The sequence below is a fragment of the Nocardioides sp. AN3 genome (assembly GCF_054653495.1).
In genome coordinates this window covers 1-456,395 of record NZ_BAAIGC010000001.1, presented here as the reverse complement: position 1 = coordinate 456,395, position 456,395 = coordinate 1, and the positions used below count along the sequence as shown (strand labels likewise).

At 70.5% G+C, this 456,395-nt stretch carries 411 protein-coding genes, 3 tRNA genes, 4 pseudogenes and 1 riboswitch (1 of these 419 running past the window's edge); of the genes and pseudogenes, 160 read left to right on the top strand and 258 right to left on the bottom strand.

The window, feature by feature from the left end; translation table 11 throughout:
- On the top strand, positions 1-719 hold the 3' portion of the coding sequence (locus tag ACYQ1K_RS02095) for a carbohydrate ABC transporter permease (protein WP_459980941.1). It extends 196 nt beyond the left edge of the window; 719 of the gene's 915 nt are visible here — the last part of the coding sequence; its start codon lies beyond the left edge, outside the window; the stop codon is at positions 717-719.
- A 99-nt stretch (positions 720-818) separates the two neighbouring features.
- Here ACYQ1K_RS02095 and ACYQ1K_RS02090 read toward each other — a convergent pair whose 3' ends face one another.
- Entirely contained in the window at positions 819-2,177 is a 1,359-nt protein-coding gene (locus tag ACYQ1K_RS02090) for a GH1 family beta-glucosidase (protein ID WP_459980939.1), read from the bottom strand.
- 56 nt (positions 2,178-2,233) lie between these two features.
- Between ACYQ1K_RS02090 and ACYQ1K_RS02085 the strand changes: the two genes are divergently transcribed.
- Positions 2,234-3,241 carry a LacI family DNA-binding transcriptional regulator gene (locus ACYQ1K_RS02085; protein WP_459980937.1) on the top strand — a complete coding sequence of 336 codons (1,008 nt, stop codon included), beginning with the start codon at positions 2,234-2,236 and terminating at the stop codon, positions 3,239-3,241.
- On the opposite strand, the gene ACYQ1K_RS02080 is transcribed toward ACYQ1K_RS02085, so the two are convergent.
- Positions 3,198-4,490: an MFS transporter gene (locus ACYQ1K_RS02080; protein WP_459980935.1), complete on the bottom strand. Its 1,293-nt coding sequence runs from the start codon at positions 4,488-4,490 to the stop codon at positions 3,198-3,200. The two genes, ACYQ1K_RS02085 and ACYQ1K_RS02080, sit on opposite strands and share 44 nt — an antisense overlap.
- A gap of 141 nt (positions 4,491-4,631) precedes the next feature.
- On the opposite strand from ACYQ1K_RS02080, the gene ACYQ1K_RS02075 reads away from it, so the two are divergent.
- Positions 4,632-5,471 carry a glycoside hydrolase family 16 protein gene (locus tag ACYQ1K_RS02075; RefSeq protein WP_459980933.1) on the top strand — a complete coding sequence of 280 codons (840 nt, stop codon included), beginning with the start codon at positions 4,632-4,634 and terminating at the stop codon, positions 5,469-5,471.
- 40 nt (positions 5,472-5,511) lie between these two features.
- The gene (locus tag ACYQ1K_RS02070; protein ID WP_459980931.1) at positions 5,512-6,447 is read left to right on the top strand and encodes a hypothetical protein; all 936 of its coding nucleotides are present in this window, start codon (positions 5,512-5,514) and stop codon (positions 6,445-6,447) included.
- A 22-nt stretch (positions 6,448-6,469) separates the two neighbouring features.
- Here ACYQ1K_RS02070 and trmB read toward each other — a convergent pair whose 3' ends face one another.
- From trmB to ACYQ1K_RS02035, 7 genes are all read right to left on the bottom strand, one after another.
- Positions 6,470-7,231, bottom strand: a complete 762-nt coding sequence (gene trmB, locus ACYQ1K_RS02065; RefSeq protein ID WP_459980929.1) for a tRNA (guanine(46)-N(7))-methyltransferase TrmB — start codon at positions 7,229-7,231, stop codon at positions 6,470-6,472.
- Positions 7,232-7,488: 257 nt separating this feature from the next.
- Entirely contained in the window at positions 7,489-8,682 is a 1,194-nt protein-coding gene (gene tuf / locus ACYQ1K_RS02060) for an elongation factor Tu (RefSeq protein ID WP_459980927.1), read from the bottom strand.
- 71 nt (positions 8,683-8,753) lie between these two features.
- Complete coding sequence (gene fusA, locus ACYQ1K_RS02055; protein WP_459980925.1) at positions 8,754-10,868, bottom strand: elongation factor G; 2,115 nt, start codon at positions 10,866-10,868, stop codon at positions 8,754-8,756.
- An 80-nt stretch (positions 10,869-10,948) separates the two neighbouring features.
- Complete coding sequence (gene rpsG / locus ACYQ1K_RS02050; protein WP_459980924.1) at positions 10,949-11,419, bottom strand: 30S ribosomal protein S7; 471 nt, start codon at positions 11,417-11,419, stop codon at positions 10,949-10,951.
- A 1-nt stretch (position 11,420) separates the two neighbouring features.
- Positions 11,421-11,792 carry a 30S ribosomal protein S12 gene (rpsL, locus tag ACYQ1K_RS02045; RefSeq protein ID WP_091125843.1) on the bottom strand — a complete coding sequence of 124 codons (372 nt, stop codon included), beginning with the start codon at positions 11,790-11,792 and terminating at the stop codon, positions 11,421-11,423.
- A 162-nt stretch (positions 11,793-11,954) separates the two neighbouring features.
- A complete protein-coding gene (locus ACYQ1K_RS02040) occupies positions 11,955-13,259 on the bottom strand; it encodes an MFS transporter (protein ID WP_459980921.1) in 1,305 nt (434 codons plus the stop codon).
- On the bottom strand, positions 13,256-13,699 hold the full coding sequence (locus ACYQ1K_RS02035) for a MarR family winged helix-turn-helix transcriptional regulator (RefSeq protein WP_459980919.1): 444 nt from the start codon (positions 13,697-13,699) through the stop codon (positions 13,256-13,258). The genes ACYQ1K_RS02040 and ACYQ1K_RS02035 overlap by 4 nt, the downstream gene beginning before the upstream one ends.
- Before the next feature lie 121 nt (positions 13,700-13,820).
- Between ACYQ1K_RS02035 and ACYQ1K_RS02030 the strand changes: the two genes are divergently transcribed.
- Entirely contained in the window at positions 13,821-14,090 is a 270-nt protein-coding gene (locus ACYQ1K_RS02030) for a DUF2530 domain-containing protein (protein ID WP_459980916.1), read from the top strand.
- Between the two features lie 36 nt (positions 14,091-14,126).
- On the opposite strand, the gene ACYQ1K_RS02025 is transcribed toward ACYQ1K_RS02030, so the two are convergent.
- Positions 14,127-14,924, bottom strand: coding sequence for a DUF3027 domain-containing protein (locus tag ACYQ1K_RS02025; protein ID WP_459981173.1), 798 nt, complete (start codon positions 14,922-14,924; stop codon positions 14,127-14,129).
- A 60-nt stretch (positions 14,925-14,984) separates the two neighbouring features.
- On the opposite strand from ACYQ1K_RS02025, the gene ACYQ1K_RS02020 reads away from it, so the two are divergent.
- Positions 14,985-16,394: an MFS transporter gene (locus tag ACYQ1K_RS02020; protein ID WP_459980914.1), complete on the top strand. Its 1,410-nt coding sequence runs from the start codon at positions 14,985-14,987 to the stop codon at positions 16,392-16,394.
- A gap of 239 nt (positions 16,395-16,633) precedes the next feature.
- On the opposite strand, the gene ACYQ1K_RS02015 is transcribed toward ACYQ1K_RS02020, so the two are convergent.
- Positions 16,634-17,032, bottom strand: a complete 399-nt coding sequence (locus tag ACYQ1K_RS02015; protein WP_459980912.1) for a cold-shock protein — start codon at positions 17,030-17,032, stop codon at positions 16,634-16,636.
- 74 nt (positions 17,033-17,106) lie between these two features.
- Positions 17,107-17,757, bottom strand: coding sequence for an HAD family hydrolase (locus ACYQ1K_RS02010; RefSeq protein WP_459980911.1), 651 nt, complete (start codon positions 17,755-17,757; stop codon positions 17,107-17,109).
- Between the two features lie 112 nt (positions 17,758-17,869).
- On the opposite strand from ACYQ1K_RS02010, the gene lepB (ACYQ1K_RS02005) reads away from it, so the two are divergent.
- Positions 17,870-18,604, top strand: a complete 735-nt coding sequence (gene lepB / locus ACYQ1K_RS02005) for a signal peptidase I (RefSeq protein ID WP_459980910.1) — start codon at positions 17,870-17,872, stop codon at positions 18,602-18,604.
- A gap of 28 nt (positions 18,605-18,632) precedes the next feature.
- On the opposite strand, the gene ACYQ1K_RS02000 is transcribed toward lepB (ACYQ1K_RS02005), so the two are convergent.
- Together ACYQ1K_RS02000 and ACYQ1K_RS01995 are read right to left on the bottom strand one after the other, a co-directional pair.
- Entirely contained in the window at positions 18,633-19,592 is a 960-nt protein-coding gene (locus tag ACYQ1K_RS02000; RefSeq protein WP_459980908.1) for a DUF559 domain-containing protein, read from the bottom strand.
- A gap of 207 nt (positions 19,593-19,799) precedes the next feature.
- A complete protein-coding gene (locus tag ACYQ1K_RS01995; RefSeq protein WP_459980907.1) occupies positions 19,800-21,020 on the bottom strand; it encodes an FHA domain-containing protein in 1,221 nt (406 codons plus the stop codon).
- Positions 21,021-21,062: 42 nt separating this feature from the next.
- Here ACYQ1K_RS01995 and ACYQ1K_RS01990 point away from each other — a divergent pair, with 42 nt between their 5' ends.
- From ACYQ1K_RS01990 to ACYQ1K_RS01970, 5 genes are all read left to right on the top strand, one after another.
- Positions 21,063-23,312, top strand: coding sequence for a helicase-associated domain-containing protein (locus ACYQ1K_RS01990; RefSeq protein WP_459980905.1), 2,250 nt, complete (start codon positions 21,063-21,065; stop codon positions 23,310-23,312).
- 37 nt (positions 23,313-23,349) lie between these two features.
- On the top strand, positions 23,350-24,150 hold the full coding sequence (locus ACYQ1K_RS01985) for a crotonase/enoyl-CoA hydratase family protein (protein WP_459980903.1): 801 nt from the start codon (positions 23,350-23,352) through the stop codon (positions 24,148-24,150).
- 25 nt (positions 24,151-24,175) lie between these two features.
- Positions 24,176-25,828: a DNA repair helicase XPB gene (locus ACYQ1K_RS01980; protein ID WP_459980901.1), complete on the top strand. Its 1,653-nt coding sequence runs from the start codon at positions 24,176-24,178 to the stop codon at positions 25,826-25,828.
- 195 nt (positions 25,829-26,023) lie between these two features.
- Positions 26,024-26,320 carry a DUF1905 domain-containing protein gene (locus ACYQ1K_RS01975; protein ID WP_459980900.1) on the top strand — a complete coding sequence of 99 codons (297 nt, stop codon included), beginning with the start codon at positions 26,024-26,026 and terminating at the stop codon, positions 26,318-26,320.
- Positions 26,321-26,423: 103 nt separating this feature from the next.
- Complete coding sequence (locus ACYQ1K_RS01970; RefSeq protein ID WP_459980898.1) at positions 26,424-27,962, top strand: esterase/lipase family protein; 1,539 nt, start codon at positions 26,424-26,426, stop codon at positions 27,960-27,962.
- A 178-nt stretch (positions 27,963-28,140) separates the two neighbouring features.
- Here the strand turns inward: ACYQ1K_RS01970 and ACYQ1K_RS01965 are convergent, their stop codons facing one another.
- Complete coding sequence (locus tag ACYQ1K_RS01965; protein WP_459980895.1) at positions 28,141-29,226, bottom strand: hypothetical protein; 1,086 nt, start codon at positions 29,224-29,226, stop codon at positions 28,141-28,143.
- A gap of 146 nt (positions 29,227-29,372) precedes the next feature.
- Between ACYQ1K_RS01965 and ACYQ1K_RS01960 the strand changes: the two genes are divergently transcribed.
- Positions 29,373-30,542, top strand: coding sequence for an RtcB family protein (locus ACYQ1K_RS01960; protein WP_459980893.1), 1,170 nt, complete (start codon positions 29,373-29,375; stop codon positions 30,540-30,542).
- A 75-nt stretch (positions 30,543-30,617) separates the two neighbouring features.
- Here the strand turns inward: ACYQ1K_RS01960 and ACYQ1K_RS01955 are convergent, their stop codons facing one another.
- Complete coding sequence (locus tag ACYQ1K_RS01955) at positions 30,618-32,963, bottom strand: ATP-binding cassette domain-containing protein (RefSeq protein ID WP_459981171.1); 2,346 nt, start codon at positions 32,961-32,963, stop codon at positions 30,618-30,620.
- Between the two features lie 138 nt (positions 32,964-33,101).
- Between ACYQ1K_RS01955 and serA the strand changes: the two genes are divergently transcribed.
- From serA to ACYQ1K_RS01940, 3 genes are read left to right on the top strand one after another with little or no spacing between them, the layout of a single operon-like run.
- Entirely contained in the window at positions 33,102-34,304 is a 1,203-nt protein-coding gene (serA, locus tag ACYQ1K_RS01950) for a phosphoglycerate dehydrogenase (protein ID WP_459980891.1), read from the top strand.
- 53 nt (positions 34,305-34,357) lie between these two features.
- Positions 34,358-34,966, top strand: coding sequence for an HD domain-containing protein (locus ACYQ1K_RS01945; protein WP_459980890.1), 609 nt, complete (start codon positions 34,358-34,360; stop codon positions 34,964-34,966).
- 55 nt (positions 34,967-35,021) lie between these two features.
- Positions 35,022-36,266, top strand: coding sequence for an MFS transporter (locus tag ACYQ1K_RS01940; protein ID WP_459980888.1), 1,245 nt, complete (start codon positions 35,022-35,024; stop codon positions 36,264-36,266).
- 63 nt (positions 36,267-36,329) lie between these two features.
- Here the strand turns inward: ACYQ1K_RS01940 and ACYQ1K_RS01935 are convergent, their stop codons facing one another.
- Entirely contained in the window at positions 36,330-36,593 is a 264-nt protein-coding gene (locus ACYQ1K_RS01935) for a DUF4031 domain-containing protein (RefSeq protein ID WP_459980886.1), read from the bottom strand.
- A gap of 37 nt (positions 36,594-36,630) precedes the next feature.
- Here ACYQ1K_RS01935 and ACYQ1K_RS01930 point away from each other — a divergent pair, with 37 nt between their 5' ends.
- A complete protein-coding gene (locus tag ACYQ1K_RS01930) occupies positions 36,631-36,984 on the top strand; it encodes a hypothetical protein (RefSeq protein WP_459980884.1) in 354 nt (117 codons plus the stop codon).
- Here ACYQ1K_RS01930 and ACYQ1K_RS01925 read toward each other — a convergent pair whose 3' ends face one another.
- Positions 36,985-37,704: a GntR family transcriptional regulator gene (locus ACYQ1K_RS01925; RefSeq protein WP_459980881.1), complete on the bottom strand. Its 720-nt coding sequence runs from the start codon at positions 37,702-37,704 to the stop codon at positions 36,985-36,987.
- Positions 37,705-37,801: 97 nt separating this feature from the next.
- Here ACYQ1K_RS01925 and ACYQ1K_RS01920 point away from each other — a divergent pair, with 97 nt between their 5' ends.
- Complete coding sequence (locus ACYQ1K_RS01920) at positions 37,802-38,410, top strand: alpha-ketoglutarate-dependent dioxygenase AlkB (RefSeq protein WP_459980879.1); 609 nt, start codon at positions 37,802-37,804, stop codon at positions 38,408-38,410.
- Here the strand turns inward: ACYQ1K_RS01920 and ACYQ1K_RS01915 are convergent.
- Complete coding sequence (locus ACYQ1K_RS01915) at positions 38,397-39,494, bottom strand: DUF2207 family protein (protein WP_459980877.1); 1,098 nt, start codon at positions 39,492-39,494, stop codon at positions 38,397-38,399. The two genes, ACYQ1K_RS01920 and ACYQ1K_RS01915, sit on opposite strands and share 14 nt — an antisense overlap.
- A gap of 124 nt (positions 39,495-39,618) precedes the next feature.
- Between ACYQ1K_RS01915 and ACYQ1K_RS01910 the strand changes: the two genes are divergently transcribed.
- Positions 39,619-40,875 (top strand): MFS transporter, encoded by a 1,257-nt coding sequence (locus ACYQ1K_RS01910; RefSeq protein WP_459981169.1) that lies wholly within the window; start codon positions 39,619-39,621, stop codon positions 40,873-40,875.
- A 65-nt stretch (positions 40,876-40,940) separates the two neighbouring features.
- Here ACYQ1K_RS01910 and ACYQ1K_RS01905 read toward each other — a convergent pair whose 3' ends face one another.
- From ACYQ1K_RS01905 to groL, 12 genes are all read right to left on the bottom strand, one after another.
- On the bottom strand, positions 40,941-41,756 hold the full coding sequence (locus ACYQ1K_RS01905) for an SRPBCC family protein (RefSeq protein WP_459980875.1): 816 nt from the start codon (positions 41,754-41,756) through the stop codon (positions 40,941-40,943).
- Positions 41,757-41,813: 57 nt separating this feature from the next.
- Positions 41,814-42,680: an FAD binding domain-containing protein gene (locus ACYQ1K_RS01900; RefSeq protein ID WP_459980873.1), complete on the bottom strand. Its 867-nt coding sequence runs from the start codon at positions 42,678-42,680 to the stop codon at positions 41,814-41,816.
- A complete protein-coding gene (locus ACYQ1K_RS01895; protein WP_459980871.1) occupies positions 42,677-45,154 on the bottom strand; it encodes a xanthine dehydrogenase family protein molybdopterin-binding subunit in 2,478 nt (825 codons plus the stop codon). Before ACYQ1K_RS01895 ends, ACYQ1K_RS01900 begins: the two co-directional genes overlap by 4 nt.
- Complete coding sequence (locus ACYQ1K_RS01890) at positions 45,151-45,660, bottom strand: (2Fe-2S)-binding protein (RefSeq protein WP_459980869.1); 510 nt, start codon at positions 45,658-45,660, stop codon at positions 45,151-45,153. Before ACYQ1K_RS01890 ends, ACYQ1K_RS01895 begins: the two co-directional genes overlap by 4 nt.
- A 192-nt stretch (positions 45,661-45,852) precedes the next feature.
- Entirely contained in the window at positions 45,853-47,076 is a 1,224-nt protein-coding gene (locus ACYQ1K_RS01885) for a winged helix-turn-helix domain-containing protein (RefSeq protein WP_459980867.1), read from the bottom strand.
- Between the two features lie 207 nt (positions 47,077-47,283).
- Complete coding sequence (locus ACYQ1K_RS01880; RefSeq protein ID WP_459980865.1) at positions 47,284-48,426, bottom strand: XdhC family protein; 1,143 nt, start codon at positions 48,424-48,426, stop codon at positions 47,284-47,286.
- On the bottom strand, positions 48,419-49,600 hold the full coding sequence (locus ACYQ1K_RS01875; protein ID WP_459980863.1) for a vWA domain-containing protein: 1,182 nt from the start codon (positions 49,598-49,600) through the stop codon (positions 48,419-48,421). The genes ACYQ1K_RS01880 and ACYQ1K_RS01875 overlap by 8 nt, the downstream gene beginning before the upstream one ends.
- Positions 49,597-50,481, bottom strand: coding sequence for an AAA family ATPase (locus ACYQ1K_RS01870; protein WP_459980861.1), 885 nt, complete (start codon positions 50,479-50,481; stop codon positions 49,597-49,599). Before ACYQ1K_RS01870 ends, ACYQ1K_RS01875 begins: the two co-directional genes overlap by 4 nt.
- A gap of 75 nt (positions 50,482-50,556) precedes the next feature.
- Positions 50,557-51,123, bottom strand: coding sequence for a nucleotidyltransferase family protein (locus tag ACYQ1K_RS01865; RefSeq protein ID WP_459980860.1), 567 nt, complete (start codon positions 51,121-51,123; stop codon positions 50,557-50,559).
- Positions 51,120-51,773, bottom strand: a complete 654-nt coding sequence (locus ACYQ1K_RS01860) for a hypothetical protein (RefSeq protein WP_459980858.1) — start codon at positions 51,771-51,773, stop codon at positions 51,120-51,122. The genes ACYQ1K_RS01865 and ACYQ1K_RS01860 overlap by 4 nt, the downstream gene beginning before the upstream one ends.
- The gene (locus tag ACYQ1K_RS01855) at positions 51,770-52,279 is read right to left on the bottom strand and encodes an RNA polymerase sigma factor (RefSeq protein ID WP_459980856.1); all 510 of its coding nucleotides are present in this window, start codon (positions 52,277-52,279) and stop codon (positions 51,770-51,772) included. The genes ACYQ1K_RS01860 and ACYQ1K_RS01855 overlap by 4 nt, the downstream gene beginning before the upstream one ends.
- A gap of 241 nt (positions 52,280-52,520) precedes the next feature.
- Positions 52,521-54,149: a chaperonin GroEL gene (groL, locus tag ACYQ1K_RS01850; protein WP_459980853.1), complete on the bottom strand. Its 1,629-nt coding sequence runs from the start codon at positions 54,147-54,149 to the stop codon at positions 52,521-52,523.
- A 338-nt stretch (positions 54,150-54,487) separates the two neighbouring features.
- Here groL and ACYQ1K_RS01845 point away from each other — a divergent pair, with 338 nt between their 5' ends.
- Both ACYQ1K_RS01845 and ACYQ1K_RS01840 read left to right on the top strand, forming a co-directional pair.
- Complete coding sequence (locus ACYQ1K_RS01845) at positions 54,488-54,850, top strand: YciI family protein (RefSeq protein ID WP_459980852.1); 363 nt, start codon at positions 54,488-54,490, stop codon at positions 54,848-54,850.
- Between the two features lie 300 nt (positions 54,851-55,150).
- Positions 55,151-56,185, top strand: coding sequence for an RNA polymerase sigma factor (locus ACYQ1K_RS01840; RefSeq protein WP_459980849.1), 1,035 nt, complete (start codon positions 55,151-55,153; stop codon positions 56,183-56,185).
- A gap of 44 nt (positions 56,186-56,229) precedes the next feature.
- On the opposite strand, the gene ACYQ1K_RS01835 is transcribed toward ACYQ1K_RS01840, so the two are convergent.
- From ACYQ1K_RS01835 to napA, 9 genes and pseudogenes are all read right to left on the bottom strand, one after another.
- Positions 56,230-56,766: a GNAT family N-acetyltransferase gene (locus ACYQ1K_RS01835; RefSeq protein ID WP_459980847.1), complete on the bottom strand. Its 537-nt coding sequence runs from the start codon at positions 56,764-56,766 to the stop codon at positions 56,230-56,232.
- Between the two features lie 81 nt (positions 56,767-56,847).
- Positions 56,848-57,849 carry a LacI family DNA-binding transcriptional regulator gene (locus ACYQ1K_RS01830; protein ID WP_459980845.1) on the bottom strand — a complete coding sequence of 334 codons (1,002 nt, stop codon included), beginning with the start codon at positions 57,847-57,849 and terminating at the stop codon, positions 56,848-56,850.
- Positions 57,850-57,854: 5 nt separating this feature from the next.
- A complete protein-coding gene (locus ACYQ1K_RS01825) occupies positions 57,855-58,739 on the bottom strand; it encodes an SGNH/GDSL hydrolase family protein (protein ID WP_459980843.1) in 885 nt (294 codons plus the stop codon).
- A 131-nt stretch (positions 58,740-58,870) separates the two neighbouring features.
- Positions 58,871-60,136 (bottom strand): threonine synthase, encoded by a 1,266-nt coding sequence (gene thrC / locus ACYQ1K_RS01820; RefSeq protein WP_459980841.1) that lies wholly within the window; start codon positions 60,134-60,136, stop codon positions 58,871-58,873.
- Positions 60,137-60,145: 9 nt separating this feature from the next.
- Positions 60,146-60,285, bottom strand: a riboswitch (SAM riboswitch).
- A gap of 92 nt (positions 60,286-60,377) precedes the next feature.
- Positions 60,378-62,720 (bottom strand): endopeptidase La, encoded by a 2,343-nt coding sequence (lon, locus tag ACYQ1K_RS01815; protein WP_459980839.1) that lies wholly within the window; start codon positions 62,718-62,720, stop codon positions 60,378-60,380.
- 198 nt (positions 62,721-62,918) lie between these two features.
- Positions 62,919-63,755: a trehalose-phosphatase gene (gene otsB / locus ACYQ1K_RS01810; RefSeq protein WP_459980837.1), complete on the bottom strand. Its 837-nt coding sequence runs from the start codon at positions 63,753-63,755 to the stop codon at positions 62,919-62,921.
- 54 nt (positions 63,756-63,809) lie between these two features.
- Positions 63,810-65,834: an acyltransferase family protein gene (locus tag ACYQ1K_RS01805; protein WP_459980836.1), complete on the bottom strand. Its 2,025-nt coding sequence runs from the start codon at positions 65,832-65,834 to the stop codon at positions 63,810-63,812.
- Positions 65,835-65,858: 24 nt separating this feature from the next.
- Positions 65,859-66,356 (bottom strand): LytR C-terminal domain-containing protein, encoded by a 498-nt coding sequence (locus ACYQ1K_RS01800; RefSeq protein ID WP_459980834.1) that lies wholly within the window; start codon positions 66,354-66,356, stop codon positions 65,859-65,861.
- Between the two features lies 1 nt (position 66,357).
- Positions 66,358-66,687, bottom strand: a pseudogene (napA, locus tag ACYQ1K_RS01795) (nucleoid-associated protein NapA); the annotation flags it as partial.
- Between the two features lie 113 nt (positions 66,688-66,800).
- Between napA and ACYQ1K_RS01790 the strand changes: the two are divergent.
- Positions 66,801-67,826, top strand: coding sequence for a Gfo/Idh/MocA family protein (locus ACYQ1K_RS01790; RefSeq protein ID WP_459980828.1), 1,026 nt, complete (start codon positions 66,801-66,803; stop codon positions 67,824-67,826).
- Positions 67,827-67,880: 54 nt separating this feature from the next.
- Entirely contained in the window at positions 67,881-69,308 is a 1,428-nt protein-coding gene (locus ACYQ1K_RS01785) for an alpha,alpha-trehalose-phosphate synthase (UDP-forming) (RefSeq protein WP_459980825.1), read from the top strand.
- A gap of 126 nt (positions 69,309-69,434) precedes the next feature.
- On the opposite strand, the gene ACYQ1K_RS01780 is transcribed toward ACYQ1K_RS01785, so the two are convergent.
- Positions 69,435-70,430 (bottom strand): LLM class F420-dependent oxidoreductase, encoded by a 996-nt coding sequence (locus ACYQ1K_RS01780; RefSeq protein WP_459980823.1) that lies wholly within the window; start codon positions 70,428-70,430, stop codon positions 69,435-69,437.
- 278 nt (positions 70,431-70,708) lie between these two features.
- On the opposite strand from ACYQ1K_RS01780, the gene ACYQ1K_RS01775 reads away from it, so the two are divergent.
- Positions 70,709-71,392 carry a uracil-DNA glycosylase gene (locus ACYQ1K_RS01775; RefSeq protein ID WP_459980821.1) on the top strand — a complete coding sequence of 228 codons (684 nt, stop codon included), beginning with the start codon at positions 70,709-70,711 and terminating at the stop codon, positions 71,390-71,392.
- Positions 71,393-71,543: 151 nt separating this feature from the next.
- Here the strand turns inward: ACYQ1K_RS01775 and ACYQ1K_RS01770 are convergent, their stop codons facing one another.
- On the bottom strand, positions 71,544-72,494 hold the full coding sequence (locus tag ACYQ1K_RS01770) for an aldo/keto reductase (protein ID WP_459981167.1): 951 nt from the start codon (positions 72,492-72,494) through the stop codon (positions 71,544-71,546).
- 67 nt (positions 72,495-72,561) lie between these two features.
- Here ACYQ1K_RS01770 and pdxY point away from each other — a divergent pair, with 67 nt between their 5' ends.
- Positions 72,562-73,413 carry a pyridoxal kinase PdxY gene (pdxY, locus tag ACYQ1K_RS01765; RefSeq protein WP_459980819.1) on the top strand — a complete coding sequence of 284 codons (852 nt, stop codon included), beginning with the start codon at positions 72,562-72,564 and terminating at the stop codon, positions 73,411-73,413.
- Positions 73,414-73,481: 68 nt separating this feature from the next.
- On the opposite strand, the gene ACYQ1K_RS01760 is transcribed toward pdxY, so the two are convergent.
- The 3 genes from ACYQ1K_RS01760 to ACYQ1K_RS01750 all read right to left on the bottom strand — a co-directional run bounded on the left by ACYQ1K_RS01760 (position 73,482) and on the right by ACYQ1K_RS01750 (position 74,602).
- Positions 73,482-74,045, bottom strand: a complete 564-nt coding sequence (locus tag ACYQ1K_RS01760; RefSeq protein WP_459980817.1) for a dienelactone hydrolase family protein — start codon at positions 74,043-74,045, stop codon at positions 73,482-73,484.
- A gap of 45 nt (positions 74,046-74,090) precedes the next feature.
- On the bottom strand, positions 74,091-74,495 hold the full coding sequence (locus ACYQ1K_RS01755; protein ID WP_459980815.1) for an HNH endonuclease signature motif containing protein: 405 nt from the start codon (positions 74,493-74,495) through the stop codon (positions 74,091-74,093).
- 34 nt (positions 74,496-74,529) lie between these two features.
- Positions 74,530-74,602 (bottom strand) — tRNA-Thr (locus tag ACYQ1K_RS01750).
- A 41-nt stretch (positions 74,603-74,643) separates the two neighbouring features.
- Between ACYQ1K_RS01750 and ACYQ1K_RS01745 the strand changes: the two genes are divergently transcribed.
- Positions 74,644-76,509, top strand: a complete 1,866-nt coding sequence (locus tag ACYQ1K_RS01745; RefSeq protein WP_459980813.1) for a glycoside hydrolase family 13 protein — start codon at positions 74,644-74,646, stop codon at positions 76,507-76,509.
- 27 nt (positions 76,510-76,536) lie between these two features.
- Positions 76,537-77,748, top strand: coding sequence for a DUF4032 domain-containing protein (locus tag ACYQ1K_RS01740; RefSeq protein ID WP_459980812.1), 1,212 nt, complete (start codon positions 76,537-76,539; stop codon positions 77,746-77,748).
- Between the two features lie 140 nt (positions 77,749-77,888).
- Here the strand turns inward: ACYQ1K_RS01740 and rlmB are convergent, their stop codons facing one another.
- From rlmB to ACYQ1K_RS01725, 3 genes are all read right to left on the bottom strand, one after another.
- On the bottom strand, positions 77,889-78,845 hold the full coding sequence (rlmB, locus tag ACYQ1K_RS01735) for a 23S rRNA (guanosine(2251)-2'-O)-methyltransferase RlmB (protein ID WP_459980811.1): 957 nt from the start codon (positions 78,843-78,845) through the stop codon (positions 77,889-77,891).
- A 162-nt stretch (positions 78,846-79,007) separates the two neighbouring features.
- Positions 79,008-80,432: a cysteine--tRNA ligase gene (cysS, locus tag ACYQ1K_RS01730; protein WP_459980809.1), complete on the bottom strand. Its 1,425-nt coding sequence runs from the start codon at positions 80,430-80,432 to the stop codon at positions 79,008-79,010.
- A 30-nt stretch (positions 80,433-80,462) separates the two neighbouring features.
- A complete protein-coding gene (locus ACYQ1K_RS01725) occupies positions 80,463-81,986 on the bottom strand; it encodes a molybdopterin-dependent oxidoreductase (protein WP_459980807.1) in 1,524 nt (507 codons plus the stop codon).
- 70 nt (positions 81,987-82,056) lie between these two features.
- Between ACYQ1K_RS01725 and ispF the strand changes: the two genes are divergently transcribed.
- Complete coding sequence (ispF, locus tag ACYQ1K_RS01720; RefSeq protein ID WP_459980805.1) at positions 82,057-82,593, top strand: 2-C-methyl-D-erythritol 2,4-cyclodiphosphate synthase; 537 nt, start codon at positions 82,057-82,059, stop codon at positions 82,591-82,593.
- Here ispF and nirD read toward each other — a convergent pair.
- Positions 82,559-82,912 (bottom strand): nitrite reductase small subunit NirD, encoded by a 354-nt coding sequence (gene nirD, locus ACYQ1K_RS01715; protein WP_459980803.1) that lies wholly within the window; start codon positions 82,910-82,912, stop codon positions 82,559-82,561. The genes ispF and nirD overlap by 35 nt on opposite strands.
- Positions 82,913-83,008: 96 nt before the next feature.
- Here nirD and ACYQ1K_RS01710 point away from each other — a divergent pair, with 96 nt between their 5' ends.
- A complete protein-coding gene (locus ACYQ1K_RS01710) occupies positions 83,009-83,686 on the top strand; it encodes an IspD/TarI family cytidylyltransferase (protein WP_459980802.1) in 678 nt (225 codons plus the stop codon).
- A 9-nt stretch (positions 83,687-83,695) separates the two neighbouring features.
- Here the strand turns inward: ACYQ1K_RS01710 and ACYQ1K_RS01705 are convergent, their stop codons facing one another.
- The gene (locus ACYQ1K_RS01705) at positions 83,696-84,268 is read right to left on the bottom strand and encodes a 2-C-methyl-D-erythritol 4-phosphate cytidylyltransferase (RefSeq protein WP_459980801.1); all 573 of its coding nucleotides are present in this window, start codon (positions 84,266-84,268) and stop codon (positions 83,696-83,698) included.
- Between the two features lie 74 nt (positions 84,269-84,342).
- Positions 84,343-84,828: a CarD family transcriptional regulator gene (locus ACYQ1K_RS01700; RefSeq protein WP_091120062.1), complete on the bottom strand. Its 486-nt coding sequence runs from the start codon at positions 84,826-84,828 to the stop codon at positions 84,343-84,345.
- Positions 84,829-85,061: 233 nt separating this feature from the next.
- On the opposite strand from ACYQ1K_RS01700, the gene ACYQ1K_RS01695 reads away from it, so the two are divergent.
- Genes ACYQ1K_RS01695 through ACYQ1K_RS01685 form a run of 3 tightly spaced genes read left to right on the top strand, consistent with a single transcriptional unit; the run spans position 85,062 to position 87,343 of the window.
- The gene (locus tag ACYQ1K_RS01695; RefSeq protein ID WP_459980798.1) at positions 85,062-85,856 is read left to right on the top strand and encodes a UbiA family prenyltransferase; all 795 of its coding nucleotides are present in this window, start codon (positions 85,062-85,064) and stop codon (positions 85,854-85,856) included.
- 54 nt (positions 85,857-85,910) lie between these two features.
- Positions 85,911-86,597, top strand: a complete 687-nt coding sequence (locus ACYQ1K_RS01690; protein WP_459980797.1) for a copper chaperone PCu(A)C — start codon at positions 85,911-85,913, stop codon at positions 86,595-86,597.
- On the top strand, positions 86,597-87,343 hold the full coding sequence (locus ACYQ1K_RS01685) for a phosphoglyceromutase (protein ID WP_459981164.1): 747 nt from the start codon (positions 86,597-86,599) through the stop codon (positions 87,341-87,343). Before ACYQ1K_RS01690 ends, ACYQ1K_RS01685 begins: the two co-directional genes overlap by 1 nt.
- A gap of 29 nt (positions 87,344-87,372) precedes the next feature.
- Here ACYQ1K_RS01685 and phoU read toward each other — a convergent pair whose 3' ends face one another.
- Positions 87,373-88,017, bottom strand: coding sequence for a phosphate signaling complex protein PhoU (gene phoU, locus ACYQ1K_RS01680; RefSeq protein WP_459980795.1), 645 nt, complete (start codon positions 88,015-88,017; stop codon positions 87,373-87,375).
- A gap of 123 nt (positions 88,018-88,140) precedes the next feature.
- On the opposite strand from phoU, the gene ACYQ1K_RS01675 reads away from it, so the two are divergent.
- The 3 genes from ACYQ1K_RS01675 to ACYQ1K_RS01665 all read left to right on the top strand — a co-directional run bounded on the left by ACYQ1K_RS01675 (position 88,141) and on the right by ACYQ1K_RS01665 (position 91,018).
- A complete protein-coding gene (locus ACYQ1K_RS01675) occupies positions 88,141-89,352 on the top strand; it encodes a sensor histidine kinase (protein ID WP_459980793.1) in 1,212 nt (403 codons plus the stop codon).
- On the top strand, positions 89,349-90,026 hold the full coding sequence (locus ACYQ1K_RS01670; RefSeq protein ID WP_459980789.1) for a response regulator: 678 nt from the start codon (positions 89,349-89,351) through the stop codon (positions 90,024-90,026). Before ACYQ1K_RS01675 ends, ACYQ1K_RS01670 begins: the two co-directional genes overlap by 4 nt.
- Before the next feature lie 77 nt (positions 90,027-90,103).
- Positions 90,104-91,018 carry a DMT family transporter gene (locus ACYQ1K_RS01665; protein ID WP_459980788.1) on the top strand — a complete coding sequence of 305 codons (915 nt, stop codon included), beginning with the start codon at positions 90,104-90,106 and terminating at the stop codon, positions 91,016-91,018.
- Positions 91,019-91,028: 10 nt separating this feature from the next.
- On the opposite strand, the gene ACYQ1K_RS01660 is transcribed toward ACYQ1K_RS01665, so the two are convergent.
- The 3 genes from ACYQ1K_RS01660 to ACYQ1K_RS01650 form a co-directional block, all read right to left on the bottom strand.
- Positions 91,029-91,544, bottom strand: a complete 516-nt coding sequence (locus ACYQ1K_RS01660; protein WP_459980786.1) for a type III secretion system chaperone family protein — start codon at positions 91,542-91,544, stop codon at positions 91,029-91,031.
- On the bottom strand, positions 91,541-92,800 hold the full coding sequence (gene mshA / locus ACYQ1K_RS01655) for a D-inositol-3-phosphate glycosyltransferase (protein WP_459980785.1): 1,260 nt from the start codon (positions 92,798-92,800) through the stop codon (positions 91,541-91,543). The genes ACYQ1K_RS01660 and mshA overlap by 4 nt, the downstream gene beginning before the upstream one ends.
- Positions 92,801-92,983: 183 nt before the next feature.
- Positions 92,984-94,228, bottom strand: a complete 1,245-nt coding sequence (locus ACYQ1K_RS01650) for an NHL repeat-containing protein (protein WP_459980783.1) — start codon at positions 94,226-94,228, stop codon at positions 92,984-92,986.
- Positions 94,229-94,325: 97 nt separating this feature from the next.
- Here ACYQ1K_RS01650 and ACYQ1K_RS01645 point away from each other — a divergent pair, with 97 nt between their 5' ends.
- Together ACYQ1K_RS01645 and ACYQ1K_RS01640 are read left to right on the top strand one after the other, a co-directional pair.
- Positions 94,326-95,066 carry an SDR family NAD(P)-dependent oxidoreductase gene (locus ACYQ1K_RS01645; RefSeq protein WP_459980781.1) on the top strand — a complete coding sequence of 247 codons (741 nt, stop codon included), beginning with the start codon at positions 94,326-94,328 and terminating at the stop codon, positions 95,064-95,066.
- 54 nt (positions 95,067-95,120) lie between these two features.
- Positions 95,121-95,810, top strand: a complete 690-nt coding sequence (locus tag ACYQ1K_RS01640) for an aspartate/glutamate racemase family protein (protein WP_459980779.1) — start codon at positions 95,121-95,123, stop codon at positions 95,808-95,810.
- 152 nt (positions 95,811-95,962) lie between these two features.
- On the opposite strand, the gene ACYQ1K_RS01635 is transcribed toward ACYQ1K_RS01640, so the two are convergent.
- The gene (locus tag ACYQ1K_RS01635) at positions 95,963-97,405 is read right to left on the bottom strand and encodes a protealysin inhibitor emfourin (protein WP_459980777.1); all 1,443 of its coding nucleotides are present in this window, start codon (positions 97,403-97,405) and stop codon (positions 95,963-95,965) included.
- Between the two features lie 119 nt (positions 97,406-97,524).
- Complete coding sequence (locus ACYQ1K_RS01630) at positions 97,525-97,989, bottom strand: PPOX class F420-dependent oxidoreductase (protein WP_459980776.1); 465 nt, start codon at positions 97,987-97,989, stop codon at positions 97,525-97,527.
- A gap of 216 nt (positions 97,990-98,205) precedes the next feature.
- On the opposite strand from ACYQ1K_RS01630, the gene typA reads away from it, so the two are divergent.
- Both typA and ACYQ1K_RS01620 read left to right on the top strand, forming a co-directional pair.
- Complete coding sequence (gene typA / locus ACYQ1K_RS01625; protein WP_459980774.1) at positions 98,206-100,095, top strand: translational GTPase TypA; 1,890 nt, start codon at positions 98,206-98,208, stop codon at positions 100,093-100,095.
- 107 nt (positions 100,096-100,202) lie between these two features.
- On the top strand, positions 100,203-101,129 hold the full coding sequence (locus ACYQ1K_RS01620) for a hypothetical protein (protein WP_459980772.1): 927 nt from the start codon (positions 100,203-100,205) through the stop codon (positions 101,127-101,129).
- A 57-nt stretch (positions 101,130-101,186) separates the two neighbouring features.
- Here the strand turns inward: ACYQ1K_RS01620 and ACYQ1K_RS01615 are convergent, their stop codons facing one another.
- Positions 101,187-101,960: an enoyl-CoA hydratase/isomerase family protein gene (locus ACYQ1K_RS01615; RefSeq protein ID WP_459980770.1), complete on the bottom strand. Its 774-nt coding sequence runs from the start codon at positions 101,958-101,960 to the stop codon at positions 101,187-101,189.
- Entirely contained in the window at positions 101,957-102,967 is a 1,011-nt protein-coding gene (gene fgd / locus ACYQ1K_RS01610) for a glucose-6-phosphate dehydrogenase (coenzyme-F420) (RefSeq protein ID WP_459980768.1), read from the bottom strand. The genes ACYQ1K_RS01615 and fgd (ACYQ1K_RS01610) overlap by 4 nt, the downstream gene beginning before the upstream one ends.
- 196 nt (positions 102,968-103,163) lie before the next feature.
- On the opposite strand from fgd (ACYQ1K_RS01610), the gene ACYQ1K_RS01605 reads away from it, so the two are divergent.
- Positions 103,164-104,744, top strand: a complete 1,581-nt coding sequence (locus ACYQ1K_RS01605) for a fatty acyl-CoA synthetase (RefSeq protein WP_459980767.1) — start codon at positions 103,164-103,166, stop codon at positions 104,742-104,744.
- A gap of 25 nt (positions 104,745-104,769) precedes the next feature.
- Here ACYQ1K_RS01605 and ACYQ1K_RS01600 read toward each other — a convergent pair whose 3' ends face one another.
- From ACYQ1K_RS01600 to ACYQ1K_RS01590, 3 genes are all read right to left on the bottom strand, one after another.
- Entirely contained in the window at positions 104,770-105,039 is a 270-nt protein-coding gene (locus ACYQ1K_RS01600) for a hypothetical protein (protein ID WP_459980765.1), read from the bottom strand.
- 164 nt (positions 105,040-105,203) lie between these two features.
- Entirely contained in the window at positions 105,204-105,914 is a 711-nt protein-coding gene (locus ACYQ1K_RS01595) for an anti-sigma factor family protein (protein ID WP_459980763.1), read from the bottom strand.
- Positions 105,911-106,408 (bottom strand): sigma-70 family RNA polymerase sigma factor, encoded by a 498-nt coding sequence (locus ACYQ1K_RS01590; protein WP_459980761.1) that lies wholly within the window; start codon positions 106,406-106,408, stop codon positions 105,911-105,913. Before ACYQ1K_RS01590 ends, ACYQ1K_RS01595 begins: the two co-directional genes overlap by 4 nt.
- 138 nt (positions 106,409-106,546) lie before the next feature.
- On the opposite strand from ACYQ1K_RS01590, the gene ACYQ1K_RS01585 reads away from it, so the two are divergent.
- The 4 genes from ACYQ1K_RS01585 to ACYQ1K_RS01570 all read left to right on the top strand — a co-directional run bounded on the left by ACYQ1K_RS01585 (position 106,547) and on the right by ACYQ1K_RS01570 (position 112,015).
- Positions 106,547-107,278 carry an SDR family NAD(P)-dependent oxidoreductase gene (locus tag ACYQ1K_RS01585; protein ID WP_459980759.1) on the top strand — a complete coding sequence of 244 codons (732 nt, stop codon included), beginning with the start codon at positions 106,547-106,549 and terminating at the stop codon, positions 107,276-107,278.
- 19 nt (positions 107,279-107,297) lie between these two features.
- Positions 107,298-107,798, top strand: coding sequence for a MarR family winged helix-turn-helix transcriptional regulator (locus ACYQ1K_RS01580; protein WP_459980757.1), 501 nt, complete (start codon positions 107,298-107,300; stop codon positions 107,796-107,798).
- A 106-nt stretch (positions 107,799-107,904) separates the two neighbouring features.
- Complete coding sequence (icmF, locus tag ACYQ1K_RS01575) at positions 107,905-111,156, top strand: fused isobutyryl-CoA mutase/GTPase IcmF (RefSeq protein ID WP_459980755.1); 3,252 nt, start codon at positions 107,905-107,907, stop codon at positions 111,154-111,156.
- A gap of 55 nt (positions 111,157-111,211) precedes the next feature.
- A complete protein-coding gene (locus tag ACYQ1K_RS01570; RefSeq protein ID WP_459980753.1) occupies positions 111,212-112,015 on the top strand; it encodes a helical backbone metal receptor in 804 nt (267 codons plus the stop codon).
- 139 nt (positions 112,016-112,154) lie between these two features.
- Here the strand turns inward: ACYQ1K_RS01570 and ACYQ1K_RS01565 are convergent, their stop codons facing one another.
- Genes ACYQ1K_RS01565 through ACYQ1K_RS01555 form a run of 3 tightly spaced genes read right to left on the bottom strand, consistent with a single transcriptional unit; the run spans position 112,155 to position 114,692 of the window.
- On the bottom strand, positions 112,155-112,925 hold the full coding sequence (locus ACYQ1K_RS01565; protein ID WP_459980752.1) for an enoyl-CoA hydratase-related protein: 771 nt from the start codon (positions 112,923-112,925) through the stop codon (positions 112,155-112,157).
- Positions 112,926-112,959: 34 nt separating this feature from the next.
- Positions 112,960-113,718: a dihydrofolate reductase family protein gene (locus ACYQ1K_RS01560; RefSeq protein WP_459980750.1), complete on the bottom strand. Its 759-nt coding sequence runs from the start codon at positions 113,716-113,718 to the stop codon at positions 112,960-112,962.
- Positions 113,719-113,765: 47 nt separating this feature from the next.
- A complete protein-coding gene (locus ACYQ1K_RS01555; protein ID WP_459980749.1) occupies positions 113,766-114,692 on the bottom strand; it encodes an N-acetylmuramoyl-L-alanine amidase in 927 nt (308 codons plus the stop codon).
- A 54-nt stretch (positions 114,693-114,746) separates the two neighbouring features.
- On the opposite strand from ACYQ1K_RS01555, the gene galE reads away from it, so the two are divergent.
- Positions 114,747-115,724 (top strand): UDP-glucose 4-epimerase GalE, encoded by a 978-nt coding sequence (gene galE / locus ACYQ1K_RS01550; RefSeq protein ID WP_459980747.1) that lies wholly within the window; start codon positions 114,747-114,749, stop codon positions 115,722-115,724.
- Between the two features lie 148 nt (positions 115,725-115,872).
- The gene (locus ACYQ1K_RS01545; RefSeq protein WP_459980746.1) at positions 115,873-117,330 is read left to right on the top strand and encodes a sugar transferase; all 1,458 of its coding nucleotides are present in this window, start codon (positions 115,873-115,875) and stop codon (positions 117,328-117,330) included.
- Positions 117,331-117,452: 122 nt separating this feature from the next.
- On the opposite strand, the gene rfbA is transcribed toward ACYQ1K_RS01545, so the two are convergent.
- Complete coding sequence (rfbA, locus tag ACYQ1K_RS01540; RefSeq protein WP_459980744.1) at positions 117,453-118,343, bottom strand: glucose-1-phosphate thymidylyltransferase RfbA; 891 nt, start codon at positions 118,341-118,343, stop codon at positions 117,453-117,455.
- Positions 118,344-118,402: 59 nt separating this feature from the next.
- On the opposite strand from rfbA, the gene rfbB reads away from it, so the two are divergent.
- Entirely contained in the window at positions 118,403-119,401 is a 999-nt protein-coding gene (gene rfbB / locus ACYQ1K_RS01535) for a dTDP-glucose 4,6-dehydratase (protein ID WP_459980742.1), read from the top strand.
- A gap of 46 nt (positions 119,402-119,447) precedes the next feature.
- Positions 119,448-120,848: a sugar nucleotide-binding protein gene (locus ACYQ1K_RS01530; RefSeq protein ID WP_459980740.1), complete on the top strand. Its 1,401-nt coding sequence runs from the start codon at positions 119,448-119,450 to the stop codon at positions 120,846-120,848.
- 32 nt (positions 120,849-120,880) lie between these two features.
- Here the strand turns inward: ACYQ1K_RS01530 and ACYQ1K_RS01525 are convergent, their stop codons facing one another.
- Positions 120,881-121,171: a PqqD family protein gene (locus ACYQ1K_RS01525; protein ID WP_459980738.1), complete on the bottom strand. Its 291-nt coding sequence runs from the start codon at positions 121,169-121,171 to the stop codon at positions 120,881-120,883.
- Positions 121,168-122,583: a tyrosine-protein kinase domain-containing protein gene (locus tag ACYQ1K_RS01520; protein ID WP_459980735.1), complete on the bottom strand. Its 1,416-nt coding sequence runs from the start codon at positions 122,581-122,583 to the stop codon at positions 121,168-121,170. Before ACYQ1K_RS01520 ends, ACYQ1K_RS01525 begins: the two co-directional genes overlap by 4 nt.
- Before the next feature lie 86 nt (positions 122,584-122,669).
- On the opposite strand from ACYQ1K_RS01520, the gene ACYQ1K_RS01515 reads away from it, so the two are divergent.
- The 4 genes from ACYQ1K_RS01515 to ACYQ1K_RS01500 all read left to right on the top strand — a co-directional run bounded on the left by ACYQ1K_RS01515 (position 122,670) and on the right by ACYQ1K_RS01500 (position 125,656).
- Entirely contained in the window at positions 122,670-123,497 is an 828-nt protein-coding gene (locus tag ACYQ1K_RS01515) for a hypothetical protein (protein ID WP_459980732.1), read from the top strand.
- The gene (locus ACYQ1K_RS01510; protein ID WP_459980730.1) at positions 123,494-123,754 is read left to right on the top strand and encodes a hypothetical protein; all 261 of its coding nucleotides are present in this window, start codon (positions 123,494-123,496) and stop codon (positions 123,752-123,754) included. The genes ACYQ1K_RS01515 and ACYQ1K_RS01510 overlap by 4 nt, the downstream gene beginning before the upstream one ends.
- 149 nt (positions 123,755-123,903) lie before the next feature.
- The gene (locus ACYQ1K_RS01505; RefSeq protein ID WP_459980728.1) at positions 123,904-124,698 is read left to right on the top strand and encodes a hypothetical protein; all 795 of its coding nucleotides are present in this window, start codon (positions 123,904-123,906) and stop codon (positions 124,696-124,698) included.
- 55 nt (positions 124,699-124,753) lie between these two features.
- Positions 124,754-125,656 carry a hypothetical protein gene (locus ACYQ1K_RS01500; protein ID WP_459980727.1) on the top strand — a complete coding sequence of 301 codons (903 nt, stop codon included), beginning with the start codon at positions 124,754-124,756 and terminating at the stop codon, positions 125,654-125,656.
- Positions 125,657-125,663: 7 nt separating this feature from the next.
- Here the strand turns inward: ACYQ1K_RS01500 and ACYQ1K_RS01495 are convergent, their stop codons facing one another.
- The 6 genes from ACYQ1K_RS01495 to ACYQ1K_RS01470 form a co-directional block, all read right to left on the bottom strand.
- A complete protein-coding gene (locus tag ACYQ1K_RS01495; RefSeq protein WP_459980725.1) occupies positions 125,664-126,017 on the bottom strand; it encodes a phosphomannose isomerase type II C-terminal cupin domain in 354 nt (117 codons plus the stop codon).
- Between the two features lie 48 nt (positions 126,018-126,065).
- Positions 126,066-126,353, bottom strand: a complete 288-nt coding sequence (locus tag ACYQ1K_RS01490) for a DUF2516 family protein (RefSeq protein WP_459980724.1) — start codon at positions 126,351-126,353, stop codon at positions 126,066-126,068.
- A gap of 201 nt (positions 126,354-126,554) precedes the next feature.
- A complete protein-coding gene (locus ACYQ1K_RS01485; RefSeq protein ID WP_459980722.1) occupies positions 126,555-127,430 on the bottom strand; it encodes a hypothetical protein in 876 nt (291 codons plus the stop codon).
- A gap of 25 nt (positions 127,431-127,455) precedes the next feature.
- On the bottom strand, positions 127,456-127,851 hold the full coding sequence (locus ACYQ1K_RS01480) for a helix-turn-helix domain-containing protein (protein WP_459980720.1): 396 nt from the start codon (positions 127,849-127,851) through the stop codon (positions 127,456-127,458).
- A 56-nt stretch (positions 127,852-127,907) separates the two neighbouring features.
- A complete protein-coding gene (locus tag ACYQ1K_RS01475) occupies positions 127,908-128,186 on the bottom strand; it encodes a hypothetical protein (protein WP_459980718.1) in 279 nt (92 codons plus the stop codon).
- Entirely contained in the window at positions 128,186-129,118 is a 933-nt protein-coding gene (locus tag ACYQ1K_RS01470; protein WP_459980715.1) for an asparaginase, read from the bottom strand. The genes ACYQ1K_RS01475 and ACYQ1K_RS01470 overlap by 1 nt, the downstream gene beginning before the upstream one ends.
- A 128-nt stretch (positions 129,119-129,246) precedes the next feature.
- On the opposite strand from ACYQ1K_RS01470, the gene cysC reads away from it, so the two are divergent.
- A complete protein-coding gene (gene cysC / locus ACYQ1K_RS01465) occupies positions 129,247-130,974 on the top strand; it encodes an adenylyl-sulfate kinase (RefSeq protein WP_459980713.1) in 1,728 nt (575 codons plus the stop codon).
- A 204-nt stretch (positions 130,975-131,178) separates the two neighbouring features.
- Here the strand turns inward: cysC and ACYQ1K_RS01460 are convergent, their stop codons facing one another.
- On the bottom strand, positions 131,179-131,364 hold the full coding sequence (locus ACYQ1K_RS01460) for a hypothetical protein (RefSeq protein WP_459980711.1): 186 nt from the start codon (positions 131,362-131,364) through the stop codon (positions 131,179-131,181).
- A gap of 116 nt (positions 131,365-131,480) precedes the next feature.
- Here ACYQ1K_RS01460 and ACYQ1K_RS01455 point away from each other — a divergent pair, with 116 nt between their 5' ends.
- Both ACYQ1K_RS01455 and ACYQ1K_RS01450 read left to right on the top strand, forming a co-directional pair.
- A complete protein-coding gene (locus ACYQ1K_RS01455; RefSeq protein WP_459980708.1) occupies positions 131,481-132,452 on the top strand; it encodes a sulfite exporter TauE/SafE family protein in 972 nt (323 codons plus the stop codon).
- Between the two features lie 97 nt (positions 132,453-132,549).
- The gene (locus tag ACYQ1K_RS01450; RefSeq protein ID WP_459980706.1) at positions 132,550-132,768 is read left to right on the top strand and encodes a hypothetical protein; all 219 of its coding nucleotides are present in this window, start codon (positions 132,550-132,552) and stop codon (positions 132,766-132,768) included.
- A gap of 155 nt (positions 132,769-132,923) precedes the next feature.
- Here the strand turns inward: ACYQ1K_RS01450 and ACYQ1K_RS01445 are convergent, their stop codons facing one another.
- Positions 132,924-133,697, bottom strand: a complete 774-nt coding sequence (locus ACYQ1K_RS01445) for a 3'(2'),5'-bisphosphate nucleotidase CysQ (protein WP_459980705.1) — start codon at positions 133,695-133,697, stop codon at positions 132,924-132,926.
- 182 nt (positions 133,698-133,879) lie between these two features.
- Between ACYQ1K_RS01445 and ACYQ1K_RS01440 the strand changes: the two genes are divergently transcribed.
- Positions 133,880-135,433 carry a M4 family metallopeptidase gene (locus tag ACYQ1K_RS01440; protein ID WP_459980703.1) on the top strand — a complete coding sequence of 518 codons (1,554 nt, stop codon included), beginning with the start codon at positions 133,880-133,882 and terminating at the stop codon, positions 135,431-135,433.
- Here ACYQ1K_RS01440 and ACYQ1K_RS01435 read toward each other — a convergent pair.
- Positions 135,430-136,596: a nucleotide sugar dehydrogenase gene (locus ACYQ1K_RS01435; RefSeq protein WP_459980702.1), complete on the bottom strand. Its 1,167-nt coding sequence runs from the start codon at positions 136,594-136,596 to the stop codon at positions 135,430-135,432. The two genes, ACYQ1K_RS01440 and ACYQ1K_RS01435, sit on opposite strands and share 4 nt — an antisense overlap.
- A 153-nt stretch (positions 136,597-136,749) precedes the next feature.
- Between ACYQ1K_RS01435 and cysD the strand changes: the two genes are divergently transcribed.
- The 3 genes from cysD to ACYQ1K_RS01420 all read left to right on the top strand — a co-directional run bounded on the left by cysD (position 136,750) and on the right by ACYQ1K_RS01420 (position 140,400).
- The gene (cysD, locus tag ACYQ1K_RS01430) at positions 136,750-137,664 is read left to right on the top strand and encodes a sulfate adenylyltransferase subunit CysD (RefSeq protein ID WP_459980700.1); all 915 of its coding nucleotides are present in this window, start codon (positions 136,750-136,752) and stop codon (positions 137,662-137,664) included.
- Complete coding sequence (locus tag ACYQ1K_RS01425; protein ID WP_459980698.1) at positions 137,664-138,926, top strand: sulfate adenylyltransferase subunit 1; 1,263 nt, start codon at positions 137,664-137,666, stop codon at positions 138,924-138,926. Before cysD ends, ACYQ1K_RS01425 begins: the two co-directional genes overlap by 1 nt.
- Before the next feature lie 385 nt (positions 138,927-139,311).
- Positions 139,312-140,400 (top strand): hypothetical protein, encoded by a 1,089-nt coding sequence (locus tag ACYQ1K_RS01420; protein WP_459980696.1) that lies wholly within the window; start codon positions 139,312-139,314, stop codon positions 140,398-140,400.
- A gap of 30 nt (positions 140,401-140,430) precedes the next feature.
- Here the strand turns inward: ACYQ1K_RS01420 and ACYQ1K_RS01415 are convergent, their stop codons facing one another.
- Positions 140,431-140,712, bottom strand: a complete 282-nt coding sequence (locus ACYQ1K_RS01415; RefSeq protein ID WP_459980695.1) for a hypothetical protein — start codon at positions 140,710-140,712, stop codon at positions 140,431-140,433.
- 217 nt (positions 140,713-140,929) lie between these two features.
- Here ACYQ1K_RS01415 and ACYQ1K_RS01410 point away from each other — a divergent pair, with 217 nt between their 5' ends.
- The 3 genes from ACYQ1K_RS01410 (at position 140,930) to ACYQ1K_RS01400 (ending at position 144,106) form a co-directional block, all read left to right on the top strand.
- The gene (locus ACYQ1K_RS01410) at positions 140,930-142,174 is read left to right on the top strand and encodes an MFS transporter (RefSeq protein WP_459980694.1); all 1,245 of its coding nucleotides are present in this window, start codon (positions 140,930-140,932) and stop codon (positions 142,172-142,174) included.
- A complete protein-coding gene (locus ACYQ1K_RS01405; protein ID WP_459980693.1) occupies positions 142,171-143,145 on the top strand; it encodes a TolB-like translocation protein in 975 nt (324 codons plus the stop codon). Before ACYQ1K_RS01410 ends, ACYQ1K_RS01405 begins: the two co-directional genes overlap by 4 nt.
- 100 nt (positions 143,146-143,245) lie before the next feature.
- A complete protein-coding gene (locus ACYQ1K_RS01400; RefSeq protein ID WP_459980691.1) occupies positions 143,246-144,106 on the top strand; it encodes an alkaline phosphatase family protein in 861 nt (286 codons plus the stop codon).
- Between the two features lie 617 nt (positions 144,107-144,723).
- Here ACYQ1K_RS01400 and ACYQ1K_RS01395 read toward each other — a convergent pair.
- Positions 144,724-145,812: an acyltransferase family protein gene (locus tag ACYQ1K_RS01395; RefSeq protein ID WP_459980689.1), complete on the bottom strand. Its 1,089-nt coding sequence runs from the start codon at positions 145,810-145,812 to the stop codon at positions 144,724-144,726.
- Between the two features lie 728 nt (positions 145,813-146,540).
- Here ACYQ1K_RS01395 and ACYQ1K_RS01390 point away from each other — a divergent pair.
- Together ACYQ1K_RS01390 and ACYQ1K_RS01385 are read left to right on the top strand one after the other, a co-directional pair.
- On the top strand, positions 146,541-147,638 hold the full coding sequence (locus ACYQ1K_RS01390) for a glycosyltransferase (protein WP_459980688.1): 1,098 nt from the start codon (positions 146,541-146,543) through the stop codon (positions 147,636-147,638).
- A 351-nt stretch (positions 147,639-147,989) separates the two neighbouring features.
- Complete coding sequence (locus tag ACYQ1K_RS01385) at positions 147,990-148,142, top strand: hypothetical protein (protein ID WP_459980685.1); 153 nt, start codon at positions 147,990-147,992, stop codon at positions 148,140-148,142.
- 140 nt (positions 148,143-148,282) lie between these two features.
- Here the strand turns inward: ACYQ1K_RS01385 and ACYQ1K_RS01380 are convergent, their stop codons facing one another.
- The 14 genes and pseudogenes from ACYQ1K_RS01380 to ACYQ1K_RS01315 form a co-directional block, all read right to left on the bottom strand.
- The gene (locus ACYQ1K_RS01380) at positions 148,283-148,561 is read right to left on the bottom strand and encodes a hypothetical protein (RefSeq protein WP_459980683.1); all 279 of its coding nucleotides are present in this window, start codon (positions 148,559-148,561) and stop codon (positions 148,283-148,285) included.
- 37 nt (positions 148,562-148,598) lie between these two features.
- Positions 148,599-149,031, bottom strand: a pseudogene (locus ACYQ1K_RS01375) (transposase); the annotation flags it as partial.
- A 375-nt stretch (positions 149,032-149,406) separates the two neighbouring features.
- Positions 149,407-150,540, bottom strand: a complete 1,134-nt coding sequence (locus ACYQ1K_RS01370) for a glycosyltransferase (protein ID WP_459980680.1) — start codon at positions 150,538-150,540, stop codon at positions 149,407-149,409.
- Positions 150,541-150,550: 10 nt separating this feature from the next.
- Positions 150,551-151,840, bottom strand: a complete 1,290-nt coding sequence (locus ACYQ1K_RS01365) for a lipopolysaccharide biosynthesis protein (protein ID WP_459980678.1) — start codon at positions 151,838-151,840, stop codon at positions 150,551-150,553.
- Positions 151,830-153,116 (bottom strand): O-antigen ligase family protein, encoded by a 1,287-nt coding sequence (locus ACYQ1K_RS01360; RefSeq protein WP_459980677.1) that lies wholly within the window; start codon positions 153,114-153,116, stop codon positions 151,830-151,832. The genes ACYQ1K_RS01365 and ACYQ1K_RS01360 overlap by 11 nt, the downstream gene beginning before the upstream one ends.
- 179 nt (positions 153,117-153,295) lie before the next feature.
- On the bottom strand, positions 153,296-154,681 hold the full coding sequence (locus ACYQ1K_RS01355) for a tyrosine-protein kinase domain-containing protein (protein WP_459980675.1): 1,386 nt from the start codon (positions 154,679-154,681) through the stop codon (positions 153,296-153,298).
- Positions 154,672-154,863, bottom strand: coding sequence for a hypothetical protein (locus ACYQ1K_RS01350; RefSeq protein ID WP_459980673.1), 192 nt, complete (start codon positions 154,861-154,863; stop codon positions 154,672-154,674). Before ACYQ1K_RS01350 ends, ACYQ1K_RS01355 begins: the two co-directional genes overlap by 10 nt.
- On the bottom strand, positions 154,857-156,605 hold the full coding sequence (locus ACYQ1K_RS01345) for a DUF4012 domain-containing protein (protein ID WP_459980671.1): 1,749 nt from the start codon (positions 156,603-156,605) through the stop codon (positions 154,857-154,859). The genes ACYQ1K_RS01350 and ACYQ1K_RS01345 overlap by 7 nt, the downstream gene beginning before the upstream one ends.
- Before the next feature lie 107 nt (positions 156,606-156,712).
- Complete coding sequence (locus tag ACYQ1K_RS01340; RefSeq protein ID WP_459980669.1) at positions 156,713-157,105, bottom strand: putative periplasmic lipoprotein; 393 nt, start codon at positions 157,103-157,105, stop codon at positions 156,713-156,715.
- A gap of 276 nt (positions 157,106-157,381) precedes the next feature.
- Positions 157,382-157,678, bottom strand: a complete 297-nt coding sequence (locus ACYQ1K_RS01335; RefSeq protein ID WP_459980667.1) for a DUF1416 domain-containing protein — start codon at positions 157,676-157,678, stop codon at positions 157,382-157,384.
- Positions 157,678-158,526 (bottom strand): sulfurtransferase, encoded by an 849-nt coding sequence (locus tag ACYQ1K_RS01330; protein WP_459980665.1) that lies wholly within the window; start codon positions 158,524-158,526, stop codon positions 157,678-157,680. Before ACYQ1K_RS01330 ends, ACYQ1K_RS01335 begins: the two co-directional genes overlap by 1 nt.
- 39 nt (positions 158,527-158,565) lie before the next feature.
- Complete coding sequence (locus tag ACYQ1K_RS01325; RefSeq protein ID WP_459980663.1) at positions 158,566-159,054, bottom strand: DUF4395 domain-containing protein; 489 nt, start codon at positions 159,052-159,054, stop codon at positions 158,566-158,568.
- A gap of 213 nt (positions 159,055-159,267) precedes the next feature.
- The gene (locus ACYQ1K_RS01320; protein WP_459980660.1) at positions 159,268-159,897 is read right to left on the bottom strand and encodes a thioredoxin family protein; all 630 of its coding nucleotides are present in this window, start codon (positions 159,895-159,897) and stop codon (positions 159,268-159,270) included.
- Between the two features lie 128 nt (positions 159,898-160,025).
- Complete coding sequence (locus ACYQ1K_RS01315; RefSeq protein ID WP_459980657.1) at positions 160,026-160,292, bottom strand: MoaD/ThiS family protein; 267 nt, start codon at positions 160,290-160,292, stop codon at positions 160,026-160,028.
- Between the two features lie 131 nt (positions 160,293-160,423).
- Between ACYQ1K_RS01315 and ACYQ1K_RS01310 the strand changes: the two genes are divergently transcribed.
- The 4 genes from ACYQ1K_RS01310 (at position 160,424) to ACYQ1K_RS01295 (ending at position 163,375) form a co-directional block, all read left to right on the top strand.
- A complete protein-coding gene (locus tag ACYQ1K_RS01310) occupies positions 160,424-161,158 on the top strand; it encodes a response regulator transcription factor (RefSeq protein WP_459980654.1) in 735 nt (244 codons plus the stop codon).
- Between the two features lie 75 nt (positions 161,159-161,233).
- Positions 161,234-162,043 carry a mycothiol synthase gene (gene mshD / locus ACYQ1K_RS01305; protein ID WP_459980652.1) on the top strand — a complete coding sequence of 270 codons (810 nt, stop codon included), beginning with the start codon at positions 161,234-161,236 and terminating at the stop codon, positions 162,041-162,043.
- Entirely contained in the window at positions 162,040-162,342 is a 303-nt protein-coding gene (locus ACYQ1K_RS01300) for a hypothetical protein (protein WP_459980651.1), read from the top strand. The genes mshD and ACYQ1K_RS01300 overlap by 4 nt, the downstream gene beginning before the upstream one ends.
- Before the next feature lie 319 nt (positions 162,343-162,661).
- Complete coding sequence (locus ACYQ1K_RS01295) at positions 162,662-163,375, top strand: hypothetical protein (RefSeq protein WP_459980648.1); 714 nt, start codon at positions 162,662-162,664, stop codon at positions 163,373-163,375.
- Here ACYQ1K_RS01295 and ygfZ read toward each other — a convergent pair.
- The 3 genes from ygfZ to ACYQ1K_RS01280 are packed head-to-tail and all read right to left on the bottom strand — an operon-like array spanning position 163,329 to position 165,248.
- Positions 163,329-164,279 (bottom strand): CAF17-like 4Fe-4S cluster assembly/insertion protein YgfZ, encoded by a 951-nt coding sequence (ygfZ, locus tag ACYQ1K_RS01290; protein ID WP_459980646.1) that lies wholly within the window; start codon positions 164,277-164,279, stop codon positions 163,329-163,331. The two genes, ACYQ1K_RS01295 and ygfZ, sit on opposite strands and share 47 nt — an antisense overlap.
- Positions 164,263-164,733 carry a Fur family transcriptional regulator gene (locus tag ACYQ1K_RS01285; protein ID WP_459980644.1) on the bottom strand — a complete coding sequence of 157 codons (471 nt, stop codon included), beginning with the start codon at positions 164,731-164,733 and terminating at the stop codon, positions 164,263-164,265. The genes ygfZ and ACYQ1K_RS01285 overlap by 17 nt, the downstream gene beginning before the upstream one ends.
- Before the next feature lie 5 nt (positions 164,734-164,738).
- Entirely contained in the window at positions 164,739-165,248 is a 510-nt protein-coding gene (locus ACYQ1K_RS01280) for a heme-binding beta-barrel domain-containing protein (RefSeq protein ID WP_459980641.1), read from the bottom strand.
- Positions 165,249-165,274: 26 nt separating this feature from the next.
- On the opposite strand from ACYQ1K_RS01280, the gene ACYQ1K_RS01275 reads away from it, so the two are divergent.
- The 3 genes from ACYQ1K_RS01275 to ACYQ1K_RS01265 all read left to right on the top strand — a co-directional run bounded on the left by ACYQ1K_RS01275 (position 165,275) and on the right by ACYQ1K_RS01265 (position 171,766).
- Positions 165,275-165,631: a DsrE family protein gene (locus ACYQ1K_RS01275; protein ID WP_459980639.1), complete on the top strand. Its 357-nt coding sequence runs from the start codon at positions 165,275-165,277 to the stop codon at positions 165,629-165,631.
- Positions 165,632-165,708: 77 nt separating this feature from the next.
- A complete protein-coding gene (locus ACYQ1K_RS01270; RefSeq protein ID WP_459980638.1) occupies positions 165,709-169,554 on the top strand; it encodes a coiled-coil domain-containing protein in 3,846 nt (1,281 codons plus the stop codon).
- A gap of 61 nt (positions 169,555-169,615) precedes the next feature.
- Complete coding sequence (locus ACYQ1K_RS01265) at positions 169,616-171,766, top strand: RNA degradosome polyphosphate kinase (protein WP_459980636.1); 2,151 nt, start codon at positions 169,616-169,618, stop codon at positions 171,764-171,766.
- Positions 171,767-171,784: 18 nt separating this feature from the next.
- Here the strand turns inward: ACYQ1K_RS01265 and ACYQ1K_RS01260 are convergent, their stop codons facing one another.
- The 7 genes from ACYQ1K_RS01260 to ACYQ1K_RS01230 all read right to left on the bottom strand — a co-directional run bounded on the left by ACYQ1K_RS01260 (position 171,785) and on the right by ACYQ1K_RS01230 (position 178,777).
- Complete coding sequence (locus tag ACYQ1K_RS01260) at positions 171,785-172,798, bottom strand: inorganic phosphate transporter (protein WP_459980635.1); 1,014 nt, start codon at positions 172,796-172,798, stop codon at positions 171,785-171,787.
- A gap of 8 nt (positions 172,799-172,806) precedes the next feature.
- On the bottom strand, positions 172,807-173,424 hold the full coding sequence (locus ACYQ1K_RS01255; protein WP_459980633.1) for a DUF47 domain-containing protein: 618 nt from the start codon (positions 173,422-173,424) through the stop codon (positions 172,807-172,809).
- A gap of 160 nt (positions 173,425-173,584) precedes the next feature.
- A complete protein-coding gene (gene pstB / locus ACYQ1K_RS01250; RefSeq protein WP_459980631.1) occupies positions 173,585-174,364 on the bottom strand; it encodes a phosphate ABC transporter ATP-binding protein PstB in 780 nt (259 codons plus the stop codon).
- A 35-nt stretch (positions 174,365-174,399) separates the two neighbouring features.
- Positions 174,400-175,473 carry a phosphate ABC transporter permease PstA gene (gene pstA / locus ACYQ1K_RS01245; protein ID WP_459980629.1) on the bottom strand — a complete coding sequence of 358 codons (1,074 nt, stop codon included), beginning with the start codon at positions 175,471-175,473 and terminating at the stop codon, positions 174,400-174,402.
- Positions 175,470-176,438 carry a phosphate ABC transporter permease subunit PstC gene (gene pstC / locus ACYQ1K_RS01240; RefSeq protein ID WP_459980627.1) on the bottom strand — a complete coding sequence of 323 codons (969 nt, stop codon included), beginning with the start codon at positions 176,436-176,438 and terminating at the stop codon, positions 175,470-175,472. The genes pstA and pstC overlap by 4 nt, the downstream gene beginning before the upstream one ends.
- A gap of 102 nt (positions 176,439-176,540) precedes the next feature.
- Entirely contained in the window at positions 176,541-177,659 is a 1,119-nt protein-coding gene (gene pstS, locus ACYQ1K_RS01235) for a phosphate ABC transporter substrate-binding protein PstS (protein ID WP_459980625.1), read from the bottom strand.
- A gap of 236 nt (positions 177,660-177,895) precedes the next feature.
- Positions 177,896-178,777 carry an NUDIX hydrolase gene (locus tag ACYQ1K_RS01230; RefSeq protein WP_459980624.1) on the bottom strand — a complete coding sequence of 294 codons (882 nt, stop codon included), beginning with the start codon at positions 178,775-178,777 and terminating at the stop codon, positions 177,896-177,898.
- A gap of 20 nt (positions 178,778-178,797) precedes the next feature.
- On the opposite strand from ACYQ1K_RS01230, the gene ACYQ1K_RS01225 reads away from it, so the two are divergent.
- Complete coding sequence (locus ACYQ1K_RS01225) at positions 178,798-179,835, top strand: hypothetical protein (protein ID WP_459980622.1); 1,038 nt, start codon at positions 178,798-178,800, stop codon at positions 179,833-179,835.
- 33 nt (positions 179,836-179,868) lie between these two features.
- Here the strand turns inward: ACYQ1K_RS01225 and ACYQ1K_RS01220 are convergent, their stop codons facing one another.
- Together ACYQ1K_RS01220 and ACYQ1K_RS01215 are read right to left on the bottom strand one after the other, a co-directional pair.
- Entirely contained in the window at positions 179,869-180,039 is a 171-nt protein-coding gene (locus ACYQ1K_RS01220) for a hypothetical protein (protein WP_459980621.1), read from the bottom strand.
- Between the two features lie 225 nt (positions 180,040-180,264).
- Positions 180,265-180,468 (bottom strand): cold-shock protein, encoded by a 204-nt coding sequence (locus tag ACYQ1K_RS01215; protein ID WP_114776160.1) that lies wholly within the window; start codon positions 180,466-180,468, stop codon positions 180,265-180,267.
- Positions 180,469-181,562: 1,094 nt separating this feature from the next.
- Here ACYQ1K_RS01215 and ACYQ1K_RS01210 point away from each other — a divergent pair.
- On the top strand, positions 181,563-182,885 hold the full coding sequence (locus tag ACYQ1K_RS01210; RefSeq protein WP_459980619.1) for a hypothetical protein: 1,323 nt from the start codon (positions 181,563-181,565) through the stop codon (positions 182,883-182,885).
- A 3-nt stretch (positions 182,886-182,888) separates the two neighbouring features.
- Here the strand turns inward: ACYQ1K_RS01210 and ACYQ1K_RS01205 are convergent, their stop codons facing one another.
- The 3 genes from ACYQ1K_RS01205 to purF all read right to left on the bottom strand — a co-directional run bounded on the left by ACYQ1K_RS01205 (position 182,889) and on the right by purF (position 185,814).
- Positions 182,889-183,065, bottom strand: coding sequence for a DUF3073 domain-containing protein (locus ACYQ1K_RS01205; RefSeq protein WP_344041462.1), 177 nt, complete (start codon positions 183,063-183,065; stop codon positions 182,889-182,891).
- A gap of 173 nt (positions 183,066-183,238) precedes the next feature.
- Complete coding sequence (purM, locus tag ACYQ1K_RS01200) at positions 183,239-184,300, bottom strand: phosphoribosylformylglycinamidine cyclo-ligase (RefSeq protein WP_459980617.1); 1,062 nt, start codon at positions 184,298-184,300, stop codon at positions 183,239-183,241.
- A gap of 53 nt (positions 184,301-184,353) precedes the next feature.
- Complete coding sequence (purF, locus tag ACYQ1K_RS01195; protein ID WP_459980616.1) at positions 184,354-185,814, bottom strand: amidophosphoribosyltransferase; 1,461 nt, start codon at positions 185,812-185,814, stop codon at positions 184,354-184,356.
- A 334-nt stretch (positions 185,815-186,148) separates the two neighbouring features.
- On the opposite strand from purF, the gene ACYQ1K_RS01190 reads away from it, so the two are divergent.
- Positions 186,149-187,933, top strand: coding sequence for a sensor histidine kinase (locus tag ACYQ1K_RS01190; RefSeq protein ID WP_459980614.1), 1,785 nt, complete (start codon positions 186,149-186,151; stop codon positions 187,931-187,933).
- A 245-nt stretch (positions 187,934-188,178) separates the two neighbouring features.
- Here the strand turns inward: ACYQ1K_RS01190 and ACYQ1K_RS01185 are convergent, their stop codons facing one another.
- Positions 188,179-189,528 carry a dipeptidase gene (locus ACYQ1K_RS01185; RefSeq protein WP_459980613.1) on the bottom strand — a complete coding sequence of 450 codons (1,350 nt, stop codon included), beginning with the start codon at positions 189,526-189,528 and terminating at the stop codon, positions 188,179-188,181.
- A 36-nt stretch (positions 189,529-189,564) separates the two neighbouring features.
- Between ACYQ1K_RS01185 and ACYQ1K_RS01180 the strand changes: the two genes are divergently transcribed.
- Positions 189,565-190,677: an acetate/propionate family kinase gene (locus tag ACYQ1K_RS01180; RefSeq protein ID WP_459980612.1), complete on the top strand. Its 1,113-nt coding sequence runs from the start codon at positions 189,565-189,567 to the stop codon at positions 190,675-190,677.
- Positions 190,678-190,897: 220 nt separating this feature from the next.
- Here the strand turns inward: ACYQ1K_RS01180 and ACYQ1K_RS01175 are convergent, their stop codons facing one another.
- The 3 genes from ACYQ1K_RS01175 to ACYQ1K_RS01165 all read right to left on the bottom strand — a co-directional run bounded on the left by ACYQ1K_RS01175 (position 190,898) and on the right by ACYQ1K_RS01165 (position 194,310).
- A complete protein-coding gene (locus tag ACYQ1K_RS01175) occupies positions 190,898-193,309 on the bottom strand; it encodes a phosphoketolase family protein (protein ID WP_459980610.1) in 2,412 nt (803 codons plus the stop codon).
- Positions 193,310-193,371: 62 nt separating this feature from the next.
- On the bottom strand, positions 193,372-193,728 hold the full coding sequence (locus ACYQ1K_RS01170) for a sterol carrier family protein (protein ID WP_459980608.1): 357 nt from the start codon (positions 193,726-193,728) through the stop codon (positions 193,372-193,374).
- A gap of 9 nt (positions 193,729-193,737) precedes the next feature.
- Positions 193,738-194,310 (bottom strand): helix-turn-helix domain-containing protein, encoded by a 573-nt coding sequence (locus tag ACYQ1K_RS01165; protein WP_459980606.1) that lies wholly within the window; start codon positions 194,308-194,310, stop codon positions 193,738-193,740.
- 82 nt (positions 194,311-194,392) lie between these two features.
- On the opposite strand from ACYQ1K_RS01165, the gene ACYQ1K_RS01160 reads away from it, so the two are divergent.
- Entirely contained in the window at positions 194,393-195,652 is a 1,260-nt protein-coding gene (locus tag ACYQ1K_RS01160; RefSeq protein WP_459980605.1) for an MFS transporter, read from the top strand.
- A gap of 243 nt (positions 195,653-195,895) precedes the next feature.
- Here ACYQ1K_RS01160 and purL read toward each other — a convergent pair whose 3' ends face one another.
- Positions 195,896-198,187, bottom strand: a complete 2,292-nt coding sequence (purL, locus tag ACYQ1K_RS01155) for a phosphoribosylformylglycinamidine synthase subunit PurL (RefSeq protein WP_459980603.1) — start codon at positions 198,185-198,187, stop codon at positions 195,896-195,898.
- A gap of 123 nt (positions 198,188-198,310) precedes the next feature.
- Positions 198,311-198,859, bottom strand: coding sequence for a TetR/AcrR family transcriptional regulator (locus ACYQ1K_RS01150; protein ID WP_459980602.1), 549 nt, complete (start codon positions 198,857-198,859; stop codon positions 198,311-198,313).
- Positions 198,860-199,053: 194 nt separating this feature from the next.
- Between ACYQ1K_RS01150 and ACYQ1K_RS01145 the strand changes: the two genes are divergently transcribed.
- Both ACYQ1K_RS01145 and ACYQ1K_RS01140 read left to right on the top strand, forming a co-directional pair.
- Complete coding sequence (locus ACYQ1K_RS01145) at positions 199,054-200,517, top strand: MFS transporter (RefSeq protein ID WP_459980600.1); 1,464 nt, start codon at positions 199,054-199,056, stop codon at positions 200,515-200,517.
- A gap of 190 nt (positions 200,518-200,707) precedes the next feature.
- A complete protein-coding gene (locus ACYQ1K_RS01140) occupies positions 200,708-202,171 on the top strand; it encodes a glycoside hydrolase domain-containing protein (protein ID WP_459980599.1) in 1,464 nt (487 codons plus the stop codon).
- Between the two features lie 58 nt (positions 202,172-202,229).
- Here ACYQ1K_RS01140 and purQ read toward each other — a convergent pair whose 3' ends face one another.
- Entirely contained in the window at positions 202,230-202,898 is a 669-nt protein-coding gene (gene purQ, locus ACYQ1K_RS01135; RefSeq protein WP_459980597.1) for a phosphoribosylformylglycinamidine synthase subunit PurQ, read from the bottom strand.
- A complete protein-coding gene (gene purS, locus ACYQ1K_RS01130) occupies positions 202,895-203,137 on the bottom strand; it encodes a phosphoribosylformylglycinamidine synthase subunit PurS (RefSeq protein WP_459980595.1) in 243 nt (80 codons plus the stop codon). The genes purQ and purS overlap by 4 nt, the downstream gene beginning before the upstream one ends.
- 95 nt (positions 203,138-203,232) lie before the next feature.
- On the opposite strand from purS, the gene ACYQ1K_RS01125 reads away from it, so the two are divergent.
- Positions 203,233-203,742: a YflT domain-containing protein gene (locus ACYQ1K_RS01125; RefSeq protein WP_459980593.1), complete on the top strand. Its 510-nt coding sequence runs from the start codon at positions 203,233-203,235 to the stop codon at positions 203,740-203,742.
- 9 nt (positions 203,743-203,751) lie between these two features.
- Here ACYQ1K_RS01125 and ACYQ1K_RS01120 read toward each other — a convergent pair whose 3' ends face one another.
- Together ACYQ1K_RS01120 and ACYQ1K_RS01115 are read right to left on the bottom strand one after the other, a co-directional pair.
- Positions 203,752-205,335, bottom strand: coding sequence for a long-chain-fatty-acid--CoA ligase (locus tag ACYQ1K_RS01120; RefSeq protein ID WP_459980591.1), 1,584 nt, complete (start codon positions 205,333-205,335; stop codon positions 203,752-203,754).
- Positions 205,336-205,442: 107 nt separating this feature from the next.
- A complete protein-coding gene (locus ACYQ1K_RS01115) occupies positions 205,443-206,363 on the bottom strand; it encodes a phosphoribosylaminoimidazolesuccinocarboxamide synthase (protein WP_459980589.1) in 921 nt (306 codons plus the stop codon).
- Positions 206,364-206,455: 92 nt separating this feature from the next.
- Between ACYQ1K_RS01115 and ACYQ1K_RS01110 the strand changes: the two genes are divergently transcribed.
- The gene (locus ACYQ1K_RS01110; RefSeq protein WP_459980587.1) at positions 206,456-207,427 is read left to right on the top strand and encodes a sulfotransferase family protein; all 972 of its coding nucleotides are present in this window, start codon (positions 206,456-206,458) and stop codon (positions 207,425-207,427) included.
- Here the strand turns inward: ACYQ1K_RS01110 and ACYQ1K_RS01105 are convergent.
- Positions 207,411-208,298, bottom strand: a complete 888-nt coding sequence (locus tag ACYQ1K_RS01105) for a hypothetical protein (RefSeq protein ID WP_459980586.1) — start codon at positions 208,296-208,298, stop codon at positions 207,411-207,413. The genes ACYQ1K_RS01110 and ACYQ1K_RS01105 overlap by 17 nt on opposite strands.
- A 66-nt stretch (positions 208,299-208,364) precedes the next feature.
- Here ACYQ1K_RS01105 and ACYQ1K_RS01100 point away from each other — a divergent pair, with 66 nt between their 5' ends.
- From ACYQ1K_RS01100 to ACYQ1K_RS01090, 3 genes are read left to right on the top strand one after another with little or no spacing between them, the layout of a single operon-like run.
- Positions 208,365-208,919: a DUF421 domain-containing protein gene (locus ACYQ1K_RS01100; RefSeq protein ID WP_459980585.1), complete on the top strand. Its 555-nt coding sequence runs from the start codon at positions 208,365-208,367 to the stop codon at positions 208,917-208,919.
- A 43-nt stretch (positions 208,920-208,962) separates the two neighbouring features.
- On the top strand, positions 208,963-210,408 hold the full coding sequence (locus ACYQ1K_RS01095; protein ID WP_459980583.1) for an MFS transporter: 1,446 nt from the start codon (positions 208,963-208,965) through the stop codon (positions 210,406-210,408).
- Positions 210,409-210,413: 5 nt separating this feature from the next.
- Positions 210,414-210,731 carry an antibiotic biosynthesis monooxygenase family protein gene (locus tag ACYQ1K_RS01090; RefSeq protein WP_459980582.1) on the top strand — a complete coding sequence of 106 codons (318 nt, stop codon included), beginning with the start codon at positions 210,414-210,416 and terminating at the stop codon, positions 210,729-210,731.
- A 142-nt stretch (positions 210,732-210,873) separates the two neighbouring features.
- Here ACYQ1K_RS01090 and purB read toward each other — a convergent pair whose 3' ends face one another.
- The 6 genes from purB to ACYQ1K_RS01060 form a co-directional block, all read right to left on the bottom strand.
- The gene (gene purB, locus ACYQ1K_RS01085) at positions 210,874-212,304 is read right to left on the bottom strand and encodes an adenylosuccinate lyase (RefSeq protein ID WP_459980580.1); all 1,431 of its coding nucleotides are present in this window, start codon (positions 212,302-212,304) and stop codon (positions 210,874-210,876) included.
- Positions 212,305-212,327: 23 nt separating this feature from the next.
- Positions 212,328-212,993, bottom strand: a complete 666-nt coding sequence (locus ACYQ1K_RS01080) for a Uma2 family endonuclease (protein WP_459980578.1) — start codon at positions 212,991-212,993, stop codon at positions 212,328-212,330.
- Positions 212,994-213,064: 71 nt separating this feature from the next.
- The gene (gene purD, locus ACYQ1K_RS01075; RefSeq protein ID WP_459980576.1) at positions 213,065-214,369 is read right to left on the bottom strand and encodes a phosphoribosylamine--glycine ligase; all 1,305 of its coding nucleotides are present in this window, start codon (positions 214,367-214,369) and stop codon (positions 213,065-213,067) included.
- Between the two features lie 170 nt (positions 214,370-214,539).
- Positions 214,540-216,405, bottom strand: coding sequence for a PAS domain S-box protein (locus ACYQ1K_RS01070; RefSeq protein WP_459980574.1), 1,866 nt, complete (start codon positions 216,403-216,405; stop codon positions 214,540-214,542).
- A 42-nt stretch (positions 216,406-216,447) separates the two neighbouring features.
- Complete coding sequence (locus tag ACYQ1K_RS01065; RefSeq protein WP_459980573.1) at positions 216,448-217,746, bottom strand: adenylosuccinate synthase; 1,299 nt, start codon at positions 217,744-217,746, stop codon at positions 216,448-216,450.
- A 182-nt stretch (positions 217,747-217,928) separates the two neighbouring features.
- Complete coding sequence (locus ACYQ1K_RS01060) at positions 217,929-218,909, bottom strand: LuxR C-terminal-related transcriptional regulator (protein WP_459980571.1); 981 nt, start codon at positions 218,907-218,909, stop codon at positions 217,929-217,931.
- 105 nt (positions 218,910-219,014) lie between these two features.
- On the opposite strand from ACYQ1K_RS01060, the gene lysS reads away from it, so the two are divergent.
- On the top strand, positions 219,015-220,709 hold the full coding sequence (gene lysS / locus ACYQ1K_RS01055; protein WP_459980569.1) for a lysine--tRNA ligase: 1,695 nt from the start codon (positions 219,015-219,017) through the stop codon (positions 220,707-220,709).
- Between the two features lie 116 nt (positions 220,710-220,825).
- On the opposite strand, the gene ACYQ1K_RS01050 is transcribed toward lysS, so the two are convergent.
- Positions 220,826-221,242 (bottom strand): DUF3151 domain-containing protein, encoded by a 417-nt coding sequence (locus ACYQ1K_RS01050; protein WP_459980567.1) that lies wholly within the window; start codon positions 221,240-221,242, stop codon positions 220,826-220,828.
- A gap of 36 nt (positions 221,243-221,278) precedes the next feature.
- On the opposite strand from ACYQ1K_RS01050, the gene ACYQ1K_RS01045 reads away from it, so the two are divergent.
- Positions 221,279-222,871, top strand: a complete 1,593-nt coding sequence (locus ACYQ1K_RS01045) for a DHA2 family efflux MFS transporter permease subunit (protein WP_459980566.1) — start codon at positions 221,279-221,281, stop codon at positions 222,869-222,871.
- Positions 222,872-222,952: 81 nt separating this feature from the next.
- Here the strand turns inward: ACYQ1K_RS01045 and fbaA are convergent, their stop codons facing one another.
- Positions 222,953-223,984 (bottom strand): class II fructose-bisphosphate aldolase, encoded by a 1,032-nt coding sequence (gene fbaA / locus ACYQ1K_RS01040; RefSeq protein WP_459980564.1) that lies wholly within the window; start codon positions 223,982-223,984, stop codon positions 222,953-222,955.
- A 178-nt stretch (positions 223,985-224,162) separates the two neighbouring features.
- Between fbaA and ACYQ1K_RS01035 the strand changes: the two genes are divergently transcribed.
- Positions 224,163-225,032, top strand: a complete 870-nt coding sequence (locus ACYQ1K_RS01035) for a diacylglycerol/lipid kinase family protein (protein WP_459980562.1) — start codon at positions 224,163-224,165, stop codon at positions 225,030-225,032.
- Positions 225,033-225,238: 206 nt separating this feature from the next.
- On the opposite strand, the gene ACYQ1K_RS01030 is transcribed toward ACYQ1K_RS01035, so the two are convergent.
- Positions 225,239-225,931 carry a TrmH family RNA methyltransferase gene (locus ACYQ1K_RS01030; protein ID WP_459980561.1) on the bottom strand — a complete coding sequence of 231 codons (693 nt, stop codon included), beginning with the start codon at positions 225,929-225,931 and terminating at the stop codon, positions 225,239-225,241.
- Between the two features lie 54 nt (positions 225,932-225,985).
- Between ACYQ1K_RS01030 and ACYQ1K_RS01025 the strand changes: the two genes are divergently transcribed.
- Both ACYQ1K_RS01025 and ACYQ1K_RS01020 read left to right on the top strand, forming a co-directional pair.
- Positions 225,986-226,708 carry a DedA family protein gene (locus ACYQ1K_RS01025; RefSeq protein WP_459980559.1) on the top strand — a complete coding sequence of 241 codons (723 nt, stop codon included), beginning with the start codon at positions 225,986-225,988 and terminating at the stop codon, positions 226,706-226,708.
- Between the two features lie 114 nt (positions 226,709-226,822).
- Entirely contained in the window at positions 226,823-228,367 is a 1,545-nt protein-coding gene (locus ACYQ1K_RS01020; RefSeq protein WP_459980558.1) for a S53 family peptidase, read from the top strand.
- Between the two features lie 77 nt (positions 228,368-228,444).
- On the opposite strand, the gene pyrE is transcribed toward ACYQ1K_RS01020, so the two are convergent.
- The gene (gene pyrE / locus ACYQ1K_RS01015) at positions 228,445-228,987 is read right to left on the bottom strand and encodes an orotate phosphoribosyltransferase (RefSeq protein WP_459980556.1); all 543 of its coding nucleotides are present in this window, start codon (positions 228,985-228,987) and stop codon (positions 228,445-228,447) included.
- A 70-nt stretch (positions 228,988-229,057) separates the two neighbouring features.
- Between pyrE and ACYQ1K_RS01010 the strand changes: the two genes are divergently transcribed.
- Genes ACYQ1K_RS01010 through ACYQ1K_RS00985 form a run of 6 tightly spaced genes read left to right on the top strand, consistent with a single transcriptional unit; the run spans position 229,058 to position 237,568 of the window.
- Entirely contained in the window at positions 229,058-230,374 is a 1,317-nt protein-coding gene (locus tag ACYQ1K_RS01010; protein ID WP_459980554.1) for an SWIM zinc finger family protein, read from the top strand.
- Positions 230,374-231,873, top strand: a complete 1,500-nt coding sequence (locus tag ACYQ1K_RS01005; RefSeq protein ID WP_459980552.1) for a DUF5691 domain-containing protein — start codon at positions 230,374-230,376, stop codon at positions 231,871-231,873. The genes ACYQ1K_RS01010 and ACYQ1K_RS01005 overlap by 1 nt, the downstream gene beginning before the upstream one ends.
- Positions 231,870-232,955, top strand: a complete 1,086-nt coding sequence (locus ACYQ1K_RS01000) for an ATP-binding protein (protein ID WP_459980550.1) — start codon at positions 231,870-231,872, stop codon at positions 232,953-232,955. Before ACYQ1K_RS01005 ends, ACYQ1K_RS01000 begins: the two co-directional genes overlap by 4 nt.
- A 3-nt stretch (positions 232,956-232,958) precedes the next feature.
- On the top strand, positions 232,959-235,157 hold the full coding sequence (locus ACYQ1K_RS00995) for a DUF5682 family protein (RefSeq protein WP_459980549.1): 2,199 nt from the start codon (positions 232,959-232,961) through the stop codon (positions 235,155-235,157).
- Positions 235,154-236,365 carry a VWA domain-containing protein gene (locus ACYQ1K_RS00990; RefSeq protein WP_459980547.1) on the top strand — a complete coding sequence of 404 codons (1,212 nt, stop codon included), beginning with the start codon at positions 235,154-235,156 and terminating at the stop codon, positions 236,363-236,365. The genes ACYQ1K_RS00995 and ACYQ1K_RS00990 overlap by 4 nt, the downstream gene beginning before the upstream one ends.
- Positions 236,366-236,395: 30 nt before the next feature.
- Positions 236,396-237,568 (top strand): pyridoxal phosphate-dependent aminotransferase, encoded by a 1,173-nt coding sequence (locus ACYQ1K_RS00985; protein ID WP_459980545.1) that lies wholly within the window; start codon positions 236,396-236,398, stop codon positions 237,566-237,568.
- Here ACYQ1K_RS00985 and ACYQ1K_RS00980 read toward each other — a convergent pair.
- The 10 genes from ACYQ1K_RS00980 to dnaK form a co-directional block, all read right to left on the bottom strand.
- Entirely contained in the window at positions 237,534-238,934 is a 1,401-nt protein-coding gene (locus tag ACYQ1K_RS00980; protein WP_459980543.1) for a hypothetical protein, read from the bottom strand. The two genes, ACYQ1K_RS00985 and ACYQ1K_RS00980, sit on opposite strands and share 35 nt — an antisense overlap.
- Positions 238,935-239,269: 335 nt before the next feature.
- On the bottom strand, positions 239,270-240,106 hold the full coding sequence (locus tag ACYQ1K_RS00975) for an aldo/keto reductase (protein WP_459980541.1): 837 nt from the start codon (positions 240,104-240,106) through the stop codon (positions 239,270-239,272).
- A 105-nt stretch (positions 240,107-240,211) separates the two neighbouring features.
- Complete coding sequence (gene clpB, locus ACYQ1K_RS00970; protein WP_459980539.1) at positions 240,212-242,836, bottom strand: ATP-dependent chaperone ClpB; 2,625 nt, start codon at positions 242,834-242,836, stop codon at positions 240,212-240,214.
- Between the two features lie 117 nt (positions 242,837-242,953).
- Entirely contained in the window at positions 242,954-243,856 is a 903-nt protein-coding gene (locus ACYQ1K_RS00965; protein ID WP_459980538.1) for an Abi-alpha family protein, read from the bottom strand.
- On the bottom strand, positions 243,853-245,166 hold the full coding sequence (locus ACYQ1K_RS00960; RefSeq protein ID WP_459980536.1) for a DUF445 domain-containing protein: 1,314 nt from the start codon (positions 245,164-245,166) through the stop codon (positions 243,853-243,855). Before ACYQ1K_RS00960 ends, ACYQ1K_RS00965 begins: the two co-directional genes overlap by 4 nt.
- A gap of 113 nt (positions 245,167-245,279) precedes the next feature.
- A complete protein-coding gene (gene lepB / locus ACYQ1K_RS00955; RefSeq protein WP_459980534.1) occupies positions 245,280-245,924 on the bottom strand; it encodes a signal peptidase I in 645 nt (214 codons plus the stop codon).
- Between the two features lie 124 nt (positions 245,925-246,048).
- The gene (locus tag ACYQ1K_RS00950) at positions 246,049-246,480 is read right to left on the bottom strand and encodes a heat shock protein transcriptional repressor HspR (protein WP_459980533.1); all 432 of its coding nucleotides are present in this window, start codon (positions 246,478-246,480) and stop codon (positions 246,049-246,051) included.
- 2 nt (positions 246,481-246,482) lie between these two features.
- Positions 246,483-247,676, bottom strand: a complete 1,194-nt coding sequence (dnaJ, locus tag ACYQ1K_RS00945) for a molecular chaperone DnaJ (protein ID WP_459980531.1) — start codon at positions 247,674-247,676, stop codon at positions 246,483-246,485.
- Between the two features lie 134 nt (positions 247,677-247,810).
- On the bottom strand, positions 247,811-248,446 hold the full coding sequence (gene grpE, locus ACYQ1K_RS00940; protein ID WP_459980530.1) for a nucleotide exchange factor GrpE: 636 nt from the start codon (positions 248,444-248,446) through the stop codon (positions 247,811-247,813).
- Positions 248,443-250,305, bottom strand: coding sequence for a molecular chaperone DnaK (dnaK, locus tag ACYQ1K_RS00935; RefSeq protein ID WP_459980529.1), 1,863 nt, complete (start codon positions 250,303-250,305; stop codon positions 248,443-248,445). Before dnaK ends, grpE begins: the two co-directional genes overlap by 4 nt.
- 261 nt (positions 250,306-250,566) lie before the next feature.
- Between dnaK and ACYQ1K_RS00930 the strand changes: the two genes are divergently transcribed.
- Positions 250,567-251,418: an aldo/keto reductase gene (locus ACYQ1K_RS00930; protein ID WP_459980527.1), complete on the top strand. Its 852-nt coding sequence runs from the start codon at positions 250,567-250,569 to the stop codon at positions 251,416-251,418.
- Between the two features lie 460 nt (positions 251,419-251,878).
- Here ACYQ1K_RS00930 and ACYQ1K_RS00925 read toward each other — a convergent pair whose 3' ends face one another.
- Positions 251,879-252,421 carry a hypothetical protein gene (locus ACYQ1K_RS00925; protein ID WP_459980525.1) on the bottom strand — a complete coding sequence of 181 codons (543 nt, stop codon included), beginning with the start codon at positions 252,419-252,421 and terminating at the stop codon, positions 251,879-251,881.
- A 112-nt stretch (positions 252,422-252,533) separates the two neighbouring features.
- Here ACYQ1K_RS00925 and ACYQ1K_RS00920 point away from each other — a divergent pair, with 112 nt between their 5' ends.
- Positions 252,534-253,172, top strand: a complete 639-nt coding sequence (locus ACYQ1K_RS00920) for a LysE family translocator (protein WP_459980523.1) — start codon at positions 252,534-252,536, stop codon at positions 253,170-253,172.
- A 146-nt stretch (positions 253,173-253,318) separates the two neighbouring features.
- On the opposite strand, the gene ACYQ1K_RS00915 is transcribed toward ACYQ1K_RS00920, so the two are convergent.
- Both ACYQ1K_RS00915 and ACYQ1K_RS00910 read right to left on the bottom strand, forming a co-directional pair.
- Positions 253,319-256,246, bottom strand: a complete 2,928-nt coding sequence (locus ACYQ1K_RS00915; RefSeq protein ID WP_459980521.1) for a helix-turn-helix transcriptional regulator — start codon at positions 256,244-256,246, stop codon at positions 253,319-253,321.
- Between the two features lie 20 nt (positions 256,247-256,266).
- The gene (locus ACYQ1K_RS00910) at positions 256,267-256,413 is read right to left on the bottom strand and encodes a hypothetical protein (protein ID WP_459980520.1); all 147 of its coding nucleotides are present in this window, start codon (positions 256,411-256,413) and stop codon (positions 256,267-256,269) included.
- A 172-nt stretch (positions 256,414-256,585) separates the two neighbouring features.
- Between ACYQ1K_RS00910 and ACYQ1K_RS00905 the strand changes: the two genes are divergently transcribed.
- Positions 256,586-257,191, top strand: coding sequence for a nitroreductase family protein (locus tag ACYQ1K_RS00905; RefSeq protein ID WP_459980518.1), 606 nt, complete (start codon positions 256,586-256,588; stop codon positions 257,189-257,191).
- Between the two features lie 19 nt (positions 257,192-257,210).
- Here ACYQ1K_RS00905 and ACYQ1K_RS00900 read toward each other — a convergent pair whose 3' ends face one another.
- Positions 257,211-257,876, bottom strand: coding sequence for a dihydrofolate reductase family protein (locus ACYQ1K_RS00900; protein WP_459980516.1), 666 nt, complete (start codon positions 257,874-257,876; stop codon positions 257,211-257,213).
- Positions 257,877-257,958: 82 nt separating this feature from the next.
- Here ACYQ1K_RS00900 and ACYQ1K_RS00895 point away from each other — a divergent pair, with 82 nt between their 5' ends.
- The 4 genes from ACYQ1K_RS00895 to ACYQ1K_RS00880 all read left to right on the top strand — a co-directional run bounded on the left by ACYQ1K_RS00895 (position 257,959) and on the right by ACYQ1K_RS00880 (position 261,949).
- Entirely contained in the window at positions 257,959-259,311 is a 1,353-nt protein-coding gene (locus tag ACYQ1K_RS00895; RefSeq protein WP_459980514.1) for a M20/M25/M40 family metallo-hydrolase, read from the top strand.
- Between the two features lie 105 nt (positions 259,312-259,416).
- Positions 259,417-259,938 (top strand): DnaJ family domain-containing protein, encoded by a 522-nt coding sequence (locus ACYQ1K_RS00890; RefSeq protein ID WP_459980512.1) that lies wholly within the window; start codon positions 259,417-259,419, stop codon positions 259,936-259,938.
- Positions 259,939-260,015: 77 nt separating this feature from the next.
- Positions 260,016-261,080: an HpcH/HpaI aldolase/citrate lyase family protein gene (locus ACYQ1K_RS00885; RefSeq protein ID WP_459980511.1), complete on the top strand. Its 1,065-nt coding sequence runs from the start codon at positions 260,016-260,018 to the stop codon at positions 261,078-261,080.
- On the top strand, positions 261,077-261,949 hold the full coding sequence (locus ACYQ1K_RS00880; protein ID WP_459980509.1) for an HpcH/HpaI aldolase/citrate lyase family protein: 873 nt from the start codon (positions 261,077-261,079) through the stop codon (positions 261,947-261,949). Before ACYQ1K_RS00885 ends, ACYQ1K_RS00880 begins: the two co-directional genes overlap by 4 nt.
- A 45-nt stretch (positions 261,950-261,994) precedes the next feature.
- Here the strand turns inward: ACYQ1K_RS00880 and ACYQ1K_RS00875 are convergent, their stop codons facing one another.
- Positions 261,995-263,008 carry a M48 family metallopeptidase gene (locus tag ACYQ1K_RS00875; RefSeq protein ID WP_459980508.1) on the bottom strand — a complete coding sequence of 338 codons (1,014 nt, stop codon included), beginning with the start codon at positions 263,006-263,008 and terminating at the stop codon, positions 261,995-261,997.
- A 102-nt stretch (positions 263,009-263,110) separates the two neighbouring features.
- On the opposite strand from ACYQ1K_RS00875, the gene ACYQ1K_RS00870 reads away from it, so the two are divergent.
- From ACYQ1K_RS00870 to ACYQ1K_RS00855, 4 genes are all read left to right on the top strand, one after another.
- Positions 263,111-263,722: an Ig-like domain-containing protein gene (locus tag ACYQ1K_RS00870; RefSeq protein WP_459980506.1), complete on the top strand. Its 612-nt coding sequence runs from the start codon at positions 263,111-263,113 to the stop codon at positions 263,720-263,722.
- A gap of 64 nt (positions 263,723-263,786) precedes the next feature.
- Complete coding sequence (locus tag ACYQ1K_RS00865) at positions 263,787-264,992, top strand: MFS transporter (RefSeq protein ID WP_459980504.1); 1,206 nt, start codon at positions 263,787-263,789, stop codon at positions 264,990-264,992.
- Positions 264,993-265,029: 37 nt separating this feature from the next.
- Positions 265,030-265,242: a hypothetical protein gene (locus ACYQ1K_RS00860; protein ID WP_459980502.1), complete on the top strand. Its 213-nt coding sequence runs from the start codon at positions 265,030-265,032 to the stop codon at positions 265,240-265,242.
- Between the two features lie 90 nt (positions 265,243-265,332).
- Entirely contained in the window at positions 265,333-265,815 is a 483-nt protein-coding gene (locus ACYQ1K_RS00855; RefSeq protein ID WP_459980500.1) for a hypothetical protein, read from the top strand.
- Positions 265,816-266,255: 440 nt separating this feature from the next.
- Here ACYQ1K_RS00855 and ACYQ1K_RS00850 read toward each other — a convergent pair whose 3' ends face one another.
- From ACYQ1K_RS00850 to ACYQ1K_RS00840, 3 genes are all read right to left on the bottom strand, one after another.
- Complete coding sequence (locus ACYQ1K_RS00850) at positions 266,256-267,602, bottom strand: NAD-dependent succinate-semialdehyde dehydrogenase (protein ID WP_459980498.1); 1,347 nt, start codon at positions 267,600-267,602, stop codon at positions 266,256-266,258.
- A complete protein-coding gene (speB, locus tag ACYQ1K_RS00845; protein WP_459980496.1) occupies positions 267,599-268,597 on the bottom strand; it encodes an agmatinase in 999 nt (332 codons plus the stop codon). Before speB ends, ACYQ1K_RS00850 begins: the two co-directional genes overlap by 4 nt.
- Positions 268,598-268,943: 346 nt before the next feature.
- A complete protein-coding gene (locus ACYQ1K_RS00840) occupies positions 268,944-269,369 on the bottom strand; it encodes a YybH family protein (protein WP_459980494.1) in 426 nt (141 codons plus the stop codon).
- A gap of 225 nt (positions 269,370-269,594) precedes the next feature.
- Between ACYQ1K_RS00840 and ACYQ1K_RS00835 the strand changes: the two genes are divergently transcribed.
- From ACYQ1K_RS00835 to ACYQ1K_RS00825, 3 genes are all read left to right on the top strand, one after another.
- Positions 269,595-270,500, top strand: a complete 906-nt coding sequence (locus ACYQ1K_RS00835) for an Lrp/AsnC family transcriptional regulator (RefSeq protein WP_459980493.1) — start codon at positions 269,595-269,597, stop codon at positions 270,498-270,500.
- Between the two features lie 155 nt (positions 270,501-270,655).
- The gene (locus ACYQ1K_RS00830) at positions 270,656-274,393 is read left to right on the top strand and encodes a (Fe-S)-binding protein (RefSeq protein ID WP_459980491.1); all 3,738 of its coding nucleotides are present in this window, start codon (positions 270,656-270,658) and stop codon (positions 274,391-274,393) included.
- Positions 274,394-274,604: 211 nt separating this feature from the next.
- Positions 274,605-275,585: a hypothetical protein gene (locus tag ACYQ1K_RS00825; RefSeq protein WP_459980490.1), complete on the top strand. Its 981-nt coding sequence runs from the start codon at positions 274,605-274,607 to the stop codon at positions 275,583-275,585.
- A 235-nt stretch (positions 275,586-275,820) separates the two neighbouring features.
- Here ACYQ1K_RS00825 and ACYQ1K_RS00820 read toward each other — a convergent pair whose 3' ends face one another.
- The 3 genes from ACYQ1K_RS00820 to ACYQ1K_RS00810 form a co-directional block, all read right to left on the bottom strand.
- A complete protein-coding gene (locus ACYQ1K_RS00820; RefSeq protein ID WP_459980488.1) occupies positions 275,821-276,015 on the bottom strand; it encodes a hypothetical protein in 195 nt (64 codons plus the stop codon).
- A 94-nt stretch (positions 276,016-276,109) separates the two neighbouring features.
- Entirely contained in the window at positions 276,110-276,403 is a 294-nt protein-coding gene (locus ACYQ1K_RS00815; RefSeq protein ID WP_459980487.1) for a hypothetical protein, read from the bottom strand.
- Positions 276,404-276,415: 12 nt separating this feature from the next.
- On the bottom strand, positions 276,416-278,170 hold the full coding sequence (locus tag ACYQ1K_RS00810) for a sodium:solute symporter family protein (protein WP_459980485.1): 1,755 nt from the start codon (positions 278,168-278,170) through the stop codon (positions 276,416-276,418).
- 165 nt (positions 278,171-278,335) lie between these two features.
- Here ACYQ1K_RS00810 and ACYQ1K_RS00805 point away from each other — a divergent pair, with 165 nt between their 5' ends.
- From ACYQ1K_RS00805 to ACYQ1K_RS00790, 4 genes are read left to right on the top strand one after another with little or no spacing between them, the layout of a single operon-like run.
- Positions 278,336-278,860, top strand: a complete 525-nt coding sequence (locus tag ACYQ1K_RS00805; RefSeq protein ID WP_459980484.1) for a toxin-antitoxin system HicB family antitoxin — start codon at positions 278,336-278,338, stop codon at positions 278,858-278,860.
- Positions 278,861-278,880: 20 nt separating this feature from the next.
- On the top strand, positions 278,881-279,696 hold the full coding sequence (locus tag ACYQ1K_RS00800; RefSeq protein WP_459980483.1) for a DUF4097 family beta strand repeat-containing protein: 816 nt from the start codon (positions 278,881-278,883) through the stop codon (positions 279,694-279,696).
- Positions 279,693-279,872 carry a hypothetical protein gene (locus ACYQ1K_RS00795; protein WP_459980482.1) on the top strand — a complete coding sequence of 60 codons (180 nt, stop codon included), beginning with the start codon at positions 279,693-279,695 and terminating at the stop codon, positions 279,870-279,872. Before ACYQ1K_RS00800 ends, ACYQ1K_RS00795 begins: the two co-directional genes overlap by 4 nt.
- A 47-nt stretch (positions 279,873-279,919) precedes the next feature.
- Complete coding sequence (locus ACYQ1K_RS00790) at positions 279,920-280,741, top strand: phosphatase PAP2 family protein (protein WP_459980481.1); 822 nt, start codon at positions 279,920-279,922, stop codon at positions 280,739-280,741.
- Here ACYQ1K_RS00790 and dcd read toward each other — a convergent pair.
- Entirely contained in the window at positions 280,703-281,278 is a 576-nt protein-coding gene (gene dcd / locus ACYQ1K_RS00785; RefSeq protein ID WP_459980479.1) for a dCTP deaminase, read from the bottom strand. The genes ACYQ1K_RS00790 and dcd overlap by 39 nt on opposite strands.
- Before the next feature lie 136 nt (positions 281,279-281,414).
- Between dcd and ACYQ1K_RS00780 the strand changes: the two genes are divergently transcribed.
- From ACYQ1K_RS00780 to ACYQ1K_RS00765, 4 genes are all read left to right on the top strand, one after another.
- Positions 281,415-282,248, top strand: coding sequence for an SGNH/GDSL hydrolase family protein (locus ACYQ1K_RS00780; RefSeq protein ID WP_459980477.1), 834 nt, complete (start codon positions 281,415-281,417; stop codon positions 282,246-282,248).
- A gap of 28 nt (positions 282,249-282,276) precedes the next feature.
- Positions 282,277-282,349, top strand: a tRNA-Gly gene (locus ACYQ1K_RS00775).
- A 139-nt stretch (positions 282,350-282,488) separates the two neighbouring features.
- Positions 282,489-282,635: a hypothetical protein gene (locus ACYQ1K_RS00770; RefSeq protein WP_459980475.1), complete on the top strand. Its 147-nt coding sequence runs from the start codon at positions 282,489-282,491 to the stop codon at positions 282,633-282,635.
- A gap of 100 nt (positions 282,636-282,735) precedes the next feature.
- Positions 282,736-283,374, top strand: a complete 639-nt coding sequence (locus ACYQ1K_RS00765) for a DUF2461 domain-containing protein (RefSeq protein ID WP_459980473.1) — start codon at positions 282,736-282,738, stop codon at positions 283,372-283,374.
- Positions 283,375-283,387: 13 nt separating this feature from the next.
- Here the strand turns inward: ACYQ1K_RS00765 and ACYQ1K_RS00760 are convergent, their stop codons facing one another.
- On the bottom strand, positions 283,388-284,911 hold the full coding sequence (locus ACYQ1K_RS00760; protein ID WP_459980472.1) for a hypothetical protein: 1,524 nt from the start codon (positions 284,909-284,911) through the stop codon (positions 283,388-283,390).
- Positions 284,912-285,058: 147 nt separating this feature from the next.
- Here ACYQ1K_RS00760 and ACYQ1K_RS00755 point away from each other — a divergent pair, with 147 nt between their 5' ends.
- From ACYQ1K_RS00755 to ACYQ1K_RS00735, 5 genes are all read left to right on the top strand, one after another.
- Positions 285,059-286,942: an acyl-CoA dehydrogenase gene (locus ACYQ1K_RS00755; RefSeq protein ID WP_459980471.1), complete on the top strand. Its 1,884-nt coding sequence runs from the start codon at positions 285,059-285,061 to the stop codon at positions 286,940-286,942.
- Positions 286,943-287,059: 117 nt separating this feature from the next.
- Positions 287,060-288,145, top strand: a complete 1,086-nt coding sequence (locus ACYQ1K_RS00750; RefSeq protein WP_459980469.1) for a family 43 glycosylhydrolase — start codon at positions 287,060-287,062, stop codon at positions 288,143-288,145.
- A gap of 106 nt (positions 288,146-288,251) precedes the next feature.
- The gene (locus ACYQ1K_RS00745; RefSeq protein WP_459980467.1) at positions 288,252-289,976 is read left to right on the top strand and encodes a PP2C family protein-serine/threonine phosphatase; all 1,725 of its coding nucleotides are present in this window, start codon (positions 288,252-288,254) and stop codon (positions 289,974-289,976) included.
- Positions 289,977-289,986: 10 nt separating this feature from the next.
- The gene (locus tag ACYQ1K_RS00740) at positions 289,987-291,069 is read left to right on the top strand and encodes a cobalamin B12-binding domain-containing protein (RefSeq protein WP_459980465.1); all 1,083 of its coding nucleotides are present in this window, start codon (positions 289,987-289,989) and stop codon (positions 291,067-291,069) included.
- A 95-nt stretch (positions 291,070-291,164) separates the two neighbouring features.
- Positions 291,165-292,094, top strand: coding sequence for an oxidoreductase (locus ACYQ1K_RS00735; RefSeq protein ID WP_459980463.1), 930 nt, complete (start codon positions 291,165-291,167; stop codon positions 292,092-292,094).
- Positions 292,095-292,130: 36 nt separating this feature from the next.
- Here the strand turns inward: ACYQ1K_RS00735 and ACYQ1K_RS00730 are convergent, their stop codons facing one another.
- Positions 292,131-292,925 (bottom strand): crotonase/enoyl-CoA hydratase family protein, encoded by a 795-nt coding sequence (locus ACYQ1K_RS00730; RefSeq protein ID WP_459980462.1) that lies wholly within the window; start codon positions 292,923-292,925, stop codon positions 292,131-292,133.
- 130 nt (positions 292,926-293,055) lie between these two features.
- On the opposite strand from ACYQ1K_RS00730, the gene pgm reads away from it, so the two are divergent.
- A complete protein-coding gene (pgm, locus tag ACYQ1K_RS00725) occupies positions 293,056-294,708 on the top strand; it encodes a phosphoglucomutase (alpha-D-glucose-1,6-bisphosphate-dependent) (RefSeq protein ID WP_459980461.1) in 1,653 nt (550 codons plus the stop codon).
- 175 nt (positions 294,709-294,883) lie between these two features.
- Here pgm and ACYQ1K_RS00720 read toward each other — a convergent pair whose 3' ends face one another.
- From ACYQ1K_RS00720 to ACYQ1K_RS00710, 3 genes are all read right to left on the bottom strand, one after another.
- A complete protein-coding gene (locus ACYQ1K_RS00720; protein ID WP_459980460.1) occupies positions 294,884-295,153 on the bottom strand; it encodes a GlsB/YeaQ/YmgE family stress response membrane protein in 270 nt (89 codons plus the stop codon).
- A gap of 160 nt (positions 295,154-295,313) precedes the next feature.
- The gene (locus tag ACYQ1K_RS00715; RefSeq protein WP_459980459.1) at positions 295,314-296,546 is read right to left on the bottom strand and encodes a fatty acid desaturase family protein; all 1,233 of its coding nucleotides are present in this window, start codon (positions 296,544-296,546) and stop codon (positions 295,314-295,316) included.
- 27 nt (positions 296,547-296,573) lie between these two features.
- Positions 296,574-297,725, bottom strand: coding sequence for a ferredoxin reductase (locus ACYQ1K_RS00710; protein WP_459980458.1), 1,152 nt, complete (start codon positions 297,723-297,725; stop codon positions 296,574-296,576).
- Between the two features lie 87 nt (positions 297,726-297,812).
- On the opposite strand from ACYQ1K_RS00710, the gene ACYQ1K_RS00705 reads away from it, so the two are divergent.
- Entirely contained in the window at positions 297,813-298,976 is a 1,164-nt protein-coding gene (locus ACYQ1K_RS00705; RefSeq protein WP_459980457.1) for a PucR family transcriptional regulator, read from the top strand.
- Between the two features lie 109 nt (positions 298,977-299,085).
- Here ACYQ1K_RS00705 and ACYQ1K_RS00700 read toward each other — a convergent pair whose 3' ends face one another.
- Both ACYQ1K_RS00700 and ACYQ1K_RS00695 read right to left on the bottom strand, forming a co-directional pair.
- Positions 299,086-300,519, bottom strand: coding sequence for a DHA2 family efflux MFS transporter permease subunit (locus ACYQ1K_RS00700; protein ID WP_459980456.1), 1,434 nt, complete (start codon positions 300,517-300,519; stop codon positions 299,086-299,088).
- A 91-nt stretch (positions 300,520-300,610) separates the two neighbouring features.
- Positions 300,611-301,573 carry a cation diffusion facilitator family transporter gene (locus ACYQ1K_RS00695; RefSeq protein WP_459980455.1) on the bottom strand — a complete coding sequence of 321 codons (963 nt, stop codon included), beginning with the start codon at positions 301,571-301,573 and terminating at the stop codon, positions 300,611-300,613.
- A gap of 52 nt (positions 301,574-301,625) precedes the next feature.
- Between ACYQ1K_RS00695 and ACYQ1K_RS00690 the strand changes: the two genes are divergently transcribed.
- The gene (locus ACYQ1K_RS00690) at positions 301,626-302,582 is read left to right on the top strand and encodes an SGNH/GDSL hydrolase family protein (RefSeq protein ID WP_459980454.1); all 957 of its coding nucleotides are present in this window, start codon (positions 301,626-301,628) and stop codon (positions 302,580-302,582) included.
- 143 nt (positions 302,583-302,725) lie between these two features.
- Here ACYQ1K_RS00690 and ACYQ1K_RS00685 read toward each other — a convergent pair whose 3' ends face one another.
- Positions 302,726-303,928 carry an amidohydrolase family protein gene (locus ACYQ1K_RS00685; protein ID WP_459980453.1) on the bottom strand — a complete coding sequence of 401 codons (1,203 nt, stop codon included), beginning with the start codon at positions 303,926-303,928 and terminating at the stop codon, positions 302,726-302,728.
- A 47-nt stretch (positions 303,929-303,975) separates the two neighbouring features.
- Entirely contained in the window at positions 303,976-305,637 is a 1,662-nt protein-coding gene (locus tag ACYQ1K_RS00680; RefSeq protein WP_459980452.1) for an ABC-F family ATP-binding cassette domain-containing protein, read from the bottom strand.
- A gap of 106 nt (positions 305,638-305,743) precedes the next feature.
- On the opposite strand from ACYQ1K_RS00680, the gene ACYQ1K_RS00675 reads away from it, so the two are divergent.
- Positions 305,744-307,195, top strand: a complete 1,452-nt coding sequence (locus tag ACYQ1K_RS00675; RefSeq protein WP_459980451.1) for a M1 family metallopeptidase — start codon at positions 305,744-305,746, stop codon at positions 307,193-307,195.
- Positions 307,196-307,309: 114 nt separating this feature from the next.
- Here ACYQ1K_RS00675 and ACYQ1K_RS00670 read toward each other — a convergent pair whose 3' ends face one another.
- Genes ACYQ1K_RS00670 through ACYQ1K_RS00630 form a run of 9 tightly spaced genes read right to left on the bottom strand, consistent with a single transcriptional unit; the run spans position 307,310 to position 316,592 of the window.
- On the bottom strand, positions 307,310-307,843 hold the full coding sequence (locus tag ACYQ1K_RS00670) for a flavin reductase family protein (RefSeq protein WP_459980449.1): 534 nt from the start codon (positions 307,841-307,843) through the stop codon (positions 307,310-307,312).
- Positions 307,837-308,652, bottom strand: a complete 816-nt coding sequence (locus ACYQ1K_RS00665; protein ID WP_459980448.1) for an alpha/beta hydrolase — start codon at positions 308,650-308,652, stop codon at positions 307,837-307,839. The genes ACYQ1K_RS00670 and ACYQ1K_RS00665 overlap by 7 nt, the downstream gene beginning before the upstream one ends.
- A 1-nt stretch (position 308,653) precedes the next feature.
- Positions 308,654-309,997: an NtaA/DmoA family FMN-dependent monooxygenase gene (locus tag ACYQ1K_RS00660; RefSeq protein WP_459980447.1), complete on the bottom strand. Its 1,344-nt coding sequence runs from the start codon at positions 309,995-309,997 to the stop codon at positions 308,654-308,656.
- Positions 309,998-310,023: 26 nt separating this feature from the next.
- Positions 310,024-310,851: an ABC transporter ATP-binding protein gene (locus ACYQ1K_RS00655; RefSeq protein ID WP_459980446.1), complete on the bottom strand. Its 828-nt coding sequence runs from the start codon at positions 310,849-310,851 to the stop codon at positions 310,024-310,026.
- A complete protein-coding gene (locus ACYQ1K_RS00650; RefSeq protein WP_459980445.1) occupies positions 310,844-311,707 on the bottom strand; it encodes an ABC transporter ATP-binding protein in 864 nt (287 codons plus the stop codon). Before ACYQ1K_RS00650 ends, ACYQ1K_RS00655 begins: the two co-directional genes overlap by 8 nt.
- Entirely contained in the window at positions 311,704-312,576 is an 873-nt protein-coding gene (locus ACYQ1K_RS00645) for an ABC transporter permease (RefSeq protein WP_459980443.1), read from the bottom strand. Before ACYQ1K_RS00645 ends, ACYQ1K_RS00650 begins: the two co-directional genes overlap by 4 nt.
- A gap of 15 nt (positions 312,577-312,591) precedes the next feature.
- Positions 312,592-313,578 (bottom strand): ABC transporter permease, encoded by a 987-nt coding sequence (locus ACYQ1K_RS00640; protein ID WP_459980441.1) that lies wholly within the window; start codon positions 313,576-313,578, stop codon positions 312,592-312,594.
- The gene (locus ACYQ1K_RS00635) at positions 313,575-315,116 is read right to left on the bottom strand and encodes an ABC transporter substrate-binding protein (RefSeq protein WP_459980440.1); all 1,542 of its coding nucleotides are present in this window, start codon (positions 315,114-315,116) and stop codon (positions 313,575-313,577) included. The genes ACYQ1K_RS00640 and ACYQ1K_RS00635 overlap by 4 nt, the downstream gene beginning before the upstream one ends.
- A gap of 51 nt (positions 315,117-315,167) precedes the next feature.
- Entirely contained in the window at positions 315,168-316,592 is a 1,425-nt protein-coding gene (locus ACYQ1K_RS00630) for an NtaA/DmoA family FMN-dependent monooxygenase (protein WP_459980439.1), read from the bottom strand.
- A gap of 98 nt (positions 316,593-316,690) precedes the next feature.
- On the opposite strand from ACYQ1K_RS00630, the gene ACYQ1K_RS00625 reads away from it, so the two are divergent.
- Genes ACYQ1K_RS00625 through ACYQ1K_RS00615 form a run of 3 tightly spaced genes read left to right on the top strand, consistent with a single transcriptional unit; the run spans position 316,691 to position 319,668 of the window.
- Positions 316,691-317,575 (top strand): LysR family transcriptional regulator, encoded by an 885-nt coding sequence (locus tag ACYQ1K_RS00625; RefSeq protein WP_459980437.1) that lies wholly within the window; start codon positions 316,691-316,693, stop codon positions 317,573-317,575.
- Position 317,576: 1 nt separating this feature from the next.
- Positions 317,577-318,113 carry a cupin domain-containing protein gene (locus ACYQ1K_RS00620; RefSeq protein WP_459980435.1) on the top strand — a complete coding sequence of 179 codons (537 nt, stop codon included), beginning with the start codon at positions 317,577-317,579 and terminating at the stop codon, positions 318,111-318,113.
- Between the two features lie 25 nt (positions 318,114-318,138).
- Positions 318,139-319,668, top strand: coding sequence for a carboxyl transferase domain-containing protein (locus ACYQ1K_RS00615; RefSeq protein ID WP_459980433.1), 1,530 nt, complete (start codon positions 318,139-318,141; stop codon positions 319,666-319,668).
- A 179-nt stretch (positions 319,669-319,847) separates the two neighbouring features.
- On the opposite strand, the gene ACYQ1K_RS00610 is transcribed toward ACYQ1K_RS00615, so the two are convergent.
- The 4 genes from ACYQ1K_RS00610 to ACYQ1K_RS00595 form a co-directional block, all read right to left on the bottom strand.
- Entirely contained in the window at positions 319,848-321,176 is a 1,329-nt protein-coding gene (locus ACYQ1K_RS00610) for a dihydrolipoamide acetyltransferase family protein (protein WP_459981161.1), read from the bottom strand.
- A complete protein-coding gene (locus tag ACYQ1K_RS00605) occupies positions 321,173-322,156 on the bottom strand; it encodes an alpha-ketoacid dehydrogenase subunit beta (RefSeq protein WP_459980432.1) in 984 nt (327 codons plus the stop codon). Before ACYQ1K_RS00605 ends, ACYQ1K_RS00610 begins: the two co-directional genes overlap by 4 nt.
- Positions 322,153-323,262: a pyruvate dehydrogenase (acetyl-transferring) E1 component subunit alpha gene (gene pdhA / locus ACYQ1K_RS00600; protein WP_459980431.1), complete on the bottom strand. Its 1,110-nt coding sequence runs from the start codon at positions 323,260-323,262 to the stop codon at positions 322,153-322,155. The genes ACYQ1K_RS00605 and pdhA overlap by 4 nt, the downstream gene beginning before the upstream one ends.
- 191 nt (positions 323,263-323,453) lie before the next feature.
- Positions 323,454-324,416, bottom strand: coding sequence for a glutathione S-transferase family protein (locus ACYQ1K_RS00595; protein ID WP_459980430.1), 963 nt, complete (start codon positions 324,414-324,416; stop codon positions 323,454-323,456).
- A 56-nt stretch (positions 324,417-324,472) separates the two neighbouring features.
- Here ACYQ1K_RS00595 and ACYQ1K_RS00590 point away from each other — a divergent pair, with 56 nt between their 5' ends.
- The 9 genes from ACYQ1K_RS00590 to ACYQ1K_RS00550 all read left to right on the top strand — a co-directional run bounded on the left by ACYQ1K_RS00590 (position 324,473) and on the right by ACYQ1K_RS00550 (position 332,260).
- Positions 324,473-325,030 (top strand): VanZ family protein, encoded by a 558-nt coding sequence (locus tag ACYQ1K_RS00590; protein ID WP_459980429.1) that lies wholly within the window; start codon positions 324,473-324,475, stop codon positions 325,028-325,030.
- 27 nt (positions 325,031-325,057) lie between these two features.
- Positions 325,058-326,125, top strand: coding sequence for a histidinol-phosphate transaminase (hisC, locus tag ACYQ1K_RS00585; RefSeq protein WP_459980428.1), 1,068 nt, complete (start codon positions 325,058-325,060; stop codon positions 326,123-326,125).
- Between the two features lie 645 nt (positions 326,126-326,770).
- Complete coding sequence (locus ACYQ1K_RS00580; RefSeq protein ID WP_459980427.1) at positions 326,771-327,631, top strand: hypothetical protein; 861 nt, start codon at positions 326,771-326,773, stop codon at positions 327,629-327,631.
- A 508-nt stretch (positions 327,632-328,139) separates the two neighbouring features.
- On the top strand, positions 328,140-328,523 hold the full coding sequence (locus ACYQ1K_RS00575) for a phage holin family protein (protein WP_459980426.1): 384 nt from the start codon (positions 328,140-328,142) through the stop codon (positions 328,521-328,523).
- On the top strand, positions 328,520-329,110 hold the full coding sequence (locus ACYQ1K_RS00570; RefSeq protein ID WP_459980425.1) for a low molecular weight protein-tyrosine-phosphatase: 591 nt from the start codon (positions 328,520-328,522) through the stop codon (positions 329,108-329,110). The genes ACYQ1K_RS00575 and ACYQ1K_RS00570 overlap by 4 nt, the downstream gene beginning before the upstream one ends.
- Entirely contained in the window at positions 329,107-329,964 is an 858-nt protein-coding gene (locus ACYQ1K_RS00565; RefSeq protein WP_459980424.1) for a fructosamine kinase family protein, read from the top strand. Before ACYQ1K_RS00570 ends, ACYQ1K_RS00565 begins: the two co-directional genes overlap by 4 nt.
- 79 nt (positions 329,965-330,043) lie before the next feature.
- Positions 330,044-330,259, top strand: a complete 216-nt coding sequence (locus tag ACYQ1K_RS00560; RefSeq protein ID WP_459980423.1) for a hypothetical protein — start codon at positions 330,044-330,046, stop codon at positions 330,257-330,259.
- Entirely contained in the window at positions 330,222-330,668 is a 447-nt protein-coding gene (locus tag ACYQ1K_RS00555; protein WP_459980422.1) for an SRPBCC family protein, read from the top strand. Before ACYQ1K_RS00560 ends, ACYQ1K_RS00555 begins: the two co-directional genes overlap by 38 nt.
- Positions 330,665-332,260, top strand: a complete 1,596-nt coding sequence (locus tag ACYQ1K_RS00550) for a phytoene desaturase family protein (RefSeq protein WP_459980421.1) — start codon at positions 330,665-330,667, stop codon at positions 332,258-332,260. The genes ACYQ1K_RS00555 and ACYQ1K_RS00550 overlap by 4 nt, the downstream gene beginning before the upstream one ends.
- Positions 332,261-332,266: 6 nt before the next feature.
- On the opposite strand, the gene ACYQ1K_RS00545 is transcribed toward ACYQ1K_RS00550, so the two are convergent.
- On the bottom strand, positions 332,267-333,691 hold the full coding sequence (locus ACYQ1K_RS00545) for a putative bifunctional diguanylate cyclase/phosphodiesterase (protein WP_459980420.1): 1,425 nt from the start codon (positions 333,689-333,691) through the stop codon (positions 332,267-332,269).
- Between the two features lie 250 nt (positions 333,692-333,941).
- Between ACYQ1K_RS00545 and ACYQ1K_RS00540 the strand changes: the two genes are divergently transcribed.
- Complete coding sequence (locus ACYQ1K_RS00540) at positions 333,942-334,277, top strand: TraR/DksA family transcriptional regulator (protein WP_459980419.1); 336 nt, start codon at positions 333,942-333,944, stop codon at positions 334,275-334,277.
- A 72-nt stretch (positions 334,278-334,349) separates the two neighbouring features.
- Here ACYQ1K_RS00540 and ACYQ1K_RS00535 read toward each other — a convergent pair whose 3' ends face one another.
- The gene (locus ACYQ1K_RS00535; protein WP_459980418.1) at positions 334,350-338,228 is read right to left on the bottom strand and encodes a beta-glucosidase; all 3,879 of its coding nucleotides are present in this window, start codon (positions 338,226-338,228) and stop codon (positions 334,350-334,352) included.
- Between the two features lie 215 nt (positions 338,229-338,443).
- Between ACYQ1K_RS00535 and ACYQ1K_RS00530 the strand changes: the two genes are divergently transcribed.
- On the top strand, positions 338,444-339,595 hold the full coding sequence (locus ACYQ1K_RS00530; RefSeq protein WP_459980417.1) for an ROK family transcriptional regulator: 1,152 nt from the start codon (positions 338,444-338,446) through the stop codon (positions 339,593-339,595).
- 68 nt (positions 339,596-339,663) lie between these two features.
- On the opposite strand, the gene ACYQ1K_RS00525 is transcribed toward ACYQ1K_RS00530, so the two are convergent.
- The 6 genes from ACYQ1K_RS00525 to ACYQ1K_RS00500 form a co-directional block, all read right to left on the bottom strand.
- Entirely contained in the window at positions 339,664-339,828 is a 165-nt protein-coding gene (locus tag ACYQ1K_RS00525; RefSeq protein ID WP_459980416.1) for a hypothetical protein, read from the bottom strand.
- A gap of 595 nt (positions 339,829-340,423) precedes the next feature.
- Positions 340,424-341,329 (bottom strand): PaaX family transcriptional regulator, encoded by a 906-nt coding sequence (locus tag ACYQ1K_RS00520; RefSeq protein ID WP_459980415.1) that lies wholly within the window; start codon positions 341,327-341,329, stop codon positions 340,424-340,426.
- Between the two features lie 35 nt (positions 341,330-341,364).
- Entirely contained in the window at positions 341,365-343,764 is a 2,400-nt protein-coding gene (locus tag ACYQ1K_RS00515; protein WP_459980414.1) for a bifunctional salicylyl-CoA 5-hydroxylase/oxidoreductase, read from the bottom strand.
- Positions 343,761-344,693: an acyl-CoA thioesterase gene (locus ACYQ1K_RS00510; RefSeq protein WP_459980413.1), complete on the bottom strand. Its 933-nt coding sequence runs from the start codon at positions 344,691-344,693 to the stop codon at positions 343,761-343,763. The genes ACYQ1K_RS00515 and ACYQ1K_RS00510 overlap by 4 nt, the downstream gene beginning before the upstream one ends.
- Positions 344,690-345,178 carry a cupin domain-containing protein gene (locus ACYQ1K_RS00505; RefSeq protein ID WP_459980412.1) on the bottom strand — a complete coding sequence of 163 codons (489 nt, stop codon included), beginning with the start codon at positions 345,176-345,178 and terminating at the stop codon, positions 344,690-344,692. The genes ACYQ1K_RS00510 and ACYQ1K_RS00505 overlap by 4 nt, the downstream gene beginning before the upstream one ends.
- Entirely contained in the window at positions 345,175-346,014 is an 840-nt protein-coding gene (locus ACYQ1K_RS00500) for a fumarylacetoacetate hydrolase family protein (protein ID WP_459980411.1), read from the bottom strand. The genes ACYQ1K_RS00505 and ACYQ1K_RS00500 overlap by 4 nt, the downstream gene beginning before the upstream one ends.
- A 135-nt stretch (positions 346,015-346,149) precedes the next feature.
- On the opposite strand from ACYQ1K_RS00500, the gene ACYQ1K_RS00495 reads away from it, so the two are divergent.
- From ACYQ1K_RS00495 to ACYQ1K_RS00470, 6 genes are read left to right on the top strand one after another with little or no spacing between them, the layout of a single operon-like run.
- Positions 346,150-346,581 (top strand): RidA family protein, encoded by a 432-nt coding sequence (locus ACYQ1K_RS00495; protein WP_459980410.1) that lies wholly within the window; start codon positions 346,150-346,152, stop codon positions 346,579-346,581.
- A 21-nt stretch (positions 346,582-346,602) separates the two neighbouring features.
- The gene (locus ACYQ1K_RS00490) at positions 346,603-347,730 is read left to right on the top strand and encodes an aminotransferase class V-fold PLP-dependent enzyme (protein ID WP_459980409.1); all 1,128 of its coding nucleotides are present in this window, start codon (positions 346,603-346,605) and stop codon (positions 347,728-347,730) included.
- 15 nt (positions 347,731-347,745) lie between these two features.
- Complete coding sequence (locus ACYQ1K_RS00485; RefSeq protein ID WP_459980408.1) at positions 347,746-349,203, top strand: amino acid permease; 1,458 nt, start codon at positions 347,746-347,748, stop codon at positions 349,201-349,203.
- 2 nt (positions 349,204-349,205) lie between these two features.
- Positions 349,206-349,976 (top strand): cyclase family protein, encoded by a 771-nt coding sequence (locus tag ACYQ1K_RS00480; protein WP_459980407.1) that lies wholly within the window; start codon positions 349,206-349,208, stop codon positions 349,974-349,976.
- A 23-nt stretch (positions 349,977-349,999) separates the two neighbouring features.
- On the top strand, positions 350,000-352,168 hold the full coding sequence (locus ACYQ1K_RS00475; RefSeq protein ID WP_459980406.1) for a thiamine pyrophosphate-dependent enzyme: 2,169 nt from the start codon (positions 350,000-350,002) through the stop codon (positions 352,166-352,168).
- Positions 352,168-353,802: an indolepyruvate oxidoreductase subunit beta family protein gene (locus ACYQ1K_RS00470; protein ID WP_459980405.1), complete on the top strand. Its 1,635-nt coding sequence runs from the start codon at positions 352,168-352,170 to the stop codon at positions 353,800-353,802. Before ACYQ1K_RS00475 ends, ACYQ1K_RS00470 begins: the two co-directional genes overlap by 1 nt.
- A 403-nt stretch (positions 353,803-354,205) precedes the next feature.
- Here the strand turns inward: ACYQ1K_RS00470 and ACYQ1K_RS00465 are convergent, their stop codons facing one another.
- The 7 genes and pseudogenes from ACYQ1K_RS00465 to ACYQ1K_RS00435 form a co-directional block, all read right to left on the bottom strand.
- Entirely contained in the window at positions 354,206-354,853 is a 648-nt protein-coding gene (locus ACYQ1K_RS00465; protein WP_459980404.1) for a PIN domain-containing protein, read from the bottom strand.
- Positions 354,850-355,716 (bottom strand): ImmA/IrrE family metallo-endopeptidase, encoded by an 867-nt coding sequence (locus ACYQ1K_RS00460; RefSeq protein WP_459980403.1) that lies wholly within the window; start codon positions 355,714-355,716, stop codon positions 354,850-354,852. The genes ACYQ1K_RS00465 and ACYQ1K_RS00460 overlap by 4 nt, the downstream gene beginning before the upstream one ends.
- The gene (locus tag ACYQ1K_RS00455) at positions 355,713-356,051 is read right to left on the bottom strand and encodes a helix-turn-helix domain-containing protein (protein ID WP_459980402.1); all 339 of its coding nucleotides are present in this window, start codon (positions 356,049-356,051) and stop codon (positions 355,713-355,715) included. Before ACYQ1K_RS00455 ends, ACYQ1K_RS00460 begins: the two co-directional genes overlap by 4 nt.
- A 287-nt stretch (positions 356,052-356,338) precedes the next feature.
- Positions 356,339-356,428, bottom strand: a tRNA-Ser gene (locus ACYQ1K_RS00450).
- 43 nt (positions 356,429-356,471) lie between these two features.
- A complete protein-coding gene (locus ACYQ1K_RS00445; protein WP_459980401.1) occupies positions 356,472-357,098 on the bottom strand; it encodes a LutC/YkgG family protein in 627 nt (208 codons plus the stop codon).
- On the bottom strand, positions 357,095-358,585 hold the full coding sequence (locus ACYQ1K_RS00440; RefSeq protein ID WP_459980400.1) for a lactate utilization protein B: 1,491 nt from the start codon (positions 358,583-358,585) through the stop codon (positions 357,095-357,097). Before ACYQ1K_RS00440 ends, ACYQ1K_RS00445 begins: the two co-directional genes overlap by 4 nt.
- A 128-nt stretch (positions 358,586-358,713) precedes the next feature.
- A pseudogene (locus ACYQ1K_RS00435) lies at positions 358,714-359,475 on the bottom strand ((Fe-S)-binding protein); the annotation flags it as partial.
- Between the two features lie 141 nt (positions 359,476-359,616).
- On the opposite strand from ACYQ1K_RS00435, the gene ACYQ1K_RS00430 reads away from it, so the two are divergent.
- Positions 359,617-360,348, top strand: a complete 732-nt coding sequence (locus ACYQ1K_RS00430; protein ID WP_459980399.1) for a FadR/GntR family transcriptional regulator — start codon at positions 359,617-359,619, stop codon at positions 360,346-360,348.
- Between the two features lie 138 nt (positions 360,349-360,486).
- On the opposite strand, the gene ACYQ1K_RS00425 is transcribed toward ACYQ1K_RS00430, so the two are convergent.
- Both ACYQ1K_RS00425 and ACYQ1K_RS00420 read right to left on the bottom strand, forming a co-directional pair.
- Positions 360,487-360,918 (bottom strand): nucleoside deaminase, encoded by a 432-nt coding sequence (locus ACYQ1K_RS00425; protein WP_459981159.1) that lies wholly within the window; start codon positions 360,916-360,918, stop codon positions 360,487-360,489.
- Between the two features lie 58 nt (positions 360,919-360,976).
- Entirely contained in the window at positions 360,977-361,462 is a 486-nt protein-coding gene (locus tag ACYQ1K_RS00420) for a tRNA adenosine deaminase-associated protein (RefSeq protein WP_459980398.1), read from the bottom strand.
- Positions 361,463-361,537: 75 nt separating this feature from the next.
- Here ACYQ1K_RS00420 and upp point away from each other — a divergent pair, with 75 nt between their 5' ends.
- Positions 361,538-362,179 carry a uracil phosphoribosyltransferase gene (upp, locus tag ACYQ1K_RS00415; RefSeq protein WP_459980397.1) on the top strand — a complete coding sequence of 214 codons (642 nt, stop codon included), beginning with the start codon at positions 361,538-361,540 and terminating at the stop codon, positions 362,177-362,179.
- Between the two features lie 255 nt (positions 362,180-362,434).
- Here the strand turns inward: upp and thpR are convergent, their stop codons facing one another.
- The 4 genes from thpR to ACYQ1K_RS00395 all read right to left on the bottom strand — a co-directional run bounded on the left by thpR (position 362,435) and on the right by ACYQ1K_RS00395 (position 366,475).
- A complete protein-coding gene (thpR, locus tag ACYQ1K_RS00410) occupies positions 362,435-363,004 on the bottom strand; it encodes an RNA 2',3'-cyclic phosphodiesterase (protein WP_459980396.1) in 570 nt (189 codons plus the stop codon).
- Complete coding sequence (locus tag ACYQ1K_RS00405) at positions 363,004-363,723, bottom strand: VIT1/CCC1 transporter family protein (protein WP_459980395.1); 720 nt, start codon at positions 363,721-363,723, stop codon at positions 363,004-363,006. Before ACYQ1K_RS00405 ends, thpR begins: the two co-directional genes overlap by 1 nt.
- A gap of 107 nt (positions 363,724-363,830) precedes the next feature.
- Positions 363,831-364,976 (bottom strand): acyl-CoA dehydrogenase family protein, encoded by a 1,146-nt coding sequence (locus tag ACYQ1K_RS00400; protein ID WP_459980394.1) that lies wholly within the window; start codon positions 364,974-364,976, stop codon positions 363,831-363,833.
- 23 nt (positions 364,977-364,999) lie between these two features.
- A complete protein-coding gene (locus tag ACYQ1K_RS00395; protein WP_459980393.1) occupies positions 365,000-366,475 on the bottom strand; it encodes an MDR family MFS transporter in 1,476 nt (491 codons plus the stop codon).
- Positions 366,476-366,532: 57 nt separating this feature from the next.
- Between ACYQ1K_RS00395 and glgX the strand changes: the two genes are divergently transcribed.
- The 3 genes from glgX to treZ are packed head-to-tail and all read left to right on the top strand — an operon-like array spanning position 366,533 to position 372,920.
- Entirely contained in the window at positions 366,533-368,785 is a 2,253-nt protein-coding gene (gene glgX, locus ACYQ1K_RS00390) for a glycogen debranching protein GlgX (RefSeq protein ID WP_459980392.1), read from the top strand.
- Positions 368,785-371,157 (top strand): malto-oligosyltrehalose synthase, encoded by a 2,373-nt coding sequence (gene treY, locus ACYQ1K_RS00385; protein ID WP_459980391.1) that lies wholly within the window; start codon positions 368,785-368,787, stop codon positions 371,155-371,157. Before glgX ends, treY begins: the two co-directional genes overlap by 1 nt.
- A complete protein-coding gene (gene treZ / locus ACYQ1K_RS00380) occupies positions 371,154-372,920 on the top strand; it encodes a malto-oligosyltrehalose trehalohydrolase (protein WP_459980390.1) in 1,767 nt (588 codons plus the stop codon). The genes treY and treZ overlap by 4 nt, the downstream gene beginning before the upstream one ends.
- Positions 372,921-373,046: 126 nt before the next feature.
- On the opposite strand, the gene ACYQ1K_RS00375 is transcribed toward treZ, so the two are convergent.
- From ACYQ1K_RS00375 to ACYQ1K_RS00365, 3 genes are read right to left on the bottom strand one after another with little or no spacing between them, the layout of a single operon-like run.
- Complete coding sequence (locus ACYQ1K_RS00375; protein ID WP_459980389.1) at positions 373,047-373,733, bottom strand: NAD-dependent deacylase; 687 nt, start codon at positions 373,731-373,733, stop codon at positions 373,047-373,049.
- Positions 373,734-373,790: 57 nt separating this feature from the next.
- Positions 373,791-374,240 (bottom strand): acyl-CoA thioesterase, encoded by a 450-nt coding sequence (locus ACYQ1K_RS00370; RefSeq protein WP_459980388.1) that lies wholly within the window; start codon positions 374,238-374,240, stop codon positions 373,791-373,793.
- Positions 374,237-375,598, bottom strand: coding sequence for a hydroxyacid-oxoacid transhydrogenase (locus ACYQ1K_RS00365; RefSeq protein WP_459980387.1), 1,362 nt, complete (start codon positions 375,596-375,598; stop codon positions 374,237-374,239). The genes ACYQ1K_RS00370 and ACYQ1K_RS00365 overlap by 4 nt, the downstream gene beginning before the upstream one ends.
- Positions 375,599-375,667: 69 nt before the next feature.
- On the opposite strand from ACYQ1K_RS00365, the gene ACYQ1K_RS00360 reads away from it, so the two are divergent.
- Positions 375,668-376,570 (top strand): ATP-binding protein, encoded by a 903-nt coding sequence (locus ACYQ1K_RS00360; protein WP_459980386.1) that lies wholly within the window; start codon positions 375,668-375,670, stop codon positions 376,568-376,570.
- A 10-nt stretch (positions 376,571-376,580) separates the two neighbouring features.
- On the opposite strand, the gene ACYQ1K_RS00355 is transcribed toward ACYQ1K_RS00360, so the two are convergent.
- From ACYQ1K_RS00355 to ACYQ1K_RS00140, 44 genes are all read right to left on the bottom strand, one after another.
- A complete protein-coding gene (locus ACYQ1K_RS00355; protein ID WP_459980385.1) occupies positions 376,581-377,660 on the bottom strand; it encodes a phosphotransferase family protein in 1,080 nt (359 codons plus the stop codon).
- 5 nt (positions 377,661-377,665) lie between these two features.
- A complete protein-coding gene (locus ACYQ1K_RS00350; RefSeq protein ID WP_459980384.1) occupies positions 377,666-378,835 on the bottom strand; it encodes an acyl-CoA dehydrogenase family protein in 1,170 nt (389 codons plus the stop codon).
- Positions 378,836-378,923: 88 nt separating this feature from the next.
- The gene (locus tag ACYQ1K_RS00345) at positions 378,924-379,535 is read right to left on the bottom strand and encodes a TetR/AcrR family transcriptional regulator (RefSeq protein WP_459980383.1); all 612 of its coding nucleotides are present in this window, start codon (positions 379,533-379,535) and stop codon (positions 378,924-378,926) included.
- 173 nt (positions 379,536-379,708) lie between these two features.
- Positions 379,709-380,980 carry an ATP-binding protein gene (locus ACYQ1K_RS00340; RefSeq protein ID WP_459980382.1) on the bottom strand — a complete coding sequence of 424 codons (1,272 nt, stop codon included), beginning with the start codon at positions 380,978-380,980 and terminating at the stop codon, positions 379,709-379,711.
- Positions 380,981-381,096: 116 nt separating this feature from the next.
- Positions 381,097-382,722, bottom strand: coding sequence for an ABC transporter permease (locus tag ACYQ1K_RS00335; protein ID WP_459980381.1), 1,626 nt, complete (start codon positions 382,720-382,722; stop codon positions 381,097-381,099).
- A complete protein-coding gene (locus tag ACYQ1K_RS00330; RefSeq protein ID WP_459980380.1) occupies positions 382,719-383,651 on the bottom strand; it encodes an ABC transporter ATP-binding protein in 933 nt (310 codons plus the stop codon). Before ACYQ1K_RS00330 ends, ACYQ1K_RS00335 begins: the two co-directional genes overlap by 4 nt.
- 213 nt (positions 383,652-383,864) lie before the next feature.
- Complete coding sequence (locus tag ACYQ1K_RS00325) at positions 383,865-384,557, bottom strand: SRPBCC family protein (protein WP_459980379.1); 693 nt, start codon at positions 384,555-384,557, stop codon at positions 383,865-383,867.
- Positions 384,558-384,582: 25 nt separating this feature from the next.
- Positions 384,583-386,961: a xanthine dehydrogenase family protein molybdopterin-binding subunit gene (locus ACYQ1K_RS00320; protein WP_459980378.1), complete on the bottom strand. Its 2,379-nt coding sequence runs from the start codon at positions 386,959-386,961 to the stop codon at positions 384,583-384,585.
- Positions 386,958-387,440, bottom strand: a complete 483-nt coding sequence (locus ACYQ1K_RS00315) for a (2Fe-2S)-binding protein (RefSeq protein WP_459980376.1) — start codon at positions 387,438-387,440, stop codon at positions 386,958-386,960. The genes ACYQ1K_RS00320 and ACYQ1K_RS00315 overlap by 4 nt, the downstream gene beginning before the upstream one ends.
- Entirely contained in the window at positions 387,437-388,294 is an 858-nt protein-coding gene (locus tag ACYQ1K_RS00310) for an FAD binding domain-containing protein (RefSeq protein WP_459980375.1), read from the bottom strand. The genes ACYQ1K_RS00315 and ACYQ1K_RS00310 overlap by 4 nt, the downstream gene beginning before the upstream one ends.
- 124 nt (positions 388,295-388,418) lie before the next feature.
- Positions 388,419-389,213 (bottom strand): SDR family NAD(P)-dependent oxidoreductase, encoded by a 795-nt coding sequence (locus ACYQ1K_RS00305; RefSeq protein WP_459980374.1) that lies wholly within the window; start codon positions 389,211-389,213, stop codon positions 388,419-388,421.
- An 11-nt stretch (positions 389,214-389,224) separates the two neighbouring features.
- Positions 389,225-389,644, bottom strand: coding sequence for a hypothetical protein (locus ACYQ1K_RS00300; protein WP_459980373.1), 420 nt, complete (start codon positions 389,642-389,644; stop codon positions 389,225-389,227).
- Positions 389,645-389,647: 3 nt separating this feature from the next.
- On the bottom strand, positions 389,648-390,427 hold the full coding sequence (locus tag ACYQ1K_RS00295) for a maleate cis-trans isomerase family protein (protein WP_459980372.1): 780 nt from the start codon (positions 390,425-390,427) through the stop codon (positions 389,648-389,650).
- Positions 390,428-390,454: 27 nt separating this feature from the next.
- Positions 390,455-391,273 carry a GntR family transcriptional regulator gene (locus tag ACYQ1K_RS00290; RefSeq protein ID WP_459980371.1) on the bottom strand — a complete coding sequence of 273 codons (819 nt, stop codon included), beginning with the start codon at positions 391,271-391,273 and terminating at the stop codon, positions 390,455-390,457.
- Positions 391,270-391,560, bottom strand: a complete 291-nt coding sequence (locus tag ACYQ1K_RS00285; RefSeq protein ID WP_459980370.1) for a hypothetical protein — start codon at positions 391,558-391,560, stop codon at positions 391,270-391,272. The genes ACYQ1K_RS00290 and ACYQ1K_RS00285 overlap by 4 nt, the downstream gene beginning before the upstream one ends.
- Entirely contained in the window at positions 391,553-392,434 is an 882-nt protein-coding gene (locus ACYQ1K_RS00280) for a nitrilase-related carbon-nitrogen hydrolase (protein ID WP_459980369.1), read from the bottom strand. Before ACYQ1K_RS00280 ends, ACYQ1K_RS00285 begins: the two co-directional genes overlap by 8 nt.
- Before the next feature lie 3 nt (positions 392,435-392,437).
- A complete protein-coding gene (locus ACYQ1K_RS00275; protein ID WP_459980368.1) occupies positions 392,438-393,574 on the bottom strand; it encodes a DODA-type extradiol aromatic ring-opening family dioxygenase in 1,137 nt (378 codons plus the stop codon).
- Between the two features lie 4 nt (positions 393,575-393,578).
- Positions 393,579-394,589, bottom strand: coding sequence for a 2,5-dihydroxypyridine 5,6-dioxygenase NicX family protein (locus tag ACYQ1K_RS00270; RefSeq protein WP_459980367.1), 1,011 nt, complete (start codon positions 394,587-394,589; stop codon positions 393,579-393,581).
- 25 nt (positions 394,590-394,614) lie between these two features.
- Entirely contained in the window at positions 394,615-395,385 is a 771-nt protein-coding gene (locus ACYQ1K_RS00265) for an SDR family oxidoreductase (RefSeq protein WP_459980366.1), read from the bottom strand.
- Positions 395,386-395,435: 50 nt separating this feature from the next.
- Positions 395,436-395,630, bottom strand: a complete 195-nt coding sequence (locus ACYQ1K_RS00260; protein WP_459980365.1) for a ferredoxin — start codon at positions 395,628-395,630, stop codon at positions 395,436-395,438.
- Positions 395,630-396,898, bottom strand: coding sequence for an NADH-ubiquinone oxidoreductase-F iron-sulfur binding region domain-containing protein (locus tag ACYQ1K_RS00255; protein ID WP_459980364.1), 1,269 nt, complete (start codon positions 396,896-396,898; stop codon positions 395,630-395,632). The genes ACYQ1K_RS00260 and ACYQ1K_RS00255 overlap by 1 nt, the downstream gene beginning before the upstream one ends.
- Entirely contained in the window at positions 396,895-397,539 is a 645-nt protein-coding gene (locus ACYQ1K_RS00250) for an isochorismatase family protein (RefSeq protein WP_459980363.1), read from the bottom strand. The genes ACYQ1K_RS00255 and ACYQ1K_RS00250 overlap by 4 nt, the downstream gene beginning before the upstream one ends.
- Positions 397,536-398,936: an aromatic ring-hydroxylating oxygenase subunit alpha gene (locus ACYQ1K_RS00245; RefSeq protein WP_459980362.1), complete on the bottom strand. Its 1,401-nt coding sequence runs from the start codon at positions 398,934-398,936 to the stop codon at positions 397,536-397,538. Before ACYQ1K_RS00245 ends, ACYQ1K_RS00250 begins: the two co-directional genes overlap by 4 nt.
- Positions 398,937-398,956: 20 nt before the next feature.
- Complete coding sequence (locus ACYQ1K_RS00240) at positions 398,957-399,496, bottom strand: aromatic-ring-hydroxylating dioxygenase subunit beta (RefSeq protein WP_459980361.1); 540 nt, start codon at positions 399,494-399,496, stop codon at positions 398,957-398,959.
- Positions 399,497-399,541: 45 nt separating this feature from the next.
- Positions 399,542-401,119 (bottom strand): purine-cytosine permease family protein, encoded by a 1,578-nt coding sequence (locus tag ACYQ1K_RS00235; protein WP_459980360.1) that lies wholly within the window; start codon positions 401,117-401,119, stop codon positions 399,542-399,544.
- Positions 401,120-401,227: 108 nt separating this feature from the next.
- Positions 401,228-401,740, bottom strand: a complete 513-nt coding sequence (locus ACYQ1K_RS00230; protein WP_459980359.1) for a nucleoside deaminase — start codon at positions 401,738-401,740, stop codon at positions 401,228-401,230.
- Positions 401,741-401,754: 14 nt separating this feature from the next.
- On the bottom strand, positions 401,755-402,576 hold the full coding sequence (locus ACYQ1K_RS00225; protein WP_459980358.1) for a bifunctional allantoicase/(S)-ureidoglycine aminohydrolase: 822 nt from the start codon (positions 402,574-402,576) through the stop codon (positions 401,755-401,757).
- Positions 402,573-403,910 carry an allantoinase AllB gene (allB, locus tag ACYQ1K_RS00220; RefSeq protein WP_459980357.1) on the bottom strand — a complete coding sequence of 446 codons (1,338 nt, stop codon included), beginning with the start codon at positions 403,908-403,910 and terminating at the stop codon, positions 402,573-402,575. The genes ACYQ1K_RS00225 and allB overlap by 4 nt, the downstream gene beginning before the upstream one ends.
- Positions 403,900-404,211: a hydroxyisourate hydrolase gene (gene uraH, locus ACYQ1K_RS00215; RefSeq protein WP_459980356.1), complete on the bottom strand. Its 312-nt coding sequence runs from the start codon at positions 404,209-404,211 to the stop codon at positions 403,900-403,902. Before uraH ends, allB begins: the two co-directional genes overlap by 11 nt.
- Complete coding sequence (uraD, locus tag ACYQ1K_RS00210) at positions 404,208-404,657, bottom strand: 2-oxo-4-hydroxy-4-carboxy-5-ureidoimidazoline decarboxylase (protein ID WP_459980355.1); 450 nt, start codon at positions 404,655-404,657, stop codon at positions 404,208-404,210. Before uraD ends, uraH begins: the two co-directional genes overlap by 4 nt.
- 62 nt (positions 404,658-404,719) lie before the next feature.
- On the bottom strand, positions 404,720-405,607 hold the full coding sequence (pucL, locus tag ACYQ1K_RS00205; RefSeq protein WP_459980354.1) for a factor-independent urate hydroxylase: 888 nt from the start codon (positions 405,605-405,607) through the stop codon (positions 404,720-404,722).
- The gene (locus ACYQ1K_RS00200) at positions 405,604-407,145 is read right to left on the bottom strand and encodes a DUF6986 family protein (RefSeq protein WP_459980353.1); all 1,542 of its coding nucleotides are present in this window, start codon (positions 407,143-407,145) and stop codon (positions 405,604-405,606) included. The genes pucL and ACYQ1K_RS00200 overlap by 4 nt, the downstream gene beginning before the upstream one ends.
- Before the next feature lie 10 nt (positions 407,146-407,155).
- Complete coding sequence (locus ACYQ1K_RS00195) at positions 407,156-409,342, bottom strand: malate synthase G (protein WP_459980352.1); 2,187 nt, start codon at positions 409,340-409,342, stop codon at positions 407,156-407,158.
- Position 409,343: 1 nt separating this feature from the next.
- A complete protein-coding gene (gene xdhC, locus ACYQ1K_RS00190) occupies positions 409,344-410,165 on the bottom strand; it encodes a xanthine dehydrogenase accessory protein XdhC (RefSeq protein WP_459980351.1) in 822 nt (273 codons plus the stop codon).
- Positions 410,162-412,567, bottom strand: a complete 2,406-nt coding sequence (gene xdhB / locus ACYQ1K_RS00185) for a xanthine dehydrogenase molybdopterin binding subunit (RefSeq protein ID WP_459980350.1) — start codon at positions 412,565-412,567, stop codon at positions 410,162-410,164. Before xdhB ends, xdhC begins: the two co-directional genes overlap by 4 nt.
- The gene (locus tag ACYQ1K_RS00180) at positions 412,564-414,108 is read right to left on the bottom strand and encodes a xanthine dehydrogenase small subunit (RefSeq protein ID WP_459980349.1); all 1,545 of its coding nucleotides are present in this window, start codon (positions 414,106-414,108) and stop codon (positions 412,564-412,566) included. The genes xdhB and ACYQ1K_RS00180 overlap by 4 nt, the downstream gene beginning before the upstream one ends.
- Positions 414,109-414,481: 373 nt before the next feature.
- Positions 414,482-415,465, bottom strand: a complete 984-nt coding sequence (locus ACYQ1K_RS00175; RefSeq protein WP_459980348.1) for an ERCC4 domain-containing protein — start codon at positions 415,463-415,465, stop codon at positions 414,482-414,484.
- A gap of 219 nt (positions 415,466-415,684) precedes the next feature.
- A complete protein-coding gene (locus tag ACYQ1K_RS00170) occupies positions 415,685-415,837 on the bottom strand; it encodes a PIN domain-containing protein (protein WP_459980347.1) in 153 nt (50 codons plus the stop codon).
- A 228-nt stretch (positions 415,838-416,065) separates the two neighbouring features.
- Positions 416,066-417,511, bottom strand: a complete 1,446-nt coding sequence (locus ACYQ1K_RS00165) for a glycoside hydrolase family 32 protein (protein ID WP_459980346.1) — start codon at positions 417,509-417,511, stop codon at positions 416,066-416,068.
- A complete protein-coding gene (locus ACYQ1K_RS00160; RefSeq protein WP_459980345.1) occupies positions 417,508-418,560 on the bottom strand; it encodes a LacI family DNA-binding transcriptional regulator in 1,053 nt (350 codons plus the stop codon). The genes ACYQ1K_RS00165 and ACYQ1K_RS00160 overlap by 4 nt, the downstream gene beginning before the upstream one ends.
- On the bottom strand, positions 418,557-419,456 hold the full coding sequence (locus ACYQ1K_RS00155) for a carbohydrate ABC transporter permease (protein ID WP_459980344.1): 900 nt from the start codon (positions 419,454-419,456) through the stop codon (positions 418,557-418,559). Before ACYQ1K_RS00155 ends, ACYQ1K_RS00160 begins: the two co-directional genes overlap by 4 nt.
- The gene (locus ACYQ1K_RS00150) at positions 419,453-420,328 is read right to left on the bottom strand and encodes a carbohydrate ABC transporter permease (RefSeq protein ID WP_459980343.1); all 876 of its coding nucleotides are present in this window, start codon (positions 420,326-420,328) and stop codon (positions 419,453-419,455) included. The genes ACYQ1K_RS00155 and ACYQ1K_RS00150 overlap by 4 nt, the downstream gene beginning before the upstream one ends.
- A 61-nt stretch (positions 420,329-420,389) precedes the next feature.
- Positions 420,390-421,730 carry an ABC transporter substrate-binding protein gene (locus tag ACYQ1K_RS00145; protein WP_459980342.1) on the bottom strand — a complete coding sequence of 447 codons (1,341 nt, stop codon included), beginning with the start codon at positions 421,728-421,730 and terminating at the stop codon, positions 420,390-420,392.
- Positions 421,731-421,777: 47 nt separating this feature from the next.
- Entirely contained in the window at positions 421,778-423,205 is a 1,428-nt protein-coding gene (locus tag ACYQ1K_RS00140) for a glycoside hydrolase family protein (protein ID WP_459980341.1), read from the bottom strand.
- Positions 423,206-423,482: 277 nt separating this feature from the next.
- On the opposite strand from ACYQ1K_RS00140, the gene ACYQ1K_RS00135 reads away from it, so the two are divergent.
- On the top strand, positions 423,483-426,647 hold the full coding sequence (locus ACYQ1K_RS00135; RefSeq protein ID WP_459980340.1) for a M36 family metallopeptidase: 3,165 nt from the start codon (positions 423,483-423,485) through the stop codon (positions 426,645-426,647).
- Between the two features lie 667 nt (positions 426,648-427,314).
- On the opposite strand, the gene ACYQ1K_RS00130 is transcribed toward ACYQ1K_RS00135, so the two are convergent.
- Together ACYQ1K_RS00130 and ACYQ1K_RS00120 are read right to left on the bottom strand one after the other, a co-directional pair.
- A complete protein-coding gene (locus ACYQ1K_RS00130; RefSeq protein ID WP_459980339.1) occupies positions 427,315-427,878 on the bottom strand; it encodes a hypothetical protein in 564 nt (187 codons plus the stop codon).
- 241 nt (positions 427,879-428,119) lie between these two features.
- Entirely contained in the window at positions 428,120-428,872 is a 753-nt protein-coding gene (locus ACYQ1K_RS00120) for a DeoR/GlpR family DNA-binding transcription regulator (RefSeq protein ID WP_459980337.1), read from the bottom strand.
- Positions 428,873-429,038: 166 nt separating this feature from the next.
- Here ACYQ1K_RS00120 and glpX point away from each other — a divergent pair, with 166 nt between their 5' ends.
- From glpX to cofC, 8 genes are all read left to right on the top strand, one after another.
- A complete protein-coding gene (gene glpX / locus ACYQ1K_RS00115) occupies positions 429,039-430,079 on the top strand; it encodes a class II fructose-bisphosphatase (protein ID WP_459980336.1) in 1,041 nt (346 codons plus the stop codon).
- A 70-nt stretch (positions 430,080-430,149) separates the two neighbouring features.
- Entirely contained in the window at positions 430,150-431,082 is a 933-nt protein-coding gene (gene gnd / locus ACYQ1K_RS00110) for a phosphogluconate dehydrogenase (NAD(+)-dependent, decarboxylating) (RefSeq protein WP_459981156.1), read from the top strand.
- A gap of 38 nt (positions 431,083-431,120) precedes the next feature.
- Positions 431,121-432,245 carry a transaldolase gene (gene tal, locus ACYQ1K_RS00105; protein WP_459980335.1) on the top strand — a complete coding sequence of 375 codons (1,125 nt, stop codon included), beginning with the start codon at positions 431,121-431,123 and terminating at the stop codon, positions 432,243-432,245.
- Positions 432,242-433,900, top strand: a complete 1,659-nt coding sequence (gene pgi / locus ACYQ1K_RS00100) for a glucose-6-phosphate isomerase (RefSeq protein ID WP_459980333.1) — start codon at positions 432,242-432,244, stop codon at positions 433,898-433,900. Before tal ends, pgi begins: the two co-directional genes overlap by 4 nt.
- Positions 433,897-435,987, top strand: coding sequence for a transketolase (tkt, locus tag ACYQ1K_RS00095; RefSeq protein ID WP_459980332.1), 2,091 nt, complete (start codon positions 433,897-433,899; stop codon positions 435,985-435,987). The genes pgi and tkt overlap by 4 nt, the downstream gene beginning before the upstream one ends.
- A 513-nt stretch (positions 435,988-436,500) precedes the next feature.
- The gene (gene fgd, locus ACYQ1K_RS00090) at positions 436,501-437,508 is read left to right on the top strand and encodes a glucose-6-phosphate dehydrogenase (coenzyme-F420) (RefSeq protein ID WP_459980331.1); all 1,008 of its coding nucleotides are present in this window, start codon (positions 436,501-436,503) and stop codon (positions 437,506-437,508) included.
- Positions 437,509-437,511: 3 nt separating this feature from the next.
- Complete coding sequence (gene pgl, locus ACYQ1K_RS00085) at positions 437,512-438,276, top strand: 6-phosphogluconolactonase (RefSeq protein ID WP_459980330.1); 765 nt, start codon at positions 437,512-437,514, stop codon at positions 438,274-438,276.
- Positions 438,273-438,974: a 2-phospho-L-lactate guanylyltransferase gene (gene cofC / locus ACYQ1K_RS00080; protein ID WP_459980329.1), complete on the top strand. Its 702-nt coding sequence runs from the start codon at positions 438,273-438,275 to the stop codon at positions 438,972-438,974. The genes pgl and cofC overlap by 4 nt, the downstream gene beginning before the upstream one ends.
- A gap of 34 nt (positions 438,975-439,008) precedes the next feature.
- Here cofC and ACYQ1K_RS00075 read toward each other — a convergent pair.
- The 15 genes and pseudogenes from ACYQ1K_RS00075 to ACYQ1K_RS00005 form a co-directional block, all read right to left on the bottom strand.
- Positions 439,009-439,353 (bottom strand): annotated as a pseudogene (locus ACYQ1K_RS00075) (flavin reductase family protein); the annotation flags it as partial.
- 405 nt (positions 439,354-439,758) lie between these two features.
- Positions 439,759-441,261 (bottom strand): aldehyde dehydrogenase family protein, encoded by a 1,503-nt coding sequence (locus ACYQ1K_RS00070; protein WP_459981155.1) that lies wholly within the window; start codon positions 441,259-441,261, stop codon positions 439,759-439,761.
- A gap of 17 nt (positions 441,262-441,278) precedes the next feature.
- Entirely contained in the window at positions 441,279-442,634 is a 1,356-nt protein-coding gene (locus tag ACYQ1K_RS00065) for an FAD-binding oxidoreductase (RefSeq protein WP_459980328.1), read from the bottom strand.
- Between the two features lie 5 nt (positions 442,635-442,639).
- Complete coding sequence (locus tag ACYQ1K_RS00060; RefSeq protein WP_459980327.1) at positions 442,640-442,966, bottom strand: flavodoxin family protein; 327 nt, start codon at positions 442,964-442,966, stop codon at positions 442,640-442,642.
- Complete coding sequence (locus ACYQ1K_RS00055; protein WP_459980326.1) at positions 442,963-443,481, bottom strand: flavin reductase family protein; 519 nt, start codon at positions 443,479-443,481, stop codon at positions 442,963-442,965. The genes ACYQ1K_RS00060 and ACYQ1K_RS00055 overlap by 4 nt, the downstream gene beginning before the upstream one ends.
- 102 nt (positions 443,482-443,583) lie before the next feature.
- Positions 443,584-445,887 carry an ATP-binding protein gene (locus ACYQ1K_RS00050; protein WP_488199512.1) on the bottom strand — a complete coding sequence of 768 codons (2,304 nt, stop codon included), beginning with the start codon at positions 445,885-445,887 and terminating at the stop codon, positions 443,584-443,586.
- A 335-nt stretch (positions 445,888-446,222) separates the two neighbouring features.
- Positions 446,223-447,464, bottom strand: a complete 1,242-nt coding sequence (locus ACYQ1K_RS00045; protein ID WP_459980324.1) for an LLM class flavin-dependent oxidoreductase — start codon at positions 447,462-447,464, stop codon at positions 446,223-446,225.
- The gene (fgd, locus tag ACYQ1K_RS00040; RefSeq protein WP_459981153.1) at positions 447,461-448,498 is read right to left on the bottom strand and encodes a glucose-6-phosphate dehydrogenase (coenzyme-F420); all 1,038 of its coding nucleotides are present in this window, start codon (positions 448,496-448,498) and stop codon (positions 447,461-447,463) included. The genes ACYQ1K_RS00045 and fgd (ACYQ1K_RS00040) overlap by 4 nt, the downstream gene beginning before the upstream one ends.
- A 188-nt stretch (positions 448,499-448,686) precedes the next feature.
- Entirely contained in the window at positions 448,687-450,225 is a 1,539-nt protein-coding gene (locus ACYQ1K_RS00035; protein ID WP_459980323.1) for a GMC family oxidoreductase, read from the bottom strand.
- Positions 450,222-451,211 carry an LLM class flavin-dependent oxidoreductase gene (locus ACYQ1K_RS00030; protein ID WP_459980322.1) on the bottom strand — a complete coding sequence of 330 codons (990 nt, stop codon included), beginning with the start codon at positions 451,209-451,211 and terminating at the stop codon, positions 450,222-450,224. The genes ACYQ1K_RS00035 and ACYQ1K_RS00030 overlap by 4 nt, the downstream gene beginning before the upstream one ends.
- The gene (locus ACYQ1K_RS00025; protein WP_459980321.1) at positions 451,211-452,701 is read right to left on the bottom strand and encodes a class I adenylate-forming enzyme family protein; all 1,491 of its coding nucleotides are present in this window, start codon (positions 452,699-452,701) and stop codon (positions 451,211-451,213) included. The genes ACYQ1K_RS00030 and ACYQ1K_RS00025 overlap by 1 nt, the downstream gene beginning before the upstream one ends.
- Positions 452,698-453,165, bottom strand: a complete 468-nt coding sequence (locus ACYQ1K_RS00020) for a VOC family protein (protein ID WP_459980320.1) — start codon at positions 453,163-453,165, stop codon at positions 452,698-452,700. The genes ACYQ1K_RS00025 and ACYQ1K_RS00020 overlap by 4 nt, the downstream gene beginning before the upstream one ends.
- On the bottom strand, positions 453,162-454,325 hold the full coding sequence (locus ACYQ1K_RS00015) for an LLM class flavin-dependent oxidoreductase (RefSeq protein ID WP_459980319.1): 1,164 nt from the start codon (positions 454,323-454,325) through the stop codon (positions 453,162-453,164). Before ACYQ1K_RS00015 ends, ACYQ1K_RS00020 begins: the two co-directional genes overlap by 4 nt.
- Positions 454,318-454,740 (bottom strand): Zn-ribbon domain-containing OB-fold protein, encoded by a 423-nt coding sequence (locus ACYQ1K_RS00010; RefSeq protein ID WP_459980318.1) that lies wholly within the window; start codon positions 454,738-454,740, stop codon positions 454,318-454,320. The genes ACYQ1K_RS00015 and ACYQ1K_RS00010 overlap by 8 nt, the downstream gene beginning before the upstream one ends.
- A 7-nt stretch (positions 454,741-454,747) precedes the next feature.
- Positions 454,748-455,992 carry a thiolase C-terminal domain-containing protein gene (locus ACYQ1K_RS00005; RefSeq protein ID WP_459980317.1) on the bottom strand — a complete coding sequence of 415 codons (1,245 nt, stop codon included), beginning with the start codon at positions 455,990-455,992 and terminating at the stop codon, positions 454,748-454,750.
- Positions 455,993-456,395 lie beyond the last annotated feature (403 nt).

Here is a 456,395-nt window from a genome sequence, read left to right as displayed (position 1 = left end):
CCAACCCGTCCTTCACGCTGGACAACTACAAGGCGGTCCTGAGCGGGGGCTCGGAGTACAGCCTGACCGACTTCTTCGTGAACTCGATCGTCATCACCATCCCCGCGGTCGTCATCCCGATCAGCATCGCGACGATGGCGGCGTACGCCTTCGCCTGGATGCGGTTCCCGCTGAAGAACACGATCTTCATCCTGATCTTCGCCCTGCAGATCGTGCCGATCCAGGTGACGATGATCCCGCTGCTGCGGCTCTACGTGAAGCTGGGGCTGGCCGGCAACGACGCGCCCGGTGGCGGGTTCTACACGATCTGGCTCTCGCACGCCGCGTTCGCCCTGCCGCTCGCGATCTACCTGCTGCACAACTTCATGCTCGAGATCCCGGGTGAGCTGGTGGAGTCCGCCAAGGTCGACGGCGCCGGGCACGTCCAGATCTTCACCCGGTTGATCCTGCCGCTGATGATGCCGGCCATCGCGGCGTTCGCCATTCTCCAGTTCCTCTGGGTGTGGAACGACCTGCTGGTCGCGCTCGTCTTCGGCGGTGGCAGCCTGGACATCTCGCCTCTCACCGTCGCGCTGGCCAACCTGTCCGGCACCCGCGGCGCCGACTGGTATCTGCTCTCCGCGGGTGCGTTCGTCTCTCTGGTGATCCCGCTCATCGTCTTCTTGTCGCTGCAGCGGTTCTTCGTCCGCGGTCTGCTGGCCGGGTCCGTGAAGGGCTGAGCCACGTCCGGCTCGGAGCGGCATGACAGCGGCCCCCGGCGCTCGCCAGCGGCGAGCCCCGGGGGCCGTGTCACGGATGCCGTGAGACGACGGGACCTCTCAGGCGCGGAGCCGCCGCTGGAGCCACCGGTAGGACGCCTTCGGCGTGCGGTCCTGTGTCTCCGGGGCGACGTGGACGATGCCGAAGCGCTTCGTGTAGCCCTCCGCCCACTCGAAGTTGTCCAGCAGCGTCCACACGAAGTAGCCCCGGATGTCCGCACCGGCCTCCCGCGCGCGCTCAGTGGCCGCGATGTGTCCCTCGAGGTAGCCGATGCGGTCCTGGTCGTCCACCGCTCCGTCGACCACGCGCTCGTCGGCGTACGCCGCGCCGTTCTCGGTCACCATGAGAGGCAGGCCGGTGCGCTTGTGCGTGTCGAGCAGCAGCTCCTCGAGCCCGGCCGGCTCGACCTCCCAGCCGATGTGGGTGCGAGGGTCTCGGACGTGGAAGGTGACGGCGGGGACGCCGGGGTAGGCGTCCGTCTCCGGGTGACGCTCCTGCCCCTCCTCCGTCGGCTCGACCGGCCCCGGCCGGACCGGGGTGTAGTAGTTGAGGCCGAGCCAGTCGGCGCTGCCGCGCACCAGCTCGAGGTCGCCCTCGCGGACCAGCGCGGGGTCGGCGAGCTCCGGGGCGATGCGCAGCAGGCCCTCGTCGTACATGCCGTCGACGAGCGGCCCGAGCCAGACGCGGTTGCGGACGGCGTCGATCCCGTCGGCTCGGGCCTCGTCGGTGCCTGGCTCGGGCCAGATCGGAGCCAGGTTGAGCACCACGCCGACGTCCTGGCTGCCGGCCGCGTGCAGGGCACGCGCCGCCAGTCCGTGGGCGAGCATGAGGTGGTGAGCAGCGCGATGGGCCACACCGCCCTCGCGCCGCCCCGGCGCGTGCACGCCCGCGGCATAGCCGAGGTACGCCGAGCACCACGGCTCGTTGAGTGTGGCCCAGACCTTGACCCGGTCGCCCAGGCGCTCGTGCACGATCGCGGCGTAGTCGGCGAAGGCGTACGCCGTCTCGCGCGACAGCCAGCCGCCGGCGTCCTCGAGCGCCTGCGGCAGGTCCCAGTGGTAGAACGTGCCGGTCGGGGTGACCCCCCGCTCCAGGAGGGCGTCGACCAGGCGGTCGTAGTAGTCGAGCCCGCGCGTCTCGACGGCGCCGGTGCCCGCCGGGAGGATGCGCGGCCAGGCCACCGAGAAGCGATACCAGCCGACACCGAGGTCGGCGAGGAGCGCCGCGTCCTGCGCGTAGCGGTGGTAGGAGTCGCAGGCGACGGTCCCGTCCTTCCCGTCGCGGGTGGCGCCCGGCGTCGCGGCGAAGGTGTCCCAGATGGACACGCCCCGTCCGTCCTCGCGCGTGGCTCCCTCGATCTGGTACGACGCTGTGGCGGCCCCGAACGCCAGCGGACCTTGCGGAAGGTGCAGTGTCATGGGTCGCACTCTAGCGGGAGAATGGGAGCGCTCCCAATAGGGGGAGGAGCACGAGGATGACGAGCATCAAGGACGTGGCCCGCGACGTGTCGCTCTCGACGGCGACCGTGTCGCGAGCGCTGCGCGGACTCCGCGGCGTCTCGGAGGCCAACCGCTCGAGGATCAGCGAGGCCGCTCAGCGGCTGGGCTACGTCCCCTCCCCCAGCGCCGTCGGTCTGGCCAGCGGCCAGACCCGCACGGTCGCCGTCATCGTCCCCCACGTCGCCCGGTGGTTCTTCGGCGAGGTGGTGCAGGGTGCGGAGGAGGTCCTGCGCGCGGCTGACTACGACCTGCTGCTCTACAACCTCGCCGGCGAGCCGGCTGCGCGCCATCGCGTGTTCCAGACGGGCCTGCTCTCCAAGCGGGTCGACGCCGTCCTCGTCCTGGGGCTGCGTCCCACCCCGCAGGAGCAGGCGAGGCTCGCGACGCTCGGCCGGCCGGTCGCCATCGTCGGCGCCGCCGCTCCCGGGCTGTTCAGCGTGAGCATCGACGACGAGACCGCCGCACGGCTCGCGACGTCGCATCTCGTGGACCTCGGCCACCGCCGGATCGGCTACATCGGCGGGTCGCTGGACACCCTCGACTTCGTGGCCCCCTCGGCGCGGCTCGCCGGCTATCGGGCCGTCCTGCGCGAGCACGGCCTGCAACACGATCGCGTGCTCGAGGAGGTCAGCGACTTCAGCGTGACCGGAGGCGGCGCCGCGGCGCAGCGGCTCCTGACCCTCCCGGACAGGCCGACCGCCATCTTCGCCGCCTCCGACGAGATGGCGCTCGGCGTGCTGCGCACAGCGCGCAAGCTGGGCCTCTCCGTCCCCGGCGACGTCTCGGTGGTCGGCATCGACGACTACGAGCTGGCCGACTTCTTCGACCTCACCACCGTCGCTCAGCCCGTGCGCGAGCAGGGGCGACGCGGTGCCGAGCGTGTGCTCGCCGAGCTGACCGGCGCGCCCCCTCCGGAGTCCGAGGTGCTCCCGGTCGAGCTCATCGTGCGCTCGTCGACGGGAGCGCCCGGCGCGGGATCATGAGGCACAGGCCAGCCGCGACGACACACAGGACGCCGGCGGTGATCCAGGCGAGGAGGTAGTCGCCGGTGGACTGCCGGATCCATCCGGCATAGCTCGCCGCGACGCCGGCACCGACCATGTGAGCGGCGAAGACCCAACCGAACACGACGCCCGAGCGCTCGATTCCGAAGTGCTGGCGGCACAGCGCCACGGTCGGCGGCACGGTCGCCACCCAGTCGAGGCCGTAGAAGAGCACGAAGAGAAACAGGCTCGGATGCAGGGAGGGCCCGAGCAGCATGTCGACCCACAGCAGGGAGAGACCGCGCAGGAAGTAGTAGCCGAACAGGAGCTTGCGCGGGTCGACCCGGTCGGTGAGCCAGCCACTCGCGATCGTGCCGACGATGTCGAAGATGCCGATCAGCGCAAGCAGCGAGGCGCTGGTCGTCTCGGGCATCCCGTGGTCGTGCGCGGCGGGGATGAAGTGGGTGCCGATCAGTCCGTTGGTCGACCAGCCGCAGATCCAGAAGGTCACGAACAGGGCCCAGAAGGTGCCCGAGCGGGCGCTCGAGCGCAGCGTCACCAGGGCGAGCCGGGCGGCGCCGAGGTGGTGTGCCGGCGCCGGCGGTGGGGTCCAGTCGGCGGGGGCGCCGTACGGCGTCGTGCCGATCTCTTGTGGCGAATCCCGCAGGACACACCAGACCAGGGGGACCAGCAGGAGCGCGAAGAGCGCCACGAGGCCGGCCGCCCAACGCCAGCCCGGCCCGTCGGCGAGGTGGGCGATCAGGGGCAGGAAGATCAGCTGGCCGGTCGAGGAGGCTGCCGAGAAGACGCCGACGACCACCCCGCGGTGCGCGACGAACCACCGGTTGGCGACGATCGCGCCGAAGACGAGGGCGAGCGCGCCGGTGCCGATGCCGACGGCGAAGCCCCAGAGCAGCCACAGCTGCCACGCCTGCGTCATGACGAGCGTCAGTCCGGAGCCGACGGCGACGAGCGTCAGGGACGCGGCGACCACACGGCGTACGCCGAAGCGCTCCATGAGCGCCGCCGCGAAGGGGGCCGTGAGCCCGTAGACGATCAGGTTGAGCGACACCGCCCCGGACGTCGTCGCGCGGGACCAGCCGAAGTCCTGCTCGAGCGGCTCGAGCAGCGCCCCTGTGGAGGACCGGAAGCCGGCGGCGGCGATCAGGGACGCCATCGTGACAGCCGCGATCGGCCACGCGCGGTGCAGGCCGACCCGCTGGCGGGTCGGGGTCTCCACGCGCGTCACAGGCCCTACGGTCTCATAGCCGCGCGATGGGCTTGAGCGCCGATCCTGCCCCTCGCCGACGATATTCGGCCTGCCGCCGGCGCGCCGACGTGACGGCCTCGCCGAATCGGTCCCCTGCGACGATCGGGTTAGGGTCTCCGGATGTTGTCCAAGCACCTGGTCATTCCTGTGACCGCTCTCGGGGTCGCGCTGGGCCTCTTCGCGGTCCTCTTCACGCCGACACTGCCGCGCGCCGAGGCCTATCCCTGTGGGCGTCCGAGCGGCTGCACCTCGTTCGAGCTCGTCCACGCCGGCGCCAGCTACGGGTGGTATCCCGCGGCCCAGCGCTACGAGTTCAAGGGCGGCCGCAAGGCGCCGAGCGCCTGGCACAAGGCGGGCCCCGGCAAGCTCTACCAGACCAACGGCATGCTGACCCTCGTCGCTCCGAAGGGGCAGACGAGCGGCGTCCGCACCGTGTGGACCGGCGTGGGCTACCGCGAGGGCCGCTGGGAGGTGCGGATGCGCACCGACCGCGAGACCCGTGGGAACGCCGACTACCGCGTCGTCCTCTCGCTCGTGCCCGTGAGCAAGCGAGAGCGTCACTGCGGCGCGCAGGACATCGACTTCCTCGACTACTCGCCCGCCAAGGCGCACACCGCGGCGTTCAACATCCACACGCTGCCCGACCTGCGCTTCGCCGCCAAGCAGTCGCTGGGCCGCAAGGTCGGATCCGACCAGTGGCACGAGTTCGCCGTCGAGGTGACCAAGTCGCACATCTCGTGGTTCATCGACGCGCATGTCGTGCGCACCGAGCGCCGTCCGGCGGCTCTGTCCGGTCGGGCGTACACGATGCAGGCCGCGCTGGTGCCCCAGCAGGGCCGCGCGATGAACAAGACGCGGCTCCAGCTCGACTGGGCCCGCTACTGGACCATGAAGAAGAAGAGCAAGAAGTCGATCAAGGCACCGTCCACGACCCAGAAGCGGTACGCCGGAGCCTGCTGAAACGTCTGACACGACCAGATCTCTCGCCTAAGGTGGCGCGGTGCCCCCGCGCCGCCTTTCGCTTCTCTCGGACCTTCTCTCGCGCCGTGTCCCGGCCCGTGTCGCCGTCGGCCTGCTCGCGTCCGCGCTCGTCCTGCCGCTCGCGGGAAGCGTGGAGCCGGCGTCCGCGTCGTGCGGTCGGGCGTCCGGCTGCAACCGCTACGAGCTGATCCACGCAGGGTCGACCTACGGGTGGTATCCGGCGGCGATCCGACACGAGTTCATCACGGCGGACGGCTCCCGGCCGCCGGCGGCGTGGTCCTACTCGGGCACGCCGACGGCCTGGTCGGACCGGTATGGCACGCTCCAGGTCGACCAGAGCGCCGGCGACCTCGTCACCGACTGGAACCAGTCGCGGCGGACCGGCCGCTGGGAGGTCCGCTTCCGCAGCAAGTCGGGCAAGGCGCGCACGCCCAGCGGCCTGACGCCCTACCAGGTGAAGATCGAGCTCGTGCCCTCCGGCACGTCGCCGAGCCGCTGCGCCGCGGAGTCGGTCCTGATGGCGGGCTACGACCCCGCGACCGCCGGTCGGACTGCGACGGTCGGCGTGACGCGGCCCGGCTTCGACGCCATGGCGCCCGCGACTCCCGTAGGCCCGCTCTTCGACGTCAACACGTGGAATCCGACGCAGGACGAGCACGTCGGCGCCTGGCGGGTGTGGGCCGTCGAGGTGGGCAGGGACCACATCTCGTGGTTCCTCGACGGCAAGGTCATCAGGCGCGAGTCGCGGCCAGCGGCTCTCATCGGCAAGCCGCTGCACCTGCGCCTGTCGCTGCTTTCGACGCCCGGCCAGGAGATGGCTCCGGCCACCACGCAGCTCGACTGGGCCCGCTACTGGAGCCTCAAGCGCACGACCAAGGCGAAGCGAAAGCTCCGTGCGCTGCGTCATGCGCCGGGTCTCACGGCGGTCAGCCAGAGCCCGGCCCCGGGCTGCTGAGTGGTCTCGAGACCGACCCGCGTCAGATGCGGCGGTAGGCGAAGTCGGCGATCTCGCGGCCCTCGGCGATGCCGCGGCGCTCGAACTTCGTGAGGGGCCGATCCGCCCAGCGCTCGACGCGGCCGCCCTCCAGGGTCGGCTCGGTCGCCATGGCCTCGTCGATGTGGTCGGCGTAGTCCGCCCAGTCGGTGGCGAGCCGCCAGGTGCCGCCCTCGAGGAGGCGCGACGCCGCGGTCGAGATGAAGGGCTGGCTCACGAGGCGACGCTTGTGGTGGCGCTTCTTGTGCCAGGGGTCCGGGAAGAGCGTCCACAGCTCGGTGATCGAGCCGGGGGCGAAGAGCTCGGTCAGCGACCAGGCGGCGTCGACGGTGCAGAGCCGGGCGTTGGTGGCGCCGGCCGCCTCGAGCCGCGCCAACGTGTCAGCGGCTCCAGGGAGCCAGACCTCGAAGGCGAGCACGTTGACGTCCGGGTGGGCGGCGGCATACGACGCGGTCGTCTCCCCCACACCCGAGCCGATCTCGACGTACAGCGGCGCCTCGCGGCCGAACCACGTCGTCACGTCGAGCGGTCCGGTCAGACCCTCGACGGCGTCCGCGCCGAAGACCCAGTCACCGGCGAGGCGCTCCCAGGCTCCGGCCTGTCTCGCGGTGAAGCGGCTGCCCCTGCGGGAGTAGGACAGCACCTCGCGCACCGGCCGGCCGTCCTCGGTGAGCCGGACATGGGGTCGGCTCTCGGGGCTCGCGTTGCGCGAGCGGGCCAGCTTGCCGTGCTTGTCGTCGGACATGGGGGACACACCTTCCGGCAGCGTGAGCGGACGCAGATGTTCACGGCTCGTGTGGCCAACTGCGCCTGCTCGCGGCCTTTGCCGTGAACATCTGCGTCCGCTCACCACCATGTACACCTGACAAGGCAGAGTCCCCCGGTGCCGATCGGCACCGGGGGACTCCGTGGAGTGTCGTTAGGTCACTTGGTGATCTTGGTGACCCGGCCGGCATTGATGGAGTCGGCCACCCTGAGGTGGCCGGCTCCGCCGGCGCTCGATCACTTGGTGATCTTGGTGACCCGGCCGGCGCCGACGGTGCGGCCACCCTCACGGATCGCGAACCGCAGGCCCTCGTCCATCGCGATGGGCTGGATGAGCTCGACCGACATCTCGGTGTTGTCACCCGGCATGACCATCTCGGTGCCCTCGGGGAGGGTCACGACGCCGGTCACGTCCGTCGTGCGGAAGTAGAACTGCGGACGGTAGTTGTTGAAGAACGGCGTGTGACGGCCGCCCTCCTCCTTCGAGAGGATGTAGACGTTCGCCTCGAAGTTGGTGTGCGGGGTCGTGGTGCCCGGCTTGATGACGACCATGCCGCGCTCGACGTCCTCGCGCTTGGTGCCACGGAGGAGCAGACCGACGTTCTCACCAGCCTGGCCCTCGTCGAGGAGCTTGCGGAACATCTCGACACCGGTGACGGTGGTCTTCTGCGACGTCTCGCGGATGCCGACGATCTCGACCTCCTCGCCGACCTTGACGATGCCGCGCTCGATACGACCGGTGATGACGGTGCCACGACCGGTGATCGTGAAGACGTCCTCGACGGGCATGAGGAACGGCTTGTCCGTCTCACGCTCGGGGGTCGGGATGGCCTCGTCGACCGCGTTCATGAGCTCGAGGATCGACTCGCCCCACTTGGCGTCGCCCTGCAGCGCCGGGAAGGCGGCCACGCGCACGACCGGGATGTCGTCGCCCGGGAACTCGTACTCGTTGAGGAGCTCGCGCACCTCCATCTCGACGAGCTCGATGAGCTCCTCGTCGTCGACCATGTCGCACTTGTTGAGCGCGACGACCAGGGCCGGCACGCCGACCTGGCGGGCGAGCAGGACGTGCTCACGCGTCTGCGGCATCGGGCCGTCGGTGGCGGCGACCACGAGGATCGCGCCGTCCATCTGGGCCGCACCGGTGATCATGTTCTTGATGTAGTCCGCGTGACCAGGGCAGTCGACGTGCGCGTAGTGGCGCGCCTCGGTCTGGTACTCGACGTGCGCGATCGAGATCGTGATACCGCGCTGGCGCTCCTCGGGAGCCTTGTCGATCTCGTCGAACGCCGAAGCGGCGTTCAGGTCCGGGTACTTGTCGTGCAGGACCTTGGTGATCGCCGCGGTCAGCGTGGTCTTGCCGTGGTCGATGTGACCGATCGTACCGATGTTGACGTGCGGCTTGGTCCGCTCGAACTTCGCCTTAGCCACTGTGGGCTCCTCCTGGTGTGTTTGTTACGTGACTCGTACTGAACTGGGTGATGCCGAGGGCCGAACGGCGATTACTCGCCGCGAGCCTTCTTGATGATCTCGTCGGCGATGTTCGTGGGAACCTCGGCGTACGAGTCGAACTCCATCGAGTACGAAGCCTGGCCGGAGGTCTTGGACCTCAGGTCGCCAACGTACCCGAACATCTCGGACAGGGGCACGAGGGCCTGGACGACGATGTCGCCGAACCGCTCCTCCTGCGCCCGGATCTGGCCACGGCGGGAGTTGATGTCGCCGATGACGGTGCCCAGGAAGGTCTCCGGGGTCGTCACCTCCACGGCGAACACGGGCTCCAGCAGGACCGGCTTGGCCTGGCGTGCGGCCTCCTTGAAGGCCTGGATGCCGGCGATCTTGAACGCGAGCTCCGAGGAGTCGACGTCGTGGTAGGCGCCGTCCTCGAGGGCGACCTTGACGTCGACCATCGGGTAGCCGGCGAGGACGCCGAACTCCATGGCCTCCTGGGCGCCCTGGTCGACCGACGGGATGTACTCACGCGGCACGCGACCACCGGTCACGTTGTTCGCGAACTCGTAGCCGGCACCCGTGCCGGTCTCGGGGTCGATGTTCGGCTCGATCGAGATGACGACCTTCGCGAACTGACCCGAGCCACCGGTCTGCTTCTTGTGGGTGTAGCTGTGGTTCGCGACCTTCTGGCGGATGGTCTCGCGGTAGGCCACCTGCGGCTTGCCGACGGTGGCCTCGACCTTGAACTCGCGCTTCATGCGGTCGACGAGGATCTCCAGGTGGAGCTCGCCCATGCCCGCGATGATCGTCTGGCCGGTCTCCTCGTCGGTCTTTACGACGAAGGTCGGGTCCTCCTCGGCGAGACGCTGGATCGCCACGCCGAGCTTCTCCTGGTCGCTCTTCGTCTTCGGCTCGATGGCGACCTCGATCACCGGGGCCGGGAAGGTCATCGACTCGAGGACCACGGGGTTGGCGGGGTCGCTCAGCGTGTGACCCGTCTTGGTGTCCTTCAGACCCATGACGGCGACGATCTGGCCGGCGCCGACCGACGCGATCTCCTCACGCTTGTTGGCGTGCATCTGGTAGACCTTGCCGATCCGCTCCTTCTTGCCGTTGACCGAGTTGACCACGGTCGCGCCGGCCGCGAGCTTCCCGGAGTAGACGCGGACGTAGATCAGCTTGCCCAGGTGGGGGTCGGAGGCGATCTTGAAGGCCAGACCGGAGAAGGGCTCGTCGTCGCTCGGCTTGCGCGTGATCTCGACGGACTCGTCGTTGGGCTTGTGACCGACGATGGCCTCGACGTCGACCGGCGAGGGGAGGTAGTCGTTGACCGCGTCGAGCAGCGGCTGGACGCCCTTGTTCTTGAACGCGGTGCCGGTGAGCACGGGGTTGACCTTGTCGGCGAGGGTCGCGCGACGGATGGCGGCCTTGAGGGTGGGCACGTCGAAGACGTCACCGTCCTCGAGGTAGACCTCCATGATGTCGTCATCGGCCTCGGCGAGCGTCTCGACCAGCTTCTCGCGGTACTCGGCGGCCTTGTCGGCGAGGTCGGCCGGGATCTCCTCGACCGTGTAGTCCTCACCCATCTGGGTCTCGCCGCGCCAGACCTTCGCGTGCATCTCGACCAGGTCGACGACGCCGATGAAGTCGGCCTCGGCGCCGATCGGGATCTGCAGCACCAGCGGGGTGGAGTTGAGGCGCTCGACGATCGAGTCGACGACGCGGTAGAAGTCCGCGCCGGTGCGGTCGAGCTTGTTGACGAAGCACATGCGCGGGACCGAGTACTTGTTCGCCTGGCGCCACACCGTCTGCGACTGCGGCTCGACACCGGCGACACCGTCGAAGACGGCGACAGCGCCGTCGAGGACGCGCAGCGCGCGCTCGACCTCGACCGTGAAGTCGACGTGGCCGGGGGTGTCGATGATGTTGATCTGGTGGTTCTTCCACCAGCAGGTCGTCGCGGCCGACGTGATGGTGATGCCGCGCTCCTGCTCCTGCTCCATCCAGTCCATCGTGGCCGCGCCCTCGTGGACCTCACCGATCTTGTAGGTGATGCCGGTGTAGAACAGGATGCGCTCGGTCGTGGTGGTCTTGCCGGCGTCGATGTGCGCCATGATGCCGATGTTGCGGACGTTCTTCAGGTCCGTGGTGATGTCGACAGCCACTGTCTGCGTGTTCCTTAGGAAGTAGGAGTAGGTGCGGTGCCGGGCGGCGCGCCGAGGTCGTCGGCACGCCGCCCGTCAGCTCACCAGCGGTAGTGCGCGAAGGCCTTGTTCGACTCGGCCATCTTGTGGGTGTCCTCGCGCTTCTTCACAGCAGCGCCCAGGCCGTTGCTCGCGTCGAGGATCTCGTTCTGGAGGCGCTCGGCCATGGTCTTCTCGCGGCGGTCCTGCGAGTAGCCGACGAGCCAGCGCAGCGCGAGCGTGGTGCCGCGGTTGCCCTTGACCTCGATCGGGACCTGGTAGGTCGCACCGCCGACGCGGCGCGACTTGACCTCGATGGCCGGCTTGACGTTGTCCATGGCGCGCTTGAGCGTCAGGACCGGGTCGGTGCCGGTCTTCTCACGGCAGCCCTCGAGCGCGGTGTAGACGATGCGCTGGGCGACCTGCTTCTTGCCGTCCTTCAGGACCTTCGACACGAGCTGGGTGACCAGCTGCGAGCCGTAGACCGGGTCGACGTCGATCGGGCGCTTGGGAGCGGGACCCTTGCGAGGCATCTCACTTCTCCTTCTTGGCGCCGTAGCGGCTCCGGGCCTGCTTGCGGTTCTTCACGCCCTGGGTGTCGAGCGTGCCGCGGATGATCTTGTAGCGGACACCGGGCAGGTCCTTCACACGACCGCCGCGGACGAGCACGATCGAGTGCTCCTGGAGGTTGTGGCCGACGCCGGGGATGTAAGCGGTGACCTCGACGCCCGAGCTCAGGCGCACACGGGCGACCTTGCGCAGAGCGGAGTTCGGCTTCTTCGGCGTGGTGGTGTAGACGCGGGTGCAGACGCCACGGCGCTGCGGAGATCCCTTGAGGGCAGGCGTCTTGTTCTTCGACACCTTGTCCTCGCGGCCCTTGCGGACCAGCTGGTTGATGGTGGGCACCTGGTGGTTCCCCTTCTGTTCGACTCTCTCTCCGCAGCGCCCTGCCGCGGAGGGTGGTGTTGCCGTGTCCGAGTGGTGCGATACCGTCCGTGACCGCCACCCCCGAGGTCGGGCGTGTCGCCCTGCTCATGGGCGTGCCAGCGCCCTCACCAGTTCTGAGGACTACCTGCGGGCACGCGCGACGGCCTGGTCGTCCCAGACACGAGGAAAAAGATTACCGGGCGCCCGAAAGGGGGTCAAAACGCTGGACAGGCCGCCTTGGAGCCGTCCGTACAGCATGATCGCGAGCACGGCGCCCAGCATCGTGAGCCCGCCGCCGAGCCACAGCGTCCAGCGGGCACCGAACGCCTCGCCGATCCAGCCGATGATCGGCGCTCCGATGGGGGTCCCACCCTGCACGACGGTCATGTAGAGCGCCATGACTCGCCCCCGCATCAGCGGGTCGGACTCGAGCTGCATGGTCGCGTTGGCCGAGTTGAGCAGGGTCAGGGTGCAGAAGCCGATGACCGGGCTGAACACGGCGAAGAGGACGTACGACGGCAGCGCGCCCGCCACCATCTCGGCGAGGCTGAAGCCGACCGCAGCGACCGCCAGCAGCCGCAGCCTGATCCGGGTCCGGCGAGCAGCCATCAGTGCACCGGTGAGGGACCCGATCGCGACGGTCGAGCCGAGGATGCCGTACTCCCCCGCGCCCTTGCCGAAGACCTCCGTCGCCATCAACGCGCTCGTGATCTGGAAGTTCATGCCGAACGTGCCCGCGAAGAACACCAGGACGAGCACGAACAGCATCTTGGGCTGCCCGCGGAGGTAGGCCACGCCCTCGCGCAGCGCGCCGGGCCCCCGGCCGCGCACCTTCCCGATGTGCAGCAGGGCGGGGTTCATCCGGCGCAGCTGCGCGATGACGGCGAGGTAGGACACGGCGTTGACTCCGAAGACCCAGCCGGTCGCCTGCTGGCCCGACCCGAGCGCGCCGATCATCAGGCCGGCGATCGCGGGGCCCATGATGCGGGCGGCGTTGAAGCTGGCGGAGTTCAGGCCGACGGCGTTGGTGAGGTGCTCCGTGCCGACCATCTCGCTGACGAAGGACTGCCGCGCCGGCGCGTCGAACGCCGCGCCCACGCCGAGGGCCAGGGCGCAGAGGTAGACGAACCACAGCTGGCTGTGGCCGGAGATGGCGACGACCGCCCCGAGCAGCGACACCAGCCCCATGGCCGCTTGCGTGATCTGCAGCAGCCGGCGCTTCGGCATCCGGTCGGCCACCACTCCGGCGTACGGCGTCAGGAGGAGGACCGGGAGGAACTGGAGGCCCGTCGTGATGCCGACGGCCGCGCCGCCGCCGTCCAGCGGTCTGAGCACCAGCCAGTCCTGGGCGACGCGCATCATCCACGTGCCGGTGTTGGAGACGACACTGCCGGCCAGATACAGCCGGTAGTTCGGGTTGCTCAGGGCTCGGAACGTGGGGCTCAACTGTGTGCGATCTTCTCCAGGATCGGGGCCGCCTGGTGCAGGACGGCGCGTTCATCGGGTGTCAGGGCGGCGAGCTGCTGGGCGAGCCAGTGGTCGCGGCGGGCGCGGTCGGCCTTGACGGTCGCGCGACCCTTCTCGGTGATGGCGACGAGGACCTGGCGTCGGTCGGTCTCGCCCGAGCGACGCTCGGCGTAGCCACCGTCGACCAGGCACCCGATCGTGCGCGTCATGCTGGGCGGCTGGACGCGCTCGCGCGCGGCCAGCTCACCGACGGTCAGCTCGTCGGAGACGCTGAGCGCTCCGAGGACCGCCATCGCCCCCATCGAGAGGTCGTTGCTCGGATCGCGCTCGTTGGCGAGCCGGCGACGTAGCCGCATCACGGAGAGACGCAGGACCGACGCCAGTCCGGCGTCGGTGCCGCTCACACTCGTGCTCGTCATGTCGTTAGCATAACTCATTACCTTCGCTAAGCATTCCTGGGACGGCGGAGACGACCGGAGGCTGAGGCACGACGAGGAGCCGCGCCGGCGAGCGTGCTGCGCTCGCTTGTAGGTTGGGTGCGTGGAGGAGCACGACGAGCCGCTGGCCCATCGGATCGGGAAGAGGACCTACCTGGTCGCCGACGTCGCGCCGCTCGACGTGGACGGCGTGCGCACCCTCATGGTCGGCACCGCCCTCTGGGCGCTGGCCTTCCTCGGCCTGCTCCCCTTCTACGGGCATCTCGCCGACGCGGGCAACACCTGGTGGCTGTGGACCTGCATGGCCGGCTTCGGACTGGGGCTCATCGGCATCGAGGTCTGCCGGCGCCGCGCGCACCGCGACGGACGCTGAGCACCTGACGGTGCGCCGTCCGGGCGCAGGGCCAGCTCAGAACGTCTCGAGCAGATCCAGGGTCAGCTCGTCGACGACCGGCTCGGGCAGCGGCTGGGGCTCGTGCCGCTTCGCGAGCCGGACCTCGGAGTGGGCACCACAGCCGTGGTCCATGCTGACGATGCGGCCGTCGTCGTTGGCGTCGCCGTTGGCGCAGACGCCGAAGCTGGCGCTGAGCGAGCCGGCGATGCGCAGCAGGAACCCACACGAGTGGCAGTGGTGCGGAGCCGCCTGCGCGATGGGGGCGGCCGGCCCTGCCTGCCCGACATACCACCGCTGAGCCGCGGCATCGAGGCCCTCGACCGACAGCGTGCGCACGCGGCCGAGGCCGAGCTCGGCTGCGACCTGCCGCACCTGGGCCTTGGCGTCGGGGTCGAGGGGGTCGTCCCCGAAGGCGTACGTCGGCACGAGCCGCGGGTCGTCGTCGGAGACCGGCAGCAGGTCGCCCGGGGAGAGGTCGCCGGGCTCGATGCGGTCGCGGTAGGGCACCCACGCCGGGGCGACGATCGCCTCGTCGCCCGGCAGGAGCACCAGCTCGTCGATCGTGGCCGGCTCGCCGGGCAGCTGGACGACGGTGACGGACCAGTTCCAGCCGACGTACCCGCTGCGCCGGCAGGCGAAGAAGTGCGTGACGACGGCGCCAGCCGGGTCGGCACCGGACTCGACGACGTGGCCGAGGTGAGCGCCGACGTCGGCACTGCCGACCTCGGCGACGAGGGCGGTCCGCGCGGCGTCGACCGCGCCGACGGCGATCGGCTCGTCGATCTGGCTCACCTCACTGCTCACGTGCGACATCTTCACCCATGTTGCTCCTCTCCTGCCAGTTCGGGGGGTGGGAGCAGGCAGGATGGAGACGTGACGGCTCAGCACGACGAACAGCAGGGCGAGGGTCAGCGGTGGCGCGACCCCCATCCCGCCGCGGGTCCGGAGCCGTCACGATCGGCGGGCCGCACCTTCGCGCACGGCGTGGGAGCCACGGCCCGAGGGATGGGACGCTTCGGTCGGTTCGCGTTCCGGCAGGCCCGTCGGGCGGCCGACGCCCAAGGTGCGGCCGACTCCGGGCTCAACCGCCTGATCGAGCTGCATGCCGTCAACACCGCGGGCGACGCAGCGGTCGCGATCTCGTTGGCGGGGTCGTTGTTCTTCCAGGGCGTCCCGGGGAGCGGCGGCTCGTCCCGGGAGAGCGTGGCGCTCTTCCTCGGCCTGACGATGCTGCCCTTCGCGATCGTCGCGCCGCTGATCGGCCCGTTCCTCGACCGGTTCGCCCACGGTCGCCGCTGGGCGATCGGGGCGACGATGGCGATCCGGGCGTTCCTGTGCTGGGTGCTCGCCGGCGCGCTGCCCGACCAGTCGCCGGCGATGTTCCCCGCCGCGCTCGGCGTGCTGGTGGCCTCGAAGGCGTACGGCGTGACCCGGGCCGCCGCAGTCCCCCGGCTGCTCCCCCGCGACTTCACGCTGGTCAAGGCCAACGGGCGCGTCTCGATGGCCGGCATCGTCGGCGTGGCCATCTCCGCGCCCCTGGCCGGGCTCGCCTCGCTGCTCGGGCCGGAATGGGTGCTGCGCTACGCCTTCGTCCTCTTCGTGGCCGCGACGATCGCCGCGATCCGGCTGCCGGCCAAGGTCGACTCCAGCGTGGGCGAGGGCCGACTCAGCTTCCGCGAGGACGGCGAGACCCCGAGCGGTCGCCTGCGGATGCGGATGCCGGCGAGCGTCGCCTACGCACTGCGCGCCAACTGTGCGCCGAAGTGGCTCTACGGCTTCCTGCTGATGTTCATGGCGTTCCTGCTGCAGGAGCACCCGATCGACGGATGGTCGGCGACGGTGCTGCTCGCGATCGTCGCGGGTGGCGCCGGGGTCGGCAACTTCCTCGGCGTGGTCGCGGCCTCCATGGTGCGCCGGATCAGACCCGCGGTCACCGTCTCCACCGTGATGGTCGCCGACGCGGCGGTGGCCCTGGCCGCCGCGCTGCTCTACTCGGTGCCGATGCTCGCAGTCCTCGGCCTGGTGGCCGGCCTCGGTCAGGCGCTGGCGAAGTTCTCCCTGGACTCCTCGATCCAGGCCCACATCCCGGGGTCGGTCCAGGCCTCGGCGTTCGCTCGGTCCGACACCACGCTGCAGCTCGCGTGGGTCATCGGCGGGTTCGTGGGCATCGCGCTCCCCTTGCACGCCCACCTCGGACTCGGCGTCGCCTGTGCGGTGCTCACCGCGTGGACGGCGTACGTGCTGGCCTCGCGCCCGCGCCCTTCGGTGAACAGTCGCAGATGACCGCGGCCGGCGTGCGTGCCGGAGAGGGCGGCGTCCGGGGCGTGCGATGGCAAGGCGCCGCCGCGAAGGCGACCTTGGAGCGGAGCGGGTCGTCGAGCGGCGGCAACGCGGCCAGCGTGCGTGCCGGAGAGGGCGGCGTCCGGGGCGTGCGATGGCAAGGCGCCGCCGCGAAGGCGACCTTGGAGCGGAGCGGGTCGTCGAGCGGCGGCAACGCGGCCAGCGTGCGTGCCGGGCGTCGGCTAGAGCTCGAACTCGTCGGCGAGGACGCGCAGGGCGGGGCTCACCTTCTTGGCGAGCTCGCGCGTCGGGGGGCGACCGTGCTCGTAGCCCTCGCGGATGTCCTCGAGGAGCTTGATGACGTTCTCGACGATGAGCGTCATCTCCTCAGGCTTGCGACGCTTGGCCGCGGCCTGGTTGCGCGAGACCGACGCGGGGGCGTCCACGATGCGCACCTGGAGCGCCTGCTCACCGCGGCGGCCCTGGGCGATGCCGAACTCGACGCGGGTGCCGGCCTTGAGGGTCTTGGCGGCGCCGGCCGGGAGAGCGTCGGCGTGGACGTAGACGTCGGGGCCGTTCTCCTGGGACAGGAAGCCGAAACCCTTCTCCGCGTCGAACCACTTCACCTTGCCAGTGGGCACCGGACTGACCTCTTCATTGCTCGCGTGTCGTCGACAGATCTGCGCCCCGTGCATCTCCACCGGGCCGACAGAGCCTATCCGAGCGGCGGTGGCGCCTGTGCAGCGCTTTCGGCGACGTGGGCGTCGAGCCAGGCGGGGAACTGGGAGAGGTCGTCGAGGATGACGTGGGTTCCGGCCGCCTCGACCTCCTCCCGCGTGCAGCCTCCCGTGAGCACCGACACGCTGATCGCGCCCGCCGCCAGGGCGCCCTCGACGTCGTGCACATGGTCGCCGACGTAGATGCTCGCCCCCTCGCGCAGCAGCACCTCCGCCTTGCCGACGCCCCACACCCAGCCCTCGAGATGGTCGATCTCGAAGCCGATGTGGTCGACGTGGAGCTGTGCGTTGGCGGCGTACTTCCCTGTCACGACGACGACCCGGCCCCCGTGCCTGCGCACCGCGGCGAGCGCCTCGTGCGCGCCTGAGAACGCGTGCACGTTCGCGATCGCATGGGCGGGGTAGAGCGCGCGGAAGCGGTCGCCGGCGGCGTCGATCTCGTCGGCGGGCAGGTACGGCGCCAGCAGGATCTCGAGCGGCGGTCCGAGCTTGGCCGTCATCTCCTCGACCGGGAACTCGACGCCGAGCTCCTCACCCAGGACGACCAGGACGTCCCGGAAGCCGGGGACGGTGTCGATGAGGGTCATATCGAGGTCGAACCCCACCACCAGCTGCCCCGACTCGCTCACGGCCTCGATGCTAGACGCCCGGGTCGCGGCCCCATGGTCGACGCATCGCAGGCCGGGTCGCCGGGCGCCGGTTCGCGTCCCGCCGCTTTGGCGCATCCTCTAGTGTCCCGCTGTGACCACTGACGAGCGCGCCAAGGCGTCCAGCAGCTCCGGGAAGGTCCTTCGGGAGACGGTGATCCTGCTGGTGGTCGCCATCGGGCTCGCGGTGATCGTGAAGACGTTCTTCGTGCAGGCCTTCTACATCCCGTCGGGCTCGATGGAGCCGGGGCTGCAGATCAACGACCGCATCCTGGTGGAGAAGCCGTCGTACTGGCACGGCACCCCGCAACGGGGCGACATCATCGTCTTCAAGGACCCCGGCGACTGGCTCAACGAGGGCGAGAACGGCGGTCCGAGCGGCCCGCTGGCGGGGACGCTCGCGAAGATCGGCCTCTACCCCTCCGGCGGCCATCTGGTGAAGCGGGTGATCGGCATCGCCGGGGACAAGGTCGTCTGCTGCGACAAGAAGGGCCGCATCTCGGTCAACGGCACCCCGCTCGCCGAGGACTCCTTCATCGACCCGCAGCAGGACTGCGACGGCCCGATGGCCGGCTGCTCCGGCTGGTCGGCGACGGTGCCCCCGGGGAAGCTCTTCGTGATGGGCGACAATCGGGACGAGTCGGCCGACAGCTCGTTCCACCTGTGCACCGCCGACGACGGCCCCAACTGCGACAAGAACGACGCCTACGTGTCGACCGACCTCGTCGTCGGCAAGGTCGTCGCCCTGGTGTGGCCCCTCAGTCGCGCGCACATCATCCATCGGCCCCAGGTCTTCGACGACATCGCTGAGCCGGCGAAGAAGGACTGAGTCCGCGCCGGACGGTCCGCGCCGGACGTCATGCGGACGGAGCAACCGCTTCCACGGTTCGCATGACGTCCCGACGGCTCAGCGCCTGGGCGATCTGGGCGAAGAACTCCTCCGGCGCGAGCCGTAGGCCGAGGAGCGGGAGCCGCAGCACGGTGTCGCCCGTCAGCGAGAGCGAGTTCTGGCGCAGCGCGTCGCCGACGACGTTCTCGGCCCAGGCGTGATGGATGCCGTCGATCTCGACGACGAGGTGGTGGTCCGGCCAGTACAGGTCCAGGTAGTAGCGCCCGCGGCCGTCCTGACGCAGCACCTGCTGCGCGGGAAGGGGCAGCCCTCGGCGGCGCAGCTCGCGGACGACGTCCAGCTCGCCCAGCGCGCGGGCGCCGTCGATCAGATCGTTGACCAGCTCATGCAGGAGCTGCCGCCGTCGATGCCTCTTGACGGCCAACAGCGCCAGTCCGATCTGCTCAGGGCTGGCCAGCCCCTGTTGGACGGTGAGGGTGACGACGTACGCCGCCTGCTTGTCTGTCTTCGCCCACAGGGCTGCCCGCACGGCCGCCACCGGCGGACGTGTGCGAGGGATGCCCGTCGCGGCGCGGTCGTCCCTGGTGAGCCGGCGGGTCTGCCGGATGTCGTAGAGCGGCGTCCGCCGCACGCGCGCACCCCGTGGCACCGACACCCGATGGCGGTCGACGTCGAACCGGGTGAGCCCACCGGCGACGAGGGCCGACGCTCCGTCCAGGCAGGCGCTCGGGCCGCCCTGGAACACCGCTGCCCACTGATGGCCCATGTCGGTGATCGGCCCGTTGTGGAGACACACCGACTGGTCGCCAATGAGCTGCCACCGTCGCGCCCTCAGCTGACCCCGGATCTCCCACCGGGTGACCTTCGAGGCGTAGAGCTGCCTGCGCGAGACGACCATCCCCTGGGTGAGCGCGAGCTCGTATGCGGCTCGGAGGCGCTTGTCGCCCGGTGGCGGAGTCTTCGGCATGGGGCCACGCTGCCCGGGGTCCGCCCGCGGCGGCGCCCCACCGATGGCTCCGCTGTGGACGACGCCCCCTCGACACGGGGCAGTGGAGACGACGCGGCCGCTGGCAGCGACAACGGGACCCGGGACGTCATGCGGACGGTGCAACCGCTTCCACGGTTCGCATGACGTCCGCCGCCGGGTCGCGGCCGGGTCGCGGACGCCGAGCCCCTACGCGTCGACGACGCGAATGGTCAGTCCGTCCCCGAGGTCGATGAGGGCACCGACCTGGAGGACGACGGGTACGCCGGGCCGCAGCTCCTCCGGCCGCTGCCCGGGCTGGACGAGCAGCGTGCCGTTGGTCGACCCCAGGTCAGTGACGACGGCACGGCCATGGTCGTCGCCGGTGCCGGGACGGACCTCCACGTGCGTCGAGGAGATCTCCGAGTGCGGACTCGGGACCGCCACCAGCATGGGCTGCTCGTCGGCCGGGAAGCGACCGGCGTCGGGCGCCCGGCCGATGACGACGAGGCCGTCGACGTCGACCTCCGCCCCGCTCGAGAAGGACAGGTGGGCGACCGGGCCGGGCCGCTCCCAGGAGGGCTCGGCGTCGTGCTCCGGCTCGACCGGCGTGGCCGGGAACTGCTCGGTCAGCTCGTCGCTCCAGGCCGGCGGGGCGGCTGACGGCGGCGCGGGCTCAGCGGCGGGCTCGATGGGCGGCTCGAAAGGCGGCTCGGCGACCGGCTCCAGCTCCGGCTCCAGGGGGACGCTCGGGAACGGCGGAGGCGGTGGGAGCGTCGGGACCGGCGGCGCGGGCGGCGGCGGAAGCGGGGTCGGCGGCGTCCACGACGGCGGCTCGCCTAGCACGTCGTCGCCGGTCGGGGCCTCATCCTCGGGAGCGGGCAGCTCGATCTCGTCGGTGAGCGGGTCGGGCACGAGCTCGAGCCGAGGCGCGGGCGGCACGGGTGCCCGAGGCGGCGGGGGCGGGGGCAGTGTGGGCGGCGCAGGGGCGAGGGCCGGAGCGGGTGTCTCGAGCCCGGCGAGCCTGACGAGCCCGCCGACCACCGTGAGCCGCGGTCCGGTCGGGAGCTCGCCCGGCAGGGTCACCACCAGGTGGCTGACGTCGTGCAGGACGCGCTCGACCCACATCGACGTGCTGGAGCCCTCGACGTGGACCGCTCCCTCAGCAGCGTCGAACCTGGCCGTCGCATCGCCGCGGATGACGACGCGCATGGTGTCGCCGTCACTCGCCAGCAGCACGAAGCCCGGCAGCGACGTCAGGCCGTCGGCGACGAGGGCGTCGAGGACGGCGTCGAAGCCCGCACCGTCGTCCACGAGCACCCACAGTGCACCGGCGCGGGCCTTCTCGGTGCCCGGCAGGAGGACGGTGGCGTGGTCACCCACGATGCCGAACCAGCCGCCCGGCTGGTAGGAGAAGGTCCGATCACTCACAGGGCACATCCCACCACATCCGCAGCCCGTAGCCTGGGAAGGATGAGCACGAGCAGCGGATTCCGTTCGCTCGCCGACCAGTTGCGCGCCTGGCCGGTCGAGCGTCTCTCCGGGCTGCTGCTCGCCCGGCCGGACCTCGCGACGCCCGCCCCGCAGGACTCGAGCCAGCTGGCCTCGCGTGCGGCGACGAGGGCCTCGTTGCAGCGCGCGCTGGACCTGCTGAGCCGCCCTGAGCTGGTCGTCCTGGACGCGGTCGTGGTCCTCCAGCAGGCGTCGGCCGACCGGGTCGCCGACGCGGTCCATGCGGATCCCGACGCGGTGCACGCGGCGCTGCGACGGCTGGTCGATCTCGCCCTCGTCTGGGAGTCGCGTGGCGGGTTGCGCGCGCTCACCGGGGTCGCCGAGGCGCTCGGACCGCTCAGTGGCGTGCGACCGGTGTCGTCACCGGCGCGGTCCCCAGGCGACGTACGTGCCGTGGTCGCGGCCGTATCCCCGGCGGCGCGGGCCATGCTCGTCCATGTCGTCGACTCCGGCGGCGAGGCCGTCAGCAGCGCGCGCACCACGGTCTCGGTGGCCGACGCCGCGACGCCTGCCGAGGAGCTGATCGCGCGCGGGCTGCTGGTGCCGCGGACCGATGCTCCGATGGTGGTCCCCGGGGAGGTCGCGATCGCGGTCCGGGGCCACACGACCGCCGAGCGTGTCGACGTGCCTCCCGAGATCCCCACCTCGCCCCGCGGACGGTCGCTCGTGGACAAGGTGGCCGCGGGCGCGGCCTTCGAGGCGGTACGCCGCACCGAGCTCCTCGTCGACGGGTGGGGTGCGGCTCCGCCCGCGTCGCTGCGGTCCGGCGGTCTGGGCGTCCGCGACCTGCGCGCCACCGCCGCGCGGCTCCACGTGGACGAGGCCACGGCGGCCCTGCTCGTCGAGGTGGCACACGCTGCGGGTCTGGTCACCACCGCGGCGGCCCCCGACGGCAGCCCGGCGTGGCTGCCGACGGACCAGTTCGACACCTGGACCGCACAGCCGGTCGCCGAGCGGTGGGTCGTGCTCGTCCGTGCCTGGCTGGCGAGCGACCGGACGCCGAGCCTGGTCGGCGAGCGTGACACCGCCGGCAAGGTGTGGAACGCCCTGGTGCAGGAGCTGGTCAGCCCCCTGGCGCGCGAGACCCGCCGCATGACCTTGGCGGAGCTCGCACTGCTCCCCGACGACGAGGTGCTGGCCTCCGGGACCGGCGTCCCGGGCCTGGTCGCGCGGCTCTCCTGGCTGCGGCCCCGGCGACCGAGGCAGCGAGCGGAGCAGGTCGTCCACACGCTGCAGGAGGCCGCGGCGCTCGGCGTGACCGGACTGGACGGGCTGGCGACGTACGCCCGGGCACTCGTCACCGGCGACGACCCGGCTCCCGCGCTCACCGGGCTGCTGCCCGACCCGGTCGACCACGTGCTCCTGCAGGCGGACCTCACGGCGGTCGCCCCCGGCCCCCTCGAACCGTCGCTCGCCCGCCACCTGCAGCTGCTCGCCGACGTCGAGTCGCGCGGCGGCGCGACCGTCTACCGGTTCACGCCGGCCAGTGTCCGACGGGCGCTCGAAGCCGGATGGAGCGCCGGCGAGGTGCACGCGTTCCTGGCGTCGGTCTCGCGCACCGCCGTCCCGCAGCCGCTGTCCTACCTGGTCGACGACGCGGCGCGCACGTTCGGCTCCATCCGGGTGGGCTACGCCGAGGCGTTCCTGCGCTCCGACGACGAGACCGCGTTGGCCGAGCTGCTCCACCATCCGCAGGCGCCCTCGCTCGGGCTGCGCCGGATCGCGCCGACCGTGCTCATCTCCTCGACCCCGATCGACGTGCTTCTCCCCCGGCTCCGAGAGCTCGGCGCCTCGCCGGTCGCCGAGGCGTCGGACGGCACCGTCCACGTGGCTCGCCCCGACCAGCTCCGCGCACGCACGCCGAAGTCGCGGCGCTCGGGTGCCGAGGGCGCCGCGGCGGAGGAGGCGCGCGACTCGGCTCGGGTCGCCGCCGTCGTGAGGGCCGTGCGTGCGGGCGACGAGGCGGCGGCGTCCGGACGCTCGTCGGCCCAGCTCACGCCCGCCGACGCGCTCGCGGCGCTCCGAGAGGCGGTCGAGACGTCGACACCGGTGGTCATCACCTACGTCGACAACCACGGCACCCTCGCGGACCGGGTGGTCTCGCCCGTGCGCGTCGAGGGCGGCCAGCTGGTCGCGGTCGACAACCGGGTCGACGACACCCGCTCCTTCGCGGTGCACCGGATCCGCGACGTACGACCGGTCGAGAGGTGACGGTCGGCCATCCGCCGCCTGGGCTAGCGTCGGCACCATGGCCGAGCCACTGCTGACCCGCCGCGACGGGCACGTCGAGACCTGGACGCTCAACCTGCCGGAGCGGCGCAACCCGATCTCGGACCTGCCCATGGTGGAGGCTCTCGAGGCAGCGGCGGCCCGCGTCACCGGCGACGTGGAGGTGCGGGCGGTGATCCTCACCGGGGCGGGCCCGGCGTTCTCCTCGGGTGGCGACGTCAAGGCCATGGCCGAGCGCAGCGGGATGTTCGGCGGGACGCCCGACCAGATCGCCGACGGCTACCGGCAGGGCATCCAGCGCATCCCGCGTGCGCTCTTCCACTGCCCCGTGCCGTTGATCGCCGCTGTCAACGGCCCCGCGGTCGGAGCCGGCTGTGACCTCACGCTCATGTGCGACCTGCGGATCGCCTCGACCGATGCGTTCTTCGCCGAGTCGTTCGTCAAGGTGGGGCTCATCCCGGGTGACGGCGGGGCGTTCCTGCTGCCCCGAGTCGTCGGCCATGCCCGCGCCGCCGAGATGGCGCTGACCGGTGACCGGATCTCGGCGGAGACGGCGCTGGAGTGGGGCCTCGTCTCGCGAGTCGTCGCACCCGAGGAGCTGCTCCCCACCGCCCGAGAGATCGCCGAGCGGATCGCCGCGAACCCGCCCGTCGCCGTGCGTGCCGGCAAGCAGCTGCTGCGCGAGACCGCCGGCCTGACCCTCGAGCAGGTGCTCGAGACCTCCGCCGACGTCCAGGCGATGATGCACCAGACGGCCGACCACGCCGAGGCGGTCGCTGCGTTCGTGGAGAAGCGGGAGCCGCGGTTCACCGGGGAGTAGCACCGGTCCGTAGGCTGGCGGCACCATGGATGGCCCCCTCATCGTCCAGTCGGACAAGACGCTGCTGCTCGAGGTCGACCACCCGCGGGCCGGTGATGCCCGCAAGGCGATCGCCCCGTTCGCCGAGCTCGAGCGGTCGCCGGAGCACATCCACACCTACCGGCTGACGCCGCTCGGACTCTGGAACGCGCGCGCGGCCGGGCACGACGCCGAGCAGGTCGTCGACGCGCTGCTGGAGTTCTCGCGGTACGCCGTCCCTCACGCACTCCTCGTCGACATCGCCGAGACGATGGCCCGCTACGGGCGTCTGCGTCTCGAGAAGCACCCCACCCACGGCCTCGTGCTGGCGTCGAACGACCTGCCCGTCTTCGAGGAGGTGCTGCGCGCCAAGAAGGTGCAGGGCATGCTCGGCTCCCGCGTAGACCCGGTGCCCGACAGCGTCGCGACGGTCGCCGTGCACCCGAGCGAGCGGGGCAACCTGAAGCAGGCGCTGCTCAAGCTCGGCTGGCCGGCGGAGGACTACGCGGGCTACGTCGACGGTGAGGCGCACGCCATCGACCTCGACGAGAGCGAGTGGCAGCTGCGGCCCTACCAGCGAGAGGCGGCCGAGTCGTTCTGGCATGGCGGCTCCGGCGTCGTCGTACTCCCCTGCGGCGCCGGCAAGACGCTCGTCGGCGCGGCCGCGATGGCCCACGCTCAGGCGACGACCCTCATCCTCGTGACCAACACGGTCTCGGCCCGCCAGTGGAAGGACGAGCTCGTCCGGCGCACGTCGCTGACGGCGGAGGAGATCGGGGAGTACTCCGGCTCGACCAAGGAGATCCGACCGGTCACCATCGCGACGTACCAGGTCCTCACCACCAAGCGGAAGGGCGTCTACCCCCACCTCGAGCTGCTCGACGCCCGCGACTGGGGCCTCATCGTCTACGACGAGGTGCACCTGCTGCCCGCACCGATCTTCCGGATGACCGCCGACCTGCAGGCCCGTCGCCGGATCGGGCTGACCGCGACCCTGGTGCGCGAGGACGGCCGGGAGGGGGACGTCTTCTCGCTCATCGGCCCGAAGCGGTACGACGCCCCCTGGAAGGACATCGAGGCCCAGGGCTGGATCGCGCCGGCGGACTGTGTGGAGGTCCGCGTGACGCTGCCGTCGGCCGACCGGCTGACCTACGCCACCGCCGAGCCCGAGGAGCGGTATCGACTCGCCGCCTGCGCGCGGGAGAAGGTCGGCGTCGTTCGGTCGCTGCTGCAGCGCCACGCCGGGCAGCCGACGCTGGTGATCGGGCAGTATCTCAACCAGCTCCACGAGCTCGCCGACGCCCTCGACGCCCCGGTCATCTCCGGGGAGACGCCGGTCAAGGAGCGGCAGCGCCTCTTCGACGCGTTCCGGTCCGGTGAGCTGGACCTGCTCGTGGTCTCGAAGGTCGCGAACTTCTCGATCGACCTGCCCTCCGCCGAGATCGCCATCCAGGTGTCAGGGTCGTTCGGCTCCCGCCAGGAGGAGGCGCAGCGCCTCGGCCGGCTGCTGCGGCCCGGAGCGCCGGGGAAGGTCGCCCACTTCTACACGGTCGTCGCCCGCGACACCGTCGACGCCGACTTCGCCGCCAACCGCCAGCGGTTCCTCGCCGAGCAGGGCTACGCCTACCGCATCGTTGATGCGGAGGACGTCGGCGCCTGAGGCGACGTCGCGAGCGGCGTCGAGTGCGTGCGGTGGCAAGGCGGAGGAGGGAGCCGTGGCGGAGCCACGGCGACTGACGACAACGCAGCCAGCGTGCGTGGTCGGCGCCGCGCAGCAGGCGCGTCAGGCGTCGACGTCCTCCACGGACGTCGGCGCCTGAGGCGCCCTGCCGGTGGTGAGCGGCAGGATGGAGACATGACCTGGACGTTCGAGGCCGAGCTGTGGCTCTCCGGTGACGGGGCGGAGGGGGCGTGGGTCTTCCTCACCCTTCCCGAGGACGTCGGCGACGAGATCCGCGACCTCGCGGGCCCGCGCCGCGGCTTCGGATCGGTGCGGGTCGAGGCGACGCTCGGCCCGTCGACGTGGCGGACGTCGGTCTTCCCGGGCAGGTCCGGCTGGGTGCTTCCGGTCAAGAAGGCGGTCCGAGGTGCGGCGCGGGTCGACACCGGCGACACCGTGCGCGTCGACCTGCGCGTCACCGACTCCGGATAGACCATGTGGGGGTGTCCGTCGCCTTCCGCGTCCGCCACTCTCCCAAGGGACATAGCGACGGGCACCGACACTCATGGCCGGACCCGCTGAGAGAGGCACCGCCATGGCAACACTTCCGCCGGATGGCCGACTCGCGCTCCCGGGTGTGGTGCTCACCTCGACGGGCGTCGGCGCCGAGGCCCACTCCGAGATGCTCGTCCTCGACGGCACTCGCGCTCCGCAGGACCTCGCGAGCGCCCTGGTCTCCGCGAGCATGCCGGTCGAGGGCGCCTCCCAGCTCGTCGTCGCGCTGGCCGTTGCCGAGACCAGGCCGGTGCTGGCCGTGTCGCTGACCGAGCTGACGACGCCGGCGACGGTCACCGGCGACGGGGACGTGCCGGCGGTCGAGCTCCGGGTCGAGGCGCCGCCGCCCGACCAGTGCCAGGTCCTGCTCGAGGTCGACGGGACGGGGGTTGCGAGCTGGCACCTCCCGCTCCCCGTCGGCGACGCCGCCGCGACCGACCGGGCCGGTGGCGGCGTTGTCAGCGACGTCGGTGATGTTCTCGGAGGGACCGGCCAAGACGTGTTTCGGGTCCCGGTCGTGCAGGCGCCGCTGCCCGGACCCGCGGCGCCCGGCGACGGCGACCGCGCGCTGCGGGGCATCGGTCTGAGCAAGCTCCTGCACGTGCTCCGCTACCCGCTCGAGCAGGGCGCGGGCGGCGCGGCCGAGTTCCTGATGTCGCACTGGGAGCGGACTCATCGGCCCTATGGGCTGCGGCGCTACGACGACGGGGGTCTTGCCGGGCCGGCCGGCTTCCGCCTCGCCGCCGACCAACTGAGCGAGCTCGCCGGCAAGCCGACGCTGCTGTTGGTGCACGGCACGTTCGCCACCTCCGCGGGCGCGTTCGGCGACCTCGGCTCCACGCTCCTCCCCGCGCTGCAGGAGACGTACGCCGGCCGCGTCCTTCTCTTCGACCACCCCTCCGTCTCCGTGAGCCCGATCGACAACGTCCGCTGGCTGCTGGACCACACCGGGGACACCGACCTGGTGCTCGACGTCGTCGGGCACTCGCGCGGCGGACTGGTCGGCCGGGCACTCATCGCCACGCCGACGTATGCCGGACCCCTGCTGCGACCCCCCGTGGTGCGCCGCCTGGTCCATGTCGCGACCCCGAACAACGGGACGCCGCTGGCGTCGCCGGCGAAGTGGACGAGGCTTCTCGACGCGGCCACGAACCTCGCGGTCCTCTTCCCGGGCGCCGGCGGGGATGCCCTGGCGGCGGTGATCGCGACGGTGAAGCAGCTCGGCACCGGTGTGCTCGACGGCCTCCACGGGCTCGAGTCGATGGATCCGCAGGGAGCGTTCCTGACGGCGCTGACCGAGGCGCGCGGGACGTCGACGCCCCTGACGTTCACGGTCGCGAGCAACCACGAGCCCCACCCCGGCACCGTTGCTCAGCGCGCGCTGGACGTCGCCGCGGACGACTTCTTCTCCGGATTCCTCGATGGTCGCAACGACCTCGTCGTGCCGACCGAAGGGGTGGCCGAGCACCAGCCCGTCGCCGACGCGTTCGCCGTGCCCGACGCGCTGTCGGTCACGCACAACGGCTACTTCGCGCAGCAGGTCGTGCGGGATCGGCTCGCCCTCTGGCTGCCCGGATGAGGCGGCTCCGGGGATGCGGCTCGGGAGGCGGCTCCGGGGATGCGGCTCAGGACGTCATGCGGATGGAGCAACCGCTTGCACCATCCGCATGACGTCCCGACGCATGACATCCCGACGCATGACATCCCGCCGCATGACATCTCGCCGGCATGACGCCGTCTGACTCTCGAGTATCCGGTCAGCGCAGCCGGCGGCGCCCCGACGCGCGCCACGACCTGACCCACGACCCTCGCCACTGGGCGACGGCGACCGCCATGGACGCTCGGGCCTCGACGGCGGCGCGACGCCACGGCGCGGACCACGTGGCAGCACGCTCAAGGGCACGCGCGGCTGCACCGCCGACAGCACCGCCGACACCACCCGCTACGCGTCGGACGCCTCGGATGCCGCGGGCCGACACGCGCAGCGCCGGCCCGACCGTGAGACGCCCGACATGTGCGACGGCGCGAGCCGTCCAGCACAGGGCCCGCCAGGAGCGCGACGCAGCCCACTGGAAGGCCGCTCCCACGACCCGGCCGGCCACGCGGCACAGACGCCACATTGCGGCGGCCGGGACCGCGAGACGGCGACCGATCCAGCGGCCGGCGGCAACCAGCACGCGGGCGACGAAGCGACCGACGGCGACCAACGCCTGGGTGACGAAGCGCGCAGCGGCGACGAAGCCAAGCCAGAGCGCGTGGACGACCCAGCCGACGCCAGAGACGACCGCGGAGGTGACCACCCGGATCGTCGTACCCAGGAACCGCACGACGTCCGCGATCGCTCTGACGACCACCAGGAGAGCTCGAGCCAGCCACGCCGCGTAGGGCCGCGCCCAGCGGGCGATCGCCGCGGCCATCCGCCCGAGGATGCGCCACAGCGGTGCGCTCACCCGGGTCATCGCGACGAGCGCCCGGCCGGTGCCTCGGAGGAGCCGCACGAGGAGCCGCACGAGGCGCCGACCGGCCTGACCGACCGGCGTTGCGAATGTCCGCACCATCCACCGGGCCGCACGGAGGACCCCACGAGAGGCGATGCCGCACGCGTGAGCGAGCCCGCGGGCTGACGCGCCGACGACTCGGCCGAGCGAACGCAGCGTGCGGCGCACAGCGAGGCGAGCGGCGAGGCGGGCGGCGAGGCGGGCGGCGGTCAACACACGGAAGAGCGCTGACAGGGCCACGGCCGCGATCTGGAGGGGCGTGACAACACAGAGCGCCAGGACGCGGAGGATCCACACCAGCCAGCGAGGCGCGGCCTCGTCCGGCGGGTCCGTGTACGACGTCATCGCTCCCCTTCCGCAGGCACAGGCTAGGGCAACGGCACACCGGAAATGCGTCGTACAACTGATTTCGCGCCCCCTAGCCTCCTGTGTCGGCCCGCCGTCCGGAGGGCACCGACCACACGAGAAGGGCTATGACGCAGGAAGCGACGATGAAGCAGATCACCCCGAAGCTCCTCAGCTGGGCTTCGATCCTCGAGAACAGCACCCGCGAGCAGGCGGTGACGACGGCGAGGATGCCGTTCATCCACCCGCACCTCGCCCTGATGCCTGACGCCCACCTGGGCCTGGGCGCGACGGTGGGCTCGGTCATCCCGACCCTCGGCGCGATCATCCCGGCCGCGGTCGGCGTCGACATCGGGTGCGGCATGATCGCGGTGCGGACCCAGCTCACCCGCGCGGAGCTGCCGACCGACCGGCGACCGCTGCGCGAGGCGATCGAGCGGGCGATCCCCGTGAACGCCGGGGCCGCCAACCGCAAGGTCAGTCGCGAGCACACCGAGCGCCGGCTCGAGCTCCTCACGAAGGAGGCGCAGGACGCCGGCTTCGAGCCCGGCTCCTACGCCCGCCAGTGGGAGCTGCAGCTCGGCACACTGGGGTCCGGCAACCACTTCATCGAGGTGACCGTCGACGAGGAGGACCGGGTCTGGCTGTTCCTGCACTCGGGCTCGCGAGGAGTGGGCAACAAGATCGCGCAGCACCACATCAAGGTCGCCGCACAGCTGTGCCGGAAGTGGCATATCGCGCTTCCGCACCGCGACCTCGCCTACCTGGTCGAGGAGACCGATGAGTTCGACTCCTACATCTCCCAGATGCGGTGGGCGCAGCACTACGCGCTGCTCAACCGCGAGGAGATGATGGACCGGGTCGCCCGGCAGTTCGCCGAGTGGACGGGTGCGCCGGTGGTGCGGATGGAGGAGATCAACTGCCATCACAACTACACCGAGCAGGAGACCCACTTCGGCAAGCGGGTCTGGCTCTCCCGCAAGGGCGCGATCAACGCCGAGGCGGGGCGGCCGGGGCTGATCCCGGGCAGCATGGGCACGGCGTCGTACGTCGTCACCGGCCTGGGCAACAGGGTGGCGCTCAACTCGGCGCCGCATGGCGCCGGGCGGTCGTTCTCGCGGTCGGCGGCCCGCCGGCAGTTCACGCGCGAGGACCTGCAGGCGGCGATGGCCGGCATCGAGTACCGCGACACCGACGCCTTCATCGACGAGATTCCGGCGGCGTACAAGGACATCGACCAGGTGATGGCGGACGCCGCCGACCTGGTGGAGATCCGCCACACGCTGCGGCAGATCGTCAACGTGAAGGGCGACTGACCCGGGTCAGGACGTCATGCGGACGGAGCAAGCACCTGCTCCGTCCGCATGACGTCCGGCAGGGAGACGTTCGACTCAGGCGCCGACGTACGCCGCCAGGTGCTCCCCGGTCAGGGTGGAGCGAGCCGCCACCAGGTCGGCCGGCGTGCCCTCGAAGACGACACGCCCGCCGTCGTGGCCCGCGCCGGGGCCGAGGTCGATGAGCCAGTCGGCGTGGGCCATGACGGCCTGGTGGTGCTCGATCACGATGACGGACTTGCCGGAGTCGACGAGGCGGTCGAGCAGGCCGAGGAGGTTGTCGACGTCGGCGAGGTGGAGCCCGCTGGTGGGCTCGTCGAGCACGTAGATGCCGCCCTTCTCCGCCATGTGGGTGGCCAGCTTGATGCGCTGACGCTCACCGCCCGACAGCGTCGTGAGCGGCTGGCCGAGCTTGAGGTAGCCGAGCCCGACGTCCTCCAGTCGAGCGAGGATCGTCGCCGCGGCCGGGGTCTTCGCCTCCCCTGCTGCGAAGAATGCGCGCGCCTCGGCGACCGGCAGGTCGAGCACCTCGGCGATGTTGAGGCCGCCGAAGCGCAGCTCGAGCACAGCGGCCCCGAACCGCTTGCCGCCGCAGTCCTCGCACGGGCTCGCGACCGTCTCCATGAACCCCAGCTCGGTGTAGATCATCCCGTTGCCCTTGCACGTCGGGCAGGCGCCCTCGGAGTTGGCCGAGAAGAGCGCCGGCTTGACGCCGTTGGCCTTGGCGAAGGCCTTGCGGATCGGCTCGAGGAGTCCCGTGTACGTCGCCGGGTTGCTGCGTCGCGAGCCCCTGATCGCGCCCTGGTCGACCACGACGACATCGTCGCGGCCGCCGATCGAGCCATGGATCAGCGAGGACTTGCCGGAGCCCGCGACTCCGGTGACGACGCAGAGCACCCCGAGGGGGACGTCGACGTCGACGTCCTGGAGGTTGTGCGTGGTCGCCCCCCGGATCTCGAGCTGCTCGGAGGCGGTGCGCACCGACTTCTTCAGCTCCGCCCGATGGTCGAGATGCCGCCCGGTGAGGGTGCCGCTCGCCCGCAGGCCTTCGACGGTCCCCTCGAAGCAGATGCTGCCCCCGCCCGTGCCGGCGCCCGGTCCGAGGTCGACCACGTGGTCGGCGATGGCGATCGTCTCGGGCTTGTGCTCCACGACGAGGACGGTGTTGCCCTTGTCGCGCAGCTCGAGGAGAAGCTTGTTCATCCGCTCGATGTCGTGCGGGTGGAGGCCCACCGTGGGCTCGTCGAAGACGTAGGTGACGTCGGTCAGGGCCGAGCCGAGGTGGCGCACCATCTTGGTGCGCTGCGCCTCGCCTCCGGACAACGTGCCCGAGGGCCGGTCCAGGGAGAGGTAGCCCAGCCCGATCTCCACGAAGGAGTCGAAGAGGTGGAGGAGGCCGGCCACCAGGGGCGCCACACCGCGGTCCTCGATCCCGCGCAGCCACGCGGCCGCATCGGTCACCTGCATGCCGCACACGTCCGCGATGCTCAGGCCGTTGATCTTCGAGGACCTCGCCGAGTCGTTGAGGCGGGTGCCGTCGCAGGCGGGGCAGGTCTTGAAGACCGCGGCCCGCTCCACGAAGGCACGGATGTGCGGCTGCAGCGAGTCGACGTCCTTGCTGAACATCGACTTGCGCAGCTTCGGGATCAGACCGTCATAGCTGACGTTGATGCCCTTGGCCTTGATCTTGGTCGTCTGCTTGTAGAGCAGGTCGTGCCGCTCCTTCTCGGAGTAGTCCTTGATCGGCTTGTGCGGGTCGAAGAACCCCGACTCGATGAAGGTGGCCACCATCCACCCGTCGGCGGTGTAGCCCGGCACGAGGATCGCCCCCTCGGCCAGCGACTTCGACTCGTCGAGGATCACCGACAGGTCGAGGTCGGACACGGTGCCTCGACCCTCGCACTCCGCGCACATCCCGCCGAGGTAGACGGCGTCCTTGACGATCTTCTTCTCGCCGTTCGGGCCGGTCATCACCCCGCTGGCTCTCGTGGTGGGGATGTTGAACGAGAAGGCGGTCGGTCCGCCGATGAAGGGCTCTCCGAGGCGGCTGAACAGGCTGCGCAGCATCGCGTGGGCGTCGGTGACGGTCCCGAGCGTCGAGCGCGGGTTCGCTCCGAGTCGCTCCTGGTCCACCAGGATGGCCGTCGTCAGGCCCTCGAGGAGGTCCACCTCGGGCCGCGGCAGACTCGGCATGAAGCCCTGCACGAAGGTCGAGTAGGTCTCATCGATGAGGCGACGCGACTCCGCCGCGATCGTGCCGAAGACCAGCGAGCTCTTGCCCGAGCCCGAGACGCCCGTGAAGACGGTCAGCCGACGCTTGGGGAGCTCGAGGCTGACGCCCTTGAGGTTGTTCTCGCGCGCGCCCTCGACGCGGATCAGGTCGTGGGTGTCGGCAACGGGCATGGTCATCGGGTCCCCCCTCGATTCGGGTTGTCGTCAGCGCGCGGGCCGCTGGCTCGATCCAACCATGCGGCCGCCCGCGGCCGTCTCGCTGCGCAGCACGATTCCGGCCCTGTCGGCGCGGCGTCCTAGGCTGGAGGCATGGCCAAAGCCCTGCTGCTCGAGAACATCCACCCGGTCGCCGTCGAGAACCTCGAGGCCGCCGGATTCGAGGTGGAGCTGCGCACGGCGAGCATGTCCGAGGACGAGCTCGTCGCGACGCTCCCCGGCGTCACGCTGCTCGGCATCAGGTCCAACACCCACATCACCTCGCGCGTCCTCGACCACGCGCCGGACCTCACGGCGATCGGGTGCTTCTGCATCGGCACCAACCAGGTCGACCTCGGCGCCGCCGCCCAGCACGGGATCGCGGTGTTCAACGCGCCCTACTCCAACACCCGCAGCGTCGTCGAGCTGGTCATCGCCGAGATCATCAGCCTCGCGCGTCGGCTTCCGGAGAAGACCCAGAAGATGCACGCAGGGGTCTGGGACAAGAGCGCCAAGGGGTCGCACGAGGTGCGCGGGCGCACGCTCGGCATCGTCGGCTACGGCAACATCGGCACCCAGCTGTCCAACCTCGCCGAGGCGATGGGGATGTATGTCATCTACTTCGACATCGCCGACCGCCTCGCACACGGCAACGCCCGGCGCATGCCGACGATGGCGGCTCTGCTCGCCGAGGCCGACGTCGTCAGCCTCCACGTCGACGGCCGGCCCGGCAACGCGGGCATCTTCGGCGACGAGCAGTTCCGGCAGATGAAGCCGCGCAGCCTCTTCATCAACGCCGCCCGCGGCATGGTGGTCGACACCGAGGCGCTGCGCGAGCACATCCTCTCGGGTCACATCGCCGGTGCCGCCCTCGACGTCTTTCCCATCGAGCCGAAGGCCCAGGGCGACGAGTTCGAGTCGCCGCTGCGCGGGCTCGACAACGTCATCCTGACGCCGCATGTGGGCGGCTCGACGCAGGAGGCGCAGGAGGACATCGGCTACTTCGTCTCCAGCAAGCTGAAGAACTTCCAGCTGCAGGGCTCGACGGAGCTCTCGGTGAACCTGCCTGCCGTCCAGCCGCCGGCGCTGACGGAGGGCGCCCGCGTCGGGTTCCTGCACGTCAACGTCCCCGGTGTCCTCGCCGAGGTCAACAACATCCTCGCCAGCGAGGGCGTCAACGTGAGTGGGCAGTATCTGGCGACCCGCGGTGAGCAGGGGTATGTCGTCACCGATGTGGCCGGGCACGTCTCGGAGGGCGCGCTCGCCAAGCTCCAGGCGTCGCCGCACACGCAGTGGCTGCGCAGCTGGGACGCCTGAGGTTCGGAGACCCCGACTGGCGCTCGCCACGCGACGGCAGTCAAGATGGGCTCGTGGAGCTGCCTCAACATTGGCCCCTTCCTGACGCGACCGACCTGCGCGACGAGCTGCAGGCGGCGTACGACGACCCCGGTCGCCGCTACCACAGCACCCGTCACCTCGGCGAGGTGCTCGCGCGCCTCGAGGAGCTGCGGGAGGCGGGGACGGCGTACGACGACCTGCCCGTGACGCTGGCCGCGTGGTTCCATGACAGCGTCTACGACGGCGAGCGTGATGCGGAGGAGCGCTCGGCCGTCTGGGCCGAGGACGGGCTGCGCGGACGCGTCGAGGCGGCTGTCGTCGACGAGGTGGCCCGCCTGGTGCGACTCACCGAGACGCACCGGCCGGACGACGCCGACATCAACGGCTGCGCCCTGTCGGACGCCGACCTCGCGATCCTGGCGGCGGCGCCGGAGCGGTACGCGGAGTACCGCGCGGCGATCCGCGCGGAGTACGGCCATCTCGACGACGAGGAGTTCCGGAAGGGCCGCGCCCACGTGCTGAGCCAGCTCCTCGAGAAGGACACGCTCTTCCACACCGCCTTCGCCCGCGACGCGTGGGAGGCCGTCGCCCGTGCGAACCTGCAGGCAGAGCTCCTCGAGCTCGCCGAGGGCCTGCCATGACTCCCACCGAATAACAATTCGGCACACCCCCGGCTCGGGAGGGAGAATCCTCCGCGTGGGATTCGCGACGTACGCCGAGGTGCTGAAGAACCCGGTGGTGCGCCGGATCCTGCTGCTGGGCATGCTGATCCGCGTCCCGCTCTGGGCCGCGAACGTCGTCATCACCCTGCACGTGGTCAGCCAGCTGCACCGCTCCTACACCGAGGCCGGCATCGTCTCCACCGTCGTTGCCATCGGCCTCTCGGTGAGCAGCCCGTGGCGGGGACGGCGGCTCGACCGGGTCGGGCTCCGAGCGACGGTTCTCCCGTCGATCGTGGTCGGCGGCATCGCCTGGAGCATCGCGCCGTGGGTCGGCTACTGGCCCCTGGTCGTCATCGCCGGCGTCGCGAGTGTCTTCGCCGTCCCGAGCTTCTCGATCGTCCGACAGGTGCTCATCAGCCACGTCCCCGACCACCAGCGCACCACGGTGCTGTCGGTGGACTCGGTGGCGACCGAGCTCACCTTCCTGGTCGGACCCGTCCTGGGCGTCCTCGCGGCGACGTACCTCCCCACGCCCGTGGCTCTGCTGATCTGCCAGCTCTCGGTCATCCTCGGTGCGGTCGCGCTGTGGATCGCGAACCCCCCGCTCGTGAGTGCGCATTCGGACCTGTCGGCCGGCAAGGTGGCCGTGCGCTCGTGGATGCGGCCCGCCGTGGTCGTCATCCTCACGATCGCCGCGACCAGCACGATCATCCTCACCGGCGAGGACCTCTCCACCGTGGCCGCCCTGCGGGCCTGGGACCACGCCACCTCCATCGGATGGATGCTCGGCCTGTGGGGCATGGGCTCGGCGGTGGGCGGGCTCGTGTACGGCGCCCTGCGCCGTCACCCGCCGGCCGCACTCCTCCTGGTCGGCCTCGCCGGCACGACCGCCCTCGTGGCGTTCGCCCCCGACGAGAACGTGCTGGTCTTCGCCTTGCTGCTGACGATCTCGGGTCTCTTCTGCGCCCCGACGATCACCGCCACGGTCGACGAGCTCTCACGCAACGTGCCGGCGAGCGTCCGCGGTGAGGCGATGGGCTGGCACGGGTCGGCGCTGACGCTCGGCAGCGCGATCGGCGCGCCGATCATCGGTCTGGGTCTCGACCGCGGCGGCTGGTCGTGGGGCTTCGCGCTGGCTGGCATCGTCGGCCTGCTCATCGCGGTGCCCGGTCTCTTCCTCACGCGGCGCGGACGGTCGGTGGCGGAGTCGCCCACCGTCGCCGAGGTCACGGCCCTCGGCGACGCCCAGCAGGCCACCGACGCGCCGCTCGGGATCTGACACCTGCCTCGCCGTCTGTTCGTCAGGCGGCAGGCGGCAGGCGGCAGGCGGCAGGACGGAGCGTCAGCGGGCGGACGTCTTCCGCCGTCGCAGGCCGGACGCATGCAGACGCGCGACGAGCTCGCGGCTGCTGACGACGGTGGCACCGGCAGCGACGACGTCGTCGTAGCGCTCCGAGGGGACGTCGTAGTGGTCCCGGTCGAACCCGCGTGCCGGGATGCCGATGCCCGCGGCGAACGCATGCAGCTCGTCGTAGGACTCGTCGCTGACCAGATGCGACCAGAGTCGGCCGTAGGCGGCCACCAGAGGGGGGTCGATGAGGATCACGCCTCCCAGTTTGACGGCTCGGGGAGGATGGGACGCGATGGATGCCGCACTGCTGCTGGAGGCCCGCGCCCTCGTCCTCGCCGACCTGCAAGCCCGAGGGCAGGCGGGCCCCGAGGCTGTGAACGCGCTCGAGGACGCCGTCTCGGAGCGCGGCTGGTGGGCGGACCAGTGGCCCGAGGGCGTGCAGTACGTCGCCGGGCTGGTCGCCCAGGACGTCCAGGACGCTCTCTTCGAGGCCGGCGTCAGGTGGCCCCTGTGCCATACCTGTGCCCGAGAGGCAACGGAGCACTCGGTCTACATCTCCCCGGATCTCGGCGGGCCGGACCCGGTCTGGGTCTGCGAGGTGAGCGGCGACGTCGTCGCGCCGCTCGGCCGACTCGAGATGCCCTAGCTAGTCGCTGCCGCCGAGCGTGAGCCGCAGGACGTATCGGTCGGCGCGGTAGGCAGCGCGCGACACCTCGACGATCCTCTCCGCGGCCATCCCGCGGCGCTGCTTGCGCACGACGGGGGCCCCAGGTGTCAGATCGAGCAGCTGCGCCTCGTCGGCGGCCGCCACGTCGGCGCTCACCCCGTCCTCGACCCACGTCGGGCGCATGCCGCGGGCGCCCAGCTCCTCGTAGAGGCTGACCGGCGCGGGGTCGCGGACGAAGCGAGGCAGCAGCGCCTCGTTCAGGTAGGCGTCCTCGACGCACATCGGCGCGCCGTCGGCGTGCCGGAGCCGACGCCAGTGGATGACCGTCCCGCCCTCCGCGAGTCCCAGCGCACGGGCCACGCCGACGCCGGCCTGCTCGAGGCGGAAGGTCAGCGTCTGCGACTCGGCGACCATCCCCCGCCGGGCCATCTCCTCGGTGAACGACAGGACGGGCGTGGACCCCCGCCGCGGACGCGCCACGAACGTTCCACGGCCCGGCTTGCGCTCGAGCAGCCCCTCGGCCACGAGTGCGTCCAGCGCCTGCCGCACTGTCATCCGGGCGACTCCGAAGCGACTGACCAGCTCGCGCTCCGACGGGGCCGGGGCGCCCGGCTGCTCGCCGGCGACCAGCTGACGGACGTACTCACGGATCGCTTCGTGCTTCAGCGTTCGTCCCCCGGGCGAAAGCACGTTCTCCACGGGGCCCAAGCGTAGGTAAACGGCAGGCGTCCTGTCCTCGGATCGCCGGTACTCGCCGCTTCGATCATGTGTTCGAACGAAGGCGTAGAGTGTGTCCATGGAGTTCCAGGACACGCTCTTCGAGGCTCCGGCGGGCATCGGATTCGACCGGGTGGAGCGCAGGCCCCTGTCCCGCGGGGCCTGGGTCGATGTCAACCGCGACTGGCTGCCCCGGGCCGACGAGATCTTCGCCACACTGGTCGAGCAGGTGCCGTGGCGCGCCGAGCGCCGGGAGATGTATGACCGCGTGGTCGACGTCCCGCGCCTGGTGTGCACCTACCTCGCCGGGGAGACGCTGCCGCATCCCGTGCTCGACGACGCGCGCGACGCGCTGAGCGGGCACTATCTGCCCGAGCTCGGCGAGCCGTTCGTGACGGCGGGGTGCTGCTATTACCGCGACGGTCGCGACTCGGTGGCCTGGCACGGTGACACGATCGGCCGCGGGCGCTCGCAGGACACGATGGTCGCGATCGTGTCCCTCGGGGACCCCCGCCGGCTGTGCCTACGACCTCGGGGCGGTGGCGACTCCATCGCCGTCGAGATGGGGCACGGGGACCTGGTGGTGATGGGCGGCTCCTGCCAGCGGACCTGGGAGCACGCCGTGCCCAAGGTCGCCCACGCCGGCCCGCGGATCTCCGTGCAGTTCCGACCGCTCAACGTCTTCTAGGCCGAGCCTGTGCCGACTGGTTGTCCTGCCACGTCGAGATCGCCCCGTCGACGGCGCTCTGCAGGCTGGAGACCATCGCGTCGACGTGGTCGGCGGTGTGCGGGCCGTCGTACGGCTCGAGGAAGGCGGGGACCGGCGGCTCGGTGCCCACCTCGTTCCGGTACTTCTGCGCCCACTCCTTCGAGCACCCGAAGGCGACGGCCCAGGGGACGTACGCCGTGTAGAGCTCCTCGCGTCCGGAGAACCCGAAGCGCAGCCGGCTCGACGGAGCCTGCAGGAGGCGCTTGAAGCCCCCGACGCGCGCCCACAGCTGCCTCCCGCGGCGTGTGTGCCGCGTGCCCGCTCCGGCGGCGGCAGCGGAGCACGCTCCGACCAGCAGCATCCCGGGAAGCAGGCCGAGCATGGACATGCCGAACGGCGTCAGCACCACGCATGCCGCGACGAGCAGCACCGAGAGGCCGAGCAGGGCGGCGCAGCCCCCGGCGACGCCCGTACGGCTCATCGCGCCGGACTGCACGCCCCACGCCCGCGCCTCGCGACGCACGCCGGTGAGCGCTGCGTGCAGCACCCGTCCCGCCGCGACACTCGTGGGTGAGACGCGGAAGGGGCTCGCCGTCTCGAGGAGGCGACCGTAGGCGCGCTCGGTGACGACGTCGACCGGCCCCTCCGGCTGCGGCAGTCGGCTCAGCACCCACCCGTCGTCATCGCGACGGAGCGCGATCGTGCCGACGCTCGCGGCGTGCAGAAGGGTGCCGACGTAGGCCTGCTCGGTGATCGGCTCACCGAGGACGTGGACCGCCTGAGCCGGCCCGAGACCCTCCGGTGGCGCATCGACGACGACGTTCGACGGCTGCCGCTCCCCCGCCAGCGCACCGAGCCGACCGGCGAGGACCGCGCCGACGAGGCCGACCAGCAGCACGCCGACGAGGAGCACCGAGCTCGTGCCGAGCACGTCGTCCCAGCGCCCCGACCACGGAGGGCCCGCCTCTCCCGTGACCGAGGAGGTGTCCGCCCACAGCGCTGGCAGGCACAGCACGCCGGCGACGGCGAGGATCCCGGCGAGGTACGAGGCGATCCGGGTCACGCAACCGGACTCTAGGACCCCGAGGGTCCCAACCGCATGACGCGTCAGGGCCATGTCGGGCATAGGTCGCGAAAACGAGTCGAACCCCAGATGTGCCCGGTGCTTCCATGGGGTCGTGTCGACGATGACCGCCCGCCCGAGCCTCGCGTCGTTCTGGCACGACCTGCCTCGGGACGGCAAGCTGCTGCTCTCCCTCGTCGTCATCGACTTCCTCGGCCGCGGTCTCACGCTGCCGTTCGCCGTGGTCTATCTCCACGAGGTCCGTCACTTCTCGCTCAGCACCACGGGCGTGCTCATCGGCCTGGGGTCCCTGGTGGGCTTCGCCGCCGTCGGGCCCGGCGGGACGCTCATCGACCGGGTCGGCGCCCGCCGCGTCATGCAGGGCGTGCAGGTGCTGATGGTCACCGGCAGCGTCCTGCTCGCCTTCGCCTCGAGCGTCCCGGTCGCCGGGCTGGCGCTCGTCCTGCAGGGGCTGGCCCTCGGCGTCATCTGGCCCGCATCGCAGAGCCTGATCGCCACGATCGTCCCCACGCGGCTGCGCCAGCGCTACTTCGGCGTGAACTTCACGCTGCTCAACCTCGGGATCGGCCTGGGCGGCATCATCAGCGGCCTGCTCGTCGACGTGGACCATCCGGTCACGTTCCAGGCCATCTACCTCGCTGACGCCGCGACCTTCCTCCCGAGCATGGTCGTGCTCGCCTGGCCCCTGCGGCACGCGGGCAACCGACCGACGTCTCACGAGGAGGATCACGCAGACCGGCCGAGCTACCTCGTCCTGCTGCGCAGTCCCGCCGTCCGCATGCTGCTGCTCGTCAGCGTGGTCGCGTCGTTCGTCGGCTACGCGCAGCTGAACGCAGGCATGACAGCGTTCGCGACGGTCGTCGGCGGAATCTCACCCAAGGCGCTGGGCTTCGCGTTCGCGGCGAACACCGCCGTGATCGTCATCCTGCAGCTCGTCGTCCTCCAACGCATCGAGGGACGCCGGCGCACCCGCGTCCTCGGCGTCATGGGCGTCGTGTGGGCGGTCGCGTGGCTGTGCCTCGGCTGGGCCGGGCTGGTGCCCGGCACCACGGCCGCGGCGCTGCTGGTCTGCGCGTGCACCGCCATTTTCGCCTTCGGGGAGACGCTGCTGCAGCCGAGCATCCCCGCGATCGTCAACGACCTCGCCGCCGACCGCAGCCGCGGCCGCGCGAACGCGCTCAACTCCTTCGGCTTCCAGTTGCCGCAGGTCATCGCGCCGCCGATCGCCGGCCTCCTCATCCAGGCCGACCTGTCGTGGCTCTACATCGCCTCGTTGGTCGTCGGCTCGCTCCTCATCGGCGTCCTGGCCATCGGGCGGCTGGAGCCGCTGCTGAGCCCCGCCGAGAACGGCCTGCGCTGACGGCCGGGAACGGCCTGCACTGACCGCCGAGACCGGCCGGCGATGATCGGCGGGGCACGGCCGGGTCAGAGCAGCCGCCGGACCAGCCAGACCAGCAGGGCGACGACGGCCAAGCCACCGAGCGCCTGCTTCCAGTAGCTCCGGGCGAGCACCGGAAGGAGCGTCGCGCCCAGGTCCAGGGCGTCGTCGGCCGGCAGTGAGCCGGCAGCGCCCGGGGACGTGCCGCCGGTCGACTGCACACCGCCCGCCGTCGCGGGCGGTGAGTAGGAGACGTTCCCGGACGCGGCACCGGCTGCCTGCCCACCGCTCACGGTCTCCGGAGCCGGCGCCGAGGCAGGACCCGCGTCCTGGTCCTCCCCCGGCGCCGCCGACGCTGCCGCACCTGTCGGCACCGACGCAGGTCCGGCGTCTGAGTCGCCGGAGTCCCCTTCCGGCACGCCGGACCGCTGCTCGAGACAGGCCACGAACTGCCCGAGCAGCTTGTCGGAGACGTCCTGCATCACCCCGCGGCCGAACTGCGCCGGCTTGCCGGTGATCGACAGGTCGGTCTTCACCTCCACACTGGTCGAGTCGCCGGCCTCCGCCATCGCGACCGTGACGTTCGCGCCCGCCGTGCCGTTGCCGCGCTTGTCCCGGCCCTTCGCCTCGACGGCGAAGGTGTGCGCGTCCTCGTCCTTCGAGACGAACGTCCCCGAGCCGGAGTAGACCAATGCGATCGGCCCCAGCTTGACCTTGACGGTCCCCTCGAAGGTGTCGCCGGAGACGGAGGTGACCTGCGCTCCGGGGAAGCACTCCGCAAGGGAGGCGATGTCGCCGAACCGCTCCCAGGTCTGGTCGACCGGACCGGGGACGGTGAAGGTGTGGGTGAGCTCCATGCCCATGGGTGTCTCTCCTTACTTCTCGCCGCAGCGAGGTCGGTGGGGGGACCTACCCAAGTCCTACACCCCCGCCGCTGTGAGGACCGCCCTGCGGGTCAGCACGCCCACCAGGTGGCGCCGGTAGTCGGCGTCGCCGTTGAGGTCGCTCGGCGGACTCGCCCCGTCGGCCGCGTGCGCGGCCGCCGCCCGGACGGCCTCGTCCGTGGCCGGCTGCCCGACCAGCGCCTCCTCGACCGCACGGGCGCGCAGGGGCGTCGACCCCATGTTCGTGAGCCCGACGCGTGCCTCCTCGATCCTCTCCTCACCGGGCGCGCCGGAGGCGCGCACCGTCGCAGCGACCGCGCAGATCGGCCACTGGTGGGCGACCCGCACGAACTTCTCGTAGTGCGCGCCCCAGCCGGTGTGCTTCGGGATCCGCACCTCGGTGAGGAGCTCGCCGTCGCCGATCGCGGTCTCGAAGAGGTCGACGAAGAAGTCGTCGGCCGCCACCGTGCGGGTGCCGCTCGGCCCCTGGATGACGAAGGTCGCGCCGAGCGCCAACGTCGGGGCGCCCAGGTCACCGGCCGGGTCCGCGTGGGCGAGCGCGCCGCCGAAGGTGCCGCGATGCCGCACCTGCGGATCGGCCACCTCCCGCACCGCGGCGCGGATGATCGCCGCGTGCTCGGCGACGAGCGGATCGCCCGCCACGTCGACGTGGCGCGTCATCGCGCCGATGACGATGGCGTCGCCGTCGTCGCGGACGCCGCGCAGGGCGTCGATGCGACCCAGGTCGATGACGACCTCCGGCGCGTTGAGACGCATCCGGAGCACGGGCAGCAGCGACTGGCCGCCGGCGAGGACCTTGGCGTCGTCGCCGTGCTGCTGCAGCGCGGCCAGCGCCTCCTCGACGGTGGTCGGGGCGACGTAGTCGAACGGTGCGGGGATCATGCCTCGTTCCCTCCGGTGGTGCGGTCGACGTTGCCGGACATGCCCGTCGACGGATCGAAGTGCGGAGCCGCAGCACCGACGGTGTCGCCGCCGGCCCCGGCCCCCTGGATCGCCTTCCAGACCCGCTCCGGCGTGCACGGCATCTGGATGTCGTTCACCCCGAGGTGCCGGATCGCGTCGATGACGGCGTTGACGACCGCCGGGGTCGAGGCGATCGTGCCGGCCTCGCCGACGCCCTTGGTGCCCAGGCTGTTCGTCGTGGCCGGCGAGGTGGTGTGGTCGATGTCGAAGCTGATCGTGTCGGCGGCCGTGGGCAGCAGGTAGTCGGTGAACGTGCCGCTCACCAGCGTCCCCGAGTCGTCGTAGACCGCCTCCTCCCACAGCGCCTGCGAGATCCCCTGGACGAGGCCGCCGTGCACCTGCCCGCTGACGATCAGCGGGTTGATGATGACGCCGATGTCGTCGACGCAGGTGTACTTCCGCATCCGCGTCGCACCGGTCTCCGTGTCGACCTCCATCGCACACAGGTGGGTGCCGTGCGGGAAGCTGAAGGCGATGGGGTCGTACGTCGCCTCCGCGTCGATCCCTGGCTCCATCCCGTCCGGCAGGTTGTGTGCGGCGAAGCTCGCCAGCGCGACCTCGGTGATCCCGATGCCCTGGTCGGTGCCGCGGACCCCGAACCGGCCATCCGCGAACTCCAGGTCGTCGACGCTCGCCTCGAGCAGGTGGGCTGCGAGGGGCTTGGCCTTCTCGATCACCTTGTCGGCCGCGAGGACGAGCGCCTCCCCTCCGACGACGAGGCTGCGGGACCCGTAGGTGTCCATGCCGCGGGGCACGATCTGGGTGTCGCCGTGCAGGACCTCGACGTCCTCGAACGGCACCCCGAGCCGGTCGGCGACGATCTGCGACCAGGCCGTCTCATGGCCCTGGCCGTGTGGCGACGTGCCGGTCAGCACCTCGACCTTGCCGGTCGGCAGCATCCGGATCGTGGCGTGCTCCCACCCGCCGGCGCCGTAGTTGAGCTGGCCGAGGACACGACTGGGCGCGAGACCGCACATCTCGGTGAACGTGGACACGCCGATGCCGAGCTGGACCGGGTCGCCCGAGTCACGGCGCCTCTTCTGCTCGGCCCGCAGCTCGTCGTACCCGAAGAGCTGCTTGGCCCGCTCGGTCGCGGCCTCGTAGTTCCCGGAGTCGTAGGTCATGCCCGCGACGGTGGTGAAGGGGAACTCCTCGTGCTTGATCCAGTTCTTCTCGCGCACCTCGAGGGGGTCCATGCCGAGCTCGGCGGCGAGCTCGTCCATGAGGCGCTCGATCGCGTAGGTGGCCTCGGGTCGACCGGCTCCGCGGTAGGCGTCCACCCACGCCTTGTTCGTGATCACGTTGGTGGTCTTGAACTGGTAGGCGTCCCACTTGTAGATCGAGTTGTACATCCAGGCGCCGAGCACCGGAACACCGCCGCCGACGAGCCCGATGTAGGCGCCCATGTCGGCCAGCAGGTCCACCTTCAGACCGGTCAGTCGGCCGTCCTTCGTGGCGGCGAGGGTGAGCCGCTGCCACTGGTCACGACCGTGGTGGGCGGCCATGAGGGACTCCGAGCGCGTCTCGGTGTACTTCACCGGCTTGCCGAGCCGCTTGGCGGCCAGGAAAACGAGCCACTCCTCGGGGACCGTCTGCAGCTTGCCGCCGAAGCCACCGCCGACGTCGGGCGCGATCACCCGGATCTTCGACTCGGGGGTGCCGGTCGTCGCTGCCAGGAGGAACCGCGTGATGTGCGGGATCTGACTGGAGGTCCACATGGTGATCTGCTCACCGGTGGGGTCCACCGCGATCGAACGCGGCTCCATGAACGAGGGGATCAGCCGCTGCTGGCGATACTCCCGCTCGATCACGATCCCGTTCTCCCGAGCCTCGGCGATGGCCTCGTCGACGTTGCCGCCGGTGCCGGCATCGCCCGAGTCGAGCACCCACACCGCGGAGATGTTCGTGCCGAGGTCGGGGTGCGCGAGCACGGTGTCGGCGGCCGCCTCCTTCAGGTCGAGCGCGGGGGGCAGCTCCTCGTAGTCGACCTCCACCAGCTCGGCGGCGTCTCGGGCCTCGGCGGCACTGCGCGCGACGACCAGGGCGACGATCTCGCCGGCGAACGCGACATGCTCCACGGCCATCGGCAGATGGGTCGGAGACTTCTGCTCGTCCGAGAGGGGCCAGGCCGTGGCCATGACCCCCTGGTCGGCCGCGACGTCGGCCCCGGTGAGCACCGTGATCACGTTCGGCGCGGCCTTGGCGGCGGCGGTGTCGATGCCGCTGATCCTGGCGTGGGCGAAGGGACTGCGCACCATCGCGATGTGCAGCATGCCGGTCAGCGCGATGTTGTCGGTCCAGCGGGTGCGCCCGGTGATCAGCCGGGCGTCCTCCTTGCGACGGCGGTCGCGACCGATCTCCTTGGTCTCGGGCTGGGTCTCGAGGGTGGTCATGCCGGAGTCACCTCCTCCGTGGCGCCCTTGGCCTGGACGCCGGCGGCCAGCTGGCCGGATGCGTACTGCACGGCGCGCACGATGTTGTGGTAGCCCGTGCAGCGGCACAGGTTGCCCTCGAGCCCCTCGCGGATCTCGTGCTCGGAGGGCGAGGGGTTGTGGTTGAGCAGGTCGATGCTCTGCATGATCATCCCGGGCGTGCAGTAGCCGCACTGCAGCCCATGACACTCGCGGAAGGCCTCCTGGACCGGGTGCAGCTCGCCGTTCTTGGCGAGCCCCTCGATCGTGGTGACCTCATGTCCGTCGGCTTGCACCGCGAGGACGTTGCAGGACTTCACGCTCTCGCCGTCCAGGTGGACGGTGCACGCGCCGCAGTTGCTGGTGTCGCACCCGACGACGGTGCCGGTCTTGCCGAGCTTCTCTCGGAGATACTGCACGAGCAGCATCCGGGGCTCGACGTCGTCACTCACCGTCATGCCGTCCACAGTGAGATTGATCCGGGTCATGGGACCTCCAGGTGATCACGCCGATGTGGTCCCGCTCACCGTAGGAGCGGGAAGGTTGCTGGATGGTTGGCGGCTGGTGGGTCCGCCAGGCTCCTTCGCTCCGGCGAGCGGACGCAGATGTCCGCAGCTGCGTCGAAACTGAGTCCGCTCGCCCTCCATCCCGCGGACATCTGCGTCCGCTCGCCGCGAATGTCAGCCGCGCCCCACCGCCAGCCGGCCCTTGAGCAGCGGCACCGCCGGGTGCTGCGGCTCGAGGCGCGCGAGACAGGTCTCGAGGACCTCGGTGTCGTAGGGGGCCAGCTCGCTGTAGCGCATCACCGCGTCCGGCTCCGGCTTGCCCAGGAGAGCCTCGCGGACGGCCACGGCGACGTACTCGGCCAGCTCGGCCAGCGCCGGGCTGTTGGTGCCGGGCAGCAGGTCTCCGCCGTAGGCGTCGACGGCGGCGGCCACCCGCCCCCGGCGCAGCAGCGCGAGGACCTGCTCGACGTCGGTGGTGATCGGCATCAGCAGCCGGTAGGGCCGCGACGCCAGCTGCCCGCCGATGGCGTGCCGCAGGTGGGACACCTCGGCCTTGAGCGTCGAGAAGGTCACGGCCTGGTCCCCGTACACCGCCGCGTGCAGCTGCTCGAGCGAGAGGCCCTCGGGGTGCAGCGCGAGCAGCGCGAGGATCTCGGTCTGGCGCCGGTTGAGCAACAGCCGCTGGCCGTCGAGCCACGTCTCGGCCGTGCCGAGCAGGGTCATCACGAGGCCCGGCGTGGTCTGTTCGTCGGTCGCACTCGCGACGGCTCCCGACGGGAGCGCGGTCTCGATGAGGCGGGCCATGACACGGGCGGTGGCAAGGCCGATCGGGTGGGTGCGGTCCCAGGTGGTGGAGAGGTCGACGACGCCGAGGCGCGCACCGGTGACGGGGTCGTGCACCGGCGCTGCCCAGCAGACCCAGTTGTGGACGACCTCGGCGTAGTGCTCGGCCGAGAACACCATCGACGGCACGTCGTCGCGGTTGGCCAGGTCGAGGGCGTTGGTGCCCACCGACTGGTCGTCCCAGCGACCGCCGGGCACGAAGTTCACCGTCTCCGCGCGGCGCCGCATCACACGTCCGCCGTAGGTCCACAGGATGCGGGTGTCGGGGTCGGTGATCGCGATGACGAGGTCCCCGTCCTCCGCGGTGCGGCGCAGCTCGTCCTCGACCCGCTCCACGGCGACCTGCAACGGCGAGTGCCGCCAGTAGTCGGCGGTGTCGGCCTCGTCCGCGAGCGGCGCCTGCGTGACGTCGGGGGTGATGGAGCTGCCCGACCTCGCCCAGCTCCGGAGGATCTCGGGCCTGACCCGGTCCTCGACGTCGTCGCCGTTCTCGACGAAGGACGTCCAGGCCCGCACGGCCTCGACGCGGCGGGTGTGGAGCTCGGCGCGAACCATCGGACCTCCTGGACACGGGCTCCGTCGCCGCCAACCTAGCACCGCCGTGACCGCCGCCACAGGGTCCCGGGCGCCACCCTCGTAGACGGGTACACCGAAGTCTCCTCGCGGGTGCCGGCCCGAGCGTAGCGCGGTCGCATGGACGTGACTTCGGTGTACCCGTGTACGCGTCGGGACTCAGGACAGTCGGACTCCGGCCCGTCGGCCTCAGGGCAGGGCGTGCTCCCGGTGGATGCGACCGCCCAGCTGTGCGAGCCGGTTGCCGCTGCCACCCCAGCGCCCGGCGATGATCTCCGCTGCGATCGAGATGGCGGTCTCCTCCGGGGTGCGCGCACCGAGGTCGAGGCCGATCGGGCTGGAGAGCCGGGCGATCTCATCAGCGGTCAGGCCGGCCTCCTTGAGCCGCTGCTCCCGGTCGTCGTGGGTTCGTCGCGAGCCCATCGCCCCGACATAGCCCACCTGCGGCAGTCGCAGCGCCACCTCCAGCAGGGGGACATCGAACTTCGGGTCGTGCGTGAGCACCGCGATGACCGTGCGTGCATCGACGCGGCCCGCCTCCGCCTCGGCGGCGAGGTAGCGGTGCGGCCAGTCGACGACGACCTCGTCGGCCTCCGGGAAGCGACTGTGCGTGGCGAAGACGGGCCGGGCGTCGCAGACGGTCACGTGGTAGCCCAGGAACGCCCCCACCCGCGCCACCGCGGCGGCGAAGTCGATGGCCCCGAACACCAGCATGCGCGGCTTCGGCGCGAACGCCCACACGAAGACGCGCATGCCCTCGCCGCGGCGCTCGCCGTCGGGACCGTAGGTCAGCGTCGCGTTCTGCCCCTGCGCGAGCAGGCCGAGAGCGTCGTCGCTGACCGCGTCGTCCATCCGCGGCGACCCGAGCGAGCCCGCCACCCGCGTCGTCTCACCGTCGGGCCGGATGATCAGGCGCCGGCCCAGCACCGCGGGGTCGGGATGCTCGATCACCGTCGCCAGGGCCACCGGCCGCCCGGCGCGGACGTCGGCGGCGACCTCGCCGAGCTCGGGGAAGGTGGTGCGGTCGACCTTCTCGACATAGATGTCCAGGATCCCCCCGCAGGTCAGACCGACCGCGAAGGCGTCGTCGTCGGAGACGCCGTACCGCTGCAGCACCGGCTCACCCGAGGAGGCCACCTCGTGGGCGAGGTCATAGACCGCACCCTCGACGCAGCCGCCGGAGACCGAGCCGACCGCGGAGTCGTCCGGGCCCACGAGCATCGAGGCACCGGGCGGCCGCGGTGCGCTCTGGAACGTCGCGACGACGGTGCCCACCCCGACCGTCTCGCCGCTCTCCCACCACCGCATCAGGTCCTCGAGCACGTCACGCATCAGCGATCACCTCCAAGAGATGCTCATACGTCGCGAGCGAGTGCCCTGCGACGAAGTCGTCCACCGAGGGCAGCACCGCACGCACGCCGGCCTGGACCGGCTCGTAGCCGTCCTTGCCGCGGTGCGGGTTGACCCACACGAGCCGGTGGGACACGCGGGCGAGCTGGCGGGCCTGCGCGGCCAGCAGCGAGACGTCGCCGCGCTCCCATCCGTCGCTGAAGACGACGACCACCGCGCCGCGGGCCATCCCCCTCCGACCCCAGCGGTCGGCGAAGACCTGGAGCGTCTCCCCCAGCCGCGTGCCGCCGGACCAGTCCGGGACGGTGTCGCCGGCCGCGACCAGCGCGCGCTCGCTGTCGCGCAGGCGTAGCGCCTGGGTCAGGCGGGTCAGCCTCGTGCCGACGGTGAACGTCTCGACGGTCCCCGGCATCGCGTGGCTGATCCGGTGGGCCAGCCGCAGCAGCGTGTCGGCGTACCCGCTCATCGAGCCGGAGACGTCGATCAGCAGCACCACCCGGCGCGGCCGCGTCGCGCGGCGACGCCAGGCGATCTCAGCCGGCTCGCCCATGCGCCGCAGGCTGGTCCGGAGGGTGCGCGCGGCGTCGACGCTCCCGCGGTGCCACGGGCGGTGGCGAGCGGTCCGGCGCAGCGGCGGACGTGGGTCGAGCGTCGCGAACATCGCGGCGAGGCGTCGCCTCTCCGCCGCGCTGAGCCGGGCGACGTCACGGTGCCGCAGCACCTCGACCTCGCTCGCCATGGCCCGGGTGATCTCGTCGGACCGCTGGCCGGCCTCGTCGCCGTCCACGAGCGGGAGGTCGCCGACCGTCGGAGTCACCGACGTGGCCGGGCGTGGCATCGGCAGCCCGTCGCGCGCCCCGAAGTAGGCCTCGAAGACCTGGTCGTAGCGGGCGAGGTCGTCCGGCCCCGCGCACAGCGTGGCCCGTCCGGCGGTGTACGTCGCCCGGCGGTCCTCCAGACCGACGAGCGCGACCGCCTCGAGGTAGCTCTGCGACCGGTCCGGCGTCACCGGCACCCCCGCCGCACGCAACGCGTGGGTGAAGCCGAGCAGCACGCGGTCGGCGGGCGGAGTCCCCGGTTCACCGGGGACTCCGGAACTTCCCAGGCTCCATGGCCCCTGAGAAGTTCCGGAGTTCCCTGGGTGGAGCGTGCTCATGACAGCAGCCGGTCGAGCGCGTCGCGCACGCGGTCGGCGTCCTCGCGGTACTTGACCAGCGCCCCGAGGGTCGCGCTGGCGGTGGCCAGGTCGATCTCCTCGCTGCCGAGGTAGGTGAGCGCACGGGCCCAGTCCAGCGTCTCGGCGACGCCAGGCGGCTTGAGGAGGCCGCTGTCGGAGCGCAGCTGCTGGACGATCGTCACCACCTGACGTGCCAGGGCGTCAGCGACCTCGGGCGCGCGGGTGCGCACGATCTCGACCTCGCGGTCCAGACCCGGGTGGTCGATCCAGTGGTAGAGGCACCGCCGCTTCAGGGCGTCGTGGAGCTCGCGGGTGCGGTTCGACGTGAGGACGACGACCGGCGGCGTCGCCGCGGCGACCGTGCCGAGCTCGGGGATCGAGACCTGGTAGGTCGAGAGCACCTCCAGCAGGAACGCCTCGAACTCGTCATCGGCGCGATCGACCTCGTCGACGAGGAGCACCGCCGGACTCTGCTGGAGGGCGGCCAGCACGGGGCGGGCGAGGAGGAAGCGCTCGTCGTACAGGCTCTTCTCCGCCTCCTCGACGCTCCGGTCCCCACGGGGCGCGCCACCGGCGGCCTCGAGGGCACGCAGATGCAGGATCTGGCGGGGGAAGTCCCAGTCGTAGAGCGCCTGCGTCGCATCGATCCCCTCGTAGCACTGCAGCCGGATCAGCGGCAGCTCGAGCGACTCGGCGATCGCCTCCGCCAGCGCGGTCTTCCCGGTGCCGGGCTCCCCCTCGAGGAGGAGCGGACGCTGCATCCGCAACGCCAGATAGGTGACGGTCGCAAGAGCCTCGTCGCACAGGTAGCCCGTCTGGCCCAGCCGGGCGCTCAGCTCCTGAGCGGACAGGGTCTCCATGTGTTCCAGGCTACTCGGCGATCCGTTGGCGATCCGTTGGTGGCCGGTTGCCCACCTCGGGGCGCCCGCACGGGCTCACCCGACGGAGTCGACGTCGCGCCCGGAGGCCAGATCACCGCAGTCGACCAGCACGGTGCTGTGTGCCCGCAGGTAGTCGCGCGCCCCCCGGTCGCCCGCGAGGCTCGCGATGATGGGCGCCCAGTGCCGGCGCCCGATGAGGACGGGATGCCCGGGCACGCCGTCGTACGACGCCCGCGTCAGCGACCCTCCCGCCGCGATCACCCGACTGATCACCGCGGGGCCGACATCGGGCAGGTCGACCAGGTGCACGAGCGCCGAGCTGGCGTCCACGTCGGCGAGAGCCTGCAGGCCGGTGCGCAAGGAGGCGCTCATGCCGCGATCCCAGTCCTCGGCGACGACGACGTCGACGAAGGTGTCGGGTCCGGTCGCGAGCCCGTCGAGCAGATGCGCCGCCTCGGACGCGGCCGCCCCCAGCACGACGGTGACGGCGGCGCAGCCACCGTCGAGGAGCGCCCGGACGCCCCGCGGCAGCCAGGGACCGTCGTCGTCCACGACGAGGGCCTTGGGCGTGCCCATGCGCCGTCCTGCTCCGCCCGCAAGCAGCAGGCCGTGGACCGTCACCGACCGAACGCCTGGGCGTAGAGGCGGGTCAGCTCGGGCGACGCCGGCCCGCTCATGCCGCACCCGAGCACCATCGAGCGGCCGTCCGCCGCCACCAGGTAGTCCTGGCCCGCCACGAATGCCGGGTCACCCTCCCGACCGCCTTCGGTCTCAGGAGCGACGGCACCGCTCACCGTCACCTGGTCGGCGACCTGTCCCGCGTAGACCGTCGTCGGCCGGATCGTGGCGATCCCGTCGGCCACCCCGAGCACCGTGCCCTTGAAGGCGATGGGCGTCGCGGCGAGCGCCTCGGACGTCGGCACGACGCAACGGCCGGCGGCGGGACTCACGGTGAGCTCGCTGACGGCCCCTGGTCCGTGCGTCGCGCTCGTCGGCGACGGACCGGTGACGAGGACTCCGCCGCTCCTCGGCCTGTCGGACTGGCTCAGCCACAGCGCCGACCCTCCGGCTGCGATCACGATCGCGGCGGCGGCCGCCACGAGCCACGTCAGCCGGTTGCGCTTGCGGGTGCCGGTCTCGCGCAGGTCGACGTCGATGACGCGCTGCAGCACGCGGTCGACCTCCGCGGGGTCGGCGGGGGGCAGCTCGGACGCGGGGTCCGCAGCGCGCAGACGTGCGAGGAGCTCAGCATCGGTCGGGTCGGGGCTCATGCCTTCTCATGTCCGGCAAGGTCGCTGCTCTTTCGCGCCGCCAGCAGCTCGCGTAGCCGCTGGCGCGCACGGGTGAGCCGGATGCTGACCGCATTGGGCGTCAGCCCGAGGACCGTGCCGATCTCGGCCGGCGTGAGCCGTTCCCACGCCCACAGCCGCACCAGCTCGCGCTGATCGTCCCCCAGCTGCTCGAGTGCCTCGAGGAGCTCGTCGGGCATGGCGGGCTCGGCGTCGTCAGCCGGCTGCTCGGCCAGTCTCGCGGCCAGGCGGGCTCGGCGCCGTACCCCGCGCTCCGCATTGGCCAGGCAGTTGCGGGCGACGCCGTAGAGCCACGGCAGCGGCTCACCATCCGGTACGTCGTCGAACCGGCGCCACGCCACGAGGAGCGTGTCCCCCAGGACGTCGGCCGCGGTCTCGGCGTCGGTGCGGCGCGCCAGATACCGCCGCAGCGGCTCGAGACACTCGCGTGCCAGCGCGTCGAATCGATCGGACCTGGTGGTCTCCACGCCTCCAGCCTCCCATCAACTCACGCCACATGTCTTTCCGAGTCAGTCTCGCTCGTTCCCCAGATGAGGCACGGCCACACGCGCCGGACGCGCCACACGGCAGCAGGGCCCCCACCCGGAGGTGGAGGCCCTGCCTGTTGTCCTGCGGAACGTCATACGCTCCGGCCGCTGAGGCGATCAGCTCGCATGACGTCCGAGAGGCGTGGACTCAGCTGTGCCGGTCGCTTCTTCGCCTAGCGGCTCAGAAGTCCATGCCGCCCATGCCGCCGGTCGGGTCGCCACCCATGGGGGCGGCCTTCTCCGGCTTGTCGGCCACGACGACCTCGGTGGTGAGGAACAGCGCGGCGATCGACGCGGCGTTCTGCAGCGCCGAGCGGGTGACCTTGGCCGGGTCGATGATGCCGGCGGCGAGCAGGTCGACGTACTCGCCGGTCGCGGCGTTGAGGCCGTGGCCCGCGGGCAGGTTGGCGACCTTCTCCGCCACGACGCCGCCCTCGAGACCGGCGTTGATGGCGATCTGCTTCAGCGGAGCCGAGATGGCGACCTTGACGATGTTGGCGCCGGTGGCCTCGTCACCGTCGAGCTCGAGCTTCTCGAACGCCTTGGCGCCGGCCTGGACGAGCGCGACGCCACCACCGGCGACGATGCCCTCCTCGACGGCGGCCTTCGCGTTGCGAACGGCGTCCTCGATGCGGTGCTTGCGCTCCTTGAGCTCCACCTCGGTGGCCGCGCCGACCTTGATGACGGCCACGCCGCCGGCCAGCTTGGCGAGGCGCTCCTGCAGCTTCTCGCGGTCGTAGTCGGAGTCCGACTTCTCGATCTCGGCACGGATCTGGTTGACGCGGCCCTCGATCTGGGCAGCGTCGCCGGCACCGTCGACGATCGTGGTCTCGTCCTTGGTGATGACGACCTTGCGGGCCTGGCCGAGCAGCTCGAGGCCGGTGTTCTCCAGCTTGAGGCCGACCTCCTCGGAGATGACCTGGCCACCGGTCAGGATCGCGATGTCCTGCAGCATGGCCTTGCGGCGGTCGCCGAAGCCGGGGGCCTTGACGGCGACCGACTTGAAGGTGCCACGGATCTTGTTCACGACGAGCGTGGACAGGGCCTCGCCGTCGACGTCCTCGGCGATGATGACGAGCGGCTTGCCGGACTGGATGACCTTCTCCAGCAGCGGCAGCAGGTCCTTGACGTTGGAGATCTTCTGGTTGGCGATGAGGACGTAGGCGTCCTCGAAGACCGTCTCCATGCGCTCGGGGTCGGTGACGAAGTAGGCCGAGATGTAGCCCTTGTCGAACCGCATGCCCTCGGTGAGCTCGAGGTCGAGGCCGAACGTGTTCGACTCCTCGACCGTGATGACGCCCTCCTTGCCGACCTTGTCCATCGCCTCGGCGATGATGTCGCCGACGGTGGTGTCAGCGGCGGAGATCGAGGCGGTGGAGGCGATCTCCTCCTTGGTCTCGATGTCCTTGGCGAGCGCGAGGAGCTGCTCGGACACGGCGGAGACAGCAGCCTCGATGCCGCGCTTGAGGCCCATCGGGTTGGCGCCGGCGGCGACGTTGCGCAGACCCTCGCGGACGAGCGCCTGAGCGAGCACGGTGGCGGTGGTGGTGCCGTCACCCGCGACGTCGTCGGTCTTCTTGGCGACCTCCTTGACGAGCTCCGCGCCGATCTTCTCGTACGGGTCCTCGAGCTCGATCTCCTTGGCGATCGAGACGCCGTCGTTGGTGATCGTGGGGGCGCCCCACTTCTTCTCGAGAACGACGTTGCGGCCCTTCGGGCCGAGGGTGACCTTGACGGCGTCGGCGAGGGTGTTCATGCCCCGCTCGAGACCGCGCCGGGCCTCCTCGTTGAAAGCAATCAGCTTCGGCATTGCCTGGCGATCCTTCACTGGAAGTGCGTGTCCCGGCCGGTGGGCTGCCCGCGACGGCACGATCGTCCTGCGGTGGCGATCCCTTCACGCCACCCACGGAGCGACCCAACGTCACCGGTCCGGAGGTGGCACTCTCATGGCGAGAGTGCCAACGTCATGTTTAGCACTCGACCTTGCCGAGTGCAAGGAGAAAGACGGCGCCCTCGCCCGCGGGCAGCAGCTGGTAGGTCGCGAGAAGGATCCGGGGCACGGACGAGAAACCTCGTCGTCCCTGTCGATCGACCTCTGTCTCGCCCGTCATCTCGATGACAGACTCACCACCACCGAAAGGATCCGAGATGAGCACCTACGCCGTTCTGCTTCCCGGCGACGAGAGCACCTGGGAGAGCGCGACCCCGGAGCAGCGCGCCGCCATGTACGAGACCCACGGCCGCTTCGCCGCGCTGCTCGAGGAGCGCGGGCACAAGATCGCCGGCGGCGCCGAGCTGACCCACTCCCGCACCACCAAGCAAGTCCGCCGCGACGCCGGCGGCAATGTGGTCGTCTCCGACGGCCCGTTCGCCGAGACCGTCGAGCAGCTGACCGGCTTCTACCTGGTCGAGAGCGACGACCTCGACGACCTGCTGCAGATCTGCGGCCTGCTCGCGACGGGCGGTGCCCCCGTCGAGGTCCGCGCCACTGTCGACCACGGAGGTGAGTGAGGTGCAGTTCCTCCTGCCCGACCTCGTGTCGGTCGAGGTGCGGCCGGCCCGCGGCGTGGAGATCCGCTGACCGAGCTGGAGCGCCTGCTGCGCGACGAGTGGGGCCGCCTGCTGGCCCTGCTCGTCGCGCAGTATCGCCGTCTCGACCTCGCCGAGGACGGGCTCGCCGACGCGTTCGAGGCGGCGGCACGCACGTGGCCGACGGACGGTACGCCGGGCAACGGCCCGGCCTGGCTGCTCACCAGCGCACGGAGGCGCATCGTCGACCGGCTGCGCTCCGAGACCGTCCTCGCGCGGCGGATGCCCCTGCTCGAGGTCGAGGCGTCCCTGACCCAGGAGGCCGCACACGTGATGGCCGACGGAGGAGACCTGGTCACCGACGAGCGGCTTCGACTCGTGCTCCTCTGCGCGCATCCCTCCCTCTCCCCGGAGGCGGCGGCCGCTCTCACCCTTCGGCTGGTGCTGGGCGTCTCGACCGAGGACGTCGCTCGACTCTTCCTGCAGTCGACGCCGACGATGGCGGCGCGCCTGACGCGGGCGCGCAAGCGGCTCGCGGGCGCGCGCTTCGAGGTCCCCGCCGACCCCACCGCCCTCGCAGCGCGGGTCTCGGCGGTCGCCGACGTCGCCTACCTGGCGTTCACGGCCGGGTATGCGCCGGGCAGCGGTCCCGACGTCGTCCGGACGGAGCTGGCCGGCGAGGCGGTCCGGCTCGTCCGCGTGCTCCGTGACCTGCTGCCCTCACCGGACCCGGAGGTCGACGCGCTGCTCGCTCTCATGCTGGTGCAGCACTCGCGGCGCGACGCGCGCGTGAGAGACGGGACTCTGGTCCTGTTGGCCGACCAGGACCGGGGCCTCTGGCACCGCGACGAGATCGCCGAGGGTCTCGACCTCCTGGCCCCGCTCGTGCACGAGCCGCCTGCGCCGTACCTCCTCCAGGCGTTGATCGCCGCCGAGCACGCCATCGCCCCGTCCGCGGAGGCGACCGCGTGGGACCGGATCGTCGCCCGCTACGACGAGCTGCTGACCCTGCTCGACACGCCGGTCGTCCGGCTCAACCGCGCCGTCGCCCTCGCGGAGGCGCAGGGCCCCGAGGCCGGACTGGCCGCGCTCTCGTCGGTCGCCCTCGCCGGGCATCGACTCCCCGCCACCCGCGCCGAGCTGCTCGTGCGGGCCGGTCGTCCCGACGAGGCGAGGAGCTCCTTCGCCGCCGCGATCGCGCTGTGTGGCAACGAGGCGGAGCGGGCGCATCTGTCGGGGCGGATGGCCTCGCTGGCGGTTCGTCGAGGTATGCAGACGAAGGGGCACTCCCCTGGCGGAACTCCGCACGGGAAGTGACGACTCGTCTGCATACCTCGACGAACAGGCGGCGCACGCCAGGATCAGCCGAGTGTCTTGACGAGCCTCTCGAAGGCCAGGTCCTCCCGCTGGGGCAGCCCGAACCGCTCGTCGCCGTACGGGAACGGCGACAGCTCGCCGGTCCTCCTGTAGCCACGCCGCTCATAGAACGCGATGAGCTCGTCGCGGACGGAGATCACCGTCATCTCCATGCTCCTCGCGCCCCACTCCTCGCGCGCGATCCGCTCGGCCTCGGCCATCACCACCTTGCCGAGCCCGCCGCCCTGCGAGCCGGGACGCACTGCGAACATGCCGAAGTAGCACACCGCGCCCCGGTGCTCGAGCTGACAGCACGCGACCAGGTCGCCGTCGCGCTCGGCCAGCAGCATCCGGCTTCCGGAGCGCACGATGACGTCGCGCACGCCCTCCGGGTCGGTCCGCTGACCTTCCAGGATGTCGGCCTCGGTGGTCCACCCCGCGCGGCTGGCGTCCCCTCGGTAGGCCGACTCGACGAGCGCGACGACCTCGGCCACGTCGGCGGCGGTGGCGTCGCGGAACGTCAGCATCGGGCTGGTGCGCACGGCGCCCAACCTACCGTCGCTTCCCACCTGGCCCGCCCACCCGGGCCGCCCACCAGGCAGGCCGCGCGCCGGCCGCGCTCGTCAGGAGCTGGCCCGCTCGACGAGGTACGTCGGCAGCATCCGAGCCCCCGGCACCTCGGTCGGATCGGAGATCGTGTCGAGGAGCACCTCGACCATCGCCCTCCCCATGGCGTCTGCGGACTGGTGCACGCTGGTCAGGCCCAGTGAGACCGCGACCGGGGAGTCGTCGAAGCCGACCACGGCGACGTCGCCGGGCACCGCACGACCGCTCTCGCGCAGCGCACTCATCGCGCCGGCCGCCATCAGGTCGTTGGCCGCGAACACCGCGTCGAGGTCGGGATGCCGCTCGAGCAGCGCGCGCATCGCCGCCTCACCGCTGTGCTGGCCGAAGTCGCCGTGCTCCACGGTGAGGGGCGCCAGCCCCGCCTCATCGAGCTGCGCGAGGTAGCCGGCGAGCCGATGGTGGCCGACGGCCATGTCCGCCGGACCGGCGATGGTCGCGATCCGCGTGCGGCCGCGTCCCAGCAGGTGGGCGACGGCCAGTCGGGCGCCCTCGGCGTTGTCGTTGTCGACGTACCCCACGCCCGGCCCCGGCGGCGGACCACCGCCGAGGACGACGGGGATGCCGCGGTCCCGGATGCGGCCGGGCAGCGTGTCGTCGTCGTGCAGGGACAGGAGCAGGACACCGTCGACGCGCTGGCGGGTGAGGTAGTCCTCGATGTGGCCGGCACGCTCGGCCGGCGCCAGCATGAGGACGAGCTGCTTGTCGGCCTCCGAAAGAGCACCGGCGATGCCTCGGACCACGCCTGCGAAGAACGGCTCGCCGAAGAACCGTTCCTCCGACTCCGCGATCACCAGGGCGATGGCGTCGGTCCGGTTGGTCACCAGCGAGCGGGCCGCGTGGTTCGGGACGTATCCGAGCTCCTCGATCGCGGCGTGCACGGCGTCCCGGGCACGGGACGACACCCGCGATGCGCCGTTGATGACGCGCGAGGCCGTGCCCCTGCCGACCCCTGCTCGGGCCGCCACGTCCTCCAGCGTCGGACGGCGCGCCTGTGACATGCGGTTCAGGATAGGGGCCGCGCGTCGTCGCCCGCGCCCCCGGCGGGGCGGCCCGGCACCGCGTGGCCGAACGGCACGGTGTCGGAGACGCCCAGGGCGACGAGCACCGAGGGCAGCAGCGCCTCCGCCGTACGCCGGTAGCCGAGCTCGCTCGGATGGAAGCGGTCGAGGCTGAACATCTCGTCCGGGTTGGTGATGAAGAACGGCCCGACCACCTTCGCGAGGCTGACGACATACGCGCCGGCGCTCAGCGCCGCCTCCGCCTGCGCCGCTGCGAGCTGGCGAGAGACCCGCGAGCCGAGTGCGCGCAGCGGGTTGGGGACGGCCCGCAGCGCGCCGAGGTCCGGGCAGGTCCCCACGACCACCGGCGTGCCGCCCTCACGGAGGCGGTCGACCACCTCCGTCAGGTGCTTGACGGACTCGGCGACGGGCACGCGGTGGATGACGTCGTTGCCGCCGACGATGAGGATGGCGACGTCGGCGCGGTACGTCGCCGGCAGCCGCTCGATCTGCGCCATCACCTGTGACGTCTCACTGCCGACGATCGCGCCGGTCGTCAGGTCGACGGACCGGTGCGTCTGCTTGGCGACCTTCTTCGCCAGCCGTGCGCCGAGCGTGCCGCTGCCGTTCTCCGCCCCGAGTCCCGCGGCGATCGAGTCACCGAGGACGAGCAGGCGGATCGGGTCGCCGTACCGCTTCTTGTAGCGCTTGTCCGCCCGCGGCGCCACGTCGCCGAGCGGCTTGCCGATGAGGGCCCGCGCTGTCGCCGCCTGCCGCTTGAGCAGATGCCGGGCGCCGACGCCGGCGGCCGCGCCGAGCGCACCGACCGCTCCGGCGACCCCGGCCGTCACGGCCATCGCCCCCAGCAGCCTCGGGTTCACTCGCTCCATGGAGCGAGTGAACCCGGGGCTCGTGAACCCCCGGTGAACCTCCGGTGTGCTGAACGGTCGCAGATGACCGCGGGACGAGCGCCGAGTTGCGGCGCTCGTCCCGCGGTCATCTGCACCGTTCACCCGGAGGGTCAGGCCAGGCCGGCGGCCTCGAAGGCGTCGTAGGACGGCGAGATGGTGGCGCGCGGGCCGACCTGGCCGGAGACGGCGTCGAGGGTCTTGAGGCCGTGGCCGGTGTTGATGATGACCGTCTCGAGCGAGGTGTCGAGCTGGCCGCTCTCGACGAGCTTCTTGAGCACCGCGGTGGTCGTGCCGCCGGCGGTCTCGGTGAAGACGCCCTCGGTGCGGGCGAGCAGCACGATGCCCTCGCGGATCTCGTCGTCGGTGACCTCCTCGACGGCGCCACCGGTGGAGCGCGTGACGTCGAGGACGTAGATGCCGTCCGCGGGATTGCCGATGGCGAGCGACTTGGCGATCGTGTCGGGCTTGACGGGGCGGATCGCGTCGACGCCGGCCTTGTAGGCGGTGGCGACCGGGTTGCACCCGACGGCCTGAGCGCCGAAGACGCGGTAGGGCTTCTCCTCGACGAGGCCGAGCTTGATGAGCTCACCGAATGCCTTGTGCACCTTGGTCAGCTGCGAGCCGGACGCGACGGGGATGACGATCTGGTCGGGCAGGCGCCAGCCGAGCTGCTCGGCGATCTCGTAGCCCAGCGTCTTGGACCCCTCGGCATAGAACGGCCGGACGTTGACGTTGACGAACGCCCAGCCGTCCTCCTCGGCCGCGATCTCCTGGGCGAGCTTGTTGACGTCGTCGTAGTTGCCGTCGACCGCGATCAGGTTGTCGGTGAAGACAGCCGAGTTGATCTGCTTGGGCTGCTCGAGGTTGCTGGGGATGAAGACGACGGTGCGGATGCCGGCCCGTGCTCCGGCGGCGGCCACGGCGTTGGCCAGGTTGCCGGTGGAAGGGCAGGCGAAGACCTTGGCATGGAACTCGCGGGCGGCGCTCAGCGCGCACGCGACGACGCGGTCCTTGAAGGAGTTGGTCGGGTTGGTGCTGTCGTCCTTGACCCAGAGCTTGGCGAGGCCGAGCTCGCGCGCCAGGTTGTCGGCACGGAGCAGCCGGGTGAACCCGGGCTCGGTGTTGGGGCTGGCCTCGATGTCGTCCGGCACGGGGAGCAGCGCCTTGTAGCGCCAGATGTTCGCGGGGCCCGCCGCGATCTCCTCCCGGGTCACGGCCGGGAAGTCGTAGGCCACCTCGAGGGGGCCGAAGCACTCCGGACAGGCGTACGACGGGCCGAGCTCGACCTCCGTCCCGCACTCGCGGCACGACAGCGCGCGAGCGTTGCCGAAGGCGCCTTCACGGACCTGCTGGGTCTCCGGGGCAACGGTGCTCATGAGTCCTCCTCCTCATCTTCCCCGCACGCGGATCTCGCGCCGGGCCGGAATTAGCACCTCTTCCACGAACCGGCCCGCAGGGGCGGCGGAGGCTCGTGGCGGTTGCCGGGACTTCAACGGGCCGTTCCCTCAGTCCCTCTCGATGAGCAGGCCCAACTGTAGAGGCGACGACGCCGCACGCAGAAACCGGGGTCCAGATGCTGGGCAGAAATCCCAACATCCGGACCCCGGTGAGGCGTCCTCAGGCCGCGTCGGACGCGGTCACCCGCGCCGTTCCACCCTCGGCCACCGGCTCGAGCGCACCGCGCACCACGTCGCGGACGTCACCGACCACGTGGACCGTGAGGGCCTCGAGCACCTCCGCCGGCACGTCGTCCAGATCCGGCTCGTTGCGCAGCGGCACGAACACCTCGGTCAGCCCGGCCCGCTGGGCGGCGAGCAGCTTCTGCTTGAGGCCACCGATCGGCAGGACCCGGCCGTTCAGCGTGACCTCGCCCGTCATGCCGACCTCGGCACGCACCGGGCGACCGGTGGCGAGCGACATCAGCGCCGTGACCATGGTGATCCCGGCGCTCGGGCCGTCCTTCGGCACCGCACCCGCCGGCACGTGGACGTGGATCTGACGGTCGAGCACCGACGCGTCCACACCCAGCTCGGCGGCGTGCGACTGCACGTAGGACAGCGCGATCCGCGCCGACTCCTTCATGACGTCGCCCAGCTGCCCGGTGAGCGTCAGGCCCGGCTGGCCGTCCGAGGCCGAGGCTTCGATGAAGAGCACGTCGCCGCCGAGTCCCGTCACCGCGAGACCGGTCGCGACGCCCGGGACCGCCGTACGCTCCGCCGACTCCGGCGTGAACCTGGGGCGCCCCACCAGAGGCTTGAGGCCCGGCTCGTCGATCGACACATGCGTCTCGCCGGTGGCGAGGCGCGTGGCCGCCTTCCGCAGCGCCTTGGCGAGCAGCCGCTCGAGCTGACGTACGCCGGCCTCGCGGGTGTAGTTCGCCGCCAGCTCGCGCAGCGCCTCGTCCGTCACCGACACCTCGTCCGCCGTGAGCGCCGCCCGCTCCAGCTGGCGCGGCAGCAGGAAGTCGCGGGCGATCGCGACCTTGTCGTCCTCGGTGTAGCCGTCGATCGTCACCAGCTCCATGCGGTCCAGCAGGGCCGACGGGATGGACTCGACCACGTTGGCGGTCGCGATGAAGACGACGTCCGAGAGGTCGAGATCGAGCTCCAGGTAATGGTCGCGGAAGGTGTGGTTCTGCGCCGGGTCGAGCACCTCGAGCAGGGCCGCAGCGGGGTCGCCTCGGTAGTCCGCACCCACCTTGTCGACCTCGTCGAGCAGCACGACAGGGTTCATCGAGCCGGCCTCCTTGATGGCCCGCACGACCCGGCCGGGCAGCGCGCCGACGTACGTGCGCCGGTGCCCGCGGATCTCCGCCTCGTCGCGCACGCCGCCGAGCGCGACACGGACGAACTTCCGTCCTAGCGCGCGGGCGACCGACTCGCCGAGCGAGGTCTTGCCGACGCCAGGAGGACCTGCGAGCAGGATGACGGCGCCCGACCCACGGCCGCCGACGACCTGGAGCCCGCGCTCGGCCCGGCGGGCGCGGACGGCGAGGTACTCCACGATCCGGTCCTTGACCTCCTCGAGGCCGTGGTGGTCGGCGTCGAGCACGCGCCGGGCCTCGAGGACATCGGTCGAGTCCTCGGTCGTCACGTTCCACGGCAGGTCGAGCACCGTGTCGAGCCACGTGCGGATCCACGAGGCCTCCGGGTTCTGCTCGCTGGCGCGCTCCAGCTTGTCGACCTCGCGCAGCGCCGCCTCGCGGACGTGCTCAGGCAGGTCGGCGGCCTCGACGCGCGTGCGGTAGTCGTCGGCGCCCTCCGGCTCGCCCTCGCCGAGCTCCTTGCGGATGGCGGCGAGCTGCTGACGCAGCAGGAACTCGCGCTGGGACTTCTCCATCCCCTCTCGGACGTCCTCGCTGATCTTGTCGGTCAGCTCGGCCTCGGCGAGGTGGTCGCGGGTCCAGCCGATGACCTTCTCCAGCCGCTCCTCGACGTCGGGCGTCTCGAGCAGCTCCCGCTTGCGGTCGTCGGAGAGGTACGGCGCGTAGCCGGCCGTGTCGGCGATCTGACCGGGTTCGGTCAGCCGGCTGACCTGGTCGATGACCTGCCAGGCCTCGCGACGCTGGAGCACGGCGACGACGAGCCGCTTGTACTCCTCAGCCAGCTCCCGGGCGTGGTCGGTGACGGTCTCGGTGACGGGTTCGACCTCGACCCAGAGCGCGGCACCGGGACCGGTGACGCCGGATCCGATGCGGGCACGGGACTCGGCGCGCAGGACCGCGGCGGGGCCGCCGCTCCCGCCGTTGAACGACTGGGTCCGGCCGACGCGGTCGATGACGGCGATGGCGCCGTACGACGCGTAGCGGTCCTCGAGCCGCGGCGCGACGAGGACATGACCGTCGCTGCTCGCGCGGGCGGCGTCGACGGCGGCCTGGGCCGCCTCGTCGAGCGCGATCGGCACCACCATGCCCGGCAGGACCACGAGGTCCGAGACGAAGAGAACGGGAAGACGATCCATGAGACTCTCCTGGACTTGAGTTGTGTCGACTCAACTTCCACGGGGTCACGTTTGATCCTCTGTTCGCCGTGGGCGGACAGGGCCCGGATGTGGGTCTCGATACGCTCGCTGGCGCTCGCTACTCGACCAACGAAGCGCGCCCGCTGGTCGAGTAGCCCGAGCCGCTGGGCGAGGGCGTATCGAGACCCCGCCCCCGACTCAGCCCGAGATGTCCTCGGTGAGCCGCCGCAGGAGCTCGAGGACGCCATCGGGCCCGTCGACGACGACGTCGGCGAGGGGGACGAGGGCCGGCTGCTCCTCGGAGGCGGAGCAGACCAGCAGGGTCGGCAGACCCTCCTCGCCGTAGGCGCCGACGGTCTCGAACGCCTCGACGTCGCCGAGGTCGTCGCCGGCGAAGAGGAACCCCTTGGCGTCGAGCTGCGTGATGAGCCGGTCGACGACGAGACCCTTGTCCATGCCGTCGGAGCGGACCTCGATGACATTGCGGCCGGGCTCGATGATGAGGTCGTGCGTCTCCGCCTGCTCACGCAGGACGGGCAGGAGCCGCTCGAAGGCCGCGTCGGGATCCGGCAGCCGCCGCGTGTGGACGGCGATCGCGAGGCCCTTCTCCTCGACGTAGGCGTCGGCGGCGTCGGCGGCGCGCAGCGTGCGGGGCAGGTCTCGTAGGAACGTTGCGAGGCCTTGGGGCGGCCGGGGTCCGATGATCGTGCGGTGGGAGGCGCTCCACCGCTCGTTGCCGTACTGCCCGAAGACGTAGAGCTCCTTGCCGGCGGCTGCGAACGCGTCCCCGACCTGCTCCAGTCCTCCGAGGTCGAGCACCTGCCGGGCCGGGCGTCCGGTCACGACGGCGACCGCGAGCACCTTCTCGGCGAGCGCGACGAGGACGTCACCGGCGTCGGGATGGATGTGGGCCTCGCCGGGGTCGTCCACGATCGGCGACAGCGTGCCGTCGAAGTCGAGCGCGACGACCACGCCGGGCGCGGCGGCCACCAGCGCGTCGTACCTGTGCTCTCCCTCGGTGGAGGCGAACTGCATGACGTCAAGCCAACCATGCCTGCCCGGGCTATGGGGAACCGCCCGGGACGAACGTCACACAGCGGGGGCGGATCCGTTCAATGGACCCGTGAGCTGCTCGAGCGCGGGAGCGACGAGGCGCGACCACGAGGCCGTGATGTGGTCGTCGTCGTAGAAGACCACGTGGTCGCCGACGACCAGCGGGCACGTGCCGTCGGAGCAGATGAGGGCACGCGGATCGACGAACCTCACGCCGGTGCCGGCCAGGCCCCGGACGGTGAAGCCGTTCGACAGCACCCCGTCGCCGGCGACCGGCGCCAGGCAGGTGGCCTGGTCGGCGCCGGGCGTGGTGAGGCAGTCGGATGCGGGGAGGGCCCGCTGCGGGATGTCGCCGAGGACGAGGACGTCCGGAGCGAGGGCCCTCAGCGCACGCGCGGTCGACGCCACGCCCTGCTGCCAGGTGCGGCCGCGCGTCAAGCCGGGCCGGGCGCGCGTCTGGTAGAGCCCGCGGTAGGCGACCACGACGGTCGTCGGCCGGAGTCGGGCGATCTGGGCGAGCGCCCAGCTGTGGAAGCCCCGGCAGGCGACATAGTCGCGATGACCCAGGCTCTGCGGCACGTCGAACGGCATGCACGACGACTTCACGAGCGGTACGACGCGGAAGTGCTCGGTCTGCCCGATCGCGTCCAGCGCCGGCAGCCACATCCCGGCGTGGGAGTCGCCGTACACCACGACAAGCGGCGACGCCGCCCGGTCGCCGTAGGTGCAGAGCCGGGACGTGGTCGCGTCGAAGTCGGCGTAGCACGGAAAGTCGGTCCGCCAGATGTCGCTCTGGTGCTCGGCGAGGTCGACGGGGGGCAGCGGCGCCCCGTTGCGGGCGAGGCCGACCGCCTCGGCGATCGAGTCCGGGATGCTGGTCTGCGCAGTCGGCACGGCGACGTCGGGGTGGGCAGCGAACCACACCTCGGAGTCGGCCCGATCCCGGGCGAGCACCGCCTCGGCGTGCGACGTGGCGGCCAGCGAGGACCCGACCACCAGACCGAGCGTGGCCGGCCACAGGACCAGCCCTCGGTGACCCCGCAGCGACGGGAGCCGACGCTGGAAGGGCCGCTCCACCAGGAGGTAGGTGAGGGCCGAGGCGGCCAGGGTCAGCGCGAGGAGCACGCCGACGCGCGCGGCGTGGCTCCATTCTTGAGGCAGGTGCGACTCGCCCAGCACGAGGAAGGGCCAGTGCCACAGGTAGACCGAGAACGAGATGTCCCCCAGCCAGCGCAGCGGTGGCACGGAGAGCACTGTCGCGACCGGCCCACGGCGGGCCGCCAGCAGCGCCGTCGTCGCGGCCACCGGGACGCCCGCATGCCAACCGGGGAACGCCGTGCTGGCGTCCATCGTCGTCGCCGCCCAGCCGAGGACGACGGCGCCGGTGATGCCGAGCAGCCACTGCGCCCGCCGCGGCACCCGCGGCGCGAGCACCGCGAGCAAGGCGCCGGCCGCGAGCTCGTAGCCACGGGCGAAGGAGGAGAAGTAGGCACCCGTCGGGTCGAGCTCGGTCGTGTGCAGCGACCAGGCCAGCGAGGCCAGCGCGACCGTCCCGGTGATGGCCGCGACCATCCCCCGCCGGGCCCGGTTCCACACCAGGAGTGCGACGACGACGGGCCACACCAGGTAGAACTGCTCCTCGACCGCCAGCGACCAGTAGTGCTGGAACGCCGAGGGCAGGTCGGTGTTGAAGTAGTCGGCTCCGGTGCGCGCGAAGTGCACGTTGGCCAGGAACCCGGCCGACCAGAGCGCGTCCGTGCGGGTCTGCTCGGTCCTGGTCAACGACCCGGCCCACGCGGTGAACGCCAGCGTCACGACCAGCACCAGTGTCGCTGCGGGGAGGATCCGCCGGGCCCGGCGCGCATAGAAGTCGCGCAGGCCGATCCGGTCGGTGCGACGCCCTTCGCTGAGCAGCAGGCCGGTGATGAGGAAGCCCGAGATGACGAAGAAGACGTCGACGCCGATGAAGCCGCCCTGCACCCCGGGGACGCCTGCGTGTGCCACGACGACCAGTCCGACTGCGATCGCGCGCAGCCCCTGGATGTCCCGGCGGCGATTCACTGAGGTCCTTTGTCGGCGACGGCCTCAGTGCAGAGGACCGGTCAGGATGATCGTGAGCCGGTCGAGCTTCATCGGGTCGATGGCCTTCGCGGTGCGCTTGATCCCGAGGTCGAGCGCGAGCTGCTTGCCCTCCCGCTTGAGCTTCGCCGGGTAGTAGACCGTGGTGGCCGGAATGCTGCCGTACCAGTTGTCCGCGCCGACCACCTGCCACCCGATGGTGGACGCCTTCTGGCTCACCACGCCGGCCAGGCCCTTGGTCGGGGTGTTGTTGAAGACCTCGACCATGACCTTCTTGCGGACGACGGGCTTGGGCGGGTGCGTCGGGGTGGGCTTCGCGGTCGGCGTCGGGGTGGAGGTCTGCGACGTGCGCGGCTCCGACACCGCCACGATCTCGCGCTCGGCGGGCTCGTGCCCGCGGGTGATGACGAACGTGACGGCCGCCATCAGCACGGCGACGATGCTCAGCATCATCACCGGCGACGGCAGCACGACGCCGCGCTGGTCCCTGCGCCTGGTGCTCATGTCAGATCTCGAAGCCGAGGCGGCGGGCGGAGCGCTGGCGCTGGCGGGCGGCCCGCAGCCGACGCAGCCGTCGCACCAGGAGCGGGTCGGCCTCGAGCGCTTCGGGGCGGTCGATGAGGGCGTTGAGCACCTGGTAGTAGCGGGTCGCCGACATGTCGAACTTCTCGCGGACGGCGGTCTCCTTCGCCCCGGCGTACTTCCACCACTGACGCTCGAAGTCGAGAATGTCGCGATCGCGCTCGCTGAGCGCGGGGCTCTGGGCCTCGCTCGGTGAGGCGGCGCTCTCCGCAGCCATCGGACTCCCCCGTCCTTGGTGTTGCCGGTCCGTACGTCGCGCCCCACTCTAGACGAGGAATCACAGCGATGTAGTTCTCTGGCGACGGCGTGCCGAGCGCAGGGTCGGTGCACGGTCGGTCGCCGGGTCGGTGCCGATAGCGTGGCGACGTGACCGCCGACACTCCCGTGCGCTGGGGCATCCTCGCCACCGGCAAGATCGCCCACGCCTTCGCACGCGACCTCCATGCCACGCCGGGCGCCGAGCTCGTCGCCGTCGGCTCCCGCCGCCTCGGCTCTGCCCAGGCGTTCGCCGCCCAGCACGGCGGCCGGGCCTACGGCTCGTATGAGGAGCTGGTCGCCGACCCCGACGTCGAGGTGGTGTACGTTGCCACCCCGCACGCCTTCCACCTCGCCAACGCCCGCCTGGCCTTCGAGGCGGGCAAGCACGTGCTCTGCGAGAAGCCGCTGACGCTCGCGACGGCCGACGCCGAGGAGATGGTCGCGCTCGCGCGGCAGCACGACCGCTTCCTCATGGAGGCGATGTGGACCGCCTGTCACCCGACCATCGCGGCCCTGCGACGGCGGCTCGCGGACGGCGACTTCGGGACGCCGCGGCACTTCCACGCCGAGCTGGGCTTCCTCGTCACCGCGGGGGCGAGCGACCGCATGCTCGACCCGAGCCTGGGAGCCTCGGCCCTGCTCGACATGGGCATCTACCCCCTCACCGTCGCGCACCTGCTCTTCGGCGAGCCCGAGTCCCTCCAGGCGGTCGGCGACACGCGGACGGCGGCCGGCGGCACCTTCGACCTCGACGTCGCGATCGCCGGGCGCTACCCGGGCGGCGTGCTCGCCACGATGACCGCGTCGATCACGTCGTGGTCGTCCCGAGCCGCTGCGATCGCCACCGACCGCGGCCGCATCGACCTCGACGACTTCCACCATCCGACACGTGCGGTCTTCACCCCGACGGCGCCGATCACAGACTGGACCGCCGAGGAGGCCCCGGCCGAGCCGGTGGCCATCGAGCCGGACGGCCCGGTCATCGGGTCCGGCTACGGCAACGAGATCGCCGAAGTCGGCCGCTGCGTGCGCGCCGGACTCCGAGAGTCCCCGCTGGTGCCCCACGCACAGACCCTCTCGCTGCTGCGGCAGATGGACGAGGTGCGGCGCCAGGTCGGCGTGACGTTCGACTGACGGCGCGTGCGGGCGGTGCGCATCGGGTAAATGGACGTCGATATGGTCAACAGCATGCAGGCCGATCTCGTGGTGGTCGCCAACCGCCTCCCCGTGGACATGGTGACCAATCCCGACGGCTCGAAGGGGTGGCGCACCTCTCCCGGGGGCCTGGTGACCGCGATCGAGCCGGTGCTGCGGGCCAACGACGGCGTCTGGATCGGCTGGCCGGGTGGGACCGATTCCGACCTGGAGCCCTTCACCGACGACGGGCTGCGGCTGGTCCCGCTCTCGATGTCGGCCGAGGAGATCGAGGAGCACTACGAGGGCTTCGCCAACGGGACCCTGTGGCCGCTCTACCACGACCTGGCGGCGCGGCCTGAGTTCCACCGCGAGTGGTGGGACACCTATCAGCGGGTCAACCGGCGGTTCGCCGAGAAGGCCGCCGAGGTGGCCGCCGAGGGTGCGACCGTCTGGGTGCAGGACTACCAGCTGCAGCTCGTGCCCTCGATGCTGCGCGGCCTCAGACCGGACCTCACGATCGGCTTCTACCTGCACATCCCCTTCCCGCCCGCCGAGCTCTTCTCCCAGCTGCCGTGGCGCCGTCAGATCCTCGAGGGCCTCCTCGGCGCGGACCTCGTCGGCTTCCAGCTCGCCGGGGCGGCGCAGAACTTCATCCGGCTGGTGCGCCAGCGGGTCGGCCACAAGACCCATCGCGACCTCGTCTACCTGCCCGACGGCCGCACCGTCCGCGCCGCGGCGTTCCCGATCTCCATCGACGCTGAAGGGCTGGAGGAGCTCGCCCAGACCGAGGCGGTCATCGAGCGCTGCAAGGAGATCCGTGAGGCGCTGGGCAATCCGCGCAAGGTCTTCCTCGGCGTCGACCGGCTCGACTACACCAAGGGCATCTTCGCGCGCCTGCGCGCCTTTGCCGAGGTCATCGCCGACGGCCACATCGACGTCGAGGACGCCGTCTTCGTGCAGGTGGCGGTGCCCAGCCGCGAGCAGGTCGAGCAGTACAAGGTGCTCCGCGACGAGATCGAGCGTCTCGTCGGCCGCATCAACGGCGACTACGGCCGGCTCGGCCGCCCGGCGATCCACTACCTGCACTCGTCCTACCCCCGCGAGGAGATGGCGGCGCTCTACCGCATGGCCGACATCATGGTCGTCACCCCCTACCGCGACGGCATGAACCTCGTCGCCAAGGAGTACGTCGCCTGCCGCGCCGCCGACGACGGAGCCCTCGTCCTATCGGAGTTCGCCGGCGCCGCGGACGAGCTGCGACAGGCATGGCTGGTCAACCCCTACGACCTCAACGGCATGAAGCAGGCGCTGCTCGACGCCTACCGGGCCGAGGACCGCGAGCGCGCCCGCCGCATGCGCGCGATGCGCCGGACCGTGCGCCAGCACGACGTCGCCGCCTGGGCCGACTCCTTCATGACCTCGCTCGCCGACGTGCCCGGCAACCACGCCAAGACGCTGCGACCGGCCCGGAGGTCCTGAGCCGGCCGTCTCGCCGGTCGAGTAGCGAGCGCCAGCGAGCGTATCGAGACCCGGCCGTCTCGCTGGTCGAGTAGCGAGCGCCAGCGCGCGTATCGAGACCCGCATCGACCGCCGGCCGACGCTGCGTCACGCCAGCGCCGGGATGACCTCACGCTCGAAGAGCTCCACGCCGGAGGTGTCGTAGGTGAGCTCCGGGAAGTAGCCGATGTAGTAGGCCAGGCCCAGGTCGCGCACCTTCGAGAGCCGCTCGACGACCTGCTCGGGCGTGCCGGCCAGCGCGCCCGACAGCATCTGCCGCGCGTACGCCCCGCCTCGGCTCTGGCCGAGCGCCTGGGTGAAGTGGTCGGTGAAGCGGGCCTTGCGGTCCTCCACCTCCGCCTCGGTCGACCCGATGAAGGTGTTGTAGTTGGCCGAGCGGGTGATCTCGTCGACGTCGCGGCCCACCGCGCGGCAGTGCTCCGCCAGCAGCGCCGACTTGTGCGCGAACACGTCGGGTGAGCCGTCGAAGTTGGTGTAGTCGGCGTACTCCGCAGCGATCCGCAAGGTGACCTTCTCGCCGCCGCCGGCGACCCAGATGGGAATGCCGCTGCGACCCTGCTGCACCGGCAGCGGCCGGCAGATCGCCCCGTCGACCTGGTAGTAGTCGCCGTTCAGCGTCGCAGCCCCCTTCGTCCACGCCTGGCGGAAGATCTCGACGCCCTCGCGGAGCCGGCCGAGCCGCTCCTTCGGGGCCGGGAAGCCGTAGCCGTAGGCGCGCCACTCGTGCTCGTACCAGCCGCCTCCGATGCCCATCTCGAGGCGTCCGTAGGAGACATGGTCGACGGTGGCCGCGACCTTCGCGAGGTACGCCGGGTTGCGGTAGCTCATGCACGTGCACATCTGGCCGAGCCGGATGCGGGAGGTGTCGGCGGCGAACGCGGCCATCAGGGTCCACGCCTCGTGCGTGGCCTCCTCCGACGGCTCCGGCGTGGTGTGGAAGTGGTCGTAGACCCACAGCGACTCCCAGGCGTCGACGCCGTCGAAGCGACGCGCCAGGCCCCGCATCGTGGTCCAGTGCTCGGCAGGGTCGATGCCGACGAGGTCGTAGCGCCAGCCCTGCGGGATGAAGACTCCGAATCTCATGTCCGTGACGGTACCCAGGTCGGCGTCGAGCAGCGGGGCCGGGCGCGGGCGCCGGCCGCCGAGCCCGCCGCTGGGCGACCCCTCCAGGGGCGGCGCTCGGCCGACCGCGTCTGTACGGTGTCGTGCGTGCCCGACCGCCCGGACCCGCGTCAATCAGCTCTTCGCCGCCGGGAGCGTGCGCTCCGACGGCGACCGCATCGGCAGTGGACACGCTTGCGTGGAGCGCGCCAGTGCGTCCGCTCGGCGTCGACCCGCCTGATCCTCCGCGGTCGGCTGCGGTGAGCGCTCTCGCGGGCCTCGTCTCCAAGGGGCTCATCGCTCAGGACTGGTCACAGGCGCTCGCACCGGTCGACGAGCAGGTCGCCGCGATGGGCCGCTTCCTCCGCGACGAGCTCGCCCTCGGCCGTCCCTACCTTCCCGCCGGAGACCGCATCTTCCGCGCGTTCCAGCGACCGCTCGCCTCGGTGCGCGTCCTGGTCGTCGGGCAGGATCCCTACCCGACGCCCGGCCACCCGATCGGACTGTCGTTCGCGGTCGAGGCCGACGTGCGACCGCTGCCGGCGTCGCTGCAGAACATCTACCGCGAGCTCGCCTCCGACCTCGGCATCACGCCGCCGGCGCATGGCGACCTCTCGGCATGGGCCGACCGCGGCGTGATGCTGCTCAACAGGGCGCTCACCGTGCGCCCCGGTGCCTCGGCCTCCCACGCCGGCAAAGGCTGGGAGGCGATCACCTCGCGTGCGATCGAGGCCCTCGCCGCGCGCGGCGGCCCCCTCGCCGCGATCCTCTGGGGCCGTCAGGCGCAGTCGCTCAAGCCATTGATGGGCGACGTGCCGTGCGTGGAGTCGGTGCATCCGTCGCCCCTGTCGGCGCATCGCGGGTTCTTCGGCTCCCGGCCGTTCTCACGCGTCAACGAGCTCCTCGTCGAACAGGGCGGGGAACCCATGGACTGGACTCTGTGATTTTGCGAGTGAACCGCCAGCCCCAGCCCGCCGCGGCGCCGGTCTTGCCTGGACGCAGCGCAGCGAGGGAGCGCCAGCGAGCGAGCGGAGCGGAGGAAGGCAAGACCTGGCGGGCGCCGCGGCACGCGCCGAAGCGAAGCGGAGGCGCAATTCAGCGCTGCGTGAGCTCGTCCAGCTCCACCAGGTCCGCCTCGCTGGGCTCCCAACGCAGCGCGGCGGCGTTGGCCCGCACCTGGTCGCCGGAGGTCGCACCGGAGATGACCGACGAGACGCCGGGCTGAGCGGCGAGGCCGGCGATGGCGACGTCGAGGGGCGACAGGCCGCGGGCGGCGGCGTACTTCTCGAAGGCCTCGATGGTGTCCCAGTCGGCGTTCTCGAGCCAGGGCCGTCGGCCCGCTTCGAGCGCCAGACGGGAGCCGGCGGGCGGGGCCTCGCCGCGCTTGTACTTGCCCGTGAGCAGTCCGGCTTCAAGCGGGAAGAACGGCAGGACGCCGAGCCCGAATCGCTCGGCCGCGGGGATCACCTCGTCCTCGATGTCGCGGGTGAGGAGGGAGTACTGGTTCTGCACCGAGACGAACGACTCCAGACCGGCACTCTGCGCCGTCCATGCGGCGTCGGCGACCTGCCAGCCGGCGAAGTTGGAGCAGCCGAGATAGAGCACCTTGCCTTCGCGGACGAGGTCGGTCAGGGCGCTCAGCGTCTCCTCGATCGGCGTGAGCGGGTCGGGCTCGTGCAGCTGGTAGAGGTCGATGTGATCCGTGCGCAGCCGCCGCAGTGACGCCTCGACGGCGCGACGGATGTAGCGACGCGACCCGCGGGCGCCGAAGTCCTCGCCGTTGGCGCCGCCCATGTCCATCCCGAACTTGGTGGCGAGCACGAACTCGTCGCGTTGCCCCGCCAGCGCCTCGCCGAGCAGCTCCTCGGACCCGCCGTGCGGGTTGCCGTAGATGTCTGCGGTGTCGAGCAGCGTGACCCCGGTGTCACGGGCCGCGGCGAGGATCCCCTTGACGCCGTCGAGGTCGACGCGGCGGCTGAACGCGTTGCAGCCGATGCCGACGGCGCTGACGATGAGGCCGGAGTCGCCCAGGCGGCGGTAGGTCATGTCGGTCACGGCGTCGACCGTACTCGCGCGGTTGGAGCGCGTTGGCGCGGGGCGCCAGGATGGGCAAGTGCAGATCCTGTCGATCCAGTCCCACGTCGCGTTCGGGTATGTCGGCAACTCCGCCGCCGTGTTTCCCCTGCAGCGGCTCGGCCACGAGGTGTGGCCGGTCCTGACGGTGAACTTCTCCAACCACACGGGGTACGGCGAGTGGCGCGGACCGCTCATCGCGCCGGACGACGTGGCGGCGGTCATCGACGGGATCGCGGAGCGCTCCGCCTTGGGCGAGATCGACGCGGTGCTGTCGGGCTACCAGGGCGACCCCGCGGTCGGGGCGGTCATCCTCGACGCCGTCGCACGGGTGAAGGAGGCGAACCCTGACGCTGTCTACTGCTGTGACCCGGTGATGGGCGACGTCGGCCGAGGGTTCTTCGTGCGGCCTGGCATCCCCGACTTCATGCGGGACAAGGTGGTGCCGGCGGCCGACATCATCACGCCCAACCACTTCGAGCTGGACTTCCTCTCGGGGCGCACCACCACGACCCTCGACGAGGTCGTCGATGCGGTCGACGTCGTGCGCGAGACCGGCCCGCGGGACGTCCTCGTCACCTCGGTGGTCCACGGTGCCCTGGGATCGGAGGAGCTGGACCTCGTCGCCGTCTCGGACGCCGGCGCCTGGGCCGTCACGACCCCGCTGCTGCCGATCACCCCGAACGGCGGCGGCGACGTGACGGCGGCCGTCTACCTCGCCCACCTGCGCACGACGGGCTCCCCTGCCACCGCCCTCGGGCTGACCGCGAACACGCTCTTCGCCATCCTCGAGACGACGCTGGCGTCCGGTCGCCGCGAGCTCGAGCTGGTCGCGGCGCAGGACGCGATCGCTGCGCCGCCGTCCCGCTTCGAGGTGCGCCAGCTTCGCTGACACGCGATCTCGCTGGTCGAGTAGCGAGCGCCAGCGAGCGTATCGAGACCCGTATCGAGACCCGACCCTCAGCCGAGCGCGCCGAGGAAGGCCAAGATCCGCTCCATCGCCAGCGCGGCGGCCGTCGCGTCGAAGTCGTCGCTGCTCGGGTCGGCGAACAGGTGACCCTTGCCGTCGTAGACGTTGATCTCGGCGTGCGGGATCTGCTCGACGAGCGCCTCGGGCGCCCCCTCGTCGACCCATGGATCGCCCTTCATCCAGTGGTACTGCGCTGGCACCCCCTCCGGCCACGGACCGGCGACGTTCTGCGGAGGGACCGGGGAGAACAAGCCGACGAACCCACGCGCGCCGGGTCGCAGCACCGCCAGCCGCGTGCCGTAGACGACGCCGAGGGACATGCCGACGTAGACGAGCTCGGCCGGCAGGCCCTCCGCCGCCGCCTCGGTCCGCTCGATCATGCCCTCCCAGCCGATCGACTCCTCGAAGGCGGCGCCCTCCTCGACGGTGGCGAACGTCTGCCCGAAGAGGTCCGGCGTGTGGACGGTGTGCCCGGCATCGCGCAGCGCGCCACCGAACTCGTGGACGCCCGTGGTGAGTCCGAGCGCGTGGTGGAGCAACAGGATCTCGGCCATGCCCCGACCCTACGGACCCGCACCGACATCCGCCGAGAGGTGCTCCTAGTACGACTTGCCGTCGGCGTACCGCTGCTTGCGCCAGGCCCGCCCCCGGCCGCGGTTCCTGCTCTTGTACGTCGGCAGCTGGCTGTCACAGTTCGGACAGATCAGGCGGAGGTTCTCGCGCTTGTTGTTCGAGGCGTCGCCGTCGATGTGGTCGAGCACGAACCGGAGCTCCGCCTCCATCCACAGCGCCGGGCAGGCACAGATCGCACAGAGCCCGCTTTGCTGCTCGAATACGTACAGCCGAATGTAATGTCGATGATTTCCGGCTGGCTCGCCGACGCCCGTCGCCAGCCACTGGGCGACGTTCCGCGCACGCTCGTGTGCTCGCTGGCACGCGTTGCTGCAGTAGGAGAACTGGCTGCGCTTGGTCATCTCAGCGCCGCAGGAAAGACATGTCTTCATGTCGGGCACAATAGATTCTGCCTCCGACAATTTGAGCCGGTGACAGGACTCGAACCTGCGCTCTTGGTCTTACAAGGACCCTGCTGTACCAACTCAGCTACACCGGCGTGGCCGCGAGCGGCCGGACGCCATCCTAGACAATGACGGCATGCTCGACCTCCTCGGCCGGCCACACCACGACGGCTCCCCGCTCTACCTCTCCGACGAGGCACCTGCGCTCGGCAGCACGGTGAGCGTCCGCGTCTGCGCGAGCACCGAGGACCCGATCGTGTGCATGTGGGTCCGGACGACGTACGACGCGGAGCCGACGTACCACGTAATGACCCGCGAGACGACCCGCGAGACGACCCACGAGACGACCCACGAGACGACCCACGAGACGACCCACGAGACGACACAAGCCGGCGCGGCCTGGTGGTGCGGCGAACTCCCGATCCGCAACCCGGTCACGCACTACCGCTTCCTCTTGGAGCGCGCCGACGGGACCCAGACGTGGCTGACCGCGGCGGGCGAGGTGGCCTACGACGGCAGCGACACGTTCGACTTCAAGGTCACCACCTACGACCCGGCGCCGGACTGGGCGCGCGACGGGGTGGTCTACCAGGTCTTCCCCGACCGCTTCGCCAGGAGCAAGCGGGCCGACGAGCGCCCCACACCGACCTGGGCGGTCCCCGCCGGCTGGGACGACACCGTCGTCTTCGAGAGCTCTGACCCGCGCACGCCACTGCAGCTCTTCGGTGGCGACCTCGACGGGATCGTCGACCACCTCGACCACCTGGAGGAGACGGGCGCGGACATCGTCTACACGACACCCGTCTTCCCTGCCGAGAGCAACCACCGCTACAACGCGAGCACGTTCGGCCACGTCGACCCGCTGCTCGGCGGCGACGAGGCTTACCAGCGGCTCAGCGGGGCGGTCCACGAGCGCGGCTGGCGCCTCCTCGGCGACCTGACCTCCAACCACACCGGCGACACCCACGAGTGGTTCCGCCAGGCGCAGCAGGGCGGCACGACGCGGGACTGGTACTACTTCCTCGGCGAGGGCTACGAGACCTGGATGGGCCACCACACCCTCCCGAAGCTCAACCACGCCAACGACGAGCTGCGCCGGGTCATGATCGAGGGGCCCGACTCGGTGGTGGGACGGTGGCTGCGGCCGCCGTACGACGTCGACGGCTGGCGCATCGATGTCGCCAACATGACAGGCCGGCTCGGGGACATCGACGTCAACCACGACGTCGCCCGCATCATCCGAGCCACCGCCGCGCAGCAGCGCGAGGAGACGTTCGTCATCGGCGAGCACAACCACGACGCCTCCTCCGACATCGACGGCGACGGCTGGCACGGGACCATGAACTACTCGGGCTTCTCGTGGCCGGTCTGGTCGTGGCTGCGGGCGGAGACGACCGATGCGCGCCCGTTCGGGCGACCGGTCCCGGTCCCACGCCGGCCGGGATCGCTCGTGCGCCGCAGCCTCGACGAATGGCGGGCGCGCTACGGCTGGCGGGCGACCACCCAGTCGTGGAACATCCTCAGCAGCCACGACAGCGCCCGGATCAGGACGCTGGTCAAGGACCCCGACGTGCATCGCGTCGCGGCTGGGCTGCAGTTCACGCTCCCGGGCGTGCCGATGCTGTTCGCAGGCGACGAGCTCGGCCTCGAGGGCGTCAACGGCGAGGACGGCCGTCGCCCGATGCCGTGGGACCGCCGGGAGGAGTGGGACACCGCGACGTTGGCGACGTACGGCGCCCTCGCCGACCTGCGTCGCCGGCACGTCGCGCTGCGTCGCGGCGGCCTGCGGTGGGCGTACGTCGACGACAACTCCCTCGTCTACGTGCGCGAGCACCCCGACGAGACGATCCTCGTGGCCGCCCGCAGGTCTCCCGGCCCCGAGATCGCCGTCGATCTGCCGGCCGGCGACCTCCTCCTGAGCACGACGGGCGACGAGCGCACGTTCGCGGGGACCGTCCCGGCCGCCGAGCGCGCCACCGTCTCGCTCTGGCGGCTCACGTGACCCCGCACCGGTGACACACTGAGGGCCGTGGCACTTCGCATCGTCGCCAACCGCCCGGACCCGGCGATCCTGACGCTCCCTTGGGACACCCCGCTCGAGGAGTGGACCGAGCAGGTCGTGCCGCTCCCCCGCGGTCTGTCGCGACACGTGGTGCGGATCGTGAGGCTGGGGACCCGCGTCTATGCGGTGAAGGAGACCCAGGAGGACATCGCCTTCCGGGAGTATCGCCTCCTGCGCGATCTGCAGCGGATGCAGCTGCCGGCCGTCGTGCCGCAGGCGGTCGTCGCCGGCCGGCCCGACCACGACGGGCAGCCCCTCCCCGCCGCCCTGGTCACCCAGCACCTGGCCTTCTCGCTGCCCTATCGCAGCCTGTTCGAGCACGGCCTCGCGCCCGAGCAGGTCCACGGCATCATCGACGCGCTCGTCGTGCTGCTCGTCCGTCTGCACCTGGCCGACTTCTACTGGGGGGACGTGAGCCTGTCCAACGTGCTGTTCCGGCGCGACGCCGGCGGCTTCGCCGCCTACCTGGTCGACGCTGAGACCGGGGAGCTCAAGCAGTCGCTGTCGCCGCACATGCGGGAGTACGACGTCACGGTCGGCACCGAGAACGTCTACGCCGAGCTGCTCGACGTGATGGCCAGCGGCGTCGGCAACGCGGCCGACATCGAGCCCGAGGCCGTCATCGACCGGCTGCGAACGCGCTATGACCAGCTCTGGGAGGAGCTGACGTCCGCGGAGACCTTCTCGGCTGAGGAGAGCTGGCGCATCGAACAGCGCATCGAGCGCCTCAACGACCTGGGCTTCGACGTGGAGGAGATCGACATCGTCACCGACATCGACGGCGACGAGATCCGCCTGCAGCCCCGCGTCGTCGAGCTCGGCCACCACGCCCGTGAGCTGCAGAACCTCACCGGCATCGTCGCCGAGGACGCCCAGGCACGCCGGCTCCTCAACGACATCGCCGCCTACACGAGCTCGCGCGGCCTGGGGCGCCTGCCCCGGGAGGTCGTGGCCCAGCGGTGGCTGCGCGAGGTGTGGGAGCCGCTGCAGGCACTCGTGCCGCTCGAGCTGCGCGGCAAGCTGGAGCCCGCGGAGATCTTCCACGAGGTCCTCGTGCACCGGTGGTTTCTGTCCGAGCAGGCCGGACGCAGCATCCCCCTCCTCCATGCCGCCCGCAGCTACGTCGACACCGTGCTCACCCAGAAGCCCGAGGAGGCGCTCGCCGCCGAGCCGGAGTGAGCCAATGCCGGCGCGGACGTCATGCGAGCCGGCTGCTCTGACAACCACTCCGTATGACGTCCCGGGCGAGCGTCGGCGCGGACGTCATGCGAGCCGGCTGCTCTGACAACCACTCCGTATGACGTCCGGGGCGGCGCAGCTCAGGCCCGCGCCTGCGACACGGCGTACAGCACCACCGAGGCGGCGACGGACGCGTTGAGCGACTCGACCGCGTTGACCATCGGGATGGACACGATCTGGTCGCAGGTCTCGGAGACGAGGCGGCTGAGGCCGGAGCCCTCCGCGCCGACGACGACCACGAGCGGGCCGTCGCCGAGGTCGAAGTCCGGCAGCGACACGTCGGACTCCATGTCGAGGCCGACGACCATGCAGCCGGCGTCCTGGTAGGACTTCAGCTGCCGGGTCAGGTTGACGGCCTGCGCGACGGGGATGCGTGCGGCCGCGCCCGCCGACGTCTTCCAGGCCGCGGCGGTCATGCCGACGGAGCGGTCCGTCTGGACGACGACGCCGTGCGCCCCGAACGCCGCCGCCGACCGGACGATCGCACCGAGGTTGCGCGGGTCGGTGACGTGGTCGAGCGCGACGATGAGCGGCGGCTGACCGGCGTCTGCTGCGCGGTCGAGCAGGTCGTCGGGGTGGGCATACTCGTACGCCGGGATGCGCGCCGCAAGACCCTGGTGGCCGTTGAAGCCGGTGAGCCGGTCGAGCTCGGTCTTCGTGACCTCGAGCAGGCCGATGCCGTGCTCGGAGGCCAGCTGGAACGCCTCACGCAGCCGGGCGTCGCGATCGGCGCCCTCCGCGACGTACACCGCGTTGGCCGGCACGCCCTCCCGGAGCGCCTCGACGACCGGGTTGCGGCCGATGATCCACTCGGCGTCGGAACTGGTCCGCCTGCGGGGGCCGCCGGCGCGCTTCGCCTCGGAGCGCCCGGCGAGCTCGGCCGCCTTGTGCGCCTTGTGGTAGGGCCGGTCCTTCGCCTTCGGCGTCGGGCCCTTGCCCTCGAGGCCGCGGCGGCGCTGCCCACCGGACCCGACCGTCGCGCCCTTCTTCTTGCCCGGCTTCACGATCGCGCCCTTGCGCTGGCTGTTGCCTGCCACGTCAGTGTCCTTCTCGGTGGTCGACTGGGCGAGTGCCAGCGACGTCGGTGGTCTCGATGCGCCCTCGCCCAGAGGCTCGGGCCACTCGACCAGCGCAGCTTTCGAAGGTCGAGTAGCGAGCGCTAGCGAGCGTATCGAGACCGTCTGTCCAAACCTCTGCCGTCACGAGACGCTCCACTTCGGCCCCTCGGGGGTGTCGGTGATGTCCACGCCGGCGGCCTTGAGCTGGTCGCGCACGGCGTCGGCCGAGGCCCAGTCCTTGGCCTCACGCGCGGCGGCCCGCTGGTCCAGCAGACCACGGACGAGCGCGTCGACGACGGTGGTCAGCTGCTCGTCGGCGCCAGTGGCCGGGCCCCAGACCGGGTCGGCGGGGTTGAGGCCGAGCACGTCGAGCATGAGGAGCACCGAGCCGAGGACCGACTGCACGCCGTCGACGTCACGGTCGGCGATCAGCCGGTTCCCCTCACGCACGGTGTCGTGCAGCACGGCGATCGCGGCCGGTGTCCCGAGGTCGTCGTCCATCGCGGCGACGAACGCCTCCGGCAGCTCCGAGCCCAGCCCGGCGTCCTCGGGTCCGACGACCTCGAGGGCCCGCTCGAGGAACGACTCGAGGCGGCGGAACGCCGACGCCGCCTCCTCGAGTGCCTCGAAGGAGAACTCCACGTGGGAGCGGTAATGGGCGGAGACGAGGTAGTAGCGCAGCTCGATCCCCCGGAACCGCTCGAGCACCGCCGGGATCGTCAACGAGTTGCCGAGCGACTTCGACATCTTCTCGCCGGCGGTGGTGATCCACGCGTTGTGCATCCAGTACGTCGCGAAGGGGCGCCCAGCGGCGCGCGACTGCGCCAGCTCGTTCTCGTGGTGCGGGAAGCGCAGGTCGAGACCGCCGCCGTGGATGTCGAAGGCGGGTCCGAGGTACTTCCCGGCCATCGCGGAGCACTCGATGTGCCAGCCCGGACGGCCTCGACCCCAGGGGCTCGGCCACGACGCGGTCTCCGGCTCGGACTCCTTGCGGCCCTTCCAGAGCGCGAAGTCGCGCGGGTCGCGCTTCCGCTCGGCCGTCTCCTGGGGAGTCGCGTCGGTCGCAGCCTCCATGTCGTCGACACGCTGGTGGGTGAGCTCGCCGTACGCCGGCCACGACCGCACGTCGAAGTAGACGTCACCCGAGCCGTCGGCTGCGGCGTACGCGTGCCCCTTCTCGATGAGCGCCTCGATCAGCTCGACCATCTCCGGCACATGGCCGGTCGCGAGCGGCTCGTAGGTCGGCGCGGCGACGTTCAGCGACTCATAGGCCTTGCTGAGCGACCGCTGCATGTCGTAGGCGAGGTTGTACCAAGGGCGGCCCTGGTCGGCGGACTTCGCGAGGATCTTGTCGTCGATGTCGGTGACGTTGCGGATGAACGTCACCTCGAAGCCGCGGTGGCGCAGCCAGCGCTGAAGCACGTCGAAGTTGACGCCGCTGCGCACGTGGCCGACGTGCGGCTCGGACTGCACGGTCAGGCCGCAGACGTAGAGCGACGCCTTCCCCTCCTGGAGGGGGACGAAGTCGCGGACCGCAGCCGTCGCGGTGTCGTAGAGCCTGATCACCCGGCAAGTCTAGAGAACACGGCTGCCGGGTCAGGAAACGCGGAACTCCACGGTGTGCCAGCCGGTGGCGCCGTTGGGCGCCGGCGCGGCACGGACACCGGTCTGCACCTGCCCGGCGGCGCTCGTCGCCCGCACGCGGACCTGATGACGACCGGCGTGCAGGGTGACGCTCGTGCGCCACTGCACCCACGTGTCGACGCCCGGTGCGCGGGCCAGCTCCGCCTGCTGCCAGGCGCCGCCGTCGACCGAGATCTCGACGGCACGCACGCCGGTGTGCTGCTGCCAGGCGGTCCCGGCGACCGTCACCGCACCGCGGGCCACGGTGTCCCCGGACCGGGGCACGTCGACGCGGGAGGCGACCTTCACCGGGCCGCGCGCGCTCCAGCCCTTGTCGGTCCAGTAGCCCTGCGCCTGGTCGAAGCGGGTCACCTCGAGGTCGACGACCCACTTGGTGGCGCTGACATAGCCGTAGAGGCCCGGCACGATCATCCGGACAGGAAAGCCGTGCTCGACCGCGAGCGGCTCACCGTTCTGGGCGAGGGCGAGCATCGCGTTGCGGTCGTCGGTGAGGGCCTCGAGGGGCGTCAGGCAGGTCCATCCGTCCGCAGAGGTCTGGAGCACGCCGTCCGCATCCGGGTGCACACCGGCCGCGGCCAGGAGCGGCGCGATCCTCACCCCGCTCCACCAGGCGTTGCCGATGAGGTCGCCTCCGACCTCGTTCGAGACGCAGTTGAGCGTCATCCAGCCCTCGGTGACCTGCTTGGCCATCAGGTCCTCGAAGGTCAGCTCCACGGGGTGGTCGACCATGCCGTGGATCCGCAGCCGCCAGTCGGCCGGCGCGACGGCCGGCGGCACGATGGCGGTGTCGATGCGGTAGAAGTCGCCGACCGGGGTCAGCCACGGCGGCTGGTGCGGGACGTCGAGGTCGTAGGAACGCGCCACCACCGGCTGCGTGACGCCTTCCAGCCGCAGCGCCCGACGGGCCGCCTCCACCTCGCGGCGGTGCCGGCCGACCAGGCGGCCGCCGTACGTCGCGACGACCGCGCCGGCGGCGACCAGACCGGCGCGAAGGAGGAACTGCCGTCGCGACACCTCGTCGACCGGCTCGTTCGGCGATCGGGTCAGCGGACGGGTCAGGAGCGAGAAGACGAGCAGCCAGGCGACGTATCCGGCGACGACGCCGACCACGCCCGGCAGGTGGGGTGCCGGCTGGGCGAGGACGGCAGCGAGACCGACGGCCGCCAGCACGCCGTACGCCGCCGCGGGCAGCCAGAGACCGACGGAGCTGCGTCGTGCGGCGGCTCCGATCAGCGCGCTCAGGAGCGTGACCACCACGACGACGCCGACGACCAGGAGCGGCTTGTCGGCGTGTCCGACCGACCGGATCGCCCGCTCGGCCACCGCGCCGGGCGTGAGCCGGATGATGCGCTCGGCGACCGCCGTCACCGGGGTCTCGTCGCCGCCCATGACGTTGGTGACCAGGGTGCTGACGGCCAGCCCTGCCAACGCCGACAGCGCTCCGGACAGCGCCCAGGCGCTACGCCGCTGTGTCACGGCCCCATCGTGGCACCCCGGCCCGCACGGTGTCTCGGGGCCGCTCGGTGTCTCCGGCATGATCTGACCCGTGATCCCCCGCATCGGCATCGGCACCGACGTGCACCGGCTGGCGGCCGGTGTCCCTCTCCATCTCGCCGGGCTGTCCTGGCCGGACTCCGAGGTCGGGCTGGAGGGCCACTCGGACGGCGACGTCGCCGCCCACGCCGCCTGCGACGCCCTCCTGTCGGCCGCGGGCCTCGGCGATCTCGGGTCCCACTTCGGCACCGACCGCCCCGAGCTGGCCGGCGCCTCCGGGGCACGGCTCCTCGGCGAGACGGCCGCGCTCGTCCGGGCGGCGGGCTATGAGATCGGCAACGTCGCCATCCAGGTGATCGGCAACCGTCCGAAGGTCGGCCCACGGCGCGCCGAGGCGCAGGCAGCCCTCGCGGCGGCCGTCGGCGCCGTCGTGTCGATCTCGGCGACGACCACGGACGGGCTTGGGCTGACCGGCCGCGGGGAGGGCGTCGCGGCGATCGCGACCGCACTGGTGTGGGCCGACGGCGCTGGCCCGACAGGCAGTGCAGACCCGGCTAGGCCACCGGCTGCACCTTCCGATGACCGATGAGGACCACTCCGTCGACCACCTTCACCTCATAGACCGGCACGCCGACGTGGGCGTCCTCGAGGCATCGACCTGTGCGCAGGTCGAACGCGTGCCGATGCACCGGCGAGGCGACGAACGGCACCCCGCCCCGCAGGCCGACGATCCCCTTGGCCATGACGGAGGCCTTCGCGAAGGGGTCATGGTTGCCGAGCGCGTAGACGTGGTCGCCGGCGATCCGGAAGATCGCCACCGCCTGGCCGTGGACGAGGGCGGTGACGCCGCGGTCGAGCTCGAGGTCGCCGACGTCACAGACCGGCTGCCACTCGTCCGCGCCCGTCACGACCTCGAACGTAGGCGCGGCATGTTCTGGGCCTGTTTCGCCATGTAACAGCCAGGAAAACGATCGGTCACAGCGCGGCCGCTAACCTCCCGTGTCATGTCCAGCGCGCTCGTCGTCCTCGCCGCCGGCAGCGGGTCCCGGGTCGGCGCCGGCGTCAACAAGGTGCTGCTCCCGCTCGGCGACACGACCGTGCTCGGCCTGTCGCTGCGCTCGGCCCTGGCGGTGGAGGACGTCCGCCGCATCGTGCTGGTCGTCAGGCCCGGCGAGCAGGAGGCCGTCGCCGAGACGGTCGTCCCGGTGCTCGGCACAGGCGAGGTGCTCATCGTCGAGGGCGGCGAGACCCGGCATGCCTCGGAGTGGGCCGCGCTCGGCGCGCTCCGCGCGGACATCGAGGAGGGGGAGATCGACGTCGTGGCCATCCACGACGGCGCCAGACCGCTCGCCTCGCCGGAGCTGTTCACCGCGACCATCAGCGTCGCCCGCGAGGTCGGCGGCGCCATCCCCGTCGTCGCGATGGCGGGCGTCGCGGATCGCGCCGGGCTCCGTCCGCACCCGGGCGTCGTCGGGGTCCAGACCCCGCAGGCCTTCCGAGCGGCCGAGCTCCTGCGGGCCCACACGGCGGCGAACGCCGACGGGTTCGAAGCCACCGACACGGCGGCCTGCCTGGCGGCGTACAGCGACGTCCGGGTCGCCGCTGTGCCCAGCTCGCCCCTCAACCTCAAGGTCACCTTCGTCGAGGACCTCACGACGGTGGCGGCCCTCCTGGAGCGCTGAGGGCCGGCCTCAGACCGGGCGGGTGAGCGCCTCGAGCAGGCGCACGTCGTCGAGCGAGCCCACCCGCCGCCCCTCGGGCGGCGCCTCGAGCGTGACGACCGGGAAGCGCGCGGCGAGCATGCCGGCGAGGGTCGCGAAGTCGTAAGACGCCAGGCCCTCCAGCGACGCGACCACCTCGGCGGGCAGGACGATCGGCGAGGTGACGACGACGAGTCCGTCGCGATCGATCGTGGCGCCGACGTACCCGTCCTCGATCTGCTTGACCGTGTCGGTGACGGGCCGCACGCCGACGACGACCGCCGAGCGTGCCTCGCTGACCCGGACGCACTCGACGAGGAACGAGGCGGGCGTCATCGGGCAGAGGGCGTCGTGCAGGACGACCGGCTCGTCCGCCTCGACCAGCGCGGCCCAGGCGGTGCCGTGGTCGACGAGGGTGACCCCCGCATCTCCGAGCGCCCACGCGGCGCAGCCGACGAGAGCCTCGCCGTGGATCAGCGCGAAGGGCAGCGAGCCCCGCTCGCCCTCGATGACGGTGCCGAGGGTCGGGGAGATCGGGTCGACGTCATACTGATCGGTGGTCATGGCGGCCCCACCGTATGACGTCCGGAGACGGCAACGGACCCCAGGGCATTCGCCCCAGGGTCCGTCTCACCGGTTCAGCTGGCGAGGACCTCGTCGAGGAGAGCCTCCGCCTTGTCCTCGTTGGTGCGCTCGCAGAGGGCGAGCTCGGAGACCAGGATCTGCCGCGCCTTGGCGAGCATCCGCTTCTCGCCGGCCGACAGGCCGCGGTCGCGCTCGCGGCGCCACAGGTCGCGCACGACCTCGGCCACCTTCATGACGTCGCCGCTGTGCAGCTTCTCCAGGTTGGCCTTGTAGCGGCGCGACCAGTTGGTCGGCTCCTCGACGTGCGCGGCGCGCAGGATCTCGAAGACGCGGTCGAGACCGTCCTTGTCGACGACGTCGCGGACGCCGACCAGATCCAGATTGTTGGCAGGAACCCGGACGACCAGGTCCTGTTGTGCGATGATCCGAAGGACGAGGTACTGACGCTCCTCCCCCTTGATGGTGCGCATCTCGATGTCCTCGATGATCGCGGCCCCGTGGTTCGGATAGACGACTGTCTCGCCGACGGTGAAAGTCATATGTCAGGTACCCCTTCCTAGACAGCCAAGTCTACCACGAGACTTCGGTTAAGCCATTTCCGTTTCCGCAGGTCAGAGGCGCAATGGCCCGGTGGCCAGGGCTTGACAGAACGAGGGTCGGTGTGGTGGCGCCGGATGGAGCCCGTTCGGTGTGACGCCCGTCGCACCGAAGGATTTCCGCCCGTGCGGGGCCGGGGCGACCAGGGATGACAGCGATGTCCGATACTCGGGCCATGTCCGAGGAGGCCCCGCGGCCCGCGTCGACGCCGGCGGCGACCGCGACCGAGTCCGCGACGCAGCCGCGTCGGCGTCTCCTGCTCGACGCCACGCCGGTCCTCCTCGCTCGGGCGGCCCACCCGCGGCAGGCGCTGATCACGGCCGCGGCGATGGCCGTCGTCGCCGCCCTCGACGCGCGACCGGGCCGGGAGGTCGCGCTCGTCGCAGCGACCGTCCTCGTCGGCCAGACGCTGCTCGGCTGGCACAACGACCTCGTCGACCGGGCACGCGACACCGCCCACGGGCGGGCCGGCAAGCCCCTCGCCAGCGGTCACCTCGACCCGGGCACGGCTTGGTTCGCCTGGTGCTGCGGCGTGCTGCTGCTCGTGCCGCTCTCGGTCAGCAGCGGGGTGCTCGCCGGCTGCTGCTATCTCGCCTCCGTTGCTGTCGGCCTGCTCGGCAACCTCGACAACCGACTGGTCCGGCGCGGCCTGCTGTCCTGGCTGCCCTGGGCGGTCGCCTTCGGCCTCTACCCCGCCTACCTCTCCTACGGCGGGTGGGGCGGACAGGCCGCCGGAGACCCGCCGCAGCCGGCGCTCATCGGGCTGACCGCGCTCCTCGGCATCGGCGTGCACGTCCTGACGGCGCTGTGGGGCCTGGTCGCCGACGACGAGGACGGCTGGACCTACCTCCCGCTCCGGCTCGGGCGACGCCTGGGCGCCACCCGCCTGCTGGTCGTGACACTGGCCTACCTCACCCTCGTCACAATCTCTCTGGCCGTGACGGCCCACCAGCTCGGTCTGTCGCGCTGACCTGGACCCCGACCACCTGATACGCGGCCGATCGGCAACGGTAGGGTGGCCGCCGTGATGACGACCCTCCGCCGCCTTCGCACCCAGCGCGCTCTCGCCGTGGCCGGCCTGGTCGCCGTGGCGGCGCCGCTGCTCAGCTCCTGCGGCTTCGACTACGCCACCGACCGGCCGAACGTGATCGCCAACGGCGGCTACTACATCTACGGGGACGTGCAGGTGCTCGGTGCGCGGATCATCGCACCGTCCGAGGGCACGGGCACCTTCGTCGCGACCATCTCCGTCGACCCGCAGGGCGAGAACACCAAGCTGACCGGCGTCAGCGGCGACGGCATCACGGCCGGGCAGTTCCAGCCGATCGAGATCAAGGCCAACAGCTCGGTCAACCTCTACACCGAGGGCGGCGTCCCGGTCACCGGCAGCTTCGCCGCCGGCGACAGCGTGCCGCTGAAGCTGACCTTCGACAACGGCGACACGATCGACCTCAACGCCGTGGTGGTCAAGCAGTGCCACGAGTATGCCGACGTCAAGACCGCCAGCTCCGGCCGGCAGGGTCGCCAGTCCTCGTCTTCGGCATCCTCGTCGGCCTCCGCTTCGGCGTCGTCCTCCGCCTCGCCGTCGGCCTCCTCGTCGGCTTCGTCGTCAGCGTCCGCCTCGGCGTCGGAGTCGCCGTCTGCCTCGTCGTCAGGCGAGCCCTACACGTGCGAATACCCGTCCGTTCCTGCGCTGACGCCGGCCGAGTGATGTCGTACACCCTGGTCCTGCTCCGCCACGGCGAGAGCGAGTGGAACGCACTGAACCTCTTCACCGGCTGGGTCGACGTCGCGCTCACCGACAAGGGCCGCGGCGAAGCCGTGCGCGCGGGCACGATGATCAAGGAGGCCGGCGTCCTGCCCGACGTCGTGCACACCTCGCTCCTGCGCCGCGCGATCAACACCGCCTCGGCCGCCCTCGACACCGCCGACCGGCATTGGATCCCCGTCCGCCGCACGTGGCGCCTCAACGAGCGCCACTACGGCGCGCTGCAGGGCAAGGACAAGAAGCAGACCCTCGAGGCGTACGGCGAGGAGCAGTTCATGCTCTGGCGCCGCTCGTTCGACGTGCCGCCGCCCGTGCTCCCTGACGACGACGAGTTCTCACAGGTCGGCCTGCCGCAGTACGCCGACATCCCGGACGCCGAGATGCCGCGCACCGAGTGCCTCAAGGACGTCATCGAGCGGATGCTGCCCTACTGGGAGGACTCGATCGTCCCCGACCTGCGCGACGGCAAGGTCGTGCTGATCGCCGCGCACGGCAACAGCCTCCGCGCGATCGTCAAGCATCTCGACGGCATCAGCGACGAGGCGATCGCCGGTCTGAACATCCCCACGGGTCAGCCGCTGGTCTACCGGCTCGACGAGTCCCTCCAGCCGCTCGTCCCCGGCGGTGAGTACCTCGACCCCGAGGCCGCCGCCGAGGCCGCCGCGGCCGTCGCCAACCAAGGTCGCTGACTCACCCGACCCCGCGCCGAGCCCCGGGGTCAGGCTGGATTCTCGCCCGTCACCACAAAGATGACCCGGTTGGAGACCGACACGGCGTGGTCGGCGATGCGCTCGTAGTAGCGACCGAGCAGGGCGAGGTCGACGGCGGCCTCGACGCCGTACTGCCAGTCCTGCGCGAGCAGGTCGGCGAAGGTCTTGCGGCGCAGCTTGTCCATCTCGTCGTCGTCGGCCCGGAGCATGTCGGCGGCGTCGATGTCCCGGGTGCGGATGATCTCGGCGGTGCGGCGCACCATGTCCTCGGCCACCTCGGCCATCCGGCAGATCGTCGGGCTGGCCACGTCGGGCACCGCCTTGTTGGGCATCCGCAGGCGGGCGATCTTGGCGACGTGCACGGACAGGTCGCCCATCCGCTCGAGGTCGCTCACCATCCGCAGGGCCGCGACGACGACGCGCAGGTCCCCGGCGACCGGCGCCTGGAGGGAGAGGAGCGCGAAGGCGCTGTCCTCGACCTTCTCCCGCGCGTCGTCGATGGCACGGTCCTGGCTGATGACGTCCTCTGCGAGCCCGGCGTCTGCCGAGAGGAGCGCCTCCGTGGCCCGGGCGACGGCGACCTCGACCTGTCCGCAGATGGACGCGAGGTCGTCGAAGATGCCGTCGAGCTGGTCATGAAAGGCGTTACGCACGAAAGCAAGGGTAGGCAGCGTAGATGACCAGCCGGGGCCGATGGGTGAACTGAGGGTGAACGTTGCGGATGTGAGCGTCCGCGCGGCGAAACAGGGGTGAAGCGGGGGCCTAGTCTTGTCGGTGTGAACCCGACGACGCAGGCGTTCCTCGCCGCGCTGCTCGGAGCCGTCGTCGCCGGATCGGCCATGCTCGCGTGGCACATCAGCGACCGCCAGCAGCACCGGGTGCCGCTCAGCACGGCCCCGACAGTCCCGCCCGAGGTGGCGACGGTCCTCTCCGTGCTGCGCAGCAGTGCGGTCATCGTCGACGACGACGACGTCGTCGTGAAGGCCAGCGCGCCGGCGTACGCTCTGGGGCTCGTGCGAGGAAGCTCGCTGCTGTCCGCCGAGCTGGCCGACCTGGTCCGGCAGGTGCGTCGCGACGGCCAGATCCGCGAGACCGAGCTGGTCATGAGGCGATCGGCCGGCACCGCCCGCCATGTCACGGCCCGCGTCGCGCCGCTCGGCTCCCGGCTGGTGCTGGCGCTGGTGGAGGACCGCACGCGTGAGCGGCGCGTCGAGGCGGTCCGGCGCGACTTCGTCGCCAACGTCAGCCATGAGCTGAAGACGCCCGTGGGCGCCATCCGAGTGCTGGCCGACGCCGTGGCGGAGGCCTCCGAGGACCCTGAGGCGGTCAAGCGGTTCGCCGGGCGCATGCTGATCGAGAGCGACCGGCTCACCCAGCTGGTCCAGCAGATCATCGAGCTCTCCCGCCTTCAGGGCGACGAGCCCCTCGAGGAGCCGGTCGCCGTGGATGTCGACGAGGTCGTCTCGGCGGCGGTGGACACGGTCACCGTCGACGCCGCGGGCAAGCGCATCTCGGTCGTCACGGGCGGCACCAAGGGGCTGTTCGTGTTCGGCAACGAGGAGCAGGTCGCCGCCGCGGTCACGAACCTCGTCGCGAACGCGGTCGCCTACTCCGACCCCGGCTCGAGCGTCTCGGTGACCGCCAAGGCCGACGGCGGTGCCGTCGAGATCTCGGTCGTCGACCAGGGCATCGGCATCCCGCAGGACGAGCTCGACCGGATCTTCGAGCGGTTCTATCGTGTCGACCCGGCCCGCCACCGGTCCACCGGAGGCACCGGTCTCGGCCTCTCCATCGTGAAGCACGTCGCCGCCACCCACGGCGGCGAGGTGAGGGTCTGGTCCGTCGAGGGCCAGGGCTCGACCTTCACCCTGACCCTTCCGCAACACCTCTCGCCGGGTCCGGAGCTGCTCGTGCCCGCCCAGGCGCCGACCTCACCGTCGTGGCACAACGCTGCCTCGTTCGCGAACAACAAGGAGGACCGCCCGTGACTCGGGTACTCGTCGTCGAGGATGAGGAGAGCTACAGCGAGGCGCTCTCCTACATGCTCCGCAAGGAGGGCTTCGAGGTCGCCATCGCCGAGAACGGCGACGACGCCCTCAAGGAGTTCGACCGCAATGGGGCCGACATCGTGCTGCTCGACCTCATGCTGCCGGGGATCCCGGGCACCGAGGTGTGCCGGCAGATCCGCACCACCTCCACGGTTCCGGTCATCATGGTGAGCGCGAAGGACGACGAGGTCGACAAGGTGGTCGGCCTCGAGCTCGGCGCCGACGACTACGTCACCAAGCCGTACTCCCCCCGTGAGCTCGTCGCCCGCATCCGGGCGGTCCTGCGCCGTGGCGTCGAGCCGGATCTCGTGCCCGCCGCGCTGGAGGCCGGCCCGGTCCGCATGGACGTCGAGCGGCACGTCGTGACCGTCGACGGCAACGAGCAGCGGCTCCCGCTCAAGGAGTTCGAGCTCCTCGAGATGTTCTTGCGCAACCCGGGCCGGGTCCTCACCCGCGGCCAGCTCATCGACCGCGTCTGGGGCAGCGACTACGTCGGCGACACCAAGACGCTCGACGTGCACGTGAAGCGGCTGCGCGCGAAGCTCGAGCCCGACCCGAGCGAGCCGAAGTACCTCGTCACCGTCCGCGGACTGGGCTACAAGCTCGACCTCTGAGGCCGGTGGCGGCATCTGGTGCTGCCATGGCCGAAACCCGCGCGACGGGGCTCCTGCCGCCTGCCTAGGCTTCGGTGGTGACGAGCACGACGACACCCGCCGAACCCCGCACGAAGGCCTGGCTTCCCGTCGCGGCGGTCGCGGTGACACTGGTCTTCTGGGCCTCGGCGTTCGTCGCCATCCGGCATCTGGCCGGCGCCTTCCATCCCGGTGCGCTGGCACTTGGCCGGCTCGGCGTCGGCGCCCTCTGCCTCACCGTCGTGGCGCTCCGGCGCCGGCCGCTGCCGCGTCCGACCGCAGCCGACTGGCGGGTCATCGTGGTGATCGGCGTGCTCTGGTACGCCGTCTACATGCTCACGCTCAACGCGGGTGAGCGCTCGGTCGACGCCGGCACCGCCTCGATGATCCTGCAGCTCTCCCCGATCGTGATCGCCGTGCTGGCCGCCCTGTTCCTGGGCGAGCGGTTCACGCCCCAGCTGGGCGCCGGCCTCGCGCTGGCCTTCGCCGGGGTCGCGGTGATCGGCTTCGCCTCAGGCGATGCGGCCGGTCAGGGCCGCTCGGCGACCGGGGTGCTGCTCTGCCTGATCCCCGTGGCGGCGTACTCGACCTCGCTCGTCCTGCAGAAGCCGCTGGCGTCGCGCTACGCGGCGGTCCACCTCACCTGGCTGGCCTGCACCATCGGCGCGATCGTGACGCTGCCGTGGATCGGCCAGCTCCTCGGCGACCTCCGGGAGGCGTCGGCCGCCGACGTGGGATGGCTCGTCTACCTGGGCGTCTTCCCGACGGCCATCGCGTTCACGACCTACGGCTACGCGCTCCAGCACATCTCCGCGACGAGGCTCGGCATCTCGACGTACGTCGTCCCGATCATCTCGATCGCACTGGCGTGGACCCTGCTCGACGAGACACCGCCGGCGTTGGCCTACGTGGGCGGCGCCGTCGCCCTGCTGGGCGTCGCCCTCGCGCGTCGTCGGCCGCGACGGCGCGCCTGAGCAGGTCGGATCAGCTCGGCTCACGCTCGAGCCAGCCGCGGAACGCCTCGAGGTTCTTCGTCGACTCGCCCCGCAGGTTGCGCCACGCCCACTCCTTGCGGATCGAGGTGGCGAAGCCGAGCTCGAGGATCGTGTTGAACGACTCGTCGGCGTAGGTCAGCACCGAGCCGAGGAGCCGGTCGAGCTCGTCGGGGGTGACGACGGAGAGCGGCAGCCGGCCGTCGAGGTAGATGTCGCCGTGGTGGTCGAGCGCGAACGCCACGCCGAAGAGGCGGAGGTTGCGTTCGAGCAGCCAGCGGTAGACCTCCTCGAAGCGCTCATCGGGGCGCCGGCAGACGAACGCGTGGACGCCCAGCGCGTGACGCCCGACGTCGAGACGCACCGGCGTCTGCAGCTTGCGCTCGCCGGGGAGGGAGAAGGAGAACGTCGTCTCACCGGTCTCGGCGACGACCTCGTCGAAGTCGATCTCGTTCGCTCTCAGATGAGCGCGGACCACGTCTGCGGGAGAGTCCTCGGCGGCGCTCATGCGACGCCCTCCCGCATCATCGAGCGTGCGGTCTCGTAGATCTCGAGGGTCCTCGTTGCCGTCATCTCCCACGAGAACGCGCGGGCCTGCTCGAGCGCACCCGCCTCGAGGTCGACCCGCAGCTCCTCGTCGAGCACCACGCGGCCGAGCGCCTCGGCCCAGTTCTCGGCGTCGTGCCCGTCGACCAGGAGGCCGCTGCGGCCGTGGCGCACGGCTGTCGTGAGGCCACCGACGGCCGCGGCGACGACCGGTGTGCCGGTGGCCTGCGCCTCGATCGCGACCAGACCGAAGGACTCGTTGTACGACGGCACCGCGACGAGCGTCGCCGCGGCGTACCACTGCGCCAGCCGGTCCTGGGAGACCGGCGGCACGAACCGCACCACGTCGGAGATGCCCAGCTCGCCGGCGAGCGCGGCCAGCGACTCCGGCTTGTCCAGGCCCGAGCCCGACGGACCGCCGACGATCGGCACGATCAGCCGGTGCCGCAGAGCCGGCAGCCGGCGCAGCAGCACGGCGACCGCCCGCAGCAGCACGTCCGGCGCCTTCAGCGGCTGGATGCGCCCGGCGAAGAGCAGGACGACAGCGTCGGTCGGCAGGCCCAGCGCCCTGCGCGCGGTGGCGGTGTCGAGCGGACGGAAGCGGCCGAGGTCCACGCCCGGGTGGACCACCTCGACCCGGGAGGGGGAGGCGTCGTAGAGGTCGACGAGCTGGCGAGCCTCGAGGTCGGTGTTCGCGATGAGCACGTCCGCCGCCTCGACGACCTGCTGCTCCCCGATCACCCGCGCCGCGGGCTCCGGCGTGTCGCCCTCGGCGAGGGCGTCGTTCTTCACCTTCGCCATCGTGTGCATCGAGTGCACCAGCGGGACGCCCCAGCGGTCGCGGGCCAGGGCTCCGACCTGGCCCGAGAGCCAGTAGTGGCTGTGCACGACGTCGTAGTAGCCCAGCGGATGGGCCGCCTCCGCGCGCAGCACCTCACGGGCGAACGTGCACAGCTGGCCCGGCAGCTCGCCCTTGGTCAGGCCCTCGAACGGGCCGGCGTGCACGTGGTGGACGCGTACGCCGTCCTCGGCATCGACCACGTGCGGCAGCCGTGAGGAGGTCGCCCGCGTGAACACGTCGACCTCCACACCCTGGCCGACCAGCTGCTTGGCGAGCTCGAGGACGTAGACGTTCATGCCGCCGGCGTCGCCAGTGCCGGGCTGGTCGAGCGGGGAGGTGTGCAGGCTGATCATCGCCAGACGCCTGATCGACTCCACGCGTGACCTCCCTCGGCTCGGACCACTCCGGCAGCGACAACCACGCTGGCACCCGATGCATTCCCGGACGCTCCCGGGTCTCGATACGCCTCCGCCCAGCGATCGACCGTTGGTCGAGTATCGAGACCCCCTTCGTTGGTCGAGTAGCCGAGCGCCAGCGAGGCGTATCGAGACCCCCTCGTCCTACTTCTTGATCCGGAACGCCCGAGCGGCGTAGGCGCTGCCGCCCTTGGCGTTCACCGCACGGACGAGCGCGGTGTAGCGGCCCTGCCTGAGCCTCTTCGTCACGAGGACGTAGGACCGGTGCGACGGGCTGAGCCGCAGGGTGCGGACGACTGCGCGACCGCGCTTGACCACGAGGTCGTAGCGCGTCAGGGCGCTGCCGCCGGTGCTTGCGGGCGCGGCCCAGCTGATCGTGCGGCGCTTCGCCTTGACGCCGCCTCCGACGGCCAGCGAGCGCACGGACGACGGTGCCGTCACCGGCGGCACCAAGGGTGCGTAGGTGTTGATGGCGTTGCCGAAGTAGTTCGTCACGCTGACGCGGTGGTCGCTGCCCACCCAGAGCCCGTAGACCGAGCCCATCTGGCTGCTGCCGCCCTGGAGCACGCGGCGCGGGATCGCATTGCCGGTGGCGCCCGGGGAGAACACGACGACCTTCTGCTTGTTGAACGAGCCGGCGTAGAGGTTGCCGTCATTGTCGAGCGCCAGCCCGTAGGTCCCGCTGAGGTCCGAGGCCAGACCTCCGATGGTCCGCGTCGGCGCGACGTTGCCGTTCGCCATGTGCGCGTAGACCGTGACGCTCTGGGAGTTGCCGACGTAGACCGCCCCGGAGCCGCTGACGGTGATCCCGACGGGGCTGCTGAGTCCCGTCGCCCCGCCCGCGAGGGTCATGACCGGCGCAGCGCCGAAGCTCGCGGTCGGCGCGAACTCGAGGACCGAGTTGCCGGAGTAGTTGGTGACGAGGATGCTGCCGTCGTGCAGTACCGCGAGACCCGCGGGACCGGCCAGACCGGTGCTGCCACCCTGGAGATACTTCGCCGGCGCGACGTTGCCCGACGCGCCGGGAGCGAAGACCCGGACCGAGCTGTTGCCCTCGTTGGCGACGTAGAGGTAGCCGCTCTGGTCCAGCGCCATCCCGCGCGGGAAGGACAGACCGGTGGCGGCGCCTGAGATGGTGCGGAGCGGGGTCGCGTTCCCTGTGGCCGAGCTCGCATAGACCGTGATCGAGTTGCCGCCGCCGTTGGCGACGTACCACTCGCCGTTCGGTCCCCGGACGACGCTCGAGGCCCCATTGATGCCCGTCGCTCCGCCGGCCAGCACCTTGGTCGGGGCCGGCCCGACGACGTCGGCGTCGGCACTGCCGGCGACGACGGGGAGGGCGAGGGCGAGGGCGGCCCCCACGGCCGCCAGTCGGGTGGATGTGCGCATGTCCCTGCTCCTGTCTGCGGGCGGTGTTGCCCGCACTGCCGGTGAGGAGCAGGGGCGCCGCACGGAGATACCGGTCCCGGAGTGAAGAATGTGGTCCATGAGGACTGCGGTGGTGACAGGAGCGAGCAGCGGCATCGGCGAGGCGACGGCGCGGCGGCTCGCCGACGCGGGGTTCCATGTCTTTCTGGCGGCGCGCCGCGCCGATCGGATCGAGGCCCTGGCCGCCGAGATCGGAGGAACCGCAGTCGTCACAGACGTCACCTCAGAGGAGTCCGTCGCTGCGCTGGCCGACGCCGTCGGTCCGCGGCTCGACGTCCTGATCAACAACGCGGGAGGGGCGTTCGGCTCGACGCCTGTCGCGGAGGCGGTGAGCGAGGACTGGCGGCGGATGTATGAGGTCAACGTCATCGGCCTCATGCAGGTGACGCGCGCGCTCCTGCCGGCCCTGATCGCGTCGGGTGCCGGTGCGATCCTCAACCTGGGGTCGACCGCCGGGCGGATCGCCTATGAGGGCGGTGCCGGCTACACCGCCGCGAAGCACGGGACGCAGGTCGTCACCGAGACGCTCCGTCTGGAGCTGTGGGACCAGCCGGTCCGGGTCATGGAGATCGCGCCAGGGATGGTGAGGACCGACGAGTTCGCCCTGGTCCGCTTCGACGGCGACGCTGAGAAGGCCGCGGCCGTCTATGCAGGCGTGGAGGAACCGTTGGTGGCCGACGACATCGCCGATGCCATCACGTGGATGGTGACGCGGCCCCCGCACGTCAACATCGACTCGCTGGTCATCAAGCCCCGGGCCCAGGCCTCCCAGCACAAGGTGCACCGCACCGGCGGCTGACCAGCGCCCGCGAGGATTCCTCCGGGCGCCTCGTCCGGTGCCAGACTTCCGGGCATGCAGACGATCGGACTCGTGGGCGGCCTGAGCTGGGAGAGCAGCGCCGCCTACTACGAAGGTCTCAACAAGGGCGTCAACGAGCGGCTCGGCGGGCTCCACTCGGCGAAGATCGTCATGGCCTCGGTCGACCTGGCCGAGCTGACCGGCCTCCGCGAGAAGGGCGACTGGGACACCGTCGCGGCCATCCTGAGCGAGGCCGCCCGCGGGGTCGCGGCAGCCGGGGCGGACTTCATCCTGCTCTGCAGCTCGACGTTCCACTTCGTCTACGACCAGGTCGCCGCGGCAGTCGACGTGCCCGTCCTTCACCTCGCCGACGTGCTGGCCGACAAGTGCCGCACGATGGGCGTCGAGACGGTCGGCTTCATCGGCACGAAGGCCACGATGGAGAACTCGTTCTTCGCCGAGCGGATCGCCGAGCACGGTCTCGACGTCAATCTGCCGGACCCGCTCCACATCGAGACGCTGGAATCGATCATCTACGACGAGCTGGTCTTCCGGAAGGTCAACCCGAGCTCGCGCAAGCGGCTCCTGACCATCATCGACGAGCTGTGGGACAGCGGCGTCAACGCCGTGTTCCTCGGCGCCTCGGAGCTCTCTTTGCTGGTCCGCCCGCAGGACGTCGAGGTTCCGGTGCTCGACGTCATCACCGTGCACGTCGAGGCGGCGCTCGACCGGGCGCTGGGCTGACCTCCGCCGGCTGAGCCTCGCCGCCTCCTCCCCGCGGCACCTCGCTGGAGCACGAGCTCGTCACGCTGCGCGGCACCTCACCGCAGCACGAGCTCGTCGAGGTTGCGCCCGACCGGGAGTTGGGTGACTCCGCACCCCAAGCTCCGCGGCCATCACCGCAGCACGAGCTCGACGATCCGGCGCAGGTCGGGCGTGAGGTGGTGCTCGGGCACCTGGCACCGGTCTCCGCACAGGTCGAAGTCGTAGAGGAACCGATCCGCCCCGCCCGACGTGCCGGGGTCACCCGGGCCGCCGGGAACGCTGGCGATGTCGACGCGGCCCACGAGGGACCGCAGCTCCTCTGCCCGGTCGTCGTCCGCGTCGAGGTCGACCGATCCCTCGCTCGCGATCCCGGCGAAGCCCCCGCTGCGCCGGACGGCCACTGTCGAGCTGCTTCCACCGCTCGGCTGGCCCGACTGACCCGACTGACCCGACTGGCCCGACTGGCCCGACTGGCCCGACTGACCCGACTGACCCGACTGGCCCGACTGGCCCGACTGGCCCGACTGGCCCGACTGGCCCGACTGGCCCGACTGGCCGGGTTGGCTCGGAGCCGATGAGACGCTGCTCTGACCGACGCCGACCGACTTCCAGGCCGCGGACACGGCATCGGCATGCTCGCCGGCCGCCGCGATCGTCGCCGCGGCGAACCCGGCGAAGTCGGTGTCGGGACCGACCTGGCGACTGGTGAGTGCCGCGTACCAGATCCGGCCGGCGCCGTCCCAGGACGTGCCTCGGATGGCGGTCGCCGCCAGTTGGAACGCACGGTTGGGGATGCCCGAGTTGGTGTGCACGCCGCCGTTGTCGTCGCTGGTGTCCACGTAGTCGTCCATGTGTCCGACCTGCGGGTCCTGGCCGAGCCGCGGGTCGTCATACGCCGTCCCGGGATGTGCCATGTCGCGCAGCGCCCGCGCCTGCACGCCCGGCAGGAACAGCCCCTGACCGATGAGCCAGTCCGCCTCGTCGACGCCCTGCCCCAGGAGCCGCTGCTTGAGGCAGGAGCCGAAGACGTCTGAGAGCGACTCGTTGAGCGCGCCCGACTGGCCCTGGTAGGTGAGACCTGCGGTCCGCTCCGTCACGGCGTGGGTGAACTCGTGGCCGAGGACGTCGACCGGTGTCGTGAACCGCCCGAAGATCTCCCCGTCTCCGTCACCGAAGACCAGCTGGGTGCCGTCCCAGTAGGCGTTGTCGTAGCCCTGCTCGTAGTGCACGCTCAGGCTCACGCTGGCGCCCCTGCCGTCGTAGGAGCTGCGCCCGTAGACCTCGGAGTAGAGCGCCAAGGACCCCGTGATGCCGGAGGCCGCCTCGTCCACGGCCGCGTCGCCGGACGCGGGATCGCCGGCCGAGCGAACGACGTCACCCGGCAGGTCGGCGGTGTTGTGGCTGGTGTGCACGACCCACGGCTTGGCCCCGACAGCCTGCTGCGGGACGGGTCGCGGGCCCTCCGCGCGCGCCGCTCGCAGCGCGAGGTCGCGTGCCACGAGCTCCGGTGGCTGCAGCCGACGGATCAGGTAGGGCGGGATGAACTGGCAGTGGTGGATGGCCCGAGTGGTCATGCCGCAAGGATGCACCGATCCGCCGACATCGTGGGGCGCTCGAGGGGTCACCTGTGGATAACTGGCGTTCCTGAGGATTCAGCAGTCAGGAGAGCCGGATGACTCGGTGCGTGACAGCGTCAGTCGGGCACACGGTCGGCCGGGAAGCCGCCCGTGGCGAGGGGGCCCCAGCGCTCGATCGTGATCCGGATCAGCGACTTGCCCTGGAGGCGCATCGCTGAGCGGTACTCCTCCCAGTCGGGGTGCTCCCCCGAGATGCAGCGGTAGTAGTCCACCAGCGCGTCCTCGGCCTCCGGCATGTCGAGCACCTCGGCGCTGCCGTCGACCTGGACCCACGGGTCGGAGAGACCATCCGAGGCGACCAGGACCGTCGCGGCCGGGTTGCGGCGCAGGTTCACCGCCTTGGCCCGGTCGGGGTAGGTGGAGACCACCAGCCGGCCGAGCTCGTCCACGCCGCCGGTCACCGGCGAGAGCTGGGGGCGTCCGTCGGCCCGGCTCGTCATGAGCACCCAGCCGTGGCGGGGGCGGACGAAGTCGAGCAGCTCTTCTCTGGTGACGCGGGTCGTGGTGGCGATCCTGGGCATGTCGCCACCCTAGGCGCCGCTCCCAGGGTCTTCCGCCCGCGTCGCAGGGCCAGCGCGGCGCACCGGCCCACCGCTCCGGCCTGCTCCACTCCGGCTCCGCTCCGGCTCCGCTCCGGCTCCACTCCGGCTCCGCTCCGGCTCCGCGGATGAGGGCCGCCCGGTGCGCCGCCGATAGGATCTGGTGGTATCCCCGATCGAGAGACGAGTGGCTTCCGCATGTCCGAGACCCAGCAGGCCAACCTGCGCAACGTCGCCATCGTGGCGCACGTCGACCACGGCAAGACCACGCTGGTCGACGCGATGCTGCGGCAGGGCGGTGCCTTCAGCGAGCACCAGGCCGAGTCGGTGGCCGACCGCGTCATGGACTCCGGTGACCTGGAGCGCGAGAAGGGCATCACGATCCTCGCGAAGAACACTGCCATCCACTACAGCGGCCCCAGCGCGCCGAAGGGGATGACGATCAACATCATCGACACCCCCGGCCACGCCGACTTCGGCGGCGAGGTCGAGCGCGGTCTGTCGATGGTCGACGGCATCGTCCTCCTCGTCGACGCGTCGGAGGGCCCGCTCCCCCAGACCCGGTTCGTCCTGCGCAAGGCGCTCAACGCCGACCTGCCGGTCGTGCTCGTCCTCAACAAGGTCGACCGCAGCGATGCCCGCATCGACGAGGTCGTCGACGAGACCTACGAGCTCTTCATGGACCTGCTCGACGAGCACCACTCGCACGATGCGCTCGACTTCCCGGTCGTCTACGCGTCGGGCAAGGCCGGCATCGCGTCGCTGACCAAGCCCGAGAACGGCACGCTGCCCGACGGCGACAGCCTCGAGCCGCTCTTCAAGACGATCCTCGAGACGATCCCCGCTCCGACCTACACCGAGGGCGCGCCGCTGCAGGCCCACGTCACCAACCTCGACGCCTCGCCGTTCCTCGGCCGTCTCGCGCTGCTCCGCATCCACCAGGGGGAGCTGCGCAAGGGCCAGACCGTGGCGTGGATGAAGGCCGACGGAACCGTCAAAAACGTCAAGATCACCGAGCTGCTCATCACCGAGGGTCTCGAGCGGGTGCCGGGTGAGTACGCCGGCCCCGGCGACATCGTCGCCATCGCCGGCATCCCCGACATCATGATCGGCGAGACCATCGCCGACGCCGAGAACCCGGTCGCGCTGCCGCTGATCACCGTCGACGAGCCCGCGATCTCGATGACCATCGGCACCAACACCTCGCCGCTCGTGGGCAAGGTCAAGGGCTCGAAGGTGACCGCGCGGATGGTCAAGGACCGGCTCGACACCGAGCTCATCGGCAACGTGTCGCTGCGGGTTCTGCCGACCGACCGCCCCGACGCCTGGGAGGTCCAGGGCCGCGGTGAGCTGGCGCTGGCCATCCTCGTCGAGCAGATGCGACGCGAGGGCTACGAGCTGACCGTCGGCAAGCCGCAGGTCGTCACCCGCCAGATCGACGGCAAGGTGCACGAGCCGGTCGAGCGGCTCACGATCGACGCACCCGAGGAGTTCCTCGGCGCGCTGACCGAGCTCCTCGCGACCCGCAAGGGCCGCATGGAGAACATGACCAACCACGGCACCGGCTGGGTGCGGATGGAGTTCGTCGTCCCGGCGCGCGGCCTGATCGGCTTCCGCACCGACTTCCTCACGATGACGCGCGGCACGGGCATGTCGTCGTCGATCTCCGACGGCTACATGCCATGGGCGGGCGAGATCCGCGCCCGCAACAACGGCTCGCTCGTGGCCGACCGGGCCGGCGCGGCGACCGCCTACGCGATGACGTCGATCCAGGAGCGCGGCGTCCTGTTCGTCGAGCCCTCGACCGAGGTCTACGAGGGCATGATCGTCGGCGAGAACTCTCGCGCCGATGACATGGACGTCAACATCACCCGCGAGAAGCAGCAGACGAACATCCGCTCTGCGACGTCGGACAACTTCGAGAAGCTGATCCCGCCGAGGAAGCTCTCGCTCGAGCAGTGCCTGGAGTTCTGCCGCGACGACGAGTGCGTCGAGGTGACTCCCGAGATGGTCCGCATCCGCAAGGTGATCCTCGACGCCAACGAGCGCGCCAAGATCGCTGCGCGGCACCGCAAGGCCAACAAGTAGCCGCCTTGTGAGTGCAGGAGTGACCCCTGGATCACTCTTGCACTCACACCACCGCCCCTGTGGAGGGCGAGTCGCACCCATCTCCCTGACGCGCCAACCTGTGGGGCGTGGGCGACGACACGGAGAAGACGAGCTGGCGGGAGGCGGCTGCCGCACAGGCAGGTCTGCTCACACGCGCCCAGCTCGCCGCTGCCGGCGTCGACCGCTGGGCGGTGGCGCACCGGGTGGCCACGGAGCGCTGGCAGGTCCTGACCGGCACCGTCGTCAGCACCACCACCGGGCCGCTCTCACGTGAGCAGTCGAGCTGGCTCGGCGTCCTCCAGGCAGGGCCCGGAGCGATCCTGGGAGGCCTCACCGCTGCGGAGGCGGCGGGCCTGCAGAACTGGCAACGCGACACCATCACGGTGCTGGTGCCCTATGCCAACGACGTCCCGGCGCCGCGACCGGGCTACACCTTCGTCCGGAGTCGACGCGCTCTCAACGAGATGCGTCAGCCGGACAGCTCACCGCCGCGTTGTCGGCTCGAGCCGGCGATCCTGCTCTTCGCGGCGACCGACCGGTCCAAGCGGACCGCGCAGGGCGTCCTCGCTGCCGCGGTGCAGCAGCGCCTCACGTCGGCGGCGGCGCTCCTGAAGTGGATCGAGGACCTCAAGCCCCTGCGCAAGGCGCCGCTGATGCGCCAGGCCCTGCACGACATGGCTGGCGGCGCCCAGTCGCTCGCGGAGATCGACGTGACTCGGATGTGCCGGGCTCACCGGTTGCACCCGCCCGCGCGGCAGGTGCGACGCCGGGACGCCACGGGCCGCACGCGCTACACCGACTGCGAATGGCGGCTGCCCGGCGGGCGCACGCTGGTGCTGGAAGTCGACGGCGCCTTCCACATGGACGCCGCGCAGTGGGAGGACGACATCGCGCGTCAGCGGGCGTTGACGAGTCCCGACCGCCTGATCATCCACTGCACGGCGCGCGAGATCCGCGACGAGCCGGAGCGCGTCGCCAGAGATCTCCGCTCGCTGGGTGTTCCGTCAGCCTGACGACGCTTGTGAGTGCGACAGTGACCCTGAGCTCACTGTCGCACTCACAAGAGGAAGTCAGGCGTTGAAGTGGGGGGCGCGCTTCTCGAGGAAGGCTGCGACGCCCTCGCGACCGTCGGGGCGGGCGGCGTTGCTGCGAATGGCGAGCGTCTCGCGGCGCAGCGCGCTCTCGGGCGATGCCTCGGCGGCCTCGCGCATCAGGCGCTTGACGTCGGCCTGCGCGCCCGCCGGGCCGGCCAGCAGCCCGGCGACGACCTCGTCGGTGACGGTCTCCAGGGAGTCGTCGGGGACGACACGCGCGACCAGGCCGGCGGCCTGGGCCTCGGCGGCACTGAGCATGTCGTTGAGCAGCGCGAGCCGCAGCGCACGATGCAGCCCCAGGGTGTGCACGAGCTGCGAGCTGCCGCCGTCGACGGACAGGCCGATGCGCGTGTAGCCCAGCGTGAACCGGGCCGACTCCGCCGCGAGCACGATGTCGGCGGCCGCAGCCAGAGGGAAGCCGGCACCCGCCGCGATCGCGTGCACGGCCGAGACCACCACCGCCTCGGATCGGACGAGCTCGCTGATGATGCGGTGCAGCAGCTCGGCCAGGTCGTCGAGCCCGTCGACGACGTTGTCCATCGCGGCGAACCCGCCGATGTCCCCGCCGGCCGAGAAGAAGCGCCCGCTGGCGCGCAGCACGATGACGCGGGCATGGTCGTCGCGCGCACGACGCACCGCGGCCAGCAGCTGCGTCCCAGACGCGATCGTCAGGGTGTTGCCGCGGTCACCCGCCGTCAGCGTGATCCACGCCGCGCCGTCGCGCAGCTCGTAGTCGACCACGTCACTCATGCGCCGATCTCCTTCAGGCCGGGGAGGACCTCGTCGGCGAAGATCTTCAGGAACGCGGCTTGGTCGTGGCCCGGCGGGTGGAAGACCAGATGGTCGAACCCGGCGTCCACATAGGCCCTCACGTCCTCGATGACCTCCTCGGGCCTCGTGGCGACGATCCACCGCTTCGCGACCTGCTCGATCGGCAGCTCATCGGCGAGCCGGGCCATCTCAGCAGGGTCCTCGACCCCGTGCTTCTGCTCGGGCGTCAACGACAACGGCGCCCAGAACCGGGTGTTCTCCAGCGCCTCCTCCTCGGTGTGCGCGTAGGACAGCTTGATCTCGATCATCCGCTCGCCTGCGGCGACCGGCTTCCCGGCCGCCTCCTCACCCGCCGCGACCGCGGGCAGCAGCTGCTCGGTGTACAGATCCATCCCCTTCCCTGATGTGCAGATGAAGCCGTCGCCGGCGCGGCCGGCGTACTTGGCCACCGTCGGCCCACCCGCCGCCACATAGATCGGCACCCCGCCCTCGGGGTGGTCGTAGACGGTGGCGTCCTTGGTCCGGTAGTAGTCGCCCTCGAAGGTGACGCGCTCCTCGGTCCACAGCTGGCGGATCAGCCGCACCGCCTCCCGCAGCCGGGCGAACCGCTCCTTGAACTCCGGCCAGGCGAACTCACCCGCGACCGCCATCTCGTTGAGCGCCTCGCCGGTGCCCACGCCGAGCACGACCCGGCCCGGATACAGCGAGCCCAGCGTGCCGAAGGCCTGCGCCATCATCGCCGGGGAGTTGCGGTACGTCGGGGTCAGCACACTCGTGCCCAGCGTGATCCTCTCCGTCCGCTCGCCGACCGCGGCCATCCATGCCAGCGAGTACGGCGCATGTCCACCGACGTGACGCCACGGCTGGAAGTGGTCGCTGACCCAGACCGAGTCCAGGCCCACGTGTTCGGCGAGCACGGAGAACTCCACCAGGTCACGCGGGCCGAACTGCTCAGCCGACGCCTTGTAGCCGATCTTCAACGCCACTCCTCACGGGTCGGGCATCCGGACCAGAGCATCCGGACGCCGGGAAGGGACCGTCGGCCAGCCTAGTCGTCGCGCCAGCCGCCTCCAGACGTCGGTGTCGGCGCTCGGCCCTAGCATGGCTGTGACCCGGCGCACACCGCTAGAGCGCGGCATCCGAGCACCGCATCCGAGCACGAGCACACCCGCAGGAGGACCGATGGCCGTCGACGTCGACACCGCGCGCCAGCACTCGCTCGGGGACCTGCCCCGCCGGACGGCGCAGCGGGTGCCGGACAAGCTGGCGATCGTCGACGGGTCGACGAGGCTCACCTTCGCGCAGCTCGAGGCGGTCGTCGACGGCGCTGCGGCAGCGATCGTCGAGGCCGGCCTCGTCAAGGGCGACCGGCTGGCGCTGCTGTGCCACAACTGCTGGCAGTTCGCCGTCCTCGACTTCGCCGCCGCCCGCGTCGGCGTCGTGCTGGTGCCCATCAACTTCATGCTCGGCCCCGACGAGGTGGCGTTCATCCTCGATCACTCCTCGGCGAAGGCGTTCGTCGTCGAGGATGCGCTTGTTCCGGTCGCCGAGAAGGCCTTGGCCGCCTCGGCCGGCACGGTGGCGACGAAAGTGGTCGTCCGGCTGACCCGCGCCCCGACCCCGAGCGGCTGGTTCGACGCGCAGACGTGGTTCGACCACGCCGGCCCGGCGCCGTACGTGCCCATGGCCGACGACGACCCGATCCGGATGATGTTCACCTCGGGGACGGAGTCGCGGCCCAAGGGGGCGCTGCTGACCAGCAGGGCGCTGATGTGGCAGTACGTCTCCTGCATCGTCGACGGCAACATGACCGCCGACGACGTCGAGCTCCACACACTGCCGCTCTATCACTGTGCCCAGCTCGACTGCTTCCTCGGCGTGGACGTCTACCTGGGCGCCACCAGCGTGATCCTGCGCGGACCGGAGCCGACCGCGGTGCTGCGCGCGATCGGCGAGCACGGCATCACGAAGTTCTTCGCGCCGCCGACCGTCTGGATCGGCCTGCTGCGCTCGCCCGACTTCGACGCCGCGGACCTCTCGACGTTGCGGAAGGGCTACTACGGGGCGTCGCCGATGCCGGTGGCCGTGCTGCAGGAGATGCGCACGCGGTTGCCCGATGTCGCCCTGTGGAACTTCTACGGCCAGACCGAGATGGCGCCGCTGGCGACGATCCTCGGCCCCGACGAGCAGCTCTCGCATGCCGGCTCGGCGGGCCGCGCCGCGATCAACGTCGAGACGCTGATCGTGGACGACGAGGACCGGCCCGTCGCACCCGGCGTCGTCGGCGAGATCGTGCACCGCTCGCCCCACGCCACCTTGGGCTACCACGACCAGCCGGACAAGACCGCGGAGGCGTTCCGCCACGGCTGGTTCCACTCCGGAGACCTCGGCTACCTCACCGACGACGGCCACCTCTATGTGGTGGACCGCAAGAAGGACATGATCAAGACCGGCGGCGAGAACGTCGCCTCCCGCGAGGTCGAGGAGGCGATCTTCCGTCTCGACGGCGTCGCCGAGGTCGCGGTCTTCGGCGTCAGCCACCCGCTCTGGGTCGAGGCCGTCGCGGCGGTCGTCGTGCCGAAGCCGGGGGCGTCGCTCACCTCCGAGGCGGTGCTGGCGCATGCGCGCGAGACGCTCGCCGGCTACAAGGCCCCGAAGTTCGTCGTCATCGCCGACGCGCTGCCGAAGAACCCGTCGGGCAAGATCCTCAAGCGGCAGCTGCGCGAGGAGCACGCCGGCCTGGCCGACTCCGACGCTCCCTGACGACCGCGCCCGTCGTTCCGCCGGATCACCGATGCCCGTCCGGAGCGACCCCGCCCGGAGCGACACGGTCGCGAGCGATCGAGTCGGGATAGATGCTGCGGGGCTCGGTGCGGCGCTCCTTGCGTTGGCGCCGGTCGCGCCGCAGAGGGGGCAGCAGCCGGAGGATCGCCAGAGCGGCGTACCCCACGCCGTTGGCGCTCACGAAGGCGAGCAGCACCCGGAATGCCATGGAGCGCAGGAGGGCCTCCGGCAGGGGCTGTACGCCGAGCACGAGCGGCGCGAGATCGGCTGTCACGCCCGCATGACGCGCTCAAGCGGCTCCTTCTCACGCGAGTTGCCGACGGGGTGTTGATGCATCGAGGTATGCAGCTGAGCATCCACTTCCCGTGTCGAACTCCGCACGGGAAGTGACGACTCGTCTGCCTACCTCGACGAACAGTCAGCGACGGCGCAAGACCCTCAGACGTCCGCCGAGAGGAGCACCGTCTTCCCGTCGGCGGCTCGAATCTCGACGGCGCGCAGATCCTCGATCGAGAGATCCGTCGAGCCGGTGGTCCGCGCCTCCTCGCCCGGACCGGCCCACCAGGAGGACACCTCGTGGGCGTGCCCTTGGTGGTCGATGACGTAGAGGCCGTAGTCGCGGCTCGGCTCGCTGCCCTTGCCGCCCGCGTAGAGGCAGGTCATGTCGATGCGGGTGCCCCAGTCCTTCCTGGTCAGCGCGACGGTCGCCGAGAGCGGGCTGGGGACGACCTGGCGCAGGGCGATGCTGGCCGCGGGCGCGGGCGTCGACTCGTCCCGCAGGGCGACCGGGACGACGACTGCGGCCGCGACCGCGGCGGCTGCGGCGAGACCGACGGCGACCCGCGTGCGGGTCCGCCTCCACCAGGTGAGCGACACCGGCGCGGACGACTCCGCTCGCGCGGCGTCCAGCAGCCGTCGCTCGAGGTCTGCGGGCGGCGAAGCCGGAGCGGTGCCGGCGAGCAGTGCATCGCGATCGGCCTGCTCGACACGGCCGAGCAGTCCGGGCAGCGGCAGCAGCTCAGCCAGCTGGCGCGCGCACTTCGGGCAGACGGCGAGATGCCGCTCATACTCCTGGTGCTCGGCGGGGGTGAGCGCGCCGACGACATAGGCACCGTCCCAGTCGGCGTACCGCTCGTGCTCGTTGGTCATCGGGTCACTCCCCTCTCCTCCAGGGCGAGCCTGAGGGCTCGCAGTCCGTAGTGCAGCCGCGACTTCACGGTGCCCGGCGGGATGCCGAGCTCTGCGGCGATCTCCGCCGTGGTCAGCCGCCCGAAGTAGGCCTTCACCACGACCGCGCGATGCTCCTCCCCGATCGAGCGGAGGGCGTCGGTGACGACGAGCGAGTCGAAGAGCCGGTCGATGCGGTCGGCATCGGGCCGCTCCGGCACCTCGTCGGTCGCGGTCTCGTGCCGATGCCGGGCGCTGCGGACGTCGTCCACCACGAGGTTGCGCGCCACCGTGAACAGCCAGGCCCGCGCCGACCCTTCCCCGTCGTCGGTCACGTCGTGGCGCCACGCGCGCAGGAGCGTCTCCTGCACCACGTCCTCGGCCTGCGCGCGGTCGCCCGTCAGCCGCAGGACATAGCCCCACAGCGCGGCAGCATGCGCCTGGTGCAGCTGCTGGATCGCTTCGGGGTCGGCCATGGGCACCTCTCTGACACGAGACAGCATGACCGAAGGTTCACCGGCGCCGCATGTGGCGCAGGACGCCCCCGGCGACCGCGAGAAGCAGCCGTTGAGACGGCGCCGGCCAATGTCGAGCGTGGTGGTCTACTTGAGCCCATGGACCTCGGACTCTCCGGTCAGGCAGCGCTCGTCACGGGCGGCAGCAGGGGTCTCGGCAAGGCGACGGCGCGGGCTCTGATCGCGGAGGGCGCCCGCGTCGCCATCCTGGCCCGCGACGCGGAGCGGGTGCGGGCCACCGCGGAGGAGGTCGGTGCGTACGCCGTCACGGCGGACACCCGCGACGACGACGCCGTACGACGCGCTGTCGACGAGGTGGCGGCCCACTTCGGCCGGCTCGACGCGGTCATCAACGCCGCGGCGCAGCCGGCGTCGAGCGTGACCGGGCCCGCGGACGACCCGGCGAACATCCTCGAGCAGGTCGACACGAAGGCGCTCGGGTATCTCCGCGTGGCGCGAGCCGCCGTCCCGCACCTGCGTGCCGCCGGCGGCGGGCGCATCGTCAACATCGCCGGGATGAACGCCCGCGCGACTGGCACCGTGATGGGCTCGATCCGCAACATCGCCGTCGTCGCGCTCGCCAAGAACCTCGCCGACGAGCTCGGCCGCGACAACATCGCGGTGACCGTCGTTCACCCCGGCCTGACCGGCACCGAACGCGACTTCACCGACGCCCAGCGCGCCGCGTCGCAGGCCAATGCGCTCGGCCGCACGATCGACGCGGACGAGGTCGCCGCGATCGTCGCGTTCCTCGCCTCTCCGCGAGGCATGGTGGCGAACGGTGCCGTCGTCACCGCCGACGGTGGACGGGTCGGCTCGATCTGGGGCTGATCCCAATAGGCTCTGGCGCATGCCCGAGCTCGATCCGATCCGCGAGGCGCGCCGTCAGTGGGTCGCCCACGGCTGGGAGGACGCCGCACCCGGGATGGCCATGGTCACTTCGATCGTGCGCGTCCACCAGCTGCTCATGGAGCGGATCGACGCGGTCCTGCGGCCCCAGGAGCTGACCTTCGCGCGCTACGAGATCCTGCGTCTGCTGGCCTTCACGCGCGCCGGAGCGCTGCCGATGACACGACTGGGCTCCCTGCTCCAGGTGCACCCGACCTCGGTGACGTCGGCGGTGGACCGGCTCGAGAAGCAGGGCTTCGTCCGCCGCTCCCGCGGCGAGGCGGACAAGCGCGTCGTCCTGTGCGCGATCACGGTCGCCGGTCGCGATGTCGTCGAGCGTGCCACCGGCCAACTCAACGACGCGATCTTCGCCAAGCCCGGCGTCGACGACGGCGACCTCGCCGCCCTCACCGCCCTGCTCGGGCAGTTGCGCGCCGGCCACGGCGACCGCGTCGTCGACTGACAGGCGCGTCTCCTGCCCGGGTGCGACGTAGCCCACCTGGCACGAAACACCTGGACGTCCTACTATTGAATTACTTGGACTTCCAACCTTTCGTCGGAGTGTGATCGTGCCCGAGCTTCACCACCCCCAGCACCCGGTCCGCCTGGTCACCGCCAGCAGCCTGTTCGACGGCCACGACGCGTCGATCAACATCATGCGGCGCATCTTCCAGTCCCAGGGCTGCGAGGTGATCCACCTCGGCCACAACCGCTCGGTCTCCGAGGTCGTCGAGGCGGCGATCGAGGAGGACGTCAACGGCATCGCGGTGTCGTCCTACCAGGGCGGGCACGTCGAGTACTTCGAATACCTCGTCCAGCTGCTGCGCGAGCGCGGCGCCGGGCACATCCAGGTGGTCGGCGGTGGCGGCGGCGTGATCGTGCCCGAGGAGATCGCGCGGCTGCGCGCCAGCGGCGTGACGATCTTCTCCCCCGAGGACGGCCAGCGCATGGGCCTGCCCGGGATGATCAACTCGGTCGTCAAGGCGGCCGACAACGACCTATGGGCCCAGGGTCCCGTGACCGCCGACGACGTGCTGGCCGGCGACCGGTCGGCGCTGGCGCGCGCGATCACGGGCGCCGAGCTCGGCACGCTCGACGAGGCGACCCTCACCAGGCTGCGCGAGGCCGCGGCCGCCCGCACCGCGCCGGTCCTCGGCATCACCGGCACCGGCGGCTCGGGCAAGTCCAGCCTCACCGACGAGCTCGTCCGGCGCCTGCGCGTCGACCAGCAGGACAAGCTCCGTGTGGCGGTCATCGCCGTCGACCCCACCCGGCGCAAGGGCGGCGGCGCGCTGCTGGGCGATCGGATCCGGATGAACAGCCTCGACCTGACCGGGCCGGGCCTCGACCGTGACCGGGTCTACTTCCGCAGCCTCGCCACCCGTGGCGCGCACGAGCTGCCCGACCACCTCGCCGACGTCATCACGGTCGCGAAGGCGGCTGGCTTCGACCTGGTCATCATCGAGACGCCGGGCATCGGCCAGGGCGACGCGGCGGTCGTGCCGTTCGTCGACGTCAGCCTCTACGTCATGACGCCGGAGTTCGGCGCCGCCAGCCAGCTCGAGAAGATCGACATGCTGGACTTCGCAGATGCGGTCGCGATCAACAAGTTCGAGCGGCGCGGCGCCGAGGACGCAATGCGCGACGTGGGCCGCCAGCTGGTCCGCAACCGGGAGGCGTTCGGCTCCCAGCCCAGCGACATGCCGGTCTTCGGCACCTCCGCGGCCACCTTCGACGACGACGGCGTCACCGCGCTCTACCAGCACCTGCGCGGCCTGCTGTCGGAGCACGGCCTCGCGACCGGCGACGGCGCCCTGGCCCCGGTCGACACCAAGCGCTCCACCCGGATCCGCGAGGTGCTGCCGGGTGACCGGGTGCGCTACCTCGCCGAGATCTCCGACACCGTCCGCGGCTATCACGCGAAGACCGAGGAGCTGGTCGCCGCGGCTCGGCGTACCGACCGCCTCGAGCAGGTCCTCGCCGAGCTGGCCGAGGCGGGCCAGGACGCGGCGGCGGTCGAGGCGCTGCTCGACGACGCCCGCACCGAACTGCCCCGCGAGCTCGCCGAGCAGATCGAGGCCTGGCCGGCGGTCGTGGAGTCCTACTCCGGCGACGAGCAGGTCGTGAGGATCCGGGACAAGGAGATCGTCACCAAGCTCACCAAGGAGTCACTCTCGGGCAGCAAGATCCCGCGGGTCGCGCTGCCGACCTACGACGAGGTCGGCGAGCTCGTGCGTTTCTGGCGCAAGGAGAACCTCCCCGGCCTCTACCCCTTCACCGCCGGCGTGTTCCCGTTCAAGCGCGACAACGAGGACCCCGCGCGCATGTTCGCCGGCGAGGGCGACCCGTTCCGCACCAACCGCCGCTTCAAGCTGCTCTCCGAGGGCCAGCCGGCGACCCGCCTCTCGACCGCGTTCGACTCCGTGACGCTCTACGGGCGCGACCCCGACGAGCGGCCCGACATCTACGGCAAGGTCGGCACCTCCGGCGTCAGCGTCGCGACGCTCGACGACATGAAGGAGCTCTACTCCGGCTTCGACCTGACCGCTCCGTCGACGAGCGTCTCGATGACGATCAACGGCCCCGCGCCGACGGTGCTGGCGTTCTTCCTCAACACGGTCATCGACCAGGAGGTCGACAAGTTCCGCGAGAAGGAGGGCCGCGAGCCCTCGGAGGCCGAGCGGGCCGAGATCGCGGCGTACGCCGTCTCCACCGTCCGTGGCACCGTCCAGGCCGACATCCTCAAGGAGGACCAGGGCCAGAACACCTGCCTGTTCTCCACCGAGTTCTCACTGCGCTGCATGGGCGACATCCAGCAGTGGTTCATCGACCACGCCGTGCGCAACTTCTACTCGGTCTCGATCTCCGGCTACCACATCGCCGAGGCCGGAGCGAACCCCATCAGCCAGCTCGCCTTCACCCTGGCCAACGGGTTCACCTACGTCGAGTCCTACCTCGCCCGCGGCATGGACATCGACGAGTTCGCGCCCAACCTGTCGTTCTTCTTCTCCAACGGCATGGACCCGGAATACTCCGTCATCGGCCGCGTCGCCCGCCGCATCTGGGCGGTCGCGATGAAGGAGAAGTACGGCGCCTCCGAGCGCTCGCAGAAGCTCAAGTACCACGTCCAGACGTCCGGCCGCTCCCTGCACGCGCAGGAGATGGACTTCAACGACATCCGGACCACGCTGCAGGCGCTCATCGCCATCTACGACAACGCCAACAGCCTCCACACCAACGCCTACGACGAGGCCGTCACCACGCCGTCGACCGAGTCGGTGCGGCGTGCACTCGCCATCCAGCTCATCATCAACCGCGAGTGGGGCCTGGCGATGAACGAGAACCCGCTCCAGGGCTCCTTCATCATCGACCAGCTCACCGACCTCGTCGAGGAGGCCGTCCTTCTGGAGTTCGAGCGGATCTCGGAGCGTGGTGGCGTGCTCGGCGCGATGGAGACCGGCTACCAGCGCGGCCGCATCCAGGACGAGTCGATGCTCTATGAGCACCGCAAGCACGACGGCTCGCTGCCGATCATCGGCGTCAACACCTTCCGCCGGCCCACCTCCGAGGGCGAGGAGGCGCACACCGTCGAGCTGGCCCGGGCGACCGAGGACGAGAAGCAGTCGCAGCTTCGCCGGCTCCGCGACTTCCAGGCGGCGCACCGCGACGAGGCGGCCGAGGCGATCGCCCGACTCAAGGAGGCCGCGACGTCCGGCGAGAACGTCTTCGCCGTCCTCATGGACGCCGCCCGAGTCTGCACCCTCGGCCAGGTCACCGAGGCGTTCTTCGAGGTCGGCGGTCAGTACCGCCGCAACGTCTGAGTTGCCTCGTGGGTCGGGGTAGTTCGGGACGTTCCCCACTGTCTACTGTCGAGTAATGGTCGGAAACGTCCCGAACTACCCCGCCAGCCCGCCGGCAGAAACGCCCACCGACGACCTCGGGACGGCGTACGACGGACCGCGGCCGGCCGCCCGGGTCGTCTCGCTCGTCCCGTCGCTGACCGAGGCGCTGGCGTCGGTCTCGCGTAGCGCGCTCGTCGGCGCGACCGACTGGTGCACGCACCCCGCCGACCTCGAGGTGGCGCGGGTCCGCGGCACGAAGAACCCGCACCTGGCGGCCATCCGTGACCTCTCCCCCGACGTGGTGGTCGCCAACAAGGAGGAGAACCGGGAGCTCGACGTACGCCGCCTCCGCGACTCCGGCGTCCGCGTCTGGGTGACCGACATCCGCACGGTGCCGGACGCGGTCACGTCGATGGAGCGGCTCCTGGACGGTCTCGGCTGGGACCGGCCGGCGTGGCTGGCCGAGGCACGAGACCGGTGGTGCGGCGCGGTGCCGCCCGTGAGTCGCCGCGTCGCCGTGCCGATCTGGCGCGACCCGTGGATGGTCGTCGGCAGCGACACGTTCACCGGCGACCTGCTGCGACGGCTCGGCTGGGAGAACGTCTTCGATGGCTCACCCGAGCGCTACCCCCACGTGCGCGTCGAGGCGATCGAGGCGGCCCGGCCCGACGTCGTCCTGCTGCCCGACGAGCCCTACGTCTTCACCGACACCGACGGCCCGGAGGCGTTCGGCGTCCCCACGGAGCTGATCAGCGGCCGGCTGATCACCTGGTATGGCCCCAGCCTCCTCGAGGCCATCGAGCCTCGGGTTGTGGTCCCCCGAACCCCGGGTTGCTGACGGACACGCGAGAACTATCCGGGGCTCGGCGGACCACAACCCGAGGTTGGGCAGACAACAACCCGAGGTTGGGCGGACAACAACCCGAGGCTCGACAGACAACAACCCGAGGCTCGGCGGACGACAACCCGGGGGTCGGTCAGCTCCCGAAGGCGGGCTTCTCCTTCGCCAGGAACGCCCGGACTCCCTCGGCGAAGTCGGGGCCGGTGTAGACCTCGCGCAGCAGCTCCTCGTCCCCGTCCGGCGACGCCTCCAGCAACGAGGCGCGTGCCAGGAGCTGCGACTTCGTGGCCCGCAGCGTCACTGACGAGAGCGCCAGGATCGACGGGACGAGTGCGTCCAGCTCGTCGTCGAGGGAGGGGACGACGGCGGTCACCGCCCCGACCGCGTGGGCGCGCGAGGCGTCGACCAGCCGCGCGGCGAGCAACATCTCGCGCGTCAGCGACTCGCCGAACACCGAGGCGCAGCGGTAGACGATCGACGCGGCCAGCGCGTTGCCGAGCGTCTTCGCGATCGGGTAGCCGAACCGCGAGTGGGTCGTCGCGACGCGCAGATCGCAGTGCGTCGCCACGGCCAGCCCGCCTCCGACGCACACACCGTCGACGGCGGCGATCGTCACCTGCGGCAGCGCGAAGAGCTTGAGCAGCAGCGCACGGATCCAGTCCTCGTAGGCCACCGCGTCCTGCGACAGGAAGTCGGAGATCTCATTGCCGGCGGCGAAGGCCCGGCCGCCCGCCCCGCGCAACACGAGGACCTTCACCGACGTGTCGTCGACGAGCGCGTCACACAGGTCGTGGAGCTCGGCATACATCGCCTGCGTGAAGGCGTTGTGCCGCTCCGGCCGGTCGAAGGTCACCTCGACCCAGTGCCCGTCGCCGGCGGTCCGTCGTTCGATGCGCACGTCGCTCACGCCGCGAGGATAGGAGCAGCCGAGTGCCCGCGGGTCAGTCCGCGAGATGTCTCACAACCCGCCAGCGCGCCAGCAGCGTCCCATCGACCTCCAGGAGGGCGGACAACGACAGGGGTACGTCGACCGCCGGTCCGCCCACGATGCGCATGCTGCTGCCGCCGACGATGCGCGGCGTGACCGTGCAGCACACCTCGTCGACGAGGCCGGCACGCAGCAGCCCCCCGAGCAGGGACGGGCCGCCTTCGCAGAGGATCCGGCGCAGACCCTCAGCGCGAAGCCCGTCGATCAGTCCTCGCAGCGACTCGGCGTCCCCGCCCGCGGACAGCCGCGTGTCAGGGTCGTCGACGAGCTTCGCCGGCAGCGCCGAGCCGACCACGACCAGCGGCCTGCCGGCCGGCCCGTAGCCCTCCGCCCGTGCGGTCCCCGCCCCGACGACGATCACATCGGCGCCGGCTCGCAGCTCATCGAAGACCACCTTGTCGGCTGCGTTGTTGATCGACCCGCTCCGACCGTCGGCCCCTTGGGCGGCGCCGTCGACCGTCGAGACCATGTTGGCCCGCAGCCACGGCTCGTCCGGCCAGGCGTAGAGCTCGGCGACCGAGGCGGCCCCCTCACGGGACCCGCCCTCGCCGACACCGCCCCCGCCGACACCGCCCCCGCTGACACCGCCCCCGCCGACACCGCCCTCCCCAGCAGCTCTCAGACCGGCAGCCCTGTCGCCGGCCACGCCCTCACCGGGACCGGACAGGTCGAGGACCCGCCACGTGGAGGCACGCAGAGTCTCGCCGGACATGGACTCGACCCTAGCGATCGACTCCGGCAGCCCGGCGGGTGTGACCGCTAGGGGGACCGGAGAAACCTCGTGATCCCGGCCACGAGCGCACGCGCGTAGCGCGCGCGTCCTGCGGTCGACCGCATGCGGCGTGCCTCGGTGGCGTTGCGCATGTTGCCCAGCTCCACCATCGCGACGGGCACGTCGGACAGGTTCAGCGTGCCGAGGTCGGAGCGCACGTCGAGGCCGTCGCCGCCGGCGATGTAGTTGGCGCGCGGGAAGCGGGCTCGCCCGAGGGCTGCCCGAAGGTCGAGCGCCAGGCTCATCGACGGGGCGGCGATGTCATCGGTCCAGCCCTTCAAGGACGCCGGGGCGATCACATGGAAGCCTCGGGCGCCGCGGACGTAGCTCCCGTCGGCGTGGATCGAGAGCGTCAGGTCGGCGTGTGCCCGAGCGCCGGCCCGGCCCCGCGCGTCGACGCACGGACCCCACGCCGCCCGCGAGTTGGACGAGCGGGTGAGCACGACCCGCGCCCCGGCCCGCTGCAGGGACCGCTTCACGACCTGCGCGACCTGCCAGGTGAAGGTCGCCTCCGGGTAGCCGCTGTTCGTCGACGTCCCCGTCGTGTTGCACGGCTTCCGCATCGGTCCCGCCGTCACGAGGCGGTTGATCTCACGCAGGTGCTCCGCGTTGCCCAGCTGGTGGCCCGGGTCGAGCACGATCGTCCGCCCGGCGAGGGGACGGGTCTCGATACGGGTCTCGATACGCTCGCTGGCGCTCGCTACTCGACCTCCGAGATCGCTGGCGCTCGCTACTCGACCTCCGAGATCGCTGGCGCTCGCAACTCGACCGACGTCGCTGGCCGAGTAGCCCGAGCCGCTAGGCGAGGGCGTATCGAGACCACCGCCGGGGGCGTCAGGGGTCATGGCGTCCGCCGCCGCCGGGAACAGGAGCAGGACGGCAGCGACACCCAGGGTGAGCAGGCGCGCAGACATCCGTCGATGCTACGGCCCGTATCCTGGGCCGTCCCAAACGCGACAGGAGCACTGATGAGCTGGTTGGTCACTGGTGGAGCGGGCTACATCGGCGCGCATGTCGTGCTTGCGCTGCAGTCCGACGGCCTTCAGCCCGTCGTGGTCGACGACCTCTCGAGCGGCTTCGCCCGGTTCGTGCCGGATGACGTGCCGTTCGTGGAGGCGACGATCCTCGACCGAGCGGCGCTGGAGAGGGCGATCACCGACCACGAGGTCGAGGGCGTGATCCACTTGGCCGGCTTCAAGTATGCGGGCGTCAGCGTGCAGCGCCCCCTGCACACCTACGCGCAGAACGTGCAGGGCACCGCCACGCTGCTCGAGGCGATGCTCGCGACCGGCGTCGGCACCATCGTCTTCTCCTCCAGCGCCGCGGCATTCGGCACCCCCGACGTGGACCTCGTCACCGAGACGACTCCCACCCACCCGGAGAGCCCGTACGGCGAGAGCAAGCTGATCGGCGAGTGGCTGCTGCGCGACGTGGAGATCGCCCACGGCCTGCGGCACACCAGCCTGCGCTACTTCAACGTCGTCGGCTCCGGCAGCATCGACCTCTTCGACACGAGCCCGCACAACCTCTTCCCGCTGGTCTTCGACGCGCTGGCCAAGGGCAAGACGCCGCACATCAACGGCGACGACTACCCGACTCCCGATGGCACCTGTGTGCGCGACTACGTCCACGTGAGCGATCTGGCCCACGCCCACGTCGTCGCGGCCCGCAAGCTGGCGAAGGGCGAGCGGCTCGAGCCGGTCTACAACCTGGGCAGCGGCGACGGTGCCAGCGTGCGCCAGATCATGGACACGGTCCGCGACGTGACGGGCATCGACTTCACCCCCGAGGTCCGCCCACGCCGACCCGGCGACCCGGCTCGCATCGTCGCGACCGGGGAGCTCGCCGGCCGCGACCTGGACTGGGCGATGCGCCACGACCTGCGCCAGATGGTGGCCAGCGCGTGGGAGGCCCGGCAGGCGGCTGGGACCGCATACCCAGCGTGAGCGTCAAGGCAATGTGATCCAGCGAACATTTCCCCAAAAACGGGTACGGCGCCCGCTCCACGTCCCTAGGTTCTGAGCTGCCGCGCGGGCGTCCCCCCTCCCCCAGCCCGCGTGGCTCCCCCACCCCGCTGAGCTACGGGAGCACAGGATGCCGATCCTTGTGGACCAGAGGCGGCTGCCCGCCGTCGCGCACCCGAGTCGAGCCCTGCACTATCTGCCCGTCACCGCGTTCGCCCTCGACCTGGTCTCGATCGTGGTCGCCTGTGTGGCCGCCGTCACCGGCCGCAACCGCCTCGGCATCTTCGACGACCCGGCCAACATCGCCTCGAGCGTGATCACAGTCGCGCCGTTCCTGGCAGTGGGTTGGCTGGTGATGGCGGCACTGCTCGGCGCCTACCGCACCGAGGTCTTCGGCGACGGGACCGACGAGTTCAAGCGGGTCTTCAACGCGACTGCCTCGGCCGCCGCACTGGTGGGCGTCACCTGCTACCTCCTGAAGTTCCAGTTGTCGCGCGGGTTCTTCGTCCTCGTCTTCTGCATCGGCGTCACGCTGCTGCTGGCCGGCCGGTTCGCGCTGCGCCGTGCCCTCCACTCAGCCCGGACCCGCGGAGTTCTTCAGCACCATGTCGTGATCGCCGGCGGCGAGGCCCAGGTGGACGACATCGCGGGCGTGCTGCGGCGTGAGAAGTGGCTCGGCTATCAGCTGGTCGGCGCGCTCCTGCCCGGCGGCGTCGCCGGCGAGGAGACCGAATCAGGCATCCCGGTCCTCGGCAATGCGGAGAGTGTCGAGGACATCACGTCGCTTGACGGCGTCGACGTGATCTTCTTCACCGGTGGCACGACCCGCTCGGCCGTCGACCTGCGCAAGATCGTGTGGCAGCTCGAGGAGCGGTCGGTCCAGCTCGTCATGGCACCCGCGATGACGGACTTCTCGGCCGAGCGCGTCCGGACCCGGCCGGTCGGCGGACTGCCGCTCATCCACATGGAGGCCCCGCGCTGGGCGCATGCGTCGCGGTGGGCCAAACGCAGCTTCGACATCCTCGTCACCACGACGCTGCTCCTGCTGCTCTCACCGGTGTTCGCGTTCATCGCCTTGCGCGTCAAGCTCCATGACGGCGGTCCCGTCCTCTTCCGCCAGGTCCGCACCGGTCGCCGGGGACTGGAGTTCCGGTGCCTGAAGTTCCGGACGATGGTCGTCGACGCCGAGGCACGCCTCGCCCAGCTGCGGGCTCAGATCGGGCACGTCGAGGGAATGTTCAAGATGCAGGACGACCCCCGCATCACCCGCCCGGGCAAGTGGCTGCGCCGCCTCTCCCTCGATGAGCTTCCGCAGCTCTTCAACGTGCTGCGGGGCGACATGAGCCTCGTCGGACCGCGGCCACCACTCCCCTCCGAGGTCGCGCAGTACGACGAGTTCACGGTCCGCCGCCTCAACGTGCGGCCCGGCCTCACTGGGCTCTGGCAGGTCTCCGGCCGATCGGACCTGAGCTGGGAGGAGGCGGTCCGACTCGACCTCTACTACGTCGACAACTGGTCGATGATGCAGGACCTCAGCATCCTGTCGAGGACCGTCGGCGCCGTCCTCAGCAGCCGCGGCGCCTACTGACCACACGTCGAACCCCGGGTTGTTGTCCGTCGACCCCGGGTTCTTGACGAGACCGCGCGGCGATGTGGCGCGCAGTCTCGTGAAGAACCCGGGGTTCGAGGGACAACAACCCGGGGTTCGAACTACCTCTCGTCGAGCAGGCGCAGCAGGTAGGCGCCGTACCCGGACTTGACCAGCGGCTGAGCCAGCTTCTCGAGCTGCTCGTCGGTGAGCCAGCCCATCCGCCACGCCACCTCTTCGGGGGCGCCGATCTTGGTGCCCTGCCGGTGCTCGATGGCGCGGATGTAGTTCGCGGCCTCGTTGAGGTCCTCGACGGTGCCGGTGTCCAGCCATGCCGAGCCGCGCGGGAGCACCTCGACCTGGAGCGTGCCGGCCTCGAGGTAGATCCGGTTGAGGTCGGTGATCTCGAGCTCGCCGCGGGCGCTGGGCTTCAGGTTGCGGGCGTGGTCGACGACGGTGCTGTCGTAGAAGTAGAGGCCCGGCACGGCGTACGGGCTCTTGGGCTGGGCCGGCTTCTCCTCGAGGGAGACGGCGCGACGGTGGCCGTCGGTGTCGGGCTCGCCGAACTCCACGACGCCGTACGCCGTCGGGTCACTCACCTTGTAGCCGAAGACCGCCGCTCCCTCGAGGTCCTCGAAGCGACGCAGCTGGGTGCCCAGGCCTGCGCCGTAGAACACGTTGTCGCCGAGGACCAGGCCGACGCGGTCCGAGCCCTTGAGGTGGCCGACGTCCGCGCCGATCGTGAAGGCCTGGGCCAGCCCGTCGGGCGAGGGCTGCTGGGCGTAGGTGATGTCGATGCCGAACTGCGAGCCGTCGCCGAGCAACCGCTCGAACGCCTCTGCGTCGTGCGGGGTGGTGATGACCAGGACGTCGCGGATGCCCGCCAGCATCAGCGTCGAGAGCGGGTAGTAGATCATCGGCTTGTCGTAGACCGGCATCAGCTGCTTGCTCACCGCCAGCGTGATGGGGTGCAAGCGCGAGCCGGTTCCACCGGCCAGGATGATTCCTCTCACAGGCCGCCATTGTACGTAAGGCAGTTCTCCCCGTGTGCAACCCCGTAGAATCGCGCCCCGTGCAGCGCATCCTCGTGACCGGCGGCGCCGGGTTCATCGGCTCGAACTTCGTCCACCATGTCGTGGGAACGACCGACGCCCACGTGACCGTGCTGGACAAGCTCACCTACGCCTCGACCGAGGAGTCCCTGGCGGGCCTTCCGGAGGACCGGGTGCGGCTGGTCGTCGGCGACATCGCCGACGCGCAGGTCGTCGACCCCCTCGTGGAGGAGGCCGACGCAGTCGTGCACTACGCCGCGGAGTCGCACAACGACAACTCCCTCTCCGACCCGGCGCCGTTCATCCAGACCAACATCCTGGGCACCTTCCAGCTCCTCGAGGCCGCGCGCCGCTACGACAAGCGGTTCCACCATGTCTCGACCGACGAGGTGTACGGCGACCTCGAGCTCGACGACCCGAAGCGGTTCACCGAGCAGACGCCCTACAACCCGTCCTCGCCCTACTCGGCGTCCAAGGCGGGCTCCGACCACCTCGTGCGCGCATGGGTGCGCTCGTTCGGCGTCCGCGCGACGATCTCGAACTGCTCGAACAACTACGGGCCGTGGCAGCACATCGAGAAGTTCATCCCGCGGCAGATCACCGAGGTCCTCGACGGTCGTCGTCCGCGGGTCTACGGCGACGGGCTCAACGTGCGCGACTGGATCCACACCTCCGACCACTCCTCCGCCGTGCTGGCGATCCTCGAGAAGGGCCGGATCGGGGAGACCTACCTCATCGGGGCAGACGGTGAGAAGTCGAACGTCGAGGTCGTCCGCGCGATCCTGCGCCACTTCGGCCGCAGCGAGGACGAGATCGAGTGGGTGACCGACCGCGCGGGCCATGACCGCCGCTACGCCATCGAGTCGGGCAAGCTGCGCAGCGAGCTCGGCTGGACGCCGCAGTTCGGTGACTTCGAGGCGGGCCTGGCCGACACGATCGAGTGGTATCAGGCGAACGAGGGCTGGTGGCGTCCCGCCAAGGCGGCGACCGAGGCCGCCTACGCGGCCAAGGGCCACTGACCGCGCCGCCGGTCGAGTAGCGAGCGAAGCGGAGCGTATCGAGACCATGACGGAGCTCTCGGTCGAGAAGACCCCGATCCCCGGCCTTCTCGTCGTCCACCTGCCCCTCCACGGCGACGCACGCGGCTGGTTCAAGGAGAACTGGCAGCGCGCCAAGATGACCGCGCTTGGCCTGCCCGACTTCGGCCCGGTGCAGAACAACATGTCGCTCAACGCGTCGCGGGGCGCGACCCGCGGCATCCACACGGAGCCGTGGGACAAGTTCGTCTCGGTCGCGACGGGCCGCGTCTTCGCGGCGTGGGTCGACATGCGGGAGGGCGATTGCTTCGGCGCGACCTTCTGGACCGAGATCGGTCCCGACGTCGCGGTGTTCGTCCCGCGTGGGGTCGGCAACTCCTACCAGGCGCTCGAGGACGGCACCGTCTACTCCTACCTGGTCAACGACCATTGGCAGCCAGGGCCGGCCTACCCCGCGCTTCACCTCGGCGACCGGGACGCCGCCATCCCGTGGCCGATCCCCCTCGCCGAGGCGGAGATCTCCGAGAAGGACCAGCGCAACCCCCACCTTGCCGACGTCAGCCCGATGAAGCCGCGCAAGACGCTGGTCGTGGGTGGCGGCGGCCAGCTCGGCCGCGCTCTGGCAGCTGCCTTCCCGGCCGCCGAGGTCGTCACCCGCGGAGAGCTCGACGTCACCGACCCGGCCGCCGTCGCTGCGTGGCCGTGGAGCGACTACGGCGTCGTGCTCAACGCGGCCGCCTACACGGCGGTCGACCTGGCCGAGACCGCGGAGGGGCGTCGTGCGGCCTGGGCGGCGAACGCGGCCGCGCCGGCCCTGCTCGCCCGCGCCGCCACCGAGCACCGGCTGACACTGGTGCACGTGTCGAGCGACTACGTCTTCGACGGCACCGAGGACGTCCACCTCGAGGACGAGCCGTTCTCCCCGCTCGGCGTCTACGGCCAGTCCAAGGCAGCAGGCGACATCGCCGTGGCCGCCACCCCGCGGCACTACATCGTGCGCACCTCCTGGGTCGTCGGCGACGGCGGCAACTTCGTCCGCACCATGGCGCGTCTCGCCGACGCCGGCGTGTCGCCGTCGGTGGTCGCCGACCAGGTCGGACGGCTCACGTTCACCGACACGCTCGCCTCAGCCATTGCTCATCTGGTCGGGACGGAGGCACCGTTCGGGACCTACAACGTGACCAACGGTGGCGAGCCGATGTCCTGGCACCGGGTGGCGGCCACCGTCTTCGAGCTCACCGGGCGGTCGGGGGACGACGTGTCGCCGACGACCACGGAGGAGTACTTCGCCTCCGCGATCGCCGCCGGCAAGCCCGTCAGCCCGCGTCCGCTGGGCTCGGTGCTGTCACTCGACAAGCTGGTCGCGACCGGCTTCACCTCGGAGGACCAGCTGGCGGCGCTGCGCCGCTACCTCGGCCGCGCCTTGTGAAGTCCAGAGTGACCCCTGGGTCACTCTGGACCTCACACGACATGCTGGGTGACGAGGCCGCGCGCGGCCAGGTCCGCCAGGAAGGCGCGCACGTCGTGATCGACCGCACCATCCTCGAGGCCGTGCTCGGCGGCGACCGTCGAGACGATCTCCGAGGCGCTGCGAGTTCCGTCGACGGCGGCCCAGATGGCGGTCCCGGCACCGGTCAGCACGAACGGAGGCCGCTCAGGCGCGCTCAGGTCGAGGATCACCGTCCGCTGGTCACCCTCGACGACCGCCAGGCCATCGGGACGCCGCCAGACGGCCGCGTCGGGGACGTTCATGCGCTCGCTGGCGTGTCGACCGTCGGACGCTCCACGGCCCGTTCCCCGCGATAGCTGTAGTAGCCGGCCGGGTTGTGTCGCAGCGCGACCCGGTTGAGCACGACGCCGAGCACCCGGCCGTTGACCGCCGCGATCGACTCCAGACAGCTGCTGAGCTCAGCGTCGACGGTGCGTCCGGACGAGATCACCAGCATGACGCCGTCCGCAGCGGTGCTGAGGAGCGCGGCGTCGGTGACCGGGAGCAGGGGCGGCGCGTCGAGGATCACCGTGTAGTCGAGCGCCAGCCTCTCGACCAGCGTCCGCATCGCGCGCGAGCCCAGCAGCTCGCTCGGGTTCGGGGGCGTCGGACCCGCACTCAGCACACGCAGGTCGGTGAAGCCGTCGGGCGTCTGCAGCGCCTCGTGGACGCCGACCTGCCCGCTGAGCACGCTGGTGAGGCCGATCGCACCGTCGACCGCGAACGCCGTCGCCACGGTCGGCCGTCGCAGGTCCGCATCGATGAGGACGACCGGCTGTCCGTTCGAGGCCAGGGCCGCCGCCACGTTCGCGGCGACGGTCGACTTCCCGTCACCGGGCCGCGGGCTGCTCACCACCAGCCGGCGCGGCGGGTTGTCGACGTCCATGAAGAGGAGGTTGGTCCGCAGCTTTCGGAAGGCCTCCGCAGCGGCGACGCCGGCGAGGTCGCTGTCCTCCGTGCGCGCCAAGGCCACCGGACGACCGGGCTGCGTGCGGATGGACTGCGCCGTCGGGATGGTGGCGACCACGGGAAGGCTGAACCGGGTCCGCACGTCGTCCGGGGTGCGCAGGCGCCGATCGAGGGTGTTGCGCAGCACGGCGTAGCCCAGCGCGAGGAGAGCCCCGAGCGCCACGGCGATCGCGAGGTTGCGCTCGGGTCGCGGCGAGGAGGGAGCGCCGGGCAACGCGGCCGACTCGAGCGGCACGATTCGCGGCGTCCCGTCCTTGGGCTTGCCGCCGGGCGACTCGATCGCCTGCACCTGGCCGGCGAGGGCGGCGACCCAGGCATCCGCCAAACGCTGCGCCTGCTCGGGGCTGGTGGACCTGGCCACGATCTTGAGCAGGACGGTGTCGGTCGGCTGGGTGACCGAGATGTGCCCGACGAGCTCGGCGGGCGTCGTGTTCAGGCCAAGGCTGTCGATGACGGCCTGGGCGGTCGCGCGACTCTGCGCCACGTCCACATACGAGGTGGCGCGCGACTTGGCGAGCTGGTCGGTGATGGAGCCCAGCGCCGCATTGTCGGAGTCCCCGGTCCCGACGAAGCCGGTCGCGTTGGCGGCGTAGACCGGCGTCTGCATCGCCGTGAAGAGCACGCCGATGCCGCACGTCGCGACCACGATGAGCACGACGCCGACCCAGTGGTTGCGCACGGCGCGCCAATAATCCTGCAGTTCCAAGGCTGGGGACTCCCGTGTGAGGTGAAGGGGGGCACGGAGTTCCGAGTTCCGCCGTGGCCGACGCGGTGGATCCTTACACTCCGGGCATGCCGCGCACCTGGACTCCACCGGACTGGGCGTCAACCGACGTCAACCTGTGGACACTCGGTGTATCGGTAACAGTTCGCTGCTGGGCCGAGGGGCCGGAGAGCAGGGCTGAGCTGGCAGCCGACGTACACCGCGCCTGGTCCGCCGCCCTGAGCGAGGCCGTCGCTCCGGGCGTCATCCTCGATGTGGTCGTCACCGCGGACGACGCGCTTCGCTCGGCTGCCTCGCTGGCCGGGTGCATCGCCGCCGCGACGACCCCGGATGCCCTGCACCATCTCTCCACCCGCGTCACGCTGGCGGCCATCGAGCGACAGGCCGGCCGGCTCTGGATGCTCCATGGCGCCGCGCTCGCTGACCCCTCCTCCGGGGCGACCGTCGCACTCGTCGCACCCTCGGGCACCGGCAAGTCAACGGCCTCGCGGACACTCGGCACTCGGTTCGGCTACGTCAGCGACGAGACGGTCGCGGTCGCGCCCGACCTGCGCATCCACCCGCACCCGAAACCCCTGTCCCTCGTGCGGCCCGGCACCGAGATCAAGGAGCAGATCGGCCCAGCCGAGGTGGGTCTCGTTGCCGCGCCGGACTCGCCGACGCTCGCCGCCGTGATGGTGCTGCGTCGAGACGGCACGCGCCAGGTGGGCCTCGACCGCCTGCGGACGTCGATGGCTCTCGCCGCCCTCGCACCGGAGACCTCCTACCTCGGCCGCCTGCCCCGGCCGCTGTCGTTCATGGCCGAGATCGTCGAACAGACCGGCGGCGTGTTCGAGGTGCGCTACGAGGAGTCGGCCGACCTGGAGCCGGTCGTCGCCGAGCTGGTGAGCCGGTGAGGATCCGACGCCAGCCCGTCGCCGACGAGCTGATGCTCGACGGCGAACTGGTGCTGCTCCTCAACGGGACCGTGATGGTCCTGAGCGAGGTGGCGTCTGCAGCTGTCAACCGGTTGTCAACAGAGGTCTGGACCAGTGTCGAGGTGCTCGTCGACGTCCTGGCCTCCTCCGTCGGACTGCCAGCAGAGGGCGAGGGGGCGGTGTTCTCCCTGGTGAGGAGCCTGGCCGACGCAGGCGTCGTCGTCGCGGAAGCCTGAGCGCTGGCCGGCCTCAACGCAACGATCTGCCCACAGAACGGAAAATCTCCTCAGTCCGAAGCAGTCCCAATCTCAGGATTCATCCCCGAGACGGGGTACGTCGACCCCGCGCGGATGCGGTCGTGCTCGGGACCGCCAAGGAGAGTCCCATGTCGTTGACGCCCCTCGAGGCGCCGAAGCAGCACCGGTCCCGTCGCGCCATCCTGAAGGTCGGCGCGCACGCCGCATGGGCGGTGCCCGCGGTCCAGGTGGTCTCCGCCGTCACGGAGTACGCCGCAGCCTCCGGGGTGCCCGTCGCCCCCACGGCCGCACGGCTAACCGTCAACGTGGTGACGCAGTCCCAGTCGGGCGCAACCCTGACCCTTTCCGTGCAGGTCACCTCCAGCAACGCCGCCGCAACGGGCGTGGTCCTGACGGCGAGCGGGAGCGGCACGGCGGCGCCTGTCACCTTCGGAGACGTGCCCCTCGGTGGCGCCGGTGTGACGAAGACCGTCGTCGTGACGCTCAGCGGGACCGGCAACGGGGTCGTGGCTCTGGCCGCAGCCGGCCAGACCGCCGGGGCGCCGCGTCCGCTGGCGACCACCGGCGGCGCGGGGACCGTCTACGCGAAGGCGACCGTCGCGGTCAGCGGGACGCCGACCTCGACCTGGGTCAAGAAGACGAAGGCGGGAACAGTGACGTTCGCCGTTTCCAGCAAGTACGCCGACGCCGACGTCGCGTGGAAGCTCACCGTCAGCCCCGCGCCCGCGAACGGCGTCGCCACGGCGACCGGCACGGTGAGGACGTCCGCCGGGACCGCGACCGTGACGACTCCGTCGTTCGTCTGGCACGACGCTAGCGGCAACCGGACCTTCTCCTTGCAGCTGACGTCCGCCACGATGAGCAACGGCGGCGGCTCGGCCACCGTGGGGTCGCCCAGCACGGCCACGGGCGCCATCGGCTGACGCGGCGTCGGTGACCGACAGCATTGGCACCGGCTCGCCAGCCGGGGAGTGACGGGTGACGTCCCACGTCGCGCTCGAGCTCGCTGAGGGCATCGAGCTCGGCTACGCGCTGGTGGCTCGGGTCGCCGAGGATGTCGGCGCTCGGCTGCTGGCGATCAAGGGGCGGGTGAACGAGGCACACGGCCTGCGCTCCCCACGTGACTCCGTCGACGTCGACGTCCTCGTCGAACCGGCGCGCCATGCGGACCTGGTGGCGGCCCTGCTCGAGCTGGGGTGGCGCGAGCCACCGAAGCCGCCGGTGCCACCTCCCTTCGGCTCACACTCGGTGACGATCCAGCACCCGAGCTGGCCCTGCGAGATCGACATCCACGACCGGTTCCCCGGCTTCCTCGCGGACCCGGCGGACGTCTTCGAGGAGCTGTGGGCCGGTCGCACGGCCATCGAGGCCGCCGGCGTCACGGTGCCGGCCACCGGCCTCCTCGGGTCCGCGCTGGTCATGGCGCTGCATGCCCTGCGTGCGCCGCACGACCCGCGCAACGCCCGGGAGCTCGCCGTCCTCGTCCACCGCCTCGCGGCGCGGACGGTCGACAAGGCCGGACTCCGGGCCCTCGCCGCCGACACCGGATGCTTGAGCACGGCACGGCCGTTCCTCCGTGCGCTGGGGATCGACGGCGCCGATGCGGCCATGGACGATCCGCGCCTCGCGCAGTGGAGCCTGCGGCAGTCCAGCGCGCATCACCGCAACCTCGGATGGTTGGTCGCGCTGCGACGCACTGCTCCCTGGCGATGGCCGGTCCTCGCGATGACGGTGTTCTTCTCGAACGAACCACACCTGCGGCGGTACTTCCCTCAGACGCCACCGGGTCGGCGCGGTCTCTGGCTAGCGCGCTGGTGGCGGTTGCGGGCCGCCCTCAGGGATCTTCCGCGGGCGTGGCGCACCGCGCGCCGGATCAACTGAGCAGCGCTCAGACGGAGGCGCGCCCGAAGTCGTCCTCGAGCCGGACGATGTCGTCCTCGCCGAGGTAGGCCCCCCGCATGACCTCGATGATGACGAGCTCGGTGTCGTCGGCATTGCCGATCCGGTGGGCCACGCCGATCTGGACGTCGATGCATTGGCCTACGTCGGCGACCATCGTCTCCCCGTCGATGACGCAGGTGGCGCGACCCTTCGCCACGACCCAGTGTTCAGCACGGTGCTCGTGCGTCTGGTAGGACAGCCGGGCGCCGGGCTTCACGGTGATGCGCTTGACCTTGAAGCCGTCGCCCTCGTCCAGCACCTGCCAGCTGCCCCACGGGCGCGTGTCCATCTCACCGACCACGCAACCACCCTAGGCGAGCGGGGCCAGTTAGGGTCACCACCGGGGCGATCAGCGGCGACGCAGCCCGGTGAGCGCCGGGCGCACGTCTGCCAGGTAGACGAACGCGGCGATCGTGAGGGCCAGGTTGATGATGGTGAGTGACATGAGACTGGGGATCGCCTGCAGCAGGAGAGCGACCCCGAGGAGGATGACCCAGCCCTGCTTCGTCCACTTGCCCGCCGCGCGGTAGTGCTCGGTCGAGAACGTCAGCGCGCTGATGAAGGCGAACAGCTTGACCGCCAGCAGCACGAAGTAGACGACGAGCATCACGTTGCCAGGAATGCTCAGGAGGGACATGCCTTGATCCTACGTGAGATCGGCGATCCGCTCGTCTGACCGCCCGCCCCCCGATCGCAGGGCATTGGCGTGAAACAGGTTGAAGAGGCGCTGCCACTTCGCGAACGGATTCACGAAGTGGCAGCGCCTCTTCAGTCGGCCAGGATCAGCCGGCCAGGACCAGCCGGCCCAGGATCAGCCGGGTGGATCGTTGCAGCTCGATCAGAACTGGTCGGGCGCGCTGTCGGAGGAGGCGCCTGCGGACGGCGTGTCCGTGAAGAGCGCGTCCGCGGGAGGCACCTCGCTGACGGCCGGAGTGGCCGGAGCCGCCGGCGTCACGTCACTCGCCGCCTTCTCCACGGGCGCCTTCTCGGCCGGGGCTGTCGCGGCAGCTGCCTTGGCGGTGGTGGTCTTCTTGGTGGTCGCCTTCTTGGCGGGGGCCTTCTTGGCGGTCGTCTTCTTCGCCGCGGGCGCCTTCTTGGCGGTGGCGGACTTCTTCGCAGCCGGCTCGTCGACCTCCACGGTCACGACCACCTCGTCCGGGATCTCGCGGCGCAGGCGCGCGACGATGACCTCACCACGCTTGGCGAAGCCGTCGTACGCCCCGCGTGCCTCGGAGCTGGTCTCCTTGTAGAACGACGTCACCAGAGCCGGGAACGCCTTCGCGTCGGCCTGGAGGCCACCCACGCGCGACTCGAGCGCGGTGCGGCGCGCCTTGGCCTCGGCGGTGAGGGACTCGACGCGCGCCGTCGTCCGGCTCTGCAGCGCGTCGGCGAACGCCTTGGGCTCGAAGCCGACGACCTGCTTCTGGTAGCCGGCGACACGCGACGTGACGCCGACGCCGTAGCCGGTGACCCGCTTGGAGACGGTGTCGACGTACTCCTTCAGAGCCTCGACGGCGACGACCGCAGCGCCGGCACCGGCGTAGACCGGCTTCGGCACGTCGACCTTGCGCGGATCGATGCGGTGGAGATCGACCTTGCGCGGGTCGATGCGGTGGAGATCGACCTTGCGCGGGTCGATGCGGTGCAGGTCGACCTTGCGCGGGTCGATGCGATGCAGGTCTACCTTGACCTTGGGCAGCTCGAACTTCGGCATGGAGTTCTCCAATCGGGGAGGAGGCTCAGGACTCGTCCGGGTCGGGCGTGTCCTGCTGGCGGGCATTGAGGGCGAGGAAGGACTGGTACACGTCCAGGAGCGACTGCTTCTGCCGCTCCGTCAGCGACGTGTCGCCCAGGACGGCGAGCTCGACCGAGCCACCCACGCCGTCGTCCGGGTTCAGGATCCCGGCTTTGACGTAGAGCTGCTCTGCCGAGATCCGCAGGGCCTTGGCGATCTGCTGGAGCACCTCGGCCGACGGCCTGCGCAGCCCCCGCTCGATCTGGCTCAGGTAGGGGTTGGAGACCCCTGCCTGGTCGGCGAGCTGCCGCAACGACAACCGCGCCGAGATCCGTTGCTCCTTGAGGTAGTCACCGAGGACACGCGCCCTCTGCGTGACCTTGCCCAGGCTTTCAACCATGCTTCCATCCTGCTAGCAAGTGCTAACTTTTGCAAGCAAAATCCTGGAGGCGCCCGTCACAGACGGCCACGTGCCAGCAACAGACCACCGATCGCCAGCCCGGCCACGCCGGCGAGATCGCCGGCGGTGAGGCCGTGATGAGGCATGACGACGACGAGCACGCCTCCCTCGAAGCGCTTGTTGCACAGGAGCCACAGCCCCGAGAGGAGGCCGAGAAGCACCCCACCTCTGCGCCCGTGACGCGGAGCGAATGCCGCTGCGACGACGAGAGCCGCCAGCACCAGACCCGGCCAGGCCGCCGGGAACACGTCGTGGACAAGCAGAGGCGCCACCATCAGAAGCAGGCCCTCACCACGCCGACAGGGACACCGCCGCCATACAGCATGTGCGTGCCGACGGCGTCGACCTCGGCCGACTGCACGCCCAGGCGGCGCAGCGCCTCGGCCATCACGACCGGGCGCGCGCGGTCGCCACCGTCGTCGACCTTCAGCGCGACGGTGCGGCCGTCGGCCAGCGCCACGGCGTACACCGCCTCCGCACCCAGCTTGCCGATCGCGCCGGGAAGCGCCCGGAGGAGGCGCAGCTCGTCGCGGTTGTTGCCCGAGACATACTCCGGACAGTCCCGGATCGCGTCCGCCACGCGGCGCTCGGGACCCTCCGTGGCGAGGGCGAGGGTGCGGAACGCCCGGGCGAGTCCGGTGAGCGATGCCGAGAGGAGCGGCGCGCCGCACCCGTCGACCGCGACGACCGCCGCTTCGCCGGTCAGCTGCTCGAACCGGCGCTGGATGAGCAGCTGCAGCGGGTGATCTGGCTCGAAGTAGCCGGAGAGCTGCCAGTCGCGCAGGACGCAGGTCGCCAGCATGGCGGCGTGCTTGCCGGAGCAGTTCTGGGCGATCTTGCTCGGCTCGCGCCCCGCCCGCAGCCACTCGTCGCGGACGGCGGGGTCCAGTGGCAGGTCGCGGATGTTGCCCAGCGCCTGCTCGGCCAGCCCGGCGCTGCCGAGGATCTCCCGCACGCCGGCGAGATGCATCTCCTCCCCCGAGTGCGAGGCGGCCGCGAGGGCCAGGAGATGCGGCGGAAGGTCCAGCCCGAGACCGACCATCCCGACAGCCTGCAACGGCTTGTTCGTCGAACGAGGCAGGATCTGCGACGTCACGTCCCCCACCGACCACGCGACGCTCCCGTCGGCCGCCAGTGCCACCACGGACCCGTGATGGTGCCCCTCGACGAAGCCCGACCGGACGATCTCGGCGACAGGGACGGACATGCGGGCAAGGGTACGGGCGGGGGGTCGTGGCCGGCCCTCGGCGGGGTAGTTCGGGACGTTCCCGACCATTACTGACGAGTAGACCGCGGGAAGCGTCCCGAACTACCCCGGCAATCCGGCATGGAAGGATGTCCGCCGTGCCAGCGCCGCAGTTCCACCCGACGCCCCTCGAGCTCGACGACCTGGAGCTGGTCGTCTCGGGCGCACTCCCAGGACCGCTGGATCTGCGGCTGCCGTCAGACGTCGAGGCAGCGGCGCGTGAGGCCGGTGCGGTCGTGCTCGTCGACCCGGAGGGGCTTCCGCTGGCCGAGGTGGCCTGGCCGACCCGGGACGTCACCCCACTCACGCGGCCGGCGTACGGGCCCTTCCGGCGCCTGTATCTCACGCCCACGGAGGCGCGCGAGCGCCACCCGGACGGCTTCACCGCCGTGCTCGTCGGCGGCATCGCGGACCGCCCGGCGGTGCTCCGCGCGGCGCTCGCCGAGCACAGCGACGTCGTCGCCATCCCGGTGGCACCGAACGACCCGCGGGTGCCGCACGTGCTGGCGGCGTACGGCGACCCGGCCGTCGCCCCTCCCGTCGCGCTCGAGGGGTCGGCGCCGTCGCAGCAGGGGCTTGTCGTCTTCTTCACCGGCCTCTCCGGCAGCGGCAAGTCCACGCTCGCCCGCGCACTCGTTGACCTCATCCACGAGCAGGGTGAGCGGACGGTGACGTCCCTCGACGGTGACGTCGTGCGACGCAACCTGTCGGCCGGCCTGAGCTTCTCCAAGGAGGACCGCGAGACCAACATCCGCCGGATCGGCTGGGTCGCCGCGGAGATCGCGCGCCACGGCGGAGTCGCCGTGTGCAGCCCGATCGCGCCGTTCGACGCGACGCGTCAGGACGTGCGGGGATATGTCGCGGACGCGGGCGGGGCGTTCTTCCTCGTCCACGTGGCCACACCGCTGGAGGAGTGCGAGCGCCGCGACCGCAAGGGGCTCTACGCCCAGGCGCGCGCCGGCAAGATCCCGGAGTTCACCGGCATCTCGTCGCCCTACGAGGTGCCGCAGGATGCCGATGTGGTCGTCGACACCACCGGCCGGAGCGTCGAGGACGCGCTCGAGGACGTGCTGCGCGGGCTGCGGGCGAAGGGCTACGTCGACGTGGAACTCGGTCGTGGACCAGCGAGCGCCAGCGATCCCGGCGGTCGAGTAGCGAGCGCCAGCGATCCCGGCGGTCGAGTAGCGAGCGCCAGCGATCCCGGCGGTCGAGTAGCGAGCGCCAGCGAGCGTATCGAGACCCGCGTCGACACCCCCCGCCCCCTCAGGGTGCTCTACGTCTGCACCGCCAACATCTGCCGCTCGCCGTACATGGAGCTGACCTCGCGGCGGTTGGTCCCGGACGAGAGCGACATCGTCTTCGCGAGCGCGGGCACCCGCGGCTTCGACGCGGCCGAGATGGACGAGGAGATGGCGGCGCTCCTCGCCGGCGACGCCGCGCGGCTCGCCAAGGCGTTCCGGAGCCGGCCGCTGACGCGCGAGCTCCTCCAGGAGGCCGACCTGGTCCTGACCGCCGAAGCGAGTCATCGGGCCTTCATCCTCGACGACCAGCCCGGCCTGTTCCGGAAGGTCTTCACCCTCGGCCAGGCCGCCGCTGCGATCGAGAGGCTCGGCACAGGGCTCGCCCGTCACGACCTCCTCGAGAGGCTGGGACAGTCCCGCGGGAGCGCGGAGACCTCCCTCGACGTCGGCGACCCCTACCGCCGGGGCCCCGAGGCTGCGGCACGGGCCGCCGCGAGCATCGAGCATCTCCTGAGCGTCATCCTCCCGGCCCTGACTCAGACTCAGCCCGCAGCCGACGTGCCGTCGGGCCGCTAGCTGTTGGCGGCCCCGGATGTCTCCCGGGTCCGCTTGCCATGCGACTCGATATGGGGGCAGCGGTCACCGTACTTCCGGCGACACACCACGCTTCGTCTCCACCGTCTCCACCACTGCACGCGCCGACGGTAAAGGGCTGGTCCGTCCGGGCACGGTCGTACTCATGGATTGTCAACGAGCGTTTAACGCGAAGGAGACGACCATTTACCGAAAGGATGCGGTGTTCACACGCACGTGGCCGAGGTGAGCCCGCCGCGACATCCGCGGCATCCCGTCGATGGTGCCACCCCGACGCTCACCGGCGATAGCGCGCCCGATGACGACCCCGGCGACGAGCGCTGCGGCGCACCACGCGAGGACGACCGCGAGCACGGTGAGGGCGACTGTCATGACGACTCCTTCGAGGGCTCCGAGACCGACACGCAGGTTTCTCCCTTGTAACCTACTGGTGACCAACGACCGAGACCGCGAAACGTTCCGGGACCGTCCTGGCAGGATTGCGGCCCATGCACGAGCTCTTCACCACCGACGCCTTGTCGGTGCTCATCGTCAGCTTCGGCGTGGGCATCGTCGTCGGCCTGACGGGCATGGGCGGCGGAGCGCTCATGACGCCCGCGCTGATCTTCCTCGGCGTCAACCCGACGGCGGCCGTCGCCAACGACCTGGTCGCGGCGTCGGTCAACAAGACGGTCGGCGCCGCAGTGCACTGGCGCCAGGGCTCCCCCAACCTGCGGCTCGCCCTCTTCCTCGTGATCGGGTCGGTGCCGTTCGCGTTCGCGGGCGGGTTCATCGTGCAGCACATCGGCGGCGACAACACCGAGAAGTTCCTGACGAACGCCATCGGCGTCGCGCTACTGCTCGCGGCAGCGTCGTACACGTTGCGGATGTATCTCCAGCTGCGCACCATCGCCAGCGGGCGCAGGACCACGTCGTCCATCGAGGTGCGGCCGGTCCCGACCTTGCTCGTCGGCGCCCTGGGAGGCCTCCTCGTCGGCATCACGTCCGTCGGCTCCGGCTCCCTCATCATGGTGGCGCTCCTCCTGCTCTATCCGACGCTCTCCGCGGTGAAGCTCGTCGGCACCGACCTCATGCAAGCGGTCCCCCTCGTCCTCGCCGCCGCGATCGGCCACGTGGTCACGACCGGAGTCGACGTCGGTGTCCTCGTGCCGCTGATCATCGGCGGCACGCCGGGCACCTTCCTCGGAGCGCGCATCGCCGCGCGGATCGGCCAGTCGGTGATCCGTCGTGGCATCGTCATCGTGCTGTCGCTGACCGGACTCAAGATGCTGGGCGTCTCGCCGACCTGGGTCGGGATCATCGGCGCCGGGATGCTCCTGCTGGGGCCGTTGGTGTGGGGCCTGGTCCGTCAGACGGCGGGCGTCCCCGCGTTCGACCGCAACTCGGGCGCCTGGCAGGTCGACGAGACCGAGCTGCGCCCGCCCCGCGAGCCGAGCCTGGACGCGGGACAGGCGGGCTAGACCGCTCGGTCACACGACGGGAACGGTCTCCCCCAGATTGGGTAAGGATCGACCTGTTCGACCATTGATCGGCCGTCGAACGCAGTGATATAGCCACATGCACGACGACGTCCCCGATCTGAGCCCCTGCCTCGAGTGTGGCCACCCGGTCTACCCGCTCCTGGTGGCTCCGATCTTCCACGCCCAGCACTCGTGCCGCGCCGTCGTCGACGGCCAGAGCACCGACGAGCGCTGCGGGTGCACCGACGCCGTGCATCGCCTCCCCACGATCCGCCCGCGGCATCGGCTGCTGGAGCCTGTGGGGGCCGCGAGCTGAGGGGGACGACCCGCAGTCCGGGGAGGGGGACAGCGGGTGCCGGTTGGGGGACCGGCTTCTGGGGGGAGGTAATTCGGGACGTTTCCGACCATTACCGGTCAGTAGACCGTGGGAAACGTCCCGAACTACCCCGGAAGGACCCCCGGAGGAACACGTCAGTCCGTCCCGTGGCGAGCGATGAACGCCAGGATCGGCTCGGCGAGGGCGGGTCGGCAGACGACGACGTCCGGGAGGTAGGGGTCGGGGCGGTTGTAGACGAGCGGGGAGCCGTCGACGCGGGAGGTGTGCAGCCCGGCCGCGGCGGCCACGGCGACCGGGGCCGCGGAGTCCCACTCATACTGGCCGCCGGCGTGCACGTAGGCGTCGGCGATGCCGCGGACCACGCTCATCATCTTGACCCCCGCTGATCCCATCGGCACCAGCTCGGCGCCGAGCTCGTCGGCCAGCGCGGAGACGAAGGCGGGCGGCCGGGAGCGCGAGACCGCGATGCGGGGACGGTCGGCTGTGGAGGGCGGCACGACGGGCGGTACGCCGGTGTGGAACGTCTCCCCCAGCGCCGGCTGCGCCACGGCGCCGGCCACGAGCTCTCCCCGGGACCAGAGGGCGACGTGCACCGCCCAGTCGTCGCGGGGCGGCTCGGAGAACTCCCGCGTGCCGTCGAGCGGGTCGATGATCCAGACACGCTCGGCGGCGAGCCGTCCGGCGTCGGCGTGCGTCTCGACGGCCTCCTCGGACAGCACGGCGTCGTGCGGCCGGTAGGCGGCCAGGAGGTCGGCCAGCAGGGCCTGGGCGGCGGCGTCGCCGGCGTCCTTGAGCTCCCTGCCCTCGAGGCCCGAGCCCGCGCGCACCTCCAGGAGCCGCGCACCGGCCTGCTCGGCCAGCCGGACAGCGAGCTCATGGTCGGTGGCAGTCGCGGGGTCCCAGGTCACGGCCCGCACCCTACCCAGGCCCGCACCCTCCCCAGGATGGGGCAGCCGCCCGCGTTCTGCAGACTCGTGCACTGCACTTGTGCGAGGCTCGCGAAGCGTTGACCGGCCCCGCGGCCACCACGTTCGATGACTGTCACAGACCGCACATCGGCCTCGGCCGACCCTCACGGGAGAACACGCCAGTGAACCGACGCATCATCGGCGGCGTTGCCGCAGCCCTCACCACCGTCACCGTGCTCGCTGCGTCACCCGATGGGGGCCACGCCGCCTCCCCGCAGCCGAGCCCGACGGAGCTCGCTGAGCGTGGCGCGGCACGGTTCGTCGCCGCTCGGCCCGCCCACCTCAAGCTGGGCCCGAACGACGAGGTGGTCGCCGGAAGCGTCGTCTCGTCGCATGGCCTGCAGTACGTCCCCTACGAGCGCAGCCACCGCGGGCTCCCGGTGGTCGGCGGCGACTTCGTAGTCACCACGGACTCGGACGGGAAGGTGCTGGACAGCTCCGTCGCGCAGACCCGGCCCGTGCTGCTCGCGTCCACGCACCCGAGCATCTCCGCGACGGGCGCCCAGACCGCGGCCGCCCGTCTCGTCGATGACGCCCAGGTCGAGGGCAGCCGTCTGGTCGTCCTCCAGGACGAGGCCTCGCGCCTGGCGTGGGAGACCACCGTCGACGGCACGCGCCAGGGACGCGCCTCGCGCCTGAGCGTCTACGTCGACGCGACGAGCGGCAAGGTCCTGAGCACGACCGAGCACGTCCTGTACGGCGACGGCCAGGCCGCCTGGAGCGGGCCTGACCCCGTCCACCTCGACACCACGAAGTCGAGCTCGCCGAGGTCCGGCACGACGTACTCCCTGGTCACGCCCGGCGCGACGAGCCTGCAGTGCCAGAGCTACACCGGCGGCAAGGTCTTCACCGGCTCCGACGACCTCTGGGGCAACGGTGACCCGACCAACCGTGAGACCGGCTGCGTCGACGCGCTCTACTCCGCGCAGCGCGAGAGGGCGATGCTCTCGACCTGGCTGGGCCGCAACGGCATGGACGGCTCCGGCGGCTGGGTGCCGATCCGCGTCGGCCTCAACGACGTCAACGCCTACTACGACGGCCGCAAGGTCGCAGTCGGCCACACCTCGACCGGCGGCAAGTGGATCGGCTCTATCGACGTGGTCGCCCACGAGTTCGGCCACGGCGTCGACGACCACACACCGGGCGGCATCTCCGGCGGCGGGACCCAGGAGTTCGTCGCCGACACCTTCGGAGCGGCGACCGAGTGGTTCGACAACCAGGCGGCGCCGTACGACGTCCCTGACTTCACTGTCGGCGAGCAGGTGAACCTGGTCGGCACGGGTCCGATCCGCTACATGTACAACCCGTCGCTCGCCGGCGACGACAACTGCTACTCCGCAGCGACCGCGACGGAGGAGGTCCACGCCGCGGCCGGACCGGGCAACCACTGGTTCTACCTGCTCGCGGAGGGCACGAACCCGACCAACGGCCAGCCGACCAGCCCGACCTGCAACGGCTCGAGCGTGACCGGCGTCGGGGTCCAGAAGGCGATCACGATCATGTACAACGCGATGCTGCAGAAGACGACGGGCGCGTCCTACCTGAAGTATCGCGTGTGGACGCTCACGGCGGCGAAGAACCTCTACCCCGGCTCGTGCACCGAGTTCAACGCGGTGAAGGCAGCCTGGAACGCCGTCTCGGTGCCCGCCCAGTCCGGGGAGCCGACCTGCCCCTAGTCGCGGCCGTAGATGTCCCTCGTGTAGACCTTCGAGGCGACGTCCTCGAGCACCTCGGTGCGCCGGTTGGCCACGATGACGTCCGAGATCGCCTTGAACTCGTCCAGGTCTCGGATGACGCGGGAGTTGAAGAACGTGTCCTCGGTCAGCGACGGCTCGTAGACCACGACCTCGACGCCCTTGGCCTTGATGCGCTTCATCACGCCCTGGATGGACGACATCCGGAAGTTGTCGGACCCGGCCTTCATGATCAGCCGGTAGATGCCGACCACACGCGGACCGCGCCGCAGGATGTCGGTGGCGATGAAGTCCTTGCGCGTGGTGTTGGCCTCCACGATGGCGCTGATGAGGTTCTGCGGGACGTCGCGGTAGTTGGCCTGGAGCTGCTTGGTGTCCTTGGGCAGGCAGTAGCCGCCATAGCCGAAGGACGGGTTGTTGTAGTGCGACCCGATCCGGGGGTCGAGGCCGACGCCCTCGATGATCTGGGCGCTGTCGAGGCCGTGCATCGCGGCATAGGTGTCGAGCTCGTTGAAGTAGGCCACCCGCAGCGCGAGGTAGGTGTTGGCGAAGAGCTTGATCGCCTCGGCCTCGGTCGAGTCGGTGAAGAGCACCGGCGCGTCCTTGTCGATCGCGCCCTCCACGAGCAGCTCGGCGAAGACCTTGCCGCGCTCGGTGCGGTCACCGACGATGATGCGCGAAGGGTGCAGGTTGTCGTAGAGCGCGCGCCCCTCCCGCAGGAACTCAGGGCTGAACATGATCGATGCGCCCGGGTGCTCCTCCTGCATCCGCCCGGTGAAGCCGACGGGCACTGTCGACTTGATCACCATGGTCGCGGTCGGGTTCACGGCGAGCACCTCGGCGATGACGCTCTCGACGGAGCGGGTGTTGAAGTAGTTGGTGCGCTCGTCGTAGTCGGTGGGGGTGGCGATGACGACGAAGTCGGCGCCGTCGTACGCCGCCTGCTTGTCCAGCGTCGCGGTGAGCTGGAGCGGCCGGTGGGCGAGGTAGTCCTCGATCTCGGCGTCCTCGATCGGCGAGATGCCCGCGTTGACCTTGTCGACCTTGGCGGCGTCGAGGTCCAGCGCCCACACCTCGTGGTGCTGCGAGAGGATGACGGCGTTGGAGAGACCGACGTAGCCGGTGCCGACGATGGCGATCTTCATGGCCCCCAGCCTATGGGAGCATGACCCCGACGTGGGCTGTAACCCTGCCCACGCTGTGGCGCGCGTTCGGCGGCGGCTGCGCGCCCGTCTACGATGATGGCTGCCCTTGCGGGCTGGACCCACCTGTGCTGTGTCCAATTGTGAAGGGAAGCCATGACCCAGACCCACCCCGACTATCGGCTGAGCCAGCTGGACCAGCTGGAGGCGGAGTCGATCCACATCTTCCGTGAGGTCGCCGCCGAGTTCGAGAAGCCGGTGCTGATGTTCTCCGGCGGCAAGGACAGCATCGTGATGATGCGCCTGGCCGAGAAGGCGTTCTACCCCGCGAAGATCCCGTTCCCGGTGCTGCAGGTCGACACCGGCTACGACTTCCCCGAGGTCATCGACACGCGTGACAACTGGGTCAACCGGCTGGGCGTGCGCCTCATCGTCGCCAGCGTGGAGCAGGCGATCAAGGACGGCATCGTCGTCGACGACGGCAAGACCTCGCGCAACCGGCTGCAGATCGGCACGCTGCTCAACGCGCTCGAGGAGGGCGGCTTCACGGCCGCCTTCGGGGGTGGTCGTCGTGACGAGGAGAAGGCCCGCGCCAAGGAGCGCGTCTACTCCCACCGCGACGAGTTCGGCCAGTGGGATCCGAAGAACCAGCGCCCGGAGCTGTGGTCGCTCTACAACGGCCGCCTGCACGAGGGCGAGCACATGCGCATCTTCCCGATCTCCAACTGGACCGAGCTGGACATCTGGGACTACATCGGCCGGGAGGGCATCGAGATCCCGTCGATCTACTTCAGCCACCAGCGCCGCGTCTTCCAGCGCGACGGGATGCTGCTGACGGAGTCGGAGTTCAACCCGTGCCGGCCCGGCGAGGTCGCCGAGGAGCGCACGGTCCGGTTCCGCACCGTGGGCGACCTCACGCTGACCGGATGCGTGGAGTCCACCGCCAGCACCGTGCAGGAGATCATCGATGAGGTGGCCGTCGCTCGGGTGACCGAGCGCGGCGCCACCCGTGGCGACGACCGCTTCAGCGAGGCGGCCATGGAGGACCGGAAGAAGGAGGGCTACTTCTGATGGCCACGAAGATGGACCTGCTGCGCTTCGCCACCGCCGGCTCGGTCGACGACGGCAAGTCGACCCTCATCGGGCGCCTGCTGCTGGACTCGAAGGCGATCTTCGAGGACCAGCTCGCCGCCGTGGAGGCCACGAGCGAGGCGAAGGGCCACGACTACACCGACCTCTCCCTGCTGACGGACGGCCTGCGCAGCGAGCGCGAGCAAGGCATCACGATCGACGTCGCCTACCGCTACTTCGCGACGCCGAAGCGCAAGTTCATCATCGCCGACACCCCGGGCCACGTGCAGTACACCCGCAACATGGTCACCGGCGCCTCGACCGCCGACCTCGGCCTGGTGCTGGTCGACGCCCGCAACGGCCTGACCGAGCAGTCGCGCCGCCACGCGGTGCTGCTCTCGCTGCTCCGCGTGCCGCACCTGGTGCTGTGCATCAACAAGATGGACCTCGTGGACTTCAGCCAGGAGGTCTACGACCAGATCTCGGCCGACTTCACTCAGTTCGCGACCAAGCTGAACGTGCCGGACCTCGAGATCATCCCGATCTCGGCGCTCCAGGGCGACAACGTCGTCGACCGGTCGACGAACATGCCGTGGTATTCCGGGCCAACGCTCATGCACCACCTTGAGAACGTCCACGTCGCCTCCGACCGCGACCTGGTCGATGTGCGCTTCCCGGTGCAGTACGTCATCCGGCCCAAGTCCGACGAGCACCACGACTATCGGGGGTACGCCGGCCAGGTGGCCGGTGGCGTCCTCAAGCCCGGCGACGAGGTCGTCGTGCTCCCCTCGGGGATGACATCGAAGATCGCCGGCATCGACCTGTTCGACCGTGAGATCACCGAGGCTTTCCCGCCGATGTCGGTCACGGTCCGCCTGGAGGATGACGTCGACGTCTCGCGCGGCGACATGCTCGCCCGGGTCAACAACGCGCCGAAGCCGAGCCAGGACATCGACGCGATGGTCTGCTGGATGACCACCACTCCCCTGCGGCCGCGGCAGAAGCTCGCCATCAAGCACACCACCCGCTCAGCACGGGCGCTGGTCAAGGATGTGCAATACCGGCTCGACGTCAACACGCTCCACCGCGACAACGAGACCAAGGAGCTCGGGCTCAACGAGATCGGCCGCATCCAGCTGCGCACGACGGTGCCGCTGCTGGTCGACTCGTATTCGAAGAACCGCACCACCGGCTCGTTCGTCCTCATCGACGAGGCGACCGGTGTGACCGTCGGCGCGGGGATGATCAACTCCGCCGGCTGACACCGCCCCCAGCACCGAGCCCCGCTTGACCGAAAGGTCAGCGGGGCTTGGTGCTTTCGGGCCAGCTGTCCGTCCTGCCGGCCAGCCGGCGGTGGATGTTTTGCCCAATTGAGGTCATTCGCGAGCACCAGGGTGAATTCGACCCTGAAGCATGCGGATTCGACCCGCCCTGTGCTCGGTCGTGATGCTTGCTGCCCTGCCGTTTTCCCTGGTCAGCGCGACGGGAGGCGGCGGTGCCACCCTCACTGCACGACCTGTCGGGGCGGTCCGTCCAGCACCCCCGTCGGCAACCCTTCCGGCCCCAGGGCCCGCTGTGATGCGGCCGGTTGACGAGCCGCCTGCGATCGCCATGGCGGAGCGCCCGTCCTCACCGACGATGCGCAGGATGACCGGCCGGCAAGTGACTTCCGCGGTGCGTCGTCTGTTCCGCCAGCCATATCGCGCCTTCTCCCGCCAACGCGGCAAGCGCCCCTGGTGGAACCGCCGCAGCGGCATCGCCGGAGCAGACTGGGTCTACCCCTACTTCCCCGCCGCCTGCTACCAGACGGACGCAGCCGCTGGCGGCACGTCCGCCTCGGCCTGGCAGGTGCTGTGGGTCTATCCCGACAACCAGTCCCCCACAGCGAGGGCGAACGTGCGCGACATCCGCCTCATGGTGCGCGGCACGCAGTCCCTCTTCGCCGCCTCGGCGCGGCGCTACCTCCGCAACCAGCGCCAGCTGTTCGCGCGCTCGCTGGCCCCGCGGTTCGTCACCACGGCCGGCTGCCAGGCAGACGTGCGGCCCGTTCGGGTGCCGAGCAGCGTCTACAACACCGGCAACGTCTGGGACCCCGGATCGTCAGCTACGCCGTTCGGCGCGGGCACGCTCACCGAATGGCTGCTGACGCACGGCTTCAACGCGCCGAACCGCAAGTATCTGGTGTTCCTGCAGTCCTCGCCGGCGTACGCCCACACGTGGACGGGGATCAGCGAGGACCCAGCGAACTCGACGGGCACCGGTTCGGACGAGACGCCGACGCGGGACAACCCCGCGAACTACACGTCGTTCTCCTACGTCGACCTCTCCTCGTCCCTTAGCGGTGGCCCTGGTCTCGGCGATCTCACCTATCCCACCCAGGTGATGGCTCACGAGATGACGCACGCGCTCGGGGCGATGACGGCGTCCGCGCCACATGAGAACAAGGCGAACCCGCTGCACCCCACGGACTGCTGGGATCTGCTCTGCTACAACCCGCCGACCAAGGGGCAGTCCTACGCCAACGGGTGCGGCGGTGCCTCGGGCTGGATGCAAGCGAGGCTCGCTCGCGGCTACCTGCGCCTCGACTGCAACCGCGACGACTACTGGGCGCCAGCGACCGACTCAGGGCTCCCGGCGGCCGCCTGGACGGCCCGACGCTGGGCCGTCTCGTCGAGCAGCTTCCTCTACGGCAACGCGCAGCCAACGCCGTCGCAGCTGCGAGCCCACCAGCGCTGAAACCAGGCTCCTGGCAGACCAGCTTGGAGCTCAGGACTGCAGAGGGGGAAGCTCCGGCATCCCCGACAACCCATCGCCTCCTTGGGGCTCGAGATCAAAGAGGCACTCGTCCGTGTTGGCGAAGACCTCAACCCCGAAACCGTTATCCGTCTGGGCTAGCCAGTCGAAGCGCACCGGCTCCTGCTCGTGAAGGCCCATCGCCTTCGCCTGCTCAGCCAACCGATAGAGGTCGCCCCAGACCGCCGCTTCGTCGAGAGTGAAGCTGAGATCCGCCTGGGGCAGCGATTCCGTCGTGACAAGGTGAAGATGCATGGATCGACCGTAGTCCGTCTCGCCCGCAACCTGCTGAAGTTATCCACAGGGGCACGTGTACGCTGCAAAGGCCGCCGCGTCCGCCCAGGAAACAGCGTTGGGGAGCCCTGCAGCCGCAGAGAACGGGACCCTCTGCTGACGAACCTTCGTCCGGCGTTCATGCGGCGGCTGCGCGCTGGCTGCCGTGGCCTGTGTCCGCGGCCGATAGAAGAGCCGGGTGTATCTCGCGACCGTTCGCAAGACGTCCACGACCGCACCGAGGGTCCCCGTGCGTCGGGTGCTGGTCGGCAATGTGCTTGCCCTCGGCGTCGTCAGCCTGGTGACCGATGTCTCGAGCGAGATGGTCACGTCGGTTCTGGGCGCCTACGCGTTCGTGCAGCTCGGCCTGGGGGTGGTCGGCGTCGGCCTGCTCGACGGCTTCTACCAGGGCGCGACCGCGCTCTCGCGGCTTGCCGGCGGCTACGTCGCCGACCGGCTCGGCGCCCTCAAGGCGGTGGCCGGCACCGGCTATGGACTGGGCGCGCTGGCAAAGCTGGTGCTCCTCGCCGTGCCGAGCGCCGCCGGGGTCGTCGGCGCGATCGGCATCGACCGGGTCGGCAAGGGCATCCGGACCGCCCCTCGTGACGCCATGATCTCGCTTGTCGTCGAGCCTGAGGCACTCGGCCGCGCCTTCGGCGTCCACCGCGCGATGGACAGTGCCGGCGCCTTCCTCGGACCGCTGGTGGCGACCGGCGTGCTGCTCGCGGCGGGCGCGAGCACGGAATACGACGCCGTGTTCCTCGTCAGTCTCTGCGTCGCCGTGCTCGGGGTGCTGGTGCTCGTCCTGTTCGCACGCGAGCCCCGGCGCACCGCCGCCTCGAACGCCGCCGGCCGGCCGGACCTCCGCGTGGTGCTCCGGCTTCTCCGCGACCCCGCCATCGCGCGGATGCAGGTCGCCGCCGTCCTGCTCGGCCTGGTCACCGTCGGGGACACCCTCGTCTACCTCCGGCTGTTCCTGCGCCAGGAGCTGAGCACGACGTGGTATCCGCTGCTGGCCGTCGCCACCAGCGTGGCCTTCCTCCTCCTCGCCGTGCCGCTGGGGGTGTTGGCCGACCGGGTCGGGCGCTGGTGGGTGGTCGTGGGTGGGCACGTCGCACTGGCCGCGGTCTACGTGCTGCTGTCGAGCTCGCGAGGCGGATGGCTGACCATCGGCGCGACGCTCGCGCTCTACGGCGCCTTCTACGCCGCCACCGAAGGCGTGCTCGTCGCCGCAGCGAGCGCCGTGCTGCCCGTCGAGCTGCGCACGAGCGGGATCGCCTTGCTGCAGACAGGACAGGCGCTCGCCTACCTCGTCTCGTCGGTGCTCTTCGCGGTCGTCTGGCAGTGGTGGGGCGCCGGACCTGCCTGGCTCATCGCCGGCCTCGCCGTGATCCTGCTGCTGCCCGTGATCATCCGCCTTCTGCGTCCAGGACGCACGGCGTGAGCACGCGCCTGCGCGCCGCGGTCCTCGGCATCTGCGTGGCCGTGCTGGTCGCCGCCTGCCTCGGGTTCGTCGCGACGCGCCGGGCTGCCAACCAGGCGGCGGCCGACGACAGGTCCGTTGACCTGACCCGGAGCAACACACTCGTCGTGCGCGACCTGCGCGGCGGCGCCTCCTACAGTCACCTGGCGCAGCTCGACCCGGCCCACCCTGAGGACCGCACCGACTCGGCCGATGTCTGCGTCCGCGTGTACGCCGTTCGCGGCCACGGCGTGTGCCTGCGTCCGAGCGCTGAGGCGGCAGGCACCTTCGACGTCGCCTTCCTCGACGAGCACACCCACCCGACGTCGTCGTTCCCGCTGGTGGGCGTGCCGAGCCGGACTCGGATCTCACCGGACGGCCGGCTCTTCTCGTGGACCGTGTTCGTGCAGGGCGACTCCTACAACGGCGGCCGGTTCAGCACCCGCAGCGGCACCTACGACGCCCGCCACGACGACCTGGTCGGCACCCTCGAGGACTGGCACATCACCGTCGAGGGAAAGCCTTACCACGCCGCCGACCTCAACTTCTGGGGCGTCACCTTCGCGGCCGACGACCGCACCTTCTACGCCACGATGTCGACCGCCGGCGAGCGCTATCTGGTCCGCGGCAACCTCGCGGCGCACACGCTCGCCACAGTGCACCGCAACGTCGAATGCCCCTCGCTCTCGCCCGACGGGTCCCGCATCGCGTTCAAGAAGCAGATCGGCCGCGGCTGGCACTTCGCCGTGCTCGACCTGACCACGGGTGAGGAGACGCTGCTCGCTGAGCAGCGCAGCATCGACGACCAGCTCGCCTGGCTCGACGACGAGACGGTGTTGTACGGCGTACGCCGTGATGCTCGGCACGCCGATGTGTGGTCCGTGCCCGCCGACGGATCGGGCACGCCGACGCTCGTCGTACCTGACGCCGACTCACCGGCGTCGATTCGATGAACCCTCGCTAACCCGGCCTCCGAGGCCTGACGCGAGGGTGCCCGGAGCCGATAGACATGGCGCGCTTGCGTCACATCCCCCACTCATTCTGGAGATCCTGATGCGCCTCACCTTCCGCCATCTCACTGCTGCCGCCGGCCTGGTCGCCGCCGCGGGGGCGGCCCTCGTCGCCGTCACCACCCAAGGGCCCACCGCGTCGGCCGCGGTGACCGTCCCGCGCTACGACCACATCGTCGTCGCCGTCTTCGAGAACCACTCGGTCTCGCAGATCACCTCAGGTGCGCCGTACTTCAAGTCGCTCGCCGACCAGGGCGCCGAGATGACCAAGTCGTTCGGCGTCACCCACCCCAGCGAGCCGAACTACCTCGCCCTGTTCTCCGGCTCCACCCAGGGCCGGACGGACGACTCCTGCCCGCACACCTACTCCACCGGCAACCTCGGCCAGCAGCTGATCTCGGCCGGCTTCACCTTCAAGGCCTACTCCGAGGGCCTGCCCTCTGCCGGCTCCACTGTCTGCACCTCCAGCGCCGGCAAGTACGCCCGCAAGCACGCGCCGTGGGTCGACTTCTCGAACCTCGCGGCCAACCTGCACCGGCCCTACAGCGACTTCCCCACCGACTTCACGACGCTGCCGACCGTCTCGTTCGTGGTCCCGAACCTGTGCAACGACATGCATGACTGCTCGGTCTCCACCGGCAACGCGTGGGCGCAGAGCCACCTCGACGCCTACGCCCAGTGGGCGAAGACCCACAACAGCCTGCTGATCACGACCTTCGACGAGGACAACAACACCTCCGTCAACCAGATCTACACCTCGCTGGTCGGCGCACACGTCACCGTCGGCGACTACTCCCAGAGCATCGACCACTACAACGTCCTGCGCACCATCGAGGACGCCTACGGCCTCGCCCCACTCGGCAACGCCGCCAGCAAGTCGGCCATCACCGGCATCTGGAACTGACCCTCATCGCAACAGCGGGTGCGCGTCCACTTGGACGCGCACCCGCTGTTCACGAGCAGCGCTGGTCGCGTTGCGGCCTCCCGGTCTTTGCCAGTGGGAATCAGGGCCCCAGAAGGGGGCATTGGCGGAATGCCATCAAGCGGGCCGACCGATTCGGGACATCGCCGTCGATCGTGATCTCGGTCTGACTGTCACGTTGCGAGCCCGCCCACATGAATCAAAGGGGCTCCTCCTCGCCGTGGACTAGCTACTTCTACGCGGCCAGCAGCCACGTCACGCTCACGGGTCTTAATCGCTCCTGTGCGTGAAGCATGCCCCCGTTGCCCGCCCGTTCATGCGGTATCTCCTCAACCGAGGCTGGAACGTGACGGCGATCGACTCCGAGACTCGTTCCATACTGCAGTGCGCGGCTCCGAGCGGCCCGTCGCAGGCGCATACGCCCACCTACACCACTCCAGGACGGGCCGGGCTTCATTTCCGCGCCAGGGCGACCGACCCGATGGATGGTCTCTGCTCCCCACCTGACCGGATTCGCCGAGCGGTTCGCCGAGCAGCTCGCGACGGAGCATGAGCGACTCAAGGGCGTCTAATCAGCGCGAGCACTCGGCGCGACACGCTCAGACGTGCAGCGGCTCCGCCTCGCGTCGGCGAGGGCGCTGCAGCCGGTCCTTGTATCGGAGCGCCCACTCCTCGACGAACGCCCGCGAGGACCAGGCGATAAGCAAGGTGCCCGGCATGCCGACCGCCATCGCGACCAGCGGATTGGAGGAAACGGTAGCCATCACGACCTCGCGCACGAGGAAGTTCCACAGGTAGAGGCTGTAGGAAATCCAGCCCAGCCAGACCAGCGGCGACCACGTGAGTAGCCGAGATAGCGGCAAATCGGCGGCGTCGACGGCTGTCCAGACGAGCGCGCCCATGGCCACGGTCATGATCGGCAGCAGGGCGGTGTAGCCGATGCCGGAGGACTTGAGCTCGGGCGCGGCCGCGCAGGCTGCGACGACCACCCAGCAAGCCACCTGCACCCATGTCCGGCTCAGCGCCTCACGGACCCGCCGCCCGCCGCCTTGGTGGCGCACGATGGCAATCAGGGCCCCGAGGACGAGCGGGTCGATCCAGGTGGTCGGCAAGAAGTAGATCCTGCCGCCGAGCAACGCCCACATAAACGGGCGGACGACCCAGGTCGCGACGATCACAAACCCGAGACCCAACGTGAGCCGATGGCCGCAGCCCCGTGCGAGCACGAAGATCAGCGCGACCGGCCAAAGGAAGTAGAACTGCTCCTCGACGCTGAGCGTCCACAGCGGGCCGAGCTCGACAGGTGCCCACCCAGCGGACGCGCCGAAGTTGAAGACGTAACCGATCGACAGGGCAGCGCCGGCCGCCGCCTTCCCGAGACTGGTGCCGAGGGCGTCCCCAAGGCCGAACCCCACTGCGACGAGGTACGCAGCGAGCATCGCGTAAAGGGCGGGGAGCAGTCGCACCGCTCGGCGGATGTAGAAGTTCGCGATGCTGATCTGTCCGGTGCGTTGGCGCTCACCAAGGAGCAGGCCGGTGATCAGGAACCCGGACAGCACGAAGAAGATCTGAACGCCGACGACGCCCGCGTTCGGGAGCAGGGGCGGGACGAAGTGGCGCAGGACGACGAGCCCGACTGCGATACCGCGAAGCCCATCGAGCGCGGTGATCCGAGATGGCGAAGACACGTGCGACAACGCTACCGGTCAGTGGCGGCCGATGTGGCGGCAACGGCCAAGGGCGGTGCTTCTGCCTGCACCGCCCCATTGCCACCTGCGAATTATCTTCATCCCGCGAGTGTGACGCGATCTGGCGCGCTGCGCTGCGACGGTCGCCACAGGTCTAGACATCCGAGTAACCGGGATCATCATGGTCGCTCGGCAGGGTCGTCGCATCGTGACCAGGGCGAGCGCCCCGTCGCCCGCGGCGCGTCCGAGCCGGTGCCAGCGAACGACGTAATCAAGTTCGCTCGAACCTGCCGCGCTCCATCAGGAGCCGTCGTGGCGCCGGACCGTAGCGCCGAAGGTTCAGCCGCCCACGGTCTAGTGGCGGTGGAACGCGTCGCTGCAGCCGCAACGGACCTCGTCAGCATCGTAGAGAACCTGCAGCCGCTCATTGCACCCAGACGGGCGGAAGAACGATCGGCGACCAAGAGCATGAGTGCAACGGGGGCACGCCCGCACGGGCTCGGAAAAGACACGGGCGGCTCGATGTGGACGCACCAATGCGGCGATGGAGACCAGGGACACGGCGATTCCTCCTCTGTCCTGACAAGGAAACGCCAATGCCGCCTACGTCACATCCCCAGTTCCGGGTATGCCCAGCGCGGGAGCACCCCCACGCCTAGACTAGGGCAGGGCTTTCCAGCGTCGTGGGGCCTGAAGACCTCAGGCGCGCACGAGCAGCAGGAGAGACGTTGAGCAAGTCCGTCGCGATCATTGGCACGCGTGGCTTTCCCAGCTACTACGGCGGCTTCGAGACCGCAGTGCGCGAACTGGCGCCGTATCTCGTCGACCACGGCTGGGACGTCACGGTCTACGGCCGGAAGAAGGCCATCAAGCCGAACGATCCCCTCTGCGCAGGCGGCGTCGTGAGCAAGACGACGCCTGGCCTCGAGTACAAGTCCTTGAGCACCCTGACCTACGGCCTGACGGCAAGCGTGCACGCCACCCTGAAGCGCCCTGACGTCGCACTCGTCATGAACGTGGCCAATGGCTACTTCCTGCCCCTTCTCAAGCGGGCAGGAATTCCCACCCTCGTCAATGTCGACGGCATCGAGTGGGACCGGGACAAGTGGGGCAATCTCGCACGCAAGGTGTTCTACCGGGGTGCAGAGATGACCGCCAAGTACGCCAACAACCTCGTCTTCGACGCGCACGCGATCGGCGACTACTGGAAGCGCGAGTTCAATCGCGACGGTATCTACATCCCGTACGGCGGACGCTTCCGCGAGGAACTCCCCGTGGAGCCGGGACTGACGCACCGGGGATACGTCCTCGTCGTCGCGCGCTTCGTGCCGGAGAACACCATCCCCGAGTTCCTAACCGCTGCCGAGAAGCTCAGCACCGAATGGCCGGTCGTGATTGTCGGCTCAAGCGGGTACGGCGGAGAGCTTGACCAGCAGGCCGAGTCGCTCGCCGCTCGAAACCCGAACGTGCGTTGGCTCGGGCATGTCGCGAACGACGACCGGCTGCACTCGCTCTGGCAACATGCTGGTGCCTATTTCCACGGGCACAGCGTCGGGGGCACCAACCCTGCTCTGGTTCAGGCGATGGCCCTTGGTGCACCGACCGTCGCGCGGGACACTATCTACAACCGCGAAGTCCTCGGTCACGATGGCGTGTATCTCGATCCGTCGCCGGAATGCATTGCCGAGGGCATTCAGAGCGTGCTGAGCAATGAAGCCCTTCAGGACAGATTGTCCTCGTCAGCCGAGTCGCGCGCACGGGACACCTTTACCTGGACCCTGGTGTGCAACCGTTACGAGGATGCCCTGGTCAACCTCTTGCGATAAAAGACACCCACCAGGGACCGCGGTGTGTCTGAGTAAATGCACCAGTTGGCGGTTGTAATACCCGGCCAGGAGGCGGTGCTCATGAGTGATCTTGGCGGAGGTCGCGTCGGGTAGCAAGTCTGACGCGGCGCGCGTGAGGAGTTCCGCCTCCCCGCCGCGTGCGACGAGCGTTGTCGAGGCCGGCTCGGCGGGCCTCGCTGATGGCTCCTCCGCGGCCGTTGTGCTCGTCGTCGGGAGTGACGTAGCCGATGCCCTCGTGGAGCCGGATCGTGTTGTGGTGGCTCCGGAGGCGGTCGAGCTCGGCCTCGGGTCGCCGGGGTCGACGATCTTGTCCAGGTGGGGCATTCGCCCTTGAGGTGGCCGAAGAACGACTCGACCCAGGCCTGGTCGTTCGCGGTCGAGGGACGGCCGAAGTGCTGGGCGATCCGGGCCCCGGCCATGAACACCGCGGTCGCGGTCGAGGTCATCTGCGGGCCGTTGTCAGAGACCGCGAGCAGCACCTGACATGGTCGATGCCCAGCACCGCCGCGGTCCGCCGCAGCGACCAGCCGCCCTGCTCGGGGCCATCGCCGGTGGCGTGGTCGACCAGGGCGAGCAGACCGGCCTTGACGTCTGCGTCCACCCCCGTCGGGACGGGCCGGCGGTCAGTCCCAACGCGATCTTCCCTTGTGCAGACGCAACTCCACGGCCTGCTCGGCGATGGTGGCCCGCAACCGCTCGATCTCGGCCCGGGCATCATCGAGCTCGACCTGCTCCACGGACTTGCCGCGGCCGCCGGGTCTTCCCGGGACCGAGGACGCCAACGCCTCCAGCGCGCCCTGCTTCGCGGTCATGCACACGTGCACCACCGCGGACCGGTCCACGCCGAACTTCTCAGCAGCCTCCCGTTGGGTCGCCTGCTGGGTCAGCACCTGCACGAACAACTCGCACTTCTCCGGGGGGGTGTCCCTATGGGGTTCGTCAAGCCGCGGTGGGGGTTGATCGGTCTTCGTAGAGGTTGCCGTTGCGGAGCATGGCGTGGAGGACGTCGACGCGTCGTCGGGCGAGGCAGATGAGGGCGGCGTTATGCTTCTTCTTCTCGGCGCGTTTGCGGTCGTAGTAGGCCCGGCTGGCCGGGTCGGACAGGGCTGCGAAGGCGGCGAGGAAGAAGGCTCGTTTGAGGTTCTTGTTCCCGCCGCGGCTGGGGTGTTCGCCCCGGATGCTGGACCCTGAGCGACGGGTGACGGGTGCGAGGCCGGCGTAGGCGGCGAGGTGGCCGGCGGTGGGGAAGGAGGACCCGTCGCCGACTTCGAGGAGGATGCGGGCTCCGGTCCTGACGCCGATGCCGGGCGTCGAGGTCAGGACTCGGGAAAGAGGGGTGTGCATCGAACATCTCCTCGATCTGCTTGGCCAGGCGAAGAGCGCCGGCATCCACGTTACGAAGAGACCAACCATTCGGCGGCCCTGTCCCTATCAGCGGTCATCCTCCGCCACCAGCCCCGGCGGCAACACCCCCGAATCATGCGTACGACAGGGGCAGAGAGCCACACCGGGCCTGGTGACCAGAACCCCTTGGCTTGGGGTCAGGAAGAAGGTAACGGGGGGCAAACCGCTTCCTCGGCTTCCCCCTCGAGAGCTAATGCCCGGGCATACGCATAGGCTCTGTCATCTACTCCAACCTTTCGAAACGGACGAAACGTAGCCGTCTCCTGGTTGGGTATTTCAACCGGCCTCTGGTGCATTAACTCTGACGCGGAACGGGGACGGCCGCAACCGCCGCCATATCATCTCAGATGGACACCCCGGTAGTGCGCAGTATTTCTGCGGCTTTCGAGCGCCAGGTGACATCCGGAGGAAATTGCTCTGACACGCGCCGAGGGCGGCCAGAACCGAGCGCCTCCATGAGCCAATCGCCATGCTGCGAACCGGGCAGGACGGTGACAACGGAGAATCCGCGGTCGCTGATGCCGGCGATCGGCGTGCTCAGGACCGGCAGGCCAGCGGCGCGATATTCGTAGGTCTTAATGACGTCACCGCCGACCTCACCCTCACCGACCCGGTGTGGGACCCAACCAATATCGAAGCGGCGAAGGAGTTCGGGAACGTCCTCGTAATGAACGTCCCCGAGCCACTCAATGTTCGAGTGGGCCCGATGAAACGCCTTGAACCCGCCATCAAGCACAGGTCCAGCAAATACAAATTGGACGCTCGGGTTACGCGTCACGGCATTGGCGATCAATTCCAAGTCAAGCCGTTCGCCGATTTTGCCGACGTACCCTACTGTCATCGCGCCGTTCGCCTTGCTCTGAAGATCAAACCGATCGGGGTCGACCCCGTTGGTGAGCAATCGCGTGTCCGACCTGCCAAAGCGATGCGCGAGCGCCAAGGTTCCCTCGGAATTCGCGGTGACAGTAGCGGCCGCGTTGAACATCCGACGGTACGACTGCTCGACCTCCGCCCGAAGATTCCGAAAAGCATAGTGCACCGTCCAGTCGTCGAGAAGATCGAGATGAACGTGTGCGGCGGTCTCACATAGGTTCGGCCACCACTCGGCCCGGCCCAGCATAGGATTCCACACCACGGCAACGCGGCCGGTCGCGTCGTGAGACCGTGACGGAAAAAACCTGAGCGAGTCGTCCCACCATCGGAACCTGTCTTTAAGCGCAGGGAGACGGAGTGTTAGTGGGTCGATGTAGTCGACACCTTCGAGATCGTTGTCGCGAGGCCTCGCCCGGAACCGATCAGTAATCACCTTCGCGACCGGTTCGGGACGACTGATGACCTCGATTCCGGTCTGGGTGGATCGCAACAGATTGCTCATCCACTCGATGATGTGCCCATCACGGGTGCGGTATCCCTCACATCGAAGCTTTCGGTGTCCGTGGATCGGGAATGCCATCACACCATTGATCTCTGTTCGCATGGTCCGCTCCTTAAGCATCCGCGGGAAGGCCACGGACGTAGACACGAGCGGCCATGGTCAGATCGCTCATCTTCGGAACAAAACTGGCACCGCGAGAAGGCAAGCCGCGTAGCGAAACCACCGCCGTCACGGCTCGGGCGACAAGGACTGCTGACGCGCCCCACACAGCCCCGGCCCATCCAGCGCCGCCGATGAACATGGCGACCCCCACGACGAGCCCACCGACTTGCGCCATGGTCATCGTCCAACCGCGCCCTTGGGCGGCAAGTAACTGTGAGGTCGCGAAGTTCAGCACGTATAGGACGGAACCACCAACCGCGACGACGGCCGGGGCCGCCGCGGGTCGGTACTCCTGCCCGAACAGGAACGAGATGAGCAGGGGAGTCAGCGCCGCCATCACAGCGGCAAACACGCCAGCGGAGACCAAGGAAATCCGGACTATTAGTGCGCAGAACTCCGCCAACTCGGCGCCGGTCCGCCGTGCCGCATCTCGATAACCGAGGATGCCCAAGGTGTTGGCAAGCACCGCTGCGAGCGAAGCGATTGTCATTGCAACCGACAAGTAACCACTTTCTTCACCGCCGATGACAAGGAGCGCGAGCAGTGGGATCAGCGTATTGCTCCCTGTCTCCGCGATTTGGCTTCCCGCGTAAGAAATACTCTCGATCATCAGCGGATAGGACTTCACCAGGGACCCCCGCAACGGAACTCGGGCCGTTGCCGTAGCCGCCAAGACCGTCGCAATAATGCTCGCCACGAAGACCAAGAGCAGCGAGGCGACTGTCATCCGGTCGGTTAGCCACAGCGCAGCGGCGCCGAAGGACATCGTGAGCGACTGCGCGATCTGCACAACGGCGATCGAGGCGTATCGATGAGCGACAACGAGCTTTCCTTGGAGACATAGGCCGAAGGTTTGGATGACTGCCGATCCGGAGGCGGCGGCAAATGCCGTAACTCCGATCTCCGTTAGGCCTGGCAGCAAATAGTGCGCAACGAGCAGGCCAACGCCGACCGCTGGCAGGAGCATTACGACGCAGATCCACAGGGCGGTACGGGTTGCCGCATCCCCCATACCGTGCGCTTCCGCTCGACGCACTGCAAGCGGGAGACCCATGCCGAACAGAACGGGCGCGAGCGTCAAACCCGCAATTGCGGACCCGTATAGTCCGCGCTCAGTCGGGCCGAGATCGCGTGCAATAAGCGGAGCAACGACGAACGGTAGAACCATGCTCGCGAGTTTCGATATCGGCAGAATGGAAGGTGATGACAGCAGCCTTCGGGCGCCTCGATCAGGAGACAACGGACCGTCTTCCTCCCACCGGACGGCCCGACACGACCGGTCCCAAGGAGGCCGGACGGCGCGCAGATCCCGGATCTGTTAGCGAATCGCGTCTACCGATCTCTGTTGAGCCAGCGCCGACCCCGGGACTCGCCTGCCGTTGCCCGGGGAGCGCCAGTCCGACGAGCACGAACACCAGGTAGGAAACCGGAAGTGCCTCGACTGATGAAACGGTCAGTCCCAGGCCGAGCAATCCCACGAAAGCAAGGAGTGCGCTCATCCCAGTCGGCGTCGACGGATCAATAGCCCGAATGAGTGATATAGATAGGAGCGCAACGAGCAACACGGCAATAAGGCCGCCCTCGACAGCGTACTTCAAGAGTAGATTATGCGCATTGATATGCCGATGCAAACCGATGAAATACTCGCCCATGACGTCACCAGCCGCACCGGGCCCCCATCCGATAATCGGTGATTGAGAAAACATTGCGAGACCCTCAATCCATCCTGGGACGCGGTTGAGAAAGCGGTCATCGGACGCGGCACCGCTAATCGATTCGACCGTCGACAACGCGGCGGGTCGTGTAATTGCCACAGCTACGACACCAATCACGGCCGCCGAGACGCTCATCATTAGGCGGCGCATAAAGCTTCCGACTGAAGGGGAAACCAATATCAGAGCACCCACCATTAGGCCGATTGCGACATAGGCGGTCCTCACGAGGGTGAGGTAAGTTCCAACCAGACCCATAGCGACCACGAGCACGGCGAGCCATTTCTTACTTCCCCAGATGGCGACCCCCGCGCCTATTAGAACAATACCCGCGAGAGCAGCATGAAACGGGCCCGCGAAGATGCCATGCATGCGGATCTCACCGTCAATCAATCCGGTGTAGACGTTGGCCTTTTCACTTCCGGCGATGTTCTGCGCCAGCGCTGGGGCGAGAAGAAAAAGCGCGACCGAGGCAGCGACGGCAACCCATAGAGATGCCACCGTCCATCGCCACGCGGCGGCGACTCGAGAGCCAGACACCGACGCACCGAGAACGAGACCCCAGAGGGCCCATGTCGACTTGCGAACCCCCAAGATGCCGACATGAAGGCTTGGCACGTTGGGGTGCGCCAGCAAAACGAGAAAGTAGCTAGTAGCAACTATGACGAGGCCGACCTGGAAGCGCCCGCGCCGACCGTCGGGATTGGCTAACCACCCAACCAACGCCCCAAGGAGTGCGAGCGTTTGCACGGGCGCAGCTAGCGGATTCGGAAGTAGAGAGGTACATGTGAGGAGAAGAACCATCGCGACAAATGGTCGGGGTGCGCTCGCAGCAGTGCGCGGCAGGATCGCCCACAGCCCGGCGCACGCAAGCGCGGCCGCAGCGAGAAGCATCCGGTCCATATGAAGACGTCCTTGCGATTCGTTCCTGAATGGAGCTAGCGGCCCGGGGCCAACCAACCCCTTGCGGTGACGGGATATGTCTACTTGGCCGCTCGATCGCCCTGAGGTCCGTAGCCGTAGCCGTAGCCGTAGCCGTAGCCGTAGCCGCGGCCCTTCGTCGGCAGCATGTTCATCACGACTCCGACCAGCGTGGCATCGACCTGCGCGAGACGGTCCATCGAGAGTTTGATTTGGTCTCGCGTGATCTTCCCGTGCTTGATCACCAAGATCGCTCCGTCCGCCTGACGTGCGAGGACCGCGGCGTCGGTGACTGGAAGCAGTGGCGGTGCGTCGATAAGTACGACGTCGTATGACTCACGAGCGGTGGCGACCAAGTCGCGCATGGCGTTCGACTGCAGCAACTCGGCAGGGTTTGGGGGAACTGGGCCAGAGGCCAGGAAGTCTAGGCCCGTGCTGTCCTCGTGTTGGAGAGCGTCCTCGAACTTCACCTTCCCAACTAGGACGCTTGTCACCCCAACGGCACCGTCGAGTTCGAGCCGTTGAGCTGCACGTGGGCGTCGGAGGTCACCCTCGATCAGGAGTGTGCGCACACCAGCTTGGGCAAGACTGATTGCCAAGCTGAGTGCCGTCGAGGTCTTCCCTTCGCCGGGGACCGCAGAGGTAAGCACGAAGACTTTGTTCTGACTGTCTACGTCGATGAACTGCAGGTTTGTTCGGAGCACACGAAACGCCTCTGCCCGCGGCGAGTGGGACGGCAGGTCACTGACAAGCGGCAGGTCCTTAGCCGCGGCATCGAACGCGATCGCGCCGAGCACGGGCTTGTCAGTCAGTTCAACTGCTTCCTCGACGGAGTGAACACGCGTGTCGAGCGTCTGGCGCAGCACCGCCACGCCGAATCCGAGCAACAGGCCAAGCACCACGCCAAGCCCGATGTTGCGTACCGGCTTCGGCGAGACCGGCTCGTCTGAGTACGAGGCGTTGTCAACAACGGTCGCCTTGATGGGGGCCGTGGACTCCCCCGGCGGTGTCTCGAGCCGGCGGACAAGGTCCGTGAGCGACTCGGCGTACGCCTGAGCGATGCTCTGTGCCTGGTGGGGATCCGTGTCCTTCACCGTGAGAGTCAGGTTGACGGTATTCGTTGTCACCTCGGAAGAGACTTGTTTGGAAAGCTCTAACGGCGTTGTGTCGAGGTTCAACTTTTGGATCACCGTGGACGCAAGCTCGCGGCTCGATGCAAGCCCTGCGTATGACTGCACCCGCGCCTGGGAGAACAATCCGCCGGCGTTGATGTTGTTGGCGTTGTCAGCATCGGCGACCGTGGTGGACACGAAGAGCTGCACGCTCGAGGAGTACTGCTTCGTCTGGGTCAGCGTCAGGCCAAGCGCAGCAAGGGCGCACAGCACCGTGATGATCGCGATCGAGAGCCACCGACGCCGCACGATCCGCAGGTAGTCGCTCAGTTCCATGTGATGCTCCAGTTCTTGTCCTCACCGGTCGGCAAGGGCTTCCCGAGGGGGTTGGTCTGGGTGGGACCAAGAGTGGGGGTCTCGATACGCTCGCTGGCGCTCGCTACTCGACCAGCGGGCGTTGGAATGGTCTCGATACGCTCGCTGGCGCTCGCTACTCGACCAGCGGTCGCCGTCAGCATGCTGAGCTCACCGTCATCGACTTGGAGCCGGCCTCGACGGATGGGGTGACCGCAAGGTCGGTCGCACCGGACTGGCCGGCGCCCGATGTCATCGTCCAACTGACGTCACTCGTCTGACCGGGGGCGAGGTAGAGCCAGACCTGGCGCACCGGCCGACCGCCGATCGTGCTCTGCTGTTGGGCCGCGTCCGTCTCACCATTGGTCTGGATCTCGCCGACGACGCCACCGACCGGCCCGTAGATCTGCACATTGACGATCTGGTTGCCGGGATCGACGCCGTAGGCGCCACCGCCGGTGATGTACGCAGGCAGACTGGCCGCGTTCTTCGGGGCGGTCGACCTGACCGTCACTCTGCCCGAGAAGGTCTGCACGCCGGCTCTGCACGACGTCGCCCTCAGCTGGGCGTCGTAGCGGAGGTAGTACGACATCTTGGCGCCAGTGGAGTCGTTGAAGTAGACGCCGACCTGCGGGTTCGTGCTGGCGCCCGACGGGGTGAGCTCACCGGCCACCGCCGTGCCGGCCAAGACCTTCTGGTCCGCGCTGCTGAAGTCGTGCACGAGGATGCGGTGCTCGGCCGCCCCCTGTCGCAGCGCCGAGACCAAGGCCGACCGGTTCCCCGCGCCCGAGGTGAGTTTGCCGAACACCTCCAGAGCGACCTGGCGGAAGAAGATGTCCTGCTTCGGCGGCTCAGGGATCCGGACGTAGACCTGATGAAGAAGCTGGTCGACCGCGTTATCCGCAGTAAGTGTGACGCCGGCGGCCTGGACCGGACCGGTGGCGCGGAGCAGATAGGAGAGCGCGACCGGGTCAATCGAGACGACGCCATCGATCTTGCCGCCCTCCACCTGCTCCCAGCGGGCCTTCATGAGCTCGGCCGTGCGCGGGAAGTCCGGAGTGAAGTTGGCGTCGACGAAGTAGGTGCCCAGCTGCGCGCCGTAGAGCGCCGTCTCTTCCTTGGACAATGGAAGCACGGGCTTGGACGCCTGGCCGAAGGCATTGCCGGCGACCTGCTTGTCCATCGTGAGCTTGCCGTGGTCGGCCGTCACGAGCGAGACCGCCCCCGGCAGGCCGCCGGTCGCCCGGATCTCGGCGTTGTTCTGCATCACCAGCAGGTAGTGGCGCTGGCCCTCGCCACCGAGCATGGCGGGCAGCACCTGCATCGCCTTGTTGGCGACGCCGAGAGCGCTCGCCGCGTCGTGGATCTCTCGTGAGAGGTCGCGATACTTCAGCTTCAGCGGCTCCACGTAGCCCGACGGGTCCTCAGCCGATAGCTGCTCGTCAGCGCGGGTCAGTGCTGCGTAACCCGTGGCCACCGGCTGCTGCAGCCGCTCGACCAGCGGAAGGTCGACACCACCCTTCGCCGGGAGCAGCGCGTGGAGATCACCGGCCTGGTGGGCCAGGTCCTTCAGTCCGCCAGTCGTGATATCGGAGGCGGACTGGCTGACCACGCGCACGCCGCGCGCGTCGTCACCGAAGCCGGGCAGATAGGTCAGCAGCGACCACACCGGGGAGTCGGTGCGACGCTTGGCGGTGTCGGCGGTGTCGGCCAATCTCGCGAACGCGGCGTCGATGGCGTGATCATCGCCCGCCACGATCGCGGTCTTGAGGGAGCGCGCATCGTCGGATGCCGATGTCAGGCTCTTGGCGGTGCTCCACACGAGCCAGCCGGCGTAGGCGCCGAGGACGAGGAGCACCAGGACGATGGCAGCCGAGATGAGGCGCCACGAGGGCTGAAGACGCAAGTGATCGAACCTTCGGGTGTCGGCGGGAGCTCAGCCAGGCGCGGCGACGGGGTCCCACGAGTCGCGGGACCCCGTCGTCATGCAGCCGTGCAGCCGGGCTCAGTCGGTCACTTGACGCGGATGACCTTGACCGGCGAGGACGACGCCTTGAAGGGCGTGTTCGCGGCCGGCTTGAAGACGGCCGAGATCTTGTAGGTGCCCTTCTTGGTGGGCTTGAAGGTGATCGTGGCGCCCGGGGCCACGGTGATGCGCTTGATGACGCGGCCGTTCAGGCGGATCGTCACGGTGACGGTGCCCTTGGCGTGGTTGGTGACGACCGGCTGAACCTTGACGCGCTTGCCCTTGCGCGCGCGGCTCGGGCCGACGACCTTGGTGGCGGTGTTGACAGTGTTCGGGTAGACGGTGCTGACGGCGGCGTTTGCGGAGGTCGCGCCCGACATCGTCACCAGTCCGGCACCGATCAGGGTGGCCGCGAACACGCTGGCGATGAGCTTCTTCATGTGGAAAATTCCCCTTATTTGGTCTTGTCCCCCGGGACGCCCGAGATGTAGACGCGCCGGTCCGAGTCGTTAGGCAACCATGACCAAGCACCGCTGCGCAGGCAAATCTCGAAAATGTCCCGAAGTGAAACATGGATTTCATGTACGAGGAGGGAAACTTCGCGCTACTGTGTCGCGGCTCACATCCCAGGCGGTTGAACAGCCGGGTTAAGGGCGGCCCTCCCAGACGCGACGAAGCCCGCCCCAGGGGACCTGGGACGGGCTTCGTCGGCGGTGTCAGAGGGTGATCTGCACCTCGGCGACGCTGCCGACCGACGCCTGGACCTGGCGGTCGACGGGCTCGCTGCGCGGAGCCAGCGTGCGCAGCGTCCACTGGCCGTCGCCGGCGAAGAACCGGAAGTGGCCGGAGGCGCTGGTGGGCACCTCGGCGGTGAACTCCCCCGTGCGGTCGAGCAGGCGCACGTACGCGCCGCCCACGGGCTCGCCGTCGCGGATGACCTGGCCCTGGATCACGGCCTCCTTGGCAACGTCCACGCCAGCCAGGCTCAGGCCGCCCTCAGTCGCGCCGCACATCAGGCCTCGCCCCTCTCGTCACCCAGGACGACCGGAACGCCCACGAGCGAGCCATACTCGGTCCACGAGCCGTCGTAGTTCTTGACGTTCTCCTGGCCGAGCAGCTCCTTGAGCACGAACCACGTGTGCGAGCTGCGCTCGCCGATGCGGCAGTAGGCGATGGTGTCCTTGCTCCAGTCGACGCCGGCCTCGGAGTAGATCGTCTTCAGCTCGTCGTCGGACTTGAAGGTGCCGTCGTCGTTGGCCGCCTTGCTCCACGGGACGCTGACCGCGGTCGGGATGTGCCCCGCACGCTGGGCCTGCTCCTGCGGCAGGTGGGCCGGAGCGAGCAGCCGGCCGGCGTACTCGTCGGGGCTGCGGACGTCGACCAGGTTCTGCGCGCCGATGGCGGCGACGACCTCGTCGCGGAAGGCGCGGATGCTGCCGTCCTGCTCCTGCGCGGTGTAGCTGGTCTCCGCGCGGTTGGGGGCCTCGTCGGTGAGTTCGCGGCTGTCGAGCTCCCACTTCTTGCGGCCGCCGTCGAGGAGCTTGACGTCCTGGTGGCCGTAGAGCTTGAAGTACCAGTACGCATACGCCGCGAACCAGTTGTTGTTGCCGCCGTAGAGCACGACGGTGTCGTCGTTGCTCACGCCGCGGCTCGAGAGCAGGGCTTCGAACTGCTGCTTGTTGACGAAGTCACGACGGACCTGGTCCTGCAGGTCGGTGGTCCAGTCGAGCTTGATGGCGCCCTTGATGTGTCCCTTGTCGTAGGCGGAGGTGTCCTCGTCGACCTCGACCAGGACGACCTTGGGGTCATCCAGGTGCTCCTCCACCCACTGGGCGGAGACGAGAGTGTTCTCGCGGCTCATATCTGTTCCCTTTCTAATGCGCCTGTGGCGCGTGATCCTTCAGTGGGTGAAGCGCTTGACGTGCAGGTAGAGCTCGCAGCCCAGGCAGAACCGGAAGACCGCGTTGAGCGTGGCCGCCACCAGCGCGAACGCGATCGCGATCACACCGACGACCGTGGACCCGAGCAGGAAGGCGACGAGGGCAACGCCCGTGAAGACGGCGCCGACTCCTTGCGCGAACCGCGGCGGCGCCGGGTCCTCAAGGTGGTCCGGGCTGGCGAGCCGAGGCCGGATGAGCGCCTTGAAGACCTTCGCGTGCGGCGTCCTCGTGACGCCGGCGGTAGCGCCCCAGACGAACAGCGCCGCCTGGACGGCCGTGAGCACGGTCGCGATAACCAATCCGGCCGTGGCGAGGATGACGACCAGCACGACAACCGTCACCGCAGCGTTGAACTGCGGTCCGCGAGGGTCGATGCCGGCCGGGTCGAGACGGATCTCGACCTGGTCGCTGGCGCTCGCGACTCGACCAGCGCGCTGCTGGGTGGACATGTCTCTCCTGTGGCCGCGCGTCAGCGGCCGGTTCGTCGGCTGGGATGGTGGCTCAGGCCGACATTCGACACAGCGACGAGCGCACGCGGCAGTGGTCCACTGCGCGGCGCTTGGTCAGCATGGTCGACGACATGGCAGCAACCCTAGGACCATGCCGCCACGCCCCCAACTTGCCGTCTCGCATCTTGGACTTCTGTCCCGTGTTTTGAGATGTCACGACGGGAGTGCCTGGAGCACCTGCTCCTTGCGCGGGGCGCCCGCGGCCCGCGCCACCTCATGCCCGTCGGCGTCGAGGATGAGCGTCGTCGGCGTGCGCAGGATCCCCAGGCGCCTAACCGCGTCGAGATGGTGCTCGGCGTCGATCTCGACGTGGACGACACCCGGCACGACGTCCGACACCTCCGCGAGCACACGGCGTGTGACGCGGCACGGTGCGCAGAACGCGCTCGAGAACTGGACCAGCGTCGCGCGCTGTCCTGGCTGAGTCGTGCCGACCACGTCGGCCAGCTGGGTCCAGGTGGTCTCGACTGGGGTCTCGGGTGGGGTCTCGGGTGGGGTCTCGGGTGGGGTCTCGGGTGGGGTCTCGGGTGGGGTCTCGATACGCTCGCTGGGGCTCGCTACTCGACCATCGGTAGGGCCCGCGCTCGCTACTCGACCATCGGTAGGGCCCGCGCTCGCTGCTCGGCCATCGTCAGGGTCAGCGCCCGCCGCTTCACCGACGGCCGGGTGCTCGATGCCGCGCACCGCGTGGGTTCCTTTGAAGCGGCCGTCCGTCGCGGCGCGGAAGGTGCCGAACACCAGGGCCACTGCGATCGCCGCGCAGGCGATCCACAGTCCGGTCATGCGGGTCTCAACGCCGTGACACGCCCGCCGCATTCCGTCTGTCGATCTATGCCGCGGATCCGAGTCAGTCACGTGCTCGGATCCGCGGCACAGATGGCTTCGATCCGAGACGGTTCAGCCGGCCTCGGTCAGCCGCCCGCGAACGGTGGCAGGAACTCCACGGACTGACCCGGCGCGACGAGCACGGTCGCGGGATCGAGGCGCTTGACCGGGCGATCGTCGACGAGGGCCGAGCAGACCTGGAGCACGTCGGAGAGCCGGCTGTCCGGGTGGAGCTCGACGGCGCGGCGTACGACCTCCGAGAGAGGCAGCGCCGACTCGACCTCCAGGTCGTCCTGGGCGACGCCGGCAGCGGCCTTGGCGGCCGCCCAGTAGCGGATCCTGATATGGCCCATCTCACTCCGTTCAGATGCTCGACATGTGTCGTGCCGATTTCGGTAGTATGCGCGGACGATCAACTCACCGGGACTCAACGTTGCGTCTTGGTGCTCCTCGAACCGCTCCTGAAACTTCCCGGAGGTCGGCCATGAGCACCCTTCTTCTGCTGACCAGCGCCCTGCAGCCCTCGGTCGAGGTGCTTCCCGGCCTGTCGCTGCTCGGTCACTCCGTGAAGATCATGCCCGCCGAGGGCAGCGCGCTCCTCGAGGCACCGGACTCGGACCTCCTGCTGGTCGACGGTCGTCAGGAGCTGGCGCAGGCGCGTGACCTGTGCCGTCTCATCCGCACGACGGGGACCGACGTGCCCGTGCTCCTCATCGTCACCGAGGGTGGCCTCGCGGTCGTCTCCCACGACTGGGGCATGGACGACGTCGTGCTCCACACCTGCGGACCGGCGGAGCTCGAGGCGCGCATCAAGCTCGCGATCGGCCGCCTCGGGGCGCAGCGCGACGCCGCCGACCCCGAGGCTCACGTGATCCGCTCCGGCGAGGTCGTCGTCGATGACGCCACCTACACGGCGAAGATCGGCGGCCGGCCTCTCGACCTGACGTTCAAGGAGTTCGAGCTCCTCAAGTTCCTCGCCCAGCACCCCGGCCGGGTCTTCTCCCGCCAGCAGCTGCTGCAGGAGGTGTGGGGCTACGACTACTTCGGCGGCACGCGGACCGTCGACGTCCACGTCCGCCGGCTGCGCGCCAAGCTCGGCCCGGAGCACGAGACGCTCATCGGCACCGTCCGCAACGTGGGCTACCGGTTCGTCCTGCCGAGCAAGTCAGCCGAGTCGGACGCGCGGCTCGTGACTCCCCGCGTCGAGGCTGACGCCTGACGTCGTACGTCGATCCCGGAGGCGTCTCCGCCGGGCTGGCGCCCGAGGCCGGGCGCCCGTCCCTAGGCTGAGCGCGTGGAGGACGTGCTCGCCATCGCCCATGAGGCCGAGGCCGTCGACGGCGTCGCGCCGCTCGATGAGGCCACCCTGCTGACGGTCCGGCACCGCCCGGACCGGGTGCGGGCGTGGACCGAGCCCGACGGGTTCGCGCTGCTGATCGGCGATGAGGTCTCGGTCGTCGTGCGCCCCGGGGCCCGCGGGCGCGGGATCGGCAGTCGGCTGCTCACCTCGCTGCTCGAGGAAGAGCACGCAGGCCAGGCGCTGGTCGCCTGGTCACACGGCGGCTCGCCGGCGGCCGAGTCGCTCGCCGCCTCCCACGGCTTCCGGCCCGCTCGCGAGCTGTGGGTCATGCGCCGCCCGGCTGGCGACCTCCCGCCGATGCCGACGCCTCCGGACGGCGTCGAGCTGCGGGGGTTCCGGCCCGGTGATGAGGAGGAGGTGCTGCGCGTCAACGCCGCCGCCTTCGCCCACCACCCCGAGCAGGGCGATCTGTCACTGGACGGGCTGCGCGAGCGGATGGCGGAGCCGTGGTTCGAGGCCGACGGCCTGATCGAGGCCTGGTCGGGGTCGACGTTGCTGGGCTTCCACTGGACGAAGCGTCACTCGAGTGAGCTGGGCGAGGTCTACGTCGTCGGCATCGACCCGTCCACCCAGGGCCGGGGCCTCGGCCGGCTGCTGACGCTCGCAGGCCTGCACCACCTCGCCGACGTCGCCCAGGTGCATCTCTACGTCGAGGCCGACAACGTGGCGGCCGTGCGGCTCTACTCCGGGCTGGGGTTCACGCATGCCGCCAGTGACACGCACGTGCAGTACGCGCGGCCGTGAGTCTCCAGGTTCCTCTGCCGCGATCAGTGCTCGGTGGCGGCGCCGGGGACAGCGCCCGGTTCATCGTCCATGAAGGAGAGGTCAAGGTGGTCAGCGCTACGGCTCTGATTGATGCGGTGTGGGCCATCAACGCCCGCGGGGACGCCCGCGGCGGCGTGCAGGACGTGCATTCCGCGCGCGACCGGGACCACGACCTGGTCACAGCCAAGTGGAGCCGGGCCGAGGAGGCATGGAACCGCGTCGACCGCTCGGAGGATGAGATCGCGGCTGATCTCCTGGAGCAGTTGGAGTTGGCCTGACGGCGTCGGGCGCTGTGGGCGTGTCCACCGCCGGCCAGCCTCACCGCATCAGACGCCGGTCAGAGCACTGAAGAGGTGCTGCCACTTCGTGAATGGATTCACAAAGTGGCAGCGCCTCTTCAGTGCTCTTGAGCGACCCACCTGGTACGGCCAGGCGAGCGTCGTTCGCGGCCCGATCTGATGGCCGAGCCGATGCGTGGGTGACAATGGCGGAGCTCGCCGGCCATTGACCATCCCCATGGTCGACGAGGCGGGTCGAATGCACAGCTCCCGCCCACCATCGAGCAGTGGGCCAGCCCCGGCTCGTAGCGTCCGCCACATGGAGATCACCGGCCGCGAGGCGGCGCGCCGCATCAGCGAGCGACACCTGCTGAGCCGCCGCGAGAGCCAGCGGGTCGTCAGTGCCGGCCTGGTCGGGCCGGGGCGTCGGCTCGGCAGTGCCCTCCTCTACGACGCGGACGCCGTCGATGAGCTCGTCAGCCGTCCGATGTGCGCCACCCAAGTCCTCGACCGATGGATGCCCTTTGTCGGACGCCTCTGTCGGTGGCGTCGAGTCGACGTTTGCCGGACCTGGCAGGAACAGTCCGAGACCGCCCGCGGTGGGTGGTATCTGACGACCTTCACGTTGATGCAGGCGCGGAACGGCTACACGCCGGGACGATGCGCGTTCGTCGGGACGATCGGGGGCTTCGCTGCTTTCGCGGCCGACATCGTCGGTGTTCGCCAGCACCACGGCCCTTTCAGCCTGACGCCCGGACGGCCGCGCCCGCCCTGCGACTTCGACCTCGAGCCGCCGGGCGACTGGTGGGACGAGATGCAGGCCAGCTGGATCCCCATGAAGAACGGCGCGACGTCGTGCATGTGGGGACAGCCGACCTCCTCCCCGCTCACGCTCGGCGGGCGCCCCATCGACTGGTTGCGCGCCGACGCACTCGATCGCGCGCGTCAAGCTGAGGAAGCCGAGCGGACCAGCTCGACCTGGGCCCTCAGAGACGCGGCCGCACGTGCAGGCCGACCTCGGGATCCACGATGACCTCCTGCGCGGCGGGCATGCCGTCCACGACGAGGTCGGCGTTCAGCGGGACGTTGCGCTTCAGCAGCCCTAGGGCGATCGGCCCGAGCTCATGGTGACGAGCCGACGAGCCGACGAAGCCGACCTCGCGGTCCCCGAGGAGCACCGGCGAGCCGGCGGCAGGAAGCCGGTTCTCCGACCCGTCGAGATGCAGCAGCGTCAGGCGGCGCGGCGGCCTGCCGAGCGTGTGGACGCGCGCGACGGTCTCCTGGCCGCGGTAGCAGCCCTTGTCCAGGTGCACGGCCGGCAGGAAGCCTTGGTCGCCGGGGAGCCACCCGACCTCGTTCGGGATCGTGCGGTGATCGGTGTCGACGCCGAAGCGAGGCTCTCCGCGCGCGATGCGCAGCGCGTCGAAAGCCCACAGCCCGGCGGCCGGGCCGGCCGCCTCCGCGAAGGACATCAACTGGTCACGCGGCACGAACATGTAGCCCGACGGCCGCCAGACGACCGCGACGTCGTCCGGCATCGAGATCGTGACGTCGGACCAGAACTTCATCTTCTCCAGATAGCCCGCGAGCGGCTCGCCCTGCCCCGGCTCGGTCCACGCGGTGAAGGCCGTCCCGTCGTCGACACCGGCGAAGTGATGCTCGACGTGCCCCTGCGGCGACAGCACGAGCGCGGCGGTCCACTGCCCCGGAGCCAGACCTTCGAACGCCTGGGAGGTCAGCGAGTGGAGCCACGTCAGCCGGTCGGGTCCGGCGATCACGACGACGTCGCGGTGGGAGAGATCCACGAAGCCCTCTCCCGAGGCCAACGTGCGCTGCTCGCCGTTGAAGGAGCCGTAGTGCGCAGCGACAGCGGCGTCGACGCCGTCCGCCGCAACCGCTCCGGGCAGTGCCATCAGCGGGCTAGTGCTGGTGCTCATGGTGGCCTCCTTCGGCTCCTTCGGTCGGCGCAGGGCACTGCGGTGTGTGCTGGCCGAAGATCGTGAGATGGGCGATATCGAGCAGGAACCCGTGATCGCCCCGCAGCCGTTCGACGAACTCCTGCGCCTCCACCTCGTCAACCGAGATCACCTCTCCGCAATTCCGGCACGTGAGGTGGAAGTGGGTGGGGCCACCGGTGACGGAGTGGTACGTCGGAGCGCGGTCGCTCAGATGCAGATGCCGGACCAGGCCGAGCTCCTCGAGGACCTCGAGGGTGCGGTAGACGGTCGAGATGTTGATGGCCGTCGACTGGGTCGAGACCTCGGCGAAGATCTCATCGGGCGTCGCGTGCTGCAGGCGCTCGACGGCGGCGAGGATGAGCTCACGCTGCGGAGTGAGACGGTATCCCTGCGCTCGGAGCCGTTCCCTCCAGTCGCCCTCCTCGGCCGCCATCGTGGTCACGCTCGCTGCAGCCGCGCCCACAGGTGCGGCTGGAGCGCCTGACCCATGGCGGCCATGTCGAACGCGTAGAGAAGGTCGCCCTCGACGTTGCCGTAGAGGCGCTTGCCGCCGGCGTACTCCTTCGCGGTCTCGGTGCGGGCGACCGCGTCGGTTGCGATCTCGAGCTTGCCGCCGGAGGCGTCGCCGTACCAGATCTCGGCGAACCCCGTGGGGTGGGCGAGCACGAGCTCGACCTTCGCCTCACGGGCGCTCTCACTCGGCCTGCACCGCAGGAAGCCCGTCTCGAGGGCGGCGTTGCGCACGAACTGCCCGTCCTCGTCGACGATCCACGCCCGCGAGAAGTAGTGGAAGAACGGCCGCCCGTCGTGGGTGAAGATCAGCTCCTGACCGAACTGGAAGCCGTCGATCGTCGGGTAGTCGCCGTGCCCGTTGCCCCGCCACGTCCCCAGCAACCACGCCACGGGACCGCAGTCGGGGTGCAGGTTGTCGGGAATCTCGAAAGCCACGGTGCGCCAGTCTAGTGTCAGGCCCCGTGAGGACCCTCGTCGTGAAGTGCACCGCCGGGGCCGAGGAGGCCGAGCGCGCCAACCAGGCCTTCACCGTGGCCGCCGCAGCAGCCGCCGCGGGGGCGACCGTCAGTCTGTGGCTCACCGGGGACGCTGCCTGGTTCGCCGTGCCCGGCAAGGCCGCACTCGACCTCGAGCACGCCACTCCGCTCGCCGACCTGCTCGACCTCGTGCTGACGTCGGGCAGCGTCACGGTGTGCAGCCAGTGCGCCGTGCGCCGGGGGCTGACCGAGCCCGACCTGGTGGACGGCGTCGTCATCAAGGGAGCGGCCGTCTTCGCCGAGGAGATCCTCGGTGACGACGTCCAGGCGATCGTCTACTGACCCCGGTCTGGATGCCGGTCTGGATGCTGGCCGCATCGGCGCTGACGCGGGCGGTCGGCCGATAGGATCAGCCGGAAATGGACCAGCCCCAGAACCCGTCCGACCGCCGGTGGTTCCGCCGCTCGGGCAGTGAGTCGACCGCACCGGCGCCGCAGTCCCCGACGCCGCCTGCCGGTCGGCCCCCCACGCGACCGCAGCGTGGACAGGCCACCGCGCAACAGGAGGCTGCGCAGTCGGCGAGCGCGCTGGCGGACCTCGAGGCTCGTGCGCGGGCGCAGACAGCGGCCGCCGACGCCGCAGCGCGGCTGCGTGCCCTGGCCGAGCAGGCGGCCGCCGCGCAGGCAGCCGAGCGGATCGCCGCGGACGAGGCGGCTGCGGAGGCCCGGCGGATCGCCGAGCAGTCCGACCGGGCGGCCCACGAGCACGCGACGGCGGCCGCCGCGGCACACGAGGCTCGCGCCGCAGCCGAGGCTGCTCTGGAGGAGGCGGCCCGCCGGCACGCCGAGGCACAGGCGTCAGCCGCGGCAGCCCAGACAGCCCGCCAGGAGGCCGAGGAGCGGGCAGCGGCTCAGGCAGCGGCGACGGAGGAGGCCGTACGCCGGCACGCCGACGCCGTCGAGATCGCGGACCGTCGGGAGGCGGAGCTGCGGACCCAGCTCGAGGAGCTGACGGCTGCGCGGAGCAAGGCCGAGGAGGCCGCCCGCGCCCTGGCCGGCGTCGCAGCCGCGAGCCAACAGGCCCGCAACGACGCCGAGGCGGCGGCAGCCGAGCGAGCCGTCGAGGCCGCCGGCGCCTACGAGGCCCGGCAGCGGGCCGAGGAGTCCCTGACCGCGGCCCACGCAGACACGGAGCAATGGCTCCGTCAGCAGGCGGAGGAGGCCGAGCAGCGTCTGCGTGAGCAGGCGGAGGCCGCAGCCGCGGCCCACGAGGCGCGGGTGGCCGCGGAGCAGGCGGCGGCCGAGCGCGCCGCGGAGGCGGCCTCGGCGCAGGAGGCGCGGACGGCGGCTGAGCGCGCGCTGGCCGAGGCGCGTGAGAAGGCGGACGCCGAGCTGGCCGAGGCGCGTCGGGAGGCTGAGGCAGCGGTCGCGGCCGCGCACGAGCGGGCCCGCAACCTCGTCGACGCCGCCCGGCAGCAGACCGAGCAGACCGTCGCGGCCGCTCGCCGCGAGGCCGAGGACGCGGTCGCCGCGGCTCGCCAGCAGACCGAAGAGACCCTCGCAACGGCGCGCGCCGAGGCCGAGGCGACGGTCGCGGCCACCCGGGAGCAGTCTGAGGCGGCGATCGCCGCCGTACGCGACCAGGCCGTGCAGGCGGTCGAGCTGGCCAAGACCGAGGCGGATGCCGCCGTCGCTGCCGCCCGCACCGAGGCGGAGCAGACCATGGCGGTCGCTCGGACGCAGGCCGAGGACGGTCTCAACCAGGCGCGCCGGATCGCTGAGGCAGCGTCGGCGAGCTCGTCAGCCGCCCACGCCGACGCGGACCGGCGGGTCGCCGAGCACACCCAGATCCGCGCCCACCTCGAGCAGCTGGCCGCCCAGCACCTCGAGGCCGCGACGACCGCGCACGAGGCGCGCAGCGATGCCGAGGCCGCCGCACGGACGAGGGCGGAGGAGGCGACGACGGCGTACGACGCCAGGATCGCCGCTGAGCAGGCGCTCGCCGCGACGCAGGTCCGGGTGGCCGCGCAGCTGGAGGCGCAGGCCGCGGAGACCGAGAGGCTGCTGGGCGAGCAGGCGGACGCGGCGTCGGCCGCGCACCGGGCGCGGGTCGCCGCCGAGGACTCTGCCGCCGCTCTCGCCGCCGCGGCTGCCGCCGCGAACGAGGCGCGCGCCGAGGCCGAGTCCAGCGCTGCGGCGGCCGCCGCCCGCCGGGAAGAGGAAGTCGCCCGCGCCACCGCCGAGCGTGAGGAGGCCGTCGCCCGAGCCACCGCCGAACGTGAGGAGGCGATGGCCGAGGCTCATCGCATCCGCGAGGAGTCGATGGCCGAGGCCCACCGCGTCCGCGAGGAGGCTCTGGGCGCTTCGGCGGCGGCACGCGAGGAGGCTGACCGGCTCGTCGCCGAGCATGCCAACGCCCGGGCGGAGCTCGAAGAGGCCAGCGCCGCCCGGCTCACCGAGGTGCTGGGCGCGCACGAAGCCCGGCTGGCGGCCGAACAGGCGGCAGCGACACGGGCCGACGAGGCGACGGGGGCTCACGAGGCCCGCCTGCGCGCCGAGGAGGGTGCTCAGCGGCATGCCGACCTCGCGGCACAGGCACATGCCGATCGCGAGGCCGCCGAGCAGGCGGCCCGCGAGCGCGCCGAGGAAGCCCGTCGCGCCCAGGAGCAGCGCCAGGCGGCCGAGCAGGCAGCCGCCGAGGCGCATGCCGCGCGCATCGCCGCGGAGCAGAGCGCGAACGAGCATGCCGCCGCACGCCAGGCGGCCGAGGAGGAGGCCCGCCGGCAGGCGAACGACGCGCAAGCGGCGCACGAGCTGCGCACGCGCGCCGAGACGATGGCGCAGACGGCGGCTGCGGCGGCCGAGTCGGCGCATGCCCTGCGGGGTGAGGCCGAGTCGGCGGCTCACCAGCAGGCGGTCTTCGCGCAGCAGTCGTCCGAGGCGGCGCAGGCAGCGCTGCAGAAGGTCGAGGAGCAGGCCGAGGTCGCCCGGATCGCCCATGAGACGGCCGAACAGGCCCACCAGGCTCGTGCCGCGGCGCTGGCCGACGCGCACAAGGCGGCCGGGAAGGTCATGGAGGCGTTCAACGCGCGTCTCGAGGCCGAGGAGGCGGCGATCCTCGCTCAGGCCGCTCGGGACGCAGCCGAGCAGGCGGCGACCGCGCAGGCAGAGCGGACCCGGGAGTCCCAGCGCCTGCTGGAGGAGGCCGAGGCGCGCACCCGCGAGGTGCTCGCCGAGCTGGACGCGGCCCGGGCCGAGACCGCCGAGGCACACCGCCTGCGCGCGGAGGCAGAGGAGGCGGCCGCCCAGCGGGCCATCGACCGGCAGGCGGTCGAGTCGTCGATCCGGCACAACACCGAGCTCGTCGAGACCGCACTCCAGGAGCGGCTCGTCGCCGAGCGCCGGCTCGCCGACATCGCCGCCGAGCTGGTGACGCTGCGCGGCGCCGTCGTGAACGCGCTGCGCGAGAAGGGCTCGCGCCGCACCCTCGCGGCACTCCAGGACGCCGCCCAGGCGGTGGCCGCGCGAGAGCCCGAGGGCGCCCGCGCCCCGGACCAGATCGGCTCCCTCCCAGTCGCGCCGTCGGCGTTCGAGCCGACCCGGGTGGACGAAGACGCGCCGCCGCCCGGCATCGGCGAGGCGCAGCATGCGTGGATCCGCAGCGAGTGGGCCCGGGCGGATGCTCGCCGCGAGGAGGCAACCGAGGCGGCAACCGACAGCGAGGCGACGAGCGCCGGCCGACACAGCACCAGCACACAGGGCACCAGCACACAGGGCACCGGCACACAGGGCACCGGCACACAGGGCACCGGCACACAGGGCACCGGCACACAGGGCACCGGCACACAGGGCACCGGCACACAGGGCACCGGCACACAGGGCTCCGGCACACAGGGCTCCGGCACACAGGGCTCCGGCCCTCAGGGCTCCCCCACCACTCCACGGGAGCCCGCACCAGCGACCCAGGCGAGCCCGCAACCGGCTCGCGAGGTCGTCGTACGCTCCTTCGCCGCCGTCGGGGCCGAGCAGGTGACCGTCACCGAGGACGGAGTCCTCGGGGTGACCCGCGGCGGGCGCTCGCACTCGTTCGACCTCTACGACCGAGCCACCGACCTCCGGATCATCGGCAAGCCCGGCCAGCGGCGGTGGCGGGTGGAGCTCTCGCGTCCGGGGACCCCGGCCGTCGTCCTCGACGGCAAGCAGGTCGACGCCGAGGCGCTCACGCGCGAGCTGGCCCGCTGGCGGCCCGACATCGCGCGCCGCTGAGCGGTCGTCGCCGACCCGAGGAGACACCCTCCGTTCACTCGCGAGTGGGACAATCGAGCGCATGACGCTCGAGCCTGCGACCGACCCCGACCTCGGAACGGTGGAGACGTTCGACGTCGACCCGCCCTACGTCCCCGATCACGAGGCGCTGGCGGCCGTGGAGAAGTTCGACGACCGGTTCCTCGACCGGGAGCTGTCGTGGCTCCACTTCAACCAGCGGGTCCTGGAGCTGGCCGAGGACCCGACGCTCCCCCTGCTGGAGCGAGTGCGGTTCCTCGCGATCTTCACCTCCAACCTCGACGAGTTCTTCATGGTCCGCGTCGCCGGCCTCAAGCGCCGGATCGCCGCCGGGCTCGCCGTACGCGCTGCCTCCGGGCTCATGCCGCGCGAGGTCCTGGAGCTGATCTGGCGCACCACGCGCGAGCTGTCCGAGCGCCACGCGAGGACGTTCTCCGACCAGGTCGTGCCGGCCCTGTGGAAGGAGGGCATCGAGCTGGTCCGCTGGGACGACCTCACCGCCCCCGAGCAGAAGACCTGCAAGAAGCTGTTCAAGGAGCGGGTCTTCCCCATCCTCACGCCGCTCGCCGTCGACCCGGCGCACCCGTTCCCCTACATCTCCGGGCTCTCGCTCAACCTCGCCGTGCTCATCCGCGACCCGAAGACGGGCAAGGAGCACTTCGCCAGGGTCAAGGTCCCGTCCAACCTGACCCGCTTCGTGGCCGTCGGCAACGACCGGTTCGTGCCGCTCGAGGACATCATCCGCGAGCACCTGAAGAAGCTCTTCTCGGGCATGGAGATCCTCGAGGTGCACACGTTCCGGGTCACCCGCAACGAGGACGTCGAGGTCGAGGAGGACGACGCCGAGAACCTCCTGGCCGCGCTGGAGAAGGAGCTGCTGCGGCGACGCTTCGGCCCGCCGGTGCGCCTCGAGGTCGAGGAGTCCATCTCCGACTCCGTGCTCGAGCTGCTCGTCTCGGAGCTCGACGTCTCCCCCTCGGAGGTCTTCCGCCTGCCCGGCCCGCTCGACCTGCGCGGCCTGCACGCGATCGCCGACATCGACCGGGAGGAGCTGAAGTATCCGGCCTTCCTGCCGACCACCCACCACCGGCTCGCGGAGTTCGAGTCGGCGGCGCCCGTCGACGTCTTCAAGGCTGCCCGGCGGCGCGACCTGCTGCTGCACCACCCCTACGACTCGTTTGCGACCTCGGTCCAGCGGTTCATCGAGCAGGCGGCGGCCGACCCCCACGTGCTGGCGATCAAGCAGACGCTCTACCGCACGTCGGGCGACTCCCCCATCATCGACGCCCTGATCGACGCCGCCGAGTCGGGCAAGCAGGTGCTCGTGCTGGTCGAGATCAAGGCGCGCTTCGACGAGCAGGCCAACATCCGCTGGGCCCGCAAGCTCGAGCAGGCCGGCTGCCACGTCGTCTACGGCCTGGTCGGTCTGAAGACCCACTGCAAGCTCGCGATGGTCGTGCGCGACGAGGGCGCGTACGGCGGCGGCATCCGCCGCTACACCCACATCGGCACCGGAAACTACAACCCCAAGACGTCGCGACTCTACGAGGACTACGGGCTCATCACGACGGATGAGGCGATCGGCGAGGACGTCGCGCACCTGTTCAACAACCTGTCAGGGTGGTCGCGCGACGCGACGTACGACCAGCTGCTGGTCGCCCCGGACACCGTCCGCACCGGCCTGGTCGAGAACATCCACGCCGAGATCGCGCACCACCAGGCGGGTCGCCCCGCCCGGATCCGGATCAAGGCGAACTCGATCGTCGACGAGGCGGTCATCGACGCGCTCTACCTGGCCGCCCAGGCGGGAGTGCCGGTGGATCTGCTGGTCCGCGGCATCTGCGCGCTGCGCCCGGGCGTCCCCGGGCTGTCCGAGACGATCACGGTGCGCTCGGTGCTCGGCCGCTTCCTCGAGCACTCGCGGCTCTTCTGGTTCGCCAACGGCGGCGCACCGACCGCCTGGATCGGCTCGGCGGACCTCATGCACCGCAACCTCGACCGTCGTGTCGAGGTGCTCGTGCGGCTTCCCCTCGAGGACCACGTGCGCGGGATCGGCGAGCTCTTCGACCTGGCCTTCGAGCCGACCACCAACGCCTGGATCCTCGACGCCGAGGGCTCCTGGACGCGCAACGACGGCCCCGTGGACCTGCAGGAGACGCTCATCGAACAGCAGCGCCGGCGGCGGCCGGCCTGAGCAGGCCTTTCGGCGACGTCAGAGCGAGAAGAGCGCCTTCAGGATCTCGTACGCCGCAGCGGCAGCCAGGCCCGCCGCCGGGAAGGTCAGCACCCAGGCGGTCACGATGTTGCCCGCGACCCCCCAGCGGACGGCGGAGAAGCGCTTGGTGGCGCCGGCACCCATGATCGCGCTGGTGATGGTGTGGGTCGTGGAGATGGGGGCCTGCCAGACGTACGCCGTCGTGTAGAGCACCGCCGCGCCCACCGACTCGGCCGCGAAGCCTCGCGCCGGGTCGACGTGGATGATCTTGCGGCCGAGCGTGCGCATGATCCGCCAGCCGCCGGAGTAGGTGCCCAGCGAGATGGCACCCGCCGAGCAGACGATGACCCAGATGGGGAGCGAGTCGGTCGACTCGGCGTACCCGGAGGCGACGAGCGCGAGGAAGATGACACCCATCGTCTTCTGCGCATCCTGGAGACCGTGTCCCAGCGCCAGCGCGGAGGCCGAGAGCGTCTGCGAGGCGCGGAAGCCTCGGAAGACCTTGGCGGCGGGTCGACGGCGGAAGATCCACATGATGGCGAGCATCACCAGGAACGCCAGGGAGAAGCCGACGATCGGCGAGGCGATCATCGGGATGATCACCTTGTCGAGGATGGTCTGCCAGTGCACCGTGGCGAGGTCAGGCCCGGCGGCGATGGCCGCCCCCACCAGTGCCCCGATGAGGGCGTGGGAGGAGGAGGACGGCAGGCCGAAATACCAGGTGATGAGGTTCCACGCGATCGCGCCGAACAGGGCGGCGAGCACGATGATCAGCTGATCCTGCGTGTCGTCGCCGGCGATGGAGAGGGTGTCGGCGACCGTGTGGGCGACCTTCTGCCCGAGCAGCGCGCCGACGAAGTTCATCACGGCGGCCAGGGTGAGCGCGATGCGCGGCGTCAGCGCCCGGGTGGAGACCGAGGTGGCGATCGCGTTGGCGGCATCGTGGAAGCCGTTGGTGTAGTCGAAGGCGAGCGCCACGACCACCACCGTGATGAGGATGGCGAGATCCATGGTGGTGCTCAGGACTCCTTGAGGGCGATCTGCTCGATGGTGTTCGCGACCCTCTCGAAGCCGTCGATCGCGGCCTCGAGGGCCTCGACGATGTCCTTGAGCTTGAGCACCTCGACCGCTTTGAACTCGCCCGAGAAGATCGTCGCCAGGATGCGACGATGGTTGCGGTCGCCCGCGTTCTCGAGCCGGTTCACCTCGATCCAGTATTCCTCCAGCGACTTCATCGACTGCAGGTTGGGCATCGCCGCCGCCGTGAGGTCGGCACAGCGCTGCAGCACCTGCACCTGGTCGGACAGCTCCGGCGGGAGGACCTTGACCTCGTAGACGCTGATCATGTCCACGACCTCGTCCATCAGGTCCATGATGTCGTCGAGCCCGGAGCCGAGGGAGTAGATGTCCTCGCGGTCGAACGGCGTCACGAACACCGAGTTGACCCGCCGCACGATCGCGTGGGTGGTCTCGTCGGCGGCATGCTCGGCCTCCCGCATGCGGCGCGCGACGTCGGCGTGGTCGGCGCCATCGGCCAGCATCTCCGCCAGCAGCGCGGCCCCTGTGACGAGGTGGAGCGCCGACTCGGTGAAGAGGTCGTAGAAGGTCGTGTCGACCGGGCGGATGCGCAAACGCACGAAGAGCTCCTGGGCAGGCGGAGACGAACGGGCTCCAATCTAGGGGAGCCTATCCACGCCGACACAACCGGCAGGCGCGCGGGGGTAGTTCGGGACGTTTCCCGCGGTCTACTCGTCGGTAACAGTCGGAAACGTCCCGAACCACCCCAGTGGCGCCGGTCTAGCCGAAGCGGCCGGAAATGTAGGCCTCGGTCGACTCGCTGTCGGGGTTGGTGAACATCTTCTTGGTCGGGTTGAACTCGACGAGGTGACCGGGCTGGCCGGCGGCCTTGAGGTTGAAGAAGCCGGTGTCGTCGGAGACGCGCGCCGCCTGCTGCATGTTGTGGGTCACGATGACGATCGTGTAGCGGTCCTTGAGCTCGTGGATGAGGTCCTCGATGGCCGCGGTCGAGATCGGGTCGAGGGCCGAGCACGGCTCGTCCATGAGGAGGATCTGAGGCTCGACGGCGATCGCGCGGGCGATGCAGAGCCGCTGCTGCTGACCGCCGGAGAGGCCCATGCCGGGCTTGTTGAGGCGGTCTTTGACCTCGTTCCACAGGTTGGCGCCACGCAGCGACTTCTCGACGATGGCGTCGGACTCGGCCCGCTTGAGCTTCTTGGAGTTGAGGCGGTTCCCGGCGAGGACGTTGTCGTAGATCGACATGGTCGGGAACGGATTGGGCCGCTGGAAGACCATGCCGACCATGCGCCGCACCTCGACCGGGTCGACGGCGGGGTCGTAGAGGTCCTGGCCGGCGACGGCGATCTTGCCCTCGACGCGGGCACCGGGGATCACCTCGTGCATCCGGTTGAGCGTGCGCAGGAACGTCGACTTGCCGCAGCCGGAGGGGCCGATGAAGGCGGTCACGGCCTTCGCCTTGATCGTCATGTTGACGCCCTCGACGGCCTTGAAGTCGCCGTAGTAGATGTTGACGTCGCTGACGTCGATGCTCTTGGCCACTGCTCTTTTCTCCCTTTCAGCGCCCTGGCCGGAATTCAGCGCCCGGTTTTGGGGGCGAAGATCTTGCTGACGATGCGTGCGACGAGGTTGAGCACCATCACGATGACGATGAGGATGAGCGCGCCGCCCCACGCACGGGCGTAGCCGTCGGGCGTGGCCGTGCTGTACTGGGTCATGATGAAGACCGGGAGCGTCATCACCCGGCCATTGAACATGTTGGTGTTGACGGCCTCGTAGGTGCCGACGGCGACCAGCAGGGGCGCCGTCTCGCCGATCACGCGCGAGATGGCCAGCACGATGCCGGTGATGATGCCGCCGAGCGCGGTCGGGATCACCACCTTGACGATCGTGCGCCACTTCGGGACGCCGAGGGCGTACGCCGCCTCCCGCAAGTCGTTGGGCACGAGCCGCATCATCTCCTCGGCGGATCGCACGACCGTCGGGATCATCAGCAGCGACAGGGCGATCGAGCCCATGGCGCCCATGCGGGTGCCGACGCCGAAGATCAGCGTGAACAGGGCGAGGGCGAAGAGGCCGGCGACGATGGACGGGATGCCGGTCATGACGTCGACGAGGAACGTGATGACCCGCGCCACGCGGTTCCTCTTGCCGTACTCCACCAGGTAGATCGCGGTGAACAGGCCGATCGGCACCGAGATGATGACGGCGCCGAGCGTGATCAGGAGCGTGCCGACGAGCGCGTGGTAGAGCCCGCCGCCCGCCTCGAGCTTGCCGGTGACCGGGTCGAGCCGCTGGACCATGTCGTGGGTCAGGAAGGTGGCGGTGATGACGGGGATGCCCTTGGTGACGACCACCCAGATCAGCCAGATCAACGGGACGAGCGTGACCGCGAACGCCGCCCAGATCACCGACGTGACGAACCTGTCCGTCGCGGCACGCCGGTTCTCCACGATGGCGGACCAGACGGGCAGGGCCACGACGGCGAGGAGACCGCCGACGATCGCGAAGGCCACGAGGCCCCAGCCCAGCAGGAGGGCCGCAAGGCCGGAGGCCGCGAAGGCGAGGACGAGCACGAGCGCCGGCGCGTACGCCGGCAGGCGAGCGCCGTAGAGGTCGCTCTCGGTCCGGGTGAGCTCGACGCTGGTCACTGGTGCCCGCCCTCGTTGCGACCCGCGACGTAGCGGGCGACGAAGTTCACCACGAAGGTGAACAGGAAGAGCACCAGGCCGGTGGCGAGGAGGACGGTCTGGATGCGGACGTCCTCGGCCTTGTAGTTGGAGGCGATGTTGGAGGCGATGGTGGCCGGGTTCGTCGAGGAGATCAGGTTGAGCGTCACGGTCGGCGTCGCGGAGAGCACCATCGCGACCGCCATCGTCTCCCCCAGCGCCCTGCCGAGGCCGAGCATCACGGCGGCGACCATGCCCGAGCGGGAGTGCGGGAAGACGGAGTAGCGGACCATCTCCCAGCGGGTCGCGCCGAGCGCGAGCGCGGCCTCCTCGTGCAGACGGGGGGTCTGCGCGAAGACCTCACGCGAGATCGCGGTGATGATCGGGATGCACATGATCGCCAGCACCACGCCGGCGACGAGGATCGTGCGGCCGGTCGCCGAGGCCGGCCCGTGGAAGAACGGCAGCCAGCCGAGGTGGTCGTCCAGCCAGCGCTGCACCGGCTGGGAGGCCACGGCCAGGGAGCGGGCACCCCAGAGGCCGAAGACGACCGAGGGCACCGCGGCGAGCAGGTCGATGACGTAGGCCACCGGGGTCGCGATGCGACGCGGCGCGTAGTGCGAGATGAACAGGGCGAGCGCGAAGGAGAACGGCACCGCGATGATGAGCGCGATGACCGCAGCGAGCGTGGTGCCGAAGAGCAGCCGGCCGACGTACCCCCAGAAGTTCGTCGACGACGGGCCGTAGATGGCCGCGTCCTCGGAGAAGCCCGGCAACCCCTTGATGAAGAGGAAGACGAAGACGGCGGCGAGCGTCACGAGGATCGTCAGGCCCGACGCCAGCGCGACGCGCGAGAAGACCTTGTCCCCCCGCCCGAACTTCACCCCGGTGTAGGGACCCGGGATCATCGGCTCGGCCGTCTCCAGGTCTGGTGGTGTGATGCTCACTGCTCTCCCTGTGCGAGCCTGACGGCTCGGACTTCTGTGTGCCGCAGCGGCGGGGCCTCCTCAGAGTCCCCGCCGCTGCCCGGCGGTCGTGTGCCGATGGTGTTACTTGGCCTGGATCTTGTCCAGGATCGCCGTGGCCTTGGCGGCGACCTCAGTCGGAAGCGGCGCCGACTTGGCGTTCGCCGCGGCGGCCTGCTGGCCGGGCGCCGAGACGATGTACTTGCCGAAGCCCTTCACGATGTCGGCGGTGGCCTTGTCGCTGTAGGTCGGGCACGCGATGAAGTACGACGCCAGGAAGACCGGGTAGACCGACGGGTCGGTCGACGTCCGGTCGATCGTGTAGACGAGCTGGGTGTCGCCGGCGCCGTCGGCGACCTTCGAGGCGGCCAGGCCAGCGGCCGCACCGTCGGCGGACGGGGCGACGAACTGCGAGCCGACCTTGACCGACACCTTGCCGAGCTTGGTGGCGGCCACGGCGCTGTCGTCGGCGTAGCCGATCGTGCCCTGGCCGTCCTGGATCGCGCCGACGACGCCCGAGGTGCCCTCGGCCGACTCACCGCTCTGGACGGGCCAGTCGCTGCTGTGCTCGGTCTTCCACGCACCGCCGCTGGCCTGGTAGAGGTAGTCGGTGAAGTTGTCGGTGGTGCCCGAGGAGTCGGAGCGGTGCACCGGCGAGATGGCGGTGTCGGGCAGCTGAACGCCGGAGTTCTGCTGCGCGATCGCCGGGTCGTTCCACTTCTTGATCGTCCCGTTGAAGATCTTCGCGATGGTCGGCGCGTCGAGGCTCAGCTTGTCGACACCCTGCAGGTTGAAGGCGATGTCGATCGGCGAGATGAACACGGGGACCTCGATCGGCGCGGAGCCGCCGCAGGCCTGCGTGGCCTTCGACATGTCGGCGGCCGGGATCGCCGAGTCGGAGCCGGCGAACTTGTAGGCGCCCGAGTAGAAGTTGTCGCGACCGGTGCCGGAGCCGACCGGGTCGTAGGTGATGGTGGCGTCGGGGTTGTCCGCACTGAAGCCGGCACGCCAGGCCTCCTGGGCCTTCTCCTGCGCGGAGGAGCCGCCGGCGGCGACCTTGCCGCTCAGGCCCTTGGCGGAGCCGCTGCTGCTGGTGCCACTGCTGCTGTTGTCGGACCCACCGCCGCAGGCGGCAAGCGAGAGCGCCATCGTCGCGACGGCGACGCCGGGCACGATCACCCGGCGGAAGGAAGTGATGGTCACTTCAGAATCTCCTGTGTTCTGCGGACGTTCTTCTTTGTCTCGTCAGCCAACGTAGGGAGCCGAGGTGTCGGGACGGTGGGCCAAGGTGAACGAGGCGTGAACTCGGAATGCCGGATTGGCGACGGGGCGTGACCCGGCACACGGACAACTGATGAAATCGCCGCCTGGGACCTTGACGCAGGCCCCGGAGGTGCGCTCAGCGCGGCCCGGTCGGGGGACCGTCGCCCGGTCGGGGCTCAGTGCCGCTCGAGGGCGACCACTCGACCATGCCGGAGGTGCACCACCAGCATCTCCCCCTTCGCCAAGCCGGGGTCATCGACACCGAGCGCCCGGAAGATCGCCGGCAGCACCGGCCGATGGCTGCACACGAGCGTCGGACCGACCTCGGCCAGGGCCGCGACCGCGTCACGCACGACCTTGCGCACCTTGCGGGGCCGGGCGCCCTCCTCGGTGAGGACGTCGAGCAGCTCCGGCTCGGTGCCGGTGGCCCGACAGAACGGCGCGACCGTGTCGGCGCAGCGGGTGCTGCTGCTCGCCATGACCCGGCGGACGTCGTACGCCTCGAGCACCGGGACCAGCCGCTCGGCCTGCCGGCGCCCGGCCTCGACCAGCGGACGGCACTGGTCGTCACCCCGCCAGGCGCCGCGGGGGTAGGACTCGGCGTGCCGCAGCACGATGACGGTCTGGGTCCGCTTGGGTCGCTCGAGCGCCTCGGCGAGCGTGTCCCGGTCGTGGGGGTAGGTGAGCAGCTGCGCCGCCTTGTCGACCGGCACCCAGGCGACCTCGTCGATCTCGCCGTTCGCGACGTAGCCGCTCACGTCGTCAGAGCCGACGACGCGCGCGAGCCAGTAGTGGACCGTCTTGCGGCCCTTCGTGGTCGGGTAGTGCTGCTGGCGGAGCGGTCGTCCGAGGCGAACACGCAGGCCTGTCTCCTCGTGGACCTCGCGAACGGCGGCCGCCGTCACCTGCTCGTCGGGGTCGAGCTTGCCCTTGGGAAAGGACCAGTCGTCGTACTTCGGGCGGTGGACCAGCAGGACGTCTCGCCCGGGCCGAAGGACGACGGCACCGGCCGCGAGGATGTCCCCCCGCGCACCCGAGGCCGGGCTGGAGCAAGCCATGCCGCTTAGGGTAAGCGGTCATGCGAAAGAGGGCGGCAACGACGGTGGTCGCAGCGGCTGTCGTCCTGGTCCTGGCGGCCTCCGCGCTGGTCGGGGTCCGATGGTGGCGCGAGGCCCACCGCAGCGGGCTCGAGAGGGCCGTCGCGCTCGTCCCGCGCGACGTGCAGCGCTACTCGTGGACCGACTGGGCCGGCGTACGCCGTGCGCTGCACGCACCGGAGACCGAGCATCCCAGCGGGGCGGCCGTCGACGCCTTCCTGGCCAAGGGGTACGACGCCGACCTGGCCTCCGCGTCGGCGATGGTGAGCTCCGCCGGAGCGCTGCAGTCGCGCTTCGGGTTCTCGCCCGCCACGGTCGAGTGGGAGCTCTTCGCCCAGTCCGACTCGGGGGCCCTCGTCGTGGTGAGGCCCCGGTCGACGGACGGGGTCGAGCGGGCGCTGTCACGGGCGGGGTTCCACCGCGGCGCTCAGGGCGTCTGGAGCGGTGCCGACGCGGTCGCCCGGCTGGGGATCACGCCGGAGTTCGGCAACGTGGCCGTCCGCGACGGCCGGATCTATGCCAGCGACTCGGCCGACTATCTGGACGAGGTCGTCAACGGCTCCGGGTCGGATGCCGCGGGACCGGACGACGCCGTCTCCCGCGTGGTCGACGCCGTCGGCGACCCGGTGTCGGCCGTCGTGTACTCCGGCGACTACGCCTGCGGGCATCTCGCCATGAGCCAGGCCGACGACGTGGACCAGGCACAGGCGGCCCAGCTCATCCGGCAGGCCGGCGGGGTGGACCCGATGACGGCCTTCGCCATGGCTGACGACGCCGACCGGCAGGTGACGGTGGCACTCGCGTTCGACCGCCACAAGCAGGCCGTGCACGACGCGGACGCGCGGGCCGCCCTCGCGGCCGGCCCTGCCGTCGGGCAGGGTGGCGACTTCAGCGACCGGTTCAGGCTCGGGAGGGTCACCGCCGACGGGCAGGTGGTCACGATGCGGCTGCACCCGGTGAAGGGCGCGTCTGTGCTGTCGGACCTCTCGACCGGGCCCGTGCTCTTCGCGAGCTGCTGACGCCGCTGCGCCTGTGAGCGCTCTGCGCGGGCGCTAGTGCCCCTCGCCGTCGCGGGCGCGCGGCACGACCCCGAGGATCTCGTCGATCTCCTCGGTGCTCAGACGGTCCTCGGACTCGCTCGCTGCGATGATCAGGTTGGTGGTGAGCTCGACCTCGCGCAGCAGATCGCCGTCCTCGAGGGACACGTCGAACTGGTCGTGCATGTCACCTCCCACCCGTGCGCGTCGGACACCGAGCCGACCCGGTGTGTCTACCCAGACAAGCGTAGGTCGAAACACCAACGGATTCCCGCTTTGGGGTCGGGAGGGCCCCTCCTTTACCTCAAGCGGCGTACGGCGGGGTCCACCAGCGTGCAGAGGCCCCGCCCCGCAATGCGGGACGGGGCCTCGTTGACCGCGTGGCCGGCCTCAGCCGGCGACGGCGTCAGATCAGAGCGGACGAACGTTCTCCGCCTGCGGGCCCTTCGGGCCCTGGGTGACGTCGAACTCGACCTTCTGGTTCTCGTCGAGGGACTTGTAGCCGTTGGTCTGGATCGCCGAGTAGTGAACGAAGACGTCGTCGCCGCCGTTCTCCTGCGCGATGAAACCGAAACCCTTCTCGGCGTTGAACCACTTAACGGTGCCCTGAGCCATGTGCTCTTCTACTCCTTAGTCGGGGCGAGCGACCGCCACAGCGACGGCCACACATCAGATGCGGTGACACGTCGCTCCGACCTGTGGTGTCCCTCGCGGGGACGGACCCCGGTCGAGCACAGAGCAGAAACGCCGTTGGATCACAAACTCCGCAGGCGTCAGACCAGCTGGAACTTGCACCTGTTGCAGTCCAGACACTACCAATCGAACGCCGTAGTGGAAGAGTCCCGGTTCATGATTTCGAGACGGAGTCGTGAAGGTTGTGCGACAGGGACGTGACGCGGGCGCTACAGCGGTGCCGCTGGACGGCAGTGACGAGGGCCAGATCGACGCTCACGCGGGGCTGACGACGCCTCGCCAGCGCACCCGCCGAGGGCTTCTCCGCCGGCTGCGGCGGGCCCGGAACGGCCGGCCGCCCCGTGGCGCTCGCGAGCGCCCTGGCCGTCGTCGGATCGCTCACCGCTTCTCCGCGGTGGTCCAGACCACTCCCTCGCCCACGCAGGCTCAGCCTTCTCGTCGGAGCGGGATCTCGTCGGACCTGGACCTCGTCGCACCGGGACTTGCCCCGCCTTGCCCAGCCCCGACACTCGGCACCCGGCAGTGCAAGCGTCAGGGGCGGTCGCTCACCGGTTTGGACCGGTGGCGTGGACGACTCCTGCCTCCACGATCTCCGGGGATCCGCTCGCAGCACGGACCCCCTCGCAGCACGGACCCCCTCGCAGCACGGACCCTCTCGCAGCACGGACCCCCTCGCGCCACTGAAGAGACGCTGCCACTTAGTGAACGGGTTCACTAAGTGGCAGCGCCTCTTCAGTGGCTCTCCGATGGCGGCCGGCAGCGAAGACGGTCGAGCCCGATCTGCGCGGCGACCGTCCGGCAAGCGCGCGCACGACACACACCCCCGTGGCCGTCTGCGGTCGCTCGCGGCGCGGAGCGCCAGCAGCGCGGCCATCTGCGCCCGCTCACCACCAAACGCGCGGCCATCTGCGCCCGCTCACCACCAAACGCGCGGCCATCTGCGCCCGCTCACCACCAAACGCCCGGCCACCTGGGGCTGCTCAGCGCGGTGAGCGTGGGCAGTTACGCTCGTCAGGGTGACCGGGCTGCCGCGTTTCGAGGAGGTCGCGCGGGTGCGGCCCGTCGACCTGCTGGCACCCGGACACGACGTCGTCGAGCTCGACGGCGGGGGCGAGGTGCCGCTGCCGCAGCCGGCGCCGTACGTCGCCCTCGTCGCCGAGACCGAAGGACCCGCCGAGCTCACGCTGGCCTCTGACGCTCACGAGATCACCGCCACGCTCGACGGTCGCGGCCACGCCGCTCTTCGGGTCGACGACCTCCAGGCACGCAGTCGCCGCCACGGCCGGGCCCGCGGAGACCTCGAGGCGCTCGCCCTCACGGTGACCGGCTCGCAGGCGACCGTCTTCACCCGATCGGGGGGCGAGTGGACCGCCCGGGGGAAGGTCGAGCTCACCGACCGGGTGGACAGCGCCGACCCGGAGTGGGGCGCTCAGCTGCGAGCAAGGGCCAGCGGTGCGGTGGGGCACGTGCGAGGCGGAGGGTTCGGGCAGCTCGGCCTGCGCGACCTCCGACTGGTCAGCAACGCCGACGGGACGCCGTACTCCCCCGACGGCCGCCTGCTGCTCTCCGCGACGAGCGCCGGCCCGGGCTTCTTCGGCACGGGGCATGCCAGCGTGTGGGAGCTGGACCCGACGGCGCTCGCGCTGACCCACTGCAGCGACCTGTTCTTCCGCCGCGACGGCGCGGTCTTCGGCGACCACGCGATCCACCTGCTGCGCCACGACGAGGCATGGCTCGTCGCGACCAGCACCTGGGGCGACTTCGTCGACTCGGCGGTCGACCACGTGCACGTCGAGCTCGGCCGCTCCTCGGCGGACCTCCTGAGCGGACGCCACGTCGTCGACACCGCGCCGCTGCACCTGCCCACGACGGGCCTGCACAGCGTCGGGGTCTGGGACCCGCACCTCGTGCACGACGGGCATCAGTGGCTCGTCGGCTACGTCAACGCGCGCCGCTACTTCGACTTCCACCCTGTCGTCGCGACCGGGCCGTCCCTCGACGCCCTCACCCTGCGCAGCGCCGTCACCACTCGCCGCGCCACCGAGGGCACGACGCTGGCACGGCTCCCGACAGGCGCGAGCGGCGAGTCAGCCTGGCGGGTCCTGGCGAGCGACGGGCGCGACAACCGCCGTGGCCACCGTGCGGCGTACCCGATCTTCGATCTGGACCTGCATCAGGTCGGCGAGCTGGACGCGCCCTACCCGACCAACCTGCCCTGGCCGACACTCGTCCCGACGGCTGGGGGCATGCTGATGGTCGTCTTCGACGGGACGCCGGCCACCGGCCGGCTACCCGGCTACGGCACCCACGGTGCCGTCATCATCGCGAAAGAGATCTAGCGCTCAGCGCGTGTCGCGCTCGGAGTAGTCCGACCACTCGTCGTGGTCGTCGGGCTGCTCACTGTCGCCGGACTCGCCGTGCAGCTCGCGTGCGAGTGCCCCCAAGTCCGTGTCGTGAGTGCGGTACTTCAGGTCGCGAGCGACCTTCGTCTGCTTGGCTTTCGCACGGCCGCGCCCCATAGGGTCCAGCCCCCTCGCACTAGGCCGGGGCACCAAGGCTCCCGGGCTGTCTCACATAGTTTTCGTGAGGGCAACGCTACCCGCTCGCAGGTCGTTACCGCGAACCGGGAGCATCGAAAACTTGTTCGCGGGTTGCGAACGTCACTCTCCGGGCCGCGCGAGCGGCGCGCCGGTCACCAACCGGGGTGCTGACCGACCAGCCGGACGCGCCCCTCGTCGCCCTCGCCGGCACGCGTGACGGTGCCCGCGACCCAGGCCGGGATGCCGGCCTCCGCCAGCAGCGCGATGGTCGTGTCGACGTCCGCGGCGGGCGTGAGCGCCACCATGCCGACGCCCTGGTTGAGGGTGGCCTCCAGGTCGGGCTGCGACACGTCGCCGACGCGCTTGACCAGCGAGAAGACCGGGGCGGGCGTCCAGGAGCCGCGCTCGATGGTCGCGGTCAACGAGGAGGGCATGACCCGCTCGAGGTTCGCCGCCAGACCCCCTCCGGTGACGTGCGACATGGCGTGCGTGCCCGTCTCCCGAGCGACCCGCAGGCATGCCTTCGCGTAGATCCGGGTCGGGGTCAGGAGCTCCTCACCCAGCGTCCGGCCGAGCTCCTCGACGTGCTCGTCGAGGCTCAGGCCGCCCTGCTGGAGCAGCACGTGCCGCACCAGCGAGTAGCCGTTGGAGTGCAGACCCGACGACGCCATCGCGATCACCACGTCGCCCTCGGCGACCAGGTGGGAGCCGAGCAGCTCGTCGGCCTCGACGACGCCGGTCGTCGCGCCGGCGACGTCGTACTCGTCGGGCGCCAGCAGACCCGGGTGCTCGGCGGTCTCGCCGCCGACGAGCGCGGTGCCGGCCTCGACGCACGCCGAGGCGATGCCCTTGACGATCGCGGCGATCTTCTCGGGGACGACCTTGCCGGTGGCGATGTAGTCGGTCATGAACAGCGGCTCGGCGCCACACACGACGAGGTCGTCGACGACCATGCCGACCAGGTCGTAGCCGATGGTGTCGTGCACGTCCATGCGGCGGGCGATCTCGACCTTGGTGCCGACGCCGTCGGTCGAGGTCGCCAGCAGCGGACGCTTGAACCGAAGCAGAGCCGAGGCGTCGAACAGCCCCGCGAAGCCGCCCAGGCCCCCGATCATCTCCGGCCGGCGGGCCTTCTCGACCCACTCCTTCATCAGGTCGATCGCCCGGTCGGCGGCCTCGATGTCGACGCCGGAGGCGGCGTAGGCGTTGGTCATGGGTCTCCTCGATCCAGGTCTCGATACGCGCTGCGCGCTACTCGACCAGCGAACTACGGGTTGTTGAGCACAGGCAGGGCCTTGCTCAGCGTCGGCGAGGTGAGCGAGACCTCGAGGAGGTGCTTGCCGAGCAGGCTCTCGTCGGGCAGCTCGACCGGATACTGACCGGTGAAGCACGCCGTGCACAGCGACGACATCGGCTGACCGGTCGCGCCGACCATGCCCTCGAGGGAGATGTAGCCGAGCGAGTCGGCGCCGATCGAGGAGGCGATCTCGTCGACGTCGAGCCCGTTGGCGATGAGCTCGGCCCGGGTGGCGAAGTCGATGCCGTAGAAGCAGGGCCACTTCACCGGCGGGCTCGAGATGCGGACGTGGACCTCGAGGGCTCCGGCCTCGCGCAGCATCCGCACCTGGGCCCGCTGGGTGTTGCCGCGCACGATCGAGTCGTCGACGACGACGATGCGCTTGCCGCGGATCATGTGCTCGAGCGCGTTCAGCTTGAGGCGGATGCCCAGCTGGCGCAGCGTCTGCGAGGGCTGGATAAAGGTGCGGCCGACGTAGGCGTTCTTGACGAACCCCTGGCCGAACGGGATGCCGCTCTCCTCGGCATACCCCGTCGCGGCCGGCGTGCCCGACTCGGGCACCGGCATGACGAGGTCCGCCTCGACGGGGAACTCGCGGGCCAGCTGCCGGCCCATCTCCACGCGGGCCTCGTGGACCCCGCGGCCGGCGATGTCCGCGTCGGGGCGGGCGAGGTAGACATACTCGAAGACACAGCCCTTGCGCGCGGGCTCGGCGAACCGGCGCGACCGCAGGCCGTCGGCGTTGATGACGACCATCTCGCCGGGCTCGATCTCGCGCACCACGCTGGCGCCGATCGTGGCGAGGGCCGCGTCCTCGGAGGCCACCACCCAGCCGCGGTCCAGCCGGCCGAGGACCAGGGGTCGGATGCCCTGAGGGTCGCGTGCGGCGTACAACGTGTCCTCGTCCATCCAGACCAGGCAGAACGCGCCGCGGACCGAGGGCAGGATCTCCACCGCGCGCTCCTCGAGCGTGCCGTCGGGGTGGTAGGCCAGCAGCTCGGTCAGCAGGCTCGTGTCGTTGGTCGAGACGGGGGCGCCGCCGCGGTGGAGGTCGAGCTCGTCGCTCGGGCTCGGCAGCTCGGCGACCATGTCGCGCAGCTCGTGGGTGTTGACGATGTTGCCGTTGTGGCCGAGCGCGATGGAGCCCTCGGAGGACGGGCGGAAGGTCGGCTGCGCGTTCTGCCAGGTGCTCGCGCCCGTCGTGGAGTAGCGCGAGTGGCCGATGGCCACGTGTCCCTGGAGCGAGTCGAGCGTCGTCTCGTCGAAGACCTGGGAGACGAGTCCCATGTCCTTGTAGACGAGGATCTGCCGGCCGTTGCTCACGGCGATCCCGGCCGACTCCTGCCCTCGGTGCTGCAGTGAGTAGAGGCCGAAGTAGGTGAGCTTGGAGACTTCCTCACCAGGGGCCCAAACGCCGAAGACGCCGCACACGATTCGCTAGTCTACGGGCGGAGCACGACGTACGCCGATTCCACGGCGCCGCGCCGCCTCGGTCGGTCATCGGCGGCGACGCCTGCGTGGAGCAGACGCCTCGGAGGCGTCGTGTGCCGCTTCTCGGGAGGTCAGAGTCCGTCCCGTCGAAGCGCTGGTGAGCACATGCCCCATCCGACCGAGCTCCTGGAGCCCTCGGTCACGCATGCCGCCTCGCTCCCGGTCCGCCGCCCGAGGAGCTGAGGTGATCATGTCGAGTCCTCCCGTTCGGCTCCCCCGACCCCGCGATCCCTTTTACTCTGGAGCCCCCATCTCCGATGACGAAGCCTGGACCATGGACCAACTCTCCCGCGCGCCGCTCCCCTGGAGCGCCAGCGAGTGGTCGGAGGCGACCATGGGCGAGTCGCTCCGGCTGGCGGCGGAGAGCATGTGCGTCTTCGGGGGCTTCGGCGCCGCGTCGATATCGGTGGTGCGCAACGGGCAGGTCGTCCCCATCGCGGTCGCCGGCGCCGAGCGCGTCCTCGACCGCGACGGGAACCCGGTCGACGCCAGGGCGGTCCTCGACGACTCCTTCCCGGTGGCCATGCTCGAGGACACCCTCCTGCCCATGGCCGACGACTGGGGACTGCTGAAGTACATCCCCCACGACCGCTCGAACATGCCCGACTTCGGATGGCGGGTGGAGGGCGGGTACGTCGGCACCGAGTGGCACCCCCACGACATGCTGATCGCCCCGGTCCGCGACGCCGTGGGCCGGCTGCGCGGGATGCTGTCGCTGGACGCTCCCGTGGACGGCTGTCTGCCCGGGCCGGAGCGCCGCGCCGTCCTCGAGCGGTACGCCGCCCAGGCCTCGCGCGTCCTCCTCACCGCCCTCGACCGCGAGGAGCTGGTCGCGCGGCAGCGGCTCGCCGCCACGGCACGGCGGCTGCTCAGTCGCGCAGCCGACAGCGACTCCCCGGAGCAGATCCTCGCCGCGGTCAGCGACGACCTGGTCACGGCCTTCCAGCTGGCCGGCCTGCGCGCGAGCGTCTTCGAGCGCGGCGACCGGCGCGTCCTCATCGAGACGACCCCCTCGCTCGGCCGGTTCGACCCCGGGGCCTACCGGATCACCCGGCGGTTGACCGCGTGGCTGTGGCAGCACCAGCTCGTCGGGCTCATCTCGCGCGACCACGCCCGCAACTTCGAGGGCACTGCGGAGGATCTCGCCCTGATCCAGGGTCTGCTTCGGCGTGCCGGATTCGACACCGTCGTGCTGGCGCCGCTCGGAGTCGGCGAGTCCTGCCTGGGCACGATCGCCCTGTACCGCGCCGTCGGCGCCCCGCGGTGGACCGACGCCGAGCTCGAGGCCGCCCAAGAGCTCGGCCACGACCTGGGTCGCCTGCTCAGCTGGCAGCGAGCGCTTCGCATGGAACGGGAGGCCGTCGCCGAGCTGCGCGAGCTCGGCGACTATAAGAGCCGGCTCATCGCCACCGTCGCCCACGAGCTGAAGAACCCCATCGCCACGATCCGCGGAAACCTGGAGATCAGCACGGAGCTGCTCAGCGGCGCCGTGGACGTCGGCCCGGCCCTGCGGGCCATGGGACGCGGGGTCGAGCGGCTCGGGCGGATCGTCGACGACCTGCTCCTCCTCGCGGCCAGCGACCCCAACAGCCCGCCCGCCCAAGAGCCCGTCGACCTGACAGCACACGTGCTGGCAGGCATCCAGCTCGCCCTCGAGACCGATGCCCACTCCGAGGCGAAGGTCCGCACCGACCTTCCGGATCAGCCGCTGACGATCCTCGCCGACCCGCTCGGACTCGAGCAGGTCATCGTCAACCTCGTCGGCAACGCGCTCAAATACACCCCGCCCGGGGGCCCTGTCTCGGTCTCACTGCGGGACTGCGGCGACCACGTGGAGCTCGCGGTCGCCGACGAAGGCATCGGGATCTCCCCCGCCGACCAGGAGCTGATCTTCACAGAGTTCTTCCGCTCCGCGGACGCCGCGGCGCGGCGACAGCCCGGCACCGGCCTCGGACTGGCCATCGTCGCCCGCATCGTCGCCCAGCACGGTGGCCGGATCGAAGTCGACTCCGCCGTGGGGCGCGGCAGCACGTTCCGAGTTCTTCTACCGGCTGGCTAGCCTGCAAGCACCGCGGCGCTGTGCCTATTTGCGCCTCCGCTTCGCTTTGGCGCGTGCCATGGGGCCTTCAAGGTCTCGTCTTCCCTCGCTGCGCTCGGTCGTTCCTCCCTCGCTGCGCTCGGTCGTTCCTCCCTCGCTTCACTCAGTCCAGACGAGACCGGCCCCACGGCCTCGGGCGTCTGGGGTCGACGTATGCAGCACCGCGGCGCCTCGGCGTTGCTAGTTGGTGAAATCAGGACCAGTGGTCACTGCTTCCCCAGGTTGCGCAGGAGCAGCGTCTCCGCGAGGACGACCTTGGCGAACTCGGGGAGGTGCAGGCCCTCGTTCGGCCCGTGGGCGCGGGTGTCGGGGTCCTCGACGCCGGTGACGAGCACGCTCGCACCGGGGAAGGCCTCGAGGAACTCGGCGATGAACGGGATCGAGCCGCCGACGCCCATGTCGATCGGCGCGGTGCCGTCCCACGCCTCGGTGAAGGCGTTCCGGGCGGCGTCGTACGCCGGGCCGGAGGCCTCCAGCGCGATCGGCTCCCCGGTGTCGACCACGGTGGTGCTGACCTGGGCGCCCCACGGGGTGTTCGCGCGGAGGTGCTCCTCCAGCCGTGCGACCGCGTTGGCGGAGGTATCACCGGGGGCGATGCGGATCGTGACGCGGGCGCGCGCGACGGGGCTCAGCGTGTTGGAGGCGCCGGCGACCTTCGGGGCGTCGAAGCCGGTGACGGTGATCGCCGGCTTGGTCCACATCCGCTCGACCATGGGCCCCTCGCCGACCCAGTCGACACCGCCGAGGATGCCGGACTCGGCACGCAGCCGGTCCTCGGGGTAGTCGACCTCGGCCGCCGGCCCCCCGACCAGCCCGGCGACGGCCGGGCCACCGTCCTGGGTCCACAGGGTGTCGAGGAGGCGGATGAGGGCCATGATCGCGTCGGGCGCGAGACCGCCCCACATGCCCGAGTGGACGGCATGGTCAAGCGTGCGTAGCTCGACGTCGACGCGGACGAGTCCTCGCAGACTGGTGGTCAGCGCCGGGACGCCGATGTCCCAGTTGCCGGAGTCGGCGATGACGATGACATCGGCGCGCAGATCCTCCTGATACTGCGCCAACAGCTGCGGAAGCGTCGCCGAGGCGACCTCCTCCTCACCCTCGATGAAGAGCCGGACGGTCACGGGCAGATCGTCGCCGAGCGCCCGGAGGGCGCCGAGGTGGGTGGCGATGCCGGCCTTGTCGTCGGCGGCGCCGCGGCCGTAGAGCCGGTCGCCGCGGATCGTGGGCTCGAACGGCGCGGAGTCCCAGTCGGCCGGGTCGTTCTCAGGCTGCACGTCGTGGTGGGCGTAGAGCAGCACCGTCGGCGCGCCGGCCGGTCCGCGCTTCTCGCCGACGACCGCAGGCGGAGCGCCCTCGAAGGCCCGCACGATCCGGGCGTCGACGCCTTCAGCCGCAAACAGCTCGAGCGTCCGCTCGGCGCTCTTCTCGACCTCGCCCAGCCGCTCCGGGTCGGCGCTCACGGACTGGATCCGGACGAGATCCTTCAGATCCTCGAGCAGGGCGGGGAGGACGGCGTCGACGCGGCTGCCGAGATCAGCGGGGTTCACGGTCATGGCACTCAGGGTAGGACCCGCTCTACCGTGGGCCGCATGCTGGCCGTGCTGGTGCTGAACGCGGGGTCGTCGTCCTTGAAGTACCAGGTCGTCGAGTCCGACGGCACCCGTCACGTCAAAGGGCTCATCGAGCGCGTGGACGAGACGGGCTTCAGGGCTGCTCTCGCCCGCATGCAGTCCGACCTGGACGCGGCCGGTCTCGGGCGCGACGCGCTCTCGGCTGTGGGCCATCGAGTCGTGCACGGCGGTCCCGACTTCACCGAGCCGGTCCTCCTGACCGACGAGGTCGTCACTGCCATCGAGGACCTGGCCCGGTTCGCGCCGCTGCACAACCCGCCCGCAGTCGCGGGCATGCGTGCCGCCCGGAAGGAGCTCCCCGACGTCCCGCATGTCGCTGTCTTCGACACGGCCTTCTTCGCCGGACTGCCGGCCGCCTCCGCCACCTATGCGATCGACGCCTCACTCGCCCAGAAGCACGGCATCAGGAGGTACGGCGCCCACGGCACCTCCCACCGGTTCGTCTCCGACGCGGCGGCGCGCTTCGCCGGTCGCCCTCTCGACGGCCTGCGCCAGATCGTGCTGCATCTCGGCAACGGTGCCTCCGTCGCCGCACTGCGCTCGGGGCGGCCGGTCGACACGTCGATGGGCCTCACCCCGCTCGAGGGGCTCGTCATGGGCACGCGCGCGGGCGACCTCGACCCCGGCGTACTCCTGCACCTGCTCCGCGCCGGCCTCTCCGTCGACGAGCTCGAGGACCTGCTGCAGCACCGCTTCGGCCTCCAGGGGCTGGCCGGGCGTCACGACATGCGCGACCTCCTCGCCGCGGCCGGCGACGGGGACCCCGCGGCCCGGCTCGCGCTCGACGTCTACGCCCACCGGCTGCGCAAGTACGTCGGCGCCTACCTGGCCGTCCTCGGCGGGGCCGACCAGCTGGTCTTCACCGGCGGCGTCGGCGAGCATGCAGCGCCCGTGCGAGCGGCGGCCCTCGCCGGTCTGAGTGCCCTCGGTCTCACGCTCGACCCCGTCCGCAACGAGGCTCCGACGGACGGCCCGCGGGAGATCTCCGCCCCTGGCGCGCCCGTCCAGGTGCTCGTGGTGCCGACCGACGAGGAGCTCGAGATCGCCCGCCAGGTCGCCGCCGTCCTGTAGGCACGCGAACCCCGGGTTGTTGCCAGCCGAACCCCGGGTTGTCGTGCCCCGAACCCCGGGTTGTCGTGCCCCGAACCTCGGGTTGTTGTTCAACAAGCCGAGGCTCGACCGACAACAACCCGGGGCTCGGCGGACAACGACCCGAGGCTCGACCGACAACAACCCGAGGCTCGACCGACAACAACCCGGGGCTCGACCGACAACAACCCGAGGCTCGGCGTCAGAAGTCCGCGGACGTGTCGGCCGACGGGGACCGGTGCGGCTCGACGGTGCCCGTCCACGTCCAGTCGCGCACCTCGGACAGGTCGTCGCCGTGGTCCCGGGTCCACTGCCGGGCACGGCGGCGGGTGTCGACCATGAGCTGGCGGACGGCGGCGGCGGACTGCCCCAGCCCGGGCACGCGGTCGATGACGTCCATGACGAGGTGGTAGCGGTCGAGGTCGTTCATCATCACCATGTCGAAGGGCGTCGTCGTGGTGCCCTCCTCCTTGTAGCCGCGCACATGCAGGTTGGCGTGGTTGGTGCGGCGGTAGGTCAGCCGGTGGATGAGCCACGGATAGCCGTGGTAGGCGAAGATCACCGGCTTGTCGGTGGTGAACAGACCGTCGAACTCGGCGTGGGGCAGGCCGTGCGGGTGCTCGGTGTCGTCCTGCAGGCGCATCAGGTCCACGACGTTGATGAAGCGGACCTTGACGTCAGGCAGGTGCTCGCGCAGCAGCGACACCGCGGCCAGTGCCTCGAGCGTGGGCACATCGCCGGCTGCGGCGATGACCACGTCGGGCTCGCCGCCGGCGCCGGAGTCGTCGTTCGACGCCCAGTCCCAGATCCCCAAGCCCCGCGCACAGTGCAGGTCGGCCTCATCGGCGCTCAGCCAGTCGAACGCCGGCTGCTTCCCGCTCACGACGACATTGACGTAGTGGCTGGAGGCCAGGCAGTGCTGCATCGTCGAGAGCAGCGTGTTGGTGTCCGGGGGCAGGTAGACCCGGACGACTTCGGCCTTCTTGTTGATGACATGGTCGATGAACCCGGGGTCCTGGTGGCTGAGCCCGTTGTGGTCCTGGCGCCACACGTGGCTGGTGAGCAGGTAGTTGAGGCTGGAGATGTCGGCGCGCCAACCGATCTCCCGGGTGGTCTTGAGCCACTTGGCGTGCTGGTTGAACATCGAGTCGACCAGGTGGATGAAGGCCTCATAGCAGCTGAACAGCCCGTGCCGCCCAGTGAGCAGATAGCCCTCCGCCCACCCCTGGCAGGTGTGCTCGGACAGGATCTCCATGACCCGACCCGAACGGGCCAGATGCTCGTCGACGTCCCAGATCGCCCCCTGGAAGACCTTGTCAGTCACCTCGTAGACCGCATCCAGCCGGTTCGACGCGGTCTCGTCCGGGCCGAAGATGCGGAAGCTGTCGGGATTGTCGCGGACGACGTCGACGAGGTACTGCCCGAAGACGCGGGTGGCCTCGTGCACGGACCCGCCGGGCTCGGTCACCTCGACCGCGTGATCACGGAAGTCGGGCAGCACCAGCGGCTTGCGCAGGACGCCGCCGTTGGCGTGCGGGTTGGCGCTCATCCGGCGGCTGCCCTGCGGCGCGAGCGCGCGCACCGCGTCCACCGGCACGCCGGTGTCGGTGAAGAGCTCGCCGGGGGCGTACGACGCCAGCCACTCCTGCAGCTGCGTTCGGTGCCGGTCGTTGTCCCGGGTCTCCGACAGCGGCACCTGGTGAGCCCGCCACGTGCCCTCCACCAGCTTGCCGTCGACCTCGTGCGGGCCCGTCCAGCCCTTCGGCGTGACGAGCAGGATCATCGGCCACGGCTGCCAGTCGTGGCTCTTCGCGCCCGTACGCGCCGCCTGCCGGATCTCGGTGATCCGGTCGTAGGCGGCGTCCATCGCGGTGGCCAGCTGCTGGTGCACGGCGACGGGGTCGTCGCCCTCGACGGTGAGCACCTCGTGCCCGTAGCCCCGCAGCAGACTGACCAGCTCCTCGCGCGGGATGCGGGCCGGCACCGTCGGGTTCGCGATCTTGTAGCCGTTCAGATGCAGGATCGGCAGGACGGCCCCGTCGTGGACCGGGTCCAGAAACTTGTTGGAGTGCCAGCTCGCCGCGAGCGGTCCGGTCTCGAACTCGCCGTCGCCGACCACGGCGGCGACCAGCAGGTCGGGGTTGTCGAGCGCTGCGCCGTACGCATGGGAGAGGACGTAGCCAAGCTCGCCCCCCTCGTGGATCGAGCCCGGCGTCTCCGGTGCGGCGTGCGACGGGATGCCTCCCGGGAACGAGAACTGCCGGAAGAGCCGCTGCATGCCCCTCTTGTCGTAGGAGATCTCCGGGTAGAGCTCGGAGTAGGTGCCCTCGAGCCAGGCCTGCGCCACCACCGCCGGCCCACCGTGGCCCGGGCCGGCGAGGAAGATCGCGTCGACGTCGCGCTCGCGGATGAGCCGGTTGAGGTGGGTGTAGACGAGGTTGAGGCCCGGGGTCGTGCCCCAGTGGCCCAGCAGGCGGGGCTTGATGTCCTCCGGTGCCAGATCTCGCTCGAGCAGCGGGTTGTCGAGCAGATAGATCTGCCCGACCGAGAGGTAGTTGGCCGCCCGCCACCATGCGTCGAGTGACTTGATGTCCGCTTCGCTGAGTGCTCCCATGGCGCCCACTCTGCTGCCGCGATGCGACCGGGACAGGGCCCGAATCGGGTGAGGTCGGTGGACTACACGGGAAGGTACGGCGACAGGTCGGTGCGCTCGCCGCTCGCCCGCACCCGGCCGTCATCCACCGCCGCAGCCCAGGCCAGCTCACCGGACGCCAACGCGATCCAGGTCTCCGCGTCGGTCTCGATGACCGCCGGCGGGGTCCCGCGGGTGTGGCGCACGCCCTCGATGCACTGAACGGCGGCGTACGGCGGGACCCGGACCTCGACGCTGCGCCCAGGGGCCTTGGCTTCGAGCACCGCCAGGTAGTGCTTGGCGAGCAGTCGCAGGTCGTCCTTGGTCGACTCACGCCTCGTCACGCGAGACAGCGCGTCCGCGACCGCGGCGGGGTCGGCGGGTCGCAGGCGGGCGGGCACACCGCAACCCTAGGGCGCCGCGCCCTCGTCGAGCTCAGGGAGATCGGGGTAGGGCTGGACCAGCTGGTAGACCGAGTAGGTCGCGCGGCCGTCGTCACGACCCCGGGTCCGCTCGTGCCAGCGCTTGTTGAGCGCCTCGACATCGGCGGCGTAGTCCGCGACCTCCGCGTCGGTGAACCGCAGCGAGGTGTCGAAGACGTAGGCTTCGCCGTTCTTCTCCTCGGCCATCGAGCGGTCGACGAGGTGATGGCCCCAGGACCGGGCGTTGTGGCGGTAGACCTCGAGTGCCGCCGCACCGCCGGGCTGGGCCAGCATGTCCTGGCTGCGGAACGAGATGCCGTCGGCCGGGACCATCCGCCAGACCCGGTCGCGCTTGTCGCGGGCCTCGTCCGGCGCCTCCTCGATGAGGCCGTACTTGGCGAGCTGACGCAGGTGGAAGCTCGCCTGGTTGGCGGGGATGCCGAGCAGGCGCGAGACGTCGGCCGCACGGAGCGAACCGCTCGCGTAGAGCTCGGAGAGGATCCGGTTGCGCGCCGGATGGGCGATCGCACGCAGGATGCGCGGGTCGTCGTACTTCGCCATGACAGGGATCCTAGCGAATTACGCACGACTTATTGCGCAACGTATCTTGCGCACTTTGTGTTGCGCACCATATGGTGCGGATATGTCCAGCTTCCGCAGCCTCGCCCGCAACCACGACTTCACGGTCCTCTGGGTCGGCCAGACGATCTCCGAGCTCGGCTCCCGCGTCAGCACGTTCGTGTTCCCGTTGCTGGGCTTCGCGCTGACGCACTCGGCCCTGTGGGCCGCGGCGGTCGAGGCGGCGTACCTGCTCGGGATGGTCGGCGTGCTGCTGCCCGCGGGCGTGCTCGCCGACCGCGTCGACCGGCTCCGCGTCCTGCGGCTCTCCTCCGCCATCGGCGTCGTGCTCTACGCCTCGCTCGTCGCCGCGGGCGCCCTCGGCATCCTCACGATCGGCCACCTGCTCGCGGTCGCCCTGATCACCGGGGTCGCGGCCGGACTCTTCTCCCCCGCCGAGATGTCGGCCATCGGCACGATCGTCGACGGCGACGACATGCCGGCCGCGCTCTCGCAGCAGCAGGCACGCCAGCACGTCGCCGGTCTGGTCGGAGCGCCCCTCGGCGGTGCTCTGTTCGCCCTGGCGCGGTGGGTCCCGTTCGCCTTCGACGCGGTGTCGTACGCCGTCGCGTGGGTGCTCCTCGGCCGCATCCGCACCGACCTGGCGCCGACGCCCGGTCCTGCACCGCGCCCGGTGCGCGACCTGGTCCAGGGCATCCGCTTCACCTGTGCCCACCCGTTCCTGCGCGTGCTCCTGGCCTGGTCGCCGCTGGTCAACCTGACCATGAACGCGCTCTTCTTCGTCGCCGTCCTGCGGCTCATCCAGGCCGGCACGGCCCCCACCACGATCGCCGTCGTCGAGGTGGTCGGCGGGCTCTGCGGCATCATCGGCGCGGCGTTCGCCCCGTGGATCATCGACCGGATGCCGACCGGTCGCCTGACCATCCTGGTCGCCTGGACGATGGTGCCGCTCATGCTGCCGATGGCCACCCACGACGACCCGTTCGTCGTCGCGGCCGCGCTGGGCGTCATCCTGCTGCTCAACCCGGCCGGCAACGCCGGCACGAGCTCCTACCGCATGCGGATCACGCCCCCCGAGCTCGTCGGCCGCGTGCAGTCGGCGATGCAGTTCACCTCGATGCTGACGATGCCGCTGGCCCCGGTGGTCGCGGGCGCGCTGCTGGGCTGGCTCGGCGGTCGGGACTCGATCCTCGCGCTCGTCGGGCTCACGACCCTTGTCGCCCTGATCCCGACCCTGTCCCGCTCGGTCCGGTCGGTCCCGCGCCCGTCCGACTGGGTCCCCGCCGAACCCGCCCGGTCGGCCGAGCTCTCCCTGGTCGAGTAGCCCGAGCCGCCGAGCTCTCGCCGGTCGAGTAGCCCGAGCCGCCGAGCTCTCGCCGGTCAAGTAGCCCGAGCCGCCGAGCTCTCGCCGGTCGAGTAGCCCGAGCCGCCAGGCGAGGGCGTATCGAGACCCGGGATGCTGGGTCTCGATACGGGTCTCGATACGCTCGCTAGCGCTCGCTACTCGACCTCCGGGATCGCTAGCGCTCGCTACTCGACCAGCGAGGTCGAGAAGGCGAGTCGACCCTCAGGCGTCGGGGGTGAACTCGGCGTTCAGTGCGGCGGGGAGCGTGGCACGCCAGGCCTCGGCGAGCTCGGCGACGCCGATCTCGAACTGCCCCTCGATCGTGATGGTGTCCCCGCCCGTCACGCCGATCTCGGTGACGACGACGTCGTGCTCCGAGGCGAGGCGCAGCAGCGCGTCGCCATCGTGCAGGTGCGTGGTCACCAGGACGCGTCCGGCCGACTCGGCGAAGAGCGCGACGAACGGGTCCGGGAAGGCGGGGGCGAGCGCGATCTGCGCACCGATCCCGGACTGGATCGACGCCTCGGCCAACGCCTGGGAGAGGCCGCCGTCGGAGAGGTCGTGCGCCGACGTCACGACGTCGGCGGCGGCCCGGAGCAGTCCGGCGAGCGACTTCTCTCCGGCCAGGTCCACACGAGGCGGGAGCCCACCGAGGTGGCCGTGCACCACGTGCGCCCACTCGGAGCCGGAGAGCTCGTCACGCGTGTCGCCGAGCACGAAGATCCGCTCACCCGGGTTGACGAAGCGCGAGGGCGTGCGACGCGTGACGTCGTCGATGACGCCGAGCACCGCGATGACGGGCGTGGGCAGGATGGCGACGTCGCCGGTCTGGTTGTAGAGCGACACGTTGCCGCCGGTCACCGGGACGCCCAGCTCGAGACACGCGTCCTTCAGGCCACGGCAGGCCTCGGCGAACTGCCACATGACCGCCGGGTCCTCCGGCGAGCCGAAGTTGAGGCAGTCGGAGACCGCGAGCGGGGTCGCCCCGACGGTCGCGACATTGCGGAAGGACTCGGCGAGGGCGAGCTGTGCGCCGGCGTACGGGTCGAGCTTGGCGAAGCGACCGTTGCCGTCGGTGGAGACCGCGACACCGAGGTTGGTCGACTCGTCGACGCGGATCATCCCGCTGTCGGCCGGAGCCGAGAGCACGGTGTTGCCGCGCACGTAGTTGTCGTACTGCTGCGTGATCCAGGTCTTGTCGCAGAGGTTGGGCGAGGCGACGAGGCGCAGCCAGGTCTCCCGCAGCTCCGCCGACGTCGACGGGCGGGGCAACGCCTCGGCCGCGTCGGCCTGGAGAGCGTCCTGCCACTCCGGCCGGGCGAGCGGGCGCTCGTAGACCGGGCCCTCGTGAGCGACCGTGCGGGGGTCGACGTCGACGATCGTCTCGCCGTTCCAGTCGATGACGAGCCGACCGTCACCGGTCACGGTGCCGATCGTGGCGGCCTCGACGTCCCACTTGGCGCAGATCGCCAGGAACGCCGCCTCGTCCTCGGGCGCGACGACCGCCATCATCCGCTCCTGCGACTCGCTCATGAGGATCTCCTCGGGAGCGAGCGTGGAGTCGCGCAGCGGCACCTTCGTGAGCTCGACGTGCATGCCGCCGTCGCCGGCCGCCGCCAGCTCCGAGGTGGCACACGAGATGCCGGCCGCGCCGAAGTCCTGGATGCCGCGGACGATGCCGGCGGAGAAGAGCTCCAGCGTGCACTCGATGAGCAGCTTCTCCATGAACGGGTCGCCGACCTGGACCGAGGGTCGCTTCGCGGGACCGTCCTCGTCGAACTCGACCGAGGCCAGGATCGAGGCGCCGCCGATGCCGTCGCCGCCGGTGCGGGCGCCGTACATGATCACGAGGTTGCCGGCGCCCGACGCCTTCGCGAGATGGAGGTCCTCGTGCTTGAGGACGCCGATCGCCAGGGCGTTGACGAGCGGGTTGCCGAGGTAGGTCTCGTCGAAGACCGCCTCGCCGCCGATGTTGGGCAGGCCGAGGCAGTTGCCGTAGCCGCCGACGCCCGCGACGATCCCCGGCAGCACGCGGTGGGTGTCCGCGGCGTCGAGCGGGCCGAAGCGGAGCGGGTCCATCACGGCGACCGGACGCGCGCCCATGGCGAGGATGTCGCGCACGATGCCGCCGATGCCCGTCGCGGCACCCTGGTAGGGCTCGACGTAGGACGGGTGGTTGTGCGACTCGATCTTGAAGGTGACCGCGTAGCCCTGGCCGACGTCGATGACGCCGGCGTTCTCGCCGATGCCGGCCAGCATCTTGCCGGCCGGCGTCTCCTGAGGAATCTCGCCGAACTGGCGCAGGTGCACCTTCGAGGACTTGTAGGAGCAGTGCTCGCTCCACATCACCGAGTACATCGCGAGCTCGGCGCCGGTCGGGCGGCGACCGAGGATCTGCTTGATGGCGGCGTACTCGTCCTCCTTGAGCCCGAGCTCGGCCCAGGGCTGGGCCCGGTCCGGATCGGAGGCGGCGACGTCAACGGTGTCGAGGGCAGTGATCTGGGCCGAGGTCACGGGCGTCAATCTACCGGCGGGAGGCTCCTATCCCCGACTCGGCGGGCGCCGGCGATACGCCTTGTGAAGTCCAGCGTGACCCTGAGGTCACCGTGGACTTCACACGGGCATGCGAGGCGAGGCTCAGCGCAGGACGCCGTCGGCGATGACCTCGAGCATCGGCCGGACCGCCTCGGGGGGCAGCGCCCCCTGGTCGGCGACCGTCGCGACGCCGCCGATGAGGCGGAGCACCTCGAGCGGCTCGACGCTCGGGCGCACGGCCCCCTCAGCGCGCAGCGCCTCGAGCACGCGCTCATTCGCGGCGGCGTAGGTCTGGCACTTGTTGCGCATGGGCGAGGCGTCGTCGCCGAGGGCGCAGGTGATCTTGGCGGCGACGCCCTTGTGGACGGTGAGGCGGGCGGCGTACTCCTCGAACCAGGCCATCAGGCGGTCCTTCGCGTCGCCCTCGTGGGCGAGCGCCTTGTCGGCGGAGTCGTTGACGCCGGCGATCCAGTTCTGCATGACCGCGTCGATGAGGGCGTCGCGGGTCGGGAAGTGCCGGTAGAGCGTGCCCGGGCCGACACCGGCCTGCTTGGCGATGTCGTCCAGCGGGGCGTCGTACCCCTTCTCACGGAAGACGCGGCCGGCCGTCGTGACCAGCTTGTCGTAGTTCCGCTTGGCGTCGGCGCGCATCCGACACCCCTCCTTCTCGACCCGTGTCTCGGCTCGTGAGCACCGTACCCCCTGCCGAGCAGGGCCGCCGATATGCGCCACGAGAAGCCACTTGTAAAACGGAGACAGTCTCCGTATCGTTCTACGTGTAACCGGAGTCATCCTCCGGAACCAGTCTACGTCGGCCCACCAGGCCAGAACAGGACGAACCCACCATGTCTTCCACCGTGATCTCGCGCTCCCCGAGCGCGGCTCGCCACCACCCACGGCCCGACCTGCCCACCGCGCTCCCGCCGAACGCGGGCAAGGCAGCCGCCGGCATCTTCGTCGTGCTGCTCGCGCAGCTCATGCTCGTGCTCGACGCGACCGTCGTGAACGTCGCGCTTCCCCACATCCAGACCGGCCTCGGCTTCGGGCCGGCCGGCCTCTCCTGGGTGCTCAACGGCTACACGCTCGCCTTCGGCGGCCTCCTGCTGCTCGGCGGCCGGCTCGGCGACGTCTTCGGCCGGCTGCGCCTCTTCCAGGTGGGCCTCGCCGTCTTCATCGCCTTCTCCCTCGTGGGCGGCCTGTCCACCTCACCGGGCATGCTCGTCGCCGCCCGCGCCTTCCAGGGAGTCGGCGCCGCCCTCGCCGCGCCGTCGGTGCTGGCATTGCTCACCACCAGCGCCCCGGACGACGCCGCCCGCAACCGGGCGCTCGCCCTCTTCTCCGCCGTCTCCTCCGGCGGAGGCGCGCTCGGCCTCATCCTCGGCGGCATCCTGACCGACGTCATCTCGTGGCGCTGGACCCTCTTCATCAACGTGCCGATCGGCCTGGCCATCCTCGCCGTCGTCGGCCGCCTCGTCGCGGAGACCCCGAGGCGCCCCGGCCGCTTCGACGTGGTCGGCGCGGTGGCGGCGACCGGCGCCGCCGTCAGCATCGTCTGGGCGCTGATCGGCGCTCCGGACCACGGGTGGGGCTCGGCTCGCACCATCGGCGGCCTCGCCCTCGGCGTGGCGCTGGTCGGCGTGCTCGCCGTCACCGAGACGCGCGTCGCGCACCCGCTGCTCCGGCCGGCGCTCCTGCGCAGCCACTCGCGCATCAGCGCACTGCTGGCCACCTCCGGGATGTTCGGCGGCATGATGGCGATGTTCTTCCTGATGGTGCAGTACCTCGAGGACCAGCTCGGCCTCGGCCCCCTCACGACCGGTCTCGCCTTCCTGCCCATGCCGCTCGGCGTCTTCACGATGTCGCGCTTCAGCCCGCGGCTGGTCGGCCGGTTCGGACCGCTCCCGCTGGTCATCGTCGGCACGGCCGGCATGACGCTGGCCTTCCTGCGGCTCGGGCAGCTCGACGCCGGCAGCAGCTACCTGACCGGGAGCTTCCCCTCGCTCCTCCTCGCCGGTGTCTCGGCAGGGCTGAGCTTCATGCCGATCACCGCACTGGCGCTGCGGGGCGTCGAGCCGGAGCACGCCGGTGCTGCGTCCGGCCTGCTGCAGACGATGCAGCAGCTCGGCGGCTCGGTCGGGCTCGCCGTGGTGGCGTCGGTGTTCGCCGCCAACGCGGTGGGCGGGGACTTCCTCTCCGGCGCCCACGCGGGCTTCATCGCCGCGGCCACCCTGACGGCGATCGCGCTCCTCAGCGCACTCACAGTCGCCGTACGCCGCCCCCGGATGGTCCCCGTCGCCGAGCTGGACTGACGACCTCGCCGAGTCGGCGCGTCCTTGGCAGAGCATCTGCGAAGGCGCGCCGACTCGGCGTTGGGCGGGGGCGACGCGCGGGCTCGGCGAATTACAGTCCTGTAGTTATCTGTGACACCTGTGACTGCTGTGAATTCTGAGGTTATGGTGACTCGGCCGTGCACTTCGAGAGCCACCCGGGAGAACCCAGATGACCGCGCCAGCCACCACGACCGACCCGTCGCGGAGCGACCTGCGACTGCGCGCCGTCGTCGTCGCCGTCGCGGTCGGACTCGTGGCCGCGCTCCTGCTCGCCCTGCCCAGGCACGACGACGACACCGCCATCCCGACGGCCTCCAACCCGGTCACTCCGGGCGTCATCACGGGGCTCGGGTTCGACCAGTGCCTGGCTCCCAGCCAGGCGGCGATGGCGGCGTGGCGCAAGTCGAGCCCCTTCCGGGCGGTCGGCATCTACATCGCGGGCTACTCCCGCGCCTGCCGCAACCAGACCAACCTCACGGCCACCTGGGTCGCCACCCAGCTGGCCGCGGGCTGGCACCTCCTCCCCATCACTCTCGGCCCGCAGGCGTCGTGCCAGCCGCGGTTCCCGCGCTACGGCAACGACTACCGGATCAACGCGACGGCGACCAACGACTACGCCGCGGCACGGTCGATGGGCACGACGGAGGCGTCGAAGACGGTCACGGCCGCGAAGGCGCTCGGCCTCGTGCCGGGAAGCACGATGTTCTACGACCTCGAGGGCTTCGACTACACCAACACCCGCTGCCGGGAGTCCGCCCTGCGCTTCCTGTCGGCGTGGACGGTGCAGATCCACAAGCTCGGCTACCGCTCCGGCGTCTACTCCAGCGTCGGCTCCGGCATCAAGGTGCTCGAGCGCCAGCGCCTCAACCCGCTCCCCAACATCGTGCTGCCCGACCAGCTCTGGCTCGCGCGGTACGACGGCAAGGCCAACACCTCCTCCCCCGACTACCTCTCCGACGCCGGCTGGGCCGGCAGCCGCGTGAAGCAGTATCAGGGCGGCCACAACGAGACGTGGGGCGGCGTGACGATCAACATCGACCGCAACTACCTCGACCTGCGCACCGCGCCGCAGCCGCCCACGAAGCCGGCGCCTCCGGCCCCGTCCGCCACTCCCACGCAGCCGACCGTGCCCGCCTCGGCGCCGGCGGAGACGCACTGCGGAGGGGTCAAGGTCGACCTTCCGGCGTACGTCGCCGTCAAGCGGCCCTCCCCCACCTACCGCCCGCCGACGGACCAGGTGCTGGCGCTCAAGTGCCTCCTGAAGGAGCGGGCCAGCTTCCGCGGCGTCGTCGGCAAGGGGTTCGGGCCCGCGCTCGTGACCGCCGTCGCGAACTGGCGCAAGGCGCATGGGATGCGTCCCAGCCCCCACGCTCTGTGGACCCGTGCGATGTGGATGCAGCTGCTGGCCTCAGGCACGCGCCCGACGCTCCACCCGGGCACGACGTCCCGCGACGTACGCGACGTCCAGCGTGCCCTCAACGCGGCCAGCCTCTCCGCCCACCTGCCGATCACCGGCACGCTCGACGCCAGGACGCAGGGCGTGCTCAACCAGTGGAAGGCCCGCGTCGGGCTGAGGCCCGGCGGCATGGTCGCCCAGAGCGCCTGGCGCCTGCTCGCCGCGGGCCGCTTCTGATCCCCGGACGTCATGCGTGCTGGCTGCCGGGGCAGCCGGCACGTATGACGTCGTCGAGTCAGACGAGGGCGGCGACCAGCGAGGTGAAGAAGCCGAGCCCGTCGGTGCCGGAGCCGGTGAGCTCTTCGACGGCGTGCTCGGGGTGGGGCATGAGCCCGACGACGTTGCCACGCTCGTTGGCGATGCCGGCGATGTCGTTGAGCGACCCGTTGGGGTTGACCTCGAGGTAGCGCGCGACGACGCGGCCCTCACCCTCGAGGCGGGCGATGGTGTCGGCGTCGGCGACGTACTGCCCCTCGCCGTTCTTCAGCGGGACGACGATCTCCTGGTCCTTGCCGTAGGCACTGGTCCAGGGAGTCGCGTTGTTCTCGATCCGCAGGCGCTGGTCGCGGCAGATGAACTTGCGATGGTCGTTGCGCAGCAGGCCGCCGGGCAGCAGGTGCGCCTCGACGAGGATCTGGAAGCCGTTGCAGATGCCCAGCACCGGCAGGCCCGCCTGGGCGCCTGCGACGACCTCGGTCATGATCGGCGCGAAGCGCGAGATGGCGCCGCAGCGCAGGTAGTCGCCGTAGGAGAACCCGCCGGGCAGGATCACCGCGTCCACGCCCTGAAGGTCGTGGTCGCCGTGCCAGAGCGCGACGACCTCGTGGCCGGCGATCCGCGCGGCGCGCTGGGCGTCGACGTCGTCGAGGGTGCCCGGGAAGGTGACGACTCCGACCTTCGTCACTGCTCGACCCGCACGGTGTAGTTCTCGATGACCGTGTTCGCCAGGAAGGTGTCGGCGAGCTTCTCGATGTCGGCGATCACGGCGTCGGTGACCTCGGGGACCTCGAGCTCGAACCGCTTGCCCTGGCGGACCTCGGTGACACCGGTGAAGCCCAGCCGCGGGAGCGCGCCGAGGACGGCCTTGCCCTGCGGGTCGAGGATCTCGGGCTTGGGCATGACATCTACAACGACGCGAGGCACGGGCCGGAGTCTAACGACCCGACGCCGGGGGCCGCGATTCCTGCGCCGACCACCGTCGCTGGGCACGCTCACCCCCTGCGCGCCAGACTGGAGCCATGACGACCCCGTTCGGTGCCCCCCGTCAGGCCGGCAACCCGCTCAAGCTCGAGTTCCCGCAGTCGTTGGCGGTCTACGACGACTACGAGGCGGCGCAGCGCACGGTGGACTACCTCTCCGACCAGGAGTTCCCCGTTGAGAACTGCATGATCGTCGGCACCGACCTGAAGAGGGTCGAGCGCATCACCGGTCGACTGACCACCAGCCGTGTCGCGATCGGCGGCATCCTGACCGGGCTGTGGTTCGGCTTGCTCATCGGCGTGCTCTTCACGCTCTTCACCACCGGCAACGCCTTCGCCGAGATCGTCTCGACGATGCTCTTCGGCGCGCTCTTCGGACTGATCTGGGCACTCGTCGGCTACGCGGCCACCCGCGGCCACCGCGACTTCTCCTCGGTCACCCAGGTGGTCGCCACCAAGTACGAGGTGCTCGTGGAGCACAAGGTCGCGGCACGCGCCCGCGAGCTGCTGGCCGGGCTGCCCGGCGCGCTGCCGAATCCCTTCGCCTGAGGCGTCAGATCAGGACAGCTGGCGCTTGAGGATCTTCCCGGTCGCGGTCATGGGGAGCGAGGAGACGATCTCGACGATGCGCGGATACTTGTACGCCGCCATCTGCTCCTTGCTCCAGGCCACGATCTCCTCGGGCGTGACGCTCGCACCGGGCTTCAGGATGACGAACGCCTTGATCTCCTCGCCGTGGCTGGAGTGGGGCACGCCGATCACCGCGGACAGCGACACGGCCGGGTGGGTGAGGAGGACCTCCTCGATCTCGCGCGGGTAGACGTTGAAGCCGCCGCGGATGATCATCTCCTTCGCCCGGTCGACGATGTAGTACCACCCGTCCTCGTCGCGACGTGCCAGGTCGCCCGAGCGGAACCAGCCGTCCGCGCTGATCGCCTCCGCGGTCGCCTCGGGGCGCCCGTAGTAGCCCTTGAACACGTTGTGGCCCTTGATGGCGATCTCCCCGATCGCATCCGGCGTCCAGTCGATCTCGTCCCAGGTCGACGGCTCGATCAGCCTCATCTCGGTGCCCGGGATCGGCACGCCGATCGAGCCGACCCGGACCGGCTGCCCCAGCGGGGAGAAGCTGGCCACGGGGCTGGTCTCCGAGAGCCCGTAGCCCTCGAGGATCGTCACCCCGAAGCGCTTCTCGAACTCGTGATGGACCTCGACCGGAAGGGCCGAGCCACCAGCCGCGGCGATGCGCAGGTTGCGGGCGATCTCCGAGACGTCGACCTGGACCGTGTCGAGCGCACCGAGGAGCCCCCAGTACATCGTCGGCACGCCGGCGAAGAAGGTCACCTTCTCCTTCAGCATCAGCTGCAGCGCCGGCCCGGCCTCGAAGCGGGGCAGCATCACGACGGTGCCGCCGTAGGCCGCCGCGCCGTTCTGCACCACCGTCTGACCGAAGGAGTGGAACAGCGGCAGCACGCACAGATAGGTGTCCGGCCGCGCCTCGTCCGCCCCGAAGAGCGCCTCACCGCAGAGCGCGTTGTCCCGCATGTTGCGGTGGCGCAGCTCGGCGCCCTTCGGCTGGCCGGTGGTGCCGGAGGTGTAGAGGATGACGGCCGTGTCGTCCTCGTCCGTGGCGACCTGGTCGAACGTCGTCGGCTTGCCGGACGTCGCCTCGCCGAGCGTCTCGACCGGACTCTCGGGGGTGCCCTGGATCGGCGAGGCCGCGGCCGCGTCCGCGGTGATGACGAAGAAGTGCTCGGCGGCGTCGGTGGCGGAGAAGCCGGCGTACGCCTCCTGCCCGATGGGCAGCTCAGGGGTGCCCTGGAAGGCGAACAGCGCCTTCGCGTCGGAGTCGTCGAGGTGGTAGGCGACCTCGCGGCCCTTGAGCAGCACGTTGAGGGGGACGACCGTCGCGCCCGCCTTGAGGATGCCCCAGTAGACCACCGAGAAGTACGGCAGGTTCGGGCACATGAGCGCGACCTTGTCGCCCGGGCGGATCCCGCGGGACACGAGGAGGTTGGCGACCTGGTTGGCCGCCGCGTCCACCTGCCCGTAGGTCAGCCTGACGTCGCCGAAGACGATCGCGGTGCGGTCGGGGGTCTTCGCGGCGGTGCGCTTCAGCAGGGACGACAGGTTGTACGTCGACACGTGTCCTCCATCACTCTCGGGTGGAGCAAACCTACCGGCGGGTCACCTCCTCGTGCGAGACCCGCCGGGGACGCGTCGTGGACGAGTCGAAGACGAGTCGAGCGCCCTCAGAACCGGTGCCCGGTGAGCTTCTCGTAGGCCTCGATGTAGCGCGCCCGCGTGCGCTCGACGATCGACGGCGGCAGGGGCGGCGGCGCCTCGCCGCTGTGCCGATCCCAGCCCGACTCGGGCGAGAGCAGCCAGTTGCGGACGATCTGCTTGTCGTACGACGGCTGGGCACGCCCCGGGTGCCACTCCTCGGCCGACCAGAACCGGCTGGAGTCCGGCGTGAGCACCTCGTCGGCGAGCACGATCGCGCGGACACCGAGGTCGCTCTGCCGCGCCCCGAACTCGAGCTTGGTGTCGGCGAGGATCAGCCCCACGCCGCGGGCCATCTCGTCCGCGCGGTGGTAGACCGCGAGGGTCAGCCGGCGCAGCTCGGCCGCGTCGTCCGCTCCGATGCGACGCGCGACCGCCTCGTAGCTGACGTTCTCGTCGTGGTCGCCGAGGTCCGCCTTGGTCGCCGGCGTGAAGATCGCCCCGGGCAGGCGGCTGCCGTCGACGAGCCCCGGCGGCAGCCTCACGCCGCACACGCTGTGCCCCTCGGCGGCCGTGGCCTCGTAGTCGAGGAGGCCCGACCCGGTCAGGTAGCCGCGCGCGACGCATTCGACCGGGAACATGTGCAGGCGCTGCGCGATGACGGCCCGCCCGCGGACGGCGTCGGGGACGTCGGTGGAGAGCACGTGGTTGGGCACGAGGTCCTCGAGCTGCTCGAACCACCACAGGCTCATCCGGGTGAGGATCTCGCCCTTGTCGGGGATCGTCGTGTCGAGCACGTAGTCGAAGGCCGAGATGCGGTCGCTGGCGACCATCAGCAGCTCGCCGGCGTACGGCCCCTCCTCGAGCTCGTAGAGGTCGCGGACCTTGCCGGAATGGACGTGCCGCGCGCCGTCGATCGGCGGGGCCGGGGGGATGTTCAGCTCGGGCACAGGAACAGCCTAGTGAGATCGCAGTCCCACCCGTTCAGCCAGTATCTATACTGACTCGCCTGACAAAGCGATATCGTCGAAAGGAGGACGTCATGGCCCGACCGCCCCAGCCGGACTTCCTCATCGCCGGCGCCCCGAAGGCGGGCACGACGGCGCTGCACGCAGCGCTTGCGAGCCATCCCGAGATCTTCGTCTCGACGCCGAAGGGGGCGAAGTACTGGCTGTGCGACGACGCTCCCCCGCCCCACTACAACGGCCCCGGGGACCGGCACTCGCAGCAGGAGTGGATCTGGCGCCGCAGTGAGTACGACGCCCTGTGGACCTCCGCACGCGACGACCAGGTCCGCGGCGAGTCGACGCCGTTCTACCTCTGGAGCCGCGGCGCGCACCGACGCATCGGCGAGGCACTGCCCGACGTGCGGATCATCGCCATCGTGCGCGACCCGATCGACCGCGCCTACTCCAACTGGATGCACCTGTGGTGCGACGGCCTCGAGCCCGTCGGCGACTTCATGGCCGCCTTCGGTCTGGAGGCAGATCGGATCACGCACGGCTACGCACCCTTCTGGCGGTACCGCGAGCTGGGGCTCTACGGCGAGCAGCTACAGCACCTCTACGCCCACGTCGACCCCGCGCGGGTGCTCGTCATGCGCTACCGCGATCTCGTCGACACCCCCGCAGCGGCCCTGGACCAGGCCTGCGCCTTCCTCGGAGTCGCCACAGGCGTCGTCTCCTCGATCCCGAAGGACAACTCCCGAACCTACGTCATGTCGGGCTGGCGTCCCCGCACCATCGGCCCCGTCGTCCGCGCCGGCGCCTGGGCCGGACAGTTCGCGCCGCCTGCGGTGTGGCGGCGGCTCGAGCCGGCCGTCACCCGACACCTCGTCAGCCACGGTGAGGCGGTCCGGCCGCACCTGAGCGAGGCGCAGCGAGAGGCCCTGCTGCCGGCGTTCGCCGACGACATCGCGTTGCTGTCGTCCCTGACCGGCGACGACTACTCCGCGTGGCTCTCCCCGACGAGCCGCGGCTCGTTCACCCAGAGGCGCGTCAGCGAACGACCGTGATGAGGTCGTGCGCACCGTCGGGCCGAGCCGCCTCGACGTAGAAGCGGGTCCGGCCGTCGGGGAGGGCGACGGCAGCGGCGTAGCGGAAGGCGCCGTCGGCGTACGGCGAGGCGATCGGCGCGACCTCCTCGTCGGCGACCAGCCGGGTGCCGTTCCAGCGGGCGAGCCCGGTGGTCTCATACCAGTTCGAGGCGGCGTCGGCGCGACCGTCGTAGAGGAACGTGCCGTCGGACAGCCGCGTCGTCACCCGCGCCCCGCGCTGGTCCCAGGCACCGGGCCGTCCCGCGAGCACCTCGCCGTGGTCGGCCCAGACGAGCCCGTCGACGCTCGTCAGCCGCCGCGTGGTCATCCGGTCCTCGTGACCGGCCTCGGCGAGCGGGTGGCAGCACAGCCACATCTCCCAGCCGTCCGCACCCGCCTCGATCACCGGGTCCTTCACCGCCACGTGGTCGTCACCCGCGAGGATCACACGACGCTTCCCCGACGGCAGCTCCTCGGGGGTGGCCGCGGTGAGACTGTCGATCCACCAGTGCTTCGAGTTCCAGGTCGCGCACGACAGATAGAGACGCCATCCGGAGCCGTCCGGCAGCGGCAGCAGCACGGGACGCTCAAGCGACTCGCACCCGAAGGTGTCCCGGTGGACCTCGGCGACGGTCTCGAAGTGCACGCCGTCGGTCGACCGTGCGACGTCGGCCGTGACACCGCGGCCCTCGGTGAGCGGACGACGGTTGCGCCAGGTCAGCCAGAAGACCCCGTCATGGAGGATCGCGCTGGCGGCGCCCGCCCAGTTGCCGGGCCCGGAGCCCGGCGCCGGCACGACGACCTCGGCGCCGTCGTACGACGGAAGGTGCGGCAGCATCGTGACGGTCATGGGCGACATGATAGTCGAGTCCGATGCTCGACAATGCACCCGCGAGCGGTCGCCCACACTGAGCGCATGTGGAACGACCTCATGCACCTCCAGGTCCCCCTGGCCGACAAGCTGATCCGGACAGTGGCCGTCTACGCGCTGCTCGCGGTGATCCTGCGGGTCGTCGGCAAGCGCGACCTGGCCCAGCTGAACTCCTTCGACCTGGTCGTCATGCTCCTGCTGTCCAACGTCGTGCAGAACGCCATCATCGGCCCCGACAACTCCCTGATCGGCGGCGCGATCGGTGCCGTGACGCTCGTGGTCACCGACGGGCTCGTCGTACGCGCCATCCGGCGCTCCGACCGGCTCGCTCCGCTGCTCGTCGGCACGCCCACCGTGCTCGCCCGCGACGGCCGCTTCGACCAGAGGGCGCTGCGCGCAGAAGGGCTGCGGCAGGCCGATGTCGACGCTGCGCTGCGTCGGCAGAACGCCAACGACGTGGCGGACATCGAGTCGCTCATGCTCGAGCCCGACGGGGCGATCATCGCGACGCTGCGCCCGGAGGCGCAGGCGGCCACGAAGGCCGACATCGCACGACTCGAGGCCAAGCTCGACGCACTGGCGACCTCAACCGGGGCGTAGGACCGCGGACATCCTCGACCCCGGTAGGGGACACAGTGGACCCATGGACAGCCGAGTGAGCGACAAGACCGTGCCGCAGCAGGGTCAGTCGGCCGACCCTCGGCGCTGGCGCATCCTCGGGGTGTCGTTGGTCATCGGCTTCATGGCGCTCCTCGACGTCTCGGTCGTCAACCTCGCCGTGCCGTCGATGCAGCACGGCATGCATGCGAGCACCGGCACGATCCAGTGGGTGGTCTCCGGCTACGCCCTGACGTTCGGACTGACCCTGGTGGCCGGCGGTCGCATCGGCGACGCCTACGGTCGCCGACGGATGATGGTCATCGGCCTGTGCGGCTTCATCCTCGCCAGCGCCGCGGTGGGTCTCGCGCCCACCGCCGCCTTCGTGATCGCCGCCCGGCTGGTCCAAGGAGCGACCGCCGGCCTGCTCACGCCGCAGAACTCCGGACTCATCCAGCAGCTCTTCCACGGAGCCGAGCGAGGACGCGCCTTCGGCCTGTTCGGCTTCACCGTCTCGGTGTCGTCGGCGACCGGCCCCGTGTTGGGAGGGCTCATCCTCGCGCTGGCCGGCGCGGAGAACGGCTGGCGCTACCTGTTCCTGCTCAACGTCCCCATCGGGCTCGTCGCCCTGGTCTTCGTGGTCAGGCTGGTCCCGGGCCGTGAGGCGACGGCCGGCGACGACGACCCGCGAGTCGACCTCGTGGGCGCCCTGCTGCTGGGGCTCGTCGTCCTCAGCGTCCTCTACCCGGTCGTCAGGGTCGAGGGCGGGGCGCGGTGGTCGCTCGCGCTCCTCGTGCTGACTCCCATCCTCGGCTGGGCGTTCGTCTCGTGGGAGCGGCGCACGGTGCAGCGCGGGAAGCCCCCGCTGCTCGACATCACCCTCCTGCGTCAGGTGCACGGGTACGCCGGCGGGCTGGCGATCGGTGCGCTCTACTTCACCGGCTTCACGGGACTGCTCCTCGTGACGTCGTACTACCTGCAGGACGCGCTCGACTTCGGCCCGCTGCATGCCGGGCTGCTGATCGCGCCCTTCGCCGTCGGCTCTGCCATCAGCGCGCCCATCGCGGGCCGGGTCGTCAGCGACGCCGGCCGCCGGATCACCGTGGTCGCCCTGCTCCTCGTGCTCGTGGGGGTCGCCCTGGTGGCGGCCCTGGTCCCGGCCCTCTCCCCCAGTCGGATCTGGGTGGCGTCGGTGCCATTCCTGTTCCTCGCGGGTCTCGGTGGCGGCGCGGTCGTCTCACCGAACATGACCCTCACCCTCGCCGACGTGCCACCCCGCATGGGCGGCGCCGCCGGCGGGGCCCTCCAGACCGGGCAGCGGATCGGCGCCTCGGTCGGCGCCGCCCTGCTCATGACCGTCTACTCGGTGGGCTCGGCCCACTCCACGAACGGCGTCGCCCTGCGGCTCGCGCTGCTCACGGGGGTGGCCCTGCTGGCCGCCGCCCTGGCGATGGCCGTCCGTGACTGGCGGCGCGGCGCCTCCGTAGGCTGAGCCGCATGTCCATCGTGAAGATCAACGCCATCCATGTCCCCGAGGGCGCCGGGGACCAGCTCGAGTCACGTTTCGCCGCGCGCGCCGGCGCCGTCGAGAAGTCTCCCGGGTTCCTCGGCTTCCAGCTCCTGCGCCCGACCGCCGGCGAGTCCCGCTACTTCGTCGTCACGCACTGGGAGTCGGAGGACGCCTTCGCCGCCTGGCGTGACGGCGACGCGCGGGCCGCACACGCCACGCCCGAAGGCGAGGCTCCCCGGCGCCCAGTCGCCACCGGGGCCGATCTGCTCGAGTTCGAGGTCGTGCTGGACGTCAAGCCGGCCTGACCGGCCGATCGCCGGGACGTCATGCGAGGTGGCTGTTCAAACAGCCGCGTCGTAGGACGTCCTGGCGTCGGGCCGGGCCGATCGCCGGGGACGTCATGCGAGGTGGTCGTCCGAACAGCCGCGTCGTAGGACGTCCGGCGCGTCAGAGGATGTCGCCGGGGAGGTACGCCGCAGCCTCAGGATGCTGGGCAGCGACGTCCTCGATGCGGCGTACGACGGCCTGGACCTGGGCCACCGCGGCGCCGGTGAAGGCGATCGGCTCGGCGACGAGGCTGTCGAGCTGCTCCTGGGTGAGTCCCAGCCGGGGGTCGGCGGCGAGCTTGGCGAAGACGTCGTTCTCGGCCTGCCCCTGGCGCATCGCCAACGCGGTGCCGACCGCGGCCTCCTTGATCGCCTCGTGCGCGGACTCGCGCCCGACGCCGTTGCGCACGGCGGCCATGAGCACCTTCGTGGTGGCCAGGAACGGCAGGTAGCGGTCGAGCTCGCGCTGGATGACCGCGGGGAACGCGCCGAACTCGTCGAGCACGGTCAGGAACGTCTCGAACAGGCCGTCGGCGGCGAAGAACGCGTCGGGCAACGCCACCCGGCGCACGACCGAGTCGGAGACGTCGCCCTCGTTCCACTGGTCACCTGCGAGCTCGCCGACCATGCTCAGGTGGCCGCGGAGGATCACCGAGAGACCGTTGACGCGCTCGGCGGAGCGCGAGTTCATCTTGTGGGGCATGGCCGACGAGCCGACCTGGCCCTCCTTGAAGCCCTCGGTCACGAGCTCGTTGCCCGCCATCAGCCGGATCGTGGTCGCCAGGTTGGACGGGCCGGCGACCAGCTGCACCAGCGAGCTGACGACGTCGAGGTCGAGGGAGCGCGGGTAGACCTGGCCGACGCTCGTGAGGACCCGCTCGAAGCCGAGGTGCCGTGCCACCCGATCCTCGAGCTGGGCGAGCTTGTCCGCGTCGCCGTCGAGGAGGTCGAGCATGTCCTGTGCGGTGCCCATCGGCCCCTTGATGCCGCGCAGCGGGTAGCGGCTCAGCAGGCTCTCGATTCGGTCGAGCGCGACGAGCATCTCGTCGGCAACGGTGGCGAACCGCTTGCCGAGCGTCGTCGCCTGGGCGGCGACGTTGTGCGAACGACCGGCCATCACGGTCGTCTCGTGCTCGGCGGCGAGCCGGCCGAGGCGTGCGAGCGCGGCGACCGCGCGGTCGCGGACCAGCCGCAGGCTGCTGAGGATCTGCAGCTGCTCGACGTTCTCGGTGAGGTCGCGCGACGTCATGCCCTTGTGGATGTGCTCGTGGCCGGCGAGCGCCGAGAACTCCTCGATGCGCGCCTTCACGTCGTGCCGGGTGACCTTCTCACGGGCGGCGATGCTCGCCAGGTCGACGCCGTCCTCACCGAGGCCCGCGACCTTCTCGTAGGCCTCGATCACGCCGTCGGGAACGTCGATGCCGAGGTCGCGCTGAGCCTTCAGCACTGCGATCCAGAGCTGCCTCTCGAGCACGATCTTGTGCTCGGGGGACCAGATGCCGACGAGCTCGGCGGAGGCGTAGCGGGCAGCGAGAACATTGGGGACCGTCACGGTGCCCGATTCTCCCATGAGGCTCAGGCGCCGAAGACATCCTCGAAGCGGAGGTGGACGGTGCCGTGCTCTCTGACCTTCACCCGAGCCTCTGGCGTCTTCCGCTCCACAAGCGCGCGCGTCTCCCAGTAGCCGTCACCGGTGCTCTCGTAGACCTCCAGCGCTCTGGCGTCGAGATCCACGACCCAGTACTGCAAGGCGCCGCCCTCGGCGTACTCCCTGTTCTTCCGGACCAGATCCTCACGCCTGGTGCTCGGCGAGACCACCTCGACGACGACCACCGGCGGCTCGGACAAGTAGGCGACGTCCGGTGCAGGCGCCTCGACGAGCATGAGATCCGGCACGCGATGGCTACGACGCATCTTCCAACCGACCTCGGTCATCCCGTCCAAGCTCGGGAGCTCGTTCACGAGGAGCGCGCAGAGGCGATACACCGCCCTGCCGTGGGCGACGCGTGCGGGCGACATCAGGAAGACCGTCTCGCCGTCGACCCACTCGTGGCGTGGGCGGTCGGGAAGCTCCAGGAACTCCTCCCAGGACATGGGCACGCGCTTGAGCGGCTCCTCGACGGGCTCCGGTGTGTAGGTCCCCACCACGACTCCTTGGCTCGACACATCGACGCTCCTTCCATTCTGGCCCGAAGAGGGAAGACTCGCACGTGCCGCCGACGATCGTCGGCGGTCGTCCACAGGGCCGGAACAGGCTCAAAGCGCCGTCCACAGGGCCGGAACAGGCTCAGGAACAGGCGCCGAGGCGGCGCTCAGTCACCCAGGACGGAGGCCCCCTCCACGACGCCGAGCGGCTCGGCGGCGATGTCTGAGCGCCGCTGCATACCGTCGAAAAAGATCAGCTCCGCGGCCGCATACGCACGCGCGCGCGCATCGTCGACGTCGTACCCACGGGCGCGGACGGCGAGCACGCGACCGCCCGCCGTGACGAGGTGCTGGTGACCGGGGTCGCCGACCTCAGGCGCGTCGACGATCGCCGTCCCGGCGTGGATCACGTCGACGTCGTTGACCCCGTTGGCCGCACCCACGCCGCGGATCACGTCGCCCTTCGACGATGACTCCGGGTAGCCGGCCGAGGCGAGCACGACGGTGACGGCGGCCCCGTCTGCGAAGACGGGCGCCGGGACCGAGGCCAGCGAGCCGGTGGCAGCGGCCAGCAGCAGGTCGGCCAGCGAGGAGTCGAGCAGCGCCAGCACCGGCTGGATGTCGGGGTCCCCGAAGCGGCAGTTGAACTCGATGACGCGCGGTCCCGCGGCGGTGAGGGCGAGGCCGACGTACAGACACCCGACGAAAGGCGCCCCCCGCCGCGCCATCTCGTCGAGCGTGGGCTGCACGACCGTCTCCATCACCCGAGCCGCCAGGTCGGCCGGCGCCCACGGCAGCGGACTGTAGGCGCCCATCCCGCCCGTGTTCGGACCGCGGCCGCCGTCGTAGATCCGCTTGAAGTCCTGCGCCGGCTGCAGCGGGTAGGCGGTCGTGCCGTCGCAGACCGCGAAGAGCGACACCTCGGGCCCGGCCAGGAACTCCTCCACGACGACCCGCGCGCCACGGCCGCTCAGGCAGGAGGCGGCATGCGCGAGCGCCTCGGCCCGGTCGTTGGTGACGACGACGCCCTTGCCGGCAGCGAGCGCATCGTCCTTCACGACGTACGGCGCACCGAGCTCGTCCAGCGCGGCCGCCACCTGGTCAGACGTGGTGCAGGTGATCGCACGGGCGGTCGGCACCCCGGCCGCCGCCATGACCTCCTTGGAGAAGGCCTTGCTGCCCTCGAGCCGGGCGGCGGCAGCCGACGGCCCGAAGACGGGGACGCCCGCACCCCGCACGACGTCGGCGAGACCCGCCACCAGCGGAGCCTCGGGTCCGACGACGACGAGGTCGGCGCCGAGCTCGGTCGCGATAGCCGCGACGGCCGCGCCGTCGTCGATGTCGACCTCGCGCTGCGTGGCCACGGCCGCGATGCCCGGGTTCCCGGGAGCGGCGTACACCTCGCTGTCCTTCGCGAGCGCGAGGGCGAGCGCGTGCTCACGCCCGCCGGAGCCGATGACGAGGATCTTCACGGGCGATCACCCTAGTTGCAGGCGCCGGGGCGCCGTGCGCCCCGTCCCACGCCCCACCGTGGGCGGGACGCACAGCACTTGTCCGTTGCCCAGCGGCTCGAGCGGCAAAACCCCGCCACGCCGGGAAGCCCGATGCCGACCATGCCTGCCGGCTCAGCCGGCGACCGGCCTCAGGCCGGGAGCTCGATGACGAAGGTGGCCGGCACCTCGTACGACGCCTCGCCACCGTGCCGCCGGGCGATCTCGCGGACGAGGTAGAGCCCGAGTCCCGTCCCGCCGTGGGATCCGGCGGCGAACCGCTCGAAGAGCCGCGGGGCGAGGGCGTCGGGCACGCCGCCGCCGGCGTCGCACACGGCGATGCGTACGCCGTCCGGGGTGCGCGTGCCGACCACGCGGACCGGGCCTCGGCCGTGCCGCAGTGCGTTGTCCAGCAGGTTGTCGATCGCCTGGCCCAGCCGGGAGGGGTCGCCGGTGAACTCCGCCTCGTCGGACGTGACGCTGATCTCGGCGGCAGGGTCGGAGACCTTCACGCGCTCGACCGCGCTGTCGAGGACGGACCGCAACGAGAGCTCCTCCGGAAGGAGCGCGAGCGTGTCGGACTGCAGCCGCGACGCGACGCCGAGGTCGGCTGCCAGTCGGTGCAGGCGCCGGACGCTGGCCGAGATGGCGCCGAGGAGCCGGTTGCGCTGGTCGGCCTCGAGCTCGTCCCAGCGCTCGGTGAGCAGGAAGGCGGCGCCCTCCACCGCAGCAGTCGGCGAGCGCAGCTCGTGGGCCGTCACCGCGAGCAGGTGAGCCCGCTGCTCGACGGCCTCCCGATGCTCGGTCTGGTCGCGGGTGACCTTCGTGAAGCCGATGTGGCGACCGCTCGCGTCGTGCACCGCGGTGATGACGACGCTGGCCCAGAACCGGCTGCCGTCGCGCCGGATGCGCCAGCCCTCCTCGGAGTAGGATCCGTCGCGCAGCGCCAGCTCGAGGTTGCGCTCCGGGTGCCCGGCCGCCTGCTCGGCTTCCGGGTAGAAGACCCGGAAGTGCTGCCCGATGATCTCGCGGTACGGGTAGCCCTTGATCCGGCGGGCACCGGCGTTCCAGCTCATGACGTGGCCGGTCGGGTCGAGCATGAAGATGGCGTAGTCGCGAACGGTGGTCACCAGCAGCCGGAACCGCTCCTCGCTGCGACGCAGCTCCGCTTCGGCATGCCGCTGGGCGCTGATGTCCTCGACCTGGGCGAAGACGTAGAGCGGCTGGGCCTTGGAGTCGCGCACGGGTGCGAGCGTCACGCGGACCGTGCCGGGGTCGTCGCCGACCGGGATCGGGTGCTCGAAGCTGACGAGGTCCTGGCCCAGCTCGACGATCGAGGCGAGGCCGTCGTCGAGCAGGTCGCCGTGGCCGCGCATGAGCACGCCGTAGTCGACGCCGACGAGGTCCTCCGGCTCACACTCCATCAGTCCCGCGAGCGCCCGGTTGGCGCGGACCACGCTGCCGTTGAGCGTCAGGGTGGCCATCCCGATGGCGGCCTGCTCGAAGACCTCCCGGAAGCGCTCGAGGTGCTCGTCGAGGACCTCCTGGTCGGCGGTCTCATCCTGACGTCGGCCGTCCGCGGTGCCGACCACCCGCAGGCCGCCGCGCGGCGCGGGAACCGGTGGCCGGCCGCCGACCACCCGCCACAGCCGCTCGGGGAGCTCGCGGACCGGGGTGGACTTCTCGATGAAGTCGGCGGCGCCGCACTCCTGCGCCCGCTCGGCGAGCCCACGCTCCTCGAAGCCGGTGTAGATGACCACCTGGGTCTCCGGCGAGAGGGTGAGGATGGCGGGCAGCGCCTCCAGCCCGTCCATCGCCGGCATCGAGGTGTCGAGGAGCATCACCGCCGGCTGCAGGCGATAGGCGAGTGCGATCGCCTCGGCGCCGTCGGCACCCTCCCCGACGACCTCGAACAGCCCGGACGCCTCGAGGGCCGCCCGGACGATCGCGCGCACGTCCTCGGAGTCGTCGACGATGGCCAGAGTCGGCCGGCCGCCGGGCCCGTTCGGGTGCGTCACAACTCCCGACGGTAACCCCGCGCCCGGCGGCCCATGCGCTGCCTACACCAAGGGGTGGAGCACGATGCTCTGGTCGCGGGCGGGCCCGACCCCGATCACGGAGATGCGGGCACCGGAGAGCTCCTCGACACGCGTCACGTAGGCCTGGGCGTTGGCCGGCAGCTCGTCGAAGGTGCGCGCCCCTGAGATGTCCTCGGACCAGCCGGGGAGCTGTTCGAAGATCGGCTCGGCGTGGTGGAAGTCGGTCTGGTTGACCGGCATCTCGTCGTGGCGCACCCCGTCGACGTCGTAGGCGACGCAGACCGGCACCTGCTCGAGCCCGGTCAGCACGTCGAGCTTGGTGAGCACGAAGTCGGTGACGCCGTTGACGCGCGCGGCGTAGCGGGCGATGACGGCGTCGTACCACCCGCAGCGCCGCGGGCGACCGGTGGTGGTGCCGTACTCCCACCCCGCCTTGCGCAGGAACTCGCCGTTCTCGTCGTGCAGCTCGGTCGGGAACGGCCCCTCGCCGACGCGCGTGGTGTAGGCCTTCACGATGCCGATCACCTGCGTCAGCCGAGACGGCGCGATCCCGGAGCCGGTGCAGGCGCCTCCAGCGGTCGCGCTGCTCGAGGTCACGAAGGGGTAGGTGCCGTGGTCGACGTCGAGCAGCGTCGCCTGCCCGGCCTCGAGGAGGACGTTCTCGCCGCGCTCCAAGGCCTCGTGGAGCAGCAGGCCGGTGTCGCAGACGTACGGCGCCAGCCGGTCGGCGTACTGCACGAGGTCCTCGACGATCGCGTCGACGGTGAACCCGCGGCGGTTGTAGACCTTGGTCAGCAGCTGGTTCTTCAGCTCGAGTGCGTTCTCGACCTTGCTGTGCAGGATCTTCTCGTCGAAGAGGTCCTGGATGCGGATGCCGATCCGGTTCATCTTGTCGGCGTACGTCGGGCCGATGCCGCGACCGGTCGTGCCGATGCGGCGGGAGCCGAGGAAGCGCTCGGTCACCTTGTCGAGCTGCCGGTTGTAGTCGGCGATGACGTGGGCGCTCGCGCTCACCTTCAGCGCGGAGGTGTCGATGCCGCGCTCCTCGAGGCCGTCGATCTCGGTGAAGAGGACGCTGAGATCGATGACGACGCCGTTGCCGATGACGGGCGTGCAGCCCGGTGTCAGGATGCCCGAGGGCAGCAGGTGGAGGGCGTACTTCTCGCTGGTGCCGTCCTCCTGCGTGATGACGACGGTGTGGCCGGCGTTGTTCCCGCCGTTGAACTTGACGACGTAGTCGACCGAGCTGCCGAGCAGGTCGGTCGCCTTGCCCTTCCCCTCGTCGCCCCACTGGGCTCCGATGATGGCGATCGCGGGCATCTCTCACTCCTTCGCGATGGACGGAGTCCCTCCGCCTCGCGGCGGCTGCTCAACGCACCTGATTGTTCACTTCAGCATGCAAGAAGCCCCGGCAAGACACCGGGGCTCTTGCGCCCAAAGGTTAATGGAGCGTGACGGCTGAGGCCAACCCGCCGACTCGCAGTGCCGGCTCACAGGCCGACTCACAGCCATCCCCGACGGGCCGCCTCCACCCCCGCCTGGAAGCGTGAGGTGGCCTCGAGCTCGGTCATGAGGTCGGCCACCCGACGGCGGACGGTGCGCAGGGACAGGCCGAGCCGGCGGGCGATCTGCTCGTCCTGGGCACCCGAGGCCAGCTGCTCGAGCAGGAAGCGCCGCGACTCGGAGGGGGCAGCGGGCTCGTCGAGCGGCGCGGACCTCGACCAGACATGGTCGAAGTAGAGCGTGGCCAGCTCGACCAGGCCGCGCTGGCGCACCATCACCCGTGGAGAGGACGCGAGGCCGAGGGGCTCCGGGACGATCACATGGGTGCCCTCCAGGACGATCATCCTCGTCGGCAGCTCAGGGTGGAGGCGCACGTGCTCGCCGATCTGCAGCCGATGTCGCACCACCGCCGGCGCCTCGCTCAGCACCCGGACCGGATAGATCGCCCGACACCGCCGGCCCGCCGCGACCGCCTCGGCGATGGGCTCGGCCAGCTGGTCCTCATAGGGAAGGGCCCATTGGTCCGGCCGGAGCAGGAGGATCTCGCCGGCCGTCTGCCGGATCAGGCCACGCAGCTCGTCCGGGCCGAGGTTGTCGAGGATGAGCTCACCGTCCAAGGGCTCCGCCTCGGCGGCAGCCCGCTCCTGACCTCGCACGCCGGCTCCCGCGAGGAACGGCAGCGCCGCGGCGATGTCCTGCAGCCGCTGGTGTGCCCGCGCCGCGCTGCCGGCCGTCTCGGTGATCGCACGGCTGACGGTCTCCGCCGGCCCCATCACGTCGACCCGGTCGCCGACGATCGTCACCACCCCGTAGTCGACGAGCGGCTGGAGCCGCGTCAGCAGGGTCGCGACCGGCATCTCGAAGTCCTCGGCCAGCTCGGCCAGGGTCTGGCCCGACTTGTGGACGAGCCGCTCGTAGAGCCGACCGGAGGGACGCCCGAGCCCCAGCGCACTCATGAGTGTCTCGCCGCCCGTCGCCACGGTGGCACTTTAGTGCCACTGGCCCACCCCGGCCGCCCGGTGCGGCTCCGATCCGGTCCGCTAGCGTGGGGCGCCGATCCCGGACTCCACCAGCGCAGGAGAAGCATGTCCACCGAACCCACCGACTGGGTCACCCGCGCCGCCGACGACGCGGTGCGTCACGCCGGGCCAGGGGTGACGCAGGGTGATCCCGTGACCGTCGCCTCGGGCGCCAGCCCGTCGGGACCGATCCACCTGGGCAACCTGCGCGAGTTCCTCACCCCGCACTTCGTCGCCGAGGAGCTTCGGCGGCGTGGCGTCGCGGTCCGCCACCTGCACAGCTGGGACGACTACGACCGCTTCCGGAAGGTGCCGGCGGGCGTGCCCGCGGAGTGGGCCACGCACATAGGCCGGCCGCTCACCGCCGTGCCCGACCCGTGGGAGTGCCACGACTCCTGGGCCGCGCACTACAAGGCGCCGCTCGAGGCCGCGCTCGCCGAGATGGGGGTCGAGATCGAGGCGGTCAGCCAGACCGAGCGCTACCGCGCCGGCGCCTACCGCGAGCAGGTGCTGCACGCCGTCCGCAACCGCGACCGCATCGAGACGGTCCTGGCTCGCTACCGCACGAAGGCCGCCGCGCCCGTTGCTGAGAACGACCAGGAGGCAGAGGCGCTCGCCGACTCCGTCACCTCCGAGGACGAGGACGTCGCCGCCGGAGACCTCGGGCGGTTCCCCTTCAAGCCCTACTGCCGCGACTGCGGCCGGGACACGACCACCATCACGTCGTACGACGACGAGACGACCGACCTCGCCTACCACTGCAACGCCTGCTCCTACGACGGGGTCACCAACCTCGCGACGCAGGACGAGGGCAAGCTGGTGTGGAAGGTCGACTGGCCGATGCGGTGGGCCTACGAGGGCGTGGACTTCGAGCCGGGCGGCCTGGACCACTCGACGCCCGGGTCGTCCTACACGGTCGGCAAGGAGCTCGTGAAGGAGATCTTCGGCGGCCGCGCGCCGTCGTACGTCGCCTATGCCTTCGTCGGCTTCGCCGGCATGCAGAAGATGTCGTCCTCCGCGGGCGGCGTGCCGACCGCGGCCGACGCGCTGCGCGTGCTCGAGGCGCCGATGCTGCGCTGGCTCTATGTGCGCCGGCAGCCGAAGCAGGCCTTCAACATCGACTTCGGGCCCGAGGTCGTCCGGCTCTACGACGAGTGGGACGCGCTGACGAGGAAGGCCGCCGACCCTGCCAAGCGCGATGCCCAGGTGCTCGCCTACGAGCGCGCCGTGGCCACCGCGTCGGCGGGCGTGCTGCCCCGGCCGCGCGTGACGGTGCCGTTCCGACTGCTCTCGTCCGTCGCGGACGTCACCGCCGGCTCACCCGAGCTGATCTCGCGTGTCGTGACGGAGTCCGGCTACGCCCACGACGGCGTCGCCGACCTCGAGCCTCGGCTCTCGAAGGCCGCGACCTGGATGACCGAGTACGTCCCGGACACCGACCGGACCACGGTGCGCACCTCGCCGTCGCCCCGGCTCGCCACGCTCACCGAGGAGGAGGCGGGTTGGCTGCGGACGCTGCTCACCGCGCTGCCGGCCTCCTTCGAGCTCGAGCCGGTCACGTCCGTGATCTACGGCGTGCCGAAGCTGACCCGCGGGATGGCACTCGACGACGCGCCGACCGACGAGGTGAAGGCGGACCAGAAGGCGTTCTTCAAGCTGCTCTACAACCTCCTCGCCGACGCCGACCGCGGCCCCCGGCTCCCCACGCTCTTCCTTGCGCTCGGGCCCGAGACGGTGCGGACGCTCCTCACGCCGGCCTGACCTCAGAGGCAACTTCTGTCACATCGCCCAGGGAACTCCGGAACTTCAGGGGCTCCATGGCGGCTGGGAAGTTCCGGAGTCCCCGGTGAACCGGGGACTCCGGCCCGGGCCGCGCCTCAGCCGAGCAGCTCGTCGTACGCCGTGGGGCTGCTGTCGCGCAGGAATGACGAGCAGCGGTCCCACTCGTCGGTCTCACCGATCTCGCGGGCCGCCTGGGCAAGCAGCGCGAGGCAGATGAGGAAGCCACGGTTCGGCTCGTGCTCCCACGGGACGGGGCCGTGGCCCTTCCAGCCGTTGCGACGCAGCAGGTCGAGGGACCGGTGGTAGCCGACCCGCGCGTAGGCGTACAGCGTGACGTCGGTGGCTCCCGAGTCGCGGGCCTCCGTGGCCAGCGCGGCCCACGCGGAGGGCGAGGCGGGATGGCGGCGTACGACGTCCACGGGCTGAGCCCCGCCGTCCAGCTCCGCGGTCGCCGGGTCGTCGGGCAGGTGGGTGGGCGGTGGTCCCGCCATCAGGTCAGTGCCGATACTCATGGCGTCATTGTCCCCGCCTTGGTGTTCACTACCTAGGTGACCTCGATATCGACACCGCAGCAGGCGCCGACGGACGTGCGCCCCTGGCCGGCGCTGTTCGCGCTGGTGCTGGGCTTCTTCATGATCCTGGTGGATCTGACCATCGTCACGGTGGCGACGCCCACGATCATCGAGAAGCTCGACGCGAGCGTCAACCAGGTCGTCTGGGTCTCGAGCGCCTACATGCTGGCCTACGCCGTGCCCGTGCTCATCACCGGTCGTCTGGGCGACCGCTTCGGCTCGAAGTACCTCTACCTTGCAGGGCTGAGCGTCTTCACGCTCGCCTCGCTGTGGTGCGGTCTGACGAGCACCATCGAGATGCTCATCGTCGCCCGAGTGGTGCAGGGGCTCGGCGCGTCCATGATGACGCCGCAGACGATGGCCATCATCACCCGCATCTTCCCCGCCGCTCAACGCGGCGCGGCGATGGCGGTGTGGGGTGCCACCGCCGGCGTGGCCATGGTCGTGGGGCCCATCCTCGGCGGCGTCCTGACCGACGGTCTGGGCTGGGAGTGGATCTTCTTCGTCAACATCCCGGTCGGCATCCTCGGCTTCGTGCTGGCCTGGCGGCTCGTGCCCGCCTTGCCGACCCACGAGCACTCCTTCGACTGGCTCGGCGTCGCCCTCTCGGGCATCGGCCTCTTCCTGCTCGCCTTCGGCATCCAGGAGGGCCACGACAAGCACTGGGCTCCGTGGATCATCGCGATGATCGTGGGCGGCATCGTCGTGCTCGGGCTCTTCGTCCTCTGGCAGGCGCGCAACAAGCGTGAGCCGCTGGTCCCGCTCGGCCTCTTCCGCGACCGCAACTTCTCCGTGTCGAACGTCGCGATCTCGGTGATGGGGGCCGTCGCGGCCTCCTTCGGCTACCCCCTGATGCTCTACGCCCAGGCGGTGCGCGGCTACAGCCCGACCGAGGCCGCGCTCCTGCTCGTGCCGATGGCGATCATGTCGATCATCCTCGCCAAGCTGGTGGGCAACCTGACCGACCGGGTCCATCCGCGGATCATCATGGGCTTCGGCTTCGGCGCGAGCTTCGTGGGCATGCTGATGCTGGCGCTCCTGATCGACCCCGCCGCACAGGTCTGGGCGCTCGCCGTCGCGATGGTCATCGTCGGCGTCGGCAACGCCTTCATCTGGGCGCCGACGGCCGCCACGGCGACCCGCAACCTGCCGATGCAGTTCGCGGGCGCTGGAGCGGGCGTCTACAACGCGACCCGCCAGGTCGGCTCCGTGATCGGGTCCGCGGCGATCGCGGTCCTCATGTCCGCCCGGCTGGCAGCGCTCCTGCCGGGGGCGAGCGCCCACGGCGACGCCGGTGCGGCGAAGATCCCGGATCCGCACGTCGCGTCGCTGTTCTCCGATGCGATGAAGGACTCGATGCTGCTGCCGACGTTCCTCTACGTCATCGGGTTCATCGCGGTCATGTTCTACGAGGCGCCCAAGCACGCCGGCTACGGGGGCCACAGCGCGGCACCCGCCGAGGCGGCTCAGGCTCCGGCTACTCCGGCTACTCCGGCTACTCCGGCTACTCCGGCTGCTCCGGCTGCTCCGGCTGCTCCGGCTGCTCCGGCAGAGTCAGCCGGCCACTGACGCGCCAACGCCACTGACCCCGGGACGTCATACGCCTCGGTCGCTGAAGCGACCGAGGCGTATGACGTTGCTGCGGATGGATCAGCCGATGCTCTGTCCGGCGGAGCCGAGGTGCTGGGTCCCCTCGATGACGCGCGCGGCCATCCCGGCCTCTGCAGCCTTGCCCCACGCGCGCGGGTCGTAGGCCTTCTTGTCGCCGACCTCGCCGTCGATCTTGAGGACGCCGTCGTACTTGCGCAACATGTGGTCGGCCACCGGCCGCGTGAAGGCATACTGCGTGTCGGTGTCGATGTTCATCTTCACCACGCCGTACGACACGGCGGCGGCGATCTCCTCCGCGGAGGACCCCGACCCGCCGTGGAACACCAGGTTGAACGGCTTGGAGCCCTCGGCAAGACCGAGCTTCGCCGCGACCGCCGCCTGGGCGTCGCGCAGGATCTCGGGGCGCAGCTTGACGTTGCCCGGCTTGTAGACGCCGTGCACGTTGCCGAACGTGAGAGCGGTCAGGTAGACGCCCTTGTCTCCGGTGCCGAGCGCCTCGACCGTGGCGACCGCGTCCTCCGGGGTGGAGTAGAGCTTCTCGTCGATCGCGCCGACGATGCCGTCCTCCTCGCCGCCGACGACGCCGACCTCGATCTCGAGGACGACCTTCGCCCGGGCCGCCTTCTCGAGCAGCTCCTCGGCGATCTGGAGGTTCTCCTCGAGCGGAACGGCGGAGCCGTCCCACATGTGCGACTGGAAGAGCGGGGCCTCGCCGCGTCCGACGCGCTCGACAGAGAGGTCGAGCAGCGGACGGACGAAGCCGTCCAGCTTGTCCTTGGGGCAGTGGTCGGTGTGCAACGCGATGTTGACCGGGTAGGACTTGGCCACCTCGGCGGCGTATGCCGCGAAGGCGACGGATCCGGCGACCATGTTCTTGATGGTCGGTCCCGACAGATACTCCGCACCGCCCGTCGAGATCTGCACGATGCCGTCGGAGCCGGCCTCGGCGAACCCGGCCAGCGCGGCGTTGAGCGTCTGCGAGGACGTCACGTTGATGGCGGGGAAGGCGAAGCCCTTCTCCTTGGCGGTGGCCAGCATCTCGGCGTACTTCTCGGGGGTGGCGATGGGCATGCGGCGGTCTCCTGACACGGACGGCGGGTCGGCTCCGGCCAATCTAGGGCCGCGCACCGCACCCGGTCACCGCCGGGCTCGATTGGCACGTTCCAAGAGGCGTGAGAACGACCACGTGTGCCGCAGGTGATCCGGCGGCGCGCGAGGCATCCACCGCGCGGCTGGGTACGTGGCCCGCATGCGCTACCTGGTGGTGGCCTCGCCCGCGGCGGGGAACACGGACGACTCCCACCTCACCGCTGCCCTCGACGTGCTCGGTCGGGACGCCGACGTGGAGCGGGCGGAGAGCGGCTCGGACGAGGAGCTTCAGGAGGTGCTCGACCGAGTCGACGGCCGGACGCTCGTCGTCGCGGGTGGCGACGGGAGCCTGCACGCCGTCATCCAGGCGCTGCACCGCCGGGGCGAGCTCGCGACGACCACGCTCGGGCTGATCCCACTCGGGACCGGCAACGACTTCGCCCGCGCCCTCGGCGTGCCGCTCGATCCGGCAGAGGCCGCGCAGGCGCTCCGCTCAGGCTCGGCGCAGCCGCTCGACCTCCTGGTCGACGACGACGGCGGGGTGGTGGTCAACAGCGTCCACGCCGGAGCGGGCGCGGCCGCCGCACGGGCGGCCGAGCGCTGGAAGAGCCGCCTGGGCCGGCTCGGGTACGTCGTCGGAGCGCTCTCCACCTCCTTCGATCCCCCCACCGTCCGCGTGCGCGTCACGGTCGACGGCGACCTCGTCCACGATGGACGACTCCTCCAGGTGGCGGTCGGCAACGGGGTGTACGTCGGCGGCGGCACCGCGCTCACGCCTGAAGCCGACCCCACTGACGGACAGGCGGACATCCTCGTCGCCCGTCCGGCCCACGGCTGGGCCTACGTCGCCTATGCAGCCGGCCTCCTCGTCGGACGCCACCATCTTCGCGAGGACGTGAGCACCTGCCGCGGCCGCGTCGTCGAGGTCACCGGCGAGAGGTTCTGGTGCAGCGTCGACGGAGAGCTGACCGGGCCGCACCATGCGCGACGATGGCGGGTCGAGCGGGCGGCGTACTCGCTGGTGCGCTGATCGCCGCTCGGTCCGCTGACCGGCGTTCGGCTTGCCGTGCAGTGGCCGCGCTCGGACTGCTCGACCAGGACGCCGGCACGCGGCCCTTCGCTGCGCCAGATCGGCGCGACACGCCGGCGTCGTCGGCGTGTCGGGCGGGTCAGGCGCAGCGGGCGGCCTCAGGACAAGCAGAGTCCGGGCACGCCCACTGGCTCCGGCGATCGGCCTCAGCCGCGCCAGGCCTCGTCCGACGACAGGTCGGCGTGCTCACGGATCCACGTGTGCATGGCAATCGCAGCGGCGGACGAGGCGTTGATGGACCGGGTCGACCCGAACTGGGCGATCGAGAACGTCCCGTCACACACCTCTCGCGCCGCCTCGGACAGGCCTGGCCCCTCCTGTCCGAAGAGGAAGCAGACGTCATGCGGGACCGCCATGGTCTCCAGGTGCAGTGCGCCGGGGAGGTTGTCGATGCCGAGCAGCCGCACCGGGCCCTCGGGCAGGCTGTGCAGATAGGACGCCAGATCGGGGACAGACGCGTGGTGCCTGATGTGCTGGTAGCGGTCGGTCACCATCGCTCCACGGCGGTTCCATCTGCGGTTGCCGACGATGTGCACCTCGGCCGCGAGGAAGGCGTTGGCCGTCCGCACGATCGTGCCGATGTTGAAGTCGTGCTGCCAGTTCTCGATGGCGACGTGGAACCCGTGCCGACGGGTGTCGAGGTCGGCGACGATCGCCTCCAGGGACCAGTACCGGTAGCGGTCGACGACGTTGCGTCGATCACCGTCCGCGAGCAGCGTCGGGTCATAGCGCGAGTCGTCGGGCCACTCCCCCGGCCACGGCCCCACCCCGACCTCCACCGGGCCGTGGGGCATCGGGTCGTACGGCGCGCGGACGGTCTCCGCGTCGATCTCACTCATCCGTATGTTCCCGTCGTCATCTCATCTTCACGCTCTGACGTCTAGGGTGCGAGTGTGCACGATCTTCTCGTCCAGGCCATCGGCGCCCACGACCTGACTCAGTGGCTGAGCCCGGACTACCTGCTCCACCAGTTCGGTGCGGCCCTGTTCTGGGTCGGCATCGTCGTCCTCTTCATCGAGTGCGGCCTGCTCTTCCCGTTCCTGCCGGGCGACACGCTGCTCTTCGCGATGGGCCTGTTCATCGCCGAGGGCAAGGTCGACATCATCCCCGGGGGCCACTTCGTCGACCTCGTGTTCGCCCTGGTCGTCTACACGGCCGCGGCGTTCGCCGGCAACGTCACGGGCTACTTCATCGGCGAGAAGATCGGTCCGGCGATCTACGAGCGCAACGGCAGGATCGTCAAGCGCGAGTACCTCGACCAGACCTCGGACTTCTTCGACAGACACGGTCACACCGCGCTCGTCGCCGGCCGGTTCGTCCCCTTCGTCCGCACCTACATCACGCTCGTCGCGGGCGTGACCCAGATGAGGAAGCACGTCTTCTTCGTCTGGAGCTTCATCGGTGCGGTGGCCTGGGTCGTGTCGCTGATGCTGATCGGCTACATCCTCGGCCGGTCCTTCCCGGGGCTCGGCAAGTACATCGACCTGGTCACCTACGGCCTGCTGGCGCTGACGGTGCTCGTGCTCGTCTTCGAGTGGCTGCGCAAGCGCCGCGAGCAGCCCGCGACGGCCCGCGACGCCGAGACGAGCTCCGAGCCCGGCCACACGCGAAACTGAGGTATCTGGCGATCCGGCCCTAGTCGGCCGGCGAGTCACGGGTTTACGTTGAGCGACAGCCCTCACCAGGGCGACCCAACTCAACATCTCGGAAACTCGCCGAAGGGATCCTTCATGCGTTTACTCTCGCTGGCGGCTGCTGCCGGATCGGCAGCGCTCGCGGCAACCTCCTTCACGACCGCATCGCTGACGGCCACGGTCACGGCCCTCCCGGTCACCCCGCTCGCGGCCCAGGCACCCGAGTCCGCCTTCACGGACGCCGCCAGTGCCACCGACCCGATCGCCTGCCGTCGGCCTGCCCCTGACAACCGCGTGTCGACCACCATCCACTGCTACACGCCGAACGACATCCGCGCCTTCTACGGACTCCCGTCACTCACGGCCGACACGACAGATGGCGCGGGGCAGACGATCGTGCTGGCCGACTCCTACGGAAGCCCGACGGCGGCGCAGGACCTCGCCTTCTTCGCTCAGACCTTCGGCGGTCCGAGCCCCGACTTCGAGGCTGTCTTCCCACTCGGACAGCCCGGCTACAAGGACCCGCCCGGCAACGGCTCCGGCACCTCCGGCCCGACGGCCGCCGCCGGTTGGGCGGACGAGGCGACGCTCGACATCGAGTGGGCCTACGCGATCGCGCCGAAGGCCCACATCGTCCTCCTGGCCACTCCCCCGGCCGAGACGCAGGGCGTGCAGGGGCTGCCCAACCTGATGAAGGCCCTCGACTGGGCGATCGGCCGCTACCCGGCCGGCACGGTCTTCTCGATGTCGTTCGGGACCAGCGAGGAGGCCTTCGCCTCCCCCGCCGCCGCCAAGAACGCCTTCGCCCGCTATGACCAGACCTTCATCCGCGGCCAGGCCAAGCACGACACGTTCTTCTCCTCCTCCGGCGACGACGGCAGCACCGGCGTCGAGCGCGCCCACCACCAGACCGCGACAGTCGACCACCCGTCGGTGAGCTATCCCAACGTCTCGCCGTACGTCACCTCCGTCGGCGGCACCCAGGTCCAGTCGAACTGGACGTGGAACCCCACCTCCGACGTGCCCTTCAACCCGGACGGCTCCCGAGCCGCCGCCTACTGGGCTTGGACTCCGGGCGGCAGCAGCGAGGCCGTCTGGAACGAGACGTGGGGCCCGATCGGCACCGGTGGCGGCAGGTCGAGCGTCTACGGGCGGCCGGCGTACCAGAACGGCGTGGCCGGCGTCGTCGGTGACCACCGAGGCGTCCCGGACGTCGCGTGGAACGCCGCGGTCAACGGCGGGGTCCTGGTGTTCCACAGCTACTTCCCCCGGGCCAAGGGTGGCCCCGCGTGGGGTGTCTTCGGCGGCACCTCGGCCTCCTCGCCCCAGGTCGCGGCGCTCACGGCGATCGGCAACCAGGCCAGGGCTGCCCTCGGCAAGCCGGGGATCGGCGACCTGAACTCGGTGATCTATGGAAGCGGCTTCGACCGCGCAGCCGCGTTCTCCGACGTCGTGGCGCACACCTACGGCACGGCCGCGAGCGGCGTCCTCGACGACAACCAGATGTGGGAGTACGCCGCCGACGGCAGCGTGCACCCCGGTCCGATCGCCGGCATGGCGACCACGCCCGGCTACGACCTCACCACCGGGTGGGGCTCACCGAAGGCCGCCGGGTACGTCGCCCAGCTGGCCGCTCACTAGGAACGAGGTCCGGCGTCGGCGCGTGCCGGCGCCGGACCTGCCTTCTCACGAGCCGACGCTGTCAGGAGCCGACGCGGTCAGGAGCTGACGGCGTCGAGCTCGGCACGCGTGAGCACCGAGCGGATCTCCAGCTCGACGTCGCGCAACGACTCGCCGGGCTCCGGCGACCGGTCGATCGCGCACACGACGGTGTCGATGACGGCGCCGGCAGGACGAAGGGCGTTCACGGCGTCACGAACGGCGCCGCCCGACGTGATGACGTCCTCGATGAGCGTGACCCGCTTGCCGTCGAACGCCGGCCCCTCCGCGAGCTTGGCGGTGCCGTACTCCTTCGCCTTCTTGCGGATGAAGATGACCGGGATGCCCGTCTTCGCGCTCACCATGGTGGCGATCGGGATGCCGCCCATCTCCAAGCCGCCGAGCAGCTCGGTGCCCTCGGGCAGGAGGTCGACCATCCGGGCGGCGACCCTGTCCAGCAGCGCAGGCTGCGCCTCGAAGAGGTACTTGTCGAAGTAGGTGTCGGACACCTGCCCCGACCGGAGCGTGAACTCCCCGTGCAGGCGACAGGTCGCGTCGATGTCGGCGGCGAGGGTGGCGTCAGGAGTCTGGGCGTCGGTCACGGGCGCCAAGAGTAGTGAGTCAGGGGTTCGGCGGCGAAGTGTCGGAGCCGCCCGCCATGATGGGCGCACCATGACTCGCTGGAGCCTCGGGGCCGTCGAGAGGCTCGCCCCTGACGCCTCGTCGCTGGCCGCTGCCCGCAAGCTGGCCACGCCGGGTCCCTGGTCGGACGCCGGCAGCACCGAGACGCTCGTGTGGGGCAAGTGTCAGGGCTCGGGCAAGGTGCCCTACCAGGTGTCGGTCGACCTGGCCGGGCCGGCGTACCGCTGCAGCTGCCCCAGCCGGAAGCACCCCTGCAAGCACGCGCTCGCGCTGCTGTTGCTGTGGGTCCGCTCCGACGGGGCCATCGTCGACGCGACGGAGGCGGCCGGCTTCGCGGGTGACTGGGCCGCCGAGCGCGCCGACCGCGCCGCGGCGGCCGCCGCGAAGGCAGCAGCTGCGCCGAAGGAGGTCGATCCGGAGGCACGAGCCCGCCGCCTCGACGAGCGGATGGCGACGATGAGCGCGGGGATCGACGACTTCGGTCGCTGGCTGGCCGACCTCGTCCGCGGCGGGCTGGCGGCCGCCCGTCGCCATCCGTGGTCATGGTGGGATGCGACGGCCGCACGACTGGTGGATGCCCAGCTGCCCGGGCTGGCCGACCAGCTGCGGGAGATGGGCGGCCAGGTGAGCGCGCGGCCGGACTGGACCGAGCACCTGCTGATCGAGACCGGCCGATGGTGGACGGCGGCGCAGGCCTGGCGTCGCTGGGACGACCTCGATGACGACACGCGGGGCGACCTGCGTGTCTTCCTGGGCTGGGCGCAGTCGCGCGAGGAGGTGATCGGGCGCGGGACGACCGGCGGGCACTGGCAGGTCCTCGGCGCCCACCGCACCGACGACGGCCGCCTCCAGCAGCAGCGCACCTGGCTGCGCCACACGGAGACGGGCGAGACGGTGCAGGTGCTCGACTTCGCGGCCGGACGAGCACCTCTTCCCGTCGCGCACCTGGTCGGCTCCGTGCTGGAGGCGGAGATCGCCCGCTACCCCGGCCGGGGGCCGCGCCGGGCCGCCTTCGCCGGCGAGCCCATCGCAGTCGACCAGGGCGCGGTCGACCAGGGCGCGGCCCTGCCGGGCGGCATCACTCTCACCTCGGCGATGGAGCAGCTGGCCGCGACATGGACGGCCAACCCGTGGGCGCAGCGCGTGCCGGTCACCGTCACGGCATCCTTGCGTCCGGCCACGCCGGACCGACCGGCGCTGGCCGTGGACGCCGATGGGCGGAGCGTTCCCCTGCTCGTCGACGACCCCTGGGAGCTGCTGGCGCGCACGGGGGGCCACCTGACGCGGGTCTTCGGAGAGCTGGAGGCGGCCGGCTTCCGCCCACTGACGGCGACGGGGGTGGCGTGATGGGGCACCAGTGGTGGACCGACACCACGACCGTGGCCCTGCTGGGCACGGGGCGCCGGCCCCCGGTCGCGCTGCCCGACGAGCTGGCGGTCGCGCCTCGCGAGGGCGCAGGCGCGGAGGAGCGCGTCCTCGACGCCGCCGCGCTGGGCGGCATGCTGCAGCGCGCCGGACGGCCGCTGTCGTCGTACGACGTCGAGGCCCCCGCTCCCCCCGACGCGTGGCCGCCCGCGCCCGACCGCGCCGTCCATCTCCTCCAGCTCCTTCTCGGCCAACCGCCGATCGGCACCCGTCTGGCTCCGGCGGCCCTCGCCCGGTGGCTCGCTGTCGCCGCCGAGCGAGAGCGCCGGGTCCCGCACGCGGAGCTGCCGTCGCTGCTCACCGCCGCGACCACGTCGCCCGAGCTCAGGCCGGCCGTCGCGGCCGTTGCTGACTCGCGCGGGCGGTGGCTGGCGGCGGCCAACCCCGCCTGGGCGTGGCTCGATGCCGCCGACACGCCGACACCTGCCGGGGCCGCGGACGAGGCCGACGCGACAACGGAGGAAGGCCCGCAGGCAGCCGCCGACTGGGCGCGGATGCCGACCGCGGCGCGTCTCACCCTGCTCGCCTCGATGCGCCGCTCTCATCCTGCGGCCGCCCGAGCGCTGATCGAGTCCACCTGGTCGACCGAGTCGGCCCGCGACCGGCCCCTCCTGCTCGGCGCCCTCCAGGACGGGCTCACGCTCGAGGACGAGGAGCTCCTCGAGCGCGCCCTCGACGACCGTGCGGCCGGCGTCCGCACCGTGGCACAGAAGCTGCTCGACCGTCTCCCCGGCTCCGCACGCGCGGAGCGCATGGCCCAACGGCTGCGCTCGGTCGTCCAGATGCGGGGCAAGCTGCGCCGGAGCCTGGAGATCGAGCTGCCGACCAGTCCCGACGCGGCCGCGGTGCGCGACGGCCTCGGCAAGAAGCCCGCCGGCCGGCAGTCCGAGCGGGCCTACTGGCTCGAGCAGCTGGCCGCCGGTGCGCCGCTCGAGGTCTGGACGGACATCACCGGACGCAGTCCTCGCGAGACCTGGCGGATGATCCACGAGGCGAGCAAGGATGCGCGCGGCGGTGTCATGCGTGCCGCGATGGCACGCCGCGACGTCGACTGGCTGCGTGGGATGGTGGCGGAGGGTGGCGGCGGCGCGCTGCTGAAGTTCCTTCCTCCGCAGGACTGCGCCGCACTCGTCGTGGCGCGCAAGCAGCGCATCCCGGCGTACGAGCTGCCCGAGGTGCTCGCCCAGCTGCCCCGGCCCTGGAGCGCCGAGGTCGCCGAGGCCGTGCTCGACCGCGTCGCCGCCGAGAAGGAGCCCGCGGGCCTGCTCGGCACCCTGCTGCCCATGCTCGCCGAGGAGCTGCCGCCGGCCGCCCTGCCGCGCCTCCAGCGGTGGGCGCGGGCCGACGACGCGCCGCGCGTGCTCGGCGACCTCGTCCAGTTCCTGAGCTTCGTCCCTGCGATCCCGGAGGCCTTCGGATGACCGACACCCAGATCCTGCGCGAGCACGCGGAGCAGGAGTACGCCGCCGAGCTGGCCGCGCTGGCCGACGCCGACGACCGGCCCCGACCGCCCCGCTGGCGACTGTCGCCGTGGGCCGTCACGACCTACCTGCTGGGCGGCACGCTGGCCGACGGCGTGGTCGTCACGCCGAAGTACGTCGGCTCCCGCCGCCTCATCGAGATCGCGGTCGCCTCGCTCGCAACCGATCGCGCGCTTCTCCTGCTCGGCGTCCCCGGCACCGCCAAGACATGGGTCGGCGAGCACCTCGCCGCGGCTGTCAGCGGTGACTCGACCCTCGTCGTGCAGGGGACCGCCGGCACCCCCGAGGAGTCGCTGCGCTACGGCTGGAACTATGCGCGCCTGCTCGCCGAGGGCCCCTCGCGCGCCGCCCTGGTGCCGAGTCCCGTCATGCGCGCGATGGAGACCGGGGCGCTGGTCCGCATCGAGGAGCTGACCCGCATCCCGGCCGACGTGCAGGACGCGCTGATCTCGATCCTGTCGGAGAAGACGCTGCCCATCCCCGAGCTCGACGACGAGGTGCAAGCCGCGCAGGGGTTCAACGTCATCGCCACCGCGAACAACCGCGACAAGGGCGTCAACGACCTCTCCTCGGCGCTCAAGCGCCGCTTCAACACGGTGGTCCTCCCCCTCCCCGACTCGCTCGAGGACGAGGTGGAGATCGTGCGCACCAGGGTCGCCTCGATCGGCCGCTCGCTCGAGCTGCCCGACGACCTGGCGGCCACCTCCGAGATCGAGCGGGTCGTGACCATCTTCCGCGAGCTGAGGGGCGGCATGACGCTCAACCAGCGCAGCACGGTCAGGTCGCCGTCCGCGACCCTGTCGACCGCCGAGGCCATCTCGGTGATGACCAACGGCGTGGCACTGGCGGCGCACTTCGGCGACGGCGTGGTGCGCGCGGCCGACGTCGCCGCGGGGCTCACCGGCGCCATCGTGAAGGACCCCGTGCAGGACCAGCTGGTCTGGCAGGAGTATCTCGAGACCGTCGTCAAGGACCGGCCTGAGTGGGCCGATCTCTACCGCGCCTGCCGCGAGCTCGCCTGAGCGATGTCATCGGTGGAGATCCTCGGCGTCCGTCACCACGGACCGGGCTCGGCCCGGTCCGTGCTCGGCGCGCTCGAGGAGCTCACCCCCGACCTCGTCGTCATCGAAGGGCCGCCCGAGCTCGACGCCCTCCTGCCGTGGGTGGCCGACCCCGCACTCGTGCCTCCGGTCGCCGGGCTCGTCTACGCAATCGACGACCCCCGGCGCTCCTCCTTCTACCCGCTCGCGAGCTTCTCCCCGGAATGGGTCGCCCTGCGGTGGGCGGCGGATGCGGGTGTGCCGGTGAGGTTCGCCGACCTGCCGGCCGTCCACGCGCTGGCTGCCGAGCAGGACTACACACCCGGTCCTGTCGACCCGATCGCAACGCTGGCCTCGACCGCGGGATACGACGACCCCGAGCGCTGGTGGGAGGACGCCGTCGAGCACCGAGCGACCAGCTCGCTGGCCCAGTTCGGGCTGCTGAGGGAGGCGATGGCCGCCGTACGCTCCGGGGACGACGACGGCGAGGACGACCTGCGCCGCGAGGCGGCGATGCGCCGCGTGCTCCGGGCGGCGCGCAAGGAGGGGTTCGAGCGGGTCGCCGTCGTGTGCGGCGCGTTCCACGCCCCGGCTCTGGACCCGGCGTCCTGGCCGAGTGTGGCGACCGACAACGCCCGGCTGACCAAGCTGCCGAGGACGAAGGTCGCGGTCACCTGGGCACCCTGGACGGCCGGCCGCCTGGCGCTCACGAGCGGGTACGGCGCCGGCGTCCGGTCCCCCGGCTGGTATCAGCACCTCTTCGCAACCCAGGACCCCGCCGACGTCGTGCCCGGCTGGCTGACCCGGGTGGCCCGCCGGCTGCGCGCGGAGGGACTCGGGGCAGCGCCGGCCACCGTCGTCGAGGCGGTGCGCCTCGCCGATGCCCTGGCGGCGGTGCGCGGCCGCCCGTCGGTGGGGCTGCGTGAGGTGACCGACGCCGCACAGACCGTGCTGTGCGAGGGGTCGGCGGTGCCGCTCGAGCTCATCGACCGCACGCTCGTGATCGGGGAGGAGCTGGGCCGGGTCCCCGACTCGGTCCCGCTGGTGCCGCTCGCCCAGGACCTCGCCCGCCTCCAGCGCTCGCTGCGGCTCAAGCCCTCCCCCACGGTAGAGACGCTCGTGCTCGACCTGCGCAAGGAGTCCCATCGCGAGCGCTCCCTGCTGCTGCACCGGCTCGACCTGCTGGGGATCGACTGGGGCGTCCCCACGGACGCCGGGCGGACGACGGGCACGTTCAAGGAGGCCTGGGAGCTCGAATGGCGCCCCGAGTTCGCCGTGCGGCTCATCGAGGCGGGCCTGCACGGCACCACGGTCGTCGCGGCAGCCGAGACGCTTCTGACCGAGCGGGCCGCGGAGACGACGACGCTCGCCGCGCTGGGCGCCCTGATCGAGCAGGCTCTGGTGGCCGACCTGCCGCAGGCCCTCACCGCTGGCGTCGACGCACTGGCGGCACAGACGGCGCACCAGCACGACACGCAGGCCCTGCTCGAGGCGGTCGAGCCGCTGGCGCGGACGCAGCGCTACGGCGACGTACGTCGCGCGGACACCTCACGCGTGCGGGAGGTGCTCGAGGTCATCGTGGTCCGGGCCGCCGTCGAGCTCCGTGCCGCCTGCGCCGCGCTCGACGACGACGCGGCCGCCGGCATGCGCACGGCTCTCGATGGTGCACACCGCGGCGTGACGCTGGTCGATGCGGAGTCCGACCGCTGGATCGAGGCGGTCGCAGCCGTCGCCGCTGACGACCGCATCCACGGCCTGGTCGCCGGTCGGGCGAACCGGATCCTGCTCGACGCCGGCACCCTCACCTCCGAGGAGGCCGGTCGCCGCCTCTCCCGCCACCTCTCGCTCGGCGCCGCGCCCGCCGCGGGTGCCGCGTGGCTCGACGGTTTCTTGGAGGGAGAGGCCCTGCTCCTCCTCCACGACCCCCTGCTGCTCGGCCTCGTGGACACCTGGCTCGGCGGGGTCGACGAGACGACGTTCGAGGATCTGCTGCCGCTGGTGCGCCGGACCTTCTCGCGGTTCCAGCCCGCCGAGCGGCGCCAGATCGGCAAGCGGGTCCGCCGCCTCGACGGCGCCGGCGCCGCCGCAGGAGCCGAGGCGACGCTGAACGCGCTCGACCTGGAGCGTGCGCTGCCGGCCGTCCACGCCGTGGCCCGTCTCCTCGGACTGGAGGTGAGGACGTGAGTCCCGACCTGGACCCTGACCTGACCGGCAGCACGGACCCGGCCGACCGCACCCGCGATCGGCCGACCCGCTGGCGGCTCGTGCTCGGCGAGCCGGCCGAGGCGCCCGGCACGTCAGGCACGTCGTTGAGCCAGGCGGACCAGACGCGCGACGACGCACTCGCGGCGCTCTACGACGGCGAGCGCCGCGACGGACTCGGCTCCTCCTCACCGAAGGTGGCCCGTTGGCTGGGCGACATCCGAACCTACTTCCCGACCAGCGTCGTGTCGGTGATGCAGGCCGACGCGATGGACCGGCTCGGCTTGCGCCAGCTCCTGCTCGAGCCCGAGACCATGGGCGCCGTCCAACCCGACCTCGACCTGGTCACGACGCTCGTCGGCCTCAACCGCGTGATCCCCGAGCACAGTCGCGAGACGGCGCGTGCCGTGGTCCGTGTGGTGACCGACGAGCTGGAGGAGCGGCTGCACGACGCCACCGTGCAGGCGGTGACCGGCGCCCTCGACCGTGCCTCCAGGACCGGGCGGCCGAAGCCGCGCGACATCGACTGGCGGCGCACGATCGGTGCCAACCTGCGCCACTACCTGCCCGAGCAGCGGACCGTCGTCCCGGAGCGGCTCGTCGGCTTCGCGCGCCGGACCCGGCAGACCCAACGGCGGATCATCCTCTGCATCGACCAGTCCGGCTCGATGGCCGAGTCCGTCGTCTACGCGTCCGTCTTCGGCGCCGTGTTGGCCTCCCTGCGGTCGGTCTCGACGCACCTGGTCGCGTTCGACACCTCGGTGGTCGACCTCAGCGAGGACCTGGATGACCCGGTCGACGTGCTCTTCGGCGTCCAGCTCGGCGGCGGCACGGACATCAACCAGGCGATCGCCTACTGCCAGAACCTGATCGAGCAGCCGGGCGAGACGGTGTTCGTGCTCATCAGCGACCTCTTCGAGGGCGGCGTCGCCGAGGAGATGCTCCGACGCGCGCACGCGATCGTCGACTCCGGGGCCGTGATGGTGGCGCTTCTGGCGCTCAGTGACTCCGGCGCGCCCGCCTACGACAAGGACAACGCCGCGGCGCTCACCGCTCTCGGCGTTCCCGCGTTCGCCTGCACGCCGGACCTCTTCGGCGACCTGATGGCGGCCGCGATCCAGCGCGAGGACCTCGCCGGCTGGGCAGCCGGCCGCGACATCCTGGTGACGGGAACCGACGAGCGTGAGTGACGCCCGCGCCAGCGGCCTAGATTGGCCATCGTGACCGCGTCGCGCCTGCAGGGCATCCCACCCACCATCTTCACGACGATGTCGGCCCTGGCGGTGAAGACGGGCTCGGTCAACCTGGGCCAGGGCTTCCCGGACACCGACGGGCCGCCGGAGGTCATCGCCCAGGCGGTCGCCGCGCTCGAGGGCGGAGCGAACCAGTACGCGCCCGGGCCCGGCGTGCCCACGCTGCGCCAGGCCATCGCGGAGCACCAGCAGCGGCACTACGGCCTGACCTGGGACCCGGACACCGAGGTGGTCGTCACGACCGGTGCGACCGAGGCGATCGCGGCGGCGGTCCTCGGGCTCGTGGAGCCGGGCGACGAGGTGGTCGTGCTCGAGCCCTACTACGACTCCTATGTCGCGATGCTGCAGATGGCCGGCGCCGTACGCCGCCCCGTGACCCTCCGCGCGCCCGACTTCCGCCTCGACGTCGACGAGCTGCGCGCGGCCGTGACGGAGCGGACGCGCTTCGTGCTGCTCAACTCGCCTCACAACCCGACGGGGACGGTGCTCTCGCGCGAGGACCTCGGCGCCATCGCCGAGCTGGCGCTGGAGCACGACCTGACCGTCATCACCGACGAGGTCTACGAGCACCTGACCTACCCCGACGACCGCGGAGGTGGGCTGCACGTCCCCATCGCCACGCTGCCCGGCATGGCGGCGCGGACCTTGACGATCTCCTCGATCGGCAAGTCCTACTCCTTCACGGGCTGGAAGGTGGGCTGGGCGACGGGTCCGGCGCACCTCGTCGGCGCGCTCCTCTCAGCGAAGCAGTGGCTGACCTTCACCTCCGGGGCTCCCCTGCAGCCGGCTGCCGCCTTCGCGCTCACCTCGGCGAGCGACTACCCGAGGCAGCTGGCCGAGTCGCTGCGCGAGCGACGCGACCTGTTCCTGACCGGCCTCACCGAAGCCGGTCTGTCGACCCGCACACCCGCGGGGACGTACTTCGCCATCAGCGACATCTCCGACCTCGGGTGGGAGGACGCGACGTCGTTCTGCCTCGCCCTGCCCGAGCGTGCGGGCGTGGTAGGCATCCCGGTCCAGGGGTTCTACGCCGACCACCCGGACGCCGGTCGACAGCTGGTGCGCTGGACCTTCTGCAAGCGTCCGGAGGTGCTCAGCGAGGCCGTCAGCCGGCTCGTCGCTGCGCGGCTTGAGCGCTGAACCACGCAACGACGTCCTTGCGCAGGAGCAGGGCGAACACGGCGATCGCACCGGCAAGCGGCACCGCCATCACCGGGTTCGCGAGGGTGCAGACCACCAGCCCGAGACCGGCCACACCGCTCGAGACCAGGAGCACCCACCGCGCCCAGGACGCACCACGGAGCACGAAGTAGGCGACCACGCACACCCCGAGCACCCACAGTCCGAGCGCACCCGCCATGAGGACGAGCATCGTGCGGACCAGGCCGACGGTCAGCGTCCCGTCGCGGGCGAGCTCGGGGTTCTGCCGGGTCAGCTCCGCCAGCAGCGCGTCAGGTGAGGCGATCAACCACGATGCGGCGCCGACGACCAGGCCGCCGAGCAGGACCGAGCAGACCCAGGTGAGCACCGCCGAGGCGATCACGGCCCGCGGACGTCGGATCGCCGGCGGTGCAACCGGCCAGATCGTCTGCGCGGAGGGCGCCTGAGCGAACGCGGTCGGCCCGGGGGACGCTCCTGGCCAGCTCTGCGCCGGCCAGGCCTGTTGGGGCGGAGCCCAGCCCGGGTGAGGCGGCGACATCGGCGGCGGGGGCGGCCAGCTGCCGTCCTCCCGTGAGCCCTGTGGCGGCCAGGCGCCCTCGGGCGACGCACCCTGGGGCGAGTTCTGCGGCGACTCCTGCGGCGACTCCTCGGGCGAGCTCTGCGGCCAGTTCTGAGGCGGGTCCTGGTCCTCGGGCGAGCTCACGGGCCAGTTCTGAGGCGAGTCCTGGTCCTCGCGCGAGCTCTGAGGCGACTCCTGAGGCGAGCTTCGCGGCGGGGGCCAGCCGGCGTACGGCGGCGGCTCCGGCGTCCCGGCGTCCTGCGGATGCGAGGACCGTGGCTCGGGCGTGCCCGGACGCCCCTGCTCCAGGGAGGTCCGGCCACCGTCCGCCGGGGTGCGAGGCGCGTCGGGCTGGGGCTGCCAGCGGCCGTCGAACCAGTCGCGCGCCGGCTGCAGCCAGAGGAGCCCGATGGCGACGGCGACGACGGTCGACAGCACTCCACCGGTGCCCACGCCCGTGAGGAAGAGCGGCACGGCCAGGACGCTGAGTGCGATGCGGGCGGACTTCGAGCGCTGGAGCGCCTGCCAGCCCAGGATGGCGGTCGCGGTCGCGCAGGCCGCTGCGATCATGGAGAGCACCTTGATGACCCCGAGGAGGTCGTCCACGCTGATCCCGCTGGCGTCGAAGGGGGCCTGGTCGAGGACGCGCCCCATCGCGTCGCGCGTGTCGATGCTGTGGAGCGCGGCGATCTGCTGGAAGACGGTCGCCACGACCGCGACCGAGCCGGCCACGATCATCCAACCGGCGATCGTGACCTGCCGCGGCCGTGGGAGCGCAGATGCCATGCGGGACATTCTCGCTCACGATGTGAAGGGGGCCGCAGGCGCACTGAAGAGGCGCTGCCACTTCGTGAACGACTTCACGAAGTGGCAGCGCCTCTTCAGTCGTCCGGTCCGGCCGTGGGCTCACGACGGCGACGGACAGGAGATGCCCCGGGGCGCGGCGTTCGCGCCCGCGCTCGGCCTGTCGGCTCACAGGTGGCTCCGGCCGCCCCCAGGCGCTCCGGTTCGCGCCGGCACTCGGCCCGTCGGCCGCGATGGAGCCCCGGCCGCACAGCGAGCGCCAGCGCCCCGGGCATCGGAGTCCGCTCACCGAGTCAGTGCGGCGGTGCGCGGACCGACTACATCTCCTCGTGCGTCTCAGGGTCCCCGCCGAACAGCCGACCGTCGGCGCGCCCGAGCGCCGTGATCGCCTCGACCTCCTCGGCGGTGAGCTCGAAGGAGAACACGTCGAGGTTCTCAGCCTGGCGCGACGGCGTGGCCGACTTCGGGATCGGCACGGAGCCGAGCTCGACGTGCCAGCGCAGGATCACCTGACCGGGCGTGACCCCCAGCCGGGACGCGGCGGCGCGCACGGGCGGGGCGTCGTACTGCGCCTGACGCTTGCCCATGGGGCTCCATGCCTCCGTGCGGATCCCGAGCTCCTCGTGGACCGCCCTCATCTGGACTTGGGGGAAGAGCGGATGCATCTCGATCTGGTTCACGGCCGGCGTCACGCCCGTCTCGTCGATGATCCGCCGCAGGTGGGCCGGCGTGAAGTTCGAGACGCCGATCGAGCGCACCAGGCCCTGCTCGCGCAGGTCGACCAGCGCCCGCCAGGCCTCAACGAACAGCCCCTGGCTCGGGTTGGGCCAGTGGATGAGGTGCAGGTCGAGGTAGTCCAGCCCCAGCCGCTCCAGCGACTCCTTCGTCGAGGAGATCGCGAGCTCGTAGGCGTGGTGCCGACCCGGGATCTTGCTGGTCACCTGCACCTCGTCACGCGGCAGCCCCGAGCGTCGCAGCGCCTCGCCGACCTCGGTCTCGTTCTCGTAGTTCACCGCCGTGTCGAGCAGGCGGTAGCCGCCCTCGAGCGCGCTCACGATGGCGGCGACGCCCTCCTCGCCGCGCATCGGGTAGGTGCCGAAGCCGACCGCGGGGAGAGTCGATCCGTCATTGAGGGTGTACGTCGGGACGCTCATGCGTTTCACGTTAGTGGCCGGTGTCGCGGCCTGGCGCGTCAGTGCCGCGGATCCGAGTCGCTGGATGACTCGGATCCGCGGCACAGAGCTGCCTGCCAGGCTGCGTCACGCGGTCAGCGTCAGACCGCCCTCGGCCCGGTCGACGGTGACCGCACCGCCGTCGGAGACCTGGCCGCTGATGAGCATCTTGGCCAGCTGGTCGCCAATCGACGTCTGGATGAGCCGACGCAGGGGCCGGGCGCCGTACGCCGGGTCGTAGCCGGTGTCGGCCAGCCACTCCCTCGCGGCGTCGGTCACCGCGACCGTGATCCGGCGCACCGCGAGGCGCTTCTCGAGCGCGGCGAGCTGGATGTCGACGATCCGGGTCAGCTCCTCCTTGGTGAGGGCGTCGAACATGACGACCTCGTCGAGCCGGTTGAGGAACTCCGGCTTGAAGGAGGCCCGCACCATCGCCATCACGTTCTCGCGCTTGGCGTGCTCGTCCAGGAGCGGGTCGACGAGGAACTGCGACCCGAGGTTGGACGTGAGGATCAGCAGGGTGTTGCGGAAGTCGACCGTGCGGCCCTGACCGTCGGTGAGCCGGCCGTCGTCGAGCACCTGGAGCAGGATGTCGAAGACCTCCGGGTGAGCCTTCTCGACCTCGTCGAGGAGCACCACCGAGTAGGGGCGACGGCGGACCGCCTCGGTCAGCTGACCGCCCTCGTCGTAGCCGACGTAGCCCGGAGGCGCACCGACCAGCCGCGCGACGGAGTGCTTCTCGGAGTACTCCGACATGTCGATGCGCACGATCGCGCGCTCGTCGTCGAAGAGGAAGTCCGCGAGCGACTTCGCCAGCTCGGTCTTGCCGGTGCCGGTCGGGCCGAGGAACAGGAAGGACCCGGTCGGACGGTTGGGGTCGGAGATGCCGGCCCGCGAGCGGCGTACGGCGTCGGAGACCGCCTGCACCGCGGCCTTCTGCCCGATGAGCCGCTCGCCGATGACCTCCTCCATCCGCAGCAGCTTCGCCGTCTCACCCTCGAGCATGCGGCCCGTCGGGATGCCGGTCCAGGCCTCGACGACCTCGGCGACCTGCTCGGCGCCGACCTCCTCGCCGACGAGCTTGTCCTCGCCGCCCAGGCTCTGCTCCGGCGCGCTGGCGGCCTCCTCGATGCGCTTCTCGAGCTCCTTGATCCGAGTCTCGGTCTGGTAGCGCTGCTCCAGGAGCTTGTAGCGCTCCGGACCCTCGGGTGCGAGGAGCGACTCGCGGGTCAGCCGGTCGAGCTCGATGCGCAGCGCGTCGACCTGCCGACGCAGCTCGCCCTCGCCCTCGAGGGACGCCTTCTCGCGCTCCCAGCGGGCCTCCAGCGCACGCAGGTCCTCCTCCTTGTCGGCGAGGTCCTTGCGCAGCACCGCCAGCCGCTCGACGGAGGCCTCGTCGGTCTCCTTCTCGAGCGCGAACTCCTCCATCTTGAGGCGGTCGACCTGGCGACGGAGCTGGTCGATCTCCTCGGGGCTGCTCTCGATCTCCATCCGCAGCCGGGAGGCCGCCTCGTCGATGAGGTCGATCGCCTTGTCGGGCAGCTGCCGCCCGGTGATGTAGCGGTCGGACAGCGTCGCGGCCGCGACGAGGGCGGCGTCGGTGATGCGGACGCCGTGGTGGGCCTCGTACTTCTCCTGGATGCCACGCAGGATCTGGATGGTGTCCTCGACGCTCGGCTCGCCCACGAAGACCTGCTGGAAGCGACGCTCGAGCGCGGGGTCCTTCTCGATGGACTCGCGATACTCGTCGAGCGTCGTGGCGCCGATCATGTGCAGCTCACCCCGGGCCAGCATCGGCTTGAGCATGTTGCCGGCGTCCATCTGGCTGTCGCCGCCGGCGCCCGTGCCGACGACGGTGTGCAGCTCGTCGATGAACGTGATGACCTGGCCCTCGGCCTGCTTGATCTCGTCGAGGACGGCCTTGAGCCGCTCCTCGAACTCGCCACGGTACTTCGCGCCCGCGACCATCGCCGCGAGGTCGAGACTCAGCACGCGCCGGCCCTTGAGCGAGTCGGGCACGTCTCCGGCGACCACGCGCTGGGCGAGGCCCTCGACGACGGCGGTCTTGCCGACGCCCGGCTCGCCGATGAGGACCGGGTTGTTCTTGGTGCGCCGGCTCAGCACCTGGATGACGCGCCGGATCTCGGCGTCGCGGCCGATGACAGGGTCGAGCCGGCCCTCCTCGGCCGAGCGGGTCAGGTCGACGGAGTACTTCTCGAGTGCCTCGTAGGTCGACTCGGCGTCCTGGCTCGTCACGTGCCGGTTGCCGCGGACCGCGGTGAGGGACTCCCGCAGGCCGTCGGCGGAGAGCCCGGCGTCGGTGAGGACCTTCTTGGCGCTCGACTCGACCGTCGCCAGCGCGATGAGCAGATGCTCGGTCGCGACGTAGTCGTCCTTCATCGACGGCGCCAGGTCCAGCGCCGTCGCGAGCACACGGGTGAGGGCAGCGGAGGCACCCGGCTGCTGGACCGTGCTCCCGCTGGCGCGGGGCAGGCGGTCGCGCTCGGCGCTCGCGGCGCGCACGAGGGCGGCCGCGTCCGCGCCGGACTTCGCGACGAGGTTCGCCGCCGTGCCGTCTTGCTGCAGCAGCAGCGCGACGAGGAGGTGGATGGGCTCGGTGGAGGTGTTCCCCGCCGTCGTGGCGGAGAGCTGGGCAGCCTCGATCGCCTCGCGGCTGCGGTTGGTGAACTTCTCGACGCCGAACTGGCTCATCGTCCTGGTCGCTCCTGTGTGTGACGGCTCGTCAGCACCGAAGTGTGCTGCTCATAGGGTCCAACGCACCAGAACTTGAGTCCATTCCGCTCAACTTTATTGATTTCTGACCGCCGGTCAGACCGTCGGCGGCACCGCCGCCTCGTCGCCGGGGTCGGCGTGCTCCGGGAAGTCCTCGGTGGCAGCGACCTCCTCAGAGACCAGGCAGGTGCGGCAGAACCCCTCGCCGAAGGGTGTGAGGTGGATCGACCGACGCACGACCTTCGCGAACTTGACGGTGTGCACCGCGGCCAGCACGTCGGGCTGCGCCTCGAGCACCTGATACTCCTGCGGGTCGCGCAACGGCTCCTTGGAGAACCAGATCAGGCCGAGCCGGAAGAGGTTGTTGAGGTAGGACGGCACCTGCTCGGCGTACCGCACGCCTGAGCGCATGCCGATCATCGACAGTCCCGGCGCGATGAGCTGGCTGTTGACCATGCCGGCCGGGCCACCCGTGCGGACGTCCACCGACGGCTGCGGCCCCCCTTGGAGGAGGAGCAACAGGATCCGGCCCTCGTCGGGGGCCAGCTCGTCGAGGATCCGGGCGTACGCCGGGTGCCCCTGCTCGTTCGACCAGACGTCGCGCGACCGCTCGAGCAGGTCCGCACCGCGCTCGCGAAGGCTGAGCGGAGCGGGCGGCGGCGGCAGCTCCGGGTGCCCGAACGCCTCGCCGAGCAGCTCGCCGGCCTCCATGAGCGCTCGTCCGACCGGGACGCCGGAGGCCACCGACCGCGCCAGCTCGGCGACCACGGCCAGGGCGGCCTGCGCCTCGTGGACGAGCTCGGCCGCCTCGGCCTGGTCGCGCGTCGCCCGGACGACACGCCGGCCGGTCTCCACGGACGTGCGCACGCCCCACTCGGCGGCGTTGAGGGACGCCGCACCGACCACCCTCGTCAGCCCTGGCAGCGCGGCCACGACCGGACCCACCCGGCCGCGATGATGCGGAGCCGGACTGCCGTCGGGAGAGGGTGTGCTCATCATGCGACCATCCTGAAGAGGAAGTGGTGGAGGAAGCCACCAGCGAAGCCCATGATGGCGCCATGGGCGTAGAGCATCCACTCATCCTCCTTGATCGCCGCCCGCATCATCTCGACGAAGTCGCGGGCCGGCAGCTCCTTCGTCCGCAACGCGACCAGTGACTGGATCCGCCCCGCCTGCTGGCGACTGAAGGCGGCGTCCTGGAACGGGGTCATCGTCCGCCCGACGGCCTCGCGTGCGACCGACTCCCGGATCGTGTCGAAGCGCTGCGGTCCGATGACGACCCGCACCGCGCCGCGTGCGGGCCCGGCAGCTCGGTCGATCGCCGGACGCAGGGCGGCGGCCAGCATGGCGCGCGTGCGGTCGCCGGACGGTCCGTCGAGCAGGTGGTCGCCGATGCGCTCGAGCGTGATGACGTCGGTGGCGATGATCCGCGCGTAGACCTGCGCCGCCTCGTCCTGCCGCCGCGGGAAGAGGCCCTGGACCTTGACGCCGAGGACGCGGTGGGCCTCGGGGGGCTCGAAGATCAGCCACATGCCGAGCGCATTGGTGGTCCAGCCGACGACGACGCCCAGCAGCGGGAGCACCCACCATGCGTCGGAGAAGGTGCTCACGACCGCGACCGGAATGCCGAGGAGGAAGCCGAAGATGAAGCCGAACGCCACCATCAGGTTGAGCTCGCGCTGACCGAAGTCGCGGAAGATCCGGACGACGAGCTCGGGATTGGCACGGAAGTGCTCGATGACCATGAGCTTGGGGTCGAGCAGCTGGTCGATGTGGATGCCGATCTCGTCGGTGATGCGTCCGACGATGGTGGGCAGCTGCGCCTGGACCCGAGCCACGATCCCGTCCCGCACCGGCTGCGGCAGGTCGCGCCACAGCCGTGGATGCTCGGTCCGCATCACCTGGTCGACGAGCTCGGGCACCTCTGGCCGGAACGTCTCCACGATGTGCTCGGCGATCCGCTCCGGCTCCAGCTGTCGGTAGAAGTCGCGCGGTGTGCCGAGCTTCGCGATCGCCTTGTCGACGGCGATGGACCCCATCTTCGCGGCGCGCGCCGGGATGATGCCCTGCCAGCCGACGCCTCCTTGGAGGATGCCGGGGATCTCCTGGATCTTCCGGGGCAGCAGGCTGGCGAACTCCCGCATGCCGCGGACCTCGACGCCCCGGAACCGGATCGGGTTGAAGAGCATCCACAGGCCGGTCCAGTTGATCAGCCAGCCGACGGTGCCGGTGAAGAGCGGGATGGTGGCGAACTCGACCCAGCGGACGTCGGACGCCCACTCCCCGAGCCAGCCCCAGAGCCCGTCCACCAGGCGTCACACACCCTTCGTCCGTCCGCCCTCCCGGGCCCGGCCGACACTAGCGGCACCGCGGTTGCGGGCGGCGCTCGTGCGACACGTGTCACAGGCAGCGGCAGGCGTGCTCACTCGTCGACCGGGACCAGCCGGGCGAGCGTCGTGAGCCGCCCGAACCGTCCGGGCGGCAGGATCCGGAGGACCAGTCGGGCACGGATCTGGTCCTGGCGCACGAAGCCGAACACCCGCGAGTCGGTCGAGCCGCTCCAGTTGTCCCCGATGAGCCAGTAGGAGCCGTCCGGCACCGTCACCCACGTGGGGCTGCCCGTGGCTCGGCCGTCGCTCGTGCAGCACGGCTGGGCGCCGCCCGTGGCCTGGTCGCGCCACGGCGGGTTGTCCACCGCCAGCACGGTCGTCGAGCCCGCAGGCCGGACGTAGACGCGAGGCGCGTCGGCCCCGCCCTCGACCGCGATCTGGTCACCCGGCAGGCCGATGACCCGCTTGACGATGTGCGTGCCGCCGCCCGACTCCCGCGCTCCGGGCTGGACGGCCTCGACGAGGTCGAACCGAGCGACGTTGCGACGGTTGGCGAGGTCGACCTCGAGGCGGTCGCCCTGGCGCAGGGTCGGCTCCATGCTGGTGCCCGTCACACGGACGGCGAAGAGGAGCACGACGACCGCGAGGGCCATGGCGAGCAGGAGCAGCGTGAGGCCGGTCAGGCCGGCGCCGCCCAGCCGAGCGGGGCGGCCTTCGAGGAGGTCGGTCCCTCCCACCAGCACCACCACCGTCGCTCGCGTCGACGAAGCCGGTCATCCAGCGCTGACGGGGGCTGACCGCGTAGCCAGGCTAGGCCGGACGCGCGCGCCCGAGGACGGACTGCGGGAGAACTACCCAGGATCAGCGACCGCGGCGCCAGACGACGACCGCAGTGTCCGGGTCGGGCCGGCGCAGCACCGGCAGCTTGTTGGTCGGCTTCATGTGCGGGCTCTCAGCCGGCGTACGGCGCCCTGCGAGTGCGTCCCGCAGCGCTCCACGCGTCGCCTCGAGCTCCGCGACGAGCTCCTCGTTGCGGGCGGCCAGGGCCCGGACGCGGTTCTCGAGATCGAGGATGCGTCGCACGCCCTCGATGCCGATGCCCGACGACGTGAGCTGCGCGATCTGGCGGAGCAGCTCGATGTCGTGGTGGGAGTAGCGGCGCCCACCACCGCCGGTGCGGCCCGGCGTGATGAGGCCCATCCGCTCGTAGGTCCGCAGCGTCTGGGGGTGGAGCCCCGTCAGCTCGGCCGCCACCGAGATGACGTAGACCGCCGCCTTCGGATCGGGGGTCACCGCTAGGCCCCGGCCTGGTCGAAGAGGTTGGCCCGCAGCGGCTTGCTCGACGTCGCCGCGCGGTAGGCCTCGACGGCGGCCCGAGCCTCGGCGTCGAGCACGGCCGGGACCTGCACCTCGACGGTGGCGAGGAGGTCGCCCTTGGTGCCGTCGCTCTTCTGGGCACCCTTGCCGCGCACGCGGAAGGTGCGCCCGCTCGGCGTGCCGGCCGGGACCTTGAGCGTCACCGGCGCGCCGCCGAGGGTCGGCACCTTGATCTCCGCGCCCAGCGCGGCCTCGTCGAAGCTGATCGGCACGTCGACGGTGAGGTTGTCGCCCTTGCGCCCGAAGACCCGGTGCGGGTTGACCTTGACGGTGACGTACAGGTCGCCGTTGGGGCCGCCCGCCTCACCGGCGGCACCCTTGCCGCGCAGCCGGATCCGCTGCCCGTCCTTGACGCCGGCGGGGATGCGGGCCGAGATGGTGCGCCCGGACAGTCCGCGCCCCGACCCGTGGCAGGTGGGGCACGGCTCGTCGTAGATCAGCTGCCGTCCACCGCAGCGGGGGCAGGTCTCGTTGACCGAGAAGCCGCCCAGATCGTTGACGATGAAGCCGGCGCCCTCGCAGTCGGGGCACACGTGCGGCCGGGTGCCCGGCTTGCCGCCGGTCCCGTTGCAGTCGGGGCAGGGTGCGTCCGAGGTCAGCCGCAGCTGGATCGTCACGCCCTCGAGCGACTCGACGAAGCCGATCGTCGCCGTCGTCTCGATGTCGGCGCCCTTGGTGGCACGCGGGCGCGACTGACGTCGCTGCGTCCTTCCGAAGAGATCGCCGAACATGTCGCCGAAGCCACCGGCACCGCCGGCCGTGCCGCCACCGGCGTTGCCGAACAGGTCCTCGAAGTTGTAGCCGCGGCCCCCGCCGGACGACGGCCCGCCGCCGAAGCCGAACGGGTTCGCGCCGCCCGCGTAGAGCGAGCGCATCTCGTCGTACTTCTTGCGCTTCTCGACGTCGCCGACGACGTCGTAGGCCTCGGCGACCTTCTTGAACTTCTCGTGCTTGGCCGTGTCGCCGGGGTTGGAGTCGGGGTGGTTCGCCCGGGCGAGCTTGCGGTAGGCCTTCTTGATCTCGTCGGCCGTGGCGTCCTTCTTCACGCCGAGCTCGGCATAGAAGTCCTTGTTGACCCAGTCGGCCCGGAAGCCGTTCGTCTCGTCAGCCATCCCTCCTCCTTTCCTTCATCGAACCCCGGGTTGTTGTCCGTCGAGCCCCGGGTTGTTGCCTGCCGACCCCCGGGTTGCGTGCCGGCCTCCGGCAGCAACCCGAGGCTCGACGGACAACAACCCGGGGTTCGATGTCAAGCAGGGTCGACGACCAGGACCTGCGCGGCGCGCACGACGCGCTCGCCGATCCGATAGCCGGCCTTGGCGACCACCTTGACGGTCGTCTCGGTCACCTCGGCGTCGGTGCCGAGGTGCGAGAGCGCCTCGTGCAGGGTCGGGTCGAACACGTCGCCCGGCTCGCCGAACTTCGTCAGGCCGCGACCCTCGACGACCCGCTCGAGCTGGTCGGCGACAGCCTTGAAGCCGCCTTCGAGCGGAGCGTGCTCACGGGCCCGGTCGATGGTGTCGAGCACCTCGACGATCGGGGCGAGCGCGGCATAGGTCGCGTTCTCCCTGACCAGCTCGCGGTCGCGGTCGACGCGCCGCTTGTAGTTGACGTACTCAGCCTGGAGCCGCTGCAGGTCGCTGGTCAGCTCGTCGATCCGCTGCTGCAGCTGCGCCTGCGGGTCGGCCTCCTCGGACTCCTCGGCCTCCAGGCCGTCGGTGCCCACCGTGCCCTGGAGGTCGTCGCGCAGGTCCGCGCCGTCGACGTTGCCGGCCGCCTCCGTGACCTCGTCGATCGACTCGGTCACCTCGGCCCCGTCGACCGAGCCCGTGTCAGGCTCGGTCGACGGCTGCGCGTCTGCCTGCGGCTCGCGCTGCTCGGTCACTTGGACGTGTCCTCACCGGGGCCGTCAGGACCCTCGTCGACGATCTCGGCGTCGACGACGTCGTCGTCAGCCTCGCCCGTCGCCCCGGTGGCCCCACCGGCCGCGGCCGACTCGGCCTCGGCAGCGGCGTACATCGCGGCGCCCATCTTCTGCGAGGACTCCCCGAGCTTGGTGATCGCGGCGGCGATGGCGTCCTTGTCGGCGCCCTCCTCGGCGAGCACGGCCTTGAGGGCATCGACGTCCGCCGTCACCTCGGTCTTGACGTCCTCCGGGATCTTCTCGCCGTTGTCGGCGAGGAACTTCTCGGTGGTGTAGACGAGCTGGTCGCCCTGGTTGCGGACCTCGACGGCCTCGCGACGCTTGGCGTCCTCCTCGGCGTACTGCTCCGCCTCCTTGACCATGCGGTCGATGTCGTCCTTCGACAGGGCCGAGCCGCCGGAGATCGTCATCGACTGCTCGCGGCCGGACGCCTGGTCCTTGGCGGAGACGTGGACGATGCCGTTGGCGTCGATGTCGAAGGTGACCTCGATCTTCGGCACGCCACGTGGAGCCGGCGGGAGGCCGGTGAGCTCGAAGTTGCCGAGCGGCTGGTTCTCCGCCCAGATCGAGCGCTCGCCCTGCGCGACCTTGATCTCGACCGACGGCTGGTTGTCGTCGGCGGTGGTGAAGATCTCCGACCGCTTGGTGGGGATGGTGGTGTTGCGCTCGATGAGGGTGGTGAAGACACCGCCCTTGGTCTCGATGCCCAGGCTGAGCGGGGTGACGTCGAGGAGCAGCACGTCCTTGACCTCGCCCTTGAGGACGCCGGCCTGCAGAGCCGCGCCGACGGCGACGACCTCGTCCGGGTTGACGCCCTTGTTGGGCTCCTTGCCGCCGAGCAGCTCCTTGACCAGGTCGGTCACGGCCGGCATGCGGGTCGAGCCGCCGACGAGGACGACGTGGTCGATGTCCTTGACCGCGACGCCGCCGTCCTTGAGGACATTCTGGAACGGCACCTTGGTGCGCTCGAGCAGGTCGGCGGTGATGCGCTGGAACTCGCTGCGGCTGAGCTTCTCCTCGAAGTGCAGCGGGCCGGACTCGCCGTGAGTGATGTAGGGCAGGTGGATCGTGGTCTCGCTGGAGGAGGACAGCTCGATCTTCGCCTTCTCCGCGGCCTCCTGGAGGCGCTGGGCGGCGATCTTGTCGGCCGAGAGGTCGACGTTGTTGTTGTCCTTGAACTTCTTGACCATCCACTCGACGATCCGGTTGTCCCAGTCGTCGCCACCGAGGTGGTTGTCACCGCTGGTGGCCTTCACCTCGACGACGCCCTCGCCGATCTCGAGCAGGGACACGTCGAAGGTGCCGCCGCCGAGGTCGAAGACGAGGATCGTTTGGTCGTCGCCCTTGTCCAGGCCGTAGGCCAGCGCCGCCGCGGTGGGCTCGTTGACGATGCGCGAGACGTTGAGGCCCGCGATCTCGCCGGCCTCCTTGGTGGCCTGGCGCTGGGCGTCGGAGAAGTACGCCGGCACGGTGATGACCGCGTCGGTCACCGTCTCGCCGAGGTAGGCCTCCGCGTCGCGCTTGAGCTTCTGCAGGATGAAGGCGCTGATCTGCTGCGGGGTGAAGGACTTGTCGTCGATCTTGACCGACCAGTCGGTGCCCATGTGGCGCTTGACCGACTTGATGGTCCGGTCGACGTTGGTGACGGCCTGGCGCTTGGCGACCTCGCCGACCAGCACCTCACCCGACTTGGCGAACGCGACCACGGACGGCGTGGTCCGCGCGCCCTCAGCGTTCGCGATGACGGTGGGCTCGCCACCCTCAAGAACGGACACGACGCTGTTCGTCGTGCCGAGGTCGATACCGACCGCACGTGCCATGGTGTTGCTCCTGTCGTTTGATGCGGCTGTGCTTGCTTCGCTGTGCTCGATGTCTGCCAGCTGTCGCCGGCCATCATGGCCGCTGCTGCGAGTCTGACAAAATACTTGAGTCCGATCAACTCAAGTTCGTTCACACCTCACAACGAAGGTCTCTCGGCGATCATTCCCGGCACGACAAGAAATCTCTTCACGGGTGGCGTCCTCTGCTCGGCGACGCGTCGGCGCTGGAATAGTTCGTGCGCCGCTCGGTTATCGACAAGCATGACCGTTCCCTCCCTGACCCTGAACGACTCGACGACGATCCCCCAGTTCGGTGTGGGTGTGTGGCAGGTCCCCGCCGAGGACGCCGAGCGCGTGGTGAGCGACGCCTTCGAGATCGGCTACCGCCACGTCGACACCGCCCAGATGTACGGCAACGAGGAAGGTGTCGGCGCCGCGCTCAAGTCGTCGGGCCTGGCCCGCGGCGAGGTCTACGTCACCACCAAGCTGAACAACGGCTTCCACCGCCCTGACGAAGCGAAGCGCTCGCTGCACCAGTCCCTGGACCGGCTCGGGCTCGACAAGGTCGACCTGTTCCTCATCCACTGGCCGCTGCCGACGCAGTACGGCGGCGACTACGTCTCCACCTGGCAGGCACTCATCGAGCTCCAGGCCGAGGGGCTGACCACGTCCGTCGGCGTCTCCAACTTCCAACCCGCCCACCTCGACCGGATCGTCGCCGAGACCGGCGTCGTGCCCGTCGTCAACCAGATCGAGGTGCACCCCTACTTCGCGAACGACGAGGCGCGCGCCGCCACGCATCGGCACGACGCGATCGTCGAGGGCTGGTCGCCGCTCGGACAGGGCGGCGGCGAGCTCACCGACCCCGTCATCACCGGCATCGCCTCCGACCTGGGCAAGACCTCCGCTCAGGTCGTGCTGCGCTGGCACCTCGACCGCGGCGACATCGTCTTCCCGAAGTCCATGCGCCGCGAGCGGCTCCAGGAGAACTTCGACGTCTTCGACTTCTCGCTCGCGCCGGAGCAGGTCGACGCGATCACCGCGCTCGACAAGGGCGAGAGCGGCCGCACCGGGCCCAACCCCGACCAGTTCGACTGGATCCCTCAGTCCTGATCGCCTGCGGCCGGCGCGGCGCACGGCGTCGCGCTCAGTGGGCTGCTGCGCCGGGAGCCACGGGGCGCGGTGTCGCACGCTGTGGCTCGCGGGCAGTCCCGGCTTCGGCGGCTCCGGCGGCTGCGGATGCGGCGGCTGCGGTGGATTCGGCGGCATCGGCGGCTTCGGCGGCTGCCCGCAGCTTCGGCGGCTGCGGATGCGGCGGCTGCGCTGGCTTCGTTGGCGGTGGTTGCGGTGGCGGCACCTCAACAGCACTGAAGAGGCGCTGCCACTTCGTGAACGAATTCACGAAGTGGCAGCGCCTCTTGAACGCTCTGGAACCGCCCGGCGCCCAGGCCTGGGCGACGTACCTCACCCGTTGGGCTGCCCAGTCTTAGGCAGCTCGCCGCGACGCCGGACCCGACCACCGCACCGCCCGACCGGCGCGGCGCGCAGCCCGGTCGAGGTGGACGCCCGCTCGTCAGCGGACCGTGACCGAGACGGCGTTGGAGACCGTGCCCGAGTCGGAGTCGCGCATCCGAAACTTCTGCGTCCCGGACTGGCCGGTCTGGATGTACGTCGAGAACGTCTGCCCCGACACCGACGTGGTGACCGGGAAGTCCTGCCAACTCCCACCGGCGCCCTTGCGCTGGACGTGGAGGACGGCTCCCTCGCCGCCCGGATACACGCCGGTGAGGTCGATGCGCTGCATCGGCGAGACCGACGTCTCACTGCTCTGCAGGGTGATCTGCTTGGCAGGCGCTGACTTCGTCGCCCTCGAGGTGGCCGACGGCAGCGAGCTCGGCGAGACGCTTGCGGCGGCTCCCGACGACTGCGTGGGCGTGGGGCTGGGCAGGTAGAGCGACGGACCGGCGTCCGTGGCACCGGACTGACCGTCCCCACCGAGCCCGGCGACGTGTGAGGCCGCCAGCGTGACGAGGCCGAGCAGCAGGCCGATCACCAGCCCGACGCCGAGGAGCGCGAGCAGCGCCGCGACGATCGGATGCTTCTCGTCCGACTTCACCTGTCGTCCTTCCGAGTTGGCGAGGGTGCGCCTCCATTGTGGGCAGGGCTCCCAAGGCGAGGCCGCACTTATCCACATGCCGACTGATGCCCACGTGCGGGACAATCGAGCCGTGCCCTCGCTCAGCCAGTTCGTCGCCTTCCTCGTCGCCTCGATCCTGTTCATCCAGGTCCCGGGGCCGAGCCTGCTGTTCACGTTGGGTCGCGCGCTCACGGTCGGCAGGCGTGACGCCCTTCTCTCCGTGGTCGGCAACGCGCTCGGACTGACGATCCAGGTGGTCGGAGTCGCGGTCGGGCTCGGGGCGCTGGTCGCAGCCTCCGCCGAGGCGTTCACGATCCTCAAGCTTGCCGGCGCCGCGTATGTCGTCTACCTCGGAGTGCAGGCGATCCGGCACCGCAGCGACGCGCGGCTCGCGCTGGTCGAGCGGTCAGAGGCCCGACGTACGACGGCGTGGGGCTCGGTCCGAACCGGCCTGGTCGTGGGAGCGACGAACCCGAAGACCATCGTCTTCTTCGCCGCATTCCTGCCGCAGTTCGTCGACGACCATGGTGCGACCGGTCCGCAACTCCTCCTGCTCGGGCTCATCTTCGGCGTGCTCGCGTGTGCCTCGGACTCGTGCTGGGCCCTGGCGGCCGGGAAGGCGCGGGACTGGTTCGCGAGGAAGCCTCAGCGCCTCGACCACCTCGGTGCGACCGGCGGCGTCATGATGATCGGTCTGGGGGCGACGCTGGCGACCGCCAGCAGTGCTTGAATCGCGGTGCTTGAATCGCGGTGCTTGATCGCGCTCGCTCCGCTCGCGCAACCGCGGCGCTCGTCACCCCCGTCTTCCCTCCCGACGCTCGGTCGTTCCTCCCTCGCTCTGGTCAGTCCAGACGGGGGCGCGCCGCGGTGGCGTGATCACACGAGGCCACGCCGGCGGGCGATGGCGGCCGCCTCGGTCCGGCCTGAGGCGCCGAGCTTGGCCAGGATGTTGGAGACGTGCACCGAGACCGTCTTGGTGCTGATGAAGAGTCGCTTGCCGATCTCCCCGTTGGTGCGTCCGTCGGCGACCAGCGCAAGGATCTCTGTCTCGCGAGGGGTGAGGGTCTCGGAGCCGGCGGGCTCCGTGCGGGCGGCCGCCGCGCCGAGCGCGCCGAGGAGCGGCCGAGCACCGAGGGCACGCGCCGCGGTCCGGGCGAGCTCGGCGACCTCGGCGGCACCCCCGGCATCGCCGGTGGCACGCAGGATGGCGGCGAGCGCGACGCGGACCGACGCCGTCTCGAACGCGTGGCCGAACTCGACGAAGCGATCCTCCGCCTCGCGCCAGGCCCCGACGAGGTCGGCGGCGTCGACATCCGACCCGGCGAGCCAGCGGGCCCGCAGCGCCTCGGCTGCGAGCCGCGCCTCCCAGGCCTGTCCCTCGGGGCCCCAACCGCGGGGGTCGTCGTACTTCGCGACCACCGTCGCGCCGTCGCGCGCCAGCCGCTCGACGTCGGGAAGGAGCGCCGCACGCTCGGCCGCCGCGAGGCCCGGCATCGCGTCAGCGAGGACGCCGATGGCCACCGCCGCGAGCCGCAGCCGAGCCACGAACCAGGGGTGCCACACACGGGACAGGAGCTCAACCGCGTCGTCGTAGACCGCCACCGCGTCACGAGGAGCCCCGGCCCGGCCGGCCGCCACCATCTCGGTCGCCGCGTTGAAGACGGGGACGACGCCGTCGCTCGCCCAGACCTCGCGATGCAGCCGTCGTGGCACGGGCTCGCCGCGTGCCTGCCGGATCGACTGGCGTATCCCGTCCAGTGAGGCATAGGGCACCGGCGGCGACCCGGGTCGGGCGATCGCGATCAGCTCCAGCGCCTCGTCCCACCGGCCGACGACGTAGAGCAGCCAGGCCAACTGGTGACGAGGCTCGAAGCCATACGGCCCCCAGGGCTGCCCGGCAGCCTCGGCGCGCTCCACGCCGGCACGGAAGGCAGCCTCGGCCGCCGGCCACTCGCCCCAGTCCTCGTAGGAGCGCCCTAGCATGTAGCGGCCCTGCAGCTCTGCGGTGAGCGCCCCGCTGGCGACGGCCCGGTCGATCACGGACTGAAGCGCCGTGCGCAGCTGACCTGGGTCGCCGGCCTTGCCCAGCGCGGTGAGCGTGATCGCAGCGGCAGAGGCGATCGCCGGCAGGTCGTGCCGCTCGGCGAGGGCGAGCGCCTCGATGCCTGCGGCTTGCGCGTGCTCCGTCCGACCCCGCCAATGCAGCAGAAGGGCACGGTCCGCGAGCACCCGCGCACGCAGCGCCGGATCGTCGTCCGGCACGAGCGCCAGCGCTCGGTCGGAAGGCTCGAGCGGATCCAGCTCGACGTTGTCGATCACCCCGAGCGCCATCGCAGCCGCGGTCAGGATGCGCGCGCGGGCGGTGGGCGCCGTGTCGGCGGGCAGGCGCTCGAGCTGCTCCTCGGCGAGACGGGCGGCCCGCTCCGGACGGCCGGCGGTCGTGAGAGCCTGGACGCACGCCTCGACGACGCGCGCCGGCGAGAGACCGTCCGGCACCGGCCGCTCGCCGAGCAGCGTGAGCGCACGCTCGTAGTGCTGCGCCGCCTCGTCGGGGCCGCCGACGGCCGCGGCCTCGTCACCGGCGCGGACACTGGCGACGAGCGCCGTGTCGAGGTCGAGGGCGAGCCGGGCGTGACGGGCCAGCTCGGCCGCCGACCCGAGCCGTGCGTCGGCGAGGACGGACGCATACTTGCCGTGCAGCCGGACGCGCTCGCCGGGCAGCAGGTCGTCGTAGACCGCCTCGCCGAGCAGCGCATGGCGGAACCAGTACGCCCCCTCCCCCGCCACGAGGACGTTGGACTCGACCGCGTGCCGCAGCGCCTCGTCGAGGGCCGCCTCGGGCAGGACCGCCACGGCGGCGAGGAGATCGTGTCCGACGCGTCGCCCGGAGACGGACGCGGTGCGGACGACGGTGCGCGCGGTCTCGTCGAGCCGGTCGAGCCGCACGAGCAGCACGTCGGCGAGCTCGTCAGGGATCCAGTGGTCGGGCCCACCGGCCGCCCCGACGAGCTCCTCGACGAAGAAGGCGTTGCCCTCCGCACGCGCGACGATGTCCTCGCGCTCCCGACCGCGGACGGCGGGGTCGATCGCGGTGACCAACGTGCGGACGTCGTCGTCGCCGAGGGGTTCGAGCAGGAGACGGCCGACGCCGCCGAGGCGGGACCACTCGGCGACCTGGCGACGCAGCGGATGGCGGCGGTGCAGGTCGTCGGCGCGGTAGGAGGCGACGATCGCCACCGGTCCGTTGAACGGCCGCGTGAAGAGGTAGGTGAGCAGGTCTCGGGTGGACTGGTCGGCCCAGTGAGCGTCCTCGACGATCACCAGGGTTGGCGCCTTCTCCGCGAGCGCCTCGAGCAGCGTGTGCAGGGCCGCGAAGAGCTGACCGCGGTCGACGACCTCGGCACGAGCGTCCGAGCTGGCCTCGCGGCCGGCGGGGAGCAGCCGCGCCAAGGCCGGGTGAGTGTGGACGACGCGCTCGACCACATCGGGGAGCTGCGTCGTGAGCCGGTCGAGGATCTCGGAGAAGGGGAGGTAGGGCAAGGCGCTGTCGCCGAAGTCGAGGCAGTGGCCGGCATACGCCTGCCACCCCCGGCCCGAGGCGAGTGCCGAGAGCTCCTGCAACAGCCGCGTCTTGCCGACCCCGGCGTCACCGGCGAGCAGGACGTGGTGGCGGGGCGAGGCGTCGACTCCGGAGACGGCGTCGACGCCGAGCAGCGAGGACAGCTCCTCGAGCTCGGCGTCGCGTCCGATCAGCATCCGGTCGGTCTGGGCCACGCAGTCGATCATCGCAGGAGGCGCCGACATTCCCAGCGCCTCGGTGACCATCAGAGGGCCTCGATCGAGATTCCCCTCCGACGCGGACGCGACCTGCGCAGTCGCGCCTTCTCCCTGCGGCCGACGATCCCCTGGCGGATCTGCTCGGCGCGGTAGGCCGACTCTGCCCGGACGTACCCGGTGTCATAGTTGCTCATCGTCTCCTCGTTCCCTCTCACACGGCCCTGGTGGACCGTTGAGACCACAGTCGTCGCCTGAGGTAGCGCCCGACATCGGGAGCGCACCCCTACTTCCTGGGCGCGACTACCTCAGAGAGCGACGCCAACCTCCCGACACATGCCTGAGGCGGGCGTGAGGCATGCTGCGGCCATGGAGTTCACCGACGTCGTACGCCGCCGCAAGATGGTCCGCAGCTACACCTCCGAGCCGGTCGACCCGGCCGTGGTCGACCTCGCGCTCCGCAACGCGACGCGCGCACCGTCCGCGGGGTTCTCCCAGGGCTGGTCCTTCCTGGTGCTCGACACGCCGGGAGACGTCGACCGCTACTGGGACCTCTTCGTGGGCGACGAGGAGTGGGAGGCGGACAACTGGCTGCGCGGGATGCGCACCGCCCCCGTGCTCATCCTCCCGTGTGCCTCGAAGGCGGCGTACCTCTCGCGCTACGCCGAGGCGGACAAGGGGTGGACCGACAAGGACGAGGCGCGCTGGTCGATGCCGTACTGGTACATGGACACCGCCATGGCCGTCATGCTGATCCTGCAGACGGCCGTCGACCAGGGGCTGGGCAGCTGCTACTTCGGGATCCCGCCGCGCCACGAGTCCGAGGTCCGGAAGGCCTTCGGCATCCCCGAGGGCTGGGACCCGATCGGCGTCGTGGCGCTCGGCCACCCGGCACCCACGGGCGGCGCCAAGGGCTCCGCCACCCGACGCCCGCGCAGGCCGATGGAGGAGATCGTGCACCGCGGGTCGTGGTGACGGCGGCGGCCGACGCGGGTCAGCTCTGCGTGGACCGCGTGAAGGTCACGTGGGTGACGCCGCTCGGCGTCGTCACCGACTCGATGTCATAGCGGGTCTCGAGACCCTCCAGGCCGTCCCAGAGCCGGACGCCTCGACCGAGCACGATCGGGACGACCACGACGTGGAGGTGGTCGACGAGGTCCGCGGCCAGGAAGTCACGAACGGTGCTCGGGCCCCCGCCGATCCGGACGTCGAGGCCGCCGGCCGCGGCGCGGGCGGCCTCCAGCGCCTCATGGACGGAGGCATCCATGAAGTGGAAGGTCGTGCCGCCGGCCATCTCGAGGGCGGGCCGGGGACGATGCGTGAGCACGATGACGGGCGTGTGGAACGGCGGCTCCTCGCCCCACCAGCCGCGCCAGTCGGGGTCGTCCTGCCAGCCCGGCGGACCGAACTTGTTGGCGCCCATGATCTCGGCGCCGATCCCCGCCCCCCAACGCGAGGCGAACGCGTCGTCAGCCTCGGTGGCGGGGTCGACGTCCTGACGCTCGCGGTCCCCGCTCATGCCCTGGAAGGTCGCGGTCGGGAAGAACCACGTCATCAGACGCATGCCGGCGTGACCGAAGGGCGTCTCCAGGCTCTGGCCCTCCCCCGTCGCGAAGCCGTCGAGCGAGACGGCCAGGTTGTGCACCCTCGTTGCGGACATCGTCGCCTCCTGCTGGGTCGGTGCGCGACCGGCTCGCTCACTCCTCGGATCGGGCATCACCGTAGCCTCTAGGCTGCCGAGGGTGACCGATCCCGTCGAACGGCTCGCCGCGCTCATCCGGATCCCCACCCTCTCCCACCGCGACCCGGACCGCGTCGACCTCGAGGCCTTCGACCGGCTCCTGGTCACCATGCGCGAGCAGTGGCCGCTGCTGCACAGGCTCGAGGTCACGCGCGTGAGCCGGCACGGCCTGCTCCTCCACTGGCCCGGCCGCTCGGCCGCGCGGCCCGTGGTGCTGATGGCTCATCTGGACGTCGTGCCCGTCGTCGCGACCGACTGGCGCCGGGACCCCTTCTCCGGGGAGATCGTCGACGGGGAGAACGGGCCCGAGATCTGGGGCCGCGGCACGCTCGACGACAAAGGCGCCGTCGCCGCGATCTGCGAGGCGGTCGAGTCGCTGCTCGCCGAGGGCTTCGTCCCGGCGTACGACGTCTGGCTCTCGTTCGGCTGCGACGAGGAGGTGTCCGGCGGCGCGGCTCGAGAGGCCGTGGACCTCCTGCGCGACCGCCGCGTCGAGCCGTGGTTCGTGCTCGACGAGGGCGGTGCGATCGCCCATCAGGCCTTCCCTGGAGTGGCCACTCCCGTCGGGGTGGTCGGGGTGGCCGAGAAGGGGGTCACGTCGGTGACGCTCACCGTCACCGGCGACGGGGGTCATGCCTCCACGCCGGTCCGCAACGGACCACCGATCCGACTGGCGAAGGCGCTGACCCGCCTGGATGCGGCGTCCATGCCGCCGCGGCTGCCTGAGCCGACGGTCGAGCTCTTCCGCCGGCTGGCGCCGCATGCGCCGTTGCCCGTGCGGGCGCTGATGGACCGTGCGGGCCGGCTCGCTCCGGCCCTGTCGAGAGCTCTCACACTGGCCGGCCCCGAGCCGGCGGCGATGGTGCGCTCGACCTTCGCGGTCACGACGCTGGCCGGCTCCCCGGCGCTCAACGTGAACGCGGCGTCGGCGAGCGCCGGCGTCAACGTCCGGGTGATGGTCGGCGACACGGTCGCAGGCGTGCTCGAGCACATCCGATCCGCGGTGCGTGACGACGAGGTGCGCGTCGAGCTCGTCGAGGCGACCGAGCCGAGCCCGGTCTCGCCGTACACGACGCCCGAGGGCTCCGACGACGCCTTCGACCTGATCGAGTCGACGATCAGCGAGGTCTTCCCGGATGCGGTGCCGGCGCCGTACGTCATGATGGCCGCCACGGACTCCCGGTTCTTCACCTCGATCTGCGAGCGCGTCTACCGGTTCACCCCCTTCCGGATGACCAAGGCGCAGCGTGCGGCGATCCACGCAGCCGACGAGCGGCTCGGGGTCGACGCCTACCTCGACGGGGTGCGCTGGTATCGCCGGCTCATCGAGAGGCTCCCGGTCTCACTGGGCTGACTCGGGGCGTGGCGTCCCGGGGTAGTTCGGGACGTTTCCCACGGTCTACTGGCCGGTAACGGTCGGAAACGTCCCGAACTACCCCGCCGACCTAGTCTGGACGACATGCCCGAGAGCGACGACCGGGTCGACCGGAGCGGCCGGCCGCCACGAGGCGGATCATCCGCGGCCGCCGCACGGATCCGGCAGCAGCAGACGTGGGTCGACCTGCAGGTCCGCGCGGCGATGGAGCGTGGCGAGTTCGACAACCTTCCGGGCGCCGGCAAGCCGATCGCCGACCTCGGCACCGAGCACGACCCGGAGTGGTGGCTGAAGAAGCTGGTCGAGCGTGAGCGGCTCGTCGTCCTGCCGCTCTCGGTCCAGCTGCGCAAGGAGGACGCCGCGCTCGACGACGAGCTCGACCGGCTCGCGACCGAGAAGGCCGTCCGCGCCCGGGTCACCGACTTCAACGAGCGCGTGATCAAGGCGCGCTATGCGCTGCCCGAGGGTCCGCCGCTGATCACGATGCCCCGCGACGTCGACGCCACGGTCGCGGGCTGGGCGGCACGGCGCGAGGCACGGCTGGCGGCACGGCGTACGCCGCAGGAGCCTCCGCCCCGCCGGCGCTGGTGGCGCCGGGGGCGGTGACATCGAAGGAAAAGACCCCCCGCGGTGTCAGATCCGTCATACCCGCGGGTAAGTGACGACTGCTACGTTCCGGGCCCATGAGCCACAAGTCACCGAAGGACTTCTTCGCACCGCTGGCGGTCGGAGCCCCGACGCCGCTGCGCGAGATCCCGGCACGGCCCAGCCGGGCGATCCACTTCTTCGACCCGAGCAACCCGAAGATGGTCGACAAGATCCCCCAGATGGTCGGGACCGTCGACGTGCTCCTCGGCAACCTCGAGGACGCGGTCAAGGCCGACAACAAGGTGGCGGCTCGTGAGGGCCTGGTCCGGATCGCCCAGGAGACCACCTTCGGGCCGACCCAGCTGTGGACGCGCATCAACAGCCTCGACAGCCCGTGGGTCCTCGACGACCTCACGACCCTCGTGCCGGCGATCGGCGACAAGCTCGACGTCATCATGGTGCCGAAGGTGCAGGGCGCGGAGGACATCCACTACGTCGACCGGATCCTGGCCCAGCTCGAGGCGAAGGCCGGCCTGACCCGCCCGATCCTCGTCCACGCGATCCTCGAGACCGCCCGCGGCGTCGCCAACGTCGAGGAGATCTGCGGCGCCTCACCGCGCATGCAGGGCCTCAGCCTCGGCCCGGCCGACCTCGCCGCGGATCGCAAGATGAAGACGACGCGCGTGGGCGGTGGCCACCCCGGCTACCTGGTCCGCGAGGACCCGAAGGACGGGGTCATCGACGGTCCGCGGGCGATCTTCCAGCAGGACCTGTGGCACTACACGATCGCGAAGATGGTCGACGCCTGCGCGACGCACGGGATCTACCCCTACTACGGCCCGTTCGGGGACATCACGGACGTGGTGGCTGCCGAGGACCAGTTCCGCAATGCGTTCCTCCTGGGCTGCGTCGGCACCTGGAGCCTGCACCCCAAGCAGATCGAGATCGCCAACCGTGTCTTCTCCCCCTCGGTCGACGACATCCGGCACGCCCGCCGGGTCGTCGCCGCGATGGGCGACGGCACGGGCGCCGTCATGCTCGACGGCAAGATGGAGGACGACGCCTCCCTCAAGCAGTGCCTGGTCCTCGTCGAGCTGGCCGAGCAGCTGGCGGCCGTGGACCCCGACCTGAAGGCCCTCTACGACGGGATCGAGCTGTGACCACCTCTGCGAGCTTCCGGCCGCGCCGCTCCGTCCTCTACATGCCCGGCGCCAACGAGCGCGCACTCGAGAAGGCGAAGACGCTCCCGGTCGACGCGCTCATCCTCGACCTCGAGGACTCCGTCGCCCCCGACGCCAAGGCGTCGGCGCGCGAGAACGTCGTCGCCGCCGTCGCCTCCGGTGAGTACGGCGGCCGCGAGCTCACGATCCGCATCAACGGCGCTGACACCGAGTGGCACGCCGACGACCTGCGCGCCGCGGCCGCGGTCGGCCCCGACGCCATCGTCGTGCCGAAGGTGAACAGCCCCGAGGCCGTGCACAGCCTGGTCGACGCCGTCGAGGCCGCCGGCGCCCCGAGCAAGACGAAGCTGTGGGCGATGATCGAGTCGCCGTACGCCATCCTCCACGCCGAGGAGATCGCGGCCGCCTCCGACCGCCTGACCGTGCTGGTGCTGGGCACCAACGACCTCGTCAAGGAGCTGTTCATCGACCACGTGCCGGGTCGCGGGCCACTGGTCACGAGCCTGCAGCTGGCCGTGCTGGCCGCCCGCGCGACGGGCAAGGTCGTCCTCGACGGCGTCTACAACGACGTGAGGGACGCCGAGGGCTACCTGGCCGAGGTCGAGCAGGGTCGTCAGTTCGGCTTCGACGGCAAGACGATCATCCACCCCGGCCAGGTCGAGGGCGCCAACGCCGGCTTCGCGCCGAGCGCCGAGGCCGTCGAGGAGGCTCGTGGCCTGATCGCCGCGTGGGACGCCGGCGCCGGGAAGGGCGTGGTGACCTACAACGGCAAGATGGTCGAGAGCCTGCACGTGGAGTCGGCCCGCCGGACCCTCACGATCGCCGACGCGATCGCCGCGCTGGCCTGACGCCGACTCCCCGGGCGCCCCGTTGGCCCGGTCTGTCGCCCGAGCTCAGTCGGACGAGCGCCCGAAGCGCCCGTCCCACCACACCTTGGCGCTGCCGAGCCATCCGGCGGCGTCGTGGACCAGCTTGCCCAGGGTGTCCTGCGTCTGCGCGAACGCCTCGGCGTAGCTGCGGGCCGCCTCCTTGGCGGCCTCACTGACGGTCGCACTGTCGTCGTCGGCCCGCCGCGGGTAGTCGCCGCCCAGCACCGTGGTGTAGTCGCCGGCGTCGACCCACGCGCGCAGCTCGGCGGCGCGGACGACGGCGAAGGGGTGGCTGCGGCTCTCCAGCAGGAGCAGCTTGAGCACGGAGTCGCGCAGATCGCCGGCGCCGACGTACTCCGCCCCCTGAGCCAGGAACGAGGTGGGGTCGAGGTCGGCGACGTGGCCGCCGCTGGCCAGCTGCATGTGGACGCGCAGCGCGACGGCCGGGTCCTGGACGCCGAGCAGTCCCGCGCGATCCGCCGAGAGCTCGGCCTTGCGCGCCCACTCCATGAGGGCGGCGATGATGACCCTCAGCCCGAGACCGCCGACGGGGATCGCGGCGAAGGTGAGGCTGAGGATCAGCAGCCGCTGGAGCAGCGTCTGGTAGACCGCGTGGCCCGACAGCACGTGCCCGAGCTCGTGCGCGAGCACGAAGGCCAGCTCCTCGTCGTCGAGGAGGTCCACGAGGCCCGAGCTCACCACGATGATCGGCTTGCCCATGCCGATGGTGACGGCGTTGGTGACCGGGTCGTTGGTGATGTAGACCTCCGGGAGCTCCGGGACGTCCAGCACCGTCGCGACGTCGACGAGCAGCCGGTGCACGCGGGCGAACTGCCGCTCGTCCGCCCGCACGGCGGAGCCCAGCACGGCGAGCCGGACGGCCCGCTCGTTCACCAGGCCCGACATCGCCTTGAGCAGCGTGTCGAACCCCTTGAGCTTGCGCACCGCGACCAGCGCGCCTCGGTCCGCCGGGTGCTCCCACGTCCGTGAGCTGATGCCGGGCAGGGTGACCCGGGTGCGGGCCGGAGAGTTCGCCATGCCGGGAGTCTCCCTCCTGGTCCACCCGGCCCCAAGCAGAACGGCAAAACCGGTGTCACCGGGGCCGACTCCGGCCTAGGGTCGGCTCAGGGAGGAAGCGTCATGACCCGGACAGTCCCCGCCGTCCTCGACCTGCGGGTCCAGGCACCGTCCACCGTCGTCCACGGCGGATGCACCAAAGCGCAGATCACGGTGCTCCCCCGCCAGGCGATCGGCCCGCTCGACGGCGCCCTGCGCCTCTTCGAGGACGGTCTGGTCGTCGCGGGACTGACCGCACAGCTGCACGACTTCGGCACGGTCACCCTGGAGATCGGCAGCCTCCCGCCCGGCCGCCACCTGCTGACCGCCGCCTACACGGGCGGGTCCCGCTACCACTGCGCTTCAGCCGAGCCGTTCGAGGTGCTCGTCCTGCCGGCCGACACCGTGACCGACCTGGTCGTCCCCCCGGTCGGCGTGGCCGCCGGCGACAGTCTCGGAGTGACGGTGCGGGCGACGGCGACGTCGACGTACCCCTCGGGAACCGTCGCGCTCTATCAGCGCGCGCGGCTCCTGGCGACCGGCGAGGTCGTCGACGGCGTCGGCACGGTCGCGCTGCCGTCGGGCCTGCAGCGTCTGGCGCCGGGGCTGCACCGGCTCTTCGCGGCGTACTCCGGCGACGCCACCCATGCCCCCTCCGAGACACCGGTCGTGCCGGTCACGGTCGTCGGAGACTGATTTCTCACAGCCCACCTGGCGAGAAACGTCACGGTGCTCGCCCGGGCGGGTCTTCAATCGATGAGTGTCCACTGTCGCCACCGCTCCGCCCACCGTCAGCTCGGCACGACGCTGGTCGATGCTCGGGGCGAGCACCCTGGCACAGGCCTGCGCGGCGATCATGATGCACGGTGCGGCATTCCTGATCCCCACGCTCCACGAGCGGGAGGGGCTCACCCTCGCGCAGGCAGGACTCGTCGCGGCAGCGCCGACAGTCGGCGTGATGGCGGCGCTGGTCGCCTGGGGCGCCGTCACCGATGCGTACGGCGAGCGCGTGGTGCTCGTGACCGGCCTCGCCGGCACCGCCGTGCTCGGCCTCGGTGCGGTCCTGGCCTCGAACCTGGTCGTCTTCGCCGTCCTCCTCGGGCTGGCCGGGGCGAGCGCCGCGAGCGCGAACTCGGCGAGCGGCCGGGTCGTCGTCGGATGGTTCCCACCCGAGCGACGCGGCCTGGCGATGGGCATCCGGCAGATGGCGCAGCCCGTGGGCGTCGGGGTCGCGGCGATCACCATCGCCGTGGTGGCCCAGCACCGAGGCATCCATGCGGCCATCGTCGTGCCGACGGCGGCAGCCGCTCTGGCGGCGGTCGTCGTCGCGCTGCTGGTGATCGACCCGCCGCGGCCGGCCAGGCCGGCGGGATCCGGTCGCGGACACGGCAACCCGTATGTCGGCGACCGCTACCTGGCCCGCATCCACGCGGTGAGCGTGCTGCTGGTGGTGCCGCAGTTCGTCGTCTGGACCTTCGCCCTCGTCTGGCTGGTCCAGGACCGGCAGTGGTCCGCCGCGGCGGCGGGTGCCGTCGTCGCGGTGGCGCAGATCTTCGGGGCCTTGGGCCGGATCGCCGCCGGACAGCTCTCCGACGTCGTCGCAAGCCGGATGCGCCCGCTGCGGTGGGTGGCGCTGGCGGCCGCCGCGGTGATGGTGCTGCTCGGCGCGACGGCCGGCGCCGGCTGGTGGGTCGCCGTGCCGCTCATGGTGGTCGCCACCGTCCTCACCGTCGCCGACAACGGCCTCGCGTTCACGGCCGTCGCCGAGCGGGCGGGCCCGTTCTGGAGCGGCCGGGCGCTCGGCATCCAGAACACCGCGCAGTTCCTCACCAGCTCGCTCGTCCCCCCGTTGGGCGGGCTGGCCGTGACGGCGGCGGGCTTCTCCTGGGCGTTCGCCCTCGCCGCCGTCTTCCCCGTCCTGGCCGCGCCGCTCGTCCCGGTCCGCGGGGAGCGTGCGCTGAGCTGACCCGCTGGGTACCGCATCGACCCAGGAAGGGAGCACCATGCAGACGACCATCTGGATCATCACCCTTGTGCTCGTCGTCGGGGTCGCGTTCGCGGTTCACCGCGGACGGCGGCGGTACGTCGCGACCGAGCCGGCGACGATCAGCGTCACCGAGCCGGTCGAGGACGTCCTCGAGTCGCCCCGTCACGCCGCCGAGGCACGCGCGGCAGAGGCCCGTGCCGCGGCGGCTCGCGCCGCTCGCCAGGTGTGAGCCGCGGAGGCGGTGACCTGATCTCGACGCGGCCAGGGCTGATTCGTCGGCCGCTGGGGTACCGCCGCGATGAAAGGGAAGGGATGACCAATGCAGACCCTCATCTGGATCATCGTCGCGATCATCGTCATCGCCGTCGTCGTCGCCATCGTCATGGCTGCGCGCCGTCGTCGCCACCACCAGCTCACCGAGCGAGCGACGGAGCTGCGGACCCAGGCCTCGGAGCGCGACACCGACGTCGCCGAGGAGCGGCGCCGCGCGGCGGAGGCCGAGGCGCAGGCCCAGCTGGCCCGAGCCGAGGCGGAGCGCGCCGAGGAGCAGGCCCGCATGGCACGCCAGTCGTCGATGTATGAGGAGGCGCGCCAGGAGGACACCCTGCGCGAGGCCGACCGCATCGATCCCCGTGTCGACGGCACCGCCGGCACCGCCGGCACCTACACCGGCGCCCGAGGCGACGGCGTCGTCGACCGGAGCGACCGCGTGGACGACGGCCGGACGGGGCTGACCACGGACGGCCGGACCGAGGCTCCGGTCGACGAGACCGGCGGCACCCACCGGCGCATGGAGCCCTGACCGGCGCGGGTCGTTCGAGGCCAGGGGTCGTCGATCCACGCGGCCTGGCCGACCCGGGTCGTTCAAGACCGGCGGCCGTCGACCCACGGAGGCCTGGCCGACCCGGGTCGTTCGAGACCGGGGTCGTCGACCCACGGAGGCCTGGCCGGCCCGGGTCGTTCGAGACACTGAAGAGGCGCTGCCACTTCGTGAACACATTCACGAAGTGGCAGCGCCTCTTCAGTCGTTCGCGCCCGTGGCGCCGAACGTGCCGTCGACCCCGGCACCCACAGCTCAGTGGTGGAGGGGTCACCGCATTGGACCCCGATCGAGCGACCGTGCGGCCCCGGCGGTGCGGCCCCGGCGGTGCGGCCCCGGCGGTGCCGACCCCAGCGGTGCCGACCCGGCGGTGCTGACCCCAGCGACCGAGCCGACCCCGGCGACCCCGGCGATCGTTCGGATCAGGCGATCGTGCGGATCAGCTTCTTGTTGACGAACTCGTCGATGCCGTAGCGACCCAGCTCACGGCCGAAGCCGGAGCGCTTGATGCCACCGAAGGGGAGCTCGACGCCGTCGGCGAGGACGCCGTTGACGAAGACCATGCCCGCCTCGATCTTGTCAGCGACGCGCTCGGCCTGCTCGGGGTCGGTCGTGAAGACGTAGGAGCCGAGGCCGAACGGGATGTCGTTGGCGATCGCCAGGGCCTCCTCCTCGTCGGCAGCCTTGAACACCATCGCGACGGGGCCGAAGAGCTCCTGGTGGTAGACGTCGTTCTGCGGGGTGACGCCGGTCAGGACGCCGGTCGGGAAGAACGCACCCTCGCGCCTGCCGGCCGACTCCAGGTGCGCACCCTGCTCCACGGCGGCGTCGACCTGCTCCTGCAGCCGGTCGGCGGCGGCGACCGAGGAGAGCGGCGTGATGCCCTCCGCGCCGGCCTTGATGGCCGCGGTGAACTTCTCGACGAACGGGTCGTAGAGCTCCTCGGCGACGACGAACCGCTTGGCCGCGTTGCACGCCTGCCCGGTGTTGTCGAGCCGCGCGCTGACGGCCGCCTCGACGGTCGCGTCGAGGTCGTCGGTCGAGAGCAGGATGAACGGGTCGGACCCGCCGAGCTCGAGGACGACCTTCTTCAGGTGCCGGCCGGCCTGCTCGGCTACGGCGGCGCCGGCGCGCTCGGAGCCGGTGAGCGAGATGCCGGCGACGCGCGGGTCGGCGATGATCGTCGAGACCTGCTCGTTGGTGGCGTAGACGTTGACGTAGGCGCCCGTGGGGAAGCCGGCGTCGTCGAAGATCTGCTGGATGGCGGCCGCCGACTCCGGGCACTGCGGCGCATGCTTGAGGATGATGGTGTTGCCGATGCACAGGTTCGGTCCGGCGAACCGGGCCACCTGGTAGTAGGGGAAGTTCCACGGCATGATCCCGAGCAGCACGCCGTACGGCGAGCGGCGGATGACCGCGGACCCGCCACCGTCGAGCAGATCGACGGGCTCGTCGGCGAGCATCTTCTCGGCGTTGTCGGCGTAGTACTCATAGATGGCCGCGCTGAACTCGACCTCCCCGACGGCGTCCTCGAGCGGCTTGCCCATCTCCCGCACGATGATCGCAGCGAGGTCGTCCTTCCGCTCGTTGTGCAGCTCCCCGACCCGCTTCACCAACGCAGCGCGCTCGGCGACCGTAGTCGTCCGCGCCCAGCCCTTGCTGGCCGTCGTCGCCCCGGCGAGTGCGGCCTCGATGTCGGCGTCGGTGGCGGTGGGGAACTCCTGGACGACCGTCCCGGTGGCCGGGTCGGTGACGGCGTAGAGGCTCATGCTCGCTGTCCTTCCATCTCGGTGGCGGCCGCTGCCTCGGCCGGGCCCTGGTCGGCCTGGTGGCGCAGCGCGAGCAGCGCGACCAGGTCGTAGGCCACATGCGAGGCGGCGATGCCGGTGATCTCAGCGTGATCGTACGGGGGTGAGACCTCCACCACATCTGCGCCGACCAGATTGAGCCCCTGCAGCCCTCTGAGGATCTCGAGGAGCTCGCGCGACGTGATGCCGCCGGCCTCGGGCGTGCCGGTGCCGGGGGCGTGAGCGGGGTCCAGCACGTCGATGTCGATCGAGACGTAGAGCGGCCGGTCGCCGATGCGCTGACGCAGCCGGTCGACCACCTCCAGGACACCCTGGTGGTAGACGTCTGCGGAGGTGACGATGCCGAAGCCGAAGCGGCGGTCGTCCTCGAGGTCCTTCTTGCCGTAGAGCGGTCCCCGGGTGCCGACGTGGGACAGGGCCTCGGTGTCGAGGATCCCCTCCTCGACCGCGCGGCGGAACGGCGTCCCATGGGTGTAGTCGGCGCCGAAGTAGGTGTCCCAAGTGTCCAGGTGGGCGTCGAAGTGCAGCAGGGCGAGATCGCCGTGGCGCCGCCTGGCGGCCCGGAGCAGCGCGAGCGAGATGGTGTGGTCGCCGCCGATCGTCACCAGCCGCGCACCTCCCTCGGTCAGCGTCAGCGCCCCGTGCTCGACGGCCTCCAGGACCTCCTCGATGGCGAACGGGTTAGCGGCGATGTCGCCGGCGTCGGCCACCTGGGCGACGTCGAACGGGGAGACGTCGAGCGCCGGGTGGTAGGGCCGCAGCAGGCGCGAGGACTCCCGGACGTGGGCGGGCCCGAAGCGGGCGCCGGGCCGGTAGGAGACGCCGGCGTCGAAGGGCACTCCGGCGACCACGACGTCGGCGGCGCGGACCTCGTCGAGACGGGGCAGTCGGGCGAAGGTGGCCGGTCCGGCGAACCGGGGGACGCGGGAGCTGTCGACGGGACCGATGGGGGGCATGGCGGGGTTCATCCGTTCGTGACGATGGGCGTGTCAGCGCCGGGCCGGCCAGCACGAGTCGCGGCCCCTCGCGGCCGAACGCGTCGGCGGGCTCGGGGAAGGCGACGAGGAGGGCCGGGTAGAGCAGGGCGGCGAGGCCGAGGCCGATCGGGATGCTGAGGTCGATCCTGATGGCGAGGTCGCCCAGGGAGGCCGACGAACTGGCTTGGGACGACGACGAGCCGGAACAGGTCGATCGGCTTCGCGCTCCGCTCGGCCGCGGGGATCGGCTCGACGCCGTGGGGCTCGACGTCGGTGATGCTCGGCGGCGCGAGGTCCGCCTCCACGTAGGCCTCGTGGACGGACATCAGGACTCCTTCTGCTGCGCGAGCTGCGGCGCGGGTGAGAGATGCTCGTGAACGGCGAGGACCCGGCCGTCGACGCGGGCGAAGACGATGGACTCGCGCTCGAGCACCGTGGTCCGGTGCCCCGCCTCGGAGGTGACGGTGCGGACGCTGTGGGAGAAGACGGCGCTGTCGCCGACGATCTGGACGAGGCGGTCGGTGCTCTCGCACTCCTCCACCCTCCAGCCGGCGCCGACCCAGTCGGCCCACAGGGCCTCGTACGCCGCGCGGGAGTCCAGTCGCTCGGTCTCCGGGTGGAAGACGAAGCTCGCCGACGGCGCGAAGCAGCCGAAGTAGGCCTCGGTGTCGGTCTCGGCGAAGGCCGCGACCAGTCGATCCGCGGCGGTCAGCACCTCGGCCTCCGTCAACTCTGTGGTCAGGCTCGCCATCGTGACTCCTCTCAACCGTGACAGCGAGAATCTAGGAACACGACCGGCAGCGTGGCAAACGCTTCGTGCGCACAGCTGGCATCGATAGTCACGATCTGCCAGCATTGGCGATACGAACGGCCGTATCGACGTGACGCATGCGCCTCTCGCGTATCAATGTGACGCCGAGCACAGCCCAAAATTCATCGGAGAGACTTTCCGTCGCCGAGACCTCGGAGGGCCGTCATGGACGACATCGACCACGCGATCGTGCGGATGCTTCGCGACGACGGCCGCGTGGGGCACCGCGAGATCGCGGAGGCGGTCGGGCTGTCGCGCTCCGCGGCCGCGGCGCGGATCCACCGGCTCACCGACTCCGGGCAGGTGGTCGTGCGCGGAGTCGTCCACCCGGCCGTCCTCGGCCGAGGCTCGCTGGCGCACGTGGCCCTCGTCGTGCGCGGCCCAGCGGCCCCGGTGGCCGAGGTGATCGCCGAGCGGGACGACACCCCGTTCGTCTCCCTCACGAGCGGTCCGCACGCCGTGGCCGTGGAGATCCGCACCTCCTCGCCCCTCGCCGTGGACAGGGCGGTCGGCGAGCTGCGCACGATTCCGGGAGTCCAGGGTGTCGACACGCTCACCTACGTCGACGTGGTGCGCGACGTGGTCGGCCCGGTCGGCGAGGTGAGACACGAGGTCGACGACGTCGACATGGCGCTCCTGCGGGCCCTGCAGAGCGACGGAAGGGCGTCGTACGTCGAGCTGGCCGACACGGTTCGCCTCACGCCGGCCGGCGTACGCCGTCGCGTCCTGCGCCTCATCGACTCCCAGGTGGTCCGCATCGGCGCCCTGGTGCGCCAGCCGGGCCTCGACGGTCAGGCCGCGATCGGCATGGGCCTGCGCCTCGACGGACCGGCCGAAGAGGTCCTCGAGAGCCTGCGCGGTCAGCAGGAGGTCACGTTCATCGCCCGGACCCTCGGGCGGTTCGACGTGCTCGTGACGCTGGGGGCCTACGACCGCACCGACCTGGTGCAGGCGGTCGAGGCGATCCGCGGGATCCGCGGAGTCAACCACCTCGACACCTGGAGCCACCTGCGGACGGTCAAGGAGACGTACGCCGCCGCCGGCCTCGGGTCCCTGACCAGGCCCACCTGACCGCGCCCACCTGAACGGGCGGAGCGCGAAGTTACCGCGCGGTAGGATCTTTGTCACTCTGGACCGGGCTCCCGCTCGCCCGAAGGCCGCCCTAGGGTGGTGGATCGCTCGCCGGACGCGGCGGGCTGAAGAAGTGGACGAGGAGCGAAGTCCCCATGCAAGCCTTTGCGATCGTTGTCTCGCTGGCCTTGACCGTCGTGGCCGTGGTGCTGCTGGTCAGAGCCGTGCGGAGCATGCTCGGTGTCATCCGGACCGGCCAGCCCGCCCCGGGGCGCACCGGCAACCCGGGCCGGCGTACCGCCACCATGCTCAAGGAGACGGTGCTCCACACGCGGATGCTGCAGTGGACGGTCGTCGGCGTCATGCACTGGTTCGTGTTCGCGGCGTTCATCTTCTTGTCGTTCGCCGTGCTCTCGGCCTACTTCCAGCTCTTCACGCCGGAGTTCGCGTGGCCGATCATCGGCCACTGGTATCCCTACGAGTGGTTCAGCGAGCTCATCGGCCTGCTGAGCACGGTCGGCATCGTCTACCTCATCGTCTACCGGCAGCGGAAGCACCCGCGCTCGCTCGGGCGCGACTCCCGGTTCTTCGGCTCCACCTTCTGGCAGGCCTACTTCGTCGAGGTCATGGCCCTGCTCGAGGGGGCGGCGATCCTCTTCATCCGCGGCGCCGAGTTCAACCTCGCCAAGGTCACGGGGCACGCCGACGAGGCGACCCGGGCCCACTTCCCGATCGCGTCCTGGTTCGGCGACGCCCTCTACCCCAGCTCGGCTGCCTCGTCCTCGACGCTGCACAACATCATCTACGGCATCGCGCTGTTCAAGATCGCGCTCGCGATGGTGTGGCTCATCGTGATCGCCCGGAACCTGACGATGGGCATCGCGTGGCACCGCTTCACCGCCTGGTTCAACATCTGGTTCAAGCGCGAGGACTCCGGCCGCACCGCCCTGGGCGCCATCAAGCCGCTCGTGTCGAACGGCAAGCCCGTCACCCTCGACGACATCGACGACCTCGACGAGGACGCCAGGCTCGGCGCCGGGTCGATCCAGGACTTCTCCTGGAAGGGCATCCTCGACTTCACCACCTGCACCGAGTGCGGCCGCTGCCAGTCGCAGTGCCCGGCCTGGAACACCGCCAAGCCACTCTCCCCCAAGCACGTCGTCCTCAGCCTCCGCGACCACGCGTACGCCTCCGCGCCGTACCTCCAGGCCGGCGACACCGAGGCCGAGATCCTGCAGAAGCCGCTCATCGGCCACAGCGATGTCGATGCGTCCCTCGGGGCCGGCGACGAGGTCCTCGACTGGTTCTACAACCCCGCTGACGGCGGCTTCGTCATCGACGAGGACGTGCTGTGGTCGTGTACGTCGTGCGGCGCCTGCGTCCAGCAGTGCCCCGTCGACATCGAGCACGTCGACCACATCATGGACATGCGGCGCTACCAAGTGCTGGTGGAGTCGAACTTCCCCTCCGAGCTCAACGGTCTCTTCAAGGGCCTGGAGAACAAGGGCAACCCCTGGAACATGTCCTCCACGGCCCGCCTCGACTGGGCCAAGGACCTGCCGTTCGACGTCAAGGTCGTCGGCGAGGACCTCGAGTCGCTCGACTCGGTCGACTGGCTGTTCTGGGTCGGCTGCGCCGGTGCCTACGAGGACCGTGCCAAGAAGACCACCCGCGCCGTGGCCGAGCTGCTCGACATGGCCGGCGTCAGCTTTGGCGTCCTCGGCAACGGCGAGACCTGCACCGGCGACCCGGCCCGTCGCGCCGGCAACGAGTTCGTCTTCCAGGGTCTTGCCCAGCAGAACGCCGAGACGTTCAAGGAGTTCCGCGTCAAGAAGGTCGTCTCGACCTGCGCGCACTGCTTCAACACGCTGAAGAACGAGTACAAGGACTTCGGCATCGAGCTCGAGGTCGTGCACCACACCCAGCTGCTCAACCGGCTGGTCCGCGAGGGACGGCTGACCCCGGTGCCGTCGGGCGCGGGCGCCCACCAGCGGTCGATCACCTACCACGACCCGTGCTACATCGGTCGCCACAACGGGGTCTACTCGCCGCCCCGTGAGCTGCTCCAAGTGCTGCCCGGTGCCGAGTTCACCGAGATGCCCCGCAACTCCGAGCGCTCCTTCTGCTGCGGCGCCGGCGGTGCCCGCATGTGGATGGAGGAGCGACTCGGCTCGCGCATCAACCGCAACCGCACCGACGAGGCCGTCGCCACCGGGGCCGACCAGATCGCCGTCGGCTGCCCGTTCTGCCGAGTGATGCTGTCCGACGGGCTGACCGCCGCCCAGGCCGACGGCACCGCCCGCGAGTCCGTCGAGGTGCTCGACATCGCGCAGATGCTGCTCGCGTCGGTCAAGGGCGAGATGGCTACGAAGCTCGCTCCCGGGGCGGGTGTCGCCACCGTGGGGTCTGCTGCTGTCGCCGCTGAGCCGTCCGCCGGTGACGTCACCGTCACGCCCGACACCGTCACCTCCACCGCCGACGCCGGTCCAGCCGCGAAGGCATCGGGCGGGTCGTCGCTCTTCGACAGTGCTCCAGCCGCCCCGTCGCGCACTGAGTCCGAGGCCGCTCCCGACGACGCCTCGTCGCTGTTCGACACGCCGGCTCCTGCTGAGCCGGCGCCGTCGTCCGGGGGTTCCTCCGGCTCTTCCTCTGGGGGTTCGTCCGGGGGCTCGCTCTTCGGTGACAGCGGATCGCTCTTCGACACCCCCAGCACGCCGCCCGGTGAGCCGTCGGCACGGTCTGAGTCGTCGGCGCCTGACGAGGACAAGGCCGGCGGGTCGCTGTTCGACATCCCGTCGGAGAACAACGCGGCCGCCAGTGGCGGGTCGCTGTTCGACATCCCGTCTTCGCCGGCCCCGAGCGGTGAGCAGTCAACCGACGCATCTGCTGCTCCGGTTGCTGACGCACCGCCCGCAGCCGCGCCCGCTGCTCCGGCCGTCGACCTCAACGCCGGCGGGTCGCTGTTCGACATCCCATCCTCGCCGACCCCGAGCGGTGAGCAGCCAACGGAAGCCTCACCCGCTTCTGTTGCTGACACACCGCCCGCCCCCGCAAGCGGTGACCAGTCAATCGAAGCCTCACCCGCTTCCGTTGCTGACGCACCGCCGGCGCCGGCCGTGACTGCGTCGGTCGTCGCATCGGCCCCGCGGACCGACGTCGACATCGAAGTGCTCTCGTCACTGTTCGACATCGAGGCCCCTCAGGGTGCCGTCGTCTCAGCACCTGCGGCCGCGGCGCCCGCTGCGCCGACGCTGCCGACATCGACCGCGACAGGTTCCGCCGAATTGACCGCGGCCGGCGAGACGGCGATGGGCGCAACGGCGCCGGGCGCAACAGCGACCGACTCAGCCGCGACGACGGGGGCAGCCGAGGCCGACGGTGCCGGCGTCGACTCGGCCAGGACGCCGCAGAGCACGCCGCAGCCGGCGCCGGCGAACGGTGCGCCGACCCCCGCTGCGTCCGGCGTTGCGTCCGTGCCACGCACCGACGTGGAGATCGAGTCGGTCGGCTCGCTGTTCGACATCGAGGCGCCAGAGGGCGCGGTCGTCGCAGCGCCAGCGCCCGCGAGCGCGCACTCCGCATTGGCTGACTCGTCGGCGAACGGCGTCCCCGCCCAGGACAATGCCCCAGCAGTCGCCATCGAGCCGGTCGCGCCCGAGACGTCGGGCACTGAGGCAGCCGACATCGTCGCCGAGGAACCCGCCGAGTCGCCGGCACCCTCGGAGCAGCCGACACAGCTATCCGAGTCGGTCGGCACGGAACCAGTCGAGTCCTCGGACGTGACCGCGGAGGGGGCCTCTGCCAGCGGCAAGCCGGTGTCGTCCTCCGGTGAGACTCACACGCCCCGCACGGACGTCGACATCAACGCCGGAGGGTCGCTCTTCGACCTCTGACGCGGCGTGACGTAACAGTGCCGTGGATCTGAGTCATCACATGACTCGGATCCACGGCACTGTTGTTCGACAGCGCATGACGCACCGCCGTCGCGCCCGACTCAACGGGAGCCGGGTCGGTGGGTGCGCCGCGGATCCGGTAGAGGTGGCTTCTCCACAGGCCAGCTCCGGCCACCGAAAGCAGATGGCGAACTCGACCACGATCGGACCCATGACCGATGCCCGCGACGAGGAGCGTCCGGATCAGGCGCGCCTCGACGAGGTCCTCGAACAGCAGGACGGGGTGATCTCGCGACGGCAGGTGCTGGCCTGCGGCTTCACGGTCAATGACATCAGGCGTCGGGTGCGGCGGCGGGAGTGGGCAGCAACGGGCCACCCGGCGGTCTACGTGAGCCACACGGGCGCACTGACGTGGCGACAACGAGCCTGGGCTGCGGTCCTCTATGCGTGGCCCGCAGCGCTGACTGGCGACTCGGCGCTTCGCCTGGCCGAGGGGCCGGGCCGCCGCGACAGGAACGACGACGGACCGATCCAGATCGCCGTCGACCGCAAGCGGAGCGTCGCTCGACGTGAGGGCATCCTCATCCGCCGACTCAGCCGGTTCGCAGGCCGGGTGCAGTGGAACACCAGCCCGCCGCGGGTGCGACTGGAAGAGGCCCTGCTCGGACTCGCCGAAAGCGCGTCGACCGAGCACACCGCCATCGGGAGATTGACCGACGCTGTCAACGCGAGGCTCACGACACCAGACCGCCTCCTGGACACGTTGAGCTCCCGCGCGAGGATTGCCCGACGCGACTTTCTGGCCGATGCCCTGACCGACGTGCGCGACGGCACGTGCTCGGTGCTCGAGCGCGGGTATCTCGTTGACATCGAGCGTGCCCATGGACTGCCGCAGCCTCACCGGCAGGCGCCGACCGGGGTCGGCCGACCGGGATTCCGTGACGTCGACTACCCGGGCTTCGGCGTCGTCGTCGAGCTCGACGGCCGGCTGGGGCACGACGGCTCGATGGCGCGCGATCGTGACCTCGAACGCGACCTCGATGCCGTCGTCGCCGCCGGCCGCGTCACGGTGCGACTGGGCTGGGGCCAGGTCTTCGACCGACCATGCAGCACGGCCGGCAAGGTCGGCGCGCTGCTCCAGCTACACGGATGGGGTGGCACGGTGACGCGATGTCACCGCTGCGGCGACTAGCGCCGAGGATCCGAGTCACTCAACGACTCGGAATCACGGCACAATGCGAATCGCCCGCGCCGGCAAACCCCCGCGCCGGACCTCGCCGAGGATCCGAGTCACCCAACGACTCGGAATCACGGCACAACGCGAATCGCCCGCGCCGGCAAACCCCCGCGCCGGACAACGCCGCGGATCCGAGTCACTCACCAACTCAGAATCACGGCACTTCACCCCCGACCACCGACGCCGTCGTTCAGTCGTCGCTTCGCACCCGACTCCCGACGTACGACGCCAGGGCGGGCGAGTCAGATACGAGCCGGTCGACCTCCTCGCCCCCGGTGCACGTGCAGAGGCCGATGGTGAGGCCGGTGGCAGACCGGGAGAGAACCTCCCACGTGCCACCGGAGGCCTCCCACCGTCGCAGGACGTCGACCGGGTCAGGGGACATCAGACATCAACGAAAGGAACATCAGTGCCGACGGTGCCCGCACACCACTGGCGACACCAGCGCGCGACGTCAGTGCCCGACACCACGGCCGACATCACTGCGGATGCTCGTCCTGCTCGTGCCGCATCTCCGCCACCGCCTCCTCGTCGACGACTACAGGCCGCAGGCGCGCCCACACCAAGAAGATGACGCCGACGACGAGCAGGATGATGCCAGCCCAGAGGTTGGCGTTGATGTTGCCGGTCTTCGCGTATGACTTGTTGCCGAAGATGCCCATCAACAGCAGGATGACGCCGTAGATGGCGAGCAGCCCGCCGATGACGTTGCGGATGTCGAACAGCCCGGCTGTCTTGGTCCGCGCGGTCCCGACCGTGTTGTCATGTGCCATGTCGGACTCCGATCAGAAGAGCAGGTTGAGGAGGATGACGAGCACCAGCGAGACGCAGGCGAGCGGCACGGTGCGGCGATACCAGGGGTAGGTGGCCTCGGCCGCGTCGACCAGGTCCTCGCGCGGCGTCTCGGAGTAGACGAGCCCGACGAGCTCCTCGCTGGGCTTCGGTCTCGTCATGAGCGAGACGATCATCGACAGGGCGATGTCGACCACGAAGGCAGTCGAGGCCGCCACGAACGAGGCACCCTGCCCGGAGAGGTTCAGCACGCCCCACGAGGCCGACCCGAAGGCGTCCTTCGACAAGAAGGCCACCAACACGGCGGACAGCGTTCCGGCCACGAGGCCGACCCAGCCGGCGGTGGCGGTCATCCGCTTCCAGAACATGCCGAGGATGAAGGTGGCGAACAGGGGGGCGTTGAAGAACCCGAACAGGGTCTGCAGGTAGTTCATGATGTTCGAGAAGTTCGACGCCAGCGACGCGGTGAAGATCGCAATGATCGTCGCACCGACGGTGGCCCAGCGGCCGATGCCGAGATACCAGTGGTCCTCGCGGTCCTTGATCACGTAGGTCTGGATCAGGTCGTAGGAGAACACCGTGTTGAAGGCGGAGATGTTGGCCGCCATGCCGGCCATGAAGGCGGCCAGTAGGCCGGTGATCGCCAGGCCCAGCAGACCGTTCGGCAGCACGTCGCGCATCAGGTAGATGAGCGAGTCGTTGAACGTCACCCCGGTGCCCGAGGCACCTCCCGCCACGGACCCGCCGGCCTTGACCTTGCCGATCTCGCTGACGAGGACGGCCGCGATCATGCCGGGGATGATCGTGATGAAGGGGATGAACATCTTCGGGAACGACCCGATGATGGGTGTCTTGCGCGCCGACGAGATCGAGTCGGACGCCATCGCGCGCTGCACCTCGACGAAGTTGGTCGTCCAGTAGCCGAAGGACAGCACGAAGCCGAGTCCGAAGACGATGCCGATCACCGACAGGAACGATGAGCTGAAGCCGGTGAGCGCGTCGCCTGGCCAGGAGTGCAGCTGTTGGGACGCCGGTGCGATCGCGTGCGGGTGCGCGCCGGCCGCCGAGGTGATCTTGTCCTTGAGCCCGCCCCAGCCACCGACACGGTGGAGGCCGATGATGGTGAGCGGTGCGAGCGAGGCGACGATCACGAAGAACTGCAGCACCTCGTTGTAGATCGCGGCACGCAGCCCGCCGAGTGTGATGTAGGACAGCACGATCGCCGCCGCGACGATGAGCGCGATCCACAACGGCCAGCCGAGCAGTGCATGGACGATCGAGCCGAGCAGATACAGGTTGATGCCGGCGATCAGCAGTTGCGCGATGGCGAAGGACAGGGCATTGACCAGGTGCGCGCCGGGGCCGAAGCGGCGGCGCATGAACTCTGGGACGGACCGGACCTTCGAGCCGTAGTAGAAGGGCATCATGACGACGCCGAGGAACAGCATCGCCGGGATCGCGCCGATCCAGAAGTAGTGGACGGACGGCAGACCGAACTGGGCACCGTTGGCTGACATGCCCATGATCTCGACGGCACCCAGGTTGGCCGAGATGAAGGCGAGACCCGTCACCCAGGCCGGCAGCGAGCGGCCCGACAGGAAGAAGTCCACGGAGTCCGAGACCCGGCGGCTCGCCAGGAACCCGATCCCCAGCACGACCGCGAAGTAGATCGCGATCATCAGGTAGTCAACGAGGTGCGCATCGATGAGCGTCTTGCTGGCGAGCGCCACCACGGGAGCCGCGGCCATAGGTCCACGACCTTTCTACTCGGTTCAGATGTCGCACTGGCACGACGAAGTGCCAGCCCTTTCCCATGCCCGGAAGGGCCGTCCGACACACCTGCCGTCACCGTGACGTCGCCATGACATGCTGATGACATTGCTATGACGTCACAGTGATGTCATAGTGGAGTCATGGACATCACGCCGTACGTCGAAGGCCTCCGTCGCGACCTGCTGGCCGCCGCGGAGGCAGCCGGGCCGCAGGCGCGCGAGACCGCCGAGCGGCTGTCGTACGCGCTCGACCCCAGCGCGAGGCTCGCCCTCATGGAGGCGGTCAGCCAGGCCGCCGCCGAGATCACCACCGAGCTGCCGACCGGGACGGTCGAGGTCCGCCTCGCCGGACGTGAGCTGGAGTTCCGCGTCGACGTCCCGGCCGAGGCCGCCCATGCGCAACCGGCCGACACCGGCGACCAGGAGGACGAGGGGTCCTTGGCCCGGATCACCCTGCGCATCCCGGAGTCGGTGAAGGCGCGAGCGGAGGAGTACGCCGCCCGCAGCGGAGCCTCCCTGAACACCTGGCTCGTCAACCTGATCCGCGGCGCCACCCGCGAGGGCGGGATCAACGTGGACATCGATCTCTCCGGCGTCCCGTTCATGAGCGGCCCGCCGCCAGCACCCCCGAGCCGAGGTCCCCGCCGGATGACCGGCTGGGCCTGAGAACCCACGAGGAGCACACCATGGAGCACCAGTTCGACACACCCGGCCCGACCCGCCTCTTCGCCGTGCTCGGCGCCGGCCGCATCGACGTCCGCGCGAGCGAGCGCGACACCACCGAGGTCGTCGTCACCGGGCTGGACGCCGACCAGACGCGCGTCGAGGAGCGCGGCGGCCAGATCATGATCGTCGCCCCTCGCCAGCGTGGCCTGTTCGGACGCGGCGGCATCGACGTGACGGTCGACCTGCCCTCCCACAGCGACCTGCGCATCAAGACGGGGTCGGCCGAGGTCGTGGTGACCGGCGACCTGAGCGCCGTGCTCATCCAGACCGGCTCCGGCGCCATCGACGTCGAGCACTCGACGGGCGCGACGGCCCTCGAGACCGGCTCGGGACACATCCAGCTGGGCGACACGGACGGCGACGTCCGCATCAAGTCCGGCTCCGGCGACGTCTCCATCGGCGCCGCAGCACGCACCGTGGTCGCCTCGCTCGGATCGGGCGACGTCGAGCTCGGCTCGGTCGGCGGCACGGTGCGCGTCAAGAGCGGCTCGGGCGACCTGCGCGTCCACCGCGCCACCGGTGACATCTCGCTCACGACCGGGAGCGGCGACCTGGAGGTCGACACCATCACGCGGGGCCGCGTCAACGGCAAGGGCGGCTCCGGCGACATCCGCGTGGGCGTCCCGGCCGGCATCCCCGTGTGGACCGACGTGTCGACCATCAGCGGCCGGATCACCTCGACCCTCCCCCACCTGGGCGAGCCTGCGCCGGGACAGGACCACGTCGAGGTGCGCGTCCACAGCGGCAGCGGCGACATCACGCTGGTGTCGCTGTGATCGCGCGGCTCGTCTGGCCGCGCGGCGGTCAGCCCGGTCAGCCCGGTCAGCCTCTGCGCGGCACACCGCGCCGCCAGCAGCCCGCGAAGGCGACCTGCGACCGGTTCAGCCCGCGGTCGGAGACCGACGCCCGCCGGAGTCCGGCGAGCACCGTCGACGGCGGCATCGGGGCGTAGCACCGGCCGAACTGCCAGCGGCGCTCGCCAGCGGGCAGACTGTGGCCGTGCCATGGCCATCCTGGGATCAAGCAGCCCTTGCCTGCCTCGCGGCGCTGCTGCTCGCGGCCCTGGCGCTGCGTCTCCCGGACGGGCGCCTGCGGACCGCCTCGATCCCCGCTCTGCGCGAGTTCGCCCTGGTCGGCGGCCTGTATGCGATCTGGCGGCTGGCCCGGCAGCTGCCGTTCACCCACGAGGCCGGCGCCGTCGACCGCGGCCGCGCGATCGACCACCTCCAGCAGAGGCTGCACCTCCCGAGCGAGATCGGGCTCCAGCACGCCGTGATCCACCACGACTCGCTCGCGCGCCTCGTCAACGCCTACTACGCGACACTCCATGTGCCGGCCCTGGTCGTGTTCCTGATCTGGCTGTGGGTGCGTCACCGCGACGCCTATCCGCACTGGCGCAACGGGCTGGTCTACGTGACGCTCGGCTGCCTGATCATCCGGTTCGTGCGCGTGGCGCCGCCCCGCTTCATCCCCGAGCTGGGCTTCGTCGACCTCTCCCAGCGCCTCGGCTTCCGGATCTACGGCGACCCGGGCACCGGCGTCAGCGATCAGTACGCCGCGATGCCGTCCATCCACGTCGGCTGGGCCGCCGTCGTCGCGCTCGGCGTGCTCTGCACGACGCGCAGTCCCTGGCGCTGGCTCGTCGTGCTGTACCTGCCCGTGACGATGTTCGTCGTCGCCGCCACGGGTCACCACTGGTGGCTCGACGGCGTCGTCGCGCTGGCTCTGCTCGGCGTCGGCCTCGCGGGTGACGCACGCTGGCGGCGTACTCGCCGACCGACCTCAGATCGACGTGCGGTGGAAGCTCTGGAAGCTGCGTGACGGAGTCGGACCGCGCTGACCCTGATAGCGGCTGCCGTACCTCTCCGAGCCGTACGGATGCTCGCTCGGCGAGGTCAGGCGGAAGAAGCAGAACTGCCCGATCTTCATGCCCGGGTAGAGCTTGATCGGCAGCGTGGCGACGTTGGCGAGCTCGAGCGTGACGTGGCCCGAGAAGCCCGGGTCGACGAAGCCGGCCGTCGCGTGGGTCAGCAGCCCGAGCCGGCCGAGCGAGGACTTCCCCTCGACGCGCGCGGCGATGTCGTCGGGGAGGGTCACGGTCTCGTACGTCGACCCCAGCACGAACTCACCCGGGTGCAGGATGAACGGCTCATCCCCCTCGGTCTCGACCTGACGGGTCAGCTCCGACTGGTCCACGGCGGGGTCGATCGTGGCGTACTTGTGGTTGTCGAAGACCCGGAAGAAGCGGTCGAGGCGCACGTCGATGCTCGACGGCTGGATCATCGACTCCTGCCACGGATCCATGACGATCCGCTTGGCATCGATCTCGGCCAGGATGTCCCTGTCGCTCAGCAGCACGGGGGTCACCCTACCGATGCAGCGCCGCCCGCATCGCGGAGCGCACCCCGCTGGAACGATGCCGACTCCCCCGCTGGAACGATGCCGACTCCCCCGCTGGTCGAGCCTGTCGAGACCGCGGCGCACAATGCTGCCCGTGACAGACAGCTTCACCAGATACGTCGCGCTCGGGGACTCCTTCACCGAGGGGGTGGGCGATCCCGACCCCGCCAGGCCGAACGGCGTCCGCGGCTGGGCCGACCGGGTCGCCGAGGTGTTGGCGTCGCACGACGCTGCCTTCGGCTACGCCAACCTCGCCGTCCGCGGCCGCAAGCTCGCCAGCATCCTCTCCGAACAGCTGGAGCCTGCCTTGGGGCTGACGCCCGACCTCGTCACGATCTATGCCGGCGCGAACGACCTGCTCCGCCCCGCCGTCGACATCGACGCGCTGATGGCGGCCTACGACGAGGCCATCGGCCGACTCACCGGGACCGGTGCCACGGTGCTCGTCTGGACCGCCTTCGGCGCCCGTGCCTCGGCCTTCTGGAAGCCGATGAGGGGCCGCTTCGCCTACTACAACGAGCTCGTCCGCGAGATCGCCGACCGGTATGGGGCGCGCATCGTCGACTACTGGCGGATGACCGAGTACGACAGCTGGGGCTACTGGGACGTCGACCGGCTGCACATGGCGACCCCCGGACACGAGCTGATGGCGGTCAGGGTGCTCGATCTGCTCGAAGTCCCCCACTCGTTGCCGCGACCGGTCCCGCTCCCCCGGCCGCAGCTCGGTCGCCGCGAGCAGCGCGCGGCCGACTGGCAGTGGACTCGGGAGCACCTCGGCCCCTGGGTGAGGCGACGGCTGACGGGCCGCTCCTCCGGCGACGAGGTCGAGGCGAGGTACCCGAGGCTGACCCGCCCCCCGGGATCCCTGGCGCCGTCCCGGGACACCGCGGACAGGGCCGTTGACACATCGAGCCGACGCGTGAGGTAGCATCCTCACCGCCCGCTCCAGCGGGCATGCGGATGTAGCTCAGTTGGTAGAGCGTCAGCTTCCCAAGCTGAATGTCGCGAGTTCGAGCCTCGTCATCCGCTCCGGATCCGCCCCGGGTGTGCGGCTGCTGGCCGGCAGTCGTCCCCGGGGCGGCTGCCTTTTGGAGAGTGAGAACGAGCCGGAATTCCATCGCGGATTGCGGTTGCCGGGGCCCCCACGACGGACGAAGGGGGTTACCCCATGACCGAGAGTGCCTCGGTGAAGGACCGGGCCCAGGACCGACAGGTGATGGACCAGGCGAAGGACACCGCCGCGGAGTCCGCCTCACGCGTCAAGGACGAGGGCCAGTCCGCGGCCGAGCACGTCCGGTCCGACGCCCAGGGTTGAGAGGCCGCCTGAGAGACCGCCTGAGGGACCAGACCTGATCGACCACGATGGCCGGGCCCCGTGCGGGGCCCGGCCTTCGCGCATCTGCGACCATGCCCTCATGCCCGCTGCGTTCGAAGGCTTCCCGGTCGCCGCGCTCGACTTCTACGACGACCTCGAGGTCGACAACACCAAGTCCTTCTGGGAGGCGCACAAGCAGGTGTACGCCGAGTCGGTGCTCGCCCCCTTCAAGGCGCTGACCGCGGCGCTGGAGCCCGAGTTCGGCGCCGCGAAGATCTTCCGTCCCTACCGCGACGTGCGGTTCAGCAAGGACAAGACGCCCTACAAGACGCACCAGGGCGCGTTCGTCGGCGTCGCCGAGGCGACCGGCTACTACCTCGACCTCTCTCCCCGCGGGGTGCGGCTCGGGGGCGGCTTCTACCACGCCCCGAGCGACCGGCTGGCCGCCTTCCGCGCGGCCGTCGTGCACGACCGCTTCGGGCCCGAGCTGGAGGGGCTGCTCGCCGAGCTCCGCGCCGACGGCTTCGACATCGGCGGCGACACGCTCAAGACCACGCCGCGCGGCTTCGACGCCGACCACCCTCGCATCGAGCTGCTGCGACACAAGTCGCTGACGGTGGGCCGGTCGCTCGGCTTCGAGCCGGTCATCCACACGGCCGAGCTGGCCGACGTCGTACGCGACGGCTGGCGCGGCATGCGCCCGCTCGTGGAGTGGTGCCGGGAGCGGCTGGCGACCTGACGCAGGGGCCGGCTCACGGGATCGGCACGGGCCGCGTGACCTGGACGGCGCCGTTCGGCCGCACGGTGATGGTGCTGACGTGCATGGCGCCGCTGTCGGGGTCGAGGCTGAAGGCCGCGAAGGTCGCGGGGTGCTGGATGTCGCCCGGGTTGGGCGTGGTGTCGACGTGGCCGCCTGCGCTGCCGACCGTGTACTCCAACGAGGTGCCACCGGCCGCCGTCGACCGAAGCTGCGCCCCGATCGCCTTGAACGAGCGCCCGTCGATGACCGCGGCCCTCTGGCAGCCGGCCGAGGCGATCCGGGCACCGAGCAGGTGGTCGTGCAGCACGATGAGGTCGGGCGTCGTCGAGCAGGCCTCTTCGATCGCCTTGCGCACGAAGCCGGCGACGTCGACGTCGGAATGGCGCAGGACCGTGCCGCTGCCGAAGTCGCCGACGGTGGAGACCCGCGGGTCGGCGAGCGTGAGCAGGGAGACTCCGGAGACGTCATGGGTCTTGCCGTCGGCGACGTGCCACCCGCGCTCGCCGGCCGCCTGCACGATCGCCGGAGTGTCGTGCAGGCCCGGCGCGAACTCGACCGGCACTCGGCCCGAGTAGTAGTTGATCGTGTCGATCAGATAGCTCTCGATCGGCTTCCCCGCGAACGTCAGGTCGCCGCTGTAGGTGATGAAGTCGGCACCGGCAAGCTTCGCGGTCCGCCCGACGATGCGCGCCATCCCGTTGACGTCCTCGAGGTCCTCGGCCTCGATGAAGAGGACATCGCCCGCGCCGGCGCGCAGGTCGACGCCGGCCATCGCCGCATCGAGGTTGTCCGAGGCCTTGTCGTAGAAGGCGCTGTGCGGCTCGAGCACCGAGAGGAACGGCACGACCTCACCGGCCAGCCCGTTGACCTGGGTGCCCGCGAGGGCGGTGCCGTTGAAGAACGGGCTGCCGATGACGACCTTGTCGTCGTCGTGCACCAGGGTCTGCACGGCCACCGCGTAGACCGAGACGAGCGCGACGGCACCGAGGGTCGCGACCGATGCCCGGAGCCGGGCGTTGTGGGCGGAGACGGCCATCGCCAGCGCCCGGTCGAGAGCCGCCAGCTTGCGCCGCCGCTGCCGGACCAGGAGCACCGCGGCGACCTCGACGAGCAGGACCCCCGCGAACCCGATCGACGCCCATCGCACGATGTGATCAGTCGCGGCGTCCCGGATCTCGGCCATCGCGGGGGTCGGGTCGTCGAAGAGCTGCGTGAGGTAGGCACGCGTCTGCTTGTCCTGGGGGATCAGGTTGTTCCAGTCCGCGCTGAGGTCGAGCCCCAGGTCCTTCCCGACGCCCAGCAGGGCGACGTGACCGTGCTCGGGCCGCACGATCGCGCCGTCCTCCAGCTCGGTGGTGTTCCGCCCGATCACGGGCTTCACCGTCACGGTCTGACCGGCGATCCGCACGTGCGCGGGAGGCGCGAGCCGGACCGCCACGACCGCTCCGGCGAAGGGCGCGAGGGCGAGGACGAGCACGGCGAGCACCCGTCCGGCCACCGCTCCGATCCGTCGCACCCTCAACACCGTAGCGGGGCGCCGGAGAACCGACAGCCACGTTGGCTTGCCTACCCCTACTCGCGGGTATAGTTTTATGTTACTGGCCGGTAGCGCACCCATCGCCACCACGCCGACACCCGTCACGATCCTGGAGAAGGTGGAGCAGTGAGCCACTACAAGAGCAACCTGCGCGACGTCGAGTTCAACCTCTTCGAGGTCTTCGGTCGCGACAAGGTCCTGGGCACCGGTCCGTACGCCGAGCTGGACGTCGACACCGCCAAGGAGATCCTCGCGGAGATCGACCGCATCGCCCGTGAGGACCTGGCGTCCTCCTTCGTCGAGGCCGACCGGAACCCGCCGGTCTTCGACCCGGCCACGCACACCGCGAGCGTGCCGGCCGCCTTCAAGAAGTCCTACGACGCCTGGATGGAGGCCGGGTTCTGGAGCCTGCAGGCCCCGGCGGAGATCGGCGGCACCGCCGCGCCGCACTCCCTGGTGTGGTCCTCGGCCGAGTTCATCCTCGGGGCCAACGCCCCGATCTGGATGTATGGCTGCGGCCCGTTCTTCTCGAAGGTCGTCTTCGACAACGGCACCGACCGTGACAAGCGCATCGCGGAGATCATGGTCGAGCGGCTGTGGGGCGCCACGATGGTGCTCACCGAGCCTGACGCCGGCTCGGACGTGGGCGCCGGCACGACCTTCGCCACGCCCAACGAGGACGGGTCGTGGAACGTCAGCGGCGTCAAGCGCTTCATCACCAGCGCCGAGTCCGACCTCCAGGAGAACATCCTCCATCTCGTCCTGGCCCGGCCCAAGGGCGTCGAGGGCGTCGGCGGCCCCGGCACCAAGGGTCTGTCGCTCTTCCTCGTCCCGAAGCACCACTTCGACCACCAGACGGGCGAGCTCACCGGCGAGCGCAACGGCGTCTACGTCACGAACGTCGAGCACAAGATGGGCATCAAGGTCTCCAACACCTGCGAGCTCACCTTCGGCGACCCGCAGGTCGGCGGCGGCGAGCCTGCTCGGGGATGGCTGCTCGGCGAGGTGCACGACGGCATCCGCCAGATGTTCGACGTCATCGAGAACGCGCGCATGATGGTCGGCACGAAGGCCATCGCGACGCTGTCGACCGGCTACCTCAACGCGCTCGAGTATGCGAAGAGCCGCGTCCAGGGCGCCGACCTCACCAACGCGGCGAAGGACGCGCCGCGGGTGACGATCACCCACCACCCCGACGTACGCCGCTCGCTCATGGTGCAGAAGTCGTTCGCCGAGGCCATGCGCGCCCTGGTGATCTACACCGCGACGTGGCAGGACGAGGTCTCGATCGCGAAGCACAACGGCGAGAGCGGCTCGGAGCGGGCGAAGCTCGCGGTCGACGTGAACGACCTGCTGCTCCCGATCGTCAAGGGCTACGGGTCCGAGCGCTCCTGGGTCCTGCTCGGGACCGAGTCGCTGCAGACCTTCGGCGGCTCCGGCTTCCTGCAGGACTACCCGATCGAGCAGTACGTCCGCGACGCCAAGATCGACACGCTCTACGAGGGCACCACGGCCATCCAGGGCCAGGACTTCTTCTTCCGCAAGATCGTCAAGAACCAGGGCGTCGCGCTCGGCCACCTCGCCGGCGAGATCAAGTCGTTCCTGGCCGAGGAGGGACACGGCGAGCTCAAGGAGAGCCGCACCCTGCTCGCGACGGCGCTCGGCGACGCCGAGGCGATCGTGAGCCACATGTTCAACGACCTGCTCTCCTCCGACCCCAGCGCTGCGACCGGCGACATCACCAACGTCTACAAGGTCGCCCAGAACACCTCGCGCCTGCTCATGGTCCTCGGCGACGTCGTCTGCGCGTGGCTGATGCTGCGCCAGGGCGAAGTGGCCCTCGAGAGGCTCGCCGGCTCGGTCTCGGAGAAGGACAGAGCCTTCTACGAGGGCAAGGTCGCGGCGGCGAAGTTCTTCGCGGCGTACAACCTCCCCAAGCTCTCCGCCGAGCGGGCCATCGCCGAGGCGGTCGACAACTCGATCATGGAGCTCGACGAGGCGGCCTTCTAGGCATCATCGAATGTTCGGGCATTTCGTGGGTGGTCCGCGGCGATGCTGCCCGGAAGGGGACCCTCGGCGGGTTAGCCTCTGGCGCCCCACCGACCCACGAGGCCCCCTGGACCACCCTTGCCCCACGAGCCCCACCCGTCCTCACCCCACCCCCGCCGCCTCTGGCGGCTCCTTCTCACCGTCGCTGCGCTCGTCTGCCTGGTCGTGCCGGACGCCGGGGCGGTCCGCCCCTTGGACGGACGCCGGTCGATGGCCGACCCGAGCGTGGTGCAGGCCGGCCCGCGGCAGTACGTCGCCATCGCGACCGGTCCGCGCGTCAAGCGGCTCGTCTCCTCCGACGGCATCCATTGGCGCACGGCTCGCCCGGCCCTGACCCGCCGCCCGGCCTGGGCGCGGCCGAACAGCGGGGTCTGGGCGGCCGACGTGACCCATGTCGGTCGCCGGTGGCTCCTCTACTTCGCCGCTCCCGTGCGCGGCATGGGCGGCAGCAGCAGGTGCATCGGCGTCGCCGCCTCGCGGACCGCGACCGGACGGTTCCGCCCGGTCGGACGGCGTCCGTTGGTCTGCCCGCCCGCGGCACACGCACCGCGCGCCGAGGACCGGATCCTCGACCGGGGCCGGTCCCGGCCGACGTACCCCACCATCGGGGCCATCGACCCGTCGGTGTTCGTCGACCGAGGGCGCGTGCTGCTGATCTACAAGACCGACGGCAGGCCGTCGTCCATCCGCCTGCTGCCGTTGGGTCGCAGCGGGCTCCACGCCCGCGGCCGCAGTCGCCTCATGCTGGCGGCGCACGGAGTCGTCGAGAACCCGGTCCTGGTCCGACACGGCCGATGGCTCTACCTCTTCCTGTCGCAGGGCGACTACTCGCGGTGCAGCTACTCGACGGTGTGGCGTCGCAGTCACCGTCTGCTGCGGTGGCGCGGCCGACCGCAGCGAACTCTTCTGGCGCGGCACGGCACCGGGTTGTGCGGCCCTGGCGGCGCCGACGTGGTGGCTGACCGGCACGGCGTCCGCCTCTACTTCCACGCCTGGACCTGTCGCCGGAGCGGACAGCCGTGCACCGACGCGTCGCGCCGGCGGCCGGGTGGCCGACCGGTTCGGGCTCTCTACGGAGCACGACTGGGCTTCCACCGCGGCTTGGTGAGAGTGGCGTCGTTCATCGGTCCCCGCAGGCCCGCGACCCGGCGGCACCGCCGCTGACCGAGGGGTCCTCCCCGGAAAGCCACCGACGACTTGCATTGGCGCCTGAGCCTGCGAGACTGGGTAAAGGACCCCACTGCCCCCAGGAGACCCCACCGGTGCCCCCATGCTGATCGAACCCGACCGCCACGCCGCGACCACGGGCGTGGACCTCGGGTGGGAGAGCGCACCGAGCCCGGCCCTCCTCGTGGCCGCCGACGGCACCGTCCTCGCGCTGAACGCTGCCAGCCGCGCGCTCTTCCCGGACGCGGCGCCCGGCCGCAAGCTGGACGACTGCGTCCCGGCCTGGCTCGGCCGGGCGCACCGCGAGGCGCCGGTCGACGCCCAAGTCGGCGCGCCGGTCGACTCGCCGGCCGACGCGGACGCGAGCGCCGGGCTGAGCGCGCACCCGAGCCCGGGGCTGCGCGCCGAGTCGTGCCTCGGCTCGACCGCCGGCGCGGTGGCCGAGCGCACCTTCGCCGCCCAGGCGGTGCCGTTCTCCGACGGTCAGCTGATGTGGTGGCTCACCGAGACGACGGACCTGGCGGCCCTGGCGGACGACCTGCGTGAGGAACGCGAGCGCGCCGAGTTCATGCGCACGGTCTCCGACGAGCTGCTCACCTCGCTCAACGTCGAGCGGACCATGGAGGTGGCGGCCGAGCTCGCGGCGAGCCGGCTCGCCGATGCCGCGTGGATCGTGGCGCCCGAGGCGCATGGGCGTCACACCGCCGTCCTGTGCGTGCGAGGCGAGCGGGCGAGGTCGGTGGCGCTCGATGTCCAGCCGCAGGACCTGCCGGGCCTCATCGAGGCGCTGAAGGGCTTCCCGCCGGTGCCCTCCCGCTGGATCGACCCGGCAGCAGCGCCGGCGTGGATCATCCCTGACGGGCTCGGCGCGGCGACATCGCTCGTCGTCACAGCCCTCCCCGGCCATGGCGTGCCGGCCGGCGCGCTGATCCTCCTGCGAGGCGCCGGGCAGCATGTCTTCTCCGAGCCTGAGGAGGCGGTGGCCCGGCTGTTCGCCGCACGCGTGGGTGCGGCGCTGTCGGCAGCGCGCCTCTTCGAGGAGCAGAGCTCGATCACGGACATCCTCACCGCCCAGCTGCTTCCCCCGGCGATCCAGCAGGTGGACGGCGTGGACTTCGCGGGCATCTACCGACCGGCGCAGGACACCTCCCGGCTCGGCGGCGACTTCTACGACGTCCACCCGCTCGACGGGGGCGGGTCGCTCGCCCTGCTCGGCGATGTGTGCGGCAAGGGCCTCGAGGCGGCGGTCCTCACGGGCAAGATCCGCAACACGCTGCAGGCGCTGCTCCCGATGGCGGACGACCATCAGCGGATGCTCGAGCTGCTCAACGCGGCTCTGCTCAGCTCACACGAGCAACGCTTCGCGACACTGGTCCTCGCCTCGTCGCAGTGGGACGGCGCGTCGGTGAAGGTGCGGCTGACCCGGGCCGGTCACCTTCCGCCGCTGGTCGTGCGGAGGGACGGACGGGTCGAGGAGGTCCTGGGCCGCGGCTCGCTCATCGGCGTCCTTCCCACCGTCGAGGCGTCGACGCAGACGATCGAGCTGGCCCCCGGGGAGACCTGCGTGCTCTACACCGACGGCATCATCGAGGCGCACGGCGGCCCGCTGGGCGAGGAGATGTTCGGCGAGGCACGGCTGCGGCGGGCCCTGAGCGAATGCGCCGGCATGCCGGCAGAGGCGCTCGTGGCCCACGTGCTCATGCTCGCGACCCAGTGGCTGGGCGAGGCGGCTCACGACGACATGGCGGCGCTCGCGATCACCGCCCCGATGACGGCCGCGACCACCGCGTCGGGTGCCTCGGCCCGTGTCGCGTACACGCGCGGATAGGCCGGTGGCGATGACCGACACCGTCGCGCCGCAGGGTGAGGGCCGCCGTGCCGAGCTCGACGACCGGGTGGACCGCCTGTGGGACGCCGTCATCGACGTGGACGAGCCGACCGCCGTGACCATCGCCCTCGACGCGCTCGATGGCGGCGTCGACCCGGAGTCGGTGCTGCTCGACATGGTCGGCGCCGTCCAGCGCAGGATCGGCGCCGCCTGGGCCGATGCCAGCATCAGCGTCGCCCAGGAGCATGCGGCGACCGCCATCAACGAGCGCGTGGTCACCCATGTGGCCGGTCGGCTGGCTCGTCCGCCGGCCGATCGCGGCCGGGTGACGGTGGCGTGCGTGGACGGCGAATGGCACGCCCTTCCGGCACGCCTGCTCTCCGAGGTGCTCGCGCTGCGCGGCTTCCGCGTCGACTATCTCGGTGCCCAGGTCCCCACGCCGCACCTGATCACCCACCTGCACCGCACGAGCCCCGATGTCGTCGCGCTCTCGGGGTCGATCCCCACCCGCCTGCCGGTCGCGCACGCCACCATCGCCGCCTGCCAGAGCGCCGGCGTCCCGGTCATGGTCGGCGGGGCCGCGTTCGGCCCGGACGGGCGCTACGCGCGCCTGTTGGGCGCGCAGGCCTGGGCGCCTGACGCACGCGCCGCTGCGGACCGGCTGCTGACCGAGCCGCTCATCCGTCCCCAGGCGCTGCAGGACGCGCACCAGCCCATCGACGACCTTCCGCATCTGGCCGACCAGGAGTACACGATGGTCAGCCGCACCTCCGCGCAGCTGGTCCGCACCGTGTTCGCCGGACTGGAGGAGCGCCTGCCCGCGATGCGCGACTACTCCGAGCTGCAGCGCCAGCACACCGCCGAGGACCTCGCCCACATCGTCGGCTTCCTGGCAGCGGCGCTGTACGTCGGCGAGAGCGCCCTGTTCACCGGCTTCCTCACGTGGACCGCGGGCATCCTCGCCGCGCGCGGGGTCCCGCCTCTCTCCCTGGTCCCTGCCCTCGACCTGCTGAGTGGCGAGCTGCGCGACTTCCCTCGCGCTGCTGCAATGCTCGATGAGGCTCGCTCAGCGCTGCTCGAGCACACACACTGACGTCTGCAGGGCGCGGCAGCGATCCGAGCCGGCCCGTGCGTCGCGGACTCGGGTGCCTGAGGTCCGGCGCTGGTGTCGCCACCTAGCCTGGCGCCATGACGTGGACACCCGACCAGATGCCCGACCAGACGGGCCGGACGGCCCTCGTGACCGGTCCCACGCTCGGCGGCATCGGCTACGCCGCCGCCCTCGAACTGGCGCGGCGCGGCGCCCGCGTCGTCCTCGCCGGCCGCTCGCAGGCGAAGCTCGACGCGGCTCGTCTCGGGCTCGTGGCCGAGGTGCGCGACGCCGAGATCGAGCGGCTGGTGCTCGACCTCGCCTCCCTGTCTGCCGTCCGCGAGGCCGCCGCGCGCGCCGCCGACATGGGCCCGATCGACGTGCTGGTCAACAACGCGGGCGTGATGGCGCCGGCGTACTCCCGCACCGTCGACGGGCTCGAGATCCAGCTCGCGACGAACCACTTCGGGCCGTTCCTCCTCACCGGCCTGCTCCTGCCGCAGCTGGTCGCCAGCGGCGACGGCCGGGTGGTGACGGTCTCGTCCGTCGGTCACCGCGGAGCGCGGTCCGCACCGCTGGGCGATCCGCTGACCGAGCCCAGACGCTACGGCGTCGTCGGCACCTGGGGCGTCTACGCCCAGACGAAGCTCGCCAACCTCCTCTTCACCTACGAGCTCGACCGCCGGCTGCGCGCGGCCAGACTGCCGGTCCGGGCGCTCGCCGCCCATCCGGGCATCGCGACGACGAAGCTCATGCGCAACGGTCCTCTGGAGCGGCTGCCGATCGCGCAGCCGCTCGTGGAGACCGTGATGCGAGCCGCGTTCCAGACGCCGACGGCCGGCGCGTGGCCGATCCTCATGGCGGCGACCGCCGACCTGCCGGGTGGGACGTACACCGGACCGGGCCGCTTCGGCGAGTGGGCCGGCCCCGCCGAGGTCGTGGACAGCAGCGCTCGGTCACACTCGACGGACGACCAGCTGGCCCTGTGGGAGCTGTCCGAGAAGACCGTGGGGCTCGCCTGGCCGTGACCGCGGCCTGAGGCGTCAGCGGCTCCCCTGCCCCGGTTACCGCTGCCGCGGCCTGTAGACCGGCGCGATCCGCTTCGTCGCCGCCTCACGGGCGATCTTGGTGTTGGCGGCGACGAGCAGGAAGACCTGCTCGGCCCGCTCGCGAGCGAAGGTACGACGAGGCGAGCGGTGCCACGTGTCGTCGAAGAGCCGCTTCGCGGCCGCCAGCGCGTCCGGCGAGCGCTGCGCCAGCTGCTCGGCGAAGGCGGTGGCCGCGGCGACCGGGTCGGCGTCGAGCTCGGTGATGAGCCCGAGATCGCGGGCCTGCTTCCCGCTGAGCATCTCGGCGGTCATCGTCAGCCGCTTCGCCGTGTCGATCCCGACCAGCTCGGAGAGCGACTGGACCCCCGACATGTCCGGGATGATGCCCCACTTGCCCTCCAGCACCGACCAGGTCGAGTCGGGCGTCGCGAAGCGGAAGTCGGCCGCCAGCGCGATCTGGACCCCACCGCCGAGGCAGTGGCCGTGCACGGCGGCGATCACCGGGACGGGCACCCGACGCCAGGCCCAGCACGCCTCCTGGAAGGTGTTGGTGCCCCGCCACGGGCGCGGCACGAAGGCCTTCGCGACGTCGGCGGGCCGCTTGAGCGTGGCGGCGAAGTCGAGTCCCGCGCAGAACGAGTCGCCCTCGCCGGCGATCACCACCGCACGCAGCGTGCGGTCGTGGCGCAGGTGGCGTGCCGTCGCGATCAGCTCGGTCAGCAGCGGCAGCGTCAAGGCGTTGAGCTTCTCCGGACGCGCGAGCCGCACCTGGGCGATGCCGTCTGTGGTCGTGCAGGTGACGAGGGCCATGGAGGCAGGGTAGTTCGGGACGATCCCCGCGCTCTACTCGCCAGTAACCGTCGGAATCGTCCCGAACTACCCCGACAGCGGCGTGCGCGAGAGGGGGTTCGACGTCGCCCGATGCTGGCACGATGTGCCCATGGCTGATCCGCGCGCAGGCACACGGGCCACAGAGGCCGACCTCGTCGACATCCCGCAGCTGGTGACGGCGTACTTCTCCCGCACGCCCGACTCCGAGGACCCGGACCAGCAGGTCGTGTTCGGGACCTCCGGCCATCGCGGCTCCTCGCTGCGGACGGCCTTCAACGAGGCGCACATCGTCGCCACGACGCAGGCGATCTGCGACTACCGCACGAAGCAGGGGTACGACGGCCCGCTGTTCCTCGGTCGCGACACGCACGCGCTCTCGACGCCGGCGTACGTCTCGGCGCTCGAGGTGCTCGTCGCCAACGACGTGACCGTGCTGGTGCAGGACGGCTACCAGCCGACACCTGCGGTCTCGCTCGCCATCCTGACGGCGAACAAGGGCAAGGTCTCGACGGGATCGGCCAGCGAGAGGTCGTCCGGTCTGGCCGACGGCATCGTGATCACCCCGTCGCACAACCCGCCGGGCGACGGCGGCTTCAAGTACAACCCTCCCCACGGCGGCCCGGCCGATTCTGATGCGACGGCATGGATCGCGAAGCGTGCGAACAAGCTGATCAGGAAGGGTCTGAAGAAGGTCCTGAGGACGCCGTACGAGCGCGCGGCCCGCCAGGTCGAGACCTACGACTTCCTCGGCGGGTACGTCGACGCCCTGCCCACCGTCGTCGACCTCGAGGGCATCCGGCTCGCCGGCGTCCGCATCGGCGCCGATCCGCTGGGGGGCGCCTCGGTGGAGTACTGGGCGCGGATCGCGGAGCAGCACCGGCTGGACCTGACCGTCGTGAACCCGGTCGTGGACCCGACCTGGCGGTTCATGACGCTGGACTGGGACGCGAAGATCCGGATGGACTGCTCCTCGCCGTATGCGATGGCCTCGTTGATCGCGCGGCGTGAGGACTACGACCTCGCGACCGGCAACGACGCCGATGCGGACCGGCACGGGATCGTGACGCCCGACGCCGGCCTCATGAACCCCAACCACTTCCTGTCGGTGGCCATCGAGTACCTCTTCGGTCGCGGCCGCACCTGGGCCCCGACCGCCCGGATCGGCAAGACGCTGGTGAGCAGCTCGATGATCGACAGGGTCGCGGCCTCGACCGGGCGGCAGCTGGTCGAGGTGCCGGTCGGGTTCAAGTGGTTCGTGCCCGGGCTGATCGACGGGTCCTTCGGTTTTGGCGGCGAGGAGAGCGCGGGGGCGTCGTTCCTGCGCCGCGACGGGTCGGTGTGGACCACCGACAAGGACGGGCTCGTCATGTGCCTGCTCGCCTCCGAGATCCTCGCGACCACGGGGAAGACGCCGTCGCAGCACTACGCCGCGCTGGTCGAGCAGTTCGGGGAGCCGGCGTACGAGCGCATCGACGCGCCCGCCACCCGCGAGGAGAAGGCGGCACTAGCCGCGCTGAGCCCCGACGCGGTCGCGGCCACCGAGCTGGCCGGCGAGCCGATCACGTCGAAGCTGACGAAGGCGCCCGGGAACGGCGCGGCCATCGGGGGGCTGAAGGTGACGACCGAGTCGGCCTGGTTCGCGGCCCGGCCCTCGGGGACCGAAGACGTCTACAAGATCTACGCCGAGTCGTTCCGTGGGCCCCAGCACCTCCAGCAGGTCCAGGAGGAGGCCAGGGCGGTGGTGTCGGCCGCGCTGAGCTGATGGCGCTCGCTCCGCTCGCGCGGCCGCGGCGCTCGTGACCCTCGTCTTCCCTCCCTGCGCTCGGTCGTTCCTCCCTCGCTCCAGTCAGTCCAGACGAGGGCGCGCCGCGGCGAGAGTCAGGTCAGACGACGGCGCGCCGGGGCGGGAGTCACGTCAGATGAGGGCGCGCCGCGGGTCAGCTGGGGGCAGAGCGGTTGCGGTCACGAAGCATCCGCCATGCCAGTGTCACGATGATGGCACCGGCGAGCGACCCGATGATGCCGCTCGCCCGCAACTGGATGCCGTCACCCGCGAGCAGGCTGATCAGCAGGCCGCCGACGAAGGAGCCGACCAGCCCGGCCACGAAGGCCATCGTCCAGTCGATCCCGCGGCCGTGACGGCCGAGGATCAGCTGAGCTCCGGCGCCGACCAGCATGCCGAACAGGATGATGCCGAGGATGAGCATGGGCCGAACCTAGGCCCGTGGCGCACCGAGCACCTGACCCGATCCGGGTGAGAAGCGGGACCTGCGCGGGTTGGCTGGTCGAGGTATGCAGGGAAATGCGCACTCCCCGTCGGAGTTCCGCACGGGGAGTGACGACTCGGCTGCATACCTCGATGAGCAGTCAGCGAGCGGCAGACCCGCGCGCCTCGAGCTCCTTGAGCATCCGCAGACGGTCCTTGCCCTTCGCCTTCACGATCTTGCCGACCAGGCGCAGCTGGGAGGGCAGGTTGCGCTTCGTCGTGGTCTCCCACCAGCCGTTGGGGAATGCGAGCCGGACCGTCTTGTGCCAGGCGCTGTAGACCTGAGCCGGCATGGGCGCGGTGTGGTAGCGCAGCCCGTACTTCTCGAAGATCGCCCGCACCTTCGGGGCGACCTCGGCGTAGCGGTTGGACGGCAGGTCGGGCCAGATGTGGTGCTCGATCTGGTGAGAGAGGTTGCCGCTCAGGAGGTGGACGGCCTTGGAGCCGGAGATGTTGGCCGAGCCGAGCATCTGGCGCACGTACCAGTCGCCGCGGGTCTCGTTCTCCGGCAGCTCGTCGAGCTCGAACGTGGCGACGCCCTCGGGGAAGTGCCCGCACATGATGACGCTGTGCGACCAGACGTTGCGCACGACGTTGGCGATGACGTTGGCGGCCAGCGTCGAGAGGAACGAGGGGCCCGAGAGCAGCGGGTGGACGACGTAGTCCTTGGTCGCCTGCTTGCGGATCTTCTTGAGCGTCCCGCGCACGCTGCGCTTGAACTCCTCCGAGCGCTCCTCCTTCGGCGTCCGCATGTTGTCACCGAGCTTGAGGTCGTACGCGGCGATGCCGTATTCGAAGAAGATCATGTTGAGGGCGTTGTAGAACGGCTGCACGAGGCACTTCGGGCTCCACGGCTGCTCCTCGTCGACTCGGACCAGACCCCAGCCGAGGTCGTTGTCCATGCCGACGATGTTGGTGTAGGTGTGGTGCTCCTCGTTGTGGGACTTCTTCCACCCCTCGGCCGTCGCGGCGTTGTCCCACTCCCACGTGGTCGAGTGGATCTTCGGGTCGCGCATCCAGTCCCACTGGCCGTGGAGGATGTTGTGGCCGATCTCCATGTTGTCGAGGATCTTCGCCACGCTCAGGCCGACGGTGCCGGCGACGAAGGCGGGCGGGAAGAAGCTGCCGAGCAGGACCGCGCGGGAGCCGAGCTCGAGGTAGCGCTGCGTCTTGATGACGCGACGGATGTATGCCGCGTCGCGCTCGCCCCGGGTCGCCATGACCTCGGCGCGGATGGCGTCGAGCTCGGCGCCGATCGCCTCGATGTCCTCACGGGACAGGTGGGCGATCGGGTTGTCGCTGCTCTGGACGATGGGCTCTTCGATGATGGTCATCTGGCTACCTCTCAGTGGTCGATGACGTCAGTGGTCGATGACGCAGGCGCCGGCGGCGGCGCTGACGCAGGTCTGGATCTGGATCCCGTCGCTCTCGCCGGGGTTGGCGACGATCAGGTCGCCGTTGCGCAGGTCGCGCACGGCACCCTCCTTCAGCGGCAGGACGCAGCCGAAGCAGATGCCCATGCGGCATCCGCTCGGCATCAGGACGCCGGCCTCTTCGGCGGCGTCGAGGATGGGGGTGGCGGCGTCGGCCTCGATCTCGTGGCCGTGGGCCTCGAAGCGGACCGTGCCGCCGTCTCCGACGACGACGGTGGTCGCGCGGAACTGCTCGGTGAACAGCTCGAGGTCGCGGTCGTCGTGGTGCTCCGTGAGCGCGTCGAGCAGGGCTCCGGGGCCACAGGCGTACGTCGTCCGCTCGGCCAGGTCCGGCACCAGCTCCGCGAGCCGGTCGACGTCGAGGACGCCGTGCTGGTCGTCGTACCGCGCGACGAGCGTGATCGCACCTGCCCGGTCCAGCTCCTCCAGGTTGCGCAGGAAGATCGAGTCGGGCCGGCTGGGCGCGACGTGGACGCAGACGATGTCGAGGGCGCGGCCGAGGTGGACGACCCCCTCGTCGGTGACCGGGAAGAGGTTGCGCAGCATGCCGATGACGGGCGTGACGCCCGAGCCGGCGGTGACGAAGAGCAGCTTGCGACCGGCGAGGTCAGTCGGCAGCACGAACTCGCCCTGCGCCTGCTCCAGGTGGACCAGCGTGCCCGGCCGCGCCCGGTGGACGAGGTGGTTGCTCACAGCGCCGCCCGGCACCGCCTTGACGGTGATCGAGATGTGGCCGTCGGCGCGGGGGCCGTGCGTGAGGGAGTAGGCGCGCCACTGGCGGACGCCGTCGACGTCGATGCCGATCCGCACATACTGTCCCGGCACGTGGCCCGCCCAGTCACGCCCCGGCTTGAGGACGATCGTGGCGGCGTCGCGGGTCTCCGGGTGCACGGACACGATGCGCGCGCGCAGGTCCGCGCCTGCGCGCAGCGGGTGGAACAGGTCGAGATAGTCCGAGGGCACCAGCGGCGTGACGGCAGCATGGGCGATCCGCTCCGCGCGAGCCGCGATGCGCTCGCCGAGGCGGCTCCAGGCAGCCGTCAGCCCGCCGGTGGGGCGAGGGTATGCAGCGGCTGTCATGTCACCATGGTGACTGATCGATCGGCGTAAACTCATGTATGACGCACGTGAATATCTGCGTCACATTTGTTCTCAGGAGACAAAGCCATGGCTCGTCGGTCGCTTCGTCGCGCTACATCCCCTGACATCACCCTCTCGCCCGACATCGCGGCACGGCTCCGGGAGCTGCTGCCGCACGTGGGCGAGGACGTCGTCGGCGCCATCATCGCAGAGGTCCCGTCCTACCAGGATGCCCTGTCCGGGCCGATGGGCGCGACGATCCGCACCGCCGTCGGCGTCGCGCTCGGCGGCTTCCTGTCGGTCGCCTCGGGCCACGGCGCGGAGTCGGTGCCCGCCACCCCGGAGGCCCTCGAAGGGGCCTACGAGCTGGGCCGCGGCGAGGCACGCAGCGGTCGCTCGACCGAGGCACTGCTGGCGGCGTACCGCATCGGCGCCCGCGTCGCCTGGCGCGAGCTCTCCTCCGAGGCGGTGGCGGCCGGGCTGCCGCCGGAGGCGCTGGTCGAGTTCGCGGCGCTGGTCTTCGCGTGGATCGACGAGGTCTCCGACGCCTCGGTCGCCGGGCACGGCGACGAGCTGGCGACGACCGGCCGCGTGCGGCAACGACTGCTCGAGCGGCTGGTCCGCCACCTCCTCAACGGCGCCACGACCGAGGTGCTCGAGGACGCCGCCGAGCGGGCGGGCTGGCCGGTCCCGACGACGTTGACCGCGGCGCTGGTGCCGCCGGCCCAGGTCAGCTCGGTGCTCGCCCTGGTCTCGCAGGACACCCTCGTCCTCGAGGACTCCCCCGCGGACAGCTCCACGTTGCTGCTGGTGCCGGACGCGCACGGCCACCGACGTACGGCGCTCATGCGGACCCTCGAAGGTCGCGGGGCGGTGGTCGGCCCCGCGAAGCCGTGGCGCGACGCGCAGATCTCCTACGACCGCGCGGTCCGCGTCCGCGAGGCCGGATGGGGCGAGGACACCGAGGCGCACCTCGTGCCGTTGGTGCTCGGCGCCGACCCGGAGGCCCGGGCGGACCTGCGCGCGGCCGTCCTCGCGCCGCTCGAGGGCCAGCGTCCCGGCACCGCCGAGAAGCTCGTCGAGACGCTGCGCTCCTGGGTGCTCCACCACGGCCGCCGCGAGGAGGTCGCCGCCGACCTGTTCGTCCACCCGCAGACGGTGCGCTACCGGATGGGGCAGCTGCGTGAGCTGTACGGCGACCGCCTCGACGACCCCGCCACCGTGCTGGCGCTCACGGTGGCGCTGGGGTAGGGCGGCTGGGTGACTCTGCCTGTTCGTCGAGGTATGCAGCCGAGTCGCCACTTCCCGTGCGGAGTTCCACGTGGGAAGTGACCATTCGCCTGCATACCTCGATGGGCAGTCACGCGGCTGCCGCCGGCTCGGCCTCCCGCGAGACGCTGTCGGCCGGGGTCGGTCGGATGGCGGGGGCCCGAAGAAGAAGACCGCCGACGACGGCCGCCGCGAGGGCGAAGAGGGCCCCGACGCCGAACGCGAGCTGGAACCCGCCGGTCAGTGCCTCTGCTCGGGTGACACCACCCGCGGTCAGCGCGCCCGTGCGCCACGTCGCGACGCTGGCGAGGACCGCGAGCCCAAGCGCGCCGCCCATCGAGAAGGACGTGTTCGCGAGACCGGAGGCGAGGCCGGCCTCCTCGGGCGCCGCGTCGCTCATCGCCATGAGGAGGACCGGGTTGAGCGCGACGCCGGCGCCGACGCCGGTGAGCAGCATCGCGGGGAGCAGGTCGACGACGTAGCCGCCGTCGACGGGCACCCGCGCCAGCAGCGCGAGCCCGACCGCGACCAGCCCGAGACCGACCACGAGCGGCGGCTTGGGGCCGAAGCGGATGACGAGCCTGTCCGACCAGCGCAGCGAGATGACCGCCATGACGACCGAGGTCGGCAGGAAGGCCAGCCCGACGGCGAGCGCGTCGTAGCCGAGGACCTGCTGCAGGTAGAGCGAGGTCAGGAAGAAGGTCGCGAACATCGCGCCGGCCCACAGCGCGCCGACGGCCTGCGCGACGACGAGGTTGCGCAGCCGGAAGAGCCGCAGCGGCACCAGGGGGTGGTCGGTCCGCGACTCCCAGACGACGAAGATGGCGAGGAGGGCGAGCCCGCCGCCGACGTACGGCAGCCCTGCCCGTCCGTTGACGACGCCGTAGACCAGCAGGACGAGCGCGAGCGTGACGAGGACGGCGCCGAGCACGTCGAGCCGCGAGTCGGTGGCGGCGGCTGCGCGGCGTGGCAGCACGCGGCTGCCGAGCACCCAGACGACCACGCCGATCGGCACGTTGACCAGGAAGACCCAGTGCCAGGTCCCGAAGCCGGTGAGGACACCGCCGAGGAGGACGCCGATCGCGCCCCCGCCCGACATGACGAACCCGTAGACCGCCATCGCCTTGGTCCGCTCGGCGGCGTCGTCGAAGAGGCCCATGATGAGCGCGAGCGCGACCGCCGAGACGGCCGCCCCGCCGAGACCCTGCACCGCGCGGCCCGCGACGAGCAGGCCGGCGCTCGGCGCAATCCCGCAGGCGACGCTGGCCAGCGTGAAGGCGACGACGGCTCCGAGGAACACGCGGCGGTTGCCGAAGAGGTCGCCCAGCCGGCCGCCGAGGAGCAGGAAGCCGCCGAAGGTCAGCATGTAGGCGTTGACCACCCATGCCAGAGCGGTCGGGGTGAAGCCGAGGTCGCCCTGGATGGCGGGCAGGGCGACGTTCACGATGTTGGTGTCCAGGACGATCATCAGATCGCCCAGGCAGAGTGCGTAGAGCGCGAGCCAGCGGGCCTGCTTGTCCTGCATCGAATGCTCCTCGTGGTGGGTGTCCTCACCCACTCCACGAACAGGACCGGCCCGATCCGACAGGCGTCGGCCGACGATCCGGAGGAAGCGATCAGACCGTCAGCGCGGCCTCGTCGGGCGGCGCGAGCGTGAGGATGGCGTCCTCGATGAGGTCCTCGGTCTCGATGTCGGCCTCGACCTTCCGCAGGCGCAGGGCGAGGTGAGACTCGGTGTCGTCGCCCACGAGGTCGACAGCGGCGACGACGAAGAAGCGCTGGGGGCCGACGTACTCGACGTGCAGGTAGGTGATCCGGTCGATCTCCGGGTGGGCGAGCAGCCGGCCGAGCAGCTCCGCGCGCATCTCGGGGCGGAGGGCCTCGCCGAGGAGGTACTGCATGTTGCGGCGCATGAGGAAGACCGCGACGACCGCGAGGAGGACGCCGATGAGGATGGAGGCGACGGCGTCGTACGCCGCCTGGCCGGTCATCTGGTGGAGCGCGATGCCGACCGCGGCGATGCCGATGCCCAGCAGGGCGGCGAAGTCCTCGAGGAAGACCGCACGCACCGTCGGGTTCGAGGTGCGGTCGACGTATCGGAGTGGATGCAGCTGCAGTCGACGGGCCGCGCCGCGCACCTGGCGGGTCGCCTGGAGGAACGAGATGCCCTCGAGCACGAACGCGATGGCGAGCACGATGTAGTTCGCGAGGAAGGTGGTGGACCCCTCATGCGGCTCGTGCAGCAGGTCGGTGACCCCGTGCCAGATCGAGACCATGGCGCCCGCGGAGAAGAGGCCGAACGCTGCGACGAGCGACCAGATGTAGGTCGCCCTTCCATAGCCCCGCGGATGCTCGTCGTCCCGGGGCCGCGACCCACGGCGCTCGGCGAGGAGAAGGAAGACCTCGTTGCCCGTGTCCGCCCACGAGTGCGCGGCCTCCGCGACCATCGCGGCCGAGCCGGTGAGCGCCGCCGCCGCCGACTTCGCGATGGCCAGCAGCCCATTGGCGCCGAGCGCCACGAGGACGGTGAGAAGCGACTCGCCTCCACCGGCCGAGCCGGTCTTCTCCGGGCTGCTCACGCCAGGACCGTACCCGCCAGAGCGGCGACCATCCGCCCTCTACCGTGGGGGCATGACCGCACGCCCGCCGACCTCGTCGCGTGCGGCCGGTCCACGGCTGAGGCTGGCGCTGGCCGTCGTCGGGAGCCTCGCCGGTCTTCTGCTGTCCGCCTGCGACGGGTCCTCCGCGCACGACCCGGCCACGTCACGGCCGTCGGCGTCGGCGTCGGCGTCGGCCTCGGCGACGCTGCCAGCCCCGCCCGCCGCCTCCTCGCGCGCGCCCCGCTACAGCAGGTACGCCGCCCTCGGCGACTCCTACACCGCCGCGCCCGGCGTCCCGGGCCGCCAGTCGAGCGACGGGTGCCTGCGGTCGAGCAGCAACTACCCGCACCAGGTCGCCGCAGCCCTTCCGGTCGGCCAGCTGGTCGATGTCAGCTGCAGCGCGGCGGACACAGGCGACGTCCGAGCGTCACAGATGCGCGGCCTGCCCGGCCAGCTCGACGCCGTCGCCCCGGGCACCGACCTGGTGACGATCGGGCTGGGCGGCAACGACCTGGACCTGTTCAGCCGTCTGATGGGCGGCTGCCTCCAGCGGGACCCCGCCGCCGCGACCGGCTCACCGTGCACCGACGCCCTGCGACCCCTCGTCAAGCCGGCCCTCGACAGGATCGAGCGAAACCTGGTCGCCGTGGTGGGTGCCGTCCGGGCGAGGGCGCCGAAGGCACGGATCCTGCTCGTGGGCTACCCGCAGATCGTCCCGGCCTCTGCGGGATGCGCGGCGGCGCCGTTCGCCGCGGCCGACTACCCGTTCGTGCATGGGGTCAACCGCGGGCTGAGCGAGGCGGTCGCGCGGGCGGCGGCAGCGGCGAAGGCGACGTACGTCGATGTCTGGAGTGCCAGTGCCGGCCACGACATCTGTGCTGCGCAGCCGTGGATCAACGGCCTCACCGGCCCCGGCGCGGCACCGTTCCACCCGTTCGCCGTCGAGCAGGCCGCCGTCGCGCGGCTGGTGGTCGCCGCGCTCGGCTGAGCAGGTCCCGCCGAGCAGACCCAGATGCCCAACGCCGAGCGGACGCAGATGCCCACCACCAACCCGCCGAGCGGGCGCAGATGCCCAAGGCGCCCGGCCATCTGCGTCTGCTCACCGGCCCCCGCGTGGGCATCTGCGTCTGCTCACCGGGAGTCCCAGACCACCCGGCCGGCGACGACGGTCAGCGCCGAGCGGAGGTCGCGCAACTGGGCCGGTGACGCGCCGAGCGGGTCGACGTCGAGGAGCATGAGGTCACCGGGCTCCCCGACGTGCACCTGGCGACCGTCGACGGACGCCCCCAGCGCCTTGAGGCCGAGCCGAGCGAGCTCGTCGACCGCCTCAGGGGTCACCAGCTGGGCGTGCTCGATCGACCCGCTGGCGCCGGTCGCGGCGTACGACGCCAGCACCTCGCTCAGCGCCCGGTCGCCGATCGCGTGGGTGGCGACCGTGAACCCAGCGTCGTGACCGCGCTCCAGCAGATCGCCCAGCTCGTCGCCGGAGAGGTTGGGGGCTCCGTGGCCGCCGGTGTCGGCGTACGGCTCGCAGCACCACGCCGTCCGAGTGCCCAGCGACCCGTCGCTGATGATCTTGAGCGACCCCACGCTGAGCCCGGGTGCGAGCTCCGATCCGGTCCGCAGGCCGGCGGCGAGGGCCGCATCCAGCGTGCCGGCGTACGGCGCCCAGCGCACGCGCAGCAGGTCGCAGCCCTCATCCCAGCGCTCGACCCAGTCGCCCCACGGCGCGCCGAACTCGAAGTCGACCACCCCGACGACACCACGGGAGGCGGCCTGCGCGAGGACCCGTTGATAGTCCTCGGGCGTCGGGCCTCCGACGAGGCCGGTGAGCCTCGGGTAGGCGTCGAACCACTCCTTCTCGGCCACCACCTCCTGCCGGCGCGGCAGCCCCAGCGCGTCGAGCGCAGCGGTGTTGAGCCAGCCGTGGTGGAAGTCGCCGTTGACGAGCACGACCGGGACCGGGCCGGCCACCGCGTCGAGCTCGGCGACGGTGACCGTTCGAGCCCAGGTGCCGGCCCTGTGGCCCATGCCTACGACCGGCCGACCGTCGGCGGCATCTACCGCCGAGGCCACCAGCGCGAGCGCTTCCTCCGGTGAACGCGCATCCCTGAGATCGAGCCGGCGCGAGGCGAGCGCCCACTGCCCGAGATGGACGTGGGCGTCCCAGAGCCCCGGCAACAGCCAGCGGCCCTCCGCGTCGATCTCGCGGACACCGACATCGGGAAGTGCGGGCGCGACGGCCGCAACGACACCAGACCGGAGGAGCACGTCGACCGGACCGTCGTGCTGCTGTCGAGTGAGGGGAACGACCCGAGTCCGTCTCACCAGCATGATCGCGCCTTGTGAGTGCCAGCGTGACCCCCAGGTCACGCTGGCACTCACAAGGCCGTCACTCGCCCGGCCTCGACCCGCAACTGCCGCGTCGTATGCACCGCGGCGAGCATGCGCCGGTCATGCGTGACGAGGAGGAGCGTCCCCGGGTAGGCGTCCAGCGCCGACTCGAGCTGCTCGATGGCGGGCAGATCGAGGTGGTTCGTCGGCTCGTCGAGGACGAGGAGGTTGACGCCGCGAGCCTGGAGGAGGGCCAGCGCCGCGCGGGTGCGCTCCCCCGGGCTCAGCGTGGCGGCGGGACGCAGGACGTGGTCGGCCTTGAGGCCGAACTTCGCCAGCAGGGTGCGGATCTCCTCCGGAGCGAGGTCGGGGGCATGCTCACGGAACGCGTCGACGAGCGGCTCGGCTCCTTCGAAGAGCGCACGTGCCTGGTCGACCTCGCCGACCACGACGCCCGGGCCGAGAGACGCGGTGCCCTCGTCGAGAGGGATCCGCCCGAGCAGGGCGCCGAGCAGCGTCGACTTGCCCGACCCGTTCGGCCCGGTGATGGCCACCTTCTCGGCCCAGCCGATCTCGAGACTGACCGGGCCCAGAGTGAACTCGCCGCCCGACACCGAGCGACGCCGCACGACCGCGTCGCGCAGCACGGCCGTCCGCGTCCCCGAGCGCGGCGCCACGGCGATCTCCATGCGCAGGTCCCACTCCTTGCGCGGCTCTTCGACCGCGTCGCGCTCGAGCCGCTCGATCGCGCGCTCGGACTGGCGGACCTTCGAGGCCTGCTTCTCGGCAGACTCCGCACGGAAACGCCGGATCGACTTGTCGGGCTCGTCGTTGATGGAGCGACGAGCGTTGCGGACGCCCTGGTTGGCCCATGCTCGCTGGGTCTGGATGCGACCGGAGAGATCGGCCAGCTTCCCGGCGTACTCTTCGAAGGCGTCGCGCGCGTGCTGGCGCGAGATCTCGCGCTCGTGCAGGTAGGCGTCGTAGCCGCCGCCGTAGAGGTTGACCTGATGCTGATGCAGGTCGAGCTCGACGACCCGGTTGATGGTGCGGGCGAGGAACTCGCGGTCGTGGCTCACGATGACGACCGGCGCTCGCAGCTCGCGGACGAACCGCTCGAGCCGCTCCAGACCGTCGAGGTCGAGGTCGTTGGTCGGCTCGTCGAGCAGGAAGACGTCGTAGCGGCTGAGCAGCAGGGCGGCCAGGTTGGCCCGGGCCGCCTGTCCGCCGCTCAGGCTGGTCATCTCCTGGTCGAGGTCGACCCCGAGGCCGAGGTCCGCCGCCACCGCCGCGGCGCGCTCGTCGAGGTCCGCCGCCCCCAGCGCGAGCCAGCGCTCGAGGGCGTGGGCGTACTCCTCGTCCGCACCCGGCGCGCCCGAGCTGAACCGCTCGGTGGCCGCGTCGAAGGCGATCTGCGCGTCGGCCACGCCGGTGCGGCGGGCGAGAAACCCGCGGACGGTCTCACCCGGTCGGCGATCCGGCTCCTGGGGCAGGTAGCCGATCGTCGCCGCGGGCGGGCTGACCGCGACGGCGCCGTCCTCGGGCGGATGGATGCCCGCCAACACCCGCAGCAGCGTCGACTTGCCCGCGCCGTTGGGCCCGACGAGACCGATGACGTCACCGGGGGCGATCACCAGGTCGAGCCCGTCGAAGAGCGCCGTGGCGCCGTGCCCCGCCGCAAGGCCGGAGGTCTGGATGGTGGCACTCACTCGGTCGAGGCTATCGGCGACGTCGACCCGTTTTCGCGGGCGGCCAGGCATGATGGCATCCGGTCCCGGTCCGACGGGTGCGATCGGTCCGGTGGAAGGGGGCGCGATGAGGCGCGGTGCGGCGCTCGCTCTCGCCCTGACGCTGGCGGCCGGAGCCGCGGCCTGCAGCGACAGGGCCGACACCGCGCAGAGGAACCACCAGAGCGCCTCCGCCTCGGCGAGCACGGCGACCACGGCGGCGTCGTACGCCGATGCTCGCTCCACCCCCGTCGAGGACTCCGTCTATCCGGAGGTCGGCGACCCGAGCGTGGACGCGCTGCACTACGCCCTCGACCTCTCCTGGGACAAGCCCTCGAAGACGCTGACCGGCCATGAGACGCTGCTGTTCCGCGCGACGACGACCGGCGACCACGTCCAGCTCGACCTCTCCGCTGCCATGGTGGCGTCGAAGGTCACCCTCGACGGCACGGTGGCAGACGTCGACCATCCCGGGAAGGACCTCGTCGTCCACGGCCGGTTCGTCGCGGGCCACGACTACACGCTCGCGCTCACCTACGCCGGCACCCCCACGCCTGTCGCCATGCCGAGCAGCCGACGCGACACCCCGACGCTGGGCCTCACCGTCGACGACCAGGGCGGCCTGTGGACCATGCAGGAGCCGTACGGCGCCTTCACTTGGTACGCCGTCAACGACCAGCCCGCCGACAAGGCGCTCTACGACATCAGCATCGACGCACCGGCGCCGATGGTCGGCGTCAGCAACGGCACCCTGACGCACCGGTCCACGCAGGACGGTCGGACCAAGACCGCGTGGCACCTCGACGAGCCGGCGGCGGCCTACCTCATCACCCTCGCCGTCGGGCCCTACCAGGAGACGACGGCGACGGGGCCGGGCGGCCTGCCGATCTCCTACTGGACGACCGCCGACGACGCCGAGCTCCTCCACAGCCTGCAGCAGGCACCGATGCTGCTGGGCTGGCTGGAGAAGCGGCTCGGCCCCTTCCCCTTCGGATCGCTCGGCTTCGTGCTCGTCGACGGCGACAGCGGCATGGAGACGCAGACGATGATCACCCTCGGCCGCGACCCCGCCGACAGCGAGCCGGACGTCCTCATCCATGAGATGGCCCACCAGTGGTACGGCGACGAGGTGACGCCCTCGGACTGGCGTGACGTCTGGATGAACGAGGGCATGGCGATGTATCTGCAGGGCGCGTGGCAGGACGAGGACTGGGACCTGCCGCCGGGCGACTCGTTCTCGACATGGAACACCGACGAGATCGACTCACGTCGCACCGCGGGCCCACCGGGCGCCTACAAGCGCGACCACTTCGCCGAGCTCAACGTCTACTACGGCCCTGCCCTCATGTGGGAGCGCCTGCGCAGGATGGTCGGCGACGACACGTTCTGGCGGCTGGTGCGGCAGTGGCCCGCTGTGCGCGCGGAGGGCTCGACCGGCCGCGACGACTATCTCGCGTGGATCCAGCAGCAGACCGGACGCGACCTGCGGTCGTTCTTCCAGCAGTGGCTGATGTCGCCGCGCAGTCCCCTGCAGCGTTGAGCCGGCGACGGTCTGTTCGTCGAGGTATGCAGCCGAATGCGCACTCCCCGGGCGGAACTCGACATGGGAACTGACGACTCGTCTGCATACCTCGACGAACAGGCGCCCGCGTTCTCAGGCCGTCTCCTGGAGCCGGCCGAACCCGCTGCGATGGAAGACGAGCGGCAGGGAGTGGTCCGCGTGCTCGACCGCGTGCAGGCGCAGCAGCACGATGGTGTGGTCGCCGGCCTCGACCTCGCGGTAGATCGTCGTCTCGAAGCGGGCCAGCCCGTCGGCGAGGGTGACCGCCCCGTCGTCGCTGAGGCCCACCTCGATCCCGTCGAACCGCCGCTCCACAGGACCGGCGAGCTGCCGCGCGGCTGCACCCTGGTGGTCAGCGAGGACCGTCACGCCGAGATGCCCGGCGCGGCGCAGGTCGGGCCAGGTCTTGGAGGAGTTCGCGATCGAGAACGAGATGAGGGGCGGGTCGAGCGAGACCGAGGTGAACGAGCTGGCGGCGAGGCCGACGAGCCGCCCGTCGACCTCGGCGGCCACGGCGACGACGCCGCTCGGGAAGACGCCGAATGCCTGCCGGAGCCGGACCGGGTCGAGGTCCTGGTTGGTGGGGAACCTGGGACGCCCGGTGGGGACCGCGGAAGCCTTCACCACGCGCTGGCCTCCACGGAGACGGCGGGCACCAGGTCGGTGCGCAGCGCCTCGAGGAAGCCGACGATCTCTGCGGCGACCGAGCGGTGCTGGAGGTCGTTGAGCACGTCGTGGTGCCCGTCGCGCACGACCGAGAGGCGGGCCCGGGACAGCGACTTCGCGAGACGGGTCAGCGCCGCACGGTCCGCCAACGGGTCGGCGTCGCCAACGAGGAGGAGGTGGGGCAGGGGGGCCTTGTCGGCGTACGCCGAGTCGAGGAGGCCCGGGGCGACGGGGATGTCGAGTGCGCCGCGGGCCACGGAGACGTCCTCAGCAAGCAGGCCGCGGTGCATCGGGCAGGCGGTGCGGACGTCGAGCTCCTCGTCCCAGCTCTGGCCCGCACGGGCGTCCTTGGCCGGCAGGCCGGCCAGGACGACCGCCTCCGGCCGCCAGGTGACGTCGCGGCCGAGCTTCGCCACGACGGCGGCCACGGCCGCTGCTCCGGTGTCGGCGCCCACCAGCACGATGGGCGCCGCGACGGCGTCACCGGTGACCGCGTCCTGCACGGCGCGGCCGAGCTCGTCGCGGAAGGCGATGAGGGACGCAGCGACGTCGGTCCCGTCGATGACGGGCGGGTCGATGACGCGCACGCGGTAGGCGTCCGCCGCCAGCCGCCTGCCCAGCCGGGCGTAGGTCAGCCGGCTCTCGCCCCGGCCGGGCACCACGACGACCGTCCCGCGGGTGCGCAGGCCCTCGGGCGCGAGGTAGTCGGTGTGGCCGGGCTCGACGGTCCGGATCTGCGGCGCGTCGGGCTTCTCGATGGTCGTCGTCATCTCATACTCCTGCCAGCTGGGCTCGGGCGTGGGCGTGGCGGTTCTCGGGGACGGGAAGGCCGAGGTTCCCGCGGAGGGTGTCGGCCTCGTACTCGGTGCGGAACAGCCCGCGCTGCTGGAGGAGCGGGACGACGCCGTCGACGAACAGGGCCAGCTCCTCCTCGGTGCGGAACGCGAGGTTGATCCCGTCGAAGGTGCCGGCGCGGAACCAGTGCTCGATGGTGTCGGCCACCGTCGTCGGTGATCCGACGAACGGCGAGGCCTTGAACTCGTTGAAGGTGTCGACGATCTGACGCAGAGTCAGGCCGTCCGCCCGAGCGCGCTCGATGAGGCGGGCAGCGCCCGTGCGACCGCCCCGTTCGGCGAGATGGGCGACGTCGGGGAACGGCGCATCGGGGTCGTACTGGCTGAAGTCGTGGGCGCCGAACCCGCGGCCGAGGAGCGCCAGGTTGCGCTCGAAGTCGTTGTCCTCCTCGAAGATCTCACGCTCGCGACGTCGCGCCGCCTCGTCAGTCGCGCCGACGACCGGCCCGCCGTGGATGAAGATCTTGATGTGGTCCGGGTCGCGGCCGTAGGAGGCCGTGCGCTGCTTGATGTCGGCGTAGTAGGCCTGCGCCTGCGCCAAGGAGCCGCCGGGGGCGTAGATCCCCTCCGCGACCCGGGCCGCCAGGTCGCGGCCCTCCTCGGAGACGCCGGCCTGGAAGATGACCGGCTGCCCTTGGGCGGACCGGGAGATGTTGAGCGGGCCGGCCACGCGGAAGTGCTCGCCGACGTGGTCGAGCGCGTGCAGCTTGGCCGGGTCCAGGAAGACGTTGCCCTCGACGTCGGCCGGGAACGCGTCGTCCTCGTAGGAGTCCCACAGACCCCGGGCGACCTCCACGAACTCCAGCGCCCGTGCGTAGCGCGTGCTGTAGTCCAAGTGCTCGTCGAGACCGAAGTTCTTCGAGACGCCCGTGTCGAAGCTGGTCACCACGTTCCAGCCGGCACGGCCGCCGCTGATGAGGTCGAGGGAGGCGAAGCGTCGGGCGAGGTTGAAGGGCGAGTTGTACGTCGAGCTGGCGGTGCCGACGAGGCCGATGTGCCGGGTGTGCGTCGCGACCGCCGAGAGCAGCGTCAGCGGTTCGAGCCGGTTGAGGTAGTGCGCCGGGTAGGTGGCGTTGATGAACTGGCTGTCGACGATGAAGAGCGCGTCGAAGAGCGCATGCTCGGCCGCCTGCGCCTGCCGGATGTAGTAGTTGATGTCGATGCTCGCGTCCTTGGCGACGCGGGGGTCCTTCCAGAGGCCGTGCTGGCCGGGACCGCCGACGCCGTACGGGTGCAGCGCGAGGTGGAGCTTGCGAGTCATGCGTTTCCTCTCGAGGGAGATGTGGGTCAGGCGTGCAGCAGCCGGCGCAACGCCTCGCGCTCGGCGCGGTCGGCCGCGCCGGAGCGGAGCGTCGGGGCGGAGCTGACGAGCAGCCGGGTGTAGGCGTGCTGGGGGGAGCCGATGACGTCCCTGGTGCGCCCGGACTCGACGAGCTCGCCCTGGTAGAGCACGGCGATGCGGTCGGTGATCCCGGCGACCGAGCCGAGGTCGTGGGAGATGAAGACCAGGGCGACGCCGGCCGACCGGAGCTCCTTGAGGATCTCCAGGACCTGCACGCGATTGGCGGAGTCGAGCGCGCTGACGGGCTCGTCGAGGATGACCAGCGAGGGTCCTGTCACCAGCGCCCGCGCGACGGCGACGCGCTGCCGCTGGCCGCCGGAGAGCTCGCCCGGCAGTCGGTCGAGCAGGTCGGCGTCCAGCCGCACCCGCTCGAGGAAGCCCCGTGCGCGGGCGAGCGCCTCTGTGCGACCGATGCCCTGGATGAGCAGTGGCTCGGTGAGCGAGTCGGCGATGGTGAGGTCGGGGTCGAGACTGCGGAGCGGGTCCTGGAAGACATACTGGACGACGCCCCGGCGCCGCAGCCGCCGCCACTGTCGCTCGGAGTGGCGGGACACGTCCTCGCCGTCGATGACGACGCGCCCGGCCGAGGGCTCGACCAGTCCGAGAACGGCGCGGGCGAAGGTGGACTTGCCCGATCCGGTCTCTCCGATGAGGCCGAGGATCTCCCCGGGGCGCACCGACAGCGAGACCCCGCTCAGCGCCTGGCGGCGATGGCGCCGGTGACCGTAGTGGACGTCGAGGCCCTCGACCTCGAGGACGGTCCGCTCAGACATGGCCCACCTCCAGGAACCGGTGCAGCCCGTACTCCTCATGCTCGTCGACGAGCAGCCGGGTGTACTCGTGTCGCGGCTCATGGAGCACCTGGGCGGTCGGCCCCTGCTCGACGACCTCGCCCTGTCGCATGACCAGCACCTCGTCACACAGCTGGCCGACCACGGCGAGGTCGTGGGAGACGACGACGAGCGCCAGACCCGTCGAGGCACGCAGGTCGGCGAGGAGGTCGAGGATCTCGGCTTGGACGGTGACGTCGAGCGCCGTGGTCGCCTCGTCGGCGATGAGGACCTGCGGGTCGGCGGCGATGGCCGCCGCGATGAGGACCCGCTGAAGCATGCCCCCGGAGAGCTCGAAGGCGTACTGCCCGTAGACGCGGCCCGGGTCGCGCAGCCGAACGGCACCGAGGAGCTCGATGGCCCGCTCCTTGGCCTGTCGACGTCTGAGCGCCTGCTTGACCCGCACGACCTCAGCGATCTGCGAGCCGACCGTGAGGGAGGGATTGAGGTAGGACGCCGGGTCCTGGAAGACGGCGCTGATGGTGGCGCCACGCAGGCGGGTCCACTCGGCCGGGCCGAGGGTGGAGATGTCGCGCCCGGTGATCTCCACCGAGCCGCGCGAGATCACGACGTGCTCCGGCAGGATGCCGAGCGCCGCGCGGCAGGTCAGCGTCTTGCCGCTGCCCGACTCACCCACGATGCCGACGACCTCCGCCGCCCGCAGCTCGAGGTCGACCCCGTGGACGATCTCGCGTCCGTCGACGTCGTTGCGGATGTGCAGATCGCGCACTCGCAGGACCGGCTCGGCCACGGGGGCAGCAGGAGCGCCGGCAAGCGGGCTCGCGGAGACGGCGGTCATCGCGCACCTTCCTGGGAGAGCTGTGGGTCGAGCCGGTTGGCCCTGACCCGACGGTGGTTGACGAACGCGCGGCCCGCCTCCCCCGAGACGTCGCGGATCGCGTCGGCGAGGACGTTGCTCGCCCACACGGTCGCGACGATGAGGACGGCGGGCGCGACGGGCGCCCACGGCTTCTGGTCGAGGTAGTTGAGATCCGAGGCGAGCAGCCCGCCCCAGGTCGGCGCCGGCGGCTGGACGCCGATGCCGAGGAAGGTGAGGCTCGAGACGATGATGAAGCCGACCCCGACGGTCTGGGCCAGTGCCACGGCGATCGGCGGCAGGACCTTCGCCCAGACGTGACGGCGCACGACCCAGCCGACCGACGCACCGGAGACGATCGCCGCCTCGACGTACGGCGATCGGGCCACGGCGAGCGTGGCCGCGCGCGAGACGCGGTAGAAGAGCGGCGAGACGAGGAAGCCCGTCACGAGCATGGCCTGGGTGATGCCGTTGCCCAGCAGCGCCGTGACGGCGACGGCGAAGAGCAGGAACGGCAGGGCGACCAGCGTGTCGACGAGCCGCAGCGTCGCCCATTCGAAGGCGCGGCCCAGATAGACGGAGAGGATGCCTGGCACCGAGCCGACGACCAGCGCGATCGCCGCGACCTCCAGGGAGCCGAGCACGCTGACCCGCGAGCCGTCGAGCAGGCGGCTCAGGATGTCGCGCCCGAGATAGTCCGTGCCGAGCCAGTGCTGCAGCGACGCTCCGGCGAGCTGCTCGTCGCTGCCGAGCAGCGGGTCATGGGGCGCCAGGGCCGGGCCGAAGGCCGCGAGGAGGGCGACCAGCCCCAGGACCGCCACGGCGATCCGGCCGGTGGGCAGGGAGAGCACGCGTCGTACCACTCCTCACACCCCCCGCTGGGAGGCCGGGGTGACCCGAGCCAGGACGAGATTGACGATGAGGTTGAACGCGACGACCAGCACGATCGAGACGACGAGCACGCCTTGGACGCCGGGGACGTCGCCCTGCTGGGCGGAGTCGTTGGCGAACCGACCGAAGCCCTGCAGCCCGAAGATCCACTCGGTGACGACCGAGCCGCCGATGAGTGCGGGGAACTTGAGACCGAGGACGGCCAGGGCCGGACCGACGCCGTTGCGCAGGACGTGCCGGAAGAAGATCCGGTGCGGTCCGAGACCCCGCACGACCGCTCCGGTCACATAGTTCTCGCGGTAGGCCGCGATGAGCCCACTGCGCAGCTGCCGCGCGACGTCGGCGACCACGTCCAGGCTCAACGCCAGGGCCGGCAGCGTGATGTGCGCGAGCCAGGGCCCGATGCCGTCGGCCGCCGGCGAGTAGCCCGCCGACGGGAACCAGCCGAGGCCGACCGCGAAGACGGTCACCAGCACGATGCCGACCACGAAGGGCGGCACCACCGACATGAGGGTGGTGAAGCCGGTGATGGCCCGGTCCACCCACGTCGTACGGCGCAGGGCCGCGAGCGTCCCCAGCGTGAATCCGCCCACGATGCCGATCACCAGCGCGAGCGTCGCGACCGAGAGGCTGACGCCGAGACCGAGCCCGATGAGAGTGGAGATGTCGGCGCCGTTGACCCAGCTGATGCCCAGGTCGCCGTGGAGGACGTCGGTGAACCAGGTCCAGTACTGCGCGAGGAATGGCCGGTCCAGCCCCCACTGGCTCTCGACCTGACCGATCGCCTCGGGGGTGGCCTGCTCGCCGAGCTGGATGCGCGCAGGGCTGAGCCCACTCAGCGACCGGAGGGCGAAGGTCACGAAGGTCGCGACCAGGAAGACCGGAGCGAAGATCAGGACCGATCTCAGGAGGGTGACCAGGATGCGGCCGGTGGCCAGCCGCACCCTGGTCGGGGAGATCACGGACGGTCCCCGATCGTGACGCCGGTCCAGTCGAGGTGGGCCGGGTTCTTCGGCAGGTCCGAGATCGAGCTGGACTTGGCGAGGAGGTTGGGCGACTCGTAGGTGAAGACGAGCGCCCGGCTCTGCAGGCCGGCGCGGGTGGCCGCCTGGAGGACCGACTGGTAGTCGGGGGCGTCGAGCGGCGTCTGGCGCACCTTCGCGACGGCTGCTTCGAAGCCGGCCGGCTCGTACGGGCTGCTGAGGTTGAGCGGGCCGTGGGGGCCGAAGTGCGCGGTCAGTGTCTGCACGGCGGAGTCACGACCGGTGGTGCCGTAGAGCGAGAACGTCAGCTGCTTGGCGAAGAACGGAGTGGCCCAGTTCTTGTCGACCTTGATGTTCACGGTGATGCCGACCGCAGCCAGCTGCGACTGGACGATCTCGGCCGCGGGGTCCTCGGAACCGATGACGAGGTCGAGCTTGATGGCCCCGGGCTTGTAGCCCGCCTCGGCGAGGAGCTGCTTGGCCTTGGCCGGGTCGTAGGCGTAGAGGTCCTTGGACTGAGGGTCGTAGGCGACGTAGTTCGACGGGAACGGCTGGTTGGTCACCGACCCGTAGCCGAAGGTCAGCTTGTCTACGAACTCCTGCCGGTTGGTCGCGTAGCGGACCGCGTCCACCACCTTCGGGTCGTTGAACGGAGACTTGTTCACATTGAGACTGATGTTGCTCGCGTTGAAGCCGGGCTGGACGAAGACGTCGAGGCCTGCCTTCTTGGCCGCGTCGGCTTGTGACGGCGCGATGTCGGCGAAGTTGTAGACGCCGGTCTTCAGGCCGGACACCACGGTGGCGGCGTCGGGCGCGGAGGTCAGCTCGACCTTGACGATGTGAATGTTGGCGGCGTCCCAGTAGTGCGGGTTCTTCTTGAAGACCGCCTTGGTGCCCGGGATGATCTGCTCGGCGATGAAGGGGCCCGCGCCGACGGGGCTCTGGTCCAGCTTCTCGGGGTCGGCGGCGGCCTTCGGGCTGGCGACCTGGAGGACGCGCTCGCCGAGCAGCAGCGGGATCTGGTAGTCGACCTGGGCCAGGTGCACGACGACGTCGGTGTCGCCGCTGGTGGTGACGTCCTTGATGGTGGTCAGGTCACCGAAGAGAGCGGAGTTCTTCTGGCCCTTCGCGCGGTCGATCGCCGCCTTGACGGCCGCGGCGTTGAGCGGCTCGCCATCACTGAAGGTCAGGCCCGGGCGCAGGTGGAAGGTGACCTCGTCGCCCTTGGCGTTGTAGTCCCAGCTCTGGGCGAGGTCCGGGACGGCGTTGCCCTTCTCGTCGGTCTTGGTGAGCGAGGCGTAGACGAGCGCGAGCTCGCGGAACTGGGCACCGCTGCCCCCGACGACCGGGTCCCAGTGGGTCGGGAAGTAGGACGAGGCCCACTTGAGGGTCGCGGTGCCGCCCTTGCCGCCCGCGCCGGACGCGCCGCCGCCGCACGCGGTGAGCAACAGTGCGAGCGCCGCGAGGACGAGGACGAGGACGGCGGGCCGTGAGCGCCGGGCAGGCGTGGGGGTCATGGTGGTTCTCTCTCGGGATGGGTTCTTCTAGGGATGGACCTGGGGGGAGGCTCAGCGGAGCGCCGGCTCAGGGGCTCGCTGCTCAGTGGCGGGCTCGGGGGCTGCTGCCGCGGCCGATGCTGCGGTCGCTGCCGCGGTCGCTGCCGCGCGCCGTGCAGCGGTGTGCCGGTTCTCCGGGATCGGCAGGCCGAGGTTGCCGCGGAGCGTCGTGGCCTCGTACTCGCTGCGGACGACGCCGCGCTCGCGGAGGATCGGCAGGACCCGCTCGGTGAAGAGGGCGAACTCGCTGGGCGCGTTCACCGAGATGTTGATGCCGTCGAAGGCGCCGGCCTCGAACCACTCCTCGATCGCGTCGGCGACGGTCCGCGGTGAGCCGACGAAGGGCGAGCTGAAGGCCTGGCCGTAGTGCTCGACCACCTGGCGCAGCGTCAGCCCGTGGTCGGCGGCGTGCTTCTTGATCGCGTCGGCCTGGGTCCGGAAGCTCGTCTTGCCGACCTCGTCGGGCAGCTCGGGGAAGGGCGCGTCGAGGTCGTACTGCGTGAAGTCGTGCCAGCCGAACGGCCGGCCCAGCTCGCGCAGCGCCCGCTCGAAGCTCTTGCTGCCGAGGATCGCGTCCTGCTTCGCGCGTGCCTCCTCGTCAGTGTCGGCGATGACGGGAGACAGACCGGGCACGATGAGCACCCCCTCGGGATCGCGACCCTTCGCGGCCGCCCGTGCGCGCAGCTCGGCGCGGAAGGCCTGGGCCTGCTCGAGCGAGGTGACATGGGTGAAGACGGCGTCGGCGATGCTTGCGCCCAGGTCGCGCCCCTCCTCGGAGTCGCCGGCCTGGAAGATCACCGGCTGCCCCTGGGGGGAGCGCTCGAGGTTGAGCGGGCCGACCACCGAGAAGAACTCGCCCCGGTGGTCGAGCCGGTGCAGCTTCGTCGGGTCGAGGAAGACGCCGCGCTCCCTGTCTCGCGGCAGGGCGTCCGCCTCGTAGGAGTCCCACAGGCCCTGGGCGACGCGGACGTGCTCGAGCGCGCGCCCGTATCGGGTCGGGTAGTCGAAGTGCTCGTCGCGGCTGTAGTTGCCCGCGGTGCCCGCGTCGCCGCTGGTGACGACGTTCCAGCCGGCGCGTCCGCCGCTGATGTGGTCGAGCGAGGAGAGCCGGCGCGCGACGTTGAACGGCTCGTTGTACGACGTGGTGAGCGTGCCGACCAGCCCGATGTGGGTCGTGTGCACGGCGATCGCCGACAGCAGCGTCAGCGGCTCGAGCCGGCTGAGGTAGTGGTTCGGCGAGTCCGGGGTGATGAACTGGCTGTCGACGATGAAGACATGGTCGAACTTCGCCGCCTCGGCCTCGTGGGCGCGGGCGATGTACCACCGGACGTCGACGCTGGCGTTCGCCGGGATCTCCGGGTTGAGCCAGGTGGCGTGCTGGCCGGGACCACCGACGCCGAGGAGGACGGCGCCGAGCTTGAGAGTGCGACGAGTCATGTCTACAAGATTGATCGACTTAAGCGAAGAAGTCCAATGACTCTTGGCAATGTGGACCGATCACGAGACGTGGTCAATTGTCTAGTAGTCTGATCGACATGACTGCCGTGTTGGACATCGCGCCGTTGCGCAGCCTCGTGGCTGTCGCGGACGCCGGCGGGTTCCAGCGCGCCGCCGACAGCCTGCATCTGAGCCAGGCCGCGATCAGCCAGCACGTGCGGCGCTTGGAGGCGGCGGTCGGCCGCCCGTTGGTCGAGCGCCACGGCCGCGGGTCGCGGTTCACCGCCGCGGGCGAGCAGCTTCTCGGCCGCGCCCGCCGGATCCTCGCGCTGCACGACGAGACCCTCCAGGAGCTCGGCATGACAGCCGTGGACGACGCCGTCGCCATCGGCTCGACCGAGCATGCGGCCGCGCAGCTACTCCCCTTCCTGGCCGCAGAGCTGGGCGACGTACGCCGCCTGCGCTTCCGCCTCGACCGGGGCACCAAGCTGCGCGAGGCGATCCGCTCCGGCAGCCTGGACCTGGCGCTGCTCCTCAACGCTTCCGAGGAGCCGGGGGCGATCCACGTCGGCGAGCTGGCCCTGACCTGGTATGCGGCACCCCACTGGCGGCGGCCCGCGGCCGGCCTGCCCGTCCCCGTGGTCGCCTTCGACAACCCGTGCGCGCTGCGCACTCGCGCGCTCGAGACACTGGCCCAGCACGCCATCCCCGCCGTGATCGGGGCCGAGGCGATCCAGCTCGCCGGCGTCCAGGCGGCCGTCGGCGCCGGAGTGGGCGTCGCCCTCCTGGCGACGCTCGGCCAGACGCCCGAAGGGCTCATCGCCCGCCCGGACCTCCCCACGCCGGAGCCGCTGCCGCTCTACGTGTGCGCCGCTCGGGCCGTCGACCGTGGCATCGTGGGAGAGGTGGCCGAAGCGCTGCGTCGCCTGCTCGGCGCCCACGATGTTCCTCGACCCGTTCAGCCGCTAGCCCAGGGAGCCTGAGATGTCGTCCCCTCTTCACGTCCCCGCCGACAAGTCAGCATCGGGCGACTTCGTGCGCTCGCCGAGCGGCGTGCTCGTCCCCGCCGACATCGACCCGTTCCACCGGCAGCTGCACCACATCGCCCCCAGCGGCCTCGTCGACCAGACGACCCAGACCAGCGGGATGCGTCGGCTCGAGGCGGTCAGCGGCAAGACCGTGGGCGCCCGCCACCTGTGGATGGGCCAGACCCACGTGCCCGGTGCCACCGCGTCGGCCAACCACCACCACGGCGCCTCGGAGACGGCGATCTACATCGTCTCCGGCAACCCGGTCTTCGTGTTCCTCGACATCGACGGTGACGAGCCCGTCGAGACCCGGATCGAGACCGCTCCGGGCGACTACGTCTTCGTCCCGCCGTGGGTGCCGCACCGCGAGGAGAACCCCGACCCCGACGAGGAGGCCGTCGTCGTCATCGCCCGCACGACGCAGGAGGCCATCGTCGTCAACCTCGACGGGCTGGACTGGTCCGAGGTGCGCATCGACGGCGGCCAGGGCTGAGGGGCCCTGTCGCTACGCTCCGGGCATGCCCCGACTCTCGGCTCGCGAGCTCATCGACCTCGTCCTCGACGATGGCTCCTGGGTCTCCTGGGACACTCCTCCGGCCCGGGTCGGCGTGTCGGAGTCGTACGCCGCCGAGCTCCGCGCCGCCTGCGAGCGGACCGGTGTCGACGAGTCAGTGCTGACCGGCGAGGGCACGATGCTCGGCCGCCGCGTCGCGGTCCTGGTGAGCGAGTTCGGCTTCCTGGCCGGGTCCATCGGCCGGGACTCCGCCGACCGGTTGGTGTCTGCGGTGAAGCGCGCGACCACGGAGCGTCTGCCGCTGCTCGCCGCACCCGCCTCCGGCGGCACTCGGATGCAGGAGGGCACGCCCGCCTTCGTGCAGATGGTGCGGATCACCGAGGCCGTCTCAGCGCACAAGGCCGCCGGCCTGCCCTACCTCGTCTACCTGCGCCACCCGACGACCGGCGGCGTGATGGCATCGTGGGGGTCGCTCGGCCACGTCACCGTCGGCGAGCCCGGCGCGCTGCTCGGCTTCCTCGGTCCGAAGGTCTACGAGCTGCTCAACGGACATCCGTTCCCTGCCGGCGTCCAGGTCGCCGAGAACCTCTACGCCCACGGCATCATCGACGCCGTCCTGCCACCCGACGAGATCGCCGGGATCCTCGACCGCGCTCTGACGATCCTGCAGACGCGCCCCGCTCCCGGCGGTCGAGTAGCGAGCGCCAGCGATCCCACAGGTCGAGTAGCGAGCGCCAGCGATCCCGCAGGTCGAGTAGCGAGCGCCAGCGAGCGTATCGAGACCCCCATCGAGACCTGGGACGCCGTCACTCGGTCGCGCCGCATGGACCGCCCCGGCGTACGCCGCCTGCTCAAGACCGCGGCCGCGGACGTCGTCCCCCTCAACGGAACCGGCCAAGGGGAGCGCGACCCGGCGCTGATCATCGCGCTCGCGCGGTTCGGCGACGCGCCCTGCGTGCTGCTCGCCCAGGACCGCCGCGAGCAGGCGCAGCAGGCGTTCGGGCCGCAGGCGCTTCGGGAGGCCCAGCGCGGACTGCGGCTCGCCGAGGACCTCGGCCTGCCGGTCCTCACCGTCATCGACACCCGAGGCGCCGCCCTGTCCCCCGAGGCGGAGAACGGCGGCCTCGCCGGCGAGATCGCTCGCTGCATCGACGGCCTCGTCTCGGTGCAGGCACCGACGCTCTGCCTCATGCTCGGGGAGGGCAACGGGGGCGGAGCGTTGGCGTTCCTGCCCGCCGACCGCGTGATCGCGGCGCAGCACGCCTGGCTCTCGCCGCTCCCGCCCGAGGGCGCCTCGGCGATCGTGCACGGCGACACCCGCCACGCGCCCGACATCGCCCGCGCCCAGCAGGTGCTCGCCCTCGACCTCGCCCAGCGCGGCATCGTCGACCGGATCATCCCCGAGATGCCCGACGCAGCGGACGAGCCCGACGAGTTCTGTCTGCGGGTCGGCGCCGTCATCGAGGCCGAGCTGACGGCGCTGCTCGCCGTCGGTCCTGGCTCACCGGCGAGCAGGGCCGCCCGCTACGCGTGAGCAGACCCACATGCCCACGCCCAGCCCGCCGAGCAGACGCAGATGCCCGCGCCCGGCCCGCCGAGCAGACGCAGATGCCCGCGCCCGGCCCGCCGAACAGACGCACATGCCCACGCGGTGTGGTCATCTGCGCCCGCTCAGCGCGTGTCAGGCGAACATCTGCGCCCGTTCGGCGCGTGTCAGGCGAACATCTGCGACGGGTCGCGCATGGTGTCGGCGACCTCGTTCAGGAACGCCGAGCCGGTCGCCCCGTCGATGTGACGGTGGTCGAAGGACAGCGCGAACGTGCAGACGTCGCGCACGGCCAGCCGGTCCTCGCCGTCGACCGAGACGACCCACGGGCGCTTCGAGACCGCGCCGAAGCAGAGGATCGCCGACTCGCCGGGGTTGATGATCGGCGTGCCGCCCTCCATGCCGAAGGGCCCGACGTTGCTGATCGTGAACGTCCCGCCCTGCTGCTCGGCCGGCTGCGTCTTCCCGTCCCGAGCGACGTCGGTGAGCGCGTTGATGGCCCGCCCGAGGTCAGGTCCGCTCATCAGGTCGGCGTCCTTGATGTTCGGCACGACCAGACCCCGAGGCGTGGCCGCCGCGATGCCGAGGTTGACGTAGTGGCGCAGCACGACCTCCTGCGCCGGCTCGTCCCACACCGCGTTGAGCAACGGGTGCTTGCGGAGCGCCTCGGTGACCGCGCGGGCGAGCACCAGCAGGGGGCTGACGCGCACGCCGGCGTACGCCGGGTCCTGCTTCAGCCGTGCCACCAGCCGCGTGGTCTCGGTGACGTCGACGGTCGTCCAGACCGAGACGTGCGGGATCGTGAAGGCGCTGGCCGTCATGGCCTGGCCCATCATCTTGCGGACGCCCTTGATCGGCTCCCGGGTGACCCGACCGGTGTAGACCGGCGACGGGACGTCATGCGACCTGGCCGCCGGAGCAGCCGACTCGTAGGACGTCGCGCCGGGGCCGACACCCGCGAGGTCCTCGCGCGTGACATCTCCGTTCGGCCCGGTCGGGGTCACCGTGCGCAGGTCGATGCCGGCCTCACGCGCGGCCAGCCGCACCGGCGGCTTGGCGAGCACCGGCCCGGTCGTGCCGGCGGCCTGGCCACCGGGGCGCGAGGACGACGTACGCCGCGCGCGCCGCTGGGTCGCCGCCTCGCGAGGTCCGTAGCCGACGAGGGTGCCGGGCGAGTCCCCCGCGGACTCGGCCGCGGCCGGCTGGACATGCGGCCGTTCGGACGCCGCCGCCGGCACGAACTCCGTCGGATGCGCGCCGCTGCCGATCCGGATGATCGGGGTGCCGACCTCGACGGTCGTGCCGACCTCGACGAGGAGCGCCTCGACGATGCCCGCGTAGGGGGAGGGCAGCTCGACGACCGACTTGGCGGTCTCGATCTCGCAGACGATGTCGTTGACCTGGACGGTGTCGCCGACCGCGACCCGCCAGGAGACGAGCTCGGCCTCGACGAGGCCCTCACCGACGTCGGGGAGCTTGAACTCCTGGGCGTTCACCACGCGAAGCTCCTGTCCACGGCGTCGAGCACCCGGTCGAGATCCGGCAGCCACTGGTGCTCGGCGCGGGCGGGCGGGTAGGGCGTGTCGAGGCCGCCGACACGCAGCACGGGGGCCTCGAGCGAGTAGAAGCACGACTCGGTGAGCCGGGCCGCCAGCTCGGCACCGAGGCCGAGGTTGGCGTGGGCCTCGTGGACGACGACGCAGCGGCCGGTGCGGCGTACGGACTCCTCGACGGGTCCCATGTCGAGCGGCGAGAGGGTGCGCAGGTCGATGACCTCCAGCGAGCGGCCCTCGGCCGCCGCAGCGTCCGCCGCGCGGAGCGCCACACCGACGGTCGGCCCGTAGGCGCACACCGTGACGTCGTCGCCCTGGCGGGCCACCTTGGCGGTGAAGAGCGGCTCCGGGGTCGCGTCGAGGTCGACCTCGACGGCACCGGCGTGATACTGCCGCTTCGGCTCCAGGAAGATCACCGGGTCCGGCGAGGAGATCGCCTGCTGGATCATCCAATAGGCGTCGGCGGGGTTGGAGCATGCCACGACCTTGAGGCCCGGCGTGTGGGCGAACTGCGCCTCCGGCGACTCGCTGTGGTGCTCGACGGCACCGATGCCGCCGCCGAACGGGATCCGGATCACGATCGGCATCGGGATCCGGCCGCCAGAGCGGAAGTGGAACTTCGCGACCTGCGCGACGATCTGGTCATAGGCGGGGTAGACGAAGCCGTCGAACTGGATCTCCACGACCGGCTTGTAGCCGCGCAGCGCCATGCCGACCGCGGTCCCGACGATGCCGGACTCGGCCAGCGGCGAGTCGACGACGCGGTCCTCGCCGAAGTCCTTCTGCAGGCCGTCGGTGACCCGGAAGACGCCGCCGAGCACACCGATGTCCTCGCCCATGAGGACGACCTTCGGGTCGTCCTCCATCGCCTTGCGCAGACCGGCGTTGAGGGCCTTGGCGAGCGTGAGCTTCATGGTGGTCATCGCGCAGCCTCCTCGAACGAGGCCAGGTAGTCGCTGTACTCGTCGCGCTGAGCGGCGAGCTCGTCGGGGATCTCGGTGTACACACGGTCGAACAGGTCGGTCACGACAGGCTCGGGCAGCGCCCGGCAGCCTTCGCGGAGATGGACGCCCAGCGCCTCGGCCTCAGCCGCCACCTCGTCGAAGAAGGACCCCTCGGCCAGGCCGTTGCGCCGCAGGTAGGCCTCCACGCGGGCGATCGGGTCGCGCAGCTTCCAGTGCTCGACCTCGTCGGAGTGCCGGTAGCGGGTCGGGTCGTCCGTGGTGGTGTGAGCGCCCATCCGGTAGGTGAACGCCTCGACGAACGTCGGACCGCCACCGTCACGGGCCCGTTGGAGGGCCGACTGCATGACGGCGTACGTCGCCAGCACGTCGTTGCCGTCGACACGGACACCCGGGAAGCCGAAGCCGTCAGCGCGGCGGTAGAGCGGGATGACGGACTGACGCGTGGTCGGCTCGGAGATCGCCCACTGGTTGTTCTGACAGAAGAAGACGACCGGGGCCTGGTAGGAGGCGGCGAAGACGAACGCCTCGTTGACGTCGCCCTGCGAGGTGGCGCCGTCGCCGAGATGGGCGACGACGGCGGTGTCCCGCTCGGGGTCGCCGGTGCCGACGGCACCGTCACGCTGGACGCCCATCGCGTAGCCCGTCGCGTGCAGCGTCTGTGCGCCGATCACGATCGTGTAGAGGTTGAAGTTGTGGTCGGACGGGTTCCACCCGCCGAAGTCGACGCCCCGGAAGAGCCCCAGCAGGCGCAGCGGGTCGACACCACGGCACCAGGCGACGCCATGCTCGCGGTAGGTCGGGAAGACGTAGTCCTGCGGGCGCAGGGCCCGGCCGGCGCCGATCTGAGCGGCCTCCTGGCCGAGGAGCTGGGCCCAGATGCCCAGCTCGCCGTGGCGTTGCAGTGCGGTCGCCTCGACGTCGAGGCGGCGGGTCAGGACCATGTCGCGATAGAGCCCGCGAACGGTCTCGTCGTCACCGTTGAAGGAGTAGGCCGGGTGCTCGACCCGCTCTCCCTCGGGGGTCAGCAGCTGCACGAAATTCGTGTCAGAAGGGGCGTCGGGCACGGTGCGCTCTCCTCAAACCTCAGGCGGCCTGCCGGGATCACCGGACGCCGCACTCCTGACAGTCGACGCCGCCGCGGGGGTGGTGCGGAGCGTGTGACCTGGCCCACAGGCGGGTTGTCCCCAACTTAGCGCGAACGCCGCATCCGCATCGAACTGACGTGACGCGGTGCACAGTGGCGTTCGTCGCAGGATCAGCCGCGCCCGTGAGGCTCGAGCCAGACCGAGGTGTCCGGACCCTTCGGGATGATCCCGGACGGGTTGATGTCGTGGTGCACGACGTAGTAGTGCGCCTTGATCTGGTCGAAGTCGGTGTTCTCGCCGAAGCCCGGCGTCTGGTAGAGGTCGCGGGCGTAGGCCCACAGCACCGGCATCTCGGTGAGCTTGTTGCGGTTGCACTTGAAGTGGCCGTGGTAGACGGCGTCGAAGCGCGCCAGCGTCGTGTAGAGCCGAATGTCGGCCTCGGTGAGGGTGTCCCCCATCAGGTAGCGACGGTCGGCGAGCCGCTCCTCGAGCCAGTCCATCGCGTCCCACAGTCGGGTGTACGCAGCGTCGTACGCCTCCTGGGAGCCGGCGAAGCCGCAGCGGTAGACCCCGTTGTTCACCTCCACGAAGATCCGCTCCATCACCGTGTCCATCTCCTCGCGGAGGTGCGCGGGCCACAGGTCGGGCGCACCGTCGGCGTGGAACTCCTGCCACTCGAAGAAGAGGTCGTGGGTGATCCACGGGAAGTCGTTGGTGACCACCTGGCCGGTCGGGATGTCGACGATGGCCGGCACAGTGATCCCGCGCGGATAGTCTGGATAGCGCTCGAGGTAGGCCTCCTGGAGCCGCTCGATGCCGAGGACCGGGTCACGGCCGTCCGGGTCGAGGTTGAACGCCCAGCTCCGCTTGTCGTGGACGGGACCGGGCGTGCCGAGGGAGATGACGTCCTCGAGGCCGAGGAGCCGTCGCACGATGATCGAGCGGTTCGCCCACGGGCAGGCCCGGGCCGCCACCAGCCGGTAGCGCCCCGGCTCGACCGGCCACAGCGGCACCGTCGCCGGTCCACGCTCGGGCACCCGGGCGCCCCGGGTGATCCGGTCGGGGATGTAGCGCATGTCGCGGTTGAAGTCCTGCCCCTTCTCGACGTACGCCGGCTTCAGGTCCTGGGTCATGTCACGCACGTTATCCAGCCAGCCCCTCGCTCACCCCCGCCCCCTAAGGTCGAGGCGTGTTTCCGTTCGGCGGCGTCGCGTTCATGCTCCTGGGCGCACTCCTCGCCGGCGCGGTTCTCGCCCTTGCGGCCGCCGCGCTCACCCGCTGGGTCGGCTGGGGGACGGCCTGGGCGGTCGCGGGACTGCTCTGGACGATCGCCGTCATCGGGCTGGTGACGCTCATCCCGGCGTACGGAGCCCCTGGCATCGTGCCCGCCGAAGGACGTCTCACCACGTGCTCCTGGGACATCGGCGGGCCGGCCCCGGATGGGTTCTGGATCTTCGCCAGCGGCCAGCGCCTGCTCAACACGGTCCTCTTCATCCCGTCCGGGGTGCTGCTGGTCGTGGTCGCGAGCCGCTGGCGCCATGCGTGGGTCACCGTGCCGCTCGGGTTGGTGGCGCTCGCGGCCTACTCCGCAGCGATCGAGTGGACCCAGCTCGTCGTCGCGCGCCTCGACCGGGCCTGCGACGTCACGGACGTCATCGACAACACCACCGGGGCGGTCATCGGCGTGGCGATCGGAGTGCTGCTGATCGGGCTGCGCCGGCTCCTGGTGCGCGACTTCCGACGCTGAGTCTGCGGCGCCTCCTACGCTGAGCCCGTGACCGGTCCGCAACCCCGCCCGAGCGTCGCCGCCATGCCGTCGTACGTCGCCGGCAAGCCCGCCGCGGCCGACGCCTACAAGCTCTCCTCCAACGAGAACCCCTACCCGCCACTGCCCGGTGTGCTGGAGGCGGCCGTCTGGGCGGCGGCGCAGATGAACCGATACCCCGACATGGGCAACACGGCGCTCTACGCGGCGCTCGCCGAGACATACGGCGTTCCGGTCACCGACCTCGCCGTCGCGACCGGGTCGACGGGGCTGATCTATGGGCTTCTCACGGCGTTCTGCGAGCCGGGCGACGAGGTGGTCTACGCCTGGCGGTCCTTCGAGGCCTACCCGATCGCGGCCGTCGCCGCGGGGGCCTCCTCCGTCCAGGTGCCGACGAGACCCGACGGGCGACACGATCTCGACGCGATGGTGGCGGCGATCGGGCCGCGGACGAAGGTCGTGCTGCTGTGCAGCCCCAACAACCCGACCGGACCTGCGCTCACCCAGACCGAGCTCGACGGCTTCCTCGACCGCGTGCCGGACGAGGTGCTAGCGGTGCTCGACGAGGCCTACGTCGAGTTCGTCCGCATCGCCGACCCGGTCGACGGCCTCGCGACCTACCGCTCCCGCGAGAACGTCGCCGTCGTGCGGACGTTCTCGAAGGCGTACGGTCTCGCCGGCTTCCGCGTCGGCTACGCGATCGCGCGGCCGCCCGTCGCCGCAGCTCTGCGTGCGGTCACGCTCCCCTTCGGCGTCAACCTCGTCGCACAGGCCGCGGCGGTCGCCTCGTTGCAGGCCCGTCCCGAGCTCGAGAAGCGCGTCGAGGCGCTGGTCGCCGAGCGCTCCCGCGTGGTGGACGCGGTCCGAGCCGCGGGCTGGGAGCTTCCCGATGCCCAAGGCAACTTCGTCTGGTTCGCGATGGGGCCCGACCGGATCAGTGAGTTCGTCGCGGCGGCCGAGGCCGACGGCATCACGGTGCGTCCGCTCGGCGGTGACGGGGTCAGAGTCTCCATCGGCGAGCCCGAGGCCAACGACCGCGTGATCCGGCTCGCCCAGCGCACGCGCGTCCCCGACTGACGCCCGGCCGGCGCCGCTGGGGCCCGCGCGGCGCATGGCCGCTCGCGCAGCCCGGCCCGCCGCTGTACGGTCCCGGCGCGACACGCCGTACCCTCCGGCGTGTCGCCTCCGCGCGGCGCATGGGCGGGCCCGGCCCGCGGGCCCGGGCCCGCGGGTAGGGGACCGCGCGGGCGCATCGGCCGCTCCCGTGGGCGCGGCCCGCGGAAAGCGCGCGGCGCGTGGCCGCTCACGTAGCGCGGCCCGCCACTGCAGTGTCCCGGCGCGACACGCCGTACCCCTCGGCGTGTCGCCTCCGCGCGGCGCATGGGCGGGCCCGGGCCCGCGGGTCGGGACCGCGCGGCCGCATCGGCCGCTCACATAGCGCGGCCCGCCACTGCACGGTCCCGGCGCGACACGCCGCACCCCTCGGCGTGTCGCCTCCGCGCGGCGCATGGGCGGGCCCGGGCCCGCGGGTCGGGACCGCGCGGGCGCATCGGCCGCTCACATAGCGCGGCCCGCCACTGCACGGTCCCGGCGCGACACGCCGCACTCTTCGGCGTGTCGCTTCCGCACGGCGCATGGCCGGGCCGGTGGATGACCGTGACGCGCGTGTGTGCCTGTGGATGAGCACCGCCACCAAGGCGCGACCTGCCGCAGACTCGCGGCGTGGATCTGGTAACCCTGCTCGTGCACCTCGGCGGAGTCGCTGACACCGGCACGCTGCTGGCGAACATCTCGCGCCGTGCCCTCCGCACCGCAGTGGACCGTCGCGAGGTTGTCCGCATCGGCCGCAACCGCTACGCCCTGCCGGTCGTCGAGGACGCGCTTCGCCAGGCTCATGAGCACAACGCCTTCGTCACCCATCTGAGCGCGGCGGCTCACTGGGGCTGGGAGGTCCGACTTCCTCCTGATCGGCCGCAGCTCGCCGTGCCTCGCGGTCGCGCCCTGCCGGAGATCGAGGGTGCCGACCTCCGTCGCCTCGACCTCCCCAGAGAGGTCATCCACGGGTGGGCCACCACCAAGCTGCAGACCGTGCTGATGTGCGCAGCGGACCTGTCGTTCGGCGACGCGCTGGCGGTGGCCGACTCGGCGCTACGCCACCGCGATGTCACGCCGTCGCAGCTGACCGGCGCGGCCGCTGCCTTCACGGGAGCTCGCGGGACTGCCGTGCGGACCGTCGCCTCCTACGCCGACGGCAAGGCGGCCAACGCCTTCGAGTCGGCCACCCGAGCACTGGCGATCGAGGCGGGGTTGAGCGTCATCCCCCAATATCGCGTCGAGATCGACGGCACCGTGCTCCACCCCGATCTGGCAGACCCCTTGCGCGGCATCGTGATCGAGGCCGAGTCATGGGAGTTCCACGGCAAGCGCCAGGCCGACTTCGAGCGCGACTGCGAGCGCTACACCCTCCTCACCCTGGACGGCTGGTTGGTCCTGCGCTTCACGTGGCGGCAGGTGATCCACCGTCCTGCTTGGGTCATGGCCCGCATGGCAGACGCCGCCGCGGCGGCCGCTCGCTGCGCCTGATCAGCGCGACACGCCGTACCCTGCGGCGTGTCGCCCCCGCGCGGCGCATGGCCGGGCCGGGCCCGCGCGGCGCATGGCCGGGCCGGACCCGCGCGGCGCATGGCCAGGCGCGGCCGTCGGGTACGGCGCCCACGGCGCACCCGCCGCTCCCGTGGCGCGGCCCGCCGCTGCGCGATCCGGGCGAGACATGCCGAACCCTCCGGCGTGTCGCTCCCGCGCGGGGCATGGCCGGGCCGGACCTGCGCGGCGCATGGCCGGGCCGGACCTGCGCGGCGCATGGCCGGGGGCCCGGCCTTCGGGTACGGCGCACCCGCCGCCCCCGTGGCGCGGCCCGCCGCTGCGCGATCCGGGCGAGACACGCCGAACCCTCCGGCGTGTCGCTCCCGCGCGGCGCATGGCCGGGCCGCGCCCGCGGGTCCGGAACAGCGCGGTGGAGGGTCCGGCGGCCGGGTACGCCGTGCATCGGGAGGCCGCGGCCGCCCATCGGCGCTGTGCTTGACTGGCCGCCGTGAGACTCCTCGGCTGGCTCGTCAGCAACGCGGTCGCCCTGGCGGTCGCGACGTGGCTGATCGACGGGATCAGCTTCACCGGCCCCAGCACCGGCGGCGCCGAGATCCGGCACAAGCTGCTGCCGCTCATCGGCGTTGCGATCATCCTCGGGGTCGTCAGCTCGTTCGTGAAGCCGATCCTGAAGCTGCTCAGCCTGCCGATCATCATCTTGACGCTCGGTCTCTTCCTGCTCGTCCTCAACGCCGCGATGCTCCTGCTCACCGGCTGGCTGGCCGGCAAGCTCGGGATCGGCTTCGAGGTCGACGGCTTCTGGGCCGCGGTCGCCGGCGCCATCATCATCACGATCGTCACCTGGCTCGTCGACAAGGTCCTCGACCGGTGACGGGGGTGCGGATCCCGCCGCCGCGCGTGCCGGGACGGTACGCCGTCGCGCTCGTCTGCCTCGGCAACATCTGCCGCTCGCCGATGGCCGACGTCGTGCTCCAGCACCGGCTCGAGACCGACGACCGCATCGAGGTGCGCAGCGCCGGCACCGGCGACTGGCACGTCGGCCGGCCCATGGACGACCGGGCGGCGAGCACGTTGAGGCGCCACGGCTACGACCCGAGCCGGCACCGCGCCCAGCAGGTCGGGGCGGACTGGCTGGACCGCTTCGACCTCGTCCTCGCGATGGACGAGGCGAACCTGAGCGACCTCGGCGGACGCCGCGACCGGGTGCGGCTCTTCCGCGACTTCGATCCCGTGGGCGCGGGCGGCGAGGTTCCGGACCCCTATTACGGTGGCGACGACGGCTTCGAGGAGGTGCTGGCCATGGTGGAGCGAACGACGAAGGCCCTGGCCGCCGAGCTCGCCGCGGTGCTCGCCTCCGACCCCGCCTCCGACGGCGCCACCGACGGCGCCCCCCACCCCACCACGGATCTCGCCACCAATCTCACCACCGACCTCACCGCGGAGCTGCGCGAGCAGTGAGCCGGGCGTCGGTGGTGGCGCGGCGTGCTGAGGAGCTCCTCGGCACGCCCGTCGTCGCCACCTCACCGGTCGCCGGCGGTGACGTCGCTCGTGCGACCAAGCTCCGTCTCAACGACGGGAGCGTCGTGCTGGTCAAGACGCTCCCCCACCCGCCGGAGGGTTTCTTCCGCGCGGAGGCACGCGGCCTGGCTTTGCTGGACGAGGCGGGCCTGCCGGTCCCGGAGCTGCTCGCCGCCGCGGACGACTGCCTGGTCCTGCGGTGGATCGAGCCCGGCAAGCCCACCGGCGAGGGCGCCGAGACGCTCGGCCGCGCGTTGGCGACCGCGCACCGGCGCCCGTGTGACGGCTACGGCCTCGACGCCGACGGCTTCATCGCCACGCTGCCCCTCCCGAACCGACCGACGCCGACGTGGCCTGAGTTCTACGCGACGCGGCGGCTTCTCCCCTATCTCAAGCTCGCCCATGACCGCGGTGCGCTCGAGGACGACGAGACTCGGAGGATCGAGGCCGTCGTACCGCGCCTCGAGGGGCTGCTGCCGATCGAGCCACCTGCACGCCTCCACGGCGACCTGTGGAACGGGAACGTCGTGTGGGGCGCCGACGGCCGCGCCTGGGTGATCGACCCGGCGGTGTACGGCGGCCACCGCGAGATGGACCTGGCGATGCTGTTGCTCTTCGGGCTGCCGCAGCTGGAGCGGCTCGTCGACGCCTACCAGGAGACCTACCCGCTCACCGACGGCTGGGAGGACCGGATCGGTCTGCACCAGCTCTTCCCGCTCCTGGTGCACGCGGCGCTCAACGGCTCCGGGTACGGCGCCCGCGCCGCCGCCCTCGCCGCCCGATACGCCACATAACACGCCACGTAACACGCCACGTAACACGCCACGTAACACGCCACGTAACGCCCACCGCGGCCCCGTCGTTGACGCGGTCGTGAGCGCATCGGACGAGGAGGACTTCCACGTGCTGGTGGAGTCTCTGGGCACGCTCCTGTCCCTTTCCGCCCACCATCCCCGGGACACGGTCGTGCTCGCCGAGGCGATGGTCGAGCTCGAGGCGAGGTGCGCGACCGGCGAGGTTAGGGGCACCCCTCCCGGGACACCGGGCCCGCATGGCCGTGACCTCGAAGACCGCCGCGACCACCCCTGACAAGGTGTGGGAGGTGCTCGCCGACGGCTGGCTCTTCCCCCTTTGGGTGGTGGGCGCCTGCCGGATTCGCGACGTGGACGCAACCTGGCCGCAGCCCGGCTCGCGGCTGCACCACTCGGTCGGCGTCTGGCCGGTGGTCAGCAACGACCACACCGAGGTGATCGCCTGCGAGCCCGGGCAGAGGCTGGAGCTGCAGGCGCGCGCTTGGCCGCTCGGCGAGGCACGCGTCATCATCACCGTGAAGCCGGCGACTCACGGCGCGACACGGGGAAGCGAGATCACCATCGAAGAGGACCTCACCCACGGTCCGGGATCGCTGCTGCCGAAGCCGCTGCGGTCCAGCGCGCTGCACGTCCGCAACGTCGAGACGCTCGCCCGCCTGGCCATGCTGGCCGAGGGCCGTTCGTGACGTCGTACGACGCCATCGTCATCGGCGCCGGGCCCAACGGCCTCGTCGCCGCCAACCACCTCGTCGACGCCGGCTGGTCGGTCCTCGTGCTCGAGGCTCAGCCCACGCCCGGCGGTGCTGTGCGCAGCGACCGCGAGGTGCACGACGGGTTCGTCCACGACACCTTCAGCTCCTTCTACCCGCTCTCGGCGGCGTCGCCCACGATCAGCTCGCTCCGGCTCGAGGAGCACGGCCTCGTCTGGCGGCATGCGCCCGCTGTCGTCGCCCACCACGTGCCGGACGCCGGATGGGCGCTGCTGCACCGCGACCGCGACGTGACCGCCGCGAGCCTCGACGCGCTCGCGCCTGGCGACGGTGAGGCATGGCTGGAGCTGTGCCGGCAGTGGGACCGCATCGGCGGCCAGGTCGTTCGAGCGCTCCTGTCCCCCTTCCCGCCGGTCCGGCACGGTCTGGCCGCGCTGCTCCGCGTCCCCGGCGCCGGCGGGCTCGGGCTCGTCCGCGACCTGCTGATGCCGGTGGCGGACTTCGGACGCCTCAGGTTCGCCGGTGAGGGGGCGCGGCTGCTCATCGCCGGGAACGCCGCCCACGCCGACATCCCGATGTCCGCGCCCGGGTCGGCGATGTTCGGGATCCTCATGACGATGCTCGGGCAGACGGTCGGCTTCCCGGTGCCCGAGGGCGGCGCCGGCCGGCTGGCTGAGGCGTTGGCCAGCCGGTTCCGCGGCCGTGGGGGCGAGCTGCGCTGCGGAGCCGAGGTGACCGACGTCGAGGTGGAGGGACGTGAGGTCCGCGCCGTGCGGACTGCCGGAGGGGAGCGGTACGCCGCCCCCGTGGTCGTCGCCGACGTGATCGCCTCCCGGCTCTTCGGAGGACTGGTGCCGACCGAGCAGCTGCCACCGCGCGTCGCCAAGGGCATGCGCGGCTTCGAGCTGGATCCCGGCACGGTGAAGGTGGACTGGGCGCTCTCCGGGCCCATCCCCTGGCGCACCGCGCCGCCGCATCCGCCCGGCACCGTCCACGTCGCGTCGTCGGTCGACGAGCTCAGCCGGACCGGCCAGCAGATCAGCGGTCGCACCGTGCCCGACCAGCCGTTCCTCCTCGTGGGCCAGATGACGACCAGCGACCCCACCCGCTCGCCGGCGGGCACGGAGTCGGCGTGGGCCTACAGCCACGTGCCCCAGGTCGTCGAGCGCGACGCCGGCCCCGACGGGCTCACGGGGCGCTGGGACGACGCGGAGACCGAGCGGTACGCCGACCGCATGCAGGCACGCCTCGAGGGTCTCGCGCCCGGCTTCGGCGATCTGATCCTCGCGCGCCGCGTGCTGGGGCCGCGGGAGCTCGAAGAGCGTGATGCGAACCTCGTCGGCGGCGCGATCAACGGCGGCACCGCGCAGCTCCATCAGCAGCTGGTCTTCCGCCCGGTGCCCGGCCTCGGACGCGCCGAGACGGGGATCCGCGGCCTGTACCTCGGGTCGGCTTCGGCCCACCCCGGGGGCGGCGTACACGGCGCCGCCGGCATGAACGCCGCCCGCGCCGCTCTGGCCCACCACCGGCTCAGGTCGGTCGGCCGCATGGTCGGCATCAGCCGCTGACGGTGCTCAGGTCGGCGTCGAGGGCGCAGCGGTGGGCAGCGCGGCGTCCGGCTGCGGTCGCGCCGCGAGCCAGTCGACGAGCTTCTCCGCGGTGAGCGGCGGCGAGTAGAGGTAGCCCTGGCCCACCGGGCAGCTCAACGAGCGGAGCAGCTCGGCCTGCTCGACCCGCTCGATGCCCTCGGCCACGACATCGAGGCCGAGCGTCTTGCCCACCCGGACGATCGCCCCGATCACGGCGCCGCTGGTGACGGGGTCGTCGGAGTCGGACAGGAACGAGCGGTCGATCTTCAGCTCGTCGATCGGGAGGGTGACCAGCTGGCTGAAGGAGGCATAGCCCGTGCCGAAGTCGTCGAGGCTCACGCGGATTCCCTGCTCCCGCAGCTGGCGCAGCGTGCTGACACCCGTGTCGGCGTCGAGGAGCCGGCTCTCGATGAGCTCGACGGTGATCCGTCCGGGCGCGATGCCGTGACGACGCACGAGCGCCTGCATCGCCTGGGGCACCGGTCCGGCGCGGAGCGAGTCGGGCGAGGCGTTGATCGACATCCGCGGGATGTGGACGCCGGCGGCGTCCCAGGCGCACAGCTGCTCCAGCGCCTTCTCGAACACCAGCCGGTCCAGCGCCCGTCCCATGCCGAGCTGTTCGGCGATCTTCACGAACCGGGCCGGCGAGATCGGGCCGTGGACACCGTCGACCCAACGGGCGAGCACTTCGACGCCGACGACCGCTCCGGTACGGAGGTCCAGCTGCGGCTGGAAGACCAGGTCGATCTCCCGTCGCTCGATCGCGGCCCGCAGCGCTCGACCGACGGTGAAGCGGTCACGCGCCTCCTCGGCCATCTCGGGCTCGAAGAACACCGCGGTGCCCGGGTGCTCCCGCTTGCCGTGCGCGAGGGCGACCATCGCCGCCCGGACGAGCGACGGCACGTCGGCCCCGTCCCGCGGCCCGACCGCGACGCCGACTGTCAGGGCGCCGGCGTCGGTGGACGCTGGACGGTCCGGGACGACCGCGAGGTGGCTGACGACGTCATGGAGTCGGCACTCATCCGCGCTGGGCACCAGCACGAGGAAGTAGGGCCCGCTCATGCGGCGTACCTGTCCCTCGAGCTCCGCCGCCACCCACTGGACCCTCTCCGCGGCCTCCATGAGGAGCAGCTCGCCTTCATCGGCGCCCACCACGTGGGTGGTGATCAGATAGCTCTCGGCCTCGACGACCAGGACCGCGCCCGTGCTGGGACCGAGGACGGTCGCGTCGATGGGCTCGTAGTGCAACAGCCCCGTCACCGGGTCGGCGTCGCGCTCATCAGGCCGCATGTCGGTCTCGAGGGCCTCAACGCTGAGGGTGCGCGCACCGGTGAGAGCGCGTACGGCGCGGCGAGCCCAGCTCGCTCGGCGCGCGTCGGCCGAGTCGGTCTCCCGATGTGGCGCTCCCACGTGGCTCCTCCATGTGATGGGTTCCCCCGCTCCCAGGATTTACCATCGGCCGGCCGCCGTGTCGCCTGCGGGGTTTCTGAGGGTGTCTGTGCGGATGAGCATGCCTGGACACGATCAGCCCTCGACGGCCGGGGCCCCACTGTCGTGACTCCGCCGTTGGGGCGCGGGCGAGGCTCGGGCGAGGCTCGGGCGAGATGACGCCGGTGGTCTCGGATGCCAGGCCCTTGGGCGCCCGGACCAGACTGTTCGGATGGAGCTGGTGCGCGCACGCCTCCTCGCGGACCTGGACCGCGCTCGACGCCGCCTGGCCGAGCTGACCGGCGACTTCCGGGAGATCATCGAGGCTTCGCAGTCGACCAACGCCGACGACGAGCATGACCCTGAGGGCGCCACCATCGCGTTCGAGCGCTCCCAGGTCGCCACGCTGATCGCGCAGGCCCGTCAGCGGCTCGAGGACGCCGACGCGGCGATGCGTCGGCTGGAGGCAGGGACCTACGGGGTGTGCGAGCGCTGCGGCCGCCCCATCCCGACGGAGCGGCTCGAGGCGAGGCCCACGGCGCGGACCTGCGTGTCCTGCCCGGCGTGATCCGCGCGTGGTGAAGCCCAGCGTGACCGGGAGGTCACGCTGGGCTTCACTCGGAATCGTGGCGGAGAGCGCCTACCGCGTGATCCTCACCACCTTCGAGGTCTTCGCGACGCCGACAAGGCCGGACGCGGTCTCCGTCACTCGCACCGCGACCTTCGTGCCGCGGTCAGCGCGCCGCACCTTGTAGGTCACGCCGGTGGCGTGGGCGATGGCTCGCCCGTTGCGGAGCCACTGGTAGCGAACGGTGGCACCCGGCGTCGTCTGGACGCTCACTCGCAGCCTGCGACCCGCCTTGTGCGCTCCGGTCACGACCGGCGTGCTCAGGCTCAGCGCGCCCTTCACGGTGATCGTCTGCGGCGCGCTGGTGTTCCCGGCCCGGTCGACGGCGCGGTAGGCGAAGGTCTGCGACGTCCCCCGCACCTGGACCGGGGCGCCGTACGCCGCCCAGTGTCGGCCGCCATCGGTCGAGTACTGGATCTGCTTGACACCCGACACCTGGTCGGAGGCCGACAGGACGAGCCGGCCGCCGGATCCGGTCGCGGTGACGGTCGGCGCCGTGGTGTCGATCCGGACCACGAGCTCCTGGACCCGACTGAAGTGGCCGGCACCGTCGGTGGCGAACACTCGCACCGTGTGGATCCCGTCGCCGGTGATCTCGAGGGGGTCGGTGTAGGGCCGGGTCTCGCCGCCGTCGACGCCGATGTAGGCCTGGTCCCCGTCGTTGCCCACGCTCACCGTGACCGAGACGGGGCCGGTGAGCCAGCCGCCGCTCGGCGCCGGGGTCGTCGAGATGGACACGATCGGCGGCGTCCCGCTCGGCGCCTTGACCACGCCCGCCGCCGAGGAGCCGACGAGCTGCGGCAGGTCGAACTGGGCGTCGTAGCTCGCCACCTTCACGCCAGAGACGCCCTGGTTCTTGGCCAACTGGGCGAACGGCGCCGACTGGCTCACGACGTTCAGGATCCGCATCGCGCTGCGCTGGAGGTCGCCGAGCCGCATCGGGTAGCTGGTGGCGGTGTAGTTGCCCTTCACCACGACGGTGTAGGCCGTGACCGGCGTTGTGCCGTCACCCGGAGTGGCGTGGACGACGTTGGTCAGCGTGATCGCGGCCTTCTGGGCCGTGGTCAGTGCGGCGCCGGAGAGCAGCGACTGCACGTACTTGTAGGCGTCGTCGACCGAGCCGAGCTTCGCGTCGGCCGCGAACGTCATGTTGTTGATCGCGTCGACGGTCGCCGTGCCGGAGGCCGGCTGCTTGCTCAGGTCGGTGCTGCCGTCGATCGTCGTGGAGATCGTCTCGGCGCCGCTGGCCGAAGGCGTGAGACCGCCGAACTGCCAGGAGTACGTCGTCCGGGTGGGCGTGACCGTCTTGGTGTAGACCGGGAGACCGGCGACATCGATGGTCGGCGCCTGCTTCTCGATGGCGTTGATGACGTTCTGCGGGGCATTGCCGGGCTCGATGAGATCGTTGCCCGAGTACATCGTCGCCGTCGCGCTGTGGCTGCCGCCCCAGTCGGTCATCACCAGGCCCTTGAAGCCCCACTCGCCGCGCAGGATGTCGGTGAGCAGGTCGTAGTTCTCGGCCGCATAGGTGCCGTTGATCCGGTTGTAGGAGCTCATCACGGCCATCGGCTGCGCCGTGGTCACGGCGATCTCGAAGGACTTCAGCTCGAGCTCCCGCGCCGCACGCTCGCCGACGACGGAGTTGCCGCCACTGCGGCGCGTCTCCTGGTTGTTGAACGCGAAGTGCTTGATCGTCACGCCGACGCCCGGGTTGCTCTGCACACCGAGGCTCGTGGCTGCCGCCGTGAGGCCGGCGACCAGCGGGTCCTCGGAGTAGTACTCGAAGTTGCGGCCGTTGAGCGGGTCACGGTGCAGGTTCATGCCGGGGGCGAGCCACAGGGTGACGCCGGCCTCGATCATCTCCTTGCCCACCGCGTCGCCGACCTCCTGGATCAGCGCACGGTTCCAGGTCTGGGCGAGCATGGTGCCGATCGGCCACGCCGTCTCCCACTGGTAGGTCTTCGGCGTGGTGTTGATCTGCTGCGTGAGTCGCAGTCCGGCCGGGCCGTCGGAGAGGGCCATCCCCGGGATGCCGAGGCTCTCGTACTTCGCGGTCGTGTAGCCGGCGGCACCGATCGCGGAGGGGGTGGTCCCGCCGACGTTCGCGCCTTCGACGATGTTGGCGAGCTGTGTCACGTTCAGCTTGGCGACGAACTGCTCCATCGTGGTCCGCCCGGCGGCCACGTCGTAGAGCGTGCTGGCCGGGTCGGTGTCGACCTGCTTGATGGTCTCACCCGCCTTGGCGGCGTACGGCGCGCCGGTGCCCTCCCAGCTGGTCTGCTTCGAGTCGAGGTAGGTCGTGACGCTGGAGACCTTGCCGCGGTCGATCGCGTCGTAGGGCTGCGAGCTCGGCACGGCGACGCTCTGCTCGTACGGCGAGCGGGCGTCCTTCGGCGCGAAGCCGCTGGTGTCGAGGGTGACCTTCGGAGCGGCCGCCATCTGCTCAGCCTCGTCGGCGTACCCATAGAAGTCGGCCGGGTCGCTGGTCAGCGCGGTGGCGGGTGCCTGGTCGTTGAGCTCGTGGTTGTCGAGCTCGGTCGGGGTGTCGGCGCCGAGCTCGAGCCGGGTCGCGACCTGGGTGTTGCGCGAGGAGTCGCCGACCCGCACGACGTACTCGCCCTTGTCCATCACCCACCGTGCGGTGTCCTCGTCGAAGGAGGCCAGCGAGGTGGTGTCGAAGGTGATCGTGACGGTCTGGGAGTCGCCAGGGGCGAGGGTGTCGGTCTTCGTGTAGCCCTTGAGCTCCTGGTACGGCTTGTCGAGACCCGTCTGCGGAGCCGAGACGTAGACCTCGACGACCTGCTTGCCGCTGTAGCTCTTGCCGACGTTGGTGACGCGTGCCTTGACGCTCACCTTGCTCATGTCGGCAGTGACGCTGAGCGGGTCGATGTTGAAGTCGGTGTAGGACAGCCCGTAGCCGAACGGGTAGTTGACGACGCTCTCGGGGTGCGCCGCGTCGATGTTCTTGTAGAAGGAGTCGAAGTAGCGGTAGCCGACGTAGACGCCCTCGCTGTAGCTCTCGTCGTTGCCCGTGCCGTCGTTGTTGCCGAAGGTGGCCGCCGCCGGGTAGTCGGCATACGCCGAGGCCCAGGTGTCGGTGAGCTTGCCGGACGGGCTGACCTCGCCGTCGAGGACCTGGACGAGGGCGGCGCCGCCTTGCTCGCCTGCCTGGCTCATCAGGAGCAGGGAGTCGAGCGCGGTGCCCCCGGCCGGGTCGGTCTCGGAGGCGTTGATGTCCTTGAAGAACTCGGTGTCCATGACGCCGCCGGTGTTGAGGACGACGACGACGTGCCTGTACGTCTGACCGAGCAGCTCGATGTTCGCCCGCTCGGTGTCGGTCAACAGGTAGTCGCCCTGTCCCGACTTGCGGTCCGCGCCCTCGCCGGAGTTGCGCGCGACCACGAAGATCGCCGTGTCGGTCGGAGCCGTCGGCTTCCGCGTGATGGCAGTGAGCGGCTGCTCGACCGAGGAGTAGTCCGGCGCCGCCGCGAGCACGCCGCCGTTCGGGTTCGGCGGGTACTTGGTGTTGAACGCCGAGGTCATCGCGTTCCAGTAGTCCGGGCTGGTGGTGATCGTGTAGCCCGCGGCCTCGAGCCCCTGGCGGACGGTGACGTTCGACCGGTTGTTGACGGCCCCCGACCCGGTCCCGCCCTTGACGGTGACGTAGGCGCCGACGCCGTAGAGCGCGACGTTGCCGCTGGAGGCCATCGGCAGCGCGTGGTCGTGGTTCTCGAGGAGCACCATGCCCTCGGTGGCGGCCCGCTGCGAGAGTGCGGCGTTGGCGGACTCCAGCGCCGAGACGCCCGGGTTGGTGGTGGCTGCGGTCGCAGTCGCGACAGGAAAGGCCGAGACAGCCCGTGGCGAGCACGGCCAGTCCCCGTGTGAGCACACGACGTGGTGGTTGGCGCATGGAGTCGTCCTCTCTGACAACTCATGGGCGGCGGGCCCGCCCGAGCGAACGTGACGCCGCTCACGGTAAAGGGCGGTTTTACTGACGTCAACGACCCGAAAGAAATTACTTTTCCTTGCTTTTATGTGTGTTTTAGCGCATAAAATCAGGTGTGAAGTCCCGCGAGAAGTACGCACCCTCGCCTACAGTTCGGCTCGTGCCCACCACCCCGTCACCGCGCGACCGGACCCGTGCGGAGCTGCTGCGCCTGATCCGCCACGGGGGCGGAGTCACCCGTGCGGAGCTCACGCGGATGTCCGGCATGTCGCGCAGCGCCGTCAACGCGGCGGTCGCGACCCTGCTCGCCGAGCAGACGATCACCGAGACCGACGCCGAGCCGAAGGGCCCCGGCACGGGGAGCGGCCGCCCCGGGACACGGCTGCTGGCCAACGGGGGACCCGTCGCGGGCATCGACTTCGGACACAACCACCTGCATGTCGCCGTCGCCGACGCGTCCGGCCACCTGCTGGGCGATCGTCGAGCCGTCCTCGACGTCGATCTGGCGGCGGAGGAGGCGATGGACGCGGCAGCTGACCTGCTGGCCGAGCTTCGGCGCGACAAGGGTCTCGGCGACCTCGAGGCCGTCGTGGCCGGGATCCCCGGACCCATCGACGTCCGTTCCGGCCTCGTGCAGTCGCCGACGATCCTCTCCGGCTGGGTGGGCCGATCCCCCGCCACGGAGCTCGGCCGACGCATCGGCGTGCCGGTGCACGTGGAGAACGACGCAGCGTTGGGCGCGATGGGCGAGCTGTACGCCGGCGCCGGCCGCTCCCACCGGCACTTCCTCTACATCAAGTCCTCACACGGCATCGGCGCGAGCCTCGTCCTCGACGGCGCGCTCTACCGCGGCGGCACCGGACTCGCGGGCGAGATCGGGCACACGAACCTCGCCGACCGCTCGGAGCTGTGCCGGTGCGGCAACCGCGGCTGCCTCGAGGCCGTGGTGTCGGTGAACTCCGTCCGAGAGCAGGTCGCCCACACCCACCCCGGTCTGAGCGCCGAGGACGTGCCGATCGACGGCACCGCCGACGCGGTGACGCGCCGGATCCTGGAGGAGTCCGGTCGGGTGCTCGGGCGTGCCGTGAGCGATCTGTGCAACCTGACCAACCCGACGGCCGTCATCGTCGGCGGCGAGCTCGGCTCCGGCAACCGCTGCTTCGTGGAGGGCGTCGAGGAGGCCGTACGCCGCTATGCGCTGCAGGCCACGGCCGATGCCCTCGTGGTGACTCCTGCCGCGCTCGGCACGCGTGCCGAGCTCCGCGGCGCGATCGAGCTGGCGGTTCGACGGATGGGTCTGCCGGCACCCTGACGCCTTGTGAAGCTCAGCGTGGTCTCCGGGTCACGCTGGACTTCACCGTGCGCTTCTGAGCCTGCCCACTACCCGCTGACGTTGCGGAAGAGATACACCCTGACCGTCACACCGGAGCCGGCGACGTGCTGGCCGCTGAGGAAGACCCGCTCACTGCTCGTCTCGCCGGTGACCATGGAGAGGTAGCTCGTGTGCTCGAGGCGCCAGCCGACGTCCGCGATGTGGGTGAGCACCGCCGCCGAGCTGCTGGCTGTGCGGTGTCCGCTGGCGACGCCTCCCGACGCCTTGACGTGGCCGCCGACCCCTGCAGCTGGACTCGAGGAAGCGCTGGCCGGCGTGCTTGGCGGCCGTCACCGCACCGACCGGCGTGGCGAGCCAGGCGTCTCGCTCACGCGCTTCCTTCTCGGCTCGCTCCCGCTCGGAGCGGGCCGCCTCGACCCGGTCTCGCTCGGTCCCGCGCTGGCGGCGCTCGGCCTCCTTCTCCCCCACGCTCTTGAACACACCGGCCGCCCCGGCAGCTGTCCCGACGGGGCCGTTCTACACGTTCTCGACGTCTGCGGGTATCGAATCGGGTCCGGCGTATCACGCAACGGTCCGCGGGGCTCCTGTTCCGAAGCCCTTGACCGAGGGAGAACGACATCGAACACGACACTCTGCTCGCAATGCGGCGCACTGGCCGAGGTCAAGTGGCGCGATGTCCTGGAGAGCACCGACGGCCCCGTCGAGAACGCCAAGGTGGCCTGTGCCCGATGGCACCTGGTTCCTGCTCCCGGTCGCTGATCTGGCGCGGTCGGTGGTGCGGACCCACCGGGTGCGGGTCATCGTCGGTCAGCCGGTCGCGGGAGAGGCGAGTGGGTCGGACGGCCAGAACCGGCCCGCATGATCCAACGCCGAAGCCTCCAACAGTTCGACGAAACGCTCGAAGAGCGTCGTCGCCTCCGGGGCAGCCCACTCCACCGGTAGGAGGTCTCGGGGCAGTCCCGGATCTTCGAATGGCAGGGGTCGCCACGCGTTGACCACCTCGAGATAGAGGACGAATGCCCGCTCCGGACGCAGGTTCGGGCTCTCTGCCTCGATCAATGCTGGCGTGAACTGCGCCAGGAACTGGCGGTAGCGCCGGTCGATGCCGACGAGGTCCCAGCTCTTCGCGACCAACCCTGCCAGCTCCTGACCGGCGACATAGTCGCCGACGAAGACAGCGCAGAACTCCGCCAGGTCGAGCTCGCCGATGACACGTTCGAGTTCGGGTCTCGTGCGTGCGGGGGCGATCCACATCGCCGTCCCGACGTTTCCGAACCCGATCGAGGACAGGCGACTCCGAAGCTGGTGGCGCTTCTTGCTGAGCGACTCCGGCACCGACACGTTGACGATGCACCAGCCGTCTTCGACCGCTGCGGGGGCCCGCGCGTGCCAGATCACTTCGTCGCCCTTCGCCAGCAACTCGAGCGCCAGCGGTGTCAAGGAATAGCCACGTGCTCCGAAGCGAGCCTCGGAGTCGAGCAGTCCGTTCTTCTTAGCGCGAGACACGGTCGTGCGTACTCCAGGCGCGTCCACGCCCAACGTCGACATGAGGTCGACGGTCCCAGCGATGGGCATCCAGTTGCCCTTCGACCGCACGACGGCGCCCAGGAAACTGACGAGCACGGTCCTCGACCGCCGAGCCTTGGCCCGATTGATCGCCCCTTCTTCATGCGTCTTCTGACTCATCGCCGCGGTCGGCGCGCGCTTGCTCACCAGCAGCATTGTGCCTGACCGTGGCGGGTGATGGATCACTCGCCTGCGTCGACTGCGGCGGCCCCCGAGTCCTCTTCCGAGCCCGGAGACCATCGCAGATGAACCGCCTCCGCCTCGTTCGGACGGAGCAGCTGCAGTCGAGGTGGGACCTTGTCGGTCCGTGACGCAGGCGGCTTGCGTCGGCCGGCACTCCAAGGGATCGGCCAGTCCGCGCCCGCGCCGCGATAAGACTGCTCGGCCGCCGCGTGCAACGTCCAGTTCGGGTCATAGAGGTGCGGCCGTCCGAGGGCGCAGATGTCGGCCCTCCCGGCGAGCAGGATGGAGTTCACGTCGTCGTAGCTCGAGATGGCTCCGACGGCGATGACCCTGACATCGGCGCGCTCGGCCACGCTGTGGCGGATCTTGTCAGCGAACGGGGTTTGATACGAACGTCCGAACGCAGGCTTCTCCGCCTTGGCCACCTGGCCTGAGGAGACGTCGATGGCGGCGGCACCGAGGGCGATGAATGCACGAGCTATCTCGACGCCGTCGTGGTCGGTGTTGCCACCCGGCATCCAGTCGGTCGCCGAGACACGGACGATGACCGGGATCTCTGCCGGCGCTTCGTCGCGGACGGCGCGGAACACCTCCAGCGGGAACCTCAACCGGTTCTCGAGTGATCCTCCGTAGGCATCCGTGCGGTGGTTGGCGACCGGCGACAGGAAGGAGCTCAGCAGGTATCCGTGCGCAGCATGCACCTCGATCAGGTCGAACCCGGCTGAGACGGCCCGGCGTGTGGCGCCGACGAAGTCGGCCACCACCTTGTCCATGTCAGCCCGGGAAACCTCACGCGGAACATGGCATCCGGCCCCGTAGGGGATCGGGGAGGGGCCGATGACCTCCCAATTGCCCGCCGCGAGGGGCTCGTCGATGCCCTCCCACATGAGCCTCGTCGACCCCTTGCGCCCGGAGTGGCCGAGCTGCACGCCGATCTTGGCCGAGGAGTGCTCGTGGACGAAGTCCGTCACGCGTCGCCAGGCGTCGCGGTGGTCGTCGCTCCACAGACCGGGACAGCCAGGCGTGATTCGACCTTCCGGAGAGACGCAGGTCATCTCCGTCATGACCAACCCCGCCCCTCCCATCGCCTTCGAGCCGAGATGGACGAGGTGGAACTCACCCGGGAAACCGTCCGTCGCGGTGTACATGTCCATCGCGGAGACCATCACCCGATTCTTGAGCTCGAGTGCTCCGATGGTCACCGGTTGGAACATGGCTGGCGCCCCGATGTCGCCACCGTGCCGTCGCGCGAAGTCGGCCGCGATGTGCGCTGCGAATCTCGCATCGCGCTCCTTGAGGTTCTCGAAGGTGATCCGGCGCGAGCGGGTGAGCAGGTTGAACACGAACTGCGCAGGTTCCTGCTCGGCGTAGCTGCCGATGTTCTCGAACCACTCCAACGACGCCTGCGCCGCCCGTTGGGTCGACTCGACCACTGGCCGCCTCTCGAACTCGTACGCCGCCAAGGCATCGTCAACCGCCCGATGCTCGTGCAGGCATGCAGCCAGGGTGAGCGCATCCTCCATCGCCAGCTTCGTGCCGGAGCCGATGGAGAAGTGAGCGGTGTGCGCGGCATCGCCGAGGAGGACGACATTGCCATCGTGCCATCGCTCGTTGCGGACGGTCTGGAAGTTGAGCCACTTGGAGTTGTTCGTCAGGATCCGATGACCACCCAGCTCCTCGGCGAAGATCTCCCTGAGGCGTGCGACGGCATAGTCGTCGGAGGTGCCCGGCGGGAACGACTCGCTCTCCGTGCGAGCGAATCCCGCACGACGCCACACGTCCTCGTGCATCTCGACGATGAACGTCGACAGCTCTGCCGAATAGGGGTATCCGTGGACCTGCATCGTTCCCCACTCCGTCGGCTTGACGAAGAACTGGAACGCCTCGAACACCAGATCAGTCCCGAACCAGATGTACTTGTTGTGCCGCAGGTCGAGGTGCGGCCCGAACGCGTCTGCGTATCGGGCCCGGATCGCGGAGTTGAGTCCGTCTGCCGCGACCACCAGGTCGTAGGAGACCCGAAGCTCATCGGGATCCGGAGCCTCCGTGCGGTAGTGCACGTGCACACCGAGCTCGGCCGCACGTTCCTGGAGGATCTGGAGCAGGTCCTTGCGACCCATCGCCGCGAAGCCTTGACCGCCGACGGTGAAGAGGCGGCCGTCCACGACCACATCGATGTCGGTCCAGCGGGCGAATCGGCGCTCCATGCGATCGTGGACCACCTGATCGGCCCCGTTGATGCCTCCGAGGGTCTCGTCGGAGAAGACCACTCCGAAGCCGAAGGTGTCGTCCGGGGCATTTCGCTCCCAGACGGTCACGTCGTGGCGTGGGTCGAGCGACTTCATCAGCGCGGCGAAGTAGAGGCCGCCGGGACCCCCTCCGACGATCGCGATCCTCATGTCGCCTGCCTCGCGTCGGGGGCGTCCGCCTCGACCCGGATGAGACCTTCCTGCACGACCGTCGCCAGATGGTGGCCGTTGGAGTCGAAGAACTGTCCACTTCCCAGCCCCCGGCCGGATCGAGTGCCCAGTGCCTGCTGGGTGTAGAGGAGCCAGCCGTCGAGGGCGCCCGGCTCGGGCACACCATGGATCCACATGGCGTGGTCCAGGCTGGCGGTGGTGAGGCCGGGGGTCGCCCAGGGGAGGCCAGCGGTCCGGAGCACGGGCTCCAGGATGGTGTAGTCGCAGACGTAGGCCAGTGCTGCCAGGTCCCGCTGCGCGGCAGAGAGCCCCTGCACGCCTCGAAGCGGGTCGAACGCACGGATCCACGTCGCCTGATGAGGCCCATGATCACCGTCGATGGTCAGGTAGACCGGTCCTGGCACATGCCTGATGTCGAAGCTGCGACCGTGTGACCAGTACGCCTTGCTGCTGGGAGTCAGCGTGCCTCCCTGCCTGGAGGCCAGGTAGTCAGCGGCGCTCGGCAGCGTGTCCGGGGCCGGCACCCCGGTCGGAACGGCGGTCCTCACCTCCCGGCCCGACCAACTCGAGGCGAAGCTCGTCAGACAGGTGTAGACGACCTTCCCGTGCTGGAGTCCACGCACGTGGCGAGTGCTGTAGCCGCGTCCGTCGCGGAGCACCTCGACCTCGTATCGCACGTCGCCCTCGACGTCGGCGGGTCGAAGGAAGTAGGAGTGCATCGAGTGCGGAAGTCTGCTCCCGTCGACGGAGCGCATGGCCGCCGCGAGTGCCTGCGCCACCAGGTCGCCACCGTAGGCCTTGGGCCACGGGCAGGGTTGAGTGCTCGCTCCGAACGCGACGTCGTAAGCCGGGTCGCTCGCCGGCTCGAGTGCGATCGCCTCGGTGAAGATCCTGGACGTCACGTTCATGGACGACCCAGCCAGCCCGGCAATGATCCGTCGTGGACCTGCGCCAGATTGACCACGATGTTCTCCGGCGTACGCGTCGTCATCCAGGTCAAGGGCCTGTTGCGGTCAAGATTGCACTCGATGTGAGGGAGGTGAGGTGGGACGAACACCCAATCGCCCTCGGACATGTCGAGGTAGTCCTCGAACCGTTCACCGAAGTAGAGCCGAGCACGACCTGACAGCACATATCCGCCGGTCTCCGCCTTGCCGTGGTGATGCGGCACCGAGCGGTACCCGGCGAGGTTGACCACCTTGCCGAACCAGAGCCTCGTGGCCGGCGTGTGTTGGATGCTGACCCCGCTGATCCGGGTCGCCCCCTCGGACTGCCCCGTCGTCCGCGGCTCGTCGCCGGCTCGCGTCACGAAGGGAAGGACGGGAACCGCTGCAGGCTCCTCGGTCCTCGTGCTGGGGGCACCAGGCTTGTGCCCAGCGGGGTCGACTGTCATGGCCGTGTTCCGCCTGTTCTCTCGACGTTGAAGTTGACGATGTTGCGCAAGGTCCCGATCCCGGGGATCTCGGTCTCGACGACGTCGCCGGCGGCGAGGTAGGCCGGCGGCGTCATGCCCATGCCGACCCCTCCCGGTGTGCCGGTGAGGACGACGTCGCCCGGCCGGAGGACGGTGAAGGTCGAGATGTACGACAGCAGTGCGGCACAGTCGAAGACGAGCATCCTGGTGTCGCCACGCTGGCGCTCGACACCGTTGACCCGGCACACAACAGCGAGCCCGCCGGCGGGATCCAGCTCGTCAGCGGTGACCACGACGGGCCCGAGCGGCGTCGTGGCATCCCACGCCTTGCCCTGAAACCACTGGGGCGTGCGGCGTTGCCAGTCACGGACCGAGAGGTCGTTGGCGACGGTGTATCCAGCGATCGCCCCACGCGCGGCGCAGGGAGAGGCGTCGCGGAGCGTGTCCCCGACCACCACGGCGAGCTCCGCCTCCCAGTCGACGTCGAGACCGACCGGAAATGCGACCGGATCCGTCGGGCCCGTCAGGGTGTCCGCGTACTTCGCGAACAGGGTGGGATATCGAGGGGCGGCACGACCCGTCTCAGCGATGTGGTCGCCGTAGTTCAGGCCGCAGCAGATCACCTTGCTCGGACTCGGCAGGGGCAGGACCAGGCGCGCCCCCTCGATCCCCCTGCACGCATGCGCACGTAGTCGCCCCGCGTTGACGGGACCGGCGGCGAAGAGGGCCGAGAGGTCCGGGAACGGGAGCGCGTGCCAGGTGCCGTCGAGCAGTACGGCCGCCGTCGTGGCCTCCGCCGTGGCGATGGTTGCCAAGCGCAAGGGGCACCTCCCTTCTTGACGTGATGTGACAATTTCTCCACGTTCGTTGCCTAACTGTCAATGGCTTGCTAGCGTGACCGCCGCCACTAGGCACTAGGTCCTGGGGCTTGACCGTCAGGAGAGCAACCGATGACGACCCACCACGCGGCGATGCCCGTGAACCCAGGCGCATTGCCCGTGCCGCGCGGCTTCTCGCACGGCACACTGATCGGGACGTCGCTGCACCTCGCCGGGCAGACCGCACTCGACCGCGACATGCGGATCGTGGCGGGTGGGATCGTCGAGCAGTTCCGACAAGCGTTGAGCAATGTCCTGGCGACCCTGGCCGAGGTCGGCGGGGTCGCGGCCGACCTCGTCTCGGTCACGATCTACCTCACCGACATCCCCGGCTACCAGGCCCGCAGCCGCGAGATAGGCGCCGTGTGGCGCGAGCTCGCCGGACCCACCTACCCCGCGATGGCCGGCATCGGCGTCACGGCCCTCTGGCAACCCGAGGCGATGGTCGAGATCTCCGGCATCGCTGTGATCCCCGAGGGCCGGCTCAGCCTGCCGTCCAGCTGAGCCTCGATCGAAAGGACATCCATGTCTCCCGCCGCCTTCCGCGACAACTTCCCAGGTCTGGACGAGCTCGTCCATCTGGCCAGCTGCAGTCAGGGCGCCTTGAGCGACCTTGTCAGCGCCTCGCAACGCGACTACCACCAGACATTGCTCGATCGCGGTGCCGCCTGGGATGTCTGGATGACCCAGGTGCACCGTGCCCGGGAGCTCTTCGCTGCCTCCATCGGCGCCTCGACCGATGACATCGCTCTCGTGGCCTCGGCGTCCGAAGGCGCCTATCAGGTGGCCTCCACCCAGTCGTGGGGCGATCGCCCGGTGGTGGTCACGACCGACATGGAGTTCCCCTCCGTCGCGCACGTCTGGCTCGCGCAGCGACAACGCGGAGCGCAGGTGCGCTTCGTCTCCGACCACGACTGGCAGGTGGATGTCGAGGACTACGAGGTCGCCATCGGATCCGACACCAAGCTGGTCTCGACGCCGCTCATCTCCTATCGCAACGGGTTGCGGATGCCGGTGGCGGCGATTGCCGCCCAGGCGCACGAGGCCGGAGCGCGGGTGTTCGTCGATGCTTACCAGGGCTTCGGCGTGGAGCCGATCGACGTGACCGAGCTGGGCTGCGACTACCTGGTCACCGGAACGTTGAAGTACGCGCTGGGCCTGCCGGGGCTGGCGTTCCTCTACGTGCGGCCGGGTCTCCACGATGACCAGGCCCCGACCCTGACCGGATGGTTCGGGCGGGTGGATCCATACGCGTTCGACCCTCGCCACCTGGACCATCCCGAGCACGCCCGGCGCTTCGAGGCCGGGACGCCGGCCGTGCCTTCGGTGTATGCAGCTGTCGCCGGACTGAGCCTCCTCGCAGAGCTCGACCCGCGAGTCGTGCGCGAGCACGTGGCCGGTCTGTCACGGCATCTGCACGAGGAGCTCATGGCGATGGGCCGGACCGTGTGCTCCCCGGCCACGGACGAGCGCCGCGGCCCGCAGGTGGCGCTGCGTGACGACGACCCAGAGCGACTCGAGGCCCACCTCCGCAAGCACCGCATCTCGTCGAGCCCGCGCGGCGAGGTCGTCCGCCTCTCCTTCCATTACTACAACACCCACTCCGACGTCGAGAGGTTCCTCACGGTGCTGCGCGACTACCGGGCGAACTGAAAAGGGGGACCTGCCATGTCCGAGCAATCCGTGAGCGGCCTTCGTCGCGAGCTCAAGACCCGCCACGTCACCATGCTGGGGATCGGTGGTGCCATCGGCACCGGGCTCTTCCTCGGCTCGACCTTCGCGGTCTCGCAGGCCGGGCCCGCGGTGATCATCGCCTACACCTTGTGCGGCCTCGTCGCGCTGGTGATCGCATGGGCCCTCGCCGAGATGGTGGTCGTCCACCCGACCGCCGGCGCGTTCGGCGCGATCGCCCACGCGTACCTGGGCGCCGGAGCGGGTTTCGTGTTGCGGTGGACGTACTGGGCGATGCAGGCGATCGCGATCGGCGGCGAGATGATCGCGGCCGGGATCTACACCCAGTACTGGTGGCCCTCACTACCGCTGTGGCTGCCGGTTCTGGTCTTCTCCGCCGTCGTTCTGGTCGTCAACTCGATCGCCGTCGGCGTGTTCGGCGAGGTCGAATACTGGTTCGCGATGGTCAAGGTGACGGCGATCTGCCTGTTCATCCTGCTCGGGCTCGTGCTGATCTTCATCGGCCTCCCTCACCACCCTGCGACGGGTGTCGGCAACCTGCACGACCACGGCGGCTTCATGCCACACGGGATCTCCGGGCTCGCGACAGCGATGGTCTTCGTCCTGTTCAGCTACATCGGCACGGAGGTCGTCTCGGTGACGGCCGCCGAGTCCGAGGACCCGGAGCGTGACATCCCGCGCGCAGCGCGGGCGATGGTGTTCAGGCTCGCCACCTTCTACATCCTGGCGGTCCTCGTCATGGTCACCGTGGTGCCCTGGACGGTCACCGCCGAGGGCGGCGCCCTGACAGCAAGCCCGTTCGTCAAGGTGTTCACCACGGCCGGGATCCCGGCGGCCGCGACCATCATGAACTTCGTCGTCCTGACTGCGGCGCTCTCGAGTGCGAACACCAATCTCTACCTCACGACGCGCATGCTCCACTCGCTCGCGTCCCACGGGCTGGCTCCGCGGTGGACGGGGCGCCTGTCGGCGACCGGCGTGCCCCGTCTCGCCCTGCTGCTGTCCGGGATGGGCATGTTGATCGCGATCGTCCTCTCGTGGAACCAGAGCTCCCAGGCGTACCTGGTGCTGTTCGGCATCTCGGTGTTCGCGGCGATCGTGGTCTGGATCCTCATCCTGGCGACCCACCTCGCATTCCGCATCAAGCGTCGTCAGCTCGGCCTTCCGCCGTCCCCCCTCCAGCTGTGGGGCGCGCCGGTGACGTCCGGCATCGTGACGGCCGCTCTCCTTGCCGTGCTGTGGTCCACGACGCAGATCGACGGCCTTGACCCGGCGTGGCAGTTCGGCCTGCCGTTCTTCGTCGTCCTCGGGGTCGCCTACCTCGTGATCCGCCGCGTCGACGACGGACAGCACCTCAAGGAGGGCAACAATGTCCTTGCGCTCGAGCTGCGGCAGCGCGAGGACGCCCTCCGCGAGTCCGCTGAGAGGCCCTGATGATGAGCGCGATCGAGAATATGCGTGCGGCGCTCGCGAGTGGCGAGGTGGTCGTCGTCGACCTCACGGCACCTCTCTCTCCGCAAACCCCCGTGCTGCAGCTTCCGCCACCCTTCGCCAACACGGTCCCTCTGGCTCTGGAGAAGATCAGCGACTTCGACGCCGACGGCCCGTTCTGGAGCTGGAACAACATCCGCACCGGTGAGCACACCGGCACCCATCTGGACGCACCGATCCACTGGGTCACTGGCCGCGGCGGTGCTTCGGTCGACCAGATCCCCCTGCAGCGACTCATCGGACCGGCTGTGGTCATCGACCTCACGGCCGAGGTCGATGCCGACCCCGACCTGCTCCTCGGACCCGAGCACTTCGAGGCCCATGTGACCGCGCACGGTCCGCTGCCGGAAGGCGCGTGGCTCTTGTTCCGAACCGGCTGGAGCCAGTACGGCGGCGACCCCGCCGCGTTCGCGAACGCCGACGAGGAGGGTCCCCACACGCCGGGCGTCAGCGCGGCGGGCGCCGAATGGCTGGCCGCGTCGCCGATCACAGGCTTCGGGGTGGAGACGGTCGGCATTGACGCCGGGCAGGCGGCCAGGTTGGATCCGCCGTTCCCTGTTCATCATCACCTGCTCGGCGCCGACAAGTACGGCCTGACCCAGCTGCAGAGCCTCGACCGGCTTCCCCACACCGGCGCGCTCCTCGTCGTGTCCCCCTTGCGGATCGTGGGAGGCACCGGCTCGCCCGCACGGGTGTCCGCCTTCGTCCCCGCCTGACCTGTCGCGAGAGGAGTGTCTTCATGGCCGAGCGTTCGTTCACGCAGGAGGTGCTCCAGCTACGTGCCGGGGCAGGGTCGACGTTCTCAGGCGAAGGGATCGTCGCGGTGACCAAGGCTCTCCTGCAGTCGGGTGTCGCCTACGTCGGCGGCTATCAGGGAGCCCCGATCTCGCACCTCATGGATGTCCTCGGCGACGCGCACGAGATCCTCGACGAGCTCGGCGTCTACTTCGAGAACAGTGCGTCCGAGGCGACGGCGGCCGCCATGCTGGCCGCGTCGGTCCACCACCCGCTTCGGGGCGCGATCACCTTCAAGTCGACGGTGGGGACGAACGTCGCCTCGGACGCGTTGGCCAACCTCTCCAGTGGCGGCGTCACCGGCGGAGCCTTGATCATCGTGGGCGAGGACTACGGTGAGGGGTCCAGCATCATGCAGGAGCGGTCGCACGCCTTCGCGATGAAGTCGCAGATGTGGCTGCTGGACCCGCGTCCGAGCATCGGCGCGATCGTCGGTGCGGTCGAGACCGGCTTCGAGCTGTCGGAGGCGAGCTGTACCCCGGTGATGTTGCAGCTGCGGCTGCGCTCCTGTCACCTCTACGGCAGCTTCACGGCCAAGGACAACCGACGACCTCCCATGACGGTCACCGATGCCGTTCAGAACCCGGCCCGGAGGCTGGACCGGATCGTGCTTCCGCCCGCGAGCTTCCAGCATGAGCAGGAGAAGATCCGAGATCGATGGCCCGCCGCCGTGGACTACATCAGGCGGCATGGCCTCAACGAGGTGCTGGGCGCGGGCTCGGCTGACGTGGGCATCATCGTTCAGGGAGGTCTCTACAACACGCTCAATCGCGGGCTGGAGCTGCTCGGCTGCTCCGACGCCTTCGGCAAGACCCGCGTGCCGATCTACGTCATGAACGTGACCTACCCGGTGGTCGACGAGGAGATCCTCGAGTTCTGCGCGGACAAGCGAGCGATCCTCCTCGTCGAGGAAGGTCAGCCGGACTACCTCGAGCAGAACCTGAACGCGATCCTCCGCCGAGCCGGGTCGCCGGTGGCGCTGCACGGCAAGGACATGCTTCCCGTCGCAGGGGAGTACACCGCCACTGCGGTCACGCGGGGGGTCGACGCGTTCCTCCGACGGTATGTGCCGGACGTGATCGATGGGGCACCTGCGCTGCTCCTCCCTGAGGACGACCCGGCGAGCCCCTTCGCTCCCCGAGTCGCCGCGCAGCTGGTCCGAGCTCGGCCGCCGGGACTGTGCACAGGCTGCCCGGAACGGCCGATCTTCAGCGCCCTGAAGCTGGCCGAGAAGGAGGTCGGCAAGCAGCACCACGTCAGCGCAGACATCGGCTGCCATCTCTTCGCGATCAACGAGCCTTTCAATCTCGGCGCCACGACCATGGGCTACGGGCTCGGCTCGGCTGGCGCCGCCGCCCTCAACTCCACCGGCGCAGATCGCGGCACGATTGCCGTGATGGGAGACGGCGGGTTCTGGCACAACGGTCTCACCAGCGGCATCGGCAACGCCGTCTTCAACCAGAACGACCAACTCGTCCTCGTGGTCGACAATGCCTACAGTGCCGCGACCGGCGGCCAGGACGTGCTCTCATCCCAGGCTGAGAACGCCCTCCGCTCGACGCGCCACCCGATCGAGAGGGCCGTGCGGGGAGTCGGCGTCGCCTGGGCGAAGACGGTGACGAACACCTACAAGGTCGCGGAGCTGCGCGACCTCTTCGTCACGGCCCTGACGACGCGGACGCTCGGACCGAAGGTGGTCATTGCGCAGAGCGAGTGCCAGTTGAACCGCCAGCGACGAGTGAGGCCCCAGCAGGCGCAGGCGATCAAGGACGGCCGGCGGGTCGTGAAGGAGCGGTTCGGAGTGGATGCCGACACGTGCACCGGCGACCACGCCTGCATCCGCGTCTCGGGTTGCCCGTCCCTGACCATCAAGCCCAACCCGGATCCGATGCGGACGCACCCTGTCGCGACGGTGCTCGACTCATGCGTCGGCTGCGGCGTCTGCGGCGCGAACGCCCACGCGGCCTCCCTCTGTCCGTCGTTCTACCGCAGCGACCTCGTCCACAACCCGAATCGACGCGATCGCGCGATCGCCCGGCTGCGCGGGCGTTGGATCGGCGGCCTGTCCCGGCGGATCGAACGACGTGCTGAACGCTACGAGGTGCCCGCCTGATGACCAGTTGGTCGAGCGGGCGGCGACCGTTCACGATCGCGATCCTCGCGATGGGCGGTGAGGGTGGCGGCGTGCTGGCGGACTGGATCGTGGCCGCCGGCGAGAGAGCCGGGCATGTCGCCCAGAGCACCTCGGTGGCCGGTGTCGCACAGCGCACGGGCGCGACCGTGTACTACGTCGAGCTGTTCGCGTCGGAGCAGTCGACGACGGGCGACGAGACCCGCAGCGCGCCGGTCCTCAGCTTGTTCCCCACACCCGGTGAGGTCGACATCGTCATCGCCTCTGAGCTGATGGAGGCGGGGCGCGCCGTACAACGAGGATTCTCGACCCCCGACCGGACCACCTTGATCGCGTCGACCAACCGCGTCTACGCCATGGACGAGCGGCTGGCGCTGGGAGACGGTCGGGTCGACGCCGGTCAACTGCTCGAAGCCGCACGCGTCGGATCGCGCCGGCTGATCACTGCCGACTTCATGAAGCTCGCCGAGGACGCAGGGAGCGTCATCAGCGCAGCTCTGCTCGGCGCTCTGGCGGGGTCGGGCGCCTTGCCGTTGACGCGCGACCACTTCGAACAGGCGATACGCGAAGCCGGCAAAGGCGTCGACGCCTCCTTGATCGCGTTCTCCTCCGGTTACGACAAGGCCCGAGCGCCATCGCCCCAGCCACCCACCGACGCCTCGCACCCCGTGCCGGTCACGATCAGCAGACGACGCCCCGTGGATCCCGCGGAACAGGCGGCTGAGCAGACGGAGCAGACCCGAGAGGCGGTGGCGGCAACCGAGCCGGAGCGACTCGTCGGGCCGCGCCTCAAGCGTCACGCCGCACGGGTCGCCAGTGAGTTCCCTCTCGCCGCGCGGTCGATGCTGCTGCACGGGTGTGTCCGTACGGCGGTCTTCCAGGACGAGCGTTACACCGATCGGTACCTCTCGCGCGTCGCACGGTTCGCCGCCCACGAGATTCGACCCCACGCGGGGGCGCCGCTCACCCTCGAGTCTGCGCGGCACATCGCGCTCTGGATGTGCTATCAGGACACCATCCAGGTAGCGCATCAGAAGATCCGCCGCCGGCGGCTCGAGGCTGTCCGTGACGAGGCAAGGGCGGCTCCTGGGCAACTGCTGAACGTGCGGGAATATCTACACCCTCAAGTCCAAGAGATCACTGACACGCTGCCCGCCCCGCTGGGTCGACTGCTGGCGCGCTCGGCGGTCTTCCACCGGATCGTCGGTCGCGTGACGCGAAGGGGGATGGTCGTGAACACGACGGGCATCCTCGGCTTCACCTCGCTCTGGGTCACGGCTCGGGTGCGACCGCTCCGAGCCATGTCGCTGCGCTTCGGGCGCGAGCAGGATGCCATCGACCGGTGGCTCGACCGCGCGGAGAGCGTGGCCGCCACCGACTACGACCTGGCCTGCGAGATCATCCGATGCCAGTCCGTGCTGAAGGGTTACGGCGCAACGTGGGAGCACGGCCAGGCGTCGTTCGACGTCCTCATGCAAGCCGCAGAGAGGCTTCGTGGGCATCCCGAAGGAGCGACGATCGTGGCGAAGCTCCGGTCAGCCGCACTGGCGGATGACTCAGGAGTAGCCCTCGACCGCGAGTGGGCGGTCTACTGCACCGAGATGGCCGCTGACTGATTCCCCGGGTGCTCGTCGCCGGCCACACCGAGGCGCCGGTCATCCTGGTCCCCGGGGTTGCCTCCCACTGACGCACAGGGCTCCGCCTTCCCGAGGACCACTTCGTGCGCCTGAAATGCCAAACACGAGCTCTTCCGCGACCTCACCCTCGACTTCCAGCCCAGCTGCGGACCCCACGCAAGACACCCCGAAAACGAACAGCGGACCTACGTCTCCGTAGGTCCGCTGTCCGCGATGTCCTGAGACATCGCACTGGCTGGCGGGCTGGACACGAGTTCCGTTGACCTGCACGAACGACCGTGCGCGATGTGGGATCCCCGTCCGGCTCCCCCGGATTCCCCGGCTCGGTCGCGGGCCGAACACCGACATGCGGGGCGTCGGCGAGATGCGATGCAGGCAGCCCCTACTTCTTGCGCGGCCGGTTCCATTCGGGCGATGTGAGGAGGCCGGTCATACTGAGGTCGTCTTCGAGGCCGTCGTCGAGCGGTGCGATGTCGGCCCAGATCGCTTCGAGGGTGGCGATGTCGGGGATGTCGTCGGAGTTGAGGCGACGTTCGATGAGGTCGGGGGTGCGAACGATGTACATGCTGCCGACTGGCCTGCCTGCGGCCTTGTGGCGGGCGAGGTTGGCGATGGCCTTGTTGGCGAAGGTCCTGCCTCCGGCGTCGTCGATGATGACGTATACGACGGTGCCTTGTCTGGCACGCACGTAGGCGTGGAGCACGACCATGGTTTCGCCGAGGTCGTCGCCCTCGTCGAGGCGCTCTTCGAGGGGCACGTTGAGGAGGATCTGCGCGGCGTTGAGGAGGTTCAGGTCAGTTGCGTCGTCGGATAGGACTGTGAGCCAGTGGGGCTTCATGTTCTTCCATCGACCTTCGGCTCCCTTGAACTTCCTGGTCTTGCGGGCGTTCCGCAACACCTCGGCCTCAACGGACTGCGGGGCGTTGATCGTCTGACGCCTGACGGCGTTGATGAGGAGGTTCTGGTGGCCCTTGGAGAGGAAGTTGAGAGCAGGTCCGGCGTCGATGATGAAGGGTGGCTTGCGCGTCACCGGGCCTCGTCTTCTGGGTCGGTGTCATCCCATGCGTCAAGGGAACTCCAGTCGACGGGTGCACCTTCGCCGAGTTCGTCGATGTCAGGCTGTACGTCTTCGGGCTCTTCCGGGTTGACTCCGGCAGCGTCGAACTCTGCGCGCATCTGCGGTGTGACCATGCCGTGCAGGTTCGCGACGGTCGCGATCGTGGCGTCGTGTGCCAAGTAGGCATCGATGGCGACAGCGACGATCCGGCGGGGCGGGCGCGGCTGGTTGGAGTCGTCGGACCATTGCCGGTACAGCGGAAGCCAGCCGTAGCGTGTTGCGAGGACTCGGGTGGTCAGCCTGCCGAGCCGTTCTACGGCCGAGGCGTTGATGAACCCTGCCTCGCGGAGTTGGATCGCCGCCATGCCGGGGGAGACGGCGAAGCGTTCGACGACCTTCGACAGGACGGCGTCGGTGACCTCGATCGTGCCGGGAGCCCCGAGGAGGTCGATCAGCCCTTCCTGTGGGATGAGCAGGTGGCGTGCGAACTCGGTGGCGCGGCGTTCTTCAGGCGTGTTCTCTGACCAGACGGCGGGGGTTGGGTCGTTGAAGATGTGGTGGCCCAGTTCGTGGGCCAGTGTCGAGCGGAGACGGACGGCGTGTGGGGTGGCGCTCGCGGCGAGGACGGTGACGCCACGGTTCGGATCGGTGGCCCGCATGCCGTGTTGTTCGTCGTCGATGGCGGGTTCGATCGCGACGTGAACGTTCGGGACACCTTCGAGGACGGTGACGAGGTCAGCGATCGGGGCGTTGCCCAGGTGCTGGTCGCGTCGGAATGCCTCTGCAGCGGCCTTGGCCTGGGCAGCCATCCCGCCAGGGTCGGCTGTGCTGATCATGCTGTGGCCGAGTAACCGAGGTCCTCGAAGTGGGCGTCCATCTCTAGGTAGAAGGCCAGCCGGTCCTTCATCGCCTCGGCAGCGGCGTCGTTGGTTGTGCGCGCGGCGTACACGAGCCGGTCGCGGACCGGAGACTGTCCGGTGAGGTCGCCGAGGGTGGTGCCGATACCGGCAGCGATCTTGATCAGTTCGGGGATGGTGGGCGTCTTGCTGCCGTTCTCGATGCGACTGAGCGCGGACTGCGAGACACCCGACGCGGCGGCGAGTTCGCGCTGGTCGAGGTGGGCGCGGTCGCGTGCGGCCTTGACCCGGGGGCCAAAGGTGGGGGCCTGCATCGTGAATCAACTCCTCTTGTCTTGATTCAACCTACATCGTCTCTATCGGCAGGGCAATACGGGGCGCGTGAGACCCCTCCCTTGCCGACCGACCCTCAGCGGCTTCCGCCTCTCGAACAGGCGAGCCGCGCGGGCATGACCAGCGAACCTGGGCAGCGCGCTTTTGGCTCACGGCGGTCTCGAGCCACCGAAACGGCTACGACGCCGATCCCAGCCCCTCATCGGAGCCGGAACCGGCGTCGTTTCCTCATTCGTGACTCGACCCGAGGAATCTCGTGTCCAGCCCCTGGCGGTGACGGAGGGATTTGAACCCTCGGTGGACTTGCGCCCACAAACGCTTTCGAGGCGTTCTCCTTAGGCCGCTCGGACACGTCACCGCCGGTGAGGCTACCGGAGAACGGCGTACCGAACGAAATCGCCTCAGACGCTCGGCACCCCCGCGGCACGCTCGACGATGACCACGTGGAGGTTGCGCGGACCGTGCACGCCCTCGACCCGGCTGAGCTCGATGTCGCTGGTGGCGGAAGGGCCGCTGATCCAGGTCAGCGGGCTCCCGGCGGCCACCGCCGGGCCGAGCAGCGCGATGGCGTCCGGGACGTCGACGACGACCTGGTCGGCACGGACGATGCAGACGTGGGTGTCGGGCACCAGGGTGATGGCGCGGCGGCCCTGGTCGGGGCCGTGGTCGAGCACGATCGTGCCGGTCTCGGCGATGCCCACGGCGGCGGCGGTGACCACCGCGTCGATCAGGTTGAGGTCATGGGCGGTCAGCGTCCCGTCGTCCACAACGGCGCCTTGGACGTCGACCGACAGGCCGCCGGGGACGATCACAGAGGCACCGGCCGGGAGTGCGTCGGCGACGGCGGAGGCGAGCGTGTCCGGCGTACACCTCACGACCGTGGCGCGGTAGTCGGCCACCCGCTCGGCGAAGAGGCCGAGCACGTCGCGGGGCGGCGTACGCCGGGGGGCGGCCGGCTGGGCCGGGATGTCGGAGACGTCGGCGAGCGCCGCGCGGACGCGGCCCAGGATGTCGTCGCGGGCGCTCATCGGGCGCCCCCGTTCGCCCGTCCTCCGTCGGTCCGCTTCCACCACGCGCGGAACGACTCCTGCGGCGCCGGCGGGAGGTCCCGGGCGGCGGTCCAGGCCGAGGCGCCGAAGCGCCGCCCGATGCCGAGCCCCAACCGCGTGAACCGCTCCCCGAACCGCAACTTGCGCGCGTCCCCGAGCGCGATCGCCGCGCCCTTGAAGGCGACCACCTCGGCCTTCGGCATGCGGACCCCCTTCTTGGCTCGATGGGCGTCGACGACCTTCGCGCGCTGGTCGACGAGGACCGACGGGATGTCGATGCGCACCGGGCAGACCTCGAAGCAGGCGCCGCAGAGGGAGGAGGCGTACGGCAGCGAGTCCACCTGGTCGTCGCCGCCGATGCCCTTGAGCAGCGGATTGAGGATCGCGCCGATCGGACCGGGGTAGACCGAGCCGTAGGAGTGCCCACCGGTGCGCTCGTAGACCGGGCAGACGTTGAGGCAGGCCGAGCACCGGATGCAGCGCAGGGCCTGCCGTCCGACCTGGTCGGCCAGGGCGTTGGTGCGGCCGTTGTCGAGGAGCACCACATGGACCTCGGCCGGCCCGTCGCTCAGGTCGCCTTCTCGGGCATGGACGCCGGACCACGTCGAGGTGTAGGGGTTCATCCTCTCGCCGGTCGAGGAGCGCGGGAGGAGCCGGAGCAGCGGGTCGAGGTCCTCCCAGCGCGCGACGACCTTCTCGATGCCGACGACGGAGACCAGCACCTCGGGCAGCGTCAGGCACATCCGACCGTTGCCCTCGGACTCGACGACGACCAGCGTGCCCGTCTCCGCGACGGCGAAGTTGGCGCCGGAGACGCCGACCTTGGCGCGCAGGAACTTCTCGCGCAGGTGCTCGCGCGCCGCGGCAGCGAGCACCGCGGGCTCGTCGGTCAGGTCGTCGGGAGCGGGACGGCCGACCTTCTTCATCTCGCGCAGGAAGATCTCCCGGATCTCCGCACGGTTGCGGTGGATCGCCGGCACCAGGGTGTGGGACGGGAGGTCGTGGCCGAGCTGGACGATGAGCTCGGCGAGGTCGGTCTCCCAGGCCGCGATCCCCTTCGCCTCGAGCGCCTCGTTGAGGCCGATCTCCTGGGTGACCATCGACTTGACCTTGACGACCTCGTCGACGCCGTGACGCTGGGCGACGTCGGCGACGATGCGGCACGCTTCGTCCGCGTCGCGCGCCCAGTGCACGGTCGCGCCGTTGGCTGTGAGGGTCTCCTCGAGCCTGATCAGCTGCTGGTCGAGGTCGAGCAGCGCCGCCTCCTTGACCGCCGCGCCGGCCAGCCGGAGCTCCTCCCAGCCGGAGGTGCCGCCCATCGACTCGGTGACCTCCTCGACGAGTCGGGCCCGCTTGGCACGGATCGTGCTGGTCGCGTGGGCGAGGTTGTGTCGGAGCTGGGCATTGCCGAGCGCCTCCCGGGCCGCCACGGGAAAGGTCGGCATCCCCACGAAGGTGCCGCTCATCGCTCAGACTCCCGGGTCTCGATACGGGTCTCGATACGCTCGCTGGCGCTCGCACTCGACCTCCGAGGATCGCTGGCGCTCGCACTCGACCTCCGAGGATCGCTGGCGCTCGCTACTCGACCACCGGGGTCGGCCTCGGTCGAGGCGAGGATCTCGGCGAGGTGCACAGCGCGTACGCCGGCCCGCTGACGGGTCATCAGCCCCCCGATGTGGGTCAGGCAGGAGTTGTCGCCCGCCACCAGCACCTCGGCGCCGGTGTCCCGCACGTGCCGCACCTTGTCGGAGCCCATCGCGATCGAGGTGTCGGCGTTCTTGACGGCGAACGTCCCGCCGAAGCCGCAGCACACCTCGGCCGCGGGAAGGTCGACGAGGGTCAGCCCGCGGACGTTCTCCAGCAACTGCCGCGGCCGGTCGCCGACCCCGAGCATCCGCAGGGAGTGGCAGGTCGGGTGGTAGGTGACCGTGTGCGGGAAGTACGCCCCCACGTCGGTCACGCCGAGCACGTCGACGAGGAACTCGGACAGCTCATAGACCTGGGGCGACGTCTGCTCGACCGCCCTCACCAGGCCGGCGTCGCCGGAGCGTCGGGCCACGATGGAGTGCTGGTGACGCGCGGAGCCGGCACACGACCCGGACGGAGTCACCACGGCGTCGTACCCGGCGAAGGCGTCGACGAAGGTCCGCACCACGGGCACGGCCTCGTCGAGATAGCCGGTGTTGACCATCGGCTGCGCACAACAGGTCTGCGCCTCCGGGAACTCGACCTCCACGCCGAGGCGACGCAGCAGCGTCACCACCGCCTGACCGGTGCGCGGGTAGAGCGCGTCGTTGATGCACGTGACCATCAGGGCGACCCGCATCGCACCAGCCCCCTTCTCGCTGGCCGCCATTCGGACCACCTTCCCGCCTTGACCTCTGTGTGGTCAGACCACAGACTCGTGACTGTAAGGTGACGGCTGCCCAACGTCAAGCTGTGCAGCGTCGAGCTGTGCAGGGTCAAGAACGGCGCGGGCGAGGAGCGAGGAGATCCGATGAGTGAGGCCGCCTGGCGTCCTGTCGCGCGCAGCCGGGCCTACGAGCTGGTGGTCGACCAGGTCGAGGAGCAGATCCTGTCGGGCACCCTCCGCGTGGGCGAACGGCTGCCGGCGGAGCGTGACCTCGCGGCGCGACTGCAGGTGTCGCGGGCCGCCGTACGCGAAGCGATCCGCACCCTCGAGGCCCAAGGTGTGGTGCGCTCCTCTGTGGGGTCCGGACCCGACGCCGGCACGGTGGTCTCGGCGGTCCCCTCCGAGGCGCTGAACCGGCTGCTCCGCCTCCACGTCGCCCTCGCGAACTTCCCCATGGCCGACGTCGTCGAGGCTCGGGTCATGCTCGAGCGGTTCTCGGCCAGCCTCGCGGCCGCCCACGCCAACGAAGAGCAGATCGCGCGGATGCACGAGCTCCTGGTGGCGATGGACGACGACGACATCGACCGCGAGCGGTTCAACGACCTGGACACCGAGTTTCACATCGCCATGGCGGAAGCCGGCGGCAACCGGCTCGTCGCGGACATGACCATCGCCATCCGCGACTCCACACGCCGTCCGATCCTCCGCGGGCTCGAGCAGCTCGGCGAGGAGTGGACGCAGGTGCGTCCCGGTCTGCGCGAGGAGCACCACGCGATCCACTCCGCGATCGTCGACGGGGACGGCGCCATCGCCGCCGACACGGTCGAGGCACACATCCGCGGCACGAGCCACTGGCTGCCCGGGGTCACAAGCTGACCTGCTGGTCGCCGAGCGGACGCAGATGACCGCCGCTCCCGGGCCGAGCCGCCCCTGAGCGGTGGTCATCTGCGTCCGCTCGGCGCGTTCAGATGCGCTTCACGGGGATGTCCCACCTGTTCGCCGCGGGCCGGCGCATCAGCGCTGGCCGCGGAAGAACTCCTCGAGCAGCGCCGTCGACTCGTCGGCCAGCACGCCGGCGACGACCTCGGGCCGGTGGTTGAGGCGCCGATCGCGTACGACGTCCCAGAGCGACCCGACCGCGCCCGCCTTGTCGTCGAAGGCACCGAAGACCAGCCGCCTGACCCGCGCGAGGACGAGGGCGCCCGCGCACATCGTGCACGGCTCGAGTGTCACCACGAGCGTGCATCCCTCGAGGCGCCACTCCCCCTGATGCGCCGCCGCCTCACGGAGCGCGACCACCTCGGCGTGCCCCGTCGGGTCGGCCGCCGCCTCGCGCACGTTGCGGCCTCGGCCGATCACCTCGCCGCCCGGATCGAGGACGACGGCGCCGATCGGGACGTCCCCGGTGGACAGCGCCGCGCGTGCCTCGGCCAAGGCCTCCCGCATCGCGACGTCATACGGGGTGGCTGCCATGGCAACCGGATCGTATGACGTCCTGGGCGGCTCAGGCGCTGGTGAGACCCACCGCGTCGTCGAAGAGCTTGCCGAAGCCGAGCCGGCGGGCGACCTCGGAGAGCATCTCGTCGGGATAGAGCTCCTCGTCGTCGAGCAGCACCGCCATGTCCATCGCGGTCATGCCGGCATCAGCGAGCAGGCCGAGATCGCCGGCGGGCTCGGGATCGTCGTCCTCCTCGGGCATCGGGAGGTTGAGGTGCTCCACGACGCTCGCGGCGAGCTCCCACTCGTCGGCGGCGGTGACGTCGGAGAGCAGCACGCTGACGCTGGCACCGACCACCCGGACGACGACGAAGAAGTCCTCGTCGATGCCGATGAGGCCGACGGCGCCGCCGTCGCCTGGGAAGCGGCGCAGCGCGTGCGCCAGTGTCTCGACATCGCTCAGGAGGTCATGCGCGATCTCCTGGACCTGCCAGACTCCCTCCTCGCGGTAGACCGCGAGGGCGAAGTCGACCCCTTCCATCTCACCCGACATGGCACCAGCCTGACATCCACAGCGCGACGCGCCAACCCCCTTTGACCGTCCTGGCGCACCGATAGTGTTCCGCCCATGCGCACCCACGTCGTCGACCACCCGCTCGTCGCGCACAAGCTGACGCGCCTGAGAGACGAGACGACCGACTCGCCGACGTTCCGCGCGCTGGCCGACGAGCTGGTGACCCTGCTGGCCTATGAGGCGACCCGCGAGGTCCGCGTCGAGGCACACGAGATCAGGACGCCGGTGGCGCCGACGACCGGTGTGCGCCTCGCGCGGCCCACGCCACTCGTGGTCCCGATCCTCCGCGCCGGCCTCGGCATGCTGGACGGGATGATGCGGCTGCTGCCAACGGGCGAGGTCGGCTTCCTCGGGATGGTGCGCAACGAGGAGACGCTGCAGGCGACGACGTATGCCGAACGGCTCCCCGAGGACCTGTCCGGCCGTCAGTGCTATGTGCTCGACCCGATGCTCGCGACCGGTGGCACCCTGGCAGCCGCGATCCGGTTCCTCGTCGACCGCGGCGCCGACCACATCACCTGCATCACCCTGCTCTCGGCCCCCGAGGGGCTGGCGAACCTCGAGGCAGGCCTGGCCGGCATCGACATCCCCGTCACCATCGTCACCGCGGCGCTGGACGAGAAGCTCAACGACAAGGGCTACATCGTCCCAGGGCTCGGCGACGCCGGCGACCGGCTCTACGGCCTCGCGCAGTAGCGCAATCAAGCACCGCCGCGGCGCCGGTCTTGCCTGGACGCAGCGCAGGGAGGGAGCGCCAGCGACCGAACGGAGCGGAGGAAGGCGAGACCTGGCGGGCGCCGCGGCCGCGCGAGCGGAGCGAGCGCAATCAAGCCCCGCCGCGGCGCCGGTCTTGCCTGGACGCAGCGCAGGGAGGGAGCGCCAGCGACCGAACGGAGCGGAGGAAGGCGAGACCTGGCGGGCGCCGCGGCCGCGCGAGCGGAGCGAGCGCAATCAAGCAGAGCGCAGCGGCAGTTCGGCGACGACCTCGTAGCGCGGCCGGTTGCCTGCGCCCTCACCGAGGTGGGACTGCACCAGGCTGACGGTGTCGGCATGCCACGACGGGCCTCGGTAGGCGTCGAGCAGCCTCACCCACTTCGTCACCTCCTGCGGCCGACCCAGCCGCGCGACAGTGAGGTGGGGGCGGAACCGCTGGCCGTCGACGGCGATGCCGCTCTTGCTGGCCGCAGCGCGGGCCCCCGTGGCCAGGCGGCTCAGCTCGGTGCGACCGGTCTCGTCGAGCTCGAGGCCCGCCCACAGCACCCGGGCGCGGGCGGCGTCGGGGAAGGCGCCGCCGCCGGTGACGGCGGTGGTGAACGGCGTACGCCGGGCCGCGGCCCGTCCGAGCCGCTCGACCAGCTCCTCCAGCGCCCGGTCGGGCACGTCGGCGAGGAACGCCAGTGTGACGTGGACCTGGTCGATCTGGGTCCACCGGAACGGTCCCGCCTCGCGGCGTACATCCAGGAACTCGTCGAGATCCTCCAGGGCACGCTCGGGCGGGATCAGGGCCGCGAAGAGGCGCATCAGCCGATCGTGGTGCCGAGCAGGCTCCCGATGAGGTAGGTGACCGCCATCGCCAGTGCTCCCCCGCCGACGTTGCGGAGCGCCGCCCGCACGGGGTGGGCGTAGCCGAGCCGGGCGCTGGTCCAGCCCGTGATCGCGAGAGCGATGACGACGGCGACGACGGTGACCCAGATGCGCCAAGGATCCGGCAGGAGGATCGTGAGCAGGGGCAGGAGCGCGCCGATCGTGAAGGCGAGCATCGAGGCGCCGGCAGCGTGCCACGGGTTCGTGATGTCGTCGGGGTCGATGCCCAGCTCGAGCACGGCATGGGCCTTGAGGGCGTTGCGCTCGGTGAGCTGAACGGCGACCTGGTGGGCGACGTCGTCGGTGAGCCCCTTGGACTGGAGGATCTCCTCCAGCTCGGCGAACTCCTCCTCCGGCATCTCGTGCAGCTCGCGCCGCTCCTTGTCGAGGAGGGCGAGCTCGGCGTCGCGCTGAGTGGAGACGGAGACGTACTCGCCGGCGGCCATGCTGAGCGCACCCGCGACCAGCCCCGCGACGCCCGCGATGAGGATGGAGGTGCGGTCGCTCGTCGCGCCGGCGACGCCCATGACGATGCCGGCGACGGAGACGATGCCGTCGTTCGCGCCGAGCACGCCGGCGCGCAGCCAGTTGAGCCGGTTGTTCAGGCCGAGGCCCTGCGGCTCCGTGTGGTCCGCCGCGAGCGCTTGGGAAGCCATGTCTCCATGGTCCCAGGCGCCGGCACCGGTCGCAAAGAAGGTGAGGCTGGGCTCACCGAGGCGGCGGGCGGAGTACCCGGTGAACCGGGTACTCCGCCCGGTCGCCGCTACAGGCCCAGCTCGCGGCCGATGAGCTCCTTCATGATCTCGTTGGAGCCGGCCCAGATCTTTGTGACGCGGGCGTCGCGCCAGGCGCGGGCGACGCGGTATTCGTTCATGAAACCGTAGCCGCCGTGCAGCTGGACGCAGTGGTCGAGCACCTCCGACTGCGTCTGGGACGACCACCACTTGGCCTTGGCGGCCTCGGTCGAGGTCAGCTCGCCGCGGGTGTGCGCGGAGACGCACTTGTCGATGTAGGCCTCGCACACCTCGATCTGGGTGAACAGCTCAGCGAGGAGGAACTTGTTGTGCTGGAAGTTGCCGATCGACTGGCCGAAGGCCTTCCGGTCCTTGGCGTACTGCAGCGTCTCGACGAGGATCTGCTTGGCGTGGTGGGTGTTGGCGACCGCGCACGAGATCCGCTCCTGCGGGAGCTTCTGCATCATGTGGATGAAGCCCATGTTCAGCTCGCCGATGACCTCGGCGTCGGTGACGCGGACGTTGGAGAAGAAGAGCTCGGCGGTGTCGGACTCCTCCATGCCGACCTTGTCGAGCTTGCGGCCGCGGCTGAAGCCCTCCTTGGTCGCCTCGACGCCGAAGAGGGTGATGCCCTTGGCGCCCTTCTCGGGGTCGGTGCGCGCGGCGACGACGATGAGGTCGGCCGAGTAGCCGTTGGTGATGAACGTCTTCGAGCCGTTGATGACCCACTCGTCGCCGTCACGGACGGCGGTGGTCTTCAGCGCGGCGAGGTCGGAGCCGCCGCCCGGCTCGGTCATGCCGATGGCGAGCAGGATCTCGCCGGACGCCACACCCGGGAGCCACCGCTCCTTCTGCTCGGGCGTGCCGAGCTCGACGATGTAGGGCGCGGTGATGTCGACGTGGATGCCGACGCAGGTCGGGTACGCCGCCCCGATCTTCGCGAGCTCCTCCTCGAGGATCGCGTTGAAGCGGAAGTCCCCGGCGCCGGCGCCGCCGTACTCCTCCGGGATCGACAGACCCAGGAACCCGTTCGCCCCCGCCTCGAGCCAGAACTCGCGCGGAAGGGCCTTCTCGGCGATGTACTTGTCGGTGTTCGGGATGACCGAACGCTCGAGCCACTGGCGCACCGAGGCCCGGAAGTCCTCGTGGTCCTCGTCGTAGATGTCGCGCTGCATGCGCGCCATGCTACCCCGACAAGTTACTCGTCCGTAACCTCGGGGGACGCCTCAGGCGAGACCTCGGGCGAGACCACCCGCTTGGGCATGGCGGCGGCAGCCAGCAGCAGGAGTACGGCGATCCCCGCCGCAGCCGCGAAGACGGCGTGCACGGCCGGCTCGAGGACGTCGGCGCTCAAGTGCTGAAGGCCGGCGGACGAGCCCGTGTGGGAGCGGACGACGCCGTTGGCGATCGCGCCGAAGACAGCGACGCCGACGGCGCTGCCGACGCTGCGGGCGAACATGTTGGCCCCGGTGACGACGCCGCGGTCGCGCCAGCCCACGCTGGACTGCGCGGCGATGACCCCGGGGCTCACAACGAGGCCGAAGCCGACCCCCATGACGAAGTTCGGCACGGCCAGCCACCACACGGGGCTGGCGCCGTTCACCGTCAGCAGCAGCAACCCGCCGACGGTCGTCGCGACGGCGCCGATCAGCGTCGTCACCCGGAAGCCGACCGTGAGGAACAGTCGGCCCGAGTTGCTCGCCGCGAGCGGCCATCCGAGGGTCATCGCCGCGAGCGCGAGACCGGCGACCACCGCCCCGGTGCCCAGCACGCCCTGCGCGAAGAGCGGGACGTAGGAGGAGAGCCCGAGCATCACGCACCCGACCAGCAGGCTGCCCGCGTTCGCCGCGTTGAGCGTGCGCCGTCGGAAGACCCACAGCGGCAGCACCGGCTCGGCGGCCCTGGTCTCGACCACCACGAAGCCGACGAGCAGCAAGGCTGCCGAGACGAAGACCGCGATGCTCGCGGCCGAGTCCCACGCCCAGCGCTGGCCACCCTCGAGCAGGCCGAGGAGCAGCAGAATGCCCCCGCCGGTCAGCAGCAGGGCGCCGAGCACGTCGACACTGTGGCGGCGCCGCTCGACCCGCTCGTGGAAGTCCCGCTGGAGCAGCCAGAGGGCGACGAGGCCGAGCGGCAGGTTGACGAAGAAGATCCAGCGCCAGCTCAGGTAGTCGGAGAAGACGCCCCCGAGAGTGGGTCCGACGAGGGATGCGGTCGCCCAGACGCTCGCGATGTAGCCCTGGACCTTCGCCCGCTCCTCCATCGTGTAGATGTCGCCGACGATCGTCATGCCCATCGGCTGCACCGCACCGGCACCGAGGCCCTGGATCGCCCGGAAGACGATCAGCGGCGCCATGCCCCACGCCACCCCGCACAGCAGCGAGCCGCCGAGGAACAGCCCGATGCCCAGCAGCATCACCGGCTTGCGCCCGAGGACGTCGGCGAGCTTGCCGTAGATCGGCACCGTGACCGCCTGCGCGAGCAGATAGATCGAGAACAGCCACGGGAACTGCGTGAACCCACCCAGGTCCGCCACGACGCTCGGCACCGCCGTCGCCAGGATCGTCGCATCGATCGCGACCAGCCCTGTGCTGAGCATCACGGCCAGGAGGATCGGCCCACGCTCGCTGCGCAGTCCGACGTCGCGCCTGCTGATCCCCGTGGTGGTCGTCACGTGCAAAGACAAGGCGATCTGGGCGTTGATCATTCCCTTCGATGGTTACTGAGCGGCATGATCGAACCCGTGGACGTCTGGCCCGGGCAGCCCTACCCCCTTGGTGCGACGTTCGACGGGAGCGGAACCAACTTCGCGCTCTTCAGCGAGGTCGCCGAGCGGGTGGAGCTCTGCCTCTTCGACAATGACGGCACCGAGACGCGAGTCGAGGTGACCGAGGTCGACGCCTTCGTGTGGCACTGCTACCTGCCACAGGTGCAGCCGGGGCAGCGCTACGGCTACCGCGTCCACGGTCCCTGGGACCCGATGCAGGGTCTGCGGTGCAACCCGAACAAGCTGCTCCTCGACCCCTACGCGAAGGCGACGTACGGCGAGATCGACTGGGACCAGAGTCTCTTCGGCTACCAGTTCGACGCGCCTGAGGAGCGCAACGACGACGACTCCGCCCCGCACATGATGCTGGGAGTCGTGGTGAACCCTTTCTTCGACTGGGAGGGCGACCGGCGGCTGGCCTACCCCTACAACGAGTCGGTGATCTACGAAGCGCACATCAAGGGGCTCACCCAGCTCCACCCCGACGTGCCGGAGGACCTGCGAGGGACGTACGCCGGCGTCGCGCACCCGGCCACCATCGAGCACCTGACGAAGCTCGGCATCACCGCGATCGAGCTCATGCCGGTCCACCAGTTCGTCCAGGACGACACCCTGCTGCAGAAGGGCCTGCGCAACTACTGGGGCTACAACACGCTGGGCTTCTTCGCGCCCCATGCGGCGTACTCCAGCCAACCGGAGGGCGCCGCCGGCCAGCAGGTGCAGGAGTTCAAGCAGATGGTGAAGACCCTGCACAACGCCGGCATCGAGGTCATCCTCGACGTCGTCTACAACCACACCGCCGAGGGCAACCACCTCGGCCCCACGCTCTCCTTCAAGGGCATCGACAACCCGGCGTACTACCGCCTCGTCGAAGACGACAAGCGGTACTACATGGACTACACCGGCACCGGGAACAGCCTCAACGTGCGGCAGCCGCACGCGCTGCAGCTGATCATGGACTCGCTGCGCTACTGGGTGACCGAGATGCACGTCGACGGCTTCAGGTTCGACCTGGCGGCGACACTGGCGCGCGAGTTCTACGACGTCGACCGGCTCTCATCCTTCTTCGAGCTCGTGCAGCAGGACCCGGTCGTCTCCCGGGTCAAGCTGATCGCCGAGCCATGGGACATCGGCCCGGGCGGCTACCAGGTCGGCGGCTTCCCCCCGCAGTGGACCGAGTGGAACGGCAAGTTCCGCGACACCGTCCGGGACTTCTGGCGCGGCGAGCCGTCGCTGGGGGAGTTCGCCTCCCGCCTCGCGGGGTCGTCGGACCTCTACGAGCACAGCGGCCGCCGCCCGTTCGCGTCGATCAACTTCGTCACCGCCCACGACGGCTTCACGCTGCGAGACCTCGTCTCCTACAACGAGAAGCACAACGAGGCGAACGGCGAGGACAACAACGACGGCGAGAGCCACAACCGGTCCTGGAACCACGACGCCGAAGGTCCGACCAACGACCCTGCCATCCTGGCCGAGCGGGCCAAGTCGCAGCGCAACCTGCTGGCGACGCTCCTGCTGAGCCAAGGGGTGCCGATGATCCTGCACGGCGACGAGCTGGGCCGGACCCAGCAGGGCAACAACAACGTCTACGCCCAGGACAACGAGCTGAGCTGGGTGCACTGGGACGAGGCGGACATGCCCCTGGTGGAGTTCACTGCGGCCCTGATCCGGCTGCGGCGCTCCCACCCGACCTTCCGGCGCCGGCGCTTCTTCACCGGCCACACCGTCCGCACGCCGATCGTCGGCGGCGAGGGCGACCGTCTCAACGACATCGTCTGGCTCGCACCGTCGGGCAAGCCGATGGAGGACGGCGAGTGGGACGGCGGGCAGGCGCTCGGCATGTATCTCAATGGCCAGGGCATCGCGGGGACCGACAGCCGCGGCGAGCGGATCGTCGACGACCACTTCGTGCTCTACTTCAACGCCGGCGACGAGCTGGAGGTCGTCCTGCCGACGGACGAGTACGCCGTCGACTGGGACGTCATCATCGACACCGGCGGCGCCGCCGGCGACCGCGGGACGCTCGTCAGCGGCTCGGTGCTGACACTGGCGGCCAACTCGGTCGTCGTCCTCCGTGAGCACAAGGAGCCCGAGGTGGCACCCGACCTGTCGGTCGCCGCGTCGGTCGCGGCTCAGTCCGGCCAGACGAACCAGACCGGCCAGTCCGGCCAGTCCGGCAGCAAACCCAACACCCCAGGAGCGGGCAAGGAGGGATGATGCGCATCCCGGCCAGCACCTACCGGCTGCAGATCACCCACGACTTCAACCTCTTCGAGGCGGCCCGGCGGCTGCCGTACCTCCACGACCTGGGCGTGGACTGGGTCTACCTCTCGCCCCTACTCGCCGCCGAGCCGGGCAGCGACCACGGGTACGACGTGGTGGCCTTCGACCGCATCGACCCCGACCGCGGCGGCCCTGAGGGGCTCGCCGCGGTCTCGCAGGAGGCGCGACGCCTGGGCATGGGGGTCCTCGTCGACATCGTGCCGAACCATGTCGGCGTCGCCACGCCCGCGGAGGACCCCTGGTGGTGGGACGTCCTCCGGCTCGGCCGTGAGTCGGAGCATGCGAACGCCTTCGACGTCGACTGGGCCGCCGGCCAGGGGCGGATCCGCATCCCCGTCGTCGGCGACGACGACCAGCCCGTGGCCGATCCCGACAGCGCGGGCGGCCCGATCGCGAACCTGCGGCTCGTCGAGACCCCCGAAGGAGGCGAGCTGCTCTACCACGACCACCGCTACCCGATCGCTCCCGGCACCTGGGATCCCGGTCAGCCGGGACAGGACCCGAACGACGTCCACGACCGCCAGCACTACGAGCTGGTCAACTGGCATGTCGCCGACGAGGGCCTGAACTACCGGCGCTTCTTCGCGGTCAACACGCTGGCGGCGGTGCGGGTCGAGGATCCGGAGGTGTTCGCGGAGACCCACGTGGAGATCAAGCGGTGGTTCGACGAGGGCCTCGTCGACGGCCTGCGTGTCGACCACCCTGACGGCCTGCGCGACCCGCGCCGCTACCTCGACGACCTGGCGGCGCTCACCGGCGGTGCCTACGTCCTGGTCGAGAAGATCCTCGAGACGGGCGAGGAGCTGCCCGCCGACTGGGCGACCGCCGGCACGACGGGCTACGACGCGCTCGCCCTCGTCGACCGCGTCCTGACCGACCCGACGGGCGAGCAGCCACTCGACGAGCTCGAGAGTCGCCTCCGTGGCGCCCCTGTCGAGTGGCAGACGATGACCCGCGACCTCAAGCGGCAGGTGGCCGACACGATCCTGAACTCCGAGGTCAGGCGGATCACCCGGGAGCTGCAACGTCTCGACGCGGTCGACGGTCCCGCCGGCTCGTTCGCGGCGGTCGCGGACGCGGTCGCCGAGCTGCTCGCCTGCTTCGGTGTCTACCGCTCCTACCTGCCCGAGGGTCGCGAGCACCTCGACGAGGCGTTCACCCGTGCCCGGATCCACCGACCCGACCTGGCGGCGACGTACGACCTGCTGCTGCCGGTGCTCGCCGACCCCTGGTCCCAGCCCGCGCGGCGCTTCCAGCAGACCAGCGGCATGGTGATGGCCAAGGGGGTCGAGGACTGCGCGTTCTACCGCTGGTCGCGGCTGACCTCGCTCAACGAGGTGGGCGGCGACCCCTCGCACTTCTCCTCGTCGGTGGCGGACTTCCACGAGGCGATGACGCGGCGGCAGGAACGGTGGCCTCACGCGATGACGACGCTGTCCACGCACGACACCAAGCGCGGAGAGGACGTCCGCGCTCGCATCGGCGTGCTGGCGGAGCTGCCGGGCGAGTGGGCAGGCGCGCTCGACGCGGTCCTCGGCCTGACGTCGCCGCCGGACCCGGGCTTCGCGTCCCTGCTGCTGCAGGCGGCGCTGGGCGCCTGGCCGGTGTCGCGTGAGCGGTTGCACGCCTACGCCGAGAAGGCGATGCGGGAGGCCGGCGACCACACCACGTGGACGGAGGTCGACGAGCCGTACGAGGAGGGCGTGCACGCCTTCGTCGACAGCCTGTACGACGACCAGCGGGTCCGCAGCGTGATCGAGCCGTTCCTCGCGCGGATCACCCGGCCCGGCTGGTCGAACGCGCTCGCCGCCAAGCTGCTCGCCCTGACGATGCCGGGCGTGCCCGACGTCTACCAGGGCAGCGAGCTGTGGGAGCAGAGCCTCGTCGACCCCGACAACCGGCGACCGGTCGACCTCGACCTGCGGGCGAAGCTGTTTCGCTCCCTGGACACGCCGCCACCTCCGACCGACTCCGTCGAAGACCCGGGCGCGGCGAAGCTCCACCTCGTGCACCGCGCCCTCACGCTGCGCCGCGACCGGCCTGAGCTGTTCACCGGATATGCGCCGGTGCCGGCCACCGGACCGGGCGCCGACCACGTCGTCGCGTTCGACCGTGGCGGCGCGCTCACGGTCGCGACCCGCCTCCCCCTCGGACTCGAGCGCGCGGGCGGCTGGCAGGGCACGCGTCTGGAGCTCCCGCCCGGCCGCTGGCGCGACGAGCTCACCGGAGCCGAGACCACGACGGGCCAGCTCGGCTGCCTGCTCGCGATCTACCCCGTCGCACTGCTGGTGAGGGTGCAGGCATGACGGCCCGTCCGACGCGCGCACGCTTCGACGTCTGGGCGCCCCGCCCCGAGCAGGTCCGACTGGTCGTCGGCGGGGAGACCGTGGACATGACCCGCGGGGACGACGACTGGTGGACGCCCACGGGGCCGATACCTGGCGCCGGGTCGGACCCTGACGCCGACCTCGACTACGGCTATCTTCTCGACAACGACCCGACGCCGAGGCCGGACCCTCGGTCGCGCCGACAGCCCGACGGGGTCCATGCGCTGTCGCGGACGTTCGACGCGTCGGCGTACGACTGGGGCGACGGCCACTGGACCGGCCGTCAGCTGGCGGGGTCGGTGATCTACGAGCTGCACCTCGGCACCTTCACTCCCGAGGGCACCCTCGACGCGGCCGCCGAGCGGCTCGGCCATCTCCGGTCGATCGGCGTCGACTTCGTCGAGCTGCTGCCGGTCAACGCGTTCAACGGCACCCACAACTGGGGCTATGACGGCGTCCTGTGGCACGCCGTGCACGAGGAGTACGGCGGCCCCGCGGCGTACCAGCGCTTCGTCGATGCCTGTCATGCCGCGGGCCTCGGCATCATCCAGGACGTCGTCTACAACCACCTCGGCCCGTCCGGGAACTACCTGCCCCTCTTCGGCCCCTACCTCAAGGAGGGACGCAACACCTGGGGCGACCTGGTCAACCTCGACGGCCCGGGTGGTGAGGAGGTACGCCGCTACATCCTCGACAACGTCCGGATGTGGCTGCTCGACTACCACGTCGACGGGCTGCGGCTCGATGCCGTGCACGCGTTGGCCGACGCCTCGCCGACCCATCTCCTGGAGGAGATGGCGATCGAGGTCGCTGCCCTGTCGGCGCACCAGGGACGGCCGCTCACCCTGATCGCGGAGTCGGACCTCAACGACGCGCGGATGGTGACCCCTCGCGAGGCCGGTGGCCGCGGGCTCGACGCGCAGTGGAGCGACGACTTCCACCATGCGCTGCACGTCGCGCTGACCGGGGAGACGCAGGGCTACTACGCCGACTTCGAGCCGCTGTCGGCTCTCGCGAAGGTGTGCGAGCGCGGCTTCTTCCACGACGGCACGTGGTCGTCCTTCCGCTGCCGGACTCACGGACGGCCGGTCGACCGGGCGACGATGCCGACCTGGCGGCTCGTCGTCGCGAACCAGAACCACGACCAGATCGGCAACCGCGCCATCGGTGACCGGCTCAGCGCTCATCTCGACGACGACCAGTTGGCGTGCGCGGCCCTGCTGACGCTGTGCGGACCGTTCACGCCGATGCTGTTCATGGGCGAGGAGTTCGCGGCCTCGACGCCGTTCCAGTTCTTCACCTCCCACCCCGAGCCTGAGCTGGGCCGCGCGACCGCGGAGGGGCGGATCGCCGAGTTCGCCGCGCATGGGTGGGATCCCGCGAACGTCCCCGACCCGCAGGACCCCGAGACCTTCGGCCGTTCGAAGCTCAGCTGGTCGGAGGCCTCGTCGGGGCGCGGCGCCCGCCTGCTGGAGGTCTACCGGATGCTCGCCGACCTGCGACGCGAGCTGCCCGACATCACCGACCCCGACTTCACGCGAGTGGCGTGCACCGCCGACGAGGCGACACGGGTGTTCACGCTGCGACGCGGGGAGACGCTCATCGCCGTGAACTTCGGCGACACGCCGGCCACGCTGCCCGCGCCCGGGATGCGGCTGCGCTTCGCGACACCGGTGGGGGCGGCGTACGACGGCTCCGACCTCACCCTCCCCCCGCACGCCGGGGCGCTGCTCAACTCGTGAGGTCGCGTTGCTCGGGGTAGTTCGGGACGTTTCCCGCGGTCTACTGGCCGGTAATGGTCGGAATCGTCCCGTACTACCCCGGGCGGACGGCCCCCCACGGGCACTACCCCGACGGACAGACGCCGATCACCTGGTCAGCGAGGCCACCCAGGCGGGGACGACCGTGCCTGCGGGTCCGTGCCGGTGCTCGTCGAAGAGGACCGTCCCCTGGGAGGGCTCGAGGTTGAGCTCGAGGGTGCGGGCGCCGTACGCACGAGCGGACTGCACGAACCCCGCCGCCGGGTAGACGGCCCCGCTCGTGCCGATCGAGACGAACAGGTCCGCGCGCCGGAGGGCCGCCTCGATGTGGTCCATCTCGTAGGGGAACTCGCCGAACCAGACGATGTCGGGTCGCATCGCCTGATCGCCGCAGCCGGGGCAGGCCGGCTGGTCGAGGAGCGCGGCCTCCCAGCGGAACCGGCCCTCGCAGGCCAGGCACCAGGCGCTCAGCAGCTCGCCGTGCATGTGCACGACGCTGCGCGATCCGGCCCGCTCGTGCAGGTCGTCGACGTTCTGGGTGACGACCAGGACGTCGTGCTCCGAGTGCTGTTCGAGCTCGGCGAGCGCCAGATGAGCCGGGTTGGGCTCGACGGTCCCCAGATGGGCGCGCCGCGCGTCGTAGAACCGCTGCACCGTCTCGGGGTCGCGCTCGAACGCCTCGGGCGTGGCCACGTCCTCGACCCGATGCCCCTCCCAGAGGCCGTCCTCCGCCCGGAAGGTCGGCACCCCGCTCTCCGCGGAGATCCCCGCACCGGTCAGAACCACGATGTTCACGCGGTCGAGGGTACGGGCCGGGTCGTGGACGGTTCGTCGAGGTAGGAAGCCCGGCCGTCAGACCGCGATCGCCGCCAGCGCCTCGCGAAGCCGGCCGGGGATCGGGACGGACGTGCGGGTGTCACGGTCGACGAACACGTGCACGACGTGCCCGTGGGCGGCCGCCTCGTCAGACTCTTCGGTGAAGATCGCGATGCCGTAGGTGACCGAGCGGTTGCCGAGCCGGTCGACGCGCAGACCAGCCCGCAGCCGCTGGGGGTAGGCCACCGACGCGTGGTAGTGGCACCCCGACTCGACCACCACGCCGATCACCGGCGAGCTCTCGATTGCGAGGCCGCCGTGCTCGATGAGGTAGGCGTTCGCGACCGTGTCGAAGTAGCTGTAGTAGGTGACGTTGTTGACGTGGCCGTAGACGTCGTTGTCCCTCCACCGTGTGGTCAGCTGTGCGTGATGGGGATAGTCGAGGTACGCCGGCCGGCCCGGCGCACCGCCGGCGGAGCCGGTCACCAGCACCTCAGCGCCGCACGGAAGATGGTGTCGAGCTCGGCCTCCTGCACCGGGCTCGGGGCGTTGTCGAGCAGACGGCGCTGAGGGGCGGCGCCCTTCACCAGGTCGGGGACGTCCTCGAGCGTGTAGCCGACTCCCCGGAGGCCGTTGGGTGCCCCGATATCGCGCATCAGGTCGGCCATCGTCTCGGCGAGGACGTCGCCCGCCTCGGCGGGTCGGACGCCCGCGACCTCGCCCCCGAGCAGCCGGGCCGCCTCGAGGTGGCGGAACGGTGCCGTCGGCGCGAGGGCCCGGAACGCCGCGGGGGCGCTGACGGCGACCGCGAATCCGTGCGGGACCAAGGCAGCGTCGGGTGGGTAGCCCGCCGGGCGGTAGGTGCCCCCGATGTCATGCAGCCGGCCGGCGACGGCGTAGGCCATCGCGTGCGGCACGTGCACGCCCGCGTTGCCGAAGGCGATCCCGGCGAGGGTGGCCGCCCACATCATCCGGTGCCGCGCCTCCTCGTCACGCGGGTCGCGGACCGCGCGGCGCAGGAAGCGGCCGATCAGCTCGATCGCCTCGCGCGCGCCGAGGTCGCTCCACGGGTTGGCGCCCTGGCTCGCCGGCCGGCTCGTCGCCGGGCTCGAGGCGGGTCGCGCCGTGTAGGGCCGCGCCGTCAGCGACTCCACCGCGTGACAGAGCACGTCCAGCCCGCTGCTGGCCACCACGTCGGCCGGCAGCGACGCCGTCGTGCGCGGGTCGACGACCGCCTCGGTCGGCCGGAGCCGAGCGCTCGAGACGCCGGTCTTCGCGTGAGCGCTGAGCAGGTCGAAGATCGCGATCCCCGTGACCTCGCTGCCGGTGCCGCTGGTCGTCGGACACGCCACGTGCGGCTTCAGCGGGCCTGGGACGGGCCGACCCGCCCCGAGCGGGGCGTTCACGTAGTCGAGGAGGTCGCCGGGATGGGTGGCGAGGAGGTTGGCGAGCTTGGCGGTGTCGATCACCGAGCCACCGCCGAGGGAGACGAACCCATCGACATCCGACTCACGCGCGAAGGCCACGGCCTCGCCGATGGACGCATCGGTCGGCTCGACGAGGACGCCGTCGAAGACGACCACCTCGAGATGGCGCCGGCGCAGGGCGGCGAGCACGTCGTCGTACCACTCGGTGGCCCTGAGCCGCGCGTCGGTGAACAGCGCGACCCGGCCCCCGTCCCTCAGGTGGCCGGCCACGCGGTCACCGACCTCGTGCAGCGAGCCGGCGCCGAAGGTGACCCGCGAGGAGTCGACGGTGAAGGCCGACTCGAGGTCGACGTGCTGCACCTTGTCCTGGGCGTGGGCGTGGGCGTGGGCGTGGGCATGAGGGAAGTGAGGGCACATCGTGGCGCCATGCAACCACAGGTACGTCGGGGTCGGCGCCGACGCCTATGATCCGGTGCTATGGAGGGCGTGTCGGAGCGACCCGTCACCGTCGACGCGGTCGCGAGGCGGGCCCTCGCCACGCTCGTCGCACTGCCGGGGGTGCACCGCGCAGGTCTGGCGCTGACCGAGGGCGCCGGGCGCCGGCTGCGCTTCACCGCCTCCGACCGTGACGGAGACGTCGTCGACTGGTGCTACATCGACGCCTACGACGACGTTCCGCTCACGGCGGTCGTGCGGTCGGGTCGTCCGATCGCCGGCACACTCAAGGAGCTCGACGAGCGCTTCCCCGACTTCGTCGGCCGACAGGACGGCACCGCGACGGTTGCGCTCATCGCGCAGCCGCTCGCACACCTGGACAGCCTCGTCGGCGGAGTCGTCGTCTACGTCGACGACGCCGCGGGCTTCCAGCCGCAGCTGCAGACGGCGGTCCTCGATGTCGCCGCCGCCGCTGCTGAGGACCTCCTCCGGGCACGACCCCGAGCGCGCCCTGCCAGCGAGCAGGGCGAGGCCGGCTCGGGTGACACCGGTGTCGGGGACTCCGGTGTCGTGACCGGTCTCCGCATCGAGGGCGCCACGGGAGTCGGCCTTGCGCGCCGACACCTCCGCGAGATGCTGCGCCAACAGGCGGTCGACGAGGACACGATCGACGACGCCGCGCTCTGCCTCTCGGAGATCACCACCAACGCCGTCCTGCACACGGGGGCGGCGTCGTACGTGCAGGTGAGCGTCGACGAGGACGAGATCCGCGTCGCCGTGCGCGACGAGGGCAGTCCCCTCGGCCACCAGCCCGGCCTACTCGACCCCGACGAGGCGCTGCCCGTCGCCGGCCGAGGTCTCCAGATCGTCGAGGCGCTGAGCAGCCGCTGGGGCTCGGAGCCCGACGACGACGGCACCACGGTCTGGTTCGTGCTCGAGCTGCGGACCGGCTGAGCGACTCCGGTCAGGCGCGACCGTCCAGCGCGTCGCGCGCCAGCTCCAGATAGATCGGCACCGACTCCCCGGCGGTGTCGAAGCCCGTGCCGGACGGACCGCCGGCGCGCTGGCGGTGGTCGATGCCGGCAGCGATCACCCCGACCTTGAAGTAGGCCAGGGCGAGATGACGCTCCCAGTGCTCCAGGGGCACGCCACCGGCGGCCTGGTACGCCGCAGCGAGCGCCGCCACGTCCGGCAGTCGGTCGCTGGTCCACGCGCTCGGCTCGCCGACGATGAGGTCGAAGACGGGGTGTCGGTAGGCGCACATCATGGCCACGTCGGCCACGGGGTCACCGATCGTGGACAGCTCCCAGTCGACGACCGCCGTCACGCGCGGCTCAGCGCCGGCGAGGTCGAGGATGGTGTTGTCGATGCGGAAGTCCCCGTGGACGACTCCGGTGCTGCGCTGCTCGGGAAGGCCCTCGCCCAGCCGGGTGGCGACCTCAGTCGCCAGGGGCCGCAGCTCCTCGGCGCCGACGAGGTCCCACTGTCCCGACCAGCGCTTGAGCTGCCGCTCGGCGTAGGCGTCCGGGCGACCGAACCGCTCCAGCCCGACGGCGACATGGTCGACGCGGTGCAGCCGGGCGAGCGTGTCGACGAGAGCGCGCAGCGTCGCTGCGAGCGTCGCGTCGTCGAGCTCCTCGAGCGAGCGGCGGGTCTGGATCGTGCGGCCCGAGACGAAGTCGGCGATCGCGAACGGGCCGCCGAGAAGGGCGTCGTCCTCGCACAGCACGACCGCGCGAGCCACCGGCACGTCGGTCGCACCGAGCGCGGCGGTCACGCGGTACTCACGGGCGACGTCGTGTGCCGACGGCGTGCGGCCGGCGCGTGGTGGCGTCCGCATCACCCACCGTGCGTCCCCATCGGTCAGTCGGAACGTCAGGTTCGAGCGACCGCCGGCGATCAGCTCCGCCGACAGGGAGCCGACGTCGACGCCGGCCTCGCGCATCACCGCCGCGATGCCGTCGAGCTCCTCCGCGGAAAGGGCGGTCGCCTTCGTGGCGTCGGTCGGGTCGGTCGCGTCGGTCGCGTCCGTCACGTCCCTCACGCCGCTCACCGGCCGAGCTCTCGGACCGCACGCTTGGCGATCGCCCAGCGGTGCACCTCGGAGGGGCCGTCGTAGATGCGGAAGGGGCGCAGCTCGCGAGCGATCTTGGCCACGGGCAGGTCGCTGGAGACCCCGAGGCCGCCACAGAGCTGGGTGGCCCGGTCCACGACCCGGCCGAGCGCCTCGGCGGCGAACGTCTTCGCGATCGAGGTCGCCTTCGAGGCCCGGCCGCCGGCGTCCAGCTCCGCGCAGGCCTCGCGCAGCAGCGCCCGGGTGGCCGCCAGGTCGATCTCGTTGTCGGCGATGAGCTGCTGCGCCATGCCGAGGTCGGCGAGGCGAGAGCCGAAGAGCTGCCGGTCGGCGGCGTACCCGACCGCGACCTCGTGGGCACGACGGGCCGCGCCGGTCCACCGCATGACGTGCGTCATCCGGGCGGGCCCGAGGCGCACCTGCGCGTAGCGGAAGCCCTCGTCGACCGCTCCCAGCACGTCCTCGTCGGGGACGAAGACGTCGGTGAAGGCCATCTCACAGTGACCGCCGAGCATCGACTTGTCCATCGTGTTCAGGTGCCGGACCACCTTGATCCCGTCGCGGTCGGCCGGCGCCAGGAACATCGTGGCGCCGCCGCTCTGGCCCGGCTCGCCGCTCGTGCGGGCCATGATGATGAAGCAGCCGGCTCCGTCGGCGCCGGTGATGAAGTACTTGCGGCCGTTGATCAGCCAGCCGCCGTCGACCTTCTCGGCGCGCGTCGTCAGCGCCGCCGGGTCCGCGCCGGCGCCGGGGGCGGGCTCGGTCATCGCGAAGGCCGAGCGCCACTCCCCTCGCACCAGCGGCGCCAGGTAGCGCTCACGCTGGGCGCCGACGGCGACATGGTCGAGGAGGTGGACGTTGCCCTCGTCGGGGGCGTTGATGTTGAGGGCGACCGGCCCGAAGAGCGAGTAGCCGGCCTCCTCGAAGACGGGCGCCCGCTCCGACATCGACAGGCCGAGACCGCCGTACTCGGTGGGCCCGTGCGGCGTCAGGAGTCCGGCGCTCCGTGCGGAGGCCTGCAGGCGCTCGCGGAGCACCTCGCCGCCGGCGGCGTCGATGTTGCCGTCGAATTCGTCGTCGACCGGCAGGACCTCCGCCCGGACGAGCTCTCGAGTCGCTGTCACCAGCGCGTCGACGTCTGCCACCGTACCTCCTCTTTTAGACCGATCAGTCGCTCGGTCAGGGTGCCAGCACAGCGGCGCCGGGTCAAGATCGGCCGAGCGCAACGAGGGGTCAGACCGTGCGCGGTGCTCCGACGAGGTCGCGCAGCAAGATCGTGTGGCGCGCGACCAGCTCATCGGGACCGAGCGCCCCGTCCGCGCGATACCAGGAGGCCACGCCGACGCACAGGGTCGCGACCGCCCGCGCGGCGTCGACGGGGTACGGCGTGGTGAACACGCCCTGAGCACGCCCGTCCTCCACGACGTCCGTCACCAGGCGCTGCACCTGGTCGCGCAGGGCGACGCACCGCGCCCGGTTCTCGGGTTCGAGGCTCCGCAGCTCCGTCGAGGCGACGAACGCCTCGGCTCTACGGAACATGTGGAAGCGGAGCAGACACTCGACGACCGCGTCGAACCGTGCGGACGGGTCGTCGCCAGCGGATTCCAGAGAAGACCGGCAGCGGGCGAGCAGGTCCTCGAGGACCGTCTCCATCAGCGTCGCCAGGATCTCCTGCTTGGAGCGGTGATGGTGGTAGAGCCCGGGCACCGACAGGCCGGCCCGTGCACCGATGTCGCGGATGCTCGTCCCCTCGTAGCCCTCCTCCGCGAACGCCTCCAACGCGGCAGCCAGGACGCGGGGCAGCGACGAAGCCTCATACGTGCGCCACGACGCTGCGGAAGCCATGGTCACGCAGGGTATCGGGCTGCCGACCGACCCTTCGCGGGCGCTCTGGCGCTGCGCTCGGCGGCCATCGTCTTGGAGGCTCCGCTCGATCGAGCCGGTGCGCACGCACGTCGGCAAGTTCCTCAGGGTTGCCTCTGGTGACGGCCCCTTCGGGCATCGCAGGGCGAGGGCGACTACGGACCCAGCAGCGCCAACGGGACCACGGCCACGCCGTCGGGCCGCCGGTAGGCCAGCTTGCCGGTGTTGACGAGGACACGGTCAGCAACCCGGTCGCCGATCTGGGCGTGCAGCCAGTTGAGATGGCGGACGTCCTTGTCGCTGACCGACTCGCTGAGCTTCACCTCGATGGCGACGACTCGGCGGTCCTCCCCTTCGACGATCAGGTCGATCTCGTGGTCGGTCTCCTTGGTGCGGAGATGGCCCACGTGCGCGGACGCCGCCGCGGCGTAGACCCTGACGCTCTGCGCAACCAGCGACTCATACAGCGCGCCCAGCCACGTCCCGCTGGTCGCTGCGACCCGATCGCCAGTCCCCTGCAGCAGACCCGCCCTGCCGACGCCGACGAGGCGCGCAGCGAGCGCGGGATCGACCAGATGGTGCTTGGGTGACAGCGTGAGCCGCTTGAGCGGGTTGAACGTCGGCACCCAGGCGGGGATCGGGTCGAGGACGTAGATTCGGCTGAGATGCTCACGATAGTTGTCGACCGTGGCGCGGGAAGGCTTGTCGGTCATCCCCCCGGTGGCGGCATCGAGGATCTTGGAGTAGGCCGCGTCGGTCGAGGTCGCCGCCGCATAGGCCGCCAACCAGCCGCGGAGAGCGTGCGGACGGCGCACGTGGAAGCCGTTCTCCGGCAGCTCCCTCTCGACGATGCGGGAGAGGTAGCTGTCGAGCTGGATGGTGCGCGCCCGTTCCGGGAGATCACGTAGGCCCGGGAAACCAGAGGCCAGGATCTCCTCGACATACGCGGAGAGGTCGATGTCAGTGCGACCAGAGATCGCCGGCTTGCTCCCCGTGAGCAGCTGCGCCAGGGACACCGTCGGCCCAGCGATTCCGCGTTCGGCCATCGAGAGGGGGCGCATGATGAGGCTGACGATGCGCCCTGCGCCGGAGTGGACGCGCACACCAGGCGCGACGCCGGCAGATCCTGCAAGGAGAAACCGGCCCCCTCGGGCGTCCTCATCGACAGCCCTGCGGACCCGATCCCACACGGCCGGTGCGAGCTGCCACTCATCGATCAGCACCGGCGACTCGACTTTCGTCACGTAGTCGAGGTCGGCGTCGACGATCTCGCGCTGTCCCGCAAGATCTAGCAAGATCGACGTCCGGGCCCGCTGCAGTGCGGTAGCGGTCTTGCCGACGCCCTTGGCGCCTTCCAGTGCGATGGCGGCCAGATGAGGGAAGAGCTCGTCCAACACTGAGTCGACGACCCTGCGGCGGTAGCGCATATGGCCTAACCTAGCAGATGGACACCCTCCTATTAGGCATTTGGACGCTGACAAACTGGGCACTTCGACGCGGGCTGACGAGTCACCCCGACGGACACCCACGAGCGATTCTCACCTCACGCCGGCAGCGCGAGATTCCGCCGGCGCAGCGCGACGGCGCCCGCCGCGGCCACCAGGACACTGGTCAGGCACAGACCCACGACCGGTCCGTAGCTGATCGCGACGGCGGGCGCGTTCGGCACATGGGTGAACGGCGAGAGGTCGAGGAGCCAGGTCGGCAGGCCGAGCGACGGGCCGAACATCGGACCGACCACGACGGAGAGCACGACGAGCAGCCAGGACAGGCCGACCGACCACCGCGGCAGCAGCATGAGCAGCGCGACGACGGTCGCTCCGAGCACGGCGATGGCGGGCAGCTGGACGAGTGCGGCGCCGACCAGATCGCGCAGCAGTGAGGCGGTCCCACCGACGGCCTGGCCGCCGGTGACGCCCATGGCGAGCGCGAAGACGAGCATCAGCAGGATGGCGCCGACCAGCGCGTTGACGGCGTACGCCGCCAGCCAGCGCAACCGGGAGACGGCCGTGCCGAGCACGGGCTCGAGGGTGCCGTCGGACTCGTCGTGATGGAGCCTGAGCATCAGCGTGACGACGTAGATGGAGACGGCCATGCCCGCGATCTGCAGCATCGAGGCCCAGTAGGCGCCGAGGAGGTCCGCGTTGCCACCGAAGGCCTCGTACCACTCGGTGGCGGCCCCCTTCAGGCCCTCGATGCGGTCAGCCAGCGCCCCGAAGACCAGCCCGAAGCCGAGCAGTCCGACCGCCCATCCCAGCAGCGTGCCGCGTTGCAGGCGCCAGACCAGACCCGTGGGACTGAGCAGAGCCGAGCTCGCGCGGGCCGCACCTCGACGCTCCGGCCACAAGCCGCGGCCCACGTCACGTCTGTCCACGAGGACGACGGCGCCGCCGAACAGGAGGGCCGTCGACACCACGGCCACGCCCAGCGGCCACCACAGGTCGTCGGCGAACGGACGCATCTGCTGTCCCCAGCCGATCGGGGAGAGCCACGTCGGCCACGCGCTGCCGACCCGAAGGGCGGCGGAGTCGACCGTCCCGAGCATGTTGCCCAGCGCCGAGAGCAGGAACGCAGCCCCGAGGGCGGCGCTCGCGAGACCCGTCGCGCCACGGGTGGTGGACGCCAGCTGGCACGTGAGGGCCGCGACGCCGGTGAACACGACGCCCACCAGCGCGATCGACGTGCCCGCCACGACGGACCCGACCACAGGCTGGCCGGTGGCTGCCATGGCGACGGCGAGCGCCAGGGCCAGGGCGACGTCGGCCGCAAGGGCGACCACCACCGCGGCCGTCAGTGACGCATAGCGCCCGACGACTCCGGCGGCGAGCGTCTCCTCGCGACCGAGCTCTTCGGCCTGGCGGGTGTGGCGGACCACCGCCAACACGCTCATCATCGCCGCGAGGACCGCCAGGGTGAGGCCGTCGCGATGCATGGTGTAGCCGCCGACGCTGGCGCCCGTCACCAGGCCGAGCACCCTCATGCCGGGGTTCTCCACCACGACCTGGGTGTCAGGCCGCAGCAGCTCGGGGTGCGCGGTGTAGGTGCTCTCGAACAGGGCCGTCGTCGCAGCGAGGAACGCCGCCATGCCGAGGATCCACGCCGGCAGCATCACCCGGTCGCGGCGGAGCGCGAGCCGGACAAGCCGGAGCGTGCCGCTGAAGCCGCTCACCGCACCCTCACCACCTCGTCATCCCGGTCGGGCGACGAGGCTGAGAGGTCCTCGCCGTAGTGGCGCAGGAACAGCTCCTCCAAGGTCGGCGGTGAGGTGGTCATCGACCGCACCTCCAGGCGGACCAGGTGCTCGAGCACCTGGTTCAGCTCGCCGGGCTCGACGCTGAACTCCGCATGACCGTCGGCCACGCGGGCGTCATGGACGCCGGGCCACGCGGCGACGGCCGGCATCGGCTTGACCGTGTCGACCACCACCGACGTTCGGGTGAGGTGCCGCAGCTCCTCGAAGGTGCCCGACTCCGCAGCCCGGCCGGCGCGGATGATCGTGACGCGATCGCACAGCGCCTCCACCTCGGAGAGGATGTGGCTGGACAGCAGGATGCTGCGTCCCGCAGCCCGCAGCTCCTGCACGACATCCTGGAAGACCGCCTCCATCAGCGGGTCCAAGCCCGACGTGGGCTCATCCAGCAGGTAGAGCTCGACAGCCGAGGAGAACGCCGCCACCAGGGCGACCTTCTGCCGGTTGCCCTTGGAATAGGCGCGGATCTTCTTGGTCGGGTCGAGCTGGAAGCGCTCGAGCAGCTCGGCCCGACGAGCCTCGTCGAGTCCCCCGCGCAGGTCGCCGAGCAGGTCGATCACCTCACCGCCGGTGAGGTTCGGCCACAGGTTCACCTCGCCGGGCACGTAGGCCAGACGTCGGTGCAACGCCACGGCGTCGCGCCACGGGTCACCGCCCAGCAGGACCACGCGCCCCGCATCGGCCCGCAGCAAGCCGAGCAGGACCCGGATCGTCGTGGTCTTCCCCGCGCCGTTGGGGCCGAGGAAGCCGTGCACCTCCCCCGTCTCCACCTCGAGGTCGAGATGGTCGAGGGCTCGCGTCCCGTGTCCGAAGTCCTTGACGAGCCCGGAGACCTCGATGGCCCTCATCGACACCCACCTCCTCGGCGACGCCTCACACGTCGACGCCTCCACGGTGTCCTCGTCCGCGGGTCGATGACAGGGGCGCAAGCGAGCCACCCGAGGGACGAAGGCCCCTTCCCCACCGGGACCGACGGACGTGCGCGAGGCGTCCGCACCCGCGACCGACCCGCCCGCGTGAGCGCGTCGCGGAGTGCGTCGCGGAGTGCGTCGCGGAGTGCGTCAGCGGGAGCTACGGCGGCCGATCAGCAGACCCACGACGAGCGCCAGGACCACGACACCCACCGCCGCGGCCCGCTTGGCCAGAGCGGCGCCCGCCACGCTCATCAGATCCAGCGGCTCCGCCTCGGTCACCGGCGCGCGGGGTGGCGTCGAGGCCGCGGCGGCAGCCCCACCGATCGGTCTCGCCTCCCCGCTCGCCGCGGGCGTCCCTCCTACTCGCATCTCGGGCGCCGCGGCCTGAGGCGCGGAGTCGGCCTGAAGTGCCGCGCTGAGGTTCACCGCGAACTGGTCGAGGATCTTCCCGCCGACATCGTTGACGAGACCCCGGCCGAACTGGGCCGGTCGCCCCGTCAGTGCGAGATCGGTGACCACATCGGCCCTTGTGTGCGGCCCGTCCGGACTCAGCGTGCAGCTGATGGCTGCCTGTGCGGTCCCCGCACCACGCGCATCCTTGCCGGCCGCCTCGATGACGATGCGGTGGTCCGCCTCGTTCCGCTCAGTGAACGTGCCTTGGCCCTTGTAGGCCATCTGGATCGAGCCGATCTTCACCTTCACCTGCCCGGTGAAGGTGTCGTCGCCATGATCACCCAATGACGCGCCCGGCAGAGCCGGCACGATGCGCTCGAGGTCGAGCAGGACGCGCCAGGCCTCGTCGATCGGCACGGGGACGGTGAAGGAGTGCTTCAGCTGCATGTCAGAACTTCCTCCGTCAGGTTGCTCAACGGGTGAGGCCGGCGGCGTCGAGCATCGACCAGACGCGGGTCGGGCTCAGTGGGATGGCAACGACCTGGGCAGCGATCTCGGGCACGGCGGCGGCGACGGCGTTGGCGATTGCGGCAGGCGGCGGGATGGTCCCGCTCTCCCCGATGCCCTTGAACCCGCCGGGGGTGAGCTCGCTGGGTGTGACGATGTGGTCGAGCACGAGGTCGGGGACGTCCTCGGAGATCGGCACGATGTAGTCGAGGTACGTCGTCGCCGTCGGCTGGCCGTCCGGTGAGAACGTCGACTCCTCCAGCAGCGCGGCGCCGATGCCCATCGCGACTCCGCCGATGATCTGCCCGTCGCCGACGAGGGGGTTGACGACCACTCCCGAGTCATGGACGACCCAGTAGTCCTCGATGTCGACCTTGCCCGTGTCGAGGTCGACGGCGACCTGCGCCGCGTGGGTGGCGTATCCGAAGGTGATGCTGGCCGGGTCGTACTCCACCGTCTCCTCGAGCCGGATCACGTCGTCGGCGCGCCGTCGCCAGCCCATCCAGCCGCGGTGGGCGACCTCGCGCCAGGCGATGGTGGTCCCGGCTGCGCTGCGGAACTCCCCCTCGGAGAAGGTGACGTCCTCCGGCGACGCCTCCAGGTAGGCGGAGGCGAGGGCGTGCATCCGCTCGCGCAGCGTCGCAGCGGCCTTCCACAGCGCGCCACCCGCGAGAGCCAGCCCGCGGCTCGCCTGCGAGCCCATGTTCGAGTACGGCGAAGTGAGGGTGTCGCCGAGCTGGACGCGCACCCACTCCAGAGGTACGCCGAGCCTCTCGGCGGCCACCTGGGCGAGCGAGGTCTCGATGCCCTGCCCGATCGACGTGGCTCCGGAGAAGACCGTCACCGTGCCGTCCTCGTTGACCCGGATGGTGCTGGTCTCGTAGCCGCTCCAGTGGATGTGGTAGAGCTCCAGCAGAGCGCTCGGCGCGAAGCCGGTGATCTCCACCATGGAGGAGTAGCCGATGCCGCGGCGCACCCGATCCTTGCTCGGCCGCGCACCGGCGGATGCCAGCGCGACGGCACGGTCGAGCACCCGGGGGTAGTCGCCGTTGTCATAGGGCACCTGGGTGTTGGTGACGTGCGGCAGCTGGTCGGGCTGGATCATGTTGCGCCGGCGCAGCTCGACGGGATCCGTGCCGAGCTCCCGCGCCGCTTCGTCGACCAGTCGCTCGCGGATGAACGTCGCCTCCTGCATGCCGTAGCCGCGGAACGCGCCCGTGGGGACGGCGTTGGTGTACCAGGCGGTGACGGTCGAGGCGGCGATGTCGAACCGGTACGGCCCCTCGAGCATCAGCCCGGCGACCTGGAACGGGCCGGTGCCTCCGGTCGTGGTGCTGGTGAAGGCGCCCACGTCACCGTGCATGTCCGCGTGGATCACGAGGAACCGCCCGTCGGCGTCGAGGCCGAGCCTCGCGCGGGTGACCTGTCCGCGGCCCTGATAGCTCGCGGTCAGGGCCTCCACACGGTCCTCGATCCACTTGACGGTGCGTCCGAGCCGCATCGCCGCGAGACACACCATCGCCTCGTCGGGGAACAGCGAGGTCTTCTGCCCGAAGGCACCGCCCACGTCGGCGGCGACCACGCGGACCTGGTCCTGGCGCAGACGCAGCACGCACGCCAGCTCCTGCCGGACCGCATGCGGAACCTGCGTGCTGCTGTGCACGCTCAGCTGCTGGGTCGCCTCCACCCATTCGGCGACCAGGCCGCGAGGCTCCAGGGGGCTGTGGCTGATGCGCGGCACCGTGAAGGTCCGGTCGACGACGTGTGCCGCGCCGGCGAAGACGTCCTCGAGCAGCTCCTGCGGCGGGCCGAACTGGAAGGAGCCGACCTGGTTGCTGCCGAGCGAGGGGTAGACCAGCGCGGCGTCCTCGGCGCGAGCGGCGTCCAGGCCGATCACGGCCGGTCGGTCGTCGTACTCGACGTCGATCAGCTCCAACGCATCCTCCGCGAGGGCCCGCGAGGACGCGACCACCACGGCGATGGGCTGGCCGACGTACCGGATCGCCCGGTCGACGATCGGCACGTGGGTCAGCTGCTGGCCCCACAGGAGCCAGCTTGACGCAACCGGGTCGGTCAGTGCGGCGATCTCGTCGGGCCCCAGGACAAGGACGACGCCCTCCAGGGCCTCGGCCTGAGTGGTGTCGAAGGCCGTGACCTGGCCGGCCGCGATCGGGCTGCGGACGACGGCGGCATGGAGGACGCCGGCTTCGCTGACGTCGTCGGCGTACCGGCCCTTGCCGCGCAGAAGCCGCTCGTCCTGGACCCGCGGAACGCGAGCGCCGATCAGTGACTCGGCGGCCGTGGCGGGAGGGGCCTCGGCGGCGGGGGTCTCGGTGGTGGTCATGCGCGGGCTCCCTTCTCGCTCCAGCACTGTCGGATCGCTGCCCGGATGCCGACGTAGCCGGTGCAGCGGCAGACGTGGCCGCCGAGCACCTCCGTCTCCGTCTCCTCAGCGCTGCTGCCGCGGCGTTCGGCTGCCGCGACGCTCATCAAGATGCCCGGGGTGCAGAACCCGCACTGCAGGCCGTGCTGGTCACGCATGGCACGCTGGAAGCCGGACAGCTCCTCTCCCTGGGCCAGCGACTCGACCGTCTCGATGTTGCGACCATCGGCCTGGACGGCGAGCATCAGGCACGACCGCATCGGCTCGCCGTCGACGAGCACGGTGCAGGCCCCGCACACCCCTTGCTCACACCCGACGTGCGTGCCGGTGAGACCAGCCCCGTGGCGCAGGTGGTCGCTGAGCAGCGTGCGGACGGGCACGTCCACCTCGTGCGCGGAGCCGTTGAGCGTCATCCGGATGACGCGGGACTGCTCGGTCATGCCGCCACCTCCATCAGGTCGTGCGCGAGCGTGCGGACCAGCCTGCGCAGCAGGGAGCGTCGGAACGCCGCCGTGCCGTGCTGGTCGTCCGGGGGATCGGTCTCGTCCGTGGCAGCCGTCGCGGCCGCCTCGATGCCGGCCGCGGTCGAGGCGCCGGTGAGCGCCGCCTCCAAGGCGCCCAACCGCAGCGGGCGGTCGGCCACTCCTGCCGCGGCGGCCCGAGCTGCCGTGATGGCCGAGCCGTCACGCTGGACGCCGAGACACAGGCCCACGAAGGGGAAGTCGCCGTGGCGGCGTGCGACCTCGTCGTAGACGAAGCGCAGCGCCGGGTCACGAGGAAACTCCACCGCCACCAGGAGCTCGTCCGGCTGCCGAGCAGTCATGAAGACCGACTCGAAGAAGTCGGCCGCCTCGACTCGCCGCTCGCCTCTGGCCGACCGCAGACACAGCACGGCTCCGAGGGCCACCGCCACGCAGGGCAGCTCCGCCGCCGGGTCAGCGTGACAGAGAGTGCCACCGACAGTGGTGCGGTTGCGGATCTGCGGATGAGCCACGAACCCGATGGCCTGGGCGATCACCGGCAAGGCGTCTCGCACGTCCGGGTCACGCTCCAGCCGGGCGAGTCGGACACCGGCACCGACGACGATGCGGTCGGGCTGGACGTCGATGGTGTCCAGATCCTGCACGCGGCCGAGGTCGACCAGCACGTCGGGTCTGGCCAGGCGCATGTTCAGCAGGGGCAGCAGGCTCTGGCCGCCGGCCAGCACGGACGCGTCGTCACGGAACTCGGCCAGAAGGCCGATCACCTCGGCAACGGTCTCAGGACTTCGGTAGTCGAACTTCGGAGGCTTCATCTGCGCTTCCTTCCGGTGTGGTGACGGTCTTCCCTGCTCAGACGGTGGCGGAGAAGTGTGGGCAGTTGTGGATCCAGACGTTGAGGAGGCGCAGCCCATGACGGATCTCCTCGATCGGGCGTTCCTAGCGACCGACCCGGCCGCCGGGCTTCGCGATGCCCCGGATGCCCAGTCCGCTGTCGATGGTGACGATCGAGCCGGTCATCGCGGCCGCCTCATCGGAGGCGAGGAGCGTGTACATCGCGGCGTACGCGTCGAAGTCAGGGACCTCCTGCAGGGGCAGGACCTCGCGAGTGCCGTCGATGACGGCCTCGCCGGAGGTCTGGCCCAAGGAGGTGATGCCACGCATCTGGGTCGCCGCGACCCCCGGCGCGACGCCGTTGACCCGCACGGTCGGGGCGAGCTCATAGGCCAGCTGACGGATCACACCGTGCAGCGCGTGCTTCGAGGACGTGTAGAGGATCCCGCCGCCGCCGGTGTTCGCCCCGGCGAAGGAGCCCGTGATGATCACCGACCCTCCCCGCTCGATCAGCTGGTCGGCGCAGGCCCGCACGCCGAGCAGCGGGCCGAGGACGTTGACGGCGTACAGCTCGTGGAACGCCTGCGAGAGGCGCTCGCCCTCGATCTCCTCCAACGGCGCCATGCCGTCGAAGATGCCGGCGTTGCCGACGAAGACGTCGATCCGCCCCCAGGTCTCGACCGCCGTCCGGGCAGCGCGGCGGTTGACCTCCCAGTCGGAGACGTCGCCCTGCACGGCCACGACCGCGTCGCCGAGGTCGGCCGGGAGGGTCTCCACGGCCGGCAGGATGTCGACGGCGACCACCTTCGCCCCTTCGGCGACGAACCGCGTCAGCGTCGCACGGCCGATCCCGGCCCCGCAGCCGGTGAAGACGACCACCTTGTCGTCCAGTGCTCCCATGGGCCTTCCTTTCAGATCGGCGTCGACACGTGCGTGCCGCAACGCTCGAGAGCGGTCTCCACGGTCGCGCACAGCACAAGCTGGTCGGCCGGGTCGACCACGACCAGACCGGGATGGTCCGTGATCAGGACGGGGAGCGAGGGACGAGGAACTGGCGAGACCACGACCACGGGGACCGCCTTCGAACGCTCGAGGAGGGTGACCAGCAGCGAGCAGAGCCCCCACGCGTCGGCCTCGTGGAACCGCGCGACCACCAGCACGGTCGCCGACCGATGCCGGGCCAGCCAGTCACGGGCACGGTGGGCATCCTCGACGGTCGTCAGGCTCGCAGCTCGCGGGCCTGCGGTCGCGTGGCGTACGGCGGCGAGACTCGCGTCGCCCAGGCCGACGGCGAGCACCGTCGCGGGCGACGACTCCGCTTCGTGGAGCATCCGTCACACTCCTGCGGGCGCCAGCAGCCTGCCCGCGCCGGGCGCCACCGGCTCCAGGCCGAGCTCGGACATGATCCGCCAGGCAGTGGCGGCGGCTGCCGAGATCACCGGGATCTCGAACCGGTCCTGGACCTGCTGAAGCACCGGAAGCGACGGCATCTGGACGCATGCAGAGAGCACCAGCGCGTCGGCGTCGGAGGTGTCGACGCGATGCGCCAGGTCGAGCAGCCGGGTCGGGTCGAGCCGGCCGACCGCGAGGTTGTCGGAGACCTCGAGGCTGATGGAGTCGACCACCTCGTAGCCCTCGTGCTCGATGTAGCCGCACACGGTCTCGGTCAGCGGCTTCATGTAGGGCGTGATGACCGCGATCCTCTTGGCGCTCAGGTGGTGCAACGCCTCCACGACGGCACCGGCGGAGGCGACGACCGGGATGCGCCGTCCGGTCTCGTCGAGAGCGATCCGTCCGAGGCGCTCCTCCGAGACATGGTGATGGCCCGGTCCCTGGGACATCGTCGCCACGAGGCACGCATACCCCATCACGTCCACGTCCGCGTCGGCCAGCTGCGCGGCGGCGACGCCCGCGTTCTCGTCCATGGCGGTGAGCTCCTCCTGCGTGACGTGCTTCATCCGCACCCGGGCCGAGTGGAAGGTGAACCGGTCATCGCTGATCTGCTCGTGGGCGCGCAGGATCGCCGGCACCTCCGTCTCCATCGTGGTGTTGGAGCTGGGCACGATGAGGCCCACGCGCAAGGCGCGCGGTGCAGCTGTGGTCGAGTCGGGCATGGGTCTCCGTTCGAATCGTTCAGGGGGTCAGTCCGCCGTTGCGGAGTGCTCGAGGTTGGAGGTCTTGAGAAGGGCGGGCAGGTCCTCGGACACCTCCCGTGTCCACGTCAGGCTCAGGGGCAGCCGTACCGGTGTGCGCCCGAGGTCGGGCACGGCGATGCCGAGGCCCCGCAACGTGACGGCGAGCGACTCGAAGGCGAAGTCGGGGTCGATGTCGAGCACGAGGCCCAAGGCCGCGTCGAGGAGGTGGAACTCCAGGATGTGCCGGGCCAGCTCCCCCTTGCGTGCCTGCAGCGCCTCCAAGAAGGCGCGGTCGAGCCACAGGAAGTCGGCGACCGCAGGCGGCCGTGAGAAGTAGAGCCGCTGTTGGCGGTAGATCGTGCGGTGCAGCTGGTGGATCAGCTCATCGGCGTACGGCGGATACCGATCGAGGAGCACAGCGTGGTAGCGGAAGTGCGCATCTTGGAACGCCTTGGTGCCGATGGTCGGCTCCTCCATGTCGGCCAACGCCTCGGCCATCGCATCGAGGTCATCGGCGGTGACGCTGTCGGTGATCGCAGCGACCGTCGGCGGCTCCACCAGCAGCCGAAGCGCGTAGGCGTCCTCGACGTCGGACAGCTGGACCGGCGCCACGACCATGCCCCTGTTGGCCTCCCCGACGAGCAGCCCCTCGGTGGCAAGGCGCTGCATCGCCTCACGCAGCGGGGTGCGCGAGACCTGCAGCTCTTCGGCCAGCTGCTGCTGGGAGATGCGGACGCCCGGCGGGATCTGACCCGAGACGATCCGCTCGCGCAGGGTCTCCACGACGCCGTCGACGACGTTCCCGGGGCGCTTCGGGACGCTCATGCTTCGCTTCCTCCGGTCTGCTCGTCGAGGCCGGGCAGGCCGGCCGCGTGCTCGCTGCCCAGCTTGCGGGCGAAGAGCTGGCTGAACTGGCTGGCGTCCTGGGCCGCGATGATCTCCAGCTGCATGGCATCGAGGAGGATCGTCGTGCCTCGGGACGGGATGTAGACCTGCAGACGCTCGCCGTTGCGGGTCCAGACCTTGCGGACCTGAGCGCCGGTGAACTCGTTGCCGATGCCGACCCAGTCGCCGGTCTCGACCACACCCTGCAGGGCGTCAGGGTCACCCATCTGTCCTCCTCATGCCGTTGACGTCGATGCTCGCCGGCGCCGTCGCGTACGCCGCAGGGTTACCCTGACGCAGCACAGGCAGCTTGTCCCGCACCTGGGGCACCGTCGCGAGGTCCAGCTCCACGACCTGCACGGCGTAGGCGGCGTCCCCGAGGTCGGCCAGGATCTCGCCCCACGGCCCCACGGCGAGGGCGTGGCCGAACGTCTCGAAGGCATCGGCCGCCCGCTCGCTCTCGTCCGCACCGCGCACGGTGGCGGACGCAACGACGTAGCAGGCGTTCTCGATCGCCCGAGCGCGCAGCAGCGTGTGCCAGTGGGCTGACCCGGTGGTGTGGGTGAACGCCGCGGGCACGAGGACGACTGCCGCTCCGGCCTGGGCCAGCGTCCGATAGAGCTCGGGGAAGCGGACGTCGTAGCAGATCGTCAACCCCACCGACACGCCGTCGATGTCGAGGAGAACCGGTGTCCGGCCCGCCCGCTCGACGCTGCTCGCCTCGAACGACTGGCCGTCGATGTGTGCGTCGAAGAGGTGGATCTTGTCGTAGCGACCCGCCAGCTCGCCGTTTGCGTCCCAGACCAGCGCGGCGTTGACGATGCCCTCATCGGTGGCGAGCTTCGCGCCGCCCAGCACGACCGCGACACCGTGCTCGGCCGCCGCGGCCCCCATCTTTCCGAGCTCGGGTGAGTCCTCACGGAAGGCCCGCTCGCGCATCGCCACGTTGCCGGCGAGCATGAGCCCGTTCTCCGGAAGCAGCACGAGCTCCGCCCCGGCACCGGCGGCCTCGGCCACGGCTTGCAGAGCGGTGGCGAGGTTGGCCTCGACGTCGGAGGTGGCGTGCCACTGGGACAGCCCTACCCGGAGTGTTCGGCGCATGGCTCAGCCCGCCACCGTAGCGGCGGACGGCATGGTCGCGAGCTCGGCGACCTCGAGGTCCATGCGGACGACCGTCCAGCCTCCACCGGACGCCTCCATGGGCTCATAGGAGTAGACGTCTCCACGCACGCCAGGGCCGACGATGCCGAGCATGATCAGCCAGTTCATGAACTCGTACTGACCGTGGTCGAGCAGCGGGTAGGGCTCCAGTGAGCCGAGGTCGAGACCGCGACCGGCCCGGAGCATGTCGAGCACGTAGGTGTCGAACTCCTGGTCCACCTCACCGAACTTGCCCGGATCGAGGAAGTGGGAGAGCCCGCCGGTGGCGAGCATCGCCACGCGCAGCCCCGACTGCTCGATCGCCGACCGGAAAGCGATGCCGAGCGCGCGAGCGTTGTACGGCGAGAACATCCGCGCGGGCTGGGTGATGATCGGGATGACCGGCAGATCGGGTCGCGGCAGCATGAGCCGCAGCGGGACGATCAGCCCGTGGTCGAGGTCCACCCGGGCCGCCTGCTCGACCTCGATCCCGGCGGCGCGAGCGGCCTCGGCCAGGCCATGGGCGAGCTTCGGGTGACCGGTCAGGTGCAGGTCCAGGTCGGGGCGCTTGAAGAACTCCATCGAGCCGTGGTGCTCGCCTGCCTCCCCGATCACGAAGTGGCCGGTCGCGAAGCTCTGGAAGTGGCAGTCGGCCGTCACCAGCAGCACGTCGGGCTCGGCGGCCTTGATGTCCTCGGCGAGGCGGGCGTAGCCGGCCAGCAGCCGCTCGACCGCGTCCGCCGGGTCGATCTCGGGGCGCGCCAGGACGTCGGGGACGTGCGAGCATCCGCCAGCGAAGACGAGCCCTTGCGGCAAGGACGACGCCGGCAGCGGCACGGAGGCGTCGACGGTGAAGCGGCCGTGGCTGGTCGAGTCGCCGAGGTCGTCGGAGAACCAGCGGCTGACCAGGATCGTGATGCCGTCGTTGAGTCCGGCCGAGCGCAGCCGGTCGCGGTCTCCCGCCAGGATGGTCTCGGCCCAGTCCTGGTCGATGCCGAGCACCTCGCCGGCACTGTCTGGCGCGGCCTTCACCTGCGCGAGGAGCTCGGGCTCGCGACCGAGGCGCAGGATGGCCTGCTCGATGTCAGCTCGCTCGGTCATGACGTCAGTCCTCCACGAGGGTGCCGTCGACGACCACGGCGACCCCGTCGACCTCCACCGTGCAGCTGCGCATGGGGATGTCCAGGTGGGCCGGCGTCTCGCGACCGACGAACCGGTTGGGACCGGTGGACCACATGAAGTTGCCGGACGTGGAACGCAGCTCCTGGCCGTAGAGCGAGCGCGGCTCGTAGACGTCGAACGCGGACCAGCGGGCGATCGGGTGCACACCCCAGCCCATGTGGGAGACCGCGTACACCTCCGGGTCGTTCCAGGCCTCCATGTAGTCGCGCAGGATGAAGGCGTCGACGCCGCCCTTGATGTCGGTGATGAACCCCTCGTCGATCGTCATGGTGACGTCGTCGCGGACGTAGCGCTGCCACGGGATGAGGACGTCACCGGGCTGCAGAACGATCTGGCCCTGGGCCGTCCGGTCGCGCGGGAAGCAGGCCACGAAGCCGCTTGGCCAGTGGTCCCACCGGTGCTCGGCGTCGACGAAGCCCCACTGGTGGGTGATCGGCAGGTCCTCGCCCGAGATGTCGGCGGTCACGTCGGTGCCCGCCGCGCTGGTGACGTGGAGGGTGGAGCCGGCCCTCAGCTTCGCGCCGCCCTTCTCCACGACCGCCCGCAGGCCCTCGTCACCCATGAGCCGCTCCAGGACGTTCTCCGGCTCGGCGATGAACAGCATGCGCTTGCCGTTGCCGGTGATGCGCGTGCGGACGTCGGAGTGGATCAGCCCCTCCTCGGTCACGTCGACGACGAAGTCGCACTCGGCAGCGGCGGCCAGCAGTGCGGGGACTTCACGCCCGTCACCCTGGTACGGCGGCAGCAGCGGCGCCGAGAGGCTGGAGGCGGTCAACACGAGCACACCGGCACCGAGCTGGCGTGACGCCCCGATCGCGGCGTCGACGTACGTCTGCTTCTTGCCGACCTCGCTGATGACGGCGACCGTCTCGTCGGCGGTGACGCCGCACAGCGTGAACTGGTCGACGAAGAGCTCCTCGAGCGTCTTGGGCATGGTGTGTCTCCTTGGTTGAAGGTGGTCAGTTCACGGAGCGGATCGCGCCGCCGTCGACGGCGAGGGTGGCTCCGGTGATGAAGGCGGCACGCCGGGAGGCGAGGAACGCGACGGCGTCGGCGATCTCCTCCGCCTCTGCCCAGCGGCCCAGGGGGATGTCTCGGACGACGGCTGCGATCTCGTCCTCGACCGAGGTGGAGTTCTTGGCCGACTTCGCCGCGACGATGCTCTGCATGCGGTCGGTGCCGGTGGCCCCGGGCATGACATGGACGACGCGGACGCCGTACGGCGCGACCTCGGCCGCCAGGGTCTTGGCGAAGGCGGACGCCGCCGCCCGGTACGCCGCCGAGAGCACGCCGCCCGTGGCCGGCTGCACGACCCAGGTGGAGGTGAGCAGGACGATCACGCCGCCGCCCTGCTCCTTCATCTGGCGTGCGCCGGCGAGCGCGAGCTGGACCACCGGGCGCAGCAACAGGTCGTGTGCCGCCTCCCAGGCGGCCCACGTCGTGTCGAGGACGGGCGTGATCGGCGGGCCGGGGGTGTTGAGGACGAGCACATCCAAACGGGCGTGCTCGGCGACCACATCGGCGACGAGGGTCTCCGTGGCGGCGGCGTCGCCCAGGTCGTGGGCCCGCGGCAACACACCACCCCCACCCCGGATGGTGGGCGCGCCGACGGTGCGCGACGTCGCCACGACCGTCATCCCCTCACGCGCGAGGCGATCCGCCACTGCGGCGCCGATGCCCCGCGAGGCGGCGGTGACGAGGGCGATCGCACCCTGGAGTCCGAGATCCACCGGAGTCTCCTTCTTGTTGGTTGGCTTGCGTTCGGCCGCTGGCGCGCGGCTCAGTCGACCAGCGTGATCGCGTGCTCGGGACAGGAGGCGGCAGCCTCCGTGGCCCTGGCCTCGTCGCCCGTCGGCACCTCACCGTCGCCGACGAGGGACGCGTAGCCCCACTCGTCGAGCTGGAAGACACTCGGGCAGAGCTCGGCACAGGTGCCGTAGGCCTCGCACTTGGTGGCATCGACGGTTGCCTTCATCAGTTCTCTCCCTCTGTCGGGTCACGGCGTTGTTGGAAGACCGAGGGCGTCTGCTCGAGCTCCTCGGCGACGGTGCGGGCGAGCGTTGCCGCGCCGTCCAGGAAGGCACACGCGCCGCGGCGGACGAGCTGCTCACCCCACCGAGCGAGGTTGGCGCGGTGGTCCGGGTTCGGATCGCCGTCGGCGACGCTGCGCAGGGTGTCGCGGATGGCCCGGGTGCCGTTGCGGCACACGCCGCACTGGCGGGCCGACTCCTGCTCGTACCATTCGCCGAGGTCGGCCGCGGTGCGGAGCACGTCGTCACTGCCGGAGACGAAGGTGATCGCCGCGCAGCCCAAGCCACTGCCTGCGTCGCGGACCTCCTGGTAGCAGCAGCGGAGGGACGCGCGGTCGCCGCGCAGATAGCCTCCGAACCACCCGCCCATCAGCACCCCGCGGAGTCCGTTCGGCACTCCGCCGGCCGCCTCGGCAAGCGCCCCGAGGGTCGTCCCGAGCTCCGCCTCGAACACTCCGCCCTCCCGACAGGAGCCCGCCGCGGTGAACAGCGCCGTGCCGGGCGAGGCCTCGGTGCCGGCGGCACGGAAGGCCTCGGCGCCGTGACGGCGGATCCAGGCGGCGTGCGCCAGTGTCTCGACGTTGGCCACCAACGTCGGCAAGCCGTCGACGCCGGACTCCGAGGGTCGCGGCGGCTTCACCAGCGGGAGCGCCGGGCCACCGCTGATCGCACGGCACACGGCGGTCTCCTCGCCGGCGACGTACCCACCGGTGGCACCGAAGACCTCCAACCGAAGGCCGGCGGGCACCAGGCCGGCGGCGTCGACCTCGGCCACCGCGCGCACGGTCGCCTCGACGACGTCCGGGTGGGAGACGTAGACGATGGCCCGATCGGCGGCCACGGCGGTGGCGGCCAGGATGAGCCCGTCGAGCACGAGGTGCGGCCGGTGCGTCATCAGCCAGGCGTCCTTCGCCGATGCGGGCTCCCCCTCGTGGCCGTTGGCGACGACGACCTTCCGACCGGACACGTCGGCGACCGACCGCCACTTGATCGAGGCGGGGAAGCCTGCGCCGCCTCGGCCCTGCAGCCCCGCCGCCTCGAGCTCGCTGACGATGTCCTCGACGCGGACGGCAGGTGCGCGCCCGAAGAACCCTCGTGCGAGCTCTCCGGCGAGGCCGTCGGAGAGCTCGTCCTCGCGGAGCACCAGCCGCGCCGGCGTGCCGGCGACGACGCGCGCTCCGATGGCGGGGGCCAGCTCCTGCACCACGCTCACGAGGGAGCTCCCAGCAGGTCCAGGGCCGTCTCGAGGTCGATCACGTCGGCATACTTCGCGTCCAGGTCGAGGAGGGCGGCCTCATGCGGGCCGGTCTCGCGATCGCCGACGGCCTCGCGCACGACGTAGGTGACGAGGTCGTGCGCGCATGCGTCGACCGCCGTGGCCCTCACGCAGCCCGATGTGGTGGCTCCGACGACGATGACGGTGCCGACCTGCTCGGCGCGCAGCCGGGTCGCCAGATCGGTGCCGGCGAAGGCCGACGCCGTCTGCTTGACCACGACCCGCTCCGGGTCGACCCCGCCGAGGCGCGCGTCGATCTGCTCCCAACGGCTGCCCGCGGTGAGCTCCCGCATGACCGGCATCTTCTCGAGCCACACGCAGTCGAGCTCGTCGGCGGCGAACGAGATCGCCGAGAAGTACGCCGGGACCCCTACGGCCCGGGCACGCTCGAGCAGCATCCGCGTCGCCGCGACCTCGTCCGAGAGCTCGAACCCTGGTCCGCACTCCGGGTCGGTGAACCCGTTCTGCAGGTCCACCACCACAATGGCGAACCGCCCCCGCGGCGTCAGGGTCCCGCCCAGGCCACCGGCGCGGTAGCGCGCGGCGACCTCCGTGTCCCACGGCGCCACGGTCATCATCGCAGCTCCGTCTCGGGCCATTCACCGCGCTCGGCACGCATCATGGCCGCGTAGTAGCGATACATGTTGCGCTGGACCCCCTCCTCGTAGCGCGTCCAGTAGGCGACGCCGGGGCCGGGCCAGTCATCGACCCTGTGGGCGATGCCGATGCCCTCCATGCCCATCTGGTAGTTGAGCGAGAAGTCCAGCAGCTCGGCGGCCACCGACCTGCCGGTGCGGCCGACGGTGATCCACGGCTCGGTGTCGTCCATCTCGAAGGCACCGCCGACCGAGAAGGTGCCGAGTCCCGCACGGTAGGCGCGGTCCTTCTGCTCGGCGGTCATGCCCTTGTAGGCGAGGAACCAGTTCCAGATCTCGATCTGGCCGGGGCCCTTGGGCTGCCACGTGCGGATCGTCACCACACCGGTCGGGGCATGGGCTGCACCGTCCTCGGTCATGGGCAGCGCGAGCATGGAGAAGTTGGGGAACACGTTGCCGACCAGGACGCGCGAACGGCGAGCGATCTCGAGCTGGTGCTCGCTGATGCGGCTCGTGTCGAAGGTGGCGGCGAGGTCGTCGGGGAACCCGAAGAACTTCGGTCCCGGCTCATCGGGGTCGTCCGCCATCGAGAACGACAGCGAGTGCCCGGGCGCCGCTTGGATGTGATAGCCCATCATGTTCTCGCGGAACGGGACCGGGAAGGCGCCGATCTCCCAGACGGAGCGGTGCAGGGTGCCGAGGTGGTAGTCGTCGCCGGAGAAGTTGTCCGCGCCCGACTTCCAGTTCGCGTCCACAACGAACCGTTGTGGCGCGCCGAGCACCTCCATGCCGTCCTCGTTCAGCCCGAACAGCAGGTCGAGATACCACGCCATGCCGCCGAGGTAGTCCTCCAGAGTCGGAGCGGTCGGGTCGAGGGTTGCGAAGATCAGCCCGTGGAAGGAGGCGACCTTGGCGGCGGGCGTCAAGCCGTTGCCCTCCTTCGACATGCCGCCGAAGGCGTTGCGCCACAGCGGGGCACCCACCAGCCTGCCGTCGGTGCCGTAGGTCCACCCGTGATACGGGCAGCGGAAGTGCGAGGTGTTGCCCGAGTCGGCGCGACAGACCTGCACCCCTCGGTGGCGGCAGGCGTCGAAGAGGACGTGGATCTCGCCGCCCTCATCACGGGAGACGATGAAGTTGTCCTCGCCGATCTTGCGGACGACGTAGTCGCCGTTCGCCTCGATCTCGGACTCGTGGGCCAGGTAGACCCAGCAGCGACCGAAGATCTTGCGCAGCTCCGCCTGGTAGACCTGCGGGTTGCCGAAGATCCCCGCAGGGACTTCGCCTTCGGGCAGGCCGGTCTCGAGCTGGCCGATGAGCTTGTCGACCTGAGGCGGCAGCGTGCTCGCCCCGGCAGCGGGCTCGTGGGTGGTCGTCATGAGCGCGACTCCTTGGCTGATCAGAAGAAGAGCGAGAGGTTGTGGGTGCCGATCACCGTCAGGTCGAGAAGGACCTCACGCTTCAGCAGCTTGAGCTCGCCGCTCTCACGGCGGAGCAGGTCGTGCCGCTCCCCGGAGAGGATCTGCGGCGTGGTCTGGTCTTGGCGCGTGCGGTAGATCAGGACGTTGCTGCGCACCTCGAGCAGGTCGGGATCCCCCGTGCGCCGGACGCGCACGTTCGAGACGAAGTGCCGCATCCGCGAGGGCGGATCCTCGGCCCAGGCGTACGTGGTCTCGTTCCGCGCGACCTTGCTGCTCAGCGAGCCGTAGTTCTCGTTGAGGTGGTAGGTGCCGTCGACGAAGCCGCGGCCGCGGGCCCGCTCGACGGTCTCGCGCAGCGGCAGCTGGTAGACCACGTCCTTGCTGACCAGGGTCTCCAGCCACGCCCGCTCCTGGAGGTCGTCGAGGAGCTCGGCCTCGTAGAGCAGGAAGTCATAGGCCTCGACGTGCTCCGGGCTGCTCACCGACAGCGGTCGGGTCGAGGACAGTGTCTCCGTCATGGTTCCTCCCAGTGGATCCGGATGTGTCTTCATGCGAGACGACGCTCAGCTCCGCAGCCTGATGACGCGCGCGTTGGTCGCACAGGCGTCGCATGTCGGTCGGCCCGTCCGCGCCTCACGGTCCGCCTCGACCGCGACGTACGACCTCCCACACTCCTCGCACTCGACGTAGCTGCGCCACAGGTCGGCCACCTCGTCGCGAACGTCGGGATGAGTCGTGCGCCTGACGGGCAGTGCGACCTTCACGACGGCGTAGAGGACGGCGCTGGAGACGAGCACCACGAGGGGGGCGAGGTCGTGCCAGCGGCCCGTCTGCGTCTGGGTCAGCCAGATCCCCAGGCCGGCGGTGGCGATCCACACCGCCAGGCCCCAGGTGAAGCGCGGCAGGCGGCCCGCACGGAACTCGGCGTCCTCGATCCTGTCCTTGCTCAGGACCATGTGGACGGTGACGATGCCGACCCACGCCGCGAAGAAGTCGCCCTGCCAGCTGACCGCCTTGAGCAGCCAGCTGAACACGTCGGTGAGCATCAGCACGAACACGACGGCCGAGACGAGCATGACGTAGACCCAGCGCGGGATCCTCAGCGGCGACACCGTGGAGACGAACCGGTCCCAGTTGGCCGACGACTCGTAGTAGTTGAGGCTGTTGATGCGGGCCTGCGAGACCACGATGAAGATCAGACCGGCGACGCCGAGGCTCGCCAGGATGCCCTGCACGACACCGGTCTCCGAGGTCGGGTCGGTGGCGGCCGCCTGGACGAGGAAGATGCCGACGAGGCCGTTGACGACGTAGAGCCAGGCATAGAACACCGGGCCGAACGTCACGACGGAGTGGAACCTCTCGTCCTCCTTGCGACCGAAGCGCGCGAAGTCGGTCGAGACGGGCATCATCAGGAACAGTCCGAAGTAGAGGCAGACCCCGTGCAGCCAGCCGGGTGCCGTCCGGGCGGCCGGCGGCACCACTCCCGCGAAGTGCAGCCACGCGCCCCCGGGGTGGAACCTCACGACCGCGGCGATGATCGCCGCGGCGACGCCGACGACGTAGAGCGGGAGCAGAAGCCCGTTGAACTTCGCCATCCAGCTCTGCACGCCGCCCAGCATCAGCGGCAGCATCGCGACGACGACGATCAGATACCACCACTTGATGCTCATGCCGGGCGTGTAGTGATGGAACGCGACGGCGAGCGTGCTGCTCTCGAAGACCGCGTAGTAGGTGACGTTCGCGGCCACGAGCAGTGCGGTCAGCGATGCGCCGACGACGCCGAACATGCGGCGCGACAACGGTGTGCTGTTCAGGCCCGAGCGAATGCTCCAGCGTGTGAAGAACACGTTCCACACGGAGTAGAGCGCGGCCGACACGACCAGCGCCACGATGGCATTGCCCGTGCCGTAGAGAGCCGCAGCCAGCGCGCCGTAGAAGAGCCACACCATCGCGCTCAGCAGCGACCAGAAGGACATCGCGAGCTGCCACCTGCCCACTCGGGCGGTCAGAGGGACGACGTGGTTGCTGTAGTCGTCGCTGTGCTGCTCGGCGAGCACAGCGGGGTCGTCGGTGGAGGAGACCTTGAGCGGCGTGCCCGTCGTCGACGGGCCGCCCTCCGGTCGAGGTTGCACAGCGGTCATGCCCAGCTCCTCAAGTGGATACACTTATGTGCACAGTTATCCACGAGGCGCGCGACGGTGTCAACGCCATCGGAGAAACGGACCCGAGAATTTGCCTCCGGGTCGGCGTCAGTAGCGGACCCTCGCCGGGTCGGCGAGCCAGGCGTCGAAGGGAGCGACCGCGTTGGGCAGGCGGTTCTCCTCGACGACGGGAAGCGTCCAGGACGCCGCCGGGCGGGCGAACTGGTCGTAGAACGCACCGTCGTCGAAGCCTCCGCGGGCGGCGTCGTGGCGGTCCGCGGCGAACACGACGCGATCCAGGCGCGCCCACAGAGACGCCGAGAGACAGAGCGGGCACGGCTCGCAGGAGGTGTAGAGCGTGCAGCCGGACAGCGCGAAGTGGCCCAGCGCCTGGCAGGCGCGACGGATCGCGACGACCTCCGCGTGCGCGGTGGGGTCGTTGTCGCGGGTGACGCGGTTCTGGCCGATGGACAGCACCGCCCCGTCACGGACGATCACCGCTCCGAACGGGCCACCACCGTCGTTCACGTTGAGGATCGCCAGCTCCACGGCCCGCTCCAGAGCGTCCTGGTCGCCCTTCACACGGATCATGTCCGCAGCGCTCGAGTCGTTCGTCGTCATCGCTCCTCCTCCGATCAGATCCCGACGTGCCGGTTGACGTCCTTGTAGAGCAGGTAGCGGAACGGGCCGGGGCCTCCCGCGTAGCAGGCCTGCGGGCAGAACGCCCGCAGCCACATGAAGTCGCCCGCCTCGACCTCGACCCAGTCGGTGTTGAGAAGGTAGACGGCCTTCCCCTCGAGGACGTAGAGCCCGTGCTCCATCACGTGGGTCTCGGGGAAGGGGATCGCACCTCCCGGGGCGAAGTTGACGATGTTGACGTGCATGTCGTGGCGCAGGTCGGCGATGTCGACGAACCTGGTGGTCGACCACGCGCCGTCGGTGCCGGGCATCTCCAGCGGGGCGATGTCCTGTTCGCGGGTCACGAAGGCCTCGGGCACGTCGAGACCCTCAGCGCGTTGGTAGCGCTTGCGGATCCAGTGGAAGGTCGCCGTCGCGTCGGTGCGGTTGTGGAGCGTCCACGAAGCGCCGGGCGGCAGGTAGGCGTAGCCGCCGGGCTCGAGCTCGTGCTTGTCGTCGCCGATGGTGAGGGCGAGGGCTCCGTCGACCACGAACAGCACGGCTTCGACGTCGCGGTTGGACTCCGGCGCATCCGATCCGCCGTCGGGCGAGACCTCTACGACGTACTGGCTGAAGGTCTCGGCGAAGCCGGACAGTGGTCGGGCGAGCACCCATAGACGGGTGCTCGTCCACCCTGGCAGATAGGAGGCGGTGATGTCGCTGAGGGTGCGCGCCGGGATGACGGCGTACGCCTCGGTGAACCTGGCCCGGTCGGTCGTGAGCGCGCTCTGCGGCGGGAGCCCGCCGCGTGGCACGTGGTAGCGGGTCTTGTCCGTCATCGGCGACCTCTTCTCAGCAGAGTCCCTCGCGGCTCGCGGTCATCCGTCGACACGCCTCGAAGCCAGGTCTCGCGAACGACGCCGGTCAGGGAGCGGCCGGTGTAGGCCGAGACGGGATTGCGATGGTGCAGTGCCGCGACGTCGACGGTGAAGCGCTCGTCGGGTGCGAACCTCACCAGGTCGGCGTCCGCGCCGAGCGCGATCCGGCCCTTGTGCGGGAGGCCGACGCGGTCGGCCGGGGCCGTGGCCATCCAGCCGACGAGGTCGGCGAGGGAGTGACCGCGGTCGCGGGCCTCGGTCCAGACCACCGGGAGGCCGAGCTGGAGTGAGGCGATCCCTCCCCACGCCTGACCGAAGTCACCACCGCCGCGTTGCTTGAGGTCGGCGGTGCACGGCGAGTGGTCCGAGACGACGAAGTCCACCTCACCGGCCGACAGGGCGGCCCACAGTGCCTCGCGGTTCGCGGCCTCACGGATCGGCGGACAGCACTTGAGCTCCGTGGCCCCGTCGGCGATGTGCTCGGCGTCGAAGGTGAGGTAGTGCGGACAGGTCTCGACGCTCACGTCGACGCCGTGAGCGCGGGCGTCTCTCAGCTCGGGCACGGCGCTCGCGCTGCTCAGGTGCACGATGTGGGCGCGGCCGCCGGTCGCCCGCGCCTGGTCGATCACCAGCCGGATCGCCGAGTCCTCGGCCTCGTGGGGCCGGGAGGCGAGGAAGCCGGCATAGCTCGCCCCGCTCAAGGCGGTCTCGTCGAGGAGCCGGCCGTCCTCGGCGTGCACGACCATCAACGCGCCCAGACGTGCGGTCTCCTTCATGGCCAGGGCGAAGGCCTCCGGCTCCAGGTGGCCGAACTCCTCGACTCCGGAGTCGAGCAGGAAGCACTTGAAGCCGAACACCCCCGCCTGGTCGAGCTGCGCCAGGTCGGCGAGGTTGTCCGGCACCGCCCCACCCCAGAACCCGACGTCGACGTGGACCTGCCCGTGCGCGGCGTCCTGCTTGGTTCGCAGGTGGGCGACAGTGGTGGTCGGCGGGACCGAGTTGAGCGGCATGTCGAGGATCGTGGTGACACCCCCGGCCGCCGCCGCCCGCGTCGCGGTCGCGAAGCCCTCCCACTCGGTGCGGCCGGGCTCGTTGACGTGGACGTGGGTGTCGACCAGGCCCGGCAGCAGCACCTCATCGTCCTCGAGCCGCACCACCGTCCGGGCGGGAGGAGCGTCGGCGACGGGGGTGATCGCGACGATCCGGCCGTCGCGTACGCCGACCGCCACGGCTCTGTCCTGCCCGGCGACGATGGCGCGCCGGGCCTGGACGACGAGGTCGAGGTCAGCTGCCACGGTAGGTCGAGTAGCCGAAGGGACTCAGGAGCAGCGGCACGTGGTAATGCTCGTCGGCGTCGGTCACCGTGAAGGTCACCGCCACCTCAGGGTAGAAGCCGTCCACGTAGGCGCCGGTGTCGAAGCGGAGCGTGTAGTCGCCGGGGTCGAGTCGCGGTGGGCCCAGGTGGGAGACCCGGCCGTCGGAGTCGGTGGTGGCCGCGCCCAACGACCGGCCGTCACGGGTCTCGAGCCGCACCGCGACACCCGCTGCCGGCCGACCGGTGGCCGTGTCGAGTGCGTGGGTCGAGAGGGTGCTCACAGGGCCTGCTCCAATCTGAGAAGGGCGATCTCGCGCAGGTTGGCGACGGTCTCGGCGCGCTCGGTGGCGTCGTCGTTCAGCATGCGGCGGTCCAGCTCGTCGAGGATCTCATCCGCGCTGCGGCCGGCGGCGCGGATCAGGAACACCCGATCGAACCGCTGCTCGTAGGCGGCGTTCCCCGCCGCCAGTCGAGCGGCCGTGTCGCCGGTCCCCGGGTCGACGCCCGACTGCTCCGCCTGCGACCGCGCGCCGCCGCGCTCGCCGATCCGGGGATGCCCGGCGAGTGCTTGGTCGAGCTCGGCGTCGCTCAGCACGTTGGCCGCCTCCGCGGCGGCGGCGAGGAGTGCCTCCCGGTCCGCGTAGGGCTGGCCCGCGAGCACCTCATCGGCCCAGCGCGGGACAGACAGGCACTCCAGCAACGTCTCCCGAGTCGTGGTGACGGCCATCAGCACTCCCTCACGATCAGCCGGCCTGAGGTCAGCAGGACTGTCATCAGCAGACACCCGTCTCAACAGAAGGCCGGCACGGCGAGCCAGGCGTCGCCCGCAGGCGGCGCGTCGGGGCGGACCACCTCGGCCTCGATCAGCCCGTACGGACGATCGGCGGCGATGAAGACCTCACCGTCGTTCGTCAGCCCCTCGACGTCGAAGCCGCTGAAGTCGACCAGGAAGTGGTGCTTGTTGGGCGCCGAGAAGCGCACCTCGGCCAGCTCCGGCAGGCTGGTGAGCAGGGCCGTGCCCATGGCGTGGAGCGTCTCCTGCAGCGCGCGCGAGTAGGTCCCGGCGAAGGTCTGCAGCAAGGTGCTGAGCGCCTCGTCGTAGGACGCGTTCCAGTCGACGCCCTCGGTCCTGGTGTGCCGCCAGCGCGCCACCAGGGCGGTGGCGAGGATACGGTCGTCAGCCTCGGCGAGGGTGGTGAACTCGTCGGTCAGGAACCCCTTGAACTCCGAGTCGGTGGAGTTGAGGACGACCAGGTCGCGCACGCCGGAGATCACGTGCGTCGCCGTCCTGCTGACCGTCACGACCGCGGTGCGGACCCCGCCGCCGCGTCGCACGAAGGAGTGGTCGCCGAGGCGGTCCCAGGCATACTCCTCGACACGGACCTGCGCCTGCTCCGCGGCGGGCGTGGCCTCCAGGAGGCGGCTGCCCAAGGCGATCGCGTAGCTCTCGATCGAGTCGACACCGTGGATCTTCGCGTAGGCGAAGGCGGTGTTCTTCTGAGTGTCGGTCGGCAGGACCTGGGACTGATCGCCGAGCGTGTGCGCCGCAGCGAAGTCGCCGCGCAGTGACGTCGACACGTTCAGGTCATGGATCTCGTGGCGCGCAGTGTCGCGGACGATCCGGACGACGCGGCTCTCCGCCTTGCCGTACTGGTTGGCACCGAGGATCGGCTTCATGACGAGCTCCTCACGCTGTAGTGAGCGAGGGTCTGCAACCGGGCCGGATCGAGTGAGGTCGCGCCGAGCACCTCGTGCTCGTCGACGGCGCCACAGTCCAGGCCACGGAGGACGTACGCCGCCAGTGCGCGCGCCGTCGCCGGCTCGTCGGCGACGGCGCCCGACACACTGCCCCCGGGCACGGTGCCACCCGGCACAGCGCCGCCCGGCACAGCGCCGCCCGGCACAGCGCCGCCCGGCACAGCGCCAACGGGCACGGTGCCACCACCGCCGGTCTCGTTGCCTGCCTCTTCGCCTGTCTCGGTGCCCAGGTCTGTGCTGGCGCCGCTGCGCGTGTACGCCGCCAGCCGCGTGAGGGCGCGCGGAAGTCCTTCCCGGTAGAACGCATAGGTGGCGGCGTACCGCGTCGGGAGCTGCGCCGGGTGGAGGTCCCAGCCCTGGTAGTAGCCGCGCTCGAGCGAGCGCCGGACCAACCGGTGATGGTTGGCCCACGCGGCCGCGATGGCCTCAGCGTCGCCGATCGGGAGGATGTTGGTGGAGCCGTCGGAGAGCCGGACGCCGGTGCCCGCCGCGGCTGCCTGCATGACGAGCTTGGCGTGGTCGGCGACCGGGTGCTCCATCGACTGCTGCTCGGCGACGATCCCGCAGAAGGCCGAGTAGTCGTAGGTGCCGTAGTGCAGCCCGGTCACGCGGTCGCCGGCGGCATGCACCATCCGGGCCACCAGGGCGGTCCCGTCGGAGCCGAGGATCGACTGCGGGGTCTCGACCTGGATCTCGAACCGTAGGCTGCCGGCGGCGAGGCCCAGCTCGTGCTCCAGCACCTCGCACGCGTGGACCATGGCCTCGACCTGGTCGACGCTGGTCACCTTCGGCAGCGTGACCACCCAGCCCTCCATGCTGCCGCCTGCGCCCACGAGCGTCGCGATGAACTCCGCCAGCGTCCGGATGGCGCGACGCCGAGTCGCGGCCTCGAGGCACTTGACCCGGATGCCGTTGAACGGGGCTGCCTCACCGGCCCGCTGGCTCGCGGCCAGCGCGGTCGCGGCTCGGACGACGTCGGCGTCCTCGTCGGCATCGCTCCTCCCGACATAGCCGTCCTCGAAGTCGATCCTGAGGTCCTCGACCGGCTCGCGGGCAAGCTTCGCGCGGACACGAGCGACGATGTCGGCGTCCCCCACGATCGTCGCGAAGGCGTCGTCGTGCTCCTCGATCGCCCGCAACGCCGTCGCTCCGTAGACACCGACCAGACCTGGCTCGAACCGGTCGGCCGGCACATACACGGTGTGGACGGGCTGCCGGCCCGGTCGCTCCCCGGGGTAGCCGCCGGCCAGTGCCGCGTCCGCCGCCGCCAGCCGGGCATCCAGCTCGCCGGCCAGGCGGTCGGCCACCGCGCCGAGCTCCATGCGCCCCGCCATGCGCCCCGCCATGCGCCCCGCCAGGCGCCCCGCCAGGCGCCCCGCCACGTCACCCGCCACGTCACCCGCCACGTCACCCGCCACGTCACCCGCCACGTCACCCGCCACGTCACCCGTCGTCATTCGCCGCGCCTCATGCGCCCTCGGACCGCTGGCGAGCCTTCACGGCGCGCCGACGCCGGTGCAGGATCGGCTCGGTGTAGCCGGATGGCTGCTCGGTCCCGTGGAACACGAGGTCATGGGCGGCGCCGAACGCCTCGCCGTCGTACGCCGGTCCCATCGGGACGTACCCGGGACCGGCGTTCTGCTGGTCGACCACGTCCGCCATGCGCCGCAAGGCGGCCTCGACCTCGTCGACGGTGACCACGCCGTGCCGCAGCCAGTTGGCGACGTGCTGGGAGGAGATGCGGCAGGTGGCACGGTCCTCCATGAGCGCGATGCCATGGATGTCGGGCACCTTGGAGCAGCCGACTCCCTCGTCGACCCACCGCTTCACGTAGCCGAGGATGCCCTGGAGGTTGTTCTCGATCTCGGCAGTGCGCTCCTCCTCGGTCCAATCCGCCGACCCGGCGAGAGGGACCGTCAGCAGCTGCTCCAGCGTCGTGCGGCGGCGACCGGACAGCTCGCGCTGGCGGGCGGCGACGTCGACCTGGTGGTAGTGCAGCGCATGCAAGGTCGCGGCGGAGGGCGATGGGACCCACGCACACGACGCACCGGCCTGCGGGTGGGCGATCTTCTGCTCGAGCATCGCAGCCATCTCGTCGGGCATCGCCCACATGCCCTTGCCGATCTGCGCCTTCCCGTGGAGGCCGCACTCCAGGCCGATGTCGACGTTCTGTGCCTCGTACGCCTCGATCCAGTCGGTGGTCCTCATCTCGCCCTTGCGGACCATCGCGCCACCGAGCATGGAGGTGTGAAGCTCGTCGCCGGTGCGGTCGAGGAATCCGGTGTTGATGAACGCCACCCGGTGTCGCGCTGCATGGATGCAGGCCTTGAGGTTGGCCGACGTCCGCCGCTCCTCGTCCATGATGCCGAGCTTGATCGTGAACCGGTCGAGTCCGAGGAGGTCCTCGACGGCCGAGAAGAGATCATCGGTGAACGTGACCTCGTCGGGGCCGTGCATCTTGGGCTTCACGGCATACATCGAGCCGGTGCGCGAGTTCCGCAAGGTGCTGCGGCCCTGCAGGTCGGGCAAGCTGCACAGTGCGGTCATGATCGCGTCGAGGATGCCCTCACCGACCTCGTTGCCGTCGGCGTCGAGGATCGCGTCGGTCGTCATCAGGTGGCCGACCTGGCGGATGAAGAGCAGCGAGCGCCCTGGCACGACGACGTTGCCGTCCGGGCCGTCGTACGCCCGGTCCTGCGCCAGCGTGCGCTGAAACGTCGTCCCGCCTTTCGTGACCTGCTCGCTGAGGGTGCCCTGCATCAGCTGGAGCCAGTTGCGGTAGCCGAGGACCTTGTCCTCGGCGTCCACGGCGGCGACCGAGTCCTCCAGGTCCATGATCGTCGAGACCGCCGCCTCAACCAGTAGGTCCTTCACGCCGGCGGCGTCGTCCTGCCCCACCGGGTCGCTCCGGTCGATCTGGAGCTCGACGTGGAGGCCGTGATGGACGAGGAGGACCGCGTCGGGGCGATCGGGGTCGCCGCGATGGCCGACGTACTGCTGAGGGTCGGCGAGCCCGGTGGTGCCCTCCTTCAGCTCCACCCGCAGTGCTCCCTCAGCGATCGAGTAGCTGTGCGCATCGGCGTGACTCCCGATGGCCAGGCCGAAGTGCTCGTCGAGGAAGGCCCTGCCGTGCGCGATGACCTCCGCGCCCCGCACCGGGTTGTAGGACGTGCCCCTCTCCATCCCGCCGCTCTCGGGAATGACGTCGGTGCCGTAGAGCGCGTCGTAGAGCGAGCCCCACCGGGCGTTGGCGGCATTGACCGCGAACCGGGCGTTGAGCAGGGGCACGACGAGCTGCGGCCCGGCCTGGACCGCGACCTCCGGGTCGACGTCGTCGGTGAGGATCTGCACGTCCTCCGGCTCGTCGACGAGATAGCCGATGTCGCGGAGCCGCCGGACGTATTCAGCCTGGTCGGTGACCGGGCCTGGATGGGCGGTGTGCCACTCGTCCAGCTGACGTTGCAGCTCGTCCCGTCGGGCGAGAAGCGCACGGTTGCGAGGTGCGAACTCCTCGATGATCGCCTCGAGGCCGACCCAGAACGCCTGCTCGTCGATCCCCGAGCCCGGCAGCGCCTCGTCCCGGACGAACTCGTCGAGCACGGCGGCGACCCGGAGGCCGCCGACGGTGACGCGCTTCGTCTGTGATGCAGGCATCTCAGTCCTTCCCTGCCGGCGCGTGTTCGCGAGAGCTCAGCCAAGCAGCGGCCACCGACAACGCGATGGCGGCCGGCTCCTTGCTGGTGGTGAGGCCCCGCATCCCGACCGGGGTCTGCACACGATCGATCTCCTCGGCGGTGAGGCCCGCGGCGGCGAGCTGCGACCGGAACCGGGTCCACTTCGCCGAGGATCCGATGAGACCGATCGAGCCCAGATGGTTGCTGCGCAAGGCAGCGTCGATGATCGCGAGGTCCTCGGCGTGGTCGTGGGTGAGCACGAGGACGTCGGTGCCGCGCGGCAGATCGGCCAGCACCAGCTCCGGGATGACCGGCACGAGGTGCGGGTGGACGGCCGCGACCGCGTCACCCAAGGGCGCGAGCGCGTCTGCGGTCAGGTGCCCCTCACGGGAGTCGACCAGGTGGAGCTCGATGTCGTGCCGGGCCAGGATGCGCGCGAGCTCCAGGCCGACGTGCCCCATGCCGAAGATCGCCACCGAGGCCACGACCGGGAGCGGTTCGAGGAGCACCGCCACCTCGCCGCCGCAGCACTGGACGCCATGCTGGAGGGGCGCCTTGTCGGAGAGGTTGGCGGTGAAGGTCGTCGGCCTGCTCGCGTCGGACTCCATGAGCGCGCGGGCCCTCTGGATCGCCTCCTCCTCGACGTTCCCGCCGCCGATGCTGCCCCAGCTCTCGGAGGCCGAGACCACCATCTTCGCGCCTGCGTCGCGTGGTGCGTGGCCGCGGACCTCCGTCACGGTCACCAGCACACCGGCCTCCCGGGTGCTCCTCAGGTGGCGGATCGCCTCGATCCAGGTGCTCATGGGGCGCCCCAGGTGGCGTCTGGGTTGGTGTCTCGGGTGGTGTCTCGGGGGGTGTCGCGGGGGGTGTCTCGGCCTGCGTCGCGGGCCGCCTCGCGCGCCGCGTCGAGCGCCCAGTAGACCGCCTCAGGTGTGGCCGGTGAGGCGAGCTCGACGGACCGACCGGGCGGCCCGAAGGCCGCACACGCGTCGCGGAGCGCCTCGCGCACGCTGAACGCGAGCATCAGAGGCGGCTCGCCGACGGCCTTCGAGCCGTAGACGACGCCGTCCTCGTGGGCCCGCTCCAGCAGCGCGACGTTGAGGACGGTCGGCATCTCCGAGAGCGCGGGCACCTTGTAGGTCGAGGCCGCATTCGTCGTCAGCCGGCCCCGACCGGGACCGTCGGTCTCGTCCCACCGGAGATCCTCGAGCGTCAGCCAGCCGGCACCCTGGACGAACCCGCCCTCGATCTGGCCCAGGTCGATCAACGGCGAGAGCGAGTCGCCCACGTCGTGGACGATGTCGACCCGGCGGGTCGTATAGGCGCCGGTGAACCCGTCCACCTCGACCTCAGCGGCGGCCACGCCGTAGGCGAAGTACTTGAACGGCGTCCCGCGCACCTTCGCCGGATCCCAGCTCAGGCCCGGGGTGGCGAAGTAGCCGGCCGCCCACAGCTGGATGCGACGGAAGTACGCCGCGGAGACGAGCTCCTCCCAGGAGGCGTCGGTAAGGTCTGCGCGCACCGGGACCAAGCGTTCCAGGATCTGCTCGCAGGCGTCCTTGACAGCGCCGCCGTTGAGATCCGTGCCCGAGGAGGCAGCCGTGGCGGAGGTGTTCGGGACCTTGTCGGTGCGGGTCGGGGCGAGTCTGACCTTCGCCAGCGGGACGCCGAGTGCGGTGGCAGCCACCTGCAGCATCTTGGTGTGCAGCCCCTGCCCCATCTCGGTGCCGCCATGGTTGATCAGCACCGAGCCGTCCTTGTAGACGTGCACCAGCGCGCCCGCCTGGTTGAACGCAGTGAAGTTGAACGAGATGCCGAACTTCACCGGCGTGATCGCCAGACCCCGCTTGCGGTGCGGATGAGCCGTGTTCCACTGGTCGATCTCGGCGCGGCGTGCGTCGAGGGAGGCGGTCTCGGTGACCTGGTCCCACGCCGCCACCAGTCGCTGGGGGTGGCGGACCGCTTGACCGTAGGGCGTGGCCTGGCCCTCGACATAGAAGTTGCGGCGGCGCAGCTCGGCCGGCGCGATCCCGAGGGCCGGGGCGCAGCGGCCGATGATGTCCTCGATCACCAGCATGCCCTGGGGGCCGCCGAAGCCACGGAACGCCGTCTGCGAGGTCTTGTTGGTCTTCGCGATCCGCCCGTGCACCGCGATGTCGGGGATCCAGTAGGCGTTGTCGACGTGACACAAGGCCCGCGAGAGCACCGGCTCGGAGAGGTCCAGACTCCAGCCGCCGTCCGAGGTCAGCGTGGCCTCGAGCCCGGTGAAGAGCCCCTCGTCGTCGAAGCCCACCTTCCACGTCGCATGGAAGCCGTGCCGCTTCCCGGTCATCGACATGTCCTGGGCGCGGGTCAGCCGGAGCCGCACCGGGCGCCCGGTCAAGGTGGCACCCAAAGCGGCGATCGCGGCCAGCCCGTGCGGCTGCATCTCCTTGCCGCCGAAGCCGCCCCCCATCCGCAGGCACTGGACCGTGACGTGGTGACTGGCCAGGCCCAGCACGTGGGCGACGATCTCCTGTGTCTCACTCGGGTGCTGGGTGCTGGACTGGACGAAGACCTGGCCGTTCTCGTCGACGTACGCCAGCGAGCAGTGCGTCTCGAGATAGAAGTGCTCCTGTCCCGCCATGACGGTCGTGCCCTCGAAGACATGGCTTGCGCGCTGGAGTCCTGCGGTGGCGTCACCCCGCGCCAGAGTCGGCTGGGCGCCCTGGAAGCTGCCGGCAGCGATCGCCTCCTCGACGGTGACCAACGCGGGAAGCTCCTCGTAGGTGACGTCGACAGCCGCCGCTCCCCGGCGCGCCGCCTCGAGGGTCTCGCCGAGCACCCAGGCCACAGCATGGCCGTGATACATCACCTCAGTCGGGAACAGCGGCTCATCATGCTTGATCCCGGCATCGTTGACCCCCGGCACATCGGCCGCGGTCAGGACGCGGACCACGCCATCGACGCCGTACGCCGGCCCCACCTCCAACCTCGTCACCCGCGCGTGGGTCACCGTCGCCTGGACCGGGTGGGCATGCAGGACGTCGTTGGCGCGACCGACCAGGTCGTCGGTGTAGAGGGCCTGACCGGTCACGTGCAGGGCCGCGGCCTCGTGGTGGAGGGCCTCGCCGACGACCGCGTTCTCCGGCCGGCGCGAGAGCGGGCTCGTCGCTACCGGGCCGGCCCTGGTCGCGCCAGTCCTGCTCGGCTCGGTGGTGGTCATGTCGTCACCTCGGCGAAGAGCTTGCGCAACGACTGGCCGAGCATCGCAGCGCGGTAGGCGGCGCTGGCGCGCTGGTCGGAGATCGGCGTACCCTCACCCGCCATCACGCGTGCCGCCGTCTCGATCGTCTCCTCGCTCCACGGGCGGCCCTCGAGGGCCGCCTCGGTGGCAAGCGCCCGGATCGGTGTGGCGGCGACCCCACCGAGCCCGATCCGCGCCTTGCCGACCATGCCGTCCACGACGTCGATGGCATAGGCGATGGCGACCGAGGAGATGTCGTCGAAGCGCCGCTTGGCGATCTTGTGGAACCCCGTGACGCTGCTGACCGGCAGGGGGATCACGACCTCGGTGATGAGCTCACCCAGCTCGAGCACGGACTGCCGATAGCCGGTGAAGTACGCCGCCGCTGGCACCGTCCGCGTCCCCTTCGCCGAGGCGAGGACGACCGAGGCCTCGAGCGCCAGCAGCACCGGCGGGCAGTCCCCGATCGGCGAACCGGTCCCCAGGTTCCCGCCCAGGGTGGCCGAGTTGCGGATCAGCGGGGACGCGAACTGCGGCATCAGCTCCTCGATCAGCGGCACCCTCCCGTCCAACCGTCGCTCGATCTCACTCAGGGTCAGGGCGGCGCCGAGACCGATCTCGGTGTCGCCGACGGTGAAGCCGCGCAGTTCGGGGAGTCGATCGATGGCCACGGCCAGGCCGGCCCGACGACCCCGCAGGTTGACCTCAACGCCCCAGTCCGTGCTGCCCGCGACGACGACCGCGTCCTCGTGCTCACGCAGGACCCTGAGTGCCTCGGCCAGCGTCGTCGGCCGGACGAATCTCGTCTCGCCGTCACGGAGCTGGGTGTGTGCCGGGGTGGGCGCAGCTGTGGCGCGTCTGGCGGCAAGTAGGTCTCCGTCGGCCGGGATCCCCAGCGCGAACGCGGCATCCTTGATGGGCCGATAGCCCGTGCAGCGGCACAGGTTCCCACTGATCGCATGCAGGTCGAACCCGTTCGGGCCGGCCTCAGCGCTGTGCTCTCCGTGACCGTCGATGTGGTTCTCGATGTGGTTCTCGATGTGGTTCTCGATGTGGTTCTCGATGTGGTTCTCGATGTCGTTCTCGACGTGGTTCTCGCGACCGCCGCCGCGTGGGCCCGTGGCGTTCGTCGCCGCCCGGCCGGTCCGGTAGTACTCAGCGGCCATCGAGCATACGAAGCCCGGCGTGCAGTAGCCACACTGCGAGCCGCCCCGCACCGCCAGCTCCCGCTGGACGGGGTGCAGCGTCTCTGGGGTGCCGAGGCCCTCGGCGGTCACGACCTCCTGGCCGTCGAGGGCGGCGGCGGGGATGAGGCATGAGTTCACCGCCGTCCACTCGGTCGTGTCCGAGCCGTCAGCGGCCGGCCGAGCGACCATCACCGCGCACGCGCCGCACTCCCCCTCCGCGCAGCCCTCCTTCGCGCCCGTCAGCCCGCATCCGCGCACGAAGTCCAGCACATTGGTGTGCAGCGGAGCCCCGTCGAGCGCGCGAGGTTCGCCGTTGACCACGATCTCGGCCATCGCGCACCTCCTTCAGGCTTCTTAGTCCTGTTGGATCGCGGTCGCAAGCACCGTCGACGGTGTCTCCCGTGCGTACGCGGAGACGTAGATCACCGCGGGGCGGAGGTCGGCTTGGGCAGGTGGCGCCAGGCGGGGGCGGCTCGGAGCCGGCCCGCCCGGCTGAGGGCGCGCGCTCGTCAAGACGGGCCCCCACCCGGTCGGCAGGCGCCGTCCCCGAGGCGGGCGGCCGGAACTGGTCTCAACGGGCAGATCCGCCGCCAGGAAATCGGCCCGTTCAGACCACTTGCGGGCAGCGGCGCGAGTCATCGCCGGGCGAGGCCCGGAGAGCGCGTCGCGCCCAGGGTGACGCGCGGCTGACGCGTCAGAGATGTCGCTATCGGTCCTGCGCGGCTCTCCAGGCATCCCAGACCTCCGGCCGTAGTCGGCCTCGGTCCGGCACCGCGAGGCCGGCGGCCCGGGCCCAGGCACGCACCTCGGCGGTGGAGGGCTCTGGCGCGTCGGGGGCGCTGTGGAGCTCGGTCGCCGCGAGCTCGAGTGTGGGGATCCGCTCGACGGCGGCGGTCTCGGTCTCGGCCCAGACACGGGAGGCGGCGAGGAACCGGTAGGTCCACTCCTCGGCCAACGGACGCGTCTCGCAGAACACGATCGCCACGTTCGGCCATCGGACCTGCAGCTCGGCGAGGCCGTCGGCGATCTGGGCCGGGCGGACTCGGTCGAGCTTGAAGATGGCCGAGTAGCGGTCCTCGACGACGACGGCGGCCCGGGGCAGTGCGGCGAGCTCGGCAAGGGCGTAGCGCAGTCTCCCGCTGGTCAGGCTCGAGACCAGGTCGGCCAACGACTTGCGTTCGACCGCGGCCACGAGCCGTCCGTCGAGGGCGAGGCCGTAGTCGCCGCACGGCAACGCACGCTTGGTGGTCTGGACCTGCTGGCCGGTGAACCGATAGGGATACTGCTCGTGAGAGTCGACGACGATCTCCAGGTCGGCGATTCCCGAGGCTCGAGCGGTGGGCGTGCGTACGTTCGGACGCGCCTGCTTGCGGGTCCGCGGTGACTGCCAGAAGACGACCTCGCGGCCACGCGCGGTGGTGAACACCAGCTGCGAACGGTTCTCTCTGGCTCGGTCCAGCACGAGGTCGATGGCCGCACCGCGGCGCTGGCAGGACCGCACGGCGACGCGTTCGACGATCTCGGCGTCGGCCGGCCATGTCTCAGGCGGCATCGGATGGCAGTACAAGGCTTTGGTGCGTGGCCAGGTCCCCGAGGTGCGGAAGACCATCCCGCCGCCGAGCGGCACCCGCAGCAGGTAGCCCAGCCGCGAGTCCGGGTCCGGGTTGGCCGCGATGAGCAACTCCTCCACCTTGGCTCACGCCTTCTCGGTGGTGGAAGGTCGCAGCTCGCGGCAGAACCCCGTGGCTCCGATCACCGTCGTCACGCCCCGCACACTACAGACGCTGTGCGGACGATCCGCGATGACGTGGACGTACTTCTGGACCCTGGACTTCCAGCAGACGATCGCAGCCTGGTCTGTCCGGCGTGTGCGCGGGCCGTCGTCTCGAGGACTGCTGAGCGAGTCGTCTCACGAGGCTTTCGTCGTCCACGGATCGACGAGCTGAGCACCGAGCGGTTCGACGTGCTTCGTGTTTCGGGTCCCGATCGTCATGTCGTTGACCCGCGCGACCGCCGCGATGAGAGCGCCGTCCAGCGGCGCATGCTCAGGCACCCGGTTCATCGCGAGGATGCACGCCGCTCTCGATCTCGGCGATCGTGATTGCGGAGACGAACTGGCCGCCGGAGTTCAGCGATACACCGCCTGGGTCGCCTCCGAGGTCACCACCGCGCTCGACGACTTCGCGGCGCGCGCACGTCGGCGCTGATCCATCCTCACGGTCGAAGTCTCGGAGGCTGGTCGCGGCGCGAGGACTGGGCTGATCCCGAGGCGTTCCTTGCCTCCCCGCGCTCAGCCAGTGATGACGAGCGGGACGAGCGCCCAGACACTCACGGTGCACTGGGCCTCGCCCTCGCCGCAGGTGACGGCGCTCAGTCGCCACGGCTCGGCCCCCACCGGGTAGAACCGCATCGTCGCGGCCTCGCCGGTGCCGAGGAACACCTCGACGACGGAGTGGTCGACGACCATCCGCACCTCGACGACGTCGCCGGGCGCGGCGCCCGAGGCGATGCGCCAGGTGCCGCCCTTGGCCCGCGGGTCCCGCGACGCCGACGAGCGGTCGATGACCACCTCACCCGTGCCTGGATCAAGACGTACGTCGACCCGCTCCCGCCCGTCGGCCGACGTGAGCAGCCGCAGCCCGGCCGCCGCGCGACCGTCCGGCGACCAGCCGAGGCCGGCGACCACGTCGACGCAGCGCGGCACTTCGCCGAGCACGGCTGCGCCCTCGACGGGCCCCGACATCTCGGCGACCAGATCGGCACGCAGCGACTCCACCTCACGGGCCGGCCGCTGCGCGACCCTGTCAGCCGTCAGCGTGACCTCCCTCGGCAGCGAGATCATCCCGGCCCAGCCGACCTCGTCGGCCCACGAGCTGACGGCACCCACCCGCGGCTCGTCCCGGGCCTCCCACACCCAGCCCCACACCAGCCAGCGGCCGTCGGGGGCATGCAGCAACGCCGGGGCATAGAAGTCCGGCCCGTGGTCGAACCGTCGCGGGGCCGTGGCCTGGAAGCGGTCGCCCCGGTCGCGGCCGACGTACACCGCGGTGCGGCCCGCACCGTCCTCGGGATCCCAGGCGCTGAGGAGGACAGCCCCTCGTTGGACGCCGAAGTCGGCGTACTGCACGCACTCCCAGCCCTCCTCGGTGTCGCCCCCGCCCGGCAGAGGTGTGGGCGCCTGCGCGAGGAAGCAGCCGCCGTGCTCCCATCGGTGAAGGTCGTCGGAGAAGTACTGGATCGCGGCGCCTCGCCCGTCCGAGAGCGCTGCGCCGACGAGCATCCGCCAGCGCTCGCCGTCGCGCCAGACGTAGGGGTCGCGGAACATCACGGTCTCGGGCGGCGGCTCCGCGATGACGAGCCCGGGCCGCTTGGAGAACACGACGCCATCCGCCGATGTGGCGGCCGCGACGGGCTGCCACCAGCGATCGTTCCGCTTGGCGGAGTAGAACGCCACGAGACCGTCGTCGGTGCTGACGGCGTTGCCGGACCACACCCCGTCGGAGTCCTCGCCGCCGGGCGTGGGGGCGAGGGCGACCGGCATCAGCTCCCAGCGCAGGAGGTCACGGCTGCGGAGGTGGCCCCAGTGAGTGTTCGCGTGCCGCGCGCTGTCGGGGTTGTACTGGAAGAAGACGTGATACCAGCCGTCGTGGAAGAGGAGCCCGTTGGGATCGTTGAGCCAGTTGCGCGGGGGCCTCAGGTGGACGGCGGGCAGGTGCGGGTCGACCGCCACCGTCACCTCGGCTCTCCGACGGTCGGCACGGCCGCGGGGCGGGCGACGGAGGCCCGCTGGATCGGCGGGCAGCCGACCAGGACCCGTCCGTCTCCCGACGGCGTGTCGAGACCGAGGAGGACGCGGATGCCGGCAACGCCGAGCTCGTAGTGGGGCAGCGCGACGGTCGACAGCGGTGGACGGAGGTGGGCCGCGATGACCTCCTGGTTGTCGAAGCCGACGACGGAGATGTCATCAGGGACGGTGAGGCCCCGGTCGCGCAGCCCGTCGTAGAGGCCCATCGCGACCCGGTCGTTGTGACAGAAGATGCCGGTCACGCCTTCGTCGAGGAGTCGGCCGGTGGCGTCGTACCCGCCCTCCTGCTCCGGATGGGCGTCGACGACCACAGCGGGGTCGACGTCGATGCCGGCCGCGGCCAGCGCCTCGCGGTAGCCCTGGAGCCGGCCGTCGTGCGCGGGTGAGGGCGTGGTGGTGTTGATGAACCCGATCCGCCGGTGCCCCTGGTCGAGGAGGAGCTGGGTCGCGTCGCGTCCGCCGGCGACCTCGTCCGGGACCACCGCTGGGAGGTCGGCGGCCGCATAGCAGTTCACGAGCACGCAGTCGCTCTCGCTGAGGGCCGCAGGTACGTCGACCTCGCGGTGATACCACGTGGAGTAGAGGACGCCCCGCACCTTGTGCTCGAGCAGCATCGCGATCGCCTCGTGCTCGGCGTCGGAGTTGCCCTCGGTGTTGACGACGAGGAGGACGAAGCCGTGCTTCCACGCCTCGTCCTGCGCACCATGGATGATCTGGCCGGCGAAGGGGGTCGACGCGATCGCGTCGGCGACCAGCCCGATGAACCGCGACTGCCCCTTGACGAGGTCCTTGGCCATCGCGTTGGGGCGATAGCCGAGCCGAGCGATGGCGTCCTGGATCCGCTGCCGGGCCTCGGGCCCGATCCGGGCTCCCTTCTTGTTGTTGAGGACGAGGGAGACGGCCGAGACCGAGACACCCGCCGCCTCGGCGACGTCGCGCATCGTGACCGCTCGCGGTGACTCCGCGTCCGTCCGTCTCATCCTTTGTTCGCACCGCTCTCGAGTCCGTAGATCATCGCCTTGTTCAGCACCAGGAACACCAGTAGCAGAGGTGTGACCGTGACGCATACAGCAGCGAACGTAGCGGTCCAGTCGGTCTTGCCCATCGCGCCGATGTAGTTCTGCAGTCCCAGCGGAATCGTCTTGAGGCTCTCCGAGAGGACGAAGGTGTTGGCGAAGATGAAGTCGTTCCAGATGAAGATGCTGTTGACCATCACCACCGTGACGATGGTGTTGACCGACAGCGGCAGCGTGATCGTCGAGAAGATCCGGTAGGGCCCGGCGCCGTCGAGTGAGGCGGCCTCGTAGGTCTCGCGTGAGATGTAGCCGAAGAACGACGAGAACAGGTAGATCGACATCGGCAGCGAGAAGCCGGCCAGCGGGATGATCATCGACTGGTAGGTGTCGAGCAGTCCCACCTTGGAGTAGTCGATGAAGAGCGGCACCAACGCGACCTGCACGGGAACGATGATGCCCAGCAGGAAGATGGCTCGGACGACCCGGCTCCCCCGGAAGCCCAGGACCTCGATCGCGTAGGCGCCCATCATCCCGCAGACGACGATGAGGAGGTCGGCGCCGGCGGTCACGATCACGCTGTTGGTGATGTAGCGCGGGAGGTCGCCTTGGCCGAAGGCGCGCCGGAAGTTGTCGAGGGTGAACGAGTGGGGCAGCCCGAACGGGTTGTTGGTGGTGAAGTCGTGGGCGTCGCGCAGGCTTGTCGAGAACAGCCACACGAGGGGGTAGACCTGGATGACGACGAGCAGCGCGACGAGCACGCGGGACGCGATGTGGTGGTAGTCGAGGCGGCTTGGCCTCGGGGGCGCCGTCGGTGGCGTGCGCCTGTCGGCGCGGCGGCGCTCGATCAGCTGGGTGGTCATGACTCGGCCTTCCGCCGCAGGAGCAGCACGATCAGTCCGACCGCGACCAGGCACTCGACGACGATGAACACCGACAGGGTGCTCGCATAGCCGTAGTCGGTGCTGGTGAAGGCCGTCTTGTACATGTAGGTCGTCACCAGCTCCGAGGACTGGCCGGGGCCGCCGTTGGTGAGCAGGTAGGGGATGTCGAAGCCGCGCAGGGCGTACGTCGTCGCCATGATCGTCGTGGTCAGCCACACCGGCCGGATGTAGGGGAACCGGATGTGCGCGAACAGCTGCCACCGGTTCGCGCCGTCAAGCCGGGCCGCCTCCTCGAGCTCCTTCGGAACGGCGATGAGGGCGGCGTAGATGATGACCATGTAGGTGCCGATGAAGCGCCAGCCCTCAGGCGCCGAGACGGCGGCGAGGACGGTGTGGACGTCGGAGAGCCACGGGCGGGCCAGGCCGCCCAGCCCGACGGCGTGGAGGATCGAGTTGATCAGCCCGTCGGTGGCGTAGATCCGCTGGAAGAGGAACGCGATGGCGACCGTCGAGATGACGGCGGGCATCAAGTAGAGGACCTTGATGACCTCGCGTCCGCGGGTCAGCGACGCCAGCAGCGTGGCGACCACCAGGCCGCCGCCGAGCTGGAGGACGAGACAGATCACGACGTAGCCGAGCTGGTTGCCGAACGTGGTCCAGAAGCTCGGGTCGTGGCGCAGCATGTGGGTGTAGTTCGACAGGCCGACGAACTCCATGCCGGTGATGCCGTCCCAGGAGAAGAAGCTGAGGAACAGCGACTGCAGGATCGGCAGCAGCACCGCGGCGCCGTAGAGCAGGAGGGGCGGCAGCAGGAAGACCAGGACGGAGAGCCTGGAGCGGTGCGGAAGCACGGGTGGTCCCTTCTTCGAGGGGAGCCGGCCGGGCGGCCGGCTCCCCTGTCTCACGTCAGGTTCACTTGAAGTACTTGGGGGCGTTCTGGTCGAGCGCCTTGTCCATGGTGGAGACGAACTCGTCCGGTGTCACCTGCCCCTGCACCAGGAGCGTCAGCTGCTGCTGCAGTGTCGTGTTGGTGGTCGGGTCGAGCTGGGTGTCCCAGGGCATCGCCAGCCGCTTGCCCACCTTGTCAGCATCCGCGACCGCCTTGCTGTAGATCGGGGTCGCGTTGCTCGGGATGGTCGGAGCGGGGGTCGTCGTCGGGCCGAGCGCACCGGTCGCGGCGTACGCCGCCGGATACTTGCTGAGCGCGAACTTGAGGAAGTCGCGCACCAGCGGGTCGAAGGTCTTCGCGTTGACGGCCATGCCGATGCCCGAGGGGGCGACGTACTCGTTGGGATCGGTGACCGATCCGGAGACCGTCGGCAGCGTGAAGTAGTCGACGTCGTTGCGCACCGCCGGGTCGAGCGCATCGGTGGCGAGGCTGCCCAGCTCCCAGGAGCCGATGCCGTAGACGGCGGCCTTGCCCGAGGTGAACAGCGCCTGGGCGTCGGCGTAGCCGACAGAGGAGAAGCCGTCCTCGAAGCACTTGGACTTGCCGAGGTCGCTGAGCCAGGTCGCGGCCTTCTTGCCCGCGGGGTCGGCGAAGCTGGCGTCTCCGGTCTTGAGCTTCTTGATGTAGTCCGGGCCGGCGACGCGGAACGGCTGGTAGGCCATGTAGCGCTCGAGGGGCCACTGGTCCTGCCCGTCCAGGGCGATCGGGGTCACGCCGGACTTGCGCAGGGCGGTGCACATGGCCGGGAAGTCGTCCAGGGAGGTCGGCACGGAGACGCCTGCCTTCGCCAGGAGCGCCTTGTTGTACCAGAACACCTCGATGCCGTACTCGAACGGGACCATGGAGAGGCCGCCGTCGTCGAAGCGCTGATAGTCGAGCGCGGAGGGCCGGTAGTTGTCGTAGACGCCCAGGCTCTTGAGGAGCTTGTCCGCGTCGATCATGCGGCCTTGCTTGGCGAGCTTCTCCGCGAAGGGCGTGGCGTCGGTGTCGAAGAGCTCGGGCAGCTTGTTGGCCGCGGCCAGCGTCTCGTACTTCTGGATGTAGGAGGGCCGGTCGGGCGTCGTGATGAGGTTGAGCTTGAAGCCCGGGTGGTCCTTGGCGTAGTCGCCGGCGAGGCTCTCCATCGTCTTGATGACGGCGCCGTCGGCGGGCCGGGACAGCAGCCAGGAGATCTCATGCGGCTTTATCTGGCCCTTCGGGTTCACGTCGGTCGGGCTGGCGCCGGTGCCGCTGCCGCCGCCGCACGCGGTGGCCGTGAGGGCGACCGCGAGCGCAGCGGCGGCCGACCACAGTGTCTTCTTCATTTCGGTTGCCTCTCCTTTTGAGATGAATCGTCGCGCCCGAACGCGGCTCAGGTGGTGGTGCGCCGACTGACGGTGATGCTCTGGAACTTCCCTGCGCCCTCGCCGACGAAGATGCCGAGGCGGTCGTGGGTGTCGTCGTACAGGCGGGTGCTGAGACTGACCTGCCGGTCGAGGACGATGACGGCCAGGTTGCCGTCGAGGAGGACCTCGAGCACGTGCGACGTGGCCGTCAGATCAGCCGGCCGCTCGAGCTCGATGACATGCGGGACATCGCCCGAGATCTGCCACTGGGCCGGGCCGGTGCGCTGCCGGGGCCAGCGGTCGAAGACCATCCGTTGACGGCGGGGCTCGAGGCGTACGACGTACCCGTGGTCGCCGTCCTCGCTGGAGCGCAGCAGGAGGCCGCATTCGGTCGTCCCGGCCTCGAGCTCGATCTCCGCACGGATGTAGCACTGTGCCGGCAGCGGCTCGGTGCCGATGACGGCGCTGTAGCCGTCAGGCGCCTCGAGGCCGGTGGGGGCCAGCCCGACGTCCAGGCGCTCGTCGAAGGTGTCGATGACCTCCTGCGGCACGGAGAACGCGAGAGAGCCGTCCCACGCCGCGCGCGCCTCGAGCAGCGACATCGTGCCGGCCCACTGCCAGGCACCGTCGTCGACGTCGCCCTCGCGACTCGCGATCCAGCCGGCGAAGATGCGACGACCGCCGAGCTCCGCCGACTTGGCCGCGTAGAACGCGCGTCCGTCGATCGTGTCCCGGTCGGGCACCATCCAGGGGCCGTCCGGGCTGTGGGCGATGCGGTAGCGGGTGGTGAAGGACTCGGAGAACTCCGAGTAGACCAGATACCACCACTTCCCGATCGAGAAGACCTCGGGACACTCGTGGGTGACGTAGCGCCCGGGATCCCAGAACGGCTCGGCCGGCTCCCAGGTGACCAGGTCGCGGGAGGTCAGCTGAGCGATGACACCCCGACGGCGTTCCGGTCCGCTCCGGTGGCGGGCGGCCATCAGCATCCGCCAGACGCCGGTCGAGGGGTCGGCGAAGACGAACGGGTCACGCCAGTCGGCCGACTCGTAGCCCTCCGGCGCACCGAACGTGTGCTCCGGGTGCTTGTCCCAGGTGACCATGCCGTCTCTGCTCGTCGCGTGCGCGACGAGCTGCAGCGGGAGACCGTCCTCGCCGAGGCGCGCCGGATTCTGAGCGGTGTAGAACAGGTGATGGACGCCCTGCTCGTCCTCGATGATGCTGCCGGTGTAGGCGTTGAAGTCGGCCTCGGCCTCGGTGCCATGGAGCAATGCGATCCCACGGTCCTCGAAGGTGACCAGGTCTCGCGTCGAGACCAGCGCCCACGACGTGCCGGGCTTCGGCGTCTCACGGTGCTCGAGCAGGTAGTAGAGCAGGAGCTCGCCGTCCCGACTGAACGGGATGACGTCGCCCACCCACCCCTGGGCCGGCTGGAAGAACACGGAATCAGGCACCGAAGCTCCTTGCTCAAACGATTGATCAGGACAGTAGTGGCATGGGTCACACGTGGTCAAGCGTTTGACCAGTAAAGGTTCGGATCTGCGGTGTCACAGCGGTGTCGCGGCGGCGGCGACGACCACGACGCGATCCGCTCCTGCGCTGATCCGCGCCCGATCCGCGCCCGGTCCCCGCCTGATCCCCCCGTTAGGCGTAACGCAGTGTCCGCTGCGGCGTTGAGGGGACATCTGCGCGGACAACCGACGCTCCGCGCCCACCCCGGAGGATGACCGCATGCGGAAAGCCCGCACCACGCCGGCACTGGCCGCCATGACCGCCGCGGCCGCACTGGTCGCTCTCGGCCTCGCCCCGCACGCCTCGGCGGTCACGTCGAGCGTCACCGGGGCCGCTCCCGACACGAGCATCAGCGATGCCCGCGCCGGTGCGCTCGTGAAGCCGACCACGGCCCAGGCGGCGGCTGTCGCGGCGATCGTTGAGGCGAGTCCCGGGACCCGCGCCACCTGGGATGCGCGCTTCGGCACGCCCCGCACGCTCACCCCCGCCCTCGGCAAGACCCTCTCCGGTCCCGCCTCGGGCAGCGCCCTCGACATCGCGAAGGGCTGGCTGGAGGCACACAAGGATGCGCTCGGCCTGAGCAGCGCCGACATCGCCGCGCTTCGCCTGCGGCGCGACCACGTGCTGCCTGGCACCGACACCCATGTCGTGCAGTTCACCCAGACCTTCGGCGGCATCTCCGCCGTGCGCGGTGGCTCGCTCGGTGTCGTCGTCCAGAAGGACGGCTCCGTGCTCAGCTACACCGGCGAGACGGTGCGATCGACCGGGCTCGTCGGCTCCTTCACGCTCTCGCCCGCACAGGCGCTGGAAGGCGTCGCCGGCAGGCTGGGCGGCGCACTGAGCTTCGTCGCGTCCAAGACCGGCACGATCGCCGGCTACGACGTGTTCGCGAAGGGGCCGTTCGCGGGGTCGTCGTACGTCAAGAAGGCAGCCTTCCCCGCGTCGGACGGTGCCCGTGCGGCGTACTCGGTGCTGTTCGTCGAGCGGCTGGACGAGGCCTACCAGGTCGTCGTCGACGCGGAGACCGGCAAGCAGCTCTACAAGAGCAGCCTCGTCGACCACGAGGCCGGGGGCACCATCTACGACAACTACCCGGGCGCACCGGCGGGTGGTCAGCCTCGCCACGTGTCCTTCGGCGCCACCGCGGAGTCCCCCGGCGGGTACGTCGACCCGACCGGCCTCGTCGGCACTGGCGTCACCACCTTGGGCAACAACGCGAACGCGCACGCGAACTGGTCCAACTTCGAGGTGCCCGCGGACCAGGGTCCGCGTCCGATCAGCCCGACCGGCCAGTTCGACTACGTCTTCGCCGACCACTGGGGCCAGTCGAAGTGCGACCCGACCTCCTACCCGCAGGACCAGGAGGCAGCCAGCACCAATCTCTTCTACCAGCACAACCGGATCCACGACGAGTACTACAAGCTCGGCTTCACGGAGTCCGCCGGCAACTTCCAGCTCGCCGACGGCGCCGGGACCGGCGGCCAGGGCGGCGACGCGATCCAGGGCCTCGTGCAGGCCGGTGCGCTCTCGGGCGGCAGTCCGACGTACACGGGTCGTGACAACGCCTACATGCTCACCCTCCCCGACGGCATCCCGCCGTGGAGCGGCATGTTCTTGTGGGAGCCGATCGACGACGCCTTCGAGGGCCCCTGCGCCGACGGCGACCTGGACGCCGGCGTCATCCAGCACGAGTACTCGCACGGCCTCTCCAACCGCTACGTCGGCACCGAGGACGGCTCATTGGCCACCCACCAGTCCGGCTCGATGGGCGAGGGCTGGGGCGACTGGTACGCCCTCGACCACCTGACGCGCGAGGGCTACCAGACCGACTCGGTCCTCGGCGGCTACGTGACCGGCAACAAGTCACGCGGGATCAGGAACTGGGCCTACGACGCGAACCCCACCACCTTCGGCGACATCGGCTACGACCTGGTCGGTCCCGAGGTGCACGCCGACGGCGAGATCTGGACCGCGATGCTGTGGCAGATGAGCAAGGCGCTGCGCGCCAAGTACGGCATGCAGGAGGGCTCCGACATCGCCGAGCACCTCGTCACGGACGCGATGCCGCTCAGCCCGAACAACCCGTCCATGCTCGACGAGCGCACGGCGATCATGACCGCGCTCGACAACCGCTACCACGCCCGGGCCGACTTCGACGCGCTCGTCGACACCGTCTACTCCGTCTTCGCGCAGCGAGGCATGGGAGTCACCGCACATGACACCGTGTCGGACTCCGACCCGACCGGCGGCAACGACACCAACGGAGTCCCGGGCTTCGAGAACCGCAACCCGAGCCTCAACGGCACCATCAGTGGCACCGTGCTCAACGCCTCGACCGGCAAGCCCGTCGAGAATGCGCGCATCATGCTCGGCAGGTTCGAGGCGCGCGCCACGCCCGTCGTCACGACCGGCCCGAACGGCGCCTTCCGCATCACGGCCACCCAGGCCACCTACCCGATCACCGTCCAGGCACCTGGCTTCGGCTCACGCACCTTCGACGGCGTCACCGTCACGAAGGGACAGACCGTGACCAAGACCCTGTCCCTCGCCCCGAACCTGGCGTCCAAGACCTTCGGCGCCACGTCGGTGACCGGCGGCTCGACCGCGGCCATGGACGACACCGAGGCCTCCTCCTGGAAGACGCCGAAGGGCACCAGCACCGTGATCAGGCTGGCCAAGGAGGCCGTCGTCAGCTCGGTGCAGATCAGCGCCTACACCAACAGCAGGTTCGAGGGGCTGAAGAGCTTCACCCTGCAGACCAGCACCGACGGGGTGAACTGGAAGACCCAACCCGTCGGCGGCACGAATGCCTTCGGCTACCAGGCACCTCGTCCTGTGGCACCGGACCTGCACTACAAGACCTTCAAGCTCCCGACGCCCACCAAGGCGGCCTACATCCGGTTCTGGGCCGACGAGCCCCTGGGCAACACCAAGAGCAACGTCCAGGTCGGAGACATCCAGGTCTTCAGCAACACCGTGTCCGGCCTGACGCCGCCGCCCCCGCCGCCGCTCGACCCGCCGGTCACCGACACCTTCACCATCGCCGCAGGCAACCCGGCCAACGTCGTCTCCCCCGGCGTCGTGGGCACCGAGCTCGAGAACACCTGCACGGTGCCGCCGGCCAGCCAGGACTCGGACGGTCACGTCACCGTGCTGAAGGGTGAAGCCGGCGACGGCCAGCACGCCTTCGCGCTCACCTCCGGCCCGACCGCGATCGACGCCGACGTCTACCTGTACGACGCCGACTGCGTGCAGCTTGCGTCGTACGCCACCGGGTCCGCCAACGAGGCCGGCACGATCCCCTCGGGGACCGCCTACATCCTGACCTCGCTGTACGCCGGTGCGGCCGCCGCGGAGACCTTGACCATCACTGACACCAAGTAGCCAGGCGCTCTCTGCCGCGAAGGCCCCGACCGCCGGTCGGGGCCTTCGTCCGTCCTCCCGGAGCTCGGCGTCCGCAAGGCGATAGTGGACAACTTGATCGGTCATGCCTCGCGCTCAGTCGGCTTTCCTGAGTCAGGCACGACCTCCAGAGACTCAATCAGCCTGATGGCGAGGCGTAGTCGAGGCCGCGGCAGCGCCAGCGCGAGCCGAAGGAACGGCGAGGTGGCATTCCGGCTCATCCGCATCGCCGATCTCGTTGTGGCCGATCTCGAACGTCACTGTGCACCACGGCCTACCGCGGTAGTCGAGCTTCACGTCGAACGGCTGCATGACATATGCCGTTGGGACGCCAATCGGCCGGGGTGCAGCCCTCTCGATAAGCCTGCCGGTGAAGCCCGTTCAACCAACAGCCAGCGAATCCGCGAAGTCGCTACGGAACCCAGCCAACGGCTGCACGCGAGCAGCGTCGAGATCCTGGGTGAACCGAGTGCCGCGACCGTATCGAAGCGCCATCGCGCTGCCGCCCTTGACGGCTCCCTCGGGAACATCTGACCGACCACGACGAGCGACATGCCGACGCGTCGCCGAATGGCGAGTTCCTCTGTGCCCTCGAGGTTGCGGATGCGCTGCTCCAACGACCGGACGCTGTTCGGCACATCGGCGTAGCTCACGATCGAATTTCCTTCCTGACCCGCTGCCACTCTTTGGTGGTCATCAGGCCTTCCCTTCGCGCTTCCTCGGCAGCATCCAGCAGACGGCTCCGCTCGATGCGCCCGCGGCACTCGAGGATCGCGTCCGCAAGGCGTTGCGACTCGAGACCTCCGTACTGCGTCGTCACGACATCGCCCCTCACCAGTGTTAGCTCGATGAACGGCGGCAGCTTCGGCCGGGTGCGCTTTCGGACCGCGACCCTGATCCGTCGAGGGTTCACATCGGCGAGCCCCAACAAGGCGAGCACCGAGTCTCCATGGAGGTAGGACCCCTCACCGGCACGTAGCAGCGCCTCGGCGAACTGATCGAACGCGCTGGCAGGCGCATCCGGCACCCGATAGATCCCGTAGGCTACGTTCTCCAGACCGCCGCGAGCGGCGAGCTTGGGTAGCTCAACGGCCGGGACTCCTGCATCGGCCGCCGTCTTCCCCGGATCCCGGGTCGTCGGCGCGTTACCACAGTTGCACAGCGAACGTCTCGCGTTCGCCCAGGTCGGTGCGTTCGAGTGCGGTGTCCCCATCGATGGTGACGACCGTGCGGCAGCCGATCTCGTCGAAGGCATCGTCGACTTGCTGCGGGGACTGGAGGGCGTCTACTCCGGCGGTCGCGACTCCGCATACGCAGTGGAGGTCCTCGCCGCCATCGTCAACGAAGTGGCTCGCTCGAAGCAGTCCCCCGTGGGTATTCGACTTAACGAGGGTGGCGACATCAAGGTCCTGTGGAGAACAGAGGTCACGCGACGGAGCGCGGCCACCACCTGGTCAGCTGATGAGGAGCTTGTCCGCGTAGTGGAGCCGGTCGGCCTCGCCGATGCCGGCGTCGGTCACGATGCCTCGGACGTCGTCAGCGGACGCCACACGCGCCAGGGCTCGCTGGCCGAACTTGCTGCTGTCCACCACGACCAAGGTGTTCTCGGCCGCCGCGATCATGGCGCGCTTGATAGGCACTTCAAGAGTGTTGGTGTTGGTGATGCCGGCCGTCCGGTCCACGGCATCGGCACCCAGGAAGGTCCAGTCCGCACTGAGGTCGTCGAAGAAGCTCAGGGCCCGGTCCCCCACAAGGGTGAACACCGAGCCGAGCAACTCTCCGCCGGTCACGAGCAGGCGTGCCTCCGAATCGGTCGCGACGAGCTTGGCGATGCGTAGGTCGTTGGTGATGACGGTGATCCGCTGGCCCCGTAGCGCGAGTGCGATCTGATAGGTCGTCGAGCCGCTGTCGAGGATGACGACGTCGCCAACGCGCACGAACGAGGCCGCCAGCTTCGCGATCTCGGTCTTCTCCTCGACGCGCTGGGTGATCTTGCGGGCGTAGGGGATGTCCTGGGAGCCATCGGCGACCAAGCGCGCACCGCCGTGGGTGCGTTGCAGCTGCCCCGCCTTGGCGAGTGAGTCCAGGTCCCGTCGGATCGTCGAGGGGTTGACGCCGAGGGAGGTCGCCAGCTCGTGAGCCCCGACGTACCCGTCAGCGGTGACCCGTTCCAAGATCTCGCGCCGTCGCGCGCTGGCGGTCGGCAACCTCGTCCCTTCCAAAACTTTCCCCGTGCACGTCTTCGCCCACCATAGCGCGCTCACACCTCGGTCACCTCCATCCTGGATGGACTTGCGCGAGATCACCCCTTTACGAGGCCGTGGACGCATGTTAGCGTGCGTCATGTTGCACGAAAACGCGCAGAGGTGAGTAATGAGCAATGCAAAGCTGGCCCCCGGCCACGCCCCGTCGGCAGACTTGCTGACGCCCTTGGACTGGTCGCTGGCCTTCGAGCTCGTGCGCGTGACCCAAGGCGCAGCCGCCGCCGCGTCGAGCTGGGTAGGTCGCGGCAGCAAGAACGACGCCGATGCGGCCGCGGTGACCACCATGCGTCGGCTGCTCCGAAGCGTTCCGGTCAACGGCACGGTCGTGATCGGAGAAGGGGAGAAGGACGACGCTCCGATGCTGTTCAACGGCGAACAGGTCGGACAGCTGTCGGCGACGACCTCTTGCGACGTGGCTGTTGATCCGATCGATGGCACGCGGCTGACGGCCAACGGGCTCGGCGGAGCACTGTCGGTGCTGGCGGTGGCCGAGCCGGGCGCGATGTACGACCCTTCGGCAGTCTTCTACATGGACAAGCTGGTTACCGACGCAGACGCGGCGTCCTACGTGGACCTCACGCGTCCGGTGAGCGACAACGTGCGGGCAGTGGCTCGCGCGAAGGGGCGCTCAGCTCCCGAAATCACGGTTGCCGTCCTGGATCGTCCCCGGCACGAGGACCTCGTGGCGGAGCTGCGCGCCACGGGCGCGCGTGTGGCGCTCCTGAGCGACGGTGACGTTGCGGGGGCGATCGCAGCAGCGACTCCAGGGTCACCGATCGACCTGCTCGTGGGAGCGGGCGGCACTCCAGAAGGTGTTCTGGCAGCATGCGCGATCCGGACCCTAGGCGGGGTCATCCAGGGCCGGTTGCGGCCACGCGACAACACCGAACGCCGGAAGGCTCTGGAGGCGGGCCACGACCTCGACCTCGTCCTGAGCACCGAGGACCTCGTGTCTGGCCGCGACGTCATCTTCGTCGCAACCGGCGTGACCGACGGCGACCTGCTGCGCGGCCCTCGCTCGTCGCTCTCCCACGTCACCACCCACTCGGTCGTGATGCAGTCACGGGATCGCACCATCGACTTCGTCGAGTCCACGGCGCCCCTTGAGGTCTTCTCCCGCTGCACCGAACAGCCGGTCGGAGAGGACTGAGGCATGCACGGGCACGAGGCCCTGACGGCGGAATCCGCGGACGAGGGGATTCCGCTCTGCCTGCAAGTGGATTTCGACGACAACTGACAACGCGGGCGACGCCCGTTCACATCGAGGACACATGACATCAATCGGCATCATCGGCCTGGGTCGCATGGGCGCGAACATGGCGCAGCGCATCCGCAAGGCGGGACATCACGTCGTCGGCTTCGACCCGGCGTCCGAGGTGAGCGACGTCGCCTCCTTGAAGGAGCTCGTCCTTGCCTTGCCGCGCCCCCGCCTGGTCTGGGTCATGGTCCCTGCCGGCCAGCCCACGCACAGCACCATCGAAGCCTTGGCGGAGAACCTGTCCGCAGGTGACCTGGTCGTCGACGGTGGAAATTCCCGTTACACCGACGACGAGAGGCACGCTGAGGTCCTTGGAGCGAACGGGATCGGATTCGTCGACTGCGGCGTCAGTGGCGGAGTATGGGGCCTCACCGAGGGTTACGCACTCATGTGCGGCGGCGCCGCCGAGCACATGGCCGTGGTCGAGCCGATCTTCGATGCCCTCACGCCCGATGAGGGCGGTGGCTTCGTCCACGCGGGTCCGGTGGGCGCCGGCCACTTCGCCAAGATGGTTCACAACGGCATCGAGTACGGCATGATGCAGTCCTTGGCCGAAGGGTGGGAGCTCCTCGAGCGGGCGCCCCTGGTGACGGACGTGCGCGATGTGTTCAAGTCCTGGAAGCACGGCACGGTCATCCGGTCCTGGCTTCTCGACCTGGCCGTACGCGCTCTCGAGGACGACGAACACCTCGACGCGACACGGGGATACGCTGACGACTCGGGTGAAGGGCGCTGGACGATCGAGGCTGCGCTCGACCACGCGGTCCCGCTGCCGGCAATCACTTCCGCCATGTACGCGCGTTTCGCCTCGCGTCAGGACGACAGCCCTGCCATGAAGATGGTCGCTGCGCTGCGCCAGCAATTCGGCGGCCACGCCACGAGCACGACCGCCTGAGCCTGGGACGCACCATGCAATCGAAAGAGCCAACCATCATGTCCGCTTCATCCGACGATCGCCTTGCAGCCGTCTCCGCCGCGGGGGTGTCCATCTGGCTCGACGACCTGTCCCGCGAGCGGCTTCGTAGTGGGAGCCTCGCCGAGCTGGTCCGCTCGCACCACGTCGTGGGCGTCACGACCAACCCGGCCATCTTCCGCGGCGCACTATCCAATAGTGCGGCCTACGCCGACCACCTGCGCGAGCTGGCGAGCATGAAGGCGACTCCGGAGGAAGCGGTCCGCGCACTCACGACATACGACGTGCGCTGGGCGTGCGACGTGCTGCGCCCAGTGTTCGACGCGACCGACGGCCGCGACGGGTACGTCTCGATCGAGGTCGATCCGCGCAGTGCACACGAGACGGAGGCAACCGTCGCCGAAGCCAAAGCCTTGCGATGGCTGGTGGATCGACCCAACGTCCTCATCAAGATCCCCGCCACCGACGCCGGCCTCAGAGCGATCGCCGACGTCCTGGCCGAAGGCATCAGTGTCAACGTGACCCTCATCTTCTCACTCACTCGCTACCGCGAGGTCATCGACGCGTTCCTCACCGGGCTCGAACGAGCACAGGCCAACGGACATGACCTTGCCCAGATCGCTTCCGTGGCATCCTTCTTCGTCTCGCGTCTCGACTCCGACATCGATGCTCGGCTGGAGCAGCTGGGGCGTAGCGGCCTGGGCGGAAAAGCGGGCCTGGCGAACGCGCGTCTGGCCTACGAGTGCTTCCTCTCGATGCTCGGGTCGCAGCGCTGGGCCGCGCTCGAGGCGCTGGGCGCCCGACCGCAACGGCCGCTGTGGGCGTCGACCGGGGTCAAGAACCCCGCATACGACGACACGATGTACGTCGTCGGGCTGGCTGCGGAGGGCTGCGTGAACACGATGCCTGAGGCGACGCTCCTGGCCGTTGCCGACCACGGGCAGGTCGAGCGGGACACGATCACCGACGAGCTCGAAGCATCAGCTCGGGTGCTGACTGACCTCGCTGCAGCGGGCATCGACTACGCCACCGTCGTCGCTGGACTCGAAGATGCTGCAGTTCGCCTGTTCGAGGAGGCGTGGACCGCACTCCTGGGCAGCGTGTCCGAGCAGCTCCGCACGGGCGTCATACAGGCGACACCGTGACCTACCCCGATAGCCGCTCGCTGGTGGAGCTGCCCGAGTGGGACAGCGTGGCACGCCACGGTGATCGCCTGGCCGCTTCCACGCTTCGCGACCTGTTCTCCGCCGACCCGAGCCGCTCGACGACGATGTCGGCCGAGGTCGATGGCCTGCTCCTCGACTACTCCAAGAACGTGCTCGACGCGCCCGCGACGACCGCGCTGATCGACCTGGCCCGGGCACGCGACGTCGAGGGGGCCATTGCCTCGATGTTCCGAGGCGATCCGATCAACGTGACCGAGGCACGGTCGGTGCTCCACGTTGCCCTGAGAGCACCCGCCGGCACCTCGATCGAGGTGGACGGCGACGACGTCGTGCCCAAGGTCCACGAGGTTCTCGAGCGCGCGAGCATCTTCGCCGAGCAGGTCCGCACCGGCCAGTGGCGTGGTCACGACGGTCGCAGGATCCGCAACGTCGTCAACATCGGGATTGGCGGGTCGGACCTCGGGCCCGCCATGTCCTACCAGGCGTTGCGAGCGTTTCGCCACGATGACCTCGAGGTTCGCTTCGTCTCGAACGTCGACGGCGCCGACATCGCGCGCTCGATCGCCGACCTCGACCAGGCGGAGACCCTGTACATCGTGGTCTCCAAGACGTTCACGACCTCCGAGACGCTGACCAATGCCCGCACCGCTCGAGGCGCCCTCATCGACGCGCTGGGCTCGGAGGAGGCCGTCGCCCAGCACTTCGTAGCCGTGACCACCGCTATCGACAAGGCGTCCGCATTCGGGATCACCGCGCAGAACACATACGGCTTCTCGGACTGGGTCGGCGGCCGGTACTCCCTGGGTTCTCCTGTCGGCATGTCACTGATGCTCGCCATCGGCCCCGAGCACTTTCGTGACATGCTCGACGGGTTCGCATCCGTGGACAAGCACTTCCGGACCGCACCGTTGGCCGAGAACTTGCCGGTGTTGCTGGCACTCATCGGGATCTGGCACGTCAACGTGCGGGGCGCCGACACCCACGCCGTCCTCCCCTACAGCCAGGATCTGGCTCGATTCCCCGCTTACCTCCAGCAACTCGACATGGAGAGCAACGGCAAGGGCGTCGACCTCGCCGGCCGGCCTCTGACGGTGGCTTCTGGTCCCATTGTGTGGGGTGAACCAGGGACGAACGGGCAGCACGCGTTCTACCAGCTGCTGCACCAAGGCACCCGGCTCGTTCCGTGTGACCTCATCGGCTGCCTGTCGCCGACGGACGGTGACCCGGGACACCATCTGCTCCTGATGGCCAACATGTTCGCCCAGGCCGAGGCGCTCGCTTTCGGGCGCGAACTGGAGGAGGTGCTTGCCGACGGTGTCACCCCCGCCCTGGCCCCCCACCGGACGTTCCCGGGGAACAGACCGACCAACACGATCCTCGTGCCGGCGCTCACCCCGTTCACGCTCGGCCAGCTCATCGCCCTCTACGAGCACAAGGTGTTCGTCCAGGGCGTCATCTGGGGCGTGAACTCCTTCGACCAGTGGGGCGTCGAGTTGGGAAAGACGCTGGCTTCGCGCATCGCCGGCGAGATCGCATCGGAGTCCGACCCGTCCCTCGACCACGACGGGTCGACCAACGCACACATCCGCCGAGCTCGCGAGACCCTCGGCCCGACTCGACAGGGAGTCCGATGACCACCACTTCGAGCTCAGCTCTCTCGATGTCCTGGGGTGCCCTGGACACGAGGGCTGTCGACGTCAGTAGGGCGCTGGCGATGGATGCCGTGGAGGCAGCAGGATCTGGGCATCCTGGGACGGCGATGAGCCTGGCGCCGGCTGCCTACCTGCTGTACTCGCGCGTCATGCGGCACGACCCCACCGACCCCCACTGGATCGGACGCGACCGGTTCGTCCTGTCGTGCGGTCACTCGAGTCTGACGCTCTACACCCAGCTCTTCCTCGCCGGTTATGGCCTCACCGTGAACGACCTGAGACAGCTTCGCCAGTGGGGCTCGCTCACAGCTGCACATCCCGAGCACGGCCACACGCCGGGCGTCGAGACGACGACAGGGCCGCTAGGCCAGGGCATCGCGAACGCCGTCGGCATGTCCATGGCTGCTCGACGCATGCGCGGGCTGCTCGACCCGGACGCGCCCGCGGGCGAAAGTCCCTTCGACCACAGGATCTGGGTGATCGCCTCCGATGGCGACCTGCAGGAGGGCGTCAGCGCGGAGGCATCGTCGCTGGCAGGCCACCAGCAGCTCGGCAACCTCACCGTCATCTGGGATGACAACCGGATCTCGATCGAGGGCGACACGTGCGCCGCCATCAGCGAGGACGTCGAGGCGCGGTACGCCGCCTACGGGTGGCACGTGCAGCGGGTGGACGACGCGGAGGACATCGAGGTTCTCGAACGGGCGCTGAGGGCCGCGGGCGAGGAGACAACCAGGCCGTCCTTCATCCGGATGCGATCGGTCATCGCCTTCCCGGCGCCCCGCGCGCGCAACACCGCCGCGGCTCACGGCGCCGCGCTCGGGGCTCACGAGGTGGCTGCCACGAAGGAGCTGATGGGCATGGACCCGGCCGTCGACTTCGAGGTTCCGGATGATGTCCTGGCGCACACGCGCAAGGCCGTCGAGCGCGGGCAGCTGGCCAGGGAGCTGTGGTCGATCGGCTTCGAGGCCTGGGCGGCCGCACACCCCGAGCGCAAGGCCCTGCTGGACCGCCTCGAGCGTCGTGAGCTACCCGTCGGATGGGAGGAGCAACTCCCCAGCTTCACCCCCGACGCTAAGGGCCAGGCGACCCGACAGGCATCGGGCGCCGTCCTCAACGCCCTGGCCGGCTCCATCCCGGAGCTGTGGGGCGGCTCCGCCGACCTGGCTGGTAGCACCAACACGACCATGAAAGGCGAGAGCTCCTTCCTGCCCGCCGGCACTGGCTATCCCAGCGCCGATCCGTACGGACGGACCCTTCACTTCGGCATCCGCGAGCACGCGATGGGCGCGGTCATGAACGGCATCGCCCTCCACAGCGGTTCCCGCGTGTACGGCGGCACGTTCCTGGTGTTCAGCGACTACATGAGGCCGGCGGTCCGACTCGCCGCGCTGATGGGCCTACCGGTCACCTACGTGTGGACCCATGACTCCATCGGCCTCGGTGAGGACGGCCCCACGCACCAGCCGATCGAGCACCTGGCGTCACTGCGGCTGATCCCCGGGCTCGACATCGTCCGGCCCGCCGACGCCAACGAGACGGTCGTCGCGTGGCGCACCATCCTCAAGAGGAACGACCGACCAGCGGGCCTATGCCTGACCCGGCAAGCAGTGCCCACGTTGTGCCGCCAGACGCTCGCCAGCGCCGACGGAGTCGAGCGGGGCGCCTACGTCCTCGCGGAAGCGTCGGGCGGTGCCCCACGGACCATCCTGCTGGCCACCGGGTCGGAGGTACACATCGCGCTGCGCGCCTGGCAGGCGCTGGAGGGCCGCGGCGTCTCGACGAGACTCGTATCGATGCCGTGCGTCGAATGGTTCCGCGAGCAGGACCAGGCCTACCGGGATGCGGTGCTGCCCCCCGAGGTCACCGCGAGAGTCTCGGTCGAGGCGGGCGTCGGTGCGACCTGGCACGAATGGGTGGGTCAGGGTGGTGCGACCGTCTCGCTCGAGCACTTCGGCGCGAGCGCTCCGCACGAGGTCCTGTATGAGAGGTTCGGACTGACCGCCGAGCGAGTCGTCGAAGTGGCACTCGAGCTACTCGCCGCGCAAGACCCGCGAGAAGGGTCGTAATGCGTCACGCCAAGATGCCCGCGAAACCTGGACCATCCCTCCGTCGGGAATGCCCACGAAAGTGGTGTGCCAGCCGGCTGTCTTGATCCGGATGCCGTCGCGGTGCTGGGTCGTTGACCGGTCGCCAGAGCCTGCTCAGCACGGCGCGCTCCACCTTGTGTCGTAGCGGTAGTAGAAGGCGTATTTCGGACCAGGTGAGTCCGACGATCTCGAACGGCACTTCCCCGGTGGGTGGGTGCGTTCGGTCCAGCGGATGTGCACGCAGGCCCGGTTCACCCCCCGGGTGAACTCGCCCTCATCGCCGGCTTGACCGCATCAACCGCCTTGACCGGCTTGAGGTACGGTGCGCGCCTCGCGGGCACTTCTTGTGACTCGCTCGGAGGGTCGACACAGACCCACGAGACGGTGATACGCTACTGTATCTCAACAAGGTTATCGGAATGAAGCGGTCGCGAGCGTCTCTGGCACCTTCGCATGGCAGTTTCAGATTCCCCGACGGTGGCGGTGAAGACAATGGCATTGAAGATCGGTTACAAGGCGTCAGCGGAGCAGTTCGCGCCTCGCGAGCTGGTGGAGTACGCGGTGCTCGCCGAGGAGGTCGGCCTCGACAGCGTGATGGTCAGTGACCACTACCAGCCGTGGCGCCACGCAGCTGGCCACGCGCCGTACGCGCCCGCGTGGCTGGCCGCGGTCGGCGAGCGGACCTCCCGCGTCATCCTGGGCACCAGCGTGCTCACCGCAACCTTCCGCTACAACCCGGCAGTTGTCGCGCAGACGTTCGGCACGCTTGGCTGCCTGTACCCGGGCCGGGTCATCCTCGGGATCGGCAGCGGGGAGGCCCTGAACGAGGTCGCCGTAGCAAGGATCGACTGGCCGGACTTCAAGGAGCGCTTCGCGCGGCTTCGCGAAGCCGTCCGTCTCATGCGCACGCTGTGGACGGAGGAGCGGGTCACTTTCGACGGCGAGTATTACCAGACCACGGATGCCACGGTTTACGACCGCCCGGAAGGTGGAGTGCCGATCTACATCGCCGCTGGTGGGCCGGTGATGGCCAAGTACGTGGGTCGCGCGGGCAATGGCTTCATCTGCACGAGCGGCAAGGGCATGGAGCTCTACACGAACATGCTGCTGCCAGCAGTCGCCGAGGGCGCTGAGCTGGCGGGCCGTGACGCCGGCGACATCGACCGAATGATCGAGATCAAGCTGTCATTCGATCCCGACCCGCAGCAGGCGCTGGAGAACACGCGCTTCTGGGCCCCACTGTCACTGACGCCCGAGCAGAAGGCGGGGATCGAAGACCCTATAGAGATGGAGAAGGCTGCCGATGCGCTGCCTCTCGAGCAGGTCGCCCGCCGGTGGATCGTCAGCTCGAACCCGGACGAGGTCGTCGCCCAGGTGAAGGCCTACGTGGACGCCGGATTCGACCATCTCGTCTTTCACGGACCCGGCCACGACCAGGAGCGGTTCCTGCGCAACTTCTCCGAACAGGTGCTGCCGGGTCTGCGGGCATTGGAGGGATAGCGGATGGAGACCGCAGCGACGTCCTGCTCCGGCAGCTCACCGCAACCCGACATCGTTGTCGCCGACAGCATGCGCGGTACTTGCGATCTGGCCGCTGCTGAAATTCTACGGGACCTCGCGGACGCACAGGCGCGCAATGGTTCCGCATCCCTGGTGCTCACCGGCGGCCGCACCGGCACGGCGGTTCTCGAGCGCATGCGCGTCCAGGGCGCGAACAGTTCGGTTCGCTGGTCTCGCGTCGACTTCTACTGGGGCGATGATCGGTTCGTCCCCGCAGAGCACTCGGACCGCAACGAGTTGCAGGCAAGGCGCGCTCTGCTGGACCACCTGCCCGTCGATCCCTCCCGGATCCATCCCATGCCGGCCTCCGACGGTGTCCGCGGTGCCGACCTAGACGCGGCGACGGCCATCTACCGGACTCTCATCGAACGTGAGGGCACGCGCGGTTTCGACGTGTGCATGCTCGGTGTCGGCGAGGACGGTCATGTCGCCTCGCTCTTCCCGGGAGCACCCGGCGCGGCTGAGCGCGAGGATCCCGTGGTCCCTGTGCACAGAAGCCCGAAGCCGCCGCCCCAGCGCATCTCTTTGACATTGCCGGCGATCCGCCGGTGCGGCGCGGTCTACCTCCTCGCTTCCGGGGCTGGGAAGGCCGCCGCTGTACGCGCTGCGCTCCGGGACTCCACCGCCGAGCCGTTGCCCGCGGCCCAGGCGAAAGGAGCGGGGCGCACCGCTTGGTTTCTCGACTCCGAGGCAGCTGGCGACCTATGAACGGCTGGGCGATCGTCGTGCCGGTCAAACAGTGGTCGACGGCGAAGAGCCGCGTCACCGGCCTGACCGAGCAAGAGCGGTACGAACTGGCGATCGGGTTGGCCACCGACACCGTGGGAGCCATCTGCTCGACGCCGGAAGTGGCAGCGTGCCTCGTCGTCGGACCTCCCGACAACCTGCGCGACCTCAGCCCATGTGTCGACTCGCCGCTGGTCCACGAGGTGGAGGAGCAGCCAGATGCACGCCACGATCCGCTGAACACCGCACTGGGCCAAGGCCGCGATGCCGCGCTGTCGGAGGGCTTTCGACAGGTCGCGATGATCGTGGCCGATCTGCCCGGCCTGACCTCACCGGGACTGAGCGCATTCCTGCGCTTGGTTCCACCGACGCGTCCCGCCCTGGTCTGCGACCAGGCAGGCACCGGCACCACGCTCCTCGCCGGACGACGCGGTGAGCGACTGCGCCCCGCCTTCGGGACGCACTCGGCGGCGCGACACCGGTCCGACGGTGCACTCGACGTGACGCCGCGGTGCGACCCTTCGCTGCGGCTGGACGTCGACACCTGGGCAGATCTCACGGCGGCAGGCTGCTTCGCCGGTCCCGCCCTACGACGTTGGCTGAGTCGTGCGGCGGTCGGCCTCGCCGATCAGCCCAGGGGCGACAGTGCTCCGCCGTCGAAGAAGCTTCCGGCACTGTAGACGATCGGCGCAAGCCCGACGCCGTGGCGTGCACGACTTGGCAGATGAACACGGTGTGGGTGCTCGCCTGTAGCCGCTCGCGGATCTCGGCCTCCACCTGCGCGCTACTGCCCGCCAGCATGGGGCTTCCGAACGGACCCGGCTCCCAGGCCAAGCCGGCGAACTTGTCCGACGCCTTGCCAGCGAAGCGGCTCACCACGTCCAGCTGGTCGGTGGACAGAATGTTGATCGCCAGGTGTTCGGTGGCATAGAGGCAGTCGTGGGTCGATGACGTGCGCTGGACGCAGATCATCACCATCGGTGGGGTCAACGAGGCGTCGGGTTCTCCGTGACGTGGGAGTACTACGCTGCGCTCGATGTGATCAACCGCCTGCTGCACGGCGACAAGCCGTTCGGCGGCGCGTTCCCGTCCGGCTGCGGGATCCAGTTGTTCACCAAGTCCCGCAACCTGCCGCCACAGGGCAAGCCCTTCGAGCCTTCGGCCGACTTCGAGGCCGCGTACCGCAAGGCCTGGGGCGTCTCGTTACCGGGGCCGAACAGCGCGGGTCGGCTTGAGCTTGCACTGAATGCACAAGGAGGGTGTCCCCCGTTGAGATGTGATCAACGGTGGGGCACCCTCCCGCCTTCTCGGAGCGTTCACAGCGTTCGAGAGGACGCCGTTACACCGTACGACTCATGCGACATCACCGGAACATCACTGAGTTACCGCACCCGAACACGTCAGCGACGGCCCACGAGAACGAGGGCCGTCGAGGTATCCGTCGCGCTGCTCGACCAGCCAACGTCAGGTCGCTGCTGCCACGGTCTTGGTCTGGGTGTAGACGTCGATCGCAGCAGCGCCGTACTCGCGCCCCCACCCGGACTGCTTGTAGCCGCCGAAAGGCAGAGCCGGATCGAAGACGTTGTAGCAGTTGACCCACACGGTGCCGGCCCGGAGATCGCGTGACAGCTGTTGCGCTACCTTCAGGCTCCCCGTCCAGACGCCTGCCGCTAGGCCGTAGGGCGTGTCGTTCGCGCGGCCAAGCACCTCGTCCACGGTGTCGAACGGAGTTACGGACACCACCGGCCCGAAGACCTCCTCGCGATCCACCGCCATGCTCGGCGAGGTGCCGGTCAGCACCGTCGGCTCGAAGAAGTAGCCTGAGCCGCGGATCGGACCTCCCCCGCACACGGTCGTCGCGCCCTCGCGCGAACCCGACTCGACGTAGCGCGAGACGCGTTCGCGCTGGTCGGACGACACCAGCGGCCCGACGGCCGTCGTGGGGTCCAGGGGCGCGCCGATCGCGAGCGCCCGCGCCGCGGTGCACAGCTCTGTCAGGAAGCGGTCCAGGGCACGACGCTCCACGAACATACGAGAAGGTGCTGTGCAGAACTGCCCGCTCAGGAGGAAGGCGTTGCTCGCCGCCGACTGGGCAGCGGCCTCGACGTCTGCGTCGGCGCACACGATGAACGGTGACTTGCCGCCGAGCTCGAGGGACACCGGCGTGAGACCCGCTGCGGCCGCGGCGACGATGTGCTTGCCGGTGGTGGTGGAGCCGGTGAAGGCCACCTTGTCGACTCTGGGGTCCTGCACGAGCGCGGCACCTGCCACCGGCCCCAGGCCCGGAATCACGTTGATGACGCCCGCCGGCAGGTCGGTCTCGCGGAGGAGCTCGGCGAGGCGAAGTGCACTCAGGGGGGTTTGTTCAGCGGGCTTGAGCACCACGGTGTTGCCAGTGGCGAGGGCGAAGACCACCTTCTCGATCGCCGTTGAAACGGGCGCGTTCCAGGGTACGACTTGGGCTACCACTCCTACCGGCTCGCGGAGCATCTTCGCTTCGAACTGGTCTCCCCTGAGATTGGCAGGCGTAAGTGTCGTCCCTTCGACGCGGGCGGGCACACCCGCCGCGTACTCCATCGTCTCGACCGCGCTGGCGACCAGCGCACGGGAGACTGAGATCGGGATCCCCGCGTCCAAGGAGTCGAGCTGGGCAAGCTGCTCGGCGTGGCGGTCGACGACCTCGGCCGCAGCGAGGATCAGTCGGCTGCGAGCCGAGCTCGGCAACCACCGGAAGGGCCCAGCGTCGAATGCGGTGCGCGCGCTGGTGACCGCGCGAGCGACATGGTCCGCTCCCGCCTGGGCCACCTCGGCGATCTGCTCCCCGGTCGAGGGATCCTCGACCGTCAGAGTCGTCGGACTGTCGACGGCCTCGCCGCCGATTAGCATCGGGCGACGCCTGGCAAGCCACGTTGTGACCGACGGGTCGACCGCAACCGTCGGCACGTCGGCGTCGCTGATCATGTCCATTCTCACGCTTCCCACTCTCATCCCTCCGCTGGCGGGATGTTGTGACTGCCCGCGAAGACGTTGTCCGGGTCCCACTGGCGCTTCAGGTCACGCAGCCGCTGGAACCTCTTGCCGTACATCCGTCCGACCGCCTCGATGCTCGCAGTCGCAGCCACGGCATTCGGGTGCTGTCGATCGTCGGTCGGACCGATCCGGCGAACGTTCGAGATGGTCTCAGCCACCCACTGAACATGGACGGCGTCCTCGGAATCCTGCTCCCAGAAGCATCCAGGACTGACACTCCAGATCGGCCCGTCGGACGTCTCCTGCCGCGCGCTGGGAAGGCTGGGCGCACGACCGAGCGCACCGCGGTAGGGGATGACCTCGATGAAGCGCGCTCCCCCGCCCGCCGGTCGGCGGACGTCGGCGATGAGCTCGTCGACGAGCTCATCACCGAAAGCGCTCACGGACTGCTCGTCCATCGTCCCTCGGGTCGGCCCGTAGACGTCGTCGAAGAGGAAGTGCAGATCTCGGAAGGGAATCGCGCTCACGTTGTCCCGGTCCGGAGCTCCGAACGATCGCAGACGTTCGAGATCCGCGCGAGCCTGCTCCGCTGGCCCGCTGTGGCAGACGTAGAGCGTCAAGCCTCCCGGGTCGTCAGAGGACGTCGAGCTCAGGACGCCGATCAGGCTGAGCTCGTCCGGTCCCCACTCCCATGCCGAGCGAAGTGCTTCGATTCCGCCGCCGATGGTGTCGAAGGACCAGCTCATCGAGCCGCCATGGACGAATGGCGGCACCTCGTGCAGCCGAACCTCCAGTGCCGTCACCACGCCGAAATTGCCCGTCGAGCCGCGCACAGCCCAGAACAGGTCCGAGTTGCAGGAGGGGGAGGCGGTGACGACCTCGCCGGCCGCGGTCACGAGCTCGACACTCAGGATGTTGTCGCTCGCGAATCCCACACGGGGCGCGAGGTGACCGATCCCGCCGCCCAACATCATCCCGGCGCCCACACCTGACAGCAGGCCGGTGACAGCACCAAGCCCGTGCACAGCCGCCTCGATCTGTAGGTCGCCACCGCGGACACCCCCCTGGATCCTCGCGACGCGCTGATCCGGGAGGACTTGGACACCTCGCATCAGTGACAGGTCGATGACGATGCCGTTGCCGGCGGTCAGACCCCCGAAGGTGTAGCCGGTGCAACGTACGTTGATCTCGAGACCGCGCTCTCGCGCGACCGCGATCGCGGCGACGACGTCCGCGACCCCGGCGCAGCGAGCGATGACCGCGGGCCAAGGGTCGGCTCTCCTGTTGAAGACCAGGCGAGCGCTTTCGTACTCCGGATGGCCGGGTTCCACCCAACGGCCACGGAAGTGGGTGGGTCTGCTCGAGCTCATGGCGTTCATACCATCGGCTCCACTGATGTGAGGTCATGAGACCGGACCAAGGCTTGGAGCAGCTCGACCAGCGCTCGCCCCGACACCGGCATGCCGAAGACAACGGCGTCCGCGTCGTCGATCGCGGACAGCGCCTCAGGGGTGTCGCCGCGGTAGTCCTCGGTTCGGTTGCGGTCAGCCACGTGGACGCTCCGGTCGGCGAACGTGAGGAGGCCGGTGGGAACGGCCGGCTCGCCGGCGGCGCCTTCAAGCACCGACTCGACGAGGGTTCGCGTCCGGGAAGCCGCGGACCGGCTGGCGCCGAGTCCGGGGACATGCACGCGACGGGTCACTTCGTCGCCTCGACCATCTGCGCGCCGTCGAACAGGCCTGGTGACAGGTACACGAGCGGCGGGACGACGGCGGCCTCCGCGGCCAGCACGCCGCCGGTGAAGATGGTATGCGTGACCGCGTCGGTCCTCGACCTGATCTCTACCTCTAGCCACGCGGAGACGCCCTCGATGACGGGCGAGCCGTGAGGTCCAGGCCTCCAGTCGCAGCTCGTGAACTTGTCGCCTCCTGATGTGGCGAAACGTCGCGCGATCCGAGCCTGCCCGTGGGAGAGGATGTTCACCGCCGCGTGACGTGACACATGGAGGCGGTCATGCGTGCGTGCCGCCTTCGCGACACAGAAGAGGATCACGGCGGGGTCGAGGGACACGCTGGTCAGCGCATTGACGGCGAGGCCGCACGGCATTCCGTCGACCATCGCCGTGACGACTGCGACCCCCGTGGGGAAGTTCGCATGAACACGTCGGACGCGCTCGCTCAGTGCTGGGCCGTCGACGGTGTGCAGAGCAGTCGTCACAGCTACTAGATTGCTCCCCCGAGCAGCCTCCGCGGATCCCCGACAATACGTAGGTAACTACGTAGGTGTCCTCACATCGTCGTCCGAAGCCGAGGAGCCGGGCTAGACCGAGTCGGGCCGTTGCTGCGCGAGCCATCGGGCGATCTGGGAACGGCTGTTGAACTCGAGCTTGGTGAGAATGTTCTCCACGTGCGTCTCAGCAGTGCGCAGGGAGATCACCAGTCTCGCAGCGATGTCCTTGTTCGACATTCCCTCCGCAACCAGACCTGCGACCTCGCGCTCACGGCGGGTCAGCACAGGTGCGGGTCGAGCCGTTTCGGGTGCCGGTTGAGCCTGTTCCCTGAGGGCCAGCGCGATGATCTGCGTGAGCGTAAGGGCGCGGCCACGCCCGAACGCTACGGCGAACGTGGCATCACCGGAAACCTGCCGCGCGGCCTTCTCGAACCGGTCCCGCAGCGCAAGCATGTGCGCCGACCCCAGGAGCTGGGCTCCGACGGTCTGCCATAGGTTGCTGGCCGCGCCGAGCAGGGTCGCAGCGCGCTCGCCGTCCCCCTTGGCCGCCGTGGTCCAAGCGAGCACGTCGACCGCGAGCGCCAGTCCGAAGATGTCATGGAAGACCCGCTGAATCCTGATGGACTCGCACAAGTCGCTTTCAGAGCGTGTGAGCTCCCCTTGCATCAGCTCAAGAAATCCACGGCCCCAGAGAGCCCACGCGAGCTCCCAACGCTCACCAGGAGTGCCCCAGCGCTCGATCAGCTCCTCGACGACCTCAGCGGCCTCGTCGATCGCGCCCACGAGGATGTGAGCCGTCACGAGCTCCGTCCGAAGCACCTCGGGGTAGATCGCCGGCACCTCTACACACGCATACAGCTCGAGCGCCTCGACGAGCAGCGGCACGGCACGGGTCAGGTCATTGCTGAGGTAGTGACGAACGCCGAGCACGTGCGTGGCGTAGGCCAGTGCGGCGGGGTCCTCGAGTTCGACGGCGAGGGATCGCGCGGCCTCGGCCAGCCCCATCGCGGCGTCTCCGTCGGACGGGGCGATATAGGCGGCGGTGGCAAGCGCCCACGCCCTGTCGCGGCTCGGCTCGACGTCGAGCGCCAGTGCCCGGTCCAGCCAGAGCGAGCCTTCAATGGGGTGCCCCACGGCGAACCAGAACCACGGCACCGATGCCATACGCAGACCGGCGCGCGCCTCGCCAGGCTGGGATAGGCAGAACTCGAAGGCACGACGCAGGTTGGCATGCTCCGCCATGAGCCAGCTCGCCCACTCCTCCTGCCGCGGTCCCGCCCACTCCTCACCCGCGGTCTCCAGCTGCCGCAAGTACCAGTCGCGGTGCCTCCGACGCAGAGCCGCTTCGTCCTCGGACTCGGCGAGCCGCGCCTGGCCGTAGGAACGCAGGGTCTCGACCATCCGGAATCGGACCTGCTTGCCCCGCTCCTCACGAAGAAAGATCGACTTGTCCAGCAAGCCGGCGACTGTCTCGAGCACGTCGTCCTCCGACAGCGTGTCGTCACTGCACACTGCTTCGAGTGCATCCACGCCGAATCCCCCTGCGAACATCGACGCTCGCGCCCACAGGGTGCGCTCGGCCGACGTGCACAAGTCGTGGCTCCAGTCGACGACCGCCTTCAGCGTACGATGCCGTTCCGGAAGGTTACGCCCCCCCGCCCGCAGCAGCCTGAACCGGTCGTCCAGCCGACCGGCAAGCTCGTCGACGCTCAACACCCGCAACTGCACCGCAGCGAGCTCGATGGCTAGAGGAATCCCTTCCAACCGCTGGCAGAGTCGGACCACCGCCGTCTCGTTTTCCGCAGTCAGCGAGAACCCCGGGATGACGGCGGCCGCGCGTTCCACGAAGAGCGTCACGGAGGGGTACTGCGCGGCCGTGCCGGGCGGCACGGGCTCATCGAGTGCACCGACGGGCAGAGGCGGAACCGGGTAGACGTGCTCTCCTGCGATGCCCAGAGACTGACGGCTAGTGGCCAGCACCCGAACGTCAGGCGCGACCCGCAGCATCCCGTTGGTCAGGTCTGCCGCGGCGTCGACAAGGTGCTCGCAGTTGTCGAGGACGATCAGCATGCGGCGCCTGCTCAGGTAGTCACCGAGCACGGTCATCGGACCACGGGCCGACTGCTCACGGAGGTCGAGGGCGTCGATCACGACGTGCGGCAGCATCGGCGCATCCTTCACCGACGCCAGCTCGACCAAGTGGACACCGTCCGGAAAGGCGCGTTGCGCGTCCCGGGCCACGCGGACGGCCAAGCGCGTCTTTCCGACCCCACCTATCCCGGTCAACGTCACCAGTCGAGCCGCCGACAGGAGCCGCCGGACGGCAGCTATGTCATGCCGGCGACCCACGAAGCTCGTGACATCCGCCGGCAAGGCAGGAGTCAAACTTCCCATCGGTCCCCTACGTGAGGCTAGGCGAGCGGTGGACACATTCTACCGCTCGCCGCGTCCCCTGCTAGTTGTCGTCGAAGTCCACCTGTTCGCACAACGGGATCAGCTCGTCCTCCCCACTGTGGGGCTCGGGCTCGTATCGGTACATCGTGGATCCTGCTCCTTGTGGATGTGAGTGCCGGCGGGGGCCGGAGGGCTGTGAAAGGGCGCCGGTCGCCGTCCTGGTCGCGCCCCTGGTGGGAGGAGCCGCTTTCTTGGCGAGGTGCTCACGAAAGAGCTGGGGTCTTCCTTGCGACGTCGACGTCATCATTCGTGTCCGTCCTTGCCCTCAGCCCCATCTAGCGTCGCAGCCCGCGCTCGTCGAGGAGGGGCACGACGTGCTCGCCGAACGCCTCAACGCTGCGGGCCGGGTCCCAGAAGAACAACGCGACCTGATCGACCCCGGCGCTGTGGATGCTCGCCAGCGTGTCTGCGACGGTCTTGTACGACCCGAAGACCTGGTAGCCGCCGAGACCGAGGCCGAACTTGCGGAGGTGCTCGTCGCTGACGCCGTCCTGTCCCCAGTTGGAGGCGCTCGCAGAACCGCTGAGCCTCCGAAACTGGTTCGTGACCGCTTCGACGTCGATCTCACTCGCGAGCCACTCGACGGTCTCGGCGGCCTTCTCGTCGGTCTCGTCCATGACGACGAAGCACATCATGCAGATGCGCACCGTGCGGCCGTGCGCGGCTGCGGCGGCTTTGATGTCCCTGGCTTGCTGCTCCCAGCCCCCTGGTCCCGCCTGACCCGGCGAAACGAAAATCGCGTCGCACTGACGCGTCGCGAAGTCAATGCCGAGGTCAGACCCGGCGGCATTCATCAGAAGCGGCCGCGGCCTGCTGGCCGGCTTCGGGTCGATGTGCGCGCCGTAGGCCTGGAAGTACTCGCCCTCGAAGTCGACAGCCTCATCGGAGGTCCAAAGATACTTCAAGAGCGTGGTGAACTCGTCGGCCATCGCATACCGCTCCTCGGGCGTGCGACCGACGCCCTTGGCAATGGCTGCAGCCTCGCGGTCCTTGCCGAATCCGAACTGCGCGTAGTCGACCAAGTCCACCGCGGCGACGAGGTTCACCCCGAGTCGCCCCCCTGACACGTGGTCGATTGCCGCTGTGGTCTTGGCGATCAGGAGGGGATGGAAGTCGAAGCCGACGTGGACCGTCGTGCGCAGGTCCAGCCGCTCGGTGGACGCCGCCGATACTGCGGCGGCCGTAGCCCAGTCGAGACTCGCGCCATTCCAGTCAGTCTCGCCGCCATACCCGCTCCACATCCCATACTGGAGTTGGCCGTCGAAACCGGCGCGCTCAGCGGCCTGGAGCAAGTCACGCGAGGCCGGCCACTCCCAGTAGTCGCGATACCGCTTCGGCTCGGAGAGCACGGCTTTGGTCGCCGCCAGACCAGAACGGACATTCCACGCGAACAACGAGATGTGCAGCGGGTGCTTCTGCTCGAGCGACGGTTGCCCACCCGGGTCGAACGGACCGCGAAGCACGTCGGCCTTGACTGTCCTGCGGTGCTGAAGTCTCTTGGCATCCTCGATGCTCATCGGCTCTCTCCTTGGGTCAACGTGCCAACGGTATGTCCGAATCGGTCATGGAGCTTCGGAAGGATGTCTCCGCAGAAGGATCGCAAGAAGCGCTCCTGATCACCACCGGGTCCGTGGAAGACCAGGTGGTTGAACCCCACCTCGACGTAAGGCGCGATCTTGTCGACGACCTCGTCAGCATCGTCTGACACGATGAACCGGGTGTGCGCACGATCCAGGATCTTGTCGGCCGCCCGCTCCATCTCGAGCGCGTCGTCGATCCCTGTTTTCTCCTCGGGCTTCAGCGCCAAAGGAGCCCAGAAGGCACAGGATTCCTTGGCGTACTGGACGTCCTTGTCGTAGGAGACCTTGATCTCGATGAACCTGTCGATTTCGCTGACGTCCCGCCCGGCCGCCCGGGCGCCGTCGGCCAGCGCCGCAAGCAGGTCCCGATAGAGCTGGGGGTCCTTGCCCGAGGTGGCGATGTAGCCGTCGGCGATGCCGCCGGCCAGCTTCGCCGCGAGTGGTCCCGATGCGGCGAGGTAGATGGGGATCTGCTCGTCCGGGCGGTCATAGATCGTCGCGCGGTCGGTGCGGTAGTAGTCGCCTTCAAAGCTGACTCGATCCTCGGTCCACAGGCTTCTGATCAACTCGATCGCCTCGCGCAGCATCATGCGGCGCTCCTTGGCACCAGGCCATGCCGCAGCCGTCGCCGGGGTCTCGTTGAGCGCCTCCCCGGTGCCGACGCCGAGGAAGACCCGACCGGGATTGAGGCAAGCGAGCGTCGCGAAGGCCTGCGCGATCACAGAGGGGTGGTAGCGCATCGTGGGCGTCAGCACGCTGGTGCCGAGCGTTGCCCGCGATGTGCCCTCGCCCAGTGCGCCCAACCACGGCAGCACCGCGGGTGTGTGACCGCCGTGATGGCGCCACGGCTGGAAGTGGTCGGAGACCGCGATCGTCTCGAGACCGAGATCCTCTGCCAGCTTCGAGTAGGCGATCAGCTCGCGTGGTGCGAACTGCTCGGCGGACGCTTTGTATCCGAACTTCATGGGCATTGCAGCAGCGAACGGCATGATGGCAACCTTACTGTAAGTCAGCGGAGCTAGCAACACCCGCCGCACTGGACGTCGGCTGCTGACGCGGTCATTGCGTTCACCCCGCCTGCGCCGCCTCAGAAGGACAAGGAGATTGACGACGCGGCGCGGAGGGCCGAGCTCGAAAAGACTGCAACTATACTGTAACTCTACGCAGTTGTGGCATTCGGCGCCCGCAACAGGTCGACGGCCTTCTCCCCGATCATGATGGTCGCCGCATTCGAGTTGCAGCTGACGAGGGTCGGCATGACGGAGGCGTCGGCAACCCGCAGGCCGGCCACACCGACGACGCGCAGCTCGGAGTCGACCACAGCGTCGGGGTCTGATCCCATGCGACACGTGCCGGCAAGGTGGGAGTAGGTGTCCGCCGCGAGACGGACCACGCGCTCGAGCTCACAGCGCTCGAGATCGAGCAACGCGGTCGTCTGCGAGGCGCCGCCCCAGTCGTCGAACGCTCCTGTCGCCACGATCTCCTCGACGATCTCCACGCCCCTGATCAGCTGGTCGAGGTCGTACTTCTCGCACAGATAGGCGGGGTCCACGATCGGGGGTACGGCGGGGTCTGCTGATGCAAGCCGCACGGTCCCGCGGCTGCGGGCGCGCATGTGCCCGATGGCGAACGTGAAGCTGTTGGGGAGCGGCTCCTGCCAATCGTGGTGGTAGTCGGCGTTCACCACGGCGATATGGAGGTCCGGGCCGTGAGCGCCCGGCTCGCTTCGAGCCAGCAGGGTCGCGGACGTCATGTGCTCTGGGGGCAGTGGGTCCTCGGCCTGATAGCGGATGCCGGCGAGAAGGAGGTGGTCCTGGAGGTTGAGACCGACCTCGGGCGCATCCATGACAGGATCGATGCCGAGAGCCGCAAGCGCGTCCGCCGGCCCGATCCCCGAGAGGAGCAACAAGTGCGGCGTACCGATGGCACCTGCGCACATCACCACTTCCTCCGTCGCTACCGCGACGTTGGCCACTCCGTCGCGAACGTAGACCACCCCGGTGCAGCGACCCCGCTCGAAGGTGAGCCGCTGCACGAGTCCGCGCTCATGAACCGTCAGATTGGGTCGCCTCATCGCCGGGCGGAGGTATGCCGAGGCCGTGCTCTCGCGGCGGTCCTCGAAGATCAGCGCGTCGGGGAATCCCACGCCGAGCATCGACTCGGCGTTGAAGTCCGCCACCATCGGGTGTCCTGCCCGCGCCGCCCCCACCGCGAATCGGATGCCAACGAGGTCCTCGGTTCCGAACCGCCGCGGGCGCAACGGACCTCCGCGGCCGCGATAACGAGGATCCCCATCCGGAACGTCCTCGGAACGCTTGAAGTAGGGAAGCACCTTGCGGTAGTCCCAGCCGATGGCGCCGCCGGTCTCAGCCCAGTCATCGAAGTCGGAGGCGTGCCCCCGCAGGTGCACCATGCAGTTGATCGACCCTGATCCCCCGAGCACCTTTCCTCGCGGCGCCGCATGAGAGCGGCCAGTGCCCGGCTGTAAGGACGTCTCGAACGACCAGTCGACATCGGTCCCGAGGAGGGTCGGCCAGGCGTCGGGGGTCTCGATGTCGCGGCGCCGCTCGTCCGCTCCGGCTTCGATGAGCAGGACTGAGATGCTCGGGTCCTCGCTCAACCGCGAAGCGACGACGCACCCGGCGGTGCCGCCCCCGACGACGACGAAGTCGAATCTCTCGGTCACGTCGTCAGTCACTTCGGCTCTTCGACTGCCTTCAGCACCTCGAATCCAGCCTCGGGCGAGCGCCCCAACATCGAGATGACGGGATGGGTCACGCCTGCATCCACCAGAGCCTGCAGCTTGGCCCGGCAAAGATCCACCGAGCCCGCGATGGCGAGCTTGTCGATCATCTCCGGAGTGACGGACTGCGCCACCTGGCGGACTCCGCCGGCCGCATGCGCTTCGCGCAACCGGTCCGCGATCGTCGGGTCGAGACCGTTGCCCTCCAGGATCCGTTCCGCCTCCGGAGCGAGCATGAGGACGCCGAGCAGGGGCCCGACGGTGCGCTGTGCCGATTCCTCATCGTCCGCCACCGCGAGGATGACCATGGCGGCCACGTCGATGTCGCGGGGGTCCCGTCCCGCCTCGGCGGCGCCTTTGGCCACCTCCTCGACCGCGCTCCGCACGAACTCGGGAGACGTCTGCGGTACGAAGGCACCCGCGCCGCGCTGGCCGGCGAACTGGAGCATCTTCGGGCCGACGGCGCCGATGTAGATCGGCAGGGGTCGCGCGCCGCGCACCATGAGGCGGACGCCGCGCGCGGTCATGGCTTTGCCATCGACGTTGACCTCTTCACCCGCCGTCATGCCTTCGAGGATGTCGACGGCCTCACGGACTGCAGCAAGAGGTCGCGATCCGTCATAGCCCATCTGGCCCTCGACCTGGTGGCGCGCCCCGGACCCGATGCCGATGATGGCCCGCCCGCCGCTGAGCTCGTCGAGCGTCGCGAACGCCATGGCGAGCGCGGCGGGATGACGCGTGAACGGGTTGAGAACCGAAGTCCCAAGGGTCACCCGCTCGGTCGCTGAGCCGATGGCGGCCAACGACACCAGGGCATCCCGAGCGTAGTAGCCGTCGGACATCCAGACGGAGTCGACTCCCGCCTGCTCGGCCTCCCGCGCGAGCGCGACCATTCGATGGGTGGGCATCTCGCCCGCGAACCAGATCCCACGTCGTAGCATCAGACCTTCTCCTCATTGGTTTCGGCTTCGGCGAGCCACGCGGCAACGACAGCCCGCTGCGGCTTGCCCAGACTTCCTCGCGGTATCTCCCGGACCGCGCGGATGTCGCGGGGCACCTTGAACGAGGGCAGTTGGTCGACCAGGGTGGCCGCCACCATCTGCTTGACCGCGTCGATGTCACTGGCGGCTCCCACCTCGATGGCGAGGGCGACATCCTCGCCCAGCACGGCATGCGGGACCGCACAGGCGACCGCACCGGTCACGCCATGGACCCTCGCTGCGACGTCCTCGACGTCGATCGGATCGAACTTGTAGCCGCCCCGGTTGATCCGGTCCCCCCGTCGACCGAGGATCACGTATCCCTCACCCCGGCGTTCGACGAGGTCGCCCGTGTGCAGCCATCCCTCGCGGACCTTCTCCTCCGTGAGGTCCGGGCGCTCAAGGTAGCCCTCCATCATCCCGAACGACCGCATGAGGAGCTCACCGTCAGTGGAGGCGTCGCCGGCCGCTGCCTCGACGAGCCGGACCTCGACTCCGGCGAGGGGTCGGAGGACACCGGCGGCGACGTCGCCGTCGACACCGACCATGATGCCCGCGCAGGTCTCGGTGAGGCCGTAGGCGTTGATGAGGCGCGCGCTGCCGCGCCGCTCCAGGAACCACTCCACGTCGACACCTGACGGAGCCTGGCCGATGACCACGTACGCCCGGGCAGTCGGGGTGGCATCCGGCTCGCCCTGGCGCCAGAGCGCGAGGTGTGCCGGTGCGCCGTAGAAGATCGTGGCGTCAACACTCCGCATGAACTCCGTGAAGGTCGTCGCGTCGAACTTCGGGAGCACGTGCATCCGCGCGCCGACGTCCAGCGCCGTGCTCAGGAGACCGTTCGTAGTCGCGGCGCTCCCTGCTGGGAACATCGAGACGATGGTGTCCTCCCCGGTCACCGGCTCCCCTGGCACGCCGAAGGCATGCCGGCCGGCGAATGCGAGCTGGCTCGTCATGACGCCCGCCCAGGCCAGCGCCCGGTGACTGAGGAGGATTCCTTTGGGTTCGCCGGTCGTCCCCGACGAGAACGATATCTCCGCGATGGTGTCGCCCCACCGGTCGAGCAGTGGCGCAGACCGCGGCTCGGGTGCTGGGGCGACGTCCTTCCCGGGAGTGCTCAGGACCGTGCCTGCACCGGCGAAGCTGATCTGCTTGCGCAGGTCCGCAACCGGGATCTTGGGATTGAGCACGAGAGCTGGGCGGTCAGCCGCGTGGGCCGCGACGTAGCTGATGGCGAAGTCGACGATGTCCGCGACGTCGTGGACCAGCGCCACCGGCGACTCGTCACCTCGCAGGAACTGTGCCCGCTCCTGTGCGCGCTCGTGCCACTCGGCGTAGGTGATCCAGTTCCCTGCGCAGCCGATGGCGAGCCGATCCGGACACTCGCGCGCCCAGTGCTCGACCCGCTCGTTCGAGCGGGTCGAGCGGACGTCCTCGTGTGTTCGCCTCACTGGTCTTCCGCAGCCCAGTCCCACTCCTGGATCTCTGCCAGGAATCCGTGGAACGACGCCGGGTGGGTCCAGATGATGCGGTGGCTGTCGTAACGCCGGCCGTTGTATGCGCCGTTCGTGAACACGCGCGGCTCGGGCTCCACGAACTCCACGCCGGCCGCGCTCAGGCGCTCCATGGCAACGTCGAGGTCGTCGACGACGATGATCACGTTGTAATAGCCCTCACCGCGCCGCTTGATCGACCGGCCGACGGGCCCCTTGCCGTCACTGATGTCCTGGTAGAGGTTGATCCTCTGATCACCTACCCCCACCGACGCGTACCGCATCTCGATACCCGCGTCCGAGGCCTCGACCACCTCGGCAGGATCCCCGAACACCGCCGCGAACTTCGCAAGGGCAGTGTCGAGATCGTCGACCGCGAGCCCGATCTCCTTCAGTTCCTGGAACACGCTCTCGTCACTCATCGCACTTGACCTTCCTCATCGTTGGTTTCGATCTCGAACTTCAGGCCGCCCGCCAGCTCGTCCATGAGCGCGAACGAGGTGCCCGCGGCAGACAGGTCAGCGAGCGCAGTGAGGTTTCCGAACACGATGTGCTCAAGACCGTTCGCGGCGTACGGCTTAAGCTGACTGCGCACGTCGTCTGGTGTTCCATGGAGTACATAGGCCTCGGCCACCTCGTCCGGGACGGCATCGATGAGAGCGAGCGCCTCCTCCCGTCCGACGCGACCGGGGATGTACTCCACCATTCCGTTCGCGCCCGCGCCGAGCGGGTGAGGCACCCCGAACCGCTCGAAGACCGAGGCCGGCGCCGGGAGCATCATGGCCTTGACGAGCGGGCTGCGGACATGCTGTCGTGCGATCTCCTTGCTCTCCGCGAAGGCGGCGAACCCGAAATACCCGGGCGTGAAGGCATCCTTCTCCCGGCCGGCGCGGACGCGCGCTGCGTTGATCGTTGCAAGTCGGTCGCCGTACTCGCCGGGATCAAGGAACCCCGGCAACCATCCGTCGGCGAGCTCTCCGGCGATCCGGCACATGCGCGGTCCTGCACCACAGATCCACACCGGGAGGCGTTGCCCACCGGGCGGCGACACGCCGAGGACAGCGTCGTTGAGCTGGTAGTGCTCCCCCTCGAAGTCGATCGGCTCGTCGCTGTCCCAGAGCGCCCGGATCAGCCGGAGGCCCTCCTCCAGACGACCGATGGGCTTCTCGAACGAGAGCCCGTAGGGTACGAGGTTCTCCCCCTCCCCGCCTCCCAGCCCGAGAATCGCGCGATTGCCCGAGATGTGCTGGAGCGTCAGGAACTGCTGAGCAAGGGCAACGGGGTGGCGCCGGATCGACTCCGTCGTCACGCCCAGCGAGAGCTCGCTGGTGACGTGGCCCGCGATGGACATCGCTTGGATCGGATCGAAGAAGACGTCCGGGTTCGACCCGGGCCTCGCGGCCGAGCTGACGTCGGGCGTCCAGATCGAACGGGGGATCCAGCCCATGTAGTGGTCGCCCCACCACATCGACGAGTACCCCGCACGTTCCGCAGCCTGCGGCCGCGATGCGAGCAATGACCTGGGCGGACCCATCGGTCCGCCGATGCCGACCTGCATCTCATGCACGTGCGTCTCAGCCATGCCGCCTCCTGGGCGTGAACATCGGGACCTTCTGTCCTTCGTGGGCGTCTGTGAACGTGACCTCGACCGGCATCCCGATGTGTACGGCGTCGGGGTCACAGTCGACGATGTTGGTGTTGATCATCAGGCCACCGCCGTCCTCGTCCAGCTGCACCATTGCTGCGACGTACGGCACGTCCTCAGCGAAGCCAGGGGTGTCGTTCTTGTAGATGGTGCTGTTCGCGAAGACCGTGCCGGTCGTGGCCTCTCGCACCTCGAGCTCGCCCGACCAGCAGTGGCAGCAGAATCCGCGGTAGGGATACTGCCACCGCGCACAGGTCTGACACTGCTGGACGATGAAGCGGCCGTCGTTGGCGGCATCCCAGAAGGCCTTCGTTTCAGGCGTCTGCGTCGGAAGTGGGCGTTTCCACACCATGTCGTCTTCACCGCTCCTTCGAGAGGATCGCTGCAGCGCCCCCTTGGACGCCGATGTAGGCCGAGCCGCTCGCGGAGACGATCGCGATCTCGGGGTCGGCCGCCTGCCAACCCGGTGCCTCGCCCCGAAGTTGACGAACCGCTTCGATGAGCAGGAACAGCCCGCGACGGCCCGGATGGTTCGAGCAAAGCCCGCCGCCGTCGGTGTTGAGGGGCAGTTCACCTCCAGGATCGATCCCGCCGGCCCCGATGAAGGCGCCCGCTTCGCCCGGCGCGCACAGGCCCAAGGCCTCCAGCGCCACAGGGACGGCGACCGTGAATGCGTCGTAGACCTGAGCGACGTCGACTTCCCCCGGCGTGACGCCGGCCATCTCGTAGGCGCGCTCACCTGCGACTCGCACCATGTCCACCCAGTCGCCGAACCAGTTGCTGTGGCCACCGCGCGAGTTCGTCACTGCCTCACCGAACCCGCGGACCCAGATCGGCGGCTTTCGCAGGTCACGCGCACGCTCAGGAGTTGTCAGGACAATCGCACCGCCGCCGTCGGTGATGATGCAGCAGTCGAGACGGTGAACCGGCGTGGCGATCATCGGCGAGTTGAGGACGTCATCGACCGTGATCGGCTTGCGCATGACGGCGTCGGGGTTGAGCGCCCCATAGTTGCGCGCGGCCACCGCCACCGACGCGAGTTGTTCGGACGTGATCCCTCGCTCGTGCATCTGGCGCTGCATCAGCATTCCGATATATCCGATGATCGTCGTACCCCACGGCTCCATGAACGCGTCGGGGAACGGCATCGTCGGCCGGTCGATCAGGTCCCCGAAGTTCCGTGTCCCGACCTTCGTGGCTTGCGACCGGGTGCAGGCGCCATACCCGATCACGGCCGTCTCGATGAGCCCGGCGTTGATCGCGGTGACGGCCCGGTTGAGGAATAGGCCGAACGCCGCGCCGCCGATGTCGGTCTCATCGATGAACCTCGGCGTGAGGTTCAGGTAGTCACAGAGCATCGACGCAGCGGATTCCCGCACGTACCCACCCTCCGGGGATGTGGCGACAGTGAAGAAGGCGTCGACGTCGGAGCGCTTCAGTCCTGCGTCATCGAGAGCGCCGATGATCGACTCCGCCTGCATCAACCATTCCGACTTCGTGGGTGCGACTCGCAGCGGGTGCTCGTATGCGCCGACGATCGCGGCGCTCCCGCGGAGATCCCGCACCTGGTGCGGCGTGACGCGCGCGCTCAGTGCTGAGTTCATGTCGCCAGACCTTACTGTAATTATATTGAGTTGTCAAAGTTCGCGAATGGTGAATTTGGATGGTTCGCGACAGCACGCCGCATCGATCGGCGTCTGAACCCGTCCGCTGCGTCATCCACGGACGCCTACCCTGTCGAAGGAGAGCTGGATCACCGAAGCACGGTCCCTGCTCACACGCGTACTCAACTGCTGCGGTCACGTCCACAAGTCCGAGGAAACGCGCGATGGCAGCCGGTCGCGATTCGGCGCCGGGCTCCACGCCCCCGGCGCGGCTTGGTCAGCATGTCAAATGCTACTGTAGACCGACTGAGTTAGCCAAAGGTTCTGTGTTCCCCGGCCAAACGATCAGCGATGACCATCGTCGATGACCGGGCGGCCAGAGCGGACAGCGCCGCGAGGCCGA

Bases quoted from the DNA above. Each gene is read 5' to 3' on its own strand.
- ACYQ1K_RS02090 (WP_459980939.1), bottom strand. From the start codon at position 2,177: ATGACACTGCACCTTCCGCAAGGTCCGCTGGCGTTCGGGGCCGCCACA.
- ACYQ1K_RS02085 (WP_459980937.1), top strand. From the start codon at position 2,234: ATGACGAGCATCAAGGACGTGGCCCGCGACGTGTCGCTCTCGACGGCG.
- ACYQ1K_RS02075 (WP_459980933.1), top strand. From the start codon at position 4,632: ATGTTGTCCAAGCACCTGGTCATTCCTGTGACCGCTCTCGGGGTCGCG.
- trmB (WP_459980929.1), bottom strand. From the start codon at position 7,231: ATGTCCGACGACAAGCACGGCAAGCTGGCCCGCTCGCGCAACGCGAGC.
- rpsG (WP_459980924.1), bottom strand. From the start codon at position 11,419: ATGCCTCGCAAGGGTCCCGCTCCCAAGCGCCCGATCGACGTCGACCCG.
- ACYQ1K_RS02035 (WP_459980919.1), bottom strand. From the start codon at position 13,699: ATGACGAGCACGAGTGTGAGCGGCACCGACGCCGGACTGGCGTCGGTC.
- ACYQ1K_RS02025 (WP_459981173.1), bottom strand. From the start codon at position 14,924: ATGTCGCACGTGAGCAGTGAGGTGAGCCAGATCGACGAGCCGATCGCC.
- ACYQ1K_RS02000 (WP_459980908.1), bottom strand. From the start codon at position 19,592: ATGCCGAAGACTCCGCCACCGGGCGACAAGCGCCTCCGAGCCGCATAC.
- ACYQ1K_RS01990 (WP_459980905.1), top strand. From the start codon at position 21,063: ATGAGCACGAGCAGCGGATTCCGTTCGCTCGCCGACCAGTTGCGCGCC.
- ACYQ1K_RS01985 (WP_459980903.1), top strand. From the start codon at position 23,350: ATGGCCGAGCCACTGCTGACCCGCCGCGACGGGCACGTCGAGACCTGG.
- ACYQ1K_RS01980 (WP_459980901.1), top strand. From the start codon at position 24,176: ATGGATGGCCCCCTCATCGTCCAGTCGGACAAGACGCTGCTGCTCGAG.
- ACYQ1K_RS01975 (WP_459980900.1), top strand. From the start codon at position 26,024: ATGACCTGGACGTTCGAGGCCGAGCTGTGGCTCTCCGGTGACGGGGCG.
- ACYQ1K_RS01970 (WP_459980898.1), top strand. From the start codon at position 26,424: ATGGCAACACTTCCGCCGGATGGCCGACTCGCGCTCCCGGGTGTGGTG.
- ACYQ1K_RS01965 (WP_459980895.1), bottom strand. From the start codon at position 29,226: ATGACGTCGTACACGGACCCGCCGGACGAGGCCGCGCCTCGCTGGCTG.
- ACYQ1K_RS01960 (WP_459980893.1), top strand. From the start codon at position 29,373: ATGAAGCAGATCACCCCGAAGCTCCTCAGCTGGGCTTCGATCCTCGAG.
- ACYQ1K_RS01955 (WP_459981171.1), bottom strand. From the start codon at position 32,963: ATGCCCGTTGCCGACACCCACGACCTGATCCGCGTCGAGGGCGCGCGC.
- serA (WP_459980891.1), top strand. From the start codon at position 33,102: ATGGCCAAAGCCCTGCTGCTCGAGAACATCCACCCGGTCGCCGTCGAG.
- ACYQ1K_RS01930 (WP_459980884.1), top strand. From the start codon at position 36,631: ATGGATGCCGCACTGCTGCTGGAGGCCCGCGCCCTCGTCCTCGCCGAC.
- ACYQ1K_RS01920 (WP_459980879.1), top strand. From the start codon at position 37,802: ATGGAGTTCCAGGACACGCTCTTCGAGGCTCCGGCGGGCATCGGATTC.
- ACYQ1K_RS01910 (WP_459981169.1), top strand. From the start codon at position 39,619: ATGACCGCCCGCCCGAGCCTCGCGTCGTTCTGGCACGACCTGCCTCGG.
- ACYQ1K_RS01905 (WP_459980875.1), bottom strand. From the start codon at position 41,756: ATGGGCATGGAGCTCACCCACACCTTCACCGTCCCCGGTCCGGTCGAC.
- ACYQ1K_RS01900 (WP_459980873.1), bottom strand. From the start codon at position 42,680: ATGATCCCCGCACCGTTCGACTACGTCGCCCCGACCACCGTCGAGGAG.
- ACYQ1K_RS01895 (WP_459980871.1), bottom strand. From the start codon at position 45,154: ATGACCACCCTCGAGACCCAGCCCGAGACCAAGGAGATCGGTCGCGAC.
- ACYQ1K_RS01890 (WP_459980869.1), bottom strand. From the start codon at position 45,660: ATGACCCGGATCAATCTCACTGTGGACGGCATGACGGTGAGTGACGAC.
- ACYQ1K_RS01885 (WP_459980867.1), bottom strand. From the start codon at position 47,076: ATGGTTCGCGCCGAGCTCCACACCCGCCGCGTCGAGGCCGTGCGGGCC.
- ACYQ1K_RS01880 (WP_459980865.1), bottom strand. From the start codon at position 48,426: ATGCGTGACGTGCTCGAGGACCTGATGCGGTGGTGGGAGAGCGGCGAG.
- ACYQ1K_RS01875 (WP_459980863.1), bottom strand. From the start codon at position 49,600: ATGAGCACGCTCCACCCAGGGAACTCCGGAACTTCTCAGGGGCCATGG.
- ACYQ1K_RS01870 (WP_459980861.1), bottom strand. From the start codon at position 50,481: ATGGAGACCCTGTCCGCTCAGGAGCTGAGCGCCCGGCTGGGCCAGACG.
- ACYQ1K_RS01860 (WP_459980858.1), bottom strand. From the start codon at position 51,773: ATGAGCCCCGACCCGACCGATGCTGAGCTCCTCGCACGTCTGCGCGCT.
- groL (WP_459980853.1), bottom strand. From the start codon at position 54,149: ATGCCGAAGCTGATTGCTTTCAACGAGGAGGCCCGGCGCGGTCTCGAG.
- ACYQ1K_RS01845 (WP_459980852.1), top strand. From the start codon at position 54,488: ATGAGCACCTACGCCGTTCTGCTTCCCGGCGACGAGAGCACCTGGGAG.
- ACYQ1K_RS01840 (WP_459980849.1), top strand. From the start codon at position 55,151: ATGCCCCTGCTCGAGGTCGAGGCGTCCCTGACCCAGGAGGCCGCACAC.
- ACYQ1K_RS01830 (WP_459980845.1), bottom strand. From the start codon at position 57,849: ATGTCACAGGCGCGCCGTCCGACGCTGGAGGACGTGGCGGCCCGAGCA.
- ACYQ1K_RS01825 (WP_459980843.1), bottom strand. From the start codon at position 58,739: ATGGAGCGAGTGAACCCGAGGCTGCTGGGGGCGATGGCCGTGACGGCC.
- thrC (WP_459980841.1), bottom strand. From the start codon at position 60,136: ATGAGCACCGTTGCCCCGGAGACCCAGCAGGTCCGTGAAGGCGCCTTC.
- lon (WP_459980839.1), bottom strand. From the start codon at position 62,720: ATGGATCGTCTTCCCGTTCTCTTCGTCTCGGACCTCGTGGTCCTGCCG.
- otsB (WP_459980837.1), bottom strand. From the start codon at position 63,755: ATGCAGTTCGCCTCCACCGAGGGAGAGCACAGGTACGACGCGCTGGTG.
- ACYQ1K_RS01800 (WP_459980834.1), bottom strand. From the start codon at position 66,356: ATGAGCACCAGGCGCAGGGACCAGCGCGGCGTCGTGCTGCCGTCGCCG.
- ACYQ1K_RS01785 (WP_459980825.1), top strand. From the start codon at position 67,881: ATGCAGGCCGATCTCGTGGTGGTCGCCAACCGCCTCCCCGTGGACATG.
- ACYQ1K_RS01780 (WP_459980823.1), bottom strand. From the start codon at position 70,430: ATGAGATTCGGAGTCTTCATCCCGCAGGGCTGGCGCTACGACCTCGTC.
- ACYQ1K_RS01770 (WP_459981167.1), bottom strand. From the start codon at position 72,494: ATGACCTACCGCCGCCTGGGCGACTCCGGCCTCATCGTCAGCGCCGTC.
- ACYQ1K_RS01760 (WP_459980817.1), bottom strand. From the start codon at position 74,045: ATGGCCGAGATCCTGTTGCTCCACCACGCGCTCGGACTCACCACGGGC.
- ACYQ1K_RS01755 (WP_459980815.1), bottom strand. From the start codon at position 74,495: ATGAAGACATGTCTTTCCTGCGGCGCTGAGATGACCAAGCGCAGCCAG.
- ACYQ1K_RS01745 (WP_459980813.1), top strand. From the start codon at position 74,644: ATGCTCGACCTCCTCGGCCGGCCACACCACGACGGCTCCCCGCTCTAC.
- ACYQ1K_RS01710 (WP_459980802.1), top strand. From the start codon at position 83,009: ATGTCCAGCGCGCTCGTCGTCCTCGCCGCCGGCAGCGGGTCCCGGGTC.
- ACYQ1K_RS01705 (WP_459980801.1), bottom strand. From the start codon at position 84,268: ATGACCACCGATCAGTATGACGTCGACCCGATCTCCCCGACCCTCGGC.
- ACYQ1K_RS01700 (WP_091120062.1), bottom strand. From the start codon at position 84,828: ATGACTTTCACCGTCGGCGAGACAGTCGTCTATCCGAACCACGGGGCC.
- ACYQ1K_RS01695 (WP_459980798.1), top strand. From the start codon at position 85,062: ATGTCCGAGGAGGCCCCGCGGCCCGCGTCGACGCCGGCGGCGACCGCG.
- ACYQ1K_RS01685 (WP_459981164.1), top strand. From the start codon at position 86,597: ATGTCGTACACCCTGGTCCTGCTCCGCCACGGCGAGAGCGAGTGGAAC.
- ACYQ1K_RS01660 (WP_459980786.1), bottom strand. From the start codon at position 91,544: ATGAGCGCCGCCGAGGACTCTCCCGCAGACGTGGTCCGCGCTCATCTG.
- ACYQ1K_RS01650 (WP_459980783.1), bottom strand. From the start codon at position 94,228: ATGCGCACATCCACCCGACTGGCGGCCGTGGGGGCCGCCCTCGCCCTC.
- ACYQ1K_RS01645 (WP_459980781.1), top strand. From the start codon at position 94,326: ATGAGGACTGCGGTGGTGACAGGAGCGAGCAGCGGCATCGGCGAGGCG.
- ACYQ1K_RS01640 (WP_459980779.1), top strand. From the start codon at position 95,121: ATGCAGACGATCGGACTCGTGGGCGGCCTGAGCTGGGAGAGCAGCGCC.
- ACYQ1K_RS01635 (WP_459980777.1), bottom strand. From the start codon at position 97,405: ATGACCACTCGGGCCATCCACCACTGCCAGTTCATCCCGCCCTACCTG.
- ACYQ1K_RS01630 (WP_459980776.1), bottom strand. From the start codon at position 97,989: ATGCCCAGGATCGCCACCACGACCCGCGTCACCAGAGAAGAGCTGCTC.
- typA (WP_459980774.1), top strand. From the start codon at position 98,206: ATGTCCGAGACCCAGCAGGCCAACCTGCGCAACGTCGCCATCGTGGCG.
- ACYQ1K_RS01615 (WP_459980770.1), bottom strand. From the start codon at position 101,960: ATGAGTGACGTGGTCGACTACGAGCTGCGCGACGGCGCGGCGTGGATC.
- ACYQ1K_RS01605 (WP_459980767.1), top strand. From the start codon at position 103,164: ATGGCCGTCGACGTCGACACCGCGCGCCAGCACTCGCTCGGGGACCTG.
- ACYQ1K_RS01595 (WP_459980763.1), bottom strand. From the start codon at position 105,914: ATGACCAACGAGCACGAGCGGTACGCCGACTGGGACGGTGCCTATGTC.
- ACYQ1K_RS01590 (WP_459980761.1), bottom strand. From the start codon at position 106,408: ATGGCCGACCCCGAAGCGATCCAGCAGCTGCACCAGGCGCATGCTGCC.
- ACYQ1K_RS01585 (WP_459980759.1), top strand. From the start codon at position 106,547: ATGGACCTCGGACTCTCCGGTCAGGCAGCGCTCGTCACGGGCGGCAGC.
- ACYQ1K_RS01580 (WP_459980757.1), top strand. From the start codon at position 107,298: ATGCCCGAGCTCGATCCGATCCGCGAGGCGCGCCGTCAGTGGGTCGCC.
- ACYQ1K_RS01570 (WP_459980753.1), top strand. From the start codon at position 111,212: ATGGTCGGAAACGTCCCGAACTACCCCGCCAGCCCGCCGGCAGAAACG.
- ACYQ1K_RS01560 (WP_459980750.1), bottom strand. From the start codon at position 113,718: ATGTCCGGCGAGACTCTGCGTGCCTCCACGTGGCGGGTCCTCGACCTG.
- ACYQ1K_RS01555 (WP_459980749.1), bottom strand. From the start codon at position 114,692: ATGTCTGCGCGCCTGCTCACCCTGGGTGTCGCTGCCGTCCTGCTCCTG.
- galE (WP_459980747.1), top strand. From the start codon at position 114,747: ATGAGCTGGTTGGTCACTGGTGGAGCGGGCTACATCGGCGCGCATGTC.
- ACYQ1K_RS01545 (WP_459980746.1), top strand. From the start codon at position 115,873: ATGCCGATCCTTGTGGACCAGAGGCGGCTGCCCGCCGTCGCGCACCCG.
- ACYQ1K_RS01530 (WP_459980740.1), top strand. From the start codon at position 119,448: ATGACGGAGCTCTCGGTCGAGAAGACCCCGATCCCCGGCCTTCTCGTC.
- ACYQ1K_RS01525 (WP_459980738.1), bottom strand. From the start codon at position 121,171: ATGAACGTCCCCGACGCGGCCGTCTGGCGGCGTCCCGATGGCCTGGCG.
- ACYQ1K_RS01515 (WP_459980732.1), top strand. From the start codon at position 122,670: ATGCCGCGCACCTGGACTCCACCGGACTGGGCGTCAACCGACGTCAAC.
- ACYQ1K_RS01505 (WP_459980728.1), top strand. From the start codon at position 123,904: ATGTCGTTGACGCCCCTCGAGGCGCCGAAGCAGCACCGGTCCCGTCGC.
- ACYQ1K_RS01490 (WP_459980724.1), bottom strand. From the start codon at position 126,353: ATGTCCCTCCTGAGCATTCCTGGCAACGTGATGCTCGTCGTCTACTTC.
- ACYQ1K_RS01485 (WP_459980722.1), bottom strand. From the start codon at position 127,430: ATGCCGAAGTTCGAGCTGCCCAAGGTCAAGGTAGACCTGCATCGCATC.
- ACYQ1K_RS01480 (WP_459980720.1), bottom strand. From the start codon at position 127,851: ATGGTTGAAAGCCTGGGCAAGGTCACGCAGAGGGCGCGTGTCCTCGGT.
- ACYQ1K_RS01475 (WP_459980718.1), bottom strand. From the start codon at position 128,186: ATGGTGGCGCCTCTGCTTGTCCACGACGTGTTCCCGGCGGCCTGGCCG.
- ACYQ1K_RS01470 (WP_459980715.1), bottom strand. From the start codon at position 129,118: ATGTCCGTCCCTGTCGCCGAGATCGTCCGGTCGGGCTTCGTCGAGGGG.
- cysC (WP_459980713.1), top strand. From the start codon at position 129,247: ATGTCCGCCGTGCCAGCGCCGCAGTTCCACCCGACGCCCCTCGAGCTC.
- ACYQ1K_RS01460 (WP_459980711.1), bottom strand. From the start codon at position 131,364: ATGACAGTCGCCCTCACCGTGCTCGCGGTCGTCCTCGCGTGGTGCGCC.
- ACYQ1K_RS01455 (WP_459980708.1), top strand. From the start codon at position 131,481: ATGCACGAGCTCTTCACCACCGACGCCTTGTCGGTGCTCATCGTCAGC.
- ACYQ1K_RS01450 (WP_459980706.1), top strand. From the start codon at position 132,550: ATGCACGACGACGTCCCCGATCTGAGCCCCTGCCTCGAGTGTGGCCAC.
- ACYQ1K_RS01435 (WP_459980702.1), bottom strand. From the start codon at position 136,596: ATGAAGATCGCCATCGTCGGCACCGGCTACGTCGGTCTCTCCAACGCC.
- cysD (WP_459980700.1), top strand. From the start codon at position 136,750: ATGACCCAGACCCACCCCGACTATCGGCTGAGCCAGCTGGACCAGCTG.
- ACYQ1K_RS01425 (WP_459980698.1), top strand. From the start codon at position 137,664: ATGGCCACGAAGATGGACCTGCTGCGCTTCGCCACCGCCGGCTCGGTC.
- ACYQ1K_RS01420 (WP_459980696.1), top strand. From the start codon at position 139,312: ATGACCGGCCGGCAAGTGACTTCCGCGGTGCGTCGTCTGTTCCGCCAG.
- ACYQ1K_RS01415 (WP_459980695.1), bottom strand. From the start codon at position 140,712: ATGCATCTTCACCTTGTCACGACGGAATCGCTGCCCCAGGCGGATCTC.
- ACYQ1K_RS01400 (WP_459980691.1), top strand. From the start codon at position 143,246: ATGCGCCTCACCTTCCGCCATCTCACTGCTGCCGCCGGCCTGGTCGCC.
- ACYQ1K_RS01370 (WP_459980680.1), bottom strand. From the start codon at position 150,540: ATGCGAACAGAGATCAATGGTGTGATGGCATTCCCGATCCACGGACAC.
- ACYQ1K_RS01360 (WP_459980677.1), bottom strand. From the start codon at position 153,116: ATGGTTCTTCTCCTCACATGTACCTCTCTACTTCCGAATCCGCTAGCT.
- ACYQ1K_RS01355 (WP_459980675.1), bottom strand. From the start codon at position 154,681: ATGGAACTGAGCGACTACCTGCGGATCGTGCGGCGTCGGTGGCTCTCG.
- ACYQ1K_RS01350 (WP_459980673.1), bottom strand. From the start codon at position 154,863: ATGCTGACGGCGACCGCTGGTCGAGTAGCGAGCGCCAGCGAGCGTATC.
- ACYQ1K_RS01340 (WP_459980669.1), bottom strand. From the start codon at position 157,105: ATGAAGAAGCTCATCGCCAGCGTGTTCGCGGCCACCCTGATCGGTGCC.
- ACYQ1K_RS01335 (WP_459980667.1), bottom strand. From the start codon at position 157,678: ATGTGCGGCGCGACTGAGGGCGGCCTGAGCCTGGCTGGCGTGGACGTT.
- ACYQ1K_RS01330 (WP_459980665.1), bottom strand. From the start codon at position 158,526: ATGAGCCGCGAGAACACTCTCGTCTCCGCCCAGTGGGTGGAGGAGCAC.
- ACYQ1K_RS01325 (WP_459980663.1), bottom strand. From the start codon at position 159,054: ATGTCCACCCAGCAGCGCGCTGGTCGAGTCGCGAGCGCCAGCGACCAG.
- ACYQ1K_RS01320 (WP_459980660.1), bottom strand. From the start codon at position 159,897: ATGACCGGACTGTGGATCGCCTGCGCGGCGATCGCAGTGGCCCTGGTG.
- ACYQ1K_RS01315 (WP_459980657.1), bottom strand. From the start codon at position 160,292: ATGGGCCATATCAGGATCCGCTACTGGGCGGCCGCCAAGGCCGCTGCC.
- ACYQ1K_RS01310 (WP_459980654.1), top strand. From the start codon at position 160,424: ATGAGCACCCTTCTTCTGCTGACCAGCGCCCTGCAGCCCTCGGTCGAG.
- ACYQ1K_RS01295 (WP_459980648.1), top strand. From the start codon at position 162,662: ATGGAGATCACCGGCCGCGAGGCGGCGCGCCGCATCAGCGAGCGACAC.
- ygfZ (WP_459980646.1), bottom strand. From the start codon at position 164,279: ATGAGCACCAGCACTAGCCCGCTGATGGCACTGCCCGGAGCGGTTGCG.
- ACYQ1K_RS01285 (WP_459980644.1), bottom strand. From the start codon at position 164,733: ATGGCGGCCGAGGAGGGCGACTGGAGGGAACGGCTCCGAGCGCAGGGA.
- ACYQ1K_RS01270 (WP_459980638.1), top strand. From the start codon at position 165,709: ATGGACCAGCCCCAGAACCCGTCCGACCGCCGGTGGTTCCGCCGCTCG.
- ACYQ1K_RS01265 (WP_459980636.1), top strand. From the start codon at position 169,616: ATGACGCTCGAGCCTGCGACCGACCCCGACCTCGGAACGGTGGAGACG.
- ACYQ1K_RS01260 (WP_459980635.1), bottom strand. From the start codon at position 172,798: ATGGATCTCGCCATCCTCATCACGGTGGTGGTCGTGGCGCTCGCCTTC.
- ACYQ1K_RS01230 (WP_459980624.1), bottom strand. From the start codon at position 178,777: ATGGCTTGCTCCAGCCCGGCCTCGGGTGCGCGGGGGGACATCCTCGCG.
- ACYQ1K_RS01225 (WP_459980622.1), top strand. From the start codon at position 178,798: ATGCGAAAGAGGGCGGCAACGACGGTGGTCGCAGCGGCTGTCGTCCTG.
- ACYQ1K_RS01220 (WP_459980621.1), bottom strand. From the start codon at position 180,039: ATGCACGACCAGTTCGACGTGTCCCTCGAGGACGGCGATCTGCTGCGC.
- ACYQ1K_RS01215 (WP_114776160.1), bottom strand. From the start codon at position 180,468: ATGGCTCAGGGCACCGTTAAGTGGTTCAACGCCGAGAAGGGTTTCGGT.
- ACYQ1K_RS01205 (WP_344041462.1), bottom strand. From the start codon at position 183,065: ATGGGGCGCGGCCGTGCGAAAGCCAAGCAGACGAAGGTCGCTCGCGAC.
- purM (WP_459980617.1), bottom strand. From the start codon at position 184,300: ATGACCAACGCCTACGCCGCCTCCGGCGTCGACATCGAGGCCGCCGAC.
- ACYQ1K_RS01190 (WP_459980614.1), top strand. From the start codon at position 186,149: ATGGACCAACTCTCCCGCGCGCCGCTCCCCTGGAGCGCCAGCGAGTGG.
- ACYQ1K_RS01185 (WP_459980613.1), bottom strand. From the start codon at position 189,528: ATGACCGTGAACCCCGCTGATCTCGGCAGCCGCGTCGACGCCGTCCTC.
- ACYQ1K_RS01180 (WP_459980612.1), top strand. From the start codon at position 189,565: ATGCTGGCCGTGCTGGTGCTGAACGCGGGGTCGTCGTCCTTGAAGTAC.
- ACYQ1K_RS01175 (WP_459980610.1), bottom strand. From the start codon at position 193,309: ATGGGAGCACTCAGCGAAGCGGACATCAAGTCACTCGACGCATGGTGG.
- ACYQ1K_RS01165 (WP_459980606.1), bottom strand. From the start codon at position 194,310: ATGGCGAAGTACGACGACCCGCGCATCCTGCGTGCGATCGCCCATCCG.
- ACYQ1K_RS01160 (WP_459980605.1), top strand. From the start codon at position 194,393: ATGTCCAGCTTCCGCAGCCTCGCCCGCAACCACGACTTCACGGTCCTC.
- ACYQ1K_RS01150 (WP_459980602.1), bottom strand. From the start codon at position 198,859: ATGCGCGCCGACGCCAAGCGGAACTACGACAAGCTGGTCACGACGGCC.
- ACYQ1K_RS01145 (WP_459980600.1), top strand. From the start codon at position 199,054: ATGTCTTCCACCGTGATCTCGCGCTCCCCGAGCGCGGCTCGCCACCAC.
- ACYQ1K_RS01140 (WP_459980599.1), top strand. From the start codon at position 200,708: ATGACCGCGCCAGCCACCACGACCGACCCGTCGCGGAGCGACCTGCGA.
- ACYQ1K_RS01125 (WP_459980593.1), top strand. From the start codon at position 203,233: ATGACGACCCCGTTCGGTGCCCCCCGTCAGGCCGGCAACCCGCTCAAG.
- ACYQ1K_RS01110 (WP_459980587.1), top strand. From the start codon at position 206,456: ATGGCCCGACCGCCCCAGCCGGACTTCCTCATCGCCGGCGCCCCGAAG.
- ACYQ1K_RS01105 (WP_459980586.1), bottom strand. From the start codon at position 208,298: ATGACCGTCACGATGCTGCCGCACCTTCCGTCGTACGACGGCGCCGAG.
- ACYQ1K_RS01100 (WP_459980585.1), top strand. From the start codon at position 208,365: ATGTGGAACGACCTCATGCACCTCCAGGTCCCCCTGGCCGACAAGCTG.
- ACYQ1K_RS01095 (WP_459980583.1), top strand. From the start codon at position 208,963: ATGGACAGCCGAGTGAGCGACAAGACCGTGCCGCAGCAGGGTCAGTCG.
- ACYQ1K_RS01090 (WP_459980582.1), top strand. From the start codon at position 210,414: ATGTCCATCGTGAAGATCAACGCCATCCATGTCCCCGAGGGCGCCGGG.
- ACYQ1K_RS01065 (WP_459980573.1), bottom strand. From the start codon at position 217,746: ATGCCCGCGATCGCCATCATCGGAGCCCAGTGGGGCGACGAGGGGAAG.
- lysS (WP_459980569.1), top strand. From the start codon at position 219,015: ATGTCCACCGAACCCACCGACTGGGTCACCCGCGCCGCCGACGACGCG.
- ACYQ1K_RS01050 (WP_459980567.1), bottom strand. From the start codon at position 221,242: ATGAGTATCGGCACTGACCTGATGGCGGGACCACCGCCCACCCACCTG.
- fbaA (WP_459980564.1), bottom strand. From the start codon at position 223,984: ATGCCCATCGCCACCCCCGAGAAGTACGCCGAGATGCTGGCCACCGCC.
- ACYQ1K_RS01035 (WP_459980562.1), top strand. From the start codon at position 224,163: ATGCGCTACCTGGTGGTGGCCTCGCCCGCGGCGGGGAACACGGACGAC.
- ACYQ1K_RS01030 (WP_459980561.1), bottom strand. From the start codon at position 225,931: ATGAGTGAGATCGACGCGGAGACCGTCCGCGCGCCGTACGACCCGATG.
- ACYQ1K_RS01020 (WP_459980558.1), top strand. From the start codon at position 226,823: ATGCGTTTACTCTCGCTGGCGGCTGCTGCCGGATCGGCAGCGCTCGCG.
- ACYQ1K_RS01010 (WP_459980554.1), top strand. From the start codon at position 229,058: ATGACTCGCTGGAGCCTCGGGGCCGTCGAGAGGCTCGCCCCTGACGCC.
- ACYQ1K_RS01005 (WP_459980552.1), top strand. From the start codon at position 230,374: ATGGGGCACCAGTGGTGGACCGACACCACGACCGTGGCCCTGCTGGGC.
- ACYQ1K_RS01000 (WP_459980550.1), top strand. From the start codon at position 231,870: ATGACCGACACCCAGATCCTGCGCGAGCACGCGGAGCAGGAGTACGCC.
- ACYQ1K_RS00995 (WP_459980549.1), top strand. From the start codon at position 232,959: ATGTCATCGGTGGAGATCCTCGGCGTCCGTCACCACGGACCGGGCTCG.
- ACYQ1K_RS00980 (WP_459980543.1), bottom strand. From the start codon at position 238,934: ATGGCATCTGCGCTCCCACGGCCGCGGCAGGTCACGATCGCCGGTTGG.
- ACYQ1K_RS00975 (WP_459980541.1), bottom strand. From the start codon at position 240,106: ATGAGCGTCCCGACGTACACCCTCAATGACGGATCGACTCTCCCCGCG.
- clpB (WP_459980539.1), bottom strand. From the start codon at position 242,836: ATGAGCCAGTTCGGCGTCGAGAAGTTCACCAACCGCAGCCGCGAGGCG.
- ACYQ1K_RS00965 (WP_459980538.1), bottom strand. From the start codon at position 243,856: ATGATGAGCACACCCTCTCCCGACGGCAGTCCGGCTCCGCATCATCGC.
- dnaJ (WP_459980531.1), bottom strand. From the start codon at position 247,676: ATGGCTGACGAGACGAACGGCTTCCGGGCCGACTGGGTCAACAAGGAC.
- dnaK (WP_459980529.1), bottom strand. From the start codon at position 250,305: ATGGCACGTGCGGTCGGTATCGACCTCGGCACGACGAACAGCGTCGTG.
- ACYQ1K_RS00930 (WP_459980527.1), top strand. From the start codon at position 250,567: ATGACCGTTCCCTCCCTGACCCTGAACGACTCGACGACGATCCCCCAG.
- ACYQ1K_RS00915 (WP_459980521.1), bottom strand. From the start codon at position 256,246: ATGTCGGCGCCTCCTGCGATGATCGACTGCGTGGCCCAGACCGACCGG.
- ACYQ1K_RS00910 (WP_459980520.1), bottom strand. From the start codon at position 256,413: ATGAGCAACTATGACACCGGGTACGTCCGGGCAGAGTCGGCCTACCGC.
- ACYQ1K_RS00905 (WP_459980518.1), top strand. From the start codon at position 256,586: ATGGAGTTCACCGACGTCGTACGCCGCCGCAAGATGGTCCGCAGCTAC.
- ACYQ1K_RS00900 (WP_459980516.1), bottom strand. From the start codon at position 257,876: ATGTCCGCAACGAGGGTGCACAACCTGGCCGTCTCGCTCGACGGCTTC.
- ACYQ1K_RS00890 (WP_459980512.1), top strand. From the start codon at position 259,417: ATGCCCGAGAGCGACGACCGGGTCGACCGGAGCGGCCGGCCGCCACGA.
- ACYQ1K_RS00885 (WP_459980511.1), top strand. From the start codon at position 260,016: ATGAGCCACAAGTCACCGAAGGACTTCTTCGCACCGCTGGCGGTCGGA.
- ACYQ1K_RS00875 (WP_459980508.1), bottom strand. From the start codon at position 263,008: ATGGCGAACTCTCCGGCCCGCACCCGGGTCACCCTGCCCGGCATCAGC.
- ACYQ1K_RS00870 (WP_459980506.1), top strand. From the start codon at position 263,111: ATGACCCGGACAGTCCCCGCCGTCCTCGACCTGCGGGTCCAGGCACCG.
- ACYQ1K_RS00860 (WP_459980502.1), top strand. From the start codon at position 265,030: ATGCAGACGACCATCTGGATCATCACCCTTGTGCTCGTCGTCGGGGTC.
- ACYQ1K_RS00855 (WP_459980500.1), top strand. From the start codon at position 265,333: ATGCAGACCCTCATCTGGATCATCGTCGCGATCATCGTCATCGCCGTC.
- ACYQ1K_RS00850 (WP_459980498.1), bottom strand. From the start codon at position 267,602: ATGAGCCTCTACGCCGTCACCGACCCGGCCACCGGGACGGTCGTCCAG.
- speB (WP_459980496.1), bottom strand. From the start codon at position 268,597: ATGCCCCCCATCGGTCCCGTCGACAGCTCCCGCGTCCCCCGGTTCGCC.
- ACYQ1K_RS00840 (WP_459980494.1), bottom strand. From the start codon at position 269,369: ATGGCGAGCCTGACCACAGAGTTGACGGAGGCCGAGGTGCTGACCGCC.
- ACYQ1K_RS00835 (WP_459980493.1), top strand. From the start codon at position 269,595: ATGGACGACATCGACCACGCGATCGTGCGGATGCTTCGCGACGACGGC.
- ACYQ1K_RS00830 (WP_459980491.1), top strand. From the start codon at position 270,656: ATGCAAGCCTTTGCGATCGTTGTCTCGCTGGCCTTGACCGTCGTGGCC.
- ACYQ1K_RS00825 (WP_459980490.1), top strand. From the start codon at position 274,605: ATGACCGATGCCCGCGACGAGGAGCGTCCGGATCAGGCGCGCCTCGAC.
- ACYQ1K_RS00820 (WP_459980488.1), bottom strand. From the start codon at position 276,015: ATGTCCCCTGACCCGGTCGACGTCCTGCGACGGTGGGAGGCCTCCGGT.
- ACYQ1K_RS00815 (WP_459980487.1), bottom strand. From the start codon at position 276,403: ATGGCACATGACAACACGGTCGGGACCGCGCGGACCAAGACAGCCGGG.
- ACYQ1K_RS00810 (WP_459980485.1), bottom strand. From the start codon at position 278,170: ATGGCCGCGGCTCCCGTGGTGGCGCTCGCCAGCAAGACGCTCATCGAT.
- ACYQ1K_RS00805 (WP_459980484.1), top strand. From the start codon at position 278,336: ATGGACATCACGCCGTACGTCGAAGGCCTCCGTCGCGACCTGCTGGCC.
- ACYQ1K_RS00800 (WP_459980483.1), top strand. From the start codon at position 278,881: ATGGAGCACCAGTTCGACACACCCGGCCCGACCCGCCTCTTCGCCGTG.
- ACYQ1K_RS00770 (WP_459980475.1), top strand. From the start codon at position 282,489: ATGACCGAGAGTGCCTCGGTGAAGGACCGGGCCCAGGACCGACAGGTG.
- ACYQ1K_RS00765 (WP_459980473.1), top strand. From the start codon at position 282,736: ATGCCCGCTGCGTTCGAAGGCTTCCCGGTCGCCGCGCTCGACTTCTAC.
- ACYQ1K_RS00745 (WP_459980467.1), top strand. From the start codon at position 288,252: ATGCTGATCGAACCCGACCGCCACGCCGCGACCACGGGCGTGGACCTC.
- ACYQ1K_RS00740 (WP_459980465.1), top strand. From the start codon at position 289,987: ATGACCGACACCGTCGCGCCGCAGGGTGAGGGCCGCCGTGCCGAGCTC.
- ACYQ1K_RS00735 (WP_459980463.1), top strand. From the start codon at position 291,165: ATGACGTGGACACCCGACCAGATGCCCGACCAGACGGGCCGGACGGCC.
- ACYQ1K_RS00730 (WP_459980462.1), bottom strand. From the start codon at position 292,925: ATGGCCCTCGTCACCTGCACGACCACAGACGGCATCGCCCAGGTGCGG.
- pgm (WP_459980461.1), top strand. From the start codon at position 293,056: ATGGCTGATCCGCGCGCAGGCACACGGGCCACAGAGGCCGACCTCGTC.
- ACYQ1K_RS00720 (WP_459980460.1), bottom strand. From the start codon at position 295,153: ATGCTCATCCTCGGCATCATCCTGTTCGGCATGCTGGTCGGCGCCGGA.
- ACYQ1K_RS00715 (WP_459980459.1), bottom strand. From the start codon at position 296,546: ATGACCATCATCGAAGAGCCCATCGTCCAGAGCAGCGACAACCCGATC.
- ACYQ1K_RS00710 (WP_459980458.1), bottom strand. From the start codon at position 297,725: ATGACAGCCGCTGCATACCCTCGCCCCACCGGCGGGCTGACGGCTGCC.
- ACYQ1K_RS00705 (WP_459980457.1), top strand. From the start codon at position 297,813: ATGGCTCGTCGGTCGCTTCGTCGCGCTACATCCCCTGACATCACCCTC.
- ACYQ1K_RS00700 (WP_459980456.1), bottom strand. From the start codon at position 300,519: ATGCAGGACAAGCAGGCCCGCTGGCTCGCGCTCTACGCACTCTGCCTG.
- ACYQ1K_RS00690 (WP_459980454.1), top strand. From the start codon at position 301,626: ATGACCGCACGCCCGCCGACCTCGTCGCGTGCGGCCGGTCCACGGCTG.
- ACYQ1K_RS00685 (WP_459980453.1), bottom strand. From the start codon at position 303,928: ATGCTGGTGAGACGGACTCGGGTCGTTCCCCTCACTCGACAGCAGCAC.
- ACYQ1K_RS00675 (WP_459980451.1), top strand. From the start codon at position 305,744: ATGAGGCGCGGTGCGGCGCTCGCTCTCGCCCTGACGCTGGCGGCCGGA.
- ACYQ1K_RS00665 (WP_459980448.1), bottom strand. From the start codon at position 308,652: ATGACGACGACCATCGAGAAGCCCGACGCGCCGCAGATCCGGACCGTC.
- ACYQ1K_RS00660 (WP_459980447.1), bottom strand. From the start codon at position 309,997: ATGACTCGCAAGCTCCACCTCGCGCTGCACCCGTACGGCGTCGGCGGT.
- ACYQ1K_RS00655 (WP_459980446.1), bottom strand. From the start codon at position 310,851: ATGTCTGAGCGGACCGTCCTCGAGGTCGAGGGCCTCGACGTCCACTAC.
- ACYQ1K_RS00650 (WP_459980445.1), bottom strand. From the start codon at position 311,707: ATGACCGCCGTCTCCGCGAGCCCGCTTGCCGGCGCTCCTGCTGCCCCC.
- ACYQ1K_RS00635 (WP_459980440.1), bottom strand. From the start codon at position 315,116: ATGACCCCCACGCCTGCCCGGCGCTCACGGCCCGCCGTCCTCGTCCTC.
- ACYQ1K_RS00630 (WP_459980439.1), bottom strand. From the start codon at position 316,592: ATGACTCGTCGCACTCTCAAGCTCGGCGCCGTCCTCCTCGGCGTCGGT.
- ACYQ1K_RS00625 (WP_459980437.1), top strand. From the start codon at position 316,691: ATGACTGCCGTGTTGGACATCGCGCCGTTGCGCAGCCTCGTGGCTGTC.
- ACYQ1K_RS00620 (WP_459980435.1), top strand. From the start codon at position 317,577: ATGTCGTCCCCTCTTCACGTCCCCGCCGACAAGTCAGCATCGGGCGAC.
- ACYQ1K_RS00615 (WP_459980433.1), top strand. From the start codon at position 318,139: ATGCCCCGACTCTCGGCTCGCGAGCTCATCGACCTCGTCCTCGACGAT.
- ACYQ1K_RS00605 (WP_459980432.1), bottom strand. From the start codon at position 322,156: ATGACCACCATGAAGCTCACGCTCGCCAAGGCCCTCAACGCCGGTCTG.
- ACYQ1K_RS00595 (WP_459980430.1), bottom strand. From the start codon at position 324,416: ATGACCCAGGACCTGAAGCCGGCGTACGTCGAGAAGGGGCAGGACTTC.
- ACYQ1K_RS00555 (WP_459980422.1), top strand. From the start codon at position 330,222: ATGGCCGTGACCTCGAAGACCGCCGCGACCACCCCTGACAAGGTGTGG.
- ACYQ1K_RS00540 (WP_459980419.1), top strand. From the start codon at position 333,942: ATGGAGCTGGTGCGCGCACGCCTCCTCGCGGACCTGGACCGCGCTCGA.
- ACYQ1K_RS00515 (WP_459980414.1), bottom strand. From the start codon at position 343,764: ATGAGGATCGCGATCGTCGGAGGGGGTCCCGGCGGCCTCTACTTCGCC.
- ACYQ1K_RS00510 (WP_459980413.1), bottom strand. From the start codon at position 344,693: ATGAACGTGACGTCCAGGATCTTCACCGAGGCGATCGCACTCGAGCCG.
- ACYQ1K_RS00505 (WP_459980412.1), bottom strand. From the start codon at position 345,178: ATGACAGTCGACCCCGCTGGGCACAAGCCTGGTGCCCCCAGCACGAGG.
- ACYQ1K_RS00495 (WP_459980410.1), top strand. From the start codon at position 346,150: ATGACGACCCACCACGCGGCGATGCCCGTGAACCCAGGCGCATTGCCC.
- ACYQ1K_RS00490 (WP_459980409.1), top strand. From the start codon at position 346,603: ATGTCTCCCGCCGCCTTCCGCGACAACTTCCCAGGTCTGGACGAGCTC.
- ACYQ1K_RS00485 (WP_459980408.1), top strand. From the start codon at position 347,746: ATGTCCGAGCAATCCGTGAGCGGCCTTCGTCGCGAGCTCAAGACCCGC.
- ACYQ1K_RS00480 (WP_459980407.1), top strand. From the start codon at position 349,206: ATGAGCGCGATCGAGAATATGCGTGCGGCGCTCGCGAGTGGCGAGGTG.
- ACYQ1K_RS00475 (WP_459980406.1), top strand. From the start codon at position 350,000: ATGGCCGAGCGTTCGTTCACGCAGGAGGTGCTCCAGCTACGTGCCGGG.
- ACYQ1K_RS00470 (WP_459980405.1), top strand. From the start codon at position 352,168: ATGACCAGTTGGTCGAGCGGGCGGCGACCGTTCACGATCGCGATCCTC.
- ACYQ1K_RS00460 (WP_459980403.1), bottom strand. From the start codon at position 355,716: ATGATCAGCACAGCCGACCCTGGCGGGATGGCTGCCCAGGCCAAGGCC.
- ACYQ1K_RS00455 (WP_459980402.1), bottom strand. From the start codon at position 356,051: ATGCAGGCCCCCACCTTTGGCCCCCGGGTCAAGGCCGCACGCGACCGC.
- ACYQ1K_RS00445 (WP_459980401.1), bottom strand. From the start codon at position 357,098: ATGAGCGCCCGCGACGACATCCTGGGCCGCGTCCGCGCGGCGCTCGCC.
- ACYQ1K_RS00440 (WP_459980400.1), bottom strand. From the start codon at position 358,585: ATGAGCGGCACCTTCGTGGGGATGCCGACCTTTCCCGTGGCGGCCCGG.
- ACYQ1K_RS00430 (WP_459980399.1), top strand. From the start codon at position 359,617: ATGAGTGAGGCCGCCTGGCGTCCTGTCGCGCGCAGCCGGGCCTACGAG.
- ACYQ1K_RS00425 (WP_459981159.1), bottom strand. From the start codon at position 360,918: ATGCGGGAGGCCTTGGCCGAGGCACGCGCGGCGCTGTCCACCGGGGAC.
- ACYQ1K_RS00420 (WP_459980398.1), bottom strand. From the start codon at position 361,462: ATGTCGGGTGAGATGGAAGGGGTCGACTTCGCCCTCGCGGTCTACCGC.
- upp (WP_459980397.1), top strand. From the start codon at position 361,538: ATGCGCACCCACGTCGTCGACCACCCGCTCGTCGCGCACAAGCTGACG.
- thpR (WP_459980396.1), bottom strand. From the start codon at position 363,004: ATGCGCCTCTTCGCGGCCCTGATCCCGCCCGAGCGTGCCCTGGAGGAT.
- ACYQ1K_RS00405 (WP_459980395.1), bottom strand. From the start codon at position 363,723: ATGGCTTCCCAAGCGCTCGCGGCGGACCACACGGAGCCGCAGGGCCTC.
- ACYQ1K_RS00400 (WP_459980394.1), bottom strand. From the start codon at position 364,976: ATGCAGCGCGACATCTACGACGAGGACCACGAGGACTTCCGGGCCTCG.
- glgX (WP_459980392.1), top strand. From the start codon at position 366,533: ATGATCGAACCCGTGGACGTCTGGCCCGGGCAGCCCTACCCCCTTGGT.
- treY (WP_459980391.1), top strand. From the start codon at position 368,785: ATGCGCATCCCGGCCAGCACCTACCGGCTGCAGATCACCCACGACTTC.
- treZ (WP_459980390.1), top strand. From the start codon at position 371,154: ATGACGGCCCGTCCGACGCGCGCACGCTTCGACGTCTGGGCGCCCCGC.
- ACYQ1K_RS00365 (WP_459980387.1), bottom strand. From the start codon at position 375,598: ATGTGCCCTCACTTCCCTCATGCCCACGCCCACGCCCACGCCCACGCC.
- ACYQ1K_RS00345 (WP_459980383.1), bottom strand. From the start codon at position 379,535: ATGGCTTCCGCAGCGTCGTGGCGCACGTATGAGGCTTCGTCGCTGCCC.
- ACYQ1K_RS00340 (WP_459980382.1), bottom strand. From the start codon at position 380,980: ATGCGCTACCGCCGCAGGGTCGTCGACTCAGTGTTGGACGAGCTCTTC.
- ACYQ1K_RS00330 (WP_459980380.1), bottom strand. From the start codon at position 383,651: ATGAGGGCCATCGAGGTCTCCGGGCTCGTCAAGGACTTCGGACACGGG.
- ACYQ1K_RS00325 (WP_459980379.1), bottom strand. From the start codon at position 384,557: ATGCAGCTGAAGCACTCCTTCACCGTCCCCGTGCCGATCGACGAGGCC.
- ACYQ1K_RS00320 (WP_459980378.1), bottom strand. From the start codon at position 386,961: ATGACCACCACCGAGACCCCCGCCGCCGAGGCCCCTCCCGCCACGGCC.
- ACYQ1K_RS00315 (WP_459980376.1), bottom strand. From the start codon at position 387,440: ATGACCGAGCAGTCCCGCGTCATCCGGATGACGCTCAACGGCTCCGCG.
- ACYQ1K_RS00310 (WP_459980375.1), bottom strand. From the start codon at position 388,294: ATGAAGCCTCCGAAGTTCGACTACCGAAGTCCTGAGACCGTTGCCGAG.
- ACYQ1K_RS00305 (WP_459980374.1), bottom strand. From the start codon at position 389,213: ATGGGAGCACTGGACGACAAGGTGGTCGTCTTCACCGGCTGCGGGGCC.
- ACYQ1K_RS00300 (WP_459980373.1), bottom strand. From the start codon at position 389,644: ATGCTCCACGAAGCGGAGTCGTCGCCCGCGACGGTGCTCGCCGTCGGC.
- ACYQ1K_RS00295 (WP_459980372.1), bottom strand. From the start codon at position 390,427: ATGCCCGACTCGACCACAGCTGCACCGCGCGCCTTGCGCGTGGGCCTC.
- ACYQ1K_RS00290 (WP_459980371.1), bottom strand. From the start codon at position 391,273: ATGAGCGTCCCGAAGCGCCCCGGGAACGTCGTCGACGGCGTCGTGGAG.
- ACYQ1K_RS00285 (WP_459980370.1), bottom strand. From the start codon at position 391,560: ATGGGTGACCCTGACGCCCTGCAGGGTGTGGTCGAGACCGGCGACTGG.
- ACYQ1K_RS00280 (WP_459980369.1), bottom strand. From the start codon at position 392,434: ATGCGCCGAACACTCCGGGTAGGGCTGTCCCAGTGGCACGCCACCTCC.
- ACYQ1K_RS00275 (WP_459980368.1), bottom strand. From the start codon at position 393,574: ATGACCGAGCGAGCTGACATCGAGCAGGCCATCCTGCGCCTCGGTCGC.
- ACYQ1K_RS00270 (WP_459980367.1), bottom strand. From the start codon at position 394,589: ATGCCCAAGACGCTCGAGGAGCTCTTCGTCGACCAGTTCACGCTGTGC.
- ACYQ1K_RS00260 (WP_459980365.1), bottom strand. From the start codon at position 395,630: ATGAAGGCAACCGTCGATGCCACCAAGTGCGAGGCCTACGGCACCTGT.
- ACYQ1K_RS00250 (WP_459980363.1), bottom strand. From the start codon at position 397,539: ATGATGACCGTGGCGCCGTGGGACACGGAGGTCGCCGCGCGCTACCGC.
- ACYQ1K_RS00245 (WP_459980362.1), bottom strand. From the start codon at position 398,936: ATGACGACCACCCACGAGCCCGCTGCCGGGGCGAGCACGCTGCCGCCT.
- ACYQ1K_RS00240 (WP_459980361.1), bottom strand. From the start codon at position 399,496: ATGACGGAGACACTGTCCTCGACCCGACCGCTGTCGGTGAGCAGCCCG.
- ACYQ1K_RS00235 (WP_459980360.1), bottom strand. From the start codon at position 401,119: ATGACCGCTGTGCAACCTCGACCGGAGGGCGGCCCGTCGACGACGGGC.
- ACYQ1K_RS00230 (WP_459980359.1), bottom strand. From the start codon at position 401,740: ATGACGACGAACGACTCGAGCGCTGCGGACATGATCCGTGTGAAGGGC.
- ACYQ1K_RS00225 (WP_459980358.1), bottom strand. From the start codon at position 402,576: ATGACGGACAAGACCCGCTACCACGTGCCACGCGGCGGGCTCCCGCCG.
- uraD (WP_459980355.1), bottom strand. From the start codon at position 404,657: ATGGCCGTCACCACGACTCGGGAGACGTTGCTGGAGTGCCTGTCTGTC.
- pucL (WP_459980354.1), bottom strand. From the start codon at position 405,607: ATGAAGCCGATCCTCGGTGCCAACCAGTACGGCAAGGCGGAGAGCCGC.
- ACYQ1K_RS00200 (WP_459980353.1), bottom strand. From the start codon at position 407,145: ATGACGACGGGTGACGTGGCGGGTGACGTGGCGGGTGACGTGGCGGGT.
- ACYQ1K_RS00195 (WP_459980352.1), bottom strand. From the start codon at position 409,342: ATGCCTGCATCACAGACGAAGCGCGTCACCGTCGGCGGCCTCCGGGTC.
- xdhC (WP_459980351.1), bottom strand. From the start codon at position 410,165: ATGAGCACCTGGATCGAGGCGATCCGCCACCTGAGGAGCACCCGGGAG.
- xdhB (WP_459980350.1), bottom strand. From the start codon at position 412,567: ATGACCACCACCGAGCCGAGCAGGACTGGCGCGACCAGGGCCGGCCCG.
- ACYQ1K_RS00180 (WP_459980349.1), bottom strand. From the start codon at position 414,108: ATGGCCGAGATCGTGGTCAACGGCGAACCTCGCGCGCTCGACGGGGCT.
- ACYQ1K_RS00170 (WP_459980347.1), bottom strand. From the start codon at position 415,837: ATGAACCGGGTGCCTGAGCATGCGCCGCTGGACGGCGCTCTCATCGCG.
- ACYQ1K_RS00160 (WP_459980345.1), bottom strand. From the start codon at position 418,560: ATGAGACGGACGGACGCGGAGTCACCGCGAGCGGTCACGATGCGCGAC.
- ACYQ1K_RS00155 (WP_459980344.1), bottom strand. From the start codon at position 419,456: ATGACCACCCAGCTGATCGAGCGCCGCCGCGCCGACAGGCGCACGCCA.
- ACYQ1K_RS00145 (WP_459980342.1), bottom strand. From the start codon at position 421,730: ATGAAGAAGACACTGTGGTCGGCCGCCGCTGCGCTCGCGGTCGCCCTC.
- ACYQ1K_RS00135 (WP_459980340.1), top strand. From the start codon at position 423,483: ATGCGGAAAGCCCGCACCACGCCGGCACTGGCCGCCATGACCGCCGCG.
- ACYQ1K_RS00130 (WP_459980339.1), bottom strand. From the start codon at position 427,878: ATGGGGACACCGCACTCGAACGCACCGACCTGGGCGAACGCGAGACGT.
- glpX (WP_459980336.1), top strand. From the start codon at position 429,039: ATGAGCAATGCAAAGCTGGCCCCCGGCCACGCCCCGTCGGCAGACTTG.
- tal (WP_459980335.1), top strand. From the start codon at position 431,121: ATGTCCGCTTCATCCGACGATCGCCTTGCAGCCGTCTCCGCCGCGGGG.
- tkt (WP_459980332.1), top strand. From the start codon at position 433,897: ATGACCACCACTTCGAGCTCAGCTCTCTCGATGTCCTGGGGTGCCCTG.
- fgd (WP_459980331.1), top strand. From the start codon at position 436,501: ATGGCATTGAAGATCGGTTACAAGGCGTCAGCGGAGCAGTTCGCGCCT.
- pgl (WP_459980330.1), top strand. From the start codon at position 437,512: ATGGAGACCGCAGCGACGTCCTGCTCCGGCAGCTCACCGCAACCCGAC.
- cofC (WP_459980329.1), top strand. From the start codon at position 438,273: ATGAACGGCTGGGCGATCGTCGTGCCGGTCAAACAGTGGTCGACGGCG.
- ACYQ1K_RS00070 (WP_459981155.1), bottom strand. From the start codon at position 441,261: ATGGACATGATCAGCGACGCCGACGTGCCGACGGTTGCGGTCGACCCG.
- ACYQ1K_RS00065 (WP_459980328.1), bottom strand. From the start codon at position 442,634: ATGAGCTCGAGCAGACCCACCCACTTCCGTGGCCGTTGGGTGGAACCC.
- ACYQ1K_RS00050 (WP_488199512.1), bottom strand. From the start codon at position 445,887: ATGGGAAGTTTGACTCCTGCCTTGCCGGCGGATGTCACGAGCTTCGTG.
- ACYQ1K_RS00045 (WP_459980324.1), bottom strand. From the start codon at position 447,464: ATGAGCATCGAGGATGCCAAGAGACTTCAGCACCGCAGGACAGTCAAG.
- fgd (WP_459981153.1), bottom strand. From the start codon at position 448,498: ATGCCCATGAAGTTCGGATACAAAGCGTCCGCCGAGCAGTTCGCACCA.
- ACYQ1K_RS00030 (WP_459980322.1), bottom strand. From the start codon at position 451,211: ATGCTACGACGTGGGATCTGGTTCGCGGGCGAGATGCCCACCCATCGA.
- ACYQ1K_RS00020 (WP_459980320.1), bottom strand. From the start codon at position 453,165: ATGAGTGACGAGAGCGTGTTCCAGGAACTGAAGGAGATCGGGCTCGCG.
- ACYQ1K_RS00015 (WP_459980319.1), bottom strand. From the start codon at position 454,325: ATGGCTGAGACGCACGTGCATGAGATGCAGGTCGGCATCGGCGGACCG.
- ACYQ1K_RS00010 (WP_459980318.1), bottom strand. From the start codon at position 454,740: ATGGTGTGGAAACGCCCACTTCCGACGCAGACGCCTGAAACGAAGGCC.
- ACYQ1K_RS00005 (WP_459980317.1), bottom strand. From the start codon at position 455,992: ATGAACTCAGCACTGAGCGCGCGCGTCACGCCGCACCAGGTGCGGGAT.